Origin of the sequence: Streptomyces sp. NPDC051211, from assembly GCF_040689505.1 — a bacterium.
In the GTDB taxonomy this organism is placed as follows: Bacteria; Actinomycetota; Actinomycetes; order Streptomycetales; family Streptomycetaceae; genus Streptomyces.
Window position 1 is genome coordinate 1 of record NZ_JBFBAV010000002.1, and the last position, 456,451, is coordinate 456,451.

The following is a 456,451-nucleotide window of genomic DNA, read 5'->3' on the forward strand; positions in this document are numbered from 1 at the left end:
GTTGCGCCCCCCCCCCCGGGCGCCCCCGCGGGGGGGGGGGGGGGGGCCCGCCCCCCCCCCCCCCGCAACGGCGCCGCACCAGGCAGGGCGGCCGCTGCGCGGAGCTGTTCCCCTACCCGCCCCTTCCCGAACTGGGGCTCCGCCCCAGACCCCGCTCCTCAAACGCCGGAGGGGCTGGGGCGGTACCCCCCGGCGGGGCCAAGTGGCGGGCTCCGGAGCCCGCGCCTCAAACGCCGGCGGGGCTGGAATTGGCCGCTGCGCGGCAACCCCGCCGCAAGGAGGCGGCGCGGGGCTGGAAGCGGCACGGCTGGGGGCGGTCAGGGGGCCTGCGCGGCTAGGGCCGGAAGGTGATGCGGGTCAGGCGGGTGGCGGCCGCGCGGTCCAGGAGGGTGGCCGAGGTGCAGCCCGACGGGAGGTGGCCCGATTCCGCCGCGCGGATCAGGCGGGTCACCGCGCCCCGGTGCCGGGCGAAGGCGTACGCGGAGACCCCCCGGCCCCGCGCGGCCTGCCCGGACAGCGCCTCGGCCGGGCTCGCGTCCAGCAGCAGCAGGTGCAGCGCCCGCCCCCGCCGCCGCGCGGCCCGCGCCAGCAGTCCCCGGACCCACGCCTGGGTGCCGCAGTCGTGGACGACCACGGAGCGGCCCGAGCGCAGCGCCCTGGCCAGCCCGCCGTAGTGCGCCAGCCGGACCAGCGGCCGGTAGACGGCGTACGGCAGGCGGTCCGGCATCATCCGCTCCCAGCGCTCGCGGACGTCCTGGGAGTCGATGCCGCCCTGCTCGACGGCCCGCTTGATCAGCGTGCTCTTGCCGCCGCCGGGGAGTCCGGACACGACCACGATGTCGCCTTCGGCGAAGCCGAGCCAAGCCGGTCCCGCCGCCCGGCCCCGCAGGTCGCGGACCGTGGCCGAGGGGAGGACCACGGGCGCCAGCCCGCCCGGGCCCCGCTGGACCGGAACGCCTGCCACCGCTGTTTCCGTCGTCGCTGTCAGTCCGAATCTCCGCACAGTGTTCGCCTCCCCCGCATCGGGTCACCAGGACCCTTCCCCACTGAGTGTAAAGAGACGGTAATCCGGCAGGTACGGTTCCGTTCCGAACCGGGCCCGCACTCACTTTCGGGCCCGGACCCCCATCCCCACGCGTCGCATGCAATGATGTGCGCCAACTGGACACCAACTGCATACCGGCCGCTTGAATCCGCGCGGGAGAGTCCCGGAAGCCGTCGCCGCACGGCGACCCGGGCGCCGAAGGAGCAAGAACCTCCCTTGAATCTCTCAGGCCCCGAACCGCGTGGATGAGGCAGATCTGAAAAGCGAGCCGCCCCGCCGCGGCTCCACCCAAGGTGCAAGCCGAGATCCGTTGTGACAGAGACTCTCGGCGAACCTCTCAGGTTCCGATGACAGATGGGGAGGATCGTCCTCGTCATGTCTTGTCGATGCCCTGGGATCTGGGAGCCGTACCCATGAGCAATGCCCCCCGCCTGACCGCCCTCGATGCGCTGCACCGTTCACTCGGTGCGACCATGACCGACTTCGCGGGCTGGGACATGCCGCTGCGATACGGCAGCGAGCGTGACGAGCACAACGCCGTACGGACCAGGGCCGGCCTGTTCGACCTGTCCCACATGGGCGAGATCACCCTGACCGGGCCGGAGGCCGTCAAGGTCCTGGACTACGCCCTGGTCGGCAACATCTCCACGGTCGGCGTCGGCCGCGCCCGCTACACGCACATCTGCCGCGAGGACGGCGGCATCCTCGACGACCTGATCGTCTACCGCCTCGGCGAGACCGAGTTCATGGTCGTCGCGAACGCCTCCAACGCGCAGGTGGTCCTCGACGCGCTGACCGAGCGCGCCGCCGGCTTCGACGCCGAGGTGCGCGACGACCGTGACGCGTACGCGCTGATCGCCGTGCAGGGCCCCGAGTCCCCCGGCATCCTGAAGTCGCTGACCGACGCCGACCTGGACGGGCTGAAGTACTACGCCGGCCTGCCCGGCACGGTCGCGGGCGTGCCCGCGCTGATCGCCCGTACCGGCTACACCGGCGAGGACGGCTTCGAGCTGTTCGTCGCCCCCGAGCACGCCGTCGCGCTGTGGCAGGCCCTGACCGAGGCCGGCGAGGGCGTCGGCCTGGTGCCCTGCGGCCTGTCCTGCCGGGACACGCTCCGCCTGGAGGCGGGCATGCCGCTGTACGGGCACGAGCTGACCACCGACCTGACTCCCTTCGATGCGGGTCTGGGCCGGGTCGTGAAGTTCGAGAAGGAGGGCGACTTCGTGGGCCGCGCCGCCCTGGAGGCCGCCGCCGAGCGCGCCGAGGGCAAGGCGCCGCGCAAGCTGGTCGGCCTGATCGCCGAAGGACGCCGGGTGCCGCGCGCCGGCTTCCCGGTCGTGGCCGGCGGAGAGGTGATCGGCGAGGTCACCTCGGGTGCCCCCTCCCCCACTCTGGGCAAGCCGATCGCCATGGCGTACGTCGACGCGGAGCACGCCGCGCCCGGCACCTCCGGCGTCGGCGTGGACATTCGCGGTACCCATGAGCCGTACGAGGTCGTGGCTCTGCCCTTCTACAAGCGGCAGAAGTGACGCTCTCCCCCACCGGGACCCGTCTCACCCTGCAAGACCATCGTCCATCAGCACTCCCCGCATCCAGGAGAATCAGGTCATGAGCAACCCCACGCAGCTGCGTTACACCAAGGAACACGAGTGGGTCTCGGCGGTCGACGCGGACGGCGTCGCCACGGTCGGCATCACGGAGTTCGCGGCCAACGCGCTCGGTGACGTCGTCTTCGCCCAGCTGCCCGAGGTGGGCGACACCGTGACCGCGGGCGAGACCTGCGGCGAGCTGGAGTCGACCAAGTCGGTCAGCGACCTGTACGCCCCGGTGACCGGCGAGGTCGTCGAAGCGAACCAGGACGTGGTGGACGACCCGGCGCTCGTCAACACGGCCCCCTTCGAGGGCGGCTGGCTGTTCAAGGTCAAGATCACGGACGAGCCGGCCGACCTGCTCTCCGCCGACGAGTACACCGACTTCGCGGGCTGACGAGACCCTAGGAAACCTGATGTCTGTACTGAACACCCCTCTCCACGAGCTCGACCCGGACGTCGCCGCCGCCGTCGACGCCGAGCTCGTGCGCCAGCAGTCGACCCTGGAAATGATCGCGTCGGAGAACTTCGCTCCGGTCGCCGTCATGGAGGCCCAGGGTTCGGTCCTGACCAACAAGTACGCCGAGGGCTACCCGGGCCGCCGCTACTACGGCGGCTGCGAGCACGTCGACGTGGTCGAGCAGATCGCCATCGACCGGATCAAGGCGCTGTTCGGCGCCGAGCACGCGAACGTGCAGCCCCACTCGGGCGCGCAGGCCAACGCGGCCGCGATGTTCGCGCTGCTGAAGCCGGGCGACACGATCATGGGCCTGAACCTGGCCCACGGCGGTCACCTGACCCACGGCATGAAGATCAACTTCTCCGGCAAGCTCTACAACGTGGTCCCGTACCACGTCGGGGAAGACGGCCAGGTGGACATGGCCGAGGTCGAGCGCCTGGCCAAGGAGTCCAAGCCGCAGCTGATCGTGGCCGGCTGGTCCGCGTACCCGCGCCAGCTGGACTTCGCCGCCTTCCGCCGGATCGCGGACGAGGTCGGCGCCTACCTGATGGTCGACATGGCGCACTTCGCCGGCCTGGTGGCCGCGGGCCTGCACCCGAACCCGGTGCCGCACGCCCACGTCGTCACCACGACCACGCACAAGACCCTCGGCGGTCCGCGCGGCGGCGTGATCCTGTCCACGCAGGAGCTCGCCAAGAAGATCAACTCCGCGGTCTTCCCGGGCCAGCAGGGCGGTCCCCTGGAGCACGTGATCGCCGCCAAGGCGGTCTCCTTCAAGGTCGCGGCCTCGCCCGAGTTCAAGGAGCGCCAGGAGCGCACCCTGGAGGGCGCGAAGATCCTCGCCGCCCGCCTGGTGCAGGAAGACGTCAAGGCCGTGGGCGTGGACGTGCTCACCGGCGGCACCGACGTGCACCTGGTCCTGGTCGACCTGCGCAATTCGGAGCTGGACGGCCAGCAGGCCGAGGACCGCCTCCACGAGGTCGGCATCACGGTCAACCGGAACGCCATCCCGAACGACCCGCGGCCGCCGATGGTCACCTCGGGTCTGCGGATCGGTACGCCGGCCCTGGCCACCCGCGGTTTCGGCGCCGAGGACTTCACCGAGGTCGCCGACATCATCGCCGAGGCGCTCAAGCCCGAGTACGACGCCGCGTCGCTGAAGGCCCGGGTGTCCGCCCTCGCCGGGAAGCACCCGCTGTACCCGTCGCTGTAAGGCGGAGGAGGGGCCCGGCCGTGTCGTCCACAGGGCCGGGCCCCTTTTCATGGCCGCAAAACCCCTCTTCCCCGCTTCCCCGCTTCCCCGCCTGCACGCCGTACCGGTCGACGCCGGGCGACGGCCGGGCCCGCCGGGCGCAAGGGCGCGCCCCCGCCCCGTCCACCGCCTCCTTCCGCGCCGCCCCGCCACCCCTACGGCCCTGGCCGCGCATGCCCGGGCGCCGGCCCGGCAGCACCTGACCGTGAGCGGACTCACGCCTGACCGCCGCCTCAGCGCCTTGATCGACAGCCGAGCCGTTCACCCAGGCGCGATACGCTCGTCTGCCGGACAAAATCCACCGAATCACCTCTCCTGCCCCCTCCCACCCCACGAGCAGACATAGGAGTCCGCAACCGTGGCCATCTCCGTCTTCGATCTCTTCTCGATCGGCATCGGTCCTTCCTCCTCCCACACCGTCGGACCGATGCGCGCCGCGCGCATGTTCGTGAACCGGCTCAAGAAGGACGGCATCCTCGCCCAGACCGCCTCCGTCCGAGCCGAGCTGTACGGCTCCCTGGGCGCGACCGGGCACGGCCACGGCACCCCCAAGGCCGTCCTGCTGGGCCTGGAGGGCCACTCCCCCCGCACCGTGGACGTGGAGACCGCCGACGACGAGGTCGAGCGGATCCGGAAGACGGGCCGGCTGCGCCTGCTCGGCACGGAGATAGAGGACGCGCACGAGATCCCCTTCGACGAGCCGAACCAGCTGATCCTGCACCGCCGCCGGTCGCTGCCGTACCACGCGAACGGGATGACCCTCTTCGCGTACGACGCGAGCGGCGCCCCGCTGCTGGAGAAGACGTACTACTCGGTCGGCGGCGGCTTCGTGGTGGACGAGGACGCGGTCGGCGAGGACCGGATCAAGCTCGACGACACCGTGCTGAAGTACCCCTTCCGCTCCGGTGACGAGATGCTGCGCCTCGCCCGCGAGACCGGCCTGTCGATCTCCTCCCTGATGCTGGAGAACGAGAAGGCCTGGCGCACCGAGGAGGAGATCCGGGCGGGCCTGCTGGAGATCTGGCGGGTCATGCAGTCCTGCGTCTCCCGCGGCATGTCCCGCGAGGGCATCCTGCCGGGCGGCCTGCGGGTCAAGCGGCGGGCCGCGTCCACCGCGCGCCAGCTGCGCACCGAGGGCGACCCGATGATGCACCGCAGCGAGTGGACGACGATCTACGCGATGGCGGTGAACGAGGAGAACGCGGCCGGCGGCCGGGTGGTGACCGCACCCACCAACGGCGCGGCCGGCGTGCTGCCCGCGGTCCTGCACTACTACATGAACTTCGTGCCCGGCGCGGACGAGGACGGCGTGGTCCGCTTCCTGCTCGCCGCCGGCGCGATCGGCATGCTGTTCAAGGAGAACGCCTCGATCTCCGGCGCCGAGGTCGGCTGCCAGGGCGAGGTCGGCTCGGCCTGCTCGATGGCGGCGGGCGCGCTGGCGGAGGTGCTGGGCGGCACTCCGGAGCAGGTGGAGAACGCCGCCGAGATCGGCATGGAGCACAACCTGGGCCTGACCTGCGACCCGGTCGGCGGCCTGGTGCAGATCCCGTGCATCGAGCGGAACGGCATGGCGGCGGTGAAGGCCGTGACCGCGGCGAAGATGGCCATGCGCGGCGACGGCAGCCACAAGGTCTCCCTGGACAAGGTCATCAAGACCATGAAGGAGACCGGTGCCGACATGAAGATCAAGTACAAGGAGACGGCCCGCGGCGGGCTCGCGGTCAACGTCATCGAGTGCTGATCCCGCCGCGCTCGCGGCTCAGGAGATCGCGTACCACTGACTGGCCCACCCGGTGTTGATGGTGCTGGTGGACTGGTCCTTGAGGTTCACCGTGGCCGGCAGGGAGGTCTGCCCGGTCAGGACGGTGCTGTACCGGAGGCTCGGCGGGGTCAGGCCGGCGTTCACCGAGATGCCGGCTCCGGTGGCCTTGAGGGTCAGGCCGTTGGTGGCCCAGGTGCCGTTCAGCAGCAGCGCGATGAAGTAGGTCCCCGGCTCGGCCGTGAACGGCTTGGCCAGGGCCAGCGGCTTGGCGACGGGGTCGGTCATCAGCTGGGGCGAGATGTCCGCGGTGGCGGCGCGGAGGGTGCCGCTCGCGTCGTACACGCCGAGGTAGCAGTCGGACAGGGAGGCCTGGGGGTCGATGCCGGCCAGGCCCAGCCAGATGTTCGACCAGGTGATCCGCTCGCGCAGGACGATCCGTACGAGGGTCACCCGGCCGCCGACACCGGCGGCGGACTGGGCCGTGACATGGCCCGCGTCGTTGGGGTCGCCGGTCCAGGCCAGCAGGTTCTGGTCCTGGGGCCGGGGCTCGGTGTCGGACGGCGCGGCCGGGGCGCCCTGGGCCGGCGGGGCTTGTGTGGTCGCCGGGGGCGCCGTGGGCTTCGCCTTCTCGGCCGGAGCGGTGCAGCCGGCCAGCAGGGCCGCGGCGGCGGTGGCGGCCACCAGGCCGACGGCGGTACGGGTGATGCGCATGGTCCCCCCAGAGACACGAGTTACTGAGGGGGCCATGGTCTCAGCCCATGGTGCCGTCGCGACATTTTGCCGTCGCGCCGATGGAACCGTACGGCGACGATGGATGTCTCCATGGATGTCAGCTCTGTCCCCTTCATCCGGAGAAACCGGGGGACGTCATGAATCGCCTCCACCCCATACGCCGCCGGCAGCTCGTGGCCCTGGTCACGGGCGCCCTCCTCACCGCCGGAGTCGGGCTCGCCGCTCCGGCCTCGGCTCGGATCCAGGCCCCGGAACGGGCCACGGACCGCACCTGGACCCAGACCCCGCACGTGGTCAATGCCCGCTGGGGCGGCCACTGCACGTACGACCGGCTCGTCATCGACGTCCGGGGATACGTACCCGAGGTCACCGTCCGCCGGACCGCCAAGCTCTACTACGACGGGTCCGGGAAGCCGGTCCCGCTCGCCGGGAAGTACTTCCTGGAGATACGCCTGCACCCCGCCCAGGCACACAACGACGCGGGCCACTCGGTCTACAAGGGGCCCAAGCTCCTCAAGATCTACCTGCCCAAGCTCAAGGGCATCGCCATGACCGGCGACTACGAGGGGTACGTGACCTTCGGCGCCGCCTTCAACACCAGGCCGGAGTACAAGGCCTTCAAGCTGCACGGACCCGAGCGGTTCGTGCTGGACGTCAAGCACGCCAACGTCTGCTGACGCGGACGCGGCGGACCTGCCGCCGGGGCCCGGGGTGTCGTCGCACGCCCCGGGCCCCGGCCCGTCCCGCTTTCCGTTCCCGTTGCCGTCCCCGGCTCTCAGGTCAGCGGCCTGATCCGCATGCTGCCCGGGTCGCCGTTCCCGCTCATCCAGTCCTGGTCGCACCGCGGGCAACCGGTCACCGGTGCTCGGGATTGGGGAAATCGAATCTGCAGCCCGCGTCCCACTCGGAGCGCTGGTTGCCGTGCGCGGGGATGCCGCCGCTGCGCTTGAGGAGGGCGGCCAGGTGCATCAGGTTCCAGCTCATGAAGGCCGTGTTGCGGTTGGTGAAGTCGTTGTCCGGGCCGCCCGAGCCCGGGTCGAGGTAGGAGGGTCCGGGGCCGGCCTCGCCGATCCAGCCGGCGTCCGCCTGCGGGGGGACCGCGTACCCGAGGTGCTGGAGGCTGTAGAGGACGTTCATCGCGCAGTGTTTGACCCCGTCCTCGTTGCCGGTGATCAGACAGCCGCCGACCCGCCCGTAGTAGGCGTACTGGCCCCTGTCGTTCAGCAGCGAGGAGCACGCGTACAGCCGCTCGATCACCTGCTTCATCACCGAACTGTTGTCGCCGAGCCAGATCGGGCCGCACAGCACGAGGATGTCTGCGTCCATGATCCGGCTGTAGAGCACCGGCCACTGGTCGGTCTCCCAGCCGTGCTCGGTCATGTCCGGCCAGACGCCGGTCGCGATGTCGTGGTCCACGGCACGGATCAGTGACGTCCGGGCGCCCGCCGACTCCATGACGGCGCGGCTGCGGGCGATCAGTCCCTCGGTGTTGCTGGTCTCGGGCGAGCGCTTGAGCGTGCAGTTCACGTAGACGGCACTCAGGTCGGAGTAGTCCGGTGCGTCGGGCGTACGGCTGTCCTCGGTCACCTCCCCAGCCTGTGGGCGGCCGTGCGGGCCCGCCACCGCGGAGGTCCGGACGGCGGAGCACCGGGCCCGGCCTGACCGGCGCCGGGGTCGGGCCGGGGTCGGCGCCGGGGTCGGGGCCGCGCCGGGGTCGGGTTGTGGCCGGTCCGTGCGGACCACTAGGGTCATCGGGCCTTGGTGTACGGGAAACCGGTGGAAAACCGGTGCGGCCCTCGCCACTGTGATCGGGAAGTCCGGCTCCACTCCTACGGGAAGCCACTGGGCTGACGTGGGAGACCGCGCGGCCCGGGAAGGCGGAGCCAGGGCATCAGCACCCGTGAGCCAGGAGACCGGCCGGGGCGCGTTGTCCATCCACGAGGTGCTGGAGAGGTCTCCCCACTCATGCATATTGCCGAGGGGTTCCTACCCCCGTTGCACGCGGTCGCCTGGGGCGCCGCGTCTGCTCCCTTCGTCGTCCACGGAGTCCGCGCACTGACCCGTGAGGTCAAGGCGAATCCGGAGAGCACCCTGCTCCTCGGTGCGTCCGGAGCGTTCACTTTCGTCCTGTCCGCCCTGAAGATCCCTTCGGTGACCGGCAGTTGTTCCCATCCCACCGGTACCGGGCTGGGCGCCATACTGTTCCGGCCGCCGATCATGGCGGTCCTGGGCACGATCACCCTGCTCTTCCAGGCGCTGCTGCTCGCCCACGGCGGGCTGACCACCCTGGGCGCCAACGTCTTCTCGATGGCGATCGCGGGCCCGTGGGCCGGCTACGCGGTCTACCGGCTGTTGCAGAAGTCCGGCACCCCGCTGATGGTGTCCGTCTTCTTCGGCGCCTTCTTCGCCGACCTGATCACCTACTGCGTCACCAGCGTCCAGCTGGCGCTGGCCTTCCCCGACCCGGGGAGCGGGTTCGCGGGCGCGCTCGCGAAGTTCGGGGGGATCTTCGCGGTCACCCAGATTCCGCTGGCCGTGAGCGAGGGCCTGCTGACGGTGCTGGTGATGCGGCTGCTGATGCAGTCCAGCAAGTCGGACCTGATCCGGCTGGGTGTGGCCCGCTTCACCGGGGCGCAGGCGAAGACGAACCCGGAGGCGGCGGTCTGATGTCGAAGAACGCGAAGATCAATGCCCTGCTGCTGCTGGTGGTGGCGGCGCTGGCCGTGCTCCCGCTCGCCCTGGGGCTGGGCGACGACAAGGAGGAGCCGTTCACCGGCGCGGACGCGCAGGCGGAGGCGGCGATCACCGAGCTGAAGCCGGACTACGAGCCGTGGTTCTCCCCGCTGTACGAACCCCCGTCCGGGGAGGTGGAGTCGGCGCTGTTCGCGCTGCAGGCGGCGCTGGGCGCGGGCGTGCTCGCGTACTACTTCGGCCTGCGCAAGGGGCGCCGGCAGGGGCTGGCCGAGGGTCGTTCCCGGGCGCAGGGAGCCGTGGTGCTCGCGGTCGCCGCCGAGGAGGAGGCGGAGCAGGCGAGGGCGGAGGCCGCCGCGGCGAAGCCCGCCCTGGCGAAGGCCGTCCCGGCAAAGGCCGCCCCGGCAGAGGCCGACGGCCCCGCCCCGGCCGGCGGCGCGGAGTCCTGACCCCGTGCTGCCCATCGACGCGGCGGCGCACAGCAGTCGGTGGCGCCGCCGCCACCCGCTGGAGAAGGCCCTGCTGGGCCTGGGGTTGACGGTCAGCGCGGTGTGCCTGCCGCCCTGGCCAGGCGGGCCGCTGGTGGCCTGCGCCACCCTGGCGGTGCTGCTGGGCCCGGCCGGGGTGGCCGGGCGGCAGCTGTGGCGGGCCTTCCGGATCCCGCTGGGCTTCTGCTTCACCGGGGCCGTCCCGCTGCTGTTCGCGGTGGGCGGCCCGGACGGCTGGGTCTCGCTCGCCCCGGACGGGCCGCGGCACGCCGCGGACCTCCTGCTCCGTACGTCGGCGGCCTCGCTCGGCGTACTGCTGTTCGCGTTCACCACCCCCGTCTCGGACGTGCTGCCCCGGCTGGTCCGGGCCGGGGTGCCGGCCCCGGTGGTGGACGTCGCCCTGGTCATGTACCGGATCGGGTTCCTGCTGCTGGACTCGCTGGCCCAGGTGCGGGCGGCGCAGGCGGCCCGCCTGGGGCACACCAGCCGGGGGGCGGCCTGGCGTTCGGTGGCCGGGCTGGCCGCGACCGCCTTCGTCCGGGCCTTCGACCGCGCCGGACGGCTCCAGGCGGGGCTGGCCGGCCGAGGCTACGACGGCACCCTGCGGGTGCTGGTGCCGGAGGCGGCGCTGTCCTGGCGGTTCCTGGCGGCGTCGGCCGCCCTGCTGGCCGGGGTGGCCGCGCTGACTGTCGTACTGAAGGGGGTTTGGCTGTGAGGCCGTTGGTGGAACTGTGCGGGGCCGGCTACGCGTACGAGGACGGGCCGGCCGTCCTGTCCGGGGTGGACTTCGGGATCGCCGAGGGGCGTTCGCTGGCCCTGCTGGGCCGCAACGGCAGCGGCAAGACCACCCTGATGCGGCTGCTCAGCGGCGGGCTGCGGCCGGGCTCGGGCGAACTCCGGCTGGACGGCACGGTCGTCGCGCACGACCGGGCGGGCCTGACCCGGCTCCGGACGTCCGTCCAGCTGGTCGTACAGGATCCGGACGACCAGCTCTTCGCCGCCTCGGTGGAGCAGGACGTGTCCTTCGGCCCGCTGAACCTGGGCCTGCCCGCGGGCGAGGTCCGGGCGCGGGTCGACGGGGCCCTGGCCGCCCTGGACATCACCGCACTGCGGGACCGCCCCACCCATCTGCTGTCCTACGGTCAGCGCAAGCGTGCGGCGATCGCCGGGGCGGTGGCGATGCGGCCACGGGTGCTGATCCTGGACGAGCCGACGGCAGGACTGGACCCGGACGGGCAGGAGCGCCTGCTGGCGGTCCTTGCGGGGCTGTCGGACACGACGGTCGTCATGGCCACCCACGACGTCGACCTGGCGGTCCGCTGGGCCGACGACGCGGCCGTCCTGACCCCGTCGGGGATCCGGACCGGCCCGGCGGCGGACCTCCTCTCGGACCCCGCGCTGCTCACCTCGGCGGGGCTGCGCCAGGCGTGGTCCCCGGCGGTGACCTCGTTCCTGCGGACGCGTGGCCTCCTCCCGGCGGACGTTCCCGGCCCCCGCACCCCCGAGGCCCTGTCGGCCTGGCCGTCCTGACGGCGGAACCCCCGCCCTCGGGCCCGCCGCCCGGGCGTCGTTCGTCGGATACGCCTCCCGCTAACGCAGCGCGGCGAGGGTGGCCTCGGCCATCGCCCGTTCGCCGCGGGCGTTGGGGTGGATCGGGACCGCGGGCTCCCGGGGGATGATGCCCTCGATCCAGCGGTCCTCCGGTTCCTGGCAGATGTCGTGGCCGATGGTGGGCGTGTACGTGTCCACGTAGGTCGCGCCGTTCGCCTCGGCCTGGCGTGCAAGGGTGCGGTTGAGGCTCTTGACGGTGTTGCGCAGGAAGGCCGCGTCGAAGACCGTGAGGGGCTGCTTGAAGAGGCAGTCCCACTCGTTCTCGGGCAGGACGGCCGGATAGCCGACCACCATGACCTTCGCCTGCGGGGCACGCCGGCGGATCTCCTGGACGGTGCCCGCGACCCCGCTCCCCGCGCGGGCGATCCGCTCGTCGAGCGTGTTGCCGTAGGACCGCTTGCAGGGCGCACCGAGCGGTGAGACGAAGGACAGCGACACGCACTTGAGGATGATCTCGGCCACGCCGAGATCGCTCGCGCCGAGGTCGTTGCCGCCGATGGTGAGGGTGACGAGCCGCGTGTCGGCGGTGACCGCGTCCAGCTGGGGGTCGTTGACCTTCCCGATGACGGGGTAGGTGTGCGCCTGGGTCATGTGCTTGGTCTTGGCGGCGCCGCAGGTCACATCCCGTACGCCGGTGAGTCCGGCCTGCCGGGCCAGGATCGAGGGGTAGTTTCGGTCCGACCGCATGCACAGGCCGGCGGACTGGGCGGGGACGCCGGCCCCGGAGGCGTACGAGTCGCCGAGCGCCACGTACGGGCCGGAGACCGCCTCCGCAGCCGTGGCCGTGGAGGCGGGTAAGGCGGCGACGGGCAGTGCGGTGGCGACCGCCAAGGCGCCGGCGAGCATGGAGCGACGTGCGGGCACAGCTCCTCCAAGAAGGGTGGGGGGCCTACCTACCACTAGGTAGGCAATGGAGGATGCGGCCAGGTTACCGTCGGGTACAACCGGCGGGTAGGCAAAGGGTGGGTCAACTCACTCTGGGTGTGGAGGCGTTGACGGAGTGGGCGATACCGCTTCGGTGCCCAGCACCCGGGCCAGCGCGCCCACCAGCCCGGGCATGTCGATCACCTCGGCATCGTGCAGCCACTGCATCTGCAGCCCGTCGAACACCGCGATCAGGAGCGGCGCGGCCGCCTCCACCGGGAGGCCGCTCGGCAGGTGTGCGCCGTACTTGGCGCGCAGCCGCCCTTCCACCACCGCGCGCGCCCGCACGTACCGGTCCTTGAAGTACCCGCCGGCCGGGTGGTGCTCGGTGACGCTGTCGCCCAGCAGGGCGGCGAAGCACTGCACGAGCTCCTGGGGGCGCCCGGCGTTGACCTCGGCCAGCCGCACCACCGCCGCCAGCAGGTCCTGCTCCTCCGCCAGGGGGCCGGCGGTGTCCAGCGCCTCCTGGTCGAGCCGGTCGCGCAGCTCCAGCACCTCCTGCAGGAGCCGTTCCTTGGTCGGGAAGTAGTGCAGTACCCCCTGCTGCGTCAGCCCGACCCGCTTGGCGACCATCGCGAAGGAGGTGCCGCGGTAGCCGTGCTGGCCGAAGAGGACCATGGCGGCCCGGAGGATCTCCTCCCGCCGGTCGGCACCCCGCATATCCCGCCCACCCATTCCCGCTCCCCTTCCCTACGATGGCCGCATGTCCCTGCCCCACGCCATCCTGACCGCCCTGCTGGAAAAGCCCTCGTCCGGGCTCGAGCTGACCCGGCGTTTCGACAAGTCGATCGGCTACTTCTGGTCGGCCACGCACCAGCAGATCTACCGGGAGCTGGGCCGCCTGGAGGAGGCCGGGCTGATCCGGGCGCTGCCCAGCGAGCAGCCCGCACGCGGACAGAAGAAGGAGTTCGAGGTGCTGCCCGCCGGAAAGGCGGAACTCGCGCGGTGGGTCGGGGAGAGCCAGGACCCGAAGGCGATCCGGGATCCGCTGCTGCTGCGCGTGCGGGCGGCCGGCGTGGTGGGGCCGGGCGGGCTCGCCGAGGAACTGCGCAGGCACCTGGAGCTGCACCGGCGGCAGCTGGCCGCGTACGAGGCCATCGAGGAGCGGGACTTCCCGGTGGAGCGGCGCCGCTCCGACGAGGACCGCCTGCGCCGCCTGGTGCTGCGCGGCGGCATCGAACTGGAGACCTTCTGGCTGCGCTGGCTGGAGGAGGCCCTGACCGAGGTCGAGGACATGGCCTCGCCCCGCACCGGGCCCACCGGGCCCACCGGGCCCACCGACGCGAAGGCCTGATCCCACCCGGAGCTCCGGGCAACACGGCCTCGGGCCGGGCAGCACAGCCTCCGGGCCGGCCCGGGCGGATGCCGTGGCGCGCGCCCGGCGCGGAAGGCCGGCCGGGCGCGGGGCGGGCTACTGGTTGCGGGAGCCCCAGAACTCGTCGAAGCTCATCCGGCCGTCGCCATCGGCGTCCTTGGCAGCGATCACGGCCTGCGCGCCCGGACCGGCGAACGCGTCGCCCATCGCGGCCATGGCCCGCTTGAACTCCTCGGCCGTGACGAAGCCGTCGCCGTCCGCGTCGAAACGGTCGAAGGTCTCGCGCGCGCTCTCGATGTTCGCCACTTGGGATCCACCCCTTCTTGGTGCTTGTTGACCGGCTCAGGGTAGCGGCACCCCGCCGGTCCCCGCGGCCGGACCCCCGGCCGGGCGGCCGACAGATATTCAATTACCCTTCCGTTAGGCGGAAATCGACCGCGCGAAGCTAGCGGAAGCGACAATTCCAGCCAACAAATCAAGACCGGGGTTGTCACGCTCCGCCGCCGCCGCATAACGTAGCGACATTGCCGCCACACCAGGAGCGCAGGGCTCCCAGGGACAAGCGGCAACAAGGGCGACCACACAGGTGACGATCACAGCTGACGCATCATTCGAAGTTCTGCCCTTCACCCGCACCTGCCGCCATATCTGGGAAGACGGCGACCATGTGCTCATCGGCGTGAGTCCTGGAAACAGCTACTTCAGCGCCGAGCGCATCGCCGAGCTCGCCCGGTGGGCCGTACCGCGGTTCGCGCAGGTGGACTTCGTCTACGCGGACCTCCATGTGGACCGTATGTTCGCCGCGTTCGGCTACACGCCGGAGCATGCCGACAAGCGCGCCGCCAAGGAGATCAAGGCGGTCCGGCGGAGGATCCTCAAGGGCGTGGAGGAATCAGGTCCGCAGCACGCCGAGATCCGGGTGAGAGCACTCTCCGAATTTCGGGACAACCCCATATACCGGTTGCTGCACCGCCGAGTGCTTCATTTCCTTGAGACCGACGATGAATTCCGCAAGGGCTGCGAGGAGATGGCCCTCCATTTCGTCGGGTCGAAGCTGCCGGAAGGTGAATCCATCACCGACGCGCAGTTGCGGGTGTGTTTCGACTACATGGCGGCCGAGCTGCCGTTCTTCATCGACACCCCGAGCATTCTCGACGTGCCCTCCTCCGTCGCCGCCTACCACGTCAAGATGCCGCTGACGGACCTGCTCTTCGCCCGCGGCGGCGGCCTCCGCGCCACCCGCAACCAGGCCTACGCCGTCGTACGGCCCGAAAGGAACGTCGTTGACTTCCGTGCAGCTTGACTTCCCCCTCTAGCGACGGGGCGACGCCCTCCCCGAGGAGTGCGCCTGGCTGCGCGAGAAGGCCCCGGTGGCGACGTACGCTCACCGGCGACCACGCCTGGCTGGTCAGCAGTCACGCGCCGGCCTGCGGCTGGTGGAGCGGCTTCCCGAGCCCCGGCCGGCGGTTCCGGCGGAGAACCAGGTCTGGCGTACGGGCTTCATCAAGCGACTGCCGGAGCGGCTCCCGGTCGCCTGATGAACGAAGGACGGTGCCCCGGGAGCGGTGTCCCGGGGCACCGTCATGCCCACGGCCGGGGGCCCTAGCGGAAGATGCCGGTGTGGCCGAGCGAGTAGCGGCCGGGCTGCGGGTAGACCGCCAGGCCGTGCGGGCCGGAGCCCACCGGGATGCGGGCCAGCTGCTTGCCGCTCACCGTGTCGATGGCGTACACCTCGCCGTCGTACCGGCCGGACAGCCACAGCACCCGGCCGTCGGCGGAGACCCCGCCCATGTCGGGGCTGCCGCCGTCCGGGAGGGTCCACTTCTTGGTGAGCCGGTTCTGCGGGAAGTCGAAGACGGAGATGGTGCCCTCACCGCGGTTGGAGATGTACATCTCCTTGGAGTCGCGGCTGACGTACAGGCCGTGGCAGCCCTTTCCGGTGGGCAGCAGCTTGGGGGTGCCGAACTTCTGGCCGTCCAGCACCCACATGCCGTGGGCCATCATGTCGGCGATGTAGAAGGTCTTGCCGTCCGGGGAGATCTTCACGTCCTGCGGCATCGCGCCCTCGAACGGGATCTTCTGCTGGCCGATGACCTCCATCTTCTCGGTGTCGACCTTGAGGAGCTCGCCGGAGAACTCGCAGGAGACGATGAAGTACCGCCCGTCCGCGGAGAAGTCTGCGTGGTTGACCCCGAAGCAGCTGACCGGCACGGTCTTCACCCGGTCCATGGTGTGCGGGTCGCGGAACACCAGCTCCCGGTCCATCGAGGCCATGACCACGGCGTACTTCCCATTGGGGGTGAAGTACAGGTTGTACGGATCGTGCACCTCGACCGGCTTGCCCGCCTCCCCGGTGGCCGGGTTGATGGGGGTGAGAGTGTGCCCGCGGTTGTTGTTGACCCACAGGGTCTTCATGTCCCAGGAGGGCACCACGTGCTGGGGCTGGACCCCGACCGGGATCGTGTCGATCACCTTGTAGGTGACCGGGTCGATGACCGACACCGTGTTGGAGGCGGTGTTCGGTACGTAGATCCGGGACGGGAAGTCCTTGACCACGGGGGAGAGTTTCCCGGGCCGGTCGGCCGCGTACACGTCGTGGGGGTCCAGCAGCGGAGGCATTCCCGGCAGCCCGGGCGGGGCGACGGGCACCGCCTGGGCGGGCTTCGCCACGCCCTTGGTGCCGAGCGCCTCGGGCGTGCCCCGGTCGGCGGAATTGCAGCCGGCCAGGGCGGCGAGGACCAGTCCGGCGAGCAGCACGGTGGCCTTCCGGGGAAGGCGGGTGGTCGTCATGGGGTGAGCAGCTCCGTGGTGGTCACCGCGCGCAGTCCGCGGCGCGCGAGTTCTTCGAGGAGGGGCGGCATCGCGTCGACCGTGTCCGCGTAGCCGAAGTGCAGGCTCACCACCGATCCGGGGCGGATCGTCCCGGTGACGGTGCGGATCACGGCCGCGGCGCCGGGTGAGGTGAAGTCGAGGGAGTCCACGTCGTACGAGAGGACGTGCGGGTAGCCGGCCCGGGCGGCCAGTTTCCGGACCAGCGGGGTGGCCTGCTGTGTTCTGGACGGGCGGAACCAGGTGCCGATGGAGCCGGTGAGGCGGCGCAGCCGCTGGGCGCAGGCGGTGATCTCGGCGTACGCCTCGGCCTCGGGCATGGTGTTGATGTCGAGGTGGCGCTGGGTGTGGTTGCCGAGCTCATGGCCGCCCCGCAGGATGCGGCGGGCCAGGTCCGGGTGGGCGTCGAGCCATTCGCCGACGGCCAGGACGGTCAGCCGGGCGCCGGCCTTCTCTGCTTCGGCGAGCACCGAGAGGGCGGTGGCGGGGTCGCCGTGGCCGTGGAAGGTGAGGGCGACCCGGGGGCGGTCGCGGGGGCCGTGGTCGATCTGGGCGGGCTGTCCGGGGAAGGCGCGGGGGGCGGGCGCCGGCGCGGCGGCCGGCCTGGCGGCCTTCGTCGCCTTGGCGGCCTCGGCGGCCTCGGCGGCCTTGGCGGCCTTGGCGGGGGGTTCGGCCGCGGGGGTTCCGCAGGCCGCGGTGAGGGCTCCGGCTGCGACTGCGGCTCCGGCACGGAGGGCCGTGCGGCGGTCCGGGTAACTGGGCACCTGCTCATTTAAGGGCCGGAAAGCCTGGAAGGTAATGATTGACCCAATTCGGGACGTTGGCCGGGTCCACCCGTACAGAGGTGCGTCCGATATTTGATCAACGAATTACACTGAGCGTTCGATAGTTATTCATCGATTGCGAGGTCAGTGGCCCACCTCACCTAGGATTTAGATGGAAACTCTTATGATCTGCACACTTATGTCCGAGTTGGGACTTTTGGCTTTCCGGGCCCCGTCTGCCATAGTCGGAGCAGCGCCTTCCCATTGACCCGAGCGAAAGCGCCTACGCCGAGGATCACACCCCCTTCGATCCTCGGCGCACCCATGAAGCCCCCCAGCGCCCCACCGCGGCGAACGGGGGCTTCTGGCGTTTCAGCAGGGGGAGCGGAAGGGGATGACGTCGCCCACGTGGCGGCTCCACTCCTCTGCTGTCAGCACGTTCCCGGTGACGGCGCAGATCCGCTCGGCGTTCGCTTCCGGTTCCACGTTCCACAGCCTGATCACATCGTCGGTTCCGGCGCTGGCCAGAGTGCGCCCGTCGGGGCTGAACGCCAGCGAGTAGATCCCGTCGGTGTGTCCTTGCAACGGCTCCCCCTTGGGCGCCGGCCGCTTCGGATCCGAGACGTCCCACAAGCGCACCGTCTTGTCGTCGCTGCCCGTGGCCAGCGTCTTGCCGTCCGGGCTGTAGGCCATCGAGCTGATGTAGGCCGTATGACCGGTGAGGTTCCGCGGATCCTTCGGATGCTTCGGGTCGGAGACGTTCCGCAGCCACACGGTGGCGGGCCAGCCGCTACTGGCCAGGGTCCGCCCGTCGGGGCTGAAGGCGACGTCGCCGATGCTTTCGCCGTGTTCCCTCAGCGGCTCCCCCAGGGGCACGGCCCGGGTCCGTTCCGAGACGTCCCACAACCGGACGCTCGCGTCGCTGCCGGCCGCGGCCAGGACCCGGCCGTCCGGGCTGAAGTCCAGGGTGTTGAAGCCGCCGGTGGTCTCGATGAGCGGACCGCCCAGCGACCTGGGCTCTGACGGGTCCGTGACATCCCAGAGCAGGACCGAGCCCTTGCCGGTGACGTTGGCCGCGGACGATTCGCTGCCGGTGGCCAGGGTCCGCCCGTCCGGTGTGAAACCCAGTGCGCAGACGCCGTCGGAGTGGCCGGTCAGCTTCTTCACGGCCTTGGGTTCCCGCAGATCCGATACGTCCCAGAGCAGGACCGATTTGTCGCGGCTGCCGGTGGCCAGGGTGCGCCCGTCCGGACTGAATTCCAGCGCACACAGGCCGTAGGCGTGCCCGGTGACCGGCGGGCGCAGGGGCGTGGGCCGGGCCGGGGACGAGACGTTCCACCACTGCACCGACTTGTCGAAGTGCCCGCTCGTCAGGGTGCGCCCGTCGGGGCTGAACGCGAGGGCGTAGGCGGCGTCGGTGGAGAGGTTGTCCCTGCCCGTCCTGATGCGTTCGGGAAGGTCCCAGAGACGCATCGAGCTGCCGCCGTCGGCGCTGACCAGGGTGCGTCCGTCGGGGCTGAACGACAGCACCCGGGGAGCACGTTCGTGGCCGGTCAGCGGCGGGCCGAGGGCTGTCGGATGGGTGGGGTCCGTCATGCTCCACAAGCGGATCGTACGGTCACCGGTTCCGGTGGCCAGGGTGCGTCCGTCCCGGCTGAAGGCGAGGGTTTCGACGCCCCCGGTCAGGCCGGTCACCGGCTGTCCCAGGGCCTTGAGCTGCTTGAGGTCCGAGGCGTCCCAGACCCGCAGCGTCCCCTCGGCGGTGCCCCCGACCAGGGTGCGTCCGTCCGGGCTGAACGCGAACCTCTTCACCGGCCCCGTCTCCCCGGTCAGGGTCAGGGGGATCGCCTTGGGCCGGCGCGGATCGGAGATGTCCCAGGGCAGGATCGTGTTCTTGTCGGTGCGGGAGGTGTTCCCGGCGGCCAGGGTGCGGCCGTCCGCGCTGAACGTCAGTCGGTCGACGAATCCGGCGCCCTCCAGGGCCTGGCCCAGTGCCGCGGGCCGGGCCCGGTCGGAGACGTCCCACAACCGGAGCCCGGGGTCGGTGATGGGGGCCACCATGCGACCGGGGTAGCTCCCGGTGGCCAGGATGCGGCCGTCGGGACTGAACTTCACGGCCTTCACCGTTCCCGCGGTCTTCTCGTAGCCGGGCAACGGCGGGCCGAGGGAGGTGGGCCGGGCCGGATTCGAGACGTCCCACAGTCGCACCGTCCTGTCGAAGCTGCCGGTGACGAGGGTGCGGCCGTCCGGTGTGAAGTCCAGTGCGCACACGATGTTGCCGAATCCGGTCAGGGACTCCCCCAGGGGCCTGGGCCGGGCCGGGTTCGAGACGTCCCACAACCGCACCGTGTAGTCGTGGCCGCCGGTGGCGAGGACGCGGCCGTCCGGGCTGAACGCGATCGCGCAGACGTTTTCCCGGTGACCGGTGGCGACCGTCGACAACGGGGAGTTACCCGCGGTGACCAGACGTGCGTAGGTGTCGGAGGTCGGGTTCATCCGGTGGGCGACGAGGGTGAGTCGAGCGGCCAGCGAAACGTCCGTGGCGCGCAGCCGGTCGGCGCTCGCGAGTACCTGGTTGTAGAGGACCAGGTCACGCTGGCGTTCGGCTTCGTGCTGCTGGCTGCGGGCCTCGCGCTGCTGCTGGAAGGCGGTGGCGGCGGCGATCGTGGCGAGGAGGGTGAGCACGGTGAGGACCGCGGTGATCCCCGCCCGCAGGCGGGCGCCACGACGCCGGGCACGCGTGGCGGTGGACAGGAAGTCTTGTGCCGTGAGGCTCAGTTCACCGGGCTGCGCGGTGGCGGCCCAGGTCTCGGCGTTCTCCAGACGGCTTCCCCGGTACAGCAGGGACGCCTCGCGGTTGCCGTGGTGCCAGGCCGCGGCCGCGTCCTCCAGGTGCTGGTGGATCAGCCGGTCGGCGCGGTCCTCGTCGATCCAGTTCTTCAGGCGGGGCCAGCTGCGCAGCAGAGCCTCGTGGGTGATCTCGACGGTGTCCGGTTCCACCGTGAGCAGGCGGGCCCGGGTGAACGCCTCCAGTACCAGTACCGCCCGGGGGCCGTCGGCGCTGGTGCGGACCAGCTCGGCGTGGGAGGCGCGCCTGCGGGTGTCGTCGGTCCCGTCACCGATCCTGACGAGTCGGAGGAACAGTGACCGGGCGAGGCGGCGGCCGGTCTCGTCCAGACCGCGATAGACCTCGTTGGCAGTGGCGGCGACGGCGTTCCGGATGCCTCCGGTGTCCTGGTAGCCCTGTACGGTCAGGATGTGGCCGCTGCGCTGCTGCCAGCAGGCCCGCAGGGCGTGGGCCAGCAGGGGCAGGCGCCCGGCCTCGTTGTCCGCGGTCGCGTCGGCCCCGGTGCTCCACGTGGTGCCCAGGTCGCGGAGCAGTACCTCTTCCAGCCCGGGTTCGATCTCGAGGCCCACGTCCTGGGCGGGGTAGCGGATCGCCGCGCGCAGCTCGGGTTCCGACATGGGCCCGACGACGAGCGGGGCGTCCTCCAGCGCGGTCCGCAGCTGCGGCCGGTCGGCGCATTCGGCGTAGAAGTCCGCCCGCAGGCCCAGGACCACCAGGGCGGCCGGTGTTCCGTCCGCTCCGGTCCCGGCATCGGCGATGCGGGTCAACAGCTCGATGAACTCGTGTCGTTGCTGCTCGTCGGTGCACAGGGTGAAGAGTTCCTCGAACTGGTCCACCACCAGCAGCAGTCGGTTACCCGCGTGGGGAACCGGACCGGACTTCGCCAGTAACCGCCTCGGGTCGGCGGTGAGTTCGGCGGCCACCTGGTCCGCCCCGGTGCCGGTCAGCGCCGCGATCCGGGCGGCCAGCGCTTTCAGGGGCTCGGAGGTGGGTGTGACCACGAGTTTCGGCCAGCGGTCCGCGCCGGGCAGGGCCCCCTGATCGAGGCGGGGCAGCAGCCCGGCCCGCAGCAGGGAGGTCTTCCCGGCCCCTGACGGAGCCACGACCATCTGGATGCCGCCGGTGCTCAGACGCCGGTCGAGGCGGGAGGTGAGCTCCGCGACGAGCCGGTCGCGTCCGAAGAACCACCGCGCGTGCTGCGGCTCGAACGCGGCCAGGCCCGGGTACGGGCACTCCGGTACGGGCGCACCGGACACGGTCCGGCGGCGGTTGTCCAGGCCGTCCGAGGACGCGTGGGTGATGTGGATGTCCCGGGCCGCCTGAGTGATCGAGGCCCCGTCGGAGGCGTGCGCCTCGAGGTGTATCCCCTCCCCCGGGCCACCCGTCCGATCGGGCTCCGGAGCCTGGTCCGCGCGGGAGCTCACCTGTCAGTCTCCCGTGATGTGCACATCTCGGCCGGCCTGAACCACCCGGCTGCCGCCGGACGCGGTGGCGTTCATCGTGATCACCGTGCCGGACTCGCCGGGCGCGGGCTCCAGCTCGTCCAGCACCCGGCGCAGTTCCACGGCAAGGGCCGGTTCGGCGGCCAGCAGCCGCCGCAGCCGCGACTGCCATTGCACGACCAGGGCCTGCTCGCCCTCCACGTCCCCGGCCTGCCGGGCGGCCAGTACGTCCGAGCGGGTTTCCTCCAGCTCGGCCTCGACGGTCTCGGCCCGCTCGGGATGCACCCGCCGCCACAGCCCACCGACCGCGGTCTGTACTCTCCGCCAGCCGGTGGTCGCCAGTTCGTTCACCACTGCCGTGCCCGCCGACGCGGCCAGCGCCGTCAACTCCAGGTCCACGCCAAGCACCCCTGCCCCTCGGCTCTCCCGTCAGCTCCCGTGTATAGCGCCGACTTCCCGCGCCCGCCAGATGCCGGGTGGGGATCACTGCTTCTCAGCGGTCGGCGACCCGCATCTCGAACCAGGTGGTCTTGCCGCGCGGGAGCAGGTCCGCTCCCCAGCGGTCGGAGAGCTTGTCGACCAGGAACAGGCCGCGGCCCGTGGTGTCCATCTCGTGCACCGGCATCAGACAGGGCAGCCCGCGGGAGGGATCGCGCACCTCCACCCGGATCCAGCCCCGCCGCCTCAGTAACCGGAGGCCGAAGGAGCGGGCCCCGGTGTGCCGGACCGCGTTGCCGACGAGCTCGGAGACGAGCAGCACCACGTGTTCGGCGATCTGGGGGGACAGGCCCCACATCCGGACCACCACGTACTGGGTGAGTCGGCGGGCGGTGCGCGCCGATTCGGGGAGCGATGGCAGCGTCACTTCCGCCTCGGCCGGGTTCCCGTACAACTCCAGGGCGGCCAGGCCCTGTTCGTCTTCGAGAGCCGCCGTCAGCCGTACGCCGGAAGCGCCGTTGCGCTGCCGCGGTTGTTCCACACCCTCCAGGCCCGCCATGCACCCATCATGGACGGCAAAGGCGCCCGTCCGGGCCGTTCCGCGGGAAAAGGCCCCCCGGAACCGGTGGCTCCGAGGGGGTGTTTCGTCATATGCCGTCGGCATTGGGTGGGTTGATATACCCCGGCTGACCTGCCGTGACGCACCGCTGAGCGATCATCACGGTGAGTGGATCTCCATTCACCCTTAAGGTCCCCTTAAGGCCTGGCTAATCCACCCTCAGGGGCTATCCGAGGGCAGGACTAGACGAACTTGGCCTTGCCCGGGCCCTCCGCGATGAAGCTGCTCATGCCGCGCTCCCGGTCCTCGGTGGCGAACAGCCCCGCGAACCAGGTGCGTTCGATGGCCAGGCCGGTGTCGATGTCCGCCTCCAGGCCGCCGTCCACGCACTCCTTCGCGGCGCGCAGCGCGATGGCCGGCCCCTGGGCCAGCTTCGCCGCCCAGGCGTGCGCCTGCTCGTACACCTCGGCGGCCGGCACCACCCGGTCGACCAGACCGAGCGAGAGCGCCTCGTCCGCCTTGACCATCCGCCCGGTGAAGATCAGGTCCTTGGCCCGGGACGGGCCGATCAGCCGGGACAGCCGCTGGGTGCCGCCGGCCCCCGGGATCAGGCCGAGCAGGATCTCCGGCTGGCCGAGCTTGGCGTTGTCCGCGGCGATCCGGTAGTCCGCGCACAGCGCCAGCTCGCAGCCGCCGCCCAGGGCGTAGCCGGTGACGGCCGCCACCACGGGCTTGGGGATGCGGGCCACGGCGGTGAAGGAGTCCTGCAGCGCCCGGGACCGCGCGACCATCGCCGCGTGGTCCATGGCCTGCATCTCCTTGATGTCCGCGCCGGCCGCGAACACCTTCTCGCCGCCGTAGAGGACGACCGCCCGGACGTCGGCCCGGTCGGTGGCCTCCACCGCCAGCTCGCGCAGCCGGTCCTGGGTGGCGATGTCCAGGGCGTTCATGGGCGGCCGGTCCAGGCGGATGGTGCCGACGCCTTCGGAGACTTCGAGAGAGATGGTCATACGGGCACGTTAGTACCCGTTAACCGTGCGGCGGCAGTGGGGCTACTTGATCCACTCGGCCCAGGACATGTTCCAGCCGTTGAGGCCGTTGTCCGGGGCGATCTGCTTGTCCTTGGAGTTCTTCACGACCACCACGTCGCCGATCAGCGAGTTGTTGTAGAACCAGGCCGCCGGGGCGTTGTCGTCGCCCGCGCCGCGCACGTCGCGCAGGCCCACGCAGCCGTGGCTGACGTTCGCCGAGCCGAAGGTGCCCGAGGAGGCCCAGTAGTTGCCGTGCACGAAGGTGCCCGAGGTCGACAGGCGCATGGCGTGCGGCACGTCCTTGATGTCGTACTCGCCGCCGAACCCGACGGTGGCGCCGTTCATCCGGGTCACCTTGTACTTCTCGCTGATGACCATCTGCCCGTTGTACGTGGTGGTCGACGGGGCGCCGGCGGTGATCGGGACGTTCTTGAGCAGCTTGCCGTCGCGGACCACCTGCATCTGGTGGGTGCTCGCGTCGACCGTGGAGACCTGGGAGCGGCCGATGGTGAAGTTGACCGTGCGGGTCTGCTTGCCGTAGACGCCGGGGCGGCCCTCGACGCCGTCCAGGTTCAGCTTGACGGTGACCTTGGTGCCCGCCGCCCAGTACTTCTCCGGGCGGAAGTCGAGCCGGTCGTTGCCGAACCAGTGGCCCTCGACGGGCACTGCGGGCTCGGCGGTGACGGTGATGGCCTTCTCGACGGCCTCCGGGTTGGTGATGCCCCGGGTGAAGTTGATGGAGACCGGCATGCCGACGCCGACGGTCGCACCGTCCTCGGGGGTGTAGTGCCCGACGAAGGTGTTCTTGGGGGTGAGAGTGGTGAAGGTGACGTCCTTGGCGGACTCGCGGCCCGCTTCGTCCTTGGCGACCGCGTGCACCTTGTACTCGGTGGCCGAGCCCAGGTGCCGGTTCGGCTCCCAGCTGGCGCCGTCGGCGGCCAGCTTGCCCTCCACCTGGTTGCCCTTGGTGTCGGCGACGGTGACCGTGGTCAGCTTGCCGCCGGCCGCGGATATCTTCAGGACGCCGCTGGTCGCGACCTCCTTGGCACCGTCGTCCGGCTTGATGGTGACAACCGCCTGGGACGCCTCGGTACCGGTCTTGCCGCTGCCGCCGCCCTTGTTGTCGCCGCCGCCGCTGCCGGTGCTGTCGCCGCCGCCGCTGCACGCCGAGGTGAGCAGCAGCGCCGCCCCCAGCAGCAGGGCCGACAGGGCACGTGTCGGCTGCAGTTTCACTCTTCTTCTCCCCATGTCCCCCGCGCGCAGGCAGTCGCGCGCACTCGACCACAGGTAATCACACGGGCGGATGACGAAGAGCTACGGGCATGTCACCGTTCCGTCCCAAGTCGGGCGGACGGGAAGCGGGGCGGGAAGCGGGGCGGGAAGCGGCTGGAAGCGGACGGGCGTCTGCCCGGAGCCGCGGGGCTCCGGGCAGACGCCGGTCGGGTGGGACGGGGGTGTTCCCCGGGGCTCAGCCCCTGGTCTTGCCGCCTCCCTTGCCGTTCCCTCCCATGCCGTTGCCGCCGGTACCGTTACCGCCCTTGCCGGTGCCGTTGCCGCCGGTACCCTTGCCGCCCTTGCCGTGGCCGTTGCCGCCGGTGCCGTTGCCGCCCGAGGCCCGGTGGTTCTTCACCTTGACGACGACCTCGTGCTCCGCGGTGCGGTTGTGGCCGCCCAGGTGGATCGGGCCGATCACCGGGTCGCGGGGCTTGACGTAGCCGCGCGGTGCGGCGGTCTCCCGCAGGTAGTACGAGTCCGCGGCCAGGCCGTCGAAGGTGCACAGCCCCTGACGGTCGGTGGTGCAGCGGTCGACCTTGCGGTCGGGGTTCGGGCCCTTCGTCTGCGGGCCCCGGTCGGGATTCCGGCCCTGCGTCTGCAGGCCGGGGACGCCGTTCGTCTCCCGCCACAGCTGGAAGTCCGCGCCGGCCAGCGGCCGGCCGGTCTCGGCGTCCTTCTTGACCACCCGGATCGAGCCCCGGAACGGCGGCTTCTGCTTCTTGTTGACCGCGACCGCGGTCACGCCGGTCTCGATGTTCTCGTCCGTCAGCTCCAGCGGCCCGAACACCGGCTCACGCGGAAGGACGTACCCCTTCGGGGCCTGGGTCTCCCGCCAGTAGTAGGTGCCCTCCTCCACGTCACGGGCGCAGACGCCGTTCTTCGCCGTGGTGCAGTCCGCCACCTGGGTGTCGGGGTTGGTGCCCGTGGTCTGCAGGCCCTCCACGCCGTTGGACTCGCGCCACAGCTCGAAGACGGCGCCGGCCAGCGGCTTCTCCCTGGGGTCGGTCTTGGTGATGGAGACCCGGCCGCGCGGCGGCGTCACGTTCACGACCCGCTCGGTGACCCCCAGCTCGGCGTTCTCGGCGGTGAGCTCCAGCGGTCCGAAGACCGGGTTCGCCGGGAACTCGAAGCCGGGCGGCGCCTGGGTCTCCACCCAGTAGTACGTCCCGGCGGGGACGGACCGGGTGCAGGTGCCGTTGGCTGCTGTGGTGCAGGCCGAGCCGACCTGGGTGTCGGGGTTGCCGTCCTCCCTCTGGAGGCCCTCCACGCCGTTGGTCTCCCGCCACAGCTCGAAGACCGCGCCCGCCAGCGGGGTGCCGCCGGAGTTGGTCTTGATCACCGTCACGGGGCCGGTGATCCGCGGGTCGTCGGCCAAGACCCGTACGCCGATCCGGGCGTTGCCCTGGGTCAGCAGCACCGGTCCGAAGACCGTGTCCGCCGGGAGCCGGTAGCCGGGCGGCGCCTCGATCTCCTGCCAGAAGTAGCGGCCGATCGGCGCATTGACGACGCAGAAGCCGTTCGCCGCGGTCGTGCAGACGAGCCCGACCCGGGTGTCCGGGTTGAAGCCGGTGGTCTGCAGGCCGGGAATGCCGTTGCTGTCCCGCCAGAGCTGGAACCGGGCACCGGCGAGCACGGCTCCGGTCGTCGCGTCCCGCTTGACGAGCGAAACGGGGCCGGTGATCGGCGGCTCCCGCGGGTCGTCCAGGATGACCCGCGCGTGGTTGTTGGGGGTCTGCTCGTTCAGCGTCACCGTGGCGACCGGGTTCGCCGGCACCAGGTGACCGTCAGCCGGCTGGGTCTCGCGCCAGTAGTAGGTGCCGTGCTCGACCGTGCGGGTGCAGATGCCGTTGGCGGGCGTCACACACTCGCTGATCAGGGTGTCGCTCCCGACCTGCAGGCCCGCCGTGCCGTTCGCTTCCCGCCACAGTTCGAAGGTGGCACCGGAGAGCGGCTCCTGGTTGTTCGCGTCCCTCTTCAGGACCGAGACCCTGCCCAGCTCCGCCCTGTTCCGGAGGTCCAGGGCGGGTACCGAGACGCCTCCGCCCGGGATGCTGGCGGTCACGGGGAACACGGGGTTCACCGGAAGGGCGTAGCCGGGCGGGGGCTGGACCTCACGCCAGTAGTACTCGCCCAAGGGGACGGTACGCGTGCAGCGGCCGTCAGGGCCGGTCAGGCAGTCGCCGTCCCACTTCGTGTCCCCGCCCATGCCCGTCTGCAGGCCCGGCACGTTGTTCGTCTCACGCCACAGCTCGAACCTGGCGTCGGCGAGCGGCGCCTGGGTGACGCTGTCCCGCTTGAAGACGGTCACCTCGCTGGTCTGCAGGGGCTGCGCGCAGTCGTCGGGCAGGTTGCCGATGAACGGGTAGGAGTGGATCTCCTGGCCCGTGCCCCGGTCGGGGGATCCGTGCGTCAACGAGCCCGCCGTGTAGACGCGGCCGCTGAGGCCGGTCGTGGTCACGGTGGTCAGCGAGTTGTACTGGCCCATCAGGTGGGAGCCCTGGAACTCGGCCTCTCCGCGCAGGTGCAGCGTGGTGGCGTCGGGGTAGTTCCACAGGAGCCTCGGCCGCAGCCGGTTGAAGGGGTCGGTCTCGTCGTAGCTTCCGCTGAAGCTGTCGACGTACCGGGTGGTCCCGAGCACGTTCACCAGGACGGTCGCGCCGTCCGGGATGTTGCTGAACTGGAAGGCCGCGGATCCGCCGTTGGGGAGAGCGGTCAGGTTCTGGTCGACGTTGAAGACCTGGAGCTGCGACGTGCCGTCGCCGGTGAAGAAGACCGTCGTGCCGACGATGGTCACGGTACCGGTCGGTGTGCGAAGTGTCCCGTCCGGCCGGGCCAGGCACTGGCTGGTCGAGCTGATGCCCTGCCGGAACGTCGCGAACGGGGCAACCGCGCTCGAGTCCTGCACGGTTTGGCCGCTGACGCTGCCGGTCAGGGTGCCCGCGTACCGGACGATGCCGGTTTCGGCGTGCAGGTCCTGCCCGGCGGCAATCGTGACGTTGCCGCCGGCGACGAGGAAGTCGGTGCCGGCCGGCGGCGGGACCCGCGAGCCGACCGGGGCGACTCCGACGAAGTAGCCGTCGCTGCCGATGGCCGTCTTGTTCTGGTCGAAGTCCCCGAGGGTGACCACCTTGCCCTCGGCAGCTGCCGCCGTCCCGCGGACCCGGAAGTCGTCGCCGACGAAGGTGTTGATGTTCCGGTCCCGGCCCGCGAACGGCCCGTCGTTGATGCCCGGATGCACGGGGGGACACTCCGGGCCGAGGCACGGGCCCAGCTGGTTCGGCAACGGGATCGCCGCCCGGGCGGCGGGTCGTGGCGCGGGCTTCGCCCCCGGTGCGGCGACGGCCGGCGCGGCGCCGACGAGCAGGGCGCCCAGCGCCATGCCCGCGACCCACGACCGTCTCGCACGCCGGTAAGACCTTGCTGTCATGGCACTCCATCTACGGCGGCGCGCCGCTCGCAGCGGCACGGCATACGGATTGCCTTGACAGGCTGGGCACCCGGGCGGACCGCGCCCGGCACAACACTCGGCGGGTGAGGCTGCACGAGTGGCAAGATCACTCGTGCAGCCTCACCCGCCGCGGTGAAAACGCCTCAGTCGTCGGTGCCGGGTTTGGTGCCCCACACGTACACGGCGTCGCCCTCGGTGAGCAGGTCCCACAGCCGGGCCGCGTCCGGTACCGAGAGGTTGACGCAGCCGGCCGAGCCGCCGTGCGCGTAGAGGTCGCCGGGGCGGCCGTGCAGCGCCTGGCCCCTGTCGAAGAACTGGGCGTAGGGCATGGGTGAGTCGTACAGGGTGGACACGTGGTTCTTGCTGCGCCAGTACACCTCGTGCCAGCCGGGGCGGGTCTCCTGGTCGTCGCGGCCGGTGCGGATGGGGACGGGCGGGAAGACGATCTTGGTGTCGCGCTGCACCCAGAGCAGTTGGCGGTCGAGGTCCACGCAGGTCACCCGGTGCCGGCGGACCGGGCAGGAGCCGGCCGCGTTGGGGTTGGTGCGGGCCTGTACGGCGATCATGGTGCGGTAGGTGGTGAGCCCGGCGTAGCCGTCCGCCGGGGTGATCCGGTGGGTCTTCTGGAACTCCCGTACGGCCGCGCAGTCCTGGGCGGACTGGGCGCCGTCCACGGTGAGCTCCAGGTGCTCCTCCAGCTCCCGCTGGTAGGGGCCGGTGCCGGCGGTGCAGGGTTCCGCGGGCGCGGGCGCGGGCGCGGTGGGGGTGGGGGCGGGGGCCGTGGGGGCGGCGCCGTCCGGGCGGGGCCGGGCGGCGGCGGGATGGGCCGACGCGAGGACGGTCAGGCCGGTCAGGGCCAATGCGGCCACTGCCGCCGCGGCCGTCCTGTGGATCCGGATCGCCGTGCCACCGTTCATCATGCCGGCCTCCTCGCGCCCGCGTGCCGGGCTGCTCCCCAGCTAACCGGGCCCGGCGGGGTGCGGCGCGTCCGGGTGCTCCGATGCGGTGAGGCGCTCACCGCATCGGAGCATTCCCGGGCGGGGCCGGGCGGTGCCGGGCCGTCAGGCCCGGGGGCCCTTGCCGTGCTCGTCGCGCTGGTTGAAGAGCTTGACCTCCAGGTGGCGGCCCTGCCCGTCCAGGGTCAGCGGGCCGGTGACCGGGTCGGCCGGCAGGACGTAGCCCTCGGGGACGTCGGTCTCCCGCAGGTAGTACTGGCCCGCGTCCAGGCCTGTGAACGAGCAGACGCCCTTCCCGTCCGTGGCACAGCCCGATCCGGTGCGGACGTCGGGGTTGATGCCGTAGGGCTGGAGGCCGCTGATGCCGTTGACTTCCCTCCACAGTTCGAACACCGCGCCGCGCAGCGGCCGCTTGGTCTTCGCGTCCTTCTTCACGACCTTGATCTGGTAGGGGTCACGGACGTTGCGGATCTCGGCGGTGACGCCGTCCTCGGCGTTCTCGGCGGTCAGCACCAGCGGGGCGCTGACCGGGTCGCTCGGGAGTCCGTAGCCGGGCGGCGGGGTGGTCTCCTCCCAGTAGTAGGTGCCCAGCGGCACCGTGGCCCCGCACCAGCCGTCCTCCTCGGTCCGGCAGCCGCTCGACACCAGCTCGTCGGGGCTGCTGCCGTCGGTCTGCAGGCCGGTCCTGCCGTTCGTCTCCCGCCACAGCTGGAACAGTGCCCCGCGCAGCGGTGCTCTGGTCTCCTGGTCGGTCTTGAGGATCCACACGTTGCCGGTTTCGGCGTCCGGTTGGGCCGGGGACGCAGCGTGGGCCGGGGCCACCGGGGCCAGTACCGCTGCCGTCGCCAGGCCCGCCAGGGCCAGCTTCCTGACTTTCATGACACTCCGTCCGTATGCCACTGGTGCTCAGACAGGCTGTGCGCAGGTACGGCGGCGGAGGCGGGAGGACACTCCCCCACTACGGCAAACCGATCACACGAATCACCCGTCCGGCGGCAGTGGGAACGGTCAGGTGATCGCGGAGCCGGCGATCCAGTCGACCCAGGAGAGGTTCCAGCCGCCCAGTCCGTTGTCCGCGGCGACGATCTCGTCCTGGGAGTTGACGACCTCCACGACGTCCCCGATCAGGGTCCGGTCGAAGAACCAGCCGGCCGGGGTGTCCGAGCCGCCGCCCTTGGAGTCGCGCAGGCCCACGCAGCCGTGGCTGGTGTTGGTGGAGCCGAAGGTGTCGGGGGTGGCCCAGTAGTTGCCGTGCAGGAAGGTGCCGGAACTGGTGAGCCGCATGGCGTGCGGCACGTCCGGGATGTCGTACTCGCCCTTGCCGTCGTCGCTGGTGAAACCGACGGTGGCCCCGTTCATGCGGGTGACGTCGAACATCTCCATCACCACCATCTTGCCGTTGTAGGTGGTGGTCTTGGGGGCCCCTGCGGTGACCGGGACGGTGGAGAGGACCTCGCCGTCCCGCCGGACCGTCATGGTGTGCTCGGCGGCGTCGACGGTGGAGACCTGGTGCCGGCCGACGGTGAAGCGGACGGTTTTGCTCTGGATGCCGTACGAGCCGGGGGCGCCCTCGACGTCGCGGAGCCGCATGGTCATGGTGACCTCGGTGCCGGGCTTCCAGTACTGCCGGGGGCGGAAGTCGAGGCGGTCCTTGCCGAACCAGTGGCCGACCACCTCGACGGCCGGTTCGGCGGTGATGGTGATGGCCCGTTCGACGTCGGCGCGGTTCTCGATGGACCGGTTGAACCGGAAGGAGACGATCATGCCGGTGCCGACGGTGGAGCGGTTCTCGGGCTTGAAGTAGCCGATGAACCGTTCCTCGGGGACGTAGGTGGTGAAGGTGGTGTGCCGGGCCTGGCGGCGGTCGTGGCCGTCGACGGCGACGGCGTCCACGGTGTACTTGGCGGCCAGCGCGAGCTTGCCGTACGCCGGGTCGGGGCTCCAGCTGAGCCCGTCCGGGGCGATGGAGCCGGGGACCTGTTCCTCCTGGGCGTCCTCCACCTTGGTGACCACGACCCGCTCCAGCCGGCCCTCGGGCACGGTGACCGTCAGCGGGCCCTCGGCCGGCACGGCTTTGGCGTTGTCCTCCGGGGTGATCCGGATGGCCTCCTCGGCGGACCGGGGTTTGCCCGGCAGCTGGATCTCCACCGGCGATGCGCCGTCCGCAGTACAGCCGGCCAGCCCTCCCAGCAGCCCCGCCCACGCCACCACGGCGGCCATTCCCGCCGCTGCCCGCATCGCCCGCTCGGACGTCACAAGTCTCACGGTCCGTCCAACGACCGGGCCCTTCCGGGGAAACGTGAGGGCGGCCCACGTTCCGGGTCGAGCAGTCCGGGCAGAACAGTGGGAAGGACCAGACGGGGGCGGGCCCTGGCCGGGACGCCGGAGCCGCATTGCTTCCCCCGCCGTGGCCGTCGAAAGCCGTGGAGGCGGGCAGGTGTCGAGCGCAGCCGAGCAAGAGGTGGCCGAGGGCGGCCGGGCCGGGCCGGTACCCCGGCGTGAGGAATCCGTACGGGCGGCCGGGCGGCCGGGGCCGCAGGTGTGGCCGGGGTCCTCCCATCCGCTGGGGGCCCGGTACCGGGGCGGCCCCGACGGGGTGGCGGGGACCAACTTCGCGTTGTGGGCGCAGGGCGCGGAGGCGGTGGAACTGTGCCTGTTCGACGGCAGCGGTGCCGAGACCCGGTGTTCGCTGGCCGAAATGACGCACGAGATCTGGCACGGGTTCGTGCCGGGGGTGCGGCCGGGTCAGCGGTACGGGTTCCGGGTGCACGGCCGCTGGGACCCGTGGACCGGAGCCCGGTTCAATCCGGCGAAGCTGCTGCTGGACCCGTACGCGCGGGCCGTCGACGGTGACTTCTCGCTGCCGCCCGAGGTGTACGGGCACGTCCGGGACTGGCCGCAGCAGTACATCGCCGACACGGTGCGGGACGACCGGGACTCGGCGCCGTTCGTGCCGAAGGGGGTGGTGGTCCACGACGTGGACGACTGGGCGGACGATGTCCGGCCCAAGACCCCGTGGGCCGACTCCGTCATCTACGAGCTGCACGTCCGCGGGTTCACGATGCGCCATCCGGGGATCCCGGAGCAGCTGCGCGGCACCTACGCGGGGCTGGCGCATCCGGCGGCGATCGAGCACCTGCTGGAGCTGGGGGTGACGGCGGTGGAGCTGCTGCCGGTGCACCAGTTCGCGCACGAGGACCATCTGCTGCGCCGGGGGCTGCGCAACTACTGGGGCTACAACTCCGTCGGCTACTTCGCCCCGCACGCCGGGTATTCGTCGAGCGGAACGACCGGGCAGCAGGTCGGCGAGTTCAAGCGGATGGTGCGGGCGCTGCACGCGGCCGGGATCGAGGTGATCCTGGACGTGGTCTACAACCACACGGCGGAGGCGGGCGAGCTGGGGCCGACGCTGTCGCTGCGCGGCGTCGACAACCGGGGCTACTACCGCCTCCAGTCCGACCAGCGGCGGTACGCGGACTACACGGGCTGCGGGAACACCCTGCACGCCGGGCGGCCGCACGTGCTGCGGCTGATCACCGATTCGCTGCGCTACTGGGTCACGGAGATGGGGGTGGACGGCTTCCGCTTCGATCTGGCGGCGGCGCTGGCCCGGTCCATGCACGACGTGGACATGCTGTCGCCGTTCCTGGCGGTGATCGCCCAGGACCCCGTCCTGCGGAGGGTCAAGCTGATCGCGGAGCCCTGGGACGTGGGCTCGGGCGGCTACCAGGTGGGGGCCTTCCCGCCGCTGTGGACCGAGTGGAACGACCGGTACCGGGACGCGGTCCGGGACTTCTGGCGGGGCGCGCTGCCCGACGTACGGGATCTGGGGTACCGGCTGTCCGGGTCGAGCGATCTGTACGCATGGGGCGGGCGGCGGCCGTACGCCTCCGTCAACTTCATCACCGCGCACGACGGGTTCACCCTGCGCGACCTGGTCAGTTACGAGCGCAAGCACAACGAGGCGAACGGGGAGGAGAACCGGGACGGGACGAACGACAACCGGTCGTGGAACTGCGGGGTGGAGGGCGAGCCGCCAGAGGGGACGGACCCCCGGATCGCCTCGCTGCGCCGCCGCCAGCTCCGCAATCTGCTCACCACCCTGCTGCTGTCGACGGGGGTGCCGATGCTGGTCGCGGGGGACGAGTTCGGGCGCACCCAGGGCGGCAACAACAACGCGTACTGCCAGGACAACGAGACGGGCTGGGTGGACTGGTCGCTGCTGTCGGATCCGGCCTGGCAGAACCTGTTCGCGCTGACCAGGAGGCTGCTGGCGCTGCGCCGGACGCATCCGGTGCTGCGCCGGAGGGCGTTCTTCTCGGGCCGGCCGCAGGGTGCCGACGGGCTGCGGGACCTGGCCTGGTTCACCCCGGCGGGGACGGAGATGACGGAGCGGGACTGGTACGCGCCGGCGGCGTCGGTGGGCCTGTACCTGTCGGGGCGGGACATCCCCGGCCGGGACGAGCGGGGGCGGCAGGTGACGGACGACAGCTTCCTGGCCCTGCTGCACGCCGGGGACCGGCCGGTGTCGTGGACTCCGCCGGGCCCGCCGTGGGCCTCGTCCTACGAGGTGGTGCTGGACACCTCGCGCGAGGACCAGTCAGTGGTGCCGGGGACCCGCTGCCCGGGCGGGCTGCCGATCACCGTGCCGGCCCGGTCGGTGCTGCTGCTGCGGGTGGCGGACTAGGCGCTCGACGGCTGCCGCGGCAGGCCCGTTCCGGTCGGCGTCAGCGGTTTTCGACGTGCAGGAGCATGCGTTTGAGCAGGGCGGCGAGGGCGGCCTGCTCGGCGGGGGCGAAGGGTTCGAGCATGGCGACCTCCGCCTCTCCGCGCAGCCGCATGGCGGCGGCCCAGCGGGCGTGGCCCTCCTCGGTGAGTTCGACGTCGACCCGCCGCCGGTCCCCGGCGGCGCGGAGCCGGCGGATCAGGCCGGCCTTCTCCAGGGTGTCGAGCCGGCCGGTCATCCCGGCCGGGGAGAGCATCAGCTCGGCGGCGAGCTCGGAGGGGGTGGCCCGCCAGGGGCGGCCGCGGGAGGCGAGCCGGTGCATGGTCTCGAACTCGAAGGCCTGCAGTCCGGTTTCGGCCAGGGCGCTGTCCTTCACCTGCTTGATGTGCCGGGTGAGGAGTTGGATGCGGGTGATGACCTCTTCGGTGGGCACGTCGAAGGGCACCTTGCCGCGCCACCGGGCGATGTGCCGGTCGACGGAGTCCTCGGTGCCTCCGGCCGCCGCTCCTTGCTCGCTCATCCGGGCATTATCGCCCCCGGGACGCATATTTCGTTGACGAATGATTCGGCGGCGAAATATCTTCCCCGGCATGACCCCGACGATCTGGCGACTGCTCACCGGCCGCACCTTCGCCGCCTTCGCCACCGCTCTCATCCCCACCACCCTCACCCTGGCGGTGGTCCGCACCGGATCGGCCGGCGACCTCGGCCTGGTGCTCGCCTGCGAAATGGTTCCGATGCTGCTCCTGCTGCCCGTGGCGGGGGTGGTGGCCGACCGGTACCCCGCCCGGCGGGTGGTGCTCGCCGCCGACCTCGTACGGGCCGCCGCCCAACTCGGGATCGGCGCCCTGCTGCTCGCGGGGCCGGTCCGGGTGCCCGAGCTGGCCGCGCTGTCGGCGGTCACCGGGGCCGCCGTCGCCTTCGGAAACCCGTCCGCCCGGACCCTGGTGGCCGCAGTGGTCGCCGGGCCGGAGCGTCTACGTGTCAACTCGCGGCTGATGGTGGCCCAGGGGCTCGCCTCGGTGGCCGGCCCGGGCGCCGCCGGCGGGCTGATGCTGGCCATCGGACCCGGCTGGTCCTCGCTGCTGACCGGGGCGCTGTTCGCGGTCTCCGCCGTCACCCTGGGCGGGTTGCGCACCCCGCGGCCCGAGGCCCCCGCCGAACGCCCCGGGTTCCTGGCCGAACTCCGCGAGGGCTGGGCCGAGACCCGGCGCCACCCGTGGTTTCTGGCCAATGTCCTGGGGCACGGCGTCTGGCACCTGGCGGCCGGCCTGCTGCTCGCCCTCGGTCCGCTGATCGCCGTGGAGTCCCTCGGCGGCGAGTCGGCCTGGGTGGTGATCGCCCAGGCCGGTACGGCCGGGCTGCTCGTCGGGGCCTGGGCGGCCGGCCGGCTGCCGGTGCGGCGGCCGCTGGTCTGGGTGGCCGTGGCCTCCGCCGCCTTCGCCCTCGCGCTCGCCGCGCTCGGGCTGCGGCTGCCGATGCCGGTGGTCGCGGGCGCGTACTTCGTGGGCCTGGGCGGGGTCGGGCTGCTCAGCCCGCTCTGGGAGACGGTCATCCAGCAGCGGGTGCCGGCCGAGGCGCTGGGCCGGGTGGGCTCCTTCGACACCCTGATCTCCTTCGCCGCGCGGCCGCTGGGGCTGGCGGTGGCCGCCCCGCTCGCCGCGGGCGCCGGGACCACCGCTCCGCTGCTGGTGGCGGCCGTGCTGGTGGCCTGCGCCAATCTGGGCGTACTGCTGGTTCCGGACGTGCGGGCACATCCGGAGCGGGAGCATGCATTCGTCCTGCGATGATGTGTGCGATCCGGGGGCATTGTGTGGGGACGAGGGGTGTGTTGCGGATGGCGAGTGTCGGGACCGCGCTGCGGGAACTGCGCGGGGCGCAGAAGTCGGCGAAGGGGGTCTCCCTCTACTCACGGTTCGTGAACCGGCCGGCCGGGCGCTATCTGGCCGCCGCCGGCCATGCGCTGGGGCTCACCCCGAACCAGGTGACGCTGATCAGCGCCGCCTTCAGCTTCGCCGCCGTCGGCGCGGTCGCGCTGAGCGCACCGTCCTGGGGGCTGGGCATCGCCGTGTGGGCGGCCCTCGCCGTCGGGTTCGCCTTCGACTCGGCCGACGGGCAGCTGGCCCGTCTGCGCGGGGGCGGCAGCGCCGCCGGCGAGTGGCTCGACCACGTGGTGGACTGCGCCAAGCTCACCGCGCTGCACACCTGTGTCCTGATCGCCTTCTACCGGTTCCCCGAGGAGTACGGGATCTCCGGCGCCGGCTGGCTGCTGGTGCCGCTCGGCTTCCAGTTCGCCGCGGTCGTCACCTTCTTCGGCGGCCTGCTGACCGAGAAGCTGAAGCCGAAGCCGGCCCCGGGGGACCCCGCCGCCGCCCCGTCGACCGCGCGCGCGGTGGCGCTGCTGCCGGTCGACTACGGGGTGTTCTGCCTGGTGTTCCTGCTGCTCGGCGGCGGGGAGCTGTTCGCCTACGCGTACGCGGGACTGGGCGCGGTGGCCGCCCTGTTCCTGCTGGCGTTCCTCACCAAGTGGTTCCGGGAGCTCAGCGCCGTTCGGCGGTGAGCGGGGCCAGCTGCTCCGGCAGCGGTTCGGCGAGCGCGTCCAGTGCCCGGCGCAGCTGGGTGCTGGACGTGTGCACGGTGTACGGGAAGTAGACGACGTCCACCCCGACCGCGGCGAAGTCGGCCTCCAGCTTGTGCCCCTTGGGGGTGCTCCGCCAGTCGTCGCCCTTGAAGATCACGTCGAAGCGGACCTGCTTCCAGGTCTCCACCTTGTCCGGAACCGTCTCGACGAAGGCCGCGTCGACGTACTTGACGCTGCGGACGATTTCCAGCCGCTCGACGAGCGGGATCATCGGGCGGCGGCCCTTGGCGAGTTCGGCCATCTCGTCGGAGACCACCCCGGCCACCAGGTAGTCGCACTGGCTGCGTGCGTGCCGGAGGATATTGAGATGTCCGATATGGAACAGATCGTATGCGCCCGGCGCATAGCCCACTCGGTAGGGCCTGCGCGTGGGCACGCCAAGGTCGGACATGTCCTGCTCCGTCATCTGTTACCCCCCAGCGACCGCACCCCCCGGTGCGGCGGATTAGCAGACAATAGCGTGCACGTTCCGCGCTGTGCGGGTGAACGATTAGGGTGGCGTGCGCATCGATCAGGGGGGAAGGGGACGTTCAGTGTCCACAACCGGTCACCGGCGCCTGCTGCTGGTTTCCACCAATTACGCTCCCGAGCATGCGGGCATCGGCCCGTACGCCACACAAATCGCCGAACACTGGGCGAATTCCGGCCATGAAACGCATGTGTTCGCCGGCATGCCGCACTACCCCGCCTGGTCGCTCGAGCCGGAGTACAAGGGGGCGCTCCGGCGCACGGAAGAGCGCGCGGGGGTCACGGTCCACCGGCGCGCGCACACCGTCCCGGCGCAGCAGACCGCCGTGAAGCGGGCCCTGTTCGAAGGATCGATCCTGCTGCACGGTGCGGTCGCCCCGCCCCGGATTCCCAAGCCGGACGCGATCCTCGCCCAGATGCCCAGCCTGGCCGGCGGGGTGCTGGCCGCCCGGCTCGCCGCGCGCTGGAAGGTGCCGTACGTCCCGGTGGTCCAGGACCTGATGGGGGCCGCGGCCGCGCAGAGCGGGATCAGCGGCGGCGACAAGGCCGCGGCGCTCGCCGGGCGCGCGGAGGCGTACGCGCTGAAGCGGGCCACCCTGGTCGGTGTGATCCACGAGACCTTCGTGGACCGGGTGGTCGGCATGGGCGTGGACCCGAAGAAGATCCGCCTGGTGCCCAACTGGTCCCATGTGCCCTCCCCCGCCAAGCCGCGCGGCGAGACCCGCCGGCACCTCGGCTGGGCTCCCGGCCAGACGGTCGTCCTGCACTCCGGGAACATGGGCCTCAAGCAGGGGCTGGAGGTGCTGGTGGGCGCCGCCCGGCTGGATCCGGACGTCCGCTTCGTCCTCATGGGAGACGGCAGCCAGCGCGCGGCACTGGCGCAGATGTCGGCGGACGTGCCGAACCTGGACATCATCCCCCCTGCCGCCCACGGCGAGTTCCCCGATATCCTCGCCGCGGCGGACGTGCTCGCGGTCACGCAGCACGCGGCTGTGATGGACATGAGCGTTCCGTCGAAACTCACCTCCTACTTCGCGGCCGGCCGGCCCGTGGTCGCCTCCGTGGCGGCCGGCGGCGGCACCGCCCAGGAGGTGGAGCGTTCGGGCGCCGGGGTGCTCGTACCGCCGGAGGACCCGCAGGCCCTGCTGAAGGCCGTACGGTCGCTGGCGGAGGACCCGGCGGGCGCGGACGAGCTGGGAGCGGCCGGTCCCCGCCACGTGGCGGCGCACCTGAGCCGTGATGCGGGCCTGGCCCGCATCGACGCACTGATCGACGAAGTACTTGGGGGAACCCGGCCGTGACCGAGACGCACCGCCCTGCGGCGATACCGGCCGAGGACGAACCCGACCTCCTCAGGGACCAGTTCCGGCAGCTCACCCGCTACCGCAAGCTCATCGGCGCGGGCATCGGCATCGGCCTGCTGGGCGGCGCGTACCTCGGCATATCCACCGCCGACACCTACGTCGCCACCGCCGACGTGGTGCTGCGCACCCCGACCGACGACCCCTTCAACCCGAGCATCGCCGCGGACAAGACGGTCAACATCGGCTCGGAGCGGCAGACCGCCCTCAGCTCCTCCATCGCCAAGGAAGCCGCGAAGAAGCTGGGCCTGGCCGAGACCGAGCTCGCCGGGCTGCGCAGCGGACTGCAGGTCACCAACCCGCCGCAGTCCATGGTGCTGAAGTTCACCTACACCTCGGCCACGCCCAAGGAGGCGGCCCGGCGCGCGAACGCGCTGACCGAGGCCTACCTGGCCGAGCGGCAGAAGGCCCTCGACGTCACCCGCGACAAGATGGTCAAGAGCTACAAGGACCAGCGGGACCCGGTCGCCAAGCAGCTCGACGAGCTGGTCAAGGAGATCGCCCGGATGCCGGCCGGCACCGCGCGCGACGCGGCGCTCTCCCAGAAGACCGACCTGCAGAGCAAGGTCGGTCAGTTCAACGGCAACATCTCCAAGCTGGACGCCCTGGACATGACCCCCGGCCGGGTCACCACCCAGGCCACCCCGCCCACCTCGCCCGACGGGCCCGGCCTGCCCATGTCCCTCGCGCTCGGCGCGGCCGTGGGCCTGGCACTCGGCCTGCTGGCCGCCTGGGTCCGCCTGGTGTTCGACCCGGCGCCGCGCTCCGACGGCGACGTCTCGCGGGCCCTGCGCGCGCCCGTCCTGGGCGCCCTGCCGCGGGACAAGACCGGCGGCGGCCCGCTGCTGGCGGCCGGCGAGGCGGACCCGCGGCTCGCCGAGGAGTACCGGTCGGTGGCCTTCCGGCTCGCCTACGACTCCCGGTTCGCCGACCGGCGCCGCCTGCTGGTGGTGGCCCCGCGCGGCAGCAGCGAGACCGCCGCGGCCGTCGCCGTGAACCTGGCCGCCTCCTTCGCCGAGACCGGCAAGGACGTCCTGCTCATCGAGGCCGACCTGCGGACGCCGGTGCTGGCCAGCCAGCTGCGCACCGATGCGGGCGGGCGGCCGCGGTGGAGCCAGATGCAGGGCGGCCCCGGCGCCAACGCGGCCGGGCACGAGCCCGACTGGCCGGACGGGCGGCAGCTCGCCGTGGACGCCGGCGAGTCCGGCTCCTTCGACCTGATCCCCGGCGAGCGGGTCCGCAACGTGGCCCGCGCCCTCACCTCGCAGCGCGCCACCCGGCTCGTCTCCGAGGCCGACTCCCCCAACTCCACCGTGGTCGTGCTGGCCCCGCCCGTTCTGTCGTACGCGGACGCCCTCGCGCTCGTCGACCGGGTCGACGGCGTGCTGGTGGTCTGCGACCCCCGGGCCGTGCACCGCACCGACCTGGCCCGGATCCGCGAGCTGATCAGCGGCGCCGGCGGCACGGTGCTGGGCGCGGTGCTGCACGGGCCGCTGCCGGGCGAGAAGCGCGGCAACGGCCGCCGCCGGGCCCCGGTGGCCCCGGCTTCGCCCCCGCCCGCCTCGGGCCCGTCGGCGGCCGCGCGGCCGCGGCCGGCCGGACCGGAGCAGCACATCCCGGGCGACGGCACCGACACGGTCGCGCTGCGCACGGTCCGCACCGGACAGCGGTGAGCCGGCGCGGACTCGCCGCGGTCGCCTCCGTCCTGGACCAGGCGGCATCCAGCGCCACCAACATCCTGGTGCTGGTGCTGGCCGCCCGGCTGTCCTCGGTCTCCGGCTTCGCCGCGTTCTCGATGGTGTACGTGGCCTTCAGCGTGCTGCTCGGGCTGAACATGGCGTACGTCGGGCAGACGGTGGTGCTGGAACGCGCGGAGGAGCGCCTGGGGGCGGTCTGCCGGTCGGCGGTGTCCTTCACCGGTGTCGCGTCGCTCGCGGCCGCGCTGCTTCTGGCGGCCGTCGGCCTGGCCCTGCCCGGCCCGACGGGCGGTGCCTTCCTCGCGCTGGGCCTCGTCCTCCCGCTCGTCCTCCTCCAGGACGGCCTGCGCTACTGCTTCTCGGCGCTGCGCGCACCCGAACGGGCGCTGGCCGCGGACACACTGCGGCTGGTGTGCGTGGTGGCAGCGCTGGCCGTCCAGCCGTCGGGGGCCTCGGCAGCCCGACTGGTCCTGGTGTGGGGCCTGTCCGCGGTTCCGGCCCTGCTGCTGGGCCTCTGGCTGCTCCGCCCGTACGTCCGGGGCGCCGCTGCCGACCTGCGCCCCTACCTGCGCCGGGGCCACCTGGGGCAGCGCTTCGTCGTCGAGTTCGCGGTGGGCAACGGCTCCAGCCAGCTCGCCGTCCTCGGCCTGGGCGTCTTCGCCACCCCCCTCGCGGTGGGCGCGCTGCGGGGCGCCACCACCCTCTTCGGGCCCTTGAACGTCCTGTTCAACTCGGCGAACGCGTTCGCCCCGCCGGTGCTGGGCCGGGTGTCGGGCAAGCGGGCGGTCGTACGGGCCACCCTGACGCTGGGTCTGGTCCTGGCCGCCCTCGGCGCGGGCGTCGCCGCCGCCCTGTACGCGCTGCCGGACCCCTGGGGCCGGCAACTCCTCGGCGACACCTGGCCGGCCGCCTCGGCCCTGCTGCCGGCGACGGGCGCCCAGTACGCGGTGATGGGCCTGGGCACCTGCGCCCTGCTGACCCTGCGCGTGCTCGCGCCGAAGGCCACCCTCTCGCTCCAGGTGGTCTTCTCCCTGCTCTCCGTGGCCTTCCTGCTCGGCGGGTACGCGGTGTGGGGCGTCCAGGGCGCCGCCTGGGGCTTGGCCCTGGGCTCGGCCCTCAAGGCCACGGCCGCGTGGTGGCGGGTGGCCCGGCTGAAGCTCCCGTCCGCGGGGGCGGATGCGAGCGCCCCGGAACCCGAAACCGGCGCCGCGCACCCCGCCTGACGGAGGCCCGCTGCACGGAGCTGTCCCCTACCCGTCCCTTCCCGAACCGGGGGCTACCGCAGCGAGACCGACTTGTCCGTGCGGTACGTGGCGACCAGGGCCAGGCAGAGGGCCGCGATGGCCACGCGGCCGGAGGCCTGGAGGAGGGGGCCGCGGAGGAGGATGAAGGAGTAGCCCGCCACCAGGGGGACGACCACGGAGATCAGGGAGCCGGGTGGGGAGCGGCGGGTCGCGCGTTTGGCGTAGCGGCGGTCGACGCGGGCCGAGGCGTAGCCCATGCCCATCAGCCCCGCCCCCATCCCGACCGCACCGAAGTCGACCCACAGCTCGGCCCAGATCGGCGAGGACAGGTTGGTGTTGACGGTGCCCATCCACTGGCCGACCATCACGCCCGTGTCCCGCGGTTTGCTCGGCCACACCGAGCGGGGCACCGCGAAGAACACCGACCCGGCGAGCTGCCGGCCGTAGAAGTGGCCGGGGCCCGACTCCGCGAAGGTGATGGTGTTCGCGAACATGCCGACCTGGTCGTAATCCTTGAGCGCCATCGGCTCCAGGAAGGAGGTCGTCTCGACCGGCTTGTAGTTCTTCTCGTCGTACCGGAACCGGTCCGCGAACGGGAACACCAGCAGCGCGACGACCACGGCCATCGACAGCGCCACCCGGTACATCGCCGCGCTCACCGGGAAGACGGTGAACAGCAGCGAGAACATGACGGTCAGGAACCAGTAGCGCGGGTTCGAGATCGGGTTGTTGACCACCAGGTTCAGCATCGCCAGCGCCGCCCAGGTGGCGATCACCATCGGCTTGCGGCGGGCGTACGTCGAGGTGATCAGCCATCGGGTGTACAGCAGGAAGGCGAGCAGCGCCGGGACGGTGCCGAAGCCGCGCAGGAAGGCCTGGCCGGCCTGGCTGTCGCCGTTGGAGACGCCCGCCTCCTCGATGCCGGCGATGATCTCCTGGCGGCTGCTGAAGAACACGGCCGGTCCGCCCAGTTTCATGACGAAGGCCGCGCTGCACAGGAACGCGAACAGGGTCAGCAGCTGGAGGCGGCGCCGGTGCGTCATCACCGGGCGGGGTTCCTTCTGCGAGCCGCCCGCCCGGCCGGCCGGACGGTGCCGGGCGAGGAGGACGCCGACGTCGAAGGCGATGCAGCCGATCAGGATCAGGGCGATGGCCCAGGTGAGGTCGGAACGCGGTCCGACCACCGGGGTGGGGACTTGGCCGAGGACGGCCTGCGCGAGCGGGGCCACGCCCATCGCCATGTAGACGAACAGCCAGAAGGAGCCCTGGAGCAGTTTGCGGCGGCTGGTCAGCACCATCGCGGAGAGGCGGGCGCCGGCGTACATGGTGAGGGCCAGCTGGAGCCAGAAGGCCGCGTCGCGCACGCCCGCACCGGACTGCACGGCGACGAACAGCGGGAGGAAGACGGTGAATCCGAGGGCGAGCGGTACGGACAGGGCCCGGGAGAGCAGGGTCCGCGGGGTGGTGACCCGCCCCCACTGCCGCTCGTCCTCCTGCGGGACGGCCGGCACCGGCAGGGGCTTGCGTATGTCCGTTGCCACTGTGCCCCCACCCGACCCTGTGCCTGCTCCGCGCGCAGTCTAGTCTGAGCGCGCGGCACCTGGGGAGGCGCCGGCGGGGGCGACCGGATGGGGGGTACATGGCACGTGATCTCCCGGCCTTCACGCTGGCCGGATACGACAAGGGGCGCGGGTTCCTGGCCCAGGCGCTGTGGTTCGCCGTGATGAACACGGTGTTCATGGCATGGTTCTGCCCGGCCCGGCTGCGGGTGGCGCTGCTGCGCGCCTTCGGTGCGGAGATCGGCGAGGGCGTGTTCATCCGCCACAAGGTCCGCGTCCTGTGGCCGTGGAAGCTGAGCATCGGCGACCACAGCTGGATCGGCGAGGGTGCCTGGCTGCTCAACCTGGAGCCGGTGGCCATCGGCTCCCACGTGTGCATCTCCCAGGAGGCGATGCTCTGCACCGGCTCGCACGACCACCGGTCCGCCGATTTCCGCTACCGCAACGCGCCGATCACCGTCGAGGACGGTGCGTGGGTGGCGGTACGGGCGACCGTGCTGGCCGGGGTGACGGTGGGCCGGCACGCGGTGGCCGGCGCCGGGGCCGTCGTACACCGGGACCTTCCCGAGCTGACCCTGCAGACGGCGGACGGCAGCCGCCGCCCGGTGGAGGAGCCGAAGTGAGGGGCCCGGGCAACGAACCCCGAGTGAGGAAGCACCAGTGAGAGTCCTGCACGCGGTCACCCTGCATTCGCCGCGCAACGCCTTCGGCGGACCGGTCCGGGTGGCGCTCAACCTGGCCGCCGGGCTGCGGGCCCGCGGCCACGAGGCCCGGCTGCTCGCCCTGGGCGAGGAGTTCGACCCCTGGCCGACCGAGGTCGAGGGGATTCCGGCGACGCTGTTCCCGGCCCGCCGGCTGCTGCCGCTGGGCTTCAGCGGGATGACCTCGCCGGCCCTGCTGGCCTCGGCGGGCCGGCTGGTCCGGGAGGCGGACCTGGTCCATGTCCACCTCGCCCGCGACCTGGTGACCCTGCCGGTGGCGCTGGCGGCCCTGCGGGCCGGCCGGCCGCTGGTCCTGCAGACCCACGGCATGGTGGACCCGAGCGGGAAGCTCCTGGCGAAGGTGCTGGACGCGCTGGCGGTGCGGCGGCTGCTGCGCGGGGCCGGGGCGGTCCTGCACCTGACCCCGCACGAGCGGGCCGGGCTGGACGCGGTGGCCGGTTCCCCGCTGGGCAACACGGTCCGCCTGGTGAACGGTGTGCCGGCCCAGGAGGAGCGCCCCGTCCCGGCAGGTCCGCCGCGCATCCTCTACTCCGCGCGCCTTCAGTCCCGTAAGCGGCCGGTGGACTTCGTGGACGCGGCGCCGGCGGTGCTGGACCGGCATCCGGACGCGGAGTTCGTGGTGGCCGGGCCCGACGAGGGGGAACTCCCCGCGGTGCGGGCCCGGATCGCCGCCCTGGGGCTCGGTGAGCGGTTCACGGTCACCGGCGGCCTCTCCGGCGCGGAGGTCCTCGCGGAGCTCCGGCGGGCCCATGTGTACGTACTGCCCTCGGTGGACGAGCCGTTCCCGATGTCGGTGCTGGAGGCGCTGGCGGTGGGGGTGCCGTCCGTGGTCACCCACTCCAACGGCCTGGCCAAGGACATCGCGGGGGCGGGCGCGGGCCGGGTGGTCGAACCCGGTCCGGAGGGGGTGGCCTCGGCCGTCCTCGGGCTCCTCGATCCGGCGGCGAACCGGGCGGCGTCCGTCGCCGCCCGCACGCTGGCCGCGGACGCCTTCTCGATGGACGCGGTCCTGGACACCCTGCTGTCGGTGTACGAGGGGATCGGGCCCGCTTCGGCCCGCGGTTGAAGGCGGCCCGGGCCCACCGGTAGCGGCGGGCGGGTTGCCGCGGGCGGGCCGGGTGGGGGAAGGGTGGGATCGGGGCCGGGTCAGGAGCGGCGGATCACGATGTCGCCGTAGCCGCTGCGGGCCCGCACCTCGACGGTCTCGTCGGTGGCGGTGGGGCCGTCGACGCAGCCGAGGTGGTTCTGGACGGAGCCGTGGTCGGTGTGCACGTCGAGCCAGGCGGCGGTGGCCGGGCGGATGCCGATCTCGACCTCGCCGACGGCGGTCTCCAGCACCGCCTTGCCGCGCGCCACCTCGCCGATCCGGATGGCGCCGTTGGAGGAGCGGGCGTCGACGCCGGCCTGCGCGGAGCCGACGGTGATCGCGCCGTTGGAGGACTTCGCCCGCAGGTCGCCGGCGACCGCGCCGAGGACCGTCTCGCCGTTGGCGTTGCCGAGGACGGCACGGCCGTCGATCCGGCCGATCTCGGCCCGGCCGGAGGCGGTGATCTCCGCGTCGCCGGACACCAGCTCCACGTGGACCCCGCCGTGGTCGTTCTTGAGGTTCACCGTGGTGGCCTGGTCGATCCGGAGTTCGCCCATCGCGGTCTTCAGCCGGCACTCGCCGTACGCCCCGACGAGGACGATGTCCCCGACCGCGGTGCGGGCGCGGACCTCGGAGCCGGTGGGCAGTTCGATGCCGACCTCGACGGCCGGGGTGCGGCCGAACAGCCCGTTCTTCTTGGGGCCCTTGAGCGTGAGGGTGTTGCCGGAAAGGCTGACCTTGGTGGCCTCGGCGGCCCGTACGTCGCCGTCGTGGCCGGGGTTGCCGGGCAGCACCTCGACGAGGGTGTCGGTGCGCTTGCTCGCGGTGATCCGGATCGATCCGACCTCGATCTCGACGATGGCGGTGATGGCTTCGGCGGTGTCGAAAGCAGGCATGGCTGTGCCGTCCTCTTGGCTCGATGGTGTGGTGAAGGGGTACGGATGCGTCTGCGTGCGTCGGTGGGTCAGCGGACCCAGCCGGTGAATCCCTGGTCGCCGCGGTAGCGGCTGCCGGATCCCCTCCCGGGGGCCGGTTCCAGGGCGGCGGCCACGGCCCGGACCAGCCAGGCGTTGACCGAGAGGCCCTCGGCGGCGGCGGCGTCCTCGACCCGGCCCTTGAGGTGCGCCGGGAGCCGGAAGTTGATGCGGGCGGTGTCGCCGTCGGCCGGGGCCGCGACCGGGGAGGGCGCGGGCGCCGGCTGTGCGGCGGGGGCGGACCCCGGCCCGCCCTCGGGCAGCTGGGCCGGCGGCGCGGTCACCACGAACTCGGGGTCCAGTCCGCGCAGTCGTACGTCGACCGAGCCCGGCGCCAGCTCCCGGGTGACCTCGCCCATGGCGGCGGACAGTGCGTTGAGCAGGGTGAGGCGGGCGGCCGACTCCAGCGGCGCGGTGAGCCGCTCGGCGAGGGCGCGGGCATCGTCGCCGCCGGCACCGGCGGCGACGGCCAGCTCCCGGCGGAGGTGATCCACATAGGGCGTGAGGTCCATGTCGCCATCATGGCACGGCCGTGGCGCCATGTCCAGCATTTGTGGCGCCACTATGGCGCCACAGAGCGCCGGGCAGGTGCCGGGCAGGTGCCGGCGCCGCGGCACCGCCCCGGCGTGCGGGCGTCACCCCCGTCCGGAGCAACCGAAACGGCGCCCGGCGCCGCGGAGGGCACACCGAGGGGCAGAACCGCCGATGATGCCGCGTGGCGCCACCGTGGCACCACGCGCGGAGACGGACGCAGAAGGCCCCCCGGCAGCTGCCGGGGGGCCTTCCGAAGGGGTGCGTGGGACCGTTACGCCGGGACCCAGGCGAAGCAGCCCGCCGAGACGAACTCCGACGTGCCCGCCGGGATCTTCGCGACGACCCGCTCCCCCGGCTTCGCGCCGAGCTCCGGCCCGGAGGCCAGGACCGCCCCGTCCTTCGACTTCGCCTGCCAGGTGCAGCCCGTGCTCGGGTTGATCGCCCGGAAGGTGCCGGCCGCCGGCGCCTTGCGGGTGCCGTCGCCGAAGCCCTTCTCGGCCGCCGCCAGGATCGGCTTCTGCGCCGGGCACAGGTGCGTGATCGCGTCCTTCGCGCCCTTGATCTCGCCCGAGATCACGGCCGCGGTGGCCGCGTCCTTGTCCCGCTTGGCGGTGCGCTCCACCCGCTGGCACGCCTCCTGCCCGGTCTGCAGGACGGCCGCCGGGTCCATGTTCTCCGGCACCCGCCCGCGCAGGTACGTCTTCTCGTTCTCCTTGAAGCTGCCCGTGGCCGGCGTCAGCTTCGCCTCGGGCAGCACCGGCCCGGTCGGCTTGGCGTCCGGCGACGCGGGCGGGGCGGCCGGGGCGGAGGAGTCCGCCGGGTCCGGGACCGAGGACGCGGCCGGCGGCTTCGCCTTCGGCTCGGCGTCCTTCTCGTCCCCGCCGGAACTACAGCCGGCCAGGGTGAGGGTCAGGGTGGTGGCCAGCAGGACAGCAGCCGCTGCCGGGCGTCGGTACATCACAGGGCTCCCGTGGTACTGGTCGAGCGCGGGGCCCGACCCGAAGGTCAGGCCCCGCATCCGTGTTCGTCGTTTCCCCGGCCTCGGTTACTCCGGGCCGAAGGTGAGGATCAGCTGCGGAGTACCCTCCGCCGCCGTCGCCTCGGAGGACCAGATCCACAGCGGGTCGGTGCCCGTGCTGGTCAGGCCCATGCTGTAGCTGGTGCCCAGCATCAGGGAGACCGTGGCCGTGTCCAGGTCCACGCTGTGGACGGCGGAGCCGTCCGCGATGCCGGTGATCGAGCCCAGCGGCGTGGTGCCGAGGGTCGGCTTGGTGTTGAAGGTGGTGCCCGCGCCGCTCCAGGTGCCGGTGACCGGGACCACCGAAACCTTGTCGGCCGTACCGGCGCCCGCCTGGGTGCTGGTCTTGATCTGGAGCGAGGCCGACTTCAGCTCTCGCCCGAGGGGGGCCGGCGGCAGGTTGAAGCGCAGGTACGTCTCGTACGCCGAGGTGCCGCGCACCGCGAGCGAGGTGGACGTGCCGTAGGCGGTGCTCGGGGCGCCCTGGTTGATGTAGGTGTCCTCGGTCGCGGAGACCTCGACGACCGTGTCGGTCGGGGCCTTGGCCAGGTCGTAGTGGTTCTTGGCCTGGGCCTGGGTCAGCGCGCTCGGGTAGACGGCCGTCTCGTCGATCTGCCCGGCGAAGAAGTTGCTCGTCGGACGGTTCGGCCAGTTGGCCAGGTTGTCGCCGCCGACGTGCCAGTAGCCCGCGTAGGCGTGGTGCGTGGTGACGTTGAGCGTGCCCTTGCTCTGGCCGTCGACGTACAGGGCCATGCCGGCCGGACCCTGGGTGGCGACCACGTGGTGCCACTTGTTGTCGTTGTACGTGTCGAACAGGCCGGTGGTGATGGTGCGGGTGGAGCCGCTGTACACGCCGAACGCCAGACGACCCGTGTTCGTCATGTAGATCTGCTTGTCGTACGAGCCGCTGTTACGGGTGGTGTTGTTGCCGAACCCGATCAGCTTGCCGCCGCGCGTGGTGCCGGTCTTGAACCAGGTCTCCAGGGTGTACGAGGCGCCCACCGTCTGGCGGCGGTCGCTGTGCACCTGCTGGCTGGTGCCGTTGAAGCCCATGGCGGTGCTGGAACCGGTGACCGCGCCCGGGGTCTGGCGCAGCGCCGGGGCGTTGATCTGGACACCGCTGCGGTTGCCGGAGACCGAGGAGTCGGCGACGTACGGGCTGACCGTGTCGTCGTAGCGCCAGTACAGCTCGGCGCCGTCCGCGCGGACCTGGTTCGGGTACGCCTGGACCGTGGCCGGGATGCTCACCGTGGCGGTGGCCGACAGGGCGCTGGTGTTGCCCGCCGCGTCGGTCGCGGCCACCCGGTAGCCGTAGGACTGGCCGGCCTTGACCGTGGTGTCGGTCCAGGAGGCCTGCGGGCGCTGCCACTCCAGGGAGGAGGCGGTGACCGAGGCGATCGGGGTGGCCGAGCCGTTGCGGTAGATGCGGTACGTCAGCTTGCTGTCGTCCGCGTCGTAGCTGGTGCGCCAGCGGACCTGGGCCTCGCCGGGCTTGACGCTGGCGGCGCTGGCGACCGGGGTGGTCGGGGCGCCGACGTCGCCGGTGGAGGCGAAGCGGGTCAGGCCCTGCTGCTCGACGCCGTTGATGAGGGTGAACTCACCGCCGACCCACATGTACTTGACGTCGTTCTTCTCCGCCACGGCCATCACGCGCGGGCCGATGCCCTCGCCGATGCCGTCGTTGGCGGTGGGGTGCCAGCCGAGCTTGCCGGGGCCGCGCACGAAACCGTCCACGGGCGCGGGGGCGGCGCCGGTGTGGTCGGTCGGCTGGGCCAGCAGGAAGTGCCGCTTGCCGTCGGGGAACTCGAGCTCGGTGGAGCAGTCGTGCGCGTGCGAGGAGCTGTAGAGCACCCCGTCGTACGGCAGGACGAACTGGGTGGCGCCCAGGCAGCGGTCGCGCCACTTCTCGCTGAAGTCGCTCAGGTTGAGGCCGATGCGGCCGTCGAAGACGCCGCCGCCGGAGCCCTCGTTGCCGGTGTAGAAGCCGGTCTCGTCGGTGGAGATGTCCTTGACGACCGAGTTGCTCGGAATGTTGTTGTACGTCTTCTTCACCGCGCCGGAGGCCGCGTCGACCACGGCGAGCGCGTGGGTGTTGGAGCCGTTGACCGAGAAGAAGTCGCCGCCCAGCAGGACGCTCTTGCCGTCCGGGGTGACCTCGATGGCGCGGCCCGGCTCGTCCGCGTTGGCGGTGAATCCCTTCAGGGCGCCGGTGGCGGCGTCGACCGCGGCGAACCGCTCGCGGGTCTGCCCCTCGACGGAGTTGAAGTCGCCGGCCGCGTACAGGGTGTCGTCGGTGACCGCGAGTCCGCGCACGGTGGCGGCGAAGCCCGGGTGGAACGACTCCTTGGGCGTGCAGGAGGCGACGTCGATGGCGGCGACGCTGCTGACCGGAGTTCCGTTGACGGCGCCGAAGTAGCCGCCCGCGTACAGGGTCTTCTGGTCCTTGGAGACGACCAGGGACCGCACGGTCGCGGTGCCCTCGCCGACGGTGAAGGACAGCTTGCACGAGGTGGGGGCCCCGGTCGCGGCGTCGAGGGCCACGAAGTTGACGGCGTCCTGCTCGGTGCCGCTGCCCGAACCCTCGGGCGGCCGGACCGCCGAGAAGGTACCGCCGGCGAAGACGGTGCCGTTCACCTCGGCCATGGCGAACACGATGCCGTTGGGCTGCCAGGTCGGCAGCGCGTCGGCGGTGAAGGCCACGGGCTGGGTGATGGCGGACGCCTGAGGCATCAGCACCAGGCCGAGGCCGGTACCGGCACCCGCCAGTGACAGGACGAGGGCAGCAGTCAGCCCTCTGGATCTACGCATGAGCCCCCCAGGGCTTCGCCCGGTTGAATGGCTGGAACTATCCGAACAGCCATATGTACTGGCGCAGACTAGGGCTCGCGTGAGGGCCCGGTCACCTCACTTGACCCATTGAATACCAACTTGGAATCAACGGGGGTCAACAGGGAAGGTGTGCTGCGGACATACGGCGGATTTGCCCCGGTCATCCCCCGTGGGGGCTGACCGGGACATGCAAATCGTAAGGTACCTGCAGTAACGCGCCGACCTGGGCGCAAGCTCAGCGGTCGATCCGCACGGTCACTCCGGCGAGCTGGTCCTCGACCTGGCGGATGTCCGCGTCGACCATGATCCGGGCCAGTTCCTCGACGAGGACCGTCGGCTTCCAGCCGAGCAGCTCCTGGGCCTTGCTCGCGTCACCGATGAGGGCGTCGACCTCGCTGGGGCGCTCGTACTTGGGGTCGTAGCGCACGTAGTCGTTCCAGTCGAGGCCGGCGTGAGAGAAGGAGGCCTCGACGAACTCGCGGACGGTCGCGGCGACGCCGGTGGCCACCACGTAGTCGGTGGGCTCGTCCTGCTGCAGCATCCGCCACATGGCGTCCACGTACTCGGGGGCGTAACCCCAGTCGCGGACCGCGTCCAGGTTGCCGAGGTACAGGTTCTCCTGGAGGCCGGCCTTGATGCGGGCGACCGCGCGGGTGATCTTGCGGGTCACGAAGGTCTCGCCGCGGCGCGGGGACTCGTGGTTGAAGAGGATCCCGTTGACCGCGAACATGCCGTAGGCCTCGCGGTAGTTCACCGTGGTCCAGTACGCGAAGACCTTCGCGGCGCCGTACGGGCTGCGCGGGTGGAACGGGGTCTGCTCGTTCTGCGGCGGCGGGGTGGAGCCGAACATCTCGGAGGACGAGGCCTGGTAGATGCGGGTGTCCACACCGCTGGCCCGGATCGCCTCCAGCAGGCGGAGGGCGCCGAGGCCGGTGACGTCGCCGGTGTAGAGGGGGGCGTCGAAGGAGACCCGGACGTGCGACTGGGCGCCGAGGTTGTAGACCTCGTCGGGCCGTATGTCGCGCAGCAGGTTCACCAGGGCGACCCCGTCGGAGAGGTCAGCGTGGTGCAGGACGAAGGACCGGTTGGCGGTCTGCGGGTCCTGGTAGATGTGGTCGATCCGCTCGGTGTTGAAGCTGGACGACCGCCGCACGAGGCCGTGCACCGTGTAGCCCTTGGAGAGCAGCAGCTCGGCCAGGTAGGAGCCGTCCTGGCCGGTGACTCCGGTGATCAGCGCGGTCTTGCTCATGCGGGTTCCCCCCGGGGGTTGTCGTGGTTCGTGGTGTGGTGCGTCACGGGGTCGCCCCCGCCGGTCGAGGCGCTGCCTCGGGGTCCGGGTCTGCGGGTCCCCGCATCGTACGCGCGTACCCCTGCGGCTCCGCCGCCGCCCCGGCCTGAGGGGGCCACAGATCCGTGGCCGCCCGCGGCGCCGCTTCCGGGGCTCCGCCCCGGACCCCGCGCCTCGAACGGCGGCGGGGCCGGATGTGCGCGGCCGGGATGCCGCGCAGCGGCATTTCCGGCCCGAGCGGCGATCGAGCGGGCCCCGCCGGAGACGCCGGGTATCTGACGGAGCCGAGGGCGGAGCCGCGGGCGGAGCCGCGCCGCACGGCCGGCCCGCACGGCTGCCCGCCGGGGCAGGCGTGGTCCCGCCGGACGGCACTGGCATTATCGGCGGTATGACAAATCCGGAGTCGTACCTGCCCCCGCACGCCCGCATCTTCGTCGCCGGCCACCGCGGTCTCGTCGGGTCCGCCGTGGTCCGCCGGCTGGCCGCCGACGGCCACGAGGTGATCACCCGGAGCCGTGCGGAGCTCGACCTGCGGGATGCCGCCGCGACCGGCGCGTTCCTGAAGGAGGTCCGGCCGGACGCCATCGTGCTGGCCGCCGCCAAGGTCGGCGGAATCATGGCCAACAGCACCTACCCGGTGCAGTTCCTCGAGGAGAACCTGCAGATCCAGCTCAGCGTGATCGGCGGCGCGCACGCGGCCGGCGTGGGCCGGCTGCTGTTCCTCGGCTCCTCCTGCATCTACCCGAAGCTGGCCCCGCAGCCCATCCGCGAGGACGCCCTGCTGACCGGTCCGCTGGAGCCGACCAACGAGGCGTACGCGCTGGCAAAGATCGCCGGCATCGTGCAGGTCCAGTCGTACCGGAAGCAGTACGGCGCCTCGTACATCTCGGCCATGCCGACCAATCTCTACGGCCCCGGCGACAACTTCGACCTGGAGTCCTCGCACGTCCTGCCCGCACTGATCCGCCGCTTCCACGAGGCCGCCGAGGCCGGCCGCGAGGAGGTCGTGCTGTGGGGATCCGGCACCCCGCGCCGGGAGTTCCTGCACGTGGACGATCTGGCCTCGGCCTGCGCGGTGCTGCTGAACCACTACGACGGGGACGAGCCGGTGAACATCGGCTGCGGCGAGGACCTCACCATCAGGGAGCTCGCCGAGACCGTCGCCGAGGTGACCGGCTTCCGCGGCCGGCTGGCCTGGGACACGTCCAAGCCGGACGGGACCCCCCGCAAGCTGCTGGACGTGACCCGGCTGACCTCCCTCGGCTGGAAGCCGGGGATCGGGCTGCGGGACGGCATCGCCTCCACCTACCGCTGGTGGCTCGACGCGGAGAAGTGACCTCTGCATGAGTGGCTCAGTACGCTCCGCGGCCGTCCACGACGGCCCGGAACGTACGGCCCATCACGTCGACATCGCTGGTGAAGGACCAGTTGTCGACGTACTGCAGATCAAGCTGAATCGTTTCATCCCAGGACAGGTCGGACCGTCCGCTGATCTGCCACAGTCCGGTCATACCGGGCCGTACGGCCAGCCGCCGCAGCTCCACCTCGTCGTACTGCGCCACTTCCTCGGGCAGCGGCGGCCGCGGCCCGACCAGGGACATGTGCCCGGTCAGTACGTTGAGCAGCTGCGGCAGTTCGTCCAGCGAGGTGCGGCGCAGCAGCCGGCCCACCCGGGTCACCCGGGGGTCGCGGCGCATCTTGAACATCAGCCCGTCGTTCTCGTTGGCGCCCGCGAGGTCGGCCTTGCGCCGGTCGGCGTCGACCACCATGGTGCGGAACTTCCACATCACGAAGGGGACTCCGTGGCGCCCGATGCGGTGCTGCCGGTAGAAGGCCGGGCCGGCGCTGCCGAACCGGATCGCCGCGACGATGCCCAGGAAGACGGGGGCCAGGACCAGCAGTCCGAGGCCCGCTCCGGCGCGGTCGAGCACCGACTTGAGCACCGGCTGTACGCCTCCCCGCACCGGCGGGGCGACCCGCAGCACGGCGAGCCCGCCGGCGGACAGGGTCTCCAGCCGCTTGACCGAGACCTCCACCAGGCCGGGGAAGACGGCCAGTTCCCGCCCGGCGTCGTGCAGCGCCCAGGCGACCCGGCGCAGCCGCTCGCCCGAGATCCGCGTCCCGGGGGCGACGAGCACCAGGTCGGCGTTGTGGCTGCGTACGGCGGCCATGACCGCGTCGGCGTCCCCGGCCGGAGCGGGGGGCATCTCCTCGGCGAGCCGGGCGGCCACCGGAATCCCTCCGGTGAGTTCGCCGCCGCCGACCGGGACCACGCCCACCACCACGTACGGGTGGTCGGTCCGGGCGGCGAGGTGGGCGGTGACCTCGTCGGCTGCCCCTGGTTCGCCGACGACCAGCACCCGGCTGACCGCCTGGGCCTCGCGGCGGGCCGCGGACAGGTGCCGGTAGGTGAGCTTGTGACAGGCGACGGTGATCAGCAGGGCGGGCAGCAGCGAACCGAGCGCGGCCAGCCGGGGGGTGCTCTCGTCGAGCGCGGCCCGGGCCACGGCCAGGACACCGATCAGAATCAGCCAGTCGTGTACGACGGGCAGTACTCCCCGGGACTCACCGAGCGCCCGCGCGGCGTACCGTCGGCGGAGCGCCTGGACCGCCGTCCAGGCGAGGGCCGCTCCGGCTGCGCAGAAGAGCGGTCGTGCCTGCTGGGCGGCTTCGAAGACCAGGCCGACGGGCACGGCGGCGCCGAGGATGTCGGCGGTCAGCGCGGCCGGCAGGTACCAGCGGGCCTTGTCGCCGAGCCGCCGGGACGGCACAGTCGACTCGAGCGCCGATCTGGCCACTCTTTGCGCAGGAATACGGACATGCCTCATGGGCCCCCCTGGCACGTGGTCTATGACGAAGGCGAGTGTCCGTGGCTTCCCCAAACGACGGACATCTGTCGCACCGGGAAACAGTACGACAAACACCCGTACGGTAAATGCCGTTTGCCGCAACGTGGACTCTTGTTGTCCGTTCGTTAGCATCCGGCGGTTGTCATTCCGGATTCGCGGTGCCATCCCCCGCTCGCTTCGGTGAACGGTTCGTATATCGGACCCGTCACTTCGGACAACGGACCCTTTCCGGCCATTCTTTTGACGCGACCCTGACAGTTGCGCCCGAAGCTGGCACTCTTCGATCCGTTCTTCGCACAGCCCTGTTCTGCCCGGAGGCCCACCCAGCCGTCCGGAACCCCCCTTGCAGAAGGAGTCTGCGTTGAGTCCCACCCCCCAGCGGCGCGCCACCGCGGCCGGCGCTCTCATAGCCGCGGCGGCCCTGCTCGCCGTCGGCATGCAGACCACGTCCGCCACCGCCGACGCCACCGCGTCGCAGGCCCGCCAGGCCGTCCAGCCCAACCCGGGCGCGGCCGCCCTGAAGCTCAGCCCCTCCGAGCGTGCGACGCTCATAGCCGACGCGAACTCCACCACCGCGCAGGCGGCCCGGGCCCTCGGTCTCGGCGACCAGGAGAAGCTGATCGTCCGCGACGTCGTCAAGGACGCCGACGGCACCACGCACACCACCTACGAGCGGACCTACGGCGGAATGCCGGTCCTCGGCGGCGACCTGACGGTCCACGCCAAGGACGGTGTCACCAAGAGCGTCACCAAGGCGACCCAGCACCAGATCAAGGTCGCCGACACCACCGCCACCGTGACCCCGGCCGCGGCCGAGAGCCAGGCGCTCTCCGCCGCCAAGGCCGAGGGCTCGAAGGACACCAAGGCCTCCAAGAACGCCCGCAAGGTGATCTGGGCGGCCACGGGCGTGCCGGTCCTCGCCTACGAAACCGTCGTCGGCGGCCTCCAGCACGACGGCACCCCGAACGAGCTGCACGTGGTCACCGACGCCAAGACCGGCGCGAAGATCACCGAGTGGCAGGCCGTCGAGACCGGCACCGGCAACACCCAGTACAGCGGGCAGGTGACGCTGGGCACCACGCAGTCGGGCAGCAGCTGGAACCTGACCGACGCCGTCCGCGGCAGCCACAAGACGTACAACCTCAACCGGGGCACCTCCGGCACCGGCACCCTGTTCTCCGGCCCGGACGACACCTGGGGCAACGGCCTGCCCTCCAACCTGGAGACGGCCGGCGCCGACGCCCACTACGGCGCCGCGCTCACCTGGGACTACTACAAGAACGTGCACGGCCGGAACGGCCTGCGCAACGACGGCGTGGCCCCGTACTCCCGGGTCCACTACGGCAACGCGTACGTCAACGCCTTCTGGCAGGACTCCTGCTTCTGCATGACCTACGGCGACGGCGACGGCAACAACAAGCCGCTCACCTCCATCGACGTGGCCGCCCACGAGATGACCCACGGCCTGACCTCGGTCACCGGCAACATGACCTACAGCGGTGAGCCCGGCGGTCTGAACGAGGCGACCTCCGACATCTTCGCGGCGGCCGTGGAGTTCCACGCCAACAACCCGCAGGACGTCGGCGACTACCTGGTCGGCGAGAAGATCGACATCCGCGGCAACGGCACCCCGCTGCGCTACATGGACAAGCCGAGCAGGGACGGCTCCTCCAAGGACGCCTGGTACTCCGGCATCGGCTCGATCGACGTCCACTACTCCTCGGGCCCGGCCAACCACTGGTACTACCTGGCCTCCGAGGGCTCCGGCCCCAAGGTCGTCAACGGCGTGAGCTACGACTCGCCGACCTCCGACGGCCTGCCGGTGACCCCGATCGGCCGCGACGCCGCCTCCAAGATCTGGTTCCGCGCGCTGACGGTGGGCTACTTCAAGTCCAACACCAACTACGCCGACGCCCGCGTCCAGACGCTGAGGGCCGCAGCCGACCTGTACGGCCAGGGCTCGACGATCTACAACAACGTCGCCAACGCCTGGGCCGCGGTCAACGTCGGCCCGCGCATCACCGACGGCGTGACGGTCCAGCCGATCGCCAACCAGAACACCCAGACCAACACGGCGGTCAGCCTCCAGGTCCAGGCCACCAGCACCAACCCGGGCGCGCTGAGCTACGCGGCGACCGGCCTGCCGGCCGGCCTGTCGATCAACTCCTCCACCGGCCTGATCTCCGGCACGGCCACGACCAACGGCACGTCCAACGTGACCGTCACGGTGACCGACTCGGCGAGCAAGACCGGCACCGCGTCCTTCACCTGGACCGTGGGCTCGGAGCAGAGCGTCTTCGAGAACACGGCCGACTACCAGATCAGGGACAACTCGACGGTCGAGTCCCCGATCACGGTGAACCGCGCGGGCAACGCCCCGAGCACCCTCAAGGTGGACGTCAACATCGTCCACACCTACGTCGGTGACCTCCGGGTCGACCTGGTCGCCCCCGACGGCACCGTCTACAACCTGCGCAACCGCACCGGCGGCAGCGCGGACAACATCGTCCAGAGCTTCACCGTGAACGCCTCCTCCGAGGTCGCGAACGGTGTCTGGAAGCTCCGCGTGGCGGACCTCGCCAGCATCGACACCGGCTACATCAACAGCTGGAAGCTCACCTTCTGACCAGCGGTGACTGACAGCGGCACGCACCACAGGTAGCACCCACAGAACGCGGAGCGGCCCGGGGACTCACACCTCCCCGGGCCGTTCTGCACTTCCTGATGCCAAAGGTCAGGGCATGGCGCGGAAGATCACGCTGAACAGGTCGTGGTGGGCGGGCCCCCGGCCGCCGGAGCGCTCCTCGTCGACGGAGTCGCCGTCCTCGCCGTCCTCGCCGCCCTTGCCGCCCTCGCCGTCCTCGCCGCCCTTGCCGCCCTCGCCGCCCTCGCCGCCCTCGGAGTCCTCGGAGTCCTCGTGGGCGGGGTATTCGATGTCGACGTCCTCGGAGTCCGTGTCCTCCCGGTCCGCGTCCTCCTCGTCGCCGCGGCTGTTGTCCGCCTCCTCCCCGTCCTCGTGGTGGTGGTCCACGTCGTCGCCGGTCTGGTCCGCGTCCTCGTCCCGGTGGTCGCGGCCCTCGTCCTGGACGTCCTCGTCGTCCCGCGGCGGGCGCTCCTTGTCGCGCGGCCGCTCGAAGCGGACCGCGATCGCCTCGAAGTCATCGGCCCCCTCGTGCGGTTCGGCCACCGCGACCGGGTCCCCCGCACACCCTTCGTTGTCGAAGAGCAGGGCAGCCCGGTCGGTCTCGTTGAACGCTTCCACCGCGGGCTGCTGCCTGGACGTGCCGTTCAGCAGATAGCAGGTACTGTCACCGGCCGGCCTGAGATGCCCGCGCCGCTCCCTGCCGTCGTCGAAGTAGGTGTAGTTCAGGCCGCCGCCGTCGGCGAGGGCCTGGCCCGAGACGGGCAGGACGAGTGCGAAGGCGCCGGCGAAGGCGACAGCGGTGGTGCGAAGACGCATGGGGGGTTCCGTTCTTCCGCGAGGTGGGTGCCGGTCCGGTTGGCATCCAGGACGGAGCGTAGAAGCGGAACCACCCGACGAAACGTTTCTCCCCCCAGGGGCGTTCGGAGGTTCACCCAGAGAGTCCCGGCGCGCCACCCGCTCCGCCACCCGGTCGCCTCATGACCGAACTGGCGTACGCCCCTGCTGCGTTGCACCAGGCCCGGCCGACGGACCCGGCCCTGGAGCCTTCCCGTGACCCGCCCCGGGACCCGCCCCGTGACCCGCCGACGCGCCCGCCGCGGGTGCCGTCCGTACGAGCACCAGCACCGCCAGCGCCCCCAGCAGCCCCAGCAGCCCCGACACCAGGAAGGCCGCCCGCAGCCCCGCCGCGAAGGCCGGTTCCACCAGGTGCCCCAGGCCCGCCCCGGCCAGCTCCCCGGCCCTCCCGGAGGCCAGCGCACGGGCCGTGGCGTCGGCATCCTCGGCACCCGCCCCGCTGAGCCCGCGCACCAGCCCGGCCTGGAAGGCCGCGCCCAGGACCGTGATCCCCAGGGCGTTGCCCAGCTGCCGTGCCGTGTTCAGTGCGCCGCCGGCCATGCCCGCCCGGGCCGGGGGCACCGCGGCCATCGCGGCGGCGGCCAGCGCGGGCGCGGCGAGCCCCGCGCCGAAACCGGCCACCACCAGTCCCGGCAGCAGCACCGGCCAGCCGTCCCCGGGGCCCGGCATCAGCGCCATCAGCAGCGCCCCGGCGCCGGTCAGCAGCAGCCCGCCGCCCACCGTCAGCCGGGGCGGCAGCCCGTGCAGCAGCCGGCCGCCGAACGCGGAGACGGCGAAGGCCGCGAGGCTCAGCGGTACCAGCACCAGCCCCGCCGCGACCGGGTCCATGCCCTCGGCCGACTGGAGCCAGAGGGAGATCTGCATCAGGGAGGAGAACGCCGCGACCGAGAGCAGCAGGGCGCCCGCCATGATCCCGGTGAAGGTGCGGTCGCGGAACAGCGACAGGTCCAGCATCGGGTGGGCACCGCGCAGTTCGGCCACCAGGAAGGCGGCGAGGGCGACGGCCGCCAGCCCGGCCGCGCCCAGGACGACGGGATCGGTCCAGCCGTGCTCGCCGGCCCGGATGAGCGCGTAGGTCAGGGCTCCGGCGCAGACGGTGAAGGCGGCCGTGCCGGGCAGGTCCAGGCCCTTGGCGCGGCCGTGCGGGTCGCGCGATTCGGCCACGGCGCGCCGGGTGGCGTACACGGCGAGCGCACAGACCGGCAGGTTGATGAAGAAGATCCAGCGCCAGCCCAGGTGTTCGGTCAGCACTCCTCCGATGACCGGACCGGCCGCGGCGGCCGCGCCGTTGACCGCACCCCACACACCGAACGCCACGCCCCGGTCCCGCCCCTGGTAGGAGGAGCTCAGCAGGGCCATGGTGGTGGCGAACATGGCCGCGCCGCCCGCGCCCTGCACCGCCCGGAAGGCGATCAGCTGCCCGGCGCCGGTGGCCAGTCCGCAGGCCAGCGAGGCGGCGGCGAACAGGCCCAGCCCGCCCAGGTACACCCGGCGCCGCCCGGCCCGGTCGGCCAGCGCGCCCGCTCCGAGCAGCAGGGCGGCCAGCGCCAGGGCGTAGACGTCCATGACCCACTGCAGCCCGGCGAAGGATCCGTCCAGGCCGGCGGCCATCTCGGGCAGGGCGACGGTGACGATGGTGACGTCCACCAGCAGCATGAACGCCCCGAGGCAGACCGCGGTCAGCGGCAGCCATTTGCGCATGGGAGGACTCCTTCGGAGGCTGCCCCCACTACCTCACCCGCGCATGGAGCCCCGCCGGATTCCGCCTCGGGAGGCGCCGTCCCGGCACCCCGAAAGGGGGTGCGGGCGGCCGGAGTACCGGCCGCCCGCACGCTCTTTTCCTGCATTCCGGCTCAGCGCAGCGGTACGCCGCCCCCCTCCGCCGAGCCGGCCGTCTCCGACGGGGCCGCGACCAGCCCGAGTTCGGCCGGGGTCGCCAGCAGCGGGTGCGCGGGCAGGATGCGCACGGTGTAGCCGAACGGCCCGGTGCGGTCGAGGGGCAGCGGGCCCTCGTACAGCAGGCGGCCCGCCAGGTCCGGCCCGCCGGCCGGCTTGAGCGGGAAGGTGCGGGCGTCCCCGATCACGTCCTGGGCGTCCACCCGGCCGGCGACGGCCTGGACCTCCACCTCGTCGGGTTTCAGGGCGTCCAGGCCGGCCTGCACCCGGACGGTGAGCGTGGCGCCCAGCTCGGCGGTGCCGTTGACCGGGGTGGTGGCCAGCGCCTCGACATGGCCGACGGACACCCTCGGCCACACCTCCCGCACCCGGGCCTTCCAGGCGGCGAGTTCCCGGGCCGCCTCCGGGGTGAGGGCCCGGTGCGCGAGGGCGGCGGGGGCGTACAGCCGCTCGACGTACTCCCGGACCATCCGCCCGGCCAGCACCTTCGGGCCGAGCGAGACCAGGGTCCGCCGGACCATCTCGATCCACCGCGAGGGCAGCCGGCCCGGCCCCGAGCGGTCGTAGAAGCGGGGGGCGACCCGCCGCTCGATCAGCTCGTAGAGGGCGACGGCCTCCAGGTCGTCGCGCCGGTCCTCGTCGGTGCCGTCCCCGTCGGCGGTCGGGATGGCCCAGCCGAAGTCGGGCTCGAACCACTCGTCCCACCACCCGTCCAGCACGGACAGGTTGAGGCAGCCGTTCAGCGCGGCCTTCATTCCGCTGGTGCCACAGGCCTCCAGCGGCCGCAGCGGGTTGTTCAGCCAGACGTCGCAGCCCGGGTACAGCTTCTGCGCCATGGCCATCCCGTAGTCGGGCAGGAACACGATCCGGTGCCGGACCCGGGGGTCGTCGGCGAACCGCACCAGTTCCTGCACGAGGCGCTTCCCGCCGTCGTCGGCCGGGTGGGCCTTTCCGGCCACCACGATCTGCACCGGCCGCTCGGGGTCGAGCAGCAGCCTGCGCAGCCGCTCCGGATCGCGCAGCATCAGGGTGAGCCGCTTGTACGAGGGCACCCGGCGGGCGAAGCCGATGGTGAGCACGTCCGGGTCGAGCACCGAGTCCACCCAGCCCAGCTCGGCGGCCCCGGCGCCGCGCTGCCGCCAGGAGGCCCGCAGCCGGTCGCGCACCTCCTGGACGAGCTGCTCGCGCAGCACCCGGCGCAGGTCCCAGATGTCCTGGTCGGGGATCTCGGCGACGGCGTCCCAGCGCTGGGATCCGCCGACGGACAGGGCGTCCTCGGTCCGGCCGGCCCCGATCTGCCGGGCTCCCAGCCGGATCACCTCGGGCGCCACCCAGGTCGGGGCGTGCACGCCGTTGGTGACGGAGGTGATGGGCACGTCCACGGGATCGAATCCCGGCCACAGGCCCGCGAACATCTCCCGGGACACGGCCCCGTGCAGGGTGGACACCCCGTTGGCCCGCTGGGCGAGCCGCAGCCCCATCACGGCCATGTTGAACACGCCGGGGTCGCCGCCGGGGTAGCTCTCGGCGCCCAGGCTCAGGATCCGGTCGACGGGGACGCCGGCGAGTTCGCCGCCCTCGCCGAAGTGCCGGGCCACGAGCGAGCGTTCGAACCGGTCGATCCCGGCGGGTACCGGCGTGTGGGTGGTGAACACGGTTCCGGCGCGGACCGCCTCCACGGCGGCGTCGAACTCGAGCTCCTGCTCCCCGGCCAGTTCCCTTATGCGTTCGAGTCCGAGGAACCCGGCATGTCCTTCGTTGGTGTGGAACACCTCGGGCGCGGGATGCCCGGAGATCCGGCAGTAGGTGCGGACCGCCCGCACCCCGCCGATCCCCAGCAGCATCTCCTGCAACAGGCGGTGGTCGCTGCCGCCGCCGTAGAGGCGGTCGGTCACCTCCCGCGCGCCGGCGTCGTTGTCCTCGACGTCGGAGTCGAGGAGGAGCAGCGGCACCCGGCCGACCCGCGCCTGCCAGATGTGCGCGTGCAAAGCACGCCCGCCGGGCAGGGTGAGGGTGACCCGGGCGGGGGCGCCGTCGCCGTCCCGGAGGAGGGCGACGGGAAGTTCGTTGGGATCGAGCACGGGGTAGTGCTCCTGCTGCCAGCCCTCGCGGGAGAGCGACTGCCGGAAGTAGCCGTGCCGGTAGAGCAGGCCGACCCCGATGAGCGGTACGCCGAGGTCGCTGGCGGCCTTCAAGTGGTCCCCGGCGAGGATGCCGAGGCCGCCGGAGTACTGCGGGAGCGCGGCGGTGATCCCGAACTCCGGCGAGAAGTAGGCGACGGCGGCGGGGAGCTCCCCGGCTGCCTGGGGCGGCTGGGTCTGGTACCACCTCTCGCCGGTGAGGTAGTCGTCGAGATCGGCGGACGCGGCGGCCAGGCGCCGCAGGAACCTCCGGTCCCGGGTCAGTTCTTGCAGTCGGTGGGCGGAAACGGTCCCGAGCAGCCGGACGGGATCCCCGCCGGCGGCCTGCCAGCCCTCGGGATCGACGCTCTGGAAGAGTTCTCGGGTCTCGGCATGCCACGACCAGCGCAGATTTCGCGCGAGCGAGGCGAGCGGCAGCAGGGATTCCGGCAGGACGGGGCGCACGGTGAATCGACGGATAGCCTTCACACGTTCCACCTTCGCAGGCGTTTGCGGATCGATGCGGACGCACCACGCTGTGCACCCGCTCATCACCCCGGGAAGGCTATCGCCGCCCCTTCGCTCCTGCCATGGCGCCTCGTGGCGTCACCCCCCGGTGCAAGGTCCGGCCGGCGACGGAGGGAACTCTTCCGAGTGGCGTGGGTCCGGGCCGACTTGACGAAGCCGAGGCGGATGTCGAGCCCTCCCGTGACCTTGCGCGTGCGGCTACATACGAGTAGTTAACCAACCGCGACGATTGCCCGGGGCGAGAGTGGGCAGGGCTCCCGGGGTACCGCGCACGGCGCACCCGCACCCCACCTCTCCCCGCCACCCGAGTGAACGCGGACAGGAGCGGCCATGCCCGCAGCCCAGCCGTCGACGGAGCGGCTAGAAACAGAGCGAACAGAGCGTGCACAACCTGCTGAGCCGCCGGCCGGACCGGCGGAGCTGTTGTCACCGAGCCCTGCGAACCTCCCCCAGGTGATCCCATCATGATCGGTCGCATTCCCGTGCTTGACGTCCGCCCTGCCGTCGATTGCGGTGCCAGAGCCGCCAAGGCGGTCGTGGACGAGGTATTCGAGATTTCCGCCACCGTGTTCCGCGAGGGGCACGAGGCCGTGGCCGCGCATGTGCTGCTGCGGGACCCCAAGGGGCGGCTGCGGGCGCCCGTCCCGATGGCCGAGCTGGCCCCCGGCACCGACCGGTGGGGGGCCCGGGTGTCCGCCGAGGCCGAGGGGAGGTGGACGTACACCGTCGAGGCGTGGAGCGATCCCGTCGCGACCTGGCGGGCACATGCGCAGATCAAGATTCCGGCCGGGATCGACACCGAGCTGATGCTGCTGGAGGGGGCCGAGCTGTACGAGCGGGCCGCCGCCCGGATCCCGAAGAAGGACGGCCGGGAAGCGGTCCTCGCGGCCGCCGACGTGATGCGCGCGGAAGGCGACCCCCTCAAGCGGCTGAAGGCGGCGCTGGACTCCCGGGTGGACGCGGCCTTCGCCCGCCGGCCCTACCGGGAGCTGGTGAGCGCCGCCAAGCCGGTGCCGCTGCTGGTGGAGCGGAAGCGGGCGCTGTTCGGCTCCTGGTACGAGATGTTCCCCCGGTCGGAGGGCGCGGTCGTCGAGGAGGGGAAGCCGCCGGTCAGCGGCACTTTCCGGACCGCCGCCGACCGGCTGCCGGCCATCGCCGCCATGGGCTTCGACGTGGTCTACCTGCCGCCGATCCACCCCATCGGGACCACCTTCCGCAAGGGGGCCAACAACTCCCTGTCGGCCGACCGTTGGGACCCGGGGGTGCCGTGGGCGATCGGGTCGCCGGAGGGCGGGCACGATGCCGTGCACCCGGATCTGGGCACCCTCGAGGACTTCGACGAGTTCGTCCGGCGGGCCCGCGAGCTGCGGCTGGAAGTGGCGCTCGACTTCGCCCTCCAGTGCTCCCCGGACCACCCGTGGGTGGAGAAGCACCCCGAGTGGTTCCGGCACCGGGCCGACGGGACCATCGCGTACGCCGAGAACCCGCCGAAGAAGTACCAGGACATCTTCCCCGTCCACTTCGACACCGACATGGCCGGGATCGTCGCGGAGACGGTCCGGGTGCTGCGCCACTGGATGGACCACGGGGTCCGGATCTTCCGGGTCGACAACCCGCACACCAAGCCGGTGGTGTTCTGGGAGAAGGTGATCGGGGAGATCGGGAAGACCGACCCCGACGTGATCTTCCTGGCGGAGGCGTTCACCCGGCCGGCCATGATGCGGGCCCTGGCCGCCGTGGGCTTCCAGCAGTCGTACACGTACTTCACCTGGCGGAACACCAAGGAGGAGCTCACCGAGTACCTGGAGGAGCTCTCCGGTGAGTCCGCCTCCTGCATGCGGCCCAACTTCTTCGTCAATACGCCGGACATCCTCCACGAGTACCTGCAGACCGGCGGCCGGCCCGCCTTCGAGGTGCGGGCCGTGCTGGCCGCCACCCTCTCGCCGACCTGGGGGGTGTACGCGGGCTACGAGCTGTGCGAGAACGTGCCGCTGCGGGAGGGCAGCGAGGAGTACCTCGACTCCGAGAAGTACCAGTTCAAGCCGCGGGACTGGGCGGCCGCCGAGCGGGAGGGCCGGACCATCGCCCCGCTGATCACCTCGCTGAACCGGATGCGCCGCCGCAACCCCGCCCTCCAGCAGCTGCGCGACATCCGTTTCCACACGACCGACAACGACCAGGTGATCGCCTATTCGAAGCACTCCGGCGCCAATTCCGTACTGGTGGTCGTCAACCTTGATCCGCACCACACCCAGGAGGCGACGGTCTCGTTGGACATGCCGGCACTCGGCCTCGACTGGCACGGGTCCCTCGCGGTGCGCGACGAGCTCACCGGCGAGACCTACCACTGGGGCAGGGCGAATTACGTGCGTCTGGAGCCGGGCCGAACGCCCGCGCATGTGCTGATCGCCCTGCGACCGTCCCCGCCCACCGGAGGGTCACCCACCACATGATGATCAACGATCCCGTCCACGACACCTTCGAGGACACCCCCGCCAAGGACCGCGATCCCGACTGGTTCAAGCGGGCGGTCTTCTACGAGGTCCTCGTCCGCTCCTTCCACGACAGCAACGGGGACGGGGTGGGTGACCTCAAGGGGCTCACCGCCAAACTGGACTACCTCCAGTGGCTCGGCGTCGACTGCCTCTGGCTGCCGCCGTTCTTCGCCTCACCCCTGCGGGACGGCGGCTACGACGTCTCCGACTACACGTCCGTGCTGCCCGAGTTCGGGGACCTCGCCGACTTCGTCGAGTTCGTGGACGCCGCGCACCAGCGCGGCATGCGGGTGATCATCGACTTCGTGATGAACCACACGAGCGACCAGCACGAGTGGTTCCAGCAGTCCCGCACCGACCCGGACGGGCCGTACGGCGACTACTACATGTGGGCCGACAACGACAAGCAGTACCAGGACGCCCGGATCATCTTCATCGACACCGAGACCTCCAACTGGACGTACGACCCGGTACGCAAGCAGTACTACTGGCACCGCTTCTTTTCGCACCAGCCGGATCTGAACTACGAGAACCCGGCGGTGGTCGAGGAGATCGTCTCGGCCCTCCGGTTCTGGCTGGACCTCGGCATCGACGGGTTCCGGCTGGACGCCGTCCCGTACCTGTACGCCGAGGAGGGCACCAACTGCGAGAACCTCCCGCGGACCCACCAACTCCTCAAGCGCGTACGGGCGGAGATCGACCAGCACTACCCGGACACCGTGCTGCTCGCCGAGGCCAACCAGTGGCCCGAGGACGTGGTCGACTACTTCGGGAACTACGCCAAGGGCGGGGACGAGTGCCACATGGCGTTCCACTTCCCCGTGATGCCGCGCATCTTCATGGCGGTGCGAAGAGAGAGCCGGTACCCGGTCTCCGAGATCCTCGCCAAAACGCCGGAGATCCCGGCGCGCTGCCAGTGGGGCATCTTCCTCCGCAACCACGACGAGCTGACCCTCGAGATGGTCACGGACGAAGAGCGCGACTACATGTACGCCGAGTACGCCAAGGACCCGCGGATGCGGGCCAACATCGGCATCCGGCGCCGGCTCGCCCCGCTGCTCGACAACGACCGGCACCAGATCGAGCTGTTCACCGCCCTGCTGCTGTCCCTGCCCGGCTCGCCGATCCTCTACTACGGCGACGAGATCGGCATGGGCGACAACATCTGGCTGGGCGACCGGGACGGCGTCCGCACCCCGATGCAGTGGACCCCGGACCGCAATGCCGGTTTTTCCTCGTGCGATCCGGGCAGGCTCAATCTGCCGGTCATCATGGACCCGGTCTACGGGTACCAGGTCACCAATGTCGAGGCCGCGATGTCCTCGCCGTCGTCGCTGCTGCACTGGACCAGGCGGCTGATCGAGGTCCGCAAGGCCAACCCGGCCTTCGGTCTCGGTTCGTACACCGAACTGCCGTCGTCCAACCCGGCGGTGCTCGCGTTCCTGCGCGAGTACGGCGACGACCTCGTGCTGTGCGTGCACAACTTTTCGCGCTTCGCGCAGCCGACCGAACTGGATCTGCGGTCCTTCAACGGGCGGGTCCCGGTGGAGCTCACGGGTGACGTGCGCTTCCCGCCGATCGGCGAGTGGCCGTACCTGCTGACGCTGGCGGGCCACGGCTTCTACTGGTTCCGGCTGCACGGCGAGTGACGGCCGGGCGGCACCGGCGCCCACCCGCACCGGTGCCGCCCGACCTCACCAAGTGCACGGCCGTCGACGGCGAATGGGTCAATCGCCGTCCCTGTACGGACCATCCTGACCCGACACTCGAACACCGCCGGACAGCAACTGCCGCGATCCGGGACAATCTGCGCATTCCATGACGGCCCGGGGAAAGGACGCGACGCCATGTCGGAGGCTGCATCCGCCCGGAGCCGCCGCCAGAGCGGCCACGGCCGCCTCGCGGCCGACCGGTTGGGCCCCCTGGAACCGATGCTCCGCGCCTGGCTGCCCCGGCAGCGCTGGTTCGCCGGCAAGGGCCGTGAGATCGGCCGGGTCCAGCTCGTGTCGGCGGCCGATCTGCTGCCGCCCCGGGTGGTGCCGGGGCTCCTGCACCTGCTGGTCGATGTGGACGGGGACTGCTACCAGCTGCTGCTGGGCGTCCGGCCGGCCCTGCCGCCGGCCCTGGGGCCCGCCCTGATCGGACGCGCCGAGGAGGGCCCGTACGCCGGCCAGTTCGTGTACGAGGGCCTCGGCGATCCGCGCCTGGCCTCGCTGCTGCTGGAACGGTTGCGCTCCCCCGGCACCCTCGGCCCGCTGCGCTTCGACCGGGACCGGACGGCCCTCATCCCGGCGGCCCTGGCCCCGCGCCCGATCTCCGGGGAACAGACCAACTCCTCGCTCATCTACGGCGATGCGTACATCCTGAAGGTGTTCAGACGGGTCGGCCCCGGGGTCAACCCGGACCTGGAGCTGCCCAGAGCCCTGGCCGCCGCGGGCTGCACCCGGGTGCCGGCGCCGGTCGCCTGGTACGAGGCGGAGCTGCCCGGCGCCGAACCGCTGACCCTGGGCGTGCTCCAGCCGTACCTGCGGGGCTCCGACGACGGCTGGCAGCTGGCGCTGCGCCGGCTGGGCTCCGGCGCCGACTTCACCCCCGAGGCCCACGCCCTGGGCCGGGCCACCGCCGAGGTGCACAGCGCCCTCGCGAACGCCCTGCCGACGGTGGCCCTGGACCCGGAGCGCACGGCCCGGCTGGCGGCCGGGATGACCGCCCGGCTGGCCGCGACGGTCCGCGAGGTGCCGGCCCTGATGCCGTACGAACCGGGGCTTCGGGCGGCGTTCGACGCGCTGGCCGCCTCCCGCGGGCTCGCCGTCCCCGCCCAGCGGATCCACGGCGATCTGCACCTGGGCCAGACCCTGCGGACCGCCGACGGCAGCTGGTCCCTGATCGACTTCGAGGGCGAACCCGCCCGGCCGCTGGCCGAGCGGCGCCGCCCCGAACCGGCCGTCCGCGACATCGCCGGCATGCTCCGCAGCTTCGACTACGCCGCCCGCTCCCACCAGCCGTTCGCCCCGGACTGGTCGGACGGCTGCCGGGCCGCCTTCTGTGAGGGCTACGCCCGCACCACCGGGCGCGACCCCCGCGAGGACCCGGTGCTGCTGCGCGCGTACGAGACCGACAAGGCGGTCTACGAGGCCCGCTACGAGTCCCGGCACCGCCCGGACTGGCTGCACGTCCCCATGGCGGCGATCCGCCGCCTCTCCGCCCGTGAGCGCCCACCCGCCAAGCGGGCGCCCGCACCTCCCCCCCACCCCCGCCCGCAGCCGCCAAGGAGGCCGCACACGTGAGCGCCGCCCGTCAGCCGTCGCCGCCGTCCCCGCCCGCCGTCGAACAGAGTCCCGTACGGAAGCCCCGTACCCCCCGCGCCCGGAAGGCGCCCGCCCCCGCGAAGAACGGGGTCCGGCCCGCGCCCGCACTCGGCGCGGACGAGCGGGCCCGGCTCCTGGAGGGGCGGCACCACGATCCGCATGCCGTGCTCGGTGCCCGGACCCTGCGGGGCGGGGTGGCGTTCCGGGCGCTGCGGCCGTACGCCGAGGCGGTGACCGTCATCGCCAAGGGGCTGAGGGCGGAGCTGCACGACGACGGGGACGGGCTGTTCTCCGGGCTGCTGCCGCTCACCGAAGTGCCGGACTACCGGCTGCTGGTGGCGTACGACGGCACCGAGATCGAGGTGCACGACCCCTACCGGTTCCTGCCGGCCCTCGGGGAGCTGGACCTGCACCTGATCGGCGAGGGCCGGCACGAGCAGCTGTGGACCGCGCTGGGCGCGGCGCCGATGGAGCACCAGGGGGTGGCGGGCACCCGGTTCACGGTGTGGGCGCCGAACGCGCAGGGGGTGCGGGTCACCGGCGACTTCTCCTGCTGGGACCCGGTCGGCCACCCGATGCGGTCGCTGGGCGGGAGCGGGGTGTGGGAGCTGTTCCTGCCCGGCATCGGAGCAGGCGCCCTGTACAAGTACGACATCGCCCGGCCCGACGGCAGCCACACGCTGCGGGCCGATCCGATGGCCCGGCAGGCCGAGGTCCCGCCGGCCACCGCCTCGGTGGTGACGGAGAGTTCGTACGTCTGGCAGGACGCGGAGTGGATGGCCAAGCGCGGGGACCTGCCGCCGCACCGGGCGCCGTTCTCGGTGTACGAGGTCCATCTCGCCTCCTGGCGGCCGGGCCTGACGTACCGGCAGCTCGCCGAGCAGCTGCCCGCCTACGTCAAGGAGCTGGGCTTCACGCACGTGGAGCTGATGCCGGTGGCCGAGCACCCCTTCGGGGGCTCCTGGGGCTACCAGGTGACCGGGTTCTACGCGCCGACCTCCCGGATGGGCAGCCCGGACGACTTCCGCTGCCTGGTGGACGCGCTGCACCGGGCGGGCATCGGCGTGATCGTCGACTGGGTGCCGGCCCACTTCCCGCGGGACGACTGGGCGCTGGCCGAGTTCGACGGGCGGCCGCTGTACGAGCACCACGACCCGCGGCGGGCCGCGCACCCGGACTGGGGGACGCTGGAGTTCGACTACGGGCGCAAGGAGGTCCGCAACTTCCTGGTGGCGAACGCCGTCTACTGGTGCGAGGAGTTCCATGTGGACGGCCTCCGGGTGGACGCGGTGGCCTCGATGCTCTACCTGGACTACTCGCGGAACGAGGGCGAGTGGTCGCCGAACGAGCACGGCGGCCGGGAGAACCTGGACGCGGTGGCCATGCTCCAGGAGATGAACGCGACCGTGTACCGGCGCTGCCCGGGCGTGGTGACGATCGCGGAGGAGTCCACCGCCTGGGACGGGGTGACCCGGCCCACCGACGGCGGGGGTCTGGGCTTCGGGCTCAAGTGGAACATGGGCTGGATGCACGACACGCTCCGCTACATGTCGAAGGAGCCGGTGCACCGCAAGTACCACCACCACGACATGACCTTCGGGATGGTCTACGCGTACAGCGAGAACTACGTGCTGCCGATCTCGCACGACGAGGTGGTGCACGGCAAGCGGGCGCTGGTGTCGAAGATCCCCGGGGACTGGTGGCAGCAGCGGGCCTCCCACCGGGCCTATCTGGGCTTCATGTGGGCTCATCCGGGCAAGCAACTGCTGTTCATGGGGCAGGAGTTCGCGCAGGGCGCGGAGTGGTCGGAGGCGCACGGCCCGGACTGGTGGCTGCTGGACTCCTCGTACTCGGCGGCCGGCGACCACCGCGGGGTGCGGGCCCTGGTCGGGGATCTGAACCGGGCCTATACGGACGCTCCGGCGCTGTGGGAGCGGGACAGCGTGCCGGAGGGGTTCGCGTGGGTGGAGGCGGACGCGGCGGAGGACAACGTCTTCGCCTTCCTGCGCTACGCGGCGGACGGCTCGCCGCTGCTGGCGGTCAGCAACTTCTCGCCGGTGGTGCGGCACGACTACCGGCTGGGGGTGCCGGGTGACGTGCCGGCGTGGCGGGAGGTGCTCAACACCGACCACGAGCGGTACGGCGGCAGCGGGGTGCACCACGCGAAGCCGCTGCGGCCGGAGCGGAAGCCGGCGCAGGGGCGGCCGGCCAGCCTGCGGCTGACGCTGCCGCCGCTGGCGACGCTCTGGCTGCGTCCCTGAGAACCCCTCCGCCTGTCCCCCGGGTGGAATTTCCCGGCGTGCGCTGATGCTGATCTTCCGCGTACGCCGGGTTCGACCGAGGGGACGGGAACATGCGCGAGGTCTGTGTCATCGGGGGGAGCCGCTACTTCGGGAAGCGGCTGATCGAGCGGCTGCTGGCCGCGGGTGACCGGGTGACGGTGGTCAACCGGGGTTCGGCCCGCCCGCCGGCCGGGGCGGTCCACGTGATCGCCGACCGCAACGACGAGGCCGCGCTGGCGGCGGCGCTCGGGGACCGGGTGTTCGACGTGGTGATCGACCAGGTCTGCTACACGCCGGTGCAGGCCGCCGTCGCCCGCCGGGTGTTCGCGGGGCGGACCGGGCGCTATGTGATGACCTCGACCATCGAGGTGTACGCGCACCTGGACGCGGACGGGCCGGTGCCGGAGGACGCCCTGGACCCGGTGTCCGTCCGGGTGGAGCCGGAACTGCCCTGGGACGAGGACGCGTTCCTCGACGCGCACTACGGCGAGGGCAAGCAGCAGGCGGAGGCGGTGTTCGCGGCCGGTACCGGTTCCGCGGGCGGGTTCCCGTACGTGTCGGTGCGGGTGGGCCATGTGCTGGGCGGCACGGACGACTTCACCGGGCGGCTGGCGCACTACGCGGAGCGGATCCGCGGCGGGGAGCCGGTGGCGGTGACCGTTCCCGACCACCCGTCGACGTACATCCACGTGGAGGAGATCGCGGACTTCCTGCTCTGGGCGGCCGGCGAGGCGTTCACCGGGCCGGTGAACGCCTGCTCGCACGGGCCGCTGACGACCGCCGACATCTGTGCGGCGGTCCAGGCCGTCACCGGCGGCGAGGTGGTGCTCCGGGCGGCCGGGGACGGGGAGCCGGCCTCGCCGTTCGCGTTCGGCACGGCGTACGGGATGTCGAACGCGCGGGCCGAGGAGCTGGGCTTCCGCTTCGGCCGGACCGCCGACTGGCTGCCGAAGGCGGTCGCGGAGACCCTTTCGGCCTGATCCGGCCACGACGCGGCGGGGCGGGGCGCGGCCGGGTGGGTCGGGGGCCCTCATCACCCCCGTATATGAGGGCCCCCGTACGGATCACGAGCGGGACGGACGTCGGGTTCAAGCCGAGACCGCGGGTGTGGTGCGCATCACGTGATACGTATCGCGTAGGGTGGCCGAAAAGGTGAGGGCTCCTCGCCTCCCCGGCGGGCCGGAAGTGGATCTTCCGACGATTCCGATTACCGGGCGGTCACGGGGAAAACGGACGAAAGCGCCGGGCACCGTAGGAGATTCCTACGAGTTGTGAGCTTGGTCGAACAACCTGTAGTCGCCAACCCCCGGCCACTTCTACCGTGTGCCTCGTGCACTCGAGCCCACCCTTCAACGCCCCCGCCGCCCGCCGCCTGCGCGTGGCCCTGGGGATGGAACCCGGCCACGTGGCCTACGGCCTCCGCGCCCAGTACGGCCTCCTCGTCGCGCCCGAGACCGTGGTGGCCTGGGAGATCGGCGAGTTGTCGCCGACCTCCGCCGAGCTGACGGCCCTCGCCGGGGTGCTGTGGTGTGCGCCCGGCGAACTGCTCGCGGAGCCGGTCACCCTGCGGGAGCACCGCATCGCCCGCGGGCTCGCCCCCGAGGAACTGGCCCGGCGGCTCGGACTGGAGCCGAACTCCTACCAGAAGATGGAGGACTCGGGCCGGTGGAAGGGCAACGAGCGGCAGTCCGCCGCCCTGGCCACCGTGCTCGGTCTGACACTGCCCCAGTTCGTGACGGCGACCGGCAAGGAGGGGGAACTCGCCGATCTGCTGCGCAGCGCGGTCACCACCCGCTGGCAGGCGTACCTCAAACCGCTGTCCAAGCTGCTTCCGGTGCCGAAGGAGCACCTGGAGGGGGTCCTCGAAAGGCTGCACGGGGAGTACCAGTCGCGGATGGTGGCCACCCTCAGCTGGGGCGGCGGCCAGGGCGAGGCCGGCAGCGGGGACGCGGGCCGGGAGTTCCTCGCGGAGATCGTGGACCGCTTCTGGGCGGTGGCCCGGGGCGCGGGATAGGACACACACCCGGGCGGCCGGCCCCGCCGCCGGGCCAAGGCCACACCCGGGCGGCCGGGCCACAGCCTGGCCGGGCCGGACCGCCGCCTGGCCGGGCCGCCGCCTGGCCGGGCCGCCGCCTGGCCGGGCCACAGCCTGGCCGGACCGCTGCCTGGCCGGGCCGCCGCCTGGCCGGGCCGCCGCCTGGCCGGGCCGCGTCGGTCAGAAGACCGACTCGGCCTCGTACATCCGGTCCTCCGGGACGGTCTTCAGCGCGGTGACCGCGTGGGCCAGCGGGGCCATCACGATGTCGGTGCCGCGCAGGGCGGTCATGTTGCCGAAGTCGCCGCGGTGCACGGCCTCGACGGCGTGCCAGCCGAACCGGGTGGCGAGCACCCGGTCGTAGGCGGTGGGCACACCGCCGCGCTGCACGTGGCCGAGGATGACCGGGCGGGCCTCCTTGCCGAGCCGGTGCTCCAGCTCGACGGCGAGCCGGTTGCCGATGCCGGCGAAGCGCTCGTGGCCGTACTGGTCGATGGCGCCCTTCTCGTACGGCATGGAGCCCTCGGCCGGGTGGGCTCCCTCGGCGACGCAGATGACGGCGAACTTCTTGCCGCGGGCGAAGCGCTCCTCGACCATCTTGACCAGGTCGTCGACCTCGAACTGCCGCTCGGGGAGGCAGATGCCGTGGGCGCCGCCGGCCATGCCGGACTCCAGGGCGATCCAGCCGGCGTGCCGGCCCATGACCTCGACGACCATCACGCGCTGGTGGGACTCGGCGGTGGTCTTGAGCCGGTCGATGGCCTCGGTGGCCACCATGACGGCGGTGTCGAAGCCGAAGGTGCGGTCCGTGGAGGAGATGTCGTTGTCGATGGTCTTCGGTACGCCGACCACCGGCATGCCGGCGTCGGACAGCATCCGGGCGGCCGTCAGGGTGCCCTCGCCGCCGATCGGGATGAGGGCGTCCAGGCTGTACCGCTTGGCCAGCTCCTGCGCGTTCTCGGCGGCTTCGCTCAGCCGGGCGCGCTCCATGCGGGCCGAGCCCAGAATCGTTCCGCCACGGGCCAGGATGCCGCTGACCGCATTGATGTCGAGGGGCCGGTAGTGGCCGTCGAGGAGGCCCTTGAAACCGTCCTCGAAGCCGATGACTTCGTCACCGTGCCCGACCAGGGCGCGGTGCACAACCGAACGGATGACGGCGTTCAGGCCCGGGCAGTCGCCGCCTGCGGTGAGAACTCCGATACGCATCGTGTTGTGTCTCCTGCTCCTGGTCGTACCAGGCCGTACGCGTGCGGGCGTAGGGCCGTACCGGTGAAGGCCGTATATACGCAGCCTGTCCGATTGTTCCACGCGGCCCGGGGGAGGCGCGCTCCGTACTGCTCCTCCTGCAGGGCCTTTGGACCCTCGCTCGAAGGTCCTTCTTCCGGCAAGCGCCCTACCCACCGCCGGAGGTATTGTCAATAGGTCAAGACCACCCTAACGGGGATATTCGAGTCGCAAGCATGGACGGAGGGCACGCGTGACGCGCAGCGTGTACGTGACCGGCATCGACCGGGGGGACGGCCGGCAGGTCGTCGAGCTGGGAATCATGGAGCTGCTGACCCGCCAGACCGGCCGGGTCGGCGTCTACCGGCCCCTGCTGCACGACGGGCCCGATCGTCTGTTCGACCTGCTGAAGGCCCGGTACCGGCTGGACCAGGACCCCTCGACCGCGTTCGGCATGGAGTACCGCGAGGCCTCGGCCATCCTGGCCGAGAAGGGCACCGACGAGCTGGTCTCCCAGCTGGTCGACCGCTACCACCGGGCCGCCCGCGAGTACGAGGTCATGCTGGTCCTCGGCACCGACTACGCCGCCACCAGCCTCCCCGACGAGCTGGCGCTCAACGCCCGCCTGGCCAACGAGCTGGGCGCCGTGGTCATCCCGGTGGTCGGCGGCACCAAGCAGACCGCCGAGTCGGTGCGCGCCGAGTCCCGCAACGCCTACCGCGCCTACGAGAGCCTGGGCTGCCAGGTGGTCGCCATGGTGGTGAACCGGGTGGCCGCGGAGGACCGCGAGCCGATAGCCGAGCGGCTGGCCGCCCGCCTTCCGGTGCCCTGCTACGTACTGCCCGACGACAAGTCCCTGTCCGCCCCGACCGTCGCCCAGATCACCCGGGCGCTGGACGGCGAGGTGCTGCTCGGCGACGAGGCGGGTCTCGCCCGGGACGCCCTGGACTTCGTCTTCGGCGGCGCCCACCTGCCGAACTTCCTGGGCGCCCTGACCCCGGGGTGCCTGGTGGTCACCCCCGGCGACCGGTCCGACCTGGTGGTCGGCGCGCTGGCCGCGCACACCTCCGGCACCCCGCCGATCGCCGGTGTGCTGCTGACCCTCAACGAGCGGCCCAGCCAGGACATCCTGACCCTGGCCTCCAAGCTGGCACCGGGCACCCCGGTGGTCTCGGTGGCCGGCAACAGCTTCCCGACCGCCGCCGAACTGTTCTCGCTGCAGAGCCGGTTGAACTCCGCCACCCCGCGCAAGCTGGAGACCGCGCTCGGTCTCTTCGAGCGGCACGTGAACACCGGCGAGCTGCGCGACCTGCTCTCGGTGGCCCGGTCCGAGCGGGTCACTCCGATGATGTTCGAGCACGAGCTGCTGGAGCGGGCCCGTTCCGAACGGCGCCGGGTGGTGCTGCCCGAGGGCACCGAGGACCGGGTGCTGCGCGCCGCGGACGTGGTGCTGCGCCGCGGGGTCTGCGACCTGACCCTGCTCGGCGAGACCCAGGCGGTCCTGAAGAAGGCCGCGGACCTCGGCATCGACATCAGCGGCGCGGACATCATCGACCCGGCGACCTCCCCCCTGCGGGAACGATTCGCCGAGTTCTACGCCAAGGCCCGCGCCCACAAGGGCATGACCGTCGAGCTGGCCAACGACGTGGTCACCGACGTCAATTACTTCGGCACCCTGATGGTCCAGGAGGGCCTGGCCGACGGCATGGTCTCCGGCTCCGTGCACTCCACCGCCGCCACCATCCGGCCGGCCTTCGAGATCATCAAGACGAAGCCGGAGGCCTCCATCGTCTCCTCGGTCTTCTTCATGTGCCTGGCCGACAAGGTCCTCGTCTACGGCGACTGCGCCGTCAACCCGGACCCCAACGCCGAGCAGCTCGCCGACATCGCCGTCCAGTCCGCCGCCACCGCGGCCGCGTTCGGCGTCGAGCCGCGGATCGCGATGCTCTCGTACTCCACCGGCACCTCCGGCTCCGGCGCGGACGTGGACAAGGTCCGCAAGGCCACCGAGATCGTCCGCGAGCGGCACCCCGGGCTGCTGATCGAGGGCCCGATCCAGTACGACGCGGCCGTGGACACCGATGTGGCCGCGACCAAGCTGCCCGACTCCGAGGTCGCCGGCCGGGCGACCGTACTGATCTTCCCGGACCTGAACACCGGCAACAACACGTACAAGGCCGTCCAGCGCTCCGCCGGCGCCGTGGCGGTCGGCCCGGTCCTGCAGGGTCTGCGCAAGCCGGTCAACGACCTGTCGCGCGGCGCGCTGGTGCAGGACATCGTCACCACGGTGGCGATCACCGCGATCCAGGCCCAGTCCCGGGCGACGCAGTAACCCCCACCGAAGGAAAGACGTTTCAAGTGACCGCTTCGCGCGTACTCGTCCTCAACTCCGGCTCCTCGTCGGTCAAGTACCAGCTGCTCGACATGGCGGACCGGTCCCGCCTGGCCGTCGGCCTGGTGGAGCGCATCGGCGAGGAGACATCCCGGATTGTGCACGAGCCGCTGACCGGACCGACCCCCGGCAGGCGCGAGCAGCTGGGCCCGATCGCGGACCACGAGGCCGCGCTCAACGCGGTGGCGGCGGAACTGGCCGCCGACGGGATGGGCCTGGACTCCCCCGAGCTCGCGGCCGTCGGCCACCGGGTGGTGCACGGCGGCACCAAGTTCACCCGGCCGACCGTGATCGACGACGAGGTGCTCGCGGAGATACGGAACCTGGTGCCGCTGGCCCCGCTGCACAACCCGGCCAATGTGACCGGCATCGAGGTGGCCCGGGCGCTGCGCCCGGACATCCCGCAGGTCGCGGTCTTCGACACGGCCTTCCACGCGACGATGCCCGAGTACGCGGCCCGGTACGCGATCGACGCGGCCACCGCGGACAAGTATTCGATCCGCCGGTACGGCTTCCACGGCACCTCGCACGCGTACGTGTCGCGGGCGGCGGCGGCGCTCCTGGGCAAGGCCCCGGAGGAGGTCAACGTGATCGTGCTGCACCTGGGCAACGGCGCTTCGGCCTCGGCGGTCCGGGGCGGGGTGTGCGTGGACACCTCGATGGGCCTGACCCCGTTGGAGGGCCTGGTCATGGGGACCCGCTCGGGCGATCTGGACCCGGCGGTGATCTTCCACCTGGCCCGGGTCGGCGGCCTGTCGGTGGACGAGATCGACTCGCTGCTGAACAAGAAGAGCGGTCTGCTGGGCCTGTGCGGAGACAACGACATGCGGGAGGTGCTGCGGCGCGCGGGCGGGGGCGACGAGGCGGCGCGGACCGCCTTCGCCACTTACATCCACCGGCTGAAGAAGTACATCGGCGCCTACTCCGCGGTGCTCGGCCGGGTGGATGCGGTGGTCTTCACGGCCGGGGTCGGCGAGAACTCGACCGAGGTGCGGGAAGCTGCGGTGGACGGCCTGGCCGAACTGGGCCTCGCCCTGGACCTGCAGGCGAATGCGGTGCGCTCCTCGGAGCCGCGGCTGGTGTCGGCGGAGTACTCGCGGGTGGCCGTCGCCGTGGTCCCGACCGATGAGGAGCTGGAGATCGCCGAGCAGAGCTACCGCCTTGTTACCGGGTAGTCACTTGGACTTTCCACCAGACGGAATATTCCGCTACGAAACAAACCGGATAGGATCCGCTTCATGCGCCGTTCCAAAATCGTCTGCACGCTGGGCCCCGCCGTCGACTCGTATGAGCAGCTGAAAGCGCTCATCGAGGCAGGTATGAACGTGGCCCGATTCAACTTCAGCCACGGATCCCAGGCAGAACACCAGGAGCGGTACGACCGCGTCCGGAAGGCCTCCGAGGACACCGGGCGAGCGGTCGGCGTCCTCGCCGACCTCCAGGGACCCAAGATCCGTCTGGAAACCTTCGCCGAGGGGCCGGTCGAGCTGGTGCGCGGTGACGAGTTCACCATCACCATCGAGGACGTCCCCGGGGACAAGTCCATCTGCGGCACCACCTACAAGGGTCTGCCGGGCGACGTGTCCAAGGGCGACCAGGTCCTGATCAACGACGGCAACGTCGAGCTCCAGGTGACCGCGGTCGAGGGCCCCCGGGTCAAGACCATCGTCATCGAGGGCGGGGTCATCTCCGACCACAAGGGCATCAACCTGCCGGGTGCCGCCGTCAACGTGCCCGCCCTGTCCGAGAAGGACAAGGAAGACCTCCGCTTCGCCCTCCGGATGGGCTGCGACATGGTCGCCCTGTCCTTCGTCCGCGACGCCAACGACGTCAAGGACGTCCACAAGGTCATGGACGAGGAGGGCCGCCGGGTCCCCGTCATCGCCAAGGTGGAGAAGCCGCAGGCGGTCGAGAACATGGAGGCCGTGGTCGCCGCCTTCGACGCGGTCATGGTGGCCCGCGGCGACCTGGCCGTCGAGTACCCGCTCGAGAAGGTCCCGATGGTCCAGAAGCGGCTCATCGAGATGTGCCGCCGCAACGCCAAGCCGGTGATCGTCGCGACCCAGATGATGGAGTCGATGATCACCAACTCCCGCCCGACCCGCGCCGAGGCCTCCGACGTGGCCAACGCCATCCTGGACGGCGCGGACGCGGTCATGCTGTCCGCCGAGTCCTCGGTCGGCGCCTACCCGATCGAGACCGTCAAGACGATGTCGAAGATCGTCGCGGCGGCCGAGCAGGAGCTGCTCTCCAAGGGCCTCCAGCCGCTGGTCCCGGGCAAGAAGCCGCGCACCCAGGGCGGCTCCGTCGCCCGCGCGGCCTGCGAGATCGCGGACTTCCTGGACGGCAAGGCGCTGGTCGCCTTCACCCAGTCCGGCGACACCGCCCGCCGGCTGGCCCGCTACCGCGCGGCCCAGCCGATCCTGGCCTTCACCACGGACCCGCACACCCGCAACCAGCTCTCGCTGAGCTGGGGCGTCGAGTCGTACGTCGTCCCGTACGTGGACAACACCGACGCGATGGTCGACCTGGTCGACGCCGAGCTGCTCAAGCTCAAGCGCTACAACCAGGGCGACACCATGATCATCACGGCCGGCTCGCCCCCCGGCGTCCCCGGCACCACCAACATGGTCCGCGTCCACCACCTGGGCGGCGCCGCCCGCGGCTGACCTTCGCCGCACTGCGCCCGTAGCACCCCGCAACACCCGCACAGACGGCCGTGGCCCGGACCCCATCGGGGGGTCCGGGCCACGGCCGCAGGCGTCACTACTTCGCGGGACCGATGTAGTTCTTCAGGCCCGGGACCGTCAGGGTGCCGCCGAACTGGCCGGCCTGGACGACCTTCGCGTCGGCGAAGACCGCCAGGGGAACGTCGAGCGGGGGCGGGGTCTCGGGGGTGAACTCGACCGGGATGGCCCAGAAGAGCCTGCCCTTGATGCTCTCGGTGTACATCGTCACCGTGCCGCCCCGGATCTCCGAGGTGGAGCCCGGCTTGGACTTGAGGTGAGCGATGTTTCCGGTCTTGCCCACGGTCTGATACAGGTCCTTGATGTCCACGGATGAGGCGGTGAACTTCAGCACCTTCTTGATCTTGCCGCTGGCCGTCTTCACCTCGACGATGCCGTGGTACTTCAGGCCGTAGAGGGTCAGCAGGGAGCTGTCGAGGTACCAGGGCTCGTCCGGCAGGAGCGGGATGCCCGGCTCCAGCTTCGCGTCGGCCAGCGCCTTGGCGTCGTGCGTCGGACACGGGAACGGCTGCTTGCCGTCCGGGTCCTTCGTCGCCTCGGCCTTGTCGTCCTTGTCGTCCTTGTCGCCGGACTTGTCGGCCTTGCCGGGCTTCCTGCCCGTCTCGTCCTTCGGGGCGGTCGCGGTGTCCTTGACCTCCTGGGACAGTTCGGACACCGATACGCCCGCCTTCTTGGCGGCGTCCCGGATCTCCTGCTCCTTCGGGTCCACGGCCTTCGAAGTGGGGGTGGCGGTGGAGGGGGCGGAGGGGGTGGGGGCAGGGGCCGGGGTGGTGGCCGGCTTGCCGTCCTGGCCGGTGAGGCCGTCGAAGAATCCCTTGACCGTGTCGCCGACACCCAGCGGGTCCAGCGGGTTCACGGTCTTCGTCGGAGTAGGAGTAGGAGTGGAAGTCGTGGCCGGCGTCGCGACTGCCGCCTCCGGCTTGGCGGCGGACGAAGCCGAAGCCGACGCGGATGCGGACGGCTTGGCCGAGGGGCTCTTCGAAGCACCCGGGCTCGGGGTCGCGCCGGGCGACGTACGCGGCGAAGGCTTCTTCGACGGGGACTTCGACGCGGACGGCGACGGGGACTTGCTCTTCTCGTCGGCCGGCTCGTCGGAGCGCGTCACGCACGGGCCGGGCGCGAAGGGATTGTCCTTCTCGTCCGCCAGCGCGAGCTTGGGAGCCATTCCCATGCCGACGAACACCGCCGTGGGCATCGCGGCCAGCGCCATGGTCTTGCCGACGGGTATCTGGAGCTTCGTCAGCAGCGACTTCCTGGGCGCCGCGTGCCGCGGGCCCTTTCTCTCACGGGACTCTGCGTCAGGGGCCGCGGCCCGCTGCGTCTCGTCACCCCGCACTGTTCCTCCCGCCATCGGCGTGGGCAGTCGTCTCGGTCGCGTAGTACATGTCCGTCTCGCGGGGGCCCGGGACGGCTGCGGCCACCGGTTCGGGCGCCGCTGCGGCCGCCGCCTCAGCGGGTTCTCCCGGCACCCACGACAGCGCGAGGCAGCCACCCACCAGCGCACACAGGAAGCCCATGAAGAAGCCGCCGAGGTTGGACACCGGCAGGGACACCAGGCCCAGCAGGAGGGTGGCGACACCCGCGAAGATCCGGATGCCCTGCTGGAACCACAGGGCCAGGCCCAGGGTGATCAGCAGGACGCCGATGATGAGCGCGCCGGCACCGCCGGTGGTCGCCATGGCGATGGTGATATTGCCCAGCCGGACGTCTGCGTACGGGAAGTACGCGATGGGGACGCCGCCCAGCAGAGTGAACAGCCCGGCCCAGAACGGCCGCTTGCCGCTCCAGGAGTGGAAGCGGTAGTACACCACGGTGAGCCAGTGGTCGTCTGCGGGGTTCATGGACAACAGCTCCCTGGAAAACGGTGGTACGGAGAACTAGGTGGAGCCCGGACGGGCGGTCGGGGACGGCCGCAGCCGCAGCCGCCGTCCACCCGTCCGGTCAAGCACCGGGACGGACTACTTCTCGTCCTGGTAGCACGGCTGGTCGCCGCTGAGCAGGCGGAGCTTGAGGTCGGGCAGGGTGAAGGTACCCGCCGTCGTCGCCCACGCCTTCTGCCGCACGTTCGTCAGCGTCGCCGTCTTGGCGCGCTGCGAGAACGCGAACGGGCTGGACACGGTGCCGGGCTGCGCCTTGGTGGTGTGCGACTTGTCGCCCACCGCGACACCGATGTCGAGCTGCTCGAACTTGGCGTCCGCGTCGAGCTCCGCGACATCCAGGTAGATGTTGTCCGCGACCGCCGGACGGCCCTTGTGGCCCGTCTGCAGCTTCAGGGTGATGTTGCCAATGCCGGGCACCGGGGTGACCAGCGACTGGCACATGTTGGTGATGGTGGCCTTCTTGAACCCGGAGATGGTGACCGGGTGAGCCTGGGGCTTGCCGTGGAGGTCGTGCCCCTTGGCGATGCCGCCGTACTGGATCAGGTCCTCACCGACGAGCTCGTCGGCGCGCACCTTGAAGTCCTGGCCCGACACGCTGAAGGACGCCGCGAGGGCACCCTGCGCCAGACCCACACCGACCGCGGCGGTGGCCGCGATGCTCGGCACCATGACGAGCGCGAAGCGCTTCCATCTGGTCCCGCCACGAACCTGGGAATTCATGTTGTTCCTCCTTCTCGGACGTACATCTCCGGTCGGGGCCCTGCCCGTCCTGGGATGGGAGAAGTGCTACGTCCTCGGGAAGGAGCGCAGGAGTCCGTGGCGCGGATCCGCGTCAGGTACACCGGCGATCACCCCCGAGCGACAACCACTGGGCCACGCGTCCGCGCAACCTGGAGGACAGGCCCTGCCGGTGTGGCAGAGACCCCCCTGTCCCTGGGCCGGTGCCACTGCCACCGGTCCACTCGGTGGGGACCCATCACCGCACTCCGGGTGAGCGGCTCTGCGGGATGGACCGAGCGTGGCCGATCGTGGTCCATTCCACGCTGCCGCACAAGGGGGGTCGTTACTGGCGGGTAACGGCTGGATAACCGGGGTGCGACCCGTCGCCGTCGGGTGGCCACAGAGGGTGTCACCCCCGGCCACGACAGAACCCCTGAATCCATCCGCAAGCGGACAGATCCAGGGGTTCGATTTACTGCGAGTAACAGCCCGCTCGATTACCAAGTTTTGGCAAAGCGGGATCGTTGTTGAGCTGTGTGTCAATAAATCGCCGGTGCGCTCAGGCGGCGCTCCAGCCGTCTTGCGGGGCTCAGAAGAGCACCCGGGCAAGGGCGGTACGGGCCGCCGTCACGCGCGGATCGTCGGCGCCGATGACCTCGAACAGCTCCAGCAGCCGCACCCGCACCGCGTCCCGGTCCTCGCCGGCCGTCACGCGCACGGTGTCGACCAGCCGCCCGAAGGCGTCCTCGACGTGCCCGCCGACCAGGTCCAGGTCCGCCGCCGCGATCTGCGCCGCCGGGTCCTTCGGGTCCGCGGCGGCCGCCGCCCGCACTTCCTGCGGGTTCATGCCCTGGACCCGCGCCAGGAGTTCGGCCTGCGCGAGACCCAGCCGGGCCTCCGGGTGGGCCGGGTCGTCGGCCAGTACGTTCTTGTACGCCTGCACGGCACCGCCCAGATCGCCGGCGTCCAGCGCGGCCATGGCCGCTTCCAGCAGCGCGTCGTACGGGCCGGCCGGCGCGGCGGCGGGCGCGCCGGCAGCCGGGCCGCCCGCCGCGCCCTCTGCGTGTGCCCCGGCGGCGGACGCGTCCACCGCGATCCCGGTGAGCCCGAAGCGCTCCTCGGCGACCTGGATCAGCTGCGCGAGGGTCTCGCGGATCTGCTGCTCGGGGGCCGCCCCCTGGAACAGCGGCAGCGCCTGGCCGGCGACGACCGCGAACACGGCCGGGATGCCCTGGATGCCGAACTGCTGCATCAGCATCTGGTTGGCGTCGACGTCCACCTTGGCGAGCACGAACCGGCCGTTGGCCTCCACGGCCAGCCGCTCCAGGAGCGGGCCGAGCTGCTTGCAGGGCTCGCACCACTCGGCCCAGAAGTCGATGACGACCGGGACCTCGGTGGAGCGCTGGATCACATCGCGTTCAAAACCGGCCTCGTCGACGTCGATGACGAGGGCGGACGGCGGCACCGCCGTGGAGCCGCCCTGCCGGGCCGACTCCGCGCGCGCCTGCTCGGCCTTCGCCTTGGCCTCGCCGGCCGCCTTCACCGCGGCGAGGTCGACGACGCCGCTCATGGACATGTTTCTGGGCTGCATGCGTACATCCTCCCCCGTATGCGCGCGCCGACGAAAAGGATCGACGGAATTCAGATCAGAGTGGCGCCGGGTCCCCACCTGGCGCCTGTGGTTGTCGCGTGGGCCGCTCGGAACCGACTCTTACGCTACGAGCCGTAGCGTAACTCGCCCGGACGGTCCGCCGCGCCGTGATCTCAACCACAGTGGCGGCACAGTGACGGGGCTCACGGCGGTTCCGCTACCGGCCGGTATGGTCCTCGCCATGCCCGCCATGCACACCCCCGATTCCACTTCCGGCCGCACCGGCCGCCCGCGCAGCGCAGCGGCGGACGCCGCGATCCTCGCCGCGACCCGGGACGCGCTGTGCGAGCTGGGCTGGTCCAAGGTGTCCATGGGCGATGTCGCGGCCCGCGCGGGCGTCGCCAAGACCACCCTGTACCGCCGCTGGTCCGGCAAGAACGAACTGGTCGTGGACGCGGTCGCGGAGCTCTTCGACTCCCTGGAACTCCCCGACCGGGGCTCGCTGGAGGCGGACGTCGAGTACGTGGTGCTCCGTTTCGCGGAGCTGCTGCGGCGTCCGGAGGCCCGTACGGCGCTGATGGCGGTGGTCGCGGAGTCCACCCGGGACGAGGCGCTCCGGGACCGGATCCGGTCGGCGATCGTGGACCGGCAGAAACGTCTCGTCGTACTGGGCCGGGAACGCGCGCAGGCCCGCGGTGAACTCCCGTACGAGGAGGACGAGGCGGTGGCCGGCCGCACCACGGACCTGATCTTCGACGTGATCGCGGGCACGGTGGTGCACCGCGCGCTGGTCAGCTCCGAGCCGGTGGACGAGCTGTGGGTGGCCACCTTCACGGCCCTGCTGATGCACGGCCTGCGCGGCGCGGCGGCCCAGGGCTAGTCGCCGCCGAGCGGCGCCGAAGCTCACCTCCGGCCGCCACTCACCTCCGGCCGCCGCTCACCTCCGGCGGCCGCTCAGCTCCGGCGGCCGGGCCAGGTCACCCGGAGGCGGCGCGAGTCGCCCACCGCGGCGTCCGGCAGCAGGCCCGTCGCGGCGAGGGCTCCCAGCCCGGCCGCCCGGCCCGCCAGCTCGTACGCGAGCTCCGAGGAGTCCACCTCGTGGAACCGGCCGTCGGTGATCCGCACCCGGGCGGCGACCCCGCAGAGCCCGTCCGCCAGGCCGGCCCGCAGCGCCGGCAGGTACTCGGCCGGCAGCCGGTCCTCCGGCACCTCGCTCAGCAGCTCCGGCCCGCCCTCCGGGCCGGGCGGTTCCAGGTCCGCGGTGACGATCGCGAAGGGGCCGCAGCCGCCCCGGTTGTACAGGACGCGCACGGTCAGGCCGCGCACCGCCGCCGGCAGCGGAAGGCCGCGCCGGCCGGGCCAGGTCACGCCCGGCAGCTCCCCGTCCGGCACCGCTCCGGATTCCGCTTCCGCCCCCGACGGCGGTTCCGGTTCACCCAGCCCGGCCGCGATCAGCGCCCCGCGGGCCGCGAGCCGCCCGGCCTCCCGGTAGCCGTGCTCGGCGGAATCCGCCAGGTGGAGCGTCCCCGTCCGCAGCCGCACCAGAGCGCGGTGCCCGCCCAGCCCCTCCCGAACGCCCCGCCACACGGCTTCGGCGTGCCCGGGCGGCAGCCGGAACGGGGAGAGCTCGTTGACGAACTCCGGCTCCCCGCCCGGTCCGGACGGCGGCTCGAAGTCGGCGAGGAGGTGCGCGTACGCCCCGTCGCCGCCGGGCCGGTGGTACCGGACCCGGACGTCGCGGACGGGGGCGGAGAAGGAACGGCCGGTCATGGCGCCACCGTACGGGCGCCACGACCGGCCGTTCCATGAGGTTTCCCCGGGCCCGGTTCGGCTGGGGACCTACCGCGGGCTCAGAAGCCCGGCGGCTCCGTGTAGGTGCCCCACTCGTCCCGGAGCGCGTTGCAGATCTCGCCGAGCGTCGCCTCGGCCCGCACCGCGTCCAGCATCGCCGGGATCATGTTCGAGCCGTCCCGGGCGGCGGTCAGCATCTCGTCCAGGGAGGCCCGCACCTTCTCCTCGTCCCGGCGGCCCTTGCGCTCGCCCAGGACCCGGACCTGCTCCCACTCCACCTCGTGGCTGACCCGGAGGATCTCCAGGTCCCCGGTGACCGAGCCGTGGTGGACGTTGACGCCGACGACCCGCTTGTCGCCCTTCTCCAGCGACCGCTGGTACTGGAAGGCCGACTCGGCGATCTCGCCGGTGAACCAGCCGTCCTCGATGCCGCGCAGGATGCCGGAGGTGATCGGACCGATCGGGTGCCGGCCGTCCGGGTGGGCGCGCAGCCCGCGCTCCCGGATCTGGTCGAAGATCTTCTCCGCGTCGGCCTCGATGCGGTCGGTGAGCTGTTCGACGTACCAGGAACCGCCGAGCGGGTCGGCCACGTTGGCCACCCCGGTCTCCTCCATCAGCACCTGCTGGGTGCGCAGCGCGATCTCCGCGGCCTGCTCGCTGGGCAGCGCGAGGGTCTCGTCGAGGGCGTTGGTGTGCAGGGAGTTGGTGCCGCCGAGGACGGCCGCGAGGGCCTCCACGGCCGTCCGTACGACGTTGTTGTACGGCTGCTGGGCGGTCAGCGAGACACCGGCGGTCTGGGTGTGGAAGCGCAGCCACATCGCCTTGTCGGACTTCGCGCCGTACACCTCCTTCATCCAGCGCGCCCAGATCCGGCGGGCGGCGCGGAACTTGGCGATCTCCTCGAAGAAGTCGAGGTGCGCGTCGAAGAAGAAGGAGAGGCCGGGCGCGAAGACGTCGACGTCCAGGCCGCGCGAGAGGCCCAGCTCCACGTAGCCGAAGCCGTCGGCGAGGGTGTAGGCGAGCTCCTGCGCGGCCGTGGCTCCGGCCTCGCGGATGTGGTAGCCGGAGACGGAGAGCGGCTTGTAGGCGGGGATGCCGGTGGCGCAGTACTCCATGAGGTCGCCGATGAGCCGCAGGTGCGGCTCGGGCTCGAAGAGCCATTCCTTCTGGGCGATGTACTCCTTGAAGATGTCCGTCTGCAGCGTGCCGTTGAGGACGGCCGGGTCGATGCCCTGCCGCTCGGCGGCGACCAGGTACATGCAGAAGACGGGCACGGCCGGGCCGGAGATGGTCATGGAGGTGGTGACGTCCCCGAGGGGGATGTCCTTGAACAGGACCTCCATGTCGGCGGCGGAGTCGATGGCGACTCCGCAGTGGCCGACCTCGCCGAGCGAGCGGGGGTCGTCGGAGTCGCGGCCCATCAGGGTGGGCATGTCGAAGGCCACGGAGAGGCCGCCGCCGCCGGCGGCCAGGATCATCTTGTAGCGCTCGTTGGTCTGCTCGGCGTTGCCGAACCCGGCGAACTGCCGGATGGTCCAGGTCCGGCCGCGGTAGCCGGTGGCGTGCAGACCGCGGGTGTAGGGGTACTCGCCCGGCCACCCGATCCGTTCGAATCCCTCGTACGTGTCGCCCGGACGCGGCCCGTAGACCGGATCGACGGCATCGCCGGAGAGCGTGGTGAAGTCGGCGTCCCGCGTGCGGGCCTTGTCGTAACGGGCCTGCCAGCGACGGCGGCCTTCTTCGATGGCGTCAGCGTCCATACTGCGAATTTACTAGGACGTCCTAGTAAATGTCGATGGCAAACCCCCGGGAACTCGTCCCGGGGGTGCTCGGCTCCAGCGGCGCGCGAGGCCGGGTGCCTCCGGAAGAGGCCCCGGGAGCTCAGGCGCGGGCGGGCTGCGCCTCGGCGAACAGCGGCTCGACCTCGGCGCGGATCCGGCGCTCGACGAAGAAGGCGGCCAGCGGAATCGTGCCGCTCACCAGGACCCACAGCAGCTTGCCGAAGGACCACTTCGCCTTCGAACCGAGGTCGAAGGCGAAGACCAGGTAGATCATGAAGAGCACACCGTGCGCCTGGGATACCGCGAAGGTGACGTCGGCGCCGGTGCCGAAGCCGTACTTGGCCACCATGCAGGCGCAGAGGATCAGGAGCATGACCGCGGTCACGTAGGCCATGACGCGGTAGCGGGTCAGCACGCTTTTTTTCATGCCGTCGAGCCTAACCGTCCGTTTTGCTCGATCTTGACCCGGGACCGGGCACCGGGGTGCCGGGGTGTCGGATGCCCCGGCCCGGACTACTTCTCCTCGAAGTCGGCGGCGGCGATGCGGAGCGGCCTGAGCATGGCGAAGATCTCCGCGCACTCCTCCGCGTCGTACGCGCCCAGCCCGAAGTCCATGTCCATCAGGTCCCGGGTCGCGGCCTCCACGACCTCGCGCCCCTTGTCCGTGATGGACGCCAGGGTGCCGCGCCCGTCGTTCGGGTTGGGTCGCTTGGCCACCAGCCCGGACTTCACCAGCCGGTCGACGGTGTTGGTCACCGAGGTCGGGTGGACCATCAGCCGCTCACCGATCTTCGACATCGGAAGCTCGCCGGCCTTGGAGAAGGTGAGCAGCACCAGCGCCTCGTAGCGGGCGAAGGTCAGCCCGTACGGCTTGACCACCGCGTCCACCTCGCCGAGCAGGATCTGGTGCGCCCGCATGATCGAGGTGATCGCGGCCATCGAGGGGACCGGGCCCCAGCGCTGCTGCCAGAGCTCGTCGGCACGGGCGATGGGGTCGAAGGGGAGGCTGAGGGGCTTGGGCACGCACCCGACCTTACCGGCCGGTCATTTGGCGGACAGGCCCGTCTCACTCTTCGATCCCCCGGACCGGGCGAGCTCGGCGAGCAGGGCGAGCACGCAGGCCGTGCCGAGCGCCCCGGCTCCGGCGACGACGGTGTGCACCGACAGGAACTCGGCGGCCAGCCCGGCCGCCGCCATCCCGACGCCCTGCAGGGTCATCAGCCCGGTGGACAACAGGGTCATCGCCCGGCCGCGCAGCTCCTCCGGGAGCGCGTCGACGTACCAGCGGTCCAGGCCGAGGGTGTACGCGTGGGCCAGCCCGGCGAGCAGCAGCAGGACCAGGGTGACGGCGAGGCCGGGGCGCGCGGCGTACCCGAGGAGCGGCAGCAGGACCACGGCGGCCAGCGGGGCGGTGATCCGGGACCGGGTCCGGGGGCCGAGCGCGGAGCCGGCCCACAGTTCGCCCGCGACGGTGCCGACGGGCAGCGCGCACATGAGCAGTCCGAGGGCGGCGGTGCCGGCGCCGATCCGGTCGGCGTACGGGGCCATCAGCGCCTCCGGTACGACCAGGAAGAGCGGCGGCAGCCAGCACAGCAGGGTGAGCGCGCGGAGCCGGCGGTCGGCGAACACGGCGCGGAGTCCGGCGCGCGGGGAGGTCCGGGCGGCCGCGGCGCGGGCCGGGCGGTCCCGGGTGCCGAAGCGGAGCAGCAGGGCGGAACCGGCGAAGCCGGCGGCGGTGACGGCGATGGCCGCGCGCGGGGACACGGCGGTGAGCAGCAGCCCGCCGAGGCCGAAGCCTGCCAGCAGGGCGCTCTGGGCGACCATGCGGAGCAGGGACCGGCCCAGCACGAAGGCGTCCCCGGCGCCGAGGATGTCGGCGAGGGAGGCGGCCCGGGTGCCCTGGAAGAGCGGGGCGACCACGGCCATGGCGCAGCGCAGGGCGAGCAGGAGGGGAACCGGGGCCCCGGGCAGCACCATGGCGGCGGCGCAGCAGGCGCAGAGCAGATCGCATCCGACGAGCACCCGCCGGGCGGGGTACCGGTCGGCCAGGCCGGCGAGCAGGGTCCCGCCGAGGGCGTAGGGCAGGAATCCGAGGGCGAAGGTGAGGGCGCTCAGCAGGGGGGATCCGGTGAGGCGGAACACGAGGACGGTGAGGGCGATCTCGGCGACGACCACGCCGAGCACGGACATCAGGTGGGCGGCGAACACGGCACGGAACTCGCGGACCCGGAACACGGAGGCGTAGCCGGGCGCCGGACGGGTTCCGGCGCCGGCTTCATCGGCAACGACCATGCCCCGACCCTGCCCGCCCGGGGCACCGGGCGGGCAGTGATTCGGCCCAGGCCGAATCCCGGACGGGTGAAGGGCCGAATCCCGGGCCGGACGCGGGGCCGTTTGCAGGGCCGAACCCCGGGCTGGACGCGGGGTCGGGCGCAGGGGGTCAGGAGACCAGGAGGCGGTCCCGGAGGCGGGGGACGAGGTCGGCGTCGATGCCGAGGTGGTCCACCGCGTAGGCGTGGACGGAACCGTGGCGGGCCGTCAGGTCCGCCAGGAAGAGGCGGATGATCTGCTCCGGTGCCCGGCCGTACGCCGGCCAGCGCAGGGTGCGCCCGGGATTGGCCGCGTGCCAGTCCGCGACGAGGCGCTCCGTGGCCAGTTCGGTGAGGGCGAAGTCCGCGGCGATCACGTCCTCCGGAACGTCCAGCAGCGCGAGGACGAGCGCGGCGAGCAGGCCGGTGCGGTCCTTGCCGGAGGCGCAGTGGAACACCTGGGGGCCGTCCTCGGCGGCGATGGCCTCCAGCGCCTCGCGGAGTTCCGCGGCACCGTCGTCGGCGACCTCCGCGAACCGGTCGGCGAGATAGCGCCAGGGGTCCAGCTCCGGGTCGATCTCGGCCTGGTCGTAGGGCCGGTGCTCGATGCTGAGGTTGAGGTAGTCGAGGCCCTGCTGCTCCGGGACGCGCCCCTTCGCCTCGATCTCCCACGGGTAGCGCAGGTCGATGACGGTCCGTATGCCCAGCTCGCGGAACCGGTCGAGGTCCGCCTTGGCCTCCTCCCCCGCCAGCTTGCCCAGCGAGTCGGACCGGTAGAGCCGGCCCCAGCGCAGCTCGCGGCCGTTGCGGGTCCGATAGCCGCCCAGGTCACGGAAGTTGTGCAGGCGATCGAAGTCGACGTGTCGTGTCATGCGCGCCACCCTAAGGCGGCGACCCGGCCGCGCGTCCACGGCCGGCCGGAGGTCGAGGGCCTTGTCGCGCCGCCCGGCTTGCCGCGCCGTCCGGCTTGCCGCGCCGGGCCGGCCCGGCGGACCCTGGGCGCCCGCGCTTCCGCCTCGTCGACAGGACCGGCCGCCATGTCCTTCCACCACCGCTTCGGCCCCGGGGACCTGCTCCGCTGCCGGTTCGCGATCTCGCCGCGCTGGGAGACGCAGGAGGCGGTACGGGTGCTGCTGCGGCCCGGCCGGCACGCGTACCACCGGCCCTGGCTGCGGCGGATCCGCGCGGCGGCCGCCGGGCTGGACCTGCGGCCGCTGTGGCTGCTGATGCCGCACCGCGGGCACAGTCCGGACTTCCTGTGGCCGCCTCCCGCCGGCCCCGGTGCCTCCTTCGAGGAGGAGACGGCCGCGGTCCGCCTGACCGACCCCGAGGCGGCCCGGGAGGACCTCCGCCGCTCCCTCGCCTGTACGCCCGGCGCGCTCGACAGCGACACCGGCCGGGCCGTGCTCGCCGATCCGGCGCGCGCGGTGCAGGAGTTGGCCGACCTGTCCGAGGCGGCCTGGCACGCGCTGATCGAGCCGGACTGGCCGCGGCTGCGCGCCCTGCTGGAGGCCGACATCCTGTTCCACTCGCGCCGTCTCGCGGCCGGCGGGCTGGCCGCCCTGTTCGACGGTCTGCACCCGGACCTGCGCTGGGACGAGGCCGCGGACACCCTGACCGTGCACCGGGAGACCCACCACGACCGCGTTCTCGCCGGGCAGGGCCTGGTCCTGATGCCGAGCGCGTTCGTCTGGCCGGACGTGGTCGGCGGGTTCGACCCGCCCTGGCAGCCCACCGTCGTGTACCCGGCGCGCGGGATCGGCTCGCTGTGGGCGCAGGACCAGGAGCAGGGCCAGGACCAGGGCCAGGGCCGAGGTCAGGGCCGGGCCCGGACCCCGGCCGCGCTGGCCGGGCTGCTGGGCCGGGCCCGGGCCGACGTACTCTGCGCGCTGCACGAGCCGGCGTCCACCACCGCGCTCGCCCACCGCCTCGGCCTGGCGCCGTCCTCCGTCTCGGCACATCTCAAGGCCCTGTACGGGGCCGGCCTGCTGACCCGGCGCCGGCACGGCCACCAGGTGTACTACGAGTGCACCCCGCTGGGCATCGCACTCGCCACCGGTTCGGCCCCGGTGTCGTGACGGAGGGCGATTCGCCCGACATGTCACGATGTCCCGGTCCGTTGTCCGCCCCGCCGTCCCGAGGAAGCCGGATGCCAGGCCTGAGACACCGACACCGCCCGCTCGCCGCCGCCCTCGTGGCCGCCCTCGCGCTGGCGACGGCAGCCGGCTGTACGTCGTCCGGGCCCGACCGGCCCGGTCCGCAGGCGGCCGGCGCACCGGGGGCCGCGGCGGCGGGCGCCGACCAGGGCACGGGCGCGGACTCCGCGGAGTCGCCGTTCTGGGTGGACCCGCAGAGCGACGCGGCCCGGCAGGCGGACGCCTGGGAGGCGCAGGGGCGCAACAGCGACGCGCAGGTGCTGCGGCGGATCGCGGACCGGCCGGTGGCGCTGTGGGCGCCGGGGGGCGATCCGGGGCCGGAGATCCGGCGGGCCGCGCGGAGCGCCGGGGCGGCGAAGCGGACCCTGGTCCTCGCCGCGCACAACCTCCCGCACCGGGACTGCGCCCGCCCCTCCGCCGACCGCAGTCCCGGAGCCCACGACGGCCCGGCCTACCGGCGCTGGATCGACAGGTTCGCCGACTCCGTCGGCGCGGCGAAGGCCGTCGTGATCCTGGAACCGGGCGCGGTCCCGCAGCTCGTCGACGGCTGCGCCCCGGCCGCCCACCGCGGTGAGCGGCTGCGGCTGCTGTCGGAGGCCGTGGACCGGCTCAAGCGGAACCGCAACACCAGGGTCTATCTGGACGCGGGGAGTCCGGCCTGGATCCCGGACCCGGGCAAGCTGGTCGAACCGCTGCGCCGGGCCGGGCTGGACCGGGCCGACGGCTTCTCCCTGAACGTCTCGGACTTCCGGTCCGACGCGGACGGCCGGAGCTACGGTGCCGAACTCTCCCGGCGCACCGGAGGCAAGCACTTCGTCCTCGACACCGGCCGCAACGGTGACGGCCCACTGCCCGGCGACGGGCAGCAGGCCCGCTGCAACCCGCCCGGCCGCTCGCTCGGCACCCCGCCCACCGACCGCACGGGCGACCCGCTGGTCGACGCGTACCTGTGGATCAAGCCCCCGGGCGAATCCGACGGCACCTGCCGCGGCGGCCCGGCGGCCGGCGAGTGGTGGCCGTCCTACGCCCTCGGCCTGGCCCGCCGGGCCAAGGACCAGGGCTAGGGGGTGTCCACCGGACACCCCCTAGGAGGACCCCGGCGCGCACATGCGGCCGGGGGCCGGGTCACCCCGTGGCGAGGTGGCGCTCCACCGTGTCGACCTTGGAGGTGATGCCGTCGGTCACGCCGGGCCGGATGTCCGCCTTGAGGATGAAGGAGACCCTCGGCGCCCGCTGCTCCACCGCCGCCACCGCACGCCGGACGACGTCCATGACCTCGTTCCACTCGCCCTCGATGGTGGTGAACATGGCGTCGGTGCGGTTCGGCAGGCCCGACTCCCGGACCACCCGGACCGCGTCGGCCACGTACTCGCCGACCTCTTCGCCGACCCCGAGCGGAGTCACCGAGAACGCGACGATCACGCCGAGGCGCTTTCCGTGCCGACCGCCGCGCGGGCCCGAGCGGCGATCACGCTGTCGGCCTCGTCGCGCTTGAGCAGCCGGTCGCCGTACAGCCCGCCGAAGGGCAGCAGCGCCAGCACGAAGAACAGGGCGACCTTCTTGACCGGCCACTTCGCCTTGTTCCACACGTCCAGCAGGAAGAGCGCGTAGATGACGAACAGGACGCCGTGCAGGATGCCGAGCGGCAGCATCAGGTAGTCGATGTCCGAGACCCGGCTCAGCAGCGAGCCGAAGATCAGCAGAGCCGGGAACGACAGCGCCTCGGGGACGGAGACGAGGCGCAGCCGGTGCAGGGCGGAAGCGGTCTTGATGTCCACAGTGAACCTTCGGGATGGGTGCCGGGGGTCCGTCCCAGTGTCTCAGCCGGTTTGCGCGATCTTGACCCGGGGGCGCCGCCGGAGCCCGGAGCGGGAGGGATCGCGGTGATCACACCGGATATCGGCCATGGGGCCCTGTTCGGGTGGGCTCGCTGCCGATACCGTCATCCCCGTGGCTCAGTTCCGACTCCAAGGCAGCAAGGTGCTCGCCGTCGACCTGACCGGCGATGCCGTCAAAGCGAAGAACGGCTCGATGGTCGCGTACGACGGTCAGATGGCCTTCAAAAAGATGTCCGGCGGCGGTGAAGGCCTCCGGGGCATGGTCACCCGGCGGCTGACCGGCGAACAGATGACGATGATGGAAGTGCAGGGGCAGGGGACCTGCTTCTTCGCCGACCGCGCGAGTGAGATCAATCTGGTCAATCTGCACGGGGAGAAGCTGTACGTCGAGTCCAGCAACCTGCTGTGCACCGACGCCGGCCTGCGCACCGGCACCAGCTTCACCGGCCTGCGCGGCGGGGCGACCGGCAACGGCCTGTTCACCACCACCGTGGAGGGCACCGGGCAGGCGGCGATCATGTCCGACGGCCCGGCGGTGGTGCTGCGGGTCAGCGCCCAGTATCCGCTCTCGGTCGACCCGGGGGCGTACATCGCGCACACCGGCAACCTGCAGCAGCACTTCCAGTCCGGGGTGACCTTCCGCACGCTGATCGGCGAGGGCTCCGGGGAGGCGTTCCAGATCCGCTTCGAGGGCGAGGGGCTGGTCTACGTGCAGCCCAGCGAGCGCAACACCATCGGGGGCGACGTCTGATGCCGTTCCGCGAGATCAACTCGAAGATGATCGAGGCCCAGGTCATTCCCGGGCAGCGGCTCTACAGCCAGCGCGGCGCGATGCTCGCGTACCGCGGCGAGGTCTCCTTCACGCCGAACACCACCGGCGGCCAGGGCGGCGTCATGGGCATGATCGGGCGCCGGGTGGCGAACGAGCAGACCCCGCTGATGACGGTCGAGGGCAGCGGCACCGTGATGTTCGGCCACGGCGGCCACCACATCCAGGTGATCAACCTGACCGGCGAGACCCTGTACGTCGAGGCGGACCGGCTGCTCGCCTTCGACGGGACCCTGCAGCAGGGCACCATGTTCATGGGCTCGCAGGGCGGGGTCATGGGCATGGTCCGCGGCCAGGTGACCGGCCAGGGCCTGTTCACCACCACTCTCAAGGGCCACGGCGCGGTCGCCGTGATGGCCCACGGCGGGGTCATCGAACTCCCCATCACCCCGCAGCGCCCGGTCCACGTGGACCCGCAGGCGTACGTCGCCCACCACGGGGACGTCCGCAACAAGCTGTCCACCGCGCTCGGCTGGCGCGACATGGTGGGCCGCGGATCGGGTGAGGCGTTCCAGCTGGAGCTGTCCGGCCAGGGCGCGGTGTACGTACAGGCCTCGGAGGAGAAGCTGTGACCTTTGGACCTCCCATGGGCGGCCCCGTGATGGGCGGCCCGGCCGGCCCGGCCGTCTTCGACCCGTACAGCCTCCCCTCCGACGACAACGTCAACGCGTACACCTTCTGCGTGGAGCTCAAGGGGAGCCAGTGGTTCCTGCAGAAGGGCAAGATGATCGCCTACTACGGGCGCATCGAGTTCAACGGCATCGGCAACGGCCGCTTCGACCGGCTGCTGCGGACCAGCTTCCACTCCCCGCTCCACGCCGCGGACTGGGTGGTGGCGGAGGGCCAGGGCAAGATGCTGCTGGCCGACCGGGCCTTCGACGTCAACTCGTACGACCTGGACAACGGCAACCTGACGATCCGCTCCGGCAACCTGCTGGCGTACCAGCCCTCGCTGGCGCTGAAGCAGTCGATCGTGCCCGGCTTCCTCACCCTCATCGGCACGGGGAAGTTCGTGGCGGCCTCGAACGGCCCGGTGGTCTTCATGGAGCCGCCGCTGCGGGTGGACCCGCAGGCCCTGGTGGGCTGGGCGGACTGCCCCTCGCCCTGCCACCACTACGACCACGGCTACATGACGGGCGTGATGGGTGGTCTTCGGCAGCTGGCCGGGATCGGGGGAACTTCCGGGGAGGAGCATCAGTTCGAGTTCGTGGGGGCCGGCACGGTGCTGCTGCAGTCCACGGAGCTGCTGATGGCGCAGCAGTCGGTGGGCGTGGTCGGCGCGGAGCCGGGCGTCCCGGGTCAGCCGGGCGGACACGGCCAGCAGGGCCCGGGTCAGGGGGTGCCGCGGATGCCGGGGCAGCTCGGGGATCTCCAGCGCCGCTTCGGCCTCTGATTCCGATCTTCGTATTTTTGTACGTAATTCAACTTCTTAGGTAGAGTTCACTCATGGAGACCATGGAGACCGAGACGGCCACGCGCTGGCTGACCGATGCCGAGCAGTGCGCCTGGCGCACCCACCTGGACGTCAGCAGGCTGCTGATGCACCAGCTGGAAAAGGATCTCCAGCCCTTCGGACTCACCAACAACGACTACGAGATCCTCGTGAACCTCTCGGAGTCGGAGGACCACAGGATGCGGATGAGCGACCTCGCGACCGCGACCCTGCAGTCCAAGAGCCGACTGTCCCACCAGATCACCCGCATGGAGACGGCCGGCCTGGTCCGGCGCGTGAACTGCGAGTCCGACCGGCGGGGCCTGTACGCGGTGCTGACGGACGAGGGCATGGACACGATGCGGAAGGTCGCGCCGCACCACGTGGCGTCCGTCCGCGCGCACTTCATCGACCTGCTCAGCCCGGAGGCCCTGGCGGCACTCCGCACGTCCCTCACCCCGGTGGCGGACCACCTCCGCGACTGCCGCGGCAAGGCGTGACCGGCGGCCCGGGTTCCCCGCGCGGGTGACCCGGGCCCGTCCTAGACTGGCGAACGCCCGATTTGCCCCACTATCAGGGAGGCGTCATGTCCCAACGAGGCAGAAAGCGTCGATCCCGCAAGAAGAAGGGCGCCAACCACGGCAAGCGCCCCAACGCATAACCCCGACCGGGGCTGGACCGCCTCAGGCAATCCAGCCCCGCTCGCGCGTGAGCCCACCTCGGCCCCGCCGCACCCAGCCCCGCCGGCGTTTGAGGCGCGGGGGTCCGGGGGCTGGCCCCCGGCAACGGCGCCGCACCAGACAGGGCAGCCGCTGCGCGGAGCCTTTCCCCTACCCGCCCCTTCCCGCAGTACCCGATATGCGGCTCCGCCGCGTGGCGGGCTCCGCCCCAGACCCCGCTCCTCAAACGCCGGAGGGGCTGGGGGTACCGCCCGGCGGGACCGGGGCCGGCACCGGGGTCAGGCTTCGGTAAGGGTGGCCAGGAGGGCGTCGGCCGCCGCGTAGGGGTCCAGTTCGCCGGTGGCGACGCGGGTGGCCAGGCCACCGAGGTGCGCGTCGCCGTGCACGTCGGCCAGCCGCGACCGCAACGCAGTGATCGCGATCGTCTCGACCTCCCGCGCCGCCCGCGCCGCCCTCCGCTCCGCCAGCACCCCCCGCTCGTCCATCCAGGCCCGGTGCTTCTCCAGCGCCTCCACGACCTCGTCGACGCCTTCGCTCCGCGACGCCACCGTCTTGATGATCGGCGGCCGCCAGTCCCCCGGGCCCCGGGACTCCCCGAGCCCGAGCATGTGGTTCAGCTCGCGGGCCGTCGCATCGGCCCCGTCCCGGTCCGCCTTGTTGACCACGTACAGGTCGCCGATCTCCAGGATCCCCGCCTTCGCGGCCTGGATGCCGTCCCCCATCCCGGGGGCCAGCAGCACCACACAGGTGTCGGCCTGGGCCGCGATCTCGACCTCCGACTGACCCACGCCCACCGTCTCGACGAGGATCACGTCACAGCCCGCCGCGTCCAGCACCCGGATCGCCTGCGGCGCGGCCCAGGACAGGCCGCCCAGATGCCCCCGGGTCGCCATGGAGCGGATGTAGACCCCCGGGTCCGACGCGTGGTCGGACATCCGGACCCGGTCGCCGAGCAGCGCCCCGCCGGAGAACGGCGAGGAGGGGTCCACGGCCAGCACGCCCACCCGCTTCCCGGCCCGGCGGTACGCCGAGACGAGCGCGGAGGTGGACGTGGACTTGCCGACGCCGGGCGAGCCGGTGAGGCCCACCACGTACGCCCCGCCCGTCAGCGGGGCCAGCGCCGCCATCACTTCGCGGAGCTGCGGGGACGCCCCCTCGACCAGGGAGATCAGCCGGGCCACCGCCCGAGGTCGGCCCTCCCGGGCCTGGGACACCAGCGAGGGGACGTCCACCGTCATCGCGCGCCGCTCCCTTACTTGCCCGAGCCGTTGCCCGGCACCCGGACGATCAGGGCGTCGCCCTGGCCACCGCCGCCGCACAGCGCGGCCGCGCCGACACCGCCACCGCGCCGCTTCAGCTCCAGCGCCAGGTGCAGGACCACCCGGGCACCGGACATGCCGATGGGGTGTCCCAGGGCAATCGCGCCACCGTTGACGTTCACCTTTTCCGGGGTCACGCCGAGGTCCTTCATTGACTGCACGGCGACCGCCGCGAAGGCCTCGTTGATCTCGATCAGGTCGAGGTCGGCGACCTCCAGGCCCTCCTTCTTCAGCGCGTGCGCGATCGCGTTCGACGGCTGCGACTGGAGGGAGTTGTCCGGGCCGGCGACGTTGCCGTGGGCGCCGATCTCGGCGATCCACTCCAGACCCAGCTCCTCGGCCTTCGCCTTGCTCATGACCACGACGGCGGCGGCACCGTCCGAGATCTGCGAGGAGGTACCGGCGGTGATGGTCCCGTCCTTGGCGAACGCCGGCCGCAGCTTGCCCAGGGACTCGGCGGTGGTCTCCGCGCGGATGCCCTCGTCGGCCGAGAACAGCACCGGGTCGCCCTTGCGCTGCGGGATCTCGACGGGGGTGATCTCCGCCTCGAAGATCCCGTTCTTCTGCGCGGCGGCCGCCCGCTGGTGCGAGAGCGCCGCGAACTCGTCCTGCGGGGCCCGCTCGATGCCCAGCCGGCTGTTGTGCTTCTCCGTGGACTCGCCCATGGCGATGCCCTCGAAGGCGTCGGTGAGGCCGTCGTACGCCATCGCGTCGAGCATCTCGATCGCGCCGTACTTGTAGCCCTCACGGGACTTCGGCAGCAGGTGCGGCGCGTTGGTCATGGACTCCTGACCGCCGGCCACGACCACGTCGAACTCGCCGGCGCGGATCAGCTGGTCGGCCAGCGCGATGGCGTCCAGGCCCGACAGACACACCTTGTTGATGGTCAGCGCGGGCACGTTCATCGGGATACCGGCCTTGACCGCGGCCTGGCGAGCGGGGATCTGGCCCGCGCCGGCCTGCAGCACCTGGCCCATGATCACATACTGCACCTGGTCGCCGGCGATCCCGGCCCGGTCCAGGGCCGCCTTGATGGCGAATCCGCCGAGATCGGCACCGGAGAAGGTCTTCAGCGAGCCCAGCAGCCGCCCCATGGGCGTACGGGCCCCTGCGACGATCACTGAAGTGGTGTTGTTCGTTCCGGACATGAGGCACAGCCCCTTGGATGAGGAGTGAACGAGGGTTCACACGAATGTACTGAGCGGTACCGACCGCGTCACCGGGCAGTCGGTGTGATCGCGCGCACGTTGCGTTACCGCCCTCCATGGCAGTGCACTGGTCCCATGCTGACAAGAATCGACCACATCGGGATCGCCTGCTTCGACCTCGACAAGACCGTCGAGTTCTACCGTGCCACGTACGGCTTCGAGGTGTTCCACACCGAGGTCAACGAGGAGCAGGGCGTACGCGAGGCCATGCTCAAGATCAACGAGACCTCGGACGGCGGAGCCTCGTACCTCCAGCTCCTGGAGCCGACCCGGGAGGACTCCGCGGTGGGCAAGTGGCTGGCCAAGAACGGCGAGGGCGTGCACCACATCGCCTTCGGCACGGAGGACGTCCAGGGCGACTCCGAGGCCATCCGCGGCAAGGGCGTCCGGGTCCTCTACGACGAGCCCCGCACCGGCTCCATGGGCTCGAAGATCACCTTCCTGCACCCCAAGGACTGCCACGGAGTTCTCACCGAACTGGTCACTGCCAACCCCGAGCACTGACCTCCCTATTCCCCGGCCGGTAGAGTGGCGCCTGGCTCGGCCGGGGTTCGGTGCGGAAGGGGTCGGGGCCTGTGAAGCGTGCCCCGGCATCTGACACCATTTCCCCGGGGGCGTCGTTCAGCGGGCGGACGGTGCTCATTGGGAGTGAGCTTGCGACCAGGGGACGGATGGGACCGCGCTGTGCGGGGCTACGAACGCCAGGAGAGCCATCAGGCTGAGGCCGACCATCTCTCGCGCTTCGAGGCCGAGATGGAGCGGCTGAAGAAGGAGCGCGAGAAGGCCGTCCAGCACGCCGAGGACCTCGGATACCAGGTCGAGGTGCTGCGGGCCAAGCTCCACGAGGTGCGTCGCGCTCTCGCGTCCCGCCCCGCCTACGACAACCAGGATCTCGGCTACCAGGCCGAGCAGCTGCTGCGCAATGCGCAGATCCAGGCCGACCAGATGCGTACCGACGCCGAGCGCGAGCTGCGCGAGGCCCGGGCCCAGACCCAGCGCATCCTGCAGGAGCACGCCGAGCACCAGGCGCGCCTGCAGGCCGAACTCCACGCCGAGGCCGTCAACCGGCGCCAGCGGCTGGACCAGGAGCTCAACGAGCGCCGGCAGACCGTCGAGGCGCACGTCAACGAGAACGTGGCCTGGGCCGAGCAGCTGCGCGCCCGTACGGAATCCCAGGCGCGGCGGCTCATGGACGAGTCCCGGGCCGAGGCCGAGCAGGCCCTGAACGCCGCCCGCGCCGAGGCCGCCCGGGTCGCCGAGGAAACCCGCCGCCGGCTCGCCGAGGCCTCCGAGGCGGGCCGCGCCGAGGCCGAGGCCACCCTGCTGCGCGCCCGCAAGGAGGCGGAGCGGCTGCTGTCCGCCGCCTCCGCGCAGGCCCAGGAGGCCACCGAGCACGCCGAGCGGCTGCGCTCCACCGCCACCGCCGAGTCCGAGCAGACCCGGCAGCAGACCCTGGACCTCGGCCGGGTCGCCGACCAGCGGGCGCAGGAGGCCGAGAGCGCCCTGCGCGAGGCCCGCGCCGAGGCCGAGAAGCTGCTGGCCGAGGCCAAGGAGGCGGCCACCCGCCAGGTGGCCTCCGCCGAGTCCGTCAACGAGCAGCGCACCCGCACCGCCAAGGAGCAGGTGGCCCGGCTCGTCGGCGAGGCCACCAAGGAAGCCGAGGCGCTGAAGGCCGAGGCCGAGCAGGCGCTGGCCGACGCCCGCGCCGACGCAGAAAGGCTGCGTACCGAGGCCGGCGAGCAGGCCCGTACCGCCGCCGCCGAGGACACCGCCGCCCAGCTCGCCAAGGCCGCCCGGACCGCCGAGGACGTCCTCAACAAGGCGTCCGAGGACGCCCGCGCCACCACCCGGGCCGCCTCCGAGGAGGCCGAGCGGATCCGCCGCGAGGCGGAGGCGGAGGCCGAGCGGCTGCACGCCCAGGCCGCCGCCAGCGCCGAGCAGCTCAAGGGCGCGGCCAAGGACGACACCGCCGAGTACCGCGCCAAGACCGTCGAACTCCAGGAGGAGGCGCGGCGGCTGCGCGGCGAGGCCGAGCAGCTGCGCGCCGAGGCCGTCGCCGAGGGCGAGCGGATCCGCGGCGAGGCGCGCCGCGAGGCGGTGACGCAGATCGAGGAGGCGGCGAAGACCGCCGAGGAGCTGCTGAGCAAGGCCAAGGCGGACGCCGACGAGCTGCGCCGCGGAGCCGGCGCCGAGAGCGAACGGGTCCGCGCCGAGGCCATCGAGCGGGCCACCACCCTGCGCACCCAGGCCGAGGAGACCCTGGAGCGCACCCGCACCGAGGCCGAGCGGCTGCGCGCCGAGGCCGAGGAGGCCGCCGAGGCGCTGCGCGCCGAGACGGACGCTGCGGTGCGCGCGCGCCGCGAGGAGACCGAGCAGGCGCTGGCCGCGAAGCGGGCCGAGGCCGACACCGAGCTGGCCCGGCTGCACCAGGACGCCGAGTCCCGGCTGGCCACGGCCGAGCAGACGCTGCGCGACGCCCGCGGCGCCGCGGAGAGCATCCGCCGCGAGACCACCGAGGAGACCGACCGGCTGCGCGCCGAGTCGGCGGAGCGGATCCGTACCCTCCAGGCCCAGTCCGAGGCCGAGGCCGACCAGCTGCGCACCGAGGCGGCCGAGGACGCCGGCCGGGTCCGGGCGGAGGCCGAGCAGGCCGCCGTACGCCTGACCGGTGAGGCGGAGGCCGAGGCCGAACGGGTCCGCGCGGAGGCGCAGGAGACCGCCGACCGGCTGCGCGCCGAGGCGAAGGCGGCGGCCGAGCGGGTCGCCGAGGAGGCCGCCGAGGCCCTCGCGGCCGCCGCTGAGGAAGCCGCGCGGCGCCGCCGGGAGGCCGAGGAGACCCTGTCCGGCGCCCGCGAGGAGGCCGAGAAGGAGCGCGCCCAGGCCCGCGAGCAGAGCGAGGAGCTGCTGGCCGCGGCCCGCAAGCGGACCGAGGAGGCGCAGGCCGAGGCCGCGCGTCTGGTCGAGGAGGCGGACCGGCGGGCGAGCGAGCTGGTCACGGCCGCGGAGGCCACGGCCCGCGAAGTACGGGAGTCCGTGGCCGGGCTGCGCGAGGAGGCCGAGGCGGAGATCGCCGGGCTGCGCAGCACCGCCGAGCACGTGGCCGAGCGTACGAGGACCGAGGCGGAGGCCGAGGCCGAGCGGGTCCGCGCCGACGCCCACGCGGAGCGGGAGCGGGCCGCCGAGGACGCCAACCGGATCCGGACCGAGGCACGGGCCGAGACGGACGCGGCGAAGGCCCTCGCGGAGCGCACGGTCGGCGACGCCATCGCCGAGGCCGAGCAACTGCGGGCGGACACCGCCGAGTACGCGCAGCGGGTCCGGACCGAGGCGACGGACGCGCTGGCCGCGGCCGAGCGGGACGCGGCCCGTACCCGGGCGGACTCCCGCGAGGACGCGAACCGGATCCGGTCCGAGGCGGCCGTCTCCCTGGAGGAGGCGCGCGCCGAGGGCCTGCGGATCGCGGCGGAGGCCACGGCCGAGGCGGAGCGTCTGGTCGAGGAGACCCGGGCGGCCAACGAGGCCACCGTCGGCGATGCCGTCGCCGAGGCGGAGCGGATCACGGCCGAGGCCGCGGCGGCCGCGGACGCGACCCGGGCCGAGGCTGCCGACACCCTGGACGAGGCGCGCTCCGAGGCCAACCGGATGCGCACCGAGGCCGCCGAGCAGGCGGACCGGCTCATCGCCGAGGCGACCACGGAGGCGGACCGGCACACCGAGGAGACCCGGGCGGCCAACGAGGCCACGATCGGCGAGGCCGCCACGGAGGCCGAGCGGCTCGTCACCGAGGCGGTGGCCACCCTGGACGGGGCCCGCGCCGAGGCCGAGGCGCTCACCGCGAAGGCCGCGGAGACGCTGGCCGGTGCGGAGCGGGACGCGGCGAAGACGGTCGAGGACGCGCGTGCCGAGGGGGCCCGCCTCATCGGCGAGGCCACCGCGGAGACCGAGCGGATGACCGTCGAGACGCAGGCCGCCAACGACCGGACGGTCGGCGAGGCCAACGAGCGGGCCGAGGCCCTCAAGGCCGTGGCCGAGCGGATCCTGGAGGACGCCCGGGCCGACGGCGGCCGGATCATCGGCGAGGCCACGGCCGAGGCCGAGCGGGTCACCGCCGCGGCCGCCGAGACCCTGGCGAGCGCCGAGCGGGAGTCCGAGCAGACCCTGGACGAGGCGCGGGCCGAGGGCAACCGGCTGCGCACCGAGGCCGCCGAGCAGGCGGACCGGCTCATCGCCGAGGCCGTCTCCGAGGCGGAGAAGCTCACCGAGCGGACCCGCAAGGACAACGAGCGGACCGTCGGCGAGGCGGCGAACGACGCGGAGCGGCTGCGTGCCGAGGCGTCGGAGGCCCTGAGCTCCGCCCAGGAGCACGCCACCCGTACCCGGTCGGAGGCCGAGCGGGTCAAGGCGGAGGCGGCGACCGAGGCCGAGCGCACCCTGACGTCGGCCCGCGAGGAGTCGGAGCGGCTGCTGGACGAGGCCCGGGAGGCGGCCAACAAGCGGCGCAGCGAGGCCGCCGAGCAGGTCGACCGGCTCATCTCGGAGGCCAGCGCGGAGGCGGAAAAGCTCACCGCCGAGGCGCAGAAGCAGGCCCTCGCGGCGACCACCGGAGCCGAGGAGCAGGCCGACGCGATGGTGGACGCGGCCCGCAAGGAGGCCGCCCGGATCACCTCCGAGGCGACCGTGGAGGGCAACTCGCTGGTCGAGAAGGCCCGTACGGACGCGGACGAGCTGCTGGTCGGCGCGCGCACGGACGCGGCCGCCATAAGGGAGCGGGCGGAGGAGCTGCGCGCCCGGGTCGAGTCCGAGGTGGAGGAGCTGCACGAGCGGGCCCGCCGGGAGTCGGCCGAGCAGATGAAGTCGGCCGGCGAGCGGGTGGACAAGCTGGTGAAGGCGGCCACCGAGCAGAGCGCGGAGGCCGAGGCGAAGGCGAAGGAGCTGGTCTCGGACGCGAGCAGCGAGGCGTCGAAGGTGCGCATCGCGGCGGTGCGCAAGGCCGAGCAGCTGCTGAAGGAGGCCGAGCAGAAGAAGGCCGAGCTGAGCCGGGAGGCCGAGGAGGTCCTCGCGCAGGCCCGTTCGGAGGCGGACCGTCTGGTCGAGGAGGGGCGCCGCGAGCTGGAGGTTCTGGTGCGCCGGCGGGAGGACATTCAGGCGGAGATCTCCCGTGTCCAGGACGTGCTTGAGGCGTTGGAATCATTCGAGGCGCCTTCGGGTGGCGGAAAGTCATCGGTGGGCGGCCAGGGTGCCGGTGGAGTGAAGGCGGGAGCGGGTACCACTCGTTCGGGTGGAAAGACGTCGGAGGGCTAGCGAGAGTGCACCGAGGTGTGCTCCTGATGGGACTTCAGGCGAACGAGTGGCAAGCATTCTGTCTCCTTGCCACTCAAAAGGGGTGTCATTGTCCAGAGCAAACGCGGATTGACTCGATGACACGCCGCTCCGGCGCCTAGGATTCCCCTTAACACCTCACGTAGCACCTCATCGGTCTCATTCGACAGGAACCCCATGAGCGACACTTCCTCCCCCTTCGGCTTCGAGCTCGTGCGGCGTGGTTACGACCGCGGTCAGGTGGACGACCGCATTACCAAGCTCGTCGCCGACCGTGACAGCGCCCTGTCCCGCATCAACTCCCTGGAGAAGCGCATCGAGGAACTCCACCTCGAGACGCAGAACGCCCAGGCCCAGGTCAACGACGCCGAGCCGTCGTACGCCGGTCTCGGCGCCCGGGTCGAGAAGATCCTGCGGCTCGCCGAGGAGGAGGCGAAGGACCTGCGCGAGGAGGCCCGCCGCGCGGCCGAGCAGCACCGCGAGCTGGCCGAGTCGGCGGCCCAGCAGGTGCGCAACGACGCCGAGTCGTTCGCCGCCGAGCGCAAGGCGAAGGCCGAGGACGAGGGCGTCCGCATCGTCGAGAAGGCCAAGGGCGACTCCGCCACCCTGCGCGCCGAGGCCCAGAAGGATGCGGCCTCCAAGCGCGAGGAGGCCGACGCGCTGTTCGAGGAGACCCGCGCCAAGGCCGCCCAGGCCGCCGCGGACTTCGAGACCAACCTGGCCAAGCGCCGCGAGCAGTCCGAGCGCGACCTGGCCTCCCGCCAGGCCAAGGCGGAGAAGCGTCTCGCCGAGATCGAGCACCGGGCCGAGCAGCTGCGCCTGGAGGCCGAGAAGCTGCGTACGGACGCCGAGCGCCGGGCCCGCCAGACCGTGGAGACCGCGCAGCGCCAGGCCGAGGACATCGTGGCCGACGCCAACGCCAAGGCGGACCGCATCCGCAGCGAATCCGAGCGCGAGCTGGCGGCGCTCACGAACCGCCGCGACTCCATCAACGCCCAGCTGACCAACGTCCGCGAGATGCTGGCGACGCTGACCGGTGCCGCGGTGGCGGCGGCCAACCCGATCGTGGACGACGAGCCGGTCACCCGCGGTGTGCCGGCCCAGCAGACCCGCTAGTACTCCCGCTACGCCTCAGCCCGTACACCGGCAGTACACCCCCCGTACTTGTCGGTAGCCAAAGCCCCCGTGTCCGAAGGCCCGCGTCCGTTCTGAACTGGCGCCGGGCCTTCGGCCGTTCTAGTGTCAGCCGCATGATCGAGCTCGAGGGACTTACGAAACGTTTCGGCGCCAAGACCGCCGTCGACAACCTCAGCTTCCAGGTCAGACCGGGGGTGGTCACCGGCTTCCTCGGCCCCAACGGGGCAGGCAAGTCGACGACCATGCGCATGATGCTCGACCTCGACAACCCGACCAGTGGCACGGTCCGGATCGACGGCAAGCACTACCGGGACCTGCCGGAGCCGCTGAAGTACATCGGGGCACTGCTGGACGCGAAGGCCATGCACGGCGGCCGCAGCGCGTACAACAACCTTCTCTGCCTCGCCCAGTCCAACCGCATTCCGGAGAGCCGGGTGGCCGAGGTCCTCGACCTGGTCGGGCTGACGGCGGTGGCGAAGAAGAAGTCGAAGGGATTCTCCCTGGGCATGGGGCAGCGGCTGGGCATCGCCGCCGCGCTGCTCGGCGACCCGGAGATCCTGATGTTCGACGAACCCGTCAATGGTCTGGACCCGGAGGGAATTCTCTGGATCAGGAATCTGATGAAGGGGCTGGCCGCAGAGGGAAGAACGATCTTCGTTTCTTCTCACCTGATGAGCGAAATGGCCTTGACCGCGGAGCATTTGATCGTGATCGGGCAGGGGAAGCTGCTGGCCGACACGTCGATGGCGGATTTCATCCACCAGAACTCGCGCAGTTACGTACGACTGCGCTCCCCCCAGCAGGAACGCATCAAGGACGTCCTGCACGAGGCGGGAATCCAGGCCATCAGCGTTGCGGGCACCGGAACGCTGGAGGTCGACGGGGCGACCACCGAGGAACTCGGCGAACTGGCCGCCCAGCACCAGATCGTGCTGCACGAACTGAGCCCGCAACGGGCTTCACTGGAGGAAGCGTTCATGCGTATGACGGCGGACGCGGTCGAGTACCACGCCCACGCCCCCGGCACCCCCGGAGCCCCGCTGCCGCACGGCAGGGCCTCCGACAACCCGGCCCGGCCCGCCGACGTCCCCGCCTGGGGCGCCGGCTTCGAGACGACCCGCAAGGGCGGCGAGTGACCATGGCCTTCTCCGCCGTCCTCCAGTCCGAGTGGACCAAGATCCGCACGGTCGCCTCCACCAGCTGGACCCTGGCCTGTGCCCTCGTGGTGACCGTCGGCATGGGCGTCGCCCTGTGCGCGGTGGTCAGCGCGACCTTCGAGGACATGCCCGCGGCCGAACAGGCCACCTTCGACCCCACCCTGGTGAGCTTCGCCGGCATGGGCCTCGGCCAGCTGGCGATGATCGTCTTCGGCGTCATGGTGGTCAGCACCGAGTACAGCACCGGCATGATCCGGACCTCGCTGGCGGCCGTGCCGCGACGGGAGAGCTTCCTCCTCGGCAAGCTCCTCGTGGCGACCGTGCTGGCCCTGGTGGTCGGCCTGATCACCAGCTTCCTGTCCTTCTTCCTCGGACAGGCCATCCTCGGCGACCGCGGCATCGGGCTGGGCGAGGAGAACGTCCTGCGCGCGGTGATCGGCGCCGGCCTCTACATGGCCCTGCTCGCCCTGTTCTCCATGGGCGTCGCCGCGATGCTGCGCAGCTCGGTCGCCTCGATGGGCATCCTGATCCCGTTCTTCCTGATCATTTCGAACATCCTCACCGCGTTCGAAGCACCCCGGAAGTTCGCCCAGTACCTGCCCGACAAGGCGGGTTCCACGATCATGCAGACCGTGCCGAACGCGCTCAACAGCCCGGACGTGCCGTACGGCCCCTGGGGCGGCCTCGGCATCATGGCGCTGTGGGTGGTGGCCTCGGTGATCGGCGGCTACCTGGTGCTGAAGAAGCGGGACGCCTGACCGGAGGTTTGACCGGACCCCTTCCCGGATGATCCCCGGGCCGGTCTCGGGGCTACCTCAGGGGTAGCTCAGGGATCCGGCCCGGGACGGAACCGCACGGCACTCGATATCCTCTTAACCCTTACGCGGGCGAGAGCCGCCCGGCCGGCAAGGGGCAGAGCAATGATCGAGGCAGTCGGACTGACCAAGCGCTTCGGCGCGAAGACGGCCGTCGACCAACTGTCCTTCCAGGTCAGGCCGGGTCACGTCACCGGATTCCTGGGCCCGAACGGGTCCGGCAAATCCACCACCATGCGCCTGATCGTCGGCCTGGACCGGCCCACTGCCGGTCATGTCACGATCAACGGCCGCCCCTTCCGGGAGCTGCCCAACGCGCAGCGGCACGTCGGCGCCCTGCTGGACGCCAAGGCCGTGCACGGCGGCCGCCGCGCCCGCACCCACCTGCTCGCCCTCGCCCAGCTCTCCGGCATACCGGAGAAGCGGGTGGACGAGGTGCTCGGGGTGGTCGGCCTGCAGGAGGTGGCCCGGCAGCGTACGAAGGGCTTCTCGCTCGGCATGGGCCAGCGGCTCGGCATCGCCGCCGCCCTGCTCGGCGACCCGCAGGTGCTGCTGTTCGACGAGCCGGTCAACGGCCTCGACCCGGAGGGCATCCTCTGGGTCCGCAATCTGATGAAGCAGCTCGCGTCCGAGGGCCGCACGGTCTTCGTCTCCTCGCACCTGATGAGCGAGATGGCGCTGACCGCCGACCAGCTGATCGTGATCGGCCGCGGCCGGCTGCTCGCCGACATGGGCGTGCAGGAGTTCATCGCACACAACTCGGCCGGATTCGCTCGGGTCCGGGTCGCCGGCACCGACCCGGACGGCCGGCCCGCCCTGGGCGCCCTCCTCACCCGGGAGGGCGGCCGGGTGCTCCAGGAGCCGGACGGCGCCCTTCGGGTGACCGGCCTGGAGCTGCCCCGCATCTCGGACCTCGCGCACGAGGCGGGCGTACGCCTGTGGGAGCTGTCCCCGCACAAGGCCTCGCTGGAAGAGGCCTACATGCGGATGACCCAGAACTCGGTCGAGTACACCTCCACCGACGACCCCCGGGCCGAGCTGTTCGAGCCCGAGCCGCTGTCCCTGCCCGCCTGGGAGGACGAGGCGGCGGCGGAGCTGCCGGCCGCGACCGCCGCGGGCTTCTTCGCTCCCCCGCCGCCGGGAGGCGGCGGCAAGCCCTTCCTGATGCCCAGCGCGCCCGGCGACCTGGCGGGCACCGGCACCGCATCCGCGAACAACCCCGAGGACACCCGATGACCGGCCCGGCCACCACCGAGCAGCGGCGCCGCCAGCCGTACGACTCGCCGCTGCCCGACCTCCGGCCCACCCTCGCGCACGCCGTGGCCTCGGAGTGGACCAAGCTGATCTCGGTCCGCTCCACCGTGTGGACCCTCGGCTCGCTGGTGGCCCTGGTCGTCGGCATCGGCGGCCTCGTGGCCGTGCAGACCCGGTCCGAGGACTACGTGGGCATGCCGTTCACCGCGCCCGCCATGTTCGGCCTGATGGCCGGGCAGATCTCGGTGATCGTGCTCGGCGTGCTGACCATCACCTCCGAGTTCGGCACCGGGCTGGTCCGCACCACCTTCACCGCCGCCCCGGAACGGCACCGGGTGCTGACCGCGAAGTACCTGGTCTTCGGCGCGGTCGCGCTGGCCACCGTACTGGGCTCGGTCCTGCTGGTGTCCCTGTCCGCGCTCATCCTGAACAACGGTCCGGGCTCGGGAAGGCACGATGCCCGCGAGTGGACCGGCGCGATCAGCGCCGGCCTGTACGTCACCCTGCTCGGGGTGCTCGCGCTGGCCGTCGGGGCGCTGGTGCGGCACTCCGCCGGCGGGATCGCCGTCATGCTCGGCGTGGTCACCCTGCCGCCGGTGCTGGGGGCGATGCTCAGCGTGTGGGAGGCGACCAGCGGGATCGGGTCGACCGTGCTCAACTTCAGCGCCCCGGTGGCGCTGGTCCAGCTGTTCGGAGTGCCGGGGGACGCTTCGCAGGGGCAGCCGATCCCCAGCGACCTGGCCCAGCTGACCCTGCTCGTCCTGATCACGGCGGCCGCGACGGCCGGGTCGTACGTGGTGGTCGGCCGCCGCGACGTCTGACCCCCGGCCGGGGCCGGGCTCAGTACCGCGGGGCGTTCCGGGACCGCTGCACCTTGGAGGTGCGGCGGTCCTTCGCGTTCCAGCAGGCCTTGTGCCAGTGCCGGCGGTCGTCCACGCCGCCGTACTCGGGCCAGACCACCAGGTGCGGGGTGCCGGAGGGGATCTCCTGGTCGCAGCCGGGGCAGCGGTAGCGCTTGCCGGCCGCGGCGGCGCCCGCCACGTGCCGGATCTTCCAGTCCTCGCCCTGCCACTCCTCGGTGCTCTCCAGGCCGAAGCGGTCGAGACCGCCCCGGGGGCCTTCGGCCGGATTCTCGCCGCCCCGGGGGCGGTTGTGGCGCGGTGACACGTATACCTCACGAAGATGCGGGCGGACGGGACTTTCTCCCAGACTACGCGGAGCGAGACCGGGTAACCGCAGGGTGTTCGTGGTGGCCCCCCGACCGAGCACCACTGGGCCGACAATCTCAATAACTTTCGTGTCAGGCCGTGCCTTTGGCACGTGTCAGACGTTGTTGCCATCGGGGGGGAAGCCGCGTCAGCCGCGAGGAGGCAGAAGGCGATGCGCGTAGGAGCGTTTGTACTGGCAGCCCAGTTCCCGGGCCAGGGGCAGGGGGAGGCACTGCACCGCGCGGTGCGGACCGCCGAGGTGGCGGAAGAGGCCGGGCTGGACTCGGTCTGGCTCGCCGAGCACCACTTCGTCCCCTACGGGGTGTGCCCCTCGGCCGTGACCCTGGCCGCCCTGCTGCTCGGCCGGACCCGGCGGCTGCGGGTGGGCACGGCGGTCAGCGTGCTGCCGAACACCCACCCGGTGGCGCTCGGCGAGCAGACCGCACTGCTGCACCTGACCTCGGGGGGCCGGTTCACGCTCGGGGTGGGCCGCGGCGGGCCGTGGGTGGACCTGGAGGTGTTCGGCGGCGGCCTTGAGGCCTACGAGACGGAGTATCCGGAGGCCCTGGACCTGCTGAGGCGCTGGCTGGCCGAACCACGGGTCGGAGCGGCCGGCGAGCGGTACGGCTTCCGCGAGGTGGCCGTCGTACCCCGGCCGTCGGAAGCCCTGGACACGGATTCAACGAGTCCGGAAGTGATCGTCGCCTGCACCTCTCCGTCCTCGGTACGGATGGCCGCCGAGCGCGGGCTGCCGATGCTACTGGGCATGCACTGCGGGGACGAGGACAAGGCGGCGATGGTCGCGCTGTGGCGGGAGACGGCCCGGGCGGCCGGACACTCCGCGGATGCCGTACGGGCCGCCGGCCACGTCTCGGCGGGCGTCTGCCAGCTCGCGGACCGCACGGCGGACGCCCGGGAGACCCTGCTGAAGGCCATGCCCGGCTGGTTCAAACTGGGCCTGGACGCGCACGTCACCGTCGACGGCCGGCACCGCGCCATGCGGGACCCGGTGGCCTACACGGAACTGCTCTGCGAGCTGCACCCGGTGGGCACCCCGGGACTCGCCGCGGACCGGCTGGCGGCCACCGCCGAGCGCACGGGCATCACCCGGTTCGCGCTGCTGACGGAGGGCTCGGGCGATCTCGCGGCCACCGAGGAGAACGTCCGGCGACTGGGCGCCGAGGTCCTGCCCCGCCTCGGCTAGCCCTTCCCCGGTCCCCCTGGTCGGTCCCCGGCATGGCGGGTCACGGCCGTGGCTGCCGCCCCGGTATCAGTCCACACCCCCTGCGATACGGAGCGGCAGCGAAGAGCCTGGAAATCGGGGGCGGCCTAACAGTCCCGGAGTTCCGGGGACTGGTTGAGCAGCTGTCCCCGGATCGAAGTGAACTTGGCCAGCCGGTCGTCGGCCGAGGCGTCCAGCGGGAACACCGCGACCCGGTGGCAGTTCTGGAAGGCGAGCCGCACTCCGAAGTGCCGCTGCAGCGCACCGCGTATCGCGTCACTCGCGAGCGCGCGCAGCAGCTGGCCACGCGCCTGCTCGTCCGGCGGCGGCGTCTGGTTGTCGGCGAACTCTCCGCCGTCGACCTTCAGCTGGGCCACCAGCGAGCTGATCATCTCCCATGCGAAAGGCAGGGAGGTCCGGACGCAGTCGACGAAAGCGGCTTCGTCGACCTCGCCTCGCTCGGCCTGTTCGAGTAGGGCCGGTGAGACGTCGAGCGACATGGGTTCTCCTCTCGCGACCCCGGCCGTTTCGGTGACCGGAGTCTTACGGGCAGGGAAGGAGGCGCCGCAACGCGCGGCGACGCAGTGTGCGCGTTCGGCAACCTCCTGCTCACCACGGTAGGCGCCCGGTGGGGACCGCACCAGGAGAATGCGCATACAACGCGCCATCCGCGAACGGGGCTTTCGGGGGCGAATCGCGTGGGGGCGGCTCCGTCGAGTAGCGTTGCCGACCATGCGTCTCGTCATTGCCCGCTGCTCCGTCGACTACGCGGGCCGGCTCACCGCCCATCTGCCCTCCGCACCCCGTCTGATCCTCGTGAAGGCCGACGGCAGTGTCTCCATCCACGCCGACGACCGGGCGTACAAACCCCTCAACTGGATGTCGCCGCCGTGCACCCTCAAGGAGGGGACGGGGGACGACGCGGGCGTCTGGACGGTCGTCAACAAAGCAGGCGAGAAGCTCATCATCACGATGGAAGAAGTCCTGCACGACTCCTCCCACGAGCTGGGCGTGGACCCCGGCCTGATCAAGGACGGCGTGGAGGCCCACCTCCAGGAGCTCCTGGCGGACCGGATCGACACGCTGGGCGAGGGCTACACGCTGATCCGCCGCGAGTACATGACGGCGATCGGCCCGGTGGACATCCTGTGCCGGGACGCCTCCGGCGCGACGGTCGCGATCGAGATCAAGCGGCGCGGCGAGATCGACGGTGTGGAACAGCTCACCCGCTACCTGGAACTCCTGAACCGGGACCCGCACCTGGCTCCGGTCCGCGGCATCTTCGCGGCGCAGGAGATCAAGCCGCAGGCGCGGGTGCTGGCCGGGGACCGGGGTATGGAGTGCGTGGTCCTGGACTACAACGCCCTCCGCGGCATCGAGGACGACAAGCTCCGCCTGTTCTGACGCGCACCGCCCCGGCGCCCGGCCGGGGCGGCTACGGCGCCTTGGTGGGCGCCGAGGCGGACGCGGACGACGCCGAGGTGGTGGCCGTCGGTCCGGTCGCCGTCGGGGACGCCGGCGGGCTGGTCGGCGGCTCCGGGGTCGGGGACGTCGCCGGCGGGCTGGACGGCGGGGGCGTCGACGGCTTCGTCGAGGAGGAAGCCGGCGGGGACGAGACCGGCCGGGTCGACGACGGGGTGCGGCTCGGGGTCGGGCCCGCCGACGGGGAGACCGAGGCGGAGCCGGACGGGCGGGCGTTCCCCGACGCGGAGGGCGCAGTCGGCTCCGAGGGCCTCGAAGTGCCCGCCACCACGGCCGGCGGCGCCGGCGCAGGATCGTTCCAGCTGTTCTTCGGGGACACCGAGGTGGACAACCCGGTGCCCGGGGCAGGGGCCGGGCCCGAGCCGTCGCCGGAGGTCAGGGACAGACTGACGGCCGTGCCGAGCAGGGCCACGACCAGGACGGCCGCGCCGGCCAGCACCACCGGGTCCTTGCGGCCCGGCCGCCGCGCCGGGGCGGCAGGCGCCGGCACCGGCTTCACGGGTCCGGGGGCGATCCGGAAGTCGTCCTCGAATGCCTCCGCCAGCGTCGTCGGGTCGGTGGGCGGCGGCACGCGTACGGCCGATGCCGCGGGTATCGCCGAGTTCGTCAGCGGCACGATCTGCGTCACCGCCTCCACCGGCGCGGCAGCCGCGGCCGGCTCGACGGCGGCGGGCGGGACCACCGGTGCAGCCGTCGGCGCGGGGGCCAGGGCGGGGAAGGGCGTCCGGGCAGGCGTAGGAGCAGCGGCGGCACGCGCAGGGGCGGAAGCAGAGGAAGAGGAAGAAGAGGCCGGAGCAGGGGCGGGGGAAGAGGCAGCGGGAGCGGAGCCAGCCGCCGGTGCTTCCAGGCGCAGCGGCGGGGACTGTGCGGCACCGCTCCGCTCGCGGTCCGCGACCAGCGCCAGCGCCCGCCGGCCCGCCACCGTGCCGTGCTTGTCGGCGAGCGCGCCCCGCAGCCCGATGGAGGCTTCGAGTTCCGCCCGGGCCCGGTCCAGCCGGCCCCCGCAGAGCGCGAGCACGCCCAGTTCGTGGTGGAAGTAGGCCTGTTCGGCGACCTCGCCCGCCGTGCGGGCGGCCTCCGCGCCGGCCCGCAGGACCCGCTCCCAGGCCCCCCAGTGCAGGGACGCGGCGAAGGCCGGTGCCGCGGTACGGGCCAGCATGACGCCGGCGACCACGTCCGCGCCGGCCAGCGCGGCCAGGACCGCGTCGGCCTCGGCCGCCACCCGCTCCGGCGTCACCGAGGCGTGCCCGGTCCACCAGGCGTAGTGGCGGGCGGCGGTGCGCGCCTCCTCGGTGGTCTCCCAGCCGGCTTCGGTGAGCTGCCGGGCCACCCCGGCCGCCAGCCGGTAGCGCGGTCCGGCCGCGGTCAGCAGCCCGCAGGCCAGCAGTTCGCCGACGGCCGTGTCCGCGTGGGTGTCCCCCACCAGGGCCGGCAGGTGGGCGTGGTGCGGCATCTCGCCGCCCAGTGCGCAGGCGAGCCGCAGGGCCGCCCGGGCCGCCTCGCCGGCCCGCGCGGCCAGCAGCTCGGCCGGGGCGGCGCCCTCGGCGAGGGTGGGCATCGGTACGGGTTCGGGGTCGCGCGGCCGCTCCTCGAAGACGCCGGGCTCCTCCCCGTCCGTCTCGTCGGCTTCCGTGACCCGCCGGTTGAGCTCGTCGCGCTGCCGCAGCAGCGCGGCCGCCTGGACGAAGCGCAGCGGCAGCCCTTCGGAGGCGAACCGGAGGTCGCCCGCCCAGGCGGTCTCCTCTTCGGTGAGCGGCCGTCCGGCGGCCGCCTCCAGGAGTTCCAGGCAGGCGCCCCGGCCGAGTCCGCCGAGGAAGATCTCCTCCAGGTGGGAGTCGTCGGAGGGGGCCGGGGTGTCCGGGGTGGCGGCCAGCAGGAAGGCGCACTCCGGGGTGGCGTTCAGCAGTTCGTCGAGGGCGGCGCCGCCGAAGTCCAGGTCGTCGACGAGCACGATGGCGCCGATCTCGCGGACCCGGGCGAGGAGTTCCTCGCGGCCGGGCCGCCGCAGGTCCGACGCGTACACGTGCGCGTACAGGGAGTGGAGCAGCTCGTTGGTGCTGTGCCGGTACCCGGAGAGGCGTACGACGCCGTCGGGGGCGAGCGAGGCGCAGTCCTCGGCGACCGCGTCGAGCAGCCGGGAACGGCCGGAGCCGGAGGGTCCGGTCAGCCGTACCGAGCGGCCGCGTCCGAGGAGCCGTACCAGCCGCTCCCGTTCCTCCTCGCGCTCCAGCAACGGCAGCGCGGGCCGTGCGGGTCCTGGCGGTACGGGGGGCAGCGCGGCGGCGGTGAGGGCCGCGCGGGACGCGGAGTCCCGCTTGGCCGGCGCGGCGGCGGCGTCGGCAGGCCGGTCCGCAGGCGCGGCGGGCCGGTCGGCGAGGCCGGTGGCGGCTTCGGGGCGGCGCGGTTCTATCTCGCTGCCGTCCACGGGGTTGACGGTGAGGGCGAAGTCACCGGCGGTGAGCCGGACGACCCGGGCCGGGCCGCTCGCCGGACCGCTCGCCGGGCTGCCGGCCCTGGACCCCGCGGGGGCTCCCGCCGGAGCGCCGGCCGGAACGTCCGCCGGTTCCTCGCCGCCGTGTCCCTGTGTGCGGTCCATGACCAAGCCCCCCGATCGCATCGTGCGGCCCAAACCTAGACGGTGGCCGATGCCCGGGGAACCGCAGGGTGGCCATCACCACCGGACCGTTACGTTTCGCCCGGTCCGCGATCACACCGTCCCTCGGGGCGGGTCACAGCAGGTCACACCCGGGTCACACCCGGGGCAGGGACTCGGCCTCCAGGCCGCCCTCGATGGCGAGGATCCGGTGCAGCCGGGTGGCCACCAGCAGTCGCTGCATCTGCGGTGGCACCCCGCGCAGCACCAGCCGCCGCCCGGTCCGCCCGGCCCGCCGGTGCGCGCCCATGATGACGCCGAGACCGGTCGCGTCCCACGAGTCGAGGCCGGTGAGGTCGAGGACGAGGTCGCCGGCGCCGTCGTCGAGGGCGGTGTGCAGGGCCGTACGGGCGTCCGCCGCGCTGCGCACGTCGAGGCGGCCCCCGACAGCGAGTTCGGCGTGGTCGCCCCTGATGTGCATGTGTGCTCCCCGGCAGTACTGCGTACGCGTGCAACTCTCACTGCAACTGACTGCCGCGCGGGCAGGGAAGTTGCCGACCGTGAGCGAACCGATACCTAATTCACCCCGGGGGGTGAAGGGAATCGAACGGATCCGCTCAGTGCTTGTAGAAGCCCTGGCCGCTCTTGCGGCCGATGTCGCCCGCGTCCACCATGCGGCGCATCAGCTCCGGCGGCGCGAACTTCTCGTCCTGGGACTCGGTGTAGATGTTGCTGGTGGCGTGCAGCAGGATGTCCACGCCCGTCAGATCGGCGGTGGCGAGGGGTCCCATCGCGTGCCCGAACCCCAGCTTGCACGCGATGTCGATGTCCTCGGCGGAGGCCACGCCCGATTCGTACAACTTCGCCGCTTCGACGACCAGCGCGGAGATCAGACGGGTCGTCACGAAGCCGGCCACGTCGCGGTTGACGACGATGCAGGTCTTGCCGACGGACTCGGCGAAGGCGCGGGTGGTGGCGAGGGTTTCGTCGCTGGTCTTGTAGCCGCGGACGAGCTCGCACAGCTGCATCATCGGGACGGGCGAGAAGAAGTGGGCGCCGACGACCCGCTCCGGGCGCTCCGTCACGGCCGCGATCTTCGTGATCGGGATGGCGGAGGTGTTGGAGGCGAGCACCGCGTCGTCCCGTACGAGCTTGTCGAGCGCGCGGAAGATCTCGTGCTTGACCTCGAGCTTCTCGAAGACGGCCTCGACGACGATGTCGGCGTCGGCTACGGCGTCCAGGTCGGTGGTGGTGGTGATCCGCGCGAGGGCCGCCTCGGCGTCCTCGGCGGCGAGCTTGCCCTTGGAGACGAACTTGTCGTACGAGGCCTTGATGCCGTCGGTGCCGCGGGTCAGGGCAGCGTCCGTGACATCGCGCAGGACGACGTCCCAGCCCGCCTGAGCGGACACCTGAGCGATTCCCGAACCCATCAGTCCGGCACCGATGACGGCAAGCTTCCCGGCCACTGCACACCCCACGTTCTGAATACGAGCCAGTCTCGTAGCTTCTCCGGCGGAGAGTAGCGCCCGTGCGGGGCCGTGTGACCGCGAAGTAACACGCGTCACGTCTCAGATGACGGACATCACACCGGCACGGCCCACCGGTCGCCGGGAGGCGCGCAGTTGGGCGCGGACTACGCTGGCGGCATGGTGAACCTCACGCGCATCTACACCCGTACCGGCGACAAGGGCACGACCGCTCTGGGCGATATGAGCCGCACCGCCAAGACCGACCTGCGCATCTCCGCCTATGCGGACGCCAACGAGGCGAACGCGGCCATCGGCACCGCGATCGCGCTCGGCGCGCTGCCGGAGGCGGTCGTGAAGGTGCTGACCCGGGTGCAGAACGACCTGTTCGACGTCGGCGCGGACCTGTGCACCCCGGTGGTGGAGAAGCCGGAGTACCCGCCGCTGCGGGTGGAGCAGTTCTACGTGGACCGGCTGGAGGCGGACTGCGACCGCTTCAACGAGGAGCTGGAGAAGCTGCGCAGCTTCATCCTCCCCGGCGGCACCCCGGGGGCGGCCCTGCTGCACCAGGCATGCACGGTGGTGCGACGGGCGGAGCGGTCCACCTGGGCGGCCCTGGAGGTCCACGGCGAGACGATGAACCCCCTCACCGCCACCTACCTGAACCGGCTCTCCGACCTCCTGTTCATCCTGGCCCGTACGGCCAACAAGGAGGTCGGAGACGTGCTGTGGGTACCGGGCGGGGAGCGCTGAGCCGCGGTCAGAGCCTGCGGTAGACCTGCCGGCGGTGCCCCACCTCGACCGCGAGGATGATCAGTTTCCCGTTGTCGACGGTGTAGGCGATCCGGTACGCGCCGACGCCCAGGCGGTACAGCGCGTCGTGGCCGGACAATTTCTTGACGTCCGCGTTCTCCCGGTGTGGGTCGTCGCCCAGGAGGCTGAGCGCATGCAGTAGGCGCAACGCGGTCGGCTGGTCGATACCGCGAAGCTGCCGTCGCGCCGTGGCCGTGAACTCGAAGGCGTACTTCACGCCACGTCCGTGGCGGAGGGCCCGAAGAGGTCGGCGAGCACATCGGCCAGCGTGGCCCGCGGCTCGTCGCCTTCCTCCGCCAGGGTCCGCAGGGCCTTGCGGGCGAGAAGTTCGTCTGCCGCTTCCTCCAGCGCCTCGTACTCCTCGATGGGTACGACCGCGGCGACCGGGGCGCCGCCGCGCGTGATCACGGTGGCTTCGCCTTCCTCCGCCTGATCGAGCAGCTTCGCCAGGTTCGCTCGGGCCTCGCGGACGGACATCGATTCATTCATGCCGGAAGTGTACCCAGAACCGTGTACACAGGCGAGAGTGGCCTACCCGATCCGCTCGGCCTCCGGGGCGGCCTGCGTGCCGGCCGGGGCCTTTTTCGGCCAGATCGTGTAGCAGGCGGCCACGATCGCGTGGATGCCCGCCACCCGCAGGGCGCTGAACTGCCAGGCCTTCAGCGAGCTGGTGTCGCCGTCGTCGCCGACGTACCAGATGGCGGTCTGCAGCAGGGCGAGGGCGACCGCGGCGGCGAGCAGGGTGCGGGCCCACAGCTTCCACTCGTGGAGGGCGCGGGCCTTGCCGTAGCCGGCGCCGGCCGGTTTCGGGCCGCCGGCCAACCGGTACGCCGCATGGCTGTCCAGCCACTTGATCGTGTAGTGGCCGTAGGCGACGGTGTAGCCGATGTAGAGGGCGGCCAGGCCGTGCTTCCAGTCGGGTGTGGCGCCGTCCTTCAGGTCCAGGGTGGTGACGACCAGCAGGACGAGCTCCAGCATGGGCTCGCAGAGCAGGACCGCCGCTCCCAGCCGGGGCATCTTCGCGAGGTAGCGCAGGGCCAGGCCGGCGGCCAGCAGCACCCAGAAGCCGACCTCGCAGGCGATGATCAGCGCGACGATCACAGCGGTCTCCGTTCGCATCGGTGGGGGGACGCTTCAAGCTTCCCGCCCGGCTGCGGCCGAATCGTCGTCTGCGGAGATGAGCTGTGACTGCATCCTTCGATGTAGTGCGGATTCGGCTGCTGCACCGAGGCCGTGGCGGCGGGCACCGTGTTGGATGGTCCTGTGCCCCTGCCGCTGTTCCGCCCCCACCGCCATGACGCGCTGATCGCCGTGATCAGCGTGCTCGCCGGCCTGCTGCTCTGGTCGCTCGGGTTGTACACGTCCGCGGTGCGGGAGCTGCTGCCCGCCTGGGCCGCGCTGCTGCCGATGGCGGTCATGGGCGTGCTGGAGCTGTTCCGCCGGACCGCACCGCAGGCCGCCCTGATCATCGGCACCGTCGCGGTGATCGCGGACCAGTTCACGGTGGGCAATCTGGCCACCGTCTTCATGTTCACCGACCTGATGTACGCCGCCGTGGTCTACGGGCACCCCGCCATGGCCCGCCGGCTCCCGATCACCACCGGGGTGATCACCATCGCCGTCACCCTCGCCTCGGTGGCCTTGCTGCGCACCCCCGGAATCGGTCCTGATCGGGGTGGTGACCGGCATCGTCTGCTTCGGCCCTGCGGTGACCGGGGCCACCCTGCGCAACCACCGCGAGGCGGCCGAGGCCGCCCGGCTGCGGGCCGAGCAGACCGCGCTGCTGGCCGAAATGGACCGCAAGGCGGCGGTCGTCGCCGAGCGCGCCCGGATGGCCCGGGAGCTGCACGACATGGTGGCCAACCACCTGTCCGCCATCGCCATCCACTCCACCGCCGCGCTCTCCATCGACGAGGCCGGGACCAGCCGGGAGGCCCTCGGCGTGATCCGGGAGAACAGCGTGCAGGGGCTGGCGGAGATGCGCCGGCTGATCGGGCTGCTGCGGCGGGCGGGAGACGAGCAGGAGCCGGTGGCCGTGCCCTCGCTGGACGGGCTGGTGGCCCTGCTCGCGCAGGCCCGGACCACGGGCGCGGCGAGCGGCCTGGAGTTCGTCCTGGAGGACTTCCGGACGCCCGGCGGTGAGCCGCTGCCGGCCCCGGTGGAGCTGGCGGCGTACCGGATCGTGCAGGAGTCGCTGACCAATGCCCTCAAGCACGCGGTGCCGGGCACGGTCCGGGTCCGGGTCGGCCGGTCCGGCGCGCTGCTGACCGTACGGGTCGACAGCCCGTACGGTGACCGGCCGGGCCCCCGCGTCCCGGGCTCGGGGGCCGGTCTGGTGGGCATGCGGGAGCGGACGGAACTCCTCGGCGGGGAGTTCGGGGCGGGCCCGGCGGGCACGGTGTGGCAGGTGCGGGCGCTCCTGCCCGCCGAGGAGAGGGCGGTGGAGGCATGACGATCCGGGTACTGGTTGCGGAGGACCAGTCGGCGGTGCGGGCCGGGCTGGTGCTGATCCTGCGGAGTGCGGGGGACATCGAGGTGGCGGGCGAGGCCGCGGACGGGGAGGAGGCGGTGCGGCTGGCCCGGGAGCTGCGGCCGGACCTGGTGCTGATGGACGTCCAGATGCCGAAGCTCGACGGGGTGTCGGCCACCCGGCTGGTGGTCGGAGAGGGGCTGGCCGACGTACTGGTGCTCACCACCTTCGATCTGGACGAGTACGTGTTCGGGGCCTTGCGGGCGGGGGCGGCGGGCTTCCTGCTGAAGAACGCGGAGGCGCGGGAGCTGATCGAGGCGGTGCGGACGGTGGCGCGCGGGGAGGGGCTGATCGCGCCGGCGGTGACCCGGCGGCTGATCGCCGAGTTCGCGGCGCCGAAGGCCGTACGGGCGGCCCGCCCGGCGGAGCACGCCGGGGTGGCGGCCCTGACCCGGCGGGAGCGGGAGGTGCTGTCGTGTCTGGGCGAGGGATTGTCGAACGCGGAGATCGCCGGGCGGCTGGAGATGGCGGAGGCGACGGTGAAGACACACGTCAGCAGGCTGCTGGGGAAGCTGGAGCTGCGCAGCCGGGTGCAAGCGGCGGTGCTGGCGCAGGAGTTGGGGATCCAGAGCAGTACCTGAGTGTTGGTCTGGACCTCTTGACGGTTGGTCCAGACCTTTCTACGCTCACCGCCAGTACTGTGGTGAGCGTGCCATGACAAGGCTTCCCATGGCGTGCTCACGGGCGGCGCAGGTCCCACCCCCAAGTCGATGCCGGCTCCCGGCACCGGCGGACCTACGGAGGAGCACCCTTGAGCACAGCATCCCCCCCACGAACCCGCACGCGCACCCGCACCCGTTTCCTCTCCAGACTCGCGGCCACCGTCGCCGCCTTCGCCCTCCCCCTCGCGGGACTCGTCGGCCTGGCCTCCCCCGCCCAGGCCGCGACCTCCGCCACGGCCACCTACACCAAGGTGTCCGACTGGGGCAGCGGCTTCGAGGGCAAGTGGACGATCAAGAACACGGGCACCACCACCCTCAGCAGCTGGACCGTCGAATGGGACTACCCGGCCGGCACCCGGGTCACCTCGGCCTGGGACGCCACCGTCACCAACTCGGGCAACCACTGGACCGGCAAGAACGTCGGCTGGAACGGAACCCTCTCCCCCGGCGCCAGCATCAGCTTCGGCTTCAACGGCGCAGGCCCCGGCGCCCCCTCCGGATGCAAGATCAACGGTGGCTCCTGCGACGGCGGCACCCAGCCCGGTGACAATCCCCCCTCCGCGCCCGGCACCCCCACTGCCGCCGCTGTCACCGAGACCTCGCTGACCCTGAACTGGGCCGCCGCCACCGACGACAAGGGCATCAAGAACTACGACGTCTACCGCAACGACACCAAGGTCGCCACGGTCACCGGCACCTCCCGGCCCGAGACCGGCCTGACCAAGGGCACCACGTACAGCTACCACGTCGTCGCCCGCGACACCGCCGACCAGACCGGCCCCGCCTCCGGCACCCTGTCGGTCACCACCCCCGGCGGCGTCGTCGATCCCCCGCCCGCGGGCGGCCCGGTCAAGCTCGGCTACTTCACCGAGTGGGGCGTCTACGGCCGCAACTACCACGTGAAGAACCTGGTCACCTCGGGTACGGCGAGCAAGATCACGCACATCAACTACGCCTTCGGCAACGTCCAGAACGGCCAGTGCACCATCGGTGACGCCTACGCCGACTACGACAAGGCCTACACCGCCGACCAGAGCGTCGACGGCGTGGCCGACACCTGGGACCAGACCCTGCGCGGCAACTTCAACCAGCTGCGCAAGCTGAAGAAGCAGTACCCGCACATCAAGGTGCTGTGGTCGTTCGGCGGCTGGACCTGGTCCGGCGGCTTCCCCCAGGCCGCGGCCAACCCGACCGCCTTCGCCAACTCCTGCTACAACCTGGTCGAGGACCCGCGCTGGGCCGACGTCTTCGACGGCATCGACCTCGACTGGGAGTACCCGAACGCCTGCGGCCTGTCCTGCGACACCTCGGGAGCCGCCGCCTTCAAGAACATGATGCAGGCCATGCGCGCCAAGTTCGGTACGAACAACCTGGTCACCGCCGCCATCACCGCCGACGCCTCCAGCGGCGGCAAGATCGACGCCGCCGACTACGGCGGCGCCGCCCAGTACATCGACTTCTACAACGTCATGACGTACGACTTCTTCGGCGCCTGGGCCGCCCAGGGCCCGACCGCCCCGCACTCCCCGCTCACCTCGTACGCCGGCATCCCGCAGGCGGGCTTCAACTCCGCCGAGGCCATCGCCAAGCTCAAGGCCAAGGGCGTCCCCGGCGCCAAGCTCAACCTCGGCGTCGGCTTCTACGGCCGCGGCTGGACCGGCGTCACCCAGGCCGCCCCCGGCGGCACCGCCACCGGCCCGGCGCAGGGCACGTACGAGCAGGGCATCGAGGACTACAAGGTGCTCAAGAACAGCTGCCCGGCCACCGGCACCATCGCCGGCACGGCCTACGCCAAGTGCGGCAGCAACTGGTGGAGCTACGACACACCCGCCACCATCGCCGGCAAGATGAGCTGGGCCAAGCAGCAGGGGCTGCGCGGCGCCTTCTACTGGGAGTTCAGCGGCGACACGGCCAACGGCGAGCTGGCCAACGCCGTCCACACCGGCCTGCAGTAAGAGGAAGAACGAAGCCGGGGTGACGGGTCCGCCCCCGTCACCCCGGCTTCTTCGCGTCCGCAGCGCCGGAACGCGCAAAAGACCCGGTCAGGCCACGTTCACCCGCTGGCCGGGAGGCGCCGCCTCCAGCCAGGCCAGGAACCCGGTCAGCGCGTCCTCGCTCATCGCCAGCTCCAGGCGGGTCCCCCGGTGGAGACAGCCGAGCACGACGGCATCGGACAGCAGGGCCAGCTCCTCCTCGCCCTCCGGGGCACGACGGGCCAGCACCTCGATCGAATCGCGCTCCAGCAGCCGGCGCGGCCGGGGCGAGTAGCTGAACACCCGGAACCATTCGATCCGGTCCCCGCTGTAGCGGGCGACCCCGTACACCCAGCCCTTGCCGGACAGGTCGGGTTCCTCCGCGACACCCCAGCGGAGGCTGCAGTCGAACGTACCGCCGGACCGCTGGATGAGCCGCCGGCGCAGCCCGAAGACAAAGAGCCCGATCACCACCAGGGCTACGACCAGGCCGCTCACAAGCAGAGCGAGGAGCATCTTCACCGACCTCCTCGCTCATCGAATCCCGAAAAACGGATCTGCATCGCCTCAGCCGCGACCCGTCCCGGAAAAATCCGGACGGGCCGCGGCTGAGGTTTCAAACTCTTCGGTACGGGGCTCAGTGCCCCGCGACCGCGCGCAGCCGGACATCGGCGCGACGCTCGGCGGCCGCATCGGCCTCCGACTTCGCGCGCTCCAGTGCCCGCTCCGCCCGCTGGACGTCGATCTCGTCCGCGAGCTCGGCGATCTCGGCCAGCAGGGACAGCTTGTTGTCCGCGAACGAGATGAATCCGCCGTGCACCGCGGCGACGACAGTGCCGCCCTCGCTGGTACGGATGGTCACCGGGCCCGATTCCAGCACGCCGAGAAGCGGCTGGTGACCGGGCATGACGCCGATGTCGCCGGACGTGGTGCGGGCGACGACCAGGGTGGCCTCGCCGGACCAGACACTCCGGTCCGCCGCGACCAGCTCGACGTGCAGCTCAGCAGCCAAGGTTGGCTCCTCGGGTCACCACCCGGCAGGTCTGCCGGGTGTTGGGTCAAATTCTAATGGGCGTGGGGAGAGGGACGGGACGCGCCCGCCCCTCTCCGGTTAATCCTTTGGTCAGGATTAGGAGACGCCCAGCTCCTTGGCGTTCGCCTTCAGGTCCTCGAGGCCACCGCACATGAAGAACGCCTGCTCGGGGAAGTGGTCGTACTCACCGTCGCAGATCGAATTGAACGCGGCGATGGACTCGTCCAGCGGAACGTCCGAACCGTCGACGCCGGTGAACTGCTTGGCGACGTGGGTGTTCTGGGACAGGAAGCGCTCGACGCGACGGGCACGGTGGACAACGAGCTTGTCCTCCTCGCCCAGCTCGTCGATACCGAGGATCGCGATGATGTCCTGGAGGTCCTTGTACTTCTGCAGGATCCCCTTGACGCGCATGGCGGCCTCGTAGTGGTCCCGCGCGATGTAGCGGGGGTCCAGGATCCGGGACGTGGAGTCCAGCGGGTCCACGGCCGGGTAGATGCCCTTCTCGGAGATCGGACGGGAGAGAACCGTCGTCGCGTCGAGGTGGGCGAAGGTGGTCGCCGGCGCCGGGTCGGTCAGGTCGTCCGCGGGGACGTAGATCGCCTGCATGGAGGTGATCGAGTGACCACGGGTCGAGGTGATGCGCTCCTGGAGGAGACCCATCTCGTCGGCCAGGTTCGGCTGGTAACCCACCGCGGAGGGCATACGGCCGAGCAGGGTCGACACCTCGGAACCGGCCTGGGTGTACCGGAAGATGTTGTCGATGAAGAAGAGCACGTCCTGCTTCTGAACATCGCGGAAGTACTCCGCCATGGTCAGACCGGCCAGGGCGACGCGCAGACGGGTGCCCGGGGGCTCGTCCATCTGGCCGAAGACAAGGGCGGTCTTGTCGATGACGCCCGAGTCGGTCATCTCCTCGATGAGGTCGTTGCCCTCACGGGTACGCTCACCGACACCCGCGAACACCGACACACCGTCGTGGTTGTTGGCGACGCGGTAGATCATTTCCTGGATCAGAACGGTCTTGCCGACACCGGCACCACCGAACAGACCGATCTTTCCACCCTTGACGTACGGGGTGAGGAGGTCGATGACCTTGACGCCGGTCTCGAACATCTCGGTCTTCGACTCGAGCTCGTCGAAGTTCGGGGCCTTGCGGTGGATCGGCCAGCGCTCGGTCACCTCGGAGTTGGCCTCCGGGTAGTTGAGCACCTCACCCAGGGTGTTGAACACCTTGCCCTTGGTGAAGTCGCCGACCGGGACGGTGATGCCCGAGCCCGTGTCGGTCACCGCGGCCTGGCGGACCAGACCGTCGGTGGGCTGCATCGAGATCGTACGGACCAGGCCGTCACCCAGGTGCTGGGCGACCTCGAGGGTCAGCGTCTTGAGCTTGCCGTCCTCGGCCGGGTCCGCGACCTGAACGGTCAGCGCGTTGTAGATCTCCGGCATCGCGTCGACGGGGAACTCCACGTCGACGACCGGGCCGATGACCCGGGCGACGCGGCCCGTGGCGGCGGCCGTCTCAACAGTGGTCGTCATTACTTGTCACTCCCCGCGGTCGCGTCGGCCAGGGCGCTGGCGCCACCGACGATCTCGCTGATTTCCTGGGTGATTTCGGCCTGGCGGGCCGCGTTGGCAAGCCGGGAGAGGCTCTTGATGAGCTCTCCGGCGTTGTCGGTCGCCGACTTCATCGCGCGGCGGCGGGCGGCGTGCTCGGAGGCAGCCGACTGCAGCAGCGCGTTGTAGATCCGGCTCTCGACGTAGCGCGGCAGCAGGGCGTCCAGGACGTCCTCCGCCGACGGCTCGAAGTCGAACAGCGGAAGGATCTCGCCCTTCGCGCTCTCCTCCTCCGCGGACTTGTCGAGGCTGAGCGGCAGCATCCGGTTGTCCACCGGGTTCTGCGTCATCATCGACACGAATTCCGTGTAGACGATGTGCAGCTCATCGACGCCACCCTCGGCCGTCTCCGTCGAAACGGCCTCGATCAGGGGCGCCGCAACCGCCTTGGCGTCCGCGTAGCTGGGGCTGTCGGTGAAGCCGGTCCAGCGGTCCGTGACCTTGCGCTCACGGAAGCCGTAGTAGGCCACGCCCTTGCGGCCGACGATGTACGTGTCGACCTCCTTGCCCTCGCCGCGCAGCCGCTCCGTCAGCCGCTCCGCCGCCTTGATGGCGTTGGAGGAGTAGCCGCCGGCCAGACCGCGGTCGCTCGTGACGAGCAGGACCGCGGCCCGGGCCGGGGCCTCGGCTTCGGTGGTCAGCGGGTGCTTGGTGTTGGAACCGGTCGCCACCGCGGTCACCGCACGGGTGAGCTCGGTCGCGTACGGCGTGGAGGCCGCCACCTGGCGCTGCGCCTTGACGATGCGCGAGGCGGCGATCATCTCCATCGCCTTGGTGATCTTCTTGGTCGCGGTGACGGATCGGATGCGACGCTTGTAGACCCGGAGCTGCGCTCCCATGAGTCAGGTCCCTTCCGTCGTCACTTGCTGGTGCTGACCGGAGCGTCTTCGCCCAGAAGCTTGCCGTCCGAGGTCTCGAACTGCTTCTTGAAGCCGGCGATCGCGTCCGCGATGGACTGCAGGGTGTCGTCCGACATCTTGCCGCCCTCGGAGATCGAGGTCAGCAGGTCCTTGCGGTTCAGGCGGAGGTGCTCGAGCAGCTCGGACTCGAAGCGGCGGATGTCCGCGACCGGAACGTCGTCCATCTTGCCGGTGGTGCCGGCCCAGACGGAGACGACCTGCTCCTCGACGGGCATCGGCTGGTACTGGCCCTGCTTCAGCAGCTCGACCATGCGCTTACCGCGCTCCAGCGAAGCCTTCGACGCGGCGTCCAGGTCGGAACCGAAGGCGGCGAACGCCTCCAGCTCGCGGTACTGGGCCAGGTCGACGCGGAGCCGGCCGGAGACCTGCTTCATCGCCTTGTGCTGGGCCGAGCCACCGACGCGGGAGACCGAGATACCGACGTTCAGGGCCGGACGCTGGCCGGCGTTGAACAGGTCGGACTCCAGGAAGCACTGGCCGTCGGTGATGGAGATGACGTTGGTCGGGATGAACGCCGAGACGTCGTTGGCCTTGGTCTCGACGATCGGCAGACCGGTCATCGAACCGGCGCCCATGTCGTCGGAGAGCTTGGCGCAACGCTCCAGCAGACGCGAGTGCAGGTAGAAGACGTCACCCGGGTAGGCCTCACGGCCCGGCGGGCGGCGCAGCAGCAGCGACACGGCGCGGTAGGCGTCGGCCTGCTTCGACAGGTCGTCGAAGATGATCAGGACGTGCTTGCCGGCGTACATCCAGTGCTGGCCGATGGCGGAGCCGGTGTAGGGCGCCAGGTACTTGAAGCCGGCCGGGTCGGACGCCGGGGCGGCGACGATGGTCGTGTACTCGAGCGCGCCGGCCTCTTCCAGGGCACCGCGCACGGAGGCGATGGTGGAGCCCTTCTGACCGATGGCGACGTAGATGCAGCGGACCTGCTTGTTCACGTCACCGGAGCGCCAGTTGTCGCGCTGGTTGATGATGGTGTCGACGGCCAGAGCGGTCTTGCCGGTCTGACGGTCACCAATGATCAGCTGACGCTGGCCGCGGCCGATCGGCACCATGGCGTCGACGGCCTTGTAGCCGGTCTGCATCGGCTCGTGCACCGACTTGCGGACCATGACGCCCGGGGCCTGCAGCTCGAGGGCGCGGCGGCCTTCGGTAGCGATCTCGCCGAGGCCGTCGATCGGGTTGCCGAGCGGGTCGACAACGCGGCCGAGGTAGCCCTCGCCGACGCCTACGGAGAGAACCTCACCGGTGCGCTGCACCGGCTGACCCTCCTCGATACCGCTGAACTCGCCGAGGACGATCGCACCGATCTCGCGCTCCTCGAGGTTGAGGGCGAGACCGAGGGTGCCGTCCTCGAACTTCAGCAGCTCGTTCGCCATGGCGGAGGGCAGGCCCTCCACCTTCGCGATGCCGTCGCCGGCAACGCTGACCGTTCCGACCTCCTCGCGCGAGGCCGCGTCCGGCTTGTACGACTGGACAAAGGTCTCCAGCGCGTCCCGGATCTCCTCCGGCCGGATCGTGAGCTCCGCCATCTGGGTTCCCTGCTCTCCTTGTTGGGCCTGAAGCTTCTTAGGGGTCTGGGGGCGACCCCCAGGAATCTTCTGCAAGTTCTGCACGGCCCAACCGGGCCGCTGAAATGCTTCTTGAATTTGGTGGCTGGATCAGCCGGCCATGCGACGGCTCGCCTCGGTGAGGCGCTCCGCGATGGTCCCGTCGATGACCTCGTCACCGACCCGCACCACGATCCCGCCGAGGACCGTCGGGTCCACGTCGAGGTTGAGGTGCATCTGGCGGCCGTACAGCTTCGCCAGCACCGCGCCGAGACGCTGCTTCTGCACGTCGCTGAGCGGAACCGCGGTGGTCACGGTGGCGACCGTGCGGTCACGGCGCTCGGCGGCGAGCTTGGAAAGGGACTCCAGTCCCGCTTCCAGGCTACGTCCACGCGGGTGCGTGACGAGACGGGCGACCAGACGCTCGGTGACGGCGTTCGCCTTGCCGCCGAGGAGGCTGCGCAGCAGCTCGCTCTTGGCGGAGGCGGTCGCGGCCTTGTCGGTCAGCGCGGCGCGCAGCTCGGTGCTCGAGCCGACGATCCGGCCGAACCGGAACAGTTCGTCCTCGACGTTGTCGAGTACGTCGGCCTGCTGGGCGGCGGTGAGGTCGGCGGTGTCCGCCAGCTCCTCCAGCGCGTCCACCAGGTCGCGCGACTGCGACCAGCGGGACCGGACCATGCCGGACACCAGGTCGAGGGTCTCCCCGCCGACCTGGCTGCCGAGCAGGCGCCCGGCCAGCTCGGCCTTGGCCTCACCGGACTGCGCCGGGTCGGTGAGGACCCGACGCAGCGAGACCTCGCGGTCGAGCAGCGCGGTGACGGCAGCCAGCTCGCCGGCGAGCTTCGTCGCGTCGACGGACGTGTTGTCCGTCAGCGCGTCGAGACGCTCGCGCGCGGCGTGCAGTGCCTCGCGGCTCGCTCCGTTCATCGGGCCGCCTCGGCCTTCTCCTCGAGCTCGTCGAGGAAGCGGTCGATGGTGCGGCTCTGCCGGGCGTGGTCCTCGAGGGACTCACCGACGAGCTTGCCGGCCAGGTCGGTGGCGAGCTTGCCCACGTCCTGACGCAGCGCCTGCGAGGCGGCCTTGCGGTCGGCCTCGATCTGGGTGTGGCCGGCAGCGATGATCTCCTCACGCTGCCGCTGGCCCTCTGCGCGCAGTTCTTCCTTGAGCGCAGTGCCCTGCTCCAGCGCTTCCTGGCGCAGGCGAGCGGCCTCGTGCCGGGCTTCGGCGAGCTGGGCCTTGTACTGCTCCAGCACGCTCTGGGCCTCGACCTGGGCGGCCTCTGCCTTCTCGATACCGCCTTCGATGGCCTCGCGGCGCTCGTCCAGAACCTTGTTGATGTTCGGGAGGAGCTTCTTGGCGAGGAAGCCGAAGACGATGACGAAGGCGATCAGGCCGACGACCAGCTCGGGGAGCGGCGGAATGAGGGGACTCTGAGGCTCCTCAGCCGCGAGAACCAGGAGGTTCACGTCAGTGCCTTTCGTCTAGTGGGCTGATCGGGATCCGGAGATCACTTGCCGTAGACGAACGGCATGACCAGACCGATGAGGGCGAGCGCCTCACAGAAGGCGAAACCGAGGATCTGGTTGGCGCGGATCAGACCGGCGGCCTCGGGCTGACGGGCCATGGCCTGGGTGCCGTTACCGAAGATGATGCCGACGCCGACGCCCGGGCCGATGGCCGCGAGACCGTAACCGATGGAACCGAGGGAGCCAGAGACAGCGGCAAGGGTCTGGGACATGCCAGTTCTTCCTTCTCTTTCACGGACCGGTGGGGGTTGGCCACCGGACGAATGGGGGCTTGGAGGGGGCGATCAGTGGTGCTCGGCGAGTGCGCCCTGGATGAAGCTGCAGGCCAGGAGGACGAAGACGTACGCCTGGACGGCCTGGATGAAGAGCTCGAAGGCGGTCATCACGATGACCATCACGAACGAGACACCCGCGTAGGCGATGCCGATGCCGTTCAGCAGGTACCAGCTGGCGATGGTGAACAGCAGCAGCAGGGTGTGACCGGCGAACATGTTCGCGAAGAGTCGGACCGCGTGGGTGAAGGGGCGGACCAGGACGTTCGAGAAGAACTCGATGACCATGACCAGCGGCAGGATGCCGCCGAGCGACTTGTCGTAGCCGGTGATGTTCTTGAAACCGCCCACGAAACCGTGCCGCTTGAAGGTCACCGACATCCACATCACGTAGATGATGGCGGCGAGGCCGGCCGGGTACGCGATGATCGAGGTCACCGGGAACTGCGCGAGCGGGACGATGGACCAGAGGTTCAGCATCCAGACGAAGAAGAACGTCGCGACCATGAAGGGGACGTACTTCTCGCCCTCCTTCTTGCCCAGGGTTTCGTAGACGATGCCGCGGCGTACGAAGTCGTAACCGGCCTCGGCGACCATCTGGAGCTTGCCCGGGACGACCTTCGGCTTCCGGAAGGCGGCCCAGAAAAAGCCGACGATGATGATCGAGCCCAGCAGAGCGAGCAGCATCGTCTTGTTGAAGTACGAGTTGCTGGACGCGTCACCGAAGATCGGCTCGAAGAGGAACGAGTGCAGGCCCGGGGCCGGGAAGCCACATCCGTCGAAGATGTGACAGTCGGTCTCGAAGGCGAGCACCTGCGTCGGGTCAGCACTCACCGCGGGCTCCTTCAGCGTGGCGCATAGGTACGGCAACCTCGTTGTGTCGGCGCGGCGCGCAGCCGCGGTTCGGCACTGGACTGGTGTTACGGATGATGGGGCGGCAGTCAGGCATCGAGCCTCGCGATGGAACAGGCGTCAGCTTCAGATACCCGAGCCCGCAGTGCCGCAGTTGGCACCGGACGATAGCAGGATCTCGAACGCCCACTTATCCCGGCCCTACCCTTCACGACTTCGGCCCCGATTTTTCGGGCTCGACGTAAAGGATCTTGGCCTTCATGTGGGCACGGGTCTGTGCGCCGATCCACACGAGGGTGGCGACGACCAGCGTGATCGCGAAGGCCTTGGGGTGGAACAGGGTGGTGTCCTTGAACACGGCGACAAAGATGAACAGCAGCAGAATTTGCGCCGTATAGAGCATCAGTCCCATTGCCTGGAACAGATGCGGCAGCGACCGTGCCGTGCGCTGGAGTACGACGAACCCGATGCCCATGAAGAGGATCACGATCAGGGTCGCGACGACGGCGCCAAGGGCCCCCTTGCCGCCGGCGACCACGGCGCTGACGATGGCGGCAACAGCGCCGACGGCAGCGGTGGGTACAGCGGCTTGCAGGAGGGATCGGACGTCATCAGACCGCATGGCGGGGGGCTCCGCATGGTGGTGGGGGCACGGGACTCGTACGGGACGAGCGTAAGCCCGGTCCGAGAGAGAACCTCGGGCCAAGGGACCGTCGCACTACGGTCCTTCGGCTCTGTCGCCGGGTTTAGTGAACGGTATCACAAACTATTTGATGAGGTCTTTACTGTTGGGGTGTGCTCACTGTCACACATGAGGGCTAACCCGCACGTGTGTGCACGACACACCACCATTGTGTCTGATATAGCCCGTTCGGTCCCGCTGCGGCGTGCCCGTGTCAGCGGGATGATCCGGCCTTCCGCCGGTCGGGTGGGGCGTACGGGCCGCCGAGGCCGCCCTCCGTTGACGCCTGCGCGCTCCTGCAAAACGAAGCGGACCCCGCGTTTCCGCGAGGTCCGCATGCCTGCCGTCTGCGCTCGGTCAGCAGCCGACGTTCTTGATACCGGAGCCGCGGCTCCACAGTTTCCCGCCGTAGCTGAAGGACTCCTGCCGGTTGCCGCCGATGCTGAACTTGGGGTCCTTCCGCGCGGCCACGGTCACCGTGAAGCACGCCGTCTGGCTGCAGGTGTTCTTCACCTCGACCATCCGATTGAAGCCCTTCTCCCAGAAGCGCACGAGTTGCACGCAGGATGCCGCTCGGTCGGCGCCGGTCTCATCGTTCTCGGCGGCTGTGGCTGCGGGGGCCGCCACGAAGAGGGAGCCGGCCACCGCAGCGGCGGCAAATAACGCGGACACTTTGCTACGCACGAGAATTCCCCCAGGAATCCGATCACGTCATGCCCGGGGCAGTTGCCGCGGGCGCTGGTCGGACACGACTCTATGAGCGGGGTCAGTGCCCTGACAGGCGACGCCCGGCCATCCCGCGGCTTGGCCGAACGCGCTCGGCACGGGTGCAGTCGGACCCATCCGATACCGGCCAGGACGCTCCCGGTGGAACACCGGGAACCGACGGCCAGTAGGCATCCGGCGAACCGAGCCGGTTCACCGGTTCCGGCCATCCCACGGTCGGAGAGAAGGCATCGGTTGTCCGGATCGGCCGTCTCGGTAGACGATCTACCCGCGACTTCCGGCCTTCCGGCGGTCGGGGAAGCGTGAGCGGGGGCCCACCGCCGTCGCGCCGTTGACGCCCGAGACGCCGCCCGCAAGCACCCGGACCGGCTCCGGCTCCTGGCCGACGGCCTCCCGGACGGCCTCTTCCGCGGCCCGCTCCGCATGCCGGTAGCGGGGCGGGACCAGGCCTTCCGCCCAGCGCGGGGCGCGGGGGCTGAAGCGCGGGAGGAGGAGCAGGACCAGGCCGATGCCGCTCAGGCCGGCGATGACCAGCACCATCCACATCGAGGTGGAGTTCACCGAATAGGCCACCGCGCCGAAGGCGATCAGCGCCGACCAGAAGTACATGATCAGGACAGCACGGCTGTGCGAATGTCCGATTTCCAGCAGTCGGTGGTGCAGGTGCCCGCGGTCCGCGGCGAACGGCGACTGGCCGTTCCAGGTCCGCCGGACGATCGCCAGCACCAGGTCCGCGACCGGCAGCGCGATGATCGTCAGCGGCAGCAGCAGCGGGATGAAGACCGGCAGCATCGCGTGGGTCGCGTTGCGCTCACCGCCGGCCCACAGGGCCAGCGCGTCGGGGTCCACCTGACCGGTGATGGAGATGGCGGCCGCCGCCAGCACCAGGCCGATCAGCATCGAGCCGGAGTCGCCCATGAAGATCCGGGCGGGATGCATGTTGTGCGGCAGGAAGCCCAGGCACATGCCCATCAGGATGGCGGCGAACAGGGTCGCGGGGGCCGCGGCCTCGATGCCGTAGCCGTACCAGATCCGGTACGAGTACATGAAGAACGCGGCGGCGGCGATGCAGACCATGCCGGCGGCCAGACCGTCCAGCCCGTCCACGAAGTTCACCGCGTTGATGGTGATGACGACCAGGGCGACGGTCAGCAGGTTGCCCTGCCACTGGGTGAGCGAGACGGTGCCGACGAAGGGGATCGGCAGGAACAGGATGGTCAGACCCTGCATGACCATCACACCCGCAGAGATCATCTGTGCGCCGAGCTTGATCAGCGCGTCGATCTCGAACTTGTCGTCCAGCACGCCGACCAGCCAGATCAGCGCCGCTCCGGACAGCAGCGCCCGCGGCTCGTTCGACAGCTCGAAGACCCCGTTGAGGTTCTGCAGGTGGTCGGCGACCAGCAGCCCCGCGCACAGTCCGCCGAACATGGCGATGCCGCCCAGCCGCGGAGTCGGTTCCCGGTGCACGTCGCGGGCGCGGATCTCCGGCATGGCGCCGGCCGCGATCGCGAACTTCCGCACCGGTCCGGTCAGCAGGTAGGTCACCGCGACCGTGACGCAGAGCGTCAGCAGATATTCACGCACGGGCTGCCCCAGATGTATCGCCGGCCATCTCAGCCCCACACATTAGCTGCGATGTCCCCGGGAACGAGGACGCGAGGGGGCCACTTCCCGGTTCCACTACGCCCCTCTCACCCCACTTACACCCCATACGGGGGAAAAGTGAGCGCCAGCTCGGCCGCCGCCGCGCGGGTCTCCCCCGGCTCCCCGCGCAGGGCGCGGCCGAACATTCCGGCGATCTTGACCATCTCCAGCTCGCCCATCCCCTGCGTGGTGACCGCGGCCGTCCCGAGCCGGATCCCGCGCTGGTCCCCGTACGGCAGGGCGCAGGTGTCGAGCACCATCCCGGCCGCCGCCAGCCGGCCGCGCGCGGCCCGGCCGTCGAGGCCGAGGGCTGCGGGGTCGGCGGTGATCAGGTGGGTGTCGGTGCCGCCGGTGGTCACCGCGAAGCCCTCTTCGGTGAGGGCGCGGGCGAGGGTGCGGGCGTTGGTGACGACCCGGTGCGCGTACGAGGAGAAGGCCGGGGTGGCCGCCTCCCCGAAGGCCACCGCCTTGGCGGCGATGGTGTGCATCTGCGCGCCGCCCTGGGTGAAGGGGAACACGGCCCGGTCGATCCGCTCGGCGAGCTCGGAGCCGCAGAGGATCATGCCGCCGCGGGGTCCCCGCAGCACCTTGTGGGTGGTGGCGCAGACGACGTCGGCGTACGGCAGGGGGCTGGGGGCCGCCCCGCCGGCGATCAGGCCCATCGGGTGGGCCGCGTCGACGAGCAGGTAGGCGCCGACCTCGTCGGCGATCTCCCGGAACGCGGAGTACTCGGGGTGCCGGGGGTAGCAGATGGAGCCGCAGACGATGGCCTTGGGCCGGTGGGTGCGGGCGAGCTCCTGCACCTGGAGGTAGTCGATGATGCCGGTCTCGGCGTCCACCCCGTACCCGACGAAGTCGAACCAGCGGCCGGAGAAGTTGGCCGGGGACCCGTGGGTGAGGTGCCCGCCGTACGGCAGCCCCATGGCGAGGACGGTGTCCCCCGGCCGCAGCAGCGCGGCGTACGCGGCGAGCATCGCGGCGGAGCCGGAATGCGGCTGGACGTTGGCGTGCTCGGCGCCGAACAGGGCCCGGGCCCGCTCGACGGCGATCCGCTCGGCGTGGTCGGCGTACTCGCACCCGCCGTGGTGCCGGGCGCCGGGGTAGCCCTCGGCGTACTTGTTGGCTAGGGCGGAGCCGAGGGCGGCGAGCACGGCGGGTGAGGTGAAGTTCTCGGCGGCGATCAGCTGCAGGGTGTTGGCCTGCCGCTGGGCCTCGCCGGCGAGGACGTCGGCCATCTGCGGGTCCTGGCGTCGCAGGACGTCTGCTGCCGGCTCGGTGGTGACGGTCATGGCGCGCTCCCGAGCAGTGGGGTACCGGCTACGCCCACTGTAGGCCGCCCCCGCCCCTCCCGCCGCGCAGGCGCCCCCAGCGTCTCACCGCGGCGCCCGGGCCTCCCGTGTCCAGCCCGCGCGGCGTTTGAGCGCACGGGCGCGCAGCGCACGTACGGGGGTCTGGGGGCTCGCCCCCGGTTCGGGAAGGGGCGGGGAGGCGACGGCCCCGCGCAGCGGCAGCGGCAGCGGGCGGCTCCGGCAGCAGTGACTGCGGCAGCGGGTAGCTGTGGGAGCGGGTGGGGGCTAGCGGGGGGTGGTGACGCCGGTCAGGGCTGTTACGACCGGGTCCAGGGCCTGGCTGATCTCGTCGCCGATGGACCGGAAGAACGTGATCGGCGCCCCGTACGGGTCGTACACCTCGTCCGCATCGGCATTCGGCGCCAACAGCCAGCCCCGCAGCGCCGCAGCCGCCCGCACCAGCGCCCGGGCCCGCTCCGCCATCCCGTCGTCCAGCGGCGGCAGCGTGGCGGGGTCTATGGCGCGGACCAGCCGGGTGAACTCCTTCAGCGTGAAGGTGCGCAGGCCCGCCGAGTGGCCCATGGAGATGACCTGGGCCCGGTGGTCGCGGGTGGCGGTCAGCACCAGGTCGGCGCGTATGACGTGCTCGTCGAGCAGCTCGCGCCCGGTGAAGCCGGAGGCGTCGGCTCCGAAGTCGGCGAGCACGGCGGCCGCGTTGGCCTCCATGGGGGCGCCCTCGTGGCCCCAGGTGCCGGCGCTCTCCACGATGAGTTCGCCGGCGGGCACGGCCCCCAGCCGGTGCGCCAGGGCGTGCCGTGTCAGCCGCTCGGTGATCGGCGAGCGGCACACGTTTCCGGTGCTGACGTGGAGTATGCGGAAGGGGTCACTCGCTATGCCACGCCCCTCAGGGCTCACGGGGCCACCTCGAGGTCGGGTACGACCTCCCGCAGCTGGTCGGCGGTGAGGGCCCCTTCCCGGAGGAGGACCGGAACCTTGCCGGTGACGTCGACGATGGAGGACGGCTGGATGCCCGGGGTCGGGCCGGCGTCCAGGTAGACGGAGACCGAGTCGCCGAGCATCGCGCGCGCGGCGTCGCAGTCCTCCGGCGCCGGGTGCCCGGACAGGTTGGCCGAGGAGACGGCCATCGGGCCGACCTCGGTGAGCAGCTCGATGGCGACCGGGTGCAGCGGCATCCGTACGGCGACGGTGCCGTGGGTCTCGCCGAGGTCCCAGGCCAGCGAGGGCTGGTGCTTGGCGACCAGGGTGAGCGCGCCCGGCCAGAACGCGTCGACGAGCTCCCAGGCCTGCTCGGAGAAGTCCGTGACCAGGCCGTGCAGGGTGTTCGGGGAGCCGATCAGCACGGGGGTGGGCATGTTGCGGCCGCGCCCCTTGGCGGCCAGCAGGTCGCCGACCGCCTCCGCGCTGAAGGCGTCCGCACCGATCCCGTACAGGGTGTCGGTCGGCAGCACGACGAGCTCGCCGCGGCGCACGGCGGATGCCGCTTCACGCAGACCCGTCTTGCGGTCCGTCGCGTCGTTGCAGTCGTATCGCCGGGCCATCAGCGGGCCTCCTCGTGCGGAGTGAGCGGAATGAGCGGAGTAACAGGGGCAGGAACGGCAGGACGGGTCGGGCAGGCCGCGCCGGCCGGGGCCGGGTGGGTCGCGCGGGCCGGGGCCGGGTGGGTCGCGCGGGGCCTCACGGCATCGCCTTGCGGGCCGTGGCGAAGCGCGGGCGGTTGTTCAGGTCCGGGTGGTCGGCGGCGTCGGCCCAGCCCAGCTCTTCGGCGAAGATCCAGGGGACCTGCCCGCCCTGGGTGTCGGCGTGCTCGACGACGACGATGCCGCCGGGCCGGAGCAGCCGGTGGGCGGTGCGCTCGATGCCGCGGATGGTGTCGAGGCCGTCCTCGCCGGAGAACAGCGCCATCTCCGGGTCGTGGTCCCGGGCCTCCGGGGCGACGTACTCCCATTCGGTGAGCGGGATGTACGGCGGGTTGGAGATGACCAGGTCGACCTGGCCGTCCAGCTCGGGCAGGGCGCTCAGCGCGTCGCCCTGGTGGACGGTGACCCGGGAGCCCTCCGCGTTCTTGCGGGTCCAGCGCAGGGCGTCCTCGGACAGCTCCACGGCGTGCACCCGCGAGCGCGGCACCTCCTGGGCCATGGCCAGCGCGATGGCGCCGGAGCCGGTGCACAGGTCCACGATCAGCGGCTCGACCACGTCCATGGCGCGGACGGCCTGTATGGCCCAGTCCACCACCGACTCGGTCTCCGGACGCGGCACGAAGACGCCGGGGCCGACCTGCAGCTCCAGGTAGCGGAAGAAGGCCCGCCCGGTGATGTGCTGCAGCGGTTCGCGGGCCTCGCGGCGGGCGACGGCTTCCCAGTAGCGGGCGTCGAAGTCCGTGTCCTTGACGTGGTGCAGTTCCCCCCGCTTGACGCCGTGCACCCACGCGGCGAGCTCCTCCGCGTCGAAGCGCGGTGAGGGCACGCCGGCGGCGGCCAGCCGCTGGGTGGCCTGGGCCACCTCGGCAAGCAGCAAGTTCATCTGCGCTGGTCCTCCGGGCTGGTGTCGTACGGGGGGGGTGTCCGCGGGTGTGGCGCTACGGGTTACTGCGCGGCGGCGAGCTTCGCGGCCGAGTCGGCGTCGACGCAGGCCTGGATGACCGCGTCGAGCTCGCCGTCGAGCACCTGGTCCAAGTTGTACGCCTTGAAGCCGACCCGGTGGTCCGAGATCCGGTTTTCCGGGAAGTTGTACGTACGGATCTTCTCGGAGCGGTCCACGGTGCGCACCTGGCTGCGGCGGGCGTCGGCGGCCTCCTGCTCGGCGGCCTCCTGGGCGGCGGCCAGCAGACGGGAGCGGAGGATGCGCATGGCCTGCTCCTTGTTCTGGAGCTGGCTCTTCTCGTTCTGGCAGGAGGCGACCACACCGGTGGGGAGGTGCGTGATGCGCACGGCCGAGTCGGTGGTGTTGACGGACTGGCCGCCGGGGCCGGAGGAGCGGTACACGTCGATGCGGAGGTCGTTGGCGTTGATCTCGACCTCGACCTCCTCGGCCTCCGGGGTGACGAGCACGCCGGCGGCGGAGGTGTGGATGCGGCCCTGGGACTCGGTGGCGGGGACGCGCTGCACGCGGTGCACGCCGCCCTCGTACTTCATCCGGGCCCAGACGCCCTGGCCGGGCTCGGTGGCGCCCTGGCCGCCCTTGGTGCGGACGGACACCTGGACGTCCTTGTAGCCGCCGAGCTCGGACTCGGTGGAGTCGATGATCTCGGTCTTCCAGCCGACCCGCTCGGCGTACCGGAGGTACATGCGCAGCAGGTCTCCGGCGAACAGGGCGGACTCGTCGCCGCCGGCGCCCGCCTTGATCTCCAGGAGGACGTCCTTGTCGTCGCTGGGGTCGCGCGGGACCAGCAGCAGGCGCAGCTTCTCGGTGAGCTCCTCGCGGTGGGCGCTGAGCTCCTTCACCTCGGCGGCGAAGTCGGGGTCCTCGGCGGCCAGCTCCTTGGCCGTCTCGATGTCCTCGGCGGACTGCTTCCACGCCCGGAAGGTCGCGATGATCGGGGTCAGCTCCGCGTAGCGCTTGTTGAGCTTGCGCGCGTTGGCCTGATCGGCGTGGACCGACGGGTCGGCGAGCTTCTTCTCGAGGTCGGCGTGTTCGCCGACCAGTTCCTCGACGGCCTCGAACATCTCGGTCTCCTGGGGTGAAAGTGCGAAAGACCGCACGGGCTTGGCTTGGGCTGCGGGACGACAAAGGCGCCGGTCCGGCCGCCCCCGCATGGACAGGGGGCGGCCGGAGACCGGCGCCGAGGTCTCGCTACTTCTTGGCGGCAGCCTTGCCGAAGCGGGCCTCGAAGCGGGCCACACGGCCACCGGTGTCGAGGATCTTCTGCTTGCCCGTGTAGAACGGGTGGCACTCGGAGCAGACCTCGGCACGGATGGTGCCCTCGGTCAGGGTGCTACGGGTGGTGAACGACGCGCCGCAGGTGCAGCTGACCTGGGTCTCGACGTACTCGGGGTGGATCTCGCGCTTCAAGGTGTCTCCTAGTTTCGGGAGGGCGCCGGGTCGCAGGACGCGGAATTGCTCCATGCGTGAACCGGGGCCGACGTACCAGTCTGCCAGGACTGGCCCGCCTGACAAAATTCGAGGACGGTCCGTTCAACAGGGCCGGGGGCCGGTCTATTCCTACCGGACGACGGAGCCTGCGGTGCCCTTGTCGCCGGCGGAGTTCGCGGTGGCCTCGGCGGGGATCGGCAGGTCCTTGAGCAAGGCGTTCCAGACCAGGGCGGACTCCTTCCCGAGCGGGACCACGCGGTTGGGGTCGCGGGTGTCCCCGGCCACCGGCAGGGTGATCATCTGCAGGTCCTGGGGGTCGATGCCCTGGAGTCCGGAGGCGAAGCCCATGAGGGATTTCACGTCGCCGAGCTTGGAGTCGGTGGTGATCGACTTGGTGGCGGTGTCGGCCAGGTCGAGCAGCTTCTTGGGGTTGCCGAGGACGCCGATGCCCTTGACCTGCTTGATCAGCGCCTTGATGAAGGCCTGCTGGAGCTGTATTCGGCCCAGGTCGCTGCCGTCGCCCACGCTCTTGCGGGTGCGGACCAGGCCGAGGGCCTGTTCACCGTTGAGCTTGTGGGTGCCGGCCTGGAGGTCGAGGTGGCTGGCCCCGTCCTTGATCGGCTTGGTGGTGGTGACCTCGACCCCGCCCAGGTTGTCGATGATCTTCTTGAAGCCGGTGAAGTCGACTTCCAGGTAGTGGTCCATGCGGATGCCCGACATCTGCTCGACGGTCTTGACCGCGCAGGCCGCCCCGCCGACCGTGTAGGACTCGTTGAACATCCGGCGGGCGCCGCCGGGGTCGGTCTTCCCGGACGTGCTCTTGCAGGAGGGCCGGGTGACCAGGGTGTCGCGCGGGATCGATATGACGCTCGCCTTCTGGTGGCCCTCGTAGAGGTGGACGATCATCGCGGTGTCGGAGCGGGCGGAGCCGCCGTCCTCCTGGCCGTACTCGGCGTTGGCGCCGTCGCGCGAGTCCGAGCCGAGGACCAGGATGTCCATGGAGCCGTTGTCCACGTCCGCCGGGCGGTCCTTGCCCAGGGCCGCGTCGATGTCGACGCTCTTGAGGTTCCCGTTGAACTTGACGTAGAAGTACCCGAGTCCCGCCCCGCCGAGGACCAGCACGCCGGCCGCGCTCCACGCGGTGATCGTGAGCGCCTTGCGGCGCTTGGGAGCCCTGCGCCTGCCCCGCCCGGCCGCGGCCCGGTGGCCACCGCCCCTGCTGTCCTCGCCCATGCTCTCCTCAGTCCTGTCCGCGGCCGAACGGCCCGCCTCGCCTCCCCCGCCTGCCTCTGGACAGACGGGGGGCGGGGGCCGAGGGTTCCACGACAGGCTGTGACAGCACTGTGCCCACCGTGGCGGGCACGGTGGGCACAGGGGGTGTCACTCATTGCGGTACGGCGGTTTACCTGCGGTTTCAGCCGAAGAGGTCGAACTGTCCCCAGGCGGTGCCGAAGGCCTTGCGTGTGGCGAAGGTCGCACCCGTGTTGCTGCCGGTTCCGGGGAACAGCCACAGGGCGTCGCCCTCACGGGCCAGCAGGTCGGCCTTGCCGTCGTTGTTCACGTCGCCGACCGCGGCGAACCGGCTGTACGTCTTGCCGAGCGTGGCCACCTGGACGCGCGGCGCGAAGGTGTTCAGCCCCGCCGTGCCGGTGCCCTTGTAGAGGTAGACCGCGCCGGCAGCGGTACGGGCCAGCAGGTCCGCCTTGCCGTCGCCGTTGAAGTCCCCGTGGCCGAACACGTTCAGGTACGTCTGCCAGCCCGGCCCGGCTTCGATCTCGGCGCCGAAGCCGCCGCGGCCGTTGCCGGGGTGGATGACCAGCGCACCGGTGTCCCGGACGGAGACCAGGTCGGGCAGGTCGTCGCCGGTGACGTCGCCGGGGGCGACGAAGGTGCGGCGGGTCTTCCAGCCGGTGGTGAGCAGGGTGTGCTGCCAGCCCTGGCCGGACACGTAGTGGGTCCGGTACAGCTCGCCGGCAGCGGTCCGCCGGACGATGTCCTGGACGCCGTCGCGGTCCAGATCGGCCTGCACCAGCAGGTTGGTGGAGCGGTAGTCGCCCGGCACCGAGGCCTGCCAGGACAGGCTGCTGGTGTTGGAGTGGAACGGGAACAGCTTGCCGTCGGAGGCCCGGCGGGCCAGCAGGTCGGCCTTGCCGTCCTTGTTCCAGTCGGTGTCGTGCATGCGCGCCCGGATGGAGCCCGCGTACGTGCTGGCCTTGGCGTACACGCCGTACGCGCCCTGGTAGACGCAGCCCTCGACGCCCCAGGAGACCACGCCGATCAGGCGGCCGTTGCGGACCAGCGGGCCGCCCGAGTCGCCGTTGCAGGCAGTGGTGGTGCCGGCGTCCGAGCCCGAGGCCGGCTGCCCGGCGCACACCATGTGGCCGCGGACCAGGTTGCTGCCCCAGAAGCCCGCGCAGGTGTCGTCGGACACCAGCGGCAGGGTGGCCTTCTTCAGGCTCGGCGAGATGGCCTGGCTGGTGGTGGTGTAGCGGCCCCAGCCGTAGACCTCGGCGTTCTGGCCGGCCTGGTACATGCCGGTGTCGGTGCTGCGCGCGATGGGCAGCGGCTTGACGTCGACCGGCTTGCTGAGCGTCAGCACGGCCACGTCGTTGTCGGTGGTGGCGTTGTCGTAGGAGGTGTGGCGCCACTGGCGGCGCACCGAGACCGGGGTCCCGCCGTGCCAGTCCTTCACACCGGTGGAGTCGGTGGTCGGCAGCTGGGTGGCGCCCACGACGACGACGCTGTCCCGGCTCCAGGTGGCCCCGTACACGCAGTGCGCGGCCGTCAGGATCTTCGTCGGGGCGATGACCGTGCCCCCGCAGAAGAACGCCTCGTCGTCGCTGCGGTCGTCGGTGTTGCGGTCGTCGAGGTAGTGCAGCTGCGCCATCCAGGGCGCGTTGGCGATGGTCTCGCCGGTGCCGCCGATGATCATCGGAGCGGCTTTCGGCGGCCCGGACGGCTGCCGGGAGGGCGTCTTGCCCTCCCGCTCCAGCTGGTCGGCCGCCATGGACTTCGCAACCCGTTCGCCGAGCTCGCGCTCGGTGGGAACGGGTATGGGGTCGGCCTGTGCACCGGTGGCCGTCAGCCCTGTGCCGAACAGGGCCAGGACGGACACGGCGACGGGGACCGCGAAGCGCGGAGTGCGTATGTGCACGCGCGTAATCCTTCTTTTCTGCCGTGGAGTTGAGCGGTCCGGTGATCCTATGACAGCGCCGCCCCCACCCTGACGGGTGGGGGCGGCGCTGGACCGTACGCGGTGACGTACTAGTCGTTGTTGCCGGACGACGGGGTCGTCTTGGCGATCTGCATCAGGAACTCGGCGTTCGACTTCGTCTGCTTCATCTTGTCGAGCAGCAGCTCGATGGCCTGCTGCGAGTCGAGCGCGTGCAGCACCCGGCGCAGCTTCCAGACGATGGCGAGCTCCTCGCTGTTGAGGAGGATCTCCTCCTTGCGGGTACCCGAAGGGTCGACGTCGACGGCGGGGAAGATCCGCTTGTCGGCGAGCTTCCGGTCGAGCTTGAGCTCCATGTTGCCGGTGCCCTTGAACTCCTCGAAGATCACCTCGTCCATGCGCGAGCCGGTCTCGACGAGCGCGGTGGCCAGGATGGTCAGCGAGCCGCCGTCCTCGATGTTGCGCGCGGCACCGAAGAAGCGCTTCGGCGGGTACAGCGCGGTCGAGTCGACACCACCGGACAGGATGCGGCCGGAGGCGGGCGCCGCGAGGTTGTACGCGCGGCCCAGACGGGTGATGGAGTCCAGCAGGACGACCACGTCGTGACCCAGCTCGACGAGGCGCTTGGCGCGCTCGATGGCCAGCTCGGCGACGGTGGTGTGGTCCTCGGCCGGGCGGTCGAAGGTCGAGGAGATGACCTCGCCCTTGACCGACCGCTGCATGTCGGTGACCTCTTCCGGACGCTCGTCGACCAGGACGACCATCAGGTGGCACTCGGGGTTGTTGGTGGTGATCGCGTTGGCGATCGCCTGCATGATCATGGTCTTGCCGGTCTTCGGCGGGGCCACGATCAGACCGCGCTGGCCCTTACCGATCGGCGACACGAGGTCGATGATGCGGGTGGTCAGCACGCCCGGGTCGGTCTCCAGGCGGAGCCGGTCCTGCGGGTAGAGCGGGGTGAGCTTGTTGAACTCGGGGCGGCCGCGGCCGGATTCGGGCGCCATGCCGTTGACCGAGTCGAGGCGCACCAGCGCGTTGAACTTCTCGCGGCGCTCGCCGTCCTTGGGCTGGCGCACGGCACCGGTGGTGTGGTCGCCCTTGCGCAGGCCGTTCTTGCGGACCTGGGCGAGGGAGACGTACACGTCGTTGGGGCCGGGCAGGTAGCCCGAGGTCCGGATGAACGCGTAGTTGTCGAGGATGTCGAGGATGCCCGCGACGGGGATCAGCACATCGTCGTCGGCGACCTGCGGCTCGTTCGGGGCGAACTCGTCGCGGCCACGACGGCCACGGCGGTCGCGGTAGCGGCCGCGACGGCCACGGCGGCCGCCCTCGTCGTCGAAGTCGTCCTGCGGGCCGTGGTCCTGGCGGCCCTGGGGCTGCTGGCCCTGGCCCTGGCCCTGGCCGCGGCCGCCACCCTGCTGCTGGCGCTGGCGGTCGCCGCGGTCCTGCTGGCCGCCGCCCTGGCCGGCCTGCTCGCCGCCCTGGCCGCGGTCACGGCGGTCGCGCTGACCGCGCTCCTGGCGGTCCCCGCGGTCGGCACGCTCGGCGCGGTCGCCACGGTCCTGGCGGTCGCGGCGGTCCCGGCGGCCGCGGCCCTCGCCGGCCTCCTGGCCGGTGGCGGGCGCGGTGGCGGTGTCCGCCTTGGCCTCGGGCTGCGCGGCGGGCGCCTCGGTCTTCGGCTCGGCCACCACCGTGGTGGTGGCTGCCGCAGTCGCGGTCTCCGGGCTGCCGGAGGGGGCGGTGGCGCGACGGCGGCGGCGCTCGCCGGCCGGGGCGTCCTCGCTGGCCGGCTGGCCGGGGATGTCGATCTGCGCCGGTGCGGCCGCCTTCTTCTCGGCGGGGGCCGCGGCCGGGGCCTCGGCGGCCTCGCCGGTGCGGGCCTTGCTGGTGGCGCGGCGCTTCGGCTTGGTCTCGGCGACGGCGGAGTCCGCGGCCTTCGGGGCGCCGCCTCCTGCCTGCGCCTCCTTGATGACCTCGATCAGCTGGCTCTTGCGCATGCGCGCGGTGCCCCTGATCCCGAGGCCGGACGCGACCTGCTGCAGCTCGGCGAGGACCATGCCCTCAAGGCCGGTGCCGGAGCGGCGTCGCTTGGGCGCAGCGGTGCCCGCAGCGGGGGCACTGGTGTCGACAGAGGTGTCGGCAGCGCCCATCAGATCGGTGGTGTCGCTCACGAAGGGTCCTTCCCTGGAGCGGACGTCGGCCTGTCTGGCTCGGCGACCGGTTGTGCTGTCCGACCGCGGTCCTTGGTGCGGACCGTGTCGGGGCGGTGGTCCGCCGCTATCGATACGTCCCGATACGGCGGAGAGATACGTGCATGGGTTCCGGCGAGAAGCCCCCCAGCTGCGAAGCGTGGGAATGTGTCACGCCGATTCCGGAGCGTGCTCGAAACTGCTTGGCAGTGATCAAAGCAGTTGGGGAGGCTCCCGGAAGAAAGGTGGTCCCTGATGGGGACGCTGAGCACCGAGCCCTGGCGGCTTCGGATGCGCACTTGAGACTAACACTACCGGATCCAACAGACATTCCCCCTCTCACTCACCGGCAATCGCGCCCTTCCGCACGGACCGGCGGGGTGGCCTGCCCGACCACCCCACCCCCGGCGGCTGCTGTTCAGCCGCCCTGGTTGCCCAGCGGAAGCACGCTTGCGCCCGCGGCGTCGAGTGCGAGCCGGTTGGCCGCCCACCCCTCGCCCGCGAGCTGCGCGACCTTGTCGGCCGCGCCGTTGTCGACCAGCGCGAGGACCGTGGGGCCCGCGCCGGAGATGACCGCGGGCACTCCGTCCGCCCGCAGCCGGTTCACCAGTGCCACGCTCTCGGGCATGGCGGGAGAGCGGTAGTCCTGGTGGAGCCTGTCCTCGGTGGCGGGCAGCAGCAGCTCGGGGCGCCTGGTCAGGGCTTCCACGAGCAGGGCCGCACGGCCCGCGTTGGCGGCCGCGTCCACGTGCGGGACGGTGCGCGGCAGCAGGCCGCGCGCGGTCTCGGTCAGGACCGGCTTCGAGGGCACGAAGACCACCGGAACGATGGAATCGGCGGGGTCCATCCTGATGGCCTTGGCGCTGCCGCCGTCCATCCAGGCGAGGGTGAAGCCGCCGAGGAGACAGGCGGCGACGTTGTCGGGGTGGCCCTCGATCTCGGTGGCCAGTTCCAGCAGGGCCGTGTCGTCGAGCCTGGCCTCGCCGCCTATGGTGACGGCGCGGGCGGCGACGATGCCGGCGCAGATGGCGGCCGAGGAGGAGCCGAGGCCGCGACCGTGCGGGATGCGGTTGGCGCAGACGACCTCCAGGCCGCGCGGCTGTCCGCCGAGCAGGTCGAAGGCGGTCCGCATGGAGCGTACGAGCAGGTGGCTCTCGTCGCGGGGCAGCGTCTCGGCGCCCTCGCCCGCGATGTCGATGTTCAGGCCGGAGTCGGCCACCCGGACGACGACGTCGTCGTAGAGCCCCAGGGCCAGGCCCAGGGCATCGAAGCCGGGGCCGAGGTTGGCACTGCTGGCGGGGACGCGCACCCGTACGGCGGCGGCGCGGAAGGCGGGACCGGCCATCGCTCGATGACACTCCTTGTGACTGTGCGAGATCGCGCTGGGGATCTGCTGGATCTTCTGGGGATCTGCTGAGGATCTTCCGCTGTGAATGTACTGGAGAACGTACGACACCCGAAGGCCCTCGGGGCAGCACCGCGTCATATGCGCGGTGGCGGATGTAAGTACAGCGTATCGAAGGAAGGTTCTGTCGCGACATAGGGCGCACAAGAGGCGCACGATGCGTGTCGCGGAGGGGCGGGGCCCCAGGCCGGGCTTATGTGGTTCTAAGCCCCGCTTTGCCGGATTCCGGATGCCCCGTGGGGCTTCCGGAATCCGGCGTTCGGTCGTACGTCAGACCAGACCGAGGCGGGCGGCAGCGGCCTCGGCGTCCACCGGAACGGTGACCGGCTGCGGTGCGCCGGCGATCGCCCAGTCGGGGTCCTTCAGGCCGTTGCCGGTGACGGTGCATACGATCTTCTGGCCCGGGTCCACCAGACCCAGCTCGGCGGCCTTGAGCAGGCCGGCCACCGAAGCGGCCGAGGCGGGCTCCACGAAGACGCCCTCCTGGGAGGCCAACAGGCGGTAGGCGGCCAGGATCTGGCGGTCCGTCACCTCGTCGATGAACCCGCCCGACTCGTCCCGGGCCGCGAGCGCGTACTCCCAGGAGGCCGGGTTGCCGATCCGGATGGCGGTGGCGATGGTGTGCGGCTCCTTGACGACCTCGCCGCGCACGATGGGCGCGGAACCGGAGGCCTGGAAACCCCACACGCGGGGCGTACGGGTGGCCAGGCCGTCGGCCTTGTACTCCTTGAAGCCCCTCCAATACGCGGTGATGTTGCCGGCGTTGCCGACGGGCAGCACATGGATGTCGGGGGCGTCGCCGAGCGCGTCCACGATCTCGAACGCGGCCGTCTTCTGGCCCTCGATGCGCACCGGGTTGACCGAATTGACCAGCGCGACCGGGTAGTTGTCGGACAGCCGGCGGGCCAGCGTCAGGCAGTCGTCGAAGTTGCCGTCCACCTGGAGGATCTTGGCGCCGTGGACCAGGGCCTGACCCATCTTGCCCAGCGCGATCTTGCCCTGCGGGACCAGTACGGCGCAGACCATCCCGGCGCGCACCGCGTAGGCGGCGGCGGAGGCCGAGGTGTTGCCGGTGGAGGCGCAGATGACCGCCTTGGCGCCCTCCTCCTTGGCCCGGGTGATCGCCATGGTCATGCCGCGGTCCTTGAAGGAACCGGTGGGGTTGGCCCCCTCCACCTTCAGGTGGACCTCACAACCGGTGCGCTCGGAGAGCACCTGCGCGGGGACGAGCGGCGTGCCGCCCTCGCGGAGCGTGACCACGGGAGTCGTCTCGGTCACCGGCAGCCGGTCCCGGTACTCCTCGATGATGCCGCGCCACTGGTGGGTGCGATTGCTGCTCATGGGTCCTTACTCCCCTTCAACACGCATGATGCTGGCGACACCGCGCACGGTGTCGAGCTTCCGCAGCGCCTCGACGGTCCCGGAGAGGGCGGCGTCGGGCGCACGGTGGGTGACGACGACGAGGGAGGCACCTTCACCGGTACCGTCCTGTCGCCCTTGCTGCCGGACGGTGTCGATGGACACCCCGTGCTCCGCGAACACGGTCGCGACCTGGGCGAGGACACCCGGTTTGTCCGCCACATCGAGGCTGATGTGGTACCGGGTGACGACCTCGCCCATGGGGCTGACCGGCAGCTGGGTGTACGCCGACTCGCCCGGCCCCGTTGCCTCGGCGAGCTTGTTCCGGCAGACGGCGACCAGGTCGCCCAGTACGGCGGAGGCGGTCGGCGCGCCGCCCGCTCCCGGACCGTAGAACATGAGCCGCCCGGCGGCCTCCGCCTCGACGAAGACCGCGTTGTACGCCTCGCGGACGGAGGCGAGCGGGTGGCTGAGCGGGATCATGGCGGGGTGGACGCGCGCGGTGACGGACTCGCCGTCCGCGGCGCGCTCGCAGATCGCCAGGAGCTTGATGGTGCAGCCCATCCGCTTGGCGGAGGCGAAGTCGGCGGCGCTGACCTCGGTCATGCCCTCGCGGTGGACGTCGTCGAGGCGGACCCGGGTGTGGAAGGCGATGCCGGCCAGGATCGCGGCCTTGGCGGCGGCGTCGTAGCCCTCGACGTCGGCGGTCGGGTCGGCCTCGGCGTAACCGAGGGCGGTGGCCTCGTCCAGGGCCTCCTGGTAGCCGGCCCCGGTCGAGTCCATCTTGTCGAGGATGAAGTTCGTCGTGCCGTTGACGATGCCCATCACCCGGTTGATCTTGTCGCCGGCGAGGGACTCGCGCAGCGGCCGGATCAGCGGGATGGCGCCGGCGACGGCGGCCTCGTAGTAGAGGTCCAGGCCGGCCTTCTCGGCGGCGGCGTGCAGCGCGGCCCCGTCCTGGGCGAGCAGGGCCTTGTTCGCCGAAACGACCGAGGCGCCGTTCTCGAAGGCGGTGGTGATCAGCGTACGGGCGGGCTCGATGCCGCCGATGACCTCGATGAAGACGTCGATGTCCCCGCGTTTGACCAGGGCGGTCGCATCGGTGGTGATCAGCGCCGGGTCGATGCCCTCGCGCACCTTGGAGGGCCGGCGTACGGCCACGCCCGCGAGCTCGACGGGCGCGCCGACCCGCTGCGCCAGATCATCGGCGTGCGTCGTCATGATGCGCGCCACCTCTGAGCCGACCACTCCACAGCCCAGCAGCGCCACCTTCAGCGGACGCGTACGCATCATGAGACCTACGCCTTTCGATCTTTTGATCACTTCGATCAGCCCCGGCCCGCGGTCTTGCGAGCCGGCTGTGTGAACCAGTCTCACTCAATGGACAGCGGATTCCATCCTCGGTCCATTGAGTGAGATGTCTATTTCATCATCCGAGGCATCATCCGAGGTCGAGCCGCAGGAGATCCTCCTCCGTCTCGCGGCGGACGATCACCCGCGCCGCGCCGTCGCGCACGGCGACCACGGGCGGCCGGAGCACGTGGTTGTAGTTGCTGGCCATGGAGCGGCAGTACGCGCCGGTGGCGGGTACGGCGATCAGGTCGCCGGGGGCCAGGTCGGCGGGCAGGAACGCGTCCTTGACGACGATGTCCCCGCTCTCGCAGTGCTTGCCGACCACCCGGGCCAGCATCGGCTCGGCCTCGGAGGTCCGGGACACCAGGGACACGCTGTACTCGGCGTCGTAGAGGGCGGTCCGGATGTTGTCGGACATGCCCCCGTCCACGCTCACGTACGTCCGGAGCCCCTCGAGCGGCTTGATCGTCCCCACCTCGTAGAGGGTGAACGCGGTCGGGCCGACGATGGCCCGGCCCGGCTCGACGGAGATCCGCGGGGCGCGCAAGCCGGCGGCCTCGCATTCGCGGGCCACGATCTCGTTGAGGGCCTTGGCGATCTCGTGCGGCTCGCGCGGGTCGTCCTCGGAGGTGTACGCGATGCCGAGGCCGCCGCCGAGGTCGATCTCGGGGAGCTCCACGCCGTGCTCGTCGCGTACGGCGGCGAGCAGCCGCACGACCCGCTTCGCCGACACCTCGAAGCCGGCCATGTCGAAGATCTGCGAGCCGATGTGCGAGTGGACGCCGAGCAGCTCAAGGCTGTCGTGCCCGAGCGCGCGCCGTACCGCCTCGGCCGCAGACCCGTCCGCCACGGCGATGCCGAACTTCTGGTCCTCGTGGGCGGTGGCGATGAACTCGTGCGTGTGGGCTTCGACACCGACCGTCACCCGGATCTGCACCGGCTGCCGGACGCCGAGCTCGCGCGCGACGTGGGCGACCCGGGCGATCTCCTGGAAGGAGTCCAGAACGATCCGCCCGACCCCCGCCTCGATGGCCCGCCGGATCTCGGCGACGGACTTGTTGTTCCCGTGGAAGGCGATCCGCTCGGCGGGCATCTCCGCCGCGAGCGCGGTGGCCAGCTCCCCGCCGGAACACACGTCGAGGTTGAGCCCCTCCTCCTTCAGCCACCGCACGACGGCCTTGGAGAGGAACGCCTTCCCCGCGTAGAACACGTCGGCGTCCTTGCCGAAGGCGTGCGCCCAGGCCCGGCACCGCTGCCGGAAGTCCTCTTCGTCCAGGAAGTACGCGGGGGTACCGAACTCCTCGGCCAGCCGGGTCACTTCGATCCCGCCGACCCGGACCACACCGTCCTCACCACGCCGGACGGTGCGGGCCCAGACCTTCTCGTCGAGCGCGTTCAGGTCGGCGGGCGGCGGGGAGTAGTGCCCCTCGGGCAGGACGTCGGCGTGCCGGGGCCCGGCGGGGTGCGCAGAACGACTCATGTCTCTCTCTCAACGACTCACAACGACTCACAACGACTACTAACGGCACAGATCCACTAGATCCGGTCCGATGCTTCGATGCCGAGCAGGGCCAGGCCGCCGGCCAGCACCGTCCCGGCGGCTTCGGCAAGGGCCAGCCGGGCACGGTGGGCGGCCAGGGGTTTCTCGTCCCCGGTGGTCAGCACGCAGTACTGGAAGTCGAGGAGCGCGTCGGCGATCAGCACGAGGTGCCGGGCGAGCCGATCGGCCTCCCGGTGGTGTGCGGCGGCTTCGAGCACGAGCGGATACTCGGCGAGCACCCGCACCAACGCCTCCGCGTCGCCCTCCAGCGGTCCCGGCTCGGCCCGGAACCCGAGCTGCCCGGCATTGCGCACCAGGGCCCGGCTGCGGGCGTACCCGTACTGCACCCGGAAGAAGGGGTTGCTCTCGTCCAGCCGGGCGAGCGATCCGTCAAGTACGGGGGCCTGCCTGGCCGGGCCGGCGAGCATCCCCCAGCGCGCGGCTTCCGCGCCCAGGCGCCGTACGAGGTCATGATCGCGCCGCGCGAGCCCCGCAACCTTGATCTCCCCAGGCTCCTGGTCGCACCCCTGACTGAACAGGATCCGCCTTACAGCCTCGCGAACAACGCCCTCCCGGCCCCCTCCCCATTGCTGGGGGGCCTGGGGGGCCTGGTGGGGGGACTGGGGAGACTGGTGGGGGGACTGGAGGGACTCCACTCCAGGTGCAGCTTCACCCGCGGCATCCACGGACCACCCGTACCGAGGGCCCAGTGCCTGCACCTCGCGCACCAGCTCCGCAACAGGCCGGGGCTCGAGTACGAAGTTCAAGAACCCCCCGCCGGTCACCTCCACGGAACGCACCCCGGGCTCGACCGCCAGCCGCCGGGCCAGCACCTGCGCGACCTCGGCGGGCTTCATTCCGGCGGCCTTGGCCACACCGAAGGCGACGGGTGTGGCGTACTCCCCCACCCCACCGGGCCGGCTCCGCTCGACGACCACCCGCCCGGGAACGCTCACACCCAGCTCCCCCTCCTCGACGGCGCAGCGCAGGGCGCGTGCGACGGTCCGGGGGAGATGAGCGGGGTTCACGGGACCAGCGTAGGCGAGAGACCGCCTCCACCCGCGAAGGGTTTCGCCATGTGAACACCAAAGACAAAAGGGGCACCCTGGGGCGCAGCGCTCAAGGGCCCGTGAGGACAGAGGGGGGTCAACCAGGCCGGGGCCCGGCAGCGACCCGCTTCCGCTCGACGAGCCGCCGCACGATCCGCACCAGCTCGGCCGGCTCGAAGGGCTTCGCCACGAACGCATCCACCCCGGCGGCAACCCCGGCCTCGACCTCGTACTGGGTGCAGGCACTCACGATGGCGACGGGCAGATCCCGGGTCCGCGGATCGGCCCGCAACTGCGAGGCGGTACCGAACCCGTCCAGCCGCGGCATGACCACATCAAGCGTGACCACATCGGGCCGCACCTGATGCACCACATCCAGACACTCGGCACCATCAGCCGCGGTCACGACCTCGAAGCCCTCCAGCTCGAGATTGACCTTGATCAGCTGCCGGATGACCTTGTTGTCGTCGACAACAAGCACCCGGCCCGAGGCGCCTGGCACAACTCGAGAGTAGGTCGCCCCCGGCCCCCGCGTCCGGGTTTTCCCCACTTCCACCCCCTCCGAGCGACCGAGGTCCTCCCCGTCCACAAACCCGTTCCTGATCACCCCACCAGAGCTGGTAGTGTTCTACCCGTCGCCGCAAGCAACGCGAACGACACGCCCCCGTAGCTCAGGGGATAGAGCAACGGCCTCCGGAGCCGTGTGCGCAGGTTCGAATCCTGCCGGGGGCACTTCGCAGGAAGTGCCCAAAGACCCCGCCATCAGCGGTAACGCTGAGAGTGGGGTCTTCGCGTATGCGCAGCCAACTGCCGCCGCGCGCAGCCGTATGTCAGCGGCTGTGGACTATTCGTCGACAGGATCTTGGCCCATCAGCCCAGGTCAGCTCACGGAAAACACGAAGGGCCCGGACTGGTCCAGGGTCCTCGCGGTCACACGCCACTCACGGGCACGGGCTCTCACTCGTACTCGCGCAACAGATCCTCAATCCGACGGTTGGCCACCTCCTGCCGCCCGCCCAGGCACTCTGCGTACCGACTCAGCAGGACTTCCACGCTGTTGCCAGCACGCTCGGGGACCTCGGTGGGGTCAACACCGGCATTGAGCCACGTGGAGAGCGCCGAGTGCCTGAGGTCGTAAGGCCGGCGGGCCAGCGGAGAGGCGGCGACCGCCGGCGGCAGGGCCAGCGCCCGGGCCTCCTGCCAGGCCCGGTAGTACGGGGAGCAGGAGCCGCTCCCCCGGCCCTCGCTGATGAACAGCCGGCCTTCCTTGGGGAAGAGACAGGCCTCCACGTCAACGGGGTCGAACTCACCGGGATACACAAGAACACGGCACGAGGCATCGTTCGCCTGGTCTTCCGCTGTAAGCCATCCGGCAGGAACGAACGCGCCTCGGAGGAATCGATCGCGGTCTCGTGGCTCACCCCGAAGGAGGCATTCGAGCAGATGTCCGAGGTCTTCGCGATCCGTCTCCTGGACGCCCAGGACGACGGCGGGCCCCAACTCCCCAGCCACAACGGTCGGCAGCTGCTCACAGCATGACGCGCGACGAAGCCGTACGCCTGGTCCAACAACTCATGGACGGCAGCATCACCGATGAGGCCGAAGCCGGCACGGCCCTTGCCGCACCGACGCTGGGACTGAGCTGTCCCCACATCACCGACTACATCTACTGGGACTTCGACCCCGAACTGAGCGCCGAGAAGGTCGTAGACCGAGCCATGACTTACAAGCCGTTCGCGCTCTGAGCCGGTCGACGCGGTAAGAGTTTCCCTACTTCATCAAGGCACCCGCCGCGCAGAGCGCGGCGAGCGCGGCCCGTCGCCGGGACCTGCGCTCCTGTCTCCGCCTCCCCTGGGCGTCAGGGGTGGGGGAGCGCGCGGGTGAGGTTCTTGTGGAGGGTGGCGGCCAGGTCCGTGGTTGAGGGGGGTGTGGGGGTGGAGAGTTTGGTGAGTTCCGTGGTGAAGGTTTGGGTGAAGGCGCCGTAGAGGGGGGTGCGGGGGCGTTGGACCGCGGATTTGAGGGCGGTCAGGAGGGTGTCGCGGGCGTAGGCGGGGCGGTGGGCGCTGTCGCGGGGCATGCGGTCCGTGCTTTCGGCCGAGGGGGGCGGGGAGGCGGGGACGCCGCGGGGTTTCTTCAGGCTGCAGGTCACGCCGTCGGTGTCGTACGCGGACGTCCTGGTGGCTGCGAAGCCCGCGTCGAGCAGGCAGCGTTCGCTCTCCCGGCCCGTGAGGTACTTGATCAGCTGCTCGGCGGCGGCACCGCGCTTCGAGGTCTTCGTCACGGCCAGGTTCTGGCCGCCCAGTACCGCCCTTCCCGGTAGCGGGGCCACCCCGAGCTGGTCGGCGGACAGGGATTGGTGGAGGGTGCGGTAGGCGTACGGCCAGTGGCGGAGGAAGGCCGTGCGGCCGTTGGCGAAGTCGGCCAGGGAGTCCGCCTCGTCGGACGTGGCGGCGGACCCCAGGGTGTACGGGGCCTGGGTACGGGAGCGCAGTTCGGCCAGGCCTGACTCCAGGTCCTTCGCCTTGCCGGTGTAGCGGCCTTCGGCGTCGGTGAGGGCGAGGGTTTCGGTGGCGGAGGCGAAGGCCTCGATGCCGTTGACCGTGAGCCCCTCGTACGGGGCGAGCTGGGTGGTCCAGCCCTTCTGGTAGGCGGCGGGGAGTTTCTGGCGGGCACCGTCCAGGGTGTCGATCAGTTTGTGGACCTCCCGCCAGGGGGTGGGGGTGTCTTTGGAAAGTTCGGGGTTGGTCACGCTGGCCTGCTTGAGGTAGTCGCGCCGGTAGTAGAGCAGGCCGACGTCGCTGTTGAACGGAACGGCGTACACCTTGCCGTCCCAGCGGGCCGTCGCCGCCACGGAGCCGATGACGTCCCCGTCGACGAGGACGTCGGGCAGTGGCCTGATGAGGGCTGCCTCCGCGAACTCCGGCACCCAGGTCACGTCGAGGTTGACCACGTCGTACTCCGCACTGCCGGACTGGAGCGCGCCGAGCAGCTGGCTGCGCTGCTGGTCCGCCGAGCCCGGCAGCTCGACCAGACGGGCCCGGAAGGGCGTGTTCTTGTCCTGCTGCTCCCGGTTCCACTCCTCGATCAGCTGCTGGCGGATACCGCCCTTGCCGGTCACGTCGCGGCCGCTGGCCACCACGATCTCGCCCGGGGTGTCGGGCGGCTGCGAGGCCCCGGTCGCCCCTGTGCCGTCGGACCCGCCGTCCGTGCACGCCCCGGCGGAGAGGACGAGGAGGAAGGCCAGGAGTGCGGTCAACGTTTTGCCGCGGTTCATCCGCCGGCCCCCGTTCCGGTTCTGGCGACCTCGTCCCGCAGTCCCGCGACGAGATCGCTCTTGGTGTCCAGGCATCGGCCGCCGCTCGCCTGGGAGATGAGCAGGTCCGGTTTGTTCAGGTCGCAGCCGCCGCTGTCGAGGGAGGCCATGACCACCGGGATCTTCTTCTCCCGCGCCGAGGCCAGCAGACCGTTCAGCCGTCCGCCCTCGGTCAGGCGGCCGATGTCCTCGTCGTCCGTGATGAAGACGATCAGCTGGGGGCGCTCGTCGTCGGTGCCGCGCTGCGTCATCTCCTGCAGCGCCGCGACGAGGGCCTGGTACGGGTCCGCCTCCATGTCCTTGACCTTGGCCTGGCGGAGGGCGCCCTCGGCTTCCGGCCGCCCGTGTCGGCCGAAGGCCAGCAGCTCGCGGTAGTACGCGCGCTGGCCGGGTTCCGTCGCCACGGCCCAGACCCCGTACTGGTCCTGGTCGCCGAGCCCGCCCAACGACTGCTGGATGATGCCGGGCCCGCCGCCGGGCCCCTCCCACAGGTCGCCCATCGATCCGGAGCTGTCCAGCAGGAACAGCACACGGCCGGGCCCGCCCGCGTCCCGGTAGCTCTGCAGGGCCGTGGTCATCGCTTCGGGGCGGACGGAGTCTGCGAGGCGGCCGGGGTTGTCGAGCGCGCCGAACTGGCTGAAGGTGAGGCCGGAGTCGAGGGGTTGGTGCTCCTCGGGGCTCCGGAAGCCGTCCTTTCCGAATTCGGCCAGTCCCGGTCCGCCCGTTCCTGCCTTGTTCTCCTTGTCCTCGGCGGGCCGCTTCGTCAGCCAGCTGTGGAAGCTCTCGGCTGCCGCGTCCCGGTTCTCGGCGTCCAGGCCGGCGTCCTGCCAGCGGACGCGTACGTACGTCGGGTCGAGGCCCGGTACGTCCTCGGGGTACGCGGCCATCCGGCGGGCCCGCGTGGTGCTGTCGCAGCCCACGCCGGTCTTCAGCAGGAACTCGGGCACCAGGGCGGCGGTGCGGTTGTCCACCTCTTTGTCGTCCGGCAGTTCGCAGAGCAGGGCCGAGCCGGTGAGGGAAGGGGGGCCGGATTGCGCGACGCGGCGCTCGGCCTCCGCCGGGTTCGAGGCGCCGGCGGAGGTGTAGAGGCCGACCGTGGCCAGCAGGCCGGAATCGCTATGTTCCGGGTCCGTACGCCGGACTTCGGCCTTCTGCTCGCGTGTCCGCAGGTCCGCCGTCAGCTCAGCAAGGGGGCCGACGCGGCCGTCGGTCTCCTCCGTCGCCAGGAGCTGCGGTACGGCGAGCACCATCGGCGAGTAGGCGAAGGGGGTGGGGTCGGGCTTCAGCTCCACGTACCTGCGCTGGTTCCCCTTGGCCTGGGCGCGGGCGACGCTGGCGGAGGTCGCCGGGATCCAGATGTCCGGCTGGGGTCCGATGTCCCGTTGCGGGTTGGTGTCGTCGCCGGTGGGCCGCTGCCAGGGGTCGGACTGGTCGTGGAGGGCGGCGACGGCGTCGGCGGCGCCGGCACTGTAGACGGTGATGCCGCTGCGGCGGCAGCCGCCGCCCTCCTTGTTCGCGTCCGACACCAGGTACGCCTCCGCCGCCTTGCGTACGGTGGACTCGATCTCGGGGTCGGTGAGCAGGCGGAGTTCGAGCGCCGGCTTGCAGACCTGGGGCGCGCCGCCGATGAGGGCGAAGCCGGTGGCGATCAGGCCGACCAGGGCCGCGAGCGCGCCGGCGGCGAGCGTGATCGTCTTGCCGGCCGGGCGCGGCCCGATCCTTATCCCGGGTCGCTTCCCTGGTCGCTCCCCTGGTCGCCGCCCGGGCCCTCCCCCGGGGCCTCTCCCGGACCGTCGCCCGATCCTCCGTCCCGGCTGCTGTCCGGTGCGCAGCCCGTTCCCGATCTCGTTCCCGATCCCGGTCCCGTGCCCCTGCCCCTGCCCCTGCCCCTGCCTCTGGGCTTGGGCCTGCCCCTGCCCCTGCCCCTCTCCCCGTCCCGGAGGCCCGTCCCGGTCCTCCTCCCCCGCCTCGCCGGCGTCCCCCGCCTCGCCCGCCGGCCCAGCCGGTCCCGCGGCCAGCAGTACGTCCGCGCCCGAGGCCGCCGGGCGGTGTTGGGGCTCCCAGCGTTCCGGTGGGTCGCGCAGGGTCGTGTGGTGCTCGAGCATGTGGGACCTGAGGTGCTCCGCCAGGTCGTTGAAGCCGACCTCGCCGTCGGGCCCGCCGACCCCCTCGGTCAGGAAGCGCACCAGCTGTCCGGTGAACGGCGTCGGGGTGTCGTCGTCGCCCGCGTCGATCCGGTTGTTGGCCTGCACGCTCATGAGGAGGGATGTCCGCCGGCGCTGGCGGGTGTCCAGTGCGTCCCAGGCCGCCGCGGCATTGCCGGCGTAGCAGCAGTCGAGTACGACGACCACCTGTTCGGCCCCGGTGCGGGCCAGCACGGTGAGGATGGTCTTCCAGGGCGCGGCACCGCGGAACACCGACTCGGCGCCCGGCACGATCGTCGCGGCGCGCATCAGGAGCCAGAGCGTGTCACCGGTGCTGGGCACGGCACCGTGCCCGGAGAAGTAGAGGAAGAGCAGGCCCTCGGCGGCGTCGACGGCCTCGTCCAGCCGGCGGTCGAACTCGTCCACGGTGTCCGGGCGGCAGACCGTGATCTCGTCCTCGCGGAACACCGCCCCCTTGCGCAGTGCGTGTTCCAGGGCGGTGAGGTTGTGTTCGACCGCCTTGAGGTCGCCGGGCACTCCGACCGGGTGGTCGGGCTGCTTGTACTCGTATGCGGGCACTCCGACGAGCAGCGCCCGGTTCACCTTGCCGCGCGGGTCGAAGCGCGCCACCGGACTACCTTTCGTCACCGTCCGGTGTGACCTCGACCTCGGGGGGTTCGCCGCGCTCGACGGCGCGGCGGTTCTCCCGCCAGGCCTGCACCCCGCTCTTCACCTGCCTGTACACCTCGTCGAAGAGGGTGGGGCCGACGACTCCGATCAGCACGAGCACGATGTCCAGCCCGGCCCCCATGGGGTGTCCGGACTCCTCCGTGCCCGTGCGTTCCTCGATCGCGAGTCTGCCGCTGTTTCTGAGGTCCGCGAGCTTCTGTTCCCGTTCGAGCCACGCCTTCAGCGCACCGATGTCGCTCTCGCCGGCGCCGTGCGTGAGGCGCACGCGGATAGCCGTATTCGCCACACCGTCCCCCTCGATACCGTCCCCCTCGGCCATAACTCCTCATGATGTCACGCGAGTTGAAGGACGGGGAGGTATCGGTCACGCACTGTTCGCCCTCTTTCGCGGAAACGGCACACCGCGCCCGACCCATTCGGTGCGCTCCGGCGAATCGCACGACGCCGGACACCCGGTTACGGGGTGTTCTGAGCCTTGTTGGGAGCGGAAGCGCGGTGCCTAGAATTCGAGGGAGAGGCCGCTTGCGCCGCTGACCTGGCGCTTTGCGGCACCGGACGGCGTACGGGATGGGGCGGCACAGATGCGTGAGCTGGCGGAGACGGCACGGCAGTGGCTCTCGGAGGGGCGGGCGGCGTTCCTGGCGCGGCCGGTCACCGAGCAGGGGTTCGGGCCGCGGGAGCCCGCCGGGGCACTGCTGGTCGATCCGCGCGGGGAGTGCGTCGGAAACCTGTACCGGGGGGTCTTCGATGCCGAGCTGGCCGCCGAGGCCGCTGCCGTGCCGGACGGGGTGACCGCCCGGGTGTGCGAGGTGTCCGTCGGCGCGGCCGAGGCCACCGAGGCGCGGCTGACCTGCGGCGGGCACGCGGAGGTGCTGCTCCAGCCGCTGGCGTCGGTGCCGGCCGAGTGGTGGGAGCTGCTCGGTCAGGGCGCCGGGGTGGCGCTGGTGACCCGGCTGAACGAGGGTGCGGACCGGGCCGAGAGTGCAGTCGTACGGGCGGTCGACGCGCCCGCCACGGATGCCGAGCGGCGTGCCTCGGAGCTGTTGGGTACGCACCGGGCCGGGCGGGACGCCCTGTACGGGCAGTCCGGGCTGGTGCTGATCGAGGCGTGCCCCGCGGCCCCGCACGTGGTGATCTGCGGGGGCGGCGAGATGGCGGAGGTCATCACCCGGCAGGCGCGGCTGCTGGAGTGGGAGGCAGTGACGGTGGGGAGCGCCGGCGAGGCCGAGAAGGTGCTGGCCGCGCACCGGGATGCGGCCTGCCTGGTCGTGCTGACCCACGAGCCGGAGTTCGATGTGCCGACGCTGCGGGTCGCGCTCGCCGAGGGGGTCCCGTACGTCGGTGCGCTGGGCTCGCGGAAGACCACGGCACGGCGGCGGGAGGGGCTGCTCGCGGCCGGGGTGAGCGAGGCGCAGCTGGCCAGGGTGCACGGCCCGATCGGGCTGGACCTGGGCGCCCGTACGCCCGCGGAGACGGCGATGGCGATCTGCGCGGAGATCCTGGGGGTGCTGGGCGGGCACGAGAGCGGGGCCCTGCGGGACACCGAGGGGCCGATCAACCCGTAACCCGTGGCCGTGGCCGTGGCCTGCAGTAGCCCCCGTGGTCGGTGGCCCGGGCCCGTGGCCGGTGGCCGGTGGCCGTAGCCCGGGTCCCGTGGCCCATGGCCGGCGGTAGCGCGTAGCCCGGAGGCCGGTGGCGGCGGCCCGTGGGCCCGTGGGCAGCCGCTCTAGCCGCGCCCGTCCCGGTCAGCTCTCACCGAGGGCGCGCTTCAGCTGGGCCTTGTTCATGTCCGAGCGGCCGTGGATGTTGCGGCGCTGGGCTTCGGCGTAGAGCTGGTCGTACGTCGGGCCTTGGGCGCCCTGGTGGGAGCGCAGGCCGCCGCGCCGGCCGGAGGAGATGTCCTCCAGGGACTGCTTGCTGGCGGTCTTGGACTCGCCGGCACGGGCGCGTTCCTTGTTGACGGTGCGGGCCGCGATCTCCTCGGCCTTCTTCTCGGACTCGCCGCGTTCCTTGAGGCCCTCCTTGATGTGTTCGTACTGGCGTTCGCGCTTGGGGGACGATCCGCGGGGCATGAGCCGCTCCTTCCGGGTGCTTTCGAGTGCTCTCCGAGTCCTTGCCGGTGGTCCGGCGGGATGCTCGGCGCCTACCCGGGGCAGGGAGCGGGATTCATCCGGTTTTGGAGGCATAGGGGGGATTAAGCCGGGTACACGCGGCCCATGGACACGATCCTGACCGACATCGCATGGTTCCTGGTCGTCGGAATCGCCGTGGCCGGATTCCTGATCGGCATGTTCTGGCTGGGCAGAAAGGTCCGCGACGAGGAACCCGAGCCACCCACCGCCGAGAGTCAGCCGCACCTGCCCGAGGGCGGGGCGGTCCACGAGGTCCGCGAGGAACGGGACCCCGTGGAAATCCCCAACGGTGGCCTCAGGCCACATGAGATGCAGGGATACGGGAACTTCGGTTCCACCACGTCGACTCACCCGGAGGAAGTGCGGGAGCAGCGGGAATCCGGGTACACGGGCGAGCACATCCGCAAGCCGGAGGACACGGGCAAGCGGCCGCCGCCCGGGACGGGCGGGACCGTGCGGCAGGCCTAGCGGCCGGCCGAGTGGACCGGCCCGGAGCGCATCGGGGCGCGCCGGGCCGGTCCCGTGTGTGCACGGGCTCGTGTAGCCCGCCGGGTCAGGGTGCCGGGTCACGGTCGGCACGGGCTCGTATAGCCGGCCGGTCAGGGTGCCGGGTCCCGGTCCAGGCGCAGGCGGAGGACCTCCGGGGGCGGGTGGCGGGTGCTCGCGTGGCGGACCTCTGCCGACAGGGGCGGGTCCAGCAGCCGGAACGGGACCTCGCCCAGCCCGATCGCGGTGACCGTGCCACCCCCCGTCGCGGCGGCCTCGCCCCCGCGGGCGGCCAGGACGGCCGCCGTCTCCGCCCGCAGGGCCGGGGAGAGCGGGCTGGAGACGACCGGGGCCTCGTCCTGCTCCCCCGGCAGGACCAGCACCAGGGCCGCCGGCCGCCGCGCCGGGCCGGTGTAGCCGATCACCGCCGCGTCCCGGGTGTCGGTGTGCCGGAGCTTCTGCCAGGCCCGCCGCCCCGCCGGGTACGGCTGGTCCAGGCGCTTGATGACGAGCCCTTCGATCCCGCTGGCGGGCAGGGTCTCGTACCAGGTGGCGGCCAGTTCCGGATCGGTGGTCATGGGGACCGGCTGCAGGGGCGGGCCCAGCGGCAGCAGCAGGTCGACGAGGAGGGCGCGGCGGCGTTCGTACGGGCGGCCGCGGAGGTCCAGCCCGGCCAGGGTGAGCACGTCGAAGGCCGCGTACGAGGCCGGCAGGCTCTGCGCGAGGAGCGCGGCCCGGCTCGGGGTGGCGGCGGCCCGGCGCTGCACGAGCGCGAAGTCCGTACGGCCCGCATGCCAGACCACCACTTCCCCGTCGAGCACGGTGTCGGGCGGCAGTTGGCGCGCCGCGCCCGCCAGGTCGGGGAAGGCGGCGGTGACGATCCGGCCGGAGCGGGCCTGGAGCAGTACCTCGGTCGGGGTGCGGCTGATGACCAGGCGGTGGCCGTCGAACTTCGGTTCGTACGCCAGGCCGGGCCCGCGGGGGAGGGTCCGTACGACGGCGGCCAGCGCGACGCGGATCATCGCGCGTCCCTCCCGGGGAGCGGGGCGGCGTGGTCGGGGTCGATCAGGGGGCCGAACAGGTCGCCGTCCCGGGCCAGCCGCGGCGGGATGTCGTCGGCGAGGAAGACCAGGTCCTCGGGGTGGACGCAGGCCTCGACCTCCGCCCAGGACACCGGCGCCGACACGGTCGGGCGGGACCGGGCGCGCAGGGTGTAGGGGGCGGCGGTGGTCTTCGCGGCGGCGTTCTGGCTGTGGTCCACGAAGACCTTGCCGGGGCGCAGGACTTTGGCCATGCGGTGGACGACCAGGTCGGGCAGTTCTCGCTCGGCCTCCTGGGCGAGCTGTTTCGCGTACGCCGAAACCCGTGCGGAGGGGGTGGGTTCGAGGGCGGCGGCCAGGTGGAGGCCCTTGGAGCCGGAGGTCTTCGGGTACACGTGCAGGCCGTCGGCGGCGAGCCGGTCGCGCAGCCAGAGCGCCGCGGCACAGCACTCGACGACGGTGGCGGGCGGGCCGGGGTCGAGGTCGAGGACGAGCCGGTCGGCGATGCCGGGGTTGTCGGCGGGCCATTGGTGGATGTGGAACTCGACGACCAGGTTGGCGGCCCAGACGAGGCTGGGGAGGTCGGATACGAGCACCTGTTCGGCGTTCTGGTCCTCGGAGCGGGGCACGCGGACGGTCTTCACCCAGGTGGGTGTGCCGGGCGGCGGATTCTTCGTGAAGAAGAGCTGCCCTTCCGGCCCGTCGGGATAGCGCAGGAAGGACACCGGCCGGTTGTGGATGTGGGCGAGCAGGGAGCCCGCGACCGTGGCGTAGTAGTGGAGCACCTCGCCCTTGGTGAAGCCGGTCTCCGGATAGAGGACCTTGTCGAGATTGCTGAGCGCGAGGCGACGCCCCTCCACCGATGTGATCGGCGTCATACGATGAGACTGCCACGAAAGAGGAGGAACCGTGCGATCCATCTGGAATGGTGCGATCTCTTTCGGCCTGGTCAGCATCCCGATCAAGCTGGTGAACGCCACCGAGAACCACTCAATCTCCTTCCGCCAGATCCATCTGGAGGACGGCGGGCGGATCCGCTACCGGAAGGTGTGCGAGCTGGACGGGGAGGAGATCCCGTCCTCCGAGATCGGCAAGGGGTACGAGGAGGCCGACGGCTCGATCATCCCGATCACGGACGAGGATCTCGCGCGGCTGCCGCTGCCGACGGCGAAGACCATCGAGATCGTGTCGTTCGTGCCGGCGTCGGAGATCGACCCGCTGCAGATGGACGCGGCGTACTACCTGGCGGCGAACGGGGTTCCGGCGGCCAAGCCGTACACGCTGCTGCGGGAGGCGCTGAAGCGGAGCGAGAAGGTGGCCATCGCCAAGTTCGCGCTGCGCGGGCGGGAACGGCTGGGCATGCTGCGGGTCGTCGACGATGTGATCGCGATGCACGGGCTGTTGTGGCCGGACGAGATCCGCGCGCCGGAGGGCGTGGCCCCGGAGACCAAGGTCACGGTCCGGGAGGCCGAACTCGACTTGGCGGACGCGCTGATGGCGACGCTGGGGGACGTCGAGGTGTCCTCGCTGCACGACGACTACCGCGAGGCGGTGGAGGCGCTGCTGGCGGCGAAGTCGGGCGAGGCGATCGAGCGGGAGCTGGCGCCCGAGGCGGAGCGCGCGAGCGGGCAGGTGATCGACCTGATGGCGGCACTGGAGCGGAGCGTCAAGGCGGCGAAGGCGTCGCGGGGGGAGGCGACGGAGCCGGAGGCGGAGAAGGGGGAGGGAGCGGAGCCGGCGGCGGTGACGCCGATCGGGCGCAAGCGGGCGTCGTCGAAGGCCGCGGCCAGGACCGGGGCCGGGACCGGGACCGCGGAGCCGAAGGCGGTGGGCGGGAAGAAGTCGACGGCGACGAAGAAGACGGCAGCGGCGGCGTCGAAGAAGAAGTCGACGTCCGCGTCGGCGAAGTCGGCGGGGGCGGGGGCCGCGGCGAAGAAGACGACGTCGAAGGCGTCGACTGCCAAGAAGACCACGGCGAAGAAGACGACGGCGAAGAAGGCCGCCCCGCGCAAGCGGACTTCGGCCTGACGGAGCCGGCCTCGGCCCGGCGTCGTCGGCTGCGGCTCCAGCTGTGGGGTCGGCCTCGGGCTGCGGCTCCAGCCGTGGGTGCGGCTGCGGCCCCCGGCTGCGGTTGCGGCCCCCAGCCCCAGCTCCGGCCCGGCGCCCCGGCCCCAGCCCCAGCTGCGGGGCCGGCCTCGGGCTGCGGCTCCGGCCCCTGCTCTGCCCCGGCCCCGGCCCAGCCCCAGCTCCTGCCCCGGCACCGGCTGCCGGGTCGGCCTCGGCCTCGAGCTGCGGCTCCGCCCCGGCTTTGGGGCCGGCCTCGGGCTGCGGGCCCGCCCCGGCTGCGGCTGCGCAGCCGGGGGCGAGGGTGCCGTCAGCGGGTCGGGGTGGTCCAGGTTGTGCGGTCGCGGGCCGTTGCGTACAGGGCGTCGATCTCCGTCGGCTTCAGGACGCCGCCCTCCTGGGAGAGGGCGGCGGTCGCGCCGGGGCGGAGGATGCGGATGTCCCGGAGCGTGGGGGTCACGTCGGTGCGGGAGGCGTCGACCACGGCCAGGGCCGGGGTGACCGCGACCGTCAGGGCGTGGGAGGCGCGGGCAGCAGCGCGGCGGGCCCAGCGCGGGTCCGGGCGGGGTTCGGCGCGGCCGACCGTGACCAGCAGGTCGCCGACCTGGACGCGCTGGCGGCGGCCCGGGACGGTGCGGACGCACAGCACCCCGGCCGGCCCGATCAGCAGGTGGTCGATGTGCCCGCCGCCCGGCAGCGGGATCGAGTGCAGGACGCGCCAGCCCGCGCCCTCCAGCTCGTCGAACTCGGCGCCCATCCGCTGCTGGGCGAGGAGGTCCTGGCGCAGCCGGTGCCGGGCGCGGGCGCCGGTGGTGCCGAGGCCGTGTTCGAGTTCGCCGAGCAGCGCCTCGCCGGGCCGGTTGGGCGCCAGGTCGTCGTCCGGGTGCAGGGCCAGCCGCACCAGGTCGGCCCGGGACGGCACCGGTGGCGGGCCGACCGTGTAGCTGCCGGTCAGGTACGGGCGCAGGGCCGCCAGCACCGCCTCGCACTGCTCCTCCGCGAGCACGCTGACCCGCCCGGTCTCCCGGTCGAACCAGGCCACGCTGCGCCCGTCGGGCGTGTTCACGTACAGCCGTCCGCGGCCCAGCTTGCCGGCCGGCAGGACCTTCAGTCCGCGCGAAGTCTTCGCCATCGGCGTCACCCCCGCCGTCCATGGGAGCAGCCGGGGGCGTCCTCGGCAATCCCCCCGGCGGGGCCTGCCCGCGGACCCGCGCGGAATCCGGCGGTCGTGTAACGACTCCGTGGGGACAGCGCCGGTTGCCTGTTACACAACCTGGGCGAGGCCGCAACGGCAGCCGCTTACTTTGGCCACACCCTGACGCGTTCGCAGACCTGTTCGCACCAGCACCAGCCTGAAGGACTTCCCGTGATCACCGCCCGCCGTCCCCTCGTCCGCGCCGCCGCCGTCGCCGCCTGCGCCGGTGGCGTGCTGGCCCTGCCGGCCGCCGCCGCCCTGGCGGACGACGCGCCGGCCGCGGCCCCGCGGACCCTGGTCAAGAGCCTCACGCTGGCGGACGGCGTGTCCACGGCCCACGTGTACCGGGTCGCCGAGGGCGCCTACGAGGCGGACATCATGAACGGCGGCACCAGGATCGCCGGCCTCGGCAGCCGGGACGGCGCCCCGGGTTTCGGAGGTACGGACGCCCTGCGCGTCTCACTGCAGCCCGACGGCCGGCTCTCCTCCTGGCTGCCCGCCCAGGGCGACGGCCGGCCCGCGGACCGGACCGCCTTCGCGTCGCAGGACGGCCGCAAGACCGCCCAGCGGACGGGAGCGACCGTCCCGGACACCACCCCGGACACCACCCCGGCCGTGGCCCCGGCCGACGCGTCCGCCGACGCCTCCGCCGACGCCCCGCTGCGCGCCGCCGGGCCGGCCGAGGCGCTCCGGCTGAACACGCTGGCCGACCGGCACGGCGACGGGATGCTGCTGATCGCGGCGGGCGGCGGCATGGCGGCGGCCGGGGCGGCCGGGCTGGGGTTCGCGATGCTGCGGCGGGGCCGGACCGAAACGTAGATATGTCTGGCCGAAAATAGTTGAGGGCAAAACGGACTTACGTCCGCATAAGGTTGACCGGACAGAGGTGTCCTGTCGGCACGCGCCCAGTGCGGACAGATCTTGCCCGTGATCAGCCCACAGCCCGTAGCCCGCATGCCCGCAGTCGCGGGTGCTGCCGCGGCCGCGGCAGCAGCCCGACCAAGGAGGCACAGGGTTCCGTGACGTCGCCTCGTGCGTTCCTGCTGCTCTCGGCCACCTCGGTGCTCCTGCTGCTGACCGGCTGCGGAACCGGTACCGGCGGTCTGGCGAGCGCCGGCCCCACCCCCACCGCCAACGGCCCGGTGCATCTGTGGCCCGGCCGCCAGGGGGCCTCCGTACTGCCCGCCGATCCCGGTGGGGCGCCGCCCGAGTACGTACGGGACCTGCCGCCCGTCACCGGGCAGAACGTGCACCAGGTGGACCCGGTCGCGCTGGTCCAGGCCGAGCTGAAGGCCCACGGCGACCAGGTCCTCGGCCCGGACGGGATGCCGCAGGAGACCGCCGACGCCATCCGGGCGTGCAAGCCGGGGTCGGGGCCGTCCGAGGAGTCCGGCGCCTGTCCGGTCCTGAAGCCCTACTACCGGGACCTCACCGGCAACGGCCGGGACGAGCTGATCGTCGGCATCGAGTTCCCGGGGCGCGAGCACATGATGTCCGTCCGCGTCTACACCGCCGACCCGGACGGCCGGCTCAACCGGATCATGGCCACCACGCAGTCCGTGATCAGCGTGGAGCTGGCAGGCCGGGACCTGATCGTGCGGATGCCGAGCGGCAATCCCGGCTACGAGCTGGCCACCGCCTGGTCGTACGACGACAAGCAGCGGACCATGCTGCAGACCCGGGAGCAGATCACCCGGGTGCCGGCGCCGGGCGCGTCATGAGGCTCCGGCTGCCGGCCTGGACCGCGACCCTGACCTGGAAGTCGGCGTGCTTCATCGTGGTCATGTGCTGCTCGCTGGCGGCCGTGCTGGGCGTGCTGGTGCATGTGGAGGTGACCCGGCAGACCGTCGCCACGGCCCGCGAGAAGGCCCTCGCCAAGCTCACCGACACCGCCCGGCGGTACGAGGCGGGCGAGGCGCTGCCGCCCGAGTCCGGCATCGACCCGGCGGGGCTGCCGGAGTCGCTGCGGGCGCTCGCCCTCCGCGGGCAGCGCGGGACCTTGGTCGCCGACCACGAGGGCCGGCCGACGATGTGGGCGGCGGCCCCCGCCGACGGGCGGGCGCTGGCGGTCGCCGTCGACTACACGCAGAGCGCGAGCACCATCAGCGGCCTCGACAACGCGATCATCGGCTCCTCGGTGCTGGCCATCGGAGGCACGCTGCTGATCGGCGCGTTCGCCGTCACCCGGGTCACCCGCCGGCTGCACCAGACCGCGACCGTCGCCCGCCGGATCACCCAGGGCGACCTGGACGCGAGGGTCGGGGACCCCCGTACGAAGGATCCGGCGCGGCGGCAGGACGAGGTGGGGACGGTCGCCGGGGCGCTGGACACCATGGCGGCCACGCTGCAGGCGAAGCTGCTGAGCGAGCAGCGGTTCACCGCCGACGTGGCGCACGAGCTGCGCACCCCGCTGACCGGGCTGCAGGCGGCCTCGGAGCTGCTGCCGGAGGGGCGGCCCACGCAGCTGGTGCAGGAGCGGGTGCGGACGATGCGGCAGCTCACCGAGGACCTGCTGGAGATCTCCCGGCTGGACTCGGGCAGCGAGCAGGTGGAGTCGGAGCTCCAGCCGCTGGGGGCGTTGGCGGAGCGGGTGGTGCGGGCGTCCGCGGCGTCCGGGACCTCCACCGAGGTGGTGGTGGTCCGGGACCTGTACGTGGAGACGGACCGGCGGCGGCTGGAGCGGGTGCTGGGCAACCTGGTCGCCAACGCGCACAAGCACGGGCGTGGGCCGGTGGTGCTGACGGTGGACGGGGCGGTGGTGACGGTGCGGGACCACGGGGACGGGTACCCGGACTACTTGGTGGCGCACGGGCCGCAGCGGTTCCGTACGGAGCCGCAGGCGGGTGGGAAGGGGACGGGGCTGGGGCTGACGATCGCGGTGGGGCAGGCGGAGGTGATCGGCGCGAAGCTGGTGTTCCGCAACGCGGAGGACGGCGGCGCCGTCGCCACCCTGACCCTCCCGGAACCCCCACCGGGCGCGCAGCCCGGCCCCTGCCCGGACCAGCCATAGCCCCTCCGGCCTGTCCCGCGCTCTCGGCGAGCCGCGCGCCGGGTCTTGCCGGGCGGCCCCTTCCCCTGGCCGAGCTGCGCGGCGGTTACGGCCGGGCGGGCCCCTTCCCCGGGACGTGCGGCGCGGAGGGTACGGCCGGGCTGCGCCGCTTCGGCCCCGGCTCCGCCCGACCCCCGGGGCTCCGCCCCGGACCCCGCGCCTCAAACGCCGGCGGGGCTGGAATTGCTCCGCAATCCAGCCCGCCGCGGGGGAACGGCCGCCGCATGCCCGGCGGGTAGGGGCGCAGCCCTACGCGGGCGACGGGTGAGGGCGCAGCCCCATAGGAGGCCAGCGGGTGAGGGCGCAGCCCCACGCGGCTCGAGTGGGAGCCCAGCCCACGCGGCCGGCGGGTGAGGGCGCAACCCCGTCGCGGCCGACGGGCGGCGGCGCAGCACGATCGGAGGCCAGCGGGTCGGGGCGGAGCACACGCGGCTAGCGGCTAGGGTCGCAGCCCACGCGCCCCGCGGGTAGGGGAGCAGCCCCGTCGGAGGCCAGCGGGTGGGAGTGCAGCCCACTCGCCCGGCGGGTAGAGGTGGCAGCGCCCCATCGGAGGCCAGCGGGTCTGGGCGCAGCCCCCGCGCCCCGCGGGTCGGGGCGCAGCCCCGTCGGGGGCCGGCGGGTGAGGGCGCAGCCCACTCGCGCAGTCCGCATGGCTGGCGGGTGAGGGCGCAGCCCCCTCGGGGGGCCGGGGGCTTGGCGCCGGGGTTCGGGGAGGGGCGGGGTGGGCGAATGCTTCGCGTGGCGGGCGCTAGCTGCCTGGCTTCGTCCAGGGCCAGCGGAGCTTGGGTTTCTCACCCGTCGGGTCGAAGACGTACTTCCAGCCCTTCTGGAGGTGCAGCCGCTTCGTGTAGCCCGACGGCACCCGCTGGTACAGCAGTACGGTCGGCGGCCCGCCCGCCCCGTCCGGGACCGGGATCTCGTACCACTTCGGCGGATGGCCGGTCGGGCCGAGCAGGATCGGGAGGATCCGGCCGTCCATCGGGCCGCCCTCGAAGGGGGTCGGTTCGCTTCTCACCCCACCAGTGTCACAGGAGGTGTGCCGCCTCGGAGACCACCGGGATCACCCTCCTGGCGAGGACCCCCACCGGCCCGTCCGCCGATTCCAGGGCCAGGGCGGCCCGCGCGGCCGCGGCCGTTTCCGGGTCGGTGGCGGCCGTCGCGGTGAGCAGCGCGATGAACTGGTCGACCAGCCAGTCCCGCAGTTCCTCCACCCCCGGCTGCTTCCCCTCGTCGATCCAGATCAGCGAGGCCGCCTCGACCGCGGTGATCCACGTACGGACCATCATGCGCAGCCGCGGTCCCGGCGCCGGTACGGCGAGGTGCAGCAGGATCTGGTCGGCGGCGGTGCGCCGGATCGCGTCGACGGTCGCCGTGGTGCGGGAGGTCTCCACCACGCTGCCGCCCTGCAGCAGGGCGCTGAAGCCCGCGTCGTGCTCGTCGACGAAGGCGAGGTAGCGGTCCAGTGCGCGGGACAGCCGCCGGGTCAGCGGGCCGGCCTGCGGTTCGGCGAAGCAGAGTTCCAGCTCGTCCGCCGCCGAGCGCAGTGCCGCTTCGTACAGCTGCTGCTTGCCGCCGGGGAAGTACCGGTACACCAGCGGCCGGGAGACGCCCGCCACCTCGGCGACGTCGTCCAGGGAGACGTCCTCCGGGGCGCGGTGCGCGAACAGCGACAGGGCGGCGTCGAGGAGCTGCGCGCGGCGCTCCTCGACGCTGAGTCGGCGGTACGCGCGGGGTGCGGCCGGGGCCGCGGGCGTCGTCCGGGTCATGTCCGCAGGGTATCCCCCGGACATGACGGCGACACGGCCGCCGGGTTCGCGGTCAGGCGAGCAGGCCGGAGCTCTTCCAGAGCCTGCGGCCGACTCCGCGCATCACCCCGATGTCGTCGAGGAAGTCGGTGAGCCGCTTCGCCCCGGTCTGCATCACCTCCCGGCGGTGGCCGCTGGCCCGCACCTGGGCCACGGCTTCGCGCCGGTCGAGGCCGATGTTCTCGTACACGGCGGGGTTCACGAAGGCGAGGGAGAAGACGCGGGCGGCCTCGCCGCAGCTGATCCGGGTGAGTTCCTGCTCCCAGCGCGGTGCGGTGGCCATCTGGCGGCGCAACTCCTCGCGGGCGTACCGGACGTGGCGGGCCTCTTCGATGACGTGGATGCGGGTGACCCCGCGCACCAGCGGCTGGATCCGCTCGTCCGGGAAGGTGAGCCGCTGCATCCAGTCGAGGATCTCCTCGCCGAGGAGGGTGCAGGCGAAGGAGCCGGGGGTGGTGGAGACGGTCTTGAGGATCCGGGCCAGGTTGTGGTTGAGCCGGGAGACCGGGTACTCGGGGCTGCCGCTCTTCTGGATCATCCTGGCGAACATCATGGAGTGCCGGCACTCGTCGGCGATCTCGGTGAGCGCGTAGCGGACGTGGTTGCTGGTCAGCGACTTGTCGTAGATGTGCCGGACGAGCAGCTGCATCAGGATGATCTCGAACCAGATGCCGAGGGAGGCGAGCGAGGCGGCTTCGTGGCGGGAGAGGTCGATCCGCTGTTCCTCGCCCATCCGCTTCCACAGCGGGGTGTCGTAGAGGGAGAGCAGCTCGGGCGGCCAGAAGTACTTGCCGTCGACCGTGGGGGCGTCCCAGTCGAGTTCCTTGTCGGGGTCGAAGGAGTGCTTGGCGGAGGATTCGAGCAGCCGCTCGGCGACCTGTTCGCGGTCCTTGAGCAGGCCGAGGGCGTCCCGCAGGACGGTGCGGTCGGTCACGGTCGTCGCGTTCGTCACGGTCGTCATCGCGTCGGGCACCTCATGAGCCTGAGTGGTTACCAGCGGTCAGGACTTATGAGACTGCTTGTCAGCAAGGTCGTCAATCCCCCGCGCACGACTTGTTGACCCCGCGTCTACCAACGTGTTGCACTGCCAGTGCGGCCCTCGCCACCGCGTCGCCCGCACCGCTCGCACCGCCAACTGCCCATTTCCGCAAGGTTCATGGAGAAGAGGCCCGCCAGTGTCGTCGCACGAGCTCTACACCACCGGCCCGGGTGAGGGCGTCTGGCAGGTGCCCGCCTCCGGTGCGGCCCGCTTCAACTGGGAGTACGACGGCGGGCGGGAGCGCCTGCTGGCCCTCTACCAGAAGGGCAAGGACAAGCAGTGGGACGGCAACAAGCGGATCGACTGGGACCTGGAAGTGGACCCCTACGATCCGCTCGGCACCCCTGACGAGGTCCTGAACCTCTACGGGACCCGCCACTGGGCGAAGATGACCGAGCGGGACAAGGGCGACCTGCGCCGGCACTACACCTCCTGGCAGTTCAGCCAGTTCCTGCACGGAGAGCAGGGCGCGATGGTGTGCGCGGCCCGGATCGTGGAGTCCGTGCCGGACCTGGACGCGAAGTTCTACTCCGCCACCCAGACCATGGACGAGGCCCGGCACGCGGAGATCTACGCGCGCTTCCTGCACGAGAAGATCGGCATGCTCTACCCGATCAACGACAACCTGCAGGGCCTGCTGGGCGACACGCTCCGCGATTCCCGGTGGGACATGCCGTACCTGGGCATGCAGGTGCTGATCGAGGGGCTGGCGCTGGCGGCGTTCGGGATGATCCGCGACACGACGGACAAGCCGCTGCCGAAGCAGATCCTGTCGTACGTGATGCAGGACGAGGCCCGCCACGTGGCCTTCGGGCGGATGGCCCTGCGGGACTACTACCGCGAGCTGACGGACGCCGAGCTCCGCGAGCGCGAGGAGTTCGTCATCGAGGGCTGCTACCTGATGCGGGACCGGCTCCGCGGGGTGGAGGTGCTGGAGAACTTCGGCATCCCGAAGCGGGAGGCGGAGGAGATCAGCGAGCAGTCCGAGTTCCTCCGACTGTTCCGGAAGCTGCTGTTCAGCCGGATCGTGCCGTGCGTGAAGGACATCGGGCTGTGGGGGGAGCGGCTGCAGAAGGCGTACGTGGACATGGGGGTCTTCGACCTCGGCGACTCCAACCTCGACCTGCTGATGGCCCAGGACGAGGAGCTCGCGGAGGCGCTGGACGCGGAGCGGTTCGCGGCGGAGGAGGCGGCACGGGTGGCGGAGGTGGAGGCGGCCATCGGGCAGGGCGCGGAGCCGGCCTCCTGACCCCCTCCCCCCTGTCCCCCGCTACTTCGGGGCCGGTGCCGGGAACGACGTACGGAGGTTGAAGGCGTACTCCGTCGGCCCGTGCTCGCGCAGGTGCAGGATCCGGGCCTCCGCCTCCGCCACGCTCGGCCGCTCCCCCGCCGGCACCCACCACAGCGCGGAGACCGCGTCCGTCAGGTGCTCGAACCACTCGCGGCGGCGGCCGAGGAACTCCCGGTGCAGCCCCTGGTACGTGAAGGCGGTCAGCGCGTTGGGGTCCCGCCACACCGACAGGTTGATCAGCATCCGGTCGTCGCCCAGCACCCGGTACGAGGTGGCGTCGCCCGAATCGTCCCGGAGCCGCCAGACGAAGCCGTCGGCCTGGTCGGCGATGGCGTTGACGGGCTCCAGCCCGTCCATGAAGTCCTTGAACTCGGCTGCGTCCGTAGGGTATTTGGCCCGGGCTATGTTCACCTGGGCGAGTTCGTACGTCGTCATGTCCGCACCATAGGCGCGCATCCGGCGGGGCTCACAGGGAGTTTCACGGAGCGGACAGGGCCGCCTGCATCACGCTCCGCGCGATCGGCGCGGCCGCGCTGTTGCCGCTGATGTCGCCGCGGTTCGCGGCCGCGTCCTCGACCACCACCGCCACCGCGACCTCCGGCACGGCTGCCCGCTTCCCCTTCGCCCAGGCGATGAACCAGGCGTACGGGGTGCCGGTGTTGCCCACCCCGTGCTGGGCGGTGCCGGTCTTGCCGCCGACCACCGCACCGCGGATGGCCGCGTTGCGGCCCGTGCCGTCCTCCACCACCGCCACCATCAGCTCCTGGAGCCGCAGCGCGGTGGCCGGGTTCATGGCCCGGCCCAGCGAGTGCGGGCTGCCCCGCCGCACCGGGTCCCCGTCCGCCTGGCTGGTGCCGTCCACCAGATAGGGGGTTTTGATCTCCCCGCCGTTGGCGACGGCCGCCGCAACCATCGCCATCTGGAGCGGGGTCGCCTTGGTGTTGAACTGGCCGATGGACGACAGGGCCAGCTGGTCCTGGCTCATGTCGGTGTCGAAGTCGGATCGGGACACCCAGGACGGGACGCGCAGCCCGGCGTCGTTGAAGCCGAAGCGTTCCGCCGCCGCCACCATCCGGCGCAGCCCCACCTGCACCCCGATCTTCGCCATCACCGTGTTGCAGGACCAGCGCACCGCCTCCGCCATCGACGCGTCCTCGCAGCCGGTGGCCGCGTTCGGCAGCAGCGTGTGCGTGCCGGGCAGCGGGTAGGGGTCCGGGGTGGTGGTCGGCGCGTCCACGTCCGTGACCACGCCCGCGTCCAGCGCCGCGGCCGCCGTCACGATCTTGAAGGTGGAGCCGGGCGGGTAGGTCTCCCGCAGGGCCCGGTTCAGCATCGGCCGGGTCGGGTCCGAGTTCAGCCGGTCCCAGGCCGCCTTGACGTGCGGTCCGGTCCCGGACAGCACCCCCGGGTCGTACGAGGGGCTGCTGACCAGGGCCAGGATGCGGCCGGTGGCCGGCTCGACGGCCGCCACCGCGCCCCGCTTGCCCGCCAGCCCCGTGTACGCGGCCAGCTGGAGCTTCGCCCTGATGGTGGTGGCGACCCGGCCGCCGTCCGGCCGGCTGCGGGCGAGGTCGTTCCACAGCGGGAGGACGGCCAGCCGGGGATCCGTGCCCGCCAGGACGGCGTCCTCGGCCCGCTCCACGAAGCTGGTGCCGTAGGTCTGCGAGGAGAAGCCGGTGACCGGCGCGTAGAGCGGGCCGTTCGTGTAGGTCCGCTCGTAGCGCAGGAGCTGTCCGCTGTCCCGGGTCCCGGTGACGGGCCGGCCGTCCACCAGGATGGGGCCGCGCGGCTGCGCGTACCGGGCGATGACGGCCCGCTTGTTGGCGGGGTTCGCCGCCAGCGCCTCGGACTCGACCAGCTGCACCCGGGCCGCGTTGACCAGCAGGGCGACCAGCAGCAGGGCGCAGAACCAGGCGCACCAGCGGATGTACCGGATCATCCGGCGGACCTCCCTCTTCCGGGCTCCCCTTCCCCGGCCGGTCTGGGCCGGCGGGCGCAGTCGCTCAGCCGGACCAGCAGGGCGACGATGATCCAGTTGGTGACCACCGAGGAGCCGCCCTGGGCCAGGAAGGGCATCGCCATCCCGGTGAGCGGGATCAGCCCGGTCACACCCCCGGTGATCACGAAGACCTGGAGGGCGATGATGGAGGCCAGGCCGGTGGCGAGCAGCCGTCCGAAGGGGTCGCGGAGCGCCAGCCCGGCCTCGAAGCCGCGCGCGACCAGCAGCCCGTACAGCACCAGGAGGGCGACCAGGCCGGCCAGGCCGAGTTCCTCGCCGGCGGTGGCGAGGATGAAGTCGGACTTGGCGGCGAAGCCGATCAGGAAGGACTGGCCGTCGCCCAGGCCTGCGCCGAGCAGCCCGCCCGCGCCGAACGCGAACAGGGACTGGGCCAGCTGGCCCGGGCCTTCGCCCCGCTCGATGGAGGCGAAGGGGTTCTGCCAGTCCTCGACCCGGCCGTGGACGTGCGGTTCGAAGGTGCCGACGGCGTACGCGCCGAGGCCGGCCAGCAGCAGGCCGACGGCGATCCAGCCGATCCGGCCGGTGGCGGTGAACAGCATGATCACGAACAGCCCGAAGAACAGCAGCGAGGTGCCCAGGTCCCGCTCCAGGACCAGCACCCCGACGCTGAGCAGCCAGATCGTCAGGATCGGCCCGAGCACCCGCATCGGCAGCATGCGCAGGAAGAGGATGCGGCGGCCGGTGAGGGCGAGGGCCGTGCGGTTGGCGGCCAGGTAGGCGGCGAAGAACACGGCGAGCAGGATCTTGGCGAACTCGCCGGGCTGGAAGGAGAATCCGGCCGCCCGGATCCAGATGTGGGCGCCGTTGACGGGCGGGAAGAAGACCGGGACGAGCATCAGGACCAGCGCGACGGCGACGGAGAGGTAGGCGTACCGCTGGAGCACGCGGTGGTCGCGGAGTACGGCGACCACCAGGATGAAGAGCGCCACCCCGAGCGCGGACCAGACGAGCTGGGTGCCGGAGGCGGGGTGGGCCGGGGTGGTCAGGTCCAGGCGCTGGATGAGGACCAGGCCGAGGCCGTTGAGGAGTACGGCGATGGGCAGCAGGACCGGGTCGGCGTACGGAGCGGCGAAGCGGACGGCGAGATGCGCGAGGAGCGCGGCCACGGCGAGGCCGGCGGCATAGCGGGAGGCCTCCGCGGGGATGTGGCCGACGGTGGCGAGACCGACGTAGAGGTAGCCGAGGACGGAGAGGGCGACGGCACCGGCGAGCAGGGCCAGCTCGATGCCGCTGCGCTTGGCGTGGGGTACTCCGGGTGGCGGTGCGGGATCCGAAGGGTCCGCCACCTTTGCCGTCAATGCGGTCATATGGGAAACGTAGCAAGCTCTCTGAGGTTATGTCCGCCTATGTCATAGTGAGCCGAAGAAACGTCAGAAGCGGGCAGGAGCCGGGATCGTGGTCATGGGGCCTGTGGAGTTCATCGTCCTCGCCTTTCCCGAGGAACAGCTGCGGGTGCCGGCGGTCGATGCCGTCCTGGGGCTGCGCAAGACCGGCAACGTCCGGCTGATCGACGGACTGGTCGCGACGAAGACGGCGGCGGGCGAGGTGCTGGCCGCCGAGTTCGACGAGTTCCGGGAGCTGGAGGGGCTGCTGGCGGGCCGCGACGTGGCCCGGCTGATCGGCCCGGAGGACGTCCAGGAGGCGGCGGATCTGCTGGACCGGGGCAGTTGTGCGCTGCTCCTGCTGGTGGAGCACGTGTGGGCGGCCGACGCGGCGGTCGCGGTCCGTGCGGCGGGCGGCCGGATCGCGGGCTCGGTCCGCATTCCGCCGGAGCGGCTGGGGGTGGCCTGATGTTCATCCGTCCTGTCGGCCCGGTGGTCCACCCGGCCCAGCGCCCGGCGGGCCGGCCGCTGCTGCGCGGCCTGCTGGCCCGCGGCGCGTACGTATGGAACGGCGGCGAGGCGTCCCGCCAGGCGGCCCCGCCGCCAGCGGGCCCGGCCGAAGCCGCCGCGCCCCCGGCGTCCGAGCTCTCGCCCACGGCCGCGCCCCCCGGCAATCTGGCCGACCAGCTGGCCCGCCTCTCGGACCTGGCCCGGGAGGGCCTGCTGACCGCCGAGGAGTTCGCGTCGGCGAAGTCCCGCCTGCTGGGCGGCGGGTAGCCCCTCCTCCCGGGGGTCCGGCCGGGCAGGCGGGCGAGGCGGGTGACCCGGCGGGCGGGCGGTCCGGCCGACCCGGCAGGCGGGCGGGGCGGCCGATCGGGTGAGGGAGGCGACTCGGCCGAATCTGCTGGGTGATTTGTCATATTGCGCGTGGCACGATCGCCGCCTCGGAGGTGATCCCATGTCACGTCGGCTGCTCTGCGCGGCTTGTATCGCAGCGGTATTGGTCACCGCCCTGCCTGGCGGCCCGCCCGCGACCGCGTCCCCCCGGTCGCCGGACGTGCCGGGGGCGTCGAGCGGGCCCGGGGAGCTCGGGGCCCCGGGCGCGACGGCCGGGGCCCCGGGCGCGGCGGCCGGGGCCCCGCGGCAGCCCGGAGCTCCGGCCGCACCGGGCGCACCGGGCGCACCGGCTGCACCGGCCGATGTGGCGCAGCTGCTCACCCGGCTCCAGGGGCTCTACCAGAAGGCCGAGGAGGCCGCCGAGGCGTACAACGCCACGGAGGTCGCGCTCAAGGCCCGGCAGAACGAGGAGCGCAAGCTCAGCGGGGAGTTGGGCGTGACGCGCACCGCGCTCGGCAAGGAGCGGGCCGAGGCCGGGCGGCTGGCGCGGATGCAGTACCAGGAGGCCACCGGCGGGCTGTCCCCGTACGCCCGGATGCTGCTGTCCGGCGATCCCCAGCGGGCCCTGGACGAGCGCCGGCTCACCGCCCGGGAGGCCGGCCACCGGGCAGCCGTCATCGCGCGTCTGACCGGCGCCGAGAAGCGGGTCGGCCGGCTGGCGACCCGGGCCCGCAAGGCGCTGGACGGCCAGCAGACGCTCGCCGCCCAGCAGAAGCGGCACAAGGAGGAGGCCGCGAGCCGGCTCAAGGAGGTCGAGCGGCTGCTGGCCTCGCTGACCGCCGAGCAGCTGGCCGAGCTCTCCGCCCGGGAGCGGGCCGGCACCGACAGGGCCCAGCGCGCGCTGCTGGATTCGGGGCGGCTCCCGTCCCGGACCGGCACACCGACCGCCGCAGGCGGGGCCGCGCTCGGCTATGCGACCGCGCAGCTCGGGAAGCCGTACGTATGGGGCGCCGAGGGCCCGGCCTCCTTCGACTGCTCGGGCCTCACCTCGCAGGCCTGGGCGCACGCCGGCCGGACGATCCCGCGGACCAGCCAGGAGCAGTGGGCGCAGCTCCCGAAGGTGCCGCTGGACCAACTGCGGCCCGGGGACCTGGTGGTGTACTTCCCGAAGGCCACCCACGTGGCGATCTACGCCGGGGACGGGAAGGTCATCCAGGCGCCCCGGCCGGGCGCGAAGGTCAAGGTGTCGCCGATCGCCGCCAATCCGCTGCTGGGCGCGGTCCGCCCGGACCCGGCCGGAACCCCGCTGGCCTGGTACACCCCGCCGGAGCTGCCGGAAGCGGCGGCCACGGCGGGGGACGACACCGGCTACTCGGCCGAGGAGGCACCGGAGGACGAGACCTCCGCCAGGTAGTCCGCGGCGTCCTCGGGGTCGTAGAAATACGCGTCGAAGTCGGCCGGGTTGTCGAAGCCGTTGGCGAAACGATCCGCCACCGGCTGGAGCTGCCCGGCCGCGCCGATCAGGTCGAGCACGTGCTCCGGCGGCACGTCCAGCATCGCGTTGGTCCACTGGGTCACCGGCTTGCCGGCGGTGAACCAGTACTTGTCGAAGGTGGCCTTCATCCAGGCCTCGTCGAACGGCTTGTCCCCGTGCATCAGGATCGAGGACAGGTACGAGGCCGCGCACTTCGCCGCCGAGTTGGAGCCCTGGCCGGTGATCGGGTCGTTGGCCACGACCACGTCCGCGACGCCGAGGACGAGCCCGCCGCCCGGCAGCCGCCCGATCGGGTTCCGGACCACCGGCGCGTACCGGCCGGCCAGGGTGCCGCCCGCGTCCGTCAGCTCCGCCTTCGTCGCCCGCGCGTGCTCCCACGGGGTGAACTTCTCCATCAGCGCCAGCGTCAGCGCCAGGTGCTCGGCCGGGTCCGTGACGCCGGTGAAGACGTCCAGCGGGCCGCCCGGGAGGCCCTCCCAGAACAGGATGTCCGCGCGGCCGCTCGTGGTCAGGGTCGGCATGACGAACAGCTCGCCGACGCCCGGCACCAGGTTGCAGCGGACCGCCTCGGTCTCCGGGTGCTCGGGGCGCGGGCCGAGCCCGTGCACGTAGGAGACGGCCAGCGCCCGCTGCGGTGCGTCGTACGGGGAACGCGCCGCGTCCCGGCCGAACAGGCACACCAGCTCGCCCTTGCCGGCCGCGACCAGCACCAGGTCGTAGGTGGTCGCGAAGTAGTCCAGGTCGGACACGGACGCGCCGTGGATGACCAGCTGCCCGCCGCGCTGCGCGAAGGTGTCCAGCCAGCCGGCCATCTTCACGCGCTGGTCGACGGACTGGGCGTAGCCCTTGAGGCGGCCCAGCCAGTCGATGGCGCGGGAGGCGTCGGGGGCGGCGACGGAGACGCCCAGCCCCTCGATCCTGGGGGCCTGCTGCTCCCAGAAGTTGATCTGCAGATCGCGCTCGTGCCGGAGCGCGGTGTCGAACATGCACTGGGTGGACATGACCCGGCCGGTGCGGATCTCGTCCGCGGTCCGGTTGGACATGAGGGTGACCTCGTAGCCCTTGGCCTGGAGTCCGAGGGCGAGCTGGAGACCGGACTGTCCGGCTCCGACGACAAGTATCCTGCGCATGATCCCTTGATCCCTATTCCGGAGTGGCGTCGAGGGCGTGCCCCACGAGGGTCAGCAGCGATTCGACGACGGTGGCGCGGCGCCGCGCGTCCATGATCACCACGGGTACGTGGGGCGGGACGGTCAGCGCCTCGCGTACGTCCTCCTCCTCGTAGGAGGTGGATCCCTCGAAGTGGTTGACGGCGACGGCGTACGGGAGCCCGCAGCTCTCGAAGTAGTCCAGGGCGGGGAAGCAGTCGCGCAGCCGGCGGGTGTCGGCCAGCACGATGCCGCCGATGGCGCCGCGGACCAGGTCGTCCCACATGAACCAGAAGCGTTCCTGGCCGGGGGTGCCGTAGACGTAGAGGACGAGGTCGTCGTCGAGGGTCACCCGGCCGAAGTCCATGGCGACCGTGGTGGTGTTCTTGTCCGGGGTGGCGGACAGGTCGTCGGTGGGGGCACTGGCCTGGGTCATCACCGCCTCGGTCCGGAGCGGGGTGATCTCGGAGACGGAGGAGACGAAGGTGGTCTTACCGACCCCGAACCCGCCCGCGACCAGCACCTTGACGGCGATGGGCGCGCGGGAGCGGTCGTACTGCCAGGGCTGGACGCCGTCTTCGGCGGCCGCGGCCGGCAGTGTCTTCTCAGAGACGGCGGAGCCCACTGAGCACCCTTTCGAGCAGTGCGCGGTCGGGGCGGCCGGTGCCGTGTCCGGTCCCGTAGACGCGGATCCTTCCCTGGTCGGCGAGGTCGCTGACCAGGACGCGGACGACACCGAGCGGCAGCTTCAGCAGCGCGGCGACCTCGGCGATCGTGCGCATGCGGCGGCAGACCTCGACGATGGCGGGCATCTCGGGCATGCGGTCGCCGCTGCGCGGGGTGGCGTCCAGGGTGGCGACGAAGGTCTCGACGAGCAGGACCTGGGTGAAACGGGTGCGGCCACCGGTGAGCGAGTACGGGCGGACACGCGCGGGGCGGCGGTCCGCCCCGCGTATCGGAAGGCGCGACGACGGCGACGCGACAGTCACGTGACGTTCTCCAGGGACTGGCGCAGCTCGCTGCGGACTTCGGGGGTCAGGACGTGGCCGGCCCGGCCGACGAACAGCGCCATGTGGTAGGCGACGACGCTCATGTCGCAGTCGGGGGTGGCGTGCACGCCGAGGAGGGAGCCGTCGCTGATGGCCATGACGAAGACGGAGCCGTGCTCCATCGTCACCATGGTCTGCTTGACGGCTCCGCCGTCCATGAGGTTGGCGGCGCCGGTGGTGAGGCTGCCGAGACCGGACACGATGGTGGCGAGGTCGGCGGAGGCGCCGCGGGGGCCCTTGGGGGGCTGCTGCTTCTGCTGTTGTCCGGGCCGGCGGCCGCCCGGTGCTCCCTCCTCCGGGTCGGAGGAGAGGAGCAGCAGCCCGTCGGAGGACACCACGGCGACGGAGACGATGCCGGGCACCTCCTCGACCAGGTCGGTCAGCAGCCACTGCAGGTTGCGGGCCTGGGTGCTCAGTCCGTACGTACTGGGCGCGGTCATGTGCGTGCCTCCTGTGCGGTGTCCCCCTGATCGGTGTGTCCCTCGGCGAGCTCGGCCGCGACGACGCGGCGCCCGTCCCGGGCCCCCTGGTAGAACCCGCCGAGCCGGCGCCGCAGCTCCTCGGCATCGACCCGCTTGGGCTCGGGCTTGGGCTCGGGGCGGCCGGCGGCCACGACGCGGGGGGTCCGCTTGGGCAGGCCCTTGTCGGTGACGGCGGGCGCCTCGTCGGGGGCGAGCCCGTGCGAGTCCGCTTCCGGCGCGGGGGCCGGGGCGGGTGCGGGCACGGTGAAGACCTGCCCGGTGGGGGGCGCCTCCGGCGTCGCGGGCGCCGCGGCGAAGGCCTCCCCCGTGGGGGGCGCCTCCGGTGCGGGCACCGTGAACACCTGGCCCTGCGGGGGCAGCTCCACCTCGGGCGCGGGCACGGTGAACACCTGGCTGACGGGCGGCAGCCCGACCCCGGACCCGCCGGAGCGGGCCACCGGCCCGGCGTCCGGCGCCGGCTCGGCCGGAGCCGCGTGCTCCGCCGCGGCGGTGAAGACCTGCTCCGCGGGCGGCAGCCCGGCATCGGGCCGGCCGGCGTGGGCCGACGGCTCGCCGTCCGACCCCGGCTCGGCCGGAGCCGCATGCTCCGCCGCGGCGGTGAAGACCTGCTCCGCGGGCGGCAGCCCGGCATCGGGCCGGCCGGCGTCGCTCAGCGGCTCGGCATCCGGCCCCGGCTCGGCCGGAGCGGCAGGTTCCGGCTCAGCCGTGAACAGCTGCTCGGCGGGCGGCAGGCCGGGCTCGGGCTCGCCGGGACGGGCCGCAGGGCCGGGCTCCGGGAAGGTGTCCGGCGCGGAGGCGTGCTCAGGCGCGGAGACGGGCTCCGGCGCGGCCGGGAACAGCTGCTCGGCCGGGGGCTGCCCGGCCGGGGGGAACTCGGCCGCGGCGTCCGGCTCCGGCTGCGGCTCGGCAGCCGGGCCGGCAAGGGTGTCGGGTTCCGTTGCGGCGGCGGGGTCGGCGTCCGGTTCCGCCGGGGTGGCCGCCGGGCCGGCAAGGGCCGTGGGGTCGGCATCCGGTTCCGCCGGGGCCGCGTCCGTGGCCGGGCGCGGGGGGCGGAGGCGGGGCGGGAGGGTGTTTTCGTTGGCCTCGGCCACCACGCCCGGGAGGTGCAGGAAAGGCGCCCCGGGGACGCCCAGCGCATGCACCGGGGTGGCCGGCGGGCCGGCCGGCAGCAGCGGGGCCGGGATGACGACCAGCGCTTCGGTGCCGCCGTTCCGGGACGCCCGGAGTTCGGCTTCCACGCCGTGCTGCGCGGCCAGCCGCCCGGCCACGTAGAGGCCGAGGCCCAGGCCGTGTTCGGCCTCGGGCTCCGCCTCGTACGCGTCCGGCGTGGACAGCCGCTCGTTGAGCAGGGCGAGCCGGTCCTCGGTGATGCCGATGCCCTCGTCCACGACGGACAGCACCGCGTCGCCCGAGTCGAGCAGCCAGCCGGAGACCTTCACCTTGGCCTCCGGCGGGGAGAAGGTGGTCGCGTTCTCCAGGAGCTCGGCCAGGACGTGCGAGATGTCGTCCGCGGCGTGGCCCGCGACCTGCGTGTACGCGGGGAGCGCCTGCAGGTCGACGCGCTCGTAGCGCTCGATCTCCGAGACCGCCGCCCGCATGACGTCGACCAGCGGTACCGGCCCCGCCTGCCCGTGCCCGTGCTCCTGTCCGGCCAGGACCAGCAGGTTCTCGTTGTGGCGGCGCATGACCGTCGCCAGGTGGTCCAGCTTGAACAGGGTGGCGAGCCGGTCGGGGTCCTGCTCCTTCGATTCCAGCTCCTCGATGACCGAGAGCTGGCGTTCGACCAGACCGAGGGTCCGCAGCGACAGCGACACCGAGGTGGTCGACATGATGCGGCGGTGTTCTTCCAGGCCGGCCCGCAGGTCCGCGAGTTCGTCCTCGAGTTCGGTGCGCCCGGCGGTCAGCGCCTCGTTGCGGCCGATGAGCCGGCGCCGGTCCGCGTCCAGCCCGGCGATCCGGGTGTGCAGCGAGACGGTCATCTGGCGGACCGCGTTCAGCGACCGGACGACGTCGGCGAACTCGTCGTTGCGGCCGGTGAAGCGGACCGGCTCCACCGAGCCCTCCGCCGTGGCCAGCCGGGCGGCGCCCCGCCGCAGCACGGACAGCGGGCGGGTCAGGGAGCGGGCGACGGCCGTCATGACGCCGACCGCGACCAGGAACAGCACGCCCAGCAGCGCGATCAGCATCTCCAGCGCGGTCACGTCGTCGTCGCGGAGCCCGGCCATGGCGGTGGCGCGTTCGGCGGCCAGCGTGGACTCCACCGAGCGCATGCGGTCGATCCGGGCCGACAGGGCGGCCCCGACCGTCTCGCCGTCGAGCTTCCGGTCGGCCGGGGACAGCGTGGGCCGGTCGGTGAGCCGGCCCAGGAAGTCGTCGGCCGCCTTCACCTCCGGGCCGGTGACGGTCGCCGCGAGGGTTTCCCGTACGTCGGGCCGGGCGGCCCGGGCGAAGTCGTCGAGCGCGCCCTGCTCCCGTACCCGCGCCCGCTGCGCGGCGGTGGCGAGTGAGTCCTCCAGGGGGGAGGGGAGCGCGGAGGAGGGCTGCTCGCCGCGGGGGACGGCCAGCGCGGCGAGCAGCAGTCCACGGGTGGCCGAGGCCTGGTCGACGGCGAGGCCGAGGGGGGCCAGCGGCCGGGTGGTGGCCAGGGCGGGGGTGGCCCGGGGCGGGGTCAGCTCGGCCAGCCGGGCGCCCGGGGCGAGGAGTTCCGCGATGACCGCGGAGTAGGCCTGGTGGGCGGCGAGGGCACTGCCCTTGCCATCGACGGCCTCTCCGCGGACGGCTTCGACCCGGCCCAGGGCGCGGGCGAGTTCTTCGTCGGCTTCCGCCTGGACCTCGGCCGTCTGCCGGTCGACCCGCCCGGACCGCTCCTGCACGGCCGCCTTGCCGGCACCCGGCCGCCCCTTGGCGACGAACTCGGTGACGGCGTCGCGCTCGTCGGCGAGGGCGTGCGCGAGGCTGAGGGTGTGCCGGGCCTGGTCGGCGCGGGTGACCAGCTCCTGGGAGTCGTTCAGGTCAGCCGTGGCGGAGAGGACGGCGGGCGCGCCGGCCGCGAGGACCGCGAGGCCGGCGACGGCGACGCTGATGACCAGCCTCCGGCGCACGCGTACGCGGCGCCCCGTGGGGAGGCCTGCGATGGCGGGTCCGTCGGCGGTTGTGGCGGTGCCGTTCTTCCGAGACCGCTTTTTCTGCACCGGTGCTCGCAATCCTGTACGTGTGCTCGTGCTCGTCTACTCGTGTGGCCGAGGTAACGGCCGGTCAACAAGTAAACGCCCCCTGCTCCCTCGTACCGCTTCAGACCATTGCAGTGTGTTTGGGACAGAGCCGCACATCGCCCACCCGGCCACACGAACGAGTGAACATCACGGAGGAGTTGGCAAACAACTCGGCTGCCTCCGGGTCAGGGGCCCGGTACGGACAGCCGGTTGAAAGATCGACGGGAGCTTTGGCAGTATGCCCGCCCACATGTCACGCGGACGCTCCGGTTCCGCAGGATGCCACCTCCCGCCGCATTCCGGACACTTGGTACGGACCATCCGGCGCCCGGGGTCGCACCGGCTCCGCACCCCCCTCCCGGCCCCCACCCCCGGCGGCCCGGTTCCGGACATCCCGGGCAGACTGTCCGTATGCGCATCGACCTCGCCTCCGCCCCCGGCACGCCGGAACACCCCAACGAGGACTGGGTGTCCGCCGCGGTGCCCGCCTCCGGCGGGGGCGGCGTGCTGGTGGCCCTGGACGGGGTGACCCCGCCGCGCGGGGAGTACGGCTGCGTGCACGGGGTGCCGTGGTTCACCGCCCGCCTCGGCGGCCGATTGACCGAACTGTCCGGATCGCGACGGGACATGCGGCTGGACCTGGTCCTGGCGCAGGCCATCCGTGACACCGCCGACGCACACCGCGACAGCTGTGACCTTTCTCACATCCGCACCCCGCAGGCGACCGTGGTGCTGGTCCGCTGGGACGAGGCGTACGTCGAGCACCTCGTCCTGTCGGACTCGGTCCTGCTGCTCCAGTCCCCGGCCGGGGAGGTGACGGCGGTCCTCGACGGCCGGCTCGACCGGCTCCCGCCCGAGGTGCTCCGCTCGCATGCGGCGACGGACGCGCTGCGCAACGCGTACGAGGCGGAGAACGGCTTCTACACGGCCGCGGCGGACCCGGCCGCGGCCGGGCGGGCGGTGACCGGGCGCACCCCGCGCGAACGGGTCCGGGCGGTGGCCGCGCTCACGGACGGCGCGAGCCGGTGGACGGAGACGTTCAGGGAAGGCGACTGGGCCGACTGCATGGCCGTGCTCCGGAAGGAGGGCGCGGAATCCCTGATCGGCCGGGTCCGCACCCTGGAGTCCGACCCCACCCGGCCACCGGGCCGCTGGAAACGGCACGACGACGCCTCGGCGGTGTACGCCGAACTCTGACCCAGCCACTGCCGTGTGGGCAGCGGCCGCTGCGCGGGGCCTTCCCCCTCCCCGCCCCTTCCCGAAACCGGGCTCTGCCCGGACCCGGTCCTCAAACGCCGGACGGGCTGGAAAATCCAGCCCCGCCGGCGTCCTGTTACTCCGATCCCCGGTTCAGCTGGTTGAGCAGCCGGGCCAGCTCCGCCACCTCGCCGCGGTCCCAGCCGGCCAGCTTGCGCATGTACCGGACCCGCCGGGCGTCGCGGACCTTGAGGAACCGCTCCCGGCCCTCGGGGGTGAGCCCGACCAGGAAGGCCCGGCCGTCCGCCGGGTCCTGCTGCCGGGCCACCAGGCCGAGCTCCTCCAGGGCGCGCAGCTGCCGGCTCATGGTCGCCTTGCCGACCCCGAAGTAGCCGGCGAGGTCGGTGGCCCGCTGCCGGCCGGCGTCCTCCAGCCGTACGAGGAGCCCGTACGCGGCGGGTTCCAGCTCGGGGTGGAGCTCCCGGGCCATCTCGCCGGAGGAGGCGCGGGCGCGCCGGAGGAAGACGGACAGCTCCCGCTCCAGTGCGAGGAACTCCTGGTCTTCGCTGCCGTGCACGTCCAGCTCCCATCCGTGGTGTGTGGGACCAGTATTTCCCAGCGCGACGGCCCGGACCCGCGACAGGCGGGACCGCGCCGTGCCGGGTGGTGGTGCCGGGTCAGGCGGCCGCGGTGACCGCGAGTTCCGCCCCCTCCAGGGCGAGCTCCAGGACCTGCCGTACGTCCGTCACCGGGTGCACCTCCAGCCGCTCCAGCACCTCGGCCGGCACATCGTCCAGGTCGGCCTCGTTCCGCTTCGGGATGATCACGGTGGTGATCCCGGCCCGGTGCGCGGCCAGCAGCTTCTGCTTGACCCCGCCGATCGGCAGCACCCGGCCGGTCAGCGAGACCTCACCGGTCATCGCCACATCCGTGCGGACCTGCCGCCCGGAGAGGAGGGAGGCCAGTGCCGTCGTCATGGTGATGCCCGCGCTCGGGCCGTCCTTCGGTACCGCGCCGGCCGGGAAGTGGATGTGCACCCCGCGGTCCTTCAGCCCGGTGACCGGGAGCTCCAGCTCCGCGCCGTGCGAGCGCAGGAAGCTGAGCGCGATCTGCGCGGACTCCTTCATCACGTCGCCCAGCTGCCCGGTCAGGGTCAGCCCGGCCGCGCCGGTCTCCGGGTCGGCGAGGGAGGCCTCGACGAACAGCACGTCGCCGCCGGCGCCGGTGACGGCGAGGCCGGTGGCCACGCCGGGCACGGCGGTCCGCCGCTCGGCCGGGTCCTGCGCGGACTCCGGCACGTGGTGCGGGCGGCCGATCAGGGCGCGGAGGTCGTCCTCCCCGATGTCGAGCGGAAGTTCCCGCTCCCCCAGCTCGTGCTGGGAGGCCACCTTGCGCAGCAGCCGGGCGATGGACCGTTCCAGGGTCCGCACACCGGCCTCGCGGGTGTACTCGCCGGCCAGCTTGCGCAGCGCCGACTCCTCCAGCGACACCTCGTCGGCACCGAGCCCGGCCCGCTCCAGCTGGCGCGGCAGCAGGTGGTCCCGCGCGATGACGACCTTCTCGTCCTCCGTGTAGCCGTCGAGCCGGACGAGGTCCATCCGGTCCGCGAGGGCCTCCGGGATCGCCTCCAGGACGTTGGCGGTGGCGAGGAAGACGACATCGCTCAGGTCCAGTTCGACCTCCAGGTAGTGGTCCCGGAAGGTGTGGTTCTGGGCGGGGTCCAGGACCTCCAGCAGGGCGGCCGCCGGGTCGCCGCGGAAGTCGGAGCCGACCTTGTCGATCTCGTCGAGGAGCACCACCGGGTTCATGGACCCGGCCTCCTTGATGGCCCGTACGATCCGGCCGGGGAGGGCGCCGACGTAGGTCCGGCGGTGGCCGCGGATCTCCGCCTCGTCGCGTACGCCGCCGAGCGCGACCCGGACGAACTTGCGGCCCATCGCGTGGGCGACGGACTCACCGAGGCTGGTCTTGCCGACGCCGGGCGGGCCGACCAGGGCCAGCACGGCCCCGCCGCGCCGCCCGCCGACGACGCCCAGGCCGCGCTCGCCGCGCCGCTTGCGCACGGCGAGGTACTCGGTGATGCGGTCCTTCACGTCGCCGAGCCCGGCGTGCTCGGCGTCCAGGACGGCGCGGGCGCCGCGGATGTCGTACGCGTCCTCGGTCCGCTCGTTCCAGGGCAGTTCCAGGACGGTGTCGAGCCAGGTCCGGATCCAGGAGCCCTCCGGCGACTGGTCGCTGGACCGCTCCAGCTTCTCGACCTCCTTGAGGGCGGCCTCCCGCACCTTCTCGGGCAGGTCGGCGGCCTCGACGCGGCTGCGGTAGTCGTCGGCCTCCTCGCCCTCGCCGTCCCCGTTGAGCTCGCGCAGCTCCTTGCGGACCGCCTCCAGCTGACGGCGCAGCAGGAACTCGCGCTGCTGCTTGTCCACGCCCTCCTGCACGTCCTTGGCGATGGACTCGGCGACGTCCTGCTCGGCGAGGTGGTCGCTGAGCCACTTCACGGCGAGCTTCAGGCGGGCGACCGGGTCGGCGGTCTCCAGCAGCTCGACCTTCTGGTCGACCGTCAGGAAGGGGGAGTAGCCGGAGTTGTCGGCCAGCGCCGAGACCCCTTCGATCTGCTGCACCCGGTCGACGACCTGCCAGGCCCCGCGCTTCTTCAGCCAGCTGGTGGCGAGGGCCTTGTACTCCTTGACGAGCTCGGTGACGGCTCCGGGCAGCGGATCGGGCACCTTCTCCTCGACCACCTCGCCCTCGACCCAGAGCGCGGCACCGGGCCCGGTGGTGCCGGCCCCGATCCGGACCCGGTCGCGGCCGCGGATCAGCGCGCCCGGATCCCCGTCGGACAGCCGCCCCACCTGCTCGACGGTCCCCAGCACACCCGTCGCGGCGTACTTCCCGTCGACCCGCGGTACGAGCAGCACCTGGGGCTTCCCGCTCCCCGTCTTCGCCTGCGCGGCCTCGACGGCTCCGCGCACCTCGGCGTCGGACAGATCCAGCGGGACGACCATCCCGGGCAGCACGACCTCGTCGTCGAGCGGCAGTACGGGCAGGGTGAGCGTTACGGACGTCGAAGCCATGATCTTCCCTCCGGCAGTGAAGTTGAGCTATGCCGACTCAATGCACCTGCGGCCCCCAATGTTCCCCAACCTCCGTTCGCCCCGGGCGAACACGTCGTTTTGCGGCACTATGAGGTGAGGTGGCCGCCGCGGCTGCCCGGGCGGGAAGGGAATCGGTCGTGCAGGTGGTGGAGGTCGTCGAGGCGCCGTCCGTGCTCGGGTTGAGGCCGTCCGGAGTTCAAGACCTGCCGGCGGCGCTTCTCGGTGCCGGGCTGTTGGGCGGGCCCGGGGCGGTGCGGGCCGGGCGGGTCGAGGCGCCGGGGTACGACCCGGGGCGGGAAGGCGGCACCGGGGTGCTCAACTCGGCCGGGATCGCGGAGTACTCCGTCCGGCTGGCCGATGCGGTCGGCGAGGTTCTCGACCGCGGCTCGTTCCCGGTGGTGCTCGGCGGGGACTGCAGCATCCTGCTCGGGAACCTGCTCGCCCTGCGGCGTCGGGGGCGCCACGGGCTGCTGTTCCTCGACGGGCACACCGACTTCTACCAGCCGGCGGCGGAGCCCCTCGGCGAGGCCGCCTCGATGGAACTCGCCCTGGCCACCGGCCGGGGCCCCCGGGTGCTCACCGACCTCGAAGGGCGCCGGCCCCTGCTGCGGGACGAGGACGTCGTCGCCTTCGGTTTCCGCGACTCCGAGGAGTCCGCCCGGGCCGGGATGCAGCCGCTGCCGCCGGAGCTGCACGCCATGGACCTCGGCCGGGTCCGTACGGTCGGCGCTGTCGCGGCCGCGCGGCAGGCCGTCGAGTGGCTCACGGCCGACGGGGTGGCGGGGTACTGGGTGCACCTCGACGTCGACGTCCTGGACGACGCCGTCATGCCTGCCGTCGACTACCGGCTCCCGGGCGGGCTGACCTGGCCGGAGCTGGAGAGCGTGTTGGGTGCGGCGCTTTCCGACGAGCGGGCCCGTGGGCTCGACGTCACCATCTTCAATCCCCGCCTCGACCCGGACGGGACCATCGCGGGCCGCCTCACCGAGTGCCTGCGCAGGGGTTTGTCACGGAGGTTCAGCCAGTTCGACGGCCCGTCCGGCAGCACGTCCGGCGGTCCGTCCGGCGGTCCGTCCGGCGGTCCGTCAGGCGGCTCATGACGCGGGGAGAACGGGCAGGAGCAGCGGGCGTTTCGCGGTGCGGTCGGTGGCGGAGGACCGGCCGCGCAGGCGGCGGCCGAGCCAGGGGGCGAGGTGGGAGGCGGCCCAGCGGAGTTCGGCCGCCGCGGCCTGCCGGGCCGTGCGCGGAGCCCGGGGCGGCAGCGGCAGCGTCCAGCTGTCGTCGCTGCCGGGCAGGCCGAGGGCGTGGGCGAGGGCCGCGGCGATCCGTTCGTGGCCGAGGGGGGCCGCGTGGAGCCGGTCCGCGGTCCACAGCCGGGGGTCCGTTGCGATGGCCGGCCGGCCGGTTTCGGCGACCGTGACCCCGTGCCGGGCGGCCGCGGCGCGGATACGGGCGTTGAGGTCGAACACCCGGGGCCGGAGCGGCCGGGCCAGCGGCACGATCTCCGCCACGTCGGGGAAGGTCACGGTCGCCACCCGGGCGCCGGCGGCCGTCAGCGCGGCGAACATCGCCTCCAGGTGCCCGGCCACCTCCGCGGCGTCGAACCGGGGCCGGAGCAGGTCGTTGACCCCGGCGACCACGGTGGCCAGGTCGGGGCGCAGGGCCAGGGCCGGCCCCAGCTGTTCCGCGCGGACCTGCCCGGCCAGGCATCCCCGTACGGCCAGGTTCGCGTACCGGACCGCCGGGTCGGCGGCCGCGAGGTGCTCGGCGAGCCGGTCCGCGAAGCCGCGCAGGCCGACGGTGTCGTCCCCGTCGCCGAGTCCTTCGGTCTGGCTGTCGCCGAGCGCGACGTAGCGCAGGTACTCACCGTTCGGCATGGGTCGTCTGCCTCTCCCTCAGGATGGATGCGCTCCGCAGGCACCAGTCCCGGTGCTCCTGCTCGAAGGCGAGGCCGCGCAGGCAGGTCAGGTACCCGCCGATCCGCTCGCCCCGGATCAGGTACTGCTCTTCGTCCGTGTCGCCGCGCATCCGCCGCAGCAGCTTGTCCAGCAGCTCGATCTTGGCCTCGGCGGCGGACGCACGCTCCTCGAGCTGTTCGATCACCGGGCCGGTGCCGATGCGGTCGGCGGTCTGGACCTTGACGAGGAGGTCGTCGCGGATGAACGTGGGCTTCGACGCGGCCGCGGCGAACTCCTCCAGCTCGGCCCGGCCGGCCTCGGTCACCCGGAAGAGGCGCTTGTTGGGGCGGGTCTCCTGGACCACCTGCCGGCCCGCGACCAGGCCTTCCTTCTCCAGCTTGGCCAGTTCGGCGTACAGCTGCTGGGGCAAGGCGTGCCAGAAGTTCGCCACGCTGATGTCGAACGCCTTCGCCAGCTGGTATCCGCTGTACTCGCCGTCCAGCAGGGCCGCCAGCACGGCATGTCTCAAGGCCATCGCAGCCGCCTCTTCCCCTTCGTCGCACTCCCCTGCATCATCATAGTCAAGAAAATGACTATTCATGGTTTTGAGTAGGGGAGGGGTCATGGAAACTGCCGAACGCTTCCGCGCCGCCGTGGAGAAGCGCGATCTCGCCGCGCTGGACGACCTGTTCACCGAGGACATCCGGCTCTACAGCCCGGTGAAGTTCACCCCCTTCGAGGGCAAGCCCATGGTGCTGGGGCTCTTCGGTGTCCTGCTGCGCGTCTTCGAGGACCTCCGCTACATCGGCCGCTTCGAGGGCACGGCCGAGACCAGCTCCGACGGCGAAGAGGCCCCGTCGGTGATCCTGCCCTTCCGGGCCACCGTGCAGGGCAAGCAGATCCACGGCATCGACCAGCTCCAGTTCGACGGGACGGGCCGGGTCAAGGAGTTCACCGTGATGGTCCGCCCCCAGTCCGCGGTGCACGCGCTGGGGCAGGCGGTCCTGGCCGGGCTCGTCGCCGACGGGCTCGTGCCGGGGGCGGGCGACACCCCCTAGGAGGAGGTCACCGGGAGGGCGGAGGGGCGGGCCCAGTCGCTCCAGGAGCCGTCGTAGACCGCCAGGTCGGGATAGCCCGCCAGGTCGGCGGCGAGGGCCAGGATGCAGGCCGTGACGCCCGAGCCGCAGCTGAAGTAGAGCCGGTCCGGGGACGAGGTCAGGGCTTCGAAGGCGGCGCGGAGCTCGGCCGGCGGGCGCATCAAGCCGTCCGGGGTCCGGACCTCGGCGAAGGGGAGGTTGACCGCGCCCGGCATGTGGCCGGCGCGCAGGCCGGGACGGGGTTCCGGGGCGGTGCCGGCGAAGCGCTCGGGCGTACGGGCGTCGAACACCGCCGCGGCCGGGTCGGCGAGGGCGCCGAGGACCTCGGTGCTGTCGGCCAGCAGGCCGGGCCGCGGCCGGGCGGTGAAGGTGCCGCGCGGGCCGTCGTACGCCGCCGGTCCGGCCACCAGCGGGAGGCCGGCCGCCGCCCAGGCGGGGAGCCCGCCGTCCAGGACCGCGACCCGGTCGAAGCCCATCGCGCGCAGCATCCACCAGGCGCGGGCACTGGAGTAGACGCCGGCGCCGTCGTAGACGACGGCGCCGGCGGTGTCGTCGAGCCCGAGCGCGCGCATCGACTCGGTGAAGGCGGCGGGCCCGGGCATCGTGTGCGGCAGCGGGGCGGTGTGGTCGGACAGGTCGCCGTCGAGGTCGAAGGGGCGGGTCCCGGGGATCCGGGAGGCCCCGCCCCGGTGGGCGCCGATCGAGGCGTCGAAGACCACCAGCCCGGGGGTGCCGAGCCGGTCCGCCAGCCAGGCCACGTCGACCAGGGAGGTGGTGGGCAGTTCGGGCCCACGGGGTTGACGGGCGGTCATGGGGCCTCCGGGGCTGCTGGGATGCCCCCATCCTGCCCCGGAGGCCGGGCCTCCGTCACGGCCGCCCCGCACCGGCGGCCATCCCCGTACCGGCCAAGCCCGTACGGGCCGTGCCGTCGGCCCGTCCCGGCCCCGCCGTCAGCGCCCGCACTCCCCCGGGCGGGCGTAGAGCGCCACCCGGGCGCCGCGGACCTCCGTCACCGAGCACAGCTCGAAGTGGCCGACCAGCGTCTGCCGTTTGACGGCCTCGCGCGGATAGGGGTCACGGGGCTGGTCCGCGGGGTCCTGTACGGCCACGACGCGGGGCGAGTCGACGAGCCGGGCCAGGATCTCGGCCGACGGGAGCTCGGTGCCCTGGAGGCTGTCCGAAGCCGCCGGGCTGCCGGCCAGGGCCACGTCGCGCAGCCCCTCGTACACCTCCGGGGAGGACAGCAGCCACTCGCGCCGCCGGGCCGGCATGAACAGCACGGCATCGCCCGGCCGGGCGACGGCCCGTACCGCTCCGGCCACGGCGAGCGCATCGTCCTTGCGGCTCTCCGGCGTCCGCAGCCACAGGGACCAGGGGACGGCGGCGGCCACCAGCACGGCGGTCAGCGGCAGCAGCACGCGGGGGCGGGCCGCGCCCGCGAGCAGGGCCAGACCGGCCAGCGAGTAGAGCACGTACCGGTCCACGTACCAGGGATGGACCAGCGAGACCGTCATCAGCAGCCCGGCCGGCAGCAGCGCGAGCGGCAGGGCGACCCGGACGAGTTCGCGGTCCGCGCCCCGGGCGAGCAGCAGGGAGGCCGTCGCGACCACGGCGTACGCCGCCCAGTCCGCCGCGCTCGGGCGGCCCAGCCAGGCCAGCTGCTGCCCGGCCTGGCCGGCGCTGAGCACGGCGAGCGGCAGCAGCAGGACGACGACCACGGCAGCGCTGCGCCGCCAGGCCCGCGAGCGCCATCCGGTGACGGCGTGCGCGAGCAGGGCCAGTACGGCGAACTCGTGCAGCCAGCAGGCGAGGACGAGCAGCGCGGTGTACGGCACCCACCGCTCGCGCAGCAGCAGGTACGTCGCCCAGACCACGGCGGCGGCCACCAGGGCGTACGAGCGGCCCTCCTGCGCGTACATCTGGACCGGCGGCAGGACGGCGTACAGCAGCCCGGCCCACAGGCCCGCCCACTCCCCGGCCCGCCCGCCCGCGCGACCACCGGCCCACTCCCCGGCCTGCCCGCCCGCGCGACCACCGGCCCACTCCCCGGCCCGCCCGTCCGCGCGACCACCGGCCCGCTCGTCGGCGCGACCACCGGCCCGCTCGTCGGCGCGACCACCGGCCTCCTCGCCCGCGCGACCGCCGGCCCCTTCGCCGGCGCGACCGCCGGCCCCTTCGCCGGCGCGACCGCCGGCCCCTTCGCCGGCGCGACCGCCCCGCGCACCCGCCAGCCGGTGCCCGATTGCCGCGACCCCGGCGGCGGCCAGGGCGGTGGCGGCCACCGAGGGGAGCCGCAGGGCCCACAGGCCGCCGGCGGCCCCGGCGGCCGCGTGGGCGCCGGCGCCGTCCGAGACGGCGAACACCCCGTGCATCAGCAGGTAGTAGAGGCCGTGCACGGCGTCCACCCGGCCCAGCAGCTCCCACAGCTCGCCGAGCGGGCGATGGGCGACCTGCCAGGTCACCGACTCGTCGCGCCACATGCTGCCGCCCCGGTCGAGGCCCCAGAGCCCGAGGAGGAGGGCGAGGGCCGCCGGCGGGAGCAGCACGCGCCAGGGTGCGATGCGGCTGATGACTGCCTCCGAGTGCTTTCCGTACGAGGGTGCGGACCCCATACTCATGGGTCGACGGAGACCTTACGGGGGTGGGGCATGCGGGCGGTGAGCGCCATCCGGGCCGGACGGGCGACGGCCGGGGTGCTGGTGTGGGCCGCGGTGCTCGGCGGGTGCACCTTCGGCAGTCCGGCCGGGTCCGGCACGCCCGGCGCCACAGCCTCCCCCACCGGCACGGCAGCCGCCCCCGGGACGGCCCGGCCGCCCGCCTCCGCCCCGGGCGCCCCTCCGGCCAGCCCGGCAACGACCGCCCCGGCAACGACCGGCGCGGCCACACCCACCGCACCACCCACGGCCCCGCCCGCCCCCACGCCCACGCCCACTCCCCCGCCCACCCGCGCCGACGAGGACCTGCTCATCGTCACCCGCAGCGGCGGCCTCGCCGGCCGGCAGAGCAGCCTGGTGATCCAGGGCGACGGCTCGTGGACCCGCCTGAACGCGGCCGCCCGCACGGTGGGCAGCGGGAAGCTGACCGCCGGCCGGCTGGCCCGGCTCCGCGCCGCCCTCGCCGAGGCCGAGTTCCCCCGCCTCCCGCGCATCTCCATGGGGGACCGGCCCGTGTTCGACGGGTTCGTGTACGCGTTCGTGCACGGCGGCTACGAAGTGGCCACCGCCGACGGCTCCATCCCGCCCGCGCTCACGGACGTGCTCGCCGAGCTCCCCGAGTTCTGAACCGGCCCGAGACCGCCGATCCGAGGACGACGGCCCGACAGCGCCGGCCCGACGCCGCCGACCTGACAACAATGCCCCGCACCGGAACAGCGGGCCCGGGGCCTTCGTTGAGCCCCGTATGACAGCACCCGTCACCCTCGACCGCCGCCACGGCCCCCACGGCGAGGTCGTCCTGCGCCGCCGCGACGAGACGTACGAGATCATCGCCAACGGCTGCTTCCTGATGGACACCTCCGACGGCCGCTCGGAGCGGCTCCTCGTCGACGCCGCCCACCTGGCCCTCGACCCCCCGCCCGCCCGGCCTTCCGTCCTCATCGGCGGGCTCGGTGTCGGCTTCTCCCTGGCGCACGCCGCCGCCCAGGACCGCTGGGGCCGGATCGTGGTCGCCGAACGCGAGGAGGCGATCATCGACTGGCACCGGTCCGGGCCGCTCGGCTCGGTCACCGCGGCCGCCCTCGCCGATCCCCGGGTAACGATCCTGCACACCGATCTCGTGACCCATTTGCACGCGTCACCCGACGGACCCGACCGGTACGACGCCCTCTGTCTGGACATCGACAACGGACCCGACTGGACCGTCACCGACGGCAACCAGGACCTGTACTCCCCCGCCGGACTCGCCGCCTGCCGGGCCCGGTTGAGCCCCGGCGGCGTGCTCGCCGTCTGGTCCGCACAGCCGTCCCCCGCGTTCGAACAAGCCATGCGGAATGCCGGATTCAGATCGGTACGCACCGAAGAGGTGCCCGTTGCCCGAGGTGTCCCGGACGCGGTCCATCTCGGCCGGAACCCTGCGTAGACCCCGCATAGCCGCAGGCCGGTGGCTCCTCTACGCTGCACCCCATTACGCGGACAACGGGATCGGGCGGGGACGAGGGCGGGATGACGGAACAGACACACACCACCCACAGCAGTGCCGCGGCAACCCCCGGCGCCCAGCGGCGCGTACTCGTCGTCGAGGACGACCACACGATTGCCGAGGCCATCGCGGCCCGGCTGCGCGCCGAGGGCTTCCAGGTCCAGACCGCCGGCGACGGCCCGGCCGCCGTGGCGGCCGCCGAGAGCTGGCAGCCGGAGCTGCTGGTCCTCGACGTGATGCTGCCCGGCTTCGACGGCCTGGAGGTCTGCCGGCGGGTCCAGGCGCAGCGGCCGGTGCCGGTGCTGATGCTCACAGCCCGTGACGACGAGACCGACATGCTGGTCGGCCTCGGGGTCGGTGCGGACGACTACATGACCAAGCCGTTCTCCATGCGCGAGCTGGCCGCCCGGGTGCACGTCCTGCTCCGCCGGGTCGAGCGGGCCACCATCGCCGCCACCGCCCCCCGCGGCTCCACCCTGCGCCTGGGCGACCTGGAGATCGACCACGCCCAGCGGCGGGTCCGGGTGCACACCGAGGACGTGCACCTCACCCCCACCGAGTTCGACCTGCTGGTCTGCCTGGCCGGCACCCCGCGCGCGGTGCTCTCCCGCGAGCAGCTGCTCGCGGAGGTGTGGGACTGGGCCGACGCGTCCGGCACCCGTACGGTCGACAGCCACATCAAGGCGCTGCGCCGGAAGATCGGCGCCGAGCGGATCCGTACGGTCCACGGCGTCGGGTACGCCCTGGAGACCCCGGCGGGGGCATGACCTCCGCCGGCGGGGCCCGCAACGCCCGCAGGGCCGCCGGACAGGGGCTGCGGCCCTTCTCGCCGTTCTCGATCAAGACCAAGCTCGGCACCCTGGTCGTGGTCTCGGTCTTCATCACCACCGGGCTGCTCATGGTGGCCCTGCGGACCAAGACCGAGGTCCGGTTCATCACGGTCTTCTCGGTGATCGCCTCGATGCTGATCACCCAGTTCGTGGCGCACAGCCTGACCGCGCCGCTGGACAACATGACCACCGTCGCGCGGGCGATCTCCCAGGGCGACTACACCCGCCGGGTGCACGGCGCCGAGCGCCGGGACGAGCTCGGCGACCTGGCCGCGACCATCAACGTGATGGCGGACGACCTGGAGGCGGTGGACCGGCACCGCAAGGAGCTGGTCGCCAACGTCTCGCACGAGCTCCGCACCCCCATCGCGGCCCTGCGGGCGGTGCTGGAGAACGTGGTGGACGGGGTCTCGGCCGCCGATCCGGAGACCATGCGGACGGCGCTGAAACAGACCGAGCGGCTGGGCAACCTGGTGGAGACCCTGCTGGACCTGTCCCGGGTGGACAACGGGGTGGTGCCGCTGAAGGCGCGCCGCTTCGAGGTCTGGCCCTACCTGTCGGGGATCCTGAAGGAGGCCGGGCTGGCCGCCGGGCAGCGCTCGCTGGCCTCCGGCTCCGGCAACCACACCCGCAAGGACGTCCACCTGCACCTGGACGTGTTCCCGCCCGACCTGACGGCGCACGCGGACGCGGAGCGGCTGCACCAGGTGGTGGCCAACCTGATCGACAACGCGGTCAAGCACAGCCCCCAGCACGGGCGGGTCACGGTCCGCGCCCGGCGCGGCGACGACGCGCCCGGGAGCCTGGCCCTGGAGGTCGTGGACGAGGGCCCCGGCATCCCCGAGTCGGAGCGCCACCGGGTCTTCGAGCGGTTCAACCGGGGCAGTGCCCGGGGCGGCGACGGGGGCACCGGACTGGGCCTGGCGATCGCCCGCTGGGCGGTCGGCCTGCACGGCGGGCACATCGGGGTGGCCGAATCCTCCCGGGGCTGCCGGATCCTCGTCACCCTTCCGGGCAGCCCGAAGGCCGCAGCTTGACGTAGGGTTCGAGACGGGAAGGAGATGATCTCGGCCACACGTGCCCGGGATCCATCAGGGGTGCGAAGCCAGGGGGCCGCAACCACGGTCACCCCTACCCGAACCACGCTAGTTTCCCGCCATTCCAAGCAGTGAAACCCGCCGTTCGATGTGACCTGCATGACGTAAGTCCCGCCCGGTCTGCATCTGACCCCCCGGGAGGCGTAGCCTTTATTCCCGCTGTCCATACCTTGTGAAGCGGAAGAGGGCGGTTGCCGCCGTGTCGCCACAGTCCCCCAGTAACTCGAGCACCACGACCGAAGCAGCAGAGGGCGGGAAGAACCCTGCCTCAGGCTTCGGCGCCAATGAGTGGCTCGTCGACGAGATCTATCAGCAGTACCTCCAGGACCCGAACTCGGTCGACCGGGCCTGGTGGGACTTCTTCGCCGACTACAAGCCGGGGGGCGCTGCCGCCCCGGTGAAGGCGGAGCAGCCCACGACGACGGATGGCGCCTCCGCACAGGCCGCCACTCCCGCCGCGCCCCCCGCTCCGGTCACGCAGGCCCCTGACGCCGCCGCCACGGGGGCGGCCGGCGCCGTTCCTGCGCCGACGCCCCCCGGTGCAAGCACCGGCTCCACCGGAGCGGCTGCCGCCGCGCCGCCCTCTGCGCCCGTGTCAGCTCCTGCCCCTGCTCCTGCCACCCCCTCTGGTGCCCCTGCTGTGACTGTCACCTCCCAGACCCCGGCCGCCGCACCGGCCCCGGTCGCCGCCCCTCAGGCCGTTCCCGCCCCCGCCGCCGCCCCGAAGGCCGCGCCCACCACCGAGGCCCCTGCCGGCCCCGAGCTGGTGACGCTCCGCGGCCCGGCCGCCGCCGTGGCGAAGAACATGAACGCCTCCCTGGAGGTGCCGACGGCCACGTCCGTCCGTGCCGTCCCGGTGAAGCTGCTGTTCGACAACCGCATCGTCATCAACAACCACCTCAAGCGCGCCCGGGGCGGGAAGATCTCCTTCACGCACCTGATCGGCTACGCGATGGTGCAGGCCATCAAGGCCATGCCGTCGATGAACTACTCCTTCGCGGAGAAGGACGGCAAGCCCACCCTGGTCAAGCCGGAGCACGTGAACTTCGGCCTCGCGATCGACCTGGTGAAGCCCAACGGCGACCGCCAGCTCGTCGTCGCCGGCATCAAGAAGGCCGAGACCCTCAACTTCTTCGAGTTCTGGCAGGCCTACGAGGACATCGTCCGCCGCGCCCGCGTCGGCAAGCTGACGATGGACGACTTCACCGGCGTGACGGTCTCCCTCACCAACCCGGGCGGCCTCGGCACCGTCCACTCCGTGCCCCGCCTGATGCCCGGACAGTCGGTCATCATGGGCGTCGGCTCCATGGACTACCCCGCCGAGTTCCAGGGCACCTCCCAGGACACCCTGAACAAGCTGGGCATCTCCAAGGTCATGACCCTGACCTCGACCTACGACCACCGGGTCATCCAGGGTGCCGCCTCCGGCGAGTTCCTGCGCATCGTCGCGAACCTGCTGCTCGGCGAGAGCGACTTCTACGACGACGTCTTCGAGTCGCTGCGCATCCCGTACGAGCCGGTCCGCTGGAACCGCGACATCGACGCCAGCCACGACGACGACGTCACCAAGGCCGCCCGCGTCTTCGAGCTGATCCACTCCTACCGGGTCCGCGGCCACGTCATGGCCGACACCGACCCGCTGGAGTACAAGCAGCGCAAGCACCCCGACCTCGACATCACCGAGCACGGCCTCACCCTGTGGGACCTGGAGCGCGAGTTCGCGGTCGGCGGCTTCTCCGGCAAGTCGATGATGAAGCTCCGCGACATCCTCGGCGTGCTGCGCGACTCGTACTGCCGCACCACCGGCGTCGAGTTCATGCACATCCAGGACCCCAAGCAGCGCAAGTGGATCCAGGACCGCATCGAGCGCCCGCACTCCAAGCCGGAGCGCGAGGAGCAGCTGCGGATCCTGCGCCGCCTGAACGCGGCGGAGGCCTTCGAGACCTTCCTCCAGACGAAGTACGTCGGCCAGAAGCGCTTCTCGCTGGAGGGCGGCGAGTCCGTCATCCCGCTGCTCGACGCGGTCATCGACTCCGCCGCCGAGGCCCGCCTCGAAGAGGTCGTCATCGGCATGGCCCACCGCGGCCGCCTGAACGTCCTGGCGAACATCGTCGGCAAGTCGTACGCGCAGATCTTCCGCGAGTTCGAGGGCAACCTCGACCCGAAGTCGATGCACGGCTCCGGCGACGTGAAGTACCACCTGGGCGCCGAGGGCACCTTCACCGGCCTGGACGGCGAGCAGATCAAGGTCTCGCTGGTCGCCAACCCCTCCCACCTGGAGGCGGTCGACCCGGTCCTGGAGGGTGTCGCCCGCGCCAAGCAGGACGTCATCAACAAGGGCGGCACGGACTTCACCGTCCTCCCGCTGGCCCTGCACGGCGACGCGGCCTTCGCCGGCCAGGGTGTGGTCGCCGAGACGCTGAACATGTCGCAGCTGCGCGGCTACCGCACCGGCGGCACCGTCCACGTCGTCATCAACAACCAGGTCGGCTTCACCGCCGCCCCGGAGTCCTCGCGTTCCTCCATGTACGCGACCGACGTGGCCCGCATGATCGAGGCGCCGATCTTCCACGTGAACGGTGACGACCCGGAGGCCGTGGTCCGCGTGGCGCGGCTCGCCTTCGAGTTCCGCCAGGCGTTCAACAAGGACGTGGTCATCGACCTCATCTGCTACCGCCGCCGCGGCCACAACGAGTCGGACAACCCGGCGTTCACGCAGCCGCTGATGTACGACCTGATCGACAAGAAGCGCTCGGTGCGCAAGCTGTACACCGAGTCCCTCATCGGCCGTGGCGACATCACCCTGGAAGAGGCCGAGCAGGCGCTCCAGGACTTCCAGGGCCAGCTGGAGAAGGTCTTCGCGGAGGTCCGCGAGGCCGCCGCGCAGCCCGTCGGCGGCGCCCCGGTCCCGGTCGCGCAGGCCGAGTTCCCGGTCGAGGTCAACACCGCGATCTCCTTCGAGGCCGTCAAGCGGATCGCCGAGTCCCAGGTCAACATCCCCGAGGGCGTCACCGTCCACCCGCGTCTGCTGCCGCAGCTGCAGCGCCGCGCGGCGATGATCGACGAGGGCACCATCGACTGGGGCATGGGCGAGACCCTCGCCTTCGGCTCGCTGCTGATGGAGGGCACCCCGGTCCGGCTGTCCGGCCAGGACTCCCGCCGTGGCACCTTCGGCCAGCGGCACGCGGTCCTCATCGACCGGGAGACCGGCGAGGACTACACCCCGCTGCTGTACCTCTCGGACGACCAGGCCCGCTTCAACGTCTACGACTCGCTGCTCTCCGAGTACGCGGCCATGGGCTTCGAGTACGGCTACTCGCTGGCCCGCCCGGACGCGCTCGTCCTGTGGGAGGCGCAGTTCGGTGACTTCGTCAACGGCGCGCAGACCGTCGTCGACGAGTTCATCTCCTCGGCCGAGCAGAAGTGGGGCCAGACCTCCGGCGTCACCCTGCTGCTGCCGCACGGCTACGAGGGCCAGGGCCCGGACCACAGCTCCGCCCGCCCGGAGCGGTTCCTGCAGCTCTGCGCGCAGAACAACATGACGGTCGCGATGCCGACCCTGCCGTCGAACTACTTCCACCTGCTGCGCTGGCAGGTCCACAACCCGCACCACAAGCCGCTCATCGTCTTCACCCCGAAGTCGATGCTGCGTCTGAAGGCGGCGGCGTCGAAGGCGGAGGAGTTCACGACGGGCGCGTTCCGTCCGGTCATCGGCGATGCGACGGTGGACCCGAACGCGGTCCGCAAGGTCGTCTTCTGCGCCGGCAAGGTCTACTACGACCTGGAGGCGGAGCGGGAGAAGCGCGGCATCACGGACACCGCGATCATCCGCATCGAGCGGCTGTACCCGCTGCCGGGCGCGGAGCTCCAGGCGGAGATCGCCAAGTTCCCGAACGCGGCGAAGTACATCTGGGCGCAGGAGGAGCCGGCGAACCAGGGTGCCTGGCCGTTCATCGCGCTCAACCTGATCGACCACCTCGACCTGGCGGTCGGCGCGGACATCCCGGCGGGCGAGCGCCTGCGCCGGATCTCCCGCCCGCACGGCTCGTCCCCGGCGGTCGGTTCCGCGAAGCGCCACCAGGCGGAGCAGCAGCAGCTGCTGGCCGAGGTCTTCGAGGCGTAATCGGCCGGGCCTGCCCGGCCCCGGTCGAACGGAAGGCCCGGCTCCCCCACCAGGGGGAGCCGGGCCTTCCGGCGTCCGTGAGCGGGCCCGGCCGCTGCCGGCTACGGCTGGGGCTCGAAGTCCCAGTACGGCCGCATCCGCTGGCGGGCGGAGACGGTGTGGACGTGCTGCGGGCCCAGGGTGCGGGCGAGGGACTTCAGGCCCGCGTCCTCGTGCTTCTGCGCCTCCTCCATCTGCCCCAGCGACCTGAGGTCCGCGGCGAGCGCGATCTGCGCGGTCAGCGTCATCGGGTGGTCCCCGCCCAGCACCTGCTCCGTGGTCCGCAGCGTCTCGCGGCTCAGGTCCAGCGCGTCGGCGAACCGGTCGGTGATGTTCCGGCAGCCGGCCGCGTTGACCGCGCAGCCCAGCGTCCACGGGTGCCGGTCGCCCAGCGCCCCCCGCATCCCCACCAGCGCCTGCTCGCAGAGGCTGAGCGCCGCCTCCCGTTCGCCCTGCGCCCGCAGGACCAGGCCCAGGTTGCCGACCGTGCCGATGCTGTACGGGTGGGCCAGGCCCAGCTGGGTCTGGTAGCCCCGGACTACGTCCTCGGAGATCCGCCGGGCCTCCTCGATGTCGCCGTACTCGCGCAGGTAGGTGGCGAAGTCGGAGGCCACCATCAGGGTCCACGGGAAGGTCGCCCCGTGCACCCGGGTCGAGCGTTCCAGGACGCTGCGGAGCCGGGCCCCGGCGCCCGGGATGTCTCCCGAACGGCGCAGGCACATGCCGAGGTTGTGTTCCGCGCGCAGGGTCTGCGGGTGGTTCTCGCCGAGCACCGTGGCGTTGAGCTTGAGGCCCTGTTCCTGCCGGGCCAGGGCCTCCCGGTAGCGGCCCATCAGCCGCAGCCCCATGGCGCAGCCGATGCCGCTGGACAGGGTGGCGATGTGCCGGACCCGCAGCACCCGCTCGCGGCGGCGCAGGGTGTCCAGGTCGGTCTCGTAGGACTCCGGGTAGCGGCCGAGCAGCCGCAGGACCACCGCGACGTTGTTCTCGGCGTTGAGGGTCATGGAGTCGTCCTCGCCGAGGAGTTCCCGGTAGCCGGCGAAGCAGTGCTCCAGCAGGGTCCGGGCCTGCTCGAACTTGGCGGTGTTCAGCAGCACCGCCGCGTAGGTGCTGATCGCCCGCAGGGTCTCCAGGTCGCGGTCGCCGCGTTCGGCGGTGAGCCGGTCGGCGATCGTCTTGCTGAGCACCTCCGCGCGGCGGAAGTGGCCGAGCATCCGCAGGGCGCCGCCGTAGTGGTAGCTGAGCTCGCGGACCTTGTCGTGGTGCTCGCCGAGCATGGCCCGCCAGGCGTCGTCGGTCTGTTCGGCGAGCCGCAGGCAGGTGCGGTACTCGCCGGCCAGGATCAGGTAGCGCAGGCAGTGCAGCAGGAAGTTCTGGATCCGCGGGTTGGAGCTGGTGAGCACCCCGGCCGATTCGAGGTGCGGGATGAGTTCGGCGTAGCGGGACCAGAGCCGGGAGTCGGTGGGCCGGCCCGGGTCGGCGGCCGCCAGGACCTGGCGTACGGCCCGGGCCAGCTGGGCGGCCTCGTCCTCGGCGAGGTTGTCCCGGACGATGCCGTGCACCATCCGGTGCAGCTGCACGGTCTCCGTACCGCCGCCGCCCTCCTCGACGGCGAGGTCGGAGTACTCCAGGCGGACCACGGAGAACTGCACCAGCTTGTTGAGGGCGGCGTTCCAGCGGACCTGGTCGTTGATCAGGCCGGCGAGCTGTTCGGGGACGTCGTCGGCGGGGAACTCGCGGAGCAGCCGGAGCGGGACCCGGCCGGGGGCGAAGAACACGAACAGCCGGAGCAGGGCGAGGGCGTCGGGGAAGTTCTCCCGGACGTTGTTGAGCAGTATCGCCAGGGCGGTGGGGAAGGGCAGCGGGTAGTCGTCGGAGACGGTGACCGCCTCCCGGGAGTCCAGCCGGCGCTGCAGCAGGGCCAGGTAGTCGCCGACGGTGAGCGGGGAGTCGGCGAGCCAGCCGGCGGTCTGGTCGAGGGCGAGCGGATAGTCCTCCAGCGCCTCGGCGAGCTGGTCGGCCTCCTCGCCGGTGAGGCGCAGGGCCCGGCGGCGGATGAAGGTGATGGACTCGGGCCGGGCGTAGAGCGGGACCTCGACCAGGTTGGTGTGCCGGGAGGCCCATTCGCGGTTCCGCGAGGTGATGATCACGTCGCCGGAGCCGGTGGGCAGCAGGTCGGTGAGGTCGTCGGGGTTGTCGCACCCGTCGAAGACGAGCAGCCAGCGGTGGTACGGATTGCCGCGGCGCAGCGCCTCCAGCACGGCCCGGATCTGCTCGCCGTAGCTGCCGGCGCCGAGGGGCAGCCCGAGGGCGGGTGCGAGGTCGGCGAGGCGTTCGCGGAGGGTGGGCCGGTCCTCGGCGGGCACCCACCACACCACGTCGTACTCGGAGGCGAACCGGTAGGCGTACTCGGTGGCGACCTGGGTCTTGCCGACTCCTGAGAGGCCGAGCAGGGTGACGGTGGAGGCACCGGCCGGGGACTCGGCGAGGGCGGCCCGCAAGGTGCCGATGACGTCGTTGCGGCCGGTGAAGCGGGGGTTGCGGCGCGGTACCCGGCCCCAGATCTCGGGCGGGTCGTTGGGGAACCGGGGGCCGCGGCGGCCGGTTTCGGCGCCGACCCGGTCGGTGGGCAGCTCCAGCCGGCGCAGCACCCGGTACTCGGCCTCGTACGCGTCCAGACCCCACAGGTCGGCCTTCTCCAGCGCGGCCACGGCGGTGGGCAGCTGCGCGTCGGTGAGGCTGACGGCGGCGAACCGTTCGGGGTGCCGCTCGGTCACCGTCCGGAGGGCGGTGTTCCATTCCTCTTCGGTGTGGGTGCCGGCGGAGAAGTACCGCTCGCTGAGCACCAGGAGGACCCGGACCCCGGCCCGCGCCAGGTCGTCGAGTGCCTCGGTGAGGCCGGGGCTGCGCTGCGGGTCCCAGCGCTGGAGGGTGACCCGGTGGCCGTGTTCCTCCAGCCGGTGGGCGATCCACGCGGCCCAGGGCCGGTTGAACCCGGCGAAGCTGATGACGAAGCGCTGGGCGTGCACGGCACTGATGGTCATGCTGGCCGTCTCCCTGAGATCCGGGCTGTGGACGGGGGTGACCTGCGTATCGAAACAGAAATGTAGCGCAGGTCACACGGGCTCAACCTGGTGCGGACGCGGCGAGTTCGGGGTGCGCTTCGCACCAGGCGCGGCGTTCCCGGTCCAGGGCCCGGCGGGCGGTGGCGTGCTGGTCCCCGGGCGGCGGCAGCTCGTCCATGGCCTGTTCCGCGGCGACCATCCCGGCGACGAACTCGGCCCCGGCCCGGGTGAGTTGGGGTTCCTGCCGGAGGACCGGCAGGACCGCCGCGACCTGGGCCCGGCAGCGGGCGTGGCCGGCCCAGGCGGCGCGGGCCCCGTAGAGGGCGGCCCGCTGCCAGTACCCGGCCAGCGCCAGGTGGGCGTAGGCGCCGTGGAGGAGTCCCTCCAGCGGGCGGGGGTCGGTGCGCCAGGGGGCCCAGTAGCGGTGGGTGCGATCGGCGGTGTGCAGCGGGAGGACGTCGGTGAGCGCGCCCAGCTTCCCGTGCTGCACCTCGTGGACCAGGGTGGCGGCGAGGGCGGGCGGGGCCTGGCCGCGGACCAGGACGGAGCCGGCGGCGGCGGGCAGGGTGGCACCGGCCGACCGGGAGCCGCCGGCCAGCGGGACCACGGAGCGCAGCAGTGCGCCGATCTCCCCGGCCCGGGCCGTGTCGTACCGCTCCAGCAGGGTGAGCGCCCCGGCCCACTGGGTGTCCCAGCGTTTGTGGCCCTTGGGGGTGAGCCGGCGGGCGGGTCGGACGGATCCCTCGCGGCCGGGCGCCCGGTAGGGGTCGAGGTCGTCGAGGGCGGTCCGGCCGCCGGGCAGGGTGTGCAGCGGCAGTACGGCCGGGTCGGCCGGGTCCCAGGACCGCTCGCCGAGCGCGAGCGGGCCGGGGCGGTCCGGGCGCAGCAGCCCGAGGGTGGGCAGCGCGATCCGCCCGTGGGCGGGGCGCAGGGTGGCCTTGAAGGGGATTCCGGCGCGCAGGGCGGCGGCCACGGCGAGGGCGCCGAGGTGGGCGAGGTCGGCGGGCGGGCCGTCCGGTTCGTGCAGCCGCCGCAGGGTCTCCTCGGCCCAGACCCCGGTGGACGGGTAGAGGAGTACGTCGCGCACTGCTCCGGGGTGCTGCCGCTCGGCCTCCTCCAGCAGGGCCCAGTGGGCCTGGGCTTCGCCGGGGGGTGCCGCGTTCAGCACCGCGCGGAGCAGCACGAGCCGCTTGGACCAGCGGATGTCCTGCACCAGCCGGGTGCCGGCGGCGGAGGGCTCGGTGGAGGCGATGGCCCACAGGGTCTCCCGCGCCACCGCGAACCCGGGCAACGCCCCTTCTGCGGCCGGGCCGCGCGGGGCGGCGGCCTTCCGCGGCCCGGGGACCGCAGGACCGGGCTCCCCGGGCCGTTCCCGTCGCCCGGGGCCGGCCGGGGCCGCCGGGTTCGCCGGGTTCGCCGGGGCCGCCGGGGAGGTCGCCGGGCCGGGGTCCGTGGGGGGTGCGGGCGGCGGCCCGTCCACCGCGTGGCGGCCCGCCCCTTCGGCGGCGCTCACGAGGCCACCTCCCGGTCGGCGCCGGCACCGAGGGCCGCCCGGTGGACCGCGGCGGCGATGTGCCGGATGAGGAGCTGGAGGTCGGCGCAGTACACGGACGGCTGGCGGAAGCCCTCGCCGGGCCGGTAGCGGTGCGGGTAGTGGCCGCCGCCGCAGATCTCGACCAGTTCGCAGGACCGGCAGTCCGCGGCCAGCGCCTCCCGGCCCAGCTGGCGGGCGGCCAGACCGGGATGGTCGAGGAGCTCGTCGAAGCCGTGGCGGGCCAGGGTGAGCCCGGTGCCGGCCGCGCCCTCGTACGCCGACTTCAGCGAGTCGGCCTGCTCGATGCTGCCGTCCGTCTCGATCACGGCGGTGGCGGCGGGGGCGAGCCCCAGGGTTTCGTTGGCGGCGGGCAGTCCCAGCAGCAGGGCGATGATCTCCTCGAAGAGCCGGATGCGGGTGCGCCGGACCCCGCCCTGCCACCAGCGCTCGAAGACGGCGGTCAGCCAGTCCGCGTACGGGGTGGTGCCGGGGCGGGAACCGGGCGGCGGGGTGCTCCAGTTGGCCAGCGGCAGCAGCAGCCCGATCGCGGGCGGGGCGAAGGCCAGCAGGGACTCGTACGTCTCCACCGGGTCCTGGGCCGGATCGACCACGCACAGCACCCCCGCGTAGCTCTCCGGGCGCCGGGCCAGCAGCCGCAGCCCGCGCGCGGCCGCGGCGAAGCCGGGCCGTCCGGAGTGGTCCACGCGCCGCGCGTTGTGCGCGGCGAGGCCGCCGTCGAGGCTGACGCCGACCCGGATCCCGGCGGCGGCCAGCGCGTCCAGCCGGCCCCTGGTGAGCAGGGTGCCGTTGGTCTGGACGGTGGCGGTGACCCGGGTGCGGGGGGAGCGGCGGGCGAGTTCGGCGCGGATCGCGGTGACCGGGGCGGCGAGGTCGGCGGTGGGGGCGAGCAGGGGTTCCCCGCCGTGCAGCACCAGGTCGACCCGGGTGAGTGCGTGGGCGGCGGCGTGTTCGGCGATGCGGTCGGCGGCGAGGCGCACGGTGGCCGGGGCCATCACCGCGGGCCGGGTGCGCCAGCTCTGGTCGGCCATCTCGTAGACGTAGCAGTAGGTGCAGGCGAGATTGCACCGGCTGCGGGTCTTCAGGACGAACTGGCGGACCGGGTGCGGGCGGTGGCCGGCCGCGCGCAGCGCGGGGACGTCCAGCAGGGCGTACGGCCAGGGGGCGTGGCGGCGGTGTGCGGGCAGCACGGAATCCTCGGTGGTGGGGTGCCTCATCGCCTGTTCCTCCCGCTGCGGACGGTCCATCCCTGCCCTTCGGATGCGCGCGGCTAACGGCGGAAAGTGGTCAACTCCACGTGGCTGCCGCTCATATGACGCTGGAGTCGAAGGCGTTCAGGATCTCCGCCGGGTGGGTGACCCGCTCCACCATGCTTTCGATCACCTCGGCGAGCACCGGGTGGTCGATGCCGCGCAGGGCGGCCAGGTCGAACCTCGACAGGTCCGGCAGCCGGGCCGGGCAGCGCCGGCCCTCCGCGGCCGTGTCGGTGGGTGCCTGATTCCTCGTCATCATGTGTGCCCGTCCCCCCTGTTGTGTCGTACGGCTGAGCGGTCCACTCCCCTTTCCCTGGGGCCGGTCGGCGGAAACGGCCCGCTACGGGCTCTCCAGGGCCCGGATCCGGGCCCGGAGCGCCTCCCGCCGCTCCTCGCCGGACCCGCCGGAATCTCCCGGCCCGCCGATCCGCTGCCAGAGGTCGAACGCGGCCCGGTACGCGTCCAGGGCCGCCCGGGGCCGGTCCAGCCGCTCCAGCACCTCCCCCCGCAGCTCCTGCACCCGGGCCGCCAGCTGCGCGGCGGTGTCCCCGCGGTCCTCACGGTCGGCGTCCAGGGCGGCCCGCCAGGCCCGCCGGTAGGAGTCGGCGGCCCGGTCCAGCCGGTCGGCGGCCCGGGTGTGGCCGGCGATGTCCCGCTGCACGTCGCCGTGGTCCCGCCAGGCCTTCGCCCGGTCCAGCGGCCCCGGACTCATCCGCACCGCGAGTTCCAGCAGGTACTCCGCCTCGCGCAGGTCGACCAGGTCGCCCTCGTAGTCGTGCCGCAGCCGGAGCCCGGCGGCCAGCCGGCGCAGCCTGCGGCCCGCCCGGGGGTCGGACTGCGGCACCGCGGCCCGGCTCTCCCGCAGCACCCGTACCGCGGTCGAGGCGAACGGCCGCCCGTCCTCGACGCGGGCCCGCTCCAGCAGGACCTCGCCCCACTCGGGCAGCACTTCCGCGTACGCGTCCCCGTCCCGGGGGATCAGCCGCCGGGCCCTCCCGTACGCCTCGGCCGCGTCCTCCAGCGCGGCCGGGTCGGCGTCCCGCGCGTACCGCGCCCGGTGCAGCCGGGCCAGGCACACCAGCCCGGCCAGCCGCAGCGCGGGCTCCCCGGCAGCCTCCTCCAGGGCCACCGCAAGCTGCTCCCCGGCCTCCTCCAGCCGCCCGGGCAGGTGCCGCAGGGCTCCGGCGAGATCCACCCGGGCCCGCGCCCGCAGCCGCCGCCCGCCTTCGCCGCCCTCGCCCTCGTCCTCGGGCCGGGTCTCCCGTCCGCCCTCGGGCCCGGTTTCCCGTCCGGCCCCGGGCCGGGCCCCGCGTCCGGCTTCCGGTCGGGCCTCCCGTCCGGCCTCCCGTCCGCGCGAGCCCGGCGCCTCCGTACCACCCGGGGCACCCGTACCGCCCGGGGCACCCGTGCCGCCCGGCAGTGCCCGCAGCCCCGCAGCGAGCCGGTCCGCGGCCCGCTCCGCCAGCGGCGTACGGGCCGCCGGGTCGGGTTCCCGGTCCGCCAGGGCCAGCAGCACCTGCCCCAGGGCCAGTCGGAGCCGCGCCTCACCGGGAGCGGGCTCGAAGACCTCCAGCGCGGCGAGCGCCTCCCACAGCACCGCCGGGTCCCCGCGCAGCTCGTACAGCCAGGTCAGCGTCTCGGCCCGGCGGACCGCGCAGTCCACCAGCAGCTCCCGGTCCGGCAGCGGGCCCGCCCCCACCGCGCCGACCGCCCCCACCGCCGCGAACTCCCGTTCGGCGGCGGCCAGCAGGTCGGGCGTCTCCCCCGGTCCGGCCGCCCCGGCCCGTTCGTACAGCACCCGGCCCAGCATGGCCCGGCCCCGGTGGTTCCCGGTCCGGCGGGCCGTCTCCTCGGCCTCGGTCAGGAGTTCCGGGTCCCGCTGCACCGCCCACAACCGCAGCAGCGCGCCCGCCAGTTCGGACTCGGCCTCGCCGGGGGTGTCCCCGGGGCCCGGCGGAGCGGCGACCGCGCGGCGCAGCATCGCCACCGCCTCGTGCAGGGCCCGCTGGCCGGCGTCCCGGTCGTACGCGGCGAGCCGGGCCAGGGCGGCCCGTACGGCCGTGCTGCGGTCGGGCAGCGGCGGTGCGGCGGGCGGCACCGCCGGGCCGGCCGGGCCGACCCCGTCCGCGGGGCCGCCGGGCCCCGCCGGCACCGGCAGGTAGCGCCGCACCACCTTGGCCGAAACCTGCGCGAACGCCTGCGGCAGCCCGGCCGCCGAGGGCCGTACGATCGGCTGCCCGGCCGCATCGCAGGCGTCCGGCTCCGGCTCCGCCGCCGGCACCCCGGTCAGCTGGGACACCGCCAGCGCGGGGAAGTTCCGTACGCCCCGCCCGAAGTGCTGGAGCACGTACTCCGAGCAGTGCTTGAGCACCAGTGCCGCCTCGTCCCGCCCCAACGGCCCCAGCAGCACCTCCTGCACCCCGGGAACGAACTCGTACCACTCCCCCGGCGCCGGTCCGCTGCGCCGCAGCAGCCCGCCGAGCAGCACCTCCGCCAGGTCCGAGGGCTCCGAATCGGGCAGCATCGTCCGCTGCACCAGCCGCATCACCGGCAGGCTCAGCGGGGTCGCCGACAGGTACACCGCCAGCTGCACGGCCCGCGGCGAGGCCGTGGACCGGAACCGACGCACCAGTTCGCGCGGCGGCCGGGCGGCCCGCGGCGGCGGTGCGGGCGCCCCGGGATGCCCGGCCAGCACCCGGCCCACCTCGGCCGGCACCGGTCCCGAGCCGAGGCCGGCCACCAGCCGGGCCCAGGCCCCCAGGGCCCGGGCGCTCGGCGGCAGCACCGGTACGGTCAGCCCGCCCGCCGGGCGGCCGGGCAGCGGCGGCCGGTCGGCCCGGAAGCCGAGCCCGCCGACGGTCCCCTCCAGCCGGTGGAGCGTGCCCCGTTCGGTGGGCAGCCAGGTCCGCGCCCACAGCCGCTGCGGCAGCGGCTGCACGATCACCGAGGGGGTGCACTCGGTCCACCGGTGCAGCAGCTGCTGCGCCCGGCCCTCCCGCCACAGCGGCCCGGTGCAGTCGGAGACCACCATGGTGATCCCGCGCCCGGTGGGGTCCCGCAGCTGGTCCCCGGAGCGCACGCCGGTGTCCGGGGACGGGCCGCGGCCGACCGCCGGGGTGCCGTCCGCCAGCCGGTGCAGATAGTGCGCCTGCACGTCGCGGAAGGCGCCCAGCCGTTCGCACACCGCCCGCAGTTCGTCGAACATGTCCTGCCACACCGCCATCGAGGGCGACGCGTCCATCACCAGCCGTACGGTCGTCTCGCGGCGCGCCTCCGGCCGCAGCACCGGGATGATCTGGCCCAGTGCGCGGGCGCTCGCGTCGGCGGTGGCCGGCTCGTCGAGCACCAGCCGGGCGGGCGGGGCGGGCGGGCGGTGCCGCTGCAGGGCGCGCAGGGCCCGCTGGATGTCCAGGATCCGGGGCAGCGCGGCCGCGGCCGGCACCCGTACCGGTACGGCGGTGGTGCCCGGCGGCAGTTTCCCGGGGTCCGGGCCGTCCGGCCGGCCCGGTGTGTCCGGGCGGCCTGCGGCGTACAGGGTCACCGGGTCCTCTTCCGCCGGGTCCGGTGGCCGGTCCGGGTCCGGGGGGTCCGCCTCGGTGCCCGCTTCCGGCGGCTCCCGCGGGGTCCGCCGGTCCGCCGGGTCGTCCTCGGGTGCCTCCGCAGTGCCGGTACGGGCCGGGTTCCGGCCGGGGCCGGTGGTGCGGGCGGCGAGCCAGAGGGCGTCCGCGAGTTCCTCCGCGGTCAGGTCGAGCCCGCCGGTCCGCAGGACGCCGACCAGTGCACGGAGTTCAGGGACGGTCACGGCCCCTCACCTCGGGCGGTCGAGGCGTTGGATGAGCAGGTCGGCCAGGTCCTCCCGGCTGGGCGGCGCCGCGTGGTGGGTGAGGTAGATGGCGTTGAGGAGCTGGTCGGCGGCGAGGAGTTCGGTGCGGGAGCGGCTGAGGAACTCCCGGATGAGCTCGGCGCCCAGCTCGGCCGCCTCCTCGCCGAGGTGCGCCCGGACCATGGTGGCGAGCCGTTTCTCGCCGGGCTGGCCGAGCCTGAGCTGGATGCAGCGGCGCAACAGGGCGGCGGGGAACTCCCGTTCGCCGTTGCTGGTGAGGATGATGAAGGGGAAGGCGCGGCAGCGCACCCGGCCGTCGTGGACGGTGACCTTGGCCCCGTCGTCGGTGAGCACCTGCACCTCGGGCTCGTGGTCGGCGACCCGCTCCAGTTCGGGCAGCGCGAACTCGCCCTCCTCCAGGACGTTGAGGAGGTCGTTGGGCAGGTCGATGTCGCTCTTGTCGAGTTCGTCGATGAGCAGCACCCGGGGTTTCCCGGTGGGCAGCAGGGCGGTGCCCAGCGGGCCGAGCCGGATGTACTTGCCGATGCCGGGGGCGGGGGCGCCGGACCCGCCGGCCAACTGGACGTCCTGCAGCCGCGCGATGGCGTCGTACCGGTAGAGGCCCTCCTGGAGCACGGTGCGGGAGACCACCGGCCAGCGCAGCACCCGGCCGAGTTTCAGCTCGTGGGCCACGGCGTGGGCGAGGGTGGACTTGCCGGTGCCGGGGTAGCCGGTGACGAGCAGCGGCCGGCGCAGGTACAGCGCGGCGTTGACGGCTTCCAGTTCCTCGGGCTCGGGCCGGTGCAACTCGGCGGCGTGCCGGTGGGCGCCGAGCCGCCGGGCGGCGGCGCTGTCCGCCTCGGCGGCCTCGGCCCCGGGCACGGCGACGGGGCCGCCGTCGAAGTCCCGCCAGGGCGGCGGGTCGGGCAGGGCGTCGATCCCGTCATGGGGCTCACCGACACCCCGGTAGATGAGCCACTCCTCGTTCACGGCGGTTCCTTCCTCGGGTTACAGGTCCCCCTGCAGGGGCTCGTCGAACGGAAGCGGGCGCTGCGGGTCCTCCCAGACCAGGCCCATGCCGGCCGCCCAGTACGCATCGGGGTCCCGCCCGTACGCCCGCCCCCGCAGCGCCAGCAGCCGCAGCGGCAGCGGGCCGGCCCCGCCCGCCTCGGTGAGCACCTCCCGCACCCCGCGGTGGAAGGGCGCGCAGGACACCGGCGGGCCGGGCGGCAGCCGGCGGGCGACCGACACCCCGAACCCGGCCTCCCGCACCTCGTGCAGGCCGCCCAGCCGGCAGTGCACCGGGACCGTGTGGGCCGGCAGGCCGTCGAGCCAGTCGTACGAGGGGCCGCGCGGCCGGCCCCGCGCGCAGTCGGCGCGCTCGTCCTGGAGCGGGCCGGCCAGCGCCCGCGCCCAGCGGTCGTCCCGGCGGCCGCGCTCCGGCCCGGCGGGCGGCGGCGCCCCCGCGGGGTAGCGGAACACCACCGGCCGCTGCACCCCCAGCGGCACCCCGCCGGACACCGTCCACTCGTCGACGGGGAGGCCGAACAGATCGGGGTCGACGGCGACTTCGAGGAGCGCGGCCGAGTCGTGGGTGTCGCAGCGCCGGAAGCCTTCGGCCAGCGGGGCCCGTAACTCCGCGGGCAGCCGGGCCGGCCGGACCCGGACGCCCGAGTCCACCGGGGAGACGTGCTCGGGGCCGAGCAGCACCGACACCCGCCAGTCGTACACCTCTTCCCAGCGGTGCGCCCAGGCTTCCAGCAGCACGGAGGGGCCGGGCGGGAGCGTGCCATGCCCCCGGGCGGGGGCGGGCACCGGCCGGGCGACGGCCGCGCGGCGGCTCCGGGCGCGTTCCGCCAGGCCCAGCTCGCGGCGCTCGCCCAGCTCCCGGCGCAGCGGCCGCCAGAGCCGTTCGGCGGTGCCGCGGACCCAGTCCCACAGTTCCTCGTCGGCGCCGGGCGAGGGCGGCTCGCGGTGGTCGGCGGTGCTGACGTCGGTGGCGTACCGGAGCATGGCCGCGGCCTCGCTGACCACGCCGGGCGGGTCGTACAGCAGGCCGAGGCCGTCCCGCCAGGTCAGGGGTGCCTTCAGGGCCGGGTCCCGGTCCTCGCCGCGGGCGGCCTCCACCAGGAGCTGGACGGCCTCGGAGGAGGCGGGCGGCGGCAGCTCGGCGAGCAGCCCGCACAGGGTGGTGCGCTCGGCGGCGGTGAGCCGCTGCCGGCCGCCGAACAACTCCCGCTCGGCCGGCAGTTCCTCCTGCACGTCGGTCCAGGTCCGGCGGGTGTTCAGGTCGCTCATGTGCTGGTCGTAGTGGTGCAGGTCGTGGCCCTGCATCACCCGCCGGTAGAGCCCGGTCCGGCCCCGGCCGCCCATCGGCAGGTCCCGCAGCTGGGTGATCGCCACGGCCAGCCCGCCTCCGCCGCCCTGCCGCCGGGCCTTGACCACCCCGACCACCTCGCCGCGTACGAGGTCCACCACGGGCCCGCCGGACATGCCGGCCTCGACCTCGTCCTCGGCGCCGAGCCGGAGCGCGGCCTGCCGGCCGAGGGCGCCGCGCAGCCGGGTGGACCGGCCGGTGATCTCCGGATGGCCCATCTCGTCGGTGCAGCCGAAGTAGGCGACCTCCTCGAAGCGGGGCCGCGGCCGGTCGGACAGCCAGACGCAGGCGTGCGACACCGGGGCCAGGACGCGGACCAGGGCGAGGTCGGGCAGCGGCCACAGCCCGCCGGGGCGCGGCAGGCCGTCCGCTTCGGGCAGGACGCATTCGACCCGGCCGGCGACGGTCCCGGTGCTGCCGTCGTCGCCCGCGGCGAAGGTGATGCCGATCTCCCGGCCCGTGAGCCGCACCGACCCACCACCCCCTTCGCCCACCACGTGCGCGCACGTCAGGACCCAGCCGGGAGCGATGAAGAACCCGCTCCCCCAGGTGTTGCCGGCCCCTGTGTTCCCATACCCGTCCGGAGCGGCGTGGATGCGTACGGTGGCGGCCAGGACCAGGGGCTCCAGGAGCTCGAAGGCGCGCGCGGCGTCGCCCGTGCGCCCGTCCCCCATCCCCGCCCTCCCCACGCTCGGCAGGCTCGTCGGCGAATCCCCGTACCCTGCGCGTTAGAAGCAGTTCAGGCTAACTCCGCCCCCGGCCGGAGGGGAGGTCCGGGAGAAACCCGGATTATCCTGGCCGGGAATCACCCATGACCCACGGAGCCTGACTTGTACTTCACCGATCGCGGCATCGAGGAGCTGGAGAAGCGGCGCGGCGAGGAGGAGATCACTTTCGAGTGGCTCGCCGAGCAGCTCCGCACCTTCGTCGACCTGAACCCGGACTTCGAGGTCCCGGTCGAGCGACTGGCCACCTGGCTGGCCCGGCTCGACGACGAGGACGAGGACGAGGAGTAGCCCGCCCCGCCGACCACCCCGGCCCCGCAGGCAACCCCAGCCCCGCCGGCGTTTGAGGCGCGGGGGCTCGGGGGCAGCGCCCCCGCAACGGCGCCGCACGGCACCACGGCCCGCACCACCCCCGGTGCCCCGGGCCCCCGGGCGGTCGCGCACGGCGCACGCGAAGAGGCCCGGCCGGATGCACTCCGGCCGGGCCTCTTCGACGTACAGGGCGGCGGTACTACGCCAGGCGCGCGACCCCGTCGGCCCGCGCCGCGGCGGCAACCGCCTCGGCAACGGCCACGGCGACCCGCTCGTCGAACGGCGAGGGGATCACGTAGTCGGCGGCGAGCTCGTCACCCACGACACCGGCGATGGCGTCGGCCGCGGCGATCTTCATGCCCTCGGTGATCCGGGTGGCCCGGACCTTGAGGGCGCCCGCGAAGATGCCGGGGAAGGCCAGCACGTTGTTGATCTGGTTCGGGAAGTCCGAACGGCCGGTGGCCACGACCGCCGCGTACTTGTGCGCGACGTCCGGGTGGACCTCCGGGTTGGGGTTGGCCATGGCGAAGACGAAGGCGTCCTTCGCCATCGAGGCCACGGCCTCCTCCTGAACCGTCCCGCCGGAGACGCCGATGAAGACGTCGGCGCCGGCCAGGGCGCTCTCCAGGGAGCCGGTGAGGCCCGACTTGTTGGTGAGGCCGGCGATCTCCGCCTTGACGTCGGTCAGGTCGGAGCGGTCGGCGGAGACCACGCCCTTGCGGTCGGTGACGCACACGTCGCCGATGCCCGCGTCGACGAGGATCTTGGCGATGGCGATGCCCGCCGCGCCGGCGCCGGAGATGACCGCGCGCAGGTCGCCGAGGGTGCGACCGGTGAGCTTGGCGGCGTTCCGCAGTGCGGCCAGCGACACGATGGCGGTGCCGTGCTGGTCGTCGTGGAAGATCGGGATGTCCAGCTGCTCCTGCAGCCGGCGCTCGATCTCGAAGCAGCGGGGGGCGGAGATGTCCTCCAGGTTCACCCCGCCGAAGGACGGCGCGAGGCGGACGACGGTCTCGATGATCTCGTCCGTGTCCTTGGTGGCGAGCGCGATCGGAACCGCGTCGACACCGCCGAACTGCTTGAAGAGGATGGCCTTGCCCTCCATCACGGGGAGGGAGGCCTCGGGCCCGATGTCACCGAGTCCGAGCACGGCCGTGCCGTCGGTGACGACGGCGACCACGTTGGACTTCCAGGTGTACTCGTTGACGAGCTCCGGCTGCTCGGCGATGGCGGTGCACACCTTGGCCACGCCGGGCGTGTAAGCGAGGGACAGGTCGTCCTTGTTCCGGACGGGGACGGTGGCCTGCACGGCCATCTTGCCTCCCCGGTGCAGCGCGAACACTGCGTCCGGGTTGTTGTCCGTCGCGTCGGTCGCACTGTCGCTGCGAGGATTGACGATCTCCGCTGCCACTTCTGTTGGCCCCTTAAGTTCTGAATCGTTGAGGGTGGCCACTCCTGGTTAAGGGGTGGGCGGGCACCGCGTCCGTGCTCCGCATCGGCGGTTGGCCCGCCTCCGCGAAGGGGAGGTTCGTACGCGCGGGCGCGCCGCACACGCGCCCTGAGCCCCGGATGAGGGGTGTAAGGATCTGTTCTACCCGAAGAACACTCACCCAGACGAGTCGATTCCTGCTCGACCTTAAACCTCTTGTCCAGATTTCGGCAGAAAGTCCAAGAGGCTGTGCCCAATGATCGAGACGGGCCGTAGGAATCGCTGTCAAACAGCTGGGACACCGCACATACTCCGGCCGGGCCGCCCGTCTTCCGCAGTCCTGTTGGGTCCCCTCCGCGCCCGTTATCCGATTTTGACCTGACGGGCAGCCTGAATGCGTCAGTCCGAATGGCAAGATGCCCCTAATCACACAAGGGCGCGGCACTCGATGGTGCGTGCCTCGACCTCATCGGATGCTTTTCCACCTGCCGGAGGAACCAGCTCATGACCGCTCGCACCACCCGTCGTACGACCGCCGCCCGGTCCCGGATCGCCGCGGTCGGCGCGATCGCGGTCGCCGGCGCCCTGATCCTCACCGGTTGTGGCGACCAGACCGACAAGGGCACCTCGACCCCGTCGGGCCAGGCGAACAACAGCGCGCCGCTCTTCTCGAAGCTTCCGAAGAAGATCCAGGACGCGGGTGTGATCAAGGTCGGTACGGACGCGACCTACGCCCCGATGGAGTTCACCGAGGGCGGCAAGATCGTCGGTGTCGACCCCGACATCGCGGCGGCACTGAGCAAGCAGCTCGGCGTGACGTTCAAGTTCGAGTCCGGCACCTTCGATGCCCTGCTCACGGGCATGGCGGCGGGCCGCAGCGACGTGGTCATGTCCTCGCTGACCGACACCAAGGCCCGCCAGGAGGGTCTGGACGACAAGGGCCAGAAGACCGGTACCGGCGTCGACTTCGTCGACTACTTCTCCGCCTCCACCGGCATCCTGGTCAAGAAGGGCAACCCCGAGGGCATCAAGACCCTCGATGACCTGTGCGGCAAGACGGTCGCCGTCCAGCGCGGCACCACCTACGAGCAGTCCGCCAAGGACCAGTCCGAGAAGTGCAAGAAGGACGGCAAGGGCGAGCTCAAGATCGAGTCCTTCCCGACCGACGCCGAGGCCCAGACCCGCGTGAAGGCCGGCGGCGCGGTCGCCGACCTGAACGACTCCCCGGTCGCCGCGTACATCGCGAAGACCGCGGGCGGCGGCAACGACTTCGAGGCCATCGCCAACCCGACCGACGCCGGCCTGTTCGGCATCGCCGTGGACAAGAAGAACACCGAGCTGCGCGACGCCCTCAAGGCCGCCCTCGACGCGACCATCAAGGACGGCACCTACAAGGCCGCCCTCGACAAGTGGAACGCCGGCTCCGGCGCCGTGACCGAGGCCAAGGTCAACGCCGGTCAGTGACCTCCCCCGGAGCGCTCCCTCATGCGCTCCGAAGTTCAAGCAGCACTGAAGGGCAGTCACTGTGACTGACAAGCTCGACAAGGTCCCGGGCCCGGCGGACAACCCGCCGGCCGGGGCCGTCCCCCCAGAGATGATCCGCGCCATCCCGGTGCGCCACTACGGCCGCTGGATCAGTGCCGCCGTCGTCCTCGGCCTGCTCGGGGCGCTCGGTTACGCCTTCTCGCAGGGCAAGGTCCGCTGGGCCACGGTGCCGGAGAAGCTCTTCGACCCGACCATCCTGAAGGGTCTGGGCAACACCGTCTGGATCAGCGTCACCGCGATGGCGCTGGGCCTGGCGCTGGGTGTCCTGTTCGCCGTGATGCGGCTCTCGAAGAACCCGGTGACCAGCACCATCGCGTGGCTGTACATCTGGTTCTTCCGGGGCACCCCGGTGTACGTCCAGCTCCTCATCTGGTTCAACCTCCCCCTGATCTTCGAATTCATCAACCTCGGGTTCTACCGGGACGAGATGAAGGACGTGATGACGCCCTTCCTGGCCGCCCTCCTGGGTCTCGGCCTCAACGAGGGCGCGTACATGGCGGAGATCGTCCGGGCCGGCATCCAGTCGGTCGACGAGGGACAGACCGAGGCGTCGCACGCCCTGGGCATGAAGCAGAGTCAGACCATGCGCCGGATCGTGCTCCCGCAGGCCATGCGGGTGATCGTCCCGCCGACGGGCAACGAGTTCATCAACATGCTCAAGACCTCGTCGCTGGTGGTCGCCGTGCAGTACCCCGAGCTGCTGCGGGCGGCCCAGGACATCGCCTCCACGTCGTTCGCGGTGATGGAGATGTTCTTCGTGGCCTCCATCTGGTATCTGGTGCTGACCAGCGTCTTCTCGGTCGGCCAGTACTACCTGGAACGCCGCTACGCGCGCGGTGCGCTGCGCTCGCTGCCGGCGACCCCGCTGCAGAAGATCAAGACGAACCTCAAGTCCCTCTCCAACTGGCGGCGGTGATCCACATGACTGCTACGGCAATGGTGAAGGCCGAGGGCGTCCACAAGTCCTACGGCGCCGCTCACATCCTCAAGGGCATCGACCTGGAGGTCGCCCCCCGTGAGGTCTTCTGCCTGGTCGGCCCGTCCGGCTCCGGCAAGTCGACCTTCCTGCGGTGCATCAACCACCTCGAGAAGATCAACGGTGGCCGGCTGTACGTCGACGGGGAGCTCGTCGGCTACCGCCAGAAGGGCGACAAGCTGTACGAGCTGAAGGACAGCGAGGTCGCGGCCCAGCGCCGGGACATCGGCATGGTCTTCCAGCGGTTCAACCTGTTCCCGCACATGACGGCCATCGAGAACGTCATGGAAGCCCCCGTCATGGTGAAGGGCGAGAGCAAGTCGGTGGCGCGCGAGCGTGCCGTCCGGCTGCTCGACCGGGTGGGCCTGGGCGACAAGGGCGGCAACTACCCGTCCCAGCTCTCCGGCGGCCAGCAGCAGCGCGTGGCGATCGCCCGCGCGCTGGCCATGGAGCCCAAGCTGATGCTCTTCGACGAGCCCACCTCGGCGCTCGACCCGGAGCTGGTGGGTGACGTCCTGGACGTCATGCGCGGTCTGGCCGAGGACGGCATGACCATGATCGTGGTGACCCACGAGATGGGCTTCGCCCGCGAGGTCGGCGACAACCTGGTCTTCATGGACGGCGGTGTCGTGGTCGAGTCGGGCCACCCGCGTGAGGTCCTGACGAACCCGCAGCACGACCGGACGAAGGCGTTCCTGTCCAAGGTGCTTTGACTGGGATCCCGGCCAACGGGCACCCCATCGGGCCGAGGCTCCGCCGCTTTTGCGCGGCGGAGCCTCGGCCCTTTGCGCATACGTCCGGCGTCGTCGCCGGACGAAAAGCTCTGAAGAAGCTCAAGTTTGCGCGGAACCGAGGCAACCGAGGCACGGCCCTCCTAGCGTGAGGTCGAACATCTTGCCGACTCGGCAAGGAACCTTGGAGGTTTCGTTGCATCGATTAGTTCACACGGCTGCACGGAGTATCGGCGTCGCCGGAATGGTGGTGGCATCCGTGATGACGGGGTCCAGCGCCCAGGCAGCCAGCGGCGGCGGCTGCGGCACGTATTACGAAGGGGCCGGCCGCCAGTACGTCAAGATCAAGACCTGCATCAGCGCACCCGGGTGGGGCGTGGGGCGCCCCGACGCGTACATCAGCCTCGCGTCCGGGCACCCTGCCTGCAACATAGCCATTCGGGCGGTCCGGACGGGCAACTCGCAGGTCGTGTCGAACAAGGTGCACCCGTGCCCGTCGGGGGCCATAAACGACATGCGGTTCACGGCTCCCGACTTCTACGACAGCACGCCTCAGACAGGTGAGGCGTACGCCACCTACACTCAGATCAACTGGATCTCCTCCGGAACGTGGACGCTGCCGTACCGCAGCCCGTGGCTGATGCTCCCGTAAACCCGGGAGACGCAAGGGGTGGCGACGCCATGCGGCGTCGCCACCCCTTGCGCATGCCCACGGTCCGGTCACCTGACGGCCAGCAGCAGCGCGTGGCGATCGCCCATGCGCTGGCCATGGAGCCCAACCTGATGCTCTTCGACGAGCCCACCTCGGCGCTCGACCCGGAACTGGTGGGCGACGTCCTGGACGTCATGCGCGGTCTGGCCGAGGACGGCATGACCATAGTCGTGGCCAGGCACGAGATGGGTTTCGCCCGCGAGGTCGGCGACAACCTCCTCTTCATGGACGGCGGCGTGGTCGTCGAATCCGGCCACCCACGCGATGTGCTGGGCAACCCGCAGCACGACCGGACGAAGGCGTTCCTGTCCAGGGTGCTGTAAACGAGCCTCTACCTCTTCTCGAACCGCAAGGGGGTATCTGCCTGATGACTGCCATGTTGACGTCCTCCCCTTCTTCAAGGAGGGGATTCCTGGCTCATGCAGCCTGCCGGACCGGCGGTCCGTCAGGTCTTCCGCAATCAGCGCCAGCCGGAATGAGACCAGCCCGGACGAGCATCACGCGGGCGGAGTTCTTGTCCCGTGGGGTCACGGCTCCGCACGCGGTGCAGGTGTAGGTGCGCATCCCCAGCGGCAGTGCGTGCTTGGCTCTCGCTCCGCAGTGCGCGCAGTCCATCGTGGTGTATGCGGGGTGGACCAGGTGCACGGTACGCCCGTGCTTGCGGCCCATCTCGATCAGGGCCGTCTTCGTGGCGCCGATGGCGGCGTCAGCGGCCTTCTTGGCCATGGTGGTCTTGGCGAGGAACTTCGGACGGAAGTCCTCCACCGCAAGGTGGTCGTAATCACGGACCACGGATTTGGCCCACTTGCGGGCGGTGTCCTGCCGCTGCCGGGCAACCTTCTTGTGCAGCTTCGTGGCCTGCTTCCTCGCCGCCTTGTAGCCGCACGATCCAGCCTGTCCCTTCTTCGGTCTCCGGCGCACCATCATCCGCTGGTAGCGGGCAAGCTTCGCGGCGGCCGTCTTGCCGCGCCCGGCGTGCGGCAGGTCGTGGATATCGCTGGTGGTGGTGGCGGTCTCCCTCACACCCCAGTCGATCCCGATCACGCAGCCCGTCTCGGGCAGCGGCTGCACCTCGACAGGAACGACGAAGGAGGCGTACCAGTGGCCGAGACTGTCCCGGAAGACCCGCACCGACGACGGAACGGCAGTCAGATCCCTCGACCACACCACCGTCAGAACAATCCCCGACGCCAGGTGCAGCTTGCCGTCCCTGAGGCGGAAACCGCGCTGCGTGTAGTTGAGCGTCGGCAGCGCCTCGCGCTTCTTCTTCCACTTGGGCATCCCTGCCCGCCGGGCCATAGGCAAGCGGTCCTTGATGTCCTTGATGGCTTTGGCGCGGGCCTTGCCGAAGTCCCGGATGCTCTGCTGCTGCACAACGCTGCTGCCCTCACGCAGCCAGGCCATGCGGGCGCGTGCCTCGGTCAGCATCCTGTCCAGGGCCGCCGGACCGCACTTCTCCCCATCGCGGTGGGCCTTCTTGGACCGAGCAACGCACTCGTTCCACACCCACCGGCACCGCTCCCACTCACCCAGCAGGGCCAAGTGCGCGATGGACGACACGCGAAGCCGATAGGTATACCGGGCGCGCCCGGCCCCCTCACCGTTCTCCGATGTCGTCATGGCGCGACCGTAAACGTTGCTTCTGCGCGTCTCCCCCGGATTCCTTGACAGTCACTCGAACGAGCGACCGAACGACCTCGGCTTAGCCGTGGCGGTAGCCAAACCATCAGGCCGGGGCGGTACGGGGTTCCCGTACCGCCCCTTCGCCGTGCCGGGCGGGAGTTGCTACTTCCGCCCCAGGACCAGGGCGTCCGAGGGGGACCGCCAGACGGTGCGGGCCTCGCCGAAGCCCGCCTCGCGCAGGGTGCGGGCGTGCCAGGCCTCGTCCGGGGTGTCGCCGTCGGCGTGCTCGCCGTAGATCTCGTACCGGCGCGCGGTCGGCTCGGCGAGGACCGGGTCCTTCGCGCACAGCGCCCACCAGTCGGCCCAGTCCAGGGCCCCCTCGGCGCGGGCCCGGTCCATGGCGGCGTGCCGGTGTGCGCGCTCGGCGGCGTTGATGGCCGGGGTGGCCGGGTCGGGCATGTGGTCGGCGTTCATGAACACCCCGCCGGGCCGGACCAGCGGCGCGAGCTGCCCGTAGAGGACGGCGAGCCGGTCGCTGTGCAGCCAGTGCAGGGCGGTGGCGGTGAGCACGGCGTCGTAGGAGTCGTACGGCAGGGCCGATACCCAGTCGGGGTCCTTGAGGTCGGCGGTGACCAAGGTGACCCGCGGGTCGCCCGCGAAGTAGCCCTCGGCGATGGTCAGCAGCGCCGGGTCTAGGTCGACACCCGTACTGGTGGAATCGGGGAACCGCTTGAGGAGCCTGTCCGTAATACTTCCCGTACCGCACGCGAGGTCCAGGACCCGGGGGGCCGGGCCGACCAGTGCCTCGACCATGTCCAGCATCACCCGGAACCGCTCCTCGCGGTCGGGCATGTACCACTCCTGCTGGCGGTCCCAGCTGTTCTGCCAGGCCTGCCAGTCCGTATCGACGGTCATCCCCACACCCTCCGCGCGTAATACCCTCGAACCCAAGCCATCCGTTACCTCGCCACCCTAGATCGCAGCCGTAAGGACTACAAGTGGAACTGGCCCATTACTCGGACTACGCCGTGCGCCTGGTCAACACCGAGGAGCCGGCCCGCAACAAGGACTCGCTCACGTCGGTGGACGCGGTCCGCGGCCTCTTCGGCCCCAACGTGCAGATGGCCCGCCGGGCCACCGACGCGGACGTGACCCGGTTCCGCAACGTCCGCGGCCGGCTGCGGTCCGTCTTCGAGGCCGCCGACTCCGGCGACCACGTGCTCGCCGTCGACCTGCTGAACTCGCTGCTGATGGAGTATCCGGTCAGTCCGCAGATCTCCGGGCACGAGACCCTCGGCGAGGACGGCGAACCCAACTGGCACCTGCACCTCGCCGACCACCCGTCGAACGCCACCGCCGGCTATGCCGCCATCGCCTGCATGGGCCTGGCCTTCCACCTGACGGAGTACGGGGCCGACCGGCTCGGCGTGTGCCAGGCGGCGCCCTGCCGCAACGCCTACCTCGACACCTCCACCAACCGCTCCCGGCGCTACTGCTCCGACCGGTGCGCCACCCGCGCCAACGTGGCCGCCTACCGGGCCCGCAAGCGCCTGGAGGCCGAGGCGTCGGCCGGCAGCGGCCGCACCGCCGTCGCCGCCCAGGAGAGCCGGGCCACCAGCGACCGCTGATCCTTGCCGCGCGGCCGCAGCCGCAGCAGCCCGGTCGCGAGGACCATCTCCTCGGGCACGGCCCCGTAGTCGGTGCTGTCGCCCGGCGGCACGGCGTACGGATTGTCTCCGAGCACCCACCAGCCGCCGGGCCGGCGCTCCACGGCCCGCTTGACCACCAGCAGGTCCTGCTGGAACGGATGCCGCAGCACCACGACCGCACCCGGCCGGACGGGGGCCCCGTACCGGACCAGCAGCCGGTCCCCGTCCTCCAGCGTCGGCGCCATCGACGGGCCGGTCACCTCCGCCACTCCGATCCGCCCGCGTGTCTGGCTGTTCCCCGGCATCTGTGCTCCTCCTCGCCCTTCCGCTCGCGTCCGTACATTCGCTCACGCAGTCCATCCTGAGCCTGGACTTTTGTCCTAAGCCCCTGGGGGCGCCCGCGAAATCCGCATTCCCACGGAGTAATCTCCCCTCTTGAGAAGACGATCACGAGGAGGACCGCCCCCATGCTTTCCCGCTTCTTCGCCCCCAAGGTGAAGGTCAGCGCCCACTGCGACCTGCCGTGCGGCGTGTACGACCCGGCCCAGGCCCGTATCGAGGCCGAGTCGGTCAAGGGCTGCCAGGAGAAGTACCAGGCCAACACGGACCAGGACTTCCGCACCCGCGCGCTGGTCATCAAGGAGCAGCGCGCCGAGATCGCCAAGCACCACATCTCGGTGCTGTGGAGCGACTACTTCAAGCCGCCGCACTTCGAGAAGTACCCGGAGCTCCACCAGCTGGTCAACGACACCCTGAAGGCCCTGTCGGCCGCCAAGGCGTCGAACGACCCGGCGACCGGCCAGAAGGCCCTGGACCTGATCGCGGAGATCGACCGCATCTTCTGGGAGACCAAGCAGGCCTGATCCGCCCGCAGCACCACCGGAGGGGCCCGTCCGCAGCAGCGGACGGGCCCCTCTGCGCGATCCGTGTGCCCCGCTGTCCCCTTGTCGCCTTACGCCGTTCACCCCGGGCTGCTGGGATGCCTTCGCCAACTCAACTGCGGCTGGAGGCATTTCGGTGAATCTGGTGGTCAACGGAGATGCGGAGAGCGGACCCGGGGGCGGGTCCGCTCCGGTGGGGTCCGTGGCGGGGTGGACCATCCGGCAGGGGGCGCCCGCGCTGGTCGCGTACAGCCTCGGGGGCGGGTATCCGACCCCGTCCGATCCCGGGCCCGCTGCGCGCGGCAGCCGGTTCTTCTCCGGGGGGAACAGCCCGGTCACCGAGCTGGTGCAGGACGTCGCGGTACCGGCCGGGGTGGATTCCGGCAGCGTCCGCTACACGCTCGGCGGCTGGCTGGGCGGCTACCTCGGGCAGGAGGACGGGGTGCAGCTCTCCGTAGAGTTCAGGGACGCCAAGGGCGCCCCGCTCGCGCTGTCGGTGCTGGGGCCGGTGACCTCCGGGGAGCGGGCCGCGCGCACCGCGCTGCTCCAGCGGAGCGTGACCTCCACGGTGCCGCCGGGGGCCCGCAGTGCGCGGGTCCGGCTGGTGTTCACCCGGGCGGGCGGCACCTCCAACGACGGCTACGCCGACGCGGTGTCCCTCGTACTGACCGGGCTGACCGGGCTGGCCGGCGGGGGTGCGGCATGAGGCTCAACCGGCGTGATCTGCTCAAGGCCGCCGGTGCGGCCGGCGCCCTCAACCTGGCCTGGCCGCTGAGTGCCGGGCTGTCCCCCGCCCAGGCCCTGGAGGCGGCGCAGGCCCTGGGCGCCGCGTACGACCCGGCGCCGTTCACCCTCGGGGTGGGCTCCGGCGATCCGCAGCCGGGCAGCGTGGTGCTGTGGACCCGGCTGGCGCCGGAGCCGCTCGCCGCCGAGCAGGCGCTGCCCGACATCGTCGAGGTGGAGTGGCTGGTGGCCGAGGACCCGGCGCTGAGCCGGGTGGTGGCCCGGGGCAGCCACCCCGCCTCCGCCACGCTGGGGCACAGCGTGCACGTCGCCGTGCACGGCCTGGCGCCCGGCACCCGCTACTGGTACGCCTTCACCGCACTCGGGAAGACCAGCCGGGTGGGGCGGACGAAGACGGCCGCCGCCGGCCCGGTCCCCCGGGTCCGGTTCGCCGCCGCCAACTGCCAGGCCTTCCACGACGGCTTCTACGCCGCGCACCGCGGGATCGCCGCCGAGGACCTCGACTTCGTCGTCCACCTCGGGGACTACATCTACGAGCACGGGCCGGTGGGCGGCGACCACGTACGGGACCACGACGCGCCCGCCACGTTCACCCTGGCCGACTACCGGCGGCGGCACGCCCTCTACAAGGGCGACCCGTCGCTGCGCGATGCGCACGCCGCGCACCCCTGGTACCTCACCTGGGACGACCACGAGGTGGTCAACGACTACAGCGGGACCACCGGCGGCGCCCCCTTCCTCAAGCGCCGCTCGGCCGCCTACCAGGCCTGGTACGAGAACCAGCCGCACCGCGACGCCTCGGCGGCCGGCGGGGCCGGGCTGCCCGATCCGGAGATCCACCGGGTCCGGCGCTGGGGCGACCTGCTGGAGCTGACGGTGCTGGACCTGCGGTCGTACCGGTCCGCGCAGAACCTGGCCGGCGGGACCATCCTGGGGGCGCAGCAGAAGGGCTGGCTGAAGCAGAACGTCTCCGCGGCCCCCGACGGCTGGCACGTGTGGGCCAACTCGATCATGCTGAGTCAGCTGCGCTCCCGGGTGGGCGGCGGCTACATGTTCACCGACCAGTGGGACGGGTTCACGGCCGAGCGGAAGGAGGTGCTCACCCATGTGCTGAACTCCGGCATGGAGGACCTGGTGGTGGTCACCGGCGACTGGCACTCGGCGTTCGTGGACGACATCCGGCCGGACTTCGACAACACCGCCTCCCCGGTGATCGGGACCGAGTTCACGGCGCACTCGGTCACCTCGGGCGCGTATTCGGCGGACTGGAACAGGACGAACGGGCCGGTCATGGGCAAGGCGAACCCGCACCTGAAGTACTTCGAGGGGAACCGTTACGGCTACGACGTCTACGAGGCGACGCCCGCCCGCTTCTCCGCGCATCTCCGGGTCATCGCCGACCGCCGCGACCCGAACTCGCCCGTCACCACCCTGACCAGCTTCCACATCGACCGGGGTGTGGCCGGCTCCTACGAGGACCCTGCGACGAAGAACTCACCCGCTCAGTGGCGGCGGGACTAGAAACCCGCCGTTACCGAGGAGTAGCGTCCGGGGGCATGTTCGCTGCCTATGCCGCCCGTATTGACCGTGACCAGCCGCTGAACGGCCTCGAGCTGGGCGAACGCCCGGCCCCCGGGGCGCGTCCCGGCTGGGTGACCGTGAACGTCAGGGCCGCCTCGCTCAACCACCACGATCTGTGGTCGTTGCGCGGGGTGGGCCTCGGCGAGGACAAGCTCCCGATGATCCTGGGCTGCGATGCGGCCGGGATCGACCAGGACGGCAACGAGGTCGTCCTGCACTCCGTGATCGGCGCGACCGGCCACGGGGTCGGCCCGGACGAGCCGCGCTCCATCCTGACGGAGCGCTACCAGGGCACCTTCGCCGAGCAGGTGACCGTCCCGGCCTGGAACGTGCTGCGCAAGCCGGCCGAGCTGTCCTTCGAGGAGGCGGCCTGCCTGCCGACCGCCTGGCTGACGGCCTACCGGATGCTGTTCACCAATGCGGGCGTCCGGCCCGGCGATTCGGTGCTGGTGCAGGGCGCGGGCGGGGGCGTGGCCACCGCCGCGATCGTGCTGGGGAAAGCGGCCGGTCTGCGGGTGTTCGCCACCAGCCGGGACGAGGCCAAACGCAAGCGGGCGGTGGAGCTCGGCGCGGTGGACGCGTTCGAGCCGGGTGCGCGGCTGCCGCAGCGGGTGGACGCGGTGATCGAGACGGTGGGCGCGGCGACCTGGTCGCACTCGGTGAAGTCCCTGCGCCCGGGCGGCACGCTCGTCATCTCGGGCGCGACCAGCGGCGACCGGCCGGCCCACGCGGAGCTGACCCGCATCTTCTTCCTCGAACTCAAGGTCGTCGGCTCCACGATGGGCTCGAAGGAGGAGCTGGAGGACCTGCTCTCGTTCTGCGCGGCGACCGGCGTACGCCCGGTCATCGACGAGGTGCTGCCGCTGGACCGGGCGCGGGAAGGGTTCGAGAAGCTGGCGTCGGGCGACCTGTTCGGCAAGGTGGTCCTGACGGTTTCCTGAGGACCCGGGATCAGGAGGGAGGGTGTCAACCGGGGTTGACAGCCTCCCTCCTGTCAACCTAGATTGACATCCATGACGGAAGCAACCGATCTCGCCGCGCGGGCCGGGGACCCCGACCCGCGGGTGGGCCTGCGCGCCGTGGCGGCCCTCCGGCGGCTGCTGGAGCAGCTGGAGGCCGTACAGGTGCGCAGTGCCCGGGCACAGGGGTGGTCCTGGCAGGAGATCTCGGCCGAACTGGGCGTCAGCCGGCAGGCCGTACACAAGAAGTACGGGAGGCTGTGATGTTCGAACGGTTCACGAGTACGGCCCGGGCAGCGGTGACGGGCGCCGTCGCGGAGGCCCGGCAGGCCGGCGCGGCGGTGGTCACCGAGGAGCACCTGCTGCTGGCGCTGCTGGGCCAGGGGGCGCTGGACCCGCTGGGGGTGGACCGGGGCGCGGTCGCCGCGGGCCTGGCGGAGGCGCGGCGCCGCGGCGGGCTGTCCAAGGCGGACGAGCAGGCGCTGGCCGGCCTGGGCATCGACCTCTCGGAGATCGTGGCGCGGGTGGAACAGACGCACGGCGAGGGCGCCCTGGCGGCCGCGGCGGACTCCGCCGGCCGCCGCCGCGGGCCGCTCCGCTCCCTGCTCGGCCGCTCCGCTCCGGCGGACGGACGGCCCCGCTCCGGGCACGTCCCGTTCAGCGCGGGCGCGAAGAAGACCATCGAACAGTCCCTGCGGGTGGCCCTGGGCCGCCAGGACAACTCCATCGGCCCCCAGCACCTGCTACTGGCCCTGCTGGCGCGGCCGGGAACGGCCGCGGACGTCCTGGCCGCGCAGGGAGTCACGTACGCACGGGCGGAGCAAACCCTGGGCTGACCGGGGCGGGCCGGGACCGCAGTCCGGACAGGACGTCGGGCGCCGGCACACAAACCGCGGCGGTCAGCCTGGGCCGACCAGGCGCCCGGAGAAGGCCGCGGGCCCTGATCCAGGTCAGGCGCGGGCGGCCTGCCGACCAGGCGCCGAGGGAGCCCCGGCACGCAGGGTGGCGGTCAGCCCGGGCCGACCAGGCGCCCGGGGAAGGCCGCGGGCCCCGGTCCGGGTCAGGGGCGGGCGCGCAGGGTGGCCGTCAGGTCGGAGACCGCGGCCGAGAGGCGGCGGTGGGCCTGTGCCAGTTGGGGTTCCGTCACGCCGTGGTCGCGTGCCGCGTCGCGGACCTCGTCGCGGAAGCGGTCCAGCAGCCGGTCCAGGTCGCGGGCCGGGTCCCCGGTCGGGGTGAGGTCCGCCGCCCAGGGCGGATCGGAGGCGCGGCCTGCCGACGCCGGCGACGGGGCAGGCTCTTCGGGGCTGGTGGCGGTGGCGGTGCCGGTGTTGCCCAGCCAGGCGCCGAGCTTGTCCGTGAAGTCCGACAGCCCCTCCCGTACACCGGACCGCGCGAACTGCTCCTGCAGCTGCCCGGCGATCCGCTGGACGTCCTCGCGGGCCTTGTCCTGCGCCTCCTTCGCCTGCCGGCGCGCCTGCTGCGCCTCCTCGCGGGCCCGGCGGCTCTCGTCCTTCGCCCGGCGCGCCTGTTCCTTCCACTCCTGTCGTGCCCGCCGCAGTTCCTCCTTCGCCGCGGCCCAGGCGTCGTCCGCCGGCCCCGGTTCGGCGGCCGCCGAGGCGGAGGCCGCGGCGCGCATCTCGCGCCGCAGGTCGCCGGCCGCGCCCCGGACGTCGTCCCGTATCTCCGCGGCCAGCTCGGAGACCGACTCGCGGATCTCCAGCTCCAGGTCGGCGAGTTCGCCGCCGCGGCCGGCCAGCTCGGCACGCCCGGCGTCGGTGATCGAGTAGACCTTGCGCCCGCCTTCGGTGGCGTGGGTGACCAGCCCCTCGGCCTCCAGCTTGGCCAGCCGCGGGTACACCGTGCCGGCCGAGGGCGCGTACAGCCCCTGGAAGCGCTCTTCGAGCAGGCGGATCACCTCGTAGCCGTGGCGCGGGGCCTCGTCCAGCAGCTTCAGCAGGTAGAGGCGGAGACGGCCGTGTGCGAAGACGGGCGGCATGTCAGAGCACCTTCTTGTCGAACGTGAGGGGAGCCGGGGCGGAGTCCTCCGCGGAGGCGGGGGCCGCCGTCTCGGCGTCCGGGCGGCGCAGCAGCGCGATGGAACCGGAGAGGGTGGTGGCGCGGAGCGTACCGGTGCCCTCCCCCAGGGTCCCGGTGATCCGCTTGGAGCCGATCCTGCCGGACACCCGCAGATCGTCGAAGGCGTTGGAGATGCCACCGCTGGTCGTGCTGGCCTCGACCCTGGCGTGCGCCGGGTGCGGCAGCTGGATCGCGACCTGCCCGGAGACCGAGTTCAGGCTGATGTCGACGGGCTGCCCGGCGGCCGGGGCGGGCGCCAGGTCCAGGAGCATGTCCCCGCTGACGGATTCGGCCCGTACGGTGCCGGCCGCGCCGTCCACCAGGGTGAGCCCGCCGGAGACGGAGCGGAAGCCGAAGTCGCCGTTGAGGGACTGGGCTTCGACGCTGCCGGTGACGGTGCGGGTCCGGACGCTGCCGGAGAGCCGTACGAGGGTGGCGTCGCCGGACACTCCGTGCAGGTCGGTGCCGCCGCGGATCCCGGAGACCACGGCGGCCGCGCCGACCGCGGCGATCTGGACGTGCGCGTCGGCGGGCAGGGTGAGGGTGACCACGGCACTGCGCTCCCAGGCCTTGCGGCCGGAGCCGGACCGCCAGTTCTCCCACGGCTTGGAGTCGAACCATTCGCGCAGGCCCTGGGAACCGTTCCAGGGGAGGTCCTCGTAGGACACGGTGAGGGCGTCGCCGTCCTGCACGATCTGCAGCGGCGGGCCGTCGACCGCGGAAACCTCCAGGCGGGCGGGGCCCTCGTCGGTGCCGACGACGTTCACGGTGCCGTCCAGGACGCGGACGCGGAGGCGCTTGACCGGGGTCTCGAAGGTGAGCTTCTGGGGTTCGGCGATGGACCAGGTCTGCTCGGCCATGGTGCTGATCCTCCTCGTCGGAGCGTCCGGTCGCGAGGCGTCGCGACGCGACGCAACATATCGCGTCTTCCTCGACACGATATATCGCGCTCCGACGAAGTCAAGCACAGGGCGGGCAGCGTTGCCCAAGACCGAACTGGGGCTCCGCCCCAGACCCCGCGCCTCAAACGCCGGCGGGGCTGGAATGTGCTGCGCACATCCAGCCCGCGCGGCGTTTGAGCGCACGGGCGCGAAGCGCACGTACGGGGGTCTGGGGGCTTGCCCCCAGTTTCGGGAAGGGGCGGGGAGGGGAACGGCTCCGCGCAGCGGCGCCCAGCACCGCCCCCGCCCGATGCGGCACGCCGCCCCAAGGGGGGGCATCCGACGGCCGGGGCGCCGGGAGAGCCGGGGGCTACGCCGCTGTGAGCAGAGGGCTGCCCGCGCGGTGGAGCCAGGCACGGTACGGCGCCGCACGGAGGGCCGCCTCGCGGTACGCGGCACGCAGGTCCGCGTACACCTCCGCATACGCCCCCGGCCCCGTCGCCAACAACAGCCGCACCGCCAGCGGATCCCCCGCCAGCGGCCGGATCGCCATGTCCTCCCGCGGCCCGGACGTCGGCTGGCACGGCGCGACCGCCTCACCGGAGACGATCAGTGACGCGGCGGTGTGGTAATCGGCGTGCAGGACCGGCGGATCGAGCCCCGCCCCGGCGAACACCCGCCGCAGCCCGTCCCATTCCCCGTCCACCGACGGATCCACCGTCCACCGGTCCCCCGCCAAGTCCCGCAGGTCCACGACCGGCTGCCGGGCCGCAGGATGGGCCCGCGACATCGACACGAACTGCGGCTCCCGCTCCACGAGCACCCGCACCTGCAACCCCGCCGGCACCCGCAGCGGGCTGCCCTCCACCTCGTGGACGAAGGCCACGTCCAGCTGCCCGGCCGCCACCATCCGCAGCAGCGCGTTCGCCGAGACGTCGACCACCAGCGTGGTCTCGGTGTCCGGGAGCCGCCGGCGCAGCCGCCGCAGCCAGCCCGGCAGGGCGCGGCTGGCGGTGGAGCCGATGCGCAGCCGCTGCCCGTTCGCCTGGGCCTGGGCCCGCGCGTCCGCGACCAGCGCCGCCATCTCCGCCAGCAGCGGCCGGGCCCGGCCGAGTACGGTGCGCCCGAACGGCGTGGGCCGGCAGCCGGTGCGTTCCCGCAGGAACAGCTGCCCGTCCAGGGCCCGTTCGATCCGCTGCAGTTGCGTGGTCAGCGAGGGCTGGCTGACGCCGAGCTGCCGGGCGGCCTTGTGCAGGCTGCCGGCGTCGGCGATGGCGCACAGTGCGCGCAGGTGCCTCACCTCGAGCTCCATGACCCGAGGGTAGGGCGGGCCCGGCGGACCGCACCAGCCACCGATACCCCACCTATTCCCGCCATTTTCACAGGAGTTGGCCAGCCCGCCACCCGCCGATAAGCCCGCGCTATCGGCCGCTGACATCATCCGCCGAACACCTGTGCTCCCCCAGACTCCGGTACCGAACGACCCACCCCCCACACCCGGATCCGGAGGAGCCCCCCACCATGCGCCACTCCCAGTCCCGCCCCCTCTCCCGTTCCCGCAAGGCCTTACTGAGCACCGTGATCGGTCTCGGCCTGGCCACCGCCCTCGGCGTCACCGCCCCCGCCGCCGGCGCGGCCCCGGCGCCCGTCGGAAATGCCGCGAGCTATGCCGCGTACGAGCAGTCGAAGGAGAACGCGGCCGCCAACCGCGCCTTCTTCGAGGCCGTGCAGCGCTCGGTGGCCGAACAGCGCAAGGCCAACCCGGGCGCGCTCGCGGTCACCGTCACCTACAACACCCGCAACGCCCCCAGCTTCCGCTCCCAGATAGCCCGCTCCACCCAGATCTGGAACAGCTCGGTGTCGAACGTGAAGCTCCAGGAGGTCTCCTCCGGCGGCAGCTTCGCGTACTACGAGGGCAACGACTCGCGCGGCTCGTACGCCAGCACCGACGGGCACGGCCGGGGCTACATCTTCCTCGACTACCGGCAGAACCAGCAGTACAACTCCACCCGGGTGACGGCCCACGAGACGGGGCACGTGCTCGGCCTGCCGGACCACTACTCGGGTCCGTGCAGCGAGCTGATGTCGGGCGGCGGGCCGGGCACGTCCTGCCAGAACGCGCAGCCGAACGCACAGGAGCGCTCCCGCGTCGACTACCTGTGGCGCAACGGCCTGGTCGCTGCGCTCCGCTAAGAGCGGCGACGTGCGCTAGGAGGGGTCGGGGGCGACGTACTCGGGGCAGTCCCGGTTCCGGCAGGGGCCCGGGCCCCACGCCGGTACGAAGGCCCCCAGGACCTTGCGCCGTTTGACCACCCTCGCGACGGGACTCCCGCAGGCCGGGCAGAACTGCTGCTCGTGCCCGGCCTGCGGCGCGACCGTCTGGTGCGGATGCTGATCGTGACCGGTCATACCTCTACGGTAGGCCGGTTCGCCGGTTTCAGCGCTTGCGCGGGCAGGGCGCAATGAAACACTTCAGTCGAAGTACGGCAGATGAAGTGAAAACCGGCGATGCCGACGGTCAGCTGCGCGGCTTGCGCCACATCGGCCACATCAGCGGCCCGTCCGGCAACTGCACCGCCGTCCCGGTGAACTCCCAGCCGAGCCGCTCGTACAGCCCCCTGCTCCGCCCACTGCTCGCCTCCAGGTACGCCGGTACGCCGTCCCGGTCGCAGCGCTCCAGCACCGGCCGCATCAGCTCGGTGCCCAGCCCCTCCCCCTGCCGGTCCGGGGCGACCGCGATCATCAGCAGGTATTCGTGCTCCTCCGCGGTCGGGTGGACCTCGCCGGTCAGCCGGCCGACCAGCTCGCAGCGCTCGTTGTCCGGATCGGCCACGGCGCGCATCTTCGCCGGGATCTCGTCCCCGCCCTCCGGCTCACCGGCCGGGATCCGCAGCCACAGGGCCGCGCACGAGCCGTCCGCCGCGTAGTCGATCCGGCCCTGTTCCAGCGCCACGTCGACGAACACGCCCAGGAACTTTCCGTGCACCGCGCGCCGGTGCGCCGGGTCGGGGAAGACCCAGCTGCTCACCGGGTCGTTCTGGAAGGCCTCGTCGAGCAGCCGCGCCACCGCGTCCCGGTCCGACGGCCCCGCCTGGCGTATCTCCAGTCCCACTGGCCCCACCCCTTCGATCATGCATCAACAACCCCCAGTGATCCTAGAGTTGGCGCGATCATGCGGAAAGGCCTGTTCCGGCACACCAAGTGCCGGAACAGGCCTCGAAGACTGAGTCTCCCCGCGGGTCTACCGCGTGCGCCGGGTCACGAACTCCGCCAGCGCCAGCAGGCCGCCCGCCGCCCCGAGGTCCGGAACCGCCCGGGAGAGCTGGTGCACCGCCCGGCCCATCCGGTCCGCGGCATGGGCCTGTGCCCAGTCGCGGCCGCCGGCCCGTTCCACCGCGTCGGCCGCCCGCTGCACCTGGTCCCCGGTCATGGGGCCGGCGTACAGCTCGGCCAGTTCCCGGCCCGCCTCGGTGCCCGAGGTGAGGGCGGCCACGACGGGCAGGGACTTCTTGCGGGCGAGCAGATCGGCCCCGGCAGGTTTGCCGGTGTGCTCCGGGTCGCCCCAGATGCCGATCAGGTCGTCGATCAGCTGGAAGGCCAGACCGGCCTCCCGCCCGAAGCCGTCCATGGCGTCGACCTCGTCGGGGCCGGCCCCGGCGTACAGCGCGCCGAGCGCGCACGCGCACCCCAGCAGCGCGCCGGTCTTGGCCATGGCCATGGCCATGCATTCGTCCAGCGACACGTGCGTCCGCTGCTCGAAGGCGCAGTCCGCCTGCTGGCCCGCGCACAGCTCGATCACGCAGGACGCGAGCCTGGCCGAGGCCCCGGCGGAGGCGGGGTGGGGGTCCTCCGCCAGCAGGCGCAGGGCGAGGGCCAGCATGGCGTCCCCGGTGATGATCGCGTCCGGTATCCCGAACACGGTCCACGCCGTGGCTCTGCCGCGCCGCCGCGCGTCCTCGTCGATGACGTCGTCGTGCAGCAGGGTGAAGTTGTGCGCCAGCTCCACGGCCGCCGCCGCCCGCACCGCGGCGTCCGCCGCCGCCGGCCCGCCGGGCCCGCCCAGCGCCTGCGCCGAGGCGAGCACCAGGGCGGGCCGGATGGCCTTGCCCGCCTGGCCCGCGGACGGAGAGCCGTCGGCCTGCTCCCAGCCGAAGTGGTACATGGCCACCCGGCGCATGGAACCGGGCAACTCCTCGACCGTACGGCGCAGTTGCGGGTTAACCGTTTCTCTTGTCTGTTCCAGCAGGGCAGCGGCTTCCTGGCCTTCGCCGGTCGCGATCGCGTTCACCGTGCTCAGCGCCAGCGGCCGATCTCGACGTTTTCCAGCACACCCAGCGCGTCCGGGACCAGCACGGCCGCGGAGAAGTAGGCGGTGACCAGGTACGAGATGATCGCCTGCTCGCTGATGCCCATGAAGCGGACCGACAGGCTCGGCTCGATCTCGTCCGGGATGCCCGGCTGGTGCAGGCCGATCACGCCCTGCTCGTCCTCGCCGGTACGCATGCAGAGGATGGAGGTCGTACGGGCGTCACTGATCGGGATCTTGTTGGACGGGAAGATCGGCACCCCGCGCCAGGACATCACCCGGTTGCCGCCGACGTCGATCGACTCCGGGCACAGGCCGCGCTTGTTGCACTCGCGGCCGAAGGCGGCGATGGCCTTGGGGTGGGCGAGGAAGAGCTTGGAGCCGCGCCGCATGCTGAGCAGCTGGTCCATGTCGTCGGGGCTGGGCGCGCCGTCGTGTGGCTGGATGCGCTGGTCGTAGTCCGCGTTGTGGAGCAGGCCGAACTCGCGGTTGTTGAGCATCTCGTGCTCCTGGCGCTCGCGCAGCGCCTCGACCGTGAGCCGCAACTGCTGCTCGGTCTGGTTCATCGGCTGGTTGTACAGGTCGGCGACGCGCGTGTGGACCCGCAGCACGGTCTGGGCGATGCTCAGTTCGTACTCGCGCGGCCTGGCCTCGTAGTCCACGAAGGTGCCGGGCAGTACGGCCTCGCCGACGTGTCCGGCGGAGAGGTCGATCTCGGCCTCGCCGTACTTGTTGGTGCGCTGCTCGGGCAGGGCGCGGACCCGGTCGACGTGCGCGCGGAGCGAGTCGACGCGGTCGGCGAGCAGCTGGAAGTCCTGACGGGAGAGGACCAGCGCCGTGCCGGAGGTGGCGGCGCGGGCGGTGTACTCCCAGATGGCCTCGTCGTCGACGAGGCCGTCGTCGCCGAAGTACGCGCCGTCGGCGACGGTGCGGAGCACCGCGTCCTCGCCGTAGGGGCCGGGGCCGACCTGGTCGATCCGGCCGTGGGCGAGGAGGAAGAGCGTGTCGGCCCGGCTGCCGAAGGAGGTGAGCTCCTGGCCGGCCTCGAAGTCGAGCTGGCGGCAGCGCTGGGCGAGCTCGCCGAGCACGTCGAGGTCCTCGTACTCGCGCAGCAGCGGCAGTTCACCGAGCTCGGCCGGAATGACCTGGACCCGGTCCCCGGTCTTGATGAACGTGACGCGGCCGTCGCCCACCGAGTAGCTGAGCCGGCGGTTGACCCGGTACGTGCCGCCCTGCACGGACACCCACGGCAGCATCTTGAGGAGCCACCTGGAGGTGATCTCCTGCATCTGCGGCGCGGACTTGGTCGTGGTTGCCAAGTTCCGTGCGGCCGAGGTGGCGAGACTGCGCTGTGGCAGCGGCTGCGCCTCGGTTTCGGAACCTGCCTGGACCGACATGTGTCATTCCCTTTCGATCACTCCATGAATCTGCAGACGACAGCCTCCCAGTACGGAACGTGACGGGGCCATTACACAAAAGGGTGGGACTACTCCCGCCGGGCGTGGGCACTCTCTTCTGTTCACCGGCGCCTCATCCACCCCACCGGTTTCAGCCACCCACCCGGGGTCAGAGCCTCAACGCCGCCCGACAGGGGGGTCGGCGGCGGACGCCCACCACGAGCCGAACGACCCGGACCCCTGCTGCTCGCGAGGACCTGAAGTGACTGTCCGGATTCGCTCGCTCACCGTACGAATGCACTAGCCGCGGAAGGGCCGCCTCCGCTACACCCGGTGACAAGGGGTTCCCGAAGGGAAGGAGGCGGCCATGGCCGCACCCATGTCCGCGGCACGGTTCATCCGGGCACTGCGGGCCGAAGGGCTGACCGTCGTCGAGGTCGGCGCCTGGCGCACACACAACCGCAACCACAAGGGGCCCTGGGGCCCGGTCCACGGGGTGATGATCCACCACACCGTCTCCCGGGGCACGGCGAACACCGTGTCGTTCTGCCGCGAGGGCGACTCGGACCTCCCCGGGCCGCTCTGCCACGGCGTGATCACCAAGGACGGCCGGGTCCACCTCGTCGGCTACGGCCGCGCCAATCACGCCGGAGCCGGCGACTCCGACGTCCTCGCGGCGGTGATCGCGGAGAAGGCCCTGCCGCCGGACAACCAGGCGAACACGGACGGCAACCGCCACTTCTACGGCTTCGAGTGCGAGAACCTCGGCGACGGCGAAGACCCCTGGCCGGCAGTCCAACTCGACGCGATCGCCCGCGCCTCGGCCGCGATCTGCCGCGTCCACGGCTGGACCGCCCGCTCGGTCATCGGCCACCTGGAATGGCGGCCGGGCAAGATCGACCCGAAGGGCTTCACGATGGCCTCCCTCCGCAACCGCATCACCGACCGCCTGAAATGACCCGCCGGCCCGGCTGTGGCCCGGGTCAGGGCTCTGACGTGGGACAGCGCGGGCCGGAACGGCACACAATGGGTGGGTGAACCGCCCAGCCGACCTTGACGTGCTCTTGCAGCCGCGCCCGCCCTCGCCGCTGCAAGAGATCCGTGACGAGCGGTTCGAGCGGCGCGGCGTGCGGCTGCTGCTCAAGCGGGACGATCTCGTGCACCCCGAGCTGCCGGGGAACAAGTGGCGCAAGCTGGCGCCGAACCTGCGGGCCGCGGTCGAGGGCGGGTACCCCTCGCTGCTGACCTTCGGCGGGGCCTACTCGAACCACCTGCGGGCCACCGCGGCCGCCGGGCGGCTGTTGTCGCTGCCCACCGTGGGCGTCGTGCGCGGCGAGGAGCTCGCCGGGCGGCCGCTGAATCCCTCGCTGGCGCGGTGCGTGGCCGACGGGATGCGGCTGCACTTCGTGAGCCGGGCCCGGTACCGGGAGAAGTCCGACCCCGCCCTGCCGGCGGAGGCGGGAGCAGCCGACGCGTACGTCGTCCCCGAGGGCGGCAGCAATCCCCTCGCCCTGACGGGCTGCGCGGAGCTGGGCCGCGAACTGGCCGGGGCGGCGGACGTGGTGGCGGTCGCCTGCGGCACCGGCGGAACACTGGCCGGCCTGGCGGCCGGGCTGGGGCCGGGACAGCGGGCGCTGGGGGTGCCGGTGCTGCGCGGGGGCTTCCTGGCGGGGGAGATACGTTCCCTTCAGACGGCGGCGTACGGAACTCCGCCGGCGAACTGGAGCCTGGCGGAGGGGTACGACCACGGCGGGTACGCCCGGGTGCCTGCGGAACTCGAAGCGTTCGCCGCCGACTTCGAGGCGCGGCATACCGTGCCGGTGGAGCGGATCTACGTGGCCAAACTGCTGTGGGCCCTCACCGCCCTGACCGGAGCCGGCACCTTCCCCGCCGGGACCACGGTGGCCGCCGTCCTCACGGGCCGCCCCTGACCCCGCGCGCGTCGGGGCCCGGGGCCGAGGGTCCGTCGGCTACGTCGACTCCTCCCGGTATGCCGCCGCCTCCTCCAGGTCCAGGCGGCGCAGCAGCACCCGCAGCATCTCGTCGTCGATGCGGCGCGCGTCGCGGAGGGCGACGAAGACCTCCCGTTCCGCCTCGATCATTTCGCCGGACAGCCGCCGGTAGACGTCGTCCGCCGACTCCCCGGTCACCGGGTTCGCCTCGCCCAGCCGCTCCCACACCGCGTTGCGCCGCCGCTCCAGCACGGTGCGGAGCCGGTCCGCCAGCGGCTGGGGGAGCTGGTTGGCCGGGTCCTGGAGGAGTTCCGTCAGGCGGGCTTCCGCCGCCCGGGAGGCCTCGCTCTGGGCCTGGGCCTCCGCGAGGGTCTCCGCCTGCGCGTTGCGCTGCGGCAGCCGCAGCGCGCGGATCAGCGGAGGCAGGGTCAGGCCCTGCACCACCAGCGTGCCGATGACGGTGGTGAAGGTGAGGAAGAGGATCAGGTTCCGCGCCGGGAAGGGCTCCCCGTCGTCCATGGTCATCGGGATGGAGAACGCGATGGCCAGCGAGACCACGCCCCGCATCCCCGCCCAGCCCACGATCACCGGGGCCTTCCAGGTGGTTTCCTTCTCGCGTTCCCGGATCCGGGCGGACAGCGCCCGCGGCAGGAAGGTCGCCGGGAACACCCACACGAAGCGGGCGACGACCACCGCCAGGAACACCGCCAGCGCGTACCAGGCGGCGTCCGGGCCCTCGTACGCGCCCAGGCCCCTCAGGACCACCGGCAGTTGGAGGCCGATCAGGGCGAAGACCACCGACTCCAGGATGAACGCGACCATCTTCCAGACCGCCGCCTCCTGAAGCCGGGTCGCGAAGTCGACCTGCCAGGCCCGGTGGCCGAGGTAGAGGGCGACGACCACCACGGCCAGCACGCCCGAGGCGTGCACCCGCTCGGCGGCCGCGTACGCCACGAAGGGGATCAGCAGGGACAGGGTGTTCTGGAGCAGGGGTTCCCGCAGCCGGGTGCGGAGGTGATGGATCGGGACCATCAGCAGCAGGCCCACGCCCACGCCGCCGACCGAGGCCAGCAGGAAGTCGGTGATCCCGCCCGCCCAGCCGGCGCCCTCCCCGACCACCGCCGCCAGGGCCACCTTGAACGCGGTGATGGCGGTCGCGTCGTTCACCAGCGACTCGCCCTGCAGGATGGTGGTGGTCCGGGACGGCAGGCCGAGCCGCCGGGCGATCGCGGTCGCGGCGACCGCGTCCGGCGGGGCGATCACCGCGCCCAGCACCAGCGCGGCGGTCAGCGGCAGGTCCGGCACCACCAGATGGGCCGCGTAGCCGACCGCCAGGGTCGCGAAGAGCACGTACCCCACCGACAGCAGGGCGACCGGGCGGATGTTGGCCCGCAGGTCCAGGTACGAGCTGTCCACCGCGGCCGTGTACAGCAGCGGCGGCAGCAGCAGCGGCAGCACGATGTGCGGGTCCAGCGTGTAGTCGGGCACGCCCGGCATGTACGAGGCCGCGAGCCCGGCGGCGACCAGCAGCAGCGGCGCCGGCACCGGGGTCCGGCGGGCCAGCCCCGCCACGGCGGCGCTGCCCGCCACCAGTGCCACCAGCGGAAGTACCTCCATGGAAAGATCCGCCCTCCGTTCCTCGACGTGCGCCCCCACCTGCGTAACCTGGCCATCATGAGCGAGTGCCCGCACGTTCCCGAACTGCCGCGCCCCGAGCCTGCCCCGCATGCCCTGACCTGCCCGGAATGCGAGGCCGTGGGCAGCCATCCGGTGCAGTTGCGGCTCTGTCTCTGGTGCGGCCACGTGGGGTGCTGCGACTCGTCCCCGCACCGGCACGCCACCGCGCATTTCCTGGAAAGCGGGCATCCCGTGATGCGGAGTTTCGAGCCCGGCGAGACCTGGCGCTGGTGTTTTGTCGATGCCTCGATCGTCTGAGGTTCGATCGCTCGCGGCGGGGTAGGTCAACCCTCCGCCGGTTCCCTCGATTTGGGCCCGCAGACCCCTAGCCACTGTGCGTACCCATGGGCTTACCATCGGTCACTGACTGCCATTGGTCTGGGGGCGGGTGCCACCGGGGGTGCCGCGACACGATCGTCCGGATCGCGATAGCGTCACCGGCGAACAGAGCTCGTACCACCTTGGAGGTGAGGGTGTCCCAGATCGCAGGCGAGCCCGGGACCCAGGACTTCGTCGAAGTCCGGCTGCCGGCCGCGGGTGCCTACCTGTCGGTGCTGCGTACGGCCACGGCCGGCCTCGCGGCACGTTTGGACTTCACCCTCGACGAGATCGAGGACCTCCGCATCGCGGTGGACGAGGCCTGCGCGATCCTGCTCCAGCAGGCCGTGCCCGGCTCCGTCCTCAGCTGCGTGTTCCGGTTGGTCGACGACTCGCTGGAGGTGACCGTGTCGGCCCCGACGACCGACGGGCGTGCACCGGAGCGCGACACGTTCGCCTGGACCGTCCTGTCGGCGCTCGCCGGCAAGGTCGAGTCCACGGTCGAGGAGGACCGCACGGTCAGCATCAGCCTCTACAAACAGCGCGGCGCGGGACCAGGCCCGGCGTGAGCGGCGGGGAGACCCCGGTGCGGGAGGCCGCCTCCGGCATCCCGGAGCAGCAGGCCCGGCCGCACCCGGTGGAGGCGGCAGACGGCTTTTTGGACTCGGCGGAGCGACGGGCGGGCCCTATGAGCGAGAACCAGCAAGAACACCAAGAGGTGCACGATCCACGCGACCGGAGCGGCGCGCGGGCCCTGTTCCTGGAGCTGCGGGACCTGCCCGAGGGCTCCCCGCAGCGGGCCGAGCTCCGCAACCGGCTGGTGCGCATGCACCTGCCGCTGGTCGAGCACCTGGCGCGGCGGTTCCGCAACCGGGGTGAGCCGCTGGACGACCTGACTCAGGTCGCCACCATCGGCCTGATCAAGTCGGTGGACCGGTTCGACCCGGACCGCGGGGTCGAGTTCTCCACGTACGCCACCCCGACGGTGGTCGGTGAGATCAAGCGGCACTTCCGCGACAAGGGCTGGGCGGTACGCGTCCCCCGGCGCCTCCAGGAGCTGCGGCTGGCGCTGACCACCGCGACGGCCGAGCTGTCCCAGCAGCACGGCCGCTCCCCCACGGTGCACGAGCTCGCGGAGCGGCTCGGGATCTCCGAGGAGGAGGTGCTGGAGGGGCTGGAATCGGCCAATGCCTACAGCACTCTGTCGCTGGACGTGCCGGACACGGACGACGAGTCGCCCGCGGTCGCGGACACCCTGGGCGCGGAGGACGAGGCGCTCGAGGGAGTCGAGTACCGGGAGTCGCTCAAGCCGCTGCTGGAAGGGCTGCCGCCGCGGGAGAAGCGCATCCTGCTGCTCCGCTTCTTCGGCAACATGACACAGTCGCAGATCGCGCAGGAGGTCGGCATCTCGCAGATGCACGTCTCCCGGCTGCTGGCCCGCACCCTGGCCCAGCTGCGGGAGAAGCTCCTCGTCGAGGAGTGATCCCGGGACACGGGTCGCGGGACGGGTCGCGGGACTGATCCCGGGACGGGTCGCGGGACGCAGGCGTTACGCCGCGTCCCGCGGGGTGATGCCGAGCGCCTCGGTCGCCGTCGGGTTCACCAGGAGGACGATGACGGCCAGCGCGGTGAGGGCCAGGGCCAGGGCGGCAGCGATCATCGCGCCGCCGGTGGTCCACAGGGTCCAGGCCACCGGCATGGCCATCAGCTGGGTGATCAGTGCCGGGCCGCGGCTCCAGCGGCGGCCCAGGCGCAGTCCGCGGGCCGCGATCAGCGGCAGCGCGGCGAGTGCGAGCACGGTGATGCCGCCGGTCACGGCCTGCTGCGGGGAGTCGGCATCGCCGGCGATGCCGACGAACAGCAGATAGACGCCGAGACCGGCCAGGGCCAGGCCTTCCAGGGCGGTGAGCGCCGCGGCGGCGGTCAGCCGGCCGGGGACGACGGACACGGGCGCGGGGGTCTGCTTCGTACTCACCCCAGCAGGGTAGCCGCGCCTCCGCGCACCGGTGGGGGGCGGGCAGTATGGGTGACGCATCAGGGTGGGTACTCTGACGCTCATGCGTGCACTTCTCGTGGCCAACCCAGCAGCGACCACCACCAGTGGGCGCACGCGTGACGTTCTGATCCATGCCCTGGCCAGCGAGATGAAGCTGGAGGCGGTGACCACCGAGTACCGGGGGCACGCCCGCGACCTGGGGCGCAAGGCGGCGGAGAGCGAGGACATCGACCTCGTCGTGGCCCTCGGCGGGGACGGCACGGTCAACGAGGTGGTCAACGGACTGCTGCACAACGGGCCGGATCCGGAGCGGCGGCCCCGGCTGGCCGTGGTGCCCGGCGGATCCACCAATGTGTTCGCACGTGCCCTGGGCCTGCCCAATGATGCGGTCGAGGCGACCGGTGCGCTGCTGGACGCGCTGCGGGAGCGGCGCGAGCGCACGGTCGGGCTGGGGCTGGCGGCCGGCCCGGCGGGCTCGGAGGACGAAGGGGTCCCGCAGCGCTGGTTCACCTTCTGCGCGGGATTCGGTTTCGACGCGGGCGTGGTCGGCCGGGTGGAGCAGCAGCGGGAACGGGGCAAGCGTTCGACGCACGGCCTGTACGTGCGGCAGCTCGTACGCCAGTTCCTGGAGGAGCCGAACCGCCGGCGCGGCACGGTGACGCTGGAGCGTCCCGGCGCGGATCCCGTACATGATCTTGTGCTGTCGATAGTGTGCAACACCTCCCCCTGGACATACCTGGGCAACCGCCCGCTGTACGCGTCCCCGGAGGCCTCCTTCGACACCGCGCTTGACGTGCTGGCATTGAACCGTTTGTCAACTCCGGCCGTCGCGCGGTACGCGACACAGCTGCTGACCTCGACTCCTGAGCGCGGTCCGCACGGCAAGCATGCGGTGTCTCTGCACGATCTGACCGACTTCACCTTGCATTCGAAGGTGCCGCTCCCCTTCCAGATGGACGGCGATCACCTCGGCCTGCGCACCAGCGTTCGGTTCACAGGCGTTCGCCGTGCACTGCGTGTGATTGTGTGAGTGGAAGGGCCTAAAGGCCTTTCACTCGAACGTTTAGGCGCCGGTCCACCCCTAAGAAGTACGGCTGTGACCTAGTCGACACCGACGAATCAAAAAAAACTTTCCGGAAGGGGTTGTATCCCCGTCCGAGGTTTGCGAATCTCTACATGGCGATCGGGACAGCCCGCAGCACCCGGCACCCACGAAGACCGCCAGAACCCCTCCACGAAACGACGGACCGCCCCGTGCAACTGGGCGTCGGCCCTTCACTTGCGGGGGGATTCGTGAAAGCGTTCACATTCACAAGCAACGTGCAAGTCACACAAGAGAGGTAGCAGCCATGGACTGGCGTCACAACGCCGTTTGTCGTGAGGAAGACCCCGAGCTGTTCTTCCCCATCGGCAACACCGGTCCTGCGCTGCTGCAGATCGAGGAAGCCAAGGCCGTCTGCCGCCGCTGCCCCGTCATGGAGCAGTGCCTGCAGTGGGCGCTCGAGTCCGGTCAGGACTCCGGCGTCTGGGGCGGTCTCAGCGAGGACGAGCGCCGCGCCATGAAGCGCCGCGCCGCTCGCAACCGGGCGCGCAACGCCAGCGCCTGACATCGACTTTCGAGCCTCGAGCCGCAGCGCGTAGTACCCATCAGCGCTCAGCAACGTGCTCTCGAGCCCCGGACCGGGAATCTTCGGTCCGGGGCTCAGTGCTGTGTGCCGCGCCCGACCCGACCAAGCTGGCCCGGGCCGGACCGGGCCGGTCACGCTGCGTGATTACTTCTGGGGGCTGGCCGGTATGTCGAGGACGACCTTGGTGCCGCGGGTCTCGCCCCGCACCATGTCGAAGCTGCCGCCGAGTTCCCCCTCGACCAGGGTGCGTACGATCTGCAGCCCGAGGTTGCCGGCCCGCTGAGGGTCGAAGCCCTCGGGCAGGCCGCGGCCGTCGTCGAGCACCGTGATCAGCAGTCGCGCGTCGTCCCGACCGCTGCCGCTGCGCATCGCGGACACCTCCACCGTGCCCCGCTCCCCCTGCGCGAAGGCGTGTTCCAGCGCGTTCTGCAGGATCTCGGTGAGGACCATCGACAGCGGCGTGGCCACCTCGGCGTCCAGGATCCCGAACCGGCCGGTGCGGCGGCAGTCCACCTTGCCGGGCGAGATCTCGGAGACCATCGCGATCACGCGGTCCGCGATCTCGTCGAACTCGACGCGCTCGTCCAGGTTGTGCGACAGCGTCTCGTGCACGATCGCAATCGAACCGACCCTGCGCACCGCCTCGTTGAGGGCCTCCCGGCCCTGATCCGAGTCCATCCGGCGCGCCTGGAGCCGCAGCAGTGCGGCCACCGTCTGCAGGTTGTTCTTCACCCGGTGGTGGATCTCCCGGATGGTCGCGTCCTTGGTGATCAATTCGCGTTCGCGACGGCGCAGTTCGGTGACGTCCCGGCAAAGGACGAGGGAACCGATCCGGGTGCCCTTCGGCTTCAGCGGGATCGCGCGCAGCTGGATGACCCCGCCGTTGCCCTCGACCTCGGTCTCCCGGGGGGCCCAGCCGCTGGCCAGCTTGACCAGCGCCTCGTCCACCGGGCCCCGGGACGGGGCGAGTTCGGCGGTGGTGGTGCCCAGGTGCTGGCCGACCAGGTCGGAGGCGAGGCCCAGCCGGTGGTAGGCGGAGAGCGCGTTCGGGGACGCGTACGTCACCACGCCGTCGGCGTCCAGCCGCATCAGACCGTCGCCGACCCGTGGCGAGGCGTCCATGTCGACCTGCTGGCCGGGGAACGGGAAGGACCCGGCGGCGATCATCTGGGCCAGGTCGGAGGCGGACTGGAGGTAGGTGAGCTCCAGCCGGCTCGGTGTACGCACGGTGAGCAGATTGGTGTTCCGGGCGATGACCCCGAGCACCCGGCCCTCCCGGCGGACCGGGATGGACTCCACCCGGACCGGCACCTCCTCGCGCCACTCCGGGTCTCCCTCGCGCACGATCCGGCCCTCGTCCAGGGCCGCGTCCAGCAGCGGCCGGCGGCCGCGCGGAACCAGGTGGCCGACCATGTCGTCCTGGTAGGAGGTGGGTCCGGTGTTGGGCCGCATCTGGGCGACCGAGACGTACCGGGTGCCGTCCAGGGTGGGCACCCACAGAACGAGGTCCGCGAAGGACAGGTCGGAGAGCAGCTGCCACTCCGAGACCAGCAGGTGGAGCCACTCCAGGTCAGTCTCACTGAGAGCGGTGTGCTGGCGTACGAGGTCGTTCATGGAGGGCACGTGTGCGAGCGTACCCCGGGTTCGGGAGATGACTTTCCGCACGGCTTTCCCACAGGAATACCCAGGAGTACCTTCGGCCGCGTACTGTTGGAGGAACCGACGGGTGCGGATCCGCCCTCCTCGGTGGATGGACAGAACAGATTGGTCTAGTCCACAATCAACAATGAAGCTTCCGCCCTCCCCGCACAGGAGGACGGATCGAGGGAAGCCGCGCGTTCTGCCCTGACCGCGCAGGCACCTCCAGCCGGCCGCCGGGACCGCACACCCGTCGGCCGAAAGTACTCCGGGCTACGGTGCCGGACGGGCTGAGGGTCCCGTCCCGGCACCGTGGCCCAGAGGAAAAATCGGGTTCTCCCCGTCACGCCGGCCAGGCCCGCAGTGCCACCTCGGCCACCGCCGCCAGTTCCTCCCGGCTCGCACCGTCCCGCGACTGCTGGGACATCCCCTGAAGCACCGCCCCGCTGTACCGGGCCAGCGCCCGCGCGTCGGTGTCCGCCGGCAACACCCCCGCGGCGACGTCCGCCCGGATACGGCTCTCGAAAGCCGCCAGATTCGCCTCCCGGCGCACCCGCAGGGCCTCCGCCACCTCCTCGGTGGTGGTGTTCACGGCCGCGCTGATCACCAGACAGCCCCGCGGATGGTCCGGGTCCGTGTAGACCTCGGCCGCCTCGCGCAGGATCCGCCCGATCGCGGAGCGCGCCGTGGGCTCCTCGGCGAGCGCGACGCTCCCGAAGTCCCCGTACCGGCCCCCGTACACCACCACGACCTCGTCGAAGAGCTTGCGCTTGTCCCCGAAGGCCGCATAGAGGCTGGGCGCGCCGATGCCCATGGCCCGGGTCAGGTCGGAGATCGACGTCGCCTCGTAGCCGCTCTCCCAGAAGGCCCGCATGGCCTTGTCCAGGGCGGCGTCTCGGTCGAAGGAGCGGGGCCTGCCGCGCTGTCCGGTCACCATGCCGCAATTCTATAGCGCCCACTATTCAATCTGGTACGGTCCCGTTTCTGTAGCGACCACTAGACATTGCTGAAGGGGGGCGCGTCATGGGCGTGCTCGAGGGGAAGACGGCATTGGTCACGGGCGGCAGCCGGGGCATCGGGCGGGCGGTCTCGATCCGGCTGGCGCGGGACGGCGCACTCGTCGCAGTGCACTACGGGCACAACGCGGTGGCGGCGAAGGAGACCGTCGAGGCGATCCGGGCGGCGGGCGGGCGCGCCTTCGCGATCCGGGCGGAGCTCGGGGTGCCGGGCGACGCCCAGGCCCTCTGGGCCGCGTACGAGGCGCATCCGGAGAGCACGGAGGAGGTCGACATCCTGGTCAACAACGCGGGGGCGGCGGCCTTCGCGGGGATCGAGGACACCGACGAGGAGGCCTACGACAAGGCCCACGCACTGAACGCCAAGGCGCCCTTCTTCATCATCAAGCACGGGCTGGCGCGGCTGCGGGACGGCGGCCGGATCGTGAACGTGACCGGCACCCCCGCCCTCGCCCTGCCCGCCATCCTGGCCACCATCACGGCGAAGGGCGCGGTGAACGCCCTGACGGTCTCACTGGCCGCGCAGCTCGCCCCGCGCGGGATCACCGTGAACTCGGTGGGCCCCGGGATCATCGAGACCGACCTCAATGCCGGCTGGCTCGCCGACCCGGCGGCCCGCGCGCACGCGGCGTCGCGGTCGGTGTTCCACCGGGTGGGCACGGCGGAGGAGGTCGCCGACGTGGTGGGCTTCCTGGCCTCGGCGGACTCCCGCTGGGTGACGGGCCAGCACCTGGACGCCACGGGCGGGCTCCAGCTGGCCCTGCTCTGAGCCTCACCCCGGCGCACCCCGGTGCGCGCCCGTGCACATCCGTGCGTCTCGGTCCGGGAGGCCGGGGGCCCCGATCGGGAACACCATGGAAGTGGCCGAAGCACCGCCGGGGCGGGCCCGGCTCTGCTAGATTGGTCTATACCACAACGCTCCAGACTCCTCTCCAGATCGGCAGGCCCAGCGTGGAAGTTGTCATCGTCCCGGACGCCAAGGCAGGCGGCGAGCTCATCGCGGAGGCCATGGCCGCCCTGGTCCGCCGCAAGCCCGACGCCCTCCTCGGCGTGGCGACCGGCTCCACCCCGCTGCCGGTCTACGAAGCGCTGGCCGGCAAGGTGAAGCGCGGCGAAGTGGACGCGTCCCGCGCCCGGATATGCCAGCTCGACGAGTACGTCGGCCTGCCGGCCGGGCACCCGGAGTCCTACCGCGCGGTCGTGCTCCGCGAGGTCGTGGAGCCGCTCGGCCTGTCCGAGGCCTCGTTCATGGGCCCGGACGGCTCGGCCGCGGACATCGTCGGCGCGTGCGAGGCGTACGACCGGGCCCTCGCCGAGGCCGGCGGCGTGGACCTCCAGCTGCTGGGCATCGGCACCGACGGGCACATCGGCTTCAACGAGCCGTGCTCCTCGCTGGCTTCCCGCACCCGCATCAAGACGCTGACGGAGCAGACCCGCGTCGACAACGCGCGCTTCTTCGACGACGACATGGACCAGGTGCCGCACCACGTCATCACCCAGGGCATCGGGACCATCCTGGACGCCCGCCACTTGGTGCTGCTGGCCACCGGCGAGGGCAAGGCCGAGGCGGTCGCGCAGACCGTCGAGGGCCCGCTGTCGGCACTGGTCCCGGCCTCGGCCCTGCAACTGCACCGGCACGCCACCGTGGTCGTGGACGAGGCGGCGGCGTCGAAGCTGAAGCTGGCGGACTACTTCCGCCACACCTACGCCAACAAGCCTGCCTGGCAGGGGCTGTAGCCACACCGGCACACCACGAAGGGCCGGGCTCCCCTCAGGGGGTGCCCGGCCCTTCGTGTGTGCGGCCGGGCACAACCCAGCCTCGCCGGCGTTTGAGGCGCCGCGTGGGGCCCGCTACGCGGCACCGCCGCGGCGCGGGGCTTCCCGGGCGCTGCCCGGACCCGCGCCTCAAACGCCGGCGGGGCTGGATGTGGCTGATGCCGCCCGCCTGCCGCCGACGGGCTGGATTGCCCGCAGGGCAATTCCAGCCTCGCCGGCGTTTGAGGCGCGGGGTCTGGGGCGGAGCCCCAGCAGGGACTGCCCGGGCCGCTACGCCCCCGCGATGGCCTCCGCCGCGGCGCGGCCGCACACGCGGGCGGCGCCGTGCGTGGCGACGTACAGCGCGCCCACCGGCTCCGCGCGCGGCAGGCCCATCTCCACGACCACCGTGTCGGGCCGGGCGGCGACCAGTCCGGTGAGGGCGGCCGTCATCCACGGGTGCCGGTGCGCGTCGCGGACCACCGCGACGATCGTCCGCTCCCCCGCCGCCGCCAGGATGTCCGCCGCCGCGACGCCCTCGGCGTAGGTGGCGGACGCGGTGCCGGGGAGCAGCTCGGCGAGCTCCGCCGCCGGGCCCCACGGGGTCTCGTCGCCCACCGCGATGTTCGCGACCGGGGAGAGGGTGGCGACGTACGGGGCGTCGAGCGGGGTCCGGACACCGGTCAGGGTCACCGCGCGGCGGGCCGCGGCCAGGCCGATGCCGGGCGCGCTCCCCTCCTGCGGCGCGCCCGGCGCAGCGGCTGCCCGGGAGTGCCGGGTCCATTCGGCGAGGGCCCGCACCCGGGCGGCCGCGTCGGCGAGCCGCTCCTCGGGCAGGGTTCCCCCGCGCACCGCCTCCACCAGCGCGTCGCGCAGGCGCAGTACGGTCGCCTCGTCGGCCAGTCCCCCGCCCACGCAGATCGCGTCGGCGCCGGCGGCGATCGCCAGCACGGACCCGCGCTCGATGCCGTAGGTGCCGGCGATGGCGTTCATCTCCATGCCGTCCGTGACGATCAGGCCCTCGTAGCCGAGCTCCTTGCGCAGCAGTCCGGTGAGGATCTGCGGGCTGAGGGTGGCGGGCCGGGTCGGGTCCAGGGCCGGCACCAGGATGTGCGCGCTCATCACCGCTTTGGTGCCGGCGGCGATGGCCGCCTTGAACGGGACCAGTTCGCGGGCGTAGAGCGTGTCGAGGTCCGCGTCGATGCGGGGCAGCGCGTGGTGCGAGTCGACGTTGGTGTCGCCGTGGCCGGGGAAGTGCTTGGTGCAGGCGGCGACCCCGGCGGCCTGCAGGCCCTGCACGTAGGCGGCGGTGTGCCGGGCGGCGAGGTGGGTGTCGGCGCCGAAGGACCGTACACCGATGACCGGGTTGTCCGGGTTGGAGTTGACGTCGGCGGACGGGGCCCAGTTGAGGTTGACCCCGCACTCGGCCAGCCGCCGGCCCAGCTCGCGGGCGACGTCCCGGGTGAGGTCCACGTCGTCGACCGCGCCGAGGGCCAGGTTGCCGGGGAAGGAGGAGCCTGCGTGCACCTCCAGGCGGGTGACGTCGCCGCCCTCCTCGTCGATGGCGACGAGTACGTCGTCCCGCTCGGCCCGCAGCTGCGCGGTGAGCGCGGCGAGCTGCCCGGGGGAGGCGATGTTCCGGCCGAACAGGCCGACGGCGGTGAGGCCCTGGGAGACCTGGCGGAGCAGCCAGGCGGGGGCGGTGGTGCCCTCGAAGCCGGGCTGGAGGACGGCGAGCGCGTCCTGGGTGACCGTATCGGTGCGGTGCGCAAGGACAGTCATGGTGCCGTTATCCCTTCACGGCGCCGGCGGTCATCCCGCCGACGGCCTTGCGCTGGAGGAAGACGAAGATGAGCAGGACCGGCAGGGCGAAGAGGGTGGAGGCGGCCATGGTGGCGCCCCAGTCGTTGCCGAAGGCGGTCTGGAACTGGGTGAGCCACAGCGGCAGGGTCTGCGCGGACTTGTCCTTGTTGAGGATCAGGACCATCGCGAACTCGTTCCAGGCGGTGATGAAGCCGAAGAGCGAGGTGGACATCAGGCCGGGGGCGAGCAGCGGGAAGATCACCTTGCGGAAGGCCTGGCCGCGGGTGCAGCCGTCGATCTGGGCGGCTTCCTCCAGGGTCACCGGGACGGCGGCGATGAAGCCGCGGAGGGTCCAGATGGTGAAGGGCAGGACCATCACGAAGTAGATCGCGGTGAGCAGCGGGAGGCTGTTCAGCATCTCCGCGTCGCGGGCGATCATGTACATCGCGATGACCATGACCTCCCAGGGGGCCATCTGCGCCATCATCACGCCGAGGACCAGGCCCTTGCGGCCCTTGAACTTCATCCGGGCGATCGCGAAGCTCGCGGCGAGGGCGACGAGCAGGGCGAGCAGCACGGCGCAGACCGTGACGATCAGGCTGTTCTGTACGTACGTCCAGAACAGGTCGACGCCGGTGGCGGTGCCGAAGTTGTCGAAGGTGGGGACGAAGAAGAAGACCGGGTCCTTGGTGAGGATCTCGCTCGACGGCTTCATGGCCGAGGAGAACATCCAGTACACCGGGAAGACGAAGACCGCGGCGAGGAGGAGGGCGCCGAGGTTCTTGGCGACGGCGGCCGGGCGGAGCGGCTTGCGCTTCCGGAGGATCTGCTGCTGGCTCACTGGTCGTCCTCCTGCTTCAGGATCAGGCGGAAGTAGAAGGACATGACGACCAGGAGCATGACGATCGTCAGAACGGAGATCGCGGCGGCGAGGCCGTAGTGGCCCTGGCTCTGGCCCTCGATGTAGGCGAAGACCGGGAGGGTCTCGGAGGCGCGGTCGGGGCCGCCGGCGTTCATCGCGTAGACCTGGGTGAAGACCTTGAAGACCCAGATCACCTCGAGGAAGGTGGTGACCAGGAAGAAGGACTTCAGGTTCGGGTAGACGACCTTCCAGAAGGTCTGCCAGCCGTTCGCGCCGTCCATCTTGGCGGCTTCGTACAGTTCCGCGGCGACGGTGGTGAGGCCGGCGTACATGTTGAGGGCGACGAAGGGGATGGAGCCCCAGACCACCAGGATGGTGATGATCGCCAGGGTGGAGAAGCCGGTCTCGAACCAGTTGTGCTGCTCGTAGCCGGAGAAGCCGAGCGTGCGCATCAGCCAGTTGACGACGCCGAACTGCTCGTCGAACAGCCACTGGAAGACGGTGACGGAGGCGACGATCGGCATGGCCCACGCCATCACCAGGGCCAGCGACAGGACCAGGCGCATCTTCTTGCCGAGGCGGTTGAGCAGGATGCCGATCAGGCTGCCCAGCACCATGATCAGGGCCACGTTGGCGGCGGTGAAGGCGAAGGTCCGGACGACAACGGTCCAGAACTGCGAGTCGCCGAGCAGCTCGGTGTAGTTGTCGAAGCCGATGAACGGCGCCTTGCGCTGGATCAGTTCGATCCGGTTGACCTGCTGGAAGCCCAGCAGGATGTTCTTGGCGAACGGGTAGAGCAGCAGCCCCGCGAGGCTGATGACCGCCGGCGCGATCAGCGCGTACGGCAGCCAGCCCGACGGGAGCGACCTTCTGCCCCCGCGAGGAGACGGCCGGCCCGGGCCGGGAGCGGTCTGCGTCGGCGGCGTGGGCGGCCTTCCGGCGGACTTCTGTGGTGCGTCCTGTGGAGCGCTGGTCGCCGCTCCCTGGGAGTGCACGGTCATGTTGTGGCTTCCTCGCGGTTGACTGTGGCGTCAATGCGCGACCGGGGGCACGGCGGGCGCGCGGGCGCCTGCCGTACCCCCCGGTGCGTTGTCCTGCTGCCCTGCGGGTGGGTGTTACTTGTTGATGCGGCCGGCGATTTCCTTGTCGGCCGCCTCGCCCGCCTTCGCGGCGTCCTCACCCTTCAGGACCTTGGTCATGAACTCCTTGATGGGGTTCGGCTCGGTCTCCACGTTCGCCCAGCCCGGGGTGATCGGGGTGATCTTGCCGGAGACGGCACCCTGGGCCATGGCCTCGGCGAAGGAGCCGGCCGGAGCCTTGAAGTTCGCGGCCTCCTGGTTCGGGAGCAGCGCGCCCTTGAGCTCGGCGGCGTACTTCGTCATCTGGTCCTTGCCGGCGGCGAGGGCGAGCCACTCCTTGGCGAGGTCCTTGTTCTTGGAGCGCTCGGCGACGGCGAGGTTGGAGCCGCCGAGGAAGGTGGCGCCCGGCTTGTCGGCGGTCTTGCCCGGGATCGGGAAGAAGCCGAAGTCGGCCTCCTTGCCCGCTTCCTTCAGCGCCTTCTCGGCACCGGCGGCCTCCCAGCCGAGACCGATCCAGGAGGCGACGCCGCCCTTGGGGACGATGTCGGTGGACTGCTGCGGGGTCGCCTCGTCCTTGTCCTTGGGGGCGGTGGAGAAGGCCTGGAGCTTCTTGTAGAAGTCCATGCCGTTGGCGGCGGCGGGGGTGCCGAGCTGGCCCTTCCACTTGTCGCCGTCCTTGACGGCGAGGTCGCCGCCCTCGTCCCAGATGAAGCCGGCGAGGACGTACCAGCTCTGGCCCGGGAGGTAGATCGGCTGGGCGGCCGGGTCGGAGGCCTTCAGCTTCTCCAGGCCGGCGATCCACTCGTCGCGGGTCTTCGGCGGGGTGATGCCGGCCTTGGCGTAGGCCTTCTTGTCGTAGACGACGACGCGGTTGGCGGCGTACCAGGGGGCGGAGTAGAGCTTGCCCTCGACCTCGGCCGAGGGCAGCATGCTCTTGGCCCAGGCGTCGGCACCGAGCTTGGCCTTGTCACCGGTGAGGTCGGCGAGGCCGCCGGTGACGGCGTAGCCCGCGGTCTGGGTGTTGCCGAGCTCGATGACGTCCGGCGGGGTGCTCTCGGAGAGGGCCGTGGTGACCTTCTCCTGGATGCCCTTCCACTGCTGGACCTCGACCTTGACCTTCACACCGGCGTGCTTGGCCTCGAACTCCTTGTTGACCTCGGCGATCCAGGCGTCGGGGGCGGAGCCGTCCATCACCCAGACGGTGAGCTCCTTGTTGCCGTTCGCGTCGGTCTTGCCCTTGTCGTCGCCGTCGTTGCCGCACGCAGCAACGCCGATCATCATGCCCGCGACACTGACCGCCGCGATGAGCTTGCGCTTCACGCCACCCTCCTCAGGGATGCTGCACTGCACTTCCCTTGCCCGCCGCGATGACATGCGCCAAGTGCTGCCTGTGGGGCTGGGATCTGGTCCATATTGGTTTAGACCAGTAACCGGAGCTTGGCCTAGACCTTTAGGGGTGTCAAGGGTCTAATGAACGGGTGCTCGGTCCGTTATCGGACCGACACCTGAGGGAGGGGCGAGGTCCGCCCTCCGGCACGTGTCACGATGTGACCGCACATAACGGAGGAGCCGGTGACGGCAGCGAAAACGGAGTCGGGAAGGCGGGCGGCAATGGCCACCGAAGGGGCGCTCACGGAGCCGGACGGCGGGGCAGCCACTCGCACCGCACGTGTGCCCAAGTACTACCGACTCAAGCGGCATTTGCTCGAAATGACCGAGACGCTGCCGCCCGGCACCCCGGTGCCGCCCGAGCGGACCCTGGCGGCCGAGTTCGACACCTCGCGGACCACCGTCCGGCAGGCCCTGCAGGAGCTCGTGGTCGAGGGCCGGCTGGAGCGGATCCAGGGCAAGGGGACGTTCGTCGCCAAGCCGAAGGTCTCCCAGGCGCTCCAACTCACCTCGTACACCGAGGACATGCGGGCCCAGGGGCTGGAACCGACCTCCCAGCTCCTCGACATCGGCTACGTGACCGCCGACGACACCCTGGCCGGACTGCTGAAGATCACGACCGGCGGCCGGGTGCTGCGGATCGAGCGCCTGCGGCTGGCCAGCGGCGAGCCGATGGCCATCGAGACCACCCACCTCTCGGCCAAGCGCTTCCCGGCCCTGCGCCGTTCGCTGGTCAAGTACACCTCCCTCTACACCGCTCTCGCCGAGGTGTACGACGTCCACCTCGCGGAGGCCGAGGAGACCATCGAGACCTCCCTGGCCACCCCGCGCGAGGCCGGCCTGCTCGGCACCGACGTCGGGCTGCCGATGCTGATGCTCTCCCGGCACTCGTACGACGCCGACGGCGAGCCCGTCGAATGGGTCCGCTCGGTCTACCGCGGCGATCGATACAAGTTCGTTGCCCGGCTCAAGCGCCCCTCCGTCTGATCTCGTAGTTGACTCTCGTACCGGATTGCGGACGGGGACTTACGATCACCGGGACGGTCCCCGTAGATTCCTGCGCTCACGCAGATGATCAACGAGGGGACGAGAGCCGTGCCGGAACCGGGATCAACAGAGGCAACAGGGACAGCAAGTACAACGGGTGCAGCGGGTACTGAACGGCGGATGACGCCCCAGTCCGTCGCCATATGGGTGCTCGTGGCACTCGTGGGCGCCATCGGCTGGGGCGTTCTCGCCCTCTCGCGCGGCGAGGAGATCTCGGCCGCGTGGCTGCTCGCCGCCGCACTGGGCTCGTACGCGATCGGCTACCGCTTCTACTCGCGGTTCATCGCGCGCCGGGTGCTGAAGGTCGACAAGACGCGGGCCACCCCCGCCGAACGCCTTGACAACGGTGTCGACTTCCACCCGACGGACCGCCGGGTGCTGTTCGGCCACCACTTCGCCGCCGTGGCCGGCGCCGGCCCGCTGGTCGGCCCGGTGCTCGCCGCGCAGATGGGCTACCTGCCCGGCACCATCTGGATCGTCGCGGGCGTCATCTTCGCCGGCGCCGTCCAGGACATGGTCACGCTGTTCTTCTCCACCCGGCGCGACGGCCGTTCGCTCGGTCAGATGGCCCGGGACGAGATCGGCCCGGTGGGCGGCGCGGCCGCACTGGTCGCCGTGTTCGCCATCATGATCATCCTGCTGGCAGTGCTGGCACTGGTCATCGTCAACGCCCTGGCGCACTCCCCGTGGGGCGTGTTCTCCATCGGCATGACCATCCCGATCGCCCTCTTCATGGGCTTCTACCTGCGCGTGCTGCGGCCCGGCCGGGTCACCGAGATCTCGGTCATCGGCGTCGCGTTGCTGCTGCTCGCCATCGTCGCGGGCGGCTGGGTCGCGGAGTCCTCGCTGGCGGACACCTTCACCCTGGAGAAGGAGACGCTGGTCCTGTGGATGGTCGGGTACGGCTTCCTGGCATCGGTGCTGCCGGTGTGGATGCTGCTCGCGCCCCGGGACTACCTGTCCACCTTCATGAAGATCGGCACCATCGCGCTGCTCGCGATCGGCGTGGTCATCGCGATGCCGACGCTGAAGATGCCCGCGGTCACCGAGTTCGCCTCGCGCGGCGACGGCCCGGTCTTCGCCGGCTCGATGTTCCCGTTCGTGTTCATCACCATCGCCTGTGGCGCCCTGTCGGGCTTCCACTCCCTGGTCTCCTCGGGCACCACCCCGAAGATGATCCAGAAGGAGACCCAGGTCCGGATGATCGGCTACGGGGCGATGCTGACCGAGTCCTTCGTCGCGGTCATGGCGATCATCGCGGCCTGCATCATCGAGCCGGGCCTGTTCTTCGCCGTCAACTCCCCCGGCGGGGTCATCGGCACCACGGTCGAGTCCGCCTCCCAGGCGGTGACCGACTTCGGCTTCGCCATCTCGCCGGAGGCGCTCACCCAGGCCGCCAAGGACGTCGAGGAGTCCAGCCTGCTGTCCCGTACGGGCGGCGCCCCGACCTTCGCACTCGGAATGTCGGAGATCTTCTCCTCCGTCATCGGCGGCGCGGGCATGAAGGCGTTCTGGTACCACTTCGCGATCATGTTCGAGGCGCTCTTCATCCTGACCACCCTCGACGCGGGCACCCGGGTCGGCCGGTTCATGCTCCAGGACACCCTCGGCAACGTCCACAAGTCCTTCAAGGACGTCAGCTGGAAGCCGGGCGTGTGGTTCGCGAGTGCGATCGTCGTCGGTGGCTGGGGCTACTTCCTGTGGGTCGGCATCAAGGATCCGCTGGGCGGCATCAACCAGCTCTTCCCGCTCTTCGGCATCGCCAACCAGCTGCTCGCCGCGGTCGCACTGGCCGTCTGCACCACGCTGCTGGTCAAGTCCGGGCGGCTCAAGTGGGCCTGGGTGACGGGTGTTCCGCTGGTCTGGGACGCGACGGTGACGCTGACCGCGAGCTACCAGAAGGTCTTCTCGGACGACGTGAAGGTCGGCTTCTTCGCCCAGCGCGACAAGTACCAGGCGGGCATCGACGCGGACAAGGTGCTGCCGCCCGCGAAGTCGATGGACGACATGCACACGGTGGTCACCAACGCCACCGTCGACGGCGTCCTCTCCGCCCTGTTCGCGGTGCTGATCATCATCGTCCTGGCGGACGCTGCCCGGACCTGCATCAAGGCCGTCCGCCGCCCCGAATCGGTGACCCTCTCCGAGGTCCCGTGGACCGAGTCGAAGATCGTCGCCCCGGCCGGGCTGATCGCAACGGCCGAGGAACGGGCCGAACTGGCGGCCGCCGGCCTCGACTCCGGCGGCGGCAAGGTGAAGGAACCGGTCACGTGACCACGCTGCGGCAGCGCCTGGCCAAGGTCCGGTTCTACGTCCGCGAGTTCTCGGGCGAAGCGGCGTACGACCGGTACGTCGCCCACGCCCGCTCGCACGACCCGGACGCGGAGGTCATGACCCGGCGCGCCTTCGAGCACGCCCGGGTCGACGCCCGCGAGGCGGACCCGCGCGAGGGCTTCCGCTGCTGCTGAGTTCCCGTACGTGCGCAGGGCCCCGCCGATCCCCGGCAGGGCCCTGCGCGGTCTGCTGCCTCAGCGCACCCAGTCCTTGAGGGGCTCGCTCTGAAAGGTAATGCCGACAGGCTCGGGGAGTTCGACATCCTGGCCGAAGGGCACGGTCCGGGCGTTCTGGTAGCGGCGACCGTTGGGCTCGCTGTAGACGGTGACCTCGCAGCTGTCGCGGTCGACGAGGAGGTACACCGGGATGCCCGTCTGGGCATAAGCGCGTGGCTTCTCGTTGCGATCGCGCCCGTCGGTATCGGAGTCGTACGAAGTGACCTCGACAACCATCAGAACAGGCGCCGGATCAGCCCACTCCCCTTGGCCGACGAAGGCGTCGTCCGGAGCCATGGATGCGTCCGGGCGCGCGCGGCCCGAGCGGTATTCCTGGACCTTCAGACCCCGCTCGACGTGAAGCCACAACTCGGGCCGGTGCTGCATACAGACGCGAGACAGCCACAGCACAATTCGGTCGTGGTCCCCGTCGGGCACTGCCTTGACCCCCAGCTTTCCGTCGATGAACTCCAGCCGCAACCCCTCGATCTCACGGGCGCCTATGCGCGCCAGGGATTCGAACTCTTCGGTCAGCATCTTGGGCCGGTCGGTCATCACGGTCATGCCTCGCTCGCCTTCTTCGACGGTCTGTCTCCGACGATAGCGCCGGGCGCCCACACCCGTCGCGCAGACTGGACAGCATGGACATAGTGATCAGGGCGGCCGTGGCCGCCGAGTACGCCGAACTGGGTGAGATCACCGCGGCCGCGTACCTCGGCGACGGGCTGCTCGACGACAACGGGACCGACTTCTACGAGAAGAAGCTGCGGGACGTCGCCGGGCGGGCCGGGGACGGGGAAGTGCTCGTGGCCGTGCTCGACGGGCGGCTGCTCGGCGGGGTGACCTTCGCCCCGCCCGGCAGCCCGCTCGCCGACATCGCGGGCCCCGCGGAGGCCGAGTTCCGGATGCTCGCGGTGGCTGCCGCCGGCCGCGGGCGGGGCGCCGGGGAGGCCCTAGTGCGAGCCTGCATCGAGCGGGCCCGGGCCATCCACGGGGTCCGGCGGCTGGTGCTCTCCACCCAGGCCGGGAGCCCGGCCGCGCACCGGATCTACGAGCGGCTGGGCTTCGTACGGACCCCCGATCGGGACTGGTCGCCGATCCCCACCGTGCCGCTGCTCACCTACGCCCTGGAGTTGCACGGCCCGGCACAGTAGCCGCGCCGACACAACATGTGGGGGGTCACGCATGCACGGCCCCCCACATGTATGCTCATGGCTGCTGTCGCCGCAGGGGAATCCGGTGCGAATCCGGAACTGTCCCGCAACGGTATGAAAGCGCACCTTTCGCCAGAAGGGGCGCCCCAAGTCCGAGCACCTGCCGACGGTGCGCCCTGACCGACCGGTCCGGGTGCCGATTCGTCCGGGCCTCGCGGTTGGGCCGGTGGACGCCATGCGGTGTACGCGTTCCTGCCACGCCCGCATGTGCTGCCTCGCGCCCCGCCTTCCGCAGGTGACCGGAGCCGAGCGAGGAGAGCTCCCCCGTGACCATCGCGCCTGCCGCACCGCGCGCCGAGTCCGCCCAGCCCGCCGAAGGCCCGGGCGCCGCGCTGCTGCGGACTCTCACCGAGCTGACCGCCGATCTGCCCGACACCGACCCCGGCCGGGTCGCCGCCGCCGCGCTGCGCGGCCGGAGCTCGGACGCGGACGAGGCCGAGCTGCGGGGGCTGGCCACCGAGGCGGCCGCGGGGCTGATCTCCGAGGACCCGGCGTACTCGCGGCTGGCCGCGCGACTGCTCACGCTGGCCATCGCCGAAGAGGCGGCCGGCCAGGGCGCGGTCTCCTTCGCCGAGTCCGTCGCCGTGGGCCACCGCGAGGGTCTCATCGCCGACCGCACCGCCGACTTCGTGCAGGCCCATGCCGCGCGGCTCGACTCGCTGGTCGAGCACGCGCTCGCCGAGGGCGCCGACGACCGGTTCGGCTTCTTCGGCCTGCGCACCCTGCACAGCCGCTACCTGCTGCGGCACCCGATCACCCGTCAGGTCATCGAGACCCCGCAGCACTTCATGCTGCGCGTGGCCTGTGGCCTCGCCGAGGACGACAGCGTGGCCGCGGTCGAGGAAGTCGCCTCCCTCTACCGGCTGATGAGCCGCCTCGACTACCTGCCGTCCTCCCCCACCCTCTTCAACTCCGGCACCCGGCACCCGCAGATGTCCTCCTGCTACCTGCTGGACTCCCCGCTGGACGAGCTCGACTCGATCTACGACCGCTACCACCAGGTGGCCCGCCTGTCGAAGCACGCGGGCGGCATCGGCCTGTCGTACTCCCGGATCCGCGCCCGCGGTTCGCTGATCCGCGGCACCAACGGGCACTCCAACGGCATCGTCCCGTTCCTGAAGACCTTGGACGCCTCCGTCGCCGCCGTGAACCAGGGCGGCCGCCGCAAGGGCGCCGCCGCCGTCTACCTGGAGACCTGGCACGCGGACATCGAGGAGTTCCTGGAGCTCCGCGACAACACCGGCGAGGACCAGCGCCGCACCCACAACCTGAACCTGGCGCACTGGATCCCGGACGAGTTCATGCGACGGGTCAACGCCGACGGCCAGTGGTCGCTGTTCTCCCCGGCCGATGTGCCCGAGCTGGTGGACCTGTACGGCGACGATTTCGACGAGGCCTACCGCAAGGCCGAGGCCGCCGGGCTGGCGAAGAAGACCATGCCGGCCCGGGACCTGTACGGCCGCATGATGCGCACCCTCGCGCAGACCGGCCAGGGCTGGATGACCTTCAAGGACGCCTCCAACCGGACCGCGAACCAGACCGCACTGCCGGGCTCGGTGGTCCACTCCTCCAACCTCTGCACCGAGATCATCGAGGTGACCAACGACGGCGAGACCGCCGTCTGCAACCTCGGCTCGGTCAACCTCGGCGCCTTCGTGGTGGAAGGGGCCGAGGGCGGGGAGCTCGACTGGGAGCGGCTGGACGAGACCGTCCGGACCGCCGTGACCTTCCTCGACCGGGTCGTGGACATCAACTTCTACCCGACCGAGCAGGCCGGCCGCTCCAACGCCCGCTGGCGCCCGGTGGGCCTGGGCGCGATGGGCCTGCAGGACGTGTTCTTCAAGCTGCGGCTGCCCTTCGACTCCGCCGAGGCCAAGGCCCTCTCCACGAAGATCGCCGAGCGGATCATGCTCGCCGCGTACGAGGCCTCCGCCGACCTCGCCGAGCGCCACGGCCCGGTTCCCGCCTGGGCGCAGACCCGTACCGCGCAGGGCGTCCTGCACCCCGACCACTACGGTGTGGAGCACCACTGGCCGGAGCGCTGGGCGGCGCTGCGGACCCGGATCGCCGCGACCGGCATGCGGAACTCGCTGCTGCTGGCGATCGCCCCGACCGCGACGATCGCCTCGATCGCCGGCGTGTACGAGTGCATCGAGCCGCAGGTCTCCAACCTCTTCAAGCGCGAGACGCTGAGCGGTGAGTTCCTGCAGGTCAACGCCTACCTGGTGGAGGAGCTGAAGAAGCTCGGCGTGTGGGACGCGCAGACCCGCGAGGCGCTGCGCGACGCCTCGGGCTCGGTGCAGGGCTTCGGCTGGATCCCGGCCGAGGTCCGCGAGCTGTACCGGACGGCGTGGGAGATCCCGCAGCGCGGCCTGATCGACATGGCGGCGGCCCGTACCCCGTACCTGGACCAGAGCCAGTCGCTCAACCTGTTCCTGGAGACGCCGACCATCGGGAAGCTCAGCTCGATGTACGCGTACGCCTGGAAGCAGGGCCTGAAGACCACCTACTACCTGCGGTCCCGCCCGGCGACGAAGATCGCCCGCGCCGCGTCCGGCAGCGCCGCCGTCCCGGCCGCCGCCACCCCCCTCCCGCAGGCCGTCGACGCCGACGCGCTGGCCTGCTCCCTCGAGAACCCCGAGTCCTGCGAGGCCTGCCAGTAATGAGCTCCACCGAAAAGGCTGCAATGAACAAGAACCTGCTCGACCCGGGCTTCGAGCTGACCCTCCGTCCGATGCGCTACCCGGACTTCTACGAACGCTACCGGGACGCGATCAAGAACACCTGGACGGTGGAGGAGGTCGACCTGCACTCCGACGTCGCCGACCTCGCCAAGCTGACCCCTGCCGAGCAGCACATGATCGGCCGCCTGGTCGCGTTCTTCGCGACGGGTGACTCGATCGTCTCGAACAACCTGGTGCTCACGCTCTACAAGCACATCAACTCCCCGGAGGCGCGCCTGTACCTGTCGCGCCAGCTGTTCGAGGAGGCCGTGCACGTCCAGTTCTATCTGACGCTGCTGGACACCTACCTGCCCGACCCGGACGACCGCGCGGCCGCGTTCGACGCGGTCGAGGAGATCCCCTCCATCCGCGAGAAGGCGCAGTTCTGCTTCAAGTGGATGGACTCGGTCGAGAAGATCGAGCGTCTGGAGACGGCCGCCGACCGGCGCCGCTTCCTGTTGAACCTGATCTGCTTCGCGGCCTGCATCGAAGGCCTGTTCTTCTACGGCGCCTTCGCCTACGTGTACTGGTTCCGGTCGCGCGGTCTGCTGCACGGCCTGGCCACCGGCACCAACTGGGTGTTCCGCGACGAGACCATGCACATGAACTTCGCCTTCGAGGTCGTGGACACGGTCCGCAAGGAGGAGCCGGAGCTCTTCGACGACAAGCTCCGGCAGCAGGTCACGGACATGCTGAAGGAGGCCGTGGAGGCGGAGCTGCAGTTCGGCCGCGACCTGTGCGGTGACGGTCTGCCGGGCATGAACACCGAGTCGATGCGCGAGTACCTGGAGTGCGTGGCCGACCAGCGGCTGGTCCGCCTCGGCTTCCCGCCGGTGTACGGCTCGCAGAACCCGTTCTCCTTCATGGAGCTCCAGGGCGTCCAGGAGCTGACCAATTTCTTCGAGCGCCGCCCCTCGGCCTACCAGGTCGCGGTGGAGGGCACGGTCGACCTGGACGAGGACTTCTAGGTCCGATCCGCTCTTGCTAGCGTCCCCGCCCATGGGAAGAAGCACCTGGTCGACCAGGGCCTCGGGCGGGGGCGCAGTGCTGTGTGCGGCGGCCGCGCTGTGGCGGGCGCTGTTCCGGGCGGGACCGCCGCTGCCCGATCCGTGGCTCGCCGTGCTCGGGTCGGCGGCGGTGCTGTGCGCGGCCGGCTGGGTGTGGGCAGCCGTCCGGCCGGTCCGGCCGCCGCGGGCCGTTCCCGCGGAGCCGCCGCCGGGTCCGCCGGCCCGGATGCCCTGGCGGGCGGCCGGCCGGCTCCGGGTGCCGGGGCTGGTGTGCTGTGTGCTCTTCCTGCCGATGCTGCTGGTCGATCTGGGGCTGCGGCCCGATGGTGCCGAGGCGCGGCGGATCGCGGTGCTGCGCGAGGCCGGCGCGATCGTCGACGAGGCCCGGATCGAGGCGGTGCACCGCCGGAACCCGCGGACCGACCTGACCGTACGGGTGCCCGGGCTCGCGGTGAGCGGCCACGAGTCGGTGCGGGTGACGGGTGCGGTGGTGGACGGCAGGCCTGCGGCCGGCGGCCGGGTGCTGGTCCTGCACGTCCCCGGCTCCCCCCGGCTGGGCGGCTACGTCGACGAGCCGGGCGTCCTCGCCCGTTATGCCGCGGATGCCCCGGGCGGCTGGGCGCCGCGCTTCTTCCCCGGGTCGGAGCTGCTGTTCTTCCTGCCGGTGATCGGACTGCTGAGCACTGCCGTCCTGAGCCTCGTGGTGCTCCGGCCGCCCGCCGGGGTACGGGCGCTGCGCGCCGATGCCCGGACCCCGGGCCGGCAGGTGTGGGGGGTCCGCGCGCAGGTGCGCGTCGCCCGGCGGACCGCCGAGGCGGCCACCGGGCGTACGGGCCGGACCTGGCTGGCGTTCACCACGGCCGACGGCGTCGAGTTCAAGGCGGGCGGGGAGGTCGGGCCGGTGGACCACGAGCTGGCCGCGGTGGCGGCAGAACTCACCGGCCGGACCGGCTGGTTGTGCGGCCGGGCCCGCGACGGGAAGCTTTCCGGCCCGCAGTCCGTGTGCTTCACCACCGACACGGGCGACACGGTATGGCTGCTCCTGGACCCGAGCACCTTCCGGCGGGTCCTGCGGGGGCGGACGGCCAGGGTGACGGCGGAGCACCGGGGACGGCTGCTGAGGCCGCGCGCCGAGGTCCGGCTGCGCTCCCATCTGCCCTGGCTGGCGGGGGTGTTCGCGGCCTGGGCCCTGCTGTTGCCGGTGCTGCTCACCCCGTCCGGCCACGGCCGCTCGTGGCTGCTGGTCGGCCTGTCCGCGGTGGCGTTCGCCGGTGGCCTGCTACTGCTGTGGCGCGGCCGGTCCGTGGCGCGGGCCGCGGGGACGGGCTGGGAAACCGTCCCCGCCCGGACCCGGAGGGCGCCGCGCCCCCGTACGGAGCCCCGCCCGGTCGCTTCGGCCGGGTCGTGAGGATCCACGGGGCGGGCCCCGGTTCACTCGCAGGACGCGTGCCGCAGAGCGACGGGGGCCGCACCCGGACGGGCCTGCTCACGACGGTGCCCGTCGCGAACGACCTGCGCGCGCTGCCGGGCGGCGCGTAGCTGCCGGTCGATGCGGCGCTCGTGCAGGACTCCGTACAGGGCGGGGCCGGCGAGGAGGGCGGCGACGGCGAGGACGGTCAGGTGGTTCAGGAGCGTGTTCATGACTCCACTTTCGGCCGGGCGGGCCTCGCGGGATAGTGGCAGGACTGTCATGAAAGAGCGAATTACTGCCACATCGGTGGCACACTGGAGAGCATGCTGAACAACGTGGCCGTCGCCGCCGTCAACGGGGTCACCCCCTTCGAGCTGGGGATCTTCTGCGAGGTCTTCGGGATCGACCGCAGCGCCGTGGGCCTGCCGGTCTACGATTTCGCGGTCTGCGCGGCGGAAGAGGGGCCGCTCGTCGTCGGGGACGGGCACTTCGGCCTGACCCTGCCGTTCGGCCCGGAACGGCTGGAGGAGGCCGACCTGATCTGCCTGCCCGCCGACCGCGGGGCCCCCACCCGCGAGTACCCCCAGCCGCTGCTCGCCGCCCTGCACCGGGCCGTGGACCGCGGCGCCCGGGTGCTGAGCGTGTGCAGCGGGGCCTTCATGCTGGGCGCGGCCGGACTGCTCGACGGCCGCCGCTGCACCACCCACTGGATGCACGCACCCGCGCTGCTCCGCCGCTACCCGCGCGCCCTGGTCGACCCGGACGTGCTGTACGTGGACGAGGGCCAGATCATCACGGCCGCCGGCACCGCCTCCGGGATCGACGCGTGCCTGCACGTGGTCCGGCAGGAGCAGGGCGCCGAGGTGGCCAACACCATCGCGCGCCGGATGGTGGTCCCGCCGCACCGGGACGGCGGCCAGGCCCAGTACATCCGGCGCCCGCTGCCGCGCACCGCCTGCGACACGATGGGCGAGGTGATCGCCTGGATGGCCCGCCACCTGGCGGAGGAGATCACCGTGGAACAGCTGGCGGAGCGGGCGCACATGTCCGCGCGCACCTTCGCCCGCCGTTTCCTCGCCGAGACGGGCACCACGCCCTACCAGTGGCTGCTGCGCCAGCGGGTGCTGCTGGCACAGGAGTTGCTGGAGTCGTCCGACGAGACGGTGGACGCGATCGCGGGCCGCTGCGGCTTCGGCAATGCCGCCGCCCTGCGCCACCACTTCCTGCGCACCCTGGGCACCACCCCGAACGCGTTCCGGCGCACCTTCCGGGGGCCGCAGGCGGCCTGAGGGCCTGCGTCACTTCTTGCAGGTGACGTTGGCGGTCGCGGTCGCCGACTTGCCCTTCGAGGGTCCGCTGTCGATCACCAGCTTCCGGGTGATGGTGGCCGACGTCGCCCCGGCCGGCACGGCCGCCTGGTCGCTCCTTCCGCGTAACCCTCCCCCCGGGTGATTCGCGGCGCGCGTCACTTCCATGCTCTCCCGCTCCGGGAGACCGTGTCGACCGGGTCGGCCGGGGTCGGCCGAAGCCCCGCTTACGCGTTCGGGACGGTCTCGTAGCGCGGGGTGCCCTCTTCCATCTGGCGCAGGGCGTCCTTGCGGTCCCGCTTCGAGAGCCGGTCGATGTAGAGGTAGCCGTACAGGTGGTCGGTCTCGTGCTGGAGGCAGCGGGCGAAGTAGCCGGAGCCCCGGACCTTGATCGGGTTGCCCTGGGCGTCCTGCCCGTGGACCTCGGCGAAGTCCGGGCGGGCCAGCGAGGCGTACGCGGTCGGCACCGACAGGCAGCCCTCGTTGGAGTCGTCCAGCACCCGCGCGGCGGCCGGCAGCTCGACCAGCTTCGGGTTCACCACGACACCGGTGTGGCGCACGCCGTCGTCGTCCGGGCAGTCGTACACGAAGACCTTCTGGTCCACCCCGATCTGGTTGGCCGCCAGACCCACGCCCTCCGCCGCCTTCTGACTGGCGAACATGTCGTCGATCAGCTGCGCCAGCTCGTCGCCGAACTCGGTGACGTCCTTGCACTCCCGGTGCAGCACCGGGTTGCCGACCACCGTGATGGGGCGGGCGGTCCCGCGCTCGCGGTAGGCGAGTTCGCGCGCCTCGCAGTCCTCGGTGTCCACGACGTAACCCTCGTCGTCCACCGTGACGACCTCGTTCTCCTGCTGCGCCATCTCCGCCGTACGCCTTCCCTCAGGTCTGTGGTGTGCGCGTACAGCCTACGGCCCACCCTCAGCAGACCTCTTCGAGATCCCGCCACTCCCGGCTGTCCGGGCTGTCCGCCACCCAGCCGTCCAGCAGCCCGCGCACCAGCCCGGGCGGGGCTGCGATCCCGCACTCCCGTTCGGGCACCCAGAGGGAGCCGGAACCGGCCGTACGGTGGCCCAGCGGGCCCGGGTGGCCCGGTTCGCTGTGGTCGTGCGGGTCCAGGTGCTCGCCCTCGCCCTCGTCGCTGAGCATGGTGCTCTCCGAGCAGGTGCGGCACAGCAGCCGGACCGAGGAGGACCAGTCCTCGGCGGCGAAGCCGGCGTCCGAGGCGAGCTGTTCCAGGGCGTCCCGGTCCGCCTCGGTCGCCGCCTCCAGCAGCACCACCCAGGTCGGCACCGGGGACGGCGCCCACAGCTCGATCTCGTCGAACACCGGATAGGACGGGCCGGCCGCGGTCACCCGCTCGCCGTGCGGGACCCCGTCGTGCAGGACCACCTCGCCCCAGCGCCGCCCCGAGGAGGGCAGCGGGATCGACAGGACCTCCATCCGGGCCGGGTCCAGCCGGCGGCCCCAGACCACCTCGGCCTCCCCCTCGGGGGACAGCCGGACGGCCGCGCTGCCGAGCTCCATGCCCACCGGTTCCGCGGAGCCGCCCGTGCCGTGCGGGTCGCCTGGCACCTTCAGCCCGTACGCCTGCCAGGCGCGGCGGGCCAGCGGCCAGTCCTGCAGGGCGGTCGCGGCGATGCCCACGTTCCACCAGTCGGGGGCGCCGGTCTCCCGGTCCAGCAGGGCGACGGCGCGCAGCCCGGCGGCCCGGGCCTGCTCCCAGTCGTGCCGGAACTTGTGCAGCAGCGCCAGGTTGAACCAGGACTCGGACAGCCAGGGCTCGAGGTCGGCGGCTCTGGTCAGCAGTGCGCCCGCGTCCTCGTACCGACCGTCGCCGATCAGCGTGAACGCGCGGTCGGTGGCCTGCCGCCAAGAGGCGGAGGGCCTGTGCCGTACCTTCCCGAAGATCCTCACGATTCCCGCCTGCCGGTCCAACGATTCAGCCTTGCGGACACTCTCCACTTCGCATCCAACCATGCCCACTCGGACGGCCGCTCATTACCCATGGGTTACCCCGGCCGAACAGCACTGATTCCATCACGTCGGAGAACTCGTGCCAGGCACTCGACGACTTCCGGCTGGTAGTCGCGGGCCGTCCCGAGGCGCAGCTGTTCGAGCGCTGCCAGTGAGCCGCTCGGGTGACGCGTCCCGCCCACCAGGTCGTCGTACGCGTTGGCCACCCGGACGATCCGGGCGGCCACGGGCTGCTCCCGGTACGGGTCGGCCTGCCGCTCGACGACCACGGCGACCTCGGCGGGCACCCCGGTCTGCCGGGCCACCTCGCCGCCGAGCTCGGCGATCCGGCGGGCCTCGGCGGCGGGCAGCGCGGCGGTGGCCCCGGCCGGCACCGGGTCGACCAGGGAGAGCTGGCCGATGTCGTGCATCAGGGCGGCGTACTCGACGACGGTGAGCTCGCGCTCCGACAGGCCCAGCTCGCGACCGACGGCGCAGCTCAGGGCGGCGACCCGGCGGGCATGGCCGGGCTGGGTGTAGCCGGCGATCTCGGTGGCCCGGGCCAGCGAGGTGATGGTCTGCCGGTAGGTGGTGCGGATCGCGGAGATCCGGCCGAAGGACATCTGGGTGAGCAGCAGCGGCACGCTGAATACGGGCAGGGCCCACAGGCCGGCCACGGCCACGCCGAGGGCCATCACCACGCCGGTGGCGCAGATCGCCGAGCCGATGCCGAGCAGGGCGCGCAGCTCGTCGCGGAGCAGCGGCCCGTACGGCCAGCCGGTCCGGGCGCCCGCCAGCGCGGCGGCGAGCACGGCGTCGCAGAGCGCGCTCAGGCCGAGCAGGCAGAGCAGGAACAGCACCAGGTACGGGCCCTGCCCGACCAGGTCCTCCAGCTTCCCCGAGTTGTAGAGGGGCTGGAAGCAGGCGGCGGCGAAGGCGACGGTGAGGACCCGGCGGGCCACGTGGTCCAGGGCCGGCCCGCGGCCGCGGGCGATGTGCGGGACGGACCCGGCCAGAGCGGCGGCGACCACCACGGCGACGATCTGGAGCACCCCGTGGTGGGTGGGGTTGCCGGCGTTCTGGCCGAGCAGGGCGTAGGCGAGGGCGCCGGCGGAGCCGAGCGGCGCGGGCTGCCGGTCGTCGGCGGGGAGGTGCCCGGACCGGTCCCGGGTGTCCCGGCGGGCGAGCTCCCCGATGGTGATCAGCACGCCGAAGGCGAGGGCGGTGCCGGGTTCGACGATGCCGTTCCACAGGGTGTGTCCGAGTCCGGCCGCGGTCAGGACGCAGGCGGCCCCGCGCACCGCCCAGACGGTGGCGTTCCTCATCGGCCGCCGGCCGTTCCGGCCCGCCCGGCCCCGGGGGTCTGCGGTGGAAGGCCGGTGGCGGCCGGGCCGGCGGTCGCGGCGGCCCCGGCCGTCCCGGTCGTCCCGGTCCTCCCGACGGCCGGGCGCGGCCGGCCCCCGGCCCGCACGGACGCGGAATGCACCCGGCCGCCGGCCGCCCCGCCCTGTCCGGGCAGTCCCGGCAGACCGGCGGAGGCCGTCCCGCCGGGATCGGGCGGAAGGGTCGGACCGGACGGACCGGGCGGACCGGACGGCGCGGACGGCGCGGACGGACCGGACGGGATCACCTGGAGGTCCTCGTCGGAGGTGACCACCGGATGCCAGCCGTGCCGGCGGACGGCAGCGGTCAGGGCCAGCACCATCGCCGGGTCGAACTGGGTGCCGGCGCACCGTTCCAGTTCGGCGAGGGCGACGGGGACGGGGCGGGCACGGCTGTAGGAGCGGGTGGAGGTCATCGCGTCGAAGGCGTCGGCGACCGCCACCACCCGGGCGGGTACCGGGATCTGCTCACCGGTCAGGCCGTAGGGGTAGCCGGAGCCGTCGACGCGTTCGTGGTGGTGCAGGATCGCCGACCGCGCCTCGCCGAGGAAGCCGATCCCGCGGACCATCTCGTGCCCGTACTCGGGGTGCAGCTCGATGATGCGGCGTTCCTCGGGGGTCAGGGGTCCGTCCTTGCGCAGCAGCCGGGTGGGGACACCGAGTTTGCCGACGTCGTGGAGGATTCCGGCGATCCGGACCACTTCGAGCCGGTCCTCGGCCAGGCCGAGTTCCCGGGCGATCATCGCGGAGGCCTGGCCGACCCGTTCGCTGTGTCCCCGGGTGTAGCGGTCCTTGATGTCGACGGCCTGGACCAGGGCGCGGATGGTGGCCTGGTGGGCGGCGCGCTCGCGGTGGTACTGGGCGAAGACCCAGCAGGAGAGGTACACGGGCAGCAGTACGGCCAGCGCGGCCGGCGGCCCGTACGGGCTGCGCCACATGACGGCCATCATCAGTCCGGCCAGGCCGTGCACCAGGTGCGGGGCGATGGCGGGGGTCCCCCCGGACGAAGTCCGGGGGAGGGTCGGCAGCCCGCGCCAGGCGGTCGCTGCGGGGAGCCGCTCGGCGGCGGCCAGGATGCCTCCGTCCAGGGCGGTCAGCACCAGGCAGAACACGAGTGCCGCGGCGGCGGCCGGGAGCATGACGTAGGGGAAGTCGGCCACCCAGGCGGCCGGTCCGGATCCGGATCCCCCGGAGCCGGAGCCCGGCGGTCCGCCGTCGAGCGCCTCCGGGCCGCCCAGCAGCGCGTAGGCGTGTCCCGCGACCCAGGCGGCTATGGACTGCTGGGCCGCGTGCCACACCCTGCGGACCCCGGCGGGCCGCAGGGTGGTCCGGCCGGCGAGCGCTCCCGGGACCGCGACGAGCGCGGCGGCCTCGGGCGGCAGCAGGAAGACGGCGGCGAACACGACCGGGAAGAAGGAGCCGATGCCCTCGGGCACCCGGCCGCCCAGGACCGGGCAGACCTTCACCAGTTCGCAGCCGAGGTAGAGCGCGCCGAGCAGGACCACGGTCTGCCCGGGCACGGTGCCGGGGTCGGCGAGGGCGGGCGCGAGGCAGGCGAGCGCCGCTGCGACGGCGCAGAGGATGTAAACGCGCGCCCTCGGCGGAAGTACCCGCATTGGCGCTCTCCTCCCCCGGTGCTCTCGCGAGCAAGTCGGGTACCGAATGAAACCGGTGCCGAGGGGGGAGAATATGTGGGCCTCCGTCGCAGACGGGCCACATTTTCGTATTACGCCGTAAGGAGTCCCCCGGATTAGCCCCTTCGGGTGAATGAAGAGGCGTTCCGGGGGAGGGTGTTCAGCCGGTGGCAGGTCCTGTCGCGGCCGGACCCGCCGTGATGTCTTCGTCCGGCACGACCTGCCCGGAGCGGATCAGCTCGATCCGCCCCATCACCTTGGACCGCAGGTCGGACGGCACGTCGTCCGACCCGCAGCAGCGCTTCACCAGCTTCTTCACGGCCTGTTCCAGGCCGTACTTCTCCAGACAGGGGTTGCACTCGCCGAAGTGCGTTTCGAACTTCGTGCAGTCACTGTCGGGCATCTCGTGGTCAAGGAACTCATAAAGGTGGTCCAGGACCTCAGAGCACTCCGTTTCGTGCGGCTCTCCGCAGCTCATGAGCCTGAGCCTTTCCGGTCGTTCGACTCTCCCGCGCCGGCGGGGACCAGCCCGCGCTCACGGGCATAGTCCTCCAGCATTCCGCGGAGTTGACGGCGGCCACGGTGCAGTCGCGACATGACTGTACCGATGGGTGTACCCATGATGTCCGCGATCTCCTTGTACGCAAAGCCCTCTACGTCGGCGAGGTAGACGGCGATGCGGAACTCCTCCGGAATGGCCTGCAGCGCTTCCTTCACGTCCGAATCGGGCAGGTGGTCGAGCGCCTGCGATTCGGCCGAGCGCAGTCCGGTCGACATGTGCGACTCGGCACGCGCCAGCTGCCAGTCCTCGATCTCCTCCGCCGCGCTGCGCTGCGGCTCGCGCTGCTTCTTGCGGTAGGAGTTGATGAAGGTGTTGGTCAGAATGCGGTACAGCCACGCCTTCAGGTTGGTGCCCTCACGGAACTGGTGGAAGGACGCGTACGCCTTCGCGTACGTCTCCTGGACCAGGTCCTCGGCGTCGGCCGGGTTGCGCGTCATGCGCAGCGCGGCGGAGTACATCTGGTCCAGGTAGCCGAGGGCGTCGCGTTCGAAGCGCGCGTTGCGCTCCGCGGTCGTCTCCTCCGCCTGGCCTTCGTCGGTCCCGGTAACAGGACCCACCTCCTCCGACAGCGTGGCGGATCCGAATGCGGACCCACTCGAATCGGAGAATAGTCGACCATCCCGGCCATCCGCCGCCCGGAGGGAGGCGTGCTTGGCCGCGGGCAGGATCGCCCACTCCAGGTCAGCGGCCTGCGGGCGGTTCGGGCTGATGACCTGGGTCATGCGCGCATCCTTTCCTCTTGGCGGTGCTGTACGTATCGACATCCGGCACAACCAAGGGGTGGGGCGACGCATTCCCGGGCCGGCCGCGGGTACGACCGGAATGCCCTGTTCCGTCAGCCCCCGGCGGAATCCGGGGGCCGGAATGTGTCAGGTCCGGGCGGCATCCGGGCGGCCGCCGGGCGCCGGAAGCCGGTCCAGCCAGTCCCCCACCGCCCCGGTGACCTGGGCGAGGGCCTGCTCCTGGGTCTGCTCGGCCCGCTTGGGCACAGCCAGCCCGTGATCCCCGGCGGCCACCTCGACCAGGTCGTACGGGCCCTCGGGGAACTCCTCGGGGCGGCCGAAGGGGTCCCGGCCACCCTGCACCACCAGGACCGGCACCCCGGCGTCGACGGCTCCGGTGAGCTCCTCGGCCCGGGACTTCTCCGGCTTGCCCGGCGGGTGCAGCGGGAACGCCAGGGCCAGTACCCCGGCCGCGCCCAGCCCGGCGGCGGTCCGGCAGGCCACCCGGGCACCGGCGCTGCGGCCGCCGGCCACCACCGGCAGTCCCGGCCGGGTGAGGGCGGGCCAGAGTCCCAGCCAGCCCTCGTCCAGCACCTTGGGGGCGGCGGCGACCTTCTTGCCGGCCACCCGCCAGGGCTGCTCCACCAGGGCGACGGTGACCCCCCGGGCGGGCAGGGCGGCGGCCAGCGCCTGCAGGTCGCGGGCCTCGATGCCGCCGCCGGCCCCGTGGCTGACGGCGAGCACCAGGCGGGCCCCGGGTGCGGGGTGCCAGGTGATGCGGGCCTCGCCCGCCGGGGTGCCGACGGTCTCGGTGGTCCGGGGAGTTCCGGTGGTCTGGGTGTGCCCGGTGTGTCCGGTGTTCCCGGTTCGCGTGCTCATCAGAACAGGGTGCCCTCTTCGGGTGCCTCCAGCTCCGTCAGCAGCTCCGGTCCGTTGTTGCGGACGTTGCTGACGGCGGTGGACACCGGGTAGGCCCGCATCAGTCCGCCCGGCGGCGGCTCCAGCAGCTTGCGCAGGGAGCCGTCGACGTCGGTGTCGGCCGGGTTCAGCCAGGGGTCCCAGCGGTCCGGGGTGAGCATCAGCGGCATCCGGGGGTGGATGTCGGCGAGCGAGCCGGGGCCCTCGGCGGGGGCCACGGCGAGCGGGCCGGCCTCGGCATCGGTGGTGATCACCGAGCAGGTCACCCACCAGGACAGCGGGTGGTCGTCGGGCAGGGTGCGGTCGCGCCAGAACTCGTAGATCCCGGCCATGGCGAAGACCGAGCCGTCGGCGGGCAGCACGAAGTAGGGCTGCTTGCGGGGCCGCTTCTTCTTCCCCTCGACCTCCAGCTGCCGCTCCTCGCCGCCGGTGACCCACTCGTAGTAGCCGTCGGCGGGGATGAGGCAGCGGCGCTGCGCGAAGGGCCGGCGGAAGGAGGGCTTCTCGTGCAGGGTCTCGGACCGGGCGTTGATCATCCGGGCCGCGCCGTCGGGGTTCTTGGCCCAGGACGGGACCAGCCCCCACTTGAGGACCCGCAGCTGGCGAACCGGACGGGGATCCGGCGCGTCTTTGAGGGGACGGTCGAGTACGACGTGGACCTGCTTGGTCGGGGCCACGTTGTAGTCGGGGGCCAGGGTCTCCTCCGGCTCCCACTTCTCGACCCCGAAGAGTTCCACCAGGTCCTCGGGCCTACGACTGGATGCATAGCGTCCGCACATGGCTGCCACACTGCCATGGCACTCGACCACCACCGCAAGGAGCCCGCCACCCCATGGACATATCAACCGCGGGAAGCCTGTGGGACCGGCTCACCGGCCTGCAGGAGGCACCCGCGCAGTGGCTGGTGCTGGTGACCGCGGCGGCCGCGCTGGCCGTCGTACTGCCGCGCGGCCCGTGGCGGCTCTCCCGGAACGCGATCACCATCGCGCACGAGGGCGGACACGGGCTGGTGGCGATACTGACCGGCCGCCGGCTGGACGGGATCCGGCTCCATTCGGACACCAGCGGGCTGACGGTGAGCCGGGGCCGGCCGACCGGGATCGGGATGATCCTCACGGCGGCCGCCGGCTACACCGCGCCCTCCCTGCTGGGCCTGGGCGGGGCCTGGCTGCTGTCGGCGCACCGGATCACCCTCCTGCTGTGGGCGGCGACCGCCCTCCTGCTGGCCATGCTGGCGATGATCCGGAACGCGTACGGGGCCCTGACCGTGGTGCTGGCCGGCGGGGCGTTCCTGCTGGTGTCCTGGCTGGCCGGGACCGAGGTGCAGGCGGGGTTCGCGTACGGGGTGGTGTGGTTCCTGCTGCTGGGCGGGGTCCGGCCGGTGTTCGAGCTGCAGGCCAAGCGGCGGCACGCGGGGGCACCCGATTCCGACGCAGACCAGCTGTCCCGGCTCACGAACGTGCCGGCCGCCCTGTGGCTGTTCCTCTTCCACGCCGTCTCGCTGTGCTCGCTGATCGGCGGCGGCCGCTGGCTGCTGGGCCTCTGAGCGGACCGGCCGGGCTCGGACAACAGGGTCGGGCAGCGCGAGAGGGTCCGCCCCGAACAACTAAAGTGAGGGCCATGACCGAGACCCCCGCGCCTCCCGCCCTCTGGCCCGCCCCGCTCGCGGACGGAGCCGTCCGTGCCACCGTCACCGTGCCGGGGTCCAAGTCGGTGACCAACCGGGCGCTGGTGCTCGCCGCACTCGCCTCCGAGCCGGGCTGGGTCCGCCGCCCGCTGCGCTCGCGCGACTCCCAGCTGATGTCGGACGCGCTGCGCGCCCTGGGCGTGGGCATCGAGGAGACCGTGTCCTCCAGCTCGGCGGGCGCCACCGGGGAGAGCGGCGAGGCCTGGCGGGTCATCCCGGCCGCGCTGCACGGCCCGGCCACCGTGGACGTCGGCAACGCCGGCACCGTGATGCGCTTCCTGCCGCCGGTCGCCACCCTCGCGGCGGGCGACATCCGCTTCGACGGCGACCCCCGGTCGTACGAGCGGCCGCTGGGCCAGGTCATCACCGCGCTGCGCACCCTCGGGGCCCGGATCGACGACGACGGCCGGGGCGCGCTGCCCATGACCGTGCACGGCGGCGGGGCGCTGGAGGGCGGCACGGTCGAGATCGACGCCACCAACTCCTCGCAGTTCGTCTCCGCGCTGCTGCTCTCCGCCCCGCGGTTCAACCAGGGCGTCGAGGTCCGGCACGTGGGCAGCAACCTGCCCTCGCTGCCGCACATCCGGATGACGGTGGAGATGCTGCGCGCCGCGGGCGCCCAGGTGGACACCCCGGAGGCGGGCGGCGAGAAGAACGTGTGGCGGGTGGCGCCGGGCGCGCTGCTGGGCCGCGACATGGTGGTCGAGCCGGACCTGTCCAACGCGCAGCCGTTCCTGGCCGCCGCGATGATCACCGGCGGTACGGTCACCATCCCGGACTGGCCGCGCCGGACCACCCAGCCCGGTGACGCGCTGCGGGAGATCTTCACCGAGATGGGCGGTTCCTGCGAGTTGACGGATGCGGGCCTGGTCTTCACCGGTACCGGCCGGATCCACGGCATCGACGTGGACCTGGGCGAGGTCGGCGAGCTGACCCCGGGGATCGCGGCGGTGGCCGCGCTGGCCGACTCCCCGTCCACCCTGCGCGGGGTGCAGCACCTGCGGCTGCACGAGACGGACCGGCTGGCTGCCCTGACCAAGGAGATCAATGAGCTCGGTGGCGACGTCACCGAGACGGCGGACGGTCTGCACATCCGTCCGCGCCGCCTGCACGGCGGGATCTTCCACACCTACGACGACCACCGGATGGCCACTGCGGGTGCGGTGATCGGCCTGGCGGTGGAAGGTGTGCAGATCGAGAACGTGGCGACCACCGCGAAGACCCTTCCGGACTTCCCCAGGATGTGGACGGACATGCTCTCGGGAGCTGGAGAGTAGCGCGATGCGCCGGTACGGCAAGCACACCGACGAGGACGACATCCGGTCCCGCCCCAACCCGAAGGGCAACCGGCCCCGGACGAACATCCGGCCGAAGCACGAGGACGCCTCCGAGGGCTTCGTCCTCACGGTCGACCGCGGGCGGCTGACCTGCCTGGTCGGCGACCGCACGGTCCACGCGATGAAGTCCAGGGAGCTGGGCCGCAAGGCGGCGGTGGTCGGCGACCGGGTCTGGATCGTCGGCGACCTCTCCGGCAAGAAGGACACCCTGGCCCGGATCGTGCGGATCGAGGAGCGCAAGTCCGTCCTGCGGCGCACCGCCGACGACGACGATCCGTACGAGCGGGTGGTCGTGGCCAATGCCGACCAGCTGGCGATCGTGACGGCGCTGGCCGATCCGGAGCCGCGGCCGCGGATGATCGACCGCTGCCTGGTGGCGGCGTACGACGCGGGGCTGGAACCGCTGCTGGTCCTCACCAAGTCCGATCTGACCTCCGCGGACAAGATCCTGGAGATCTACTCGACGCTCGGCGTGAACTACGTGGTGACCAACCGCGAGGAGCTGGCGACGGGCGATGCGGCCGACAAGGTCCGCGAGCGCCTGGAGGGCCGGATCACCGCGTTCGTCGGCCACTCGGGGGTCGGCAAGACCACGCTGGTGAACTCCCTGGTGGCGCCTGACCGCAAGCGGGCCACCGGGGTGGTCAATGCGGTCACCGGGCGCGGCCGGCACACCACCACCTCGGCTCTGGCGCTGCCGCTGCCCGGGATGGAGGGCTGGGTCATCGACACGCCGGGCGTGCGCTCCTTCGGCCTGCACCACGTGGACCCGTCGCGGGTGATCCTGGCCTTCCCCGACCTGGTGGAGGGTACGGAGGGCTGCCCGCGGGCGTGCAGTCACGACGAGCCGGACTGCGCGCTGGACGACTGGGCGGCGGAGGGCCATGCGGATCCGGCCCGGCTGTACTCGCTGCGGCGGCTGCTGGCGACGCGGGAGCGCCGCGAGGGCGACTGACGGCCGCCCGGCCTTCGTGGCTTCCCGGCCCACCCGGCCTGCCCGGCCGGACGTTTGCCGGACGCCGTGTCTGGTAAATGCATAATCGCACCAAGTGGCGCGAGGCCTAGGCCGAAACCGTGTCACGTGACGCGGGGAGGCATTCGACATGGCGTGGCTGCTGGTCGTGGTCGCGGGAATCCTGGAGACCGGTTTCGCGGTCTGTCTGAAGCTGTCCCACGGGTTCACCCGGCTGTGGCCGACGATCGCCTTCGCGTGCTTCGCGCTCGGCAGCTTCGGCCTGCTCACCCTGGCACTGAAGAAGCTGGACGTCGGCCCCGCGTACGCGGTGTGGACGGGCATCGGCGCGGCCGGGACGGCCATCTACGGGATGGTCTTCCTGGGCGACCTGGTCTCCACCCTGAAGATCGTCTCGATTTCGCTGGTGATCATCGGGGTGATCGGCCTCCAGCTCTCCGGCTCGTCCCACTGACGGCGGCACACCTCCTACGTCCCGATCAGCTCGCGCAGCCCGTCCGCGGGGACGAGGACGTACGACAGGGCCAGCCGCACGACCAGCTCGCACCGCTGCGGCGAGGTCCCGCCCGGGGCCGTCGCCGCCGACGCGCGCTCGCACACCGCGCGGGCGAGGTCCGTGGGGCCGGGCGGCGGGCCCGGCGTCGGCAGCCCCGGTCCCCAACAGCCGGTCAGCAGGGCGCGCAGCAGGGGGTGGGCGCGGGCCGAGCGGACGATCCAGTCGGCGAGTGCCAGGAGGCGTTCGGCCGGGTCCGCGGGGGCGGCCAGGGCCCGGTCGACGCCGTCGAGGTACCGGTCGGCCTCCCGCCGGACCAGGGCGCGGCCGAGGCCCTCCTTGTCGCCGAACTCGTTGTAGAGGGTCTGCCGGGACACCCCGGCGGCGGCCGCCACGTCGACCATCCGGACGGCGGGCCACGGCCGTGCCGCCAGTGCCGCTCCGGCCGCCTCCAGCAAGGACTCCCGCGCTGCCGGCATCTCGCCTCCCGCTGGCTCCGGAACCCGGCCTTCCCGCCAGAGTTGACGGACCCGCAGACCGTGTCAAGAGAGCCTGTGTGGTCCGGTCGCAAGGGTGCCGATACTGTTCGGCCATGCCCGAGTATGACGATGATCTGCGCCTCGCCCACGCCCTCGCCGACGCCGCCGACGCGGTCACCATGGACCGCTTCAAGGCTCTCGACCTGAAGGTGGAGACCAAGCCGGACATGACCCCGGTGAGCGAGGCGGACACCGCCACCGAGGCGGTGATCCGGGGGCTGATCGAGGAGGCGCGGCCGGCGGACGCGATCCTGGGCGAGGAGTACGGGCTCGTCGGCAGCGGCGCGCGGCGCTGGGTGGTCGACCCGATCGACGGAACCAAGAACTACGTGCGGGGCGTGCCGGTCTGGGCCACGCTGATCTCCCTGATGGAGGCGGACGAGAACGGCCGGTTCCGGCCGGTCGTCGGTGTGGTGTCCGCGCCGGCGCTGGGCCGCCGCTGGTGGGCGGCCGAGGGTTCCGGCGCCTTCGCCGGCGGCAGCCTGGCCGAGGAGACCCGTATCGGCGTCTCCAAGGTGGCTGCCATGTACGACGCCTCGTTCGCCTACTCCTCGCTGAGCGGGTGGGAGGAGCAGGGCCGGCTGCCGGGCTTCCTGGACCTGACCCGGGCGTGCTGGCGGACCCGCGGCTACGGCGACTTCTGGCCGTACATGATGGTGGCCGAGGGCTCGCTGGACCTGTGCGCCGAGCCGGAGCTCAACCTGTGGGACATGGCCGCGATCGCGGTGGTCGTCACCGAGGCCGGCGGCCGTTTCACCAGCCTGGACGGGGTGGACGGGGTGGACGGCGGCAACGCGGCCGCCTCGAACGGGCAGCTGCACGAGGAGATGCTCGGGTACCTGCGCCCGCGCGGCTGAGCCGGGGCGGCTCCGGCCCGCGCGTTTTTCACCGAGCGTGCCCCCTTGATGGCACGGGGTGTGCGTGGGAATCTGAGAATCCTCCGCTTGTGCGCTTGTGAATTCCTTCTCTAAGCGCTCCGCCGAAGCGGGGGGTCTCACCCAGGAGGTGGCACTCTTGCTCGTCCGTGACGCCATGAGCACCGTGATCCTCACCCTCGGCCCCGCCCACACCCTCCGGCAGGCCGCCGGACTCATGTCCGGCCGCCGCATCGGGGCGGCGGTCGTCCTCGATCCCGACCGCAGCGGCATCGGCATCCTGACCGAGCGCGACATCCTCAATTCGATCGGCGCGGGGCAGGACCCCGACCGGGAGACCGTCGGGGCGCACACCACGAACAACGTGGTGTTCTGCACCCCTGACGCCACCCTTCAGGAAGCCGCCGAGGCGATGGCCAACGGCGGCTTCCGGCATCTGATCGTGCTGGAGCACGGCGGGCCGGTGGGCATCGTGTCCGTCCGCGACATCATCCGCTGCTGGGTCCGCAGCGGCAGCCACACGATGGCCGCGTAGCGGGCCGGCCCCGAGAACGGCGGCGGGCCGGAACCCCGAGGGGTTCCGGCCCGCCGCTCTGCTACGACAAGCGGATCCGTCAGCCGCGCAGGGCCTGGACCGCGGCCTCCAGCCGCTTGCCGAAGTCACCGTCCGCCTGGCGGAAGTTGTTGATCGCGCGCTCGGCGATGTCGTCACGGGAGACCTTGGCGATGAAGCCGGACAGGTTCTCGATCAGACGGGACTTCTCGTCCTCGGACATCAGGCGATAGAGGTTGCCCGCCTGGACGAAGTCGTTGTCCTCCCGGTGGATCGGCGCGGCATGGTTGCCGGTGCCGCCGGTGACCGGGGTGGACTGCCACAGCGGGCGGTCGGTCTGGAAGGGGCCGCCGAAGGAGTTCGGCTCGTAGTTCTTCGCGCCCTTGTGGCGGCCGTCGTACAGGAAGCCGTCACGGGAGTTGGTGCGCGCCTCGGTGGCGTGCGGGCGGTTCACCGGCAGGTGGTCGGCGTTGATGCCGACGCGGTAGCGGTGGGCGTCGCCGTACGCGAAGAGACGGCCCTGGAGCATCTTGTCCGGGGACGGACCGATGCCGGGAACGAAGTGCGCCGGGGAGAAGATGCTCTGCTCGACCTCGGCGAAGACGTTCTCCGGGTTCCGATTGAGCTCCAGCTTGCCGATCTCGATCGGGGGGTAGTCCTCGTGCGGCCACACCTTGGTGAGGTCGAACGGGTTGAAGCGGTACTCGGCCGCCTCGGCCGCCGGCATGATCTGGACCTGCACGGTCCAGGTCGGGAACTCGCCGCGCTCGATGGACTCGCGCAGGTCGCGCTGGTGGGAGTCGGGGTCCTCGCCGGCCAGCTTGTTGGCTTCGGCCTGGGTGAGGTTCTTGATGCCCTGGTCGGTCTTGAAGTGGTACTTGACCCAGAAGGCCTCGCCGGCCTCGTTGTTCCACTGGAACGTGTGCGAGCCGTAGCCGTTCATGTGGCGGTAGGACGCCGGGATGCCGCGGTCGCCGAACAGCCAGGTCACCTGGTGGGTCGACTCGGGGCTCAGGCCCCAGAAGTCCCACACGTTGTCGGCTTCCTGCGAACCGGTGTAGGGGTCGCGCTTCTGGGTGTGGATGAAGTCCGGGAACTTGATGGCGTCCTTGATGAAGAACACCGGGGTGTTGTTGCCGACGAGGTCGTAGTTGCCCTCTTCGGTGTAGAACTTCAGCGCCCAGCCGCGGGGGTCGCGCACCGCGTCGGCCGCGCCGAGGTTGCCCGCGACGGTGGAGAAGCGCAGGAAGGTCTCGGTCTGCTTGCCGACCTCGGAGAGGAACTTGGCCCGGGTGTACCGCGTGACGTCCGCGGTCACGGTGAAGGTGCCGTACGCGCCGGCGCCGCGGGCGTGCACCACGCGCTCCGGGATGCGCTCGCGGTTGAAGTGCGCGAGCTTCTCCAGCAGCAGCTGGTCCTGGACCAGGACCGGACCGCCGGCGCCCGCGGTCTCGCTGTTCTGGTTGTCGGCAACCGGAGCCCCGGCCTCCGTGGTGAGCGGTCCCTGCGTCACGTGTGTCTCCTGCGTCGTCTGCCGACAAGTCCTGTCCGTGGCGTTTGCCGTAACCGATCCTACGATGGACTTTGTCTAAGTCAAGTAAGCATCCAACTCCGCACTGGTTCGTGATCTACACCCAGATCCAAGCGGGATTCCACCGCTGTTAGGCTGGCGCTTATGAGTGACCTGCTGGAACGACTCCGCGGACGCGGCTGGCGCATGACGGCACAGCGGCGTGTCGTCGCCGAGGTGCTCGACGGTGACCACGTTCACCTGACGGCCGACGAGGTGCACGCGCGCGCGGTGGCCAAGCTGCCGGAGATCTCCCGGGCGACCGTCTACAACACGCTGGGCGAGCTCGTCTCCCTGGGCGAGGTCCTGGAGGTCTCCACGGACCGCCGCGCCAAGCGGTACGACCCCAACGCCCACCGGCCCCACCAGCACCTGGTCTGCGCCCAGTGCGGCGCGATCCGCGACGTGCACCCCGCGGGCAACCCGCTGGCCGACCTGCCCGATTCGGAGCGCTTCGGCTTCACGGTCGAGGGCGTGGAGGTCACGTACCGGGGCATCTGCCCGAACTGCGCCGCAGCGTGAAAAGCGCGGGCCCTCGGGCCCGCGCCCGCCCCCCGGCCCACACCGCTCTTGCACGGATACGACACGGAATACGACTCAGGGCCCGGATCCATTGGATCCGGGCCCTGAGTCTTCAGTAGCGGGGACAGGATTTGAACCTGCGACCTCTGGGTTATGAGCCCAGCGAGCTACCGAGCTGCTCCACCCCGCGTCGGTAAACCCCACGTTACGTGAAGCCACCCGACCAGCGCAAATCGCTTGGCCGACGGCTCAGGCGGAGAGCTCCTCCGCCAGCGCCTGGCGGAGCCGCGCCGCGCGCTGGGAGACCTCCGCGGGGCCCAGCTCCATCGCCCGGGCACACCACTTCTGGCCCTCCGCGAGGTCCCCGTGCCGGGCGGCCAGCAGGCCCAGCCTCAGCGCGGCCCGGCCGTGGCCGGCCACCGCCGCCCGGGTCCACCACAGGGCGGCCTCCGGCTCGGCACCCTCCCGGGCCAGCAGCAGGCCGAGGTTGAACGCGCCGTTGCGGGAGCCGGCCTCGGCCGCCTCCCGGTACCAGCGGGCGGCCGTGCCGAGGTCGCCCCGGCCCGCCGCCAGCATCCCGACCCGCACCTGGGCGCGCCGGTGCCCCTGCTCGGCGGCCCGCTCGTACCACTCCTCGCTCTCGCTGCGCGCGGCCGCGACCGGCTCGCCCAGCGCCGGCGGCTCCGGCGGCGGGGCCAGCGACTCCAGCAGCGAGGCCAGCCGGAACGCCGCCTCCGCGCTGCCGCCGCCCGCCGCGCAGCGCAGGTGGCGCTCGGCGGCCCGTTCCTCCCCGTCCCGGACCAGCGCGATGCCGACCTGGAGGGCGGCATCGGTGTGCCCGGCCGAGGCAGCCCGCTCGTACCACTTCAGCGCCGTGCGGTCCTCGTCCCGGCTGGCGAACAGGATGCCCAGGTTGAAGGCCGCGTCCACGCTGCCCGCCTCGGCCGCCTTGGAGAACCACGGCTCGGCGCCGGCCGCGTCCCCGCCCTGCAGCAGCAGGATGGCCAGCGCGTTGGCCGCCTCCCGGTGGCCGGCGTAGGCGGCCCGGCGGTAGAACTGCTCCGCCTGCGCCGTCCGCTCCTGCGCCGCGCACAGCAGGGCGAGGTTGTAGGCCCCGTTGTGGTCGCCGGCGTCCATGGCGGCCCGGTACCACTTCTCCGCCGTCTGGGTCTCGCCGCGTGCCGCGTGCAGGGCGCCGAGGGCGTTGGCGGCGTTGCCGTCGCCTTCCTGGGCGGCCCGGTGCCACCAGGCGGCCGCGCTGTCCTCGTCGCCGGCGTCGCGCAGCAGGAAGCCCAGGGCGCAGGCCGCCCGGGCCTCGCCCTGCTTGGCGGAGGTCAGGTACCAGCGCCCGGCCTCCTTGAGCTCGCCGCGGGCCTCCAGCAGGTTGCCCAGGTGCAGGGCGGCCCGGCGGTGTCCGCGCGCGGCGGCCTGCCGGTACCAGGCCTCGGCCTCGGCGGGCTCGCGCAGGCGCAGGATGCGGGCGAGCCGGTAGGCGGCCTCCCGGTGGCCCTGCTCGGCGGCGGCGCGGAGCCAGCGCTCGGCACCCGCGTCGCCGCGGTGCTCCAGCAGGTCGGCCAGCCCGTACGCGCCCAGGGCATGGCCGGATTCCGCCGCCTGGCGCAGCCAGTACTCGGCGGCGGGCTCGTCCCCGCGCTCGCGGTAGTGCCGGCCGAGGGCGTGCGCGGCGGGGGCGGATCCGGCGACGGCGGCGACCCGCCACCAGCCGGCGGCCTCCTCCGGGTACCCGCGCTGGTGCAGGAGTACTCCGAGGTTGTTGGCGGCGGCGCGGTCGCCCTCGGCGGTGGCACCCCGGAGGTAGGGCTCGGCACCGTCCAGGTCACCGCGGCGCAGCAGCAGCGCGCCGAGCACGCTCATGGCGCCCGGGTCGCCCTTGTCGGCGGGGCCCCGGTGCCGGGCTTCCAGCTCGGCATCGCTGACCGCCTCCGCATCGGCCTCTGCGAACACGTCGGCCACGGCCACCGCATCGGTCAGTGCGGTCTCCGTGTCCTCGGTCGCGGCCGGCTGTGCCACCCCGGTGCCTTCCGTGCCCTGTTCGGTCTCCGCCCGCACAAACCGCCCTGTCTCCAGCAGAGTTGACCTGTCCCCCATAAATCCCATCGTCGCATCACCTGCTACCCGCGTACACCTGGTATGTCGCAGCCAGTGAGGTCACTTCAGCGTTTTGTCGACATGCCCACAGAGTGACAAGTCAAACACGCGCCACCGACAACTCACCCGTTCGGACAAGCGGCAGGACATGACGAAGGCCCGGATCCCAAGGATCCGGGCCTTCGTTTTCAGTAGCGGGGACAGGATTTGAACCTGCGACCTCTGGGTTATGAGCCCAGCGAGCTACCGAGCTGCTCCACCCCGCGTCGGTGAAACCACAGTATCACGACGCGGAACGGGTTCTTTCCTCCTGCTGTCCCCCGGCCTGCGGGCTAGCCGCCGGGCTTGGGCGCCTGGAGCTTCGCCTCCGCCTCGATCGCCCGCTTCAGCGCGGCCTCCAGCTCGTCCTGAGCCTTGCCGTAGGCGGCCCAGTCGCCGGCCTTCATGGCCTTGTCGGCGTCGTCGACGGCCTTCTGCGCGTCGGCCAGCGCCTGCTTGACCGTGGGGTCCTGGGCGGGCGGCGGCTGCGTGGTGCCGTCGCCGGGCGGCGTCGTCGGCGGGGGCGTGGTCGGAGCCTGGGCCCCGAAGACCACGTTCAACGCCTTCTCCAGGGTGTCCTCGAAGGCCGTCGCCTCGCCGTAGGTCACGAGGACCTTCTTCAGCAGCGGGTACTTGAGGCCGCCACCGCGGACGTACACCGGCTCGACGTAGAGCATGCCCTTGTCGAGGGGGACGGCGAGCAGGTTGCCGTACTCCACCTGGGAGTCGCCGCGGCTCAGGATGTTGATCTCCGTGGCGATCTCCGGCTTGGAGTTGAACCTGGCCTGCACCAGCTTCGGTCCGTCGACCGGGTTGGCGGTGGGCAGCTTCAGCACTCTGATCTTGCCGTAGTCGGGCGTGCCCGGATCGGCGTTGACCGACATGAAGCCGCTCAGGTTGTCGCGCCCGTTCGGCGTGAACGTCGTGGTGAGCGAGAAGACCTGGTTCGGATCCTTCTGGCCCGGCATCTTCAGGGAGAGGTAGTACGGCGGCACCGCGTTCCCCTCCTTGTTGGTCGGGTCGTCCGGCACCGACCACACCTCGCTGCCGCTGAGGAAGGTCTGCGGGTCGGTCACGTGGTAGCGGGTCAGGAGCTCGCGCTGGACCTTGAAGAGGTCCTGCGGGTAGCGCAGGTGCTCCATCAATGCCTGCGGGATGTCCTTCTTGGCCTTGACCGTGCCGGGGAACGCCTTCATCCACGTCCTGAGCACCGGGTCCTGGCTGTCCCACTGGTACAGCTTCACCGTGCCGTCGTAGGCGTCGACGGTGGCCTTCACCGAGTTCCGGATGTAGTTGACCTGGTTCTCCTGCGCGACGACCGCGCGCTGGGAGTTGGTCAGCGAGTCCGCCGTGGTGTCCCCGAGCGTCGTACGGGAGGCATAGGGGTAGCCGTTGCTGGTGGTGTAGGCGTCCACGATCCACTGGATCCGGCCGTTGATCACCGCCGGGTAGGCGGCGCCGTCGATCGTCAGCCAGGGGGCGACCGCCTCGACCCGCTCCTTGGGCGTCCGGTTGTACAGGATCCGCGAACCCTCGCCGATCGCGCCCGAGTAGAGGATCTGCGGCTCGCTGAAGGCGAGGGCGTAGGCGGCCCGGTTGAGCGGGTTGCCGAGGCTGACACCGCTGTCGCCCTGGTAGGTGGTCTCCTTCTCGCCCTTGTCGTCGGCGTAGTCGAGCTCCTTCTGCGGGCCGCCGACGATGGAGTACTGCTTGGTCTGCTCGCCGTAGTAGATCCGCTGCTCGTACTTCCCGAGGTCGCCCGAGGACGGCAGACCGGACTCCGTGAACACCGGCGTGCCGCCGGAGGCGACCTCGGTGCCCTTGGCCGCGACCACGCCGAAGCCGTGCGTGTAGCGGAAGTGGTCGTTGATCCAGTTGTTCTTCGGGATGCCCGCGAGGTTGAGCTCGCGCAGACCGATGACCGTGTCCTGGCCCTTGTACCGGTCGACGGCCAGCGTCGACGGGAAGCCGTAGTAGCCCTTGTTCTGCTGGAGCTGCTGGAAGGCCGGGGAGACGATGTTCGGGTCGAGCAGCCGGACGCTGGCGGTGGTGTTCGCGTCCTGGCGGAGCTGGTTCTTGTCCGCCTTGGGGTCCGGCACGCCCGCGTAGTCCGTCACATCGGTCTTGTCGATGCCGTAGGCGTCACGCGTCGCCTTGATGTTCTTCTCGACGTACGGCGATTCCTTCGCCTGCTCGTTCGGCTGGACCTGGAACTTCTGCACGATCGCCGGGTACAGCCCGCCGATCAGGATGGCCGAGAGCACCATCAGGCCGAAGCCGATGACCGGCAGCTGCCAGGTGCGGCGCCACAGCGTCGCGAAGAACAGCGCGGCGCAGATCGCGGCGATGCAGAAGAGGATGGTCTTGGCCGGCAGGTAGGCGTTGGCGTCGACGTACCGCAGGCCGGTCCAGTTGTCCGAGGCCTTGAAGTCGCTGGACTTCACGGCGAGGCCGTACCGGTCCAGCCAGTACGCGATGGCCTTGAGCGTGACGAAGAGGCCGAGGAGCACCGACAGGTGCCCGGTGGCCGCGGCGGTGGCGCGGGCGCCCGGGCTGGTCACCCGCAGGCCGCCGTACAGGTAGTGCACGACGGCGGCGGCGATCAGCGAGAGCACGATGGCCGCGAAGCCGAAGCCGAGCAGGAAGCGGTACCAGGGCAGGTTGAACGCGTAGAAGGACACGTCCAGGTTGAACTGGGGGTCCTTCTGCCCGAAGGGCACCCCGTTGACCCACATCAGCCAGGTCTTCCACTGGCCGGCCGCGGAGGCCCCGGCGATCAGTCCGACCAGCACGGAGATGCCGAGCAGCAGCCACTGCTTGTACGGGGCGATGCTCATCCGGTACCGGTCGAGGCTCTGCTGCTCCATCGACATGGCGGCCAGCGGCGGCCGCAGCCGGTGGGCCAGCCAGATGTTGAACCCGACCGCGCCGGCCATCAGCAGGCCGAAGACGCCGAACAGGCCGATCTTGGTCCACAGCGTGGTCGTGAAGACCGTCGAGTAATTGACCGAGCGGAACCAGAGCCAGTCGGTCCAGAAGCCCGCGAACATGATGAAGAGCATGACCAGGACGGCCAGCACGCCCAGGGTCATGAGGAGAGTGCGGGCCCGCCGGGACGGGCGGCCGACTCTGATCCGTGGCCCGGAGGGGCCTCCGCCGCGGTCCGGCATCTGGAAAGCCAAGGTGCGCACCTCGAAGTCGCTGTGTGTCTTGTCGGGGCCCCCGATCGTAGAGCCCACTCATGCAACTTACTGAGGCTTTAGTCAGTTCCCGGTATCCGGTCGAAAGGAGGCAGGATGTTGCCCATGTCCAACCTTTCCTCCTCCGGCACTCCCATGGCGGCCAGCCCCCTGACCCGTGCCTGCCTCGAAATCGACGAGTACGCCGCCGGTCTCGGCTGGGACCAGCCCGCCCGTCTCTTCGCCCTCGTCGACACCGCCAAGCTGCGCAAGCAGGAGCCGCGGCTGGCCACCCAGCTGGGTCTGGACCAGGACGACGCGGGCAAGACGCAGTACACCCCGATCGAACAGGACGAGCTGCCGGCCGGCACCCCGCTCGACAAGTTCCTCGGCACCGTCGCCTGGCCGGACGCCGTCGTGGGCTGCGCGCTGACCGTGGAGCGGCTGATGCTGCCGCCGTCCGCGGAGGCCGCCGTACCGACCGGCCTCAGCGAGAAGGAGCTGGCCAAGTGGGTCGCCGGGCACCCGGAGCGGCAAGAGGTGCGGCTCACCGTGGCGGTGCTGCGGGACGGCTCGCGCGAGTCGGCCGTACGGCTGCGGGAGAAGGACTCGGCGAGCGAGGTGCTCACCGGGGCCGGGCTGGTCCCCGGGCTGGCCGAGGCCCTGGCCGCGACCTTCTCCTAGCGCTCGCGCCCGGCACCGTCAGTTGACGGTGCACTGCGGGAGGGCGGCCGTGTCCCCCTTGCTGATCTTCTCCAGCGACTTGGCGGCGTCGGCGATGGTGTCCACCTTGACCAGGGTGAGGCCGTCGGGGATGTTCCTGGCCGCGGAGGCGCAGTTGTCGGCCGGCGTCAGGAAGTACCGGGCGCCGGCCTCCCGGGCCCCGATGGTCTTCATCTGGATGCCGCCGATCGGGCCGACCTTGCCCTCGTCGTCGATGGTGCCGGTGCCCGCGACGAATTTTCCGCCGGTGAGGTTCTCCGGGGTGAGCTTGTCGACGATGCCGAGGGCGAACATGAGGCCGGCGCTCGGGCCGCCGACGTCGGTGAGCTTGATGTCGATGGGGAACGGGAAGGTGTGGTCGGTCTCCGCCCGGATGCCGACGATGGCGTGCCCGTCCCCTTCGGCCTTGGCGGTGGTGAGGAGCACCTTCTCCTCGCTCTCGGGCTCCTTGCCGGCCTTTTCGGCGGCGGCCGCCTCCTTGGCCGGGACGACCGTGAATTCGACCTTCTCGCCGGCCTTGTGCTTCGTGACCAGCTTGGCGACGTCTCCGGGGGCCTTCACCGGGGTGCCGTCCACCGCCTTGATCACATCACCGGCGTGCAGCCTGCCCTCCGCCGGGCTGCCCTTGACCACGGAGAAGACGGCGACGCGCGCCGTGACCGGGATGCCGAGCTGCTTGAGGGCGGCGACCTTCGCGCTCTCCTGCGACTGGCTGAATTCCTCGGCGTTCTCCTGCGTGGATTCCTCGTCCGTCTTGCCGTTCGGGTAGAGGTTCTCGTGCGGGACCACGATGTTGTCCTTGGCGATCCAGCCGTAGACCGCCTCCAGCAGGTTCATGTCGTACTCCGCGCCGGTGACCCGGACGGTCGTCATGTTGAGATGCCCGCTGGTGGGGTATGTCTTGCGACCCGAGATCTGGAGAACGGCCTCTCCGCGGGCTTCACCGAGTGTGTTGTACGTCGGGCCCGGGCTCATCTCCGAGTACGGGACCTTGATGAACACCCCTGCGCAGAGCAGCGCGAACAGCATGAGCGTGGAGGCGAGCATCGTCGCGGTGCGGCGTGGCATGGAACGACAGTACGGGAAGCGCCTGGCGGACGGCCCCCGGGGCCGGTCCGTCCGGGGCCGGTGCTGGCCCTGCGGTCAGACGCGGTCGGAACCGGAGTGAGCGGCGGGGCTGCCGTCCCGGTCGGGCCCGTCCATGGCCTCGCGGAAGCGTGCATAGCCCGCAAGCTCGGATATGTCACCGGCGGTGCGGTCACGGGCTGCCCAGCCGCCCCATACGGCAGCACCTATTGCGGCAAAAAGCGGAATCAGCAACCACGCCAGCGACGCCATTGCGTGCCTCCCTACCCCGAGTACGAGCTGTTGGTGTCCACAACGCTCGTGCCCGGAGGGGGGTTACGCAAATCGAGGGCGTGTTGTGCGCCCGAACGGGTGTTTTCAGCAGGCTCCGACCCACTCTTCGGTGCCGTCCGAGAAGGTCTGGTGCTTCCAGATCGGGACCTCGTGCTTGAGGTCGTCGATCAGCATGCGGCAGGCCTCGAAGGCCTCCCCGCGGTGCGGGCAGGAGACCGCCACGACGACCGCGAGATCGCCGACGGAGAGGTCGCCGATGCGGTGTACGGCGGCCAGGGCGCGGACGGGGTACTTGGCCACGACCCGCTCGGCCACGCGGCGCATCTCCGCCTCGGCCGTCGGGTGGCAGGAGTAGCCGAGCGCGTCGACGTCCGCCCCGCCGTCGTGGTTGCGCACCGTGCCGACGAAGAGCGTCGTACCGCCCGTGGAATCGTCGCCGACGGCCCGGAAGACCTCGTCGATCGAGAGCGGGGTGTCACGGATCTCGAGCAGCCGGATCGGGTCCGAAGCGGCCTGCTCGCCGGGGTGGTCGAAGTGCGGTGCCATGCCTTCATCGTGCCCTACCCCCTGACCCGAAGGAATCCCCGAATCACCCGTCCCACCCCCCACCTTTTGGGAGCCTCCTACAGACCGCCGGGCAGTACCCATCCAGCCCCGCGGCGTTTGACGCGCGGGGTCCGGGGCGGAGCCCCGGGTCTTTCCAGCCCCGCCGGCGTTTGAGGCGCGGGGTCCGGGGCGAAGCCCCGGGTCTTTCCAGCCCCGCCGGCGTTTGAGGCGCGGGGTCTGGGGCGGAGCCCCGGTTCGGGAAGGGGCGGGGAGGGGAAAGGCTCCGCGCAGCGGCCCGGCACCCCGCGGGCCCGGCCGCCTCGCACCCCCGGCCGGCCCGAGCGGACCTCCGGGCCGGCCGGAGCCGGGCCGGGCAGGCCGGGCCGCCGGGCCGCCGGGCCGACGTACGGGACCGAAGGTCAGAGCCCGCGCCTCCGCCGAGCCCGCCGCACCACCGCCGCCGCACCCAACAGCGCCACCGTCGCCCCCGCAGCCCCCGCCGCCGTCGCGTCCTTCCGCCCCAGCCGACGCCCCGCCACGGTGTGCCGCCCCGCCACCTCCTGCAGCAGCTCCGCCAGCACCTCCTCGTTGGTCCAGCGCGGCCGCCACCCCGCCGCGTGCAGCCGGCTGACGCTCACCACCCACGGATGCATGGTGTACGCCAGGTCCCCGGCCGGGGAGGGGGTCAGCCCGATCCGGTGCAGCCGGGCTGCCGCGCCCAGCGCGACCGCCGACGGCAGCTCCATGCGCCGGATCCCGCTCAGCTCCTCGACCTCCTCCTGCTCCAGCCACCCCTCGCAGCCGACCGCCAGCTCGCCCTCGACCTTCTCCAGCGCCGCGTACTCCAGCGCCGACACCAGGTCGTCCACGTGGCAGAACTGCCAGGTGGGCCGCGACCCCGCGACCACCAGCAGCCGCGGCGACTCGAAGTACCGGGTCAGCGCCGTGTCGGTGCCGCCGACCAGGACGGCCGGCCGGACCACGGTCACGTTCAGCCCGGGGTGGGCGCGCGGCGCCCGCCGGCCGAGCCGCTCGATCTCCAGCAGGTCGCCGACGCCGGTGGCCTCCGCGGTGGCCCGCAGCTCGGAGTCCTCGGACAGCGGGATGTCGTTGTCGGGCAGGGCGCCGTAGACCATCGCCGAGGTGCACAGCACCACCCGCCGCACCCCGGCCGCCGCGGCGGCCGTCAGCACGGTCTGGGTCCCGCGTACGTTGTACGCGGTGCGGGCCGCCGAATCCGTCTCCAGATCCAGGTCCAGCGCGAGGTGGACCACCACGTCGGCGCCGCGCAGCTTGTCGGCGATCGCCGGGTCCCGTACGTCCAGGACGTGCCACTGCGCGGCGGTGGACTCGCCGCGCCGCTCGTCGATCGCCACGACCTGTTTGACCTCGTCGGAGGCCTCGAGCCGGGCCACCAGTGCCGCGCCGACCCCGCCGGCGGCGCCGGTCACGGCCACGACGGGGCCGCGCACGGCCGGGTTTCGCGGCCGGCGAACGCCGTCGGAGGACTCGGCGGCCTCGGCCCGTTCGGGCCGGTTTTCGCTGTCGTGCGGCTCTCGAACCTGCGGATCTGGGGAACTCACCGGGCGTCTCCAGCGGTTGTCTTCAGTAGGCACGCGTCCTGACGCGTACCTACCAGGTGACGTCCATCCTGCCGCAGCCCAGGAGCCGGCGGAGCACCGAGCCCGGAAGCGGGTGGTGGTGTCTACGCTGGTGGTGTTGTCGGACCATTGCCCGCCGGCCAGAGCCGGCGGCCCTACGAGCCGAGGAAACCCGTGAGTGACACCCCATTCGGATTCGGCCTTCCGCCGGAGGAGCCGGAGAACGGCGACGAGGGCAGCAAGAAGGGCAATCAGGGCGGCCAGAGCGGTGGCGGCCAGGGGGGTCCGGCGAATCCGTTCGGGTTCGGCGGGGCCGGTATGCCCGGTGGTGCGGACAACCCGTTCGCCGCGATGTTCGGTTCCATGAACCCGAATGATCTCGGTGCCGCGTTCCAGCAGCTCGGGCAGATGCTCAGCTACGAGGGCGGGCCGGTGAACTGGGACATGGCCAAGGACGTCGCCCGCCAGACCGTGGCGCAGGGCACCGCCGACGGCGTCAAGGACGCCAGCGTCGGCGTCGCCGAGAAGGCGGCCGTCGAGGAAGCGGTGCGGCTGGCCGACCTGTGGCTGGACGGCGTGACCTCGCTGCCCTCCGGCGCCGGTACGGCGGTGGCGTGGAGCCGCGCCGAGTGGGTCGAGGCCACCCTGCCGGTGTGGAAGGAGCTCGTCGACCCGGTCGCCGAGCGGGTGGGCGCGGCCATGGGCCAGGTGCTGCCCGAGGAGATGCAGGCCATGGCGGGCCCGCTGCTGGGCATGATGCGCTCCATGGGCGGGGCCATGTTCGGCCAGCAGATCGGGCAGGCCGTCGGCGTGCTCGCGGGCGAGGTCGTCGGCTCGACCGATGTCGGCCTGCCGCTGGGCCCGGCCGGCAAGGCCGCGCTGCTGCCGCTGAACATCGAGGCCTTCGGCAAGGACCTGGGCGTGCCGTCCGACGAGGTCCGGCTGTACCTGGCGCTGCGCGAGGCAGCGCACGCCCGCCTCTTCGCGCATGTGCCGTGGCTGCGCTCGCACCTGTTCGGTGCGGTCGAGGGCTACGCCCGCGGGATCAAGGTGGACACCTCGAAGCTGGAGGACGTGGTCGGCCAGCTCGACCCGACCAACCCGGAGCAGCTGCAGGAAGCCCTGCAGGGCGGCATGTTCCAGCCGCAGGACACCCCGGAGCAGAAGGCCGCGCTGGCCCGGCTGGAGACGGCGCTCGCGCTGGTCGAGGGCTGGGTGGACGCGGTGGTCCACGAGGCCGCCAAGCCCCGGCTGACCTCGGCGGACGCGCTGCGCGAGACCCTGCGCCGGCGGCGCGCCTCGGGCGGTCCGGCGGAGCAGACCTTTGCCACGCTGATCGGCCTGGAGCTGCGTCCGCGCCGGCTGCGGGACGCCTCGCGGCTGTGGGCCTCGCTGACGGATGCGCGCGGTGTGGACGGCCGGGACGGGCTGTGGGAGCACCCGGACATGCTGCCGACCGCTTCCGACCTGGACGACCCGGACGGTTTCGTGCACCGCGAGCACCTCGACTTCTCGGAGATCGACAAGATGCTCGGCGAGGCCGCGGAAATGCGCGACGAGGACGGCGAAGACAAGAAGTGAGCCTGTACGACGACGCGGTCCTGGTCCTGAAGGCGTACGAGGGCCAGACCGAGCTGCGCGATGTCTACCTGGAGCACCTGGCGGCCCACCCGGACGGGGTCTACAAGCCTTGCCAGGCGGGGCACGTCACCGCCAGTGCGCTGGTGATCGACCCGTCCCGGGGCAGGGTGCTGCTGACCCTGCACAGGAAGCTGGGCATGTGGCTGCAGATGGGCGGGCACTGCGAGCCGGGTGACGCCACGCTGGCGGAGGCGGCGCTGCGCGAGGCCCGGGAGGAGTCGGGGATCGAGTCCGGACTGGCCCTGCTTCCGGGCGGCCCGGTCCGGCTGGACCGGCATCCGATCCCCGCCCCCTGCAACTGGCACCTGGACGTGCAGTACGCGGCGCTGGCCCCGGCCGAGGCGGTGGCCGCGATCAGCGGGGAGTCCCTGGACCTGCGCTGGTTCGCGTACGAGGAGGTGGCGGCGGTGGCCGACGAGTCGGTGGTCCGCCTGGTGGAGGCGACCCGCGCCCGGTTGTGACCTGCGGGGCGCGGTTCCGCGTAGGACCGTGAAAGGTGAAGGGCGGTCCGGCAGAGTGCTGCCGGACCGCCCTTCGCGTGCACGAGAAGATCGCCTGGGCTGGGGCTACGCGCGGCTGCCGCCGAGCGAATTGCCCCGCATGCCGAAGCCGAGCACGCCGCCCCTCAGGTGGGTGGGCGGCAGCAGCTCGCTGGGCTGGACCAGGACGTGGCCCTGGCCCTGGAACTGCATCTCCCAGCCCTCGCCGCTGGCGCCGCGGCGGCGCCAGACCCCGGAGCTGGAGGTCGGGGCCTGAAGCTGGGTGCGCAGCGAAGTGGACCAGGCGATGACGGCGTCGGCGTCCGCGCACACGTTCTTGCCGGGGGCGACCTCGAGGACGAGCGGTTCACCGGAGGTGAGCAGGGCGACCTGGCCGCTGCCGCTCAGCTCCAGGTTGTAGGCGCCGGCCGAGGCGATCTCGACGGCGCTGTCGATGGCGACGATGCCGACGCCGAGGGTGGAGTCGAAGGCGAGGACGGACTTGCTGTCGACGGTGATGCCGCGGCCGACCTCCATGACGTGGATGTGCTGGGCGAAGTTGGCCAGGTAGACCTGGCCGGTGCCCTTGCACTTCATGAGTTCCAGGCCCTCGCCGGTCATCTGCCGGACATTGCGCCAGCTGTTGTTCCGGTACTGGCTCTGGAAGTCGATCTGGCCCTCGAAGGCGACCATCGCGCCCTGGCGGGCGAGGACGGAGCCGCTGCCCTGGGTGACGTCTGCCTTGAGCAGTTGGGAGTTCTGCAGGGTGTAGCGCCCGGTGGACGGGACCGGGACGTGCGCGAAGAGTGTGCTGTGCATGGTGGCTCGGTGCTCCTCTCAGCCCCGGATCTTGAAACGGTCGCCGGTGTCCTCGCTGGGCTGGACGATCACGAAGCCCTGGCCCTTGAAGCCGATCTGGAGGGCCTCGCCGCTGCCGCGGCCGATCAGGGCGCTCGCCTTGACGGTGCGCTTCGCCTTGAGGTCGAGGCCGGTGGTCCAGCCGATCAGCGCGTCGGGGTCGACGTAGGTCTCGCGCTCGGCGCAGTCGAGGACGGTGGGGATGCCGCGGCTGACCAGGGCGACCCAGCCGGTGCCCCGGATGACGAGGTTGGTGAGGCCGGAGCCGGAGAGCTTGGCCAGGCCCTTGACCGGCTCGATGGCCAGCTGGAGGGTGGCGTCGCAGGCCAGCAGGGTGGCGCCGTTGACGGAGAGGGCCTCGTCGGCGAGGTGCACGACGAGGACGTCGGCGCCGTAGTCGGCGAGGAACAGGTCGCCGTCGCCCTGGCAGAGCATCAGCTTGCCGCCCTCGCCGGTGACCATTTCCTCGGCGGACCGGCGCAGGCTCGCGGGGGCCGCGTGGAACTGCACGTATCCGTCGTAGGCGATCATCGACCCGGCCTTGGCGATCAGGTCCTGGCCGGTGACCATGGCGACCTTGAGGGTCTTGGCGTTGTGGACGGCCATCCGGACGCCGGTTTCGGCGACGCGGTGGGCTCCGAGTGTCTGGGTGTCCATTGCTGCCTCACACCTCGAAGGGCTGTACGACGACGAAGTTGCCGGGGGCTCCGCGGAACTGGAGGTTCACGGCCTCCCCGGTGCGGCTGGCGTAGCCGGAGCGGCGCAGCCGCAGGGCGGTGGTGGTGACGGCCTGGGCGCCGGCCGACCAGGCGATGACGGCGTTGCCGTCGACGTAGGTGGCGGGGCCGACGGGGAGGACCACCGGGGTGCCCCGGGTCTTGACGACGACCGCTCCGGTGCCGGAGAAGAGCATGGAGAACAGACCGCCGCCGGGCAGGCCGGCGCCTTCGATGCGGCGGACCTCGGTGGACAGCGACTCGTCGAAGGCGAGGACGCCCTGGGCGCTGGTGTAGAGCTGGTCGGTGCCTTCGAGGCGGATGACGAAGAGCCGGCTGGCCTCGTCGGCGAGGAAGACCTCGCCGTCGCCGGAGCAGCGCATGAGGGACATGCCCTGTCCGGTGAGCTGGCCGGTGAGTTTGCCGAGCAGGCCGGAGCCCTTGTGGGCGAAGTCGATGTCGCCCTGGTAGGCGACCATGCTGCCCTGCCTGGCGAGGATGGGCTGGTTCTTGGTGAGGGTGATGCGGACCTGCTGGGGGTTCTGCTCGGTCCAGCGGTCGCCGACGGCCACTTCGGCGTACTTGGTGAGGACCACGCGCAGGCCGGCCTCCGGGGGGACCGGGGCGAGGGCCTGGGCGGCACCGAACGGCGGGGCCACGGGGGCGCCGGGCGGCGGTACGGCCCCGAAGGGCGGGGCGGTGGCGGCGGGCGGGGCCTGCGGAGCCGGGGCGGCCTGCGCGGGGACGGCGCCGAAGGGCGGCGGCGAGCCGAAGGACGCGGTCTGCGGGGCCGGGGTCCCGAAGTCAGGAGCTGGCGCCGGTGCGGGGACCGGGGCCGGGGCGGGGGCCGGGGCTTGGGCCGTGACGGGCGGCTGGGCGGCGGCCGGCGGGGGTGCGAAACCCGGGACGGTGGCCGGCGGCGCGGCAGGCTGCGGCGCAGGGGCGGGCGCCTGCTCCTCGGCGACCTCGCCGCCGAAGTTCCTCAGCAGGGCGTCCAGTCCGCCGTCGAACCCCTGGCCGACGGCGGCGAACCGCCAGACGTCCTTGAGGTAGAAGTCGCCGAGCATGACTGCCCGCTCGGTGCTGAACTCGGCACCCGTGAAGGCATACCGGACCACTTCTTCGCCGCCCGCGACGATCCGGATGTACCCGGGGCCGACCTGGGACATGGTCCCGTCGCCGTCGACGGTCGCGGTGAAGGACAGCTTGTGGATGGCCTCCGGGATCCGGTCCAGCGTCACCCGGAACGACTCGGTGTCGCCGGACTGCGCTCCGAGCTGCTGGATCGACTCCTCGGGCGACTTCGGCTGGTTGTAGAAGATGAAGTACCGGTCGTCGGAAAGCTGTTCGTTCGCATCGAGCCCGAAGCAGCTGATGTCGAACGTCAGCCCGGGGGCGGAGATCTGCACCCCTACGTACAGATCCGTCCCCGGCGTCAGATCACTGATCTTGGCCTTGTGGCCGCGTTGGAATTCCCTGGCCATGCGCTACGACCGTCCCCCATCCGAAAGTGAATGCGTGCCGTCAGGCTATCCGCACCTGCTCACATCCGGCCAAGCCCTGTGGATGACCGGCAGTCACTCCTGGCGGGCGGCGGGCACCTTCGGCAGCCGCTCGGCGGCGACCACGCCCTCCAGATAGCCGCGGGCCCGCTCGGTCCGCGGGTACGCCTCGAGCAGTTCCCAGAAGCGCGGGCCGTGGCCCGGCACCAGCAGGTGGGCCAGCTCGTGCAGCAGCACGTAGTCGACCACGTACTCCGGCATGCCCTGGAGCCGGTGGGACAGCCGGATGCTGCCCTCGGCCGGGGTGCAGGAGCCCCAGCGGGTGTTCTGGTTGGTGACCCAGCGCACCGAGCGGGGGCGGGCCCGGCCCCCGAAGTACTGTTCGGACAAACGCCCGGCCCGCTCGGTGAGTTCCGTGTCCCCCAGGGTCCGGCGGCTCTCCTGGGCGGCCAGCTTGTCCAGCATCACACCGATCCAGCGCTGCTCCTCGGCCTCGGACATCCGGGCAGGGATGAGCACGACCGTACGGTCACCCTCGCGGTAGGCGGATACGGTCCTGCGGCGGCGCGCGCTCCGGCGGACTTCGACGGCGCGGTGCGGTGGATCGGCGGACACGCCATGACGGTACCCGCTGGCCATGACCGAAGTCCCGTCATCTCGTATGACGAATAGGTGGGGGTTGTGGACGAGCGGCGACGCCCGTTTTCCGGAGCGGGCATTCTCCCGGTACGGAGGAGATCGAGGGGGAATGATGATGTATCCGAAGGTGAAGCCCGTGCTGGCGCGGGCCTGGCGGGACCTGCAGACCGTGCAGTTCGGGGTGACTCCCGCGCATGCGGTGTTGCTCGGGCCGGTGGACACGGCGACGGGGTCGCTGATCGACCGGATCGACGGGACCCGCGGCATGGATCGGCTGCGGACCGAGGCGAGGGCGATGGGGATGCCCGAGGGCCGGGCGGACGAGCTGGTGCGGCGGCTGGCGGCAGCCGGGCTGATCGACGATGCCGCGGCCGGCGATCCGGGGGCTCAGGCGCTGCGCCGGGAGGCACCGGAGCGGCTGGGGCCCGATCTGGGCTCGTTGTCCGTGGTGCGTCCGGGGCCGGCCGGAGCCCAGGAGGGGTATGCGGCGCGGCGGGCGATACGAGTCCAGGTGCGCGGGGCCGGCCGGGTCGGGGCGGCGGTCGCGGCGGTGCTCGCGGCGGCCGGGGTGGGCCGGGTCGAGGTGCTGGACGGGGGCCGGGTGGAGGCCGGGGACCTGGGGCCGGGCGGGCTGGGCCCGGAGAGCGTGGGCCGGCTGCGGGCGGAGGCCGCGGCGGCGATGGTCCGCGGGGCTGCCGCGGAAAGACCGCCGAGAGCAGCGGGGCGGCCGGGTATCGTGCCGGGGCCTTCGCTGGTGGTGGTCGCACCGCGGGACGGACTGCAGTGCTGGGCACCGGATCCGGACCTCGCCGCCGACTGGATCGCGACGGGCACGCCGCATCTGTACGCGGGGGTGCTGGAGGCGACCGGGGTGGTGGGGCCGCTGGTGCTGCCGGGCGGGACGGCGTGCGCGGGCTGTATGGAGCGGGACCGGATCGGCCGGGACCCGGCCTGGCCGCGGCTGCTGGTGCAGTGGCGTTCGGCCCACCGGCGGCGGGCCGTGCCGGCCTGCGACCTGGGGCTGGCCATGGCGGTGGCGGGGCTGGCGGCCGCGCATGCGCTGGCGTTCCTCGACGGGGAACTCCCCGCTTCCACCGGCGCCCGCTGGGAGGCGGCACTGCCCGGACTCCACTGGGAGGAGACGGAGCTGACCCCGCATCCGGAGTGCGGCTGCGGTGCGGCGAGGGCCCGGCGGGGGGACTCGTCCGGTGCTCGGGAGCCACAGGACACAATGGCCGGGTGACCGCCGCTCGCGGCACGGGTGTCAGCTCACTGGAGGGGCGTATGTCTGATCTTCCCCGGAAGGCGGTCACCCGGACCGCGAAGCTGGCCGCGCTGCCGCTCGGCATCGCGGGCCGGGCAACGTGGGGGCTGGGCAAGCGGATCGGCGGGAAGTCCGCGGAGATCGTGGCGCGCGAGCTGCAACAGCGCACCGCCGAGCAGCTGTTCCGGGTGCTCGGTGAGCTGAAGGGCGGTGCGATGAAGTTCGGGCAGGCCCTGTCGGTGTTCGAGTCGGCGCTGCCTGAGGAGGTGGCCGGCCCGTACCGGGCCGCGCTGACGAAGCTCCAGGAGGCGGCCCCGCCGCTGCCGGCCGGGACGGTGCACCAGGTGCTGGCGGAGCGGCTGGGGGACGACTGGCGTGAGCTGTTCGTCTCCTTCGAGGACAAGCCGGCGGCGGCCGCGTCGATCGGGCAGGTGCACCGGGCGGTGTGGCACGACGGGCGGCAGGTCGCGGTCAAGGTGCAGTACCCGGGGGCCGGGGAGGCCTTGTTGTCGGACCTCAAGCAGCTGAGCCGGTTCGCCGGGCTGCTGGGGCCGCTGATACCGGGCATGGACATCAAGCCGCTGATCAAGGAGCTGCGCGACCGGGTCGCGGAGGAGCTGGACTACGAGCTGGAGGCGGAGGCCCAGCGGATCCACGCGGAGGCGTTCGAGGGGGACCCCGACGTGCTGGTGCCCGATGTGGTGTACCAGGGCGACCAGGTGCTGGTCACCGAATGGGTCGAGGGAGTCCCGCTCTCGGAGGTGATCAACGGCGGTACGGAGGAGGAACGGAACCGTGCGGGGCAGTTGCTGGCCCGGTTCCTGTTCTCCGGTCCGGCCAGGACGGGCCTGCTCCATGCGGACCCGCACCCGGGGAACTTCCGTCTGGTGCCCGGCGCGGACGGCACGTTCCGGCTGGGCGTCCTGGACTTCGGCACGGTGGACCGGCTGCCGGGCGGGCTGCCACGGTCCATAGGGGTGTCCCTGCGGATGACCCTGCAGGGAGACGCCGAAGCGGTGTACGAACAGCTGTGCGCCGAGGGGTTCGTGAAGGAGTCCATCGCGCTCGACCCGGATACGGTGCTGGACTACCTGCGGCCGATCATCGAGCCGGCCGAGGTGGAGGAGTTCACCTTCACCCGGGGCTGGATACGCGGCCAGGCGGCCCGGATCGCCGATCCGCGATCTCCCGCGCACCAGTTGGGCAAGCAGCTCAACCTGCCGCCGTCCTATCTGCTGATCCACCGGGTCACGCTCAGCACCATCGGGGTGCTGTGCCAGCTGGGCGCGACGGTACGGCTGCGCGAGGAGCTGGAGGCCTGGCTGCCGGGATTCCCGGCTGAGGGCTGAGGGCTGATCACCACCAGGAGGAGTCGAGTCTGCCTTCGATCGCCCGGATGTTGGCCCGGGCGCAGTCGTGGCAGAAGTACTGCCGGACGCCGTTCTCCATGGAGCAGGTCCAGGTGAGCGGGGCGCCGTCGGGGGATCGGGTGCCGCAGCGGGCGCACACGACGGTCCGTTCCTCGGGGTCCCGCGGTGCGGGGTGGGGGGTCGGCTGGTCCACCTCCAGACGATACCGCCGTGCGGGCGCCGTGGAGGGCCGCAACGCACCGGGGGACCGGTCCGTTCGGACCGGTCCCCCCATGTGGTCTGCCTTCAGGCGTAGGCGCCGGGCATCAGTGCATGACGGCCATGGCCAGCGCGCGCCGGGCGCGCAGCGAGGCGCGCTCGGCACGGCGCTGCATGCGCCGGGCGGTGACCAGGCGCATGGCGCGCCGGTCGAGATCCGCCTCGCGCAGGCGGTCGGCCATATGGGCACGAGCCAGGGCTTCTGGGATGAGTTGCATTTCGCGGGTCCTGTTCTGACGCGAGGTGATCGCGCCGGTGGTGATGAAGTCTTCGGTGGCGGAGGCTGCCTTGGAGGGGGTCAGCTCGCTGGTGGTGTGGGGGGTCATGAGGGCCTGCTTCAGGGGGTCGTGCGTCAGAGGGCGGTCGATGGTTCCGGTGGCGGTCATGCCGCGACCGGGTTCTTGCGCGGGCGGCCACGCGGCCGCTTGCGGGCGACGACCACACCCTGGACGAAGAGCTCGCCACCCCAGACACCCCAGGGCTCACGGCGCTCCAGCGCTCCGGCGAGGCAGGCCTCGACGAGCGGGCAGGTGCGGCAGAGGGACTTGGCGTACTCGACGTCGGCCGGGGACTCGGCGAAGAAGACCTCGGGGTCGTACGTGCGGCAGGGGACGGGTACGCCGAGGTTCTCGATGGCGTCGTCGAGCGCGGTGAGCGCGGTGAGCGGAGTCAAGGTGGAGTCCTCCGGGACTGCAGGCGGGGAGATCGTTCGGTTCTGCGGTACGGACGGGGCGTGCGCTTCGAGTTGCACGGTGTTTTCTTCCTCGTCTTGTGTGACTAGTCGGTCCGGCCTGGTTGGCCGGGGTCGGCTGCTGGTACCTGGTCTTGCCAGTCCCGAGGCCCCTTCGCTCCGTCGTCCCCGTTCGGGGACAAACAGAAGGGCCGCGGATCCCGGGTGGGGTTCCGCGGCCCTGAAGGCGCCGGCCTGATCAGGCGATCAGGCTGGATCACTCCAGGGTTCGAGCCCACGGAAGGCCCACATCAGGTGGTGCTGCTGCGTCTTCGTCTGCTTCAGGGATCCGGCACCGGTTCCGGCAAAGGCATAGGCGGCATGTGCTGCCTGGTCCTTCGCTACTTCCACCGATGCCTGGGTCGGTCGCTCATTGCGCTCGCGGACCGGCAGGGCGCAGAGGACGGCGGGGCTGCTCGCGGAAATCGCGGACAGACCGGTGCCCTGACCCAGGGAGGCGGCGGCAAGGAGCGAGGAGGAGCCGAGCATGCAGGAAGCGGCGACCGGGCGATCGGTCATTTTGGTGAAGGTGTTGAAGCTGATCACTGGTCTCGCCTCCTCTCGGCGTCTCGGGGACTGGCTGGTGGGCCGGTCCCGTGTATTCGGATAAGTACAGCACGAGGACAGGGCTTCGGAGAAGCCGCCGTTCCCGTGGTTAAGAACCTATGGGGATTCCCAGGGCATGTGCAAACTATTTTTCCGACGAGTTTCTACGCGTCGTCCCCGGGCCCGCCCCCAGGCTCCTGGCCTGCGCAGATGGCCAGCACATCGGCCCCGTACCGCTGGAGCTTGCGGCCGCCCACGCCCGAGATCATCGCGAGCTCGCCCTCCTCGGAGGGTGCGGCCTCGGCGATCGCCATCAGGGTCTTGTCGGTGAACACGCAGTACCCGGGCAGTCCCTGAGCCTTCGACTGGGTCGAGCGCCACTCCCGCAGCCGCTCGTAGAGCCCTTCGTCCATGTCGGACGGGCAGTCTTCGCAGCGCATCAGCTTCATCTCGCCGGCTTCGGTGAGCGTCTTGCCGCAGACCCGGCACAGCACCGGCCCGCGCCGGGTCCGCTTGCGGGAGCCGCCCTCGGCGGCGATCCGGCTGCCGGGGGCCGCGGAGCCCGGCCGCAGGCCGTTCAGGAACCGGCTGGGCCTGCGGGAGCCGCGGCCGCCGGGAGCCCGGGAGAGCGCCCAGGAGAGGGTCAGGTGCAGCCGGGCGCGGGTGACGCCGACGTACAGCAGGCGGCGCTCCTCCTCCACCTGCTCGTCGGTCTTGGCGTAGGTGATCGGCATCATGCCGTCGGTCAGCCCGACCAGGAACACCGCGTCCCATTCCAGGCCCTTCGCGGCATGCAGGGAGGCGAGGGTGACGCCCTGGACGGTCGGGGCGTGCTGGGCGGCCCGGCGCTCCTCCAGTTCCACCGACAGGTCGGCCAGGGTGGCGCCGGGGTGGCTGCGGGCGAAGTCCTCGGCGACCCGGACCAGGGCGGCCAGGGACTCCCACTGGTCGCGCACGGCGCCCGAGCCGGCCGGCGGCTCCGGGGTCCAGCCGCTCGAGCTGAGTACGGCACGGACCTGGGAGGGCAGTTCGACGACGTCCTCGAGGAGCGGGTCGTTGGCCCCGGAGTGGGCGGCGCCGCGCAGGGTCACCAGGGCCCTCTGCACCTCGGGGCGTTCGAAGAAGCGCTCCGCGCCGCGCAGCTGGTAGGGCACGCCGGCGTCGGCGAGGGCCTGCTCGTAGACCTCGGACTGGGCGTTGATCCGGTAGAGCACGGCGATCTCGCCGGCCGGGACCCCGGCCTCGATGAGGTCGCGGATGCGGCGGGCGACTCCCTCGGCCTCCGCCGGCTCGTCCGGGTACTCGGCGAAGACCGGGTCGGGACCGGGCTCGCGCTGGGAGATCAGCTCCAGCCGGTGCTCGGCGGCCCGCCCGCGGGCCTGGTTCAGCACCCCGTTGGCCAGGTGGACGACCTGGGGGGTGGAGCGGTAGTCGCGGACCAGCTTGACCACGGTGGCCTGCGGGAAGCGGGTGCGGAAGTTCAGCAGGTGGTCGGGGGTGGCGCCGGTGAAGGAGTAAATGGTCTGGCTGGCGTCGCCGACCACGCACAGGCTGTCGCGGTCGCCGAGCCACAGCTCCAGCAGGCGCTGCTGGAGCGGGCTGACGTCCTGGTACTCGTCGACCACGAAGTGCTGGTACTGGCTGCGGATGGTCTGGGCGATGTCCTGGCGGTCCTGGAGGATGCCGACGGTGAGGAGCAGCACGTCCTCGAAGTCGATCATTCCGCGGTCGCGCTTCAGCTGTTCGTACGTCCCGTAGATCTGGGCGATTTCGGCCATGTCCCGGGGGACCTCGCGGCCGGACTTGAGGGCGGCCGCCGGGTAGTCGGCCGGGACGGTCTGGGTGACCTTGGCCCATTCGATCTCGCCCGTGACGTCGCGCAACTCGTTCCGGTCGAGGCGGATGCGGCAGCGGGAGCCGGCCTCGGCGACCAGCTGGATCTTGCGCTCGACCAGTCGGGGCATGTCGCCACCGACGGCTTTCGGCCAGAAGTACTGGAGCTGGCGGAGGGCCGCGGAGTGGAAGGTGCGGGCCTGCACCCCGCCCGCGCCCAGACCGCGCAGCCGACCGCGCATCTCGCCCGCGGCACGGTTGGTGAAGGTGACGGCGAGCACACTGGCCGGCATCAGCAGGCCGGACCGCACTCCGTAGGCGATGCGGTGGGTGATCGCCCGGGTCTTGCCGGTGCCGGCGCCCGCGAGCACGCACACCGGCCCGCGCAGGGTCGTGGCGACCTCGCGCTGTTCCGGGTCCAGGCCGAGGAGAACCGCGTCGGCGGACTCGGCGACGGCCGGGAAGGATGAGGAGTGCGTTGCTGCTGTCACCCGACCATGCTGCCAGGTCCGGTGGGCCGGACGGGAAACTTGTCCACAGTCCTCCCGTATCCGTAGTACCGGAACGGGTCCGGGGTGCCGGGAATGGCCGGGCGGTGCCGTACGTTCGACTACTCGGATCCACCCCCAGCCCCGAAGGAGAGCGCCCCGATGCAGGACAAGGGTTCCGTGACGATGTACAGCACGACCTGGTGCGGCTACTGCCGCCGGCTGAAGTCCCAGCTGGACCGGGAAGGCATCGCGTACACCGAGATCAACATCGAGCTGGACCCGGAGTCCGCGGCCTTCGTCGAGAAGGCGAACGGTGGCAACCAGACCGTTCCGACGGTCCTCATCGTCTCCCCCCAGGGCACCGAGTCGGTCATGACCAACCCGAGCCTGGCCCAGGTCCAGCAGGCGCTCGCCGTCTGATCTCCGGACCGTCGGCGCAACAGCGACGCAACGCAGAGGGCCCCCGCCGCGGCGGGGGCCCTCTGCGTGTCCGCAGGCTCAGCCGATCGGCTTCGGCAGCGGCTTTCCGTACCAGAGCTCGACCAGGCGGGCCGCGATGGAGATGCCGGACGGCGGCAGGACCTCGCCCGTCTCGATGGCGGTCCGCAGGTCGTCGCGGGAGAACCAGCGGGCCTCCTGGATCTCCTCGCCGTCCACGTTGATCTCGGAGGAGACCGCGCGGGCGGTGAAGCCCAGCATCAGGCTGTACGGGAAGGGCCAGGGCTGGCTGGCGACGTACTCGACCTCGCCGACCTTGACGCCCGCTTCCTCCCAGACCTCGCGGATCACGGACTGCTCGATGGACTCGCCGGGCTCGACGAAACCGGCCAGGGTCGAGAAGCGGCCCTCCGGCCAGTGCACCTGGCGGCCCAGCAGGGCCCGGTCCTGCTCGTCCGTGACCAGCATGATCACGGCCGGGTCGGTGCGCGGGTAGTGCTCGGCGCCGCAGCCCGGGCAGCGGCGGATGTGGCCGGCCGCCGCGACGACCGTCCGCTCCCCGCAGCGGGAGCAGAAGCGGTGCATCCGCTGCCAGTTCTCCAGCGCCACCGCGTGCACCATCAGCGCGGCGTCCCGCGGCGACAGCAGCAGGCCCGCCTCGCGGAGCCCGGCGGGCCGCGCCTGCTGGTCCATGCGGCCCGGCAGGGAGTCCTTCTGCAGGGCGAAGTAGCTGACGCCGTCCTCGTCGGTGCCGAGGAAGTAGCGGTGCGTCTCGGTGAGCGGTGCCTCGAAGGCGGGGGTCATGACGATCCCGGTGCCGCCGTCCGGGGTGTCGTCGATCAGGACCTGGCCGCCGGACACCACGAACACCCGGGTCGTGGGGTGGCTCCAGGCCGCGGCCAGCCAGGCCTCGTCGAGACGGTGGTGCGCGGCACGGTCGATTCCGCTGGGCGCGGTGAGTGAGACGGGCCGCTCGGTCGAGATGCTCACAGGTACTTCCAACTCCCCCGGTGGTGGGACAGGCAGCAGGTGCGACGGTTCGATGTGGTGCGGTGCGGGTGCGGTGGGTGTGTGCGGGCGGGTGCGGGCGCCGGTGCGGTTCGGGCCTCAGGCAGGGGGCGCGGGCGGCGCCGGCCAGGTCTCCGCGAGGTCCCCCCACAGGTATGCGGCGGTCTCCACGCCCTTCAGGAGGAGGTCCAGTTCGACCTTCTCGTTCGGGGAGTGCCAGCCGTCGGACGGGACGGAGATGCCGAGGAACAGGACCGGTGCGCCGAGCACGTCCTGGAGGTCGGCGGCCGGGCCGGAGCCGCCCTCGCGGGTGAAGCGGATCTTCTGGCCGAAGGCCCGGCCCATGGCCCGGACCACGGACTGCAGGGCCGGGTGGTCCAGCGGGGTCAGACAGGGGCGGGTGGGGGCGCCGAAGGTGACGGAGTGCCGGATCCCGGCGGGGATCCGCTCGTCCACCCACCGCGTCACGGCCGTCTCGACCTCGTACGGGTCCTGCCCCGAAACCAGCCGGAAGGACAGCTTCAGCTGGGCGGAGGCGGGCACGATGGTCTTGCCGCCGGGGCCCTGGTAGCCGCCGCCGATGCCGTTGACCTCGGCGGTCGGGCGGGCCCAGACCCGCTCCAGGGTGGAGTAGCCGGCCTCGCCGAGGGTGCCGTACGACTTGGCCGTACGCAGCCACTCGGCCTCGTCGAAGGGCAGCTCGGCGATCAGCTCGCGCTCGGCGTCGGTCAGCTCGGCGATGTTGTCGTAGAAGCCGGGGATGGTGACCCGCTCGTCGGCGTCGTGCAGGGCCGCGACCAGCCGGGCGGCCACGGTGGCCGGGTTGGGGACGGCCCCGCCGAAGGCGCCGGAGTGGATGTCCTGGTCCGGCCCGTAGAGCTCGATCTCGCAGTCGGCGATGCCGCGCATGCCGGTGCAGACGGTGGGGGTGGTCTCGTTCCACATGCCGGTGTCGGAGACGATCACCACATCGGCGGCCAGTTCGGCGGCGCGGGCCTCGACCAGCGCGCGGAAGTGCGTGGAGCCGGACTCCTCCTCGCCCTCGATGAGGAGCTTCAGGTTCACGGCGGGGGCGGTCCGGCCGGTCGCGGCGAGGTGGGCGCGGACTCCGAGGGTGTGGAAGAACACCTGCCCCTTGTCGTCGGCGGCACCGCGCCCGTACATCCGGCCGTCCCGTACCACCGGCTCGAAGGGCTCGGTGTGCCAGCCGTCGGCCAGGGCGGCGGGCTGCACGTCGTGGTGGCCGTAGACCAGGACGGTGGGCGCGGCCGGGTCCCCGCTCGGCCAGGACGCGAACACGGCCGGGGCGCCGGGCGTCTCCCAGATTTCGGCGGTCGGGAAGCCGGTGTCCTTGAGCCGGGCGGCCAGCCACTCCGCGCTGCGCCGCACGTCACCGTCGTGCTCCGGCTGGGCGGAGACGGAGGGTATGCGCAGCCAGTCGGCGAGGTCGTCGAGGAAGGCGGCGCGGTGCTGGTCGATGTACGCGCGGACGGCGCTGTCCGGGGTCTGGCTCATGCATACGAGACTAGCTGTCCGGTACGTGGTCGCTTTCCGCGTCCGTTTCGCCTAGGAGGATCCTCTCAAGGCGCTCGCGTGTGGGCAGGTCACGGGGGCGGATGACCCGGCCGCTGCGGACGTGCAGGAAGGCGGCGGTGACCTGGTCGAGGGGGGTGCCGGTGGTCTCCGCCCAGGCGAGGCGGTAGACGGCGAGCTGGAGCGGGTCCGCCTCGGCGGTGCGGCCGGTCTTCCAGTCGACGATCTCGTAGCCGCCGCCGGCCGTCCGGTACACGGCGTCGATCCGGCCGCGGATGACCCGGCCGGCCAGGGTGAGCTGCACCGGCACCTCCATCCGGTGCGGGGTGCGGTCGGCGTACGGGCTGCGCTCGAAGGCGTCCTTGAGGGCTTCGAGGTCGCGCTCGTCGGCGATCTCCTGGTCGGATCCGGGGAGGTCGGCGGCGGGGTCGAGGACGTCGAGCAGGGGCAGCGGGAGGTCCTCGAACCGGGACTCCACCCAGGCGTGGAAGCGGGTGCCCTGGCGGGCCGCGGGCTGCGGGGGCTTGGGCATGGGGCGGGCCAGCTCCCGTACGAAGGCCTGCTCGTCGGCGGCGAGCCGGAGCAGGTCGCTCGCGGAGAGGGCGGCGGGCAGGACGACGTCCCGTACGGCGGTACGGGCGCGGCGGAGCTCGCCTTCCAGGGCGTCGAGGTCGCGGTCCCAGGAGTCGATGATCCGGGCGTCGTGGTGTGTCAGGTCCGCCTGCGCCGTCCTCGCCGCCGGTACGCCGTCCCGCGCGGCGGCTTCGGCGCGGGCAGCGGTCTGCTCCGGCAGCGCTGCCGGAGGCGTCGGGGCGCCGCCCCGGGCCCCGTTCGCACCTTCGGTGCGGGAGGCGGCCGGCCCCGGCGAAGCGGGACGCGGCAGGGCCCCGTTCGCGTCTTCGGCGCCGGACCGCAGGGGTGCAGGACCGGCGGCCTCCCCGGCGGGGGCGTCGGGGGTGGGGCCGGGCGCCGTGGCGTCCGGGTCCCAGGGGTCCGGCCAGGGGGCCTCGTCCGGCCAGGGCTCTTCCCCGTACGCCGGGTCCTCGCAGTCCGGGGGCCAGAGGTACTCGTCGGAGGGATCGGGATCGGGCTCGGGCTCCGGTTCGGGCGGGGGGGCTGCCAGGTAGGACTCGACCAGGGCGGCGGCTCGGCGGCGGAGGTGGAGGGAGGTCGGGTCCAGGGGCAGGGGCCAGGAGTGGTCGGGGGCGGAGTCCTCGGCCAGGGCGGGGTTCTCCGCGTCCGGGTCCGGCTCCGCCGCCCACGCCTCGATCTCGCCGAAGCCGGCCGCGCAGTGGTCGTGCAGGGCGGTGAGGAAGGCGGAGGGGCCGCGCCGCTTCTTCTGGGTGGGGCCCCACCAGTGGCCGGAGGCCAGCAGCAGGGAGCGCGGGCGGGTGAAGGCGACGTAGCCGAGGCGGAGCTCCTCCACCGCCTGGTGGTCCTTGAGGGCCGCCTTGAAGGCCTTCAGGCCGGCCGAGGTCCACGGCGGGTCCGCCGGGAGGGTGTCCGCGTCCCCGCGGAGGGTGTGCGGAAGGACCCGGGCATAGGAGGTCCAGGCCTCGCGCGGCTGCTCGCTGGGGAACGCCCCCGCGTACAGGCCGGGAACGGCGACCACGTCCCACTCCAGGCCCTTGGACTTGTGGGCGGTGAGCACCTTGACCGTGTTCTCGCCGCCCGGCAGCGCGTTGTCCAGACCCTTCTCGTAGCGGGCGGCGGTGCGCAGGAAGGACAGGAAGGCCAGCAGCGAGGCCTCGCCGTCCAGTGCGGCGAAGCCGGCCGCCACGTCCAGGAAGTTGGACAGGGTCTCGCGGCGGCGGGCCGCCAGGGCGTGCGGGGACGCGGCGAGCTCCACGTCGAGGCCGGTGGCGGCCAGCACCCGGTGCAGGACGTCCATCAGCGGGTCGGCGAGGGAGCGGCGCAGGTCGCGGAGTTCCTGGGCGAGGTGCGCGAAGCGGATGCGGGCGTCCGCGGAGAAGGGCAGGCCGTCGTCTCCGGCACCCCCGTTCCCGCCGGTGCCGCCGGTCCCGCCGTCCAGGAAGGTTTCCAGTGCGTCGGAGAGCGAGACGATCTCCGCCGGGTCCACCCCCTCCACGGCCGCGGCCAGCCGCAGGTCCGGGTCCTGGGCGGGGCCCTGGTCCCGGGCCACCAGCAGCCGTGCCCGGCGGCCCAGCAGCGCCAGGTCGCGGGCGCCGATCCGCCAGCGCGGGCCGATGAGCAGGCGGACGAGGGCGGCATTGGCGCCCGGGTCCTGGAGGACCTCGCAGACGGAGACCAGGTCGGCGACCTCCGGGAGGTGGAGCAGCCCGGACAGGCCGACCACCTCCACCGGCACGTCCCGGGCCACCAGCGCGGCCTGGATCGCCGCGAAGTCGCCGCCGGAGCGGCACAGCACCGCGATGTCCTTGGGTTCCTTGCCGGTGCGCACCTGGTGGGCGATGGAGTCGGCGAGCCACTCCAGCTCGGCCGCGTGGGTGTCGAGCAGGGCGCAGCGGACGAAGCCTTCGTGTTCCGCGCCGTCGGCCGGGCGCAGCGCCTCGACTCCCGCGTGCCGTTCGCGCAGCGGTGCGGCCAGGGTGTTGGCGAGGTCCAGCAGGCGGCCGCCGCTGCGGCGGTTCTCGCTGAGGGAGAAGCGGTCGGCGGGCCGCCCGTCGGCGTGCGGGAAGTGTTCGGGGAAGTCGTCGAGGTTGGCGACGGAGGCGCCGCGCCAGCCGTAGATCGCCTGGCAGGGGTCGCCGACGGCGGTGACGGCGTGGCCGGTGCCCCCGCCGAAGAGGCCGGACAGCAGGAGGCGCTGGGCCACGGAGGTGTCCTGGTACTCGTCGAGCAGGACGATCCGGAATTCCTCCCGGAGCAGCGCGCCCACCTCGGGCCGGGTGGTGGCCAGCTCCGCGGAGCGGGCGATCTGGTCGCTGAAGTCGAGCAGGTCGCGGGAGCGTTTGGCGGCGCGGTAGCGGCCGACGAGTTCGAGGAGTTCCAGCCGGCCGCGGGCCGTGTCGGGGATCTTGCGCAGGTCCTCGTTGCTGAGCCGGGCGTCCGCGAGGGTGTCGAGGAGGGCGGTGTCGTACGCGCGCAGGGCGGCCGGGTCTACGAGGTGCTCGGACAGCTCGGCGTCCAGCGCGAGGAGGTCCCCGACGAGGTCGGGGACGGACCGGGTGAGGGCCGGGTAGGGGCCGGGGGCCTCGCGCAGCACGCGCGCGGCGAGCTGGAAGCGGGTGGCGTCGGCGAGCAGGCGGGCGCTCGGCTCCAGGCCGATGCGCAGGCCGTGGTCCTTGAGGAGCTGGCCGGCGAAGGCGTGGTACGTGGAGATGCGCGGCTCGCCGGCGGCCGCGTCGGCCTCGGCCGGGGAGGGGTCGGGATCGGTGATGCCGGCCCGGGCGAGGGCGGTGCGGACCCGTTCGGCGAGCTCGCCGGCGGCCTTGTTGGTGAAGGTCAGGCCGAGGACCTGGGCGGGGGCGACGGCACCGGTGCCGACCAGCCAGACCACTCGGGCGGCCATCACGGTGGTCTTGCCGGAGCCGGCGCCGGCCACGATGACCTGCGGTGCGGGCGGGGCGGTGATGCAGGCGGTCTGTTCGGGCGTGAAGGGGATCCCGAGGAGCTCCTTGAGCTGCTCGGGATCGGTGAGGCGGGACGCACGGACGGACACCCGTCAAGGCTAGCCGCGCCCACCGACACCCCCTGCCGTCCGGAACCTCCCCGAGTCCTCGATGCCACCCCTCGTGCCGGTTGCTCGACGCGGCCGCGGTTGCCGCCCCTTCGGCGTTCGAGGCGGAAACGGCGCCGCACTCGACCGGCGACGAGGGCCGATCCAGCCCCGCCGGCGTTTGAGGCGCGGGGGTGCAGGGGCGGCGCCCCCGCAACGGCGCCGCACCGGACCACCGGCCGAGCGCCTACACAACGGTCTGGCGGCCCTCCGGCCGGGCGCTGCAGGCGGAGCGGAAGGAGCAGTGGTCGCAGTGGGAGCCGGCGGCGGGGGTGAACCGCTCGTCGAGGACCCGGCCGGCCGCGGTGGCGAGGAGTTCGCCGACCCACTCGCCGGAGGGGCCGTCGTGGAGCGGCTGCTGGGCCTGCACCTTGGGCACCTCGTCGCCGCCGTCGCGCCGTGCGGCGCCCTGCCGGAGCTGGACGAGTTCGGCGCCGCCGGGCTCGGGGCGGCTGCCGTCGAAGTGCTCGTCGACCGCGCCCTCGCGGACGGCGAGCTGGTAGACGGCGAGCTGCGGGTGCCGGGCGACCTGCTCCCGGGTGGGGGCGTTCTTGCCGGTCTTGAAGTCGACCACGTACGCGCGGCCCTGCGCGTCGGCCTCGACCCGGTCCATGGAGCCGCGGATGCGGACCGCGTACTCGCCCGCTTCGAGGGTGACGTCGAAGTCGTGCTCGGTGGCGACGGGGGTGCGGCCGGACCGGTCGGAGTGGTGCCAGCGCAGGAAGCGTTCCAGGGCGGCGCGGGCGTTCTCCTTCTCCTGCCGGGACTTCCAGGGCGCGTCGAAGGCGAGGGCGTCCCACACGGAGTCGAGGCGCTCCATGAGGACGGCGAGGTCGGCGGGGGTACGGCCGGAGGCGACTTCGTCGGCGAGGACGTGGACGACGTTGCCGAAGCCCTGGGCGGTGGTGGAGGGCGCGTCCGCCTTGACCTCGCGGCCGAGGAACCACTGCAGCGAGCAGGTGTTGGCGAGCTGGTCGAGGGCGCTGCCGGAGAGGGCCACGGGACGGTCCCGGTCGCGCAGCGGGACGCTGCTGCGGGTCGGCTCGTACAGGCCCCACCAGCGCTGCGGGTGCGCGGCGGGGACCAGCGGGCGGTCCTCCTCGTCGGTGAGCGAGGCGAGCCGGGCGAGGCGTCGGGCGGCCGCGTCGCGCAGGGCGGGCGGGGCGTCGGGGTCGACGGTGGTGGCGCGCAGCTCGGCGACGAGGGCGGAGACGGCGAGGGGCCGGCGGGGCCGGCCGGTGACGTCCACGGGGGTGACGCCGAGTTCGGTGAGGAAGCGGGAGGGCTGGTCGCCGTCGTCGGCGGCGCCCTTGACGGCGGTGACGACGAGCCGGTCGCGGGCGCGGGTGGCGGCGACGTAGAAGAGACGTCGTTCCTCGGCGAGGAGGGCGCCGGGGGTGAGGGGTTCGGCGAGGCCGTCCCGGCCGATGCGGTCGGCTTCCAGCAGGGAGCCGCGCCGCCGCAGGTCGGGCCAGAGCCCTTCCTGGACGCCGGCGACCACGACGAGGCCCCACTCCAGGCCCTTGGAGCGGTGGGCGGTCATCAGGCGGACGGCGTCGGGGCTGCGGTGCCGCTTGACGAGGGTGTCGGCGGCGATGTCCTCGGCTTCGAGCTGTTCGAGGAAGTTGAGTGCGCCGCGGCCGCCGGTACGTTCCTCCGCGCGCGCGGCGGTGTCGAAGAGGGCGCAGATCGCGTCGAGGTCGCGGTCGGCGTTGCGGCCGGCGGCGCCGCCGCGGCGGGCGTTGCGCTCCAGGCGCTGCGGCCAGGGGGTGCCGTCCCACAGGGTCCAGAGGGCTTCTTCGGCGGTGCCGCCGCCGGCGAGGAGCTCGGTGGCCTTGCGGAGGAGCAGGCCGAGGCGGTGGGCGCCACGGGTGTACGCCGGGTCGTGCGCGACGAGGCGTTCGGGTTCGTCGAGGGCGCGGGCGAGGAGTACGTCGGAGGGGGCGGGCACCAGCACTCCGGCGGCCCGCTCCTCCTCGCGGAGGGCCCGCCCGAGGCGCCGGAGGTCGGCGGCGTCCATGCCGCCGAGGGGGGAGGAGAGCAGCCCGATGGCCACCTCGGTGTCACTTGCCGCACCGGCCTGCTCGGCTGCCGCGCCGGCCGGCTCGGCTGGCGCACCGGCGTCCGGGCCCGGCTCGGAGTCCCGCTGGGCCCCGGCGTCGTCGGCGGCGCCGGGCAGGTCGTCGTCTGCCCCGGGGGCCGCGCCCGAGCCCGCGCCGGTGTCGGGCCGGGCGCCGGTCTGGTCGTCTGCCCCGGCGTCGGCGCTCGGCTCGGAGTCCCGCCGGACCACGCCGTCTGCGGCCGGCTGGGCGCCGGGCAGGTCGTCTGCCCCGGCGCCGGCCCCGGCCCCGGCGGTGCCGCCGGTGCCGACGATGCCGCCGATGCCGCCGATGCCGTCAGTGCCGTCAGTGCCGTTGGTGTCCGGCTCGGAGGTCGGCCAGGTGGCGGGCGGGCGCAGCGCTGCTTCGGCGCAGCGGCGGAGGGCGGTGAGCAGGGGGGCGACGGCCGGTTCGTGGCGGAGGGGGATGTCCGCGCCGTCCGTTTCGACCGGGACGCCCGCCGAGACCAGGGCGCGCCGCATCGAGGGCAGGGTGCGGCCGCCGGCCCGGACCAGGACGGCCATGTCCGGCCAGGGCACCCCGTCCTCCAGGTGGGCGCGGCGCAGGATGTCCGCGATGTTGTCGAGTTCGGCGCCGGCCGTCGGGTAGGTGAAGACGTCCAGCCGGCCGCCGCCGCGGGTCGGCCGGAGCTCCCGGTGGGCACGCACGGCCGCGACGGGCAGCCGGGGCACCGGCATCCGGGTGGTCAGCAGCCGGGTGGCGGTCAGGAGGGTGGCGGCCGACCGGCGGGACACGGTGAGCGGAGTGACGGTGGCGCCGGGGAAGGCGGCGGGGAAGTCGAGGATGCCGTTCACGTCGGCGCCGCGGAACGCGTAGATCGACTGGTCGGGGTCGCCGAAGGCGGTCAGGGCCGCGCCGGAGGCCGTCAGCGCCTGCAGCAGCCGGATCTGCGAGGCGTCCGAGTCCTGGTACTCGTCCACGTAGATCGCGTCGTACAGCGAGGCGACGGACGGGGTGCGGTCCGCCAGCAGGACGGCCCGGTGGAGCAGTTCCGAGTAGTCCAGGGTGCCCTGGATGTCCAGGACGTCCAGGTATTCGGAGAGGAAGGCGGCGGCCGCCGCCCAGTCGGGCCGGCCGGTGCGCCCGGCGAATTCGGCGAGTGCCTCCGGGCCCAGCCCGAGTTCCCGGCTGCGGGCGAGCACGGCCCGGACCTCGTCGGCGAAGCCGCGGGTGGTGAGCGCGGCCCGCAGGTCGTCCGGCCAGGAGATGGACTTCAGTTCGCGCTGCCCCTCCAGCAGGGCGCGGACCGTGACGTCCTGTTCGGGGCCGGAGAGCAGGCGGAGGGGTTCGGTGTAGAGGTTCGCGTCCTGGTGGGCGCGGAGCAGGGCGTAGCAGAAGGAGTGGAAGGTGGTGGCCTGCGGGGCGCGCGCGCCGCCGAGCCGCAGGGCGGCCCGGTCCCGGAGTTCCACCGCGGCCTTGCGGCTGAAGGTGAGGATGAGGATCCGGCCGGGATCCGTGCCCGCCTCGACCCGGGCTGCGGCCGCTTCGACCAGGGTGGTGGTCTTGCCGGTGCCCGGTCCGGCGAGGACGAGGAGCGGGCCGGACGTGTGGTCAACCACCGCCTGCTGTGCTGCGTCCAGGACAGGGGGGTCCAACCGTTCCGGCCCACCGCGCACGAGCCGGTACGCGTCCGGGGTCCGCGTGCGACTGTGAGAGGGAGAGGTGTTCACGTGGGGTGCCGGTCCGGTCCTGATGGGTGCGTCTGCGTCTGCCGAAGAGGCAACGCTACGGCAACCGGCTCGCCCGGCGAAGTTCCCCTGGTCGGCCCGGTCGGCCGGCCCGTCCCCGTTCCCTCGTACGGGCTCTTGACCTTCCGTACGACCGCCCACTCGGCCCCGCAATCACCGAAGCTGTCAATCGTGAAGCCGTCCTCCTCCGCCGTCCGACCCGTCCCAGCGGGCCCGCCGCATGTCCAGCCGCGGCCCGGCCGCCGAGTCCCGCAGCGGGGTGCCCTCGGCCCGGTAGTGCGCCAGGGCGCGCTGCTCCGCGCCGGGCAGCAGGACGCCGTCGGAGCGGACCACGCGCCACCAGGGGACGGCTCGGCCGTAGAGGGACATGGCCCGTCCCACCTGGCGCGGGCCTCCCTCTTCCAGCCATTCGGCGATGTCGCCGTAGGTCATCACCCGGCCCGGCGGAATGCGCTCGGCAACCTCCAGCACCCGCTCGGCGTACTCGGGGAGCCCGGCCGGACCGGGGTTCTCGTCGCTCATTCGGGACATGGTGCCGCACAGGTGACGAGGGCGCGCGGAAGGTTTTCTTCCGCGCGGGCACGCACCCTGGTGCCCCGGCCCGCGGCCTGTCCGTGCCACCATCGTCCGGGCGGTGACTGGTGATACGTGATCAAGAAGAGACGGCAGTGACGGCGAACGAGCGGGGTGTCAGCCCTCCGGACGATGCGGACGCACAGCGCGACGCGACGCCGGAGGCGGGGTCCGGCGCGGCTCCGCGCGAGACCGGCCCGGCCGACGACGACCGGACCGGAGCGGCTCCCGGCAAGCCCGGTCCCGACAAGCCCGGTCCCGGCAACGCCGGCTCCGGCGGCGCAGGCCCCGGCGGCACGGACTCCGGCACGGTCCACGGGCACACCGACGCCGACCGCGTCGAAGTCGACGAACCGCTGCTCGCCGCCCGCGTGCACCGGCCCTCCGACCTGGTCCGGCTGCTCGTCGGAGTGCTCGGCATCGCCCTGGTGCTCGCCATCGCCGCCTTCGCGCACGGCACCGCCGCCGGCCTGGAAGCCGACATCAGCGCGGGCACCGATCAGGCACCACCACTGCTGATCAAGGTGGCCGGCCTGGTCGGCAGCATCGCGGTGCTGCTGGTCCCGGTCGCCTTCGCCATCGAGCGGCTGATCAAACGCGACGGCCTGCGCATCGCCGACGGTGTGCTCGCCGCCGTCCTCGCGCACGGCGTCACCCTCGCCACGGACCTCTGGGTCTCCCAGGCCGCCCCCGGCAGCATCCAGGACGCCCTCACCCGCGCGACCAGCGGCGGCGAGGCCCTCACCGACCCGGTCCACGGCTACCTCGCGCCCGTCATCGCGTACATGACCGCGGTCGGGATGACCCGGCGGCCCCGCTGGCGCGTGGCCCTGTGGGTGGTCCTGCTGCTCGATGCGTTCGCGATGCTGGTCAGCGGCTACACCACACCCTTCTCGATCATCCTCACCGTCCTGATCGGCTGGAGCGTGGCCTACGGCACGCTGTACGCGGTCGGCTCCCCCAATGTCCGGCCGACCGGCCAGAACCTCCTCGCCGGCCTGCGCCGCGTCGGCTTCCAGCCGGTCACCGCGATGCGCGCGGAGGGCCACGAGGGCACCGATTCCTCCGAGCAGAGCGACCGCGGTCGCCGCTACCACGTGACCCTGGAGCACGGCCCCCCGCTCGACGTCACCGTCGTCGACCGCGAACAGCAGGCACACGGCTTCTTCTACCGGGTCTGGCGGCGGCTCACCCTGCGCGGCATCACCACCCGGCGCAGCCTCCAGTCGCTGCGGCAGGCACTGGAGCAGGAGGCGCTGCTGGCGTACGCGGCGATCGCCGCCGGGGCCAACGCGCCCAAGCTGATCGCCACCTCGGAGCTCGGCCCGGACGCCGTGATGCTGGTGTACGAGCACCTGGGCGGCCGCAGCCTCGACGCGCTCTCCGACGAGGAGATCACGGACGGGCTGAGCCGCAACGCGTGGGAGCAGGTGAAGGCCCTCCAGTCGCGGCGCATCGCGCACCGCCGGCTCACCGGGGACGCCCTGGTGGTGGATCGTTCCGGCACGGTGACCCTCACCGACCTGCGCGGCGGCGAGATCGCCGCCGGCGACCTGGTGCTGCGGATGGACATCGCCCAGCTCCTGACCACCCTCGGCCTGCGGGTCGGCGCGGAACGCTCGGTGGCCTCCGCCGTGTCGGTCCTGGGCCCGGACGCGGTGGCGGACTGCCTGCCGCTGCTTCAGCCGATCGCCCTCAGCCGGTCCACCCGGGCCACCTTGCGCCGGCTCGCCCGGGAGCGGTCGCAGCGCGAACGCGAAGCGGTACTGGAGTCCTCGCGGCAGGCCAAGGCGCAGCGGGAGGCCGAGCGCGAGGCGGAGTCGGCGGCCCGGACCTCGCCCAAGTCGGCGAAGGCGGAGACCAAGGCCGAGAAGAGGGCCGAGAAGAGGGCCCTGGACGTGGCCCTGGACGAGGCCCGGGAAGAGGACCTGCTCAGCCAGATCCGCCGGCAGGTGCTGCTGATCCGGCCGCAGGCGCCGGTGGAGCCGGCCCGGCTGGAGCGGATCAAGCCGCGCACCCTGGTGTCGTTCATCGCGGGCGCGTTCGCCGCGTACTTCCTGCTGACGCAGCTGACGCACGTGGACTTCGGCACGATCCTCGGCGAGGCGGAGTGGGGCTGGGTGGGGGCCGCGGTCGCCTTCTCCGCGCTCAGCTACATCGCGGCGGCGATGAGCCTGCTCGGCTTCGTGCCGGAGCGGGTGCCGTTCCTGCGGACCGTGTGCGCGCAGGTGGCCGGCTCCTTCGTGAAGCTGGTGGCGCCGGCCGCGATCGGCGGCGTCGCCCTGAACACCCGCTTCCTGCAGCGCGCGGGGGTGCGGCCGGGGCTCGCGGTGGCGAGCGTGGGTGCCTCCCAGCTGTTCGGCCTGGGCAGCCACATCCTGCTGCTGCTGTCCTTCGGCTACCTGACCGGCACCGAGAACACCCAGGAGATGACACCGTCCCGGACGGTCATCGCGGGTCTGCTGACGGTGGCGGTGCTGGTGCTGGTGGTGACGGCGATCCCGTTCCTGCGGAAGTTCGTGGCGACCCGGGTACGGGCGCTGTTCGCGGGTGTGGTGCCGCGCATGCTGGACGTACTGCAGCGGCCGCAGAAGCTGCTCACCGGGATCGGCGGGATGCTGCTGCTGACCGGGTGCTTCGTGATGTGCCTGGACGCGTCGATCCGCGCGTTCGGGGGCGGCGAGGCGATCTCGCTGGCGAGCATCGCGGTGGTCTTCCTGGCGGGCAACGCGCTGGGGTCGGCGGCGCCGACGCCGGGTGGTGTGGGCGCGGTGGAGACCACGCTGACGCTGGGCCTGATCGCGGCCGGGCTGGAGAAGGAGATCGCGATCTCGGCGGTGCTCCTGTTCCGGCTGATGACGTTCTGGCTGCCGGTCCTGCCGGGCTGGCTCTCGTTCAACTTCCTGACCCGCAAGGGAGCCATCTAGGCGCCCGTCAGCAGCAGCTCACCCCAGCCTCGCCGGCGCCTCAAACGCCGGCGGGGCTGGAAATGCCGCCGAGCTGCCTGGCTCAGGTCTCCCGGTCCGGGGTCGGGTGGGCCGCCAGCAGGGCGTCCAGGAGTTCCGCGACGCGGGCCTGGGCCGGGGACATCTCGCCGGGGAGGGGCACGGACGCATCGCCGGGCGGGCCGCTCGGCCCGCCCGCTCCGGTCTCCGTCGCGTCGACGTCGGTGAAATCGGCCTCCGGGAAGGCGACCGCCCGTTCCGCCGCCTCCAGCGCCCGGATGTGCACGAACCAGTCGTGCGCCAGCCGCTCCACCCGCGGATCGTCCGCCTCCGCGCCGGCCAGCGCCGCCAGCTCCGACTCCAGCCGCTCCTGCTCCGTCCGCAGCCTGGGATGCAGGGCCAGCAGGTGCCGGCCGGCCGCCTCCACCCGGGCCACCTCCGGGCCCAGCAGGTGGTCGGCTTCCGGCTGCCGGCCCCGGGCGCGGACCGCCGCCGCCAGCCGGGCCAGCAGGTCCTCGGGACCGCTGCCCGGGTCGAGGGCCGCCCGCACTTCCTCCGGGGGCAGCCGCAGCTCCGTCATCCGCCGGGCCCACAGGAGGCGTACCAGATCCTCGTACCCGTACCGGCCGCGCCCGTCGGGCCCCGGCTCCGGTTCGGGCAGCAGCCCGCTGCGGTGCTGGTGCCGGATGGCCGTCGGGGTCGTCCCGGTCAGCGCCGCCGCCTCGCCGATCCCGACCGTGGTCTTCTTCGGGTTCATGTCCCCAGGTCACCACGTGCGGCGGCGGAACGCTCGCACCCGAACGGGTCACGGCAGGGGCGGACCGCCGGATTCACCCACAGGATGGGGTGCATGCCGAGAAACGCCCTGCGGGCCACCGCTGCCGCCGCCCTCGCCGCCGCCCTGCTCAGCACGGCCGGCTGCTCCGACAGCAACGAGCAGCCGGAGGACACGCAGAGCCCGACCGGGCAGGCCGCGGTGCAGAAACCCGAATGGGAAGCCTGCCCGACCCCGTCCGCGGCCGAGGGCGGCGGCCAGGCCCCTTCCAAGGAATGGCAGTGCGCCACCATCAAGGTTCCCCTCGACTACGCCCGGCCCGAGGGCGAGCAGATCGAGCTGGCCCTCATCCGCGCCGAGGCCCGCGACAAGAGCAAGCGCATCGGCTCGCTGGTCTTCAACTTCGGCGGCCCCGGCGGCTCCGGCATCACCACCCTGCCCGGCGCGGCCAAGGAGTACGACGCCCTGCGCGAGCGCTACGACCTGGTCAGCTTCGACCCGCGGGGGGTCGGCCGCAGCGCGCCGGTGCTCTGCAAGAGCAACCGGGAACTGGACGCGTACTACGCACAGGACAACACCCCCACGTCCGCCGCCCAGGAGAAGACCTACGTCGACGGCATCAAGTCCTACCAGCAGGCCTGCGAGAAGAACTCCGCGAAGGTGCTGCCGTACGTCGGCACCACCAACGCCGCCCGCGACCTGGACATGATCCGCCGGGCGCTGGGCGACGAGAAGCTGCACTACTTCGGGATCTCGTACGGGACCGAGCTCGGCGGGGTGTACGCCCACTTGTTCCCCACCCACGTGGGCCGCGCCGTGTTCGACGCGGTGGTCGACCCGACCAAGACCTCCGAGCAGAGTGCACTCGGCCAGGCCAAGGGTTTCCAGCTGGCCCTCGGCAACTTCGCCCAGGACTGCGTGGACCGCGGTGACGCCTGCCAGCTCCAGGGCAGCACCGCCCGGGAGATCGAGGCGAACATCATCGCCCTGCAGAAGAAGCTGGACACCGCCCCGATCGCCGGGATCGGCGACCGCGAGCTCACCCAGTCCGCCGCCACCAACGGCATCGCGCAGGCCCTGTACTCCAAGGAGCTGTGGCCGCTGCTGGAGCAGGGCCTGGACGAGGCGGAGGGCGGCCAGGGCCAGCTGCTGCTGGCGCTCTCCGACGCCCTCAACGGCCGCGACCAGAACGGCAACTACAGCAACATCGGCGCGGCCAACACGGCCATCAACTGCGCCGACTCCAAGGAGCGGTTCACCCTGGAGCAGACGAAGGCGAAACTGCCGCAGTTCCGGGCCGCGTCCCCGGTCTTCGGGGACTTCCTCGGCTGGGCCCTGATGAGTTGCACGGACTGGCCGGTGGCCGGCGTCTGGGACACCCCGGACGTGAGCGCCCCCGGCTCCGCCCCGATCCTGGTGATCGGCAACACGGGCGACCCGGCCACCCCGTACGAGGGCGCCCGGAAGATGGTGGAGCGGCTCGGGCCGGGTGTCGGCGTGGAGCTCACCTACAGGGGCGAGGGGCACGGGGCGTACAACAGCGGCGACGCGTGCGTGCAGAAGGCGGTGAACGGCTACCTGCTGGACGGCACGGTGCCGCCCGCGAACAGGGTCTGCACCGCGGCCTGAAGCCGCGGGACCGCCGCGGGGCACACGCGGGACACCGCGGGACAGGCGGAGGGGCCGTACCGCATCCCGCGCGGTACGGCCCCTCCGGCTGTGCGGACTCTAGTAGACCGGCTTGTGCGGCTCGATCTGGTGGACCCAGCCGATCACGCCGCCGCCGACGTGCACCGCGTCCGCGAAGCCCGCGGACTTCAGCACCGCGAGGACTTCCGCACTGCGGACACCCGTCTTGCAGTGCAGGACGATGCGCTTGTCCTGGGGCAGGTCCTGAAGGGCGGTGCCCATCAGGAACTCGCCCTTGGGGATCAGCCTCGCGCCGGGGATCGAGACGATCTCGTACTCGTTCTTCTCGCGGACGTCGATGATCTCGATCTTCTCGTCGGCGTCGATCCACTCCTTGAGCTGCTTGGGAGTGATCGTCGAACCGGCGGCCGCCTCCTGGGCCTCCTCCGACACGACGCCGCAGAAGGCCTCGTAGTCGATGAGCTCGGTGACGGTCGGGTTCTCGCCGCAGACCGCGCAGTCGGGGTCCTTGCGGACCTTGACCTGCCGGTACTGCATCTCCAGGGCGTCGTAGATCATCAGGCGGCCGACCAGCGGCTCACCGATGCCGGCGAGCAGCTTGATCGCCTCGTTGACCTGGATGGAGCCGATGGACGCGCAGAGCACGCCCAGCACGCCGCCCTCGGCGCAGGAGGGGACCATGCCCGGCGGCGGGGGCTCCGGGTAGAGGCAGCGGTAGCAGGGGCCGTGCTCGGACCAGAAGACCGAGGCCTGGCCGTCGAAGCGGTAGATCGAGCCCCACACGTACGGCTTGTTCAGCAGCACGCAGGCGTCGTTGACCAGGTAGCGGGTCGCGAAGTTGTCCGTGCCGTCGACGATCAGGTCGTACTGGCTGAAGATCTCCATCACGTTGTCGGCTTCGAGCCGCTCTTCGTGGAGGATCACGTTCACGTACGGGTTGATGCCCTTGACCGTGTCGCGGGCCGACTCGGCCTTGGATCGGCCGATGTCCGCCTGGCTGTGGATGATCTGGCGCTGCAGGTTCGACTCGTCGACCTCGTCGAACTCCACGATGCCCAACGTGCCGACGCCGGCCGCGGCCAGGTACATGAGGGCGGGCGAGCCGAGACCGCCCGCGCCCACGGCAAGCACCTTCGCGTTCTTCAGGCGCTTCTGGCCGTCCATCCCGACATCCGGGATGATCAGGTGGCGGGAGTACCGACGAACCTCGTCAACGGTGAGCTCAGCAGCTGGCTCGACCAGGGGTGGCAGCGACACGGGGACTCCGTAGATGGTTAAGTCTGAACGGTGGTTCTCCCCGTAACACTGCCACGCCCTTCTTCATTCCGAGACACCCTGTCCGATACGCGAGACGATTTTGTCCCAGTACGCGGGCATGCCCGCCCAGGGGTCCCCGGTTCCGCGGCGGTCGGTGAACCAGATCGTCCCCGCTCCCTGCCAGCGCGCGATCCGCAGCGCCTCCTCCAGATGGGTGCGCGGAACCCCGTGGACGAGGTGGCAGAACAGCTCCGGCGGGTACTCGGCCGTCCACTCCGCCACCTGTGACCAGCGGTAGTCCGCCCAGGCGCCGGAGAAGGTGACCAGCTGGTCGGCTGTCTCGGCATAGCCGGCGTAGGGGTGGGTGCCGTGCCCGAGCACGATCCGCAGCCCGTCCCCCATGGTGCGCAGGGTGTCCACGATGCGGCGTACGGCGGGCAGCGCGTCCCGGTCGGCCGGCGCCCCCGCCAGGTAGAAGCCGCCGACCCGGTACCAGTCCAGGAACCGGCGGGCATCGGCGACCAGTTCCTCGGCAGCCCGCTCACCGTCTCGCATGGCGAGATGGCCGAGCAGCCGGTGTCCGGAGCCGGCCGCTTCGCGGAGCCGGTGGGCAGCCTCCGAGCAGTGCGGGTCGGGCCGCTGCCCGGGCCCGTTCGTGACGTTCAGCACGGCCCAGTGCAGCGGGGTGCCGGGGCGGGCGAGCTCGCCCCACTCGGCGGGGGCCAGCAGCGGGTGGGCGTACCCGGGCACTCCCAGGCCCAGCCGTCCGGCCTCGGTGGCGGCGGGTGCCGCGCCCGGCGGGGTGGTCAGATGCGGCATGCCGCCTCCATCCAGATGTCGGCCAGGGACTCCTCCAGGTTGATCCGCGGCCGCCAGCCGAGCCGGTCGCGGGCGGTCCGCACATCGGCCTGCTGCCAGGCGCCGCAGCCGTCGGGGTACGGGTACGGCGGCTGGGCGGCGGCCGCGAGCTGGTCGGAGGTGACCTCGGAGCGCGGGGCGCCGATCCCGATGTGCCGGCCGGGCAGGCCGTGCGGCCGGTCCGGTACGTCGAGCTCGTGCAGCGCGCCCCCGTACCCGGCGACCCGGGCGAGCACGGCGGCGGCGTCGCGCAGCCGCACCGCCCGGCCGGTGCCGATGTTCACCACGCCCTGCGCGGCGGACAGGCTCGCGGCGTGCACCGCGCGGGCGACGTCCCGTACGTCGACGAAGTCGCGCTGCACTCCCAGGCCGCTGAGCTTGAGCTCGCTGTCCCCGGACTGCATGGCGCGGCGCATGGCCTCGGCGAGCCTGCCCAGCGGGGAGCCGGCGGGCGTCCCGGGGCCGACGGGCGAGAACACCCGCAGCACGACGGCATCGAGCCCGGACCCGAGGACCAGCTCGGTCGCCGCCAGTTTGCTGACGCCGTAGGGGCCGCCGGGTCTGGGCACGGCGTCCTCGGCGGTACTGGACCCTGGCTGGCTGGGCCCGTACTCGGCGGCACAGCCGAGCTGGACCAGCCGGGCTCCGCAGCCGCTGCGGCGCAGCGATTCGCAAATGGTGGCGACGGCCACGGTGTTGTGCCGGGTCAGTTCGCGCGCCCCGCCGCGGGTGGCGCCGGCGCAGTTGATCACCACCCCGGGGTGGACGGCGTCCAGGAACCGGGTCAGCGCTCCGGGGCTGCCGGTCGCGAGGTCGAACCGCACGTCGGCGTCGTCCCCGCGGCCGAGCGCGGTGAGCTGGACGGCGGGGTCGGCGAGCAGCCGGTCGGCGACGTAGCGGCCGAGGTACCCGTTGGCTCCGATCAGCAGCACCCTCATCGCGCGGCCCCTTGGTTGATTGGCTGGCCGGTCATGTCCTTCTCCTTGTCATGGGTACGGGTGTGTGCGGATGCGCGGGACAGCGCGACGGTGGCGTGTACGAGGAGCCAGGCCGCGGCGGCCGGGGCGGCGCCGGGGACCGGCAGCAGGCCCAGGGCGAGGGCGGCGGTGACCGGGACCCGGTGGGAGAGCAGCAGCCGGGCGAGGAACAGCAGCAGCGCGAGCGGCACGGCGGTGCCGGGCGCGGCACCGGCCAGCAGGACCGGCGGGAGGGCGAGCGCGGTGAAGGCGGCGGCGGCGAGCAGCGGCAGGGGCCGCGCCACGGCGCCGAACTCGGCGAGGGTCCGGCTCGTGGTGAGCCGTCGCCGGGCGTGGGCCGTATATCCGAGAACGGTCCAGTGCGCGGGCGCGACCGCCAGGGAGAGGGCGAGACCGAGGGCCGGGCCGTGCCGGTGGACGGCGTAGCCGAGGCCGAGGGCGGCGATCAGGTGGGCGGCGCCGGCGCCCTGGGGTCGGGCCGGCCACACGAGGGCGGCGGCGAGCACGAGCCCGGCGAGGGCCGCGGCCCAGGCACCGCCTCCTACGGCGGCGGCACCGCCCGCTACCAGGCCGCCGGGGAGCAGGGCGAACGCGCAGCCGCGCAGCAGGCGGCGGTTCCAGTAGGGGCTGGGGCGGGGCTCCTCGGCTTGCCCGGAGGGGCGGGGGACCCGGGCGTGGATCTCCTCGGCCAGCGAGAACACGTCCCGGTGCCGGAAGCGGGCGGCGGTCCGGTCCGTCACCCCGAGGGCTTCCAGCCCGGCGGCGATCTCCAGCGGGTCCACCGCCTGCTCGCACAGCTCCCGATGCCGGTGCATCAGCGCCTTGACCGGATCACCCCCGGCCCGCCGCCGCGCCGCCCCGGCAGCCTGCGTCTCTCCTCCCCCACCCACGCCGGGGCTCCGCCCGGCGCCCCGGTCCTCGATCACCGGACGAGCTGAACTGTCCCCACCCGCCCGCCCCGACGAGCCGGGACTCCGCCCGGCGCCCCGGTCCTCGATCACCGGACGAGCTGAACTGTCCCCACCCGCCCGCCCCGACGAGCCGGGGCTCTGCCCCGGCCCCTGGTCCTCGATCGCCGGACGGGCTGGGCTGTCCCCGCCCGGCTGCCCGGGCGAACCGGGGCTCTGCCCCGGCCCCCGGTCCTCAAACGCCGGACGGGCTGCATTCGCACCGCCCGGCTGCGCCGCCTCGGCGACCGCCATCGGCACGGGCGCAAACCCCTGCACAATCCCCCCACGCCACACCACCTCCAGCCCCGCGGACACTTCCAGCCCACCGGACACCTCCAGCTCCGCGGCCCCCTCCCGTCCCGCGGACACTTCCAGCCCCGCCGGCGATTGAGGCGCGGGGTCCGGGGCAGCGCCCCGGGAAGCGACGCCGCACACACCCACCGGCGGAACCCCCACCGCAGCCCTGGGCACCGCCCGAGGCACGGACACCTCCCGCCCCGCGGACACTTCCAGCCCCGCCGGCGATTGAGGCGCGGGGTCCGGGGCAGCGCCCCGGGAAACGACGCCGCGCAGGCCCACCGGCGGAACCCCGACCACGGCCCTGGGCACCGCCCGAGGCACGGAGTTCGGGGCGGCGCCCTGGGACATGGGGCCCGGGGCCGAGCCCCACGGGGAGGCGGGGGCGGAGTCCCAGGGGGAGGCGGGGGTCATACCGTTGCCTCCGCAGCCCAGGTCGGCGTCGTCCAGTGCCCCGGCACCCTCGCCTCCGCCGGCACCCCGAACGGCACATCCCCCGCCACCCCCGCCGACGCCCCACTGGCGATCAGGTCCAGGTACATCTCCCGGAACGCGGCCACGTTCTGCTCCACCGTGAAGAGTTCGAGCGCCCGCGCCCGCGCCGCCGCCCCCAGCCGGGCCGCCCGTTCCGGGTCGCGCAGCAGTGACACGCACGCTTCGGCCAGCGCCCGCGGGTTGCGAGGCGGAACCACCAGCCCGGTACCGCCGATGACCTCGAAGACCGCGCCGACGTCGGTGGACACGGTGGCCCGCCCGCAGAGCATCGCCTCGGCCAGGGTGATCGGGAAGCCCTCCACCACGGAGGAGGAGACCACCACCCGGCCCGCCCCGTACGCGTCCGCCGGCGAGGGGGTGTCGGGCCCGCCGATCTCCTCGAAGGCGACCGGGTTCTCGCCGGCCGACACCGTGTCCGCCGCCTCGTCGGGGAAGAGCTGTGCGGCCAGGGCCCGGCAGTCCGCCAGGTAGGCCGGGGAGCCGGTCCCGGTCGCGCAGATCCGCAGCCGTGCTCCCGGCTCGGCCCTGCGGACCTCCGCGAAGGCGTGCAGCAGTCCGATGAGGTCCTTGGCCGGTTCGATCCGGCCGACCCAGACGAGGGTGTAGGGATCTCCCTGGTCGGCGGCCTCGCCGACGGTGGCGAATCGGTCCGCCTCCATCCCGGGGTAGACCGTCCGCAGCTGCGCCCGCACGGCCCCGCACCGCTCCTGCCAGCGCCGCGCATGCGCATTGCCCGGGGTCAGCAGATCGGCCCGGCCGTACAGTTCGGTGGCCAGCCGGAGCTGGAAGGAGGCCAGCAGCGCCCGTACCGCAGGCCGGTCGGGGCGGTGGGGCCCGTCCGGGCGGTCCGCGCCGGCCTGTCGCAGGTAGTGCGCGCGGAGTTGGACGCCGTACTCGGTGACCAGCAGCGGGACTCCGAAGAAGCGTTTGGCCAGCAGGCCGGGCAGGGCCGCCACCCCGCCGGCCGAGGCGTGCACGATGTCGGCCGCGCCGAGGTCCTCGTACCAGTCGAGGGAGAGCGGCCGCAGGGCCCGCTCCAGTCCGTCCAGGACGGCGAGCAGGTCGGGGACGCGGGCCGCCTGTACGGTGCGCCCGGCGCCCGGGGCGCGGCAGCCGGCTTCCAGGATGCGCAGGGCGTCCTCGGAGCGGAGGGCCGCGGGCAGCCCGCCCTGTTCCCGGGCGAGTTCGGCGAGGCCGTAGAGTCCGTCGGCGAAGGCGGCGCCGTCGGCGGCGCAGATGCCGGCGACCAGCTCGCCGAAGGCGGGCGTGAACCTCCGGCGGTCGCGGCGTCGGTAGCGGCGGCCGTGTGCCCGGCGGTACTCGTCCGCCGGCGGCTGCGTGTAGAGCGTGAACTCGTGCTGCGGGAGCCCGCGCACGAGCCGCTCGCACCACAGCCTCGAACCACCGTCCGTCAGTAATCCGATCCGCACGCGTGGCACCCCCGTTCTCCCGTTGCGGCGGTTCGCCGCGGGAGAACTCAAGCGGATGTGCCGGTGGCGCGACGGACGGTTGTCCGTCGCGCCACCGGAAGGGGTGAAGAGTCGTAACTTTCCCGTACGGGTGGCGTTCGACCGCGCTACACCCGGGCGGGGGCCGGGTGTTCACCCGAAGCCGGTTGTTCACCCGAGGCCGGTCGTTCGCCCGGCGCCGGTACCGCCCGGCGGGCCGCGCGCCGTTCCGCGGCCCGGGCCGGGTCGAGGGAGGGCACGGCGGCGAGCAGCTGCCGGGTGTAGGGGTGCTGCGGCCGGTCGTACACCTCGGCGGCAGTGCCCTCCTCGACGATCAGGCCGTCCCGCATGACCGCCACCCGGTCGCTGACCTGCCGGACGACGGCCAGGTCGTGCGCGATGAAGACGAGCGCCAGTCCGAGGTCCCGCTGGAGTTCGGCGAGCAGGCTCGTGACCTGGGCCTGGGTGGTGACGTCGAGCGCCGAGACGGGTTCGTCGCAGACGATCAGCCGGGGGTCGGGGGCGAGGGCGCGGGCAATGCCGACGCGCTGCCGCTGGCCGCCGCTGAACTCGTGCGGGTAGCGGTCGTAGTGCCCGGGGTCGAGACCGACCCGGTCGAGGAGTTCCCCGACCCGGGCCCGGATCGCGGTCTCGTCGCGCTCCCCCGCCGCGCGCAGCGGGTCGGCGATGGATTCGCCGACGGACCGGCGCGGGTTGAGGGAGGAGACCGGGTCCTGGAACACCATCTGTACGCCCGGGACGACCCCCCGCGTTTCCCGTTCCGCGTGCCGCACCTGCCCGGAGCCGGGCTCGAGCAGCCCGACGAGCATCCGTCCCAGGGTGCTCTTGCCGGAGCCGCTCTCGCCGACGATCCCGAGGGTCTCCCCGGCGTGCACGGTGAGCGACACCCCGCCGACGGCGACGACCCGACGCTTCCCCCGCCCGAACTCCCGCCGCACGGCCACGGCCTCGACGACGGGCCCGCCCTCGCCGGACGGCCCGAAGCGCGCCGAGCCCGATCCCAGCCCCGCCGACACCCCCGGCCCCGCCGACACCCCCGGCCCCGCCGACACCCCCAGCCCCGCCGGCGATCGAGGCGCGGAGTCCGGGGCAGAGCCCAGATCCTCGAGCCCCGCCGACACCCCCAGCCCCGCCGACGGTCGAGGCGCGGGTCCGGGCAGCGCCCGAAGGACCCGCGGTGCGTCCAGTCTCGGCACTGCCGCCAGCAGGGCACGGGTATAGGGGTCGGCCGGGGCCGAGAGAACGGCCCCCACCGGGCCCCGCTCCACGGCGGTGCCGCCGCGCATGACCAGCAGCTCGTCCACGCTCTCCGCCGCCACCCCCACGTCGTGGGTGACCAGCAACAGCCCCAGCCCCCGCTCCTCCCGCAGCCCGTGCAGCAGGTCCAGGATCTGCGCCTGGACGGTGACGTCGAGCGCGGTGGTCGGCTCGTCGGCGATCAGCAGCCGCGGCTCGCAGGCCAGGGCCATGGCGATGAGGGCGCGCTGGCGCATGCCGCCGCTGAACTCGTGCGGGCGGGACCGGGCGCGGCGGGCCGCGTCCGGGATGCCGACCCGGTCCAGCACCTCGACGGCCCGCGCCCGGGCGGCCCGCCGGGAGACGTCCGCGTGGATCCGGTGGACCTCGGCGATCTGGTCGCCGATGGCGTGGTACGGGTCCAGGGAGCTCAGCGGGTCCTGGAAGACCATGGCGGCGGTGCCGCCGCGCAGCCGGCGCAGCTCGGCCGCCGGTGCCGTGCCCACGTCGGTGCCGCCCACCCGGACGGTGCCGCCCAGGCGGGCACCCGTACCGCGGTGCAGTCCCAGCAGGGCCGCGGCCACGGTGGACTTGCCGCTGCCGGACTCGCCGACGATGCCCAGGGCGCGTCCCGGCTCCAGGGTGAAGGAGACCCCGTCCACGGCCCGTACGTACTCTCCCGCCCCGCCGACCGGGAAGTCGACCACGAGGTCGGTGACCTCCACCAGCAGTTCCGTCATGCGAGGGCCACCCTTCGGTCCGCGGCGGCGTAGAGCAGGTCGGCGATCGCGCCCGCGAGGACCACGGCCGTGCCGATCGTCAGGACGACGCCCACCACGACGGGCAGGTCCACGACCCGCACCCCGTCGATGAGGGTCTTGCCGAGACCGGGGATCCCGAACAGCGACTCCGTCAGCACGGCGCCGCCGATCATCGTGCCGAAGTCGACGGCGCTGAGCGCGATCACGGGGGCCACGGCGCCGCGCACCGCGTGCCGGGTGACGATGGCCCGCTCCCCCACCCCGTAGGCGCGGAAGGTCCGGATGTGATCCTCGGCGAGGGTTTCCAGGGTCGAACTGCGCGTCAGCCGTGCGTATTTGGCGCTCTCGAAGAGGCCGAGCGTCACCCAGGGCAGCAGCAGGTTCCAGGCCCACTGCTCGGGGTCCTCGCCCAGCGGCACGTACGTCGGGAACGGCAGCCACTGCAGGTGGGCGCAGACGGTCATGAGCAGCAGCAGCCCCAGGATGAAAACGGGGGTGCCGGTCCCGGCGAGGGTGAGGACGGTCAGCACCCGCTCGGTGATTCCGCCGCGGCGCAGCGCGGACAGCAGCCCGGTGCCGACGCCGACCACCAGCCAGATCACCAGCGCGCCCAGTGCCAGCGACAGGGTGGCGGGCAGCCGGTCCAGGATCAGCTCGGTGACCTGCTGGTCGTTCTGGTACGTGAATCCGAGGCAGGGCGCGTCGCAGTGCAGGACCAGCCCGGCGCCGGCGGAGTGGTCCCGGCCCAGCAGCAGTCCCTGGAGGAAGTGCAGGTACTGGGCGACCGCGGATTCGTTCAGCCCGAGCTGTTCGCGGACCTGGGCGATCTGCGCCGGGTTGCAGCGCTCCCCGCAGGCGAGGCGGGCGGGGTCGCCGGGGGCGAGGTAGAAGAGGGCGTAGACGATGACGGACAGGGCGAGCAGCACGAGCAGTGCGCCGCCGGTCCGTTTGAGCACGAAGCGGGTCACCCCTTGCGCTCCTTTCCGGTACCGACCCGCAGGCGGGAGCCTTCGCGCGGGTCGAGGGCCGCGCGTACGGCGTCGCCGAGCACGGTGAAGGCGAGCACGGTGACGAAGAGCAGCCCGGCGGGGAGCAGGACGTAGGCGGGGTCGGCGCGGAACCAGGTCTGGGCGCTGGACAGCATCTGGCCCCAGGAGGGGGTGGGCGGTTTCACGCCGACGCCGAGGAAGGACAGCGAGGCCTCGGCCACCATGGCGGTGGGCACCTTGATCGCGGCGAGGGTGATGACGGGTGCGGCCAGCGAGGGCAGCAGCTCGCGGCGGGCGATCCGCAGCGTGCCGTTGCCGGAGAGGCGGGCGGATTCCACGAAGTCCAGGCCGCGCAGGGCGAGGGTGTGGGCGCGCACCATCCGGGCGGTGCCGCCCCAGTCGAGCAGTCCGATGACCAGGATCAGCAGCAGCGGCCGCGGGAAGTCGGGCGGCACGACGGCGGTGAGGGCGATGCCGAGCACCAGCATGGGCAGGGCGATCATCACATCGGTGAACCGGCCGATGACCTCCCCCACGAAGCGGTTGCCGAGCGCGGCGGCAAGCCCGGCGGCCACCCCGACGAGGATCGACACGGCGGTGGCACCGAGGGCGACGAGGAGTGAGATCCGCGCGCCGTAGAGGAGCCGGGTGAACAGGTCGCGGCCGGTGCCGGGTTCGACGCCGAGCCAGTGGTCGGCGGAGACGCCGCCGAAGGAGCCGAGCGGGACGCCGCCGCGCGCGGAGTCGACGAGGTCGTCGTGGTACGTGTCGGGGTCCTGGCCGGTGAGCTGGGCGAGCAGCGGCGCGGTGAGGGCGAGGAGGACGAGGAGCGCCAGGACGGCGGCGGCCGCGAGGGCCTCGGGGCGGCGGCGCAGGCGCCGCCGGATCTGGCGCGCGGTGCCCGCGCCCGGGGTGGTGACCCCGGGCGCGGGCGCCGTCCGATCGGCTGTGACGGTCACTTGACGGCGACCTGCGAGATGTCGAGGACGCCGGTCCAGTCGCTGATCACGACGTTCTTGACGTCCTTGCCGACCAGCCGCTTGTAGACGGGGTGGAAGAGCGGGACGTCGAGGGCCTGCTCGCCGATCTTCTTGTCCAGGGCGCCCCAGCGCTTGCCGGCCGCCGCCAGATCGGTGAGCTTGTTGATCTCGTCGATCTCGGTGTTCACGGCGGGGTCGTTCAGCTGCGCGTGGTTGTAGTTGGAGCCGTCGGTGACGATCTGCCGGCCGTCGAAGATCGGGGCGAGGAAGGGGCCGCCGGAGGGCCAGTCGGCGCCCCAGCGGGAGAGGAAGAAGCCGGGGGTGTTCTTGGCGTCCCAGCGGCGCTCGTTGAACGCGTTGTTCTCCAGGCCTTCCAGCTTGACGGTGATCCCGGCGGCGGCGAGCGCCTGCTGCACGGCGGTGGCGACCTCGGGGCTGGTCTGCCGGTTCTGCGCGGTGGAGTGGGTGAGGGTGATGGTCAGGCCGTTCGGGTGGCCGGCCTCGGCGAGGAGCTGCCTGGCCTTGGCGGGGTCGCCGGTCCGGCCCGCCGGGAAGTGGTCGTAGGGGGTGAAGCCGAACGCCTCCTTCTCGGGCAGGAAGGTGGTGGCGGGCTCGGCGAGGGCGGAGCCGCCGGCCGCGTTGATCACGCTGGTGCGGTTGATCGCGTAGGAGATGGCCTGGCGGACCTTGGGGATGTCGAAGGGGGCCACCTTGGGGTTGAAGGCGAGGTAGTTGATGTAGCCGAAGCGGCCGGTGCCGACCCTGCCGGCCAGCTCTTTGTTGTCGCCGATCTGGGCGAGTTCGGCCGGGCCCAGGTTGGTGTCGGTGGTGATGGCGGCGGCGTCCGGGCCGGAGCTGGTGGTCAGCCGCTGGTTGATGACGGCGGAGTCGAGGCCGGAGCGGACGTCGATGGTGTCCGGGTAGGCCTTGCGCTCCTGGTCGGTCTTCTCGTCCCAGTGCGGGTTGCGCTCCAGGGTGAGCCGCTCGCCGTCGTTCTCGTTCCCGACCACCTTGTAGGGGCCGGAGGAGACGGGGTGCTCCTCGTATTTCGCGCCGGTGTCCTTGGCCTTGGGGACGGGCGCGAACTGGGTCTGGGTGGCGACGAAGGGGAACTCGCCCTCGGGCTTGCGGAGCTTGAAGACGATGGTCTTCGCATCGGGCACGACGATGGAGTCGAGGCCCTTGCCGCCGTCCTTGTAGGGGCCCTGGTAGGACTCGCCGCCGACCAGCCAGTCCCGCAGGTAGGGGGCGCCGCCGGACAGCTCGGCGGCGAAGGACCGCTCGATGCCGTATTTGATGTCGGCGCTGGTGATCGGGGTGCCGTCCTCGTACTTCAGCCCGTCCTTGAGCGTGTACGTCCACTCGGTGGCGTCGGCGTTGGGCCGCCCGGTGTCGGTGGCCAGGTCGGGCACCACCTTGGTGCCGGCCGCCCCGTTCTCCCGGTTGCGGGTGGTGAGCGTACGGAACACCAGCGAGGGCACGTTTCCGCCGCCGGAGGTGTAGAGGCGGGCCGGGTCGAAGTCGTTCTGCGGCTCGGAGTTGAGGACGGTCAGCGTGCCGCCCTTCTGCGGCGCACCGGCGGTACCGGGCTTGCCGGTGTCCTTGGCCGCGCCGTCCTCGGGGCCGCAGGCCGCGGCGCCCCCGGCCAGTACGAGGCTGACGGAGACCGCGGCCACACGGCGCGATATGCGGGACTGACGGAACATCGGAAAGGACCTCTCGGCGAGAAGAAAAGGGGAGGAAATGCGAAATCTCCACGCCGGGGCAATGCGCGACGCCGCGCCCGGACATGGATATGCCCGGGCGCGGCGGAAAACGGAAGAGTTGCTGTCGGCGCGCGCGATCGGGCGACGTCAGCGACAGAAGATGTCGGCCACGCTGTGCGCGGTCACACCGAGGAGCGCCAGCTCAATGGCGGCGCTCGCGGAGGTGGTGTGGTGCTGCGACATGCGGAGAACCCTCTCCGATGATCCGACCGATTGTCAACGCGGCGCCTTGAGGTGCCGTCAACTCCCCGGATACACCCAGGGATTGGGCTTGCAGGGAATTCCGTCGACATCGAGCGACTTCGTCTGCTGCTGCATGATCGGCGCGGGTGCGCCCGGGGTCCGGCAGCTGACGTGCCCGTTTCCGAGCCGGTGGCCGACCTCGTGGTTGATCAGCATCTGCCGGTACGCGAACATCGCCTGCGCGCCGTAGGTGTGCGAGCCCTGCGCCCATCGGTACGCGTTGATCATCACCCGGTCGGTGGAGGCCGAGTCGCAGGAGACGTTGTCGATGGTGGTGTCCAGGCCGGACTTGGCGCACCAGGTTCCGGTGGTCCCCGGGCTGGCCAGGGTGACCACGAAGTCGACCTCCCCGGAGGGGACCCGCTCGAAGGTGCGCGCCCCGTTGTGCGCCCAGCTCCGGTTGTCGTTGAGGGTGCGCTGCACGGCCTCGGCGAACAACTGCCCGTCCAGGCCGAGCCCTTGCTCCACATCGACCCGGTAGCGGACGAGATCCCCCTTGCCGGGGGCCTTGGCGAGGCCCGGCACGGTGTCGAAGGTGCCCGGGCCCGCGAGTTTCGCGTCGATCGGGAACTGCTCGGCCATCTTCTGCTCGTACGTCTTCTCCACCGGGGCCACCGGGGCGGCAGGAACCGCCGGGGGCACGGAGGCCTGCGCGGTGTCCGGGGCCGCCGGCCGGTCGTCGGAGCGGGAGGCCCCGGCCCGGTCGTCGGCGGCCCGGCTCTCGCCACCCGTCCCGCCCGCGTGCGTCCGCCCGGCGCTCTCGTCCCCGGCGACCTGCCCGGCCACCACCACGGCGAGCACGGTGGTGACGGCGGCCGCGGCCATGCCGGTGTACGTGCGCACCTTCAGGCCACGCACGGGCGGGGGCGCGGCCTGGTCGTCGCCGCCGTGGTGGTCGGTGCGCGGTACGGGCACCCGGCGGTGCGAGCCGGTGGAGGTGAGGGGATCCGCGGGCGGTGCGTCGTACCCGGCGGGTTCGGCCGGCGGCAGGGTGACCTGCGGGAAGCCGACCGCGGGAGTGCCGAAGGCCGGGGTGTCGGAGTCCAGGACCGTCCCGGGCGTGGCGCGGGTTCGGGGCGCCCCGCGCCAGTCGCCGTAGACCGCCCCGGCCCCGGCGCCGGGCGCGGCGCCCCAGCCGCCGCCGGGCTCGCGCACCTCGGGGTGCCCGGCACGCACCTCGGGCGCGGGCTGCTGCCCGTACCCCTGGTGGATGACGGCCTGTTCGACCCGGCGCCTGCGGCCCGCACCGCCCGCGGCGACGCCCTCGGCTCCCACCGGCGGTATGCCGGGCGCGACCGAGGGCGGCGGGGTGGTGGCGGGCGGGGGTGAGGCGGGGCCCTTGCGACTATGTCGTCCCACGAATCCTCAGCCTCTGCCGTCGGTGTCTTCGCCGCTGCCGTTCCCGCTGCCGGCCGGGGTGGTGTCGTTGTCCCGGAGGAGGTCCCGGAAGGCCGCGGCGACCACCTCGGGGTACTCCATCATGGCCACGTGCCCGGCCTCGGGAAGGGTCAGCAGCCGCGAACCCCGGAAGGCCGCGGCGGCCTTGCGGGCCATGCGGTACGACACGAGCTGGTCCCGGCCACCGTAGACCAGCAGGGCCGGTGCGAGAACCCGCTGCGCCTGCCGCCACAGTCCGTGCTGCCCGCCGAGGGTGTAGGCGTCGACGATGCCGCGCGAGGAGCGGCTCATCGCCTCCCAGAAGTACGGCAGGGCCATCCGCCGTTCCATCTCCTCGACCGCGTTCTCGAAGCCCTCGGGTGTCACCCGGGAGGGGTCTCCGTAACACAGGCCCAGTACTCCGCGCGTGCGCTGTTCGGCGGTCAGCCCGTGGGTCAGCCGGCCGACCAGGGCGGCCGCGCCCGGCGCCGCGAGGAGCGCGGTGGGCACGGCGGCCCACTGCACCCGCAGCTCCGGCATGGCGGGCGAGATCAGGGTGAGGGTGCGCACCAGGTCGGGCCGGACGGCCGCGACCCGGGTGCTGACGGCGCCGCCGAGGGAGTTGGCGATCAGGTGGACGGGGCCGCGGCCGCTGGCATCGAGGTAGCGGATCACCGCCCGGGCGAGTCCGGTGACCGAGTAGTCCCGGTCGGCCGGCGGCGGCGAGTCGCCGAAGCCGGGCAGGTCGACGGCCTCGCCGTCGACGGTGTCCTCCAGCTCCCGCATCAGGGCCGACCAGTTCAGCGAGGACCCGCCGAGCCCGTGCACGAACAGGGCGGGCGGCAGCCCCTGGCGGACCGGCGGCCGCGACCGCACGGTGAGCGTCAGCCCGGGCAGCGCGACGCTGCGCAGCCGCTCACCTTCCGCCACCCGGACCCCGCCCGCCTGCGGGGCGAGCTCGGCGGCGGACCGTACACCCGGCAGCTCGGTCGAAGACATGCGGCCAATGTTACGAGACGATCACGCGGCAACCCGTGTGTCCGCCGTCACAAGTCCGCGTAGCGCTGCACCTCCGACTCTCCTAGGCTCGTAACTGAGACATGGAAAGCCGGGGCACGGAAATGAGGGGAGCCCCATGGGTGCCGACCCAGCGGAGCCTGACACCTTCCAGGACCAGTCACCGAAGGCAGATGCGGAGGCCCCCGAGGCCGACGCAGCGGAACAGGCCGCCGAGCTCACCCCGAGCGAAGACGACCCGCCGACCGGGCTCGAGAGCGGCGAGGCTGCGGACGGCGACGCCGCCGAGCAGGCCCGGGTCGTCGCACTCGACGAAGAGGACTACCGCTGACCAGCGCTAAGAGCGTCCGTACCGCGAGAAATCTCGGTCCGGACCCTCCAGATTCGATTACCGAAAAGTACGATGGCGGCGCGGCGCACAGCGCACTGTGTTCTGAGAGAAAGTGGGAGGCGGCGTGACAGCCATCGAGCAGACCGAGGCGGCGCGCCCGCGGGGCACGCGACTGCCGCGCCGAGCCCGACGCAATCAGCTGCTGGGCGCGGCCCAGGAGGTGTTCGTCGCGCAGGGTTACCACGCGGCGGCGATGGACGACATCGCCGAGCGCGCGGGAGTGAGCAAGCCGGTGCTCTACCAGCACTTCCCCGGCAAGCTCGACCTCTATCTGGCGCTGCTGGACCAGCACTGCGAGGCATTGCTGCTGGCGGTGCGCGGGGCCCTCGCCTCGACCACCGACAACAAGCTGCGGGTCGCGGCGACGATGGACGCGTACTTCGCGTACGTGGAGGACGAGGGCGGCGCGTTCCGGCTGGTCTTCGAATCGGATCTGACCAACGAGCCCGCGGTGCGCGAGCGCGTCGACCGGGTGTCGCTCCAGTGCGCCGAGGCCATCTCGGACGTGATCGCCGAGGACACCGGCCTGTCGAAGGACGAGTCGATGCTGCTGGCCGTGGGGCTGGGCGGCGTCTCCCAGGTGGTCGCGCGGTACTGGCTGTCCAGCGAGAGCCCGGTGGCCCGGGACAAGGCGGTCGGCCTGCTCACCTCCCTGGCCTGGCGGGGCATCGCCGGGTTCCCGCTGCACGGCAGCGAGCAGCACTAGCGGGCGGCCCGGCGCGCGCAGCACCGGCGTACGGTTCGTACGGATCTGTTCGCTGCGAGCGTTCCCCCCGTACGCCGTCCGGGTCCTCTCGCCCGGCTAATGTGTCCGGTGTACGGCGCGGTAGATCGCGCGACCCGGAGACGTCGGAGGGACAAGCCGTGGAGGTCAAGATCGGCGTGCAGCACGCACCCCGGGAGATCGTGCTGGAGACCGAACTGAGCGCCGAGGAACTCGAGAAGGCCGTCACCGAGGCGCTCACGGGCAAGTCGCAGCTGCTTTCGCTCACGGACACCAAGGGCCGCAAGGTGCTGGTGCCGGCGGACCGGCTGTCGTACGTCGACATCGGCGAGCCGAGCACCCGCAAGGTGGGCTTCGGCGCCCTCTGAGCACACGGGCTGAGCACGGAGAAACGGCCCGGTGGGAGTCCCCACCGGGCCGTTTCCCTTTCTTCCGCTTCGGGTAGGACCGCCTGTGACCCGGTTTGCCCGACGTGTGGGAGGAACCTCAATGCTGCTGCTGGAAGCGCTCGGCTCGGCCCTGCTGGGTCTCGGCCTGTCCGCCGCCGCGGTGAGAGTCCTCGGCGGGCGGCTGCCTTCGCCGCGCCTCGTGCTGGTCAGCGGGGTGCTCGGGGCGCTGTTCGGCGCTTATCTGACGCACTTTGCGATGGGCCCGGGCCACAGCACGCTGCCCGCGACCTTCATCGGCGCGGTGCTGGTCTCCGCCGTGGTGCTGTCCCTGCTGCTGCGTCCGAACGGACGCTCGGGGAGGCCCGCCCGGCGGGCTCCGTTTTCGGTCCCGTCGGGCGGATGACTGAGTGAGGGTCAGGCGGCCAGGCCCAGGGCCGCCATTCGCTTGGTGTGGGCCTTGGTGATGCGGGTGAACATCTCGCCGACGGCTGCCAGGTCGAAGCCGGCCGCCATCCCGTCGACCCCGCCGACCAGCATGGTGGACAGCGCGTCGCGCTCGGCGACCACCCGCTGCGCCTGCGAGAGGGCCTCTCCCATCAGCCGGCGGGCCCACAGTGCGAGGCGGCCGCCGACCCGCGGGTCGGCCTCGATCGCGGCCCGCACCTTCTCGACCGCGAAATTGCCGTGGCCGGTGTCGTCGAGCACGCCGAGGACCAGGGCGCGGGTGTCGGAGTCCAGGTGGCTGGCCACCTCGCGGTAGAAGTCACTGGCGATGGAGTCGCCGACGTAGGCCTTGACCAGGCCCTCCAGCCAGTCCGAGGGCGCGGTCTGCCGGTGGAAGTCGTCGACGCCCTTCGCGAAGGGCTCCATGGCCGCGGTGGGCTCGGCGTCGATCGCCGTGAGCCGGTCGCGCAGCCGCTCGAAGTGGTGGAATTCGGCGGAGGCCATCTTGGCGAGCTCCGCCTTGTCGGCGAGGGTGGGCGCCATCTTCGCGTCCTCGGCCAGCCGCTCGAACGCCGCGAGCTCTCCGTACGCGAGCGCCCCGAGCAGGTCCACGACGGCCGCCCGGTACTGCGGCGAGGCGGAGGCGTCGGCCCAGTTCTGGGCGGCGATCCCGGTAGCGCCCGTTTCGGCGGTTTCGGCGGACGACGGTGCGTTTTCTTCGGTCGACATGCTCCGCACAATAGCCCGCTGAATGGGCCCCGGAACCACCCGCCCGGCCCGTTCCGCGGTGCCCTCGGGGCACCTGAGCGGGCGCCGCCCCGGTGAATTCACCCGACACACCTGCGCGATTCCGGGGTACAGTGGTAATGCGCCTGCCGAACACTCGGCGGGCCATCCGAATGAGGATGCCCGGTCGGTGGCCCGATCGGCTCCAACCGACCGCCCTCGGTGTGGTGCGTACGTTCATGCGTACCGCCTCCCATGAGGGGCCCCCTCAGCGGCATGAGTGCGCTTGAGCGAAGGCAGTGGTCCCGCGCAGCTTCGTACGTACACAGCAAGTACTGCAAGCCAGGCACGGTACGACCCCCCTCGCCGCCTCGCGCCGCGTCTCACAGAAGAGGCAGCACCCTGACTACGTTCCGAGACCTCGGGATCCTTCCCGAGACCGCCGAGGCCCTTGAAGCCGTCGGCATCGTGTCCCCCTTCCCGATCCAGGAGATGACCCTCCCCGTCGCCCTTTCCGGCACGGACGTCATCGGCCAGGCGAAGACCGGAACCGGCAAGACGCTCGGTTTCGGCCTTCCGCTGCTGGAGCGGGTCACCGTCCCCGCGGACGTCGAGGCCGGCCGGGCGACGCCCGAGCAGCTGACCGACGCCCCGCAGGCCCTCGTGGTGGTTCCGACCCGCGAGCTGTGCACCCAGGTCACCAACGACCTCCTGCAGGCCGGCAAGGTCCGCAACGTCCGCGTCCTCGCCATATACGGCGGCCGCGCGTACGAGCCGCAGGTCGAGGCGCTCAAGAAGGGCGTCGACATCATCGTCGGCACCCCGGGCCGCCTGCTGGACCTCGCGGGCCAGAAGAAGCTGGACCTGTCCCACATCCGGGCCCTGGTCCTGGACGAGGCCGACGAGATGCTCGACCTGGGCTTCCTGCCCGACGTCGAGAAGATCATCAACCACCTGCCGCCGAAGCGTCAGACCATGCTGTTCTCGGCGACCATGCCGGGCGCGGTCATCGGCCTGGCCCGCCGGTACATGACGCAGCCGACGCACATCCGCGCCACCTCTCCCGAGGGCGAGGGCGTGACCGTCGCCAACATCAAGCAGCACGTCTTCCGTGCGCACAACATGGACAAGCCGGAGCTCGTCTCCCGCATCCTGCAGGCCGAGGGCCGCGGCCTGGCCATGATCTTCTGCCGTACCAAGCGCACGGCGGCCGACATCGCCGAGCAGCTGGAGAAGCGCGGATTCGCCTCCGGCGCCGTCCACGGCGACCTGGGCCAGGGTGCGCGCGAGCAGGCGCTGCGCGCGTTCCGCAACGGCAAGGTCGACGTGCTGGTCTGCACCGACGTCGCCGCCCGCGGCATCGATGTCGAGGGTGTCACCCACGTCATCAACTACCAGACGCCGGAGGACGAGAAGACCTTCCTGCACCGCGTGGGCCGTACCGGCCGCGCGGGCAACAAGGGCATCGCCGTCACCCTGGTCGACTGGGACGACATCCCGCGCTGGCAGCTGATCAACAAGGCGCTGGAGCTGGACTTCCACGACCCGGTCGAGACGTACTCCACGTCTCCGCACCTGTTCGAGGAGATGAACATCCCGGCCGGCACCAAGGGCGTCCTGCCGCGCGCCGAGCGCACGCGGGCCGGCCTGAAGGCCGAGGACCTCGAGGACCTGGGCGAGACCGGCGGCCGCGGGCGCAAGCCCGCCGCTGCCGCGGTGGTGACCGAGGAGCGGCCCGCCCGCACCCGGACGCCGCGCCAGCGCCGCCGGACCCGTGGTGGTGCGGAGCTCGCCGCCGGTGACGCCGCGGTGACCCCGCTTCCGGCCGCCGAGGCCGCGCCGGTGGGCGAGGAGGCCCTGGCGGAGCCGCGCAAGCCGCGTCGCCGCCGGACCCGGTCCTCGTCGACCGCGGTCTCGTCGACCGCGTCGTCGGCGTCCGCCGCCGTTGCCGTTGCCGCTCCGGTGACTCCGGTCGCCGAGATCGCCGAGGCCGCCCCGGTCGCGGAGGAGGCCCCGGCCAAGCCGCGCCGCACCCGCACCCGCAAGGCCGCCGAGGCTCCGGTGACCCCGGTGACCCCGGCCGTCGAGGAAGCCCCGGCCGAGCCGAAGCGGACGCGGACCCGCAAGGTCGCCGCCGTGGCCGAGGCCCCGGAGCCGGACTTCCAGATGGCTCCCCCGGTCGAGCCGGTCAGGGCGCGTCGGACCCGGGCCCCCCGGAAGGCCGCCGCAGCGGTCGAGACCCCGGTGACCCCGGTCGCCGAGGAGGCTCCGGCCAAGCCGAAGCGGACGCGCACCCGCAAGGCCGCCGAGGCCGCGCCGGTGGCCGCCGAGGCCCCCGAGGCTTCGGCCCCGGCCAAGCCCCGCCGCACCCGTACCCGCAAGGTGGCGGAAGCGCCCGAGGCGTAACCCGCAGCCCCTCCGATGGCCCGGTCCCTCTTCCCGAGGGGCCGGGCCATCGGCGTTTCTCCGGGGGCGACCGGCCAGTAACGTGGGCGCATGAGCAAGCCGCCGCGCCTGACGCTGCCCCCGTGCGCCCGTGCCCGCCTCCTGGAGACCGCGCGCGGCGAGTTCGCCGTGCACGAGGCCGGTGAACCGCTGCGCGGTACGGCCCTGCTGGTCCCGGGCTTCACCGGCAGCAAGGAGGACTTCATCGGCCTGCTGGAGCCGCTGGCCGCCGCCGGCTACCGGGTCGTCGCCGTGGACGGACGCGGCCAGCACGAGAGCCCCGGCCCGCGCGAGGAGTCCGCGTACGCCCTCGACGAGCTCGCCCGGGACCTGCTCGCGCAGGTGGCCGCCCTCGACACCCCGGTCCACCTCCTGGGGCATTCCCTCGGCGGGCTGATCTCCCGCGCCGCGGTGATCCGCGATGCCGCACCGTTCCGCAGCCTCACCCTGATGAGCAGCGGACCCGCCGCCATCACCGAGGCCCAGCAGGCCCGTACGAAGCTGCTGGTCGCCGCGCTCGAAGCGATGCGCGACGACATGGCCGCGGTGTGGGCGGCGATGCGCGCGCAGGACCCGGAGGACGCCGCCCCGGACACCGCCGAGGTCGCCGAGTTCCTGCGCCGGCGCTGGATGTCGACCGTGCCCGAGCAGCTGATCGCCACCGGTCGCGCGCTGATCTCCGAGCCCGACCGGGTGGCCGAGCTGGGCCGGGTGGTGCTGCCCAAGCTCGTGCTCTCGGGGGCGGTGGACTACGCCTGGCCGGTCCCGCTCATGGACGACATGGCCCTTCGGCTGGGTGCGGCGCGGGTGGTGATCCCGGGCACCGAGCACTCCCCCAACGCCGAGGACGCGCCCGCGACGGCCGCTGCGCTGGCCGCGTTCTGGGACTCCGTACCGGGCTCCGGTACCGAGGGGTAATTAGCCAGTGAAAAAATTTCCTTAGCGTAGGGAATGATTGCGTCCTACACTTCGTTGACCCGTATGCAAGGAGAACACCGACGAAGGGAGAAGCCCCATGCGCTTCGAGATACTGCGCCTGGACGATGTCGACGGGAACGCCGTGGACAGCACCGTCGTGGACGCGTCCTCCGTCAACCGGATCGTGCAGCAGGCCGCCGCGGTCGGCCAGCGCATTCTGATCCGACCGGCCGAGTAGGCGTCCTCCTCAGCCTGTCGCACACGCCGAAAACGCAGAAGGCCCCCGCTCCGGACGGAGCGGGGGCCTTCTGTGCGGGCGGGGTCAGGCGCCGTGCACCACCTGGAGCACGCCGTTGATGATCTGCTGCACGGCGATCGCCGACAGCATCATGCCCGCGAGCCGGGTCACCAGGACCACGCCGCCGTCCCGGATCACCCGGATGATCACCAGGGAGTACCGCATGACCAGCCACAGCACCACGTGCATGGCGACGATCGCGGCCCACACCGAGACCTGGCCGCCGAAGCCGTCGGCCTTCTGCACGGCCAGGATCACCGACACGATCGCACCGGGGCCGGCCAGCAGCGGCATGCCCAGCGGCACCAGCGCGACGTTCACGTCCTTGGTCTGCTTGGGCTCGTCCGTCTTGCCCGTCAGCAGGTCCAGCGCGATCAGGAGCAGCAGCAGACCACCCGCGATCATGAGGGCGGGCACCGAGACGTGCAGGTAGTCCAGGATCTGCTGGCCGCAGATGCCGAAGACGGCGATGACGCCGAAGGCCACGCAGACGGCCTGCCAGGCCATCCGGCGCTGCACCTTGGCAGGGCGGCCCGAGGTCAGGGCGAGGAAGATCGGCGTGATCCCCGGGGGGTCCATAATCACAAAAAGGGTGAGAAAAAGGGATCCGAAGACGGCGAAGTCGAACACAGAGATGCCTTGCAGGAGTGGTCGTACACAACAGGGGCGCGCGCAGCGGCGGCTGCGGCCGGGAGCGCGGAAGGAAGAAGCGGGGTCGGGCCGGTCCGGCTACGGCCGGGACGCGTGATGGGGGCGTCCGCCCGCCCCGGGCACCGGGAAGGCACCCGTCGCGCGGCGCGTGATCTCGCCGTAGATCTCGGGGTCGGTCGTGTACTCCCCGAGGCGACAGGTCTTGCGGCTGCCGTGGTAGTCGCTGGAGCCGGTCGTCAGCAGGCCCAGCTCCCCGGCGAGGCCCCGCAGCCGCGCCCGGGTGAGGGTGTCGTGGTCCATGTGGTCGACCTCGATGCCGTCCAGGCCCGCGGCCGCCAGCTCGGCTATGACGCTCTCCGGGACGCACTGCCCGCGCTTGACCGCGCCCGGGTGCGCGAAGACGGTGACCCCGCCGGCCGCCTTGACCAGGCGGATGGCGTCGAAGGGGTCCAGCTCGTGCTTCTCGGCGTACGCGCGGCCGCCGTCGGCCAGCCAGTCCGGGGTGAAGGCGTCCGAGACGGTCGGTACGACGCCCAGCTCGACCAGCGCGGTCGCGATGTGCGGGCGGCCGACCGAACCCTCACCGGCGATCCGGGCGACCTGCTCCCAGGTGACGGGGACGCCGAGGTCGCGGAGCTTGCCGATCATCGCCTGGGCGCGGGGGGTGCGGTCGTCGCGGACCAGCTCCCGCTCGCGCGAGAGCTCGGGCTCCTCGGGGTCGAAGAGGTACGCCAGCATGTGCACCCCGATGCCGTCCAGGCGGCAGGACAGCTCGGCGCCGGTCACCAGGGTCAGCCCGGCCGGCAGGGCGGCGATGGCCTCGGCGTACCCGCCCACGGTGTCGTGGTCGGTCAGCGCGATCACGTCCAGCCCGGCGGCGGCCGCGTGGCGGACCAGCTCGGTGGGGGTGTCCGTGCCGTCGGAGGCCGTGGAGTGGGTGTGCAGGTCGATGCGCACAGCACGGCTCCAGGGGCAGGACGGACGGGGACACTCCAGGATAACCGGCCCCGGGGCCGCCTCTGATGTGCCCCTAGGAGGCGCCTTTCCCCCGGTTCGGCTCGGGAGACAGGATGCGGGGGCTCAGCGCGCCCATGGGCAGGAGTTCCACCTCCGCGCCGACGTCGCGCAGATCGGTCAGGACCAGTTCGTCGTACATCAGCAGGCCCGACTGCTCGGGCCACACCACCGCCCACAGCCACAGTCCGCGCGCCTCGCCCGCGAACACCGCGCGGTCCTCGGGGGAGCCGGAGACATGCCAGAGCGGGGTGGGGCGGCCGGCCGCGATCACCTTGGCGTGGGGCGGGCCGGATACGTTCAGAAAGGCGCCGGGATCAGGGCCGTCGATGCCCGCGTACCACGCGCCCAGGCCCACCCCGAGCTCCTCCGCGATCAGCAGCAGGTCCCCGGCTCCGCCGAGCGGGCCGGGCCCCGAGCAGGCCACCACGGTGGCGCGGCCCCCGCTGCGGTCGTCCCCGGCCGTGGCGACCCCCGTGAACAGCCAGCCGAGCGGCAGCGGCCACGGCATCCACACCGGCACCCGGGTCCGGTGCACGGCGACACCGAGCCCCTCGACGCTGGGCGGAAGGACGGGCTGCAGGGGGTGGACGGTGCCGTGCACGGCACACTGCCAGGAGTCGGAGAAAAGACCAGGCGCCCTGACCCGGCCACCGCACTTCGGGCAACTCGGTTCGCCCCTCATAAGAAGCCACGTTCCTCCCCGGCCGGAGCCGCGTCAAGGGACGATCACCCGTCCGGAGGCGATCCGTACCCGACAGTGGCGGCCGCAACTCCGGCCGGTCCGGCAGGCCGGCCGCCGGACCGGTCCGTCCGGTCGGTCGCGGTCGGTCGGCCCGGTCGGTCGCGGTCGGTCCCGGCCGGCCCGGTCGGTCGCGGTCAGTCCAGGGCGACCGAGCTGCGGCGGGGGTCGCGCAGGTCCGTGCCGCGGGCCAGCCAGCGTTCCTGGAGGGCGGCCGCGCCGTGGACCCGCTTCCAGGCCGCCTCGTTCGCGGTCATCGGGAGCAGCGGGAGGAAGCGGACCGGATCCATCGGGTCGTCGAGTTCCAGGTCCTCGACCAGCCCGCCGGGCTCGGCGACCAGCACGGAGCTGAACGGCGCCCCGGGCCACAGCGGTTCACCCAGATCGAGGGAGGCGCCGGGAGCCACGATCAGCCCCTCCACCTGAGGGGTGGCCGCGAGGACGGCGAGCGGGCGGAGCGCCTTGTCGGTGTCGGCGAGGCCGGCCCGGACCGTCAGGACCAGTTCGGCGCGCGGCCCGCGCACCGGGTCGGCGACCACGGCGGTCGGATCGGCCATGGGCTGCGCCGACATGCCGAGGGTCGCGTACCGGACCAGGTCCCCGTCCCGGAAGCGGAGCACCTCGATGCGGTCGGTGCCGAGGAAGGTGACCGCGGCGCGGGCCTCGGGTTCGCCGAGCGCGGTGCGCAGCCGGGCCTCTACCAGAGCCAGAAGATCTGCCATGGAGCGAGCATAGAACTCATATGGGGTGGGTAAAGCCAGAGTTTTGACCATCAGTCGGCTGATAGTGTTGACCGCTGGACAGGACATCCCCCACGGGGGACCGGCCGGAGGAGGTGGGGCTGCGGTGGATCGAAGTCGATCGTGCAGTACCGGCACCAGCCACGCTTCCCGTCGTCCTGTTCCTTCCGCCCGCCGCCGGTAACGTTCGCCGCGCCGCGGAAGGCCTCCCACCCGTACGGTCCGCAGCCGTGCGAAGGAGCCTGCCATGTCGATGATCCGTGACCTGCGCGCAGTCGTCCGCCCCTCGCTGCGCAAGTCCACCCCCGTCCAGCCCGGCTACGACACCACTCGCGACCCCTCGGTGACCAGCGCGGTCGTCGACTGCGCGGTGTACCGGGAGGGCCGCCGGCTGCCCGTTACCTCATGCCCCACCCCGCGAGCCGCCATGCGCGAGGTGCGCCGGGACGGCGGTTTCACCTGGATCGGACTGCACGAGCCCACCGAAGCCGAATTCGCGGGCATCGCCGCCGAGTTCGGGCTGCACCCGCTCGCCGTGGAGGACGCGGTGCACGCGCACCAGCGGCCGAAGCTGGAGCGGTACGACGACACGCTCTTCGCGGTGTTCAAGACCATCCACTACGTGGAGCACGCCGAACTCACCGCCACCAGCGAGGTGGTGGAGACCGGCGAGGTGATGTGTTTCACCGGACGGGACTTCGTCATCACCGTCCGGCACGGCGGCCAGGGCTCGCTCAAGGGGCTGCGGCACCGGCTGGAGGACGAGCCCGAACTGCTGGCCAAGGGGCCCTCGTCGGTGCTGCATTCGATCGCCGACCACGTGGTGGACGGGTACATCGCGGTGGCGGCCGCCGTACAGGACGACATCGACCTGGTGGAGAGCGAGGTGTTCGCGGCCCCGGCCGGCAAGGGCGGTCCGCGCGGCTCCGACGCGGGCCGGATCTACCAGCTCAAGCGCGAGGTACTGGAGTTCAAGCGGGCGGTGTCTCCGCTGCTGCGGCCGATGGAGCTGCTGAGCGAGCGGCCCATGCGGCTGGTGGACCCGGACATCCAGAAGTACTTCCGGGACGTCGCCGACCACCTGGCCCGGGTGCACGAGCAGGTCATGGGCTTCGACGAGCTGCTGAACTCGATCCTGCAGGCGAACCTGGCGCAGGCGACGGTCGCGCAGAACGAGGACATGCGCAAGATCACCTCATGGGCGGCCATCATCGCCGTGCCGACCATGATCTGCGGCGTGTACGGGATGAACTTCGATCACATGCCCGAACTGAAGTGGGAGTACGGCTATCCGATGGTGATGGCCTCGATCGTCGGCATCTGCTTCACCATCCACCGGGCCCTGCGACGCAACGGCTGGCTGTAGGGGGGTCTTGTCGATCAGGCCGCGTCGCGAGCCCGGCCCGATCGGCAAGACACCCCCTCGGGGCCGTACGGGGTTCCCCTACGCTGTGCGCATGACTCTCAGCACACTCGACCTGGCCCTCGTCGAGGAGGCCACCAAGAAGTCCGGCCTCATCTGGGTCCGGGGCACCGGACCCGACCGGGGGCTCTGGCACGCCTGGGTGGACGGAGCCGCGCATGTGCTGGGCGACGGGCCCGGGGAGCAGCCGTTCCCGGGGCTCGCGGACGGGGCCACCGCCGAGGTGACCGTACGCAGCAAGGACAAGGGCGGCCGGCTGGTGGCCTGGACGGCCCGGGTGACCGAGCTGGCGCCGGGCAGCGAGGCCTGGGAGGCGGCGGCCGCCGAGCTCAAGACCAAGCGGCTGAACGCGCCGGACTCGGAGCAGATGACCGAGCGGTGGGCGCGCGAGTGCCGGCTGCTGCGACTGGAGCCGGAGTCGGCCCGCACGGACCTGCCGGGCGGCTCGCTGGCCGCCGCGCCGCTGCCCTCGCCGGGGATCACCCGCCGGCCGGTTCCGGCGGCGCTGCCGAAGCTGCTGCTGAAGCGGAAGAAGAAGGCCAAGAGCTAGGCCGGGCGCCGGGGGGCGTCAGGGGGCGTCGGGTCAGCCCTGGCTGGGATCGGAGCCCTGGCCGGAACCGGTGCCACCGGAGCCGCTGCCGGCGGACCCGGAGCCGGCGGAGCTGCCGGTGCCCTTGGTGGTGGGCAGCTGGGAACCGTAGTCCACGGTCTGCTCCTGCGGCGGCGCCTCGATCTGGAACTTGGTGCCCCAGTCGGCCAGTTCCACCGCGCCCGCCCCGGCCGCCCGCTCCAGCCGCAGCGGGTACGGGGTGCCCTCCAGCGAGACCGCGAGCTTGCCGCCCGCCCCCTTGTCGGCGGTGACCATGATCGACCGGGTGTGGCCGATCTTGGTGTAGGCGCCCTTGTCGAGCTTGCCGTCCAGCCCGAGCAGCCCGTCCAGCAGGACGTGCATGTCGGTGAACCCGCGCAACTGCTTGTACGAGGGGTCGCCCTCCGGCACCTTCACGAACTTGTCGCCGAGCTTCCCGGCCGCCTCGGACTGCCCCCAGAAGGCCGCGTCCGCCTTCAGGAAGAGCTCCTCGCCCACCCTGAGCAGCTGGAAGGTGTTCTCCTGCGACTTCACCTCACCGGACCCGCCGTCCGCCTTCAGGCGCATGTCCAGGGTGAAGGACTTGCCGCCGCTGACGACCGTCCCGGACAGCCGGACCGAGTCGGCGGCCGTCGCCGCGCTCCGCGCCTTGTCCTCGATCTGCTCGGCGGACAGCTTGCCGACCCCGTTGGTGCCCTTGTCCGGATCGGGCTCTTCCCCGCAGCCCGTGGCGGCGACGGCGAGGCCGACACACAGGGCACCGGTACCGACGGCCCGGCGCAGCCGTACGGCAGGGAAGTAGGCGGTCACGGGCAGGTGCCTCTCGTCGTCGGTGGCGGGCAGCAGGCAGCGTACCCGGCCCGGATCCGCCCCCTTGGCCCGGGCGGACCGCCCCACCAGCGCGGTTTGCCGGGGCACGGGCTAGCCTGAGGCACGGAACCGGAGGACGTGAACGCTCTAGGAGGCGCACGGATGGCAGCAGGCGCCCCGCGCATCTTCGTCTCACACCTCGCGGGCATGCCGGTGTTCGACCCCAACGGCGACCAGGTGGGCCGCGTCCGCGACATCGTCGCCATGCTGCGCGTCGGCGGGCGCCCGCCGCGGCTGCTCGGCCTGGTGGTCGAGGTGGTCAGCCGCCGCCGGATCTTCCTGCCCATGACGCGGGTGACGGGCGTGGAGTCCGGCCAGGTCATCACCACCGGTGTCATCAACCTGCGGCGCTTCGAGCAGCGCCCCACCGAGCGGCTGGTCCTCGGCGAACTGCTGGACCGCCGGGTGACGCTGGTCGCCACCGGCGAGGAGGTCACCGTCCTGGACGTGTCCATCCAGCAGCTGCCGGCCCGCCGCGACTGGGAGATCGACCGGATCTTCGTACGGAAGGGCAAGGGCGGCGCCCTGCGGCGGCGCGGCGAGACCCTGACCGTGGAGTGGTCGGCGGTCACCGGTTTCTCGCTGGAGGAGCACGGGCAGGGCGCCGAGTCGCTGGTCGCCACCTTCGAGCAGATGCGCCCGGCCGACCTCGCGAACGTCCTGCACCACCTGACCCCCAAGCGGCGGGCCGAGGTGGCCAACGCCCTCGACGACGACCGGCTCGCGGACGTCCTGGAGGAGCTGCCGGAGGACGACCAGATCGAGATCCTCGGCAAGCTGAAGGAGGAGCGGGCCGCCGACGTCCTGGAGGCGATGGACCCGGACGACGCGGCCGACCTGCTGTCCGAGCTGCCCGAGGACGACCAGGAGCGGCTGCTGACGCTGATGCAGCCGGAGGACGCGGCCGACGTGCGCCGCCTGCTGTCGTACGAGGAGAACACCGCGGGCGGTCTGATGACGACCGAGCCGATCGTGCTGCGCCCCGACGCGACGGTCGCGGACGCCCTGGCCCGGGTCCGGCAGGCCGACCTGTCCCCCGCGCTGGCCGCGCAGGTGTACGTGTGCCGGCCGCCGGACGAGACCCCGACCGGCAAGTACCTGGGCACGGTGCACTTCCAGCGGCTGCTGCGGGATCCCCCGTTCACCCTGGTCAGCTCGATCGTGGACACGGACCTGCCGCCGCTGCGGCCGGACGCCTCGCTGCCCGCCGTCACCAGCTATCTCGCCGCCTACAACATGGTGGCGGTGCCGGTGGTCGACGAGAGCGGCTCGCTGCTGGGCGCGGTGACCGTGGACGACGTACTGGACCACCTGCTGCCGGACGACTGGCGCGAGACGGATCTCCACACCGAGGAGGCCGTCCATGGCGGCTGAGCGAGGGCGTGAGCCCGCGTCGCGCGAACGGCGCCGGCAGCAGATCCGGGAGCGGCGCCAGCAGGCCCGGGAGCGTGACCAGGCGCTGTCGGAGCGGATGGAGGACGCCTCCGACCGGGTCCGGGAGCGGGCGTCCGAGCGGGCCGACCGGCTGAAGTCCGGCGCGGCCGGCGGCACCGGAGCGAGCGCGCTGACCCGGTCGCGGGTCCGGCTTGACCTGCCGCGGCCGGCCCGGCGGCGGCTGCTGCCCGAGTACGACCCGGAGGCCTTCGGGCGGTTCTCGGAGCGGATCGCCCGGTTCCTCGGCACCGGCCGGTTCATCGTCTGGATGACCCTGGTCATCATCGTCTGGGTGCTGTGGAACATCTTCGCGCCGCAAGAGCTGCGGTGGGACGAGTACCCGTTCATCTTCCTGACCCTGATGCTGTCGCTCCAGGCCTCGTACGCCGCCCCGCTGATCCTGCTCGCGCAGAACCGGCAGGACGACCGGGACCGCGTCAACCTGGAGCAGGACCGCAAGCAGAACGAGCGGTCGATCGCGGACACCGAGTACCTGACGCGGGAGATCGCGGCGCTGCGGATGGGCCTGGGCGAGGTGGCGACCCGCGACTGGATCAGGTCCGAGTTCCAGGATCTGATCAAGGAGATGGACGAGCGGCGTCTATTCCCGCTCGAGAGTGACGAAGGCGACCGCTAGCGCACTTCCCCGGTGCCCACTGCCGGGCCGTACCATCGGGTCATGGCTACCGACACAAGCTCCGCCGCCGTGCCCGGACAGGACGCGATCCTGGACGCGCTGGCGACGGTGAACGACCCCGAGATCCACCGGCCGATCACCGAGCTCGGCATGGTCAAATCGGTCGAGGTCGGCGATGACGGCGCGGTCGCCGTCACGGTCTACCTGACGGTGTCGGGCTGTCCCATGCGGGAGACCATCACCAAGAACGTCACGGACGCCGTCGCGCAGGTCGCCGGCGTCAGCTCGGTCTCCGTCACCCTCGACGTGATGAGCGACGAGCAGCGCAAGGAGCTGGCGACCGCCCTGCGCGGCGGCACCGCCGAGCGCGAGGTCCCCTTCGCCAAGCCGGGCTCGCTGACCCGCGTGTACGCGGTGGCCTCCGGCAAGGGCGGCGTCGGCAAGTCCTCGGTGACGGTCAACCTGGCTGCGGCGATGGCCGCGGACGGGCTGAAGGTCGGCGTGGTCGACGCGGACATCTACGGCCACAGCGTGCCGCGCATGCTGGGCGTGGACGGCAAGCCCACCCAGGTCGAAAACATGATCATGCCGCCGTCGGCGAACGGCGTGAAGGTCATCTCCATCGGCATGTTCACCCCGGGCAACGCGCCGGTGGTGTGGCGCGGACCGATGCTGCACCGGGCGCTCCAGCAGTTCCTGGCGGACGTGTTCTGGGGCGACCTGGACGTGCTGCTGCTGGACCTGCCGCCCGGCACCGGCGACATCGCGATCTCGGTGGCCCAGCTGGTGCCCAACGCGGAGATCCTGGTCGTCACCACCCCTCAGCAGGCGGCCGCCGAGGTGGCCGAGCGGGCCGGGTCCATCGCAGTGCAGACCCACCAGAAGATCGTCGGCGTGGTCGAGAACATGTCCGGGCTGCCGTGCCCGCACTGCGACGAGATGGTCGACGTGTTCGGCACGGGCGGCGGGCAGCTGGTCGCGGACGGGCTGACGAAGACGACCGGCGCGACCGTGCCGGTCCTCGGGCAGATCCCGATCGACGTGCGGCTGCGCGAGGGCGGCGACAACGGCAAGCCGGTGGTCCTGTCGGACCCCGACTCCGCGGCGGGCTCCGCCCTCCGTGCCATCGCCGGCAAGCTCGGCGGCCGCGCCCGCGGCCTCTCGGGCATGTCCCTGGGCATCACCCCGCGCAACAAGTTCTGACCCCACCCCGCCCCGGTGTGGGCAATCGTCCCCGCCTCGCGCGGCCGGACTGCCCACCCCGGTGTGGGCAGTCGTCCCCGCCTCGTGCGGCCGGGCGGCCCACCCCGGTGTGGGCAGTCGTCCCGCAGGGCGGGACGGGTGGGCACACCGGGACGCGCCACCCGCAGGGACCGCGCAGCGTGTACGGCCACCGCCCCTCGGGCGGTGGCCTTCGCCGTACCCGGCACCGCGGCCGGGCCGGGGCGGGAAACCGCGGCCGACCCGAAGCAGCGGCCGGGCGGGCCGGGCGGGGGCCGGAGCCGCGGCCGGGGGTGCGGGACACGCTCCGCGGCCGGTGCGGGCCGTCGTGCCGTGTGCCCACCCGTACCGCCCTGCGGCACGATTGCCCACACGGCGGCGGTGGGCCGTGAGGCCGGGGGCTGCGCAGCAGCCCACACGGCGGCGGCGGTGGCGGCGGGCCGGCTACTCGTAGGTGGTGAGGTCTGCCTGGGCGAAGGCGAGGCCGTAGGCGCTCATGCCCCGCCCGTACGCCCCGAGGTGCACCCCCGCCTCGGTCGACCCGGCCAGCACCCACCCGAATTCCGACTCCCGGTAGTGGAACGGCGACGGCACCCCGTCCACCGGCAGCGACAGCGTGGACCAGTCCGCCCCCGCCAGATCGTCCGCCAGCTCCCAGGCCGCCTCGGTCTGCTGCTCCAGCCAGTCGTTGCGCAGGTTGTGGTCCATCTGCCCCGGCCAGGTGAACGCCAGCAGCCCCGACCCGGCCAGCCAGGCCGCCGAGGAAACCGAGGTCGCCTCCAGTACGCCGGTGCCGTCCCCGCTGCGCCGCAGCGGGTTGCTGGCGACGGTGACGACCACCGCGAAGCGCTCCTTCTCGCCGGTCGCGATCTCCCCGCGTACGGAGGGCTCGTCGCCGTGCCCGACGGAGCCGTGCTCCACGGTGCCGTCGGCGCCCGTGCCGACCTGCATCAGCCAGCGCGGTCCGGTGAACGCTTCGTCCAGCCCGTACCAGGGGAAGTCGGCCTTGAGGTAGTTCTTGGCAGCACGCCGGGCGGGCGGCACGGGCTGCTGCTGGGCGGTCTCCTCCGAGGCGGGCTGTACCCCGACCCGGCTACTGGTGGTCTCCATCTGCGCGGCCTCTCGTTCCGTGGGACCCGGAACGGCCCCGCCCCCCTCGGGCGTCCTGCGTCCGGACAGATGGAGAGAATAGCCACCCGGACCGCCCTGATCCGGCAGGCTGGGGCAGATGGGACTCAGGTGGCGTCAGGTGGCGTCGGCGTCGAACGGCGTCCGCTGCCCCGGAGCGGGCTGCGTCGCGGGCTTCTTCACCAGGTCGGGGCCGGCGGCCGCGCCGACCGCCGGTACGGACCCGGCGGCGGGGACGGCCTCCGCCTCCTTGCCGTTGACGGCATCGGTGACCTCGCCGAGTTCCTTGCGCAGGTCGAAGCTGCTGCGGATCTCCTTGAGGTCCTCGTTCTCGGTCAGCTGCTTGCGGATGAAGGTCTTCGGGTTCAGGTCCTCGAACTCGAAGTCCTTGAAGTCCGGGCCGAGTTCCGAGCGGATGTCTTCCTTGGCGCTGTCCGAGAACGCGCGGACCTTGCGGATGAAGCCGGTGACGTCCTGGATGACCTTGGGCAGCTTCTCGGGGCCGAAGATGAGGATGGCGAGCACCACGATGGTGACCAGCTCAAGGCCGCCTATGTCGTTGAACACGTTGCCGCTCCTCGGCTCTCATCCTTCGGGCCTCGACAACGGTACCCGGCCTTCCCCGCGCGTCTACACCTCGCTCCCTCATTCATCCGGCCGTCATGAGCCGTTCGCCGAACCGAGGACGAGTTCCAGGGTGCGCTCCCTGCCGTCGCGCAGCACGGTCAGCTCGAGCGGGTCGCCCGGCCGGTGGGCGCGGACCTTGATGATCAGTTCGTCCCCGCCGTGCACCCGCTGGCCGTCCACCTTGGTGATCACGTCGCCCGCCTGGATCCCGGCCCGGTCCGCCGGGCCGTCGGCGATGACGGCCGGCTTGCCGTCCTCGGTGCGGGTGCCCACCTTGGCGCCGTCGCCCGTGTACCGCATGTCGAGGGTGACCCCGATGACGGGGTGGGTGGCCCGGCCGGTGCGGATCAGCTCCTCGGCGACCCGCTTGCCCTGGTTGATGGGGATGGCGAAGCCCAGTCCGATGCTGCCGCCCTGCCGCGCCCCGTTCTCGCCGCCGCTCTCCTCGGCCCCGCGGATGGCGCTGTTGATGCCGATCACACGGGCCCGGCTGTCGAGCAGCGGGCCGCCGGAGTTGCCGGGATTGATGGGGGCGTCGGTCTGGAGGGCGTCGACGTAGCTGATGTCGCTGCCGTCGCCCTTGTCCCCGCCGGCGGTGATGGGCCGGCCGGTGGCACTGATGATGCCGGCGGTGACGGTGTTGGAGAGGTCGAAGGGTGCGCCGATGGCCACGACCGGGTCGCCGACCTTGACGTTCTCGGAGTTCCCGAGGGACAGCGGGCTGAGTCCCCTGACCCCGGCGACCTTGACGACGGCGAGGTCGTAGCCGGTGTCCCGGCCGACGAGCGTGGCGGCCACGCTCTCGCCGGTGCTGAAGGTGACGAATATCTGCTTGGCTCCGGCCACCACGTGGTTGTTGGTGAGGATGTGGCCGTTCCGGTCGAGGACGAAGCCGGTTCCGGTGCCGCCGCTGCCGCCTCCGCTGACGTGCAGGGTGACCACGCCGGGCAGGGCGGTGGCGGCGATCCCGGCCACGCTGGCGGGGGCCCGGTGGCCGCTCTCCGGCCCGGCCTGCGGGAGTTCCAGCCGGGTTGAGGCCTGCCGCTCGGCGAGTACGCCCGCATAGCCGCCGACCCCGCCCGCGAGCAGGGCGATGCCGATGCCGCCGGCGAGCAGCGGCCAGCGCCTGCGCGGGCGGACCTGCCCGGCGTCGAAGATCTGCAGCGGGACCTCGCCCCAGGGGTCGTACCGCGCTCCCGGTACGCCGGGCTCCCCGCCCCCGGCTCCGCCGCCCGGACCGGGCTCCGCACCGGCACCCTGCGGCCCGGCGTCCCCCTGCCCGGTGTCCTCCGACCCGCGCGGCTCCGGCACGGCGGGATCGGGCACGGCGGGATCGGCCACAGCGGGATCGGGCAGGCCGCCCTCCGCGGCCGCGGGATCCGCCTCCGGGCGGGCCGGATCGGTCCCGGAGGGCCGGCTCCACCACTGGGGGGAAGGCTTGGCCGAGTCGGTTGCCTGGCTGTCGGTCATGGGTACTCCCCCGCGTGCGTCGGTCGTGCCGCCTGGGGGTCCCCCCGGACGAAGTCCTGGGGGATGGCACGTCTGCGGAGGATTCAACCAGGTCCGACCCGGTCGCGCGGGGCCTCTTGCACGGCCCCGCGCTCATCGGATCATCGGCTCAGCGAGACCGGCCTGTGCGACGGCGCCGGGGTCGACGGCGTGGGCTGCGCCGGATACTGGGCCGGGCGCCAGCCGGTGACACCGGAGGGGCTCGGCGGACCGCCGCGGACGACCGCGTCGGTCACCGGTACGGCCCCGCCGGACACACCCGTCCCACGGGGGCGGGTCGACGGGGTGACGCTGGCCGCGCCGCCCTCGCCCCGGGCGTTCGGCTCCACCCTGGGCTCCATGGGCAGCGTGCCGCCCAAGGCGATGGCCGCGAGCGAGACCGCACCCGCCGCGACGAAGGCGAACCGGCGCCGGGGCCGCCCCACCTCATGGATCGGGAAGCCCTGCCGCGACCCGGCGGCCGCGGACTGCGCGGTCGGCAGTGCGAACGCGAAAGGGTCCGCACCCGGGCCACCGGCGCCGGGGCCGGCCGACGGCCCGACCGGCTGGCCGGGCAGGCCCTGAAGCCGGGCCAAAAGCCCGGCCGACGGAGATGGCGGCGCGCTCTCCACGAACAAGGTCTTCAGGCGCCGCTGTGCATCCGCCTCGGCCTTGCAGCGGGCACAGGTCGCCAGGTGCGCGAGCACCCGCTCGCGCGCGTCATGACCGAGCTCCCCGTCGACGAGGGCGGCGAGCCGGTCGCCGAGGTGCTGTTCCGCCGGTGACGGCGAGGGACTGGCTCCGCTCACTCCGTCCCGCCTCCTCCCCCGACCCCCGCCAGCGCGCGCTGCTCCGCACGGGCCTCGGGAGACCGGTGCTTGAGCGCCTTGCGCAGATGGGAGCGGCCCCGGTGGATGCGGCTGCGGACGGTGCCGAGCTTCACCCCGAGGGTCGCGGCGATCTCCTCGTACGACAGGCCTTCGATGTCGCACAGCACCACGGCCGCCCGGAACTCGGGCGCGAGGGTGTCCAGCGCCTGCTGGACGTCCGCGTCGAAGTGGGTGTCGTGCAGCACCTGCTGAGGGGAGGGCTCGCGGCTGGGCAGCCGCTCGGCGGCGTCGTCGGCGAGGGCGTCGAAGCGGATCCGCTGCTTGCGGCGGACCATGTCCAGGAAGAGGTTGGTGGTGATCCGGTGCAGCCAGCCCTCGAACGTTCCGGGGGTGTACGTGGACAGCGAGCGGAAGACCCGGACGAAGACCTCCTGAGTGAGATCCTCGGCGTCGTGCTGGTTGCCCGTCAGCCGGTAGGCGAGACGGTAGACCCGGGCACTGTGCGTGCTGACGATCTCCTCCCAGGTGGGAGGGGTCCACGCCTGTGAGCCCGCATCGGCGGCAAAGGTCGCGGTGGTTGCGGTGGCAGCGGTGTGGAAGCGGTCAGCATTGTCGGTCACGGATTTCGGCTCACCCGCCGACCAGAAGAGACGTCTCAGGACGCCCCCACGATCCACAGGCGCAGCCGCACCTCCCCTATCGGCTCTGGTGGTGTCCAGTGGAGCCCCTACCATAGCCACCCCCTCCGTCAGCTCCGGATAAGTGTTTTTGCCCGAACTTTGCACGGGCCGGAGCGCCGGGACGCCCTCACCCCTCCCAACGCCCGGTCCCATCTGCGGGTTCCCGCAGCCAACGGATACAGTCACCGTTGCGCCAACTAAGGGGACAGGAGAGGGTCATTACCGGCAACCGGCAGACGAGCTGGGCGTTCGCCGACGCGTTTGTCGCCGAGGACGACGCTCTGCGGTGGGCCCGCGACCGGGCCAGGGAAGCGGGCCTGCGCTCCGTCTCCCCGGGCACCGGGGCCGCGCTGCGCCTGCTCGCCGCCACCGCGGACGCCAAGGCGGTCGCGGAGATCGGCACCGGTACCGGGGTCTCCGGCATCCACCTGCTGCACGGCATGCGCCCGGACGGGGTGCTGACCACCGTCGATCCCGAGGCCGACCGGCAGGCCTTCGCCCGGCAGGCGTTCCGGGCCGCCGGCTTCGCCGGCAACCGGGCCCGGTTCATCCCCGGCCGCGCCCTCGACGTCCTGCCGCGGCTCGCCGACGGCGGGTACGACCTCGTCTTCTGCGACGGGGACCCCTGCGAGTCCCTCGACTACCTCGCTGAATCGTTGCGCCTGCTGCGGCCCGGCGGGCTGGTCTGCTTCGAGGGCGTCTTCGCGGACGGCCGTACGGTCGACTCCGCCGCCCAGGCCACCGAGGTGCTCCGGGTCCGCGAGCTGCTGCGCACGGTCCGCGAGAGCCCGGCCCTGGAAACGGCCCTGCTCCCGGTGGGCGACGGCCTGCTGTGCGCCGTCCGCCGCTGAGCCACCGCACGGCGGGACGGCGCACGACGAGGCACCGCACGACGAGACAGGGCCTGACGAGACAGGGCCTGACGAGACAGCGCTGCCCCGGTCGCACGGAGCGACCGGGGCAGCGCTGAAATCTTTCGGAGAAGTACGAGCGTCGGCGTCAGCCGACGACCTTCTTCAGGGCGTCGCCGAGGGCTTCGGCCTCGTCGGGGGTCAGCTCGACAACGAGTCGACCGCCGCCTTCGAGCGGTACGCGCATGACGATGCCCCGCCCCTCCTTGGTCACCTCGAGCGGGCCGTCGCCCGTCCGCGGCTTCATGGCCGCCATGCTCGTTCCCCTTCCTGAAACCAGCTCATCGTCAGCCGACGGCCCCATTCAGGCGCCTGAGACCCGGCATCGAACACATTGCTTCCCAGCCATTATCCCGCATGTCAGGACCCGATGACCAACATCGGCCGGGAACGCTTGGGCAACGCGCTCGGCCAAAACCACTCATTTCGGGGATCCGCCTGCGATACTTCGCCTCCGTCGCCCGCCCCGCCCGGCCGCATTCTTTGACGCACATCACATGACGACGCCTGCCGGGCGCCTCCTCCGGTCCGCCATGCTGACCCCGAGAACACCCGCGACGAAGGGGGATCCCCGCCATGGCCGACACCGTGCTCTACGAAGTGACCGACGGACTCGCCACGATCACGATCAACCGTCCGGACGCGATGAACGCGATGAACACCGAGGCGAAGGTGGCCCTGCGGGACGCCGTGCAGGCGGCCGGCGAGGACACCGCCGTTCGGGCGGTCCTGCTGACCGCGTCCGGCAGCCGCGCCTTCTGCGTGGGCCAGGACCTCAAGGAGCACATCGGCAACCTGGCCGCGGACCGCGAGAGCGGCTCCTCGCTGACCATGTCGACCGTCGCCGAGCACTACAACCCGATCGTCCGGGCGCTCACCGAGATGCCGAAGCCGGTCGTGGCCGGGGTCAACGGGGTGGCCGCGGGCGCCGGCTTCGGTTTCGCTCTCGCCGCGGACTTCCGCGTCGTGGCCGACACGGCCTCCTTCAACACCTCCTTCGCCGGGGTGGCGCTGACCGCCGACTCCGGGGTGTCCTGGACCCTGCCCCGCCTGATCGGCGCCTCCCGGGCCTCTGACCTGCTGCTCTTCCCCCGCTCGCTGAAGGCCCAGGAGGCGTACGACCTGGGCATCGCGAACCGGCTGGTCCCGGCGGACTCGCTGGCCGAGGAGGCCGCGGCGGTCGCGCGCGCCCTGGCGGACGGCCCCACGGTCGCCTACGCGGCGATCAAGGCCTCGCTGGCCTACGGGGCGTCGCACTCCCTGTCGGACACCCTGGAGAAGGAGGACGCCCTGCAGACCATGGCGGGTGCCTCCGAGGACCACGGCATCGCGGTGGCGGCCTTCCTCGCCAAGGAGGCCCCGCGCTACCTGGGCCGCTGACGAAGCAGCCGGGATCCCCGCGGCGGGATCAGTCCCTGCGGCGGGTCTGTCGCGACGGGGTCAGGCCCTGCGGACGCAGGCGGCCAGGTGGTCGTTCACCAGGCCGCACGCCTGCATCAGGGCGTACGCGGTGGTCGGGCCGACGAAGCGGATCCCGGCCTTCTTCAGGGCCTTCGCCAGCGCCGCCGACTCCGGGGTCACCGCCGGCACCTGCGCGGTGCTCACCGGGACCGGCCCCGGCTCGGGCGGTGCATGGGACCAGATCAGCGCGTCCAGTTCACCCGGAGCCCAGCCGGCCAGCACCTTGGCATTGGCCAGGGCCGCCTCGATCTTGGCGCGGTTGCGGATGATCCCCGGGTCGGCCAGCAGCCGCTCCACGTCGGCCTCACCGAACTCCGCGACCGCCGCGATCTCGAAGCCGGCGAAGGCCGTACGGAAGCCCGCGCGGCGCCGCAGGATCGTCAGCCAGGACAGCCCCGACTGGAAGGCCTCCAGGCACAGCCGCTCGTAGAGGGCGTCGTCCCCGTGGAGCGGCCGCCCCCACTCCTGGTCGTGGTAGGCGATGTAGTCCTCGGTGGCCAGCGCCCACGGGCAGCGCAGGGCACCGTCCGGTCCGGCGAGCGCGGCGCCGGCCGGGCTCATTCCTCCCCCTTGACCAGGCTGGGCGGACCGGGCGGCTGGGCGGGCGTCTGGGACCAGGCGGGGCTCTGGGGCGGCCGGACGCCCTGCTGCTGCGCCCCGGCCTCCAGCGCGGCGATCCTGGCGTCCCGCTCCGCGAGTTCCGCGGCCAGCCGCGTCAGTACGTCGTCCACCTCGGCCATCCGGTAGCCGCGCGGCGCGACCGGCAGCCGGAGCGCGTCAACGTCGGCCGCCACGACCGGCCGGTGCTCGGGCAGGGCGTCGGCCACCCGGTCCGGCTCCACCTCGGGCAGCACGGCCTCCTCGCCGCCGCCGACCACGGCGAGGGTGACCGCGGCGACGACCACGACCAGCGCGATCAGCAAGAACCAGAACACGACCACTCTCCAGACGACGGAACACGGCGGACACGGCGGACACGGCGGAACCCAGCGGAACCCGGCGGCACACACCGGCACCGACACCCCTAGGTCCCCGATCGTCGCACGGACCCGCGGCGGTTAAGGTCGCAGGCGGACCTTCGAAGGAGGAAACAGGGGATGCTGCGACTGGGCAGGCGTGAATTCGGCACGCACGAGCCGGTGATCATGGCGATCGTGAACCGGACCCCGGACTCCTTCTACGACCAGGGCGCCACCTTCCGGGACGAACCAGCCCTGGACCGGGTCGAGCAGGCGGTGGCCGAAGGCGCCGCGATCATCGACATCGGCGGGGTCAAGGCCGGCCCGGGCGAGCACGTGGACGCGGCCGAGGAGGCCCGGCGCACGGTGGGCTTCGTGGCGGAGGTACGCCGCCGCCACCCGGACGTGGTGATCAGCGTGGACACCTGGCGGCACGAGGTCGGCGAGGCCGTGTGCGAGGCCGGGGCGGACCTGCTGAACGATGCGTGGGGCGGCGTCGACCCGAAGCTGGCGGAGGTCGCCGCACGCTACGACGTGGGCCTGGTCTGCACGCACGCGGGCGGGGTCGAGCCGCGTACCCGGCCGCACCGGACCGCGTACGAGGACGTGATGGCGGACATCCTGCGGGTCACGGTCGGCCTCGCCGAGCGGGCGGCCGCGCTGGGGGTCCGCCGGGACGCGATCATGATCGATCCGGGCCACGACTTCGGGAAGAACACCCGCCACTCGCTGGAGGCCACCCGCCGCCTCGCGGAGATGACGGACACCGGCTGGCCGGTGCTGGTCTCCCTGTCCAACAAGGACTTCGTGGGCGAGACCCTGGACCGGCCGGTCAAGGAACGCCTGTTGGGCACGCTGGCCACCACGGCCGTCTCGGCCTGGCTGGGCGCGCAGGTCTACCGCGTCCACGAGGTCGCGGAGACCAGGCAGGTCCTGGAGATGGTCCGCTCGATCCAGGGTCTGCGTCCCCCGGCGGTGGCCCGCCGGGGGCTCGCCTAGAACCGGCGGGTGTCCGGCGGGGCTACTTGCCGACTTCCTTGGTCACCAGGGCGATGGCCTCGTCCACGTCGTCCGTGACGTGGAACAGGTGGAGGTCGTGCTCCGAGGCCTTGCCCTGGGCGATGACCGTGCTCCTGAGCCAGTCGACCAGCCCGCTCCAGTACGCCGTGCCGAACAGCACGATCGGGAAGCGGGTGATCTTCTGCGTCTGGACCAGGGTGAGCGCCTCGAAGAGCTCGTCCAGCGTGCCGAGGCCGCCGGGCAGCACCACGAAGCCCTGGCTGTACTTCACGAACATCGTCTTGCGGACGAAGAAGTACCGGAAGTTCAGGCCGAGGTCGACGTGCTGGTTGAGGCCCTGTTCGAAGGGCAGCTCGATGCCCAGGCCGACGGAGATGCCGTTGGCCTCGCGGGCCCCCTTGTTGGCCGCCTCCATCGCGCCCGGCCCGCCACCCGTGATCACCGCGAACCCGGCGTCGACCAGCGCCCGGCCGATCCGCACGCCCGCGTCGTACTCCGGGGAGTCCGCCGGGGTGCGGGCCGAACCGAACACGCTGATCGCCGGCGGCAGCTCCGCCAGCGTGCCGAAGCCCTCGATGAACTCCGACTGGATGCGCAGTACCCGCCAGGGATCGGTGTGCACCCATTCCGTCGGCCCGGCCGAATCCAGCAGCCGCTGGTCGGTCGTACTGCCCGCCTGCACCTGGCTCCGCCTCCGCAACACCGGACCGAGCTGCTGCTCCTCCGGCCTGCGGCGGCCGCCTACAGGATTGGCCATCGTGTGCTCCCTCCTGACGATCGTTCGGCAAGGGTAGGCGCACAAAGGTGACGGCAAGCGGAATTCAGGAGGTCAGCCACGCGCGGAGTCGTTCCTCGCAGTGGAGGATCGCCTTCGTCTCGACCCGCTCGTCGACCTTGTGGGCCAGCAGCGCGTCGCCCGGGCCGTAGTTGACCGCGGGGACCCCGAGCGCGCTGAAGCGGGAGACGTCGGTCCAGCCGAACTTCGGCATGGCGCGGCCGCCGACCGCCTCCATGAAGGCCGCCGCGGCCGGGTGGGAGAGGCCGGGCAGGGCGCCGCCGGAGGAGTCGTCGACCGTCAACTCGGCGATGTCGCAGTCCGCGAAGACCTCGCGGACGTGCGCCAGGGCCTCTTCCTCGGTGCGGTCCGGGGCGTAGCGGAAGTTGACGGTGACGGTGCAGGAGTCGGGGATGACGTTGTTGGCGACGCCGCCGTCGATCCGGACCGCGTTGAGGCCCTCGTGGTACCGGAGTCCGTCGATCACCGGCTTGCGGGGTTCGTAGGAGGCGAGCGTGGCCAGGATGGGCGCGGCCGTGTGGATGGCGTTGGAGCCCATCCAGCTGCGGGCGGAGTGGGCGCGTTCCCCGGCGGTGCGCAGGAGTACCCGCAGGGTGCCCTGGCAGCCGCCTTCCACCTCGGCGTTGGAGGGCTCCAGCAGGACGGCGAAGTCGCCGACCAGCCAGTCGGGGTGGGCCTCGGCGACCTTGCCGAGGCCGTTGAGGTCGGCGGCGACCTCTTCCTGGTCGTAGAAGACGAAGGTGAGGTCGCGGTTGGGTTCCGGCACGGTGGCGGCGATGCGCAGCTGGACGGCGACCCCGGACTTCATGTCGGTGGTGCCGCAGCCCCAGAGCACGCCGTTCTCGTCCAGGCGGGAGGGCACGTTGTCGGCGATGGGCACGGTGTCGAGGTGGCCGGCGAGTACGACGCGCTCGGAACGGCCGAGCTGCGTACGGGCCACGACGTTGTTGCCGTAGCGGTCCACGGTGAGGTGCGGCAGTGCGCGCAGTGCTTCCTCGACGGCGTCGGCGAGGACCTTCTCGTCGCCGCTCACGGAAGGAATGTCCACGAGCCGCGCGGTCAGCTCGGCGGCGTCCAGGGTGAGGTCGAGCTCGGATTCGGTCATGAGGCACCCTAACGCTCCGGCCTCGGGCCCCGGGGTGTCCGGCCGGACGATGGACGTGTCATTCGGCTCAAGTACGGTGGGCCGCGTGTCCGAGACTGATCAGTTCCGCCCGCGCGGTGGCCGCCGTCGACCGTTCCGTCTGCTGGCGGGGCTGCTCGTACTGCTCGGGCTCGCCGGATATTTCGTGGTCCAGTACGACTCGACCGGGGGCGGCGCCGCCCCGCGCTGCACGGTCCGGGCGGCCGACGGTGCGGCCGGCGGCAGCGGTCGGGCGGGCGCGCAGGCCGGCACCTCGGAGGGCTCCTCGTACTCGATGAGCCCGGAGCAGGCGGGGTACGCGGCGACGATCGCGGCCGTCGGCACCGCCAGGCGGATGCCGGAGCGGGCGGTGACGATCGCGATAGCCACGGCGATGCAGGAGTCCTCGCTGCGCAACCTCGACCACGGGGACCGGGATTCGCTGGGCCTGTTCCAGCAGCGCCCCTCGCAGGGCTGGGGCACCCCGGACCAGATCATGGACCCGGTGTACTCGGCCGGGATCTTCTACGACCGGCTCGCCGAGGTGCCGGGCTACTCGCGGCTGCCGCTCACGGTGGCCGCGCAGAAGGTCCAACGCAGCGGTTTCCCGCAGGCGTACGCGAAGCACGAACCGGACGCGATCCTGCTGGCCGCGGCCCTGACGGGGCGCGCCCCGGGTGCGCTGACCTGCACCGGTCCGGCGCCGCTGGGCCCGGCGAACCGGGCCCGGGTCAAGGAGCGGCTGGACCGGGTGTTCGGCGGCGACGCGAAGGCGGGCTCGGCCACCGAGGACGGGGGCGCCGTGTCGGTGCCCGTGGTCGCGGACAAGAAGGGCCGCAAGGACGACCGGCGCGGCTGGGAGGTGGCGCACTGGGCGGTGGCGAACGCCTCGCAGCTCGGCATCGAGCGGGTGTCGTACGGGGGCCGGGCGTGGACGGCGGGCAAGAACAAGGGCGGCTGGAAGGACATCGGCGGCAGCGGGAAGTCCGGGGAGGGCGATCCGCGCAATGCGGACTCCGGCTCGGTCCGGATATTCCTCGTACCGTAGTGCGGGACATCCCCCACGAGGGGGGCGAAATGCGGCTATGAAGCCGATAAAACGACCCATTGCCAGTTCTTTACCTGCGAATTCCGCAACCTCAGCGGCCCCTCGGGCGGTTGTTCACGGCGTACTCAGCAAGCTAACGCTAGGAGCACGCACCATGTCCCTCCCCATGACCCGCCGGATCGCCCGTGCCGCACTGCTGATCGCGGCCGGAGCAGCCCCCGTGGTCGGAGCGGCCGGCTCGGCGAGCGCCGCGGGCATCGAGTCCCTTCCCGCGGTGGGCTCGGTGAGCGCGCTGGACAGCGCGACCGGGCTGGTCGGCGGTGCCACCCAGGAGGCCGGCGACCTGCCGACGGGCGAGCTGCTCGGCGGGGTTCCCGTCGCCGAGACGCTGCCGGCCACCGACGCGCTGCCGGCCACCGACGCGCTGCCGGCCACCGACGCGCTGCCGGCCACCGACGCGCTGCCGGCCACCGACGCGCTGCCGGCCGCGGACGCGCTGCCGGGCACCGACAGCCTGCCCCTGCTGGGCGGCTGACCGCGGCGGCACACCGCGGGAACGCCGAGGGGGCCCGGAGTACGAACTCCGGGCCCCCTCGGGCTGTCTGCCGTAGGCCGCGGCGCAGGGCCGGTTCAGCTCCCGGCCGGTTCGGCTACCGGCCGGTTCAGCCGCCGAGCCGCTTGACCGCAGCCGCCACCCGCTCGTCGGTCGCGGTGAACGCCACCCGCACGAACTGCCGGCCCGCCTCGCCGTAGAAATCGCCCGGCGCGACCAGGATGCCCAGCTCAGCGAGGTGGGCCACGGTGTCCCAGCAGGGCTCGTCCCGGGTCGCCCACAGGTACAGGCTCGCCTCGCTGTGCTCGATCCGGAAGCCGTGCGCCTCCAGGGCCGCCCGCAGGGCCGACCGCCGCGCCGCGTAGCGCTCCCGCTGCTCCTGTACGTGCGCGTCGTCGCCCAGCGCCACGACCGTGGCCGCCTGCACCGGGGCCGGGGTCATCATGCCGCCGTGCTTGCGGATCTCCAGCAGTTCGCCGAGCACGGCCGGGTCACCGGCCAGGAAGGCGGCCCGGTACCCGGCCAGGTTGGACCGCTTGGAGAGCGAGTGCACCGCGACCAGGCCCTTGTACGAGGCGCCGCACACGTCCTCGTGCAGCACGGAGACGGGCTCCGCCTCCCAGCCGAGCTCCAGGTAGCACTCGTCACTGAAGACCAGGATCTCGTGCCGGCGCGCCCAGGCCACGATCCGGATCAGCTCCTCCTTGGGGAGGACCTTCCCGGTCGGGTTGGACGGGGAGTTGAGCCACAGCAGCCTGACGCCCGCCGGATCCAGCTCCGTGGGGTCGTCGTACACGACCGGCTCCGCGCCGCACAGGCGCGCCCCGACCTCGTACGTGGGGTAGGCCAGCCGCGGGTAGGCGACCTTGTCGCCCGCGCCGAGGCCGAGCTGGGTCGGCAGCCAGGCCACCAGCTCCTTGGACCCCACCACCGGAAGCACGTTGCGGTGGCCCACCGCCTTCGCCCCCAGGCGGGTCTCCACCCAGCCGGAGATCGCGTCGCGCAGCTCCGGCGTCCCCCACACCGTCGGATAGCCGGGAGAGTCCGCCGCGGCCACCAGGGCACCCTGGATCAGCTCGGGAACCGGGTCCACGGGGGTGCCCACCGACAGGTCGACGATGCCGTCCGGGTGGGCGGCTGCGGTCGCCTTGAACGGCTCCAGCCGGTCCCAGGGGAAGGCGGGCAGACGGGACGAAACTGCGGCCACGTGCGTGCTCTCTTTCTCGTACGCGGTGGAAAAAACACGCCCCGGTCCGGTACGGCGGGGCGCCGCCGTACCGGTCCGGGGCGGGAGAATCAGTGCGCCGGCGGGTTGATGCCCTCCGGCAGCGCTGCGATGAAGGGGTGGTCGCGCTCGATCAGGCCGAGCTTGGAGGCGCCACCGGGCGAACCGAGCTCGTCGAAGAACTCGACGTTCGCCTTGTAGTAGTCCTTCCACTCCTCCGGGGTGTCGTCCTCGTAGAAGATCGCCTCGACCGGGCAGACCGGCTCACAGGCACCACAGTCGACGCACTCGTCCGGGTGGATGTACAAGGACCGCTGGCCCTCGTAGATGCAGTCGACGGGGCACTCTTCGATGCATGCCTTGTCCTTGACGTCGACACAAGGCTCCGCGATGACGTAGGTCACGCTCTCGTTCCTCCTCGGTAGGGCTGTCCATATCGCGCGGGAGCGCGGCGTCGTCGATGCCCACACCTAGTATCGCCGTTCCCGGCCACGATCCGAACAAGAGGGGCTAGAGAGCTGTGGAAATCACCGCTGGTGCACTGATGGAGATTCGCATTACCCCGGCTGACGTGGGTAAACGGGTTTCGGTGCGCCGTACGGTCAGCGCCGGCGAGGGGGGTCCCGGCTTCACCGACGTGGTGGGTGTTCTCGTATCGTGGACGGACGGTGTGCTGCTGATCACACGAAAGAGCGGTGAAACCGTCCGCATCGCGGAATCCTCCCTGGTAGCGGGCAAAGTCGTGCCGTCCGCGCCGGCCCGCCGGAGGGGTCCCGCGGCCACCTTCGAGGAGCTCGCGCGGGCCTCCGCCCGGGCCTGGCAGCCGCTGGAGAGCGAGCCGCTGGGCGACTGGACGCTGCGGGCCGCGGCCGGATTCACCCGGCGCGCCAACTCGGTGCTGCCGCTGGGCGACCCGGGGATGCCGCTCGACGAAGCACTCGCGCGGGTGACGGCCTGGTACGAGGAACGCTCTCTTCCCGCGTACGTGCAGGCCGCCACGGGGGCCGTCGGCACCCAGGAGGCGCTGTGCGCGCAGCTCACCGAGCGCGGCTGGGTCCGGGAGGTGTCGGCGGAGATCCGGATCGCCTCGCTCGCACCGGTCGCGGACGTGGACGCGGATGTGTCAGGTGTGGCCCTCTCCCGGGACTGCGGGGACGCCTGGCTGGCCCGGTACGGGAAGGTCGCGGACCCGGCCGTGGCCCGCGCTGTCCTGTCGGCAGGATCCTCGGTGTGGTTCGCGGAGGTCGCCGGAAAGGCGATCGGGCGGTGCGTGGTGGACGGCCGGTGGGCCGGGTTCGCCGCGGTGGAAGTCGCCCCGGAGCACCGGCGGCAGGGGCTGGCGACGGCGGTGATGGCGGCGCTGGCCCGGCAGGCGCTGTCGGAGGGCGCGTCGGCGGCCTGGCTCCAGGTGGAGACGGACAACGGCGGGGCGCGCGGGCTGTACGACGGGCTGGGCTTCGCGACCCACCACGCTTACCACCATTTCCGGGCGGCGGACTCATGAGCTCCGATTTCCGCGCGGAGTTCGCGGCCGAGGCCCGTTCGGAACGCCCCGACCTGTCCTGGTTGTGCCTGTACCTGGCTGCGGAGGCCGATCCGCAGCTGGACGAACGGGCCATGGACGAGGCGCAGATCGAGCTGGACCGGCTGGCCGGACTGCTGCCGTACGGACTGCGCACGCCGCGGGAGTGGGCGGCGGCCCTGACCGAACTGCTCGGCCGGAGGCTGGGCTTCCACGGGACGCCGGCGGACTACGGACGGCTGTCGTCCTCGCTGCTGCACGAGGTGCTGCAACGGCGGCGCGGCCTGCCCATCCTGCTGTCGGTGGTCTGGCTGGAGGTGGCCCGCCGGGCGGGTGCGCCCGTGTACGGGCTGGGCCTGCCGGGCCATTTCGTGGTGGGCTTCGGGGACCCGGAGGAGCGGGTGCACGTGGACCCCTTCGCGGGCGGCGCCTCCCTGGGCACCGGACCGGCCGCCGCCGCGGCCGAGGCGGGGCCGCTGGAGCCCGCCCGGACCCTGGACATCGTGCTGCGCATCCTGAACAACATCCGCGCCTGGGCGGCCGCCCGGCCGGAGCAGTCCGCGGTGGCCCTGTGGGCGCTGGACCTGTCCCTGCTGCTGCCCTCGCACCCGGCCTCGCTCCGCTACGAGCGGGCGAGACTGCTCGTGGACCGGGGCGAGTTCGTGGCGGGCGCGGCCGAGCTGGAGGCGTACGCCGAGGTCGTCTCGGCGGTGGATCCCGACGCGGCCACCGCCGTCCGCTCCCAGGCCCTGGCCGCCCGGGCCCTGCTGAACTGAGCGCCGGGGGCCGCCTGCCCGGGCATGGCGGAGCCCCCGCCCGGATCTCCGGACGGGGGCTCCGTCGTGCCGTCAGGCCGGGTCGGTCTCGATGACGCCGACCCGCTCGGCGGGGGTCTTGCCGCGCAGGGCCTTGCCGAGGGCGCCGGCAACGTCCTGCGGGGTGACGGCGGTCCGCTCGCCGTTGCCCCGCATGATCGTCACCCCGTCGAAGGTGTCCCCGTAGAGCTCCTTGAGCGCTTCCAGGTCGTACTTCTCGACGAGCTTGCCCTCCACCGCCGTCATGCTGAGGATCTTCGGCAGCGAGCGGTTCGGGCCGAACGGGATGGACTTGCTGCCCGCCTTGATGGTGACGTTTCCGGACATGGCGGGCTTGGCGAACTCGTTCATGGCCCGGTCGAGTTCGGCCTGGCTGACGGCCGGGGCCTTGTCCGACACCGGGAGTTCGACGGGCACGGCCTTGCCGGTCTCCACCAGGGCGCGGTAGGCGTCGGTCACCTTGCCGATGGAGGCTTCCACGTCCAGGCTGCTGCCGGCCTTGCCGGGGACGGCGGTGACCTTGTTCGGCTCGAACTTGATCGTCGCTTCGACGGCGCTGCCCGATGCTCCGGCCAGTTCCTGGAGGGCGACCTGGAGCTTCTCCTCGTCGACCGGGATGACCGGGCTGGCCGGACGCTCCTGGCCGAAGAGGGAGCCGATCACGGTGACCGGGTTGTAGTCGCTGCCGGCCGCGTTGCGCACGGTGGTCTGGCTGTCCAGGGACAGCCCGGCCTTCTCGGGCTTCAGCTCGACCTGCTTGCCGCCGACGCTCAGCTGCAGCGGGGAGGCGGCCCGGTTGCCGAAGGCGGTCTGCAGCTTGGCCACGGCCTCCTCGCGGGTGCCGCTGATGTCCACCCCGAGGACGGTGGTGCCCTTGGGCACGTCGGAGTGGTTGAGCAGCAGGCCGGCGCCGTAGGCCACGCCGAGCAGCGCGATGGCGCCGCCGCCGGCCAGGGCCAGCTTGGAGCGGCCCTTCTTCTTGGCGGGTGCGGCGGCCGGCTTGGGCGCGGGGGCGGGCCGGTCGGCGGACGGCACCGGCCGGGGCAGGGGCGCGGCGGCGGCCGCGGCGACGGCCGACGGGTGGTCGACCCGCGGCAGGGCGCCGGTGGGCGCGCCACCGCCGACCTCCGGGCCGGGCCAGCGCGGGGCGGATCCGGGGCCGGGGACGTCCTCGTCGGTACGGGTGCCCGCGACCGGCATGGTGCCGTAGGCGGGGCCGCCGGTGGGCCCGGAGGGGGCCCCGGGCGCCGGGGCGAAGCCGGGCGGGGTGGACCCGCCCGCGGCGAAGCCGGGGCCGGGGCCGGCGTCCGGACCGGGCGCGGCGAAGCCGCCGCCCGGCGGGGGGAAGCCGGGGGTACCGGGAGCCTGCGCGTTGCCGGGAGCACCGGGGCCGCCGGGAGCACCGGGGCCACCCGGGCGGGGGCCGTTGCCGGGGCCGCCGGGGCGGGGGCCGGGGGCCGCGCCGGGGAAGCCGTTGGAACCCTGGCCCGCACCGGGAGCCGCAGGACCGCCGGGGCGGGGGCCGTTTCCGGGACCGTGCGCGCCGGCCGGCCGGGGGCCGGGACCCGCACCCACGCCGGGACCGCCCGGTCGGGCCGGGGCGGCGGCCGCACCGTACGCGGCCGCCGGGGGCGGGGCGGGAGCGGAGGCCTGGGGCTGCCGGGTCGGCAGACCGGGCCGGGCCGGGGCGGGCGCCGGGGCGGGGGCGGGGGCGGGCGCCGGAGCGGGCGCCTGCGCCGCAGCGGCCGGCTTGCGCGGCGCGAACCAGTTGCTGGTCTCCGGCTCGGCCGGGGCGGGCGCCGGGGCCGGAGCGGGGGCCGGAGCGGCTTCGGCGGCCGGCTCGGCCGGACCCTCCGACTCCGCGTCGGCCATGGGCTTGCGTACGACCACCGGCGGAATCGGCCGGGAGCCCGGAATGTTGATCCGGATCCTGGTCGTCAGGGTGGTCTCGGTCTTCGGCCCGTCGGGATCGGCGGAATCGCCGGCGGGCGTGGACGGCTTGGAAGTCACAGTGTTCCCCTCCGGGGCGTTCGCCGGGTACTGGCGTGATCCGTACGGCGGCGTACCCGACGGGTAAGCGGCTCCACCGCGCCCTTGGGGCCCGGAGGACGAACTGTCAGTTTCACGGCTCAAGGCAGGTTCTCCCGGTTGGCTCCGCCGCCCGTCATACCGTGCGCGGGCAGCTCGGCGGCCCGTCCACCATACTGGCCGCCGCCGCGGCGCAACTGACGGGCGGCCTCAGCGGGGTTCCGCACGGGGCCCAGGGAGGGGCGCACCGGGGCATTTCACAACACCCGGCGCACATCCCGGGACTGCCTCCAACGGCACGTCACTTGCCGGGCCGGACGGCCGAAACCGTTCGGTCCGCGGGTCCGCGCACCGTGGCACACATCACAGCGGCCACCGTACCGCCCAAAAGGTAGGCATACATACCGATTCCGGCTGAGCTGAGCAGGAAGTCCCCCTCGGGGCGCGGGATGCTGAGCACCACGTAGGAGAGGAACCAGCCGGCGGCGCCCGCGCCGACGCCCAGTCCGGTGCCGATGGCCAGCCGGCCGGCCAGGAAGACCCCGAAGACGGCCAGCAGGGCGAGCAGCAGCCCGGCCGGGAACCACAGGTCGACCACCAGCCAGCCGGCCGCGCCGGTGACCGCTCCGGCCACCAGCAGGCCGAGCAGTGCGGCGATCCGGCCGGGGGTGAGGGTGCCCGTCATGCCGCCGCCTCCTCGAGCCCGGCGAACAGGTCGTCTTCGCGTGCGCCGTCCGGGGCGCCGGGGCAGCCCCGGACCAACTCGTAGTACTCCCGGCCGAAGAGCGGCTGCGCCAGGTCGTTGGAGAGGGCGAAGAACGGCCCGTCGACGGCGATCTGGGTGGCGTGGGCGCGCATCGCGGCCGCCTTGGCCTTGCCGTACGCCCCGCCGTCGTCGCCGATCTCGGCGGTGATCCGAGCGTCCTCGACCACGCCGGGCACGTCCTCGGGGGTCGCGATCCCGGGGAACGGGAAGGTGGTGCCGGCCGCCCGGAGCCGGGCGAAGCCCTCCTCGACCACCGAGAGCGGGATCCGGTTCCAGTAGGTCTTGGCGATCGTGTGCGGGTCGCCGAGGTCGCGGCGGTAGGTCTGCTCGGCGGCCAGTTCGGCCGCACGCATGGCGACCCGGTGCGCCTGGATGTGGTCCGGGTGGCCGTATCCGCCGTTCGGGTCGTACGTCACCAGCACCTGCGGGCGGATCTCCCGGATCACCTCGACGAGGTACGCGGCGGCCTCGTCGAGGTCGGCGGACCAGAAGGCGCCGGGACGGTGGTTCTGCTCCACGCCCATCATCCCGGAGTCGCGGAACCGGCCCGGCCCGCCGAGGAACCGGTGGTCGGTCACCCCCAGCTCGGCCATGGCGGCGGCGAGCTCGCCCACCCGGTGGGCGCCCAGGGTGTCGTCACGGCCGGCCGCGAGATGGGCGAGTTCCGGCGGGATGACCTCGCCCTCCTCGCCGAGCGTGCAGGTCACGAGCGCGACGTGGGCACCCTCGGCCGCGTACTTGGCCATGGTGACGCCGTTGTTGATGGACTCGTCGTCCGGGTGTGCGTGCACCAGGAGCAGACGACGGGCTGGAAGACCGTTCATGGCCCCCAGCCTACGAGGCCGGCCTCACAACTTCAGGTCGCTGATCATCCCCGCCACGTTCGTGGTCAGCTGGTTCAGGCTGGGAGCGATCGAGGAGCTCGCCAGATAGAACCCGAGCAGGACACAGACCACCGCATGCCCTGCTTTGAGCCCCGACTTGCGGACCAGCAGGAAAACGATGATCGCCAGCAGCACCACGGCAGAGATCGAGAGTGCCACGGCGTTTCACCTCCACGACGGACGGACATCGGTACGCGCACACGACAGAGTCATACCCACCGTGCGCTACGGATCATAACTATCCGTGCCAGCGCATCGATCGAATTCCGGCAGCATGAGGGGCGCATGCCGCGCATGGGATGGAGCACGGGAGCACCGGGCGGGGCGGCTCGCGCCGCCCCGCCCGGCTACGGCACCCGCACGGACCGTACAGCCCACAGCCTCGCCGGGGTACGTATCGCCACGGAAACTGTCAAGTTGCCCCCGTGTTAACGAAGTTGAGGCGGATTCGGAGGCGGCTGGAGGGTCCCGTCGGGTGGGACCACCTGTTTTTCCGAGGCGAAGTGGCAGGCCGAGGGGTGGGCGGCCGGGCCGGTCTGGAGGCGGAAGGTTTCGGGGACGGCCAGCAGCGGGACCTCGATGGTGCAGCGCTCCTGGGCCTTCCAGCAGCGGGTGCGGAAACGGCAGCCGGACGGGATGGCGGCCGGGGAGGGCACGTCGCCGGTGAGGATGATGCGCTCGCGGTGGGCGCGGGCGTCCGGGTCGGGGACGGGGACGGCGGAGAGCAGGGCCTGGGTGTAGGGGTGGGTGGGGTGCTCGTAGATCTCCGTGTCGGTGCCGAGTTCCACGATCCGGCCCAGGTACATGACCCCGACCCGGTCGGAGATGTGGCGGACGATCGAGAGGTCGTGCGCGATGAAGAGGTAGGAGAGCCGGAACTCGGACTGGAGGCGGTCCAGCAGGTTGACCACCTGGGCCTGGACGGAGACGTCCAGGGCGGATACCGGCTCGTCGGCGACGATGATCTCGGGCTGGAGGGCGAGGCCGCGGGCGATGCCGATGCGCTGGCGCTGGCCGCCGGAGAACTGGTGCGGATAGCGGTTGATGTACTCCGGGTTGAGGCCGACCACGTCGAGGAGGTCCTGCACCTTGCGGCGCCGGTCGCCCTTCGGCGCCACCTCGGGATGGATCTCGTACGGTTCGCCGATGATGTCGCCGACCGTCATCCGGGGGTTCAGCGAGGTGTAGGGGTCCTGGAAGACCATCTGGATGTTGCGCCGGACGGCCTTGAGTGCCTTTCCGGAGAGCTTCGAGATGTCCTCGCCCTTGTAGGAGATCGAGCCGGCGGTGGGGCGTTCCAGGTGGACCAGCAGCTTGGCGACGGTGGACTTGCCGCAGCCGGATTCGCCGACGATGCCGAGGGTTTCGCCGGCACGGAGGGTGAAGTCGACCCCGTCGACCGCCTTGACCGCGCCGACCTGCTTCTTGAAGAGGATGCCCCGGGTGAGCGGGTAGTACTTGACCAGGCCGCGGACCTCCAGGATGGCCTCGGGCGTCTCAGGCATGGAGGCACTCCTTCCAGAAGTGGCAGGCGCTCGACCTGGGTACGGGCGATTCGGTGACCGGGTACAGCGGCGGGACGTCCGTGCGGCAGACGGCCCGGGCCATCGGGCAGCGCGGGTTGAAGGCGCAGCCGGGCGGGATGGCGAGCAGGTTGGGCGGCAGGCCCTTGATCGCGTACAGCTCCTGGCCCTTCTGGTCCAGGCGCGGGATGGAGTCCAGCAGGCCCCTGGTGTAGGGGTGGGCGGGTGCCTTGTAGATCTCGTGGACGGGGGCCGCCTCGACGATCCGGCCGGCGTACATGACGGCGATCTTGTCGGCGACGTCGGCGACCACGCCGAGGTCGTGGGTGATCAGGATCAGGCCCATGTTGAGTTCGCGCTGGAGCTCGGCGAGCAGGTCCATGACCTGGGCCTGGACGGTGACGTCCAGGGCGGTGGTCGGCTCGTCGGCGATGATCAGGGAGGGTTCCAGGGCCAGCGCCATCGCGATCATGATGCGTTGCCGCATGCCGCCGGAGAACTGGTGCGGGTAGTCACCGACCCGCTGCCCGGCGGCCGGGATGCGGACCCGGTCCATCAGTTCCACGGCCTTGGCCTTCGCGTCCTTGCGGGACATGCCCCGGTGGACCTCGAACATCTCGCCGAGCTGGCTGCCGACGGTCAGCACCGGGTTCAGGGAGGACAGGGCGTCCTGGAAGATCATCGCCATCTCGGCGCCGCGGATCTTCCTGCGCTCCTCCTCCTTCAGCTTCAGCAGGTCCCGGCCCTTGAAGAGGATCTCGCCGCCGGTGATCCGGCCGGGCGGCATGTCCAGGATGCCCATCACGGCCTGCGCGGTCACCGACTTGCCGGAGCCGGACTCGCCGAGCACGGCGAGGGTCTCGCCCTCGTCCACCGCGTAGTCCACCCCGTTGACGGCCTTGGCGACCCCGTCCCTCGTCTTGAATTCCACCTGGAGATCGCGGACTTCGAGCAGCATGTACGGAGCTCCTCAGCGCAGCTTGGGGTCGAGGGCGTCGCGTACCGCGTCGCCGAGCATGATGAACGCCAGCACGGTCAGGCTGAGCGCCCCGGCCGGGAAGAGCAGCATGTGCGGGGCGTTGCGGATCTGCGGGGCGGCGTTGGAGATGTCGATGCCCCAGGAGACGGTGGGCGGGCGCAGGCCCACGCCGAGGAAGGACAGGGTGGCTTCCAGGGCGATGTACGTACCGAGGGCGATGGTCGCGACGACGATGACCGGGGCGACGGCGTTGGGGGCGACGTGGCGCAGCAGCATCCGGCCGTTGCTCGCGCCGAGGGCGCGGGCGGCCTGCACGTAGTCGTTCTGTTTGGCGGTGATGACGGATCCGCGGGCGATGCGGGCGATCTGCGGCCAGCCGAGCAGCACGATGAAGCCGACCACCGGCCACACGGTGGAGCTGGTGACCACGGAGAGGAAGACGAGTCCGCCGAGGACCACCGGGATGCCGAAGAAGATGTCGGCGACCCGGGAGAGCAGGGCGTCGCTCCAGCCGCCGAAGAACCCGGCCAGGCCGCCGAGCAGGGAGCCGAGCAGGGCGGCGCCGACGGTGGCGCAGATGCCGACGGTGATGGAGGCCCGGGCGCCGTAGACGGTGCGGGTGTAGACGTCGCAGCCCTGGGTGTCGTATCCGAAGGGGTGTCCGGGCGCGGAGCCCTGCTGGGATTTGGAGAGGTCGCAGGCGAGCGGGTCGCCGGAGGCGATGGCCTGCGGCCAGATCGCGATGAGGACGAGGAAGAGGATCAGCAGGGCCGAGAGGATGAAGACCGGGTTCCGGCGGAGCTGGTGCCAGGCGTCGGACCAGAGGGAGCGGGCCTTCTGGGAGGGGCCGGCGGGCTGGCCGGGGAGAGTCTTCTCGAGGCTTTCCGCTTCCTCCAGCGCCAGGTCCATCGCACCTCCCTGGCCGGTGGGGGCGATGGCTTCCTTCTCTCCTGGTTGCAGCGGGCCGTACGGCTCAGGCATACCGGATCCTCGGGTCCAGGACCGCGTAGAGCAGGTCGACGAGCAGGTTGGCCAGCAGGAAGACGATGACGAGGATGGTGACGAAGCCGACGACGGTGGGGGCGTTGTTGCGCAGGATGCCCTGGTAGAGCTGGTAGCCGACGCCGTGGATGTTGAAGATGCGTTCGGTGACGATGGCTCCGCCCATCAGGGCGCCGATGTCGGTGCCGATGAAGGTGACCACCGGGATCAGCGAGTTGCGGAGCAGGTGCCGGGTGATGACGCGGCGGCGCGGCAGTCCTTTGGCGACGGCGGTGCGGACGTAGTCGGCCTTGGCGTTCTCGGCGATGGAGGTGCGGGAGAGCCGGGTGACGTAGGCGAGGGAGACCAGGGCGAGGACGATGCCGGGCAGGATGAGTTCGTTCAGGGGGGCGGCCGGGGAGACGGTGGGCCGGACCCAGCCCCATTTGACGCCGAACAGGAACTGCAGCAGGTAGCCGGTGACGAAGGTGGGGACCGAGATCACCACGAGGGTGAGGACGAGCACGCTGGTGTCGATGGCCTTGCCCCGGCGCAGTCCGCTGATCACGCCGAGGGTGATCCCGACGACGATCTCGATGGCGATGGCCACGCAGGTGAGCCGCAGGGTGATCGGGAAGGCGCTGGCCATCAGCTCGGTGACCTTCTGGCCGTTGAAGGCGGTGCCGAAGTCCCCCCGGAAGATCTGCCCCATGTAGTGGAGGTACTGCTTCCACAAGGGCTGGTCGAGATAGAGGTCCTTGCGGATGCGCGCGGCGGTGGCGGGGTCCGGGGCCTTGTCCCCGAACAGCGCCGCCACCGGGTCGCCCAGCGCGTACACCATGAAGAAGATCAGGAAGGTGCTGCCGATGAACACCGGGACCATCTGGAGCAGCCGCCGGATCACATACCGTCCCATGGAGCGCTCCAGAGGGTCTGATGTCTGACTGGGGTCGGTCCGTGATCCGGCTCAGCTGACCTTGATCTGGTCGTAGACGGGGACGCTGAACTGGTTGAGGGCCACGTCGGAGAGCCGCTCCGAGTAGCCCGCGCTGCCGTTCTGGTACCAGAGCGGGATGGACGGCATCTGCTCGGCGAGGATCTTCTCGGCCTTCCGGAACGTCTCGGTGGCCTTGGCGGGGTCGCTCTCCTGGTTGGCGTCGTCGACGAGCTCGTCGAACTCCGGATTTCTGAACTTCCCGTAGTTGGAGGAGGCGCCGGTGTAGTAGAGCGGCTCCAGGAAGTTCTGGATCAGCGGGTAGTCGGCCTGCCAGCCGGACCGGAACGGGCCGGTCAGCTTGAAGGAGCTCTGCTGGTTCCGGAAGTCGGCGAAGGTGCCGATCGGGTTGACCGTGCAGACCGGGCCCTTGCCGAGGGCGTTGTTGATGCTGTTGCAGACGGCGTCCATCCAGGCGCGGTGCGAGCCGGTGTCCACGTTCGAGGTGAGCGTCATCCTGCCGCCGGGCAGCCCGCCGCCCTCCTCGATCAGCTTCTTCGCCTCGGTCGGGTCGTAGACGCAGGCGTCCCCGCAGGCGGAGCTGCTGTACCCGCCCTTGTCGCCGAGGGCCGGCGAGGTCCAGTCGGTGGCCGGGGTCCGGGTCTCCTGGAAGATCTGCTGGGTGATCTCCTCGCGGTCGATGGCCCGGGAGATGCCCTGGCGGACCTTCTCCATGCCCTCCTTGCCCCACTGGGGGTCGTACAGCGGGAAGGTGAGGGTCTGGATGATCAGGGCGGGCTGATTGATGTAGCGGTTGCTGAGGTCGGCCTTGACGTTCTTCAGCTGCTGCGCCGGAACGTCGTCGACCAGGTCGAGGTTGCCGGAGAGCAGGTCGGTGTAGGCGGTGTTGTTGTCGGTGTAGACCTTCAGGTCGACCCCGCTGTTCTGCGCCTTGTCCAGGCCCGGGTACTCCTCCCACTTGCGCAGCTGCATGCCGGTGCCCTTGGTGTACGACTCCACCGTGTACGGGCCGTTGCCGACGGGCTTGTCGAGCCAGGCGGCGTGGTCGGTGAAGAAGGCCTTGGGCAGTGGGGAGAAGGCCTGGTAGCCCAGGGTCTCGGGCCAGGTGGAGAACTTCTCCTTCAGGGCGACCGTGAAGGTCTTGGGGTCCTTGACCACCAGGCCGGACATGGTCTTGGACTTGGGGTCGCCGGAGGCCGGGTGCACGTCGTCGTAGCCGACGATGTCGGAGAAGAACGGCGCGTTGTTCTGCTTGTTGCGGACGTCCGCGGCGTAGTTCCAGGCGTCCACGAAGGACTGGGAGGTGACGTCCTCGCCGTTGCTGAACTTCCAGCCGTCCTTGAGGGTGATGGTGAAGTTCTGGCTGTCGGTGGTCTCGATCTTCTCGGCGACCATGTCCTGGGCCTCGCCGGTCTTCGGGTCGTACCGCTTGAGACCCCGGAAGAGCATGTCGAGAACCTTGCCGCCCTGCACCTCGTTGGTGTTCGCGGGCTCCAGGGGGTTCTGCGGATCGCCCCAGGAGGAGCTGACGATCCCGGCACCGGCCCCGCCGCTTTCGCTTCCGCCGCCGCAGGCCGTCGCCGCGAGGGCGACGGCCACCGCACATGCGGCCCACTTGCCGTGGGTGGCTCCGCGCATCGAGTGTCTCCTTGGCTCTCACAACACAACTGAGCCAATGTCACCCTATGTCCGGTCAGATGCACTCCAAGTGCGCCCGATTGCACCCGTGCGTCCCCCGGCTGTCACTCCTGGGGGTGCAAGGGGAGCTCCCAGGTGTTCACCGCGAAGTGCATGCGCATGCCGTGCGCCTCGTAGAGGGCCAGGGCGCCGGTGGCGTTCAGCGTGTCCACGCCGAGACCGACGGTGGTCCGGCCGCGGGCCGCGTACTCGGCGAAGCCGTGGCGCAGCAGGTACCCGCCGATGCCCCGGCCGCGCAGGTCCTTCCGTACGCCGATGTGGCTCAGCCAGCCCATGCTCGTACGGTCGTCCCGGGTGAGCAGCACCCCGATGTCGCCCTCGGCGGGCAGGCTCGCGATCCACACCAGGGACCAGTCGAGGTTGCGGGCGCCCAGGTGGTCCAGCCAGGCCTCGTAGTCGCGCTCCACATGGCCGAAGTGCTCGGAGAAGGAGTTCTCGATCAGGGCGTGGGCGCGCTGCCGGTCGGCGCCGTCGGTAGCGCACTGACGCAGGGTCAGTCCGGTGGGCGGTTCGGGCGGCAGGTCGGCGGCCGGGTCGAGGTCGCGGACCATCACCTGGTAGCGGCGTACGGTCTGCCAGCCGCGGTCGGTCAGCAGGACGGTGTCCAGGGTGGGCGCCACGTTGAGCTGGAGCCGGAGCGAGCCGGCGGCCCCGTCGGCCATCTCGTGCGCCCGGGCCTCCATCAGCTCCAGCAGCCGGGCTCCGGCGGCCTGGCGGTCCGGCAGCACGTAGTGGTCGCAGTCGATGCGGCCGGGCTCGCCACCGGGCCAGACCAGGCCGTAGGCGACCAGCCGGCCGCCGTCGTGGGCGAGCCAGGAGTCGGTGGCCAGGTTGACGTCGGGGTGGTTGAGGTCCGCCTCGACCTCGTGCAGGTCGGTCTCCGGGCGGCCGATCTCGATGGTGTCGACGGCGTTGAGCAGGGCACAGATGTCGCCCGCGTCGCCGGGCCCCGCGGGGCGGACAGTCAGCATCCGCCCACTCTCCAGGGGAACGGCCGACCGGGACAACCGAATAAAGGCCGCCCCGCCGGCGGCCGGTTGGGGGCCGGCGCGTCCGGAGCATGGAAAACGCCGGTTCCCGAGACCCACGGGGTCTCGGGAACCGGCGCCGTCTCAGGCATCGATCGGCCGACGGCCTTACGCCTCGTTGCCCTCCAGGGCGGCGAGCGCCGGGTCGAGGACGATGTCCTCGCCGCGCTTCTCGGTGGTCGGGTCCTCCGGGAAGTGGCAGGCGGTCAGGTGGCCCGGCTTGCTGGTGGCGAGCTGCACCAGCGGCGGCTCCTGGGAGGCGCAGATGTCCTGCGCCTTCCAGCACCGGGTGCGGAACCGGCAGCCGGACGGCGGCATGATCGGCGAGGGGACGTCGCCGGAGAGGCGGATCCGCTCGCGCTGGTCCTGGTCCGGGTCGGCCTCCGGCACGGCCGAGAGCAGCGCGTGCGTGTACGGGTGCCGCGGCCGGTTGTACAGCGAGTCGCGGTCGGCGATCTCCATGATCTTGCCGAGGTACATGACCGCGACGCGCTCGGAGAAGTGCCGGACGATCGACAGGTCGTGCGCGATGAAGACGAACGCGATGCCCATCTCGCGCTGGAGCTTCTGGAGCAGGTTGATGACCTGCGCCTGGATGGAGACGTCGAGGGCCGAGACGGGCTCGTCCGCGATGATCAGCTTCGGCTCCAGGGCGAGCGCACGGGCGACGCCGATGCGCTGGCGCTGGCCGCCCGAGAACTCGTGCGGGAAGCGGTTGTAGTGCTCCGGGTTCAGACCCACGGTCTCCAGGAGCTCGCGGACCTTCTTCTCCCGGCCGCCGGGCGGGTTGATCCCGTTGATCTCCATCGGGCCGGAGATGATCGTGCCGACCGTCTGCCTCGGGTTCAGGGAGGCGTACGGGTCCTGGAAGATCATCTGGATCTCGGACCGCACCGGCGCCAGCTGCTTGCGCGAGGCGTGGGTGATGTCCTGGCCCTTGTACGTGATCTTGCCGCCGGTGGGCTCCATCAGGCGGGTCAGCAGCCGGCCGGTGGTCGACTTGCCGCAGCCGGACTCACCGACGAGGCCGAGGCTCTCGCCGGGGGCGATGTCGAAGGTCAGGCCGTCGACGGCCTGGACCGCGCCGACCTTCCGCTTGATCGGGAAACCGCCCATGATCGGGAAGTGCTTGGTCAGCCCTTCCACGGTCATCAGCGGCTCGACGGCCGGGTCGCGCTGCGGCGGGACGGTGTCCTCGGCAGCCTTGGTGGTGGTGTTCTCGCTCATGGTCTCAGCCTCAGTCGCCGGTCCGTCAGCCCAGCCGGGGCTGGATGGTCTCGAAGAATGCCTGCCGCTTCTGCTCCTCGGTCAGGTGGCACGCGGCCGCCCGTCCGTCGGCGAGCTGCGGGCGCTCGGAGGTGCACCGGCCGCCGGCCACGAGGTCCACGTGCGCACAGCGGGCGCTGAAGGCGCAGCCGGGCGGCGGGTTGAGCAGGCTGGGCGGAGACCCCGGGATCGGGGTCAGCGGCTCGTTGACGTCGGAGGTCAGGCTCGGCATCGACTTGAGCAGGCCCACGGTGTACGGGTGCGAGGGCTGCTTGAGCACCTCGCGGACGGTGCCGCGCTCCACGGCCCGGCCGGCGTACATCACCAGGACGTCGTCGGCCATGTTGGCGACGACACCCAGGTCGTGGGTGATCATGATGATGGCGGAGCCGAACTCCTGCTGGAGGTCCTTGAGCAGGTCGAGGATCTGCGCCTGGACGGTCACGTCGAGCGCCGTGGTGGGCTCGTCCGCGATCAGCAGCTCGGGGTTGCAGACCAGCGACATGGCGATCATGGCGCGCTGGCGCATACCGCCGGAGAACTGGTGCGGGTAGTCGTCCACCCGGCGCTTGGGGTCGGGGATGCCGACCTTGCCGAGCATCTCGATGGCCCGGTCCCGGGCCTCCTTCTTGCTCGCGCCGGTGTGCTTGCGGAACGGCTCGGAGATCTGCCGGCCCACCGTGTAGTACGGCGACAGGGCGGTGAGCGCGTCCTGGAAGATCATCGCCATCTTGTCGCCGCGCAGCTTCTCCAGCTGCCTGTCCGAAGCATCGGTCAGCTCTTCGCCGTCGAGGCGGATCGAGCCGGTGATGTTCGTCGTACGGCGGTTGTGCAGGCCCAGCACGGTCAGGTTGGTCACCGACTTGCCGGAGCCCGACTCGCCGACGATGCCCAGGGTCTGGCCGCGCTTCAGGTCGAAGGACAGGCCGTCGACCGCCTTGACGATGCCGTCCTCGGTGGAGAACTGGACTCGCAGGTCGCGCACCGACAGGAAGGCGTCCGACCCGGTCGGAGCCGGCACGTCCTCGGTCTTGGTGAGTGTGGTCACGGTCGTTCTCCTAGGACAGACGCACGCGCGGGTCGATGACGGCGTACAGCGCGTCCACAATGATGTTGAAGAAGAGGATGAGCGCGGCGCTGAACACCATGACGCCCATCGTCATCGGCAGGTCCTTGTCCTGGACCGACTCGACGGCGAGACGGCCGATGCCGGCGAGGCCGAAGGTGAACTCGGTGACCACCGCGCCGCCGAGCAGGGCGCCGAGGTCGATGCCGAGGATCGTCACGATCGGGATGAGCGAGCCGCGCCAGGCGTAGCGGAAGAAGACGTAACGGTTGCTCATGCCCTTGGCACGAGCCGCCCGGACGTGCTCCTCCTGGAGCTGCTCGATCATCGTCGAGCGGGCCATACGCGTGTAGTTGGCCGTGAAGATGACCGACATGACCAGCCACGGGATCAGCAGACCCATGAACCAGCCGCCGAAACTCTCGGAGAACGGCGTGTACTTGGGCTTCTCCAGCCAGCCGGTGCTGTAGACGAAGATGCCGAGGACCACCGGGCCGAGGAAGTAGATCTGGAGCGAGGACAGCACCAGCGAACCGCCGCTGAAGACCTTGTCGATCCAGGTGCCCTTGCGGGCGGCGGCGATCATGCCGGCGCCGAGGCCGACGATCAGGAAGACGATCAGACCGCCGACGGACAGCGAGAGGGTCAGCGGGAGACGGTCCAGGAGGGTGTCCCAGATCATCTGCTGGTTGTTGAAGGAGACACCGAAGCAGGGGGCGTTGCAGTGCCCGACGGAGAAGTCACGTCCGGCGAAGATTCCGACGATGTAGTCCCAGAACTGCACCGGAACGGGCTGGTCGAGGCCCATGTTCTTGTGGATCACCGCGAGGGCGTCAGGGGTGCAGTTCTTGCCACAGGCCAGCAGGGCGGGATCCTGCGGGATGGCGAAGAACATGAAGAAGGTGAAGGCGCTGATCAGGAACAGGATCAGCACTGCGCCGAACGTCCGGCGAAGAAGGAATTGAAGCATGGGTCGCTGCTCTCAGGACGGCGGCGTGAGGGGTCGAAGGGAGAGGACCGGCACCCCGGGGGTTGTGCGGACCGCCGTCCGCACAACCCCCGGGGCTTCGGCCTGAGAGGTGTTAGCTCTTCAGGAACACGCGGGTGATGTCGATCGCGCTCAGGTCGTTCGAGTAGCGAGCGCCACCGACGTTCGAGCCCTGGATCTGCAGCGACTTGGTGAAGTACAGCGGGGCGGCCGGGTTGATGCGCTCCACGATGTCGTGGTGCAGCGCCGTCCACGCCTTCTGGGCCTCAGCCGGGTCGACGATCGTCAGGATGCGGGCGATCTCTTCGTTGACCTTCGGGTCGTTGATGTGCGAGTAGACCGAAGAGCCGTCCTGGAGCTGCTTGCCGTCGTAGAGCGGCGGGATGACGGTGGAGGCGGACGGCCAGTCCTGGCCCCAGCCCGTCATGTAGAGGTCCAGACCGTTGTTGACCTTGCCGACCTGCTCGTACCAGGTGGCGCCGTCGATTTCCTTCTTCTGGACGTCGATGCCGATTTCCTTCAGCCGGTCCGCGATGACCACGGCCTGCTTCTGGCGCTTCGGCGTGTTGGCGTAGGCGTACGTGAGCTTCAGGCCCTCGGCGCCGGCCTCCTTGATGAGCTTCTTGGCGGCCTCGATGTCACCCTGCGGCTTCTTGGCCTTGCCGAAGGGGTCGTAGTCCTTCTCGAAGCCCGGGGTGGTCGGGGAGATCAGGCCGGTCGCGACCTCACCACCGTAGGCACCGCCGTCCGGCTGGAAGACGGCCTGGTTCGGCATCGCCAGGGTGATGGCGTCGCGAACCCTCTTGTCCTTGACCCGGTCCAGGTTGAAGTTCAGCTGCCAGACGTAGGGCTGGTAGCCGGAGATCGTACGAGCCTTGGCCGCGGCGTCGTTGACGACGTTCGGGACCTGGGTCGTGGCGACCGTACCGGTCATCTGGATCATGTTCTTGGCGTCATCACGGTCGGCCAGGATCGCCTTGGTCTGCGCCTCGTCGTCCTGGTTGAACGTGATGTTGAAGCCGTCGACGTACTGGTGACGGACCGAGTCGGTCTTCGGGTCCCAGTTCTCGTTCTTGACGAGCTTCATTTCCTTGCCGGGCTTGAAGTCGGCAATCTTGTACGGGCCGACGGCGACCGGAGCGGTGTCGTACTTCTCCTTGGTGTCGCCCTTGGCGGGCACCACGGAGTAGCCGGTCATCGCAAGCGCCTGCGGCAGGTCGACCTGCGGCGTCTTGAACTTGAAGATGACGGTCTTCTCGTCCGGGGTCTCCAGGACGTCGTTCGGCAGGTGCTTGCCGGTGTACGGGCCCTCCGGGAGCGCCTTGCGGTACTCGGTGCCGGCGCCGGACAGCCAGTTCTGGATGTAGATCGGGCCGTCGGTGACGAACGGCGTGTAGAGACGCTCGATCGTGTGGCGGATGTCCGCCGAGGTGATGACGTTGCCGTTCTGGTCCTTCACGCCGTCCTTCAGCGTGTAGGTCCAGGTCTTGCCGCCATCGGTGGTCTTGCCGGAGTCGGTGGCGATGTCACCGACGACCGTCATCTTGCCGTTGGCGTCCTCCTGGTACTGGGTCAGACCACGGTGGATCAGACGGCCCAGGATGCGGGCGTCGGAGACGTAGCTCTGAGCCGGGTCCAGGTGGGAGAAGTCATCGGTCTGGTAGACGGCGATGGTGCCGCCGGGGCGGGCACCCTCAACCGGGGCGGCCGGGCCCGTGGACGCCTTGGCGTCGCCCAGGACGACGGCGGCGGACTGCTTGGCCGCGTCTTCCTTGGTCTTGCCCTTGTCCTTGGAGCCGGAGTTGTTGTTGCCACCGCAGGCGGTGAGGGCAAGCGAGCCCGCCGCAACAGCGACGACGATCGCGCGCGCCTTGCGCGTGCCGAAGATGCTCATGGTGATGAGTACCTATCTGTCAGTAGTGATCCAACTGTGCTGCCTGACGCACCATCAAGCTGTGTGCGTATGGGGCGGCAGCAGTCCCGCTGCAGTGACGTCAGCGTCCGGACTTGGGGTCGAAGGCGTCTCGTACGGAGTCGCCGAGCAGGTTGAAGGCCACCACGAAGACGACCATCGCAACACCCGGGAAGAACATGTACGCCGGGTCCAGCTCGTAGATACCGGCGCCGATGGAGAACATCCGGCCCCAGTCCGGAGTGGGCTCGACATAGCCGACGCCCACAAAGGAGAGGAAGGCCACCGAGAGAATCGTGCCGGGCAGCATGAGCGTTGCCTGCACGAGAATCGGCGTCACCAGGTTGGGCAGCAGCTCCTTGCGGATGATCCGCCAGGGAGAGGCACCCGCGATCTTCGCCGCCTCGACGAACTCCCGCTCGCGCAGGGTGAGCGTCGCGGCCCGGATCAGACGGGACAGGCCCATCCAGCCCAGGAACGACAGGACGGTGACGATCGCCGTTGCGCGCAGCCAGGTGGGGGTCTCCTCCTCCGGATTGACGAAGGCGGCCACCACCACGGGCATCGAGGCGATGAAGAACAGCTGGCTGGGGATGCCGAGCAGGAAGTCGGTCAGCCGGCCGAGCCAGTAGTCCACCTTCCCGCCGTAGTACCCGCCGACCAGGCCGATCACCACACCGATGACGACCATGACGATGGTCGCGACCAGGGCCGTGAAGATCGACGTACGCATGCCGTACAGCAGCTGCGTGAACACGTCGCGGCCCAGCTCCGGCTCGATGCCGAACCAGTGGTCCCCGGAGACACCCCCGAACACACCTGTCGGCATGCTGAACTCGTCGAGGAGTTCGGGGTTCTTCTGACCGTAGAGGTCGTACGGGTTCTTCCCGTACACCATGGCGATCAGCGGAGCCAGCAGCGCGATGGCGAAGAAGAAAATCACGATGAAGGCGGAGATGACACCCGCCTTGTCCCGCTTGAATCGTCGCCACATCAGCTGTCCAGGGGACAGCCCGGCGGGGTCCTTGGCCTTGGAGTCGTCCTTGGACGGCTCTTCGACAAGGACGTTGGGCGCTGCCGCACCCTCAGTCTGCGCAGGGCTGGTCACGATCGCGTCGCCCCCAGTGCGATCTCAGTCGCGCGCGTGACCCAGTTGGCGCTTGTGGCACCACGCATGGGGTCCTCCTCATGAGTTCACTTGTCACTACGTGAGGGGCACTCAGAGGGATCGCCGACACCCCTGACGGCTAGATCTCCAGTACCCCAAGTGTGCTCGTGAGTCGGCACTCCCCACAGTGCATGACCCATTGACCCGAGCTCATTGGAGCCATCCTCAGGGACGGCATGACCGTAAACCACACCTAAGTGGTCTCGTTTTCACAACATCGACCCGGGCCAGAAAACCGAAATCCGGACAAAGCGATCAGAGACAGACACACCCGAAACGGACTGTTAGCACACCTTCCGGAGTGTGACGATCGCTATGCGGACACCTGAACGAGATAATCCGTTTGACAAAAGCGAACAGCCCCCCTACCACGGGACACCGTGGCAGAGGGGCTGTGAACGCGGGATAAACCCTGCGGCTACCGGGTTACTTGGCGGCCTTGGCGCGCGAGGCGGTGCGCGAGCGCTCCTTCTGGTCCAGGACGACCTTGCGGATGCGGACGGCCTCCGGGGTCACCTCGACGCACTCGTCGTCGCGGCAGAACTCCAGGGACTGCTCCAGGGAGAGCTTGCGCGGCGGAACGATCGCCTCGAAGGAGTCGGCCGACGAGGACCGCATGTTGGTGAGCTTCTTCTCCTTGGTGATGTTCACGTCCATGTCGTCGGAGCGCGAGTTCTCGCCGACGATCATGCCCTCGTACACCTCGGTGCCGGGGTCGGTGAACAGGACACCGCGCTCCTGCAGGTTGGTCATCGCGAACGCGGTGACCGCGCCGGCGCGGTCGGCGACCAGCGAACCGTTGTTGCGGGTCTGCAGCGCGCCGAACCACGGCTCGTGGCCCTCGTGGATCGAGTGCGCGATACCGGTGCCGCGGGTCTGCGTCAGGAACTCGGTACGGAAGCCGATGAGGCCGCGGGACGGGACCACGAACTCCATGCGGACCCAGCCGGAACCGTGGTTGGACATGTTGTCCATACGGCCCTTGCGGACGCCCATGAGCTGGGTGACCGGGCCCATGTGCTCCTCGGGCACGTCGATCGTCATGCGCTCGACCGGCTCGTGGACCTTGCCGTCGATCTCGCGGGTGACGACCTGCGGCTTGCCGATGGTGAGCTCGAAGCCCTCGCGGCGCATCTGCTCGACCAGGATGGCGAGCGCGAGCTCACCACGGCCCTGGACCTCCCAGGCGTCCGGACGCTCGGTCTCCAGGACGCGCAGCGAGACGTTACCGATCAGCTCGCGGTCCAGACGGTCCTTGACCTGGCGGGCTGTGACCTTGCGGTCCTTCACCGCGGCCTTGGCGTCCGCGCCCTTGCCGGTGCCGCCGCGGCCGACCAGCGGGGAGGTGTTCGTACCGATGGTCATGGAGATGGCCGGCTCGTCCACCGTGATCAGCGGCAGCGCGATCGGGTTCTCCGGGTCGGCCAGGGTCTCGCCGATCATGATGTCGGGGATACCGGCGACCGCGCAGATGTCACCCGGGCCCGCCACCTCGGCCGGCTTGCGGGTGAGCGCCTCGGTCATCATCAGCTCGGTGATGCGGACGTTGGAGATCGAACCGTCCCGCTTGATCCACGCGACCGTCTGGCCCTTGCGCAGCTCGCCCTGCTCGACGCGGAGCAGCGCGATACGGCCGAGGAAGTTGTCGGCGTCCAGGTTGGTGACGTGCGCCTGGAGGGGGGCCTCCTCGTCGTACACCGGGGCCGGGACGTGCTCCAGGATGGTGGAGAAGAACGGCTCCAGGTTCTCGCTGTCCGCGGGGACGGTGCCGTCCTCCGGCTTGGTCAGCGAGGCGATGCCGTCACGGCCGCAGGCGTAGACGATCGGGAACTCGATCTGGTCCTCGTCCGCGTCCAGGTCCAGGAACAGGTCGTAGGTCTCGTTGACGACCTCGTCGATCCGGGAGTCCGGGCGGTCGGTCTTGTTGATGCAGAGAATGACCGGCATACGAGCCTGCAGAGCCTTGCGCAGGACGAAGCGGGTCTGGGGCAGCGGACCCTCGGAGGCGTCCACCAGCAGAACGACGGCGTCGACCATCGACAGGCCGCGCTCGACCTCACCGCCGAAGTCGGCGTGGCCGGGGGTGTCGATGATGTTGATCGTGATCGGGGCCCCGCCGTCCTTGGGGTGATACTTCACCGCCGTGTTCTTGGCGAGGATCGTGATGCCCTTCTCACGCTCCAGGTCGTTCGAGTCCATCATGCGGTCGTCGAGCTGCTGGTGGGCGGCGAAGGCACCGGCCTGCTTGAGCATGGCATCGACGATGGTCGTCTTGCCATGGTCGACGTGGGCGACGATGGCGACGTTACGGATGTCGTGGCGCGTGGGCACTTCGGCGCTTCTCCCGGGATCGTGGATGGCGTCGCGTACGGCCTGGTACGCGAGCCTGTGCCGGGCGGAATACCTGCCACGGCCTTACCCCATGGTACGTCGCGTGGCGGGATCCGCTCGCCGGGGGCCTGTCAAGAGGCCGTACGGCTGAGCGCGGGGGGTGGGAAGGGGGGCCGCAAGGGGGTGCGGCAGGGGGTGCGGAATCGCAAGGGAAATGCCGGGTCAATGGGCAGGAACGACCTTGCCCGCCGGTGCATCCGGCGGGCAAGGGACTTGAGTCACATCTGAGCTAGTGACCCGTGAGTTCACGCGGTCTCCACGGGTCCGCTACTTCTTCTTCCCGTTCTTTTCCTTGGCCGGCACGGCCTTCTTCCAGCCGATGTCCTGGAAGCGGGGGGAGCCGAGGCCGAAGGCGCCGGCATTGACCACCCCGGCCTTGGCCGCGACCAGCTCCGGGCGCTGGTACAGCGGAATCGATCCGGCAGCCGCCCAGATCCGGGCGTCGGCCTTCTTCACCAGCTCCCGGGACTGGGCCTCGTCGAGCTCCCCCAGCGCCTGGTCGAACAGCTGATCGATGTGGTCGGTGCCGACCCGGGTGTAGTTCTGTTCGACGAGGAGGGAGCCGTCCGCGGCCGGTTCCGGCTTGGCGAAGATCGGCCGGGCGTCGGTGGCGGGGAAGGCGCTCGCCGGCCAGGAGTACAGCGCCAGGTCGTACTGGCCCGAAGCGATGTGGTCCTTGAAGAAGCTCTCGTCGGCGACCTTGGTCAGCTCGGTCTGGATGCCGACCCCGCGCAGCATGTGGGCGATGCGCTCGCCGACCGCGCGGAGGGAATCCGAGCCGGGGCCGGACGGGAGGACGAAGCGCAGGCTCAGCGGCTTGCCGTCCTTGGCCAGGACGGTGGCCGCATTGCCCTGCGCGGCCTGCTTGGCGGGCACCGCGCTTGCCTTCGCCTCCTGCGCAGCGCCCTCCCGGGCGATGTTGCGCTTGCCGTCGTCCACGCCGTCGGCCTGGGTGAGCAGCGGCGCGTCCTGCTGCTCGGCGAGCGGGGCCGGGGCGGGGGCCCCCGGGGGCGCCTCGGCGGGCTCGATGCCCGGCGCGAACCCGTCGGCGTCGACGATCTCCCCGTCGGGGGCGTACAGCCCGCCCTCGGGCAGCACCTCCTCGACGGGCGTCCCTTCCTGGCCGCTGCCTTCGGGCCCCGCCTGGTCCCCGGGCTCCCCGGGCTCCGCCGGCTTGGCCGGCTTGGCCGGCGCCCCCAGCGCTCGCGGCGGCCGCGCACCGTTGGCCCCGTCGTCGGCCGCGCCCGGCTTCGCCGCGCCGGGCTTCGCGCCGGGCCCGGCCGCGGCCTGCGCCGCGACGGCGTGCCCGAACGCCGGGACGGCCTGTACGAGCGCGGCCGGGACGGCCGGTGCCGGGGGTGCCGCCACGGCGGCCCGGGCGGCGCCGAGCGCGGCCGGCAGGCCGGCGCCCGGGACCGTCGCCGCGGCCGCGGCGGCGCGGGCCGACCGGGCCGCCGACGACAGGTCCCCGTTGCGCTCGTCGTCCTGGCCCACGATGTAGAGCCCGTCATTGCCCGTGCCCGGCCCCGGCGGCCGCTTCGAGTCGTCCTTCTTCGCGGCCTCGCCGCCCGCCTTCGTACCGGGCGGAACGGTCACCTTGCCGCCCCGGCGCCAGCCCGCGTCCGCCAGCAGCGCCTGCGCGGCCTGGGTGTCCTGTCCGCCCAGCGCGCCACTGTTGTCCGCGTACGCCCGCTGGCCCGCCAGGGCCAGGTGGCTGCCCACCGGCTTCGCCGGCAGCCCCAGCGGCTTCAGCACGATCTCGGCCAGCGCCTGCCGGTCCAGCGCGCGGGCCACCGCCCGCCGCACCCGCTCGTCGGCCAGCGGCCCGGACGCCCCGTTCAGCGCCAGCTGCGTGTACGCGGGCTCCAGGGACTTCCGTACCGTGAAGCGGCGCAGCGCCTTCTGCTCGGCCGCGTACTGCTGCACCGCGGCGGCGCTCTTCTTCCGCGCCTCCTGCTCCGCCGCAGCCTTCTCCTCGTCGGCGCCGAAGGCCAGCGCCCACGAGCGGGTCGCCTGCGCGGGGCTGAGCTCGGCCCCGGGGCCGTGGGCCGGAGCCCCCTTCAGCCCCGCCTCCCGACGGGCCAGCGCGATCCGGTCGGCACCGGCCCGGTCGACCTCGGCCAGATCCAGTTTCCCGGCCGCCAGCGCCGCAGGCCGCTCGGCCCTCGGAACGGCGGTCAGGAGCAGCGTGTCCAGCTTGGCCGGCTGCCCCCACCAGCGCGGGTTGCGGGAGAGGGCGGCGGTTCCGGTCTTCTTGTCGATCGTGCCGAGGGTGAACGGCCCGGCGGTCACCTTCAGCGCGCCCCGCGCCCCTTCGTTGAAGGCGTCCGGGGTTCCGGTGACCTGCTTCGGGTAGAGCGGGGAGAACAGCGACTGCCAGTCCGTGTACGGCTTGCCGAAGGTGACCTTGACCTCCAGGTCACTGGCCCCGCGCTCGATCTTCTCGATCCGGTCGTACCCCGCGTTGCGGGCCGTCCAGTACGCCGAATCCTTTCCGTTCAGCGCCCGCCACTGGGCCAGGAAGTCGGGCGCGCCGATCTCCCGGCCGTCGCTCCACACCGCCTGCTGGTGCAGCTTGTACAGCACCACCTGCTTCGGCTCGCGCTCGACGATCTCGGCCTTCTCCAGATAGTCCGGATTCGCCACCGGCCGGCCCTTCGCGTCCAGCACGAAGAGCTGCGGCAGCACCGCCCCGGCGATCCGGGCGGTCGCCGCGTCGGCATCGGCCTGGAAGGTGTTCAGGGTCTCCGGCAGCGAGTCCACCGCCCAGCGCAGCACACCGCCGTCCGTCACCTGGTCCCGCACGGTGGCCGCGATGTCCTGACCGGCGGCGACGGGGCCGCCCTCGTCCTCGCCGGAGCTGCAGCCGGCGAGCAGCGGCAGCGCCAGGACCCCCGAGGTCAGGAGCGCCGTGGAGGCCATGGATCTGCGCCGTCTCTGGCTCTGGGACATGGGTGGTACCTCCGGGGCGGGCGGGGCGTACGTGTTCGCGTACGTGATCACGTATGGCGGTATATGGAGCTGATCACACTGATGACGAAACCCACTGAAAGCGACGGTCGCCCGCGCCCCCCGCAGCCGGCCCTCGCCACGCCGCGAACCCCACCCGTGCGGACCAATCACGCTCCCGGGGACGGACGAGCGTTCCGCCGGAAGAGGGACGAAAATAGGGACGAAAACCGGAAGGGGGAGGGGCGCACAGAGTGCGCCTGCGCGCCCGTAATCGCTGCACGTCCCTTCACAACCAGGGACGTGAGGGGCGACACTCGCAGGCGCACATGAGCGTTGCCACCGCAACCTGCGGAAGTGAGGGCAAGTCATGTCCCTGCAGGATGATTTGACGGCCGTACGGCGCAACCTGAACGATCTGATCCGCTCGGTCGAGCGGCTGGAGCAGGACGTCGCCCGGCAAGCACCGGCCGCCCCCAGGCCTCCGGGCCAGGGCGGGATGGTCACCGTCCCGGACACCCCGTACGACAGCACGCTGTGGACGGACACCGACGACGAGGGCCTCGGCGCCCGCGATCGCCGCGCGCCCTGACCAGCCGGACCCACGAGAAGCACACAACCGCATACGCACTCCCCATCAGGCCCAGCCGCCCACCGGCGGCTGGGTCTCCTGGGCCACCCCTGACCACTCCTCCCGGAGTCCCCTTTGGCCACAGGCACTGAACCACCCCGGCAGCTGACCGGCGTCCACGACGCCACCCGGGCCGCGATCCCGGCCCGGCACCTCCGCACCGACCGCTGGTGGCTGGCCCCCGCCGCCACCGCGGCCGGGCTGCTCGCCTTCATCGTCTACTCGACCTGGCGGGCCTTCGCGAACGCCGACTACTACGCGGCGCCGTACGTCTCCCCGTTCTACTCGCCGTGTCTGGCGGAGAACTGCGTCCCGATGAAGGACGGCCCCAACTGGGAGATCTTCGGCAGCTGGTGGGGGCTCTCCCCCGCCCTGCTGATCCTGATCTTCCCGCTCGGCTTCCGGCTGACCTGCTACTACTACCGCAAGGCCTACTACCGGGGCTTCTGGGCCTCGCCGCCGGCCTGCGCGGTCGCCGAACCGCACACGAAGTACACCGGTGAGACCCGCTTCCCGCTGATCTTCCAGAACCTGCACCGCTACTTCTTCTACGCGGCGGTGCCGGTCGCGGCCATCCTCACCTACGACACCGTGCTGACCTTCCGCGACGAGCAGTACGAGTGGGGCCACATGGGCCTCGGCACCCTGATCTTCCTCGCCAACATCGTGCTGATCTGGGCGTACACCCTGTCCTGCCACTCCTGCCGGCACATCATCGGCGGCCGGCTGCGGCACTTCTCGAAGCACCCGGTGCGCTACCGGCTGTGGGGCTGGGTCGGGAAGCTCAACTCCCGGCACATGCAGCTCGCCTGGGCCTCCCTGCTGTCCGTGGCGGCCTGCGACTTCTACGTGTACCTGCTCGCCACCGGCGCCATCACCGACCCGAGGATCTTCTGACATGGCTCAAGTCGACCGGCAGCAGTGGGACGTGGTCGTGGTCGGCGCGGGGGGCGCCGGCCTGCGCGCCGCGATCGAGGCCCGCGAGCAGGGCGCCCGTACCGCCGTGATCTGCAAGTCCCTGTTCGGCAAGGCGCACACGGTGATGGCCGAGGGCGGCATCGCCGCCTCCATGGGCAACGTCAACGAAGGCGACAACTGGCAGGTCCACTTCCGCGACACCATGCGCGGCGGGAAGTTCCTCAACCAGTGGCGGATGGCCGAGCTGCACGCGAAGGAAGCACCTGACCGGGTCTGGGAACTGGAGACCTGGGGCGCGCTGTTCGACCGTACGCCCGACGGGAAGATCTCCCAGCGCAACTTCGGCGGCCACGAGTACCCGCGGCTCGCACACGTGGGCGACCGCACCGGCCTGGAACTGATCCGCACCCTCCAGCAGAAGATCGTCCAGCTCCAGCAGCAGGACTTCAAGGAGACGGGCGACTACGAGTCCCGCTTGAAGGTCTTCCAGGAGTGCACGGTCACACGGATCCTCAAAGACGGTGAACGCGTCTCCGGAACCTTCTGCTACGAGCGCGAATCCGGCCGCTTCTTCGTCCTGGAGGCCCCCGCGGTGGTCCTGGCCACCGGCGGCATCGGCAAGTCCTTCAAGACCACCTCCAACTCCTGGGAATACACCGGCGACGGCCACGCCCTCGCCCTGCTCGCGGGCGCACCGCTGCTCAACATGGAGTTCGTCCAGTTCCACCCCACCGGCATGGTCTGGCCCCCCTCGGTCAAGGGCATCCTCGTCACCGAATCCGTCCGCGGAGACGGCGGCGTGCTGCGCAACAGCGAGGGCAAGCGGTTCATGTTCGACTACGTCCCGGACGTCTTCAAGGAGAAGTACGCCGAGTCCGAGGCGGAGGGCGACCGCTGGTACGAGGACCCGGACAACAACCGGCGCCCCCCGGAGCTGCTCCCCCGCGACGAGGTGGCCCGCGCCATCAACTCCGAGGTCAAGGCGGGCCGCGGCACCCCGCACGGCGGCGTCTACCTGGACGTCTCCACCCGCATGCCGGCCGAACGGATCAAGCGCCGGCTGCCGTCCATGTACCACCAGTTCAAGGAACTGGCGGACGTGGACATCACCGCCGAACCCATGGAGGTCGGCCCGACCTGCCACTACGTGATGGGCGGCATCGCCGTCGACTCGGACACCGCGGCCACGGTCGGGGTCCCCGGGCTGTTCGCGGCGGGCGAGGTGGCCGGCGGCATGCACGGCTCCAACCGGCTCGGCGGCAACTCCCTCTCCGACCTGCTGGTCTTCGGCCGCCGGGCCGGACTGCACGCGGCGGAGTACGCGGCGGACTACGGGGGCGGGCAGGCAGCCCGGGTCACCGCGCAGGACCGCCCGGCCGTCGACCAGGCGCAGGTGGACGAGGCGTCCGCGGAAGCCCTGGCCCCCTTCCGGGCGGACGAGGGCGCGGAGAACCCGTACACCCTCCACCAGGAGCTCCAGCAGACCATGAACGACCTGGTGGGCATCATCCGCCGGGAGGGTGAGATGCAGCAGGCCCTCGGCCGGCTGCGGGCCCTGCGGGTCCGGGCCGCCCGGGCCGGCGTCGAGGGCCACCGCCAGTTCAACCCGGGCTGGCACCTAGCCCTGGACCTCCGGAACATGCTGCTGGTCAGCGAATGCGTGGCCCGCGCCGCACTGGAGCGCACCGAGAGCCGCGGCGGCCACACCCGCGAGGACTGCCCGGCCATGGAGCGCGACTGGCGCCCGGTGAACCTGATCTGCCACCCGGTCACCCCCGCGCCCGCCGACCCCGCGGCCGACCGCATCCACCTGGTCCGCTCCCGCACCGAACCCATCCGCCCCGACCTGCTGGCGCTCTTCGAGAAGGAAGAGCTGGTCAAGTACCTCGCCGAAGAGGAGCTCTACGAGTGACTGCGACTGGAACCGGGACAGGTACCGGTTACGACGCCCGCTTCCGGATCTGGCGGGGCGACGCCGAGAGTGGATCGCTGAAGGACTTCACCGTCGAGGTGCACGAGGGCGAGGTGGTCCTCGACATCGTGCACCGCCTGCAGGCCACCCAGGCGGCGGACCTGGCGGTCCGCTGGAACTGCAAGGCGGGCAAGTGCGGTTCGTGCAGCGCAGAGATCAACGGCCGGCCGCGCCTGCTGTGCATGACCCGCATGTCGACGTTCGACCCCTCCGAAACGATCACGGTCACCCCGCTCCGCGCCTTCCCCGTCATCCGCGACCTGGTGACGGACGTGTCCTTCAACTACCAGAAGGCACGCGAGGTCCCGGCGTTCGTCCCGCCCCGGGATCTGGCCCCGGGCGAGTACCGGATGCAGCAGGTGGACGTGGACCGCTCGCAGGAGTTCCGGAAGTGCATCGAGTGCTTCCTGTGCCAGGACACCTGCCATGTGGTGCGTGACCACGAGGAGAACAAGCCGGCCTTCGCCGGCCCCCGCTTCCTGATGCGGGTCGCCGAACTGGACATGCACCCGCTGGACGCGGCTTCGGAGGCGGGCCTGGACCGCAAGCGGACGGCCCAGGAGGAACACGGGCTGGGCTACTGCAACATCACCAAGTGCTGCACGGAGGTCTGCCCCGAAGGCATCAAGATCACCGACAACGCGCTGATCCCCCTGAAGGAACGCGCGGTGGACCGCAAGTACGACCCGTTGGTCTGGCTCGGCTCCAAAATCACCCGCCGCAACGCCTGACCCCCTGGACCCACGGGCCCGCCCCATCCACCGCGCCGCTCGGGGGCGTGGCGGCTCCGGGGCGGGCCCGCTGGTTACCCCCTCCCGCCCGCGTGGGGCGTGCGCTTGGGTGCGCTTGGGACGTGCGCTTGGGGCGTGCCCTGCCGGGCCGGGCCGGTCTGCCGGGCGGGGCCAGGGCATGGCCGGGGCTTCGCCCGGACGGAATCGAAGAAGCAGGCGGGGGGCCTTCCCGGCAGTCCCAGTGTCATTCCGTGTCCGTCCGCCCCGTCAAGGGCGCTCCCTCCGGTCGCGTCGCTTCGCGATGTCGCTCCGCTCCACCCTTGACAGACCGGCCGGCCCCGGAAAGACAAGGACTGTCGGGAAGCCCCGAAAGAAGGGCAGGGGGACAGGACCCCATGCGGCCATGCTCGGGAGGCCGGGCGGCGGCTGCCGCCCGACCGGCCGCCCTGCGGGCGGACAGCTCCACTCCCCCGAAACCAGACCCGGGCAGCAGGGCCGGAGGACAGGGCGCGCCGGATCGCTACGCGCTTCTCCCGGCCAAGCGTCCCCGCCCCGTCTGTGGCCGAACACAGGCCGCCCGCCGACCATCACGAGTGCAGGAGGCCAGGCGGCGGACGGATCGTCTGTGGCGAAAGAGGCCGAGACTTCGTTGCCTTGACGTCAGCGTCAAGGTCTAGCGTCGTACCCATGCGCATCGGCGAACTTGCGGAACGGGCAGGGGTCAGCACTCGGACTCTTCGTTATTACGAGTCCCGCGGGCTGCTCCCCGCCCGTCGTGCGGTCAACGGGTACCGCCTCTACGGCGACGACGACCTGCGGCTTGTGGAGCAGATCCGCACACTGCAGGACTTCGGGTTCGGTCTCGAGGAGACCCGCCCCTTCGTGGAATGCCTGCAGGCCGGACACCCGGCTGGGGATGCATGCCCCGCCTCGCTCGATGTGTACCGGAAGAAGTTGGCTGAACTCGATGTGTTGATAGACGAGTTGCAGGCGGTGCGCGACCAGGTGGGTGCGCAGTTGGTGCGGGCCGAGGCGCAACTGCCGGGCGGACCCGAGCCGCGGTGCGAACTGAGGGGATCAGGATGATCAAGGCAGCAGGAGTGGACGAGGTCACGGACGAGACGTTCGCCGACGAGGTGTTGAAGGCGGACCTTCCGGTGCTCGTGGAGTTCACCGCCGACTGGTGCGGTCCGTGCCGGCAGCTGGCGCCGGTGCTGAGCGCGATCGCGGGGGAGGAAAGGGACCGGATCAAGGTCGTACAGCTCGATGCGGACACCAATCCGGAGACGATGGCGGCGTACGGGGTGCTGTCGATGCCGACGCTCATGGTCTTCCGCAACGGCGAGCCGGTGAAGTCGATGGTGGGCGCCAGGGCCAAGCGACGACTGCTCCAGGACCTCGAAGAGGTGATGTGAGAGCAGCCATCCAGCCCGGTCCCCGCGCACACGGCGAGAGTCCCGTCCCGGGGGCGGGCTGGGATGGCCTTGGCGGCCGAATGACGGGGAGATGGAAGTCAGAGCCGGTCAGGCGACGACCAAGCGCCCAGGGCTCCGCCCATCCCGCCCGGATTGCCCGCATATAGCCGTCATTGGGTGACCCAAGACCGGCGGTGGTCGCTGAGACGGGAGAAGCGCGTGGCGATCGATGGCGGCTGATGTCCGGCCACGGACGGTCCGGGGACGCTATGCCGAGAGAAGCGCGTAGCGATCTGGTGCGCCCGGGATCGGGCCCGGCTGCCCGGGCCTGGCTTCGGGGAGATGGAGCTGTCCGCCCGGAGGGCGGCCGGTCGGGCGGCAGCCGCCGGGCAAGCTGCTGGGCGGGGCCGCATGGGGTCCTGTCCCCCTGCCCTTCTTTCGGGGCTTCCCGACAGTCCTTGTCTTTCCGGGGCCGGCCGGCCTGTCAAGGGTGGAGCGCAGCGACATCGCGAAGCGACGCGACGAAGGAGCGCCCTTGACAGGGCGGACGGACACGGAATGACACTGGGACTGCCGGGAAGGCCCCCCGCCTGCTCCTTCGATTCCGCCCAGGCGAAGCCCCGGCCATCCCCTGGCCCCGCCCAACAGAACAGCCCGGCCTGGCTGGCCACGCCCCATCCGACTTCGCCCAACAGTTGAGCGGGGTCGCGGCCCGGTGGGCCGCTGCGCGGGGCCTTCCCCCACCCCGCCCCTCCCCGAAACCGGGCTCCGCCCGGACCCGCGCCTCAAACGCCGACGAGGCTGGAGAGCGGGGCCACGGCCCGACCCCGCAGCCGACCCCCGCCGAGGTTGGAGAGCGGGGTCTCGGCTCGGCCCGGCAGCTCGCCCCCGCCGGGGCTGGAGAGCGGGGTCTCGGCTCGGTCCCGCCGCCGACCCGCGCCGAGGCTGGAGAGCGGGGTCTCGGCTCGGCCCCGCGGCCGACCCCCGCTGAGGGGGAAAGCGGGCTCCGGCCCGGCGGCTGGGCGGGTACCCGCCCCAGCCGGCCAGCGGGCCGGGCCGTGCGCCACGCAGCCCCGGCCCGCGTCCGGACTCCCGGCTGGGCGAAGCCCCCAGGGGTGGGTGGCACACCCCCGCCCGGGCCCGGCCCCGAGCGGGAGGCAAAGAAGTGCGCCCGCGGCATGCGCCCGTATGCCTCGCCGGGCCGGTAAGTGGGCCCGCGCCGTGGGCCCCTGCGCCCCGCAGGGGCGAGGAGCGCGCCCGCGCCGTGGGCCCCGTACGCCTGGTCGGGGCGCGGAGCGTCCCTGCGTCGTGTGCGCGGCGGCAGCGAAGGAGCGGGTGTGGCGTGTGGGGTCGTACGCGGGGCGGGGGAATGACTGTGGGGTGGGGGGAGTTGGGGTGATCATGACTGACGTACTGCGTTATACCGCGTTCTCCGACGACCCCGACGGCGGCAACCCCGCCGGCGTCGTGTTGGACGCCTCCGGGCTGGACGAGGCTGCGATGCTCGGCATCGCCGCCGAGCTCGGATACAGCGAGACCGCCTTTCTGACTGCGCCGCCGGAAGGGCTGGGCGGGGAGGACGGGCGGGCCTTCACCGTCCGGTACTTCAGCCCGAAGACGGAGGTGCCGTTCTGCGGCCACGCCACTGTGGCCACCGCCGTGGCGCTGGGCGAGCGGATCGGACCCGGCGAGCTGCTGTTCGCCACGCAGGCCGGGCCCGTGCCGGTGTCGGTGGTCCGTACGGACGAAGGCGGCCTGCGCGCCACCCTCACCAGCGTGCAGCCGCAGGTCGAAGAGGTGGAACCGGCCGACCTCGACGAGGCGCTGGCCGCCCTGGACTGGCCGGCCGCCGACCTGGACCCTGCGCTGCCGCCGCGGATCGCCTACGCGGGCGCCCGCCACTTGGTCCTGGGTGCCGCCACCCGGGCCCGGCTCGCCGATCTGGCGTACGACTTCGCCCGGCTGGAGGTGCTGATGCGGCGCCTGGACCTGATCACCGTCCAGCTGGTCCACCGGGCCGCGGACCTCGTCTTCCACGTCCGGGACCCCTTCCCGGTCGGCGGGGTCGTCGAGGACCCGGCCACCGGCGCGGCGGCCGCCGCGTTCGGCGCGTACGCGCGGGAGCTCGGGCTGGTTCCGGCGGATGCCGTGCTCACCCTGCACCAGGGGGAGGACATGGGCCGGCCGGGAGTGCTGACGGTGGAGCTGCGCGCGGGCGATCCGCGTGTGCGGGTGGGCGGCGCTGGGACCCGGATCGCCTGACGGCTGCCGCCAGGGGTCGTCGACACCCCCGACCTCGGTGTCCGGCCGCCGAGTCGGGAGTGTCGCCGGCACCCGACGCTGGTGACCGGCCGCCGGGTTGGGAGTGTCCCCGGCCCCCGGCGCTGGTGTCCGGACCCCGAGCCGACGGTTCCGGCCCTGACGCTCGGTGTCCGGCCGCCGGGCCAGGAGCCCCCGGCCCTCGGTGTCCGGCCGCCGGGCCAGGAGTCCCCGGCCCTCGGTGTCCGGCCGCCGGGCCGGAGTCCCCCACACCCCCGGCCCTCCGTGTCCGGCCGCCGGGCCGGGCGGTCGCGGTGGGCCGGCGGGCTATGACGCCGTTGCCGAGACCACGCCCTGGGCCTGGGCCACGAACACCACGCCCTTGCCCGGGGCCGCCGCCGGGGGGATCACCACTGCCTGGGTGGAGACCGATTCGCGGGTCAGGGTGTCGGTGAACTCGCCGCGCATCAGGGCGCGGACGCCCGGGGTCAGCGGGGAGACCGCGCCCCGTGCCGTCGGGTCCAGGGTCAGGTGGTCGGTGTGGCGGGAGGCGAAGAAGGCCAGTGCGCCGCCGTTCTTCGTGCGGAGGGCGAGCGGTGCGTACGTTCCCCCGTCGGCCGGGCGGTCCTCGAAGCGGGCCTTCAGGCCGGGCTGTTCCGCGTCCTTGGCGCGGGCCGCGCGGCGGCCGGTGGTGGCGCTGCCGGGGGCGAAGCCGCTCGGGGTGCCGTCGGCCAGCAGGCGGGCGTAGCGGCGGCCCAGTTCGGCGGGCGGTACCGACAGGTCCCGGGCGTCCGGGGCGACCGGTTCCACCCAGCCGGCCGGGGTCAGCCGGAATTCCGGGAGGTCGGCGCGCGAGACCACCGCGACGTACGCCACGTGCCATGTGCCGGGCTCGGTGGCGCGGGTGAACACCAGGACCACGCGGCTGTCGGCCTTGCCGGTGCCCTCGTCCCGGTTGCTGTCGGTGTCCACGACGAAGAAGCCGCCGTGTTCGGGGATGGCGAAGTTCGGGTCCGTCAGCCGGAGCGGCTCGGACTCGGGCGGGCCGGCCGGGGCGAGTGCCCGGTTGGCCCGCAGCCCGGCCTTCTTCGTTTCGGCGTACGGCCCGGTGGCCACCGCGTCCAGGAGGGACTCGTCGGAGGACTGCTCCGCGCGGTTGTAGGCCGCGAGGAAGGTGTCCAGGGCCGCCCGGGCCGTGCGCTCCGCCTCGGCTCTCGGTGACGGGCTCCGGTCCGGTTCCGGGTTCGCCGCGCACCCGGTCGCCGTCGCGGTCGCCGCCGTCAGCGCTGCCGCCACCAGCGCCGTCACCAGCTGCCGCCTGCTGCACATGGCTCCCGCTCTGCCCGCTCGCCCCCACCGACCGTCCGAACCCTACCGGGGCGAGGAACGGGGCCGGTGCCGGGATCAGGTACAGCGCCCACACCACGACCTGTGGCACGGTTCGGATCCGGCTGGAAGTCGAACGTGCCGTTCAGCGGACCGGGAGCACCAGGGGAGCCCCGGTCCGCGGGTGCGCCAGCACCTCCACCGGCTGTCGGTACACCCGGCTGAGGAGCCCGTCCTCGAACACCTCGGCCGGCGGACCGGCCGCCGCGATCCGGCCGTCGTGGAGGACGGCCGCCCGGTCCGCGTACGCGGCCGCCAGCCCCAGGTCGTGCAGGACGACGACCACCGCGTCCCCGGCCGCGGCCCGTTCCCGGCAGATCCGCAGCACCAGTTCCTGGTGGCGCAGGTCCAGCGCGGCGGTCGGCTCGTCGAGCAGCAGCAGCGGGGCGCGCTGGGCCAGCACGCGGGCCAGCGCCACCCGGGCCCGCTCCCCGCCGGACAGTGCGGAGAAGGACCGGGCGGCGAACCCGTCGGCCTCGGCGGCGGCCAGGGCGGCGGCCACTGCCGCCTCGTCCTCCTCCTCGTACGGGGTGCCGGCCCAGGGCGCGCGGCCCATCCGGACCACCTCCGCCACCTCGAACGGGAAGGACAGCGCGGCCGCTTGGGGGAGTACGGCGCGGCGCAGCGCGAGGTCGCGGGCCGACCATTCGCCGGCCGGGCGGCCGTCGATCCGTACCTCGCCCGCGGCGGCCGGCAGATCGGCGGCGAGGGCGGCCAGCAGGGTGGACTTGCCGGCCCCGTTCGGCCCGACCAGGGCGAGCACCTCGCCGGCGCGGGCGGTCAGGTCGATCCCGGCGAGCACCTCCCGCTGCCCGAGCCGGACATGCAGCCCGGCGGCCTCGGCGAGGGCGGTGCCGGGCGCGGACGGACCGGGGAGGACGGTCCGCCGGTTTCCGCCCAACAGCCCGGAGAGTTTCGATAGTTTGGTCGATTTGGCTGTTTTTGGTTTGGGTGGTTTGGGGTGCTTTTTGGTTGGTCTCATGCCCAGCCTCCTTGCCTGCGGCGGGTCCGGCGCAGCAGCCAGAAGAAGAACGGGCTGCCGAGCAGGGCGGTGAGCACGCCGAGGGGCAGTTCGGCGGGCTGGGCGAGGGTGCGGGCGGCCAGGTCGCCGGCCACCAGCACCACGGCTCCGGCGAGGGCGCTGCCGGGCACCAGGAAGCGGTGGCCCGGCCCGTTCGCCATCCGCAGCAGGTGCGGGACCAGCAGCCCGACGAAGGTGATGACCCCGGCGACGGCGACGGCGGCCGCGGTCAGCAGGGCGACCAGCAGGATCAGGGCGAGGCGCAGCCGCTCCACCTCCACGCCGAGGTGCCGGGCCGGGCGTTCGCCGAGCGAGAGCAGGTCGAGCCGTCGGGCGTGGAACGGTGCGAGGAGCAGTCCGGCCGCGGCGCAGGGGAGTACGGCCAGCACCTTCGGCCAGGTGGCCTGGGCGAGCGAGCCGAGCTGCCAGAAGGTGATCTGGTTGACCTGGCCGCTGTCCGCGAAGAAGACGAACAGGCCGATCAGGGCGCCCGCGAAGGCGTTGACGGCGATGCCGGTGAGGATGAGGGTGACCACTTCGGTCTTCCCGCCGCTGCGGGACAGCAGGTAGACGGCGCCGACGGTGACGAGGCCGGCGGCGAACGCGCAGGCGCTGACCGTCCAGTTGCCGAGGAAGGACAGCCCGAGCCCGATGGCGGCGACGGCGCCGACCGCGGCCCCCGCCGAGATGCCGATGACCCCGGGCTCGGCGAGCGGATTCCCGAACACGCCCTGCATGAGCGCGCCCGCGCAGCCGAGACTCGCCCCGACCAGCAGCGCGAGTACGACGCGGGGCAGCCGTACGTTCCAGAGCACGCTCTCCCCGACCCGGTCGAGCGGGGCTCCGCCGAGGCCGAGCCGGTGCTGTACGGAGCCCAGCACGTCGGCGGCGGGGATCCGGTAGGCGCCGGTGCCGGCGGCCAGCAGCGCGAGCGCGAGCAGCGCGGCGACGAGGGCGGCGGTGAGCAGCAGCGTTCGGCGCCGGGGCGGGCGGTCCCCGGCAGGGACGGAGGCGGGCGGTGCGGGAGGGTCGGGGGACGCGGGCGCCGGCGGGCCGTCCGGGCCGTCCGGGCCGGGTGTTTCGGTGGTGGCGGCGGAATTGGGGGCGGGGTCGCGCGGGGGATCGTACGGAAGGGTCACCGGGTCAGGCCTTGCCGGGGTGGTGGAGCTGCTGGATCAGGGAACGCAGGACCTGGTCGGTGCGGGGGCCGTAGTTGAGGAGGACGCCGTCGTCGACGGTGACCACCCGCCGGTCCAGGCCGGCCGGGGTCTGGGCGACGCCGGGGATCTTCACCAGGCCGTCGATCCCGCCGACCGAGTCGAGGCCCTTGGCCATGACCAGGATCGCGTCGGGCGCGGCGGCGACCAGTGCCTCGCTGGTGACCGGGGTGAAGTCCTTCGACAGCCCCGACTCCTTGCCCGCGTCCACCGCGCCGGCCGCTTCCAGCAGCGAGGACGCCCCGGAGTCGGCGCCGCCCAGCAGGTAGACGGAGGCGGTGCCCCGCAGGTAGAGGAAGGCCACCCGGGGCTTCTTCGCGGCGTTCGAGCCGGAGCCGGAGCCCGAGCCGGAGCCCGAGCCCGAGCTCGACCCCGACCCCGACCCGGAGCCTGAGTTCGGCCCCGACCCCGACCCCGGCCCGCCCGGGATGTCCTTGCGGGCGGCGCCGATCCGGTCGGCGGTGCGCCGGGTGAGCTCTTCGCCGGCCTGCCGGACGCCCAGCGCCCCGGCCACCGCACTGATCCGCCGGGGTACGTCGTCCAAGGACTTGGCGGGGGCGACGACCAGCAACGGGATGCCGGCGTCGCGGATCTGCCGGACGGCCTCGGCGGGGCCGGTGGTGGTCTCGGCGAGGACCAGGGTGGGGCGCAGCGAGAGCACGCTCTCCGCCGACACGTCGTGGGCCCGGGTCACCACCGGCAGCTGCGCGGCCTGTTCGAAGGTGGCGGTGATGTCGCGGGCGACCACCTGCCGGCCCAGTCCCAGGGTGTGGACGATCTCGTTCAGGCTGCCGGTCAGCGGCACGATCCGGTCCGCCGAGGTGACGGTGACCTGGCGGCCGTCGGCCGAGGGGACGGTCACGGGCAGCGCGGGCACCGGTACCGATGCGAGCGGCTCCACCCGGTCCGGCGCGGCGGCCGGCCGGGCCGAGGAGCCGGCCGCCGCGGTGTCCCCGGAGGTGTTCCCGGCGCAGCCGGCCACCGCCAGGGCCAGGGCCGAGATCAGGGCAACGGCCAGGCGGTGCAAGCGAATTGAAGCGTCGGGCGTAGGCACGAAGGCACCGTCCTGTCGTCCGGCTGAGGTTCTGGGGGCCGGGGTCTTGCCAAACCCGGGCGGGTGAAGCTTAGGTTAGCCTAACCTCACTTGCCAGACCTTGGAGGGGACTTTTCATGCCCGTCAGACCTGCCCGAGCCTCGTCCGCAGAGTCCCTGCGTGAGCTCCCGCCCCTGGCTCTGCCCCTCGCTCTGCCCCTGGCCCGGGTGCCGGTGGTTCTGCCGCTGGTCCTGCTGGCCGCACTGCTGGGCGTCCTGCTCCCCGCCGGCACCGCCGAGGCGGCGAGCCGCACCCTGCAGGGCGGCCGGCTCGACTGGGGCATCAAGTCCTCGTTCCAGAGTTATGTCACCGGGCCCATCGGAAAAGGCGCTTTCCGGCTGAAGGGCGGAGCCGCCACGGCCGGTGGAAGCCTGTTCCGCTTCCACTCCGCGACCGGCACCTACGACCCCGACACCGGCTCCCTCGACGCGGCCTTCAGCGGCGGGGTGCAGTTCCAGGGCCACCAGAAGCCGGACGGCAGTTGGGAACTGGACCTCACCCTCAGCCGGCCCACCGTCCGCATCTCCGGCGGCACCGGAACCCTCCATGTGGACGTCACCGGCAAGGCCAAGGACGGCGGCACCGTCACCACCCGGGCGCAGGTGCCCTTCGCCTCGCTCTCCCTGGGCGGCATCGACATGAAGGGCGGCGGCAGCCCCGTCACCTTGGACAACGTCCCGGCCACCCTCACCGAACAGGGCGCCGCCTCCTTCGCCGGCTACTACCCGGCCGGCACCCGGCTCGACCCCGTCTCGCTCTCCGCCGACGTGCGGGCGCAGGCCGCCGGACCGTCGCAGCAGCCGTCGGCCGCCCCGTCCGCCACCCCGGCCGGGCCGGGCTCCTTCGCCGACGCCGCCGTCGACTGGGGCGTCCGCCGCACCTTCCGCGAGTACGTCACCGGCTCCATCGGCCAGGGCCGGTGGACCCTCGCCGAGGGCGCCCGGGACGGCGGCGCACTGTTCCGCTTCCCGCAGGGCAAGGGCTCGTACGACGGCCGGAAGGGCACGCTTGACGCGGCCTTCGCCGGAACCGTCCACTTCACCGGGGCCCACCTCGACCTCAAGCTCGGCAAGGTCGCCGTCCGGATCGGCGACGGCAAGGGCGTCCTCAGCGCCGACGTCACCACCGGCGGCAGGACCGAACCGGCCGTCCCGCTGGTGGAGTTCGACGCCAAGGGACTCAAGGCCGACGGGCGGCTGGCCGTCCTCACCGAGGCGCCCGCCACCCTCACCGAGGGCGGCGCCAAGGCCTTCAACGCCATGTACAAGGCCGGCACCGAGATGGATCCGGTCTCCCTCGCCATCGCCCTCGACCCGGCGGCCGCCCTGCCCGCCCTCCCCGACCTCGGTTCCTCCGGCTCACCCGCACCGGCCCCCACCCCGTCCGCGGCCGACGGCACGAGCACGGGCACGGGGTCCACCGCCCCGCAGGCGGGGAAGGCCGGGCAAGCGGAGGAGGCCTCGAACGCCGGTCTGTACGCCGCCCTCGGCGCGGCCCTGCTCGTCCTGGCCGGCGGCGCCGCCTTCCTGCTGATCCGCAAACGCCGCGCCGCCGCAGCCCCGCAGGACTGACCTCCGACCTCCGATCCATCCACCCCCCTTTCCTCCCCTCGCATCCACGTTCAGGAGTAGACCGGCCATGTCCTCGTCCCACCGCCGCCCGATCGCCGTCGCGGCCGCCACCCTCACCGCCGCAGCCCTCGGCGCGACCGCCCTGATGCTCCCGGCGACCGCCGCGGAACGGCCCACCGGCCCGGTGAAGATCACCGGCGGCACCCTCGACTGGGGTGTGAAGGAGAGCTACCGGACGTACGTCACGGGCATGGCGGCCGGCCGGATCACCGTCGCGGACGGGGCACAGCGCAACGCCGACGGAACCTTCCGGTTCGGCGCCGCCACCGGCCAGTACGACCCGGCCGCCGGGCACGTCGTCAAGGCCGCCTTCAAGGGCAGCGTCACCTTCTTCTCGCCCGCCCCGCCCACCGGCCACGGCTTCGAGGTCAAGCTCTCCGACTTCCGCATCGACACCGGCACCAAGAAGGTGACCGCCGACGTCACCAAGGGCGGGAAGACCGCCCAGGACGTGCCGCTGGCCACCGCGGCCTTCGCCGGGCAGGCGATGAACGGCCTGGCCACCACCCTCACCAAGGAGGCGGCGGACGCCCTCGGTTCGGCCTCGTACGAGAACAAGCCGGGCGACCCGCTCACCGCGAAGCTGCAGTTCGAGCAGCCGAGGCCGCAGCCGCAGCCGTCCGGTACGTCCGCCGGGCCCACCACGGCGCCCGCCCCCACCAAGACCGCCCCCGCGACCCCGACCCCGGCACCCACGAAGACGAAGCCGGCGACGCCGACGAAGACCCCCGGCCGGACCACCGGCCCGGCCCCCGAGGGCCCGCAGAAGATCCTGAACGGCAAGGCCACCTGGGGCATGAAGGAGTCCTTCCGCCGGTACGTGCAGGGTGCGGGCGGTTCGGTGACCGCGGCGGGCGGGGCCGTCCGGAACGGGGAGCTCTTCGACTTCACCCTCGGCAAGGGCGAACTCGACGCCGAGAACAAGAAGCTGACCGCCTCGTTCAACGGAAGCCTGCACTTCCAGTACGCCGCCCACGGCATCGACATGACCTTCGGCAACCTGCGGGTCACCGCGGCGGGCCGGACCGGCACGCTGGTGCTCGACGTCAAGACCGCCTCCGGCACCCGCACCGGGATCCCCTTCGCCACCCTCGACCTGTCGAAGGCCGACTACCGCACCACCGGCGGGGTGCTCGCCCTGAACGCGGTCCCGGCCGTCCTCACCGCCGAGGGCGCGGCCGTCTTCGCCAACGGCACCACCGGCTCCATGTATCAGAAGGGGCAGGCGGTGGACCCGCTCACCCTCTCGGTGGCGGTGGACGGGGATGCCGCCCTTCCGTCCGGAACCGGCGGCTCCGCGGCGAGCGGAAGCGGTGGCGGGACCGGCGGCACCCCCGGCGGAGCGGGCACGGTCGGCGGCAATCTCGCCGCCACCGGCGCCGAAATCCCGGCCGGCAGCCTGCTCGCCGCCTCCGGCCTGGTGGTCGCGGCCGGCGCGGGCGCGGTCTTCGCCGCCCGCAGGCGTCGTACGTCCGGCAACTGACCGTGTTTCAATGCCCGCGTGAATGATCTCGACGTGCTCAAGGTGTTCTGTGCGGGCGACGGCAGCCACGGCAACGCGCTGGCGGTGGTCCGCGACGGCCGCACCTGCCCCGACGACGACGCCCGACAGGCGCTCGCCGCCGAACTCGGCTACAGCGAGACGGTGTTCGTCGACGACCCCGAACGCGGGATCGTCGACATCCGCACCCCCGGCACGCGGATGTCCTTCGCGGGACATCCGCTGGTCGGGGTCGCCTGGCTGCTGGACATCGAGGAGCTCAACCCGCCGGCCGGATCCGTATGGGCGCGCGACGACGGCGAGTTCACCTGGATCACGGCCCGCCCCGAATGGGTCACGGCCAAGCACACCCGGCAGTACGCAAGCCCCGCCGAGGTCGACGCCCTGCCGGCCCCGCCGCCTGGTGAGGGCTGGCTCTACGCCTGGGCGTGGGAGGACGAGACGGCGGGCCGGGTCCGGGCCCGCGGATTCCCGCGCCGGCCGGACGGAGTCATCGTGGAGGACGAGGCCACCGGCTCGGCGGCCCTGCTGTTGACGGCCCAGCTGAACCGCGCCCTGAACATCACCCAGGGCGCGGGTTCGCAGATCCTGACCGCGCCCGGACCCGACGGCGCGATCGAGATCGGCGGCCGGGTCCGCTTCGCCGACGCCATGATGCGATGACAGCGGCGTCGGAAGCTGTGTACGTTGAGCGGCGTTTGAGAACGGTCCTTTTCCAGGAGGTCATGTGACCAATCCGCCGCCCCAGCCGCCCGTACGGCCCGAGCCGTACGTCCCGCCGCAGCCGGTCTACCAGGCCGCCGCGGGCCAGCCGCCCGTCGCCGGGCCGCGGCGGCCGGGCAACCCCCTCGCGTTGATCGGAGGGGCGATAGCCGTCGCCTCGCTCGTCGTCACCGCGGTGTTCACCGTCCTGCTGTACGCCGACACGGTCGACACCGTGCCGGAGTACGAGGAGCAGCACCGGCTGAGCACCTGCGCGTACGCACACAAGGATCCCGACACGTGGGGTGACAACACGGAAGGGCTGAACTGCCACGAGCTCTACGGCATGTCGCAGGACGCCTGGGACAAGACCTACGGCGCCGACTTCGAGTCCGACGACTGAGGTGTCCCAAGCGGGTGAGGCCCCCGGACCGGGGGCCTCACCCGGCCGGGGGCCTTCGGGCCCGGACCGGGGTCAGGCGCTCAGCGGGAATTCCGCGCCGAGTTCGCGGAAGACCGCACCGTTGAAGTCGAAGGCCCGCTTGCACTCGTCGATGATGCGCTGCTTCTCCAGGTCGTCCGCGGCGATGGAGTCCAGCAGTTCGCGGTAGGTGCGCTTGAAGGCCGCCGGGTTCGCGATCGATTCGAAGACGTAGAACCGGACGCCGTCGCCCTTGCGCTCGAAGCCCCAGGTCCGCTCCGCCTTGTCGCGGATGATCTGGCCGCCCGAGAGGTCGCCGAGGTAGCGGGTGTAGTGGTGGGCCACGTAGCCGCCGGGCCATTCGGCCGCGCATTCCGCGACCCGGTCCGCGTACGCCCTGGTGGCGGGCAGGGCGGCGAGGGTCTCGCGCCACCGCGGGCCGCGCAGGTGGGCCAGGTCGCGCTCGATCTCGGCCACCCGCATCAGCTCCGGCCGGATGAACGGGCCGGCGACCGGGTCGTCCTTCAGGGCCGCGGCGCCGTCCTCCAGGGCCCGGTAGACGAACCACAGCTGCTCGGTGTAGCGCGCGTACGCGTCCACTCCGAGCCGGCCCCCCAGCAGGTCGCTCATGAAGGTCGAGGTTTCGGCCTCGGTGTGCTGCTCGTGCGACGCGACGCGGATGACCGTAGAGAAGGCGTCCAAGACAGGACCTCCGTGAGAGGGCGGACCAGGCGTGGCGGCCGCGCCGCCACACCCGATCCTGCTACTTAGGCTTACCTAAGTCAATGCGTTCCCGACGCGCTGTCGGCAAACGGCTCGATGGAGTTGTTCCCGACGTCGCGTCGGTAAAACCTTCTCGTGGTCTCCGGGGTTCTCCGGGGGAGGGCCGGGCGGACCGGGGAAGGGGCAGGAGGGTCAGGGGAGGGTCAGGATGTCCGCCCCGGTGTCCGTCACCACCAGCGTGTGCTCGAACTGTGCCGTCCGCTTCCGGTCCTTCGTCACGACCGTCCAGCCGTCCGACCACATGTCGTACTCGTGCGTGCCCAGCGTCAGCATCGGCTCGATGGTGAAGGTCATCCCCGGCTCGATGACCGTGGTGGCGTGCGGGCTGTCGTAGTGCGGAATGATCAGGCCGGAGTGGAAGGACGAGTTGATGCCGTGCCCGGTGAAGTCCCGGACCACGCCGTAGCCGAAGCGCTTCGCGTACGACTCGATGACCCGCCCGATGATGTTGATCTGGCGGCCGGGCTTGACCGACTTGATGGCCCGGTTCAGCGCCTCCCGGGTGCGCTCCACGAGCAGTCGCGACTCCTCGTCCACCTCACCGCACAGGTAGGTGGCGTTGTTGTCGCCGTGCACCCCGCCGATGTACGCCGTCACGTCCAGGTTCACGATGTCGCCGTCCCGCAGCACCGTCGAGTCCGGGATGCCGTGGCAGATGACCTCGTTCACCGAGGCGCACAGCGACTTCGGGAAGCCCCGGTACCCCAGCGTCGACGGGTACGCGCCGTGGTCGCACATGTAGTCGTGCGCCACCCGGTCCAGCTCGTCGGTGGTCACCCCGGGTGCGATCAGCTTGGCGGCCTCCTCCATCGCCTGCGCGGCGATCCGGCCGGCGGTGCGCATGGCCTCGATCGTCTCGGGCGTCTGCACCTCCGGACCCTTGTAAGGAGTGGGCGCGGGCTTCCCCACGTACTCGGGCCGGCGGATGTTTCCGGGTACGGAACGGGTGGGAGAGAGCTCCCCTGGTACGAGCAGCGACTGGCCAGACATGCAAGCGAGTGTATCCAGCGGGGATCGGGCAGCATGGCGGCAGAGGAAGGGAGCAGACGATGGCCCTGTTCAAGAAGAGGCAGGTCGGCAAACCGGGTGAGTGGTACTACTGCCTGGTCCACAAGAAGGTCGAGGAAGGCCCCGAGTGCCCGGCCAAGGACCGGTTCGGGCCGTACGCCACCCCGGAGGAGGCGGCGCACGCCATGGAGACCGCACAGGAGCGCAACCTGGAATGGCAGACCGATCCCCGGTGGAACGACACGTCCCGCGAGGAGGGCGAGGGAACCCCCGGTTCCGCGAGCTGACCCTCTCCCCTCACCAGCGGCTGGGCGGCGGCGCGGTCAGCTGATCGGCCAGCCGCGCCAGCCGGTCCCGGAAGCGGCGCGGGCCGCGCTGCACGGGCAGGCTGTTCTCCCCGGCCGCCGCGCTCACCAGGTGCTGCACCGTGTCCAGGTCCAGTTCCGCGCCCGCCGGCACCGACAGCCCCTCGTGCGACAGCGTCCCCAGCTCCGGATCCCCGCCGTCCAGGGACAGCACCGTCGCACCCGCCCGGCGCGCCCCGTGCACCCGCTCCAGCAGCCCCTCCTCCGGCCGCTCCGGCGCCACCACCAGCAGCGTCTCCCCGCGCCCGGCCGCCTCCAGCCGCCCCAGCCCCACCGACAGGTGCGGCGGCGCGCCGGGCCCCACCCGGTGCCGGACCAGCGTCGGGGCCAGCGCCGGCAGCCCGGACCAGGCCGCCTCGTCCACCAGGTGCGCAGCCAGGTGCCAGGGCTCGTACTCCTCGGTCCCCACCAGCAGCAGACCGCCGCCGGACGGTACGACGGACCGCCGCAGCGAACCGGCGAACCGGCGCGCGGCCCCGGGCCACTCGGTACCGGCGAGCACCTCGCGCAGCAGCGCCACCCTGACGGCATCCATGCGCCGCATCCTCCCGCACGCGTGGCGCACACGGGAACAGTTGCCCCGGCCTCACCCGTTCGGCCTCGCGCTACCCGGCAGTACCCTCGGCCCCATGACCTCCACAGACAGCAACAGCAAGCCGCCGGCCAAGGACCCCTGGGACCTGCCGGACGTGTCCGGGCTCGTCGTCGGCGTCCTCGGCGGCACCGGCGACCAGGGCCGCGGCCTGGCCTACCGGCTCGCCCGGGCCGGCCAGAAGGTGATCATCGGCTCCCGGGCGGCCGAACGGGCCGTCGCCGCCGCCGGCGAACTCGGCCTCGGCATCGAAGGCGCCGACAACGCCGACTGCGCCCGCCGCAGCGACGTCGTGATCGTCGCCGTGCCGTGGGACGGCCACGCCAAGACCCTCGAAGCCCTCCGCGAGGACCTCGCCGGCAAGCTCGTCATCGACTGCGTCAACCCGCTCGGCTTCGACAAGCAGGGCGCCTACGCCCTCAAGCCGGAGGAGGGCAGCGCCGCCCAGCAGGCCGCCGCCCTGCTCCCCGCCTCCCGGGTCTCCGCGGCCTTCCACCACCTCTCGGCCGTCCTGCTCCAGGACGAGTCCATCGAGGAGATCGACACCGACGTGATGGTCCTCGGCGAATCCCGCGCCGACACCGACCTGGTCCAGGCCCTGTGCGCCCGCATCCCCGGCATGCGGGGCGTCTTCGCGGGCCGCCTCCGCAACGCCCACCAGGTCGAATCCCTGGTCGCCAACCTGATCTCGGTCAACCGCCGCTACAAGGCCCACGCGGGCCTGCGCGTCACGGACGTCTGAGGTCCTTACGGGAACACTGCGGGCCATGGGGGACACTGGAGGGGCAGTACCCCGCCCAGTGTCCCCGAGGAGCCCCCGACCCATGCCCCGCCTTGCCGTGTTCGCCCTTGTCGTCTGTGCGCTCTCCGTGGCCGCAGCCGTGGTCGCCTTCGTGGAGGGCAGCTTCCTCGGGATCATCTGGGTGCTCCTCGCCGGGGTGACCTCCAACCTCGCCTGGTTCTACCTGCGCAAGGCCAAGGCCGAGAAGGCCGCCGCCGCCCGGGTCAGTCCGTGACCTGGCAGACCTCCGGGGCGTCCTGCCAGAAGCGGTAGAGGTCCCAGCCGCAGTACGACTCCAGGTCCGACACGCCGAGGCCGCCGAGCAGGCCGTGCACGGCGTCGAAGAAGAACCGGTTGACCTCCGGGATCCACAGCAGCGCGAACACGGCGATCAGGCCGAACGGCGCCAGCGGCTCCACCTGCCGCCGCACCTTGTACGACAGCCAGGGCTCGATCACCCCGTAGCCGTCCAGGCCGGGCACCGGCAGGAAGTTCAGGATGGCCGCCGAGACCTGGAGCAGCGCGAGGAACGCCAGCGCGAAACGGAACGGGAACGGCACCCCGTCGAGCGCGTCCAGCCAGAACGGCGCGGTGCAGACGGCGGCGAACGCCACGTTGGTGAGCGGTCCCGCCGCCGAGATCAGGCTGTGCCTCCAGCGGCCCCGGATCCGGCCGCGCTCGATGTACACGGCCCCGCCGGGCAGACCCAGACCGCCCAGGATCACGAACAGCACCGGCAGGACGATGCTGAGCAGGGCGTGCGTATAGGCGAGCGGATTCAGCGTCAGGTACCCCTTGGCGCCGACCGAGAGGTCACCGCTGTGCAGGGCGGTCCGGGCGTGCGCGTACTCGTGCAGGCACAGCGAGACGATCCAGGCCGAGGTCACGAACAGGAAGATGGCCAGGCCCGTGCTGTTGGCGTAGCCGGTCCACACGGCCCACCCGGTCACCGCCATGATCGCCACGATGCCGAGGAAGACGGGACTGATCTGCCGCTCGCTGCGGCGCGCCGAAGGAACCATGCGCCGCAACATACCCGGCCTCCGTACGGCGCCCGCAGGGGGTGTCGGCCCTTAACTCGCTACGGGCTCTCGGCCGCGGCGGGGACAATGGGTCGGTGCGTTACGCGATTCTCGGGAGTGCCCAGGCGGTCCGTGACGACGGGAGCCCCGTCGTCCTCGGCGGCGCGCGGCTGCGCGCCCTGCTGACCGCGCTCGCGCTGCGGCCCGGGCGGGCCGTGCCGGCCGAGGTGCTGGTGGCCGAACTGTGGGGCGGGGACGGGGACCGGCCCGCCGACGCGGTCGCCGCCCTGCAGGCCCTGGTCGGCCGGCTGCGGCGGGCCGTCGGGCACACGGCCGTCGCCTCCGCCGGCCGCGGCTACCGGCTCGCCGCCGACCGCGAGGACGTCGACCTGTTCCGCTTCGAGGACCTGGCCCGCTCCGCCGCCCGCGAACTGGAGGCCGGCCACCCCGGCCGGGCCGCCGAGTTCTACGGGCAGGCCCTCGCGCTGTGGCGGGGCCCCGCCCTCGCCGATCTGCCGGACGCCGGCCCGGAGGCCGCCCGCTGGGAGGCCGTACGCCTGGACGCCCGCCGGGGCCGGCTCGCCGCGGCCGTGGCCCTGGGCGAGGCGGACCGGTCCCTGCCCGAGCTCACCGCCCTGTGCGCGGAACACCCCCTCGACGAACGCCTGCAGGCCCTCCGGATCCGGGCGCTGCGCGATGCCGGGCGCCCGGCCGAGGCCCTCGCCGCGTACGAGGAGGTCCGCAGGGACCTGGCCGACCGGTTCGGCACCGACCCGGGCCCGGCCCTCCAGGCCCTGCACACCGAGCTGCTGCACCCGGGCCGGACCGCCCGCTCGGCCCCGGCGGCCCCGGCGGCCCCCACCGCCCCGGCCCTCCCGGCCGAGCCGGCACCGGAGGCGTCCGAACCCGCCGGGAACCTGCGGGCCCGGCTCACCACCTTCGTCGGCCGGGAGGACGACATCCGGGTCATCGGGCAGGACCTCGCGCGGGGCCGCCTGGTGACCCTGCTCGGCCCCGGCGGAGCCGGGAAGACCCGGCTGTCGCAGGAGGCCGCCGAGGCGCACGGCGCGGCCGGCCGGCCCGACGGGGTGTGGCTGGTCGAACTCGCCCCCGTCGACGACCCCGAGGACGTCGCCGAAGCCACCCTCGCCGCCCTCGGCGCCCGGGAGACCAAACTCCGCGGCGGCGCGGCCGAGGAACTGCGGGCCCTGACCGACCGGACCGGCGACGACCCGCTGGAACGGCTCGCCGAGTTCTGCGCCCGCCGCCGGCTCCTGCTGATCCTGGACAACTGCGAGCACGTGATCGGCGCCGCCGCCCACCTCGCCGAGGAACTCCTCGCCCGCTGCCCGGGCGTGACCATCCTGGCGACCAGCCGGGAACCCCTCGGGGTGCCCGGCGAACTGCTGCGGCCGGTGGAGCCGCTGCCCGACCCGGTGGCGCTGCGCCTCCTCCAGGACCGCGGCGCGGCCGCCCGCCCCGGCTTCAGCGTGGAGGACGATCCGGCCGCCGCCGTGGAGATCTGCCACCGGCTGGACGGGCTGCCGCTGGCCATCGAGCTGGCGGCAGCCCGGCTTCGGCTGCTCAGCCCGCGGCAGATCGCCGACCGGCTCGACAACCGGTTCCGGCTGCTGACCAGCGGCAGCCGGACCGTGCTGCCCCGCCAGCAGACCCTGCGCGCGGTCGTCGACTGGTCCTGGGACCTGCTCGACCGGAACGAGCGGACGGTGCTGCGCCGGCTGTCGGTGTTCGCCGGCGGCTGCGACCTGCCCGCCGCCGAAGCCGTCTGCGCCGACGGGCCGGAGGAGAGCGCCGACCTCGCCGGCACCCTCGGCGCGCTCGTCGACAAGTCGCTGGTCGTCGCCACCCCCACCGAGGAGGGGGAGATGCGGTACCGGCTGCTGGAGACCGTCGGGGAGTACGCCGCCGAGCGACTGGACGAGGCTCCCGGCGACCGGACCGATACCGAACGGCGCCACCTGGTCCACTACCGCGAACTCGCCCGGACCACCGAGCCGTCGCTCCGCGGGCGCCGGCAGCGCGCCGCCGCCCGGACCATCGCCACCGAGTACGAGAACCTGCGCACCGCGCTGCGCCGGGCCATCGCCGCACAGGAGGCCCACGAAGCGCTCTGCCTGGTGCACAGCCTCGTCTGGTACTGGCACATGCACGACCTGCGCTCCGAGTCCCGGCACTGGTCCGAGGCCGTGGCCGCGCTCGGCCCCGACCCCTTCCGGCAGCCCGTCGTACCCGCCCTGCCGGTGTACGAACGGGTCGTCGACACACCCCCGCCCTACGAAGGCGAGCTGCTCACCGAAGCCTGGCGCGGCATCCAGATGATCCGGCTCGCCGCCCGCGACCAGAACAACGACAGCTGGGACTCGCCGGAGGTCCGCGCCCAGGTGGACGGCATGATCACCGCCTACTCGCCCGGCCTGCCGCAGACCTGCCGGGTCCCCGCCGGGCTGTGGATCTACGCCGTGATGATCGCCGGGGACCCGCGCCTGCTGCAGCGGGTCGTCGACGCCACCGTGGACACCGCCCGCAGCCTCGGCTACCGCTGGGAGCTGGCCTCCGCCCTGCAGCTGCGCGCCAACGTGCTGGCCAACCGCGCCGCCTGGGCGGGGGACGCGGCCCGCGACGCCGAGGAGAGCCTGGCCGTGTTCCTGGACTTCGGCGACGACTGGGGGTGCGCCGAGGCGCTGTCCGCGCGCGCCGAATCCCGGGAGAAGCGCGGCGAGTACGCCCTCGCCGCCGAGGACTTCCGCGCCGCCGTCGGGCATGCCCGACGGCTCGGCGCCAAGGCGCAGGTCGCCGTCCTGCGGGTACGGCTGGCCGGGGCGCTCATCGAACAGGGGGAGGGCGCGGAGGCCGAGGAGATCCTCACCGAGGTCGTCGGCACCCGCCGGCAGTACAGCAACGAGGCCATGCCGGCCGCCCGGATGTTCCTCGCGACCCGGCTCGGCCGGACCGGCCGGATCGAGGAGGCCCGCGCCCACCTGCAGCACCTGCGCGAGGAGTTCGCGTTCGGCGCGTACGCCATCTTCGACGGCTTCCTGCTCGGGGTGACGGCCTGGCTGGACAACCAGGAGGGCAAGTACGAGCACGCCCGGGAGGTCCTGCGCGAGGCCCTGACCATCGTCCAGGACCCGCTCGCCCTGATGGTGGCCCCGCAGATGTCGGCGGTGTACCTGATGACGGCCGCCGGTGCGCTGGCCGGGCTCGGCGGCCCGGAGCGGGCCGCCGACGCGGCCCGGCTGCTCGGCGCCTACCGCGCCCTCCTGCCGCCCGCGCACGTGCCGGTCGCCACCGAACGCGAGGGCTCCGCCTGGGCCGAGGAACTGGCCCGGAAGGTGCTCGGCGACGCCGCGTACGAGGCGGCGTACGCCGAAGGCGGCGGCCTCACCCTGGAGGAGGCCACCGCCCTCGTCTGACCTGGCCGGTCCGGATCGTATGACGCGATCCGCCGGACCGGAGGTCAGGTCTTGCTGCGGAACTTGCGGACCGCCAGCGGAGCGGTGACCGCGGTGATGCCGACCGCCCAGGCCAGGGTGACCAGGACCGGCTGGGCGACGGCACCCTGGTCGTTGATGAGGGCGCGGGCCGCGTCGGCCAGGTTGGACAGCGGGTTGACGTCGGTGAACGACTGCAGCCAGCCCGGCATCGAGGTGGTCGGGGCGAAGATCGAGCTGCCGAACTGGAGCGGCATCAGGACCAGCATGGCCATGCCCTGGACCGCCTGCGGGGTCTTCATGGCGAGACCGAGCAGGATGAAGATCCACATCAGCGAGGCGCCGAAGATCATGGACAGCACGACCGCGCCCAGCAGCTGGAACACCGAGCCGTGCAGGGTCAGCCCCAGGATGAAGCCCATGATCAGCAGGATGGTCATGGCGACGAGCATCCGGCCGATCTCGACCACGATCTTCGCGATGAGCACCGAGGACCGGGCGATCGGCATGGACCGGAACCGGTCCATCACGCCCTTCTTGAAGTCGTCGTTGACGCCGGTGCCCACCGCCATGGCGATGTTCATGCCCATCATGGCCATCAGGCCCGGGATGAGGTAGTTGACGTAGACGTCCTGGTTGCCCTTGCCGGAGATCGCTCCGCCGAAGACGAACACGAACAGCAGCGTGAAGATGATCGGCATGAACAGGACGTCGAACATCGACTCCGGGTCCTGCTTGATCTGGAGCGTGTTGCGGCGCACCAGCGCGCCGATGTGCCGCAGGTGGGCCCGGAGGCCGATCCGGCCCTCGGCGGGCGGGGCCGCCGCCGGGGCGGTCGCGGGCACGGCGTCGGCGGGCTTCGTGGTGACGGTGCTCATGCCGCGACCTCCTCGTTCTTCCGGTGCTGCGCGTCGTCCGTGTGCTCGGTGTGCTCGGCCTTGTGGCCGGTGATGGAGAGGAAGACCTCGTCCAGGCTGGGCAGATAGGTGCCGAGGTCGGCGATCCCGTACCCGCGGGCGGCCAGCAGGCCGACGACGGCGGTCAGCTGCTCGTCGCTGAGGATCGGGACCAGGAGCACGCCCTCGTCCGGCACCGCCTGGGAGCCGGCCACCCCGTCCAGGCCGGCCTCGGCCAGCGAGCGCGCCATGCCGGGCAGGTCGGACGGGTCCACCGGGCGGATGCGGAGGGTGCGGCCGCCGACCCGGGCCTTCAGCTCGTCCACCTTGCCGTTGGCGATGACCTTGCCCTTGTCGATGACGGTCAGCTCGCTGGCGAGCTGCTCCGCCTCCTCCATGTACTGGGTGGTGAGCAGCACCGTCGCCCCCTCGGCGACCAGCCGCTGGACCTCGTCCCAGACCTCGTTGCGGGTCCGCGGGTCCAGGCCGGTGGTGGGCTCGTCCAGGTAGATCACCGCCGGGTTGCCGATCAGCGAGGCGGCCAGGTCCAGGCGCCGCCGCATACCGCCGGAGTAGTTCATGGCGGGCTTCTTCGCCGCGTCGGTGAGCGAGAACCGCTCCAGCATCTCGTCCGCGCGGCGGCGGGCGTCCTTGCGGGAGAGGTCGAGCAGCCGCCCGATCATGTACAGGTTCTCCCAGCCGGACAGCTTCTCGTCGACCGAGGCGTACTGGCCGGTCAGCCCGATGGTTCGGCGCAGCTGGCGCGGCTGGCGGACCACGTCGTAGCCGGCGACGACGGCGTGGCCGGCGTCCGGGACGATCAGGGTGGACAGGCAGCGCACCAGGGTGGTCTTGCCGGCGCCGTTCGGGCCGAGCACGCCGAGGACGGTGCCCTCGCGGACCTCCAGGTCCACGCCGTCCAGTGCTTTGGTCTCGCCGTAGTGCTTGACCAGTCCCCGGACCTCTACGGCGTTCGTCCCGCCGCTGTGGGGGTTCTTGTCGATTCGCGTCATGGCCCCCATGAGAACAGCCGCCACCGACAACGCACCGACAGGCTGCCGACAGCCCCCCGACACGGAGGTGTCGGGGGGCTGTCGGACCCGGAAGGCGCTAGTGCACGCTGTGCTCCTCCTGCGGGAACGTTCCGCCGACGACGTCCTCGGCGAAGGCCCTGGCCGCGTCGGTCATGGTGCCGCGCAGGTCCGCGTACTGCTTGACGAACCGCGGCATCTTCCCGCCGGTGAGGCCCATCATGTCGGTCCACACCAGCACCTGGGCGTCGCACTCCGGGCCGGCGCCGATGCCGACCGTCGGGATGTGCAGCGACCGGGTCACCTCGGCGGCCAGCTCGGCCGGCACCAGCTCCAGGACCACCGCGAAGGCGCCCGCGTCCTGCGCCGCCTTCGCGTCCCGCAGCAGCTGGTGCGCGGCCTCGTCACCGCGGCCCTGCACCCGGTACCCCATGGCGTTCACGGACTGCGGCGTGAGGCCCAGGTGGGACATGACCGGGATGCCGGACTGCACGATCAGTTCGGTCTGGCGCAGCGAGCGCTCGCCGCCTTCCAGCTTGACCGCGCCGACTCCGGCCTCCTTGACCAGCCGGGTGGCACTGCGCAGTGCCTGGACCGGGCCCTCCTGGTACGACCCGAACGGCATGTCGCCGATGACCAGGGCCCTGCTCGTGCCGCGTACGACGGCCGCCGACAGCATGGTCATCTCGTCCATCGTGACGGGCACGGTGGTGTCGTAGCCGAGGTGGCAGTTGCCCATCGAGTCGCCGACGAGGATGACCGGGATGCCGGCCCCGTCGAAGACGGACGCGGTCATCGCGTCGTAGGCGGTGAGCATGGGCCACTTCTCGCCGCGTTCCTTGGCGAGGGTGAGGTCGCGGACGGTGATGCGCCGGGTGCCTTTGCCTCCGTAGAGGACGGGGCCGGCAGCTTCGCGCGCAGGCGAAACGGGGGCATGCGTCATTGCAACTGCTCCTTGTGTCATCTCGAGGCGCCCTGACGGCGTCCCCGGACTCACCCACCATGGTTGCACCAGCCCGGCCCGCGGCGGAAGTGCCGGAGGGCCCATGTGGCCGGAGCGACGGCCGGATGGGCGGCACGCGCGAGCGAATGTGCGCGTTTCGTGACAAGGGGAACCCTTGTGCTGGGGCCCTTCGTCCTCCCCGACGTACGGACCGGAACAGACGGCACGGAAGGCTCCGGATATCGCCTAGGGTCAAGGGGCGGAGACGGAGCGCGAGCACGGCAGCGAGGGCAGTGGCATGGCACAGGCGTATATGACGGACACCGGGAACGGCGGCTCGGACCACGAGCCCTCCGGATCCCGCGTCCGGCGCCGGCTCGCCGAACTGCGCACGGATCCCGAGATCTGGCGGCGCGGGATCGTGCTCGCGGCGCTGGGCGCGCTGATCTCGCTGGTGATGATCTTCCACGCGCACCTGCCGAACGACGTCGGCAACACCGGCAGCCTCATCGAGACCTTCCTCCCCTGGCTGGGCGTGGCCGTCCCGCTGCTGCTGGCGGGCGCGGTGATCCGGAAGTCGGCGACCGCCCTGCTGTCGATACTGCTGACCGCCGTGGTCTGGCTGAACCTGTTCGGCGGGCTGGTCACCGACAAGTCCGGGGGCGGCGGCAACCTGACCGTGGCGACCCACAACGTGGACGCCGACAACATGGACCCGCGGGGCACCGCCCGGTCCGTGGCGACGTCCGGGGCGGACGTGCTCGCCCTGACCGAGCTCAAGGCGAGCGCGGTGCCCGTCTACGAGCACGCGCTGGCCGCCACGTACCCCTACCACGCCGTCGAGGGCACGGTCGGGGTGTGGAGCAAGTACCCCCTGACCAGCACCTTGCCGGTGGACATCAAGATGGGCTGGACGCGGGCGATGCGGACCACCGTGAAGACCGAGCAGGGCCAGGTGGCCGTGTTCGTCGCCCACCTGCCCTCGGTACGGGTGAAACTCAACGCCGGCTTCACCGCCAACCAGCGCGACAACAGCGCCGAGGCGCTCGGTCAGGCGCTGGCCGCCGAACCGCTGCGGAAGGTCATCCTGCTCGGCGACCTCAACGGCACCATGAACGACCGGGCCCTGTCCCCGGTGACCTCGCAGATGCGGTCCACGCAGGGCGCGGCCGGCGACGGCTTCGGATTCAGCTGGCCGGCCCAGTTCCCGATGGCCCGGATCGACCAGATCATGGTCCGCGGCATCAAGCCGGAGGCCTCCTGGACCCTGCCGCGGACCGGCAGCGACCACCTGCCGGTCGCCGCCCGGGTCACCCTGAAGCCGTAACGGCTCACCCGTGGCGGCTCACGCCGTGGCGGGCGGCGCCGGCGTTCCTTCGGGGTGCGGAGCCCGCTCCCGCCAGCCGTTGGTGATGGGCAGGCGGCGGTCCTTGCCGAAGCCCTTGGCGGAGATCTTGGTGCCCGGAGGGTACTGGCGGCGCTTGTACTCCGCCGTGTCCACCATGCGCAGGGTCTTCGCCACCAGCTCCGGGTCGAAGCCGGCCGCCACGATCGCGTCCATCCCCTGGTCCCGGTCGACGTACCGCGCCAGGATCGCGTCCAACACCGGGTAGTCCGGCAGCGAGTCGGTGTCCACCTGGCCCGGGCGCAGTTCGGCGCTGGGCGGCTTGTCGATGGAGCTCTCCGGGATCGGCGGGGTCTCGCCGCGCTCTTCGGCGGCCCGGTTGCGCCAGCGCGCGAGGCGGAAGACGTCCGTCTTGTAGACGTCCTTGATCGGCCCGTACGCGCCGACCGAGTCGCCGTAGAGGGTGGAGTAGCCGACCGCCAGCTCGGACTTGTTGCCCGGGGCCAGCACGATGTGGCCCTCCTGGTTGGAGACGGCCATCAGCATCGTGCCGCGCAGCCGGGACTGCAGGTTCTCCTCGGCGAGTCCGGTGAGCCCCAGCGCCCCCATGTACGCGTCGAACATCGGCTCGATGGAGACGGTACGGAAGTTCAGGCCGGTCCGGCGGGCCAGCTCGGCCGCGTCGCCCCTGGAATGGTCCGAGGAGTACTTGGAGGGCATCGAGATGCCGTACACGTTCCCGGCGCCGACCGCGTCGCAGGCGATCGCGGCGACGAGGGCGGAGTCGATCCCGCCGGACAGCCCGATCAGGACCGAGCTGAAACCGTTCTTCCGGACGTACGCGCGCAGGCCGGTGACCAGCGCCTCGTACACCTCCTCGTCGCCGTCCAGCCGCTCGGCGTAACCGCCGGTCACGGTCGGCTCGTACGGGGCGAGGGGCTCGGCGGAGAGGACGACCCGGTCGATCCGCAGGCCGTCGTCGACCACGCCCTCCGGCGCGTCCGGGGCGGCGGCCGGCAGGTCCAGGTCGATCAGCACACAGCCCTCGGAGAACTGCGGGGCCCGGGCGAGGACCTCGCCGTCCCGGTCGACGACGATGGAGTCGCCGTCGAAGACGAGCTCGTCCTGGCCGCCCATCATCGCCAGGTAGGCGAGGGTGCAGCCGGCCTCCTGGGCGCGCTTGCGCACCAGTTCCAGACGGACGTCGTCCTTGTCCCGCTCGTACGGCGAGGCGTTGACCGAGATCAGCAGGCCGGCCCCGGCGGACCGGGTGGCCGGGACCCGGCCGCCGTCCTGCCAGAGGTCCTCGCAGATGGCCAGGGCCACGTCCACGCCGTGCACCCGGATCACCGGCTGGGTGACGCCCGGCACGAAGTACCGGAACTCGTCGAACACCCCGTAGTTGGGCAGGTGGTGCTTGGCGAACCGCAGCACGATCCGGCCCCGGTGCAGGACGGCGGCGGCGTTCTCCGGGGCCCCGGCCGGCCGGCCGAGCCTGGGCCGGGCCTTCTCGGCCCGGTCCAGGTACCCGACGATCACCGGCAGCTCCCCGAGCCCCTCGTCGGCCAGCCGCGCGGCGAGCCCGCGCAGGGCGGACCGGGAGGCTTCGACGAAGGATTCGCGCAGTGCGAGGTCCTCGACGGGGTATCCGGTCAGCGCCATTTCGGGGAACGCCACCAAGTGGGCGCCCTGCTCGGCGGAGTGCCGGGTCCAGTGCACGATCGAGTCGGCGTTGGCCGCGATGTGGCCGACGTGCGCGTCGATCTGATTCAGCGCGAGGCGAAGTTGAGGCACGGACCCAGTGTAATCGTCTTTCTGACGCGATGTCCTGGGATCCGGCCGGACGGCCTCCGCCTGCCCCTCGTCAGCTGAGGTTGCCGGACCAGATGGCGCCCTCGTAGGCGACCGGGCCGGGGGCGATCTCGAACTGGATGCCCTTGGTGTCCTCGGCCAGGCCGTAGCCGAAGATGCCGGTGGCCGACTGGCCCGGCAGCAGCGAACCGTCGAAGGGCTTGTACACCTCGTTGTCGAACATCCGGCTCGCCTCCACGCCCTTGTCGTCGCGGGCGGACGGCAGCGCGAGCCGGACCTCGATCCGCTTGGCGGAGTTGTTGGTGATGGTCACGGTCACCTTCGCCGCGTACTTGGGGCGGTCGGGCATGTACCGGTTCTGCTCCGGCTTGTAGCCCTTGGCCTCCTTGACGGTGACCTCGACGCCGTCCTCGTAGCGGAAGGTCTGCCCGAAGGCGAGCGGGCGGGTCCGGCCGGGCAGGTCGGACGGCGAGGGCGAGGCCTCCGGCTCCGACGGGTAGGACCCGCCGGTCGGGGCCTCGTCGACCTCGTCGACGGCCCGCTCGATGGCGCTGTCGGCCTTCTCGTCCAACTCGTCGGCGAGCTTGGCGGTCAGGACGATGCCGACCACGCCGGAGGCGAAGGACAGTACGCCGAGCACGGTGCCGGCGATGGCCAGGCCCTTCCTCGGCGCGCCCCGGCGGGCCTTGACGATGCCGACGATGCCGAGGGCGATGGCGACGGCGCCCGCGCTGAAACCGAACGCGAAGAGGAAGGGGACGAAGCCGATCAGGAAGGCGAGGATGCCGACGACCAGCGCGCCGACGGCCAGGCCGTTGGTGTCGACGGGCGGAGCGAAGGGGCCGGCGGCGTAGCCGGGGTGACCGGTGGGGCCGACGTAGCCGGGGCCGCCCGGGTAGCCGGGGCCGCCGGGGTGGCCGGTGGGCGGGCCCCACTGGTGGGTCGGGCCGCCCGGTGCGCCCGGTGCGCCCGGTGCGCCGTAGGGCGGGGTGGGCTGGGCGGCGCCGGGGGAGGGCGGCGCGAAGGGGTTCGGCGCGGCGAAGCCGGGCTGGGGCGCGGGCTGCGCCTCCGGGGCGGCGGCCGGGGCCGGAGCCGGAGCCGGGTCGGGGGTCGGCGCGTCGGCCAGGGTCGGCTGGGGCTGCGGCTGCGGCTGGGGCTGCGGCTCGGGCGCGGGCTCGGGCGTGGCGGCCGGCGTGGGCTCGGGTGCCGGGGCTTCGGCCGGGGCGGGCTTCGCCAGGGAGAGCGTGGCCGGAGCCGGAGCCGGAGCCGGAGCCGGAGCCGGAGCCGGAGCCGGAGCCTGGTCGGCGGCCGGGGCCGGGGCCGGAGCCTGGTCGGCGGCCGGGGCCGGGGCCTGGTCTGCCGGGGCCTGGGCCTCGTCGGACGGGGCCTGGTCGGCGGGTATGGAGACGCCCTCGGGCTCCGTCGGCGGGCCGGCGGGCGGGGTGTTGCTGGACGGGTTCGAGGGCGTGCTCATGCCTGGGAAGAGTCCTTACGTGGCCGGAATTCGAGCTGAACGGCGCCCAGCCTGTCATGCCCCGGCCCGCCCTCAAACCCCGTTTGGCTCCGACGTTTCCGCGGACGGCCGAAGGGTTCCGGGGCCAACCCCCCGGAACCCTTCCTTCCGTTTACTGTCGCCGGTAGCCGAGGACCGTCATCATCCCGGCCTCCGCGTGGTACACGTTGTGGCAATGGACCATCCACAGCCCGGGGTTGTCGGCGTCGAAGTCCGCCGTCAGCGTCCCGTTCGGCAGGATCACCGCGGTGTCCTTGCGTGCCCCGCCCGGCCGCCCGCCCAGAGCGAAGGTGTGCCCGTGCAGATGGAGCGGATGCCACATCGTGGTCGAGTTGGAGAACACCAGCCGGACCCGCTCGCCCGCCTTCACCTCGTACCGCCGGTCCGGAGCGTACGGCTTGCCGTCGAAGGCCCAGTCGTACTTCGCCATCCCCCCGGTCAGCTTGATCTTCACGGTCCGGTCCGGCTCCCGGGCCGCCAGCGTTGCCGCCCCGGCCGCCTTCAGCCGGTCCGCCGTCAGCGGCGCGCCCGCCAGCTCCCGGGGCCGGGTCGCGGCCGTGGGCGCCGCCCCCGACCCGGTGCGCAGCAGCGCCAGCGCCGACGCCTTCTTGCCCTCGGCCAGCGCGGTCAGCGGGAACACCCCGTCGCCGGCCGTCACGAGGACGTCGTACCGCTCGCCCATTCCCAGCAGCAGTGAGCCGGTCTTCGTGTGCTCCACCGGGTAGCCGTCGGTGTGGGTCACCGTCAGTTCGTGGCCGCCGAGGGCGATCCGGAAGGCGGTGTCCCCGCCCGCGTTGACGATGCGCAGCCGGATCCGGTCGCCCGGCTTGGCGGTGAACACCGACGGGTCGTCCGCCGTCCGCCCGTTGACGAGGTAGTGGGGGTAGGCGACGTCGCCCGCGTCCGGGCCCAGTACGTCGCTGTCGAAGCCCATGCCGATCCGCGAGGGCCCCCCGGAGGAGGTGCCGGGGGTGGCGGCGCCGTGCCCGGATCCGTGTCCGCCGTGCCCGCCGCCGCTCATGTCCATGCCCTTGCGTAGCTCGGCGAGGACCGCGTCCGGCGTGGATCCGTCGACCCCGTCGACCCAGTCGTCGAGGACCACGACCCACTCCTTGTCGTAGGAGAGGGGTTCCTTCGGGTCCTCGACGATGAGCGGGGCGTACAGGCCGCGGTCCTGCTGGACCCCCGAGTGCGGGTGGAACCAGTACGTCCCGGGGTGCGGGACGGCGAACCGGTAGGTGAAGGAGCCGCCCGGCGCGACGTCCCGCTGGGTCAGGCCGGGCACCCCGTCCATGTCGTTGCGCAGGGCCAGGCCGTGCCAGTGCAGGGAGGTGGCCTCGGGCAGGTGGTTGGCCAGGGTGAGCGCGAGGGTCCCGCCGGCGGTGACCCGTACCTCCTGGCCGGGCAGCCGGTCCCCGTACGCCCAGGACCGGACCGTGCGGCCGCCGCCGAGTTCCAGCGGGGTGGCGGTCGCGGTCAGGCGGACCTCGCGGACCGGCCCGGTGGCATTGCGGGCCTTCTCGGCGGCCTGCACTTCGGGCCCGGCGGGGTCGACGAACCCGCCGGGGGCGGCGGCCTCGTTGCCGCCGTGGTTCATGCCCCCGTGGCCGGTGCCGCCGGAGGAGCTGCCGCCCCCGGTGGAGCAGGCGGCGAGCAGCCCGGACCCGGCGACGGCGAGACCGGCGCCGAGCACGGTGCGGCGGGTGGGGGAGGGGTGACGTGTGGGAAGAGAGCGCATGGTGCACCTCGTGAGGTGGTGAGGGGAGCAGGTGGGCACGTCTGCTGCCGGTCACCCCGCGGTCCGGGGGTACGACGGCAGCCGGGCCCGCGCCTATACGCGCAGCACCGCCAGCCGGGCGAGGAGCTCACGGCCCGTGGGCGGATCCGGTCCGCCCTCCACCCGTACGGCCGGCCCGCCCGGGGCCCCGCTCGGGGCCCGGCCGCGGACCCCGAAGGTCCGCCCGAGCAGGAACAGGGTCAGCCCGGCCAGTACGGCGAGGCAGACGGCCATCGGGTCCATCCCGGTCCCCGGGGGCGGCGTTTCGGCGCGCAGCAGCCCGGCCGGCGACTCCGGCCCGGCCATCGGCCCGGGCGCGGCCATCGGGTCCGGCGCGTGCCCGGTGTGCATCGCCGAGGCGGCGGAGGCGGCCGAGGCCGCCGAGGCAACGGAATGCCCCCCGGACACGTCTTCCATGACAGCAGACGCGTGCGACTCGGCGGGATGGCCCAGCGTGTGCATGGTCACGATGCCCAGCAGGAGGGCCGCGAGCAGCAGCAACCGGGACCACCGGGCGGCTCGCGGGACACTGCGCGGGGCAGGGCGCGTCATGAGCCGAACCCTACCCCGGGTGGGTATCCGGTCGCGGTATCGGACCCGGCCCTGCTTAGGATTAGTCACACTATGTCCACAAAAGGTACGCGGTCGATCGCCGCTCTCCTCGGTCTGAGCGCCGCCGCCTACACCGCGTGGGTGCTCGAAGTCGTCCTCTCCACCGGGCTGAACCCCATCGAGACGTACGTCAGCGAGCTCGCCGCCCAGGACCAGCCGCTCGGCGGCCTGTTCCGGGCCACCGACTTCGCCGCCGGCCTGTTCGCCTTCACCGGCGGCCTGCTCGCCCTGATCCGGCTGGCCAAGTACCCCGAAGCCCGCCGCCTGTGGTCCGTCATCGGCTGGCACGGGGTCGCCCTGTTCGGAGCCGCCACCGCGGCCGACGCCTGGCTGCCGCTCAGCTGCAAGCCCACCGTGGACCCCGCTTGCGCCTCCCGGGAGACCGCCGGACTGGTCCCCGCCACCCACCAGGCCCACGCCATCAGCAGCACCCTGGCCATGTGCGGCGCCCTCGTCGCCATCGTGGCGCTCACCGTCGCCGCCCGCCGCTACGGCTGGTTCGCCCCGCTCGCCCGGTTCGGGCCCGCCCTGGTCGCCCTGGAGCTCGCCGCCACCGCCTGGACGCTCGGCGCGATAGCCCTGTTCACCGCCGGACACGGCACCTGGGCCCTCGGCGCCGGCCAGCGCCTCCAAGTGCTGCTGGTCGCCGTCTGGCTGGGCGTCCTCGCCTGGTCCGTCCACAGGGAACGCCGCACATGAGCGCGGCGGGACAGGAAGGACAGGCGGGACAGGAAGGACAGGAAGGACGGGCGGGGCAGGCGGCCCCGGCGGGCCGGACGGGCCCGGCAGACACGGCAGGTCCGGCAGGAGCGGCCGACTCCCTGCGCTTCGAGGGCTTCGTCCGGGCCGGTGACGGCGGCCGCCGCGAGCCGGTGCCGCTGCACGTGCGCGTCGAGGGCCGCGGCCCGGTCTGCGTCCTCACCGCCGGACTGGCCATGAGCTGGTTCGACTGGGACCCCGTCGCCGAACTCCTCGCCCCGTACCGCACCGTCGTCCGCTTCGACCGCCCCGGCCACGGACTCAGCGCCCCGGGCGCCCGCCCGCCCACCGCCGCCGGCGAGGCCCACCGGATCGCCGCCCTGCTCGACGCGCTCGGCCTGCCCGGGCCGGTCACCGCGGCCGGGCACTCCCTCGCCGGATTCCACGCCGAGGCGTTCGCCCGGCTGTACCCGGACCGCACCGCGGCCCTGGTCCTGATCGACAGCAGCGTCGAGGAGACCGCCCGCGCAGGTGTCGCCGGCACCGCCGTGCGGACCGGCGCCGCCCGTGCCCTGGGCCTGGCCGTCACCGCCGCCGGCCTGCCGGCAGCTCTGGGCCCGCTGGTGCGCCGCGCCGCCGTACGGCTCTCGCGGACCGGCGGCGCGGACCCCGCCGCGCGGGACCTCGTACGCCGCTGCTACCGCACCGGCCGGGTCTGGCGGGGCGCGCTGCTGGAGAACGCCCGCTACCCGGACATGGCCGCCGGGATCCTCGCCCTGCGGGACACCCGCCCGCTGACCGTCCCGGCCACGGTCCTCGCGGCCCACGACGGCTCCGCGAGCCGCGGGGCCCTGCGCTGGCTCGCCCGTCAGGCCGCCCTCGCGGACACCCTCGGTGCCCGCTTCGAGGTGGCCGAACCGGCCGGCCACCTGGTCATGCTGGACCGCCCGCACGACATCGCGCGGGCGGTGCTGGAGGCGCCGGAGGTACCGCGCAGCGGCCGCCCTCACCCCTCCGACAGGTGAGTGGGCGCGGGGTGGAGCCCCGGAACGACGAAGGGGCGGAGCCCCCGGAACGGTGCCGCACGGCACCACCGGGAGTCCGCCCCACCGGCCCGGCCGGTCACTCGCGCGGCTTGGCCCCCCGCTGCTTCAGCAGGTTCGCCATCAGCAGCAGCTCGGACTGCTGCGCGTCCACCATTCCCTGGGCCAGCTGCCGCTCGACCGGGGTCTCGCACAGCTTCGCGCAGCCTTCAGCCATGGCGACCCCGCCCTTGTGGTGGTCGGTCATCAGCTGGAGGTAGAGGATCTCCGCCTGCTTGCCCTCCAGGGTGCCGAGCTCGGCCAGCTCCGCCTTGGTCGCCATGCCGGGCATCAGCGCGCCCGGCTTGGCCGTGACCCCGCCCATCGAGTGCCCGCCGTGGCCGCCGTGACCGCCGTGCCCGCTGCCGCCACCACCGCCGGAGGCAGGGGCAGGGGCAGGGGCAGGGGCAGAGGCAGAGCCGGAGCCGGGCGCCATCCACGCCATCGGCTCCTCGCCCGGGACCACCTTCGGCAGCCCCCACATGTCCAGCCAGCCCAGCATCATGCCCCGCTGGTTGGCCTGGGTGTTGGCGATGTCGTAGGCGAGGTTCCGGATCCCCTCGTCCTTGGTGCGGTCACGCACGATGAAGGACATCTCCACCGCCTGCTGGTGGTGCACCGACATGTCCCGGGCGAAGCCCGCGTCCGGCGAGGAGACCTCCGGCCGTTCGCCGCCCGTGTCCGAGGATCCGCTCGCGGTGGCCACCGTGGCGGCCGCGGCGAGGAGCAGCGCGAGGACGACGGCGCCGAGCGCCGTCCAGTACGTACGGGTCACTGCCCCGCCAGCCCCTGCGTGCAGGCGGCACCCGGCTCGGGCGTCTGCGGGCCCTGCACGTACTTGCCGAAGAACTGGTCGACCCGCGGATCGGTCGCGCTGTCCACGGTGACCTGCTTGCCCCAGGCACTCAGCATGATCGCCCCGGACTGCTCCTTCACCGGGCTCATCAGCGTGTACGGGGTCTTCTTCACCTTCTCGGCGAGCTTGTCGACCTCACCCTTGGGCGCCTTGTCGCTGTACGTCACCCAGACCGCGCCGTGCTCCAGCGAGTGCACCGCGTTCACCTCGGGGACCGGGCTGGTGTAGACGTCACCGTCGCAGTTCATCCACCGCTGGTGGTGGTCGCCGCCCACCGGCGGGGTCATCTCGTACTTCACCGGGGTGTCGACGTGGTTGCGGCCGAGCTTCTTGGCGTCCCAGGTCTGCTCGCCGGCCACCGGCGCCTTGATCGCCTCGTCGCGCTTGCGTTCCTTCTCGTTCTGATCGTTGATCACGTACGCGCCGAAGCCGCCCAGCGCCAGGATCACCACGACGGAGGCGGTGATCGCGAGGATCTTGTTGCGGCGGTCGCGGGCCTGCTCGGCCCGGCGCATCTCGGCTATGCGGGCCTGGCGGGAGTTGTCGGAGCCGCCGGCGTTCTTGCCGTTGCGGCCGGTCTTGGTAGCCATCTCGGTGTGCCTGTCCTTCTGCTGAGGGGGGTGGGGTGGTGCTTCGTGGTCATCCGTCGTGGTCGTCGGCGACCGGACCGATCAGGTCCGCAGCACTTGAAGGACGTGCAGGTCGGGTGCCCGGGCCGCCGGCTGCGGCGGCCGTACCGCCCCGGCCGACCGGGTCGGCCGGGGCGGCGGCGGCTCGGCCCCCGGCGCGGTGACGGCGGGCGGCGGGGCGGGCAGCACTCCCGGGGTGACATGCGAGAAGGGGGAGCAGGCGGGCAGGTCGTACGGGCAGACGAACGCCGCGTGCGGCGCGTGCCCGGCGGGCACGCCCGGGGCGGCGGCCTGTACGCGCACCGCGGCATCGCCGCCACCGGTCCGCGCACACAGGAACAGCGCGGCTACCAGCGGGCCCAGTGCGCACAACAGCGCCGCTCGGCGCAGTCTGCGCCCGCGCTGCGTGTGCTGCCGGCCCCCCATGGGCGCAGATGGTAGTGCTCATGACGGCCACGAGGTCAGTGCGGGGTGCCACCAGACTTCCGGGGTGCGTAATCTGGCGGAAACCACTGCCCGGAATACTGGGCCCGCCAGGCCCCGGTGCAACTGGTGCACAGGCTGTCTGAACTGCGAGGATGAAGGCATGGACAAGCAGCAGGAATTCGTCCTCCGGACGCTCGAGGAGCGCGACATCCGGTTCGTGCGCCTGTGGTTCACCGACGTACTCGGCTTCCTCAAGTCGGTCGCGGTCGCCCCCGCCGAGCTCGAGCAGGCCTTTGACGAGGGCATCGGCTTCGACGGCTCCGCGATCGAGGGCTTCGCCCGTGTGTACGAGTCCGACATGATCGCCAAGCCGGACCCAGGGACCTTCCAGATACTGCCGTGGCGCGCCGAGGCCCCGGGGACCGCCCGGATGTTCTGCGACATCCTGATGCCGGACGGCTCGCCGTCCTTCGCCGACCCCCGCTTCGTCCTCAAGCGCATCCTGGCCAAGACCTCCGACCTGGGCTTCACCTTCTACACCCACCCGGAGATCGAGTTCTTCCTGCTGAAGGACAAGCCGCTGGACGGCACCCGGCCGGTCCCCGCGGACAACTCGGGGTACTTCGACCACACCCCGCAGAACGTGGGCATGGACTTCCGCCGCCAGGCCATCACCATGCTCGAATCGATGGGCATCTCGGTCGAGTTCAGCCACCACGAGGGCGCCCCGGGCCAGCAGGAGATCGACCTCCGCTACGCCGACGCCCTCTCCACGGCCGACAACATCATGACCTTCCGCCTGGTCATGAAGCAGGTCGCCCTCGAACAGGGCGTCCAGGCCACCTTCATGCCCAAGCCGTTCTCCGAGTACCCCGGCTCGGGCATGCACACCCACCTGTCCCTCTTCGAGGGCGACCGCAACGCGTTCTACGAGTCGGGCGCCGAGTACCAGCTCTCCAAGGTCGGCCGCTCCTTCATCGCCGGCCTCCTGCGCCACGCGGCGGAGACGGCGGCGGTCACCAACCAGTGGGTGAACTCCTACAAGCGCATCTGGGGCGGCTCCTCCCGCACGGCCGGCTCCGGCGGCGAGGCCCCCTCGTACATCTGCTGGGGCCACAACAACCGCTCCGCCCTGATCCGCGTCCCGATGTACAAGCCGGGCAAGACGGGCTCCTCCCGCGTCGAGGTCCGCTCGATCGACTCGGGCGCCAACCCGTACCTCACGTACGCCGTCCTCCTGGCGGCGGGCCTGAAGGGCATCGAGGAGGGCTACGAACTCCCGGCCGGCGCCGACGACGACGTCTGGGCCCTCTCCGACGCGGAACGCCGCGCGATGGGCATCGAGCCCCTCCCGCAGAACCTGGGCGAGGCCATCGCCCTGATGGAACGCAGCGAACTGGTCGCCGAAACCCTCGGCGAACACGTCTTCGACTTCTTCCTGCGCAACAAGAAGCAGGAGTGGGAGGAATACCGCTCGGAGGTCACCGCCTTCGAACTCCGCAAGAACCTTCCGGTGCTGTAACAGCAGGTCAAGCCCCTTGCGGGCCGCGCACGACACCCGGGCCGGCGGTCACTGACCACCGGCCCGGAGCCGTCTCATTCCCCCGGGGCCGTCCGTGGGCCGCCCGTGGGCCGTCCGGTGCAGAACCCGGGGCGCCCCGGAGCGCGATCCGGGCCCGCAGGGGGGATCGTGGAAAGAGACCCTGACGCATCCGCCCTCCCGCCCGGGCGCCGCTCGGACGGTGACGGCGGCAGCACCACTTCGGGAGGCACACCATGCGCAAGGTCATTGACTGCAGGGACTATCCCAGCGAGGCCAAGTGCACGCTGACCATCGCGGGCGAGGAAGAGGAAGTGATCCGGGCGGCCACCGAGCACTCCGTGTCCGTGCACGGCGAGGTCGACACGCCGGAGTTCCGCGCCACGCTGCGGACGCTGCTGAAAGACGAGGTGCCGCAGCACGCCTGACATCCGGGGCCTGGCCCTCGGAAGCGGCAGATACCGACCGCGGAGGCAGAAGACGGCTGGACGAAGCGAAGGGCCGGGGCACCCCGTGGGTGCCCCGGCCCTTCGTGTGTCAGCGGTCAGCGGTCAGCGGTCGGTGGCCGGCTGCCAGGGGGTGGGGTTCGACGAGGCCGTGGTGGTGTGGAGGCGGGCGTCGAGGCCCAGGACTGCGGTGGTGGCCGGGCCGGTGGATTCGACCAGGGAGGCCGGGGCGCCCGCGTACAGCATCTGGGACTGGTTCCAGGCGGGCGCGCCCGCCAGGCCCGTGGTGCCTATGGTGCCCTTGTCCGCGCGCCCCGCGAGGAAGCGGCCCGCGGCGCTCACCGCGCCGTAGCCGGCGCGGCCGCCGGATTCGGTGACGGCCGAGACCGAGGGCTTGCCGGGGCCGGCCGTGATCAGGGCGGAGCGGACCACGCCCGAGTCGGGGCGGCGGAAGTACAGCCGGATGCCCTCGCCCTCGGGGGTCGCCGAGAGCGGCACCGTGGTCGGCGGGAGACCGGTCGCGAAGGGGCCCTGGAGCGGGGCGTCCGGGGTGGCGCGGGTCCAGGCCAGCACGGTGCGGCCGGTGGAGGCGAAGACGTGGGCCCGGCCGGCCGCGTCGGTCGCGGTCACCGGGTCGCTCTGCAGGTCGCCGCCGCCCAGCTGCTGCCAGGGACCGAAGCCGCCGGCCGGGAGCTGGGTGCGGGCGCGCAGGCTGCGCTTGGCGTCGCGGACGTACACGGTGAGGCGGCCGGCCCGGTCCGCCACGACCGCGGGCCCGCTGATGGCCGAGGTGCCGTCGGCGTCGGTGGTCTCCGGGGTGCCGGCCGACTGCCATGCGCCGAACGGGCCGTTCGGGGCGGACTGGACGGCGTACACGACCTCGCGGCGGTAGTCCTGGGCGCGGTTGCCGAGGGTGGTGCGGGTGCCGAAGACGGCGACCCGGCCGTCGGGCAGGCGGGCGGCGGAGGCGCCCGGGTCCAGGCCGGTGCCGGGGAGCAGGACCGGGCCGGTCCAGGTGGTCCTGGGGCCGGAGCCGGTGCGGGTCCAGTGGGCCATCCGGCCGTCCAGGGTGGCGAAGGCCCAGAGCCTGCCGCCGGTGCCCTCGACCAGCCAGGAGGTGTTGTCGGCCCGGGTGTAGCGGAGGCTCTGCGCCCAGATGTGGCCGGTCGGGAGGTTGCCGACCTTGCGGTCGCCGCAGCCGCAGGTGGAGTCGCAGTAGTTCTGGTGGTCGGCCCAGCCGTACGTCCGGAGGAAGCCGACCTTGGCCTGGACCGTCTCCGGGGCGAGGGCCTTGGGCAGCGCGCCGTTGCGGTAGCCGAGGTAGTTCTGGACCGTGAAGTGAGGGCGGTCCTTGATCTGCGCGTAGCGTTCGGTGGCGGCCTGGGTGAAGCGGGCGCCGAACATGTGGTCCTGGTGGTCGTCCGGCGTGTTGCTCTTCGCGTGCTTGCCGGGCGTCGGGTCCTGCATGCGTATCGTCGTCGGCTTGTACCGCTCGATGACGCCCGCGATCGTGGCTATCGCCTGTTCCTTGGTGTACGAGAACGGCTGCTTGACCGGGCTGTCCTTGGTGAGCTGGGAGCCCAGGGCCGGTATTCGCCCGTTCCACAGGCCGCGCAGGCTGTTCGGGCGGTCGGCGCCGATGCTGCCGGCCTCGCGCAGCTGCAGCCACACCAGGTTCACCTGGGGCTTGGCCACCAGGGTGTCGACCTCGGCCTGGCCGCCGCCGGCGGTGGGTATCGCGGTGCGGGTCCAGGGGGAGGTGCGGTCGCCGGTGGCCATCTGGGCGTAGGCGGCGCGTATGCCGTTCTGCCGGGCCTCGGCGTAGGCGGCGACGTCGGCGGGGGGCTTGGGGTCCTTGCCCTTGGCGTTGATGCCGTCGGACTCGCCGGAGGTGAGGTAGGTGGTGGTGAGCTTCGTCCCGGCGATCAGGGTGCGGCTCAGGTCCGGGTTCATGAAGAACAGGTCGTCGTCGGGGTGGGCGACGATCTGGAGCACCGAGCCGTCGGCGGCGGAGGCGGGGCGGACCGCGCTCTTGCGGTCACCGGGTTCGTACCCGCCGTCCGCGCCGGTCTCCTGGCCGTAGGCAACGGCGAGGACGCCGGTGGCGCCGGCAGTGATCACGGTGAGCAGGGCCGCGAGGCGGATGCGCAGGGCAGGGAGCATCAGTCACCCCTTGAATGGTCGGTCCGGTGCGGAAATCCGCCGAGCAGTCAGGTAGAGGTCAATACGGGGAACTTGGTTCACCGACTTGACCGATGACTCCACTGGTTCCGGTTACGACCGGACCCGATTGTGCCCTGTGCATTTGTGAAAGGAAAAATCGCCCAGGATGCGGACGTTGAGCGTCCGTCACTATGTCCTGAGTCGGATGGTGATGGTGGTACCTGCTGAGATTGCTGGTGGATTGTCCGGTTTACGGGGTGGTTTGCGGGGCGGTGCTGCGCGGCCCCGGCCTGCCGCGGCGCGAGGTGCTCCGCGCCCCATCCGGCATCGGGCCCCGGCGCAACAGCCGCGCTGACCAGGTCTTTTCCGGCCGGCGCGGAGGTCGGCGAGCCCACGGACATCGGCAGTGAGCGGTCTCGAGGCCGCTCGGGCCCGTCGGTCTTTGCGCCCGGCCGGCTACCCGCGGTGCGCCCCGCGAGCAGGTGTCCGGTCGCCGTGACGTCGCCGCAGCCGACGGGTCCGCCCGGCCCTGTGACGTTGGACACGCGCAACGGGGCGGCGGGCCTGGAGGGGTCGTGAGGTGGGCCACAGCGGCTGGGCTCCCGCTAACGGCCCATCAGCTGCAAATCGGACAATTCGCACCACGCTGCCGCCGATGGACGCACTGCCCTCGGATAGGCTCGGGAGGGCCCTGGGCAGTGGCGATGACGTGGCGTGACGGACACGGAAGGCGGCGGGATGACGGTCCCCGGACGCAGGAGCAGCACCTTCATCCGGCTGCTGCGCAGCGGGTTCACCGACCCCTCGGCCGCCGCGCGGCTGCTGGACTCCGAGGCACTGGCCCCCGTACGCGCCGATCCGGTGCTGCTCGACGCGCTCGGCGCGACCGCCGACCCCGATCTCGCCCTGTTCGGCCTGGTCCGGCTCACCGAGGCGCAGAGCGAGGAGGAGCGGCCGGCCCTGCTGTCGACCCTGGTCAGCGCGAAGCCGCTGCGGGACCGGCTGCTCGGGGTGCTCGGCGCCTCCGAGGCGCTCGCCGACCACCTGGCCCGGCACCCCCGGGACTGGCAGGCCCTGGTCACCTACGAGGCAGCCGATCTGCACCCCGGCCTCGCCGAGTTCGAGGAGGGCCTCGCGGACGCCGCCGATCCGGTCGCGCTGCGGGTCGCCTACCGGCGGTGCCTGCTCTCCATCGCCGCCCGCGACGTCTGCGGCACCACCGATGTGGCACAGACCGCAGCCGAACTCGCCGACCTGGCCACCGCCACGCTCCGCGCCGCCCTGCGCATCGCCTCCGCCGCCGCCCCCGAGGACGCCGCCCTGTGCCGGCTCGCCGTCATCGCGATGGGCAAGTGCGGCGGCAACGAGCTCAACTACGTCTCCGACGTCGACGTCATCTTCGTCGGGGACGCCCGGAACGGAGCCGACGAGGCCAAGGCCCTCCAGGCCGCCACCCGGCTCGCCTCGCACCTGATGCGGATCTGCTCCGACACCACCGTCGAAGGCACCATCTGGCCGGTCGACGCCAACCTCCGGCCCGAGGGCCGGAACGGCCCCCTGGTCCGGACCCTGGCCTCGCACCTCGCCTACTACCAGCGCTGGGCCAAGACCTGGGAGTTCCAGGCCCTGCTCAAGGCGCGGGCGGTGGCCGGGGACACCGAACTCGGCGCCGCCTACATCGACGCCATAACGCCCATGGTCTGGCAGGCCGCCGAACGCGAGAACTTCGTCGCCGACGTGCAGAAGATGCGCCGCCGCGTGGTCGACAACATCCCCGCCTCCCAGGTCGACCGCGAGCTCAAGCTCGGCCCGGGCGGCCTGCGCGACGTCGAGTTCGCCGTACAGCTGCTCCAGCTCGTGCACGGCCGCAGCGACGCGACCCTGCGCTCCGGCACCACCCTCGACGCCCTGCACGCCCTCGCCGCCGGCGGGTACGTCGGCCGCGCCGACGCCGCGCAGCTCGGCGACGCGTACCGGTTCCTGCGCGCCATGGAGCACCGCATCCAGCTCTACCGGCTGCGCCGCACCCACCTCGTCCCCGAGGACGAGGCCGACCTGCGCCGCCTCGGCCGCTCCATGAGCCTGCGCACCGAACCCGTCGCCGAGCTCAACAAGGCCTGGCGGCGGCACGCCTCCGTGGTCCGCCGGCTGCACGAGAAGCTGTTCTACCGGCCGCTGCTCGACGCCGTCGCCCAGCTCGCCCCCGGCGAGACCCGGCTCTCCCCGCGCGCGGCCGGCCAGCGCCTGGAGGCCCTCGGGTACGCCGACCCGGTTGCGGCCCTGCGCCACCTGGAGGCCCTCGCCTCCGGCGTCACCCGCAAGGCCGCCATCCAGCGCACCCTGCTGCCGGTGATGCTCGGCTGGTTCGCCGACTCCGCCGACCCGGACGCGGGCCTGCTCAACTTCCGGAAGGTCTCCGACGCCCTCGGCAAGACCCCCTGGTACCTGCGGCTGCTCCGCGACGAGGGCGCCGCCGCCGAGAACCTGGCCCGGGTCCTGTCCGCCGGCCGGCTCGCCCCCGACCTGCTGATGCGCGCCCCGGAGGCGGTCGCCCTGCTCGGCGACCCCGAAGGCCTGCAGCCGCGCACCCACGAGGCCCTGCTGCAGGAGGTGCTGGCCGCGGTCGGCCGCGCCGAGAACGCGGAGGCCGCCGTGGCCGCCGCCCGCGGGGTCCGCCGCCGCGAACTGTTCCGCACCACCGCCGCCGACATCATCGGCTCGTACGGTACGGAGGACCAGCCCGTCGAGGAGGACCCCGGCGCCCTCGTCGACCGGGTCGGCGACGCCGTCTCCGACCTGACCGCCGTGACCGTGGCCGGCGCCCTGCGCGCCGCCGTCGCCGACACCTGGGGCGACACCCTGCCCACCCGGTTCGCGGTGATCGGCGTGGGCCGGTTCGGCGGCCACGAACTCGGCTACGGCTCCGACGCGGACGTGCTGTTCGTGCACGAGCCGCGCGAGGGCGTGGACGAGCAGGAGGCCGCGAAGGCCGCACAGCGGGTGATCTCCGAGATGCGGCGGCTGCTGCAGCTGCCGACCGCCGACCCGCCGCTGCTGATCGACGCCGACCTGCGGCCGGAAGGCCGCAGCGGCCCGCTGGTCCGCACCCTCTCCTCCTACGCCGCCTACTACCGGCGCTGGTCCCTGGTCTGGGAGAGCCAGGCCCTGCTGCGCGCCGAACCGGTCGCCGGGGACGAGGACCTCGGCCGCCGCTTCATCGAGCTCGTCGACCCGCTCCGCTACCCGATGGAAGGGCTGGGCGAGGACGCGGTCCGCGAGATCAGGCGGCTCAAGGCCCGGATGGAATCGGAGCGGCTGCCGCGCGGCGCCGACCCCACCCTGCACACCAAGCTGGGCCGCGGCGGCCTCAGCGACGTCGAGTGGACGGTCCAGCTCATCCAGCTGCGCCACGCCTGGGCCGAGCCGGGCCTGCGCACCACCCGGACCCGGCAGGCGCTCGCCGCCGCGCAGGCGGCCGGCCTGATCCCCACCGAGGAGGCGCAGATCCTCGACGAGGCCTGGGTGCTGGCCACCCGGGTCCGCAACGCGGTGATGCTGGTCCGCGGCCGGGCCGGCGACACCTTCCCGTCGGAGGCCCGCGAACTGGCAGCGGTCGGCCGCTACCTCGGCTACGGCGAGGGCCGGGTCGGCGAGATGCTGGACGACTACCGCAGGGTCACCCGCCGGGCCCGGGCCGTGGTGGACGAGCTGTTCTACGGGGCGTAGGCGGCGTAGCAGCCGGCTCGGTCAGGAGCGGGCGGTCAGGAGCGGGCGGTCAGAAGGGGACGGTCAGGCAGCCGTACCGGGCGCCGGCCGTGCCCGCCTTGCCGGCGGGGCCGGTGCTGGTGTGGTGTTCGTGGACGATCACGGACCGTGCGCGCCGGTCGGCCGGGAAATTCCAGTCGACGACCGTCCGGGCGGTCGCGTTGCCCTGTGCGTCGGTGGTGAAGTCGAGCCAGATCTCGTTGTCCGCGTTGGCGTACGCCGGGTCCGTCGACGGCTGCACCGGGTCCTGGACGTGCTGGAAGTGGCCTCCGGCGGCAGCCGGGTCCGTCGCCCCGCAGGCCGACTTGTGTGCGTGCGCCCCGTACTCGCGGTTCGGTGCGAGGCCCCAGACGCGCAGCTTCACCACCGTCTTGCCGGCTTCGCCGTCCTTGCCGTAGTGGGCCCGGACACGGGCGGTGGAGTCCGGTGGCACGAAGGCCGCGTTGTACGAGATCAGGGCCTGCCGGCCGGTGTCGACCCGGTGGCCGTCGGTCCCCGTCGCGGCGGCCGAGGCCGTCGCCAGGGGCGTGGCCGGACCGGTGAGCAGGACGGTGACAAGGCCGCAGGCCGTGAGCATGCTGCGAGGCCTCATGGGTTTCCCCTCTCGGTGGGCCCGGGCCGGAGCCGTCCGGCGCGGGAGGCCCGCGGGCGAGCCCGGGAAGTCCACTGTGCCCAGATGTGCGGTCCGTCTGCATGTCGGGACGCGCGGAGGGGTGACGGCGGGAGCGGGGTCAGGCACGGACTCGGAACCGGGTCAGGCCCGGACTCGGAGCCGGTTCAGGCCCGGACTCGGAACCGGTTCAGCAGGGCCGAGGCGGGGTGCGGGCCCTCGTCCTCCGGGAGTTGCGGCAGCCGGTGCGGCAGGGATCCGTACCAGGAGTACGAGAGGGTGTAGCCGAAGGCCAGGCAGATCATGCCGCCGACCGCGTCCAGCCAGAAGTGGTTGGCGGTGGCCACGATCACCACGAGGGTGGCGGCCGGGTAGAGCAGGCCGAGAATGCGGGCCCAGGGCGCGGAGGCGACGGCGAAGATGGTCAGCCCGCACCAGAGCGACCACCCTATGTGCATGGAGGGCATGGCCGCGTACTGGTTCGACATGTGCTTGAGGTTGCCGGAGGCCATGGAGCCCCAGGTGTGGTGGACCAGCACGGTGTCGATGAAATCGTGGCCGTTCATCAGCCGGGGCGGGGCCAGCGGGAACAGGTAGTAGCCGACCAGCGCGACGCCGGTGGTGGCGAAGAGCACGAGACGGGTGGCGGCGTACCGGCCGGGGTGCCAGCGGTAGATCCACACGAGCACGCCGATGGTCACGACGAAGTGCAGCGTGGCGTAGTAGTAGTTCATGCCCACGATCAGCCAGGTCACGGAGTTCACCGCGTGGTTGACCGTCTGTTCGAAGGCGAGGCCCACCGAGCTTTCGACGTCCCAGATCCAGTCGGCGTTCCGCAGCGCGGCCGCCTTCTGCTCGGGTACCGAGTTGCGGATCAGCGAATAGGTCCAGTAACTCACCGCGATGAGCAGGATCTCGAACCAGATCCGCGGCCGGCGCGGGGTTCGCAGCTGCTCCAGCAGCGCGCGCCGGGTGTCCGGCCGGCTCTCCGCGGCCGCACTGTCAGGCAGGCTGGGCGACGAGAGGTCCGTCCGGGTTTCCAGTGTCTTCACGCTCGATTCACCCATGAGGACAGAGTCTGCCAGATGGCTTCCCGCCTCCGATCATCCCTCGGGACGGTCTTGACCGCAGCGGGGTCCGTCCTGCGGACTACCTCGACCCTCACCCGCGGCCCAGGCCCGAGGCGGTGGAGCCGCGGACGACGAGTTCCGGCATGAAGACGAACTCGCTGTGCGGGGCGGGGGTGCCGCCGATTTCCTCGAGCAGGGTCCGGACCGCGGCCTGCCCCATGGCCTGCACGGGCTGCCGAATGGTGGTGAGCGGCGGATCGGTGAATGCTATGAGGGGCGAGTCGTCGAAGCCGACCACCGACACGTCCTGGGGGACCCCGAGTCCCTGCTGCCGGGCGGCCCGGATCGCGCCGAGCGCCATCATGTCGCTGGCGCACACGATCGCGGTGCAGCCGCGGCCGATGAGCGCGGTCGCGGCGGCCTGACCGCCTTCCAGGCTGTACAGGGAGTGCTGGATGAGCTCCTCGGCCTCCGGTTCGGAGAGCCCGAGCCGTTCCTGTACGGCGGCCCGGAACCCCTCGATCTTGCGGAGGACCGGCACGAAGCGCTTGGGTCCGACGGCGAGCCCGATCCGGGTGTGGCCGAGGGCCGTGAGGTGCGTCACGGCGAGGTGCATGGCGGCCCGGTCGTCGGGGGAGACGAAGGGGGCCTGGACCTTGTCGGAGAAGCCGTTGATGAGGACGTACGGCACGCCCTGCCCGCGAAGTTGGTCATAGCGGGTCATATCGGCAGTGGTGTCGGCGTGCAGGCCGGAGACGAAGATGATGCCGGAGACCCCGCGGTCGACGAGCATTTCGGTCAGTTCGTCCTCGGTGGAGCCGCCGGGCGTCTGGGTGGCGAGCACCGGGGTGTAGCCCTGCCGGGTCAGCGCCTGCCCGATGACCTGGGCGAGGGCCGGAAAGATGGGGTTGTCGAGTTCGGGGGTTATCAGCCCGACGAGGCCGGCGCTGCGCTGTCGCAGCCGGACGGGCCGCTCGTACCCGAGGACGTCGAGTGCGGCCAGCACGGATTCGCGGGTGCCCGCGGCCACACCGGGTTTGCCGTTGAGCACCCGGCTGACTGTGGCTTCGCTGACCCCCGCCTGAGCTGCGATGTCGGCAAGCCGCGCGGTCATAGGACTGGACCCTACAAGGCGGCCGCTCATGTTGCCCACCACGTGCACGAATCCGGCGGCAGCAGCACGGTACGGGCCCCCGGCTCCACGGGGGCGCTGGACAGGACGGGCCGGCCGGGGACGGGCAGTTCGACGGCGTGAGGGCGGGTGTTCACGGTGCAGGCGAACCCGGGCCGGGTGAAGAGGAGCACGCCCTCGGGGGCGGCCTCCCAGCACAGCGGCCCGGCGTCGGGGGAGCCGAGGCCGGGGAGGGCCCGGCGCAGTTCGAGGGCGGCGCGGTACAGCTCCAGGGTGGAGTGCGGGTCGCCGGTCTGCGCGGCCACGGTCAGGCCCGCCCAGCCGGCGGGCTGGGGGAGCCAGCTGCCGCCGGGCCCGAATCCGTACGGCGGTTCCGTGCCCGACCAGGGGATCGGCACCCGGCAGCCGTCGCGGAGGCCGTCCTGGCCGGCGGTGCGCAGGTAGGCGGGGTCCCGGCGGGCGTCGTCGGGGAGGTCGGCGACCTCGGGGAGGCCGAGTTCCTCGCCCTGGTAGACGTACGCGGATCCGGGCAGCGCCAGCATCAGCAGGGCGGCGGCGCGGGCCCGGCGCAGGGTGCCGTAGCGGGTGCGGTGGCGGACCACGTCGTGGTTGGACAGCACCCAGGTGGTGGGGGCGCCCACGGCGTCGGTGGCGGCCATCGACTCGTCGATGACGGTGCGGATCGCGGGGGCCTCCCAGGGGCATTTCAGGAAGCGGAAGTTGAAGGCCTGGTGCAGTTCGTCGGGGCGGACGTAGAGGGCCAGGCGTTCGGAGGTGGGGGCCCAGGCCTCGGCGACGCCGATCCGCTCGTCCCCGTAGGAGTCGAGGAGGTTGCGCCAGGAGCGGTGGATGGCGTGCACGCCCTCCTGGTCGAAGAAGGGGAGCGGCTGGCTGCCGATCAGGGTGGCCTGCTCGGCCGCGCCGACGTCGGGCAGGCCGGGGGCCTTGACCATGCCGTGGGCGACGTCCACCCGGAATCCGTCCACGCCCAGGTCCAGCCAGAAGCGGAGGACGGAATCGAACTCCTCGGCGACCTCGGGGTGGTCCCAGTTGAGGTCCGGCTGCTCGGGGGCGAAGAGGTGCAGGTACCAGTCGCCGTCCGGGACCCGGGTCCAGGCCGGGCCGCCGAAGACCGATTCCCAGTCGTTGGGGGGCTGGGCGCCGCCCGGTCCGCGGCCGGGCCGGAAGTGGTAGCGGTCCCGCCGGGCCGGGTCGGCGAGGGCCTCACGGAACCAGGGGTGCCGGTCGGAGGTGTGGTTGGGGACCACATCGACGATCACCTTGAGGCCGAGCGCGTGGGCGGCCCGTACGAGGTCGTCGGCGTCGGCGAGGTCGCCGAAGACGGGGTCGACGGCCCGGTAGTCGGCGACGTCGTAGCCGCCGTCGGCCTGGGGGGAGACGTAGAAGGGGGTGATCCAGACCGCGTCCACGCCCAGCCGGGCCAGGTGCGGGAGCCGCTCGCGGATCCCGCGGAGGTCCCCGACCCCGTCTCCGTTGCTGTCCGCGAAGGAGCGGACGTACACCTGGTAGATGACGGCATCGCGCCACCAGCGGCCGCGGAGCGCGCTCCCGGGCGCGGGTCCGTCGGCGCGTGCGGGGAGGGGTGCGGTGAGCTCGTGCGTCATACCGGGTCAACGCGAGCACCCCCCTTCGGACACGCGGATGTAACAATCGCCTCCGCTTGCAGAAAATTGCGGCAAGGTCTTTCGGTCTTCTTTCTGGCTTGTTACGTTCCTGGCAACTCGGGACCGCGAGGGCGCGGCCGGGATCATCGAAGGAGTTCATATGCGGCGTGGCATAGCGGCCACCGCGCTGGTCGCGGCCCTGGCGCTCGCGGCGACGGCTTGCGGCGGTGACGACAAGGACGCGGGTGGCGAGACCAAGGCGGGCGGGGAGCTTTCGGGCACCGTCACCTGGTGGGACACCTCGGGCGACGCCGAGAAGGCGACCTTCCAGAAGATCGCCGAAGCGTTCACGGCCAAGCACCCCAAGGTCACGGTCAAGTACGTCAACGTGCCCTACGGCGACGCCCAGAACAAGGTGAAGAACGCCTTCAGCAGCGGCTCCGACGCGCCTGACGTGATCCGCGCCGACGTCGGCTGGGTCGCCGACTTCGCCTCGCTCGGCTACCTCGACGAGGTGCCGGCCGAGACCGCGAAGAAGGTCGACGCCGAGTTCCTGAAGCAGGCGGCCGCCAGCGGCAAGTACGAGGGCAAGACCTACGCGGTCCCGCAGGTCATCGACACCCTCGCGCTCTTCTACAACAAGAAGATGCTCAGCGACGCCGGGGTGCAGCCCCCGAAGTCCCTGGAGGAGCTGAAGACCGCGGCCGCCGCGATCAAGGCCAAGACCGGCAAGACCGGCCTCTACCTCCGCGGCGACGACTCCTACTGGGCGCTCCCCTACCTCTACGGTGAGGGCGGCGACATGGTCGACGCCAAGACCAAGACCGTCACCATCGACAACGAGGCCGGCGTGAAGGCCTTCAAGGCCGCCCGCGACCTGGTCACCTCGGGCGCCGCGACCACCAACGCCACCGACGGCTTCACCAACATGCAGACCGCCTTCAAGACCGGCCAGGTCGCCATGATGGTCAACGGTCCGTGGGCGGTGGCCGACACCTTCTCCGGCGACCAGTTCAAGGACAAGGCCAACCTCGGCGTCGCCGCCGTCCCGGCCGGCTCGGCCGGCCAGGGCGCCCCGCAGGGCGGCCACGACCTGGCCGTCTACGCCGGCTCCAAGAACCGGACGGCCGCGCACGCCTTCGTCGAGTACCTGACCTCCCAGGACGTCCAGGTGCAGACGACCAAGGAGCTCAGCCTGCTGCCGACCCGGACCGCCGCCTACGAGCAGCCGGACGTCAAGGCCAACGAGATGGTCACCTTCTTCAAGCCGGCCGTCGACAAGGCCGTCGAGCGCGCCTGGATCCCGGAGAACGGCAGCCTCTTCGAGCCGCTGAAGGTCGAGTGGACCAAGGCCGTCACCGGTGCTTCGAGCCCCGAGGACGCCGCCAAGTCCGCCGGCACCGCCTTCCGCAAGATCCTCAAGGGCTGGAAGTAACCCAGGACATGGCTGCTGCTGACACCAGCCAGTCCGTGGCGAAGGCCGCGGGCGGCGACCTCACCGTCGCCGCCCGCGGCCGGAGCCGCGGCCGGCTCCGCCGCGCACTCGGCACGCACTGGTACGCCTGGACGATGGTCGCCCCCGTGGTCCTCGTCCTCGGAGTGATCATCGGCTGGCCGCTGGTCCGCGGCATCTACCTGTCGCTGACCGACGCCAACGAGCGCAACGTCGCCCGCACCATCGGCGCCAACCACATCGAGGCCACGTACGAGTTCGTCGGACTCGACAACTACACGGCCGTGCTCGGCGACCCGGTCTTCATGCAGCGGCTGGTGTGGACGGTGATCTGGACCGTCGCCTGCGTGTCCGTGACCTTCACCCTGGGCCTGGTCCTCGCGAACATGCTCAACCGGACCTTCCGCGGCCGCGGGGTCTACCGGATGGCCCTCATCCTCCCGTGGGCCGTCCCCGGCTTCGTCTCCGTGTTCGCCTGGCGGTTCCTCTTCAACCGCGACAACGGCATCCTCAACAAGCTCCTGGAGGGCGGCGGCATCGCCGGCGTCCCCTGGCTGGACGACCCCACCTGGGCCAAGTTCGCGGTCATCACCGTCAACGTCTGGCTCGGCGTCCCCTTCATGATGGTCGCCCTCCTCGGCGGCCTGCAGTCCATCCCCGGCGAGCTCTACGAGGCCGCCGAGATGGACGGCGCCAGCGCCTGGCAGCGGTTCCGGCACATCACCCTGCCCGGCCTGCGGGCCGTCAGCATGACGGTGATCCTGCTCTCCACCATCTGGACCTTCAACATGTTCCCTGTGATCTTCCTGCTCACCCGGGGCGGTCCGGGCGACGCCACCGAGATCCTGGTGACCCAGGCCTTCCGGGAGGCCTTCGTGGAGAGCCCGCGCGACTTCGCCGGCTCCGCCACCTGGGGCGTGCTGATCCTGCTGCTCCTCATGATGTTCGCGCTGGTCTACCGGCGTTCGCTGCGCAAGCAGGGAGAGGTGTGGTGACCATGACCACCGCCGAAACCACCACGCGTACCGCAGGCCGTTCGCAGCGCAAGCGGGGGGAGCGCAGCCCCCTCGCCTCCGTCGGCCTGCACGCCACCCTCGTCGTCGCCTCCGTCGTCGCCGTCTTCCCGGTGCTGTGGGTCCTGCTGACCTCCCTCAAGCCCGCCGACCAGGCCCTGACCACGGACTTCGTCAAGGACACCACCCTCGACAACTACCGCAACCTGGTCGCGGACACCCACTTCTTCGCCTGGTTCGGCAACTCCGTGCTGGTGGCCGGCGTCACCACCGTCCTCGGTGTGTTCATCGCCGCCACCACCGGCTACGCCGTCAGCCGCTTCCGCTTCCCCGGCATGCGCCCGCTGATGTGGACCCTGCTCATCACCCAGATGTTCCCGGTGGCCATCCTCATCGTGCCGCTCTACAACCTGATGGGACAGCTGGGCCTGCTCAACCAGCCGCTCGGCCTGATCATCACCTACCTCACCATCGCGGTGCCGTTCTGCGCCTGGATGATGAAGGGCTTCTTCGACACCATCCCGGTGGAGATCGACGAATCCGGCCGGGTCGACGGACTCAACCCCTTCGGCACCTTCTGGCGGCTGATCCTGCCGCTGGCCAAGCCGGGCCTCGCGGTCACCGGCTTCTACTCCTTCATCACCGCCTGGGGCGAGGTCGCGTACGCCTCCGCCTTCATGGTCGGCGAGGAGAACCTCACCCTGGCCGGCGGACTCCAGACCTTCGTCACCCAGTACACCTCCAACTGGGGTGCGATGACCGCCGCTTCGGTGCTCATCGCCATCCCGGCGGCGGTCTTCTTCGTCTTCGCCCAGCGCCATCTCGTCGCCGGCATGACGGCGGGCGCCACCAAGGGCTGACCCGCCGCCCGACGTACGTACCCGTCCCAGTACGGCGCCGCCCCCGACCACGGCGGCGCCGTCCCACCCCGAAACCTCAGGGATGACATGACCCAGCACCTCGCTGCCCCCGCCGCCCCGACCACCGGCACGCACACGGGATGGTGGAGAGACGCGGTGATCTACCAGGTGTACCCGCGCAGCTTCGCCGACGGCAACGGCGACGGCATGGGTGATCTCGAGGGCGTGCGCAGCAGACTTCCCTACCTCAAGGAGCTCGGGGTCGACGCCGTCTGGCTCAGCCCGTTCTACGCCTCCCCGCAGGCCGACGCGGGTTACGACGTCGCCGACTACCGGGCCATCGACCCGATGTTCGGCACCCTGCACGACGCCGACGCGATGATCCGGGAAGCCCACGCGCTGGGTCTGCGCATCATCGTCGACCTCGTGCCCAACCACTGCTCGGACCGGCACGACTGGTTCCGCCAGGCGCTGCGCGAGGGCTCCGGCTCCCGGCTGCGCGAGCGCTTCCACTTCCGCCCGGGCAAGGGAGAGAACGGCGAACTGCCGCCGAACGACTGGGAGTCCATCTTCGGCGGCCCCGCCTGGACCCGCGTCGCGGACGGCGAATGGTACCTGCACCTCTTCGCACCCGAGCAGCCCGACTTCAACTGGGAGCACCCGGCCGTCCAGGACGAGTTTCGCTCCATCCTGCGCTTCTGGCTCGACCTGGGCGCCGACGGCTTCCGGGTCGACGTGGCCCACGGCCTGGTCAAGGCACCGGGCCTGCCCGACATCGGCGCCAAGGACCAGCTCAAGCTGCTCGGCAACGACGTCATGCCCTTCTTCGACCAGGACGGCGTCCACGAGATCTACCGCTCCTGGCGCCGGATCCTCGACGAATACGAGGGCGAGCGCGTCCTGGTCGCCGAGGCCTGGACCCCGACCGTCGAGCGCACGGCCCGGTACGTGCGCCCCGACGAGATGCACCAGGCCTTCAACTTCCAGTACCTGACCGCCGACTGGGACGCGGCGTCACTGCGCGAGGTCATCGACGGCTCGCTGGCCGCGATGCGCCCCGTCGGCGCCCCCACCACCTGGGTGCTGTCCAACCACGACGTCACCCGGCACGTCACCCGGTTCGCCAACCCGGCCGGGCTCGGCACCCAGCTGCGCGAGCAGGGCGACCCCGAGCTGGGGCTGCGGCGGGCCCGGGCGGCGACGCTGCTGATGCTCGCGCTGCCCGGTTCGGCGTACGTGTACCAGGGCGAGGAGCTGGGCCTGCCCGACGTGACCGACCTGCCGGACGAGGTGCGCCAGGACCCGTCGTTCTTCCGCGCGGCGGGCCAGGACGGCTTCCGCGACGGCTGCCGGGTCCCGATCCCCTGGTCCGGCACGGAGGCCCCGTACGGCTTCGGCACCGGCGGCAGCTGGCTCCCGCAGCCCGCGTCCTGGGCCGGGCTGAGCGTGGCCGCGCAGACCGGCGACCCGGACTCCACCCTGGAGCTCTACCGGGCCGCCCTGCGGCTGCGGCGGGCGCACCCGGAGCTCGGCGCGGGCGACGCGGTCGAGTGGCTGGACGCCCCCGAGGGCGTGCTCGCCTTCCGGCGCGGCGGCTTCGTCTGCACCGCCAACACCACCGGCACGCCGGTACGGATACCCGCGCCCGGCACGGTCCTGCTGGCGAGCACCCCGCCCACGGACGGGACGCTCGCCGCCGACAGCACGGTGTGGTGGCAGGTGTGACCTCCCCGCTACGGCTGACGGACATCGCCGCGCAGGCACAGGTCAGCGAGGCGACCGTCAGCCGGGTCCTCAACGGCAAGGCGGGCGTGGCGGCCGGCACCCGGCACAAGGTGCTGGCCGCCATGGACCTCCTCGGCTACGAGCGCCCGGTCCGGCTGCGCCGCCGCAGCAACGGCCTGGTCGGACTGCTCATACCCGAGCTGACCAACCCGATCTTCCCGGCCTTCGCCCAGGTCATCGAGCAGGCGCTGGCCGGGCACGGGTACACGCCGGTGCTGTGCACGCAGACGCCGGGCGGGGCGACGGAGGACGAGCTGGTTGAGCAGCTGGAGGAGCGGGGCGTCACCGGCATCGTCTTCCTCTCCGGCCTGCACGCCGACGCGCACGCGGACCCGTCGCGCTACCAGCGCCTCGCCGCGCGCGGCCTGCCCTTCGTCCTGATCAACGGCTTCAACGAGCACGTGAACGCCCCCTTCGTCTCCCCGGACGACCGGGTGGCGGCGCGCATGGCCGTACGCCACCTCGCCGACCTCGGCCACCAGCGGATCGGGCTGGCCATCGGCCCGACCCGGTACGTGCCCTCCGCCCGGAAGGCGGAGGGCTTCACGGCGGCCCTGGCCGAACTGGGCCTGGCGTCGGGCGAGGCGGACATCCAGCGCACCCTGTTCACCGTCGAGGGCGGCCACGCCGCGGGCGGCGCGCTGCTGGACCGCGGCTGTACCGGCATCGTCTGCGGCAGCGACCCGATGGCGCTCGGGGTGATCCGCGCGGCCCGCCAACGGGGCCTGCGGGTGCCGGAGGACGTCTCGGTGGTCGGCTTCGACGACTCCCCGCTGATCCCGTTCACCGACCCCCCGCTGACGACGGTCCGGCAACCGGTGCGGGCGATGGCGACGGCGGCGGTGGGCGCCCTGCTGGAGGCGGTCGGGGGGACCCCGGTCCAGCAGACGGAGTTCGTCTTCCAACCGGAACTGGTCGTCCGCGGCTCCACCGCCCAGGCGCCACCGCGCCCCTGAACTCGGGGTTCCCCCCGAGGCCCCGCCAAGTGCCGGGGCCCCATCACGGGGCCCCGGCACTGCCCTGGCGGAGTGGCTCAGGACCCGTTCGGTGTGGTCGGTGTGGTCGTTGCGGTCGCGCTGAAGCCCTGGTTGTTGGTGTTGCTCGCGCCGGGGCTCAGGGCGTTGCCGTTCGTGTTGATGTTGTTGTAGATCGGGACCAGCCCGCTGAGGCTGAAATACGAGTCCCCAGGTCAGAGGTCGCCTCGGTGCCGGTGTTGGCGACCCTGATGCGGTAGACGCCCTGGCCGCCCCGGGTGAATTCCCCCACTTGCGTCTTGACGATGTCCAACTGAGCCTCCGAGGCCGGGGTGGCCCCTACGGTGAACGGCAGGGCGATGCCCAGCCCCAGGACGGTGCCGAGGGCGGAGATGCGCCGCCTCACCGTGTGGATGGCCATGGTGGTTTCTCCTGTGGTGTGTCGGTCCGCCGGGAGGCCCGGATCCGCCGCGAAAGGCGGGGAGCTCGGCTCGCGCGGGACGTCTGCACACACCGCAACGCGTCGTGGGACGGATGATCACGCTGCGGCGCCCATGTCACTCGATCGCCACGGACGCAGCGGCGTCGGAGGCGGCACCGCCGCGTCCGGGGGACGCGGCGGCACGCCGCCGTGGCCCGGCTGTCCGAAATTCGGCGCAACCAATGATCGGAAACAATTCTGCAATCTCTTGCGCAAACTCTTGCAACATGCGGGGGTGCCCCCTACGGTCGCCACAATCCCCACCTCTCCGCCAGGAGGCCCCCCATGCGCCCCATCCGCCCCACCAGCCCCGCACGCCGCGGCGCCAGAGCCCTGACCGCCGCCGCCACCCTGGCCGCGGCGGCCCTCGCCGCCGGTGCCACGGCCACGGCCCCCGCCGTGGCCGCCGCGCCCGGGGACAAGGACGTCACCGCCGTCCTCTTCGAGTGGAAGTTCGACTCGGTGGCCAGGGCGTGCACCGACACTCTCGGCCCCGCCGGCTACGGCTACGTCCAGGTCTCCCCACCCCAGGAGCACGTCCAGGGCTCGCAGTGGTGGACCTCGTACCAGCCCGTCAGCTACAAGATCGCCGGGCGGCTCGGCGACCGCACCGCCTTCAAGCGCATGATCGACACCTGCCACGCGGCCGGCGTGAAGGTGGTCGTGGACTCCGTCATCAACCACATGGCCGGCCCCGCGGACCCCGGCGCCACCCTCACCGGCACCGGCGGTTCCACGTACAGCAAGTACAACTACCCCGGCGTCTACTCCGGCTCCGACATGGACGACTGCCGGGCCGAGATCTCGAGCTACCAGGACAAGGGCAACGTCCAGAACTGTGAGCTGGTCAAGCTCGCCGACCTGGACACCGGTGAGGAATACGTACGGGCTCGGATCGCCGGCTATCTGAACGACCTGTCCTCGCTGGGCGTCGACGGGTTCCGGATCGACGCCGCCAAGCACATGCCCGCCGGTGACCTGGCGAACATCAAGTCCCGGCTGACCAATCCGAACGCCTACTGGAAGCAGGAGGCGATATTCGGTGCCGGGGAGGCGGTGTCGCCTTCCGAGTACCTCGGCACCGGCGACGTCCAGGAGTTCCGCTACGCCCGCGACCTCAAGCGGGTCTTCCGGAACGAGAACCTCGCCTACCTGAAGAACTTCGGCGAGGCCTGGGGCTACATGGCCTCCGGGAAGTCCGGCGTGTTCGTCGACAACCACGACACCGAGCGGGTCGGCGACACCCTCACCTACAAGGACGGCTCCGCCTACACCCTCGCCAACGTCTTCATGCTGGCCTGGCCCTACGGCTCCCCCGACGTCCACTCCGGCTACGAGTGGACCGACAAGGACGCCGGCCCGCCCAACGGCGGTACCGTGAACGCCTGTTACAGCGACGGCTGGAAGTGCCAGCACGCGTGGCGGGAGATCTCCTCGATGGTCGCCTTCCGGAACGTGGCCCGTGGTCAGGGCGTCACGAACTGGTGGGACAACGGGGCCGACCAGATCGCCTTCGGCCGCGGCGACAAGGCGTACGTGGCCGTCAACCACGAGGGCGGAACCCTCAGCCGGACCTTCCAGACCTCCCTGCCCGCCGGCGACTACTGCGACGTCCAGAGCGGCAACCGGACGGTGACGGTCAACGGTTCCGGCCAGTTCACCGCCACCCTCGCCCCCGGCACCGCCCTCGCCCTGCACACCGGCGCCCGCACCTGCTCCGGCGGTTCCACCCCCGCCGCCGGGGCATCCTTCGCCGTCACCGCCACCACCGTGCCCGGCCAGAACATCCACGTCACCGGCGACCACGCCGCCCTGGGCAACTGGAACCCGGCCGCCGCCCCCAAGCTCGACCCGGCCGCGTACCCGGTCTGGAAGCTCGACCTCACCCTCCCCTCCGGCACCAGCTTCGCCTACAAGTACGTCCGCAAGGACGCCTCCGGCACCGTCACCTGGGAGAGCGGAGCCAACCGCACCGCCACCGTCCCCGCCAATGGCAAGGTCACGCTGACCGACACCTGGCGCAACTGATCCCACCCTCTCGACAGGACCGCCGCCCGGCACCGGCAAGGCCGTCCGCCGGGCGGCGGACCTCACGCCCATCCAGGCAAGGAGTCCCGCCGTCGTGATACGCCCAGCCCTGCGCACCGCCGCGAGCACCGTCGCCGCCGCCCTGGCCGCGACCCTCGTGCCCGCCCTCCCCGCCATGGCGGCGGCACGGCCTCCCGCACCACCCTCGGACGCGAAACTCGCCGCCGAGCCCTCCCGCCACGACCTGACCCGGGAGCAGTTCTACTTCGTCCTCCCGGACCGGTTCGCCAACGGAGACCCGGGCAACGACCGGGGCGGACTGACCGGCAGCCGCCTGGAGACCGGCCTGGACCCGGCCGACAAGGGCTTCTACCAGGGCGGCGACCTCAAGGGCCTGACCGACCGGCTCGACTACATCAAGGGCCTGGGGACGACGGCGATCTGGATGGCGCCGATCTTCAAGAACCAGCCGGTGCAGGGCAAGGGCGACGACGTCTCCGCCGGCTACCACGGCTACTGGATCACCGACTTCACCCAGGTCGACCCGCACTTCGGCACCAACGCCGACCTGGAGCGGCTCATCGACAAGGCCCACGCCAAGGGCATGAAGGTCTTCTTCGACGTCATCACCAACCACACCGCCGACGTCGTCGACTACGACGAGAAGTCCTACGGCTACCTCGCCAAGGGCGCCTTCCCCTACCTCACCAAGGACGGGGTCCCCTTCAACGACTCCGACTACGCCGCAGGGGCGTCCGGCAAGCGGAAGTTCCCGCCCACCGACAAGGAGTCCTTCCCCCGCACCCCCGTGGTCCCGCCGGACAGGAAGAACCTCAAGGTCCCCGCCTGGCTCAACGACCCGACGATGTACCACAACCGAGGCGACTCCACCTTCGCCGGCGAATCCAGCGACCAGGGCGACTTCTTCGGTCTCGACGACCTGTGGACCGAGCGCCCCGAGGTCGTCACCGGCATGGCGCAGATCTACCAGAAGTGGGTCCGCGACTTCGACATCGACGGCTTCCGCATCGACACGGTCAAGCACGTCAACACCGAGTTCTGGACCCAGTGGGCCACCGCCCTCGACGAGTACGCCGCCCGCCAGGGCCGCGAGGACTTCTTCATGTTCGGCGAGGTGTACTCCGCCGACACCGCCGTGACCTCCCCGTACGTCACCCGCGGCCGCCTCGACGCCACCCTCGACTTCCCGCTCCAGGACGCCATCCGCGCGTACGCCGCCCAGGGCGGCCCCGCCTCCCGGCTGGCCGGGGTCCTCGGCGACGACTACCGGTACACCACCGACAAGGCCAACGCCTACGAGCAGGTCACCTTCCTCGGCAACCACGACATGGGCCGCTTCGGCACCTTCCTGAAGCAGGACCGGCCGGCCGCCGGAGAAGCCGAACTCCTGGCCCGCTACCGGCTGGCGAACGAGCTGATGTTCCTCGGCCGCGGCAACCCGGTCGTTTACTACGGCGACGAGCAGGGCTTCACCGGAGCCGGCGGGGACAAGGACGCCCGCCAGTCCCTCTTCGCCTCGAAGACCGCCGACTACCTGGACGACGACCAGCTCGGCACCGCCCGCACCCACGCGAGCGACGCCTACGACCCGGCCCACCCCCTCTACCGGCAGATCGCCGAACTGTCCCGGCTGACCACCGCCCACCCGGCCCTCCGGGACGGCGTCCAGACCGAGCGCCTCGCCGAAGGCTCCACGTACGCGTACACCCGTACCGACGCCCGTACCGATGCCCGCAACCGCACCGAGTACGCGGTCGCGGTCAACAACGAGAACGAGCCGGTGACCGTGGACGTCCCGGTCGACAGCGCCCCCCGTACCGCCTTCCGCGCCCTGTACGGCGGCCCGGACTCCGGCGCCCGCGTCACCGGCTCGGGCAAGGTCCGGGTCACCGTCCCCGCCCTCGGCTCCGTGGTGCTGCGCGCCGACGCGCCACTGCCCGCACCCGCCGCCCGCCCCGCCCTCACCCTGAACGCCCCCGCGGCCGGGGCCACCGGCACCGTCGAGATCTCCGCCGACGTCACCGGCGGAGGCGCCCTCAACCGGGTCGTGTTCGCCGCCCAGACCGGCAACGGGCCCTGGCAGGTCCTCGGCTCCGCCGACCACGCCCCCTACAAGGTCACCCAGCACCTCACCGCCCCGGCCGGGACCGCCCTCCGCTACAAGGCCGTCGCCGTCGACGCCTCCGGCCGCACGGCGAGCACCCTCGCCACCTCCGTCTCCGGCGCCCCGCCGGTCCCCGAGATCCCGACGGCCACCCAGCGCGACTACGCGGTCGTGCACTACAACCGGCCCGACGGCGACTACACGAACTGGCGCCTCTACGCCTGGGGCGACATCGCCGAGGGCGAAGCCACGCCGTGGCCCGAAGGCCACCCCTTCACCGGCCGCGACGCCTACGGCGCCTTCGCGTACGTCCGCCTCAAGCCCGGCGCCACCTCGGTCGGCTACCTGGTCATCGACAAGGACGGCAACAAGGACGTCGCCGCCGACCGCACCATCGACGTGACCCGCACCGGCGAGATCTGGCTCGACCAGGGCAAGGAAGCACCCCGGCCGGAACGCCCCGCCTACCCGCCGCAGGACACCGCCAAGGCCGTCCTCCACTACCAGCGCCCGGACGGCGCGTACGACGGCTGGGGCCTGCACACCTGGACCGGCGCCGCCGACCCCACCGACTGGTCCAAGCCGCTGCTCCCCACCCGCATCGACTCCTACGGCGCGGTGTACGAGGTCCCGCTCGCCGCAGGCGCCACCTCCCTCAGCTACATCCTCCACAAGGGCGACGAGAAGGACCTGCCCGCCGACCAGTCCCTGGACCTCAAGGCCACCGGCCACGAGGCCTGGCTGCTGGCCGGCCGGGAGAAGCACCTCCTCCCGCAGCCCGCCGGATCCTCCGCCGCCGTCGACCTCGGCACCTCCCGCGCCGTCTGGATCGACCGCGACACCCTCGTCTGGAACGCCCCGCCGGCCGCCGCCTCCGTCCAGCTCCTGGCCTCCCGCGACGGCTCGGTGAAGGCCCACAACGGCACCCTCACCGGCACCGCGTCCTGGCTCCGGCTGACCGGCACCCGGCTCACCGACGCGCAGAAGCAGAAGTTCCCGCACCTGGCCTCGTACACGGCGTTCACCGTCGACCCCCGCGACCGGGACCGGGTCCGCGAGGCCCTGCGCGGCCAGCTGGTGGCGAGCGCCCGCGCCGCGAACGGCGCGGTCCTGGCCGCCACCGGCGTCCAACTGGCCGGCGTACTCGACGACCTGTACGCGACGACGGCCGCGCTCGGCCCGGCCTTCACCCGCACCGGGGTGCAGCTCTCCGTCTGGGCGCCGACCGCCCAGCGGGTCGCCCTCGAACTCGGCGGGAAGACCCTCCCCATGCGCCGCGACGACGCCACCGGCGTCTGGTCGGCGCAGGGACCCCGCTCCTGGACCGGCAAGCCCTACCGTTTCGCCGTGACCGTCTGGGCCCCCACGGCCGGCGGCATCGTCACCAACCAGGTCACCGACCCCTACTCCACGGCCCTGACCACCGACTCCACGCACAGCCTGGCCGTCAACCTGGCCGACCCCGCCCTGGCCCCCGCCGGCTGGCGGGACCTGCGCAAGCCGGCCGCCGTCCCCTTCACCCGGGCCCAGATCCAGGAACTCCACATCCGTGACTTCTCCGTCGCGGACCGCACCTCCCGGCACCCCGGCCAGTACCTCGCCTTCACCGACACCGACTCGGCGGGCATGCGGCACCTGCGCTCCCTGGCCGCCGCCGGCACCTCGTACGTCCACCTCCTGCCCGCCTTCGACATCGGCACCATCCCGGAGAACCCGGCCGACCGCACCGAACCGGCCTGCGACCTGAAGGTGTACGCCCCGGACTCGGAGGAACAGCAGGCCTGCGTGGCCGCCGCGGCCGCGAAGGACGCCTACAACTGGGGCTACGACCCGCTGCACTACACCGTCCCGGAAGGCTCGTACGCCAGCGACCCGAACGGCACCGCCCGCACCGTCGAGTTCCGCCGCATGGTGAAGTCCCTCAACGACAGCGGCCTGCGCACGGTGATGGACGTGGTCTACAACCACACCGTGGCCTCCGGCCAGTCCGACAAGTCGGTCCTGGACCGCATCGTCCCCGGCTACTACCAGCGCCTGCTGCCCGACGGCAGCGTGGCCACCTCCACCTGCTGCGCCAACACCGCGCCCGAGAACGCCATGATGGGCCGCCTGGTCGTCGACTCGATCGTCACCTGGGCCAAGGAGTACAAGGTCGACGGTTTCCGCTTCGACCTGATGGGCCACCACCCCAAGGCCAACGTCCTGGCCGTCCGCGCCGCCCTGGACGCGCTCACTGTCGAGAAGGACGGCGTCGACGGCAAGCGGATCATCCTCTACGGCGAGGGCTGGAACTTCGGCGAGGTCGCCGACGACGCCCGCTTCGTCCAGGCCTCGCAGAAGAACATGGCGGGCACCGGCATCGCCACCTTCTCCGACCGGGCCCGCGACGCGGCACGCGGCGGCGGCCCCTTCGACGAGGACCCGGGCGTCCAGGGCTTCGCCTCAGGCCTCTTCACCGCCCCCAACGCCTCCCCGGCGAACGGCACCCCGGACCAGCAGAAGGCCCGCCTCCTGCACGCCCAGGACCTGATCAAGGTCGGCCTCTCCGGCAACCTCGCCTCCTACCGCTTCACCGACACCGCCGGCCGTACGGTCACGGGCGCGGAGGTCGACTACAACGGCCAGCCGGCCGGGTACGCGGCGGCCCCGGGCGACGCCCTCGCGTACGTGGACGCCCACGACAACGAATCCCTGTACGACGCGCTGACCTTCAAACTGCCCGCCGGCACGCCGGAAGCCGACAAGGCCCGCATGCAGACGCTCGCGATGGCCACCGCCGCCCTCTCCCAGGGCCCGGCCCTCTCCCAGGCCGGCACGGACCTGCTCCGCTCCAAGTCCCTGGACCGCAACTCCTACGACAGCGGCGACTGGTTCAACGCCGTCCACTGGGACTGCCGGGACGGCAACGGCTTCGGCCGCGGCCTCCCGCCGGCCGCCGACAACCGCTCCAAGTGGCCGTACGCCAAGCCCCTGCTGACGGCCCCGGCCCCCACCTGCACGGACATCACCACCACGGCGGGCGCCTACCGCGACCTCCTCCGCATCCGCACCACGGAACCGGCGTTCTCCCTGCCCACGGCGGCGGAGGTGCAGCAGCGGCTGGCCTTCCCGCTCTCCGGCACGGAGGAAACCCCGGGCGTGATCACCATGACCCTGGGCGACCTGGTCGTCGTCTTCAACGCCACCCCGGCCGCCCAGCAGCAGCGCGTCGCGAACCTGGCGGGCCAGGCCTACCGGCTGCACCCCGTCCAGGCCGCCGGGTCCGACCCGGTCGTCCGGCAGTCGGCGTACGACGGCGCCACGGGCACCTTCACCACCCCCGCCCGCACGGTCTCCGTCTTCACCCGGGCTCAGACGACGGTGAGCTGATCCAGCCGCTTCTCCAACAGAATCACCCCGTACACCCGCCCGTCCTCCCCCTCCTTGCTGGGGAACTCCCCGACCACCCGGTAGCCCGCACCCTGGTAGTACGCGAGCAGCCGGGGGTTGGTGGAGACGCAGTCCAGCCGCGCCCGCTCCCGCCCGGTCCTGGCGATCCGCCGCTCGGCATGTTCGAGCATGCGGCGCCCGGTACCGGCGGGGGCGGTCTCGCGTTCCACCATCAGCCGGTGCACGTATCCCGCGACGGGGGGCTGCACCCCCCACGCCTCCTCGTCGGACCACCACAGCTCGTAGCCGCCGGCGACCCGCCCGTCGGCATCGGCGGCGATCCACACTTCCCCGTCCCGCATCCGGTCGCGGAAGTGCTGCTGGTCCTTCTCCCCGACCTTCCACTGCTCGATCCCGCTGCGGTTCATCCAGCGGGCGGCGGCGTCGTACAGCGCCACCAGCGTTCCGGCGTCCTTCTCCTCGGCCCGCCGGAACAGAATCCCCTCGTCAATGATCACGCGGGCATTATCGCCGGGGCCCCGCCACCGCGTCTCCCGGAACCAGCGCCACCAGCCGCCCCACCAGCTCACCGAACGGTCCGTCAGCCGGCTCATCGGCCAGGATCCGTACGAGGATCCCCGCCATCTCGGCGTCGTACGCGGCGGACACCGCAGCCAAGGCCGCGAAGTCGTGCACGAGCTGCAACTCCAGCTCCGCCCGCGGAACGCGCCTGCCCTCCAGCCAGATCAGCGCGGTCGACTCGGCGAGCGACACCCAGGACCGCACCACCAGCTCCAGCCGGGCCGGCGGCTCCTCGACCCCCAGGTGCGCGAGGATCTGCTCGTACGCCGCCCGCCGCACCTCGTCGATCATGGCGTTGGCCCGGCTGCTGCCGGCCGCCGGCCCGCCCCGCATCAACGCGGAGAACCCGGGCCCGTGATCGTCGACGAACGCGAAGAACCGCCCCATCACCCGCAACAACCGCGCCCCGAGCGGCCCTTCCTTGGGCTCCACGAACCGCCCGGCCAACTCGTCGGCGGCCCGCCGCAGCGCGGCCTCGTACAGGCTCAACTTGCCCGGGAAGTAGTGGTACACCAGCGGCCGCGATATCCCGGCGGCCGCGGCGATCTCGTCGATCGACACATCGTCGGGCGACCGGTGGCTGAACAGCTCGAGCGCCACCCCGATCAACTGCTGCCGCCGCTCCTCGACACCCATCCTGCGCCGCACCCCGGTTGTCATGTCCGACACCCTAATCCCTTGCCACCGGACCGGAACCTGTCCTACCGTCGCGTGATCTTTTGTTCCGGGGGGTCTGGGGAGGCCCCCTCTTCCGGGTGGGGTTCCATGACTGCACGTACCAGGGCACGGCTGTGCCATGCCGCCTCGACGGCGCTGGGCGCCGCTCTCCTCGCGGGCTTCCTGCCCGGCTCCGGCGCGACAGCGGCTGCTGCCGATGCTGCTGCGACCGGACCGTCCGAGGCGCAGCTGGCGCTGAAGAAGGCGAAGTCGAGCGGGGTTGCGGTGGAGGTGCTCGGCAAGCGCACCGAGTACGCGACGACGTATGCGAATCCGGACGGGGTCACCTTCCGCGTCGACAGGTCGATCACGCCGGTCCGAGCGAAGAACGCGGCGGGAACGTGGGTCAAGGCGGATCCCGCGCTGGAGCTCCGCTCCGACGGTCGGCTCGCCCCCAAGGGTTCCATCCTCGGACTGTCCTTCTCGAACGGCGGGCCCGGCTCCGGCATGCTCAAGACCGAGCCGGTCCCCGGCTATTCGCTGGCCATGGGCTGGCCGGGAAAACTGCCCAAGCCGGTGGTCAGCGGCGATTCCGCCACCTACACCAACGTCTTCCCGGGCGTGGACCTGCGCCTCACCGCCGCGAGCGACGCCTTCCGCTACGGCCTGATCATCAAGTCGCCGGAAGCGGCGGCGAATCCGGCCGTGAGGAAGGTCAGGTTCTCGCTGGCCACGCAGAACCTGTGGATCAGCGGCGATGCGGCCACGGGGTGGACGGCCACACCAAGGAGCACCTCCAGGGTGCAGTTGCGTGCTGGTGCCGCTCTGATGTGGGATTCCAAGGGCACCGGTACCTCGCCGAACGGCTCCTCGTTCGAGGGGCCCGCGGACGGCGACACCTTCCGTCCGGCCTCGGTCGTCCCGGCCGACGATTCGCTCACCCTCGTTCCCGACGCGGGCCTGCTGGCGCAGACGAGCCCGTCCGCATACCCGCTGTACGTGTTCCCCGAGGTGACCACTGGGCGCACGGACCGGGTGCTGGTCCGTTCGGACGGCTACCACAGCCACGCCTGGGGCAACGGTGCGGACAACCGGGGCAAGGGCGCCGGCGCGACGGGCTCCCGGGTGGAGCGGCTCTACTTCCAGTTCAGGCCGTGGGCCGCGAGCGACCAGGAGATCCTGGACGCGCAGTTCAAGGTGACCCGTACCTGGGCGGCGCAGTGCGAGGCCCGTCCGCTCCAGCTGATCCGTGTCGGCGGCGAGGTAGGCCGCCGGACCACTTGGGAGAGGCAACCGGAGTACCTGGACCGGATGGGCGACCAGATGGCGGGTGCCGCCTCGGGCGCCGCCTGTGACAGCGGTCCATCGACCGGAACGGTCACGTTCAAGGACAACCCGGCCGAGCCCGACGAGAACCTGACCGAGACGGTCCGCGTCTTCGCAAGGGGCTCCTTCTCCCAGCTGACATTGGAGCTGAGGGCGGAGGACGAGACCGACACCTCGGCGTGGAAGTCCTTCCGCAACAACGCGGTCCTGTCCGTGACCTATGTGGACAAGCCGGATGCCCCGACGTCCGTCGGGATCGCCCGGGGAACGAGCGCGCTCTGCTCCACACGCGAAAGCGCCCCGACTGTGGTCGGCAGTTCCAAGCCCACGTTCACGGCCACTGTGCAGGCCAAGGAGGGTGAGGAGCACGGGGCCAGGCTCCGGGCGGGCTTCCTGGTGCAGAGAAAGCAGCGGGAGTCCACCTATACCCTCTGGCCCGACGTGGGGAGCGAGGTACAGGCCCCCGCTTCGGGTTACGTCGGGGACGGCACACGGGTGACTTCGGCCCCATCAGCGCCGCTGGCCGAGGGCGTTGTCTACCGTGTGGGCGCTGCCAGCCTCTCACTTCCGACAGACACACTGGTGGGCCGTAGCAGTTACCGCATCTACTGCTATTTCACGGTCGACCTCACGGCTCCCAAGGCGCCGACAGTCAAGTTCAACGGGCCGTACGGCGAATGCACGAGTGCGTCGTGCCCGAGTTCCGGCGGTCCGGGCCAGCCCGGCTCGTTCGCCTTCGGCCCGGCCAGCGGCGACACGAACACGCGCTATATGTACAAGCTGTCGACCTCCTCGACGTGGACCGAGGTGGCGGGCGCGAAGCCGACGGTGACGATCACCCCGCCGAGCAGCGGGACGGTGCGGCTGAGCGTGCGGGCCAAGGACTCAGTGGGTCGCTGGGGGGCCGAGAAGACGGTCGACTTCGTGGTGGCCCCCTAGGCGGCCACGCCTACAGGTCCAGGACCAGGTGGTCGGTCGAGGCGCGGGAGACGCACAGGAGCATCGAGTCCTCGCGTTCGGTGTCCGTGAGGAGTTCGTCGCGGTGGTCGACCTCTCCCGACAGGACCCGGTGTTGGCAGGTTCCGCAGAAGCCCTGTTCGCAGGAGTAGGGGGTGTCGGGAAGCTCCTTGCGGACGGCCGCCAGGGTCGTGGAGTCGGCCGGGACTTCGAGAGTGCGGCCCGAGCGGCGGAGTTCCACCGTGAAGGGGCGGGCGTCGGCCGCGGGGGTGGTGGCCGGGGTGAAACGTTCCATCACCACCCGGACGCCCTCCGGGGCCGCCGCGCGGACCGCCTGCATCAGGGGTTCCGGGCCGCAGCAGTAGACGAGGGTGTCCCGGGGGACGTCGGCCAGTGCGGTGAGGTCGGGGTGGCCCGACTCGTCCTCCGGGAGGACGGAGACGCGGGAGCCGTACCCGGCGAGGTCGGGGAGGAACGGCATCGTGGTGCGGGAGCGGCCGCCGTAGAGCAGGGTCCAGTCCGCGCCCGCGGCCGTGGCCGCGCGGAGCATCGGCAGGACCGGGGTGATGCCGATGCCGCCCGCGATGAAGACGTACCGGTCGGCGGGCTGGAATTCGAAGCGGTTGCGGGGCGGGCGGACGGCGAGCTCCGCGCCCTCCGCCAACCGGGCGTGGGCCTCGCGGGAGCCGCCGCGGCCGGACTCGACGAGGCGGATCGCGATCGTGTACGAACCGGCGCGGGCCGGGTCGCCGCAGAGGCTGTACTGGCGGATCAGGCCCGAGGGCAGGCGGATGTCCACGTGCGCGCCCGGCGCCCAGGACGGGAGGTCCCGGGACTCCAGGGTGAGGAGCAGTACGCCGTCCGCCGGAGCCGTGCGGGAGGTGATCACGGTGGGGATCCAGCGGCGCGGGGAGTAGCCCGAGACGGGGGTCTCCAGGGCGGGGAGCGGCCAGAGCGGGGAGCGCCGGATGCGCCCGCGCAGGGTGCGCCTCGTCAGCCAGGCCGCGCCCGCCACCGCCCCGAGGGTGAGCGCGCGGTTCATCGGACGGCACCGCCGTTCGCGCCCGGGGAGCTCGCCAGGTAGGCGACCGCCTGGGCCGTCGAACCCTCCTGGGAGGGGTGGTAGGTGCGGGACAGGTAGGTGGGGATCGAGCGCAGCATCGCGGCCGTGGACGGCAGGGTGCCCTGTTGGCCGGCCCGGAAGAACTGGGAGAAGGAAGCCTTGCCGTCCTTCAGGGTGGGGTCGTTCTCCATGAAGAAGCGGGCGCCGCGCTGCCACAGGAACACCAGGGCGGCGAAGCCGGTCGCCCAGGTGCGGGCCCGGCGGCGGTAGTTGCCGTCCACGTGCATGAACAGGTCGAAGGCCACCGAGCGGTGTTCGACCTCCTCCGCCCCGTGCCAGCGGAGCAGATCGAGCATCACGGGGTCGCCGCCGCGGCGGTCCAGTTCGTCCGCGTTGAGGACCCAGTTGCCCAGGAACGCCGTGTAGTGCTCGATCGCCGCGATCATCGCGACCCGCTCCATCAGCCACCAGTGGCGGGCCCGCCCCGGCGGGAGCGTGCGGTCGCCGAGGAGCTTCTCGAACAGCCAGTCCACCTGCGCGGTGTACGGGGTGGGGTCCAGCCCGAGCCGCTTGAGGTGCGGCAGTACGTCGTCGTGCGCGGCCGCGTGCATCGCCTCCTGCCCGATGAACCCGACCACGTCCGCCCGCAGCTGCTCGTCCTCGATGTACGGCAGCACCTGCTTGTACACGTGGACGAACCATCGCTCGCCCGCCGGGAGGAGGAGGTGGAGCACATTGATGGTGTGGGTGGCGAACGGGTCGTTCGGCAGCCAGTGCAGGGGCGTCCCCTCCCAGGAGAAGGAGACGTTCCGCGCTTGCAGTGCCGTGTGTTCCGACGCCACGGGGGCAGGGGCGAGCGGCGTATTAGACATGGCGTCAATGTACTGATGGGTAGGGGCGCTGCAATACCCCTGTGCGCCGAGTTCTTCACCCTCCGCCCGTGCCGTGCCGTGGCGCGCCGTATCCGGCCGTGCCGTGCCGTGCCGTATCCGGCCGTGCCGGGCCGGGCGGCCCGGCACGGTCAGCGCAGTACGCCCGCCTTGGTGCCGTCCGCCAGCCGGCCCGTCAGCTCCACCTGGGCTCCCGCCGGGGCCTTCACCG

400 protein-coding genes, 3 tRNA genes, 4 pseudogenes and 3 riboswitches (1 of these 410 cut by a window edge) are annotated in these 456,451 nt (G+C 72.1%); of the genes and pseudogenes, 166 read left to right on the top strand and 241 right to left on the bottom strand.

From position 1 onward, the window contains the following. Positions 1–334: 334 nt before the first annotated feature. Positions 335–919, bottom strand: coding sequence for an AAA family ATPase (locus AB0447_RS03010; protein WP_366475075.1), 585 nt, complete (start codon positions 917–919; stop codon positions 335–337). A 269-nt stretch (positions 920–1,188) separates the two neighbouring features. Next, a riboswitch (glycine riboswitch) is annotated at positions 1,189–1,295 on the top strand. Positions 1,296–1,458: 163 nt separating this feature from the next. Here AB0447_RS03010 and gcvT point away from each other — a divergent pair. From gcvT to AB0447_RS03030, 4 genes are all read left to right on the top strand, one after another. Then, entirely contained in the window at positions 1,459–2,574 is a 1,116-nt protein-coding gene (gene gcvT / locus AB0447_RS03015; protein WP_366474682.1) for a glycine cleavage system aminomethyltransferase GcvT, read from the top strand. Positions 2,575–2,653: 79 nt separating this feature from the next. Then, entirely contained in the window at positions 2,654–3,031 is a 378-nt protein-coding gene (gcvH, locus tag AB0447_RS03020) for a glycine cleavage system protein GcvH (protein WP_366474683.1), read from the top strand. Positions 3,032–3,050: 19 nt separating this feature from the next. Then, positions 3,051–4,307, top strand: coding sequence for a serine hydroxymethyltransferase (glyA, locus tag AB0447_RS03025; protein ID WP_366474684.1), 1,257 nt, complete (start codon positions 3,051–3,053; stop codon positions 4,305–4,307). Positions 4,308–4,704: 397 nt separating this feature from the next. Continuing rightward, positions 4,705–6,087, top strand: coding sequence for an L-serine ammonia-lyase (locus tag AB0447_RS03030; RefSeq protein WP_366474685.1), 1,383 nt, complete (start codon positions 4,705–4,707; stop codon positions 6,085–6,087). Between the two features lie 18 nt (positions 6,088–6,105). On the opposite strand, the gene AB0447_RS03035 is transcribed toward AB0447_RS03030, so the two are convergent. Next, the gene (locus tag AB0447_RS03035) at positions 6,106–6,819 is read right to left on the bottom strand and encodes a hypothetical protein (RefSeq protein WP_366474686.1); all 714 of its coding nucleotides are present in this window, start codon (positions 6,817–6,819) and stop codon (positions 6,106–6,108) included. Between the two features lie 158 nt (positions 6,820–6,977). Between AB0447_RS03035 and AB0447_RS03040 the strand changes: the two genes are divergently transcribed. Next, positions 6,978–7,517, top strand: a complete 540-nt coding sequence (locus AB0447_RS03040) for a hypothetical protein (protein WP_366474687.1) — start codon at positions 6,978–6,980, stop codon at positions 7,515–7,517. 178 nt (positions 7,518–7,695) lie between these two features. Here the strand turns inward: AB0447_RS03040 and AB0447_RS03045 are convergent, their stop codons facing one another. After that, entirely contained in the window at positions 7,696–8,427 is a 732-nt protein-coding gene (locus tag AB0447_RS03045) for a flavodoxin family protein (RefSeq protein ID WP_366474688.1), read from the bottom strand. 155 nt (positions 8,428–8,582) lie between these two features. Further along, positions 8,583–8,777, top strand: a riboswitch (cobalamin riboswitch). Between the two features lie 28 nt (positions 8,778–8,805). Between AB0447_RS03045 and AB0447_RS03050 the strand changes: the two genes are divergently transcribed. Genes AB0447_RS03050 through AB0447_RS03065 form a run of 4 tightly spaced genes read left to right on the top strand, consistent with a single transcriptional unit; the run spans position 8,806 to position 11,549 of the window. Further along, the gene (locus AB0447_RS03050) at positions 8,806–9,507 is read left to right on the top strand and encodes an energy-coupling factor ABC transporter permease (RefSeq protein ID WP_366474689.1); all 702 of its coding nucleotides are present in this window, start codon (positions 8,806–8,808) and stop codon (positions 9,505–9,507) included. Continuing rightward, complete coding sequence (locus tag AB0447_RS03055) at positions 9,507–9,980, top strand: energy-coupling factor ABC transporter substrate-binding protein (protein WP_366474690.1); 474 nt, start codon at positions 9,507–9,509, stop codon at positions 9,978–9,980. The genes AB0447_RS03050 and AB0447_RS03055 overlap by 1 nt, the downstream gene beginning before the upstream one ends. A gap of 4 nt (positions 9,981–9,984) precedes the next feature. Beyond that, positions 9,985–10,734 carry a cobalt ECF transporter T component CbiQ gene (cbiQ, locus tag AB0447_RS03060; RefSeq protein WP_366474691.1) on the top strand — a complete coding sequence of 250 codons (750 nt, stop codon included), beginning with the start codon at positions 9,985–9,987 and terminating at the stop codon, positions 10,732–10,734. Continuing rightward, positions 10,725–11,549, top strand: a complete 825-nt coding sequence (locus tag AB0447_RS03065) for an ATP-binding cassette domain-containing protein (protein ID WP_366474692.1) — start codon at positions 10,725–10,727, stop codon at positions 11,547–11,549. Before cbiQ ends, AB0447_RS03065 begins: the two co-directional genes overlap by 10 nt. 60 nt (positions 11,550–11,609) lie before the next feature. Here the strand turns inward: AB0447_RS03065 and AB0447_RS03070 are convergent, their stop codons facing one another. Then, the gene (locus AB0447_RS03070; RefSeq protein WP_366474693.1) at positions 11,610–12,494 is read right to left on the bottom strand and encodes an SGNH/GDSL hydrolase family protein; all 885 of its coding nucleotides are present in this window, start codon (positions 12,492–12,494) and stop codon (positions 11,610–11,612) included. 108 nt (positions 12,495–12,602) lie between these two features. Continuing rightward, positions 12,603–13,229: a TetR/AcrR family transcriptional regulator gene (locus tag AB0447_RS03075; protein WP_366474694.1), complete on the bottom strand. Its 627-nt coding sequence runs from the start codon at positions 13,227–13,229 to the stop codon at positions 12,603–12,605. A gap of 28 nt (positions 13,230–13,257) precedes the next feature. On the opposite strand from AB0447_RS03075, the gene AB0447_RS03080 reads away from it, so the two are divergent. After that, positions 13,258–13,848: a PadR family transcriptional regulator gene (locus AB0447_RS03080; RefSeq protein ID WP_366474695.1), complete on the top strand. Its 591-nt coding sequence runs from the start codon at positions 13,258–13,260 to the stop codon at positions 13,846–13,848. A 117-nt stretch (positions 13,849–13,965) separates the two neighbouring features. Here AB0447_RS03080 and AB0447_RS03085 read toward each other — a convergent pair whose 3' ends face one another. After that, entirely contained in the window at positions 13,966–14,175 is a 210-nt protein-coding gene (locus tag AB0447_RS03085; protein ID WP_366474696.1) for an EF-hand domain-containing protein, read from the bottom strand. Between the two features lie 280 nt (positions 14,176–14,455). Here AB0447_RS03085 and AB0447_RS03090 point away from each other — a divergent pair, with 280 nt between their 5' ends. Both AB0447_RS03090 and AB0447_RS03095 read left to right on the top strand, forming a co-directional pair. Continuing rightward, the gene (locus tag AB0447_RS03090) at positions 14,456–15,172 is read left to right on the top strand and encodes a tRNA-dependent cyclodipeptide synthase (RefSeq protein WP_366474697.1); all 717 of its coding nucleotides are present in this window, start codon (positions 14,456–14,458) and stop codon (positions 15,170–15,172) included. 67 nt (positions 15,173–15,239) lie between these two features. Further along, on the top strand, positions 15,240–15,407 hold the full coding sequence (locus tag AB0447_RS03095) for a hypothetical protein (RefSeq protein ID WP_366474698.1): 168 nt from the start codon (positions 15,240–15,242) through the stop codon (positions 15,405–15,407). A gap of 64 nt (positions 15,408–15,471) precedes the next feature. Here the strand turns inward: AB0447_RS03095 and AB0447_RS03100 are convergent, their stop codons facing one another. The 11 genes from AB0447_RS03100 to AB0447_RS03150 all read right to left on the bottom strand — a co-directional run bounded on the left by AB0447_RS03100 (position 15,472) and on the right by AB0447_RS03150 (position 31,697). Further along, positions 15,472–16,659, bottom strand: coding sequence for a hypothetical protein (locus AB0447_RS03100; protein WP_366474699.1), 1,188 nt, complete (start codon positions 16,657–16,659; stop codon positions 15,472–15,474). Next, positions 16,656–17,462, bottom strand: a complete 807-nt coding sequence (locus AB0447_RS03105) for a polysaccharide deacetylase family protein (protein WP_366474700.1) — start codon at positions 17,460–17,462, stop codon at positions 16,656–16,658. The genes AB0447_RS03100 and AB0447_RS03105 overlap by 4 nt, the downstream gene beginning before the upstream one ends. 372 nt (positions 17,463–17,834) lie before the next feature. Further along, positions 17,835–21,734, bottom strand: coding sequence for a hypothetical protein (locus tag AB0447_RS03110; protein ID WP_366474701.1), 3,900 nt, complete (start codon positions 21,732–21,734; stop codon positions 17,835–17,837). Between the two features lie 3 nt (positions 21,735–21,737). Further along, entirely contained in the window at positions 21,738–22,151 is a 414-nt protein-coding gene (locus tag AB0447_RS03115; RefSeq protein ID WP_366474702.1) for a hypothetical protein, read from the bottom strand. A 94-nt stretch (positions 22,152–22,245) separates the two neighbouring features. Continuing rightward, positions 22,246–22,749 carry an ATP-binding protein gene (locus AB0447_RS03120; protein ID WP_366474703.1) on the bottom strand — a complete coding sequence of 168 codons (504 nt, stop codon included), beginning with the start codon at positions 22,747–22,749 and terminating at the stop codon, positions 22,246–22,248. A 242-nt stretch (positions 22,750–22,991) separates the two neighbouring features. Further along, a complete protein-coding gene (locus AB0447_RS03125; protein ID WP_366474704.1) occupies positions 22,992–23,759 on the bottom strand; it encodes an enoyl-CoA hydratase-related protein in 768 nt (255 codons plus the stop codon). 42 nt (positions 23,760–23,801) lie between these two features. Continuing rightward, positions 23,802–25,028, bottom strand: coding sequence for an Ig-like domain-containing protein (locus tag AB0447_RS03130; protein ID WP_366474705.1), 1,227 nt, complete (start codon positions 25,026–25,028; stop codon positions 23,802–23,804). Positions 25,029–25,248: 220 nt separating this feature from the next. After that, positions 25,249–28,482 (bottom strand): SpaA isopeptide-forming pilin-related protein, encoded by a 3,234-nt coding sequence (locus AB0447_RS03135; RefSeq protein ID WP_366474706.1) that lies wholly within the window; start codon positions 28,480–28,482, stop codon positions 25,249–25,251. A 164-nt stretch (positions 28,483–28,646) separates the two neighbouring features. Continuing rightward, on the bottom strand, positions 28,647–29,423 hold the full coding sequence (locus tag AB0447_RS03140) for a L,D-transpeptidase family protein (protein ID WP_366474707.1): 777 nt from the start codon (positions 29,421–29,423) through the stop codon (positions 28,647–28,649). Between the two features lie 141 nt (positions 29,424–29,564). Continuing rightward, positions 29,565–30,338, bottom strand: coding sequence for a SpaA isopeptide-forming pilin-related protein (locus AB0447_RS03145; RefSeq protein WP_366474708.1), 774 nt, complete (start codon positions 30,336–30,338; stop codon positions 29,565–29,567). A 129-nt stretch (positions 30,339–30,467) separates the two neighbouring features. Beyond that, positions 30,468–31,697 carry an Ig-like domain-containing protein gene (locus AB0447_RS03150; protein ID WP_366475076.1) on the bottom strand — a complete coding sequence of 410 codons (1,230 nt, stop codon included), beginning with the start codon at positions 31,695–31,697 and terminating at the stop codon, positions 30,468–30,470. Between the two features lie 223 nt (positions 31,698–31,920). On the opposite strand from AB0447_RS03150, the gene glgX reads away from it, so the two are divergent. Continuing rightward, positions 31,921–34,146: a glycogen debranching protein GlgX gene (gene glgX / locus AB0447_RS03155; RefSeq protein WP_366475077.1), complete on the top strand. Its 2,226-nt coding sequence runs from the start codon at positions 31,921–31,923 to the stop codon at positions 34,144–34,146. A 40-nt stretch (positions 34,147–34,186) separates the two neighbouring features. Here glgX and AB0447_RS03160 read toward each other — a convergent pair whose 3' ends face one another. Continuing rightward, positions 34,187–34,705, bottom strand: a complete 519-nt coding sequence (locus AB0447_RS03160) for a MarR family transcriptional regulator (protein ID WP_366474709.1) — start codon at positions 34,703–34,705, stop codon at positions 34,187–34,189. Positions 34,706–34,775: 70 nt separating this feature from the next. Between AB0447_RS03160 and AB0447_RS03165 the strand changes: the two genes are divergently transcribed. Further along, positions 34,776–35,975 (top strand): MFS transporter, encoded by a 1,200-nt coding sequence (locus AB0447_RS03165; RefSeq protein ID WP_366474710.1) that lies wholly within the window; start codon positions 34,776–34,778, stop codon positions 35,973–35,975. A 47-nt stretch (positions 35,976–36,022) separates the two neighbouring features. Continuing rightward, positions 36,023–36,745 carry a CDP-alcohol phosphatidyltransferase family protein gene (locus AB0447_RS03170; RefSeq protein WP_366474711.1) on the top strand — a complete coding sequence of 241 codons (723 nt, stop codon included), beginning with the start codon at positions 36,023–36,025 and terminating at the stop codon, positions 36,743–36,745. Here AB0447_RS03170 and AB0447_RS03175 read toward each other — a convergent pair. Continuing rightward, on the bottom strand, positions 36,726–37,217 hold the full coding sequence (locus tag AB0447_RS03175; protein ID WP_366474712.1) for an adenylyltransferase/cytidyltransferase family protein: 492 nt from the start codon (positions 37,215–37,217) through the stop codon (positions 36,726–36,728). The two genes, AB0447_RS03170 and AB0447_RS03175, sit on opposite strands and share 20 nt — an antisense overlap. A gap of 172 nt (positions 37,218–37,389) precedes the next feature. Here AB0447_RS03175 and AB0447_RS03180 point away from each other — a divergent pair, with 172 nt between their 5' ends. The 3 genes from AB0447_RS03180 to AB0447_RS03190 are packed head-to-tail and all read left to right on the top strand — an operon-like array spanning position 37,390 to position 41,575. Further along, a complete protein-coding gene (locus AB0447_RS03180; RefSeq protein WP_366475078.1) occupies positions 37,390–38,595 on the top strand; it encodes a glycosyltransferase family 4 protein in 1,206 nt (401 codons plus the stop codon). Next, positions 38,592–40,328: a lipopolysaccharide biosynthesis protein gene (locus AB0447_RS03185; protein ID WP_366474713.1), complete on the top strand. Its 1,737-nt coding sequence runs from the start codon at positions 38,592–38,594 to the stop codon at positions 40,326–40,328. Before AB0447_RS03180 ends, AB0447_RS03185 begins: the two co-directional genes overlap by 4 nt. Next, positions 40,325–41,575 carry a hypothetical protein gene (locus AB0447_RS03190; protein WP_366474714.1) on the top strand — a complete coding sequence of 417 codons (1,251 nt, stop codon included), beginning with the start codon at positions 40,325–40,327 and terminating at the stop codon, positions 41,573–41,575. Before AB0447_RS03185 ends, AB0447_RS03190 begins: the two co-directional genes overlap by 4 nt. 53 nt (positions 41,576–41,628) lie before the next feature. Here AB0447_RS03190 and AB0447_RS03195 read toward each other — a convergent pair whose 3' ends face one another. Then, positions 41,629–43,107, bottom strand: a complete 1,479-nt coding sequence (locus tag AB0447_RS03195) for a hypothetical protein (RefSeq protein ID WP_366475080.1) — start codon at positions 43,105–43,107, stop codon at positions 41,629–41,631. Positions 43,108–43,235: 128 nt separating this feature from the next. Here AB0447_RS03195 and AB0447_RS03200 point away from each other — a divergent pair, with 128 nt between their 5' ends. Both AB0447_RS03200 and AB0447_RS03205 read left to right on the top strand, forming a co-directional pair. Further along, the gene (locus AB0447_RS03200; protein WP_366474715.1) at positions 43,236–43,778 is read left to right on the top strand and encodes a WcaF family extracellular polysaccharide biosynthesis acetyltransferase; all 543 of its coding nucleotides are present in this window, start codon (positions 43,236–43,238) and stop codon (positions 43,776–43,778) included. Between the two features lie 37 nt (positions 43,779–43,815). Then, on the top strand, positions 43,816–44,943 hold the full coding sequence (locus AB0447_RS03205; protein ID WP_366474716.1) for a glycosyltransferase: 1,128 nt from the start codon (positions 43,816–43,818) through the stop codon (positions 44,941–44,943). An 80-nt stretch (positions 44,944–45,023) separates the two neighbouring features. Here AB0447_RS03205 and AB0447_RS03210 read toward each other — a convergent pair whose 3' ends face one another. From AB0447_RS03210 to gmd, 5 genes are all read right to left on the bottom strand, one after another. Beyond that, a complete protein-coding gene (locus tag AB0447_RS03210; protein WP_366474717.1) occupies positions 45,024–45,860 on the bottom strand; it encodes a DUF4097 family beta strand repeat-containing protein in 837 nt (278 codons plus the stop codon). 68 nt (positions 45,861–45,928) lie between these two features. Continuing rightward, positions 45,929–46,450 carry a hypothetical protein gene (locus tag AB0447_RS03215; RefSeq protein WP_366474718.1) on the bottom strand — a complete coding sequence of 174 codons (522 nt, stop codon included), beginning with the start codon at positions 46,448–46,450 and terminating at the stop codon, positions 45,929–45,931. Positions 46,451–46,743: 293 nt separating this feature from the next. Then, positions 46,744–47,430: a hypothetical protein gene (locus AB0447_RS03220; RefSeq protein ID WP_366474719.1), complete on the bottom strand. Its 687-nt coding sequence runs from the start codon at positions 47,428–47,430 to the stop codon at positions 46,744–46,746. An 87-nt stretch (positions 47,431–47,517) separates the two neighbouring features. Continuing rightward, positions 47,518–50,298: a DNRLRE domain-containing protein gene (locus AB0447_RS03225; protein WP_366474720.1), complete on the bottom strand. Its 2,781-nt coding sequence runs from the start codon at positions 50,296–50,298 to the stop codon at positions 47,518–47,520. Positions 50,299–50,554: 256 nt separating this feature from the next. Further along, the gene (gmd, locus tag AB0447_RS03230; RefSeq protein WP_366474721.1) at positions 50,555–51,568 is read right to left on the bottom strand and encodes a GDP-mannose 4,6-dehydratase; all 1,014 of its coding nucleotides are present in this window, start codon (positions 51,566–51,568) and stop codon (positions 50,555–50,557) included. A 427-nt stretch (positions 51,569–51,995) separates the two neighbouring features. Here gmd and AB0447_RS03235 point away from each other — a divergent pair, with 427 nt between their 5' ends. Continuing rightward, positions 51,996–52,943: a GDP-L-fucose synthase gene (locus AB0447_RS03235; RefSeq protein ID WP_366474722.1), complete on the top strand. Its 948-nt coding sequence runs from the start codon at positions 51,996–51,998 to the stop codon at positions 52,941–52,943. Between the two features lie 16 nt (positions 52,944–52,959). On the opposite strand, the gene AB0447_RS03240 is transcribed toward AB0447_RS03235, so the two are convergent. Beyond that, positions 52,960–54,435 carry a sugar transferase gene (locus AB0447_RS03240; RefSeq protein WP_366474723.1) on the bottom strand — a complete coding sequence of 492 codons (1,476 nt, stop codon included), beginning with the start codon at positions 54,433–54,435 and terminating at the stop codon, positions 52,960–52,962. A gap of 382 nt (positions 54,436–54,817) precedes the next feature. Between AB0447_RS03240 and AB0447_RS03245 the strand changes: the two genes are divergently transcribed. Beyond that, positions 54,818–57,082, top strand: coding sequence for a M4 family metallopeptidase (locus AB0447_RS03245; RefSeq protein ID WP_366474724.1), 2,265 nt, complete (start codon positions 54,818–54,820; stop codon positions 57,080–57,082). Positions 57,083–57,190: 108 nt separating this feature from the next. Here AB0447_RS03245 and AB0447_RS03250 read toward each other — a convergent pair whose 3' ends face one another. The 3 genes from AB0447_RS03250 to glgP form a co-directional block, all read right to left on the bottom strand. Then, complete coding sequence (locus AB0447_RS03250; RefSeq protein WP_366474725.1) at positions 57,191–57,916, bottom strand: hypothetical protein; 726 nt, start codon at positions 57,914–57,916, stop codon at positions 57,191–57,193. Positions 57,917–58,075: 159 nt separating this feature from the next. Beyond that, complete coding sequence (locus tag AB0447_RS03255) at positions 58,076–59,656, bottom strand: MFS transporter (RefSeq protein WP_366474726.1); 1,581 nt, start codon at positions 59,654–59,656, stop codon at positions 58,076–58,078. 152 nt (positions 59,657–59,808) lie between these two features. Further along, positions 59,809–62,460, bottom strand: coding sequence for an alpha-glucan family phosphorylase (gene glgP / locus AB0447_RS03260; protein ID WP_366474727.1), 2,652 nt, complete (start codon positions 62,458–62,460; stop codon positions 59,809–59,811). 503 nt (positions 62,461–62,963) lie between these two features. Here glgP and AB0447_RS03265 point away from each other — a divergent pair. The 6 genes from AB0447_RS03265 to AB0447_RS03290 all read left to right on the top strand — a co-directional run bounded on the left by AB0447_RS03265 (position 62,964) and on the right by AB0447_RS03290 (position 72,598). Continuing rightward, positions 62,964–64,952, top strand: coding sequence for an alpha-1,4-glucan--maltose-1-phosphate maltosyltransferase (locus tag AB0447_RS03265; RefSeq protein ID WP_366474728.1), 1,989 nt, complete (start codon positions 62,964–62,966; stop codon positions 64,950–64,952). Beyond that, positions 64,949–66,643, top strand: coding sequence for a maltose alpha-D-glucosyltransferase (treS, locus tag AB0447_RS03270; RefSeq protein WP_366474729.1), 1,695 nt, complete (start codon positions 64,949–64,951; stop codon positions 66,641–66,643). Before AB0447_RS03265 ends, treS begins: the two co-directional genes overlap by 4 nt. 198 nt (positions 66,644–66,841) lie before the next feature. Further along, positions 66,842–68,281 carry a phosphotransferase gene (locus tag AB0447_RS03275; protein WP_366474730.1) on the top strand — a complete coding sequence of 480 codons (1,440 nt, stop codon included), beginning with the start codon at positions 66,842–66,844 and terminating at the stop codon, positions 68,279–68,281. Beyond that, positions 68,278–70,563, top strand: a complete 2,286-nt coding sequence (glgB, locus tag AB0447_RS03280) for a 1,4-alpha-glucan branching enzyme (protein WP_366474731.1) — start codon at positions 68,278–68,280, stop codon at positions 70,561–70,563. Before AB0447_RS03275 ends, glgB begins: the two co-directional genes overlap by 4 nt. A 92-nt stretch (positions 70,564–70,655) precedes the next feature. Further along, entirely contained in the window at positions 70,656–71,564 is a 909-nt protein-coding gene (locus AB0447_RS03285; protein WP_366474732.1) for an NAD-dependent epimerase/dehydratase family protein, read from the top strand. 410 nt (positions 71,565–71,974) lie between these two features. Continuing rightward, positions 71,975–72,598: a helix-turn-helix transcriptional regulator gene (locus tag AB0447_RS03290; RefSeq protein WP_366475081.1), complete on the top strand. Its 624-nt coding sequence runs from the start codon at positions 71,975–71,977 to the stop codon at positions 72,596–72,598. Between the two features lie 201 nt (positions 72,599–72,799). Here the strand turns inward: AB0447_RS03290 and AB0447_RS03295 are convergent, their stop codons facing one another. Then, positions 72,800–73,825 carry an ATP-dependent 6-phosphofructokinase gene (locus AB0447_RS03295; RefSeq protein WP_366474733.1) on the bottom strand — a complete coding sequence of 342 codons (1,026 nt, stop codon included), beginning with the start codon at positions 73,823–73,825 and terminating at the stop codon, positions 72,800–72,802. 271 nt (positions 73,826–74,096) lie between these two features. On the opposite strand from AB0447_RS03295, the gene pta reads away from it, so the two are divergent. The 3 genes from pta (at position 74,097) to pyk (ending at position 78,904) form a co-directional block, all read left to right on the top strand. Next, positions 74,097–76,175, top strand: coding sequence for a phosphate acetyltransferase (pta, locus tag AB0447_RS03300; protein WP_366474734.1), 2,079 nt, complete (start codon positions 74,097–74,099; stop codon positions 76,173–76,175). Between the two features lie 26 nt (positions 76,176–76,201). After that, the gene (locus tag AB0447_RS03305) at positions 76,202–77,410 is read left to right on the top strand and encodes an acetate kinase (protein WP_366474735.1); all 1,209 of its coding nucleotides are present in this window, start codon (positions 76,202–76,204) and stop codon (positions 77,408–77,410) included. 63 nt (positions 77,411–77,473) lie between these two features. Further along, positions 77,474–78,904 (top strand): pyruvate kinase, encoded by a 1,431-nt coding sequence (gene pyk, locus AB0447_RS03310; RefSeq protein WP_366474736.1) that lies wholly within the window; start codon positions 77,474–77,476, stop codon positions 78,902–78,904. Between the two features lie 97 nt (positions 78,905–79,001). Here pyk and AB0447_RS03315 read toward each other — a convergent pair whose 3' ends face one another. From AB0447_RS03315 to AB0447_RS03330, 4 genes are all read right to left on the bottom strand, one after another. Next, positions 79,002–80,318, bottom strand: a complete 1,317-nt coding sequence (locus AB0447_RS03315; protein WP_366474737.1) for a hypothetical protein — start codon at positions 80,316–80,318, stop codon at positions 79,002–79,004. Continuing rightward, on the bottom strand, positions 80,308–80,823 hold the full coding sequence (locus AB0447_RS03320; RefSeq protein WP_366474738.1) for a DUF6114 domain-containing protein: 516 nt from the start codon (positions 80,821–80,823) through the stop codon (positions 80,308–80,310). Before AB0447_RS03320 ends, AB0447_RS03315 begins: the two co-directional genes overlap by 11 nt. A 117-nt stretch (positions 80,824–80,940) precedes the next feature. Next, positions 80,941–81,582 (bottom strand): DUF6230 family protein, encoded by a 642-nt coding sequence (locus AB0447_RS03325; RefSeq protein ID WP_366474739.1) that lies wholly within the window; start codon positions 81,580–81,582, stop codon positions 80,941–80,943. Positions 81,583–82,171: 589 nt separating this feature from the next. Then, entirely contained in the window at positions 82,172–83,173 is a 1,002-nt protein-coding gene (locus tag AB0447_RS03330) for a tetratricopeptide repeat protein (RefSeq protein ID WP_366474740.1), read from the bottom strand. A 250-nt stretch (positions 83,174–83,423) separates the two neighbouring features. Between AB0447_RS03330 and AB0447_RS03335 the strand changes: the two genes are divergently transcribed. Further along, positions 83,424–84,053: a TetR/AcrR family transcriptional regulator gene (locus AB0447_RS03335; RefSeq protein ID WP_366475082.1), complete on the top strand. Its 630-nt coding sequence runs from the start codon at positions 83,424–83,426 to the stop codon at positions 84,051–84,053. 74 nt (positions 84,054–84,127) lie between these two features. Here AB0447_RS03335 and AB0447_RS03340 read toward each other — a convergent pair whose 3' ends face one another. The 6 genes from AB0447_RS03340 to AB0447_RS03365 all read right to left on the bottom strand — a co-directional run bounded on the left by AB0447_RS03340 (position 84,128) and on the right by AB0447_RS03365 (position 89,926). Next, the gene (locus tag AB0447_RS03340) at positions 84,128–84,943 is read right to left on the bottom strand and encodes a hypothetical protein (protein ID WP_366474741.1); all 816 of its coding nucleotides are present in this window, start codon (positions 84,941–84,943) and stop codon (positions 84,128–84,130) included. An 80-nt stretch (positions 84,944–85,023) separates the two neighbouring features. Continuing rightward, on the bottom strand, positions 85,024–86,724 hold the full coding sequence (locus tag AB0447_RS03345) for a methylmalonyl-CoA mutase family protein (protein ID WP_366474742.1): 1,701 nt from the start codon (positions 86,722–86,724) through the stop codon (positions 85,024–85,026). Positions 86,725–86,845: 121 nt separating this feature from the next. Further along, positions 86,846–87,172, bottom strand: coding sequence for a DUF3817 domain-containing protein (locus tag AB0447_RS03350; RefSeq protein ID WP_366474743.1), 327 nt, complete (start codon positions 87,170–87,172; stop codon positions 86,846–86,848). Positions 87,173–87,258: 86 nt separating this feature from the next. Next, a complete protein-coding gene (locus tag AB0447_RS03355; RefSeq protein WP_366474744.1) occupies positions 87,259–87,768 on the bottom strand; it encodes a MarR family transcriptional regulator in 510 nt (169 codons plus the stop codon). 21 nt (positions 87,769–87,789) lie between these two features. Next, positions 87,790–89,037 carry an MFS transporter gene (locus AB0447_RS03360; protein WP_366474745.1) on the bottom strand — a complete coding sequence of 416 codons (1,248 nt, stop codon included), beginning with the start codon at positions 89,035–89,037 and terminating at the stop codon, positions 87,790–87,792. A gap of 148 nt (positions 89,038–89,185) precedes the next feature. After that, positions 89,186–89,926, bottom strand: a complete 741-nt coding sequence (locus AB0447_RS03365) for a tyrosine-protein phosphatase (protein WP_366474746.1) — start codon at positions 89,924–89,926, stop codon at positions 89,186–89,188. Positions 89,927–90,091: 165 nt separating this feature from the next. On the opposite strand from AB0447_RS03365, the gene AB0447_RS03370 reads away from it, so the two are divergent. Beyond that, positions 90,092–91,132: a DUF5937 family protein gene (locus AB0447_RS03370; RefSeq protein ID WP_366474747.1), complete on the top strand. Its 1,041-nt coding sequence runs from the start codon at positions 90,092–90,094 to the stop codon at positions 91,130–91,132. A gap of 71 nt (positions 91,133–91,203) precedes the next feature. Continuing rightward, positions 91,204–92,274 (top strand): glycoside hydrolase family 6 protein, encoded by a 1,071-nt coding sequence (locus tag AB0447_RS03375; RefSeq protein ID WP_366474748.1) that lies wholly within the window; start codon positions 91,204–91,206, stop codon positions 92,272–92,274. 61 nt (positions 92,275–92,335) lie between these two features. Here the strand turns inward: AB0447_RS03375 and AB0447_RS03380 are convergent, their stop codons facing one another. Next, complete coding sequence (locus AB0447_RS03380) at positions 92,336–92,632, bottom strand: MTH1187 family thiamine-binding protein (protein WP_366474749.1); 297 nt, start codon at positions 92,630–92,632, stop codon at positions 92,336–92,338. After that, the gene (locus tag AB0447_RS03385) at positions 92,629–92,988 is read right to left on the bottom strand and encodes a DUF3817 domain-containing protein (protein WP_366474750.1); all 360 of its coding nucleotides are present in this window, start codon (positions 92,986–92,988) and stop codon (positions 92,629–92,631) included. The genes AB0447_RS03380 and AB0447_RS03385 overlap by 4 nt, the downstream gene beginning before the upstream one ends. 127 nt (positions 92,989–93,115) lie before the next feature. Between AB0447_RS03385 and AB0447_RS03390 the strand changes: the two genes are divergently transcribed. The 4 genes from AB0447_RS03390 (at position 93,116) to AB0447_RS03405 (ending at position 95,809) form a co-directional block, all read left to right on the top strand. Next, positions 93,116–93,799, top strand: coding sequence for an AIM24 family protein (locus tag AB0447_RS03390; protein WP_366474751.1), 684 nt, complete (start codon positions 93,116–93,118; stop codon positions 93,797–93,799). Beyond that, entirely contained in the window at positions 93,799–94,449 is a 651-nt protein-coding gene (locus AB0447_RS03395; RefSeq protein WP_366474752.1) for an AIM24 family protein, read from the top strand. The genes AB0447_RS03390 and AB0447_RS03395 overlap by 1 nt, the downstream gene beginning before the upstream one ends. 29 nt (positions 94,450–94,478) lie before the next feature. After that, positions 94,479–95,270 (top strand): AIM24 family protein, encoded by a 792-nt coding sequence (locus tag AB0447_RS03400; RefSeq protein ID WP_366475083.1) that lies wholly within the window; start codon positions 94,479–94,481, stop codon positions 95,268–95,270. A 62-nt stretch (positions 95,271–95,332) separates the two neighbouring features. After that, positions 95,333–95,809, top strand: a complete 477-nt coding sequence (locus tag AB0447_RS03405; RefSeq protein ID WP_366475084.1) for a MarR family transcriptional regulator — start codon at positions 95,333–95,335, stop codon at positions 95,807–95,809. A 458-nt stretch (positions 95,810–96,267) separates the two neighbouring features. On the opposite strand, the gene meaB is transcribed toward AB0447_RS03405, so the two are convergent. Together meaB and AB0447_RS03415 are read right to left on the bottom strand one after the other, a co-directional pair. Beyond that, on the bottom strand, positions 96,268–97,227 hold the full coding sequence (meaB, locus tag AB0447_RS03410) for a methylmalonyl Co-A mutase-associated GTPase MeaB (RefSeq protein ID WP_366474753.1): 960 nt from the start codon (positions 97,225–97,227) through the stop codon (positions 96,268–96,270). Positions 97,228–97,241: 14 nt separating this feature from the next. Next, a complete protein-coding gene (locus tag AB0447_RS03415) occupies positions 97,242–98,456 on the bottom strand; it encodes an acetyl-CoA C-acetyltransferase (protein ID WP_366474754.1) in 1,215 nt (404 codons plus the stop codon). 135 nt (positions 98,457–98,591) lie between these two features. Here AB0447_RS03415 and mce point away from each other — a divergent pair, with 135 nt between their 5' ends. The 7 genes from mce (at position 98,592) to AB0447_RS03450 (ending at position 109,019) form a co-directional block, all read left to right on the top strand. Then, positions 98,592–99,020 (top strand): methylmalonyl-CoA epimerase, encoded by a 429-nt coding sequence (gene mce / locus AB0447_RS03420; RefSeq protein WP_366474755.1) that lies wholly within the window; start codon positions 98,592–98,594, stop codon positions 99,018–99,020. A gap of 180 nt (positions 99,021–99,200) precedes the next feature. After that, positions 99,201–103,817, top strand: a complete 4,617-nt coding sequence (gene scy, locus AB0447_RS03425) for a polarized growth protein Scy (protein ID WP_366474756.1) — start codon at positions 99,201–99,203, stop codon at positions 103,815–103,817. Between the two features lie 195 nt (positions 103,818–104,012). Next, a complete protein-coding gene (locus tag AB0447_RS03430) occupies positions 104,013–104,951 on the top strand; it encodes a cellulose-binding protein (protein ID WP_366474757.1) in 939 nt (312 codons plus the stop codon). 134 nt (positions 104,952–105,085) lie between these two features. After that, a complete protein-coding gene (locus tag AB0447_RS03435) occupies positions 105,086–106,108 on the top strand; it encodes an ABC transporter ATP-binding protein (protein ID WP_366474758.1) in 1,023 nt (340 codons plus the stop codon). A gap of 2 nt (positions 106,109–106,110) precedes the next feature. Further along, positions 106,111–106,887 (top strand): ABC transporter permease subunit, encoded by a 777-nt coding sequence (locus tag AB0447_RS03440; protein ID WP_366475085.1) that lies wholly within the window; start codon positions 106,111–106,113, stop codon positions 106,885–106,887. 162 nt (positions 106,888–107,049) lie between these two features. Beyond that, a complete protein-coding gene (locus tag AB0447_RS03445; protein ID WP_366474759.1) occupies positions 107,050–108,180 on the top strand; it encodes an ABC transporter ATP-binding protein in 1,131 nt (376 codons plus the stop codon). Beyond that, entirely contained in the window at positions 108,177–109,019 is an 843-nt protein-coding gene (locus AB0447_RS03450) for an ABC transporter permease (RefSeq protein ID WP_366474760.1), read from the top strand. The genes AB0447_RS03445 and AB0447_RS03450 overlap by 4 nt, the downstream gene beginning before the upstream one ends. 19 nt (positions 109,020–109,038) lie before the next feature. On the opposite strand, the gene AB0447_RS03455 is transcribed toward AB0447_RS03450, so the two are convergent. Then, entirely contained in the window at positions 109,039–109,365 is a 327-nt protein-coding gene (locus AB0447_RS03455) for an ATP/GTP-binding protein (protein ID WP_366474761.1), read from the bottom strand. Between the two features lie 213 nt (positions 109,366–109,578). Here AB0447_RS03455 and AB0447_RS03460 point away from each other — a divergent pair, with 213 nt between their 5' ends. Next, on the top strand, positions 109,579–110,610 hold the full coding sequence (locus AB0447_RS03460; RefSeq protein ID WP_366474762.1) for an LLM class flavin-dependent oxidoreductase: 1,032 nt from the start codon (positions 109,579–109,581) through the stop codon (positions 110,608–110,610). Positions 110,611–110,735: 125 nt separating this feature from the next. On the opposite strand, the gene AB0447_RS03465 is transcribed toward AB0447_RS03460, so the two are convergent. Continuing rightward, positions 110,736–111,128: an SCO5389 family protein gene (locus tag AB0447_RS03465; RefSeq protein ID WP_150207310.1), complete on the bottom strand. Its 393-nt coding sequence runs from the start codon at positions 111,126–111,128 to the stop codon at positions 110,736–110,738. A 232-nt stretch (positions 111,129–111,360) separates the two neighbouring features. Here AB0447_RS03465 and nucS point away from each other — a divergent pair, with 232 nt between their 5' ends. Further along, positions 111,361–112,032 (top strand): endonuclease NucS, encoded by a 672-nt coding sequence (gene nucS / locus AB0447_RS03470; RefSeq protein WP_366474763.1) that lies wholly within the window; start codon positions 111,361–111,363, stop codon positions 112,030–112,032. Positions 112,033–112,063: 31 nt separating this feature from the next. Here the strand turns inward: nucS and AB0447_RS03475 are convergent, their stop codons facing one another. The 3 genes from AB0447_RS03475 to AB0447_RS03485 all read right to left on the bottom strand — a co-directional run bounded on the left by AB0447_RS03475 (position 112,064) and on the right by AB0447_RS03485 (position 116,169). After that, on the bottom strand, positions 112,064–114,706 hold the full coding sequence (locus AB0447_RS03475) for an ATP-binding protein (protein WP_366474764.1): 2,643 nt from the start codon (positions 114,704–114,706) through the stop codon (positions 112,064–112,066). Between the two features lie 154 nt (positions 114,707–114,860). Further along, the gene (locus tag AB0447_RS03480; protein ID WP_366474765.1) at positions 114,861–115,184 is read right to left on the bottom strand and encodes an STAS domain-containing protein; all 324 of its coding nucleotides are present in this window, start codon (positions 115,182–115,184) and stop codon (positions 114,861–114,863) included. A gap of 136 nt (positions 115,185–115,320) precedes the next feature. Next, entirely contained in the window at positions 115,321–116,169 is an 849-nt protein-coding gene (locus AB0447_RS03485; RefSeq protein ID WP_366474766.1) for a 3-hydroxyacyl-CoA dehydrogenase family protein, read from the bottom strand. 180 nt (positions 116,170–116,349) lie between these two features. On the opposite strand from AB0447_RS03485, the gene AB0447_RS03490 reads away from it, so the two are divergent. Next, positions 116,350–116,922: a cob(I)yrinic acid a,c-diamide adenosyltransferase gene (locus tag AB0447_RS03490; protein WP_366474767.1), complete on the top strand. Its 573-nt coding sequence runs from the start codon at positions 116,350–116,352 to the stop codon at positions 116,920–116,922. A gap of 7 nt (positions 116,923–116,929) precedes the next feature. Here the strand turns inward: AB0447_RS03490 and AB0447_RS03495 are convergent, their stop codons facing one another. The 3 genes from AB0447_RS03495 to AB0447_RS03505 are packed head-to-tail and all read right to left on the bottom strand — an operon-like array spanning position 116,930 to position 118,083. Next, entirely contained in the window at positions 116,930–117,199 is a 270-nt protein-coding gene (locus tag AB0447_RS03495; protein ID WP_366474768.1) for a type II toxin-antitoxin system RelE/ParE family toxin, read from the bottom strand. Beyond that, positions 117,196–117,471, bottom strand: a complete 276-nt coding sequence (locus tag AB0447_RS03500; protein ID WP_366474769.1) for a type II toxin-antitoxin system prevent-host-death family antitoxin — start codon at positions 117,469–117,471, stop codon at positions 117,196–117,198. Before AB0447_RS03500 ends, AB0447_RS03495 begins: the two co-directional genes overlap by 4 nt. 42 nt (positions 117,472–117,513) lie before the next feature. Further along, a complete protein-coding gene (locus AB0447_RS03505; RefSeq protein WP_366474770.1) occupies positions 117,514–118,083 on the bottom strand; it encodes a hypothetical protein in 570 nt (189 codons plus the stop codon). Positions 118,084–118,245: 162 nt separating this feature from the next. Between AB0447_RS03505 and AB0447_RS03510 the strand changes: the two are divergent. The 3 genes and pseudogenes from AB0447_RS03510 (at position 118,246) to AB0447_RS03520 (ending at position 122,129) form a co-directional block, all read left to right on the top strand. Then, a pseudogene (locus AB0447_RS03510) lies at positions 118,246–119,434 on the top strand (histidine kinase). Further along, positions 119,431–120,093: a response regulator transcription factor gene (locus tag AB0447_RS03515; RefSeq protein ID WP_366474771.1), complete on the top strand. Its 663-nt coding sequence runs from the start codon at positions 119,431–119,433 to the stop codon at positions 120,091–120,093. The pseudogene AB0447_RS03510 and the gene AB0447_RS03515 overlap by 4 nt, the downstream one beginning before the upstream one ends. Positions 120,094–120,263: 170 nt before the next feature. Further along, on the top strand, positions 120,264–122,129 hold the full coding sequence (locus AB0447_RS03520) for a glycoside hydrolase family 18 chitinase (protein WP_366474772.1): 1,866 nt from the start codon (positions 120,264–120,266) through the stop codon (positions 122,127–122,129). 87 nt (positions 122,130–122,216) lie between these two features. Here the strand turns inward: AB0447_RS03520 and AB0447_RS03525 are convergent, their stop codons facing one another. From AB0447_RS03525 to AB0447_RS03655, 27 genes are all read right to left on the bottom strand, one after another. Next, positions 122,217–122,663 (bottom strand): DUF2550 domain-containing protein, encoded by a 447-nt coding sequence (locus AB0447_RS03525; RefSeq protein ID WP_366474773.1) that lies wholly within the window; start codon positions 122,661–122,663, stop codon positions 122,217–122,219. 121 nt (positions 122,664–122,784) lie between these two features. Continuing rightward, positions 122,785–123,159 (bottom strand): F0F1 ATP synthase subunit epsilon, encoded by a 375-nt coding sequence (locus AB0447_RS03530; protein WP_351310763.1) that lies wholly within the window; start codon positions 123,157–123,159, stop codon positions 122,785–122,787. Between the two features lie 117 nt (positions 123,160–123,276). Then, positions 123,277–124,719: a F0F1 ATP synthase subunit beta gene (gene atpD, locus AB0447_RS03535; protein ID WP_366474774.1), complete on the bottom strand. Its 1,443-nt coding sequence runs from the start codon at positions 124,717–124,719 to the stop codon at positions 123,277–123,279. Continuing rightward, positions 124,719–125,636: a F0F1 ATP synthase subunit gamma gene (locus AB0447_RS03540; protein ID WP_366474775.1), complete on the bottom strand. Its 918-nt coding sequence runs from the start codon at positions 125,634–125,636 to the stop codon at positions 124,719–124,721. The genes atpD and AB0447_RS03540 overlap by 1 nt, the downstream gene beginning before the upstream one ends. Before the next feature lie 20 nt (positions 125,637–125,656). Further along, entirely contained in the window at positions 125,657–127,249 is a 1,593-nt protein-coding gene (gene atpA / locus AB0447_RS03545; RefSeq protein WP_366474776.1) for a F0F1 ATP synthase subunit alpha, read from the bottom strand. 129 nt (positions 127,250–127,378) lie between these two features. Then, positions 127,379–128,194 carry a F0F1 ATP synthase subunit delta gene (locus tag AB0447_RS03550; RefSeq protein ID WP_366474777.1) on the bottom strand — a complete coding sequence of 272 codons (816 nt, stop codon included), beginning with the start codon at positions 128,192–128,194 and terminating at the stop codon, positions 127,379–127,381. Continuing rightward, a complete protein-coding gene (locus tag AB0447_RS03555) occupies positions 128,191–128,733 on the bottom strand; it encodes a F0F1 ATP synthase subunit B (RefSeq protein ID WP_366474778.1) in 543 nt (180 codons plus the stop codon). The genes AB0447_RS03550 and AB0447_RS03555 overlap by 4 nt, the downstream gene beginning before the upstream one ends. Before the next feature lie 41 nt (positions 128,734–128,774). Continuing rightward, on the bottom strand, positions 128,775–129,005 hold the full coding sequence (atpE, locus tag AB0447_RS03560) for an ATP synthase F0 subunit C (protein WP_351310773.1): 231 nt from the start codon (positions 129,003–129,005) through the stop codon (positions 128,775–128,777). A 72-nt stretch (positions 129,006–129,077) separates the two neighbouring features. Continuing rightward, entirely contained in the window at positions 129,078–129,899 is an 822-nt protein-coding gene (gene atpB / locus AB0447_RS03565; RefSeq protein ID WP_366474779.1) for a F0F1 ATP synthase subunit A, read from the bottom strand. 226 nt (positions 129,900–130,125) lie between these two features. After that, positions 130,126–130,539: a hypothetical protein gene (locus AB0447_RS03570; RefSeq protein ID WP_366474780.1), complete on the bottom strand. Its 414-nt coding sequence runs from the start codon at positions 130,537–130,539 to the stop codon at positions 130,126–130,128. A 417-nt stretch (positions 130,540–130,956) separates the two neighbouring features. Further along, positions 130,957–131,283: a hypothetical protein gene (locus AB0447_RS03575; protein WP_366474781.1), complete on the bottom strand. Its 327-nt coding sequence runs from the start codon at positions 131,281–131,283 to the stop codon at positions 130,957–130,959. A 306-nt stretch (positions 131,284–131,589) separates the two neighbouring features. Continuing rightward, positions 131,590–132,912 carry an MraY family glycosyltransferase gene (locus AB0447_RS03580; RefSeq protein ID WP_366474782.1) on the bottom strand — a complete coding sequence of 441 codons (1,323 nt, stop codon included), beginning with the start codon at positions 132,910–132,912 and terminating at the stop codon, positions 131,590–131,592. A 116-nt stretch (positions 132,913–133,028) separates the two neighbouring features. Beyond that, complete coding sequence (gene glyA / locus AB0447_RS03585) at positions 133,029–134,261, bottom strand: serine hydroxymethyltransferase (RefSeq protein ID WP_366474783.1); 1,233 nt, start codon at positions 134,259–134,261, stop codon at positions 133,029–133,031. 285 nt (positions 134,262–134,546) lie between these two features. Further along, the gene (locus tag AB0447_RS03590; RefSeq protein WP_366474784.1) at positions 134,547–135,176 is read right to left on the bottom strand and encodes a protein-tyrosine-phosphatase; all 630 of its coding nucleotides are present in this window, start codon (positions 135,174–135,176) and stop codon (positions 134,547–134,549) included. Beyond that, a complete protein-coding gene (locus tag AB0447_RS03595; RefSeq protein ID WP_366474785.1) occupies positions 135,173–135,820 on the bottom strand; it encodes an L-threonylcarbamoyladenylate synthase in 648 nt (215 codons plus the stop codon). The genes AB0447_RS03590 and AB0447_RS03595 overlap by 4 nt, the downstream gene beginning before the upstream one ends. A gap of 136 nt (positions 135,821–135,956) precedes the next feature. After that, positions 135,957–136,802 (bottom strand): peptide chain release factor N(5)-glutamine methyltransferase, encoded by an 846-nt coding sequence (prmC, locus tag AB0447_RS03600; protein ID WP_366474786.1) that lies wholly within the window; start codon positions 136,800–136,802, stop codon positions 135,957–135,959. A gap of 62 nt (positions 136,803–136,864) precedes the next feature. Beyond that, positions 136,865–137,944, bottom strand: coding sequence for a peptide chain release factor 1 (gene prfA / locus AB0447_RS03605; RefSeq protein ID WP_366474787.1), 1,080 nt, complete (start codon positions 137,942–137,944; stop codon positions 136,865–136,867). Positions 137,945–138,071: 127 nt separating this feature from the next. Next, positions 138,072–138,290: a 50S ribosomal protein L31 gene (gene rpmE, locus AB0447_RS03610; protein WP_046909139.1), complete on the bottom strand. Its 219-nt coding sequence runs from the start codon at positions 138,288–138,290 to the stop codon at positions 138,072–138,074. Positions 138,291–138,440: 150 nt separating this feature from the next. Continuing rightward, positions 138,441–139,544: an LCP family protein gene (locus tag AB0447_RS03615; RefSeq protein ID WP_366474788.1), complete on the bottom strand. Its 1,104-nt coding sequence runs from the start codon at positions 139,542–139,544 to the stop codon at positions 138,441–138,443. Between the two features lie 181 nt (positions 139,545–139,725). After that, positions 139,726–141,465 carry a trypsin-like serine protease gene (locus tag AB0447_RS03620; RefSeq protein ID WP_366474789.1) on the bottom strand — a complete coding sequence of 580 codons (1,740 nt, stop codon included), beginning with the start codon at positions 141,463–141,465 and terminating at the stop codon, positions 139,726–139,728. Between the two features lie 110 nt (positions 141,466–141,575). Next, positions 141,576–143,654: a transcription termination factor Rho gene (gene rho, locus AB0447_RS03625; protein ID WP_366474790.1), complete on the bottom strand. Its 2,079-nt coding sequence runs from the start codon at positions 143,652–143,654 to the stop codon at positions 141,576–141,578. Between the two features lie 436 nt (positions 143,655–144,090). Continuing rightward, complete coding sequence (gene thrB, locus AB0447_RS03630) at positions 144,091–145,017, bottom strand: homoserine kinase (RefSeq protein WP_366474791.1); 927 nt, start codon at positions 145,015–145,017, stop codon at positions 144,091–144,093. Between the two features lie 330 nt (positions 145,018–145,347). Then, on the bottom strand, positions 145,348–146,418 hold the full coding sequence (thrC, locus tag AB0447_RS03635) for a threonine synthase (protein WP_366474792.1): 1,071 nt from the start codon (positions 146,416–146,418) through the stop codon (positions 145,348–145,350). Between the two features lie 6 nt (positions 146,419–146,424). Further along, positions 146,425–147,729, bottom strand: coding sequence for a homoserine dehydrogenase (locus tag AB0447_RS03640; RefSeq protein WP_366474793.1), 1,305 nt, complete (start codon positions 147,727–147,729; stop codon positions 146,425–146,427). A 148-nt stretch (positions 147,730–147,877) separates the two neighbouring features. After that, entirely contained in the window at positions 147,878–149,269 is a 1,392-nt protein-coding gene (gene lysA, locus AB0447_RS03645; RefSeq protein WP_366474794.1) for a diaminopimelate decarboxylase, read from the bottom strand. Positions 149,270–149,325: 56 nt separating this feature from the next. Continuing rightward, a complete protein-coding gene (gene nrtL / locus AB0447_RS03650) occupies positions 149,326–150,357 on the bottom strand; it encodes an ArgS-related anticodon-binding protein NrtL (protein WP_366474795.1) in 1,032 nt (343 codons plus the stop codon). Positions 150,358–150,475: 118 nt separating this feature from the next. Further along, the gene (locus AB0447_RS03655; protein ID WP_366475086.1) at positions 150,476–150,928 is read right to left on the bottom strand and encodes a response regulator; all 453 of its coding nucleotides are present in this window, start codon (positions 150,926–150,928) and stop codon (positions 150,476–150,478) included. A gap of 110 nt (positions 150,929–151,038) precedes the next feature. Here AB0447_RS03655 and AB0447_RS03660 point away from each other — a divergent pair. Continuing rightward, positions 151,039–151,110, top strand: a tRNA-Arg gene (locus AB0447_RS03660). Positions 151,111–151,335: 225 nt separating this feature from the next. Here the strand turns inward: AB0447_RS03660 and AB0447_RS03665 are convergent. Further along, positions 151,336–151,644: pseudogene (locus tag AB0447_RS03665) on the bottom strand (site-specific integrase); the annotation flags it as partial. Here AB0447_RS03665 and AB0447_RS03670 point away from each other — a divergent pair. Together AB0447_RS03670 and AB0447_RS03675 are read left to right on the top strand one after the other, a co-directional pair. Next, positions 151,645–151,917 (top strand): annotated as a pseudogene (locus AB0447_RS03670) (NUDIX hydrolase); the annotation flags it as partial. After that, entirely contained in the window at positions 151,914–152,123 is a 210-nt protein-coding gene (locus AB0447_RS03675) for an e9imm peptide (protein ID WP_366474796.1), read from the top strand. The pseudogene AB0447_RS03670 and the gene AB0447_RS03675, both read left to right, overlap by 4 nt. Before the next feature lie 113 nt (positions 152,124–152,236). Here AB0447_RS03675 and AB0447_RS03680 read toward each other — a convergent pair whose 3' ends face one another. From AB0447_RS03680 to AB0447_RS03690, 3 genes are read right to left on the bottom strand one after another with little or no spacing between them, the layout of a single operon-like run. Beyond that, a complete protein-coding gene (locus AB0447_RS03680) occupies positions 152,237–153,652 on the bottom strand; it encodes an extracellular solute-binding protein (protein ID WP_366474797.1) in 1,416 nt (471 codons plus the stop codon). Beyond that, on the bottom strand, positions 153,649–156,465 hold the full coding sequence (locus AB0447_RS03685) for a substrate-binding domain-containing protein (protein ID WP_366474798.1): 2,817 nt from the start codon (positions 156,463–156,465) through the stop codon (positions 153,649–153,651). Before AB0447_RS03685 ends, AB0447_RS03680 begins: the two co-directional genes overlap by 4 nt. A 4-nt stretch (positions 156,466–156,469) precedes the next feature. Further along, positions 156,470–156,790 carry a hypothetical protein gene (locus tag AB0447_RS03690; protein ID WP_366474799.1) on the bottom strand — a complete coding sequence of 107 codons (321 nt, stop codon included), beginning with the start codon at positions 156,788–156,790 and terminating at the stop codon, positions 156,470–156,472. A gap of 316 nt (positions 156,791–157,106) precedes the next feature. Here AB0447_RS03690 and AB0447_RS03695 point away from each other — a divergent pair, with 316 nt between their 5' ends. Continuing rightward, positions 157,107–158,090, top strand: coding sequence for an XdhC family protein (locus AB0447_RS03695; RefSeq protein WP_366474800.1), 984 nt, complete (start codon positions 157,107–157,109; stop codon positions 158,088–158,090). Between the two features lie 180 nt (positions 158,091–158,270). Here the strand turns inward: AB0447_RS03695 and AB0447_RS03700 are convergent, their stop codons facing one another. After that, a complete protein-coding gene (locus tag AB0447_RS03700; protein ID WP_366474801.1) occupies positions 158,271–158,597 on the bottom strand; it encodes a plasmid stabilization protein in 327 nt (108 codons plus the stop codon). Positions 158,598–158,741: 144 nt separating this feature from the next. On the opposite strand from AB0447_RS03700, the gene AB0447_RS03705 reads away from it, so the two are divergent. Beyond that, positions 158,742–159,125, top strand: a complete 384-nt coding sequence (locus AB0447_RS03705) for a DUF6479 family protein (RefSeq protein ID WP_366474802.1) — start codon at positions 158,742–158,744, stop codon at positions 159,123–159,125. 131 nt (positions 159,126–159,256) lie between these two features. On the opposite strand, the gene AB0447_RS03710 is transcribed toward AB0447_RS03705, so the two are convergent. Both AB0447_RS03710 and ligD read right to left on the bottom strand, forming a co-directional pair. Beyond that, complete coding sequence (locus AB0447_RS03710) at positions 159,257–160,165, bottom strand: ATP-dependent DNA ligase (RefSeq protein WP_366474803.1); 909 nt, start codon at positions 160,163–160,165, stop codon at positions 159,257–159,259. Next, positions 160,162–161,061, bottom strand: a complete 900-nt coding sequence (ligD, locus tag AB0447_RS03715; RefSeq protein ID WP_366474804.1) for a non-homologous end-joining DNA ligase — start codon at positions 161,059–161,061, stop codon at positions 160,162–160,164. Before ligD ends, AB0447_RS03710 begins: the two co-directional genes overlap by 4 nt. A gap of 31 nt (positions 161,062–161,092) precedes the next feature. Between ligD and AB0447_RS03720 the strand changes: the two genes are divergently transcribed. Then, positions 161,093–162,211 carry a Ku protein gene (locus AB0447_RS03720; protein ID WP_366474805.1) on the top strand — a complete coding sequence of 373 codons (1,119 nt, stop codon included), beginning with the start codon at positions 161,093–161,095 and terminating at the stop codon, positions 162,209–162,211. 346 nt (positions 162,212–162,557) lie between these two features. Here the strand turns inward: AB0447_RS03720 and AB0447_RS03725 are convergent, their stop codons facing one another. Further along, positions 162,558–163,379, bottom strand: coding sequence for a nuclease-related domain-containing protein (locus AB0447_RS03725; protein WP_366474806.1), 822 nt, complete (start codon positions 163,377–163,379; stop codon positions 162,558–162,560). Between the two features lie 234 nt (positions 163,380–163,613). On the opposite strand from AB0447_RS03725, the gene AB0447_RS03730 reads away from it, so the two are divergent. From AB0447_RS03730 to AB0447_RS03740, 3 genes are all read left to right on the top strand, one after another. Next, on the top strand, positions 163,614–164,261 hold the full coding sequence (locus tag AB0447_RS03730; RefSeq protein ID WP_366474807.1) for a hypothetical protein: 648 nt from the start codon (positions 163,614–163,616) through the stop codon (positions 164,259–164,261). A 200-nt stretch (positions 164,262–164,461) separates the two neighbouring features. Then, on the top strand, positions 164,462–165,163 hold the full coding sequence (locus AB0447_RS03735) for a hypothetical protein (protein WP_366474808.1): 702 nt from the start codon (positions 164,462–164,464) through the stop codon (positions 165,161–165,163). Then, positions 165,160–166,452, top strand: coding sequence for a HAMP domain-containing sensor histidine kinase (locus AB0447_RS03740; RefSeq protein WP_366474809.1), 1,293 nt, complete (start codon positions 165,160–165,162; stop codon positions 166,450–166,452). The genes AB0447_RS03735 and AB0447_RS03740 overlap by 4 nt, the downstream gene beginning before the upstream one ends. 787 nt (positions 166,453–167,239) lie before the next feature. On the opposite strand, the gene AB0447_RS03745 is transcribed toward AB0447_RS03740, so the two are convergent. The 3 genes from AB0447_RS03745 to AB0447_RS03755 are packed head-to-tail and all read right to left on the bottom strand — an operon-like array spanning position 167,240 to position 169,257. Next, positions 167,240–167,506 carry a hypothetical protein gene (locus tag AB0447_RS03745; protein WP_366474810.1) on the bottom strand — a complete coding sequence of 89 codons (267 nt, stop codon included), beginning with the start codon at positions 167,504–167,506 and terminating at the stop codon, positions 167,240–167,242. A gap of 10 nt (positions 167,507–167,516) precedes the next feature. Next, a complete protein-coding gene (locus AB0447_RS03750) occupies positions 167,517–168,257 on the bottom strand; it encodes a helix-turn-helix domain-containing protein (protein ID WP_366474811.1) in 741 nt (246 codons plus the stop codon). Between the two features lie 52 nt (positions 168,258–168,309). Then, entirely contained in the window at positions 168,310–169,257 is a 948-nt protein-coding gene (locus AB0447_RS03755; protein WP_366474812.1) for a diiron oxygenase, read from the bottom strand. A 214-nt stretch (positions 169,258–169,471) separates the two neighbouring features. On the opposite strand from AB0447_RS03755, the gene AB0447_RS03760 reads away from it, so the two are divergent. After that, on the top strand, positions 169,472–170,584 hold the full coding sequence (locus AB0447_RS03760) for a ferritin-like domain-containing protein (RefSeq protein ID WP_366474813.1): 1,113 nt from the start codon (positions 169,472–169,474) through the stop codon (positions 170,582–170,584). A gap of 21 nt (positions 170,585–170,605) precedes the next feature. Here the strand turns inward: AB0447_RS03760 and AB0447_RS03765 are convergent, their stop codons facing one another. The 3 genes from AB0447_RS03765 to AB0447_RS03775 are packed head-to-tail and all read right to left on the bottom strand — an operon-like array spanning position 170,606 to position 173,953. Further along, positions 170,606–171,061, bottom strand: coding sequence for a DUF3291 domain-containing protein (locus AB0447_RS03765; RefSeq protein ID WP_366474814.1), 456 nt, complete (start codon positions 171,059–171,061; stop codon positions 170,606–170,608). A 43-nt stretch (positions 171,062–171,104) separates the two neighbouring features. After that, on the bottom strand, positions 171,105–172,565 hold the full coding sequence (locus tag AB0447_RS03770; protein WP_366474815.1) for a penicillin-binding transpeptidase domain-containing protein: 1,461 nt from the start codon (positions 172,563–172,565) through the stop codon (positions 171,105–171,107). Next, on the bottom strand, positions 172,562–173,953 hold the full coding sequence (locus tag AB0447_RS03775) for an FtsW/RodA/SpoVE family cell cycle protein (protein WP_366474816.1): 1,392 nt from the start codon (positions 173,951–173,953) through the stop codon (positions 172,562–172,564). Before AB0447_RS03775 ends, AB0447_RS03770 begins: the two co-directional genes overlap by 4 nt. 94 nt (positions 173,954–174,047) lie before the next feature. On the opposite strand from AB0447_RS03775, the gene AB0447_RS03780 reads away from it, so the two are divergent. From AB0447_RS03780 to AB0447_RS03790, 3 genes are all read left to right on the top strand, one after another. Then, a complete protein-coding gene (locus AB0447_RS03780; protein WP_366475087.1) occupies positions 174,048–174,437 on the top strand; it encodes a DUF6325 family protein in 390 nt (129 codons plus the stop codon). Further along, positions 174,437–174,745 (top strand): SHOCT domain-containing protein, encoded by a 309-nt coding sequence (locus AB0447_RS03785; protein ID WP_366474817.1) that lies wholly within the window; start codon positions 174,437–174,439, stop codon positions 174,743–174,745. The genes AB0447_RS03780 and AB0447_RS03785 overlap by 1 nt, the downstream gene beginning before the upstream one ends. 424 nt (positions 174,746–175,169) lie before the next feature. After that, positions 175,170–176,219 (top strand): NlpC/P60 family protein, encoded by a 1,050-nt coding sequence (locus tag AB0447_RS03790; RefSeq protein ID WP_366474818.1) that lies wholly within the window; start codon positions 175,170–175,172, stop codon positions 176,217–176,219. Here AB0447_RS03790 and AB0447_RS03795 read toward each other — a convergent pair. Genes AB0447_RS03795 through AB0447_RS03815 form a run of 5 tightly spaced genes read right to left on the bottom strand, consistent with a single transcriptional unit; the run spans position 176,174 to position 182,080 of the window. Next, positions 176,174–177,430, bottom strand: a complete 1,257-nt coding sequence (locus AB0447_RS03795; RefSeq protein ID WP_366474819.1) for a styrene monooxygenase/indole monooxygenase family protein — start codon at positions 177,428–177,430, stop codon at positions 176,174–176,176. The two genes, AB0447_RS03790 and AB0447_RS03795, sit on opposite strands and share 46 nt — an antisense overlap. 13 nt (positions 177,431–177,443) lie before the next feature. Further along, positions 177,444–178,073, bottom strand: a complete 630-nt coding sequence (locus AB0447_RS03800) for an ATP/GTP-binding protein (protein WP_366474820.1) — start codon at positions 178,071–178,073, stop codon at positions 177,444–177,446. Beyond that, on the bottom strand, positions 178,054–178,437 hold the full coding sequence (locus AB0447_RS03805; RefSeq protein WP_366474821.1) for a DUF742 domain-containing protein: 384 nt from the start codon (positions 178,435–178,437) through the stop codon (positions 178,054–178,056). The genes AB0447_RS03800 and AB0447_RS03805 overlap by 20 nt, the downstream gene beginning before the upstream one ends. Next, positions 178,434–178,937, bottom strand: a complete 504-nt coding sequence (locus AB0447_RS03810) for a roadblock/LC7 domain-containing protein (RefSeq protein ID WP_366474822.1) — start codon at positions 178,935–178,937, stop codon at positions 178,434–178,436. Before AB0447_RS03810 ends, AB0447_RS03805 begins: the two co-directional genes overlap by 4 nt. Then, positions 178,934–182,080: a nitrate- and nitrite sensing domain-containing protein gene (locus tag AB0447_RS03815; RefSeq protein WP_366474823.1), complete on the bottom strand. Its 3,147-nt coding sequence runs from the start codon at positions 182,078–182,080 to the stop codon at positions 178,934–178,936. Before AB0447_RS03815 ends, AB0447_RS03810 begins: the two co-directional genes overlap by 4 nt. Positions 182,081–182,602: 522 nt before the next feature. Between AB0447_RS03815 and AB0447_RS03820 the strand changes: the two genes are divergently transcribed. Next, positions 182,603–183,388 carry a protein phosphatase 2C domain-containing protein gene (locus AB0447_RS03820; protein ID WP_366474824.1) on the top strand — a complete coding sequence of 262 codons (786 nt, stop codon included), beginning with the start codon at positions 182,603–182,605 and terminating at the stop codon, positions 183,386–183,388. Positions 183,389–183,524: 136 nt separating this feature from the next. On the opposite strand, the gene AB0447_RS03825 is transcribed toward AB0447_RS03820, so the two are convergent. Together AB0447_RS03825 and lon are read right to left on the bottom strand one after the other, a co-directional pair. Beyond that, the gene (locus AB0447_RS03825; RefSeq protein ID WP_366474826.1) at positions 183,525–183,965 is read right to left on the bottom strand and encodes a MarR family transcriptional regulator; all 441 of its coding nucleotides are present in this window, start codon (positions 183,963–183,965) and stop codon (positions 183,525–183,527) included. Positions 183,966–184,065: 100 nt separating this feature from the next. Beyond that, positions 184,066–186,462 (bottom strand): endopeptidase La, encoded by a 2,397-nt coding sequence (gene lon, locus AB0447_RS03830; RefSeq protein WP_366474827.1) that lies wholly within the window; start codon positions 186,460–186,462, stop codon positions 184,066–184,068. A 158-nt stretch (positions 186,463–186,620) separates the two neighbouring features. Between lon and AB0447_RS03835 the strand changes: the two genes are divergently transcribed. Beyond that, a complete protein-coding gene (locus tag AB0447_RS03835) occupies positions 186,621–187,583 on the top strand; it encodes an arginase family protein (RefSeq protein WP_366474828.1) in 963 nt (320 codons plus the stop codon). On the opposite strand, the gene AB0447_RS03840 is transcribed toward AB0447_RS03835, so the two are convergent. Together AB0447_RS03840 and AB0447_RS03845 are read right to left on the bottom strand one after the other, a co-directional pair. Next, positions 187,578–188,360, bottom strand: a complete 783-nt coding sequence (locus AB0447_RS03840; RefSeq protein ID WP_366474829.1) for an SGNH/GDSL hydrolase family protein — start codon at positions 188,358–188,360, stop codon at positions 187,578–187,580. The genes AB0447_RS03835 and AB0447_RS03840 overlap by 6 nt on opposite strands. Further along, complete coding sequence (locus tag AB0447_RS03845) at positions 188,347–188,916, bottom strand: PadR family transcriptional regulator (protein ID WP_366474830.1); 570 nt, start codon at positions 188,914–188,916, stop codon at positions 188,347–188,349. Before AB0447_RS03845 ends, AB0447_RS03840 begins: the two co-directional genes overlap by 14 nt. An 88-nt stretch (positions 188,917–189,004) precedes the next feature. Here AB0447_RS03845 and AB0447_RS03850 point away from each other — a divergent pair, with 88 nt between their 5' ends. Further along, complete coding sequence (locus tag AB0447_RS03850; protein ID WP_366474831.1) at positions 189,005–189,439, top strand: nuclear transport factor 2 family protein; 435 nt, start codon at positions 189,005–189,007, stop codon at positions 189,437–189,439. Here AB0447_RS03850 and AB0447_RS03855 read toward each other — a convergent pair. Continuing rightward, positions 189,436–190,290: a sulfurtransferase gene (locus tag AB0447_RS03855; protein WP_366474832.1), complete on the bottom strand. Its 855-nt coding sequence runs from the start codon at positions 190,288–190,290 to the stop codon at positions 189,436–189,438. The genes AB0447_RS03850 and AB0447_RS03855 overlap by 4 nt on opposite strands. A 138-nt stretch (positions 190,291–190,428) precedes the next feature. Further along, positions 190,429–192,096: a hypothetical protein gene (locus AB0447_RS03860; RefSeq protein ID WP_366474833.1), complete on the bottom strand. Its 1,668-nt coding sequence runs from the start codon at positions 192,094–192,096 to the stop codon at positions 190,429–190,431. 30 nt (positions 192,097–192,126) lie between these two features. Between AB0447_RS03860 and AB0447_RS03865 the strand changes: the two genes are divergently transcribed. The 5 genes from AB0447_RS03865 (at position 192,127) to AB0447_RS03885 (ending at position 199,665) form a co-directional block, all read left to right on the top strand. Next, positions 192,127–192,759, top strand: coding sequence for a hypothetical protein (locus tag AB0447_RS03865; protein WP_366474834.1), 633 nt, complete (start codon positions 192,127–192,129; stop codon positions 192,757–192,759). A gap of 118 nt (positions 192,760–192,877) precedes the next feature. Beyond that, entirely contained in the window at positions 192,878–193,555 is a 678-nt protein-coding gene (locus AB0447_RS03870) for a spermidine synthase (protein WP_366474835.1), read from the top strand. 83 nt (positions 193,556–193,638) lie between these two features. Further along, positions 193,639–194,382 (top strand): response regulator transcription factor, encoded by a 744-nt coding sequence (locus tag AB0447_RS03875; protein ID WP_366474836.1) that lies wholly within the window; start codon positions 193,639–193,641, stop codon positions 194,380–194,382. After that, a complete protein-coding gene (locus tag AB0447_RS03880) occupies positions 194,379–195,482 on the top strand; it encodes a HAMP domain-containing sensor histidine kinase (RefSeq protein WP_366474837.1) in 1,104 nt (367 codons plus the stop codon). Before AB0447_RS03875 ends, AB0447_RS03880 begins: the two co-directional genes overlap by 4 nt. Positions 195,483–195,741: 259 nt before the next feature. Further along, positions 195,742–199,665, top strand: a complete 3,924-nt coding sequence (locus AB0447_RS03885) for a multifunctional oxoglutarate decarboxylase/oxoglutarate dehydrogenase thiamine pyrophosphate-binding subunit/dihydrolipoyllysine-residue succinyltransferase subunit (protein WP_366474838.1) — start codon at positions 195,742–195,744, stop codon at positions 199,663–199,665. Between the two features lie 101 nt (positions 199,666–199,766). Here the strand turns inward: AB0447_RS03885 and fxsT are convergent, their stop codons facing one another. From fxsT to AB0447_RS03920, 7 genes are all read right to left on the bottom strand, one after another. After that, complete coding sequence (gene fxsT, locus AB0447_RS03890) at positions 199,767–202,748, bottom strand: FxSxx-COOH system tetratricopeptide repeat protein (RefSeq protein WP_366474839.1); 2,982 nt, start codon at positions 202,746–202,748, stop codon at positions 199,767–199,769. An 82-nt stretch (positions 202,749–202,830) separates the two neighbouring features. Further along, positions 202,831–204,282 (bottom strand): HEXXH motif domain-containing protein, encoded by a 1,452-nt coding sequence (locus AB0447_RS03895; RefSeq protein WP_366474840.1) that lies wholly within the window; start codon positions 204,280–204,282, stop codon positions 202,831–202,833. Beyond that, positions 204,279–205,538: an FxsB family cyclophane-forming radical SAM/SPASM peptide maturase gene (locus AB0447_RS03900; RefSeq protein ID WP_366474841.1), complete on the bottom strand. Its 1,260-nt coding sequence runs from the start codon at positions 205,536–205,538 to the stop codon at positions 204,279–204,281. Before AB0447_RS03900 ends, AB0447_RS03895 begins: the two co-directional genes overlap by 4 nt. A gap of 91 nt (positions 205,539–205,629) precedes the next feature. Beyond that, on the bottom strand, positions 205,630–205,833 hold the full coding sequence (gene fxsA / locus AB0447_RS03905; RefSeq protein WP_366474842.1) for an FxSxx-COOH cyclophane-containing RiPP peptide: 204 nt from the start codon (positions 205,831–205,833) through the stop codon (positions 205,630–205,632). A gap of 81 nt (positions 205,834–205,914) precedes the next feature. Continuing rightward, positions 205,915–209,376: an SAV_2336 N-terminal domain-related protein gene (locus tag AB0447_RS03910; protein WP_366474843.1), complete on the bottom strand. Its 3,462-nt coding sequence runs from the start codon at positions 209,374–209,376 to the stop codon at positions 205,915–205,917. A gap of 6 nt (positions 209,377–209,382) precedes the next feature. Continuing rightward, positions 209,383–210,387, bottom strand: a complete 1,005-nt coding sequence (locus tag AB0447_RS03915) for a MoxR family ATPase (RefSeq protein WP_366474844.1) — start codon at positions 210,385–210,387, stop codon at positions 209,383–209,385. Positions 210,388–210,405: 18 nt separating this feature from the next. After that, the gene (locus AB0447_RS03920) at positions 210,406–212,448 is read right to left on the bottom strand and encodes a trypsin-like peptidase domain-containing protein (protein WP_366474845.1); all 2,043 of its coding nucleotides are present in this window, start codon (positions 212,446–212,448) and stop codon (positions 210,406–210,408) included. Positions 212,449–212,604: 156 nt separating this feature from the next. On the opposite strand from AB0447_RS03920, the gene AB0447_RS03925 reads away from it, so the two are divergent. Next, positions 212,605–212,790 (top strand): DUF6104 family protein, encoded by a 186-nt coding sequence (locus AB0447_RS03925; RefSeq protein WP_366474846.1) that lies wholly within the window; start codon positions 212,605–212,607, stop codon positions 212,788–212,790. 220 nt (positions 212,791–213,010) lie between these two features. Here the strand turns inward: AB0447_RS03925 and AB0447_RS03930 are convergent, their stop codons facing one another. Continuing rightward, positions 213,011–214,222 (bottom strand): NADP-dependent malic enzyme, encoded by a 1,212-nt coding sequence (locus AB0447_RS03930; protein WP_366474847.1) that lies wholly within the window; start codon positions 214,220–214,222, stop codon positions 213,011–213,013. A 522-nt stretch (positions 214,223–214,744) separates the two neighbouring features. Between AB0447_RS03930 and AB0447_RS03935 the strand changes: the two genes are divergently transcribed. From AB0447_RS03935 to AB0447_RS03955, 5 genes and pseudogenes are all read left to right on the top strand, one after another. Beyond that, positions 214,745–215,704, top strand: coding sequence for an ABC transporter substrate-binding protein (locus AB0447_RS03935; protein WP_366474848.1), 960 nt, complete (start codon positions 214,745–214,747; stop codon positions 215,702–215,704). A 61-nt stretch (positions 215,705–215,765) separates the two neighbouring features. Continuing rightward, positions 215,766–216,701: an amino acid ABC transporter permease gene (locus AB0447_RS03940; RefSeq protein WP_366474849.1), complete on the top strand. Its 936-nt coding sequence runs from the start codon at positions 215,766–215,768 to the stop codon at positions 216,699–216,701. Between the two features lie 5 nt (positions 216,702–216,706). Beyond that, positions 216,707–217,474: an amino acid ABC transporter ATP-binding protein gene (locus AB0447_RS03945; RefSeq protein ID WP_366474850.1), complete on the top strand. Its 768-nt coding sequence runs from the start codon at positions 216,707–216,709 to the stop codon at positions 217,472–217,474. A gap of 280 nt (positions 217,475–217,754) precedes the next feature. Then, entirely contained in the window at positions 217,755–218,144 is a 390-nt protein-coding gene (locus tag AB0447_RS03950) for a hypothetical protein (protein WP_366474851.1), read from the top strand. Between the two features lie 77 nt (positions 218,145–218,221). Further along, positions 218,222–218,527, top strand: a pseudogene (locus AB0447_RS03955) (ATP-binding cassette domain-containing protein); the annotation flags it as partial. Between the two features lie 94 nt (positions 218,528–218,621). Here the strand turns inward: AB0447_RS03955 and AB0447_RS03960 are convergent. Both AB0447_RS03960 and AB0447_RS03965 read right to left on the bottom strand, forming a co-directional pair. Further along, positions 218,622–219,824 (bottom strand): transposase, encoded by a 1,203-nt coding sequence (locus AB0447_RS03960; protein WP_366474852.1) that lies wholly within the window; start codon positions 219,822–219,824, stop codon positions 218,622–218,624. Positions 219,825–219,989: 165 nt separating this feature from the next. Then, a complete protein-coding gene (locus tag AB0447_RS03965) occupies positions 219,990–220,742 on the bottom strand; it encodes a class I SAM-dependent methyltransferase (protein WP_366474853.1) in 753 nt (250 codons plus the stop codon). 83 nt (positions 220,743–220,825) lie between these two features. Between AB0447_RS03965 and AB0447_RS03970 the strand changes: the two genes are divergently transcribed. Then, entirely contained in the window at positions 220,826–221,455 is a 630-nt protein-coding gene (locus AB0447_RS03970) for a CGNR zinc finger domain-containing protein (RefSeq protein ID WP_366474854.1), read from the top strand. Here the strand turns inward: AB0447_RS03970 and sodX are convergent. Next, positions 221,359–221,781: a nickel-type superoxide dismutase maturation protease gene (gene sodX / locus AB0447_RS03975; RefSeq protein WP_366474855.1), complete on the bottom strand. Its 423-nt coding sequence runs from the start codon at positions 221,779–221,781 to the stop codon at positions 221,359–221,361. The two genes, AB0447_RS03970 and sodX, sit on opposite strands and share 97 nt — an antisense overlap. 162 nt (positions 221,782–221,943) lie before the next feature. Here sodX and sodN point away from each other — a divergent pair, with 162 nt between their 5' ends. The 6 genes from sodN (at position 221,944) to AB0447_RS04005 (ending at position 226,477) form a co-directional block, all read left to right on the top strand. Next, entirely contained in the window at positions 221,944–222,339 is a 396-nt protein-coding gene (gene sodN, locus AB0447_RS03980) for a superoxide dismutase, Ni (RefSeq protein ID WP_366474856.1), read from the top strand. A gap of 220 nt (positions 222,340–222,559) precedes the next feature. Further along, entirely contained in the window at positions 222,560–223,063 is a 504-nt protein-coding gene (locus AB0447_RS03985) for a phosphoesterase (RefSeq protein WP_366474857.1), read from the top strand. Further along, positions 223,060–224,622, top strand: coding sequence for an alkaline phosphatase D family protein (locus AB0447_RS03990; protein WP_366474858.1), 1,563 nt, complete (start codon positions 223,060–223,062; stop codon positions 224,620–224,622). The genes AB0447_RS03985 and AB0447_RS03990 overlap by 4 nt, the downstream gene beginning before the upstream one ends. Positions 224,623–224,657: 35 nt before the next feature. Continuing rightward, positions 224,658–225,623, top strand: coding sequence for a zinc-binding dehydrogenase (locus AB0447_RS03995; protein ID WP_366474859.1), 966 nt, complete (start codon positions 224,658–224,660; stop codon positions 225,621–225,623). Positions 225,624–225,695: 72 nt separating this feature from the next. Next, a complete protein-coding gene (locus AB0447_RS04000; protein ID WP_366474860.1) occupies positions 225,696–225,905 on the top strand; it encodes a helix-turn-helix domain-containing protein in 210 nt (69 codons plus the stop codon). Further along, complete coding sequence (locus tag AB0447_RS04005; protein WP_366474861.1) at positions 225,905–226,477, top strand: Clp protease N-terminal domain-containing protein; 573 nt, start codon at positions 225,905–225,907, stop codon at positions 226,475–226,477. Before AB0447_RS04000 ends, AB0447_RS04005 begins: the two co-directional genes overlap by 1 nt. A 224-nt stretch (positions 226,478–226,701) precedes the next feature. On the opposite strand, the gene AB0447_RS04010 is transcribed toward AB0447_RS04005, so the two are convergent. The 3 genes from AB0447_RS04010 to AB0447_RS04020 all read right to left on the bottom strand — a co-directional run bounded on the left by AB0447_RS04010 (position 226,702) and on the right by AB0447_RS04020 (position 229,910). Continuing rightward, positions 226,702–227,637 (bottom strand): helix-turn-helix transcriptional regulator, encoded by a 936-nt coding sequence (locus AB0447_RS04010; RefSeq protein ID WP_366474862.1) that lies wholly within the window; start codon positions 227,635–227,637, stop codon positions 226,702–226,704. A gap of 1 nt (position 227,638) precedes the next feature. Further along, positions 227,639–228,577, bottom strand: a complete 939-nt coding sequence (locus AB0447_RS04015) for a DUF4097 family beta strand repeat-containing protein (protein WP_366474863.1) — start codon at positions 228,575–228,577, stop codon at positions 227,639–227,641. Between the two features lie 391 nt (positions 228,578–228,968). Further along, positions 228,969–229,910, bottom strand: a complete 942-nt coding sequence (locus tag AB0447_RS04020) for a LysR family transcriptional regulator (RefSeq protein WP_366474864.1) — start codon at positions 229,908–229,910, stop codon at positions 228,969–228,971. A 209-nt stretch (positions 229,911–230,119) separates the two neighbouring features. Here AB0447_RS04020 and snpA point away from each other — a divergent pair, with 209 nt between their 5' ends. Continuing rightward, positions 230,120–230,791 carry a snapalysin gene (snpA, locus tag AB0447_RS04025; protein ID WP_366474865.1) on the top strand — a complete coding sequence of 224 codons (672 nt, stop codon included), beginning with the start codon at positions 230,120–230,122 and terminating at the stop codon, positions 230,789–230,791. A 15-nt stretch (positions 230,792–230,806) separates the two neighbouring features. On the opposite strand, the gene AB0447_RS04030 is transcribed toward snpA, so the two are convergent. From AB0447_RS04030 to AB0447_RS04045, 4 genes are all read right to left on the bottom strand, one after another. Continuing rightward, entirely contained in the window at positions 230,807–231,007 is a 201-nt protein-coding gene (locus tag AB0447_RS04030) for a hypothetical protein (RefSeq protein WP_366474866.1), read from the bottom strand. Between the two features lie 109 nt (positions 231,008–231,116). Then, on the bottom strand, positions 231,117–231,710 hold the full coding sequence (locus AB0447_RS04035) for a GNAT family N-acetyltransferase (RefSeq protein WP_366474868.1): 594 nt from the start codon (positions 231,708–231,710) through the stop codon (positions 231,117–231,119). Positions 231,711–231,839: 129 nt separating this feature from the next. Continuing rightward, positions 231,840–232,901, bottom strand: a complete 1,062-nt coding sequence (locus AB0447_RS04040; protein WP_366475088.1) for a family 2 encapsulin nanocompartment cargo protein polyprenyl transferase — start codon at positions 232,899–232,901, stop codon at positions 231,840–231,842. Beyond that, entirely contained in the window at positions 232,892–234,301 is a 1,410-nt protein-coding gene (locus AB0447_RS04045) for a family 2B encapsulin nanocompartment shell protein (protein ID WP_366474869.1), read from the bottom strand. The genes AB0447_RS04040 and AB0447_RS04045 overlap by 10 nt, the downstream gene beginning before the upstream one ends. A 367-nt stretch (positions 234,302–234,668) precedes the next feature. Between AB0447_RS04045 and AB0447_RS04050 the strand changes: the two genes are divergently transcribed. Together AB0447_RS04050 and AB0447_RS04055 are read left to right on the top strand one after the other, a co-directional pair. After that, positions 234,669–235,259, top strand: a complete 591-nt coding sequence (locus AB0447_RS04050) for an N-acetylmuramoyl-L-alanine amidase (RefSeq protein WP_366474870.1) — start codon at positions 234,669–234,671, stop codon at positions 235,257–235,259. 76 nt (positions 235,260–235,335) lie between these two features. Beyond that, positions 235,336–236,232: a pyridoxal-phosphate dependent enzyme gene (locus AB0447_RS04055; RefSeq protein ID WP_366474871.1), complete on the top strand. Its 897-nt coding sequence runs from the start codon at positions 235,336–235,338 to the stop codon at positions 236,230–236,232. 39 nt (positions 236,233–236,271) lie between these two features. Here the strand turns inward: AB0447_RS04055 and AB0447_RS04060 are convergent, their stop codons facing one another. Continuing rightward, a complete protein-coding gene (locus AB0447_RS04060) occupies positions 236,272–237,870 on the bottom strand; it encodes a Na+/H+ antiporter (RefSeq protein ID WP_366474872.1) in 1,599 nt (532 codons plus the stop codon). A gap of 57 nt (positions 237,871–237,927) precedes the next feature. Here AB0447_RS04060 and AB0447_RS04065 point away from each other — a divergent pair, with 57 nt between their 5' ends. From AB0447_RS04065 to AB0447_RS04075, 3 genes are all read left to right on the top strand, one after another. Beyond that, entirely contained in the window at positions 237,928–238,188 is a 261-nt protein-coding gene (locus tag AB0447_RS04065) for a UBP-type zinc finger domain-containing protein (protein ID WP_366474873.1), read from the top strand. Positions 238,189–238,403: 215 nt separating this feature from the next. Further along, positions 238,404–238,817 (top strand): anti-sigma regulatory factor, encoded by a 414-nt coding sequence (locus tag AB0447_RS04070; protein ID WP_030153599.1) that lies wholly within the window; start codon positions 238,404–238,406, stop codon positions 238,815–238,817. Continuing rightward, positions 238,814–239,731: an RNA polymerase sigma factor SigF gene (locus AB0447_RS04075; protein WP_366474874.1), complete on the top strand. Its 918-nt coding sequence runs from the start codon at positions 238,814–238,816 to the stop codon at positions 239,729–239,731. Before AB0447_RS04070 ends, AB0447_RS04075 begins: the two co-directional genes overlap by 4 nt. Positions 239,732–239,797: 66 nt before the next feature. On the opposite strand, the gene AB0447_RS04080 is transcribed toward AB0447_RS04075, so the two are convergent. Then, the gene (locus tag AB0447_RS04080) at positions 239,798–240,223 is read right to left on the bottom strand and encodes a hypothetical protein (protein ID WP_366474875.1); all 426 of its coding nucleotides are present in this window, start codon (positions 240,221–240,223) and stop codon (positions 239,798–239,800) included. Positions 240,224–240,305: 82 nt separating this feature from the next. Here AB0447_RS04080 and AB0447_RS04085 point away from each other — a divergent pair, with 82 nt between their 5' ends. Together AB0447_RS04085 and AB0447_RS04090 are read left to right on the top strand one after the other, a co-directional pair. Further along, entirely contained in the window at positions 240,306–241,274 is a 969-nt protein-coding gene (locus AB0447_RS04085; RefSeq protein WP_366474876.1) for a diacylglycerol kinase family protein, read from the top strand. A 319-nt stretch (positions 241,275–241,593) separates the two neighbouring features. Further along, positions 241,594–241,851, top strand: coding sequence for a WhiB family transcriptional regulator (locus AB0447_RS04090; RefSeq protein ID WP_003953983.1), 258 nt, complete (start codon positions 241,594–241,596; stop codon positions 241,849–241,851). 165 nt (positions 241,852–242,016) lie between these two features. Here the strand turns inward: AB0447_RS04090 and AB0447_RS04095 are convergent, their stop codons facing one another. Then, a complete protein-coding gene (locus AB0447_RS04095) occupies positions 242,017–243,486 on the bottom strand; it encodes a PAS domain-containing sensor histidine kinase (protein ID WP_366475089.1) in 1,470 nt (489 codons plus the stop codon). 367 nt (positions 243,487–243,853) lie between these two features. Then, positions 243,854–244,447 (bottom strand): TetR/AcrR family transcriptional regulator, encoded by a 594-nt coding sequence (locus AB0447_RS04100; protein WP_366474877.1) that lies wholly within the window; start codon positions 244,445–244,447, stop codon positions 243,854–243,856. An 86-nt stretch (positions 244,448–244,533) separates the two neighbouring features. Here AB0447_RS04100 and AB0447_RS04105 point away from each other — a divergent pair, with 86 nt between their 5' ends. Next, the gene (locus AB0447_RS04105; RefSeq protein ID WP_366474878.1) at positions 244,534–245,295 is read left to right on the top strand and encodes an SDR family oxidoreductase; all 762 of its coding nucleotides are present in this window, start codon (positions 244,534–244,536) and stop codon (positions 245,293–245,295) included. Between the two features lie 182 nt (positions 245,296–245,477). Further along, positions 245,478–246,263: a glucosamine-6-phosphate deaminase gene (gene nagB, locus AB0447_RS04110; RefSeq protein ID WP_366474879.1), complete on the top strand. Its 786-nt coding sequence runs from the start codon at positions 245,478–245,480 to the stop codon at positions 246,261–246,263. A 309-nt stretch (positions 246,264–246,572) separates the two neighbouring features. On the opposite strand, the gene AB0447_RS04115 is transcribed toward nagB, so the two are convergent. The 4 genes from AB0447_RS04115 to AB0447_RS04130 form a co-directional block, all read right to left on the bottom strand. After that, entirely contained in the window at positions 246,573–248,063 is a 1,491-nt protein-coding gene (locus AB0447_RS04115; protein ID WP_366474880.1) for a glycoside hydrolase family 3 protein, read from the bottom strand. A gap of 7 nt (positions 248,064–248,070) precedes the next feature. Beyond that, positions 248,071–248,910, bottom strand: a complete 840-nt coding sequence (locus AB0447_RS04120; protein ID WP_366475090.1) for a carbohydrate ABC transporter permease — start codon at positions 248,908–248,910, stop codon at positions 248,071–248,073. 11 nt (positions 248,911–248,921) lie between these two features. Continuing rightward, positions 248,922–249,947, bottom strand: a complete 1,026-nt coding sequence (locus AB0447_RS04125; RefSeq protein ID WP_366474881.1) for a sugar ABC transporter permease — start codon at positions 249,945–249,947, stop codon at positions 248,922–248,924. A gap of 114 nt (positions 249,948–250,061) precedes the next feature. After that, positions 250,062–251,345, bottom strand: a complete 1,284-nt coding sequence (locus tag AB0447_RS04130; protein ID WP_366474882.1) for an extracellular solute-binding protein — start codon at positions 251,343–251,345, stop codon at positions 250,062–250,064. 291 nt (positions 251,346–251,636) lie between these two features. On the opposite strand from AB0447_RS04130, the gene AB0447_RS04135 reads away from it, so the two are divergent. From AB0447_RS04135 to AB0447_RS04145, 3 genes are all read left to right on the top strand, one after another. After that, the gene (locus AB0447_RS04135; RefSeq protein WP_366474883.1) at positions 251,637–252,401 is read left to right on the top strand and encodes a GntR family transcriptional regulator; all 765 of its coding nucleotides are present in this window, start codon (positions 251,637–251,639) and stop codon (positions 252,399–252,401) included. 180 nt (positions 252,402–252,581) lie between these two features. Then, entirely contained in the window at positions 252,582–254,735 is a 2,154-nt protein-coding gene (locus AB0447_RS04140) for a carbon starvation CstA family protein (protein ID WP_366474884.1), read from the top strand. After that, on the top strand, positions 254,732–254,929 hold the full coding sequence (locus AB0447_RS04145) for a YbdD/YjiX family protein (protein ID WP_366474885.1): 198 nt from the start codon (positions 254,732–254,734) through the stop codon (positions 254,927–254,929). Before AB0447_RS04140 ends, AB0447_RS04145 begins: the two co-directional genes overlap by 4 nt. Before the next feature lie 60 nt (positions 254,930–254,989). Here AB0447_RS04145 and AB0447_RS04150 read toward each other — a convergent pair whose 3' ends face one another. After that, positions 254,990–255,574: a Uma2 family endonuclease gene (locus AB0447_RS04150; RefSeq protein WP_366474886.1), complete on the bottom strand. Its 585-nt coding sequence runs from the start codon at positions 255,572–255,574 to the stop codon at positions 254,990–254,992. 77 nt (positions 255,575–255,651) lie between these two features. On the opposite strand from AB0447_RS04150, the gene AB0447_RS04155 reads away from it, so the two are divergent. From AB0447_RS04155 to AB0447_RS04170, 4 genes are all read left to right on the top strand, one after another. After that, positions 255,652–256,164, top strand: a complete 513-nt coding sequence (locus tag AB0447_RS04155; protein ID WP_366474887.1) for a GNAT family N-acetyltransferase — start codon at positions 255,652–255,654, stop codon at positions 256,162–256,164. Positions 256,165–256,205: 41 nt separating this feature from the next. Further along, positions 256,206–256,347, top strand: a riboswitch (cobalamin riboswitch). A 143-nt stretch (positions 256,348–256,490) separates the two neighbouring features. Then, complete coding sequence (locus AB0447_RS04160; protein WP_366474889.1) at positions 256,491–258,887, top strand: ribonucleoside-diphosphate reductase subunit alpha; 2,397 nt, start codon at positions 256,491–256,493, stop codon at positions 258,885–258,887. Continuing rightward, complete coding sequence (locus tag AB0447_RS04165) at positions 258,887–259,915, top strand: ribonucleotide-diphosphate reductase subunit beta (RefSeq protein WP_366474890.1); 1,029 nt, start codon at positions 258,887–258,889, stop codon at positions 259,913–259,915. The genes AB0447_RS04160 and AB0447_RS04165 overlap by 1 nt, the downstream gene beginning before the upstream one ends. 31 nt (positions 259,916–259,946) lie before the next feature. After that, entirely contained in the window at positions 259,947–261,362 is a 1,416-nt protein-coding gene (locus tag AB0447_RS04170; RefSeq protein ID WP_366474891.1) for a hypothetical protein, read from the top strand. A gap of 23 nt (positions 261,363–261,385) precedes the next feature. On the opposite strand, the gene AB0447_RS04175 is transcribed toward AB0447_RS04170, so the two are convergent. Beyond that, complete coding sequence (locus AB0447_RS04175) at positions 261,386–261,595, bottom strand: hypothetical protein (protein WP_366474892.1); 210 nt, start codon at positions 261,593–261,595, stop codon at positions 261,386–261,388. Between the two features lie 93 nt (positions 261,596–261,688). Between AB0447_RS04175 and AB0447_RS04180 the strand changes: the two genes are divergently transcribed. Continuing rightward, positions 261,689–262,654, top strand: a complete 966-nt coding sequence (locus AB0447_RS04180) for a helix-turn-helix domain-containing protein (RefSeq protein ID WP_366474893.1) — start codon at positions 261,689–261,691, stop codon at positions 262,652–262,654. A 245-nt stretch (positions 262,655–262,899) separates the two neighbouring features. On the opposite strand, the gene def is transcribed toward AB0447_RS04180, so the two are convergent. From def to AB0447_RS04220, 8 genes are all read right to left on the bottom strand, one after another. Then, positions 262,900–263,535, bottom strand: coding sequence for a peptide deformylase (gene def / locus AB0447_RS04185; RefSeq protein ID WP_366474894.1), 636 nt, complete (start codon positions 263,533–263,535; stop codon positions 262,900–262,902). Between the two features lie 58 nt (positions 263,536–263,593). After that, positions 263,594–264,589 carry a hypothetical protein gene (locus tag AB0447_RS04190; RefSeq protein WP_366474896.1) on the bottom strand — a complete coding sequence of 332 codons (996 nt, stop codon included), beginning with the start codon at positions 264,587–264,589 and terminating at the stop codon, positions 263,594–263,596. Positions 264,590–264,684: 95 nt separating this feature from the next. Continuing rightward, positions 264,685–265,953: an HD domain-containing protein gene (locus AB0447_RS04195; RefSeq protein WP_366474897.1), complete on the bottom strand. Its 1,269-nt coding sequence runs from the start codon at positions 265,951–265,953 to the stop codon at positions 264,685–264,687. After that, entirely contained in the window at positions 265,950–267,626 is a 1,677-nt protein-coding gene (locus tag AB0447_RS04200; protein WP_366474898.1) for an HD-GYP domain-containing protein, read from the bottom strand. Before AB0447_RS04200 ends, AB0447_RS04195 begins: the two co-directional genes overlap by 4 nt. 178 nt (positions 267,627–267,804) lie before the next feature. Continuing rightward, positions 267,805–268,122, bottom strand: a complete 318-nt coding sequence (rsrA, locus tag AB0447_RS04205) for a mycothiol system anti-sigma-R factor (protein ID WP_366474899.1) — start codon at positions 268,120–268,122, stop codon at positions 267,805–267,807. After that, positions 268,119–268,928, bottom strand: coding sequence for a sigma-70 family RNA polymerase sigma factor (locus tag AB0447_RS04210; protein WP_366474900.1), 810 nt, complete (start codon positions 268,926–268,928; stop codon positions 268,119–268,121). Before AB0447_RS04210 ends, rsrA begins: the two co-directional genes overlap by 4 nt. Before the next feature lie 147 nt (positions 268,929–269,075). After that, positions 269,076–269,807: an alpha/beta family hydrolase gene (locus AB0447_RS04215; protein WP_366474901.1), complete on the bottom strand. Its 732-nt coding sequence runs from the start codon at positions 269,805–269,807 to the stop codon at positions 269,076–269,078. Beyond that, positions 269,807–270,625 (bottom strand): SOS response-associated peptidase, encoded by an 819-nt coding sequence (locus tag AB0447_RS04220; protein WP_366474902.1) that lies wholly within the window; start codon positions 270,623–270,625, stop codon positions 269,807–269,809. Before AB0447_RS04220 ends, AB0447_RS04215 begins: the two co-directional genes overlap by 1 nt. A gap of 53 nt (positions 270,626–270,678) precedes the next feature. Here AB0447_RS04220 and AB0447_RS04225 point away from each other — a divergent pair, with 53 nt between their 5' ends. From AB0447_RS04225 to AB0447_RS04240, 4 genes are all read left to right on the top strand, one after another. Continuing rightward, the gene (locus AB0447_RS04225) at positions 270,679–271,392 is read left to right on the top strand and encodes a M50 family metallopeptidase (protein WP_366474903.1); all 714 of its coding nucleotides are present in this window, start codon (positions 270,679–270,681) and stop codon (positions 271,390–271,392) included. A gap of 74 nt (positions 271,393–271,466) precedes the next feature. After that, the gene (gene aroA, locus AB0447_RS04230; RefSeq protein WP_366474904.1) at positions 271,467–272,810 is read left to right on the top strand and encodes a 3-phosphoshikimate 1-carboxyvinyltransferase; all 1,344 of its coding nucleotides are present in this window, start codon (positions 271,467–271,469) and stop codon (positions 272,808–272,810) included. 4 nt (positions 272,811–272,814) lie between these two features. Next, entirely contained in the window at positions 272,815–273,825 is a 1,011-nt protein-coding gene (gene rsgA / locus AB0447_RS04235; protein WP_366474905.1) for a ribosome small subunit-dependent GTPase A, read from the top strand. Between the two features lie 148 nt (positions 273,826–273,973). Then, on the top strand, positions 273,974–274,297 hold the full coding sequence (locus AB0447_RS04240) for a multidrug efflux SMR transporter (RefSeq protein ID WP_366474906.1): 324 nt from the start codon (positions 273,974–273,976) through the stop codon (positions 274,295–274,297). Between the two features lie 14 nt (positions 274,298–274,311). Here AB0447_RS04240 and AB0447_RS04245 read toward each other — a convergent pair whose 3' ends face one another. After that, the gene (locus AB0447_RS04245; protein ID WP_366474907.1) at positions 274,312–274,815 is read right to left on the bottom strand and encodes a TetR/AcrR family transcriptional regulator; all 504 of its coding nucleotides are present in this window, start codon (positions 274,813–274,815) and stop codon (positions 274,312–274,314) included. A gap of 113 nt (positions 274,816–274,928) precedes the next feature. Between AB0447_RS04245 and hisN the strand changes: the two genes are divergently transcribed. Then, complete coding sequence (hisN, locus tag AB0447_RS04250; protein WP_366474908.1) at positions 274,929–275,732, top strand: histidinol-phosphatase; 804 nt, start codon at positions 274,929–274,931, stop codon at positions 275,730–275,732. Between the two features lie 157 nt (positions 275,733–275,889). Next, positions 275,890–276,285, top strand: coding sequence for a CBS domain-containing protein (locus AB0447_RS04255; protein ID WP_366474909.1), 396 nt, complete (start codon positions 275,890–275,892; stop codon positions 276,283–276,285). Between the two features lie 79 nt (positions 276,286–276,364). On the opposite strand, the gene AB0447_RS04260 is transcribed toward AB0447_RS04255, so the two are convergent. After that, on the bottom strand, positions 276,365–277,816 hold the full coding sequence (locus AB0447_RS04260) for a catalase (RefSeq protein WP_366474910.1): 1,452 nt from the start codon (positions 277,814–277,816) through the stop codon (positions 276,365–276,367). Positions 277,817–277,978: 162 nt separating this feature from the next. Here AB0447_RS04260 and AB0447_RS04265 point away from each other — a divergent pair, with 162 nt between their 5' ends. Continuing rightward, complete coding sequence (locus tag AB0447_RS04265) at positions 277,979–278,395, top strand: Fur family transcriptional regulator (RefSeq protein WP_366474911.1); 417 nt, start codon at positions 277,979–277,981, stop codon at positions 278,393–278,395. A 116-nt stretch (positions 278,396–278,511) separates the two neighbouring features. On the opposite strand, the gene AB0447_RS04270 is transcribed toward AB0447_RS04265, so the two are convergent. From AB0447_RS04270 to AB0447_RS04285, 4 genes are all read right to left on the bottom strand, one after another. After that, positions 278,512–278,585: transfer RNA gene (locus AB0447_RS04270), tRNA-Met, on the bottom strand. 59 nt (positions 278,586–278,644) lie between these two features. Further along, positions 278,645–280,513, bottom strand: coding sequence for a tetratricopeptide repeat protein (locus AB0447_RS04275; protein ID WP_366474912.1), 1,869 nt, complete (start codon positions 280,511–280,513; stop codon positions 278,645–278,647). A gap of 183 nt (positions 280,514–280,696) precedes the next feature. Continuing rightward, positions 280,697–280,770, bottom strand: a tRNA-Met gene (locus AB0447_RS04280). Positions 280,771–280,836: 66 nt separating this feature from the next. Then, positions 280,837–283,734 carry a UPF0182 family protein gene (locus AB0447_RS04285; RefSeq protein WP_366475091.1) on the bottom strand — a complete coding sequence of 966 codons (2,898 nt, stop codon included), beginning with the start codon at positions 283,732–283,734 and terminating at the stop codon, positions 280,837–280,839. A gap of 105 nt (positions 283,735–283,839) precedes the next feature. Between AB0447_RS04285 and AB0447_RS04290 the strand changes: the two genes are divergently transcribed. Then, positions 283,840–284,406, top strand: coding sequence for a PPA1309 family protein (locus AB0447_RS04290; protein ID WP_366474913.1), 567 nt, complete (start codon positions 283,840–283,842; stop codon positions 284,404–284,406). An 18-nt stretch (positions 284,407–284,424) separates the two neighbouring features. Here the strand turns inward: AB0447_RS04290 and AB0447_RS04295 are convergent, their stop codons facing one another. The 4 genes from AB0447_RS04295 to AB0447_RS04310 all read right to left on the bottom strand — a co-directional run bounded on the left by AB0447_RS04295 (position 284,425) and on the right by AB0447_RS04310 (position 287,933). Then, positions 284,425–285,513, bottom strand: coding sequence for a PDZ domain-containing protein (locus tag AB0447_RS04295; protein ID WP_366474914.1), 1,089 nt, complete (start codon positions 285,511–285,513; stop codon positions 284,425–284,427). A gap of 75 nt (positions 285,514–285,588) precedes the next feature. After that, entirely contained in the window at positions 285,589–285,783 is a 195-nt protein-coding gene (locus AB0447_RS04300) for a hypothetical protein (protein ID WP_366474915.1), read from the bottom strand. A gap of 105 nt (positions 285,784–285,888) precedes the next feature. Beyond that, a complete protein-coding gene (locus AB0447_RS04305) occupies positions 285,889–286,350 on the bottom strand; it encodes a molybdenum cofactor biosynthesis protein MoaE (protein ID WP_366474916.1) in 462 nt (153 codons plus the stop codon). 419 nt (positions 286,351–286,769) lie between these two features. Beyond that, complete coding sequence (locus AB0447_RS04310) at positions 286,770–287,933, bottom strand: NAD-dependent epimerase/dehydratase family protein (RefSeq protein ID WP_366474917.1); 1,164 nt, start codon at positions 287,931–287,933, stop codon at positions 286,770–286,772. A gap of 192 nt (positions 287,934–288,125) precedes the next feature. On the opposite strand from AB0447_RS04310, the gene AB0447_RS04315 reads away from it, so the two are divergent. Continuing rightward, positions 288,126–289,532 carry a zinc-dependent metalloprotease gene (locus AB0447_RS04315; RefSeq protein WP_366474918.1) on the top strand — a complete coding sequence of 469 codons (1,407 nt, stop codon included), beginning with the start codon at positions 288,126–288,128 and terminating at the stop codon, positions 289,530–289,532. Next, positions 289,529–290,053, top strand: a complete 525-nt coding sequence (locus AB0447_RS04320; protein ID WP_366474919.1) for an NUDIX hydrolase — start codon at positions 289,529–289,531, stop codon at positions 290,051–290,053. Before AB0447_RS04315 ends, AB0447_RS04320 begins: the two co-directional genes overlap by 4 nt. Before the next feature lie 105 nt (positions 290,054–290,158). Here AB0447_RS04320 and AB0447_RS04325 read toward each other — a convergent pair whose 3' ends face one another. The 4 genes from AB0447_RS04325 to AB0447_RS04340 all read right to left on the bottom strand — a co-directional run bounded on the left by AB0447_RS04325 (position 290,159) and on the right by AB0447_RS04340 (position 293,762). Then, positions 290,159–290,890, bottom strand: a complete 732-nt coding sequence (locus tag AB0447_RS04325; protein WP_366474920.1) for an AIM24 family protein — start codon at positions 290,888–290,890, stop codon at positions 290,159–290,161. Between the two features lie 18 nt (positions 290,891–290,908). Next, positions 290,909–291,586 (bottom strand): AIM24 family protein, encoded by a 678-nt coding sequence (locus tag AB0447_RS04330; RefSeq protein WP_366474921.1) that lies wholly within the window; start codon positions 291,584–291,586, stop codon positions 290,909–290,911. Positions 291,587–291,593: 7 nt separating this feature from the next. Then, the gene (locus tag AB0447_RS04335; RefSeq protein ID WP_366474922.1) at positions 291,594–293,129 is read right to left on the bottom strand and encodes a TerD family protein; all 1,536 of its coding nucleotides are present in this window, start codon (positions 293,127–293,129) and stop codon (positions 291,594–291,596) included. A 93-nt stretch (positions 293,130–293,222) separates the two neighbouring features. Next, the gene (locus tag AB0447_RS04340; protein ID WP_366474923.1) at positions 293,223–293,762 is read right to left on the bottom strand and encodes a M48 family metallopeptidase; all 540 of its coding nucleotides are present in this window, start codon (positions 293,760–293,762) and stop codon (positions 293,223–293,225) included. A 139-nt stretch (positions 293,763–293,901) separates the two neighbouring features. Here AB0447_RS04340 and AB0447_RS04345 point away from each other — a divergent pair, with 139 nt between their 5' ends. Further along, positions 293,902–295,029: a ThiF family adenylyltransferase gene (locus tag AB0447_RS04345; RefSeq protein WP_366475092.1), complete on the top strand. Its 1,128-nt coding sequence runs from the start codon at positions 293,902–293,904 to the stop codon at positions 295,027–295,029. 41 nt (positions 295,030–295,070) lie between these two features. Beyond that, complete coding sequence (locus tag AB0447_RS04350; protein ID WP_366474924.1) at positions 295,071–296,399, top strand: AarF/ABC1/UbiB kinase family protein; 1,329 nt, start codon at positions 295,071–295,073, stop codon at positions 296,397–296,399. Positions 296,400–296,406: 7 nt separating this feature from the next. Here AB0447_RS04350 and AB0447_RS04355 read toward each other — a convergent pair whose 3' ends face one another. From AB0447_RS04355 to AB0447_RS04375, 5 genes are all read right to left on the bottom strand, one after another. Continuing rightward, positions 296,407–296,613 (bottom strand): hypothetical protein, encoded by a 207-nt coding sequence (locus AB0447_RS04355; RefSeq protein ID WP_366474925.1) that lies wholly within the window; start codon positions 296,611–296,613, stop codon positions 296,407–296,409. Positions 296,614–296,725: 112 nt separating this feature from the next. Beyond that, entirely contained in the window at positions 296,726–297,064 is a 339-nt protein-coding gene (locus AB0447_RS04360) for a hypothetical protein (protein ID WP_366474926.1), read from the bottom strand. Further along, positions 297,061–297,429 carry a WhiB family transcriptional regulator gene (locus AB0447_RS04365; RefSeq protein WP_366474927.1) on the bottom strand — a complete coding sequence of 123 codons (369 nt, stop codon included), beginning with the start codon at positions 297,427–297,429 and terminating at the stop codon, positions 297,061–297,063. The genes AB0447_RS04360 and AB0447_RS04365 overlap by 4 nt, the downstream gene beginning before the upstream one ends. 186 nt (positions 297,430–297,615) lie before the next feature. Next, positions 297,616–297,954 (bottom strand): hypothetical protein, encoded by a 339-nt coding sequence (locus AB0447_RS04370; protein ID WP_366474928.1) that lies wholly within the window; start codon positions 297,952–297,954, stop codon positions 297,616–297,618. 164 nt (positions 297,955–298,118) lie between these two features. Then, positions 298,119–300,278, bottom strand: coding sequence for an ATP-dependent DNA helicase UvrD2 (locus AB0447_RS04375; protein WP_366474929.1), 2,160 nt, complete (start codon positions 300,276–300,278; stop codon positions 298,119–298,121). Positions 300,279–300,437: 159 nt separating this feature from the next. Here AB0447_RS04375 and AB0447_RS04380 point away from each other — a divergent pair, with 159 nt between their 5' ends. Further along, a complete protein-coding gene (locus AB0447_RS04380) occupies positions 300,438–300,698 on the top strand; it encodes a glutaredoxin domain-containing protein (protein WP_366474930.1) in 261 nt (86 codons plus the stop codon). Positions 300,699–300,776: 78 nt separating this feature from the next. Here AB0447_RS04380 and nudC read toward each other — a convergent pair whose 3' ends face one another. From nudC to AB0447_RS04405, 5 genes are all read right to left on the bottom strand, one after another. Further along, positions 300,777–301,718 carry an NAD(+) diphosphatase gene (gene nudC / locus AB0447_RS04385; protein ID WP_366474931.1) on the bottom strand — a complete coding sequence of 314 codons (942 nt, stop codon included), beginning with the start codon at positions 301,716–301,718 and terminating at the stop codon, positions 300,777–300,779. 105 nt (positions 301,719–301,823) lie between these two features. Next, on the bottom strand, positions 301,824–303,239 hold the full coding sequence (locus AB0447_RS04390) for a dipeptidase (RefSeq protein WP_366474932.1): 1,416 nt from the start codon (positions 303,237–303,239) through the stop codon (positions 301,824–301,826). Positions 303,240–303,249: 10 nt separating this feature from the next. Continuing rightward, on the bottom strand, positions 303,250–306,900 hold the full coding sequence (locus AB0447_RS04395) for an ATP-dependent DNA helicase (protein ID WP_366474933.1): 3,651 nt from the start codon (positions 306,898–306,900) through the stop codon (positions 303,250–303,252). A gap of 244 nt (positions 306,901–307,144) precedes the next feature. Further along, on the bottom strand, positions 307,145–310,672 hold the full coding sequence (locus AB0447_RS04400; RefSeq protein WP_366474934.1) for an ATP-dependent DNA helicase: 3,528 nt from the start codon (positions 310,670–310,672) through the stop codon (positions 307,145–307,147). 258 nt (positions 310,673–310,930) lie between these two features. After that, positions 310,931–311,287, bottom strand: a complete 357-nt coding sequence (locus tag AB0447_RS04405) for an MGMT family protein (RefSeq protein ID WP_366474935.1) — start codon at positions 311,285–311,287, stop codon at positions 310,931–310,933. Between the two features lie 119 nt (positions 311,288–311,406). On the opposite strand from AB0447_RS04405, the gene AB0447_RS04410 reads away from it, so the two are divergent. Beyond that, a complete protein-coding gene (locus tag AB0447_RS04410) occupies positions 311,407–314,265 on the top strand; it encodes a lysylphosphatidylglycerol synthase transmembrane domain-containing protein (RefSeq protein ID WP_366474936.1) in 2,859 nt (952 codons plus the stop codon). An 82-nt stretch (positions 314,266–314,347) separates the two neighbouring features. On the opposite strand, the gene AB0447_RS04415 is transcribed toward AB0447_RS04410, so the two are convergent. Next, positions 314,348–315,040, bottom strand: coding sequence for a MerR family transcriptional regulator (locus tag AB0447_RS04415; RefSeq protein ID WP_366474937.1), 693 nt, complete (start codon positions 315,038–315,040; stop codon positions 314,348–314,350). Between the two features lie 93 nt (positions 315,041–315,133). Here AB0447_RS04415 and AB0447_RS04420 point away from each other — a divergent pair, with 93 nt between their 5' ends. Continuing rightward, entirely contained in the window at positions 315,134–316,687 is a 1,554-nt protein-coding gene (locus AB0447_RS04420) for an alpha/beta hydrolase (protein WP_366474938.1), read from the top strand. Positions 316,688–316,786: 99 nt separating this feature from the next. Here the strand turns inward: AB0447_RS04420 and moeZ are convergent, their stop codons facing one another. The 12 genes from moeZ to AB0447_RS04480 form a co-directional block, all read right to left on the bottom strand. Continuing rightward, positions 316,787–317,965: an adenylyltransferase/sulfurtransferase MoeZ gene (gene moeZ, locus AB0447_RS04425; RefSeq protein WP_366474939.1), complete on the bottom strand. Its 1,179-nt coding sequence runs from the start codon at positions 317,963–317,965 to the stop codon at positions 316,787–316,789. 63 nt (positions 317,966–318,028) lie between these two features. Continuing rightward, positions 318,029–318,784, bottom strand: a complete 756-nt coding sequence (locus AB0447_RS04430) for a spherulation-specific family 4 protein (RefSeq protein ID WP_366474940.1) — start codon at positions 318,782–318,784, stop codon at positions 318,029–318,031. Beyond that, positions 318,772–319,761 (bottom strand): NAD-dependent epimerase/dehydratase, encoded by a 990-nt coding sequence (locus tag AB0447_RS04435; RefSeq protein ID WP_366474941.1) that lies wholly within the window; start codon positions 319,759–319,761, stop codon positions 318,772–318,774. Before AB0447_RS04435 ends, AB0447_RS04430 begins: the two co-directional genes overlap by 13 nt. Further along, positions 319,758–320,690 carry a hypothetical protein gene (locus AB0447_RS04440; RefSeq protein WP_366474942.1) on the bottom strand — a complete coding sequence of 311 codons (933 nt, stop codon included), beginning with the start codon at positions 320,688–320,690 and terminating at the stop codon, positions 319,758–319,760. Before AB0447_RS04440 ends, AB0447_RS04435 begins: the two co-directional genes overlap by 4 nt. Before the next feature lie 767 nt (positions 320,691–321,457). Further along, positions 321,458–322,972 carry a glycosyltransferase gene (locus AB0447_RS04445; RefSeq protein WP_366474943.1) on the bottom strand — a complete coding sequence of 505 codons (1,515 nt, stop codon included), beginning with the start codon at positions 322,970–322,972 and terminating at the stop codon, positions 321,458–321,460. Positions 322,973–323,118: 146 nt separating this feature from the next. Further along, on the bottom strand, positions 323,119–324,987 hold the full coding sequence (locus AB0447_RS04450; RefSeq protein ID WP_366474944.1) for an ABC transporter ATP-binding protein: 1,869 nt from the start codon (positions 324,985–324,987) through the stop codon (positions 323,119–323,121). Then, complete coding sequence (locus AB0447_RS04455; RefSeq protein ID WP_366474945.1) at positions 324,984–325,976, bottom strand: ABC transporter permease; 993 nt, start codon at positions 325,974–325,976, stop codon at positions 324,984–324,986. The genes AB0447_RS04450 and AB0447_RS04455 overlap by 4 nt, the downstream gene beginning before the upstream one ends. Further along, on the bottom strand, positions 325,973–326,956 hold the full coding sequence (locus AB0447_RS04460) for an ABC transporter permease (RefSeq protein ID WP_366474946.1): 984 nt from the start codon (positions 326,954–326,956) through the stop codon (positions 325,973–325,975). The genes AB0447_RS04455 and AB0447_RS04460 overlap by 4 nt, the downstream gene beginning before the upstream one ends. Continuing rightward, positions 326,953–328,683: an ABC transporter substrate-binding protein gene (locus AB0447_RS04465; RefSeq protein WP_366474947.1), complete on the bottom strand. Its 1,731-nt coding sequence runs from the start codon at positions 328,681–328,683 to the stop codon at positions 326,953–326,955. The genes AB0447_RS04460 and AB0447_RS04465 overlap by 4 nt, the downstream gene beginning before the upstream one ends. A gap of 147 nt (positions 328,684–328,830) precedes the next feature. Then, a complete protein-coding gene (locus AB0447_RS04470) occupies positions 328,831–328,926 on the bottom strand; it encodes an Ms4533A family Cys-rich leader peptide (protein ID WP_366474948.1) in 96 nt (31 codons plus the stop codon). A gap of 57 nt (positions 328,927–328,983) precedes the next feature. Continuing rightward, positions 328,984–330,345, bottom strand: coding sequence for a DUF3152 domain-containing protein (locus AB0447_RS04475; protein ID WP_366474949.1), 1,362 nt, complete (start codon positions 330,343–330,345; stop codon positions 328,984–328,986). A 6-nt stretch (positions 330,346–330,351) separates the two neighbouring features. After that, positions 330,352–331,362 carry an alpha/beta hydrolase gene (locus AB0447_RS04480; protein WP_366474950.1) on the bottom strand — a complete coding sequence of 337 codons (1,011 nt, stop codon included), beginning with the start codon at positions 331,360–331,362 and terminating at the stop codon, positions 330,352–330,354. Between the two features lie 136 nt (positions 331,363–331,498). On the opposite strand from AB0447_RS04480, the gene AB0447_RS04485 reads away from it, so the two are divergent. The 4 genes from AB0447_RS04485 to AB0447_RS04500 all read left to right on the top strand — a co-directional run bounded on the left by AB0447_RS04485 (position 331,499) and on the right by AB0447_RS04500 (position 333,287). Beyond that, complete coding sequence (locus AB0447_RS04485) at positions 331,499–331,711, top strand: hypothetical protein (RefSeq protein WP_366474951.1); 213 nt, start codon at positions 331,499–331,501, stop codon at positions 331,709–331,711. A 124-nt stretch (positions 331,712–331,835) separates the two neighbouring features. Continuing rightward, positions 331,836–332,477, top strand: coding sequence for a TetR/AcrR family transcriptional regulator (locus tag AB0447_RS04490; protein ID WP_366474953.1), 642 nt, complete (start codon positions 331,836–331,838; stop codon positions 332,475–332,477). 158 nt (positions 332,478–332,635) lie between these two features. Continuing rightward, positions 332,636–332,863 carry a DUF3107 domain-containing protein gene (locus tag AB0447_RS04495; protein ID WP_366474954.1) on the top strand — a complete coding sequence of 76 codons (228 nt, stop codon included), beginning with the start codon at positions 332,636–332,638 and terminating at the stop codon, positions 332,861–332,863. A 124-nt stretch (positions 332,864–332,987) separates the two neighbouring features. Continuing rightward, entirely contained in the window at positions 332,988–333,287 is a 300-nt protein-coding gene (locus tag AB0447_RS04500) for a hypothetical protein (protein WP_366475093.1), read from the top strand. 11 nt (positions 333,288–333,298) lie between these two features. Here the strand turns inward: AB0447_RS04500 and AB0447_RS04505 are convergent, their stop codons facing one another. Then, on the bottom strand, positions 333,299–334,057 hold the full coding sequence (locus AB0447_RS04505) for a ferritin-like fold-containing protein (RefSeq protein ID WP_366474955.1): 759 nt from the start codon (positions 334,055–334,057) through the stop codon (positions 333,299–333,301). A gap of 465 nt (positions 334,058–334,522) precedes the next feature. Here AB0447_RS04505 and AB0447_RS04510 point away from each other — a divergent pair, with 465 nt between their 5' ends. The 3 genes from AB0447_RS04510 (at position 334,523) to AB0447_RS04520 (ending at position 337,655) form a co-directional block, all read left to right on the top strand. After that, complete coding sequence (locus tag AB0447_RS04510; protein WP_366474956.1) at positions 334,523–336,460, top strand: DEAD/DEAH box helicase; 1,938 nt, start codon at positions 334,523–334,525, stop codon at positions 336,458–336,460. Between the two features lie 90 nt (positions 336,461–336,550). Continuing rightward, on the top strand, positions 336,551–337,417 hold the full coding sequence (locus tag AB0447_RS04515; protein WP_366474957.1) for an alpha/beta hydrolase: 867 nt from the start codon (positions 336,551–336,553) through the stop codon (positions 337,415–337,417). A 97-nt stretch (positions 337,418–337,514) separates the two neighbouring features. Then, on the top strand, positions 337,515–337,655 hold the full coding sequence (locus AB0447_RS04520) for a hypothetical protein (RefSeq protein ID WP_366474958.1): 141 nt from the start codon (positions 337,515–337,517) through the stop codon (positions 337,653–337,655). An 84-nt stretch (positions 337,656–337,739) separates the two neighbouring features. On the opposite strand, the gene AB0447_RS04525 is transcribed toward AB0447_RS04520, so the two are convergent. The 4 genes from AB0447_RS04525 to AB0447_RS04540 form a co-directional block, all read right to left on the bottom strand. Continuing rightward, complete coding sequence (locus AB0447_RS04525; RefSeq protein ID WP_366474959.1) at positions 337,740–338,345, bottom strand: MarC family protein; 606 nt, start codon at positions 338,343–338,345, stop codon at positions 337,740–337,742. Between the two features lie 99 nt (positions 338,346–338,444). Further along, on the bottom strand, positions 338,445–339,323 hold the full coding sequence (locus AB0447_RS04530; RefSeq protein WP_366474960.1) for a PHP domain-containing protein: 879 nt from the start codon (positions 339,321–339,323) through the stop codon (positions 338,445–338,447). Between the two features lie 73 nt (positions 339,324–339,396). Next, positions 339,397–340,065, bottom strand: coding sequence for a DUF6758 family protein (locus AB0447_RS04535; RefSeq protein WP_366474961.1), 669 nt, complete (start codon positions 340,063–340,065; stop codon positions 339,397–339,399). 194 nt (positions 340,066–340,259) lie between these two features. Next, positions 340,260–340,844, bottom strand: a complete 585-nt coding sequence (locus tag AB0447_RS04540; protein ID WP_366474962.1) for a suppressor of fused domain protein — start codon at positions 340,842–340,844, stop codon at positions 340,260–340,262. Between the two features lie 265 nt (positions 340,845–341,109). Here AB0447_RS04540 and AB0447_RS04545 point away from each other — a divergent pair, with 265 nt between their 5' ends. Together AB0447_RS04545 and AB0447_RS04550 are read left to right on the top strand one after the other, a co-directional pair. Next, positions 341,110–342,228 carry a magnesium and cobalt transport protein CorA gene (locus AB0447_RS04545; RefSeq protein ID WP_366474963.1) on the top strand — a complete coding sequence of 373 codons (1,119 nt, stop codon included), beginning with the start codon at positions 341,110–341,112 and terminating at the stop codon, positions 342,226–342,228. Positions 342,229–342,319: 91 nt separating this feature from the next. Next, positions 342,320–342,835 (top strand): hypothetical protein, encoded by a 516-nt coding sequence (locus AB0447_RS04550; RefSeq protein WP_366474964.1) that lies wholly within the window; start codon positions 342,320–342,322, stop codon positions 342,833–342,835. Positions 342,836–342,868: 33 nt separating this feature from the next. Here the strand turns inward: AB0447_RS04550 and AB0447_RS04555 are convergent, their stop codons facing one another. Continuing rightward, a complete protein-coding gene (locus AB0447_RS04555) occupies positions 342,869–343,684 on the bottom strand; it encodes a hypothetical protein (RefSeq protein WP_366475094.1) in 816 nt (271 codons plus the stop codon). Positions 343,685–343,846: 162 nt separating this feature from the next. Here AB0447_RS04555 and AB0447_RS04560 point away from each other — a divergent pair, with 162 nt between their 5' ends. From AB0447_RS04560 to AB0447_RS04570, 3 genes are all read left to right on the top strand, one after another. Continuing rightward, complete coding sequence (locus AB0447_RS04560) at positions 343,847–345,118, top strand: CBS domain-containing protein (RefSeq protein ID WP_366474965.1); 1,272 nt, start codon at positions 343,847–343,849, stop codon at positions 345,116–345,118. A 97-nt stretch (positions 345,119–345,215) separates the two neighbouring features. Beyond that, a complete protein-coding gene (locus tag AB0447_RS04565) occupies positions 345,216–345,815 on the top strand; it encodes a DUF1003 domain-containing protein (protein WP_366475095.1) in 600 nt (199 codons plus the stop codon). A 69-nt stretch (positions 345,816–345,884) separates the two neighbouring features. Further along, entirely contained in the window at positions 345,885–347,018 is a 1,134-nt protein-coding gene (locus AB0447_RS04570) for an Mrp/NBP35 family ATP-binding protein (RefSeq protein ID WP_366475096.1), read from the top strand. 462 nt (positions 347,019–347,480) lie between these two features. Here AB0447_RS04570 and AB0447_RS04575 read toward each other — a convergent pair whose 3' ends face one another. The 5 genes from AB0447_RS04575 to sigE all read right to left on the bottom strand — a co-directional run bounded on the left by AB0447_RS04575 (position 347,481) and on the right by sigE (position 351,843). After that, complete coding sequence (locus tag AB0447_RS04575; protein ID WP_366474966.1) at positions 347,481–348,146, bottom strand: hypothetical protein; 666 nt, start codon at positions 348,144–348,146, stop codon at positions 347,481–347,483. A 135-nt stretch (positions 348,147–348,281) separates the two neighbouring features. Next, positions 348,282–348,731 carry a sec-independent translocase gene (locus AB0447_RS04580; RefSeq protein WP_366474967.1) on the bottom strand — a complete coding sequence of 150 codons (450 nt, stop codon included), beginning with the start codon at positions 348,729–348,731 and terminating at the stop codon, positions 348,282–348,284. A 93-nt stretch (positions 348,732–348,824) separates the two neighbouring features. After that, positions 348,825–350,261 carry a trypsin-like peptidase domain-containing protein gene (locus tag AB0447_RS04585; RefSeq protein WP_366474968.1) on the bottom strand — a complete coding sequence of 479 codons (1,437 nt, stop codon included), beginning with the start codon at positions 350,259–350,261 and terminating at the stop codon, positions 348,825–348,827. A 140-nt stretch (positions 350,262–350,401) separates the two neighbouring features. Beyond that, a complete protein-coding gene (locus AB0447_RS04590; protein ID WP_366474969.1) occupies positions 350,402–351,088 on the bottom strand; it encodes a zf-HC2 domain-containing protein in 687 nt (228 codons plus the stop codon). After that, positions 351,085–351,843, bottom strand: a complete 759-nt coding sequence (sigE, locus tag AB0447_RS04595; RefSeq protein ID WP_366474970.1) for an RNA polymerase sigma factor SigE — start codon at positions 351,841–351,843, stop codon at positions 351,085–351,087. The genes AB0447_RS04590 and sigE overlap by 4 nt, the downstream gene beginning before the upstream one ends. 134 nt (positions 351,844–351,977) lie before the next feature. Between sigE and AB0447_RS04600 the strand changes: the two genes are divergently transcribed. Then, the gene (locus tag AB0447_RS04600) at positions 351,978–352,640 is read left to right on the top strand and encodes a class I SAM-dependent methyltransferase (RefSeq protein ID WP_366474971.1); all 663 of its coding nucleotides are present in this window, start codon (positions 351,978–351,980) and stop codon (positions 352,638–352,640) included. A gap of 148 nt (positions 352,641–352,788) precedes the next feature. On the opposite strand, the gene AB0447_RS04605 is transcribed toward AB0447_RS04600, so the two are convergent. Next, the gene (locus tag AB0447_RS04605; protein ID WP_009997451.1) at positions 352,789–352,956 is read right to left on the bottom strand and encodes a DUF3117 domain-containing protein; all 168 of its coding nucleotides are present in this window, start codon (positions 352,954–352,956) and stop codon (positions 352,789–352,791) included. Positions 352,957–353,276: 320 nt separating this feature from the next. On the opposite strand from AB0447_RS04605, the gene AB0447_RS04610 reads away from it, so the two are divergent. Next, positions 353,277–354,080: an enoyl-CoA hydratase-related protein gene (locus AB0447_RS04610; RefSeq protein WP_366474972.1), complete on the top strand. Its 804-nt coding sequence runs from the start codon at positions 353,277–353,279 to the stop codon at positions 354,078–354,080. Positions 354,081–354,140: 60 nt separating this feature from the next. Here the strand turns inward: AB0447_RS04610 and AB0447_RS04615 are convergent, their stop codons facing one another. Beyond that, positions 354,141–354,722, bottom strand: coding sequence for a DNA-3-methyladenine glycosylase I (locus tag AB0447_RS04615; RefSeq protein WP_366474973.1), 582 nt, complete (start codon positions 354,720–354,722; stop codon positions 354,141–354,143). Further along, a complete protein-coding gene (locus AB0447_RS04620; RefSeq protein WP_366474974.1) occupies positions 354,719–355,102 on the bottom strand; it encodes a DivIVA domain-containing protein in 384 nt (127 codons plus the stop codon). The genes AB0447_RS04615 and AB0447_RS04620 overlap by 4 nt, the downstream gene beginning before the upstream one ends. A 156-nt stretch (positions 355,103–355,258) precedes the next feature. Between AB0447_RS04620 and folP the strand changes: the two genes are divergently transcribed. After that, positions 355,259–356,119 carry a dihydropteroate synthase gene (folP, locus tag AB0447_RS04625; protein WP_366474975.1) on the top strand — a complete coding sequence of 287 codons (861 nt, stop codon included), beginning with the start codon at positions 355,259–355,261 and terminating at the stop codon, positions 356,117–356,119. A gap of 22 nt (positions 356,120–356,141) precedes the next feature. On the opposite strand, the gene AB0447_RS04630 is transcribed toward folP, so the two are convergent. Both AB0447_RS04630 and dapE read right to left on the bottom strand, forming a co-directional pair. Then, complete coding sequence (locus tag AB0447_RS04630; protein WP_366474976.1) at positions 356,142–356,897, bottom strand: TIGR00730 family Rossman fold protein; 756 nt, start codon at positions 356,895–356,897, stop codon at positions 356,142–356,144. A gap of 64 nt (positions 356,898–356,961) precedes the next feature. Further along, on the bottom strand, positions 356,962–358,041 hold the full coding sequence (gene dapE, locus AB0447_RS04635; protein ID WP_366474977.1) for a succinyl-diaminopimelate desuccinylase: 1,080 nt from the start codon (positions 358,039–358,041) through the stop codon (positions 356,962–356,964). A gap of 142 nt (positions 358,042–358,183) precedes the next feature. Between dapE and AB0447_RS04640 the strand changes: the two genes are divergently transcribed. Together AB0447_RS04640 and AB0447_RS04645 are read left to right on the top strand one after the other, a co-directional pair. Further along, on the top strand, positions 358,184–359,107 hold the full coding sequence (locus AB0447_RS04640) for a hypothetical protein (protein WP_366475097.1): 924 nt from the start codon (positions 358,184–358,186) through the stop codon (positions 359,105–359,107). A 154-nt stretch (positions 359,108–359,261) separates the two neighbouring features. Further along, a complete protein-coding gene (locus AB0447_RS04645; RefSeq protein WP_366474978.1) occupies positions 359,262–359,642 on the top strand; it encodes an ATP-binding protein in 381 nt (126 codons plus the stop codon). 127 nt (positions 359,643–359,769) lie between these two features. On the opposite strand, the gene AB0447_RS04650 is transcribed toward AB0447_RS04645, so the two are convergent. Together AB0447_RS04650 and fdxA are read right to left on the bottom strand one after the other, a co-directional pair. Then, positions 359,770–360,867 (bottom strand): bifunctional succinyldiaminopimelate transaminase/glutamate-prephenate aminotransferase, encoded by a 1,098-nt coding sequence (locus AB0447_RS04650; RefSeq protein WP_366474979.1) that lies wholly within the window; start codon positions 360,865–360,867, stop codon positions 359,770–359,772. A gap of 89 nt (positions 360,868–360,956) precedes the next feature. Then, positions 360,957–361,289, bottom strand: coding sequence for a ferredoxin (gene fdxA, locus AB0447_RS04655; protein WP_150209564.1), 333 nt, complete (start codon positions 361,287–361,289; stop codon positions 360,957–360,959). 116 nt (positions 361,290–361,405) lie between these two features. Here fdxA and AB0447_RS04660 point away from each other — a divergent pair, with 116 nt between their 5' ends. Together AB0447_RS04660 and AB0447_RS04665 are read left to right on the top strand one after the other, a co-directional pair. Further along, a complete protein-coding gene (locus AB0447_RS04660; protein WP_366474980.1) occupies positions 361,406–362,389 on the top strand; it encodes a GNAT family N-acetyltransferase in 984 nt (327 codons plus the stop codon). Further along, positions 362,386–363,183, top strand: a complete 798-nt coding sequence (locus AB0447_RS04665; RefSeq protein ID WP_366474981.1) for a transglutaminase-like domain-containing protein — start codon at positions 362,386–362,388, stop codon at positions 363,181–363,183. Before AB0447_RS04660 ends, AB0447_RS04665 begins: the two co-directional genes overlap by 4 nt. Before the next feature lie 72 nt (positions 363,184–363,255). On the opposite strand, the gene AB0447_RS04670 is transcribed toward AB0447_RS04665, so the two are convergent. The 17 genes from AB0447_RS04670 to AB0447_RS04750 all read right to left on the bottom strand — a co-directional run bounded on the left by AB0447_RS04670 (position 363,256) and on the right by AB0447_RS04750 (position 385,807). Beyond that, positions 363,256–365,232, bottom strand: coding sequence for a peptidoglycan binding domain-containing protein (locus AB0447_RS04670; RefSeq protein WP_366474982.1), 1,977 nt, complete (start codon positions 365,230–365,232; stop codon positions 363,256–363,258). A 319-nt stretch (positions 365,233–365,551) separates the two neighbouring features. Next, positions 365,552–365,935 carry a DUF6113 family protein gene (locus AB0447_RS04675; RefSeq protein ID WP_366474984.1) on the bottom strand — a complete coding sequence of 128 codons (384 nt, stop codon included), beginning with the start codon at positions 365,933–365,935 and terminating at the stop codon, positions 365,552–365,554. Next, positions 365,932–366,840: an N-acetyl-1-D-myo-inositol-2-amino-2-deoxy-alpha-D-glucopyranoside deacetylase gene (gene mshB, locus AB0447_RS04680; protein ID WP_366474985.1), complete on the bottom strand. Its 909-nt coding sequence runs from the start codon at positions 366,838–366,840 to the stop codon at positions 365,932–365,934. The genes AB0447_RS04675 and mshB overlap by 4 nt, the downstream gene beginning before the upstream one ends. 24 nt (positions 366,841–366,864) lie before the next feature. Continuing rightward, positions 366,865–367,059, bottom strand: a complete 195-nt coding sequence (locus AB0447_RS04685) for a hypothetical protein (RefSeq protein ID WP_366474986.1) — start codon at positions 367,057–367,059, stop codon at positions 366,865–366,867. A 269-nt stretch (positions 367,060–367,328) separates the two neighbouring features. After that, positions 367,329–368,405, bottom strand: a complete 1,077-nt coding sequence (locus AB0447_RS04690; RefSeq protein WP_366474988.1) for a dipeptide ABC transporter ATP-binding protein — start codon at positions 368,403–368,405, stop codon at positions 367,329–367,331. After that, a complete protein-coding gene (locus AB0447_RS04695; RefSeq protein ID WP_366474989.1) occupies positions 368,398–369,381 on the bottom strand; it encodes an ABC transporter ATP-binding protein in 984 nt (327 codons plus the stop codon). The genes AB0447_RS04690 and AB0447_RS04695 overlap by 8 nt, the downstream gene beginning before the upstream one ends. A 12-nt stretch (positions 369,382–369,393) precedes the next feature. Continuing rightward, positions 369,394–370,383: an ABC transporter permease gene (locus AB0447_RS04700; protein WP_366474990.1), complete on the bottom strand. Its 990-nt coding sequence runs from the start codon at positions 370,381–370,383 to the stop codon at positions 369,394–369,396. Then, a complete protein-coding gene (locus AB0447_RS04705; RefSeq protein ID WP_366474991.1) occupies positions 370,376–371,299 on the bottom strand; it encodes an ABC transporter permease in 924 nt (307 codons plus the stop codon). Before AB0447_RS04705 ends, AB0447_RS04700 begins: the two co-directional genes overlap by 8 nt. A gap of 51 nt (positions 371,300–371,350) precedes the next feature. Beyond that, positions 371,351–372,976 (bottom strand): ABC transporter substrate-binding protein, encoded by a 1,626-nt coding sequence (locus tag AB0447_RS04710; protein WP_366474992.1) that lies wholly within the window; start codon positions 372,974–372,976, stop codon positions 371,351–371,353. A 104-nt stretch (positions 372,977–373,080) separates the two neighbouring features. Further along, a complete protein-coding gene (locus AB0447_RS04715) occupies positions 373,081–374,007 on the bottom strand; it encodes a GNAT family N-acetyltransferase (protein WP_366474993.1) in 927 nt (308 codons plus the stop codon). Between the two features lie 165 nt (positions 374,008–374,172). Further along, positions 374,173–375,291, bottom strand: coding sequence for a dipeptide ABC transporter ATP-binding protein (locus AB0447_RS04720; protein ID WP_366474994.1), 1,119 nt, complete (start codon positions 375,289–375,291; stop codon positions 374,173–374,175). A 25-nt stretch (positions 375,292–375,316) separates the two neighbouring features. Then, positions 375,317–376,378, bottom strand: a complete 1,062-nt coding sequence (locus AB0447_RS04725) for an ABC transporter ATP-binding protein (protein WP_366474995.1) — start codon at positions 376,376–376,378, stop codon at positions 375,317–375,319. 10 nt (positions 376,379–376,388) lie between these two features. Then, positions 376,389–377,366, bottom strand: a complete 978-nt coding sequence (locus AB0447_RS04730) for an ABC transporter permease (protein ID WP_366474996.1) — start codon at positions 377,364–377,366, stop codon at positions 376,389–376,391. Positions 377,367–377,478: 112 nt separating this feature from the next. Next, positions 377,479–379,278 (bottom strand): ABC transporter substrate-binding protein, encoded by a 1,800-nt coding sequence (locus tag AB0447_RS04735; RefSeq protein WP_366474998.1) that lies wholly within the window; start codon positions 379,276–379,278, stop codon positions 377,479–377,481. 100 nt (positions 379,279–379,378) lie between these two features. Next, positions 379,379–380,308 (bottom strand): ABC transporter permease, encoded by a 930-nt coding sequence (locus AB0447_RS04740; RefSeq protein ID WP_366475098.1) that lies wholly within the window; start codon positions 380,306–380,308, stop codon positions 379,379–379,381. 582 nt (positions 380,309–380,890) lie between these two features. After that, positions 380,891–382,795, bottom strand: a complete 1,905-nt coding sequence (gene typA / locus AB0447_RS04745) for a translational GTPase TypA (protein ID WP_366474999.1) — start codon at positions 382,793–382,795, stop codon at positions 380,891–380,893. A 327-nt stretch (positions 382,796–383,122) separates the two neighbouring features. Next, positions 383,123–385,807 (bottom strand): ABC transporter substrate-binding protein, encoded by a 2,685-nt coding sequence (locus AB0447_RS04750; protein WP_366475099.1) that lies wholly within the window; start codon positions 385,805–385,807, stop codon positions 383,123–383,125. 367 nt (positions 385,808–386,174) lie between these two features. On the opposite strand from AB0447_RS04750, the gene AB0447_RS04755 reads away from it, so the two are divergent. The 7 genes from AB0447_RS04755 to AB0447_RS04785 all read left to right on the top strand — a co-directional run bounded on the left by AB0447_RS04755 (position 386,175) and on the right by AB0447_RS04785 (position 393,733). Further along, positions 386,175–386,396 carry a hypothetical protein gene (locus AB0447_RS04755; RefSeq protein WP_366475000.1) on the top strand — a complete coding sequence of 74 codons (222 nt, stop codon included), beginning with the start codon at positions 386,175–386,177 and terminating at the stop codon, positions 386,394–386,396. 114 nt (positions 386,397–386,510) lie between these two features. Beyond that, positions 386,511–387,332, top strand: coding sequence for a hypothetical protein (locus tag AB0447_RS04760; protein WP_366475001.1), 822 nt, complete (start codon positions 386,511–386,513; stop codon positions 387,330–387,332). Position 387,333: 1 nt separating this feature from the next. Continuing rightward, positions 387,334–389,265 (top strand): fumarate reductase/succinate dehydrogenase flavoprotein subunit, encoded by a 1,932-nt coding sequence (locus AB0447_RS04765; RefSeq protein ID WP_366475002.1) that lies wholly within the window; start codon positions 387,334–387,336, stop codon positions 389,263–389,265. Continuing rightward, the gene (locus AB0447_RS04770) at positions 389,262–390,056 is read left to right on the top strand and encodes a succinate dehydrogenase/fumarate reductase iron-sulfur subunit (protein WP_366475003.1); all 795 of its coding nucleotides are present in this window, start codon (positions 389,262–389,264) and stop codon (positions 390,054–390,056) included. The genes AB0447_RS04765 and AB0447_RS04770 overlap by 4 nt, the downstream gene beginning before the upstream one ends. Before the next feature lie 687 nt (positions 390,057–390,743). After that, positions 390,744–391,142 carry a MerR family transcriptional regulator gene (locus AB0447_RS04775; protein WP_366475004.1) on the top strand — a complete coding sequence of 133 codons (399 nt, stop codon included), beginning with the start codon at positions 390,744–390,746 and terminating at the stop codon, positions 391,140–391,142. Beyond that, positions 391,139–391,471, top strand: coding sequence for a thioredoxin (gene trxA / locus AB0447_RS04780; protein WP_366475005.1), 333 nt, complete (start codon positions 391,139–391,141; stop codon positions 391,469–391,471). Before AB0447_RS04775 ends, trxA begins: the two co-directional genes overlap by 4 nt. A gap of 1,401 nt (positions 391,472–392,872) precedes the next feature. Beyond that, positions 392,873–393,733 (top strand): PhzF family phenazine biosynthesis isomerase, encoded by an 861-nt coding sequence (locus AB0447_RS04785; RefSeq protein ID WP_366475006.1) that lies wholly within the window; start codon positions 392,873–392,875, stop codon positions 393,731–393,733. Positions 393,734–394,057: 324 nt separating this feature from the next. On the opposite strand, the gene AB0447_RS04790 is transcribed toward AB0447_RS04785, so the two are convergent. The 4 genes from AB0447_RS04790 to AB0447_RS04805 all read right to left on the bottom strand — a co-directional run bounded on the left by AB0447_RS04790 (position 394,058) and on the right by AB0447_RS04805 (position 398,381). Further along, positions 394,058–395,059, bottom strand: coding sequence for a hypothetical protein (locus tag AB0447_RS04790; RefSeq protein WP_366475007.1), 1,002 nt, complete (start codon positions 395,057–395,059; stop codon positions 394,058–394,060). Positions 395,060–395,201: 142 nt separating this feature from the next. Further along, positions 395,202–396,098, bottom strand: a complete 897-nt coding sequence (locus AB0447_RS04795; RefSeq protein WP_366475008.1) for a heme ABC transporter ATP-binding protein — start codon at positions 396,096–396,098, stop codon at positions 395,202–395,204. Continuing rightward, positions 396,095–397,276, bottom strand: coding sequence for an iron ABC transporter permease (locus AB0447_RS04800; RefSeq protein ID WP_366475009.1), 1,182 nt, complete (start codon positions 397,274–397,276; stop codon positions 396,095–396,097). The genes AB0447_RS04795 and AB0447_RS04800 overlap by 4 nt, the downstream gene beginning before the upstream one ends. Before the next feature lie 4 nt (positions 397,277–397,280). Continuing rightward, on the bottom strand, positions 397,281–398,381 hold the full coding sequence (locus tag AB0447_RS04805) for an ABC transporter substrate-binding protein (protein WP_366475010.1): 1,101 nt from the start codon (positions 398,379–398,381) through the stop codon (positions 397,281–397,283). A 143-nt stretch (positions 398,382–398,524) separates the two neighbouring features. Here AB0447_RS04805 and AB0447_RS04810 point away from each other — a divergent pair, with 143 nt between their 5' ends. The 4 genes from AB0447_RS04810 (at position 398,525) to AB0447_RS04825 (ending at position 402,684) form a co-directional block, all read left to right on the top strand. Further along, on the top strand, positions 398,525–400,018 hold the full coding sequence (locus AB0447_RS04810; RefSeq protein WP_366475011.1) for an HtaA domain-containing protein: 1,494 nt from the start codon (positions 398,525–398,527) through the stop codon (positions 400,016–400,018). Between the two features lie 67 nt (positions 400,019–400,085). After that, the gene (locus tag AB0447_RS04815; RefSeq protein WP_366475012.1) at positions 400,086–401,561 is read left to right on the top strand and encodes an HtaA domain-containing protein; all 1,476 of its coding nucleotides are present in this window, start codon (positions 400,086–400,088) and stop codon (positions 401,559–401,561) included. Between the two features lie 18 nt (positions 401,562–401,579). Further along, on the top strand, positions 401,580–402,242 hold the full coding sequence (locus tag AB0447_RS04820) for a PhzF family phenazine biosynthesis protein (protein ID WP_366475013.1): 663 nt from the start codon (positions 401,580–401,582) through the stop codon (positions 402,240–402,242). Between the two features lie 64 nt (positions 402,243–402,306). Next, positions 402,307–402,684 carry a hypothetical protein gene (locus AB0447_RS04825; RefSeq protein WP_366475014.1) on the top strand — a complete coding sequence of 126 codons (378 nt, stop codon included), beginning with the start codon at positions 402,307–402,309 and terminating at the stop codon, positions 402,682–402,684. A 72-nt stretch (positions 402,685–402,756) separates the two neighbouring features. On the opposite strand, the gene AB0447_RS04830 is transcribed toward AB0447_RS04825, so the two are convergent. Beyond that, positions 402,757–403,404 (bottom strand): biliverdin-producing heme oxygenase, encoded by a 648-nt coding sequence (locus tag AB0447_RS04830; protein WP_366475015.1) that lies wholly within the window; start codon positions 403,402–403,404, stop codon positions 402,757–402,759. A gap of 213 nt (positions 403,405–403,617) precedes the next feature. Further along, positions 403,618–404,475, bottom strand: a complete 858-nt coding sequence (gene map / locus AB0447_RS04835) for a type I methionyl aminopeptidase (RefSeq protein WP_366475016.1) — start codon at positions 404,473–404,475, stop codon at positions 403,618–403,620. 59 nt (positions 404,476–404,534) lie between these two features. Here map and AB0447_RS04840 point away from each other — a divergent pair, with 59 nt between their 5' ends. Then, complete coding sequence (locus AB0447_RS04840) at positions 404,535–404,780, top strand: hypothetical protein (protein WP_366475017.1); 246 nt, start codon at positions 404,535–404,537, stop codon at positions 404,778–404,780. A gap of 10 nt (positions 404,781–404,790) precedes the next feature. Here AB0447_RS04840 and AB0447_RS04845 read toward each other — a convergent pair whose 3' ends face one another. Beyond that, on the bottom strand, positions 404,791–405,393 hold the full coding sequence (locus AB0447_RS04845) for a hypothetical protein (RefSeq protein WP_366475018.1): 603 nt from the start codon (positions 405,391–405,393) through the stop codon (positions 404,791–404,793). A gap of 94 nt (positions 405,394–405,487) precedes the next feature. Between AB0447_RS04845 and npdG the strand changes: the two genes are divergently transcribed. Together npdG and AB0447_RS04855 are read left to right on the top strand one after the other, a co-directional pair. Next, the gene (npdG, locus tag AB0447_RS04850) at positions 405,488–406,192 is read left to right on the top strand and encodes an NADPH-dependent F420 reductase (RefSeq protein ID WP_366475019.1); all 705 of its coding nucleotides are present in this window, start codon (positions 405,488–405,490) and stop codon (positions 406,190–406,192) included. Positions 406,193–406,217: 25 nt separating this feature from the next. Further along, positions 406,218–406,466, top strand: a complete 249-nt coding sequence (locus AB0447_RS04855; protein WP_366475020.1) for a hypothetical protein — start codon at positions 406,218–406,220, stop codon at positions 406,464–406,466. Here AB0447_RS04855 and AB0447_RS04860 read toward each other — a convergent pair. After that, complete coding sequence (locus AB0447_RS04860; protein ID WP_366475021.1) at positions 406,456–407,253, bottom strand: site-2 protease family protein; 798 nt, start codon at positions 407,251–407,253, stop codon at positions 406,456–406,458. The two genes, AB0447_RS04855 and AB0447_RS04860, sit on opposite strands and share 11 nt — an antisense overlap. A gap of 95 nt (positions 407,254–407,348) precedes the next feature. Between AB0447_RS04860 and AB0447_RS04865 the strand changes: the two genes are divergently transcribed. Then, positions 407,349–410,687, top strand: a complete 3,339-nt coding sequence (locus AB0447_RS04865; RefSeq protein WP_366475023.1) for a BTAD domain-containing putative transcriptional regulator — start codon at positions 407,349–407,351, stop codon at positions 410,685–410,687. Positions 410,688–410,731: 44 nt separating this feature from the next. On the opposite strand, the gene AB0447_RS04870 is transcribed toward AB0447_RS04865, so the two are convergent. From AB0447_RS04870 to panB, 3 genes are all read right to left on the bottom strand, one after another. Then, the gene (locus tag AB0447_RS04870) at positions 410,732–411,583 is read right to left on the bottom strand and encodes an ABC transporter permease (protein ID WP_366475024.1); all 852 of its coding nucleotides are present in this window, start codon (positions 411,581–411,583) and stop codon (positions 410,732–410,734) included. Next, positions 411,580–412,614, bottom strand: coding sequence for an ATP-binding cassette domain-containing protein (locus tag AB0447_RS04875; protein ID WP_366475025.1), 1,035 nt, complete (start codon positions 412,612–412,614; stop codon positions 411,580–411,582). Before AB0447_RS04875 ends, AB0447_RS04870 begins: the two co-directional genes overlap by 4 nt. Positions 412,615–412,711: 97 nt before the next feature. Further along, positions 412,712–413,575 (bottom strand): 3-methyl-2-oxobutanoate hydroxymethyltransferase, encoded by an 864-nt coding sequence (gene panB, locus AB0447_RS04880; RefSeq protein ID WP_366475026.1) that lies wholly within the window; start codon positions 413,573–413,575, stop codon positions 412,712–412,714. 298 nt (positions 413,576–413,873) lie between these two features. Between panB and AB0447_RS04885 the strand changes: the two genes are divergently transcribed. Next, positions 413,874–414,902 (top strand): endonuclease/exonuclease/phosphatase family protein, encoded by a 1,029-nt coding sequence (locus AB0447_RS04885; protein WP_366475027.1) that lies wholly within the window; start codon positions 413,874–413,876, stop codon positions 414,900–414,902. Between the two features lie 18 nt (positions 414,903–414,920). Here AB0447_RS04885 and AB0447_RS04890 read toward each other — a convergent pair whose 3' ends face one another. The 4 genes from AB0447_RS04890 to AB0447_RS04905 form a co-directional block, all read right to left on the bottom strand. Beyond that, entirely contained in the window at positions 414,921–416,714 is a 1,794-nt protein-coding gene (locus AB0447_RS04890; protein WP_366475028.1) for an NAD+ synthase, read from the bottom strand. A 70-nt stretch (positions 416,715–416,784) separates the two neighbouring features. Further along, entirely contained in the window at positions 416,785–418,206 is a 1,422-nt protein-coding gene (locus AB0447_RS04895; RefSeq protein WP_366475029.1) for a DUF4190 domain-containing protein, read from the bottom strand. A 151-nt stretch (positions 418,207–418,357) separates the two neighbouring features. Beyond that, complete coding sequence (locus AB0447_RS04900) at positions 418,358–419,983, bottom strand: multicopper oxidase family protein (RefSeq protein ID WP_366475030.1); 1,626 nt, start codon at positions 419,981–419,983, stop codon at positions 418,358–418,360. Between the two features lie 93 nt (positions 419,984–420,076). Beyond that, positions 420,077–420,574 carry a hypothetical protein gene (locus AB0447_RS04905; RefSeq protein ID WP_366475031.1) on the bottom strand — a complete coding sequence of 166 codons (498 nt, stop codon included), beginning with the start codon at positions 420,572–420,574 and terminating at the stop codon, positions 420,077–420,079. A gap of 72 nt (positions 420,575–420,646) precedes the next feature. Between AB0447_RS04905 and AB0447_RS04910 the strand changes: the two genes are divergently transcribed. Together AB0447_RS04910 and AB0447_RS04915 are read left to right on the top strand one after the other, a co-directional pair. Continuing rightward, the gene (locus AB0447_RS04910) at positions 420,647–421,333 is read left to right on the top strand and encodes a DUF998 domain-containing protein (RefSeq protein WP_366475032.1); all 687 of its coding nucleotides are present in this window, start codon (positions 420,647–420,649) and stop codon (positions 421,331–421,333) included. Beyond that, positions 421,330–422,358: an alpha/beta hydrolase gene (locus AB0447_RS04915; RefSeq protein WP_366475033.1), complete on the top strand. Its 1,029-nt coding sequence runs from the start codon at positions 421,330–421,332 to the stop codon at positions 422,356–422,358. Before AB0447_RS04910 ends, AB0447_RS04915 begins: the two co-directional genes overlap by 4 nt. A gap of 97 nt (positions 422,359–422,455) precedes the next feature. Here AB0447_RS04915 and AB0447_RS04920 read toward each other — a convergent pair whose 3' ends face one another. The 3 genes from AB0447_RS04920 to AB0447_RS04930 form a co-directional block, all read right to left on the bottom strand. Further along, the gene (locus AB0447_RS04920; protein ID WP_366475034.1) at positions 422,456–423,190 is read right to left on the bottom strand and encodes a DUF305 domain-containing protein; all 735 of its coding nucleotides are present in this window, start codon (positions 423,188–423,190) and stop codon (positions 422,456–422,458) included. Further along, positions 423,187–423,861 (bottom strand): DUF3105 domain-containing protein, encoded by a 675-nt coding sequence (locus AB0447_RS04925; RefSeq protein ID WP_366475035.1) that lies wholly within the window; start codon positions 423,859–423,861, stop codon positions 423,187–423,189. The genes AB0447_RS04920 and AB0447_RS04925 overlap by 4 nt, the downstream gene beginning before the upstream one ends. An 81-nt stretch (positions 423,862–423,942) precedes the next feature. Continuing rightward, positions 423,943–424,326, bottom strand: coding sequence for a hypothetical protein (locus tag AB0447_RS04930; protein WP_366475036.1), 384 nt, complete (start codon positions 424,324–424,326; stop codon positions 423,943–423,945). A 160-nt stretch (positions 424,327–424,486) separates the two neighbouring features. On the opposite strand from AB0447_RS04930, the gene AB0447_RS04935 reads away from it, so the two are divergent. Further along, positions 424,487–425,848, top strand: a complete 1,362-nt coding sequence (locus tag AB0447_RS04935; protein WP_366475037.1) for a glutamine synthetase family protein — start codon at positions 424,487–424,489, stop codon at positions 425,846–425,848. 254 nt (positions 425,849–426,102) lie between these two features. Next, on the top strand, positions 426,103–426,294 hold the full coding sequence (locus AB0447_RS04940; protein ID WP_366475038.1) for a DUF1059 domain-containing protein: 192 nt from the start codon (positions 426,103–426,105) through the stop codon (positions 426,292–426,294). A gap of 123 nt (positions 426,295–426,417) precedes the next feature. Here AB0447_RS04940 and AB0447_RS04945 read toward each other — a convergent pair whose 3' ends face one another. After that, a complete protein-coding gene (locus AB0447_RS04945) occupies positions 426,418–428,475 on the bottom strand; it encodes a PIG-L family deacetylase (RefSeq protein WP_366475039.1) in 2,058 nt (685 codons plus the stop codon). Positions 428,476–429,213: 738 nt separating this feature from the next. Between AB0447_RS04945 and AB0447_RS04950 the strand changes: the two genes are divergently transcribed. Continuing rightward, positions 429,214–432,201, top strand: a complete 2,988-nt coding sequence (locus AB0447_RS04950; protein ID WP_366475100.1) for a bifunctional [glutamine synthetase] adenylyltransferase/[glutamine synthetase]-adenylyl-L-tyrosine phosphorylase — start codon at positions 429,214–429,216, stop codon at positions 432,199–432,201. A 49-nt stretch (positions 432,202–432,250) separates the two neighbouring features. Here AB0447_RS04950 and AB0447_RS04955 read toward each other — a convergent pair whose 3' ends face one another. The 4 genes from AB0447_RS04955 to AB0447_RS04970 all read right to left on the bottom strand — a co-directional run bounded on the left by AB0447_RS04955 (position 432,251) and on the right by AB0447_RS04970 (position 436,677). Then, entirely contained in the window at positions 432,251–432,832 is a 582-nt protein-coding gene (locus AB0447_RS04955) for a superoxide dismutase family protein (RefSeq protein WP_366475040.1), read from the bottom strand. Positions 432,833–433,017: 185 nt separating this feature from the next. Beyond that, positions 433,018–433,917 carry a phosphatase PAP2 family protein gene (locus AB0447_RS04960; RefSeq protein WP_366475041.1) on the bottom strand — a complete coding sequence of 300 codons (900 nt, stop codon included), beginning with the start codon at positions 433,915–433,917 and terminating at the stop codon, positions 433,018–433,020. 94 nt (positions 433,918–434,011) lie between these two features. Further along, positions 434,012–435,034 carry a LacI family DNA-binding transcriptional regulator gene (locus tag AB0447_RS04965; protein ID WP_366475042.1) on the bottom strand — a complete coding sequence of 341 codons (1,023 nt, stop codon included), beginning with the start codon at positions 435,032–435,034 and terminating at the stop codon, positions 434,012–434,014. A 26-nt stretch (positions 435,035–435,060) separates the two neighbouring features. After that, on the bottom strand, positions 435,061–436,677 hold the full coding sequence (locus AB0447_RS04970; RefSeq protein ID WP_366475044.1) for a glycoside hydrolase family 13 protein: 1,617 nt from the start codon (positions 436,675–436,677) through the stop codon (positions 435,061–435,063). A gap of 160 nt (positions 436,678–436,837) precedes the next feature. On the opposite strand from AB0447_RS04970, the gene AB0447_RS04975 reads away from it, so the two are divergent. From AB0447_RS04975 to AB0447_RS04995, 5 genes are all read left to right on the top strand, one after another. Continuing rightward, positions 436,838–438,112, top strand: a complete 1,275-nt coding sequence (locus AB0447_RS04975) for an extracellular solute-binding protein (RefSeq protein WP_366475045.1) — start codon at positions 436,838–436,840, stop codon at positions 438,110–438,112. Between the two features lie 8 nt (positions 438,113–438,120). Next, the gene (locus AB0447_RS04980) at positions 438,121–439,125 is read left to right on the top strand and encodes a sugar ABC transporter permease (protein ID WP_366475046.1); all 1,005 of its coding nucleotides are present in this window, start codon (positions 438,121–438,123) and stop codon (positions 439,123–439,125) included. Positions 439,126–439,127: 2 nt separating this feature from the next. Continuing rightward, the gene (locus AB0447_RS04985; RefSeq protein ID WP_366475047.1) at positions 439,128–440,003 is read left to right on the top strand and encodes a carbohydrate ABC transporter permease; all 876 of its coding nucleotides are present in this window, start codon (positions 439,128–439,130) and stop codon (positions 440,001–440,003) included. 87 nt (positions 440,004–440,090) lie between these two features. Continuing rightward, on the top strand, positions 440,091–441,728 hold the full coding sequence (locus AB0447_RS04990; RefSeq protein WP_366475048.1) for a glycoside hydrolase family 13 protein: 1,638 nt from the start codon (positions 440,091–440,093) through the stop codon (positions 441,726–441,728). After that, on the top strand, positions 441,716–442,744 hold the full coding sequence (locus tag AB0447_RS04995) for a LacI family DNA-binding transcriptional regulator (RefSeq protein ID WP_366475049.1): 1,029 nt from the start codon (positions 441,716–441,718) through the stop codon (positions 442,742–442,744). Before AB0447_RS04990 ends, AB0447_RS04995 begins: the two co-directional genes overlap by 13 nt. Before the next feature lie 157 nt (positions 442,745–442,901). Here AB0447_RS04995 and AB0447_RS05000 read toward each other — a convergent pair whose 3' ends face one another. After that, entirely contained in the window at positions 442,902–443,183 is a 282-nt protein-coding gene (locus tag AB0447_RS05000; protein WP_366475050.1) for a hypothetical protein, read from the bottom strand. A gap of 345 nt (positions 443,184–443,528) precedes the next feature. Between AB0447_RS05000 and AB0447_RS05005 the strand changes: the two genes are divergently transcribed. Together AB0447_RS05005 and pulA are read left to right on the top strand one after the other, a co-directional pair. Beyond that, positions 443,529–445,271, top strand: coding sequence for a carbohydrate-binding module family 20 domain-containing protein (locus tag AB0447_RS05005; protein WP_366475051.1), 1,743 nt, complete (start codon positions 443,529–443,531; stop codon positions 445,269–445,271). A gap of 175 nt (positions 445,272–445,446) precedes the next feature. Next, positions 445,447–450,765, top strand: coding sequence for a pullulanase-type alpha-1,6-glucosidase (gene pulA, locus AB0447_RS05010; RefSeq protein WP_366475101.1), 5,319 nt, complete (start codon positions 445,447–445,449; stop codon positions 450,763–450,765). Here pulA and AB0447_RS05015 read toward each other — a convergent pair. Next, entirely contained in the window at positions 450,747–451,283 is a 537-nt protein-coding gene (locus AB0447_RS05015; protein WP_366475052.1) for a GNAT family N-acetyltransferase, read from the bottom strand. The genes pulA and AB0447_RS05015 overlap by 19 nt on opposite strands. Positions 451,284–451,290: 7 nt before the next feature. Next, on the bottom strand, positions 451,291–452,007 hold the full coding sequence (locus tag AB0447_RS05020) for a TetR/AcrR family transcriptional regulator (protein WP_366475053.1): 717 nt from the start codon (positions 452,005–452,007) through the stop codon (positions 451,291–451,293). Between the two features lie 105 nt (positions 452,008–452,112). Here AB0447_RS05020 and AB0447_RS05025 point away from each other — a divergent pair, with 105 nt between their 5' ends. Continuing rightward, positions 452,113–454,269, top strand: a complete 2,157-nt coding sequence (locus tag AB0447_RS05025; protein ID WP_366475054.1) for a hypothetical protein — start codon at positions 452,113–452,115, stop codon at positions 454,267–454,269. A 10-nt stretch (positions 454,270–454,279) separates the two neighbouring features. Here the strand turns inward: AB0447_RS05025 and AB0447_RS05030 are convergent, their stop codons facing one another. From AB0447_RS05030 to AB0447_RS05040, 3 genes are all read right to left on the bottom strand, one after another. Then, positions 454,280–455,329, bottom strand: a complete 1,050-nt coding sequence (locus AB0447_RS05030; RefSeq protein WP_366475055.1) for a PDR/VanB family oxidoreductase — start codon at positions 455,327–455,329, stop codon at positions 454,280–454,282. After that, positions 455,326–456,222 (bottom strand): metal-dependent hydrolase, encoded by an 897-nt coding sequence (locus tag AB0447_RS05035; protein ID WP_366475056.1) that lies wholly within the window; start codon positions 456,220–456,222, stop codon positions 455,326–455,328. The genes AB0447_RS05030 and AB0447_RS05035 overlap by 4 nt, the downstream gene beginning before the upstream one ends. 149 nt (positions 456,223–456,371) lie before the next feature. Next, a protein-coding gene (locus AB0447_RS05040; protein ID WP_366475057.1) for a hypothetical protein crosses the window boundary here: on the bottom strand, positions 456,372–456,451 show its 3' end. The gene runs 1,918 nt beyond the window's last position; 80 of the gene's 1,998 nt are visible here — the last part of the coding sequence; the start codon falls outside the window, past its right edge; it ends in the stop codon at positions 456,372–456,374.

Bases quoted from the DNA above. Each gene is read 5' to 3' on its own strand.
- gcvT (WP_366474682.1), top strand. From the start codon at position 1,459: ATGAGCAATGCCCCCCGCCTGACCGCCCTCGATGCGCTGCACCGTTCA.
- gcvH (WP_366474683.1), top strand. From the start codon at position 2,654: ATGAGCAACCCCACGCAGCTGCGTTACACCAAGGAACACGAGTGGGTC.
- glyA (WP_366474684.1), top strand. From the start codon at position 3,051: ATGTCTGTACTGAACACCCCTCTCCACGAGCTCGACCCGGACGTCGCC.
- AB0447_RS03035 (WP_366474686.1), bottom strand. From the start codon at position 6,819: ATGCGCATCACCCGTACCGCCGTCGGCCTGGTGGCCGCCACCGCCGCC.
- AB0447_RS03040 (WP_366474687.1), top strand. From the start codon at position 6,978: ATGAATCGCCTCCACCCCATACGCCGCCGGCAGCTCGTGGCCCTGGTC.
- AB0447_RS03050 (WP_366474689.1), top strand. From the start codon at position 8,806: ATGCATATTGCCGAGGGGTTCCTACCCCCGTTGCACGCGGTCGCCTGG.
- AB0447_RS03055 (WP_366474690.1), top strand. From the start codon at position 9,507: ATGTCGAAGAACGCGAAGATCAATGCCCTGCTGCTGCTGGTGGTGGCG.
- AB0447_RS03075 (WP_366474694.1), bottom strand. From the start codon at position 13,229: ATGGGTGGGCGGGATATGCGGGGTGCCGACCGGCGGGAGGAGATCCTC.
- AB0447_RS03080 (WP_366474695.1), top strand. From the start codon at position 13,258: ATGTCCCTGCCCCACGCCATCCTGACCGCCCTGCTGGAAAAGCCCTCG.
- AB0447_RS03100 (WP_366474699.1), bottom strand. From the start codon at position 16,659: ATGACGACCACCCGCCTTCCCCGGAAGGCCACCGTGCTGCTCGCCGGA.
- AB0447_RS03120 (WP_366474703.1), bottom strand. From the start codon at position 22,749: ATGGCGGGCCTGGAGGGTGTGGAACAACCGCGGCAGCGCAACGGCGCT.
- AB0447_RS03125 (WP_366474704.1), bottom strand. From the start codon at position 23,759: ATGACCATCTCTCTCGAAGTCTCCGAAGGCGTCGGCACCATCCGCCTG.
- AB0447_RS03130 (WP_366474705.1), bottom strand. From the start codon at position 25,028: ATGGGGAGAAGAAGAGTGAAACTGCAGCCGACACGTGCCCTGTCGGCC.
- AB0447_RS03135 (WP_366474706.1), bottom strand. From the start codon at position 28,482: ATGACAGCAAGGTCTTACCGGCGTGCGAGACGGTCGTGGGTCGCGGGC.
- AB0447_RS03140 (WP_366474707.1), bottom strand. From the start codon at position 29,423: ATGATGAACGGTGGCACGGCGATCCGGATCCACAGGACGGCCGCGGCG.
- AB0447_RS03145 (WP_366474708.1), bottom strand. From the start codon at position 30,338: ATGAAAGTCAGGAAGCTGGCCCTGGCGGGCCTGGCGACGGCAGCGGTA.
- AB0447_RS03150 (WP_366475076.1), bottom strand. From the start codon at position 31,697: ATGCGGGCAGCGGCGGGAATGGCCGCCGTGGTGGCGTGGGCGGGGCTG.
- AB0447_RS03160 (WP_366474709.1), bottom strand. From the start codon at position 34,705: ATGAGCGAGCAAGGAGCGGCGGCCGGAGGCACCGAGGACTCCGTCGAC.
- AB0447_RS03165 (WP_366474710.1), top strand. From the start codon at position 34,776: ATGACCCCGACGATCTGGCGACTGCTCACCGGCCGCACCTTCGCCGCC.
- AB0447_RS03170 (WP_366474711.1), top strand. From the start codon at position 36,023: ATGGCGAGTGTCGGGACCGCGCTGCGGGAACTGCGCGGGGCGCAGAAG.
- AB0447_RS03175 (WP_366474712.1), bottom strand. From the start codon at position 37,217: ATGTCCGACCTTGGCGTGCCCACGCGCAGGCCCTACCGAGTGGGCTAT.
- AB0447_RS03200 (WP_366474715.1), top strand. From the start codon at position 43,236: ATGGCACGTGATCTCCCGGCCTTCACGCTGGCCGGATACGACAAGGGG.
- AB0447_RS03210 (WP_366474717.1), bottom strand. From the start codon at position 45,860: ATGCCTGCTTTCGACACCGCCGAAGCCATCACCGCCATCGTCGAGATC.
- AB0447_RS03215 (WP_366474718.1), bottom strand. From the start codon at position 46,450: ATGGACCTCACGCCCTATGTGGATCACCTCCGCCGGGAGCTGGCCGTC.
- AB0447_RS03220 (WP_366474719.1), bottom strand. From the start codon at position 47,430: ATGTACCGACGCCCGGCAGCGGCTGCTGTCCTGCTGGCCACCACCCTG.
- AB0447_RS03225 (WP_366474720.1), bottom strand. From the start codon at position 50,298: ATGCGTAGATCCAGAGGGCTGACTGCTGCCCTCGTCCTGTCACTGGCG.
- gmd (WP_366474721.1), bottom strand. From the start codon at position 51,568: ATGAGCAAGACCGCGCTGATCACCGGAGTCACCGGCCAGGACGGCTCC.
- AB0447_RS03235 (WP_366474722.1), top strand. From the start codon at position 51,996: ATGACAAATCCGGAGTCGTACCTGCCCCCGCACGCCCGCATCTTCGTC.
- AB0447_RS03240 (WP_366474723.1), bottom strand. From the start codon at position 54,435: ATGAGGCATGTCCGTATTCCTGCGCAAAGAGTGGCCAGATCGGCGCTC.
- AB0447_RS03250 (WP_366474725.1), bottom strand. From the start codon at position 57,916: ATGCGTCTTCGCACCACCGCTGTCGCCTTCGCCGGCGCCTTCGCACTC.
- AB0447_RS03255 (WP_366474726.1), bottom strand. From the start codon at position 59,656: ATGCGCAAATGGCTGCCGCTGACCGCGGTCTGCCTCGGGGCGTTCATG.
- AB0447_RS03265 (WP_366474728.1), top strand. From the start codon at position 62,964: ATGATCGGTCGCATTCCCGTGCTTGACGTCCGCCCTGCCGTCGATTGC.
- treS (WP_366474729.1), top strand. From the start codon at position 64,949: ATGATGATCAACGATCCCGTCCACGACACCTTCGAGGACACCCCCGCC.
- AB0447_RS03275 (WP_366474730.1), top strand. From the start codon at position 66,842: ATGTCGGAGGCTGCATCCGCCCGGAGCCGCCGCCAGAGCGGCCACGGC.
- AB0447_RS03285 (WP_366474732.1), top strand. From the start codon at position 70,656: ATGCGCGAGGTCTGTGTCATCGGGGGGAGCCGCTACTTCGGGAAGCGG.
- AB0447_RS03290 (WP_366475081.1), top strand. From the start codon at position 71,975: ATGGAACCCGGCCACGTGGCCTACGGCCTCCGCGCCCAGTACGGCCTC.
- AB0447_RS03295 (WP_366474733.1), bottom strand. From the start codon at position 73,825: ATGCGTATCGGAGTTCTCACCGCAGGCGGCGACTGCCCGGGCCTGAAC.
- pyk (WP_366474736.1), top strand. From the start codon at position 77,474: ATGCGCCGTTCCAAAATCGTCTGCACGCTGGGCCCCGCCGTCGACTCG.
- AB0447_RS03320 (WP_366474738.1), bottom strand. From the start codon at position 80,823: ATGAACCCCGCAGACGACCACTGGCTCACCGTGGTGTACTACCGCTTC.
- AB0447_RS03325 (WP_366474739.1), bottom strand. From the start codon at position 81,582: ATGAATTCCCAGGTTCGTGGCGGGACCAGATGGAAGCGCTTCGCGCTC.
- AB0447_RS03330 (WP_366474740.1), bottom strand. From the start codon at position 83,173: ATGCAGCCCAGAAACATGTCCATGAGCGGCGTCGTCGACCTCGCCGCG.
- AB0447_RS03335 (WP_366475082.1), top strand. From the start codon at position 83,424: ATGCACACCCCCGATTCCACTTCCGGCCGCACCGGCCGCCCGCGCAGC.
- AB0447_RS03340 (WP_366474741.1), bottom strand. From the start codon at position 84,943: ATGACCGGCCGTTCCTTCTCCGCCCCCGTCCGCGACGTCCGGGTCCGG.
- AB0447_RS03345 (WP_366474742.1), bottom strand. From the start codon at position 86,724: ATGGACGCTGACGCCATCGAAGAAGGCCGCCGTCGCTGGCAGGCCCGT.
- AB0447_RS03350 (WP_366474743.1), bottom strand. From the start codon at position 87,172: ATGAAAAAAAGCGTGCTGACCCGCTACCGCGTCATGGCCTACGTGACC.
- AB0447_RS03360 (WP_366474745.1), bottom strand. From the start codon at position 89,037: ATGGTCGTTGCCGATGAAGCCGGCGCCGGAACCCGTCCGGCGCCCGGC.
- AB0447_RS03365 (WP_366474746.1), bottom strand. From the start codon at position 89,926: ATGACACGACACGTCGACTTCGATCGCCTGCACAACTTCCGTGACCTG.
- AB0447_RS03370 (WP_366474747.1), top strand. From the start codon at position 90,092: ATGTCCTTCCACCACCGCTTCGGCCCCGGGGACCTGCTCCGCTGCCGG.
- AB0447_RS03375 (WP_366474748.1), top strand. From the start codon at position 91,204: ATGCCAGGCCTGAGACACCGACACCGCCCGCTCGCCGCCGCCCTCGTG.
- AB0447_RS03390 (WP_366474751.1), top strand. From the start codon at position 93,116: ATGGGGCCCTGTTCGGGTGGGCTCGCTGCCGATACCGTCATCCCCGTG.
- AB0447_RS03395 (WP_366474752.1), top strand. From the start codon at position 93,799: ATGCCGTTCCGCGAGATCAACTCGAAGATGATCGAGGCCCAGGTCATT.
- AB0447_RS03400 (WP_366475083.1), top strand. From the start codon at position 94,479: ATGGGCGGCCCGGCCGGCCCGGCCGTCTTCGACCCGTACAGCCTCCCC.
- AB0447_RS03405 (WP_366475084.1), top strand. From the start codon at position 95,333: ATGGAGACCGAGACGGCCACGCGCTGGCTGACCGATGCCGAGCAGTGC.
- meaB (WP_366474753.1), bottom strand. From the start codon at position 97,227: ATGACGGTGGACGTCCCCTCGCTGGTGTCCCAGGCCCGGGAGGGCCGA.
- AB0447_RS03415 (WP_366474754.1), bottom strand. From the start codon at position 98,456: ATGTCCGGAACGAACAACACCACTTCAGTGATCGTCGCAGGGGCCCGT.
- mce (WP_366474755.1), top strand. From the start codon at position 98,592: ATGCTGACAAGAATCGACCACATCGGGATCGCCTGCTTCGACCTCGAC.
- AB0447_RS03430 (WP_366474757.1), top strand. From the start codon at position 104,013: ATGAGCGACACTTCCTCCCCCTTCGGCTTCGAGCTCGTGCGGCGTGGT.
- AB0447_RS03435 (WP_366474758.1), top strand. From the start codon at position 105,086: ATGATCGAGCTCGAGGGACTTACGAAACGTTTCGGCGCCAAGACCGCC.
- AB0447_RS03440 (WP_366475085.1), top strand. From the start codon at position 106,111: ATGGCCTTCTCCGCCGTCCTCCAGTCCGAGTGGACCAAGATCCGCACG.
- AB0447_RS03445 (WP_366474759.1), top strand. From the start codon at position 107,050: ATGATCGAGGCAGTCGGACTGACCAAGCGCTTCGGCGCGAAGACGGCC.
- AB0447_RS03450 (WP_366474760.1), top strand. From the start codon at position 108,177: ATGACCGGCCCGGCCACCACCGAGCAGCGGCGCCGCCAGCCGTACGAC.
- AB0447_RS03460 (WP_366474762.1), top strand. From the start codon at position 109,579: ATGCGCGTAGGAGCGTTTGTACTGGCAGCCCAGTTCCCGGGCCAGGGG.
- AB0447_RS03465 (WP_150207310.1), bottom strand. From the start codon at position 111,128: ATGTCGCTCGACGTCTCACCGGCCCTACTCGAACAGGCCGAGCGAGGC.
- nucS (WP_366474763.1), top strand. From the start codon at position 111,361: ATGCGTCTCGTCATTGCCCGCTGCTCCGTCGACTACGCGGGCCGGCTC.
- AB0447_RS03475 (WP_366474764.1), bottom strand. From the start codon at position 114,706: ATGGACCGCACACAGGGACACGGCGGCGAGGAACCGGCGGACGTTCCG.
- AB0447_RS03480 (WP_366474765.1), bottom strand. From the start codon at position 115,184: ATGCACATCAGGGGCGACCACGCCGAACTCGCTGTCGGGGGCCGCCTC.
- AB0447_RS03490 (WP_366474767.1), top strand. From the start codon at position 116,350: ATGGTGAACCTCACGCGCATCTACACCCGTACCGGCGACAAGGGCACG.
- AB0447_RS03500 (WP_366474769.1), bottom strand. From the start codon at position 117,471: ATGAATGAATCGATGTCCGTCCGCGAGGCCCGAGCGAACCTGGCGAAG.
- AB0447_RS03515 (WP_366474771.1), top strand. From the start codon at position 119,431: ATGACGATCCGGGTACTGGTTGCGGAGGACCAGTCGGCGGTGCGGGCC.
- AB0447_RS03525 (WP_366474773.1), bottom strand. From the start codon at position 122,663: ATGCTCCTCGCTCTGCTTGTGAGCGGCCTGGTCGTAGCCCTGGTGGTG.
- atpD (WP_366474774.1), bottom strand. From the start codon at position 124,719: ATGACGACCACTGTTGAGACGGCCGCCGCCACGGGCCGCGTCGCCCGG.
- AB0447_RS03540 (WP_366474775.1), bottom strand. From the start codon at position 125,636: ATGGGAGCGCAGCTCCGGGTCTACAAGCGTCGCATCCGATCCGTCACC.
- atpA (WP_366474776.1), bottom strand. From the start codon at position 127,249: ATGGCGGAGCTCACGATCCGGCCGGAGGAGATCCGGGACGCGCTGGAG.
- AB0447_RS03550 (WP_366474777.1), bottom strand. From the start codon at position 128,194: ATGAACGGAGCGAGCCGCGAGGCACTGCACGCCGCGCGCGAGCGTCTC.
- atpE (WP_351310773.1), bottom strand. From the start codon at position 129,005: ATGTCCCAGACCCTTGCCGCTGTCTCTGGCTCCCTCGGTTCCATCGGT.
- AB0447_RS03570 (WP_366474780.1), bottom strand. From the start codon at position 130,539: ATGCGGTCTGATGACGTCCGATCCCTCCTGCAAGCCGCTGTACCCACC.
- glyA (WP_366474783.1), bottom strand. From the start codon at position 134,261: ATGACCGTCACCACCGAGCCGGCAGCAGACGTCCTGCGACGCCAGGAC.
- AB0447_RS03595 (WP_366474785.1), bottom strand. From the start codon at position 135,820: ATGGCCCGGCGATACGACTGCAACGACGCGACGGACCGCAAGACGGGT.
- prmC (WP_366474786.1), bottom strand. From the start codon at position 136,802: ATGAACTTGCTGCTTGCCGAGGTGGCCCAGGCCACCCAGCGGCTGGCC.
- prfA (WP_366474787.1), bottom strand. From the start codon at position 137,944: ATGTTCGAGGCCGTCGAGGAACTGGTCGGCGAACACGCCGACCTCGAG.
- AB0447_RS03615 (WP_366474788.1), bottom strand. From the start codon at position 139,544: ATGGGCGAGGACAGCAGGGGCGGTGGCCACCGGGCCGCGGCCGGGCGG.
- thrB (WP_366474791.1), bottom strand. From the start codon at position 145,017: ATGGCCGGTCCCGCCTTCCGCGCCGCCGCCGTACGGGTGCGCGTCCCC.
- thrC (WP_366474792.1), bottom strand. From the start codon at position 146,418: ATGAGCAGCAATCGCACCCACCAGTGGCGCGGCATCATCGAGGAGTAC.
- AB0447_RS03640 (WP_366474793.1), bottom strand. From the start codon at position 147,729: ATGATGCGTACGCGTCCGCTGAAGGTGGCGCTGCTGGGCTGTGGAGTG.
- lysA (WP_366474794.1), bottom strand. From the start codon at position 149,269: ATGAGTCGTTCTGCGCACCCCGCCGGGCCCCGGCACGCCGACGTCCTG.
- AB0447_RS03675 (WP_366474796.1), top strand. From the start codon at position 151,914: ATGACGCGCGACGAAGCCGTACGCCTGGTCCAACAACTCATGGACGGC.
- AB0447_RS03680 (WP_366474797.1), bottom strand. From the start codon at position 153,652: ATGAACCGCGGCAAAACGTTGACCGCACTCCTGGCCTTCCTCCTCGTC.
- AB0447_RS03695 (WP_366474800.1), top strand. From the start codon at position 157,107: ATGCGTGAGCTGGCGGAGACGGCACGGCAGTGGCTCTCGGAGGGGCGG.
- AB0447_RS03700 (WP_366474801.1), bottom strand. From the start codon at position 158,597: ATGCCCCGCGGATCGTCCCCCAAGCGCGAACGCCAGTACGAACACATC.
- AB0447_RS03705 (WP_366474802.1), top strand. From the start codon at position 158,742: ATGGACACGATCCTGACCGACATCGCATGGTTCCTGGTCGTCGGAATC.
- AB0447_RS03710 (WP_366474803.1), bottom strand. From the start codon at position 160,165: ATGATCCGCGTCGCGCTGGCCGCCGTCGTACGGACCCTCCCCCGCGGG.
- ligD (WP_366474804.1), bottom strand. From the start codon at position 161,061: ATGACGCCGATCACATCGGTGGAGGGGCGTCGCCTCGCGCTCAGCAAT.
- AB0447_RS03725 (WP_366474806.1), bottom strand. From the start codon at position 163,379: ATGGCGAAGACTTCGCGCGGACTGAAGGTCCTGCCGGCCGGCAAGCTG.
- AB0447_RS03740 (WP_366474809.1), top strand. From the start codon at position 165,160: ATGAGGCTCCGGCTGCCGGCCTGGACCGCGACCCTGACCTGGAAGTCG.
- AB0447_RS03750 (WP_366474811.1), bottom strand. From the start codon at position 168,257: ATGACCCGGACGACGCCCGCGGCCCCGGCCGCACCCCGCGCGTACCGC.
- AB0447_RS03755 (WP_366474812.1), bottom strand. From the start codon at position 169,257: ATGACGACCGTGACGAACGCGACGACCGTGACCGACCGCACCGTCCTG.
- AB0447_RS03765 (WP_366474814.1), bottom strand. From the start codon at position 171,061: ATGACGACGTACGAACTCGCCCAGGTGAACATAGCCCGGGCCAAATAC.
- AB0447_RS03770 (WP_366474815.1), bottom strand. From the start codon at position 172,565: ATGATCCGGTACATCCGCTGGTGCGCCTGGTTCTGCGCCCTGCTGCTG.
- AB0447_RS03775 (WP_366474816.1), bottom strand. From the start codon at position 173,953: ATGACCGCATTGACGGCAAAGGTGGCGGACCCTTCGGATCCCGCACCG.
- AB0447_RS03780 (WP_366475087.1), top strand. From the start codon at position 174,048: ATGGGGCCTGTGGAGTTCATCGTCCTCGCCTTTCCCGAGGAACAGCTG.
- AB0447_RS03785 (WP_366474817.1), top strand. From the start codon at position 174,437: ATGTTCATCCGTCCTGTCGGCCCGGTGGTCCACCCGGCCCAGCGCCCG.
- AB0447_RS03795 (WP_366474819.1), bottom strand. From the start codon at position 177,430: ATGCGCAGGATACTTGTCGTCGGAGCCGGACAGTCCGGTCTCCAGCTC.
- AB0447_RS03810 (WP_366474822.1), bottom strand. From the start codon at position 178,937: ATGACCGCGCCCAGTACGTACGGACTGAGCACCCAGGCCCGCAACCTG.
- AB0447_RS03820 (WP_366474824.1), top strand. From the start codon at position 182,603: ATGCGCATCGACCTCGCCTCCGCCCCCGGCACGCCGGAACACCCCAAC.
- lon (WP_366474827.1), bottom strand. From the start codon at position 186,462: ATGGCTTCGACGTCCGTAACGCTCACCCTGCCCGTACTGCCGCTCGAC.
- AB0447_RS03840 (WP_366474829.1), bottom strand. From the start codon at position 188,360: ATGCCGAACGGTGAGTACCTGCGCTACGTCGCGCTCGGCGACAGCCAG.
- AB0447_RS03845 (WP_366474830.1), bottom strand. From the start codon at position 188,916: ATGGCCTTGAGACATGCCGTGCTGGCGGCCCTGCTGGACGGCGAGTAC.
- AB0447_RS03850 (WP_366474831.1), top strand. From the start codon at position 189,005: ATGGAAACTGCCGAACGCTTCCGCGCCGCCGTGGAGAAGCGCGATCTC.
- AB0447_RS03855 (WP_366474832.1), bottom strand. From the start codon at position 190,290: ATGACCGCCCGTCAACCCCGTGGGCCCGAACTGCCCACCACCTCCCTG.
- AB0447_RS03860 (WP_366474833.1), bottom strand. From the start codon at position 192,096: ATGAGTATGGGGTCCGCACCCTCGTACGGAAAGCACTCGGAGGCAGTC.
- AB0447_RS03865 (WP_366474834.1), top strand. From the start codon at position 192,127: ATGCGGGCGGTGAGCGCCATCCGGGCCGGACGGGCGACGGCCGGGGTG.
- AB0447_RS03870 (WP_366474835.1), top strand. From the start codon at position 192,878: ATGACAGCACCCGTCACCCTCGACCGCCGCCACGGCCCCCACGGCGAG.
- AB0447_RS03875 (WP_366474836.1), top strand. From the start codon at position 193,639: ATGACGGAACAGACACACACCACCCACAGCAGTGCCGCGGCAACCCCC.
- AB0447_RS03880 (WP_366474837.1), top strand. From the start codon at position 194,379: ATGACCTCCGCCGGCGGGGCCCGCAACGCCCGCAGGGCCGCCGGACAG.
- fxsT (WP_366474839.1), bottom strand. From the start codon at position 202,748: ATGACCATCAGTGCCGTGCACGCCCAGCGCTTCGTCATCAGCTTCGCC.
- AB0447_RS03900 (WP_366474841.1), bottom strand. From the start codon at position 205,538: ATGAGGCACCCCACCACCGAGGATTCCGTGCTGCCCGCACACCGCCGC.
- fxsA (WP_366474842.1), bottom strand. From the start codon at position 205,833: ATGATGACGAGGAATCAGGCACCCACCGACACGGCCGCGGAGGGCCGG.
- AB0447_RS03920 (WP_366474845.1), bottom strand. From the start codon at position 212,448: ATGGGGGACGGGCGCACGGGCGACGCCGCGCGCGCCTTCGAGCTCCTG.
- AB0447_RS03935 (WP_366474848.1), top strand. From the start codon at position 214,745: ATGACCGCTCGCACCACCCGTCGTACGACCGCCGCCCGGTCCCGGATC.
- AB0447_RS03945 (WP_366474850.1), top strand. From the start codon at position 216,707: ATGACTGCTACGGCAATGGTGAAGGCCGAGGGCGTCCACAAGTCCTAC.
- AB0447_RS03950 (WP_366474851.1), top strand. From the start codon at position 217,755: ATGACGGGGTCCAGCGCCCAGGCAGCCAGCGGCGGCGGCTGCGGCACG.
- AB0447_RS03960 (WP_366474852.1), bottom strand. From the start codon at position 219,824: ATGACGACATCGGAGAACGGTGAGGGGGCCGGGCGCGCCCGGTATACC.
- AB0447_RS03965 (WP_366474853.1), bottom strand. From the start codon at position 220,742: ATGACCGTCGATACGGACTGGCAGGCCTGGCAGAACAGCTGGGACCGC.
- sodX (WP_366474855.1), bottom strand. From the start codon at position 221,781: ATGCCGGGGAACAGCCAGACACGCGGGCGGATCGGAGTGGCGGAGGTG.
- sodN (WP_366474856.1), top strand. From the start codon at position 221,944: ATGCTTTCCCGCTTCTTCGCCCCCAAGGTGAAGGTCAGCGCCCACTGC.
- AB0447_RS03990 (WP_366474858.1), top strand. From the start codon at position 223,060: ATGAGGCTCAACCGGCGTGATCTGCTCAAGGCCGCCGGTGCGGCCGGC.
- AB0447_RS03995 (WP_366474859.1), top strand. From the start codon at position 224,658: ATGTTCGCTGCCTATGCCGCCCGTATTGACCGTGACCAGCCGCTGAAC.
- AB0447_RS04000 (WP_366474860.1), top strand. From the start codon at position 225,696: ATGACGGAAGCAACCGATCTCGCCGCGCGGGCCGGGGACCCCGACCCG.
- AB0447_RS04005 (WP_366474861.1), top strand. From the start codon at position 225,905: ATGTTCGAACGGTTCACGAGTACGGCCCGGGCAGCGGTGACGGGCGCC.
- AB0447_RS04010 (WP_366474862.1), bottom strand. From the start codon at position 227,637: ATGCCGCCCGTCTTCGCACACGGCCGTCTCCGCCTCTACCTGCTGAAG.
- AB0447_RS04015 (WP_366474863.1), bottom strand. From the start codon at position 228,577: ATGGCCGAGCAGACCTGGTCCATCGCCGAACCCCAGAAGCTCACCTTC.
- AB0447_RS04020 (WP_366474864.1), bottom strand. From the start codon at position 229,910: ATGGAGCTCGAGGTGAGGCACCTGCGCGCACTGTGCGCCATCGCCGAC.
- snpA (WP_366474865.1), top strand. From the start codon at position 230,120: ATGCGCCACTCCCAGTCCCGCCCCCTCTCCCGTTCCCGCAAGGCCTTA.
- AB0447_RS04030 (WP_366474866.1), bottom strand. From the start codon at position 231,007: ATGACCGGTCACGATCAGCATCCGCACCAGACGGTCGCGCCGCAGGCC.
- AB0447_RS04045 (WP_366474869.1), bottom strand. From the start codon at position 234,301: ATGTCGGTCCAGGCAGGTTCCGAAACCGAGGCGCAGCCGCTGCCACAG.
- AB0447_RS04050 (WP_366474870.1), top strand. From the start codon at position 234,669: ATGGCCGCACCCATGTCCGCGGCACGGTTCATCCGGGCACTGCGGGCC.
- AB0447_RS04060 (WP_366474872.1), bottom strand. From the start codon at position 237,870: ATGGAGGTACTTCCGCTGGTGGCACTGGTGGCGGGCAGCGCCGCCGTG.
- AB0447_RS04065 (WP_366474873.1), top strand. From the start codon at position 237,928: ATGAGCGAGTGCCCGCACGTTCCCGAACTGCCGCGCCCCGAGCCTGCC.
- AB0447_RS04085 (WP_366474876.1), top strand. From the start codon at position 240,306: ATGCGTGCACTTCTCGTGGCCAACCCAGCAGCGACCACCACCAGTGGG.
- AB0447_RS04090 (WP_003953983.1), top strand. From the start codon at position 241,594: ATGGACTGGCGTCACAACGCCGTTTGTCGTGAGGAAGACCCCGAGCTG.
- AB0447_RS04095 (WP_366475089.1), bottom strand. From the start codon at position 243,486: ATGAACGACCTCGTACGCCAGCACACCGCTCTCAGTGAGACTGACCTG.
- AB0447_RS04100 (WP_366474877.1), bottom strand. From the start codon at position 244,447: ATGGTGACCGGACAGCGCGGCAGGCCCCGCTCCTTCGACCGAGACGCC.
- AB0447_RS04105 (WP_366474878.1), top strand. From the start codon at position 244,534: ATGGGCGTGCTCGAGGGGAAGACGGCATTGGTCACGGGCGGCAGCCGG.
- AB0447_RS04115 (WP_366474880.1), bottom strand. From the start codon at position 248,063: ATGACTGTCCTTGCGCACCGCACCGATACGGTCACCCAGGACGCGCTC.
- AB0447_RS04125 (WP_366474881.1), bottom strand. From the start codon at position 249,947: ATGACCGTGCACTCCCAGGGAGCGGCGACCAGCGCTCCACAGGACGCA.
- AB0447_RS04135 (WP_366474883.1), top strand. From the start codon at position 251,637: ATGGCCACCGAAGGGGCGCTCACGGAGCCGGACGGCGGGGCAGCCACT.
- AB0447_RS04140 (WP_366474884.1), top strand. From the start codon at position 252,582: ATGACGCCCCAGTCCGTCGCCATATGGGTGCTCGTGGCACTCGTGGGC.
- AB0447_RS04150 (WP_366474886.1), bottom strand. From the start codon at position 255,574: ATGACCGTGATGACCGACCGGCCCAAGATGCTGACCGAAGAGTTCGAA.
- AB0447_RS04155 (WP_366474887.1), top strand. From the start codon at position 255,652: ATGGACATAGTGATCAGGGCGGCCGTGGCCGCCGAGTACGCCGAACTG.
- AB0447_RS04165 (WP_366474890.1), top strand. From the start codon at position 258,887: ATGAGCTCCACCGAAAAGGCTGCAATGAACAAGAACCTGCTCGACCCG.
- AB0447_RS04170 (WP_366474891.1), top strand. From the start codon at position 259,947: ATGGGAAGAAGCACCTGGTCGACCAGGGCCTCGGGCGGGGGCGCAGTG.
- AB0447_RS04175 (WP_366474892.1), bottom strand. From the start codon at position 261,595: ATGAACACGCTCCTGAACCACCTGACCGTCCTCGCCGTCGCCGCCCTC.
- AB0447_RS04180 (WP_366474893.1), top strand. From the start codon at position 261,689: ATGCTGAACAACGTGGCCGTCGCCGCCGTCAACGGGGTCACCCCCTTC.
- def (WP_366474894.1), bottom strand. From the start codon at position 263,535: ATGGCGCAGCAGGAGAACGAGGTCGTCACGGTGGACGACGAGGGTTAC.
- AB0447_RS04195 (WP_366474897.1), bottom strand. From the start codon at position 265,953: ATGAGGAACGCCACCGTCTGGGCGGTGCGCGGGGCCGCCTGCGTCCTG.
- AB0447_RS04200 (WP_366474898.1), bottom strand. From the start codon at position 267,626: ATGCGGGTACTTCCGCCGAGGGCGCGCGTTTACATCCTCTGCGCCGTC.
- rsrA (WP_366474899.1), bottom strand. From the start codon at position 268,122: ATGAGCTGCGGAGAGCCGCACGAAACGGAGTGCTCTGAGGTCCTGGAC.
- AB0447_RS04210 (WP_366474900.1), bottom strand. From the start codon at position 268,928: ATGACCCAGGTCATCAGCCCGAACCGCCCGCAGGCCGCTGACCTGGAG.
- AB0447_RS04215 (WP_366474901.1), bottom strand. From the start codon at position 269,807: ATGAGCACGCGAACCGGGAACACCGGACACACCGGGCACACCCAGACC.
- AB0447_RS04220 (WP_366474902.1), bottom strand. From the start codon at position 270,625: ATGTGCGGACGCTATGCATCCAGTCGTAGGCCCGAGGACCTGGTGGAA.
- AB0447_RS04225 (WP_366474903.1), top strand. From the start codon at position 270,679: ATGGACATATCAACCGCGGGAAGCCTGTGGGACCGGCTCACCGGCCTG.
- aroA (WP_366474904.1), top strand. From the start codon at position 271,467: ATGACCGAGACCCCCGCGCCTCCCGCCCTCTGGCCCGCCCCGCTCGCG.
- rsgA (WP_366474905.1), top strand. From the start codon at position 272,815: ATGCGCCGGTACGGCAAGCACACCGACGAGGACGACATCCGGTCCCGC.
- AB0447_RS04240 (WP_366474906.1), top strand. From the start codon at position 273,974: ATGGCGTGGCTGCTGGTCGTGGTCGCGGGAATCCTGGAGACCGGTTTC.
- AB0447_RS04245 (WP_366474907.1), bottom strand. From the start codon at position 274,815: ATGCCGGCAGCGCGGGAGTCCTTGCTGGAGGCGGCCGGAGCGGCACTG.
- hisN (WP_366474908.1), top strand. From the start codon at position 274,929: ATGCCCGAGTATGACGATGATCTGCGCCTCGCCCACGCCCTCGCCGAC.
- AB0447_RS04265 (WP_366474911.1), top strand. From the start codon at position 277,979: ATGAGTGACCTGCTGGAACGACTCCGCGGACGCGGCTGGCGCATGACG.
- AB0447_RS04275 (WP_366474912.1), bottom strand. From the start codon at position 280,513: ATGGGATTTATGGGGGACAGGTCAACTCTGCTGGAGACAGGGCGGTTT.
- AB0447_RS04290 (WP_366474913.1), top strand. From the start codon at position 283,840: ATGTTGCCCATGTCCAACCTTTCCTCCTCCGGCACTCCCATGGCGGCC.
- AB0447_RS04295 (WP_366474914.1), bottom strand. From the start codon at position 285,513: ATGCCACGCCGCACCGCGACGATGCTCGCCTCCACGCTCATGCTGTTC.
- AB0447_RS04300 (WP_366474915.1), bottom strand. From the start codon at position 285,783: ATGGCGTCGCTGGCGTGGTTGCTGATTCCGCTTTTTGCCGCAATAGGT.
- AB0447_RS04305 (WP_366474916.1), bottom strand. From the start codon at position 286,350: ATGGCACCGCACTTCGACCACCCCGGCGAGCAGGCCGCTTCGGACCCG.
- AB0447_RS04325 (WP_366474920.1), bottom strand. From the start codon at position 290,890: ATGCACAGCACACTCTTCGCGCACGTCCCGGTCCCGTCCACCGGGCGC.
- AB0447_RS04330 (WP_366474921.1), bottom strand. From the start codon at position 291,586: ATGGACACCCAGACACTCGGAGCCCACCGCGTCGCCGAAACCGGCGTC.
- AB0447_RS04335 (WP_366474922.1), bottom strand. From the start codon at position 293,129: ATGGCCAGGGAATTCCAACGCGGCCACAAGGCCAAGATCAGTGATCTG.
- AB0447_RS04345 (WP_366475092.1), top strand. From the start codon at position 293,902: ATGTATCCGAAGGTGAAGCCCGTGCTGGCGCGGGCCTGGCGGGACCTG.
- AB0447_RS04350 (WP_366474924.1), top strand. From the start codon at position 295,071: ATGTCTGATCTTCCCCGGAAGGCGGTCACCCGGACCGCGAAGCTGGCC.
- AB0447_RS04360 (WP_366474926.1), bottom strand. From the start codon at position 297,064: ATGACCGCCACCGGAACCATCGACCGCCCTCTGACGCACGACCCCCTG.
- AB0447_RS04380 (WP_366474930.1), top strand. From the start codon at position 300,438: ATGCAGGACAAGGGTTCCGTGACGATGTACAGCACGACCTGGTGCGGC.
- AB0447_RS04390 (WP_366474932.1), bottom strand. From the start codon at position 303,239: ATGAGCCAGACCCCGGACAGCGCCGTCCGCGCGTACATCGACCAGCAC.
- AB0447_RS04405 (WP_366474935.1), bottom strand. From the start codon at position 311,287: ATGAGCGACGAGAACCCCGGTCCGGCCGGGCTCCCCGAGTACGCCGAG.
- AB0447_RS04415 (WP_366474937.1), bottom strand. From the start codon at position 315,040: ATGAACCCGAAGAAGACCACGGTCGGGATCGGCGAGGCGGCGGCGCTG.
- AB0447_RS04420 (WP_366474938.1), top strand. From the start codon at position 315,134: ATGCCGAGAAACGCCCTGCGGGCCACCGCTGCCGCCGCCCTCGCCGCC.
- AB0447_RS04430 (WP_366474940.1), bottom strand. From the start codon at position 318,784: ATGCCGCATCTGACCACCCCGCCGGGCGCGGCACCCGCCGCCACCGAG.
- AB0447_RS04435 (WP_366474941.1), bottom strand. From the start codon at position 319,761: ATGAGGGTGCTGCTGATCGGAGCCAACGGGTACCTCGGCCGCTACGTC.
- AB0447_RS04450 (WP_366474944.1), bottom strand. From the start codon at position 324,987: ATGACGGAACTGCTGGTGGAGGTCACCGACCTCGTGGTCGACTTCCCG.
- AB0447_RS04465 (WP_366474947.1), bottom strand. From the start codon at position 328,683: ATGTTCCGTCAGTCCCGCATATCGCGCCGTGTGGCCGCGGTCTCCGTC.
- AB0447_RS04470 (WP_366474948.1), bottom strand. From the start codon at position 328,926: ATGTCGCAGCACCACACCACCTCCGCGAGCGCCGCCATTGAGCTGGCG.
- AB0447_RS04480 (WP_366474950.1), bottom strand. From the start codon at position 331,362: ATGTCTTCGACCGAGCTGCCGGGTGTACGGTCCGCCGCCGAGCTCGCC.
- AB0447_RS04485 (WP_366474951.1), top strand. From the start codon at position 331,499: ATGGGTGCCGACCCAGCGGAGCCTGACACCTTCCAGGACCAGTCACCG.
- AB0447_RS04505 (WP_366474955.1), bottom strand. From the start codon at position 334,057: ATGTCGACCGAAGAAAACGCACCGTCGTCCGCCGAAACCGCCGAAACG.
- AB0447_RS04515 (WP_366474957.1), top strand. From the start codon at position 336,551: ATGAGCAAGCCGCCGCGCCTGACGCTGCCCCCGTGCGCCCGTGCCCGC.
- AB0447_RS04520 (WP_366474958.1), top strand. From the start codon at position 337,515: ATGCGCTTCGAGATACTGCGCCTGGACGATGTCGACGGGAACGCCGTG.
- AB0447_RS04535 (WP_366474961.1), bottom strand. From the start codon at position 340,065: ATGAGGGGCGAACCGAGTTGCCCGAAGTGCGGTGGCCGGGTCAGGGCG.
- AB0447_RS04540 (WP_366474962.1), bottom strand. From the start codon at position 340,844: ATGGCAGATCTTCTGGCTCTGGTAGAGGCCCGGCTGCGCACCGCGCTC.
- AB0447_RS04545 (WP_366474963.1), top strand. From the start codon at position 341,110: ATGTCGATGATCCGTGACCTGCGCGCAGTCGTCCGCCCCTCGCTGCGC.
- AB0447_RS04550 (WP_366474964.1), top strand. From the start codon at position 342,320: ATGACTCTCAGCACACTCGACCTGGCCCTCGTCGAGGAGGCCACCAAG.
- AB0447_RS04560 (WP_366474965.1), top strand. From the start codon at position 343,847: ATGGCAGCAGGCGCCCCGCGCATCTTCGTCTCACACCTCGCGGGCATG.
- AB0447_RS04565 (WP_366475095.1), top strand. From the start codon at position 345,216: ATGGAGGACGCCTCCGACCGGGTCCGGGAGCGGGCGTCCGAGCGGGCC.
- AB0447_RS04575 (WP_366474966.1), bottom strand. From the start codon at position 348,146: ATGGAGACCACCAGTAGCCGGGTCGGGGTACAGCCCGCCTCGGAGGAG.
- AB0447_RS04585 (WP_366474968.1), bottom strand. From the start codon at position 350,261: ATGACCGACAGCCAGGCAACCGACTCGGCCAAGCCTTCCCCCCAGTGG.
- sigE (WP_366474970.1), bottom strand. From the start codon at position 351,843: ATGGTAGGGGCTCCACTGGACACCACCAGAGCCGATAGGGGAGGTGCG.
- AB0447_RS04605 (WP_009997451.1), bottom strand. From the start codon at position 352,956: ATGGCGGCCATGAAGCCGCGGACGGGCGACGGCCCGCTCGAGGTGACC.
- AB0447_RS04610 (WP_366474972.1), top strand. From the start codon at position 353,277: ATGGCCGACACCGTGCTCTACGAAGTGACCGACGGACTCGCCACGATC.
- AB0447_RS04615 (WP_366474973.1), bottom strand. From the start codon at position 354,722: ATGAGCCCGGCCGGCGCCGCGCTCGCCGGACCGGACGGTGCCCTGCGC.
- folP (WP_366474975.1), top strand. From the start codon at position 355,259: ATGCTGCGACTGGGCAGGCGTGAATTCGGCACGCACGAGCCGGTGATC.
- AB0447_RS04630 (WP_366474976.1), bottom strand. From the start codon at position 356,897: ATGGCCAATCCTGTAGGCGGCCGCCGCAGGCCGGAGGAGCAGCAGCTC.
- dapE (WP_366474977.1), bottom strand. From the start codon at position 358,041: ATGACCGAATCCGAGCTCGACCTCACCCTGGACGCCGCCGAGCTGACC.
- AB0447_RS04645 (WP_366474978.1), top strand. From the start codon at position 359,262: ATGTCCCTCCCCATGACCCGCCGGATCGCCCGTGCCGCACTGCTGATC.
- AB0447_RS04665 (WP_366474981.1), top strand. From the start codon at position 362,386: ATGAGCTCCGATTTCCGCGCGGAGTTCGCGGCCGAGGCCCGTTCGGAA.
- AB0447_RS04675 (WP_366474984.1), bottom strand. From the start codon at position 365,935: ATGACGGGCACCCTCACCCCCGGCCGGATCGCCGCACTGCTCGGCCTG.
- mshB (WP_366474985.1), bottom strand. From the start codon at position 366,840: ATGAACGGTCTTCCAGCCCGTCGTCTGCTCCTGGTGCACGCACACCCG.
- AB0447_RS04690 (WP_366474988.1), bottom strand. From the start codon at position 368,405: ATGCCTGAGACGCCCGAGGCCATCCTGGAGGTCCGCGGCCTGGTCAAG.
- AB0447_RS04695 (WP_366474989.1), bottom strand. From the start codon at position 369,381: ATGCTGCTCGAAGTCCGCGATCTCCAGGTGGAATTCAAGACGAGGGAC.
- AB0447_RS04700 (WP_366474990.1), bottom strand. From the start codon at position 370,383: ATGCCTGAGCCGTACGGCCCGCTGCAACCAGGAGAGAAGGAAGCCATC.
- AB0447_RS04705 (WP_366474991.1), bottom strand. From the start codon at position 371,299: ATGGGACGGTATGTGATCCGGCGGCTGCTCCAGATGGTCCCGGTGTTC.
- AB0447_RS04710 (WP_366474992.1), bottom strand. From the start codon at position 372,976: ATGCGCGGAGCCACCCACGGCAAGTGGGCCGCATGTGCGGTGGCCGTC.
- AB0447_RS04715 (WP_366474993.1), bottom strand. From the start codon at position 374,007: ATGCTGACTGTCCGCCCCGCGGGGCCCGGCGACGCGGGCGACATCTGT.
- AB0447_RS04720 (WP_366474994.1), bottom strand. From the start codon at position 375,291: ATGAGCGAGAACACCACCACCAAGGCTGCCGAGGACACCGTCCCGCCG.
- AB0447_RS04730 (WP_366474996.1), bottom strand. From the start codon at position 377,366: ATGCTTCAATTCCTTCTTCGCCGGACGTTCGGCGCAGTGCTGATCCTG.
- AB0447_RS04735 (WP_366474998.1), bottom strand. From the start codon at position 379,278: ATGAGCATCTTCGGCACGCGCAAGGCGCGCGCGATCGTCGTCGCTGTT.
- AB0447_RS04750 (WP_366475099.1), bottom strand. From the start codon at position 385,807: ATGTCCCAGAGCCAGAGACGGCGCAGATCCATGGCCTCCACGGCGCTC.
- AB0447_RS04755 (WP_366475000.1), top strand. From the start codon at position 386,175: ATGTCCCTGCAGGATGATTTGACGGCCGTACGGCGCAACCTGAACGAT.
- AB0447_RS04765 (WP_366475002.1), top strand. From the start codon at position 387,334: ATGGCTCAAGTCGACCGGCAGCAGTGGGACGTGGTCGTGGTCGGCGCG.
- AB0447_RS04775 (WP_366475004.1), top strand. From the start codon at position 390,744: ATGCGCATCGGCGAACTTGCGGAACGGGCAGGGGTCAGCACTCGGACT.
- trxA (WP_366475005.1), top strand. From the start codon at position 391,139: ATGATCAAGGCAGCAGGAGTGGACGAGGTCACGGACGAGACGTTCGCC.
- AB0447_RS04785 (WP_366475006.1), top strand. From the start codon at position 392,873: ATGACTGACGTACTGCGTTATACCGCGTTCTCCGACGACCCCGACGGC.
- AB0447_RS04790 (WP_366475007.1), bottom strand. From the start codon at position 395,059: ATGTGCAGCAGGCGGCAGCTGGTGACGGCGCTGGTGGCGGCAGCGCTG.
- AB0447_RS04795 (WP_366475008.1), bottom strand. From the start codon at position 396,098: ATGAGACCAACCAAAAAGCACCCCAAACCACCCAAACCAAAAACAGCC.
- AB0447_RS04810 (WP_366475011.1), top strand. From the start codon at position 398,525: ATGCCCGTCAGACCTGCCCGAGCCTCGTCCGCAGAGTCCCTGCGTGAG.
- AB0447_RS04815 (WP_366475012.1), top strand. From the start codon at position 400,086: ATGTCCTCGTCCCACCGCCGCCCGATCGCCGTCGCGGCCGCCACCCTC.
- map (WP_366475016.1), bottom strand. From the start codon at position 404,475: ATGTCTGGCCAGTCGCTGCTCGTACCAGGGGAGCTCTCTCCCACCCGT.
- AB0447_RS04840 (WP_366475017.1), top strand. From the start codon at position 404,535: ATGGCCCTGTTCAAGAAGAGGCAGGTCGGCAAACCGGGTGAGTGGTAC.
- AB0447_RS04845 (WP_366475018.1), bottom strand. From the start codon at position 405,393: ATGGATGCCGTCAGGGTGGCGCTGCTGCGCGAGGTGCTCGCCGGTACC.
- npdG (WP_366475019.1), top strand. From the start codon at position 405,488: ATGACCTCCACAGACAGCAACAGCAAGCCGCCGGCCAAGGACCCCTGG.
- AB0447_RS04855 (WP_366475020.1), top strand. From the start codon at position 406,218: ATGGGGGACACTGGAGGGGCAGTACCCCGCCCAGTGTCCCCGAGGAGC.
- AB0447_RS04860 (WP_366475021.1), bottom strand. From the start codon at position 407,253: ATGGTTCCTTCGGCGCGCCGCAGCGAGCGGCAGATCAGTCCCGTCTTC.
- AB0447_RS04870 (WP_366475024.1), bottom strand. From the start codon at position 411,583: ATGAGCACCGTCACCACGAAGCCCGCCGACGCCGTGCCCGCGACCGCC.
- AB0447_RS04875 (WP_366475025.1), bottom strand. From the start codon at position 412,614: ATGACGCGAATCGACAAGAACCCCCACAGCGGCGGGACGAACGCCGTA.
- panB (WP_366475026.1), bottom strand. From the start codon at position 413,575: ATGACGCATGCCCCCGTTTCGCCTGCGCGCGAAGCTGCCGGCCCCGTC.
- AB0447_RS04885 (WP_366475027.1), top strand. From the start codon at position 413,874: ATGGCACAGGCGTATATGACGGACACCGGGAACGGCGGCTCGGACCAC.
- AB0447_RS04895 (WP_366475029.1), bottom strand. From the start codon at position 418,206: ATGAGCACGCCCTCGAACCCGTCCAGCAACACCCCGCCCGCCGGCCCG.
- AB0447_RS04900 (WP_366475030.1), bottom strand. From the start codon at position 419,983: ATGCGCTCTCTTCCCACACGTCACCCCTCCCCCACCCGCCGCACCGTG.
- AB0447_RS04905 (WP_366475031.1), bottom strand. From the start codon at position 420,574: ATGACGCGCCCTGCCCCGCGCAGTGTCCCGCGAGCCGCCCGGTGGTCC.
- AB0447_RS04910 (WP_366475032.1), top strand. From the start codon at position 420,647: ATGTCCACAAAAGGTACGCGGTCGATCGCCGCTCTCCTCGGTCTGAGC.
- AB0447_RS04915 (WP_366475033.1), top strand. From the start codon at position 421,330: ATGAGCGCGGCGGGACAGGAAGGACAGGCGGGACAGGAAGGACAGGAA.
- AB0447_RS04925 (WP_366475035.1), bottom strand. From the start codon at position 423,861: ATGGCTACCAAGACCGGCCGCAACGGCAAGAACGCCGGCGGCTCCGAC.
- AB0447_RS04930 (WP_366475036.1), bottom strand. From the start codon at position 424,326: ATGGGGGGCCGGCAGCACACGCAGCGCGGGCGCAGACTGCGCCGAGCG.
- AB0447_RS04935 (WP_366475037.1), top strand. From the start codon at position 424,487: ATGGACAAGCAGCAGGAATTCGTCCTCCGGACGCTCGAGGAGCGCGAC.
- AB0447_RS04940 (WP_366475038.1), top strand. From the start codon at position 426,103: ATGCGCAAGGTCATTGACTGCAGGGACTATCCCAGCGAGGCCAAGTGC.
- AB0447_RS04945 (WP_366475039.1), bottom strand. From the start codon at position 428,475: ATGCTCCCTGCCCTGCGCATCCGCCTCGCGGCCCTGCTCACCGTGATC.
- AB0447_RS04950 (WP_366475100.1), top strand. From the start codon at position 429,214: ATGACGGTCCCCGGACGCAGGAGCAGCACCTTCATCCGGCTGCTGCGC.
- AB0447_RS04955 (WP_366475040.1), bottom strand. From the start codon at position 432,832: ATGAGGCCTCGCAGCATGCTCACGGCCTGCGGCCTTGTCACCGTCCTG.
- AB0447_RS04960 (WP_366475041.1), bottom strand. From the start codon at position 433,917: ATGGGTGAATCGAGCGTGAAGACACTGGAAACCCGGACGGACCTCTCG.
- AB0447_RS04965 (WP_366475042.1), bottom strand. From the start codon at position 435,034: ATGACCGCGCGGCTTGCCGACATCGCAGCTCAGGCGGGGGTCAGCGAA.
- AB0447_RS04970 (WP_366475044.1), bottom strand. From the start codon at position 436,677: ATGACGCACGAGCTCACCGCACCCCTCCCCGCACGCGCCGACGGACCC.
- AB0447_RS04975 (WP_366475045.1), top strand. From the start codon at position 436,838: ATGCGGCGTGGCATAGCGGCCACCGCGCTGGTCGCGGCCCTGGCGCTC.
- AB0447_RS04980 (WP_366475046.1), top strand. From the start codon at position 438,121: ATGGCTGCTGCTGACACCAGCCAGTCCGTGGCGAAGGCCGCGGGCGGC.
- AB0447_RS04985 (WP_366475047.1), top strand. From the start codon at position 439,128: ATGACCACCGCCGAAACCACCACGCGTACCGCAGGCCGTTCGCAGCGC.
- AB0447_RS04990 (WP_366475048.1), top strand. From the start codon at position 440,091: ATGACCCAGCACCTCGCTGCCCCCGCCGCCCCGACCACCGGCACGCAC.
- AB0447_RS05000 (WP_366475050.1), bottom strand. From the start codon at position 443,183: ATGGCCATCCACACGGTGAGGCGGCGCATCTCCGCCCTCGGCACCGTC.
- AB0447_RS05005 (WP_366475051.1), top strand. From the start codon at position 443,529: ATGCGCCCCATCCGCCCCACCAGCCCCGCACGCCGCGGCGCCAGAGCC.
- pulA (WP_366475101.1), top strand. From the start codon at position 445,447: ATGGCGGCGGCACGGCCTCCCGCACCACCCTCGGACGCGAAACTCGCC.
- AB0447_RS05020 (WP_366475053.1), bottom strand. From the start codon at position 452,007: ATGACAACCGGGGTGCGGCGCAGGATGGGTGTCGAGGAGCGGCGGCAG.
- AB0447_RS05025 (WP_366475054.1), top strand. From the start codon at position 452,113: ATGACTGCACGTACCAGGGCACGGCTGTGCCATGCCGCCTCGACGGCG.
- AB0447_RS05030 (WP_366475055.1), bottom strand. From the start codon at position 455,329: ATGAACCGCGCGCTCACCCTCGGGGCGGTGGCGGGCGCGGCCTGGCTG.
- AB0447_RS05035 (WP_366475056.1), bottom strand. From the start codon at position 456,222: ATGTCTAATACGCCGCTCGCCCCTGCCCCCGTGGCGTCGGAACACACG.